We start from the raw sequence: 461,373 nt of genomic DNA, 5'->3' as shown, positions 1-461,373 counted from the left end.
AATTTGTTGAAATCCCAACACGCATTAAAACGTCGTTTCGTATCGTGTCTGATGAGGTGGAGGACTTTCCTCCGGAGATTCAAAAACGCTTCAAGAATCTCGCTATGCCGATAGATGAGGTCCAGTATCTTTCAACCCAAGGACACGACGTTTATTACTTGAAGCATCATCCAAGTAAGGGGCTTGATGCGGTTTTCGTGTTGCATCAATTTGCAAAAGCGGACTCGCAAGACATTCGGCCTTTATTGTTGGTGATCATGTTGATTAGTTTATTGTGTTTCGCACTTTGGCTACTTAGCGTGATTCAACGAGTTCGAGCACCGTTGGCGCAATTTACACAGAATATTCAGCAGGGGCAGGAGAACGCCTTAGTAAAATTCGAAGAGTTCCAATCTGCACAGAACATTACGCTCGCGGCACTGGCGAGTCAAAAGCAACAAATTGAGCAGCAGAAGGCATTTGCGAGCTTTTTAAGTCATGAAGTAAGGCACCCAATCACTAAACTGGGTCATCAACTTGCTCAATTTGATCACATGGATGAGCTGTCCATTGAAACACTTAAGCAAATAGATGCATTAAAAACAACACAAAAAGAAACGGTGCAACTCAGTAATACCATCTTAAATTTGCTAGATGTTCATGCGCCTGATGAGAAAACAAGTTGCAGTGATTTAGTGATTGAATTGTTTAACTGGGGAAATTCGACGCCGTTTCCATGCCAGATAGACACCCAGTTTGAACAGTTTCCTGTGTCGTTAAACACGGAAGATTTTGCCTTACTATTGAACCAAGTAAATACCAATATGCAGCGCTACGGTAGTGGGAGTTTAAGAGTTAGATTGAACACCAATGAGCTTGTATTTGAAAACGATATAGCGTCAGGAAGGGTTACAAGCCAAGGGTTTGGTGTAGGTCTCTTTATTGTGCATGCGGTTGCTCGTAAAATGGGGTGGCGAGTTGAATCCACGACGGTCGGCGAATGTTTTCGTTTGATACTGAACTTTAAGTAAATAGATGAATAAAAAATGAATAAAAGGAATAACGATAAAAGAAAACATTTCTTGACGAGCAATCTTCCCTGTTTGATGGCTTTTTTCGCGCTTTGTATGGCCAGTTTAGTATCGGCAGCAGACTATCGAATAAGCCCTAATCAAGTTCTGCAAAGACAAGATGTGTACCTTCAGCTTGACCCAAGAGAAGAAGGTTATTCTGGTGAGACAACATTGTATTTATCGTTTATTAAAGAGACTTCTGAAGTCGCGTTTCACAGTAAAGATTTGCAACTTGAATCGGTGACACTCGTACAAAATGAGCAATCGACATCCTTAGCTCTGACTCAAGCAGACGCGTTTGATGTTGTTAGACAAAAGTTGGTCAGCCCCGTATCGGGCAGTGCTAAGTTGATTGTCCATTTTAAAGGGCAGTTTTCCAATTCGGTCGAGGGATTGTTCGTACAACGAACGGAAGGTAAAAAGCCATTTATCTTCTCGCAGTTTCAAAAAATGCTTGCAAGACGTGCGTTTCCAACGGTGGATGATCCAAGTTTTAAAACACACTTTGCCTTCACGTTAGACATTCCAAAGCAATACCAAGCGCTTCATAATACGGTTTCCGTAAAAGAAGAAATTAAAGGCGAACGCAAAGTCGTTCACTTTAAACCGACACCAAAACTGAACACCGATGTACTTGCGGTTGCGGTAGGCGAGTTTAAATTCACCGAATTTAATGAAACGCAATTGAAATCCCGTGTATTTAGTCCTGTTGATAGAGATGTCTCGGTACCTGTGGTTTTTACGGATGTACTCAACCGCACCGTTGCAGGTATCGAAGGTTACCTAAAAAGCCCATTTCCATTTGAGAAACTGGATTTCTTTGTGGCGCCAATAGAGACCCTCTCGGGTATGGAAAATGTTGGATTGGTTGCGCTTAATCCCAATCAGTTTCCCGATGATGACGATGGTCAAAGTCACTGTGAATTTACTAAGTTGGTTGCGCACGAAGTAGCGCATATGTGGTTTGGTAACTCAGTGACAATCGGTTGGTATGACGATTTTTGGTTGAATGAGACATTTGCTGAGTTTATGGCCGTGAAAATCGTTCGACGTCATTTCCCTGAATTTGCATCTTGTACTTACGGCAGAAAATCAAGGCTTTACCATTTTGATACAAATTCAGTAGCGCCAATGCGGGCTAAGATGCAAAAGCTTGGTGACAACATCCCCATGGATGATTTTCATTATGTCAAAGGTGTTGCGGTACTTAATATGGTCGAGCAGTTGATTGGCGAAGATGCCTTGTCAGGGGTGATGCAAGCCTATTTTGCAGAGAACCAATATGGCAACGCCAATACGAATTCGTTTCTCAGTAAATTGAGCGCTTTTCCTCTGGCACAGCAGCTGGTGGACAGTTTCACCTCACAGTCCAGTTACCCGTTAATCACATTAAAAAAGACGGATGGGGGATTTTTGTTAGAACAATCGGACTTTAATGGTAATTCGGATAAACAGTGGACTGTGCCTGTGTTCGTGAAAATCTGGAATGGGCAATCGATGCAGTCAAAACGATGGGTTATTTCTGGTAAATCGTTAGAAATAAAGAACATACCAAAAGGAAGTCGTCTTTGGCTCAATGAGGATGACAAAGGTTATTACCGCTTTTTCGATGCTTCAGGGCAAGATAGTCAGTTACTTGCGAAGCTCAATGAACGCGAATGGGAAGTCTATTTTGATAATGTGGATGCGCTTGCGGAGTATGGTTATATCGATTTCCAAGTGTATCTTGAACAGCAATTGAACACGATAAACACAATGCCAAAGGACAGTCGAGCGGTGTCTATTGCGTTGTCGGCATTGACCGATGCGTTTGTGTCGACCATACCTGCCGAAAAACAGGTCGAGTTTAGTGCCTACTTGAAAACAAGATTGCCACACATTGAGGATTGGTCCAAGGTCGCGGCGTTATCTACAGCGCAAAGCTGGTTGTCATTTTATGGACTCTACTTACATGACAACAGGGTGTATCAGTATGCTCAGCGCCAGTATGCTGAGTCGGATTTTTTGCACTCAGACAATCTAGAGGCAATGGTAAAGGTACTGGCATTTAATGCCAATAAGACCCAGTACCTTGCGCTTCTCGGGTTGTTTGAAAAAGCCGATGCTGAGTATAAGGATGTGCTCTTAGATTCATTAGGTTATGTGTCAAATACAGAACACGTTAACCTGTTTTACGACTTACTCTTGAGTGACGCAACGTTGGGATTTGCTATCGGTTATCGCTTCCAATACCCAGCATTTCAGCCGCGATTTAGGGCGCATGTCGCGCAATTTTTTGCAACCAACCAAGCGCGAGTTGCAACACGTTTGGCGCAGGATGAACTGCAATGGATGCCATACAACTTTATGACCGCATGTTCTGAAAAAGAACGAGATTTAGTTATTGAAGCGTTTTCGCAATGGCAGCAAATTCCGGGATTAGCAGCAAAAGAGCAAGAAATAGTTGAACGGATCCTCGCGTGTAGTGGTAATGCCCAAAAAGCATTGAACAGCATAAAGACAATTTTATCGCGTTGAATAAAATGAGCTGGTCGTACCAGATTTGTTCTAAATCAACGTTTCGAGCACTATCGCTTGAGGTTTTTTAACTAAAATGAGTTACTGGATAGTGCGGTATAAAGTTAACGAAGTCAGTCGTTTTAGCAAAGTCGATGGCGGTAGATGTTTGTGTTATGCCGCCTGAACAGAATAAAAAAATGCCAATGTGTGCTGAGGTTTGTGAAATGAATCATTCCAGTTCAACTCGTTACAACCAGTGGTCGATTATGCTCCACTGGATTATGTTTTTACTGATTGCTGCAACGTTTGCTTCAATCGAATTAAGAGTGTTATTCGACAAAGGAACACCTGAGCGTGATGCGATGAAAATGTGGCATTTTATGCTCGGGTTGTCTGTGTTTTTTCTCGTTTGGCTGCGCATCGTCGTGCGAGTTGTTACGACAGCTCCGCCGATTAGTCCTGAACCAGCTAGATGGCAGGCGTTGTTAGCGAAAATAGGGCACCTCGCCTTGTATGTGTTTATGATTGGCATGCCCTTAGCCGGTTGGTTAATTCTCAGTGGTGAAGGCAAAACTATCCCTTTCTTTGGTTTAGAACTGCCAGCGCTCATCGAGCCTAATAAGTCACTTGCGCACGATATTGAAGAAGTCCACGAAGCGGTTGGCGAATTGGGTTATTGGTTAATAGGTCTTCATGCGTTGGCCGCTATCATTCATCACCACGTGCTAAAAGACAATACGATGCTACGTATTTCACTGATTAAAAAGCAGTAATTCAAAGGCTAATTAAATAGCAATGGGTGAGGCTGTTATCTGTTTCTGCCCATTGTTTCCAGAAAGAGACGCGCGTGCGCGTTTTTGTACAAGTGAGATTGTTTTTATATTTGGACGAGGGGATAGTTCCTCGCTATGATAACCGTTTATACGTCCGAAAATCGTAGCTTAACTTTGGTTTTAAACAAGCATGCTCTCACTTAGTCCGCGGTACCTATCATCATTTAAATACCTCAGCTTACTGGCTTTGCTTCTCTTTCCTGTCTTTTTTCACGGCACGCTTTATGCGATGTCTTTGGAAGCAGGTAAAAAGCAGTTTGAAGAGTCTGAAAGTTTGCGCCAAAGTGATCCCCAAAAAGCAATTTTCCTGTTGAATCAAATCGTTCACGACGAAGAGTTAGCCGATGCCGTGGATTTGCAACTGAAGGCGCTCGAAAGTTTGGGGTTTGCCTACAACAATGAAGGACAGTATGAAGAGGCGATAGAAGCCAGTACTCGGCTTGGAGAATTAGCGTTAAAGGCGCAAAACTTTGATTTTCGCGTCACGGCGCTGCTTTTGCTAGGTTATATCTATGACGTGCAGGATAACTATAAACAAGCTGAGTATTATTATCGCGAAGGTCTAAAGCTTGCAGAAGGTGCGCAGGATGATGAACTGATATCACAAGCATACGAGCGAGTGTCTTCTGTGCAAAGGCGACAAGATAAATATACCGAAGCACTCGAGACAGCACAAAAGTCAGTGCAATCCCTAGCAGGTTCACCTAAAACAAAAACGTATATTTTTGCACTTCGTAATTTGGGCATTTTAGAAGCCCTGCTTGGCGATTATAACGGCGCAATTGATACCCTGACTCAAAGTTACGAGGCAAGTGAACAACGTGGTTTCCAGCAGGGAGTGGCCGATGCGGTGTATGAGATTGCAGAAGTTTACCGGAAAATGGGTAACACCAAATCGGCGTTGGAGTATTTTAAACTTTCACACGAGATTGATGTTCAACGCAATGTTCCTTTAGAGATAGCAAACAGTGCCTTCAAAGTGGGCAATTTATCGTTTGTCGAGAAAGATTATGAAGCCGCACAGACCTTTGCTGAAAAAGCCTATAAGTTATATGTAGAAGTAAACAATAAAGTGGGATTGGTTATTTCGCAAACATTGCTTGGCCAGTTAGCCTATCAACGTGGCGACAAAGCAAAAGCGCTCGAGCTCATAGAAGCAGCCATCGTTATCGCCAAAGAACATGATTTAAAAGCGCGGCTCATCACGACTTACATTGCTAAAATCAAAATTTCCCAACAAGAAGGTGATGTTCAAGCCGTGATTTTACTTGGTGAAGAAACATTACAACTCGCTCGGGCCTTGGAAGAACTTGAAGATCAAATGACAATTTTGAATCTATTGGCTGAGAGCTATCAACAGCAAAATCAATTCGAAAAGGCATTTAACGCATTTAAAGAAGCGACAAAAATTAAAGATTCTCTTGGCATTAAACAGCACAACTTAACGCTCGCCGCGTTGCAATCAAAAGCAGAATTTAAACGTCGTCAAACACAAATTGATCGGTTAAATATTGAAAAAGAATTGCAGGTAGCTAGGTTGAAGGAAAATGAGTTGCAACTTAGAGCATGGTGGCTTGGATCTGGGTGTGCGTTGCTAATTGTTGTTTTGGTGGGTTACCGCCTGTATCAAAATCGAAAAATTGCGGCTGAACGCGCTCAAATGCTCGAAGACGTTGTACACAAGAAAAATCAAATGCTGGCCGATGTTTCACATGAAGTTCGTACTCCTCTAACCGCATTATATCTGCAGATTGAAGCGTTGCAGCATAACATCATCGAGGATGTTGAAGGGTCATACGAAGTCATAAATCGAAAGCTGGCCGACATTAATCACCTGATTTCCGATATCCATCAACTTGCGTTGGTTGATACTGCCAGCCTAGTGATAAATCTGCATGAACACGATTTTGTTCAAGTTATTCAACTGTGGGAAAGAGAATACAAGCAGCTTGCGCTTGTAAAAGGGTTTAAATGGAATGCAACGTTAGACCTCCCTCAAAAACTGGTTGTAAATTGGGATATTGACCGAGTGAAACAAGTTTTAACGAATTTGTTTGCTAATAGTGTGAATTACACTGATTTGCCCGGCATGGTCTCTTTTCACGTTACACTTCAGGATAAACAGGTCTTAATGGTGATTGAAGATTCTTCGCCAACCGTGGATAAAGAACACCTCAGTGAAATGTTCGAACGACTTTTCAGAACAGAAGCTTCTAAGCAGCGCAGAGTGAGTGGCTCAGGTTTAGGGTTGGCAATCAGCAAAGGGCTTGTTAGTGCCCATCACGGTTCAATTTGGGCTGAGCAAAGTGCGTTAGGTGGGATTAAAATGCAAATTATGTTGCCCATTAACCCCACTGTTTAAAAATTATAAAGGCGATTCCTGAAACTCGGCAATCAGCAAGGTGTTGTCAGCATCCATCGTTGGCGCAGGAACCCATTTAAGTAAGCAGTCCTTGTCTTTAGCGCAAGGATCGGTTTGTGCTTTCAAAAATGCAACCAGTTGAGTTATTTGTTCGGTACTAAAATCTATCGTTGTGAGCCGTGAACGTCCTGCGTCCATGTTCATTTTTAATACATCGAGTGCTTGGCTAGTGTTGGTTACCCAATGCGTAGTCTGAATGCCAGGCTGTGCGTCTGAAGGATCATAGTTTGCAATTGAAACTTCGGGATTGAGGTGGTGTTCAACAACCGCTTCGAGCGTCGCAAATGCGCCGTCATGCCCATAAGGAGCGGTGACCTCAATGTTGGTTAAATGAGGTGTTCTAAACGCGAACTTATCAGCCTCAATGTTTGTTTCACGGAAACGCCCGAAATCATTGCTTCCATCTTCACCATCACCTTTTCCTCGTCCAATTTGTGGCATGGCAATAACGTGAAATTGTTCATCTGTCATAAAGTCGCCTGAGTGACAAGCAACACAATCAAAACCACCTTGGGGTTTGGTTGAATAAAAAAGCTTAGCCCCTTTTAATTGCTCGTCTGTAAGCGCACTCCTATCGCCTTGAATAAATTGACTCCAAGGCGAGTTGACGAGTACTTGGGAGCGTTGATACTCGCCAAGGGCAAAAGCAACGTTATCAAAACTTAGAATGTTGTCTTGAATGACTTGGTCTGTTGTTAGATTGAATGCCGTTGCAAAACGAGTAGCCCATTCGTTTTTGGATAGTTCATTTGTTTCGCCACGTAATCGACTGTTTCGCCACGTAATCGACGTTGCAGCGCATCACGAAGAACTTGGTTTGATTGTCCGGCAGCTAGATTGAACCCTCTCATTTCTTCTTTCGAGGTTACGGGAAACCGAGCTTGTGCTGCAGTTAAATTTGTCCCAGCGAAATTATCTGCGGTTGCGAATGGGCTGTCTGGCGTTCGTAGAGGTTCATTGAGACCATTAAGTGCACCCGAGTCGGAGAGTGTTTGTACTCTGCCGTCGTGAAATAACGCTTGATTGTAAAAGGCAATATTGAATGTGGAAGGTGCGTTTCTTGGTACGGTGGGCCCTCCATCTGCGTGAACAGCTCCAGCATCATGTAAACGACCAGGACCGAGCACGTTGGGCTGAATGGCGGCTACTCCGATGGACAGAGGTAATGCATCTCCACCGCCTAAAAATGGATGGTGACAACTTGCGCACGCAGTATCCATGTCACCACTTAGGGATTTGGAAAAAAATAGCTGCATACCTAACTGAGCGATGGGCGATTCAATCGTTGGAAGCTGCTTTGCTTCGTCGTTCAGCCCGTTTAACTGATGTTGTTTTACCAGTTCTTGTACATCGGTCACGAGTTTTTGGTGTGCTTCCTCGTCGAGATTTTTTTCTATGTAATGAACGTTGACATCATTGTCACCGCAGCCTGAAAGAGCGGGTAGTACGAAGAAGAACACACCTATGAACATGACGTAATGACTTAGTTTCATTTTGCTTCCTTTGGATTATTGAGCTGTTCATGAGTGTTTTTTGTCATTCACTCATTAAAATTGATGAAGAAAAAATAATCCAAGAATCCCGATAGCGCAAAACGCGCTTTCTTTGTTGCTTACGCATTTTGAGCATGAGTTTTGATTAAAGTCGGTTTGGTCCTGATAGGAGGTCAGGCAATCGATTCACAGCTTTTGAGTCGCGAAAACGAGTCGCAGGTGTTAAAGTGCAAATACCAACAATAATGTAGCGCTCTTATGCTGGATTGGATCACCTCGCAATTTACCATTCCTTCTGACAGTATTTTAATTTTCGGAAATTACCATTCCGGCCTCGTCATCCTCTCCGTGTTTATTGCCATATTTGCCTCGTTTATGGCATTGCAAGTGAACTCTCAAGCTCAAAAAACATCGTCTAACCGCCGTCAGTCAATGATGCGATTGGTCGGTAGTTTTGCGTTAGGCGGCGGTATTTGGTCGATGCACTTTATCGGTATGTTGGCTTTTTCGCTTTGCACTCCGATACGCTATGGTTGGATATTAACGCTGCTTTCTATGTTACCGGGGATATGTGCGTCGTGGGTGGTGCTTAACTTTATCCAAAATCAAACAAAGCGCTTAATGCCATTGTTGGTGGGCGGTGTTTTGATGGGGGCGGGAATAGGGACGATGCATTATGCCGGGATGGCTGCGATGGATATGGCTCCGCTTTTACGCTATGACCTTTGGATGTTTTTGTTGTCAATCGTGGTTGCCGTGTGTTTGTCAATTTTATCGCTATGGGTCCGGTCATTTTTCATCAAATTGTGGGGTAAATCGGATAACCAATGGTTAGCCAATTTGGTGGCGAGTGTGGTGATGGGGACCGCAATTGCGGGGATGCATTATACCGGAATGGCCGCCGCTCGATTTGTGAAACCACCCGGTTTGGAGCTTGGGGAGCAAACCGCGGAAATTTCGTATTATTTGGCGTTTGCGGTTTCCAGCGTGACCATTGTTCTTATCAGTTTAGTGCTTGGCGTAAATTTGATTTACCGATACAAAGATATTTCTAAACGCGCCTCTGAAAGCGAACGGCGCGTTAGAGCCATGATGGAAACGGCGGTTGACGGTATCGTGACCATTGATAGTAAGGGAATAATCAAAAGCACGAACCAAGCCGTCGAGCGTTTGCTGGGTTGGAAAGAACAAGAACTACTTGGTAAAAACGTCAGTTTGCTGATGCCTGCGCCTTACAAGGTCGAGCATGACGGTTATCTAGGGCGGTATTTAGAAACGGGAGAAGCACGTATTATTGGTAAAGGACGTGAAGTGGATGCCTTACACCGAAATGGAGAGAAAGTGTCTATTCGGTTGGCGATAGGGCATGTCAAACTGGCGAATGATGACTTTTTTGTCGCATTCATTTCAGACATCCGTCAGCGCATATCAATGGAGCGTGCGCTTCGAGAAAATGAAGAAAAGCTTCGTTCATTGATAACCAATATCCCGGGTATTGCGTATCGTTGCGTCAATGATGAAGCATGGTCAATGATTTTCATCAGTGATGCCGTTGAAGCCATCACCGGATACCCAGCACAGGATTTTTTGCTTCCCAATCCTAAGCGCACGTTCGCAAGTCTTTTCCATCCAGATGATAAAGCTAGGATTTATCAAGAGGTCAAAGATAAAACCCAGTTCACATTGGAATATCGCATCATTCGACGAGACGGCGAAGTGCGATGGGTTCTTGAGCATGGTAATTGGGTCACCGATGACACTTCGGGTGATGAGTGGTTAGATGGTTTCATTATGGATATTACCGAGCGTCGAGAAATGGAACTGGCACTGCGTGAAGCAAAGGAACATGCTGAACAAGCTGCTTCAGCACGCGCCGCATTTTTGGCAAACATGAGCCATGAGATCCGCACACCCATGAACGCCATCATCGGGTTTAGCGATATTCTGCTTGAAGCGAGTATGGGCAGTGAACACCAACGCCACTTGAAAACCATTAATCAATCGGCAAAGTCATTACTGCATTTGCTCAATGATGTGTTGGATAGTGCCAAACTCGACAAAGGCAAATTAGAACTCGAAACAAGAGATTTCTCTCTTGTTGAAGAAGTCGATGCGGTGGTTTCAACATTGTGGCTACAGGCGCATCAAAAGGGGTTGAAGTTAAGAGTTGATGTGTCGCCAACACTCAAAAATAGTTATGTCGGTTCACCTGAACGTATTCGTCAGGTACTCACCAATCTTTTGAGCAATGCCATTAAATTTACAGAACGTGGGCAAGTCGTACTCAGCGTAAAACCAATGGCGGACGGACGAACGATTTTCTTAGTTGAAGACACTGGAATCGGCATGAGCGTGGAGCAAGTTGAGAAAGTTTTTGACCCATTTACACAAGCTGATGCGTCGATGAGTCGCCGATTTGGTGGTACAGGTCTTGGGACTACCATCAGTAAGCAATTGGTGGAACTCATGGGGGGCGAAATCAGTGTTGAAAGTAAATTGAATATTGGGAGTTGCTTCCGTGTCGTGTTACCGCTTGAGCAAAGTGAATCGTTTAAGATTGAAACCAAGACTCAGCCTATTGATTTGCCTCCCATGACAATACTCGTTGTCGATGACATTCAGCAAAACATTGAGTTGCTCACGATGCTTTTGAGCCGCAATGGGCATCAAGTTGTTACGGCTCGTGATGGGCAGCAAGCGCTGATCCGAATGGAAAGTGACACCAGTATTGATGTAGTTTTGATGGACGTACAAATGCCCGTGCTTGATGGTCTTAGTGCATCGAAGGCGCGTAGAAAACTTGAACACGAACAAAACATTAAACGCGTTCCAATTATCGCACTGACGGCAAGTGTGTTAGAGGATGACCGCTCAGCTGCTTTAGAGGCTGGTATGGATGGTTTTGCCAATAAACCGGTCGATTTCTCCGTGTTGTGTGCTGAAATTGCCCGTGTACTTGGGCTTGAAGTGACACGGCAAAATGAACCTACGACGAGTACAACGACTATCAAAGTAATTGATGAGCAAAAAGGGGCGTTGCTGTGGGGGAGTGTCGACGCTTACTATGCGCAGTTAAATCTATTTATCAAACATCATTTCGATCGTTTCGTGGCGTTAAGACAAGCGTGTGAACGAGGCGAAGTAGATGAAGTAAGACGTTTGACGCACACGCTCAAAGGCGTATCGGGTAATCTTTCGCTTCGCTCGCTCATGATGTCCTTGGAAACGCTTGAAAACGATTTACAGCACAGCCCTGAAACTTGCAAGGCGCAAATAGCCTTGATTTTTGACGCTGCTCAGAAAGTGAGGGAACGAGTGGAATCTCGCGCCAGTGAAACGTCACCTCGATCCGCAGAAGAAACTAGTCACCAAGCACTTTTATCGATACTGACGAACCTTCAAAGTGTGGTCAAACGCCATGAATTCGACGAGAAATTGATAGAAACACTCACGCGGTCAGCGACACCGTTTACACCGGAGATTAACGTCATTATCGATAGAGTAAATGACTTCGAATTTGAAGACGCAGAGCAAAAGTTGGATGAATTGGTTAAGACCATTAAAGCGCTGATTGAGGATAAAGAATGATGTTGAGTGTGAAGCCTCAAATATTGGTCGTGGATGATGAGCCAGCCAATCTGCGTGTTTTAAAACAAATATTGCAAGATGATTATCGGCTCAGCTTTGCCAAAAGCGGTGAAGAAGCATTGCGTTTGGTAAACAATAGTAAGCCCGATCTTATTCTGTTGGACATCATGATGCCGGACATGACGGGGTTGGAAGTGTGCAAAGCCTTAAAGTCAACGCTACCAACACAAACAATCCCAGTCATTTTCGTCACGGCATTAAATGAAGAATCTGATGAGGCACAAGGCTTGGAGCTGGGCGCGGTGGATTACATCACCAAACCAGTGTCCGCGGCGATTGTGCGTGCTCGAGTCAAGACACACTTGTCTCTGGTGCAGGCCGATACCTTGAAAGAAACGCGTTTGCAAATCATTCAAAGGTTGGGTCGAGCTGCAGAATATAAAGACAATGAAACAGGCATGCACGTCATGCGGATGAGTTATTACTCACAGGCACTTGCTCGGGCATACGGTTTATGCGAAACGCACGCTGAATTGCTTCTTCACGCAGCGCCTATGCATGATATTGGAAAAATTGGGATCCCAGATAACATCCTGTTGAAACCGGGTAAGCTAACGGATGAAGAATTTGAAATCATGAAATCCCATCCGCAAATAGGGGCTGATATTCTTGGTGAAGACGATTCAGATATCTTGAAAATGGCTAAAACGGTTGCATTAACACATCATGAAAAATGGGATGGCAGTGGCTATCCGAATGGTCTCGCTGGCGATGCTATCCCCATTGAAGGACGAATCGTGGCGCTTGCCGATGTATTTGATGCGCTAACGAGTGAACGCCCCTACAAAAAGGCCTGGACAATTGACGAAGCACTGACTTTTATTCGTGATCAGAGCGGTCGCCATTTTGACCCGAAATTAGTCGTGTTGTTTGACAAGGTGTTGGCTGAAATTTTGGAAATAAAAGGGCGCTTTGTGGACTAGCGTGTTCAATTTGCCACTGAGAGAAATTATTCATCTGTGGCTGCTAAAGTCCGCCAGTTGACTATAATAGCTACATTATCAATCTGTTGGGTCTAATATGAAATACCTTTTTATTTTGTTTACACTGTTGATTGGACAGGCGTTTGCGGCTGAGAAAAAGCCTGAGCCACCTCCGCTAAACCCCGTGTGGGAAGGTGAGCATAAAATGGTGCTGGTCAACCAAGCGTCCAAAGTCTTTGCCGTGTCAATGCCCACCTATGAGAAACCCAGCGATGTTCAAATCGTTTACAAAATCGAAAACAAAGACGTGGCATTTTTAAATATGGTGCGTGATTTTGATCTGGTGACGTTAAAAACGAAAAAATTCAATATTGAGAATTTGATCCGTGGCAATGAAGTGACGGTTAACGTGGATGTTTACGCTGGTGATTTGGACAATGGTGGTGAATTGCTCTATGAAAACAAAAGCATAGAATTTACCGGTAAACTGTATGCAAGAGAGCTAAAAGATTTAGTGCCTGCGTCGCAATGGCAAGAGTATGACTTAATTGAAGTAAAAGAAAACGAGCATATCTATATTCATAAAATTCAGCAAAAGCCGAGCTTTAATCATCTTATCTTTGTGGACATGCGCGGCGCCTGTTTACAGAAATTCAGAACCTCTTCAAGAGTGCCATCGGAAAATGAATTAACCGTAAAATTCACCCATTGTGGTGGATTAAAACCGTTGTTTTACGATGCAGAACGTTACCAAGAATAGGACAATTAAGCCTCGAAAGAGGCTTAATTTTTGATTTTCAGATTGAGGACATCGACAAGTTTTAAGGCGTCCTCCATCATACTGTCCATCAGTGACTGTACTGAGCGCACATCGTGTATAACACCTTGAGATTGACCTATAAATTGAACGCCATGTTCCAAATCACCATGAATGGTTGCGGCTTCTAGTTTTTCCGTCGCAGCACCAAACAAAGACAACATTTTTATTTTATCGAATTGTGCGAAAAGGCCGAGTATCAACTTCCAAAGTGGCATGTCGACCATTTTTGCGGCTTTAAACGATTTCGCTATTGCTACGAATATATTCATCGGCCTACGAGTGGCTTTTTCTGCCATCGGTGTTTTCATAACTCGTGCGTATAGGCCATCAAAGTTTTTGGAATAGATGGTGTCTTCAACCCGTTTTGCTACGACGGCATCTTTGACGTTTTGATGAACAGGGCTTTCAAGGCTTGTCGCAAAGCGCGACCCCATTGCAACGCCGTCTGCCCCCAATGCGAGTGCCGCGACAAGGCCCCGACTGTCAGCAAAACCGCCTGCGGCAATCACAGGAATGTCAACAATGTCCACAATATTTGGGACAAGACACAAAGAGGTCACATCACCACCATGGGCTGCGGCCTCATGGCCAGTGACAAGTAATGCATCGACCCCCGATTTTTGTGCCGCCAAGGCATGTTTTTCAGTTACAACGGTCGCTATAACTTTACCACCGTATTTCTTAGCGCCTTCAACAAGCCAATCACCTTTACCCAGCGAGAAATTGATTACAGGCACTTCGAGTTCAAGCGCTATTTTGGCATTTTCTTTTGCACCCGGCATCATAAGTGTAACACCTACGCCAAATGGCTTGTCCGTTAGCGAGCGAATTTTCGCGATGGCATCTTTGGTTTGCGCTTTGCTAAGAGGGCCAGTTGCCAAAATACCCAAACCGCCTGCGTTTGATACCGCAGCGACGAGTTCAGGTACGGAGATCCAACTCATACCAGGTAAGATAATCGGCTTTTCAATGCCAAAAAGTTCAGTGATGCGTGTTTTCATTTTTGTTAATCAACTGGTCAGATGTCTTGAGAGCATACCTTGAAACTGAACAATTAAAAAGCCATTCGTAACAGTCAATGTAGTTTAGCCAAGATCGGTTTGACTAACGCTTGAACGTAACTCGTTTGATAAGTCCATCTTCTATCTCGTAGGTGGCAATTAGCTCAACGCGACGGGTGACTTCTTGAGAGGGGTGTGTTGATGATTCCGCTCGTTCAAGGTCAACTAAGTAATTACCTTTGACGATGCGTTGTACTGAGGTTGCTCTTAGCATGGTCAGTGCGGTAAATGTCTGCTTATAGCGTTCAATGAGTGCGGTTTTGCCTTTTAATAGTAGCTGATTAGGATAGACGTAAATTTCTGCATCATCATGATAGGTAGCCGCAAAGGCATCGATATCGCGCGCATTGTACGCTGCAATTTGTTTATCAACGAGATGAATAGTTTGTTGTTCTGTGAGGTCATTTTCCTTATTTTCGGTCGTCTTAGGGTTTGCAGATACCATGTTCATAAACAAGGCCGCAAAAAGGCTGGCGGAATAACGGACTAACACAGTAGCGCTCCAAAATTTTGTAAATAGATTGTTTGTTATTTTATCGGCGTTTGCCTTTTGTAATAGCCGAATGTTCTTAATTACACGCGTGCTGAGTTTGTTTGGTGTATACAAACCCAGCACGAATACACGAGTGACTTACTGCACGTGCCGCATAAGCTCATTCACGTAGGTGATAACTGGGGTTGTCACCATATCCTGATTTCCGAGTACAACGACGGTTATCCCTTTATCCAAATAAACACGAAGATCGGCACCGACGCCAATAAATGCACCGTTATGACCAATCACTTTGCCACTATCGCTATGATGTACACTAAAGCCAAACCCATAATGGTCGGAATGAAATTCAGGTTTAGCGGAAAACGCGAGACGGGTGTATTTTTTGGTTAACAAGTGATTATGGGTTAACGCTTTTGAAAAGGCGTATAAGTCTGCAACGTTCGAGTAACCCCCACCTGCGGAATTTCCTTTAATGCCGTGAATAAACCAATTAGTTTGCATAGACTTGAGCTCGTTTGAATAAAAGTAACCCATTGCTATATTGGGTGTGACGCCATCGATATCAAAGTTACCTGTTTGTGTCATACCTGCCTTCGTAAAGACATGTTGTTTTAAGTAATCATCATAAGGTTGCTTGGATACCGCTTCTATGATGAGACCGAGCAAAATAAACCCTTCACTGCTATAGCGAAATTGTTCCCCTGGTTTACTCACAATAGGAATATAGCGCAGATACGGTAGGTAATCGTTTAGGTTTCGTAAATCGTTTGGGTGGGTTTTCGGGTAATTTGGGTAGCCTAATCCCGCAGTGTGAGATAAAAGATGAGCAATGGTAATCGCACTAAAATCACCATTACCTAGTAGTGTGTGGTCAATGTAGTTCGTTATTGGATCTTGAAGGGATAGTTTTCCCGCTTCAGCCAATTGCAATACGCTAACGGCGGTAAACATTTTATTCAAAGACGCAATGTTAAAGCGTGTGTCGACGTTATTTTTAATTTGAAATCGTTGTTCAGCGTAACCATGTGCACTTTGGTACAAAATGGTGTCGTTATCTGCCAACAATACGGCGCCTGAGAACGCGTTGTTTTTGATCATAAAATCAACATACTCCGCCAGTTTGGTTGCCAATTCTTGTTTTGTCAGTGAGTGGAGTGTGCTGTCGATGACAGGCTTGTCCGCCGTTATAGAAATACCAGATACTTTCCAAGGTAGGCTACTATCATCGGATGACGCTAATTGGACTTGAGTGAGCGTAATTGTCAGGGTGTAGATAATACGAGTGCTTTGTGAAAGTATTTTAGCTGTTACGCGATTACGTTTTTCATCAAAGGGTAACGCTTCATGCAAACTAAAGGTCTTGTGGTAGTGTTTTATTGCACTTAACCACCCAATATAGCGTTCACGCCCTTCGCCATTCCAACGCTCCAATGCGTCTTTATGAAAATAAGTGTCTACGTAATCACTTACAGCCTGATCACGTTGATTTTGTAACATAGTGATGGTGCTGTCTAATAGTGTGTGTGGATCCAATCCCGCATTGGCATTGGATAGTGCTGATTTGCTTGTTACTATCGATAGCACAGCAAAACCGAAGTAGATTAAGAAATGTCTGATGTTAGAAGGAAAATGAAGCATTGCGAAATACCTTTCTATTATTGTTAACGATTGGAAAATCCAACAACAACCCAATTGCAGGTAGTGTTCGAATCGAGTGTGCAAGCACCCTAAACAGATAGCGATAGATAAAGCGTTATGCTTTTGTTCTGAAAACATTAAGATAAATAAAAAGTAAGGAATACAGGATGTTGGATTGCTTTGAAAGTGAGCCAAAAGCACACGCTAACAATCAACAAGTAAACTTACGTGATGGTTTTTGGTTGAATAATGTGCAGGTTTCACCTGCCACAGGTGAACTCATTTGTCATGGTAGACAAACGCGCTTAGAACCTAAGGTGATGGATGTACTGGTATTGCTCGCGCATCATGAAGGGCAAGTAGTGCGTGCGGAAACCATTTTTGAACAGGTTTGGCCACGTGCTATTTTTAATCCAGTATCTATTCGACGAGCGATAAACCAGATAAGAAATGCACTGGGAGACCTTGAGAAGGACGTACTAAAAACGTACCCAAAACGTGGTTATGCGTTGCATGGCGTGATAAAGACGATCGCGGTTTCACATCAGCGTCCACAGGGGGCTCGCTTAATGAACAAGTTATTCTTAATCGAACACCCGCGTATTTGCTCTATTCACTCGCGGTATTACTATTGTGCGGGGTAGTTGGGATACTTTTTATGGCGACGACGTCATCCTCGCCTAAAATGCCACATGTCAGCAACCTTCGACCTATTTCAGCGACGCTAGAAGATGAATCATTCAGCTTATTTACACCAGACAGTAACGCGATAATTTATCTGAGGGAACCGGAGAACGACAAGCTTGGAACACAAGTTTGGCTATCCTCGCTTGATAGAACAATCTCAAAATTGATTTGGCAGAGTGACGAGCACATTCGCTATGCAGCTTGGGTTCGTCCTTCGCTTTCGGGGTACAAACATCAACTGTTGTTTGTGTCACAGCAGGGCAATGAACTGGTGTTTGAAAGCCTACTGATGGATAGTCACTATCAAAAGCACGCTGTGCAACGTCATTTCACATTCGACGGAACATTGGGCATTGGCAATGTTGTGGTTATTAATGATTCAGTGGTCTTTTTATCGAAAGAGACCGGCGTATCAGCGCTTTATCGTGGTAACTTACGCACGGGGTTCGTCGATAAAATCTATGAGCCGACGAATGTCTTTCTCCCTTACCGCGTCGCTAATGCCGAGGGATCATCAACCGTGGCTATGGTGGGGTTTGATGAACAACATCGGTCACAGATCTGGTTGTTAGATGTGCAAAGCAAGCAGGTAACTACAATCGCCACATTGGATGAAAATTGGTATTTTGTTACCTATTCTGAGGCGACAAAGGGCTATTTGCTGAGTGACGGTAAGCGATTACGCTACTTGGATAACCACAATGAGCTCTCTGATATCGACTTTGAGAACTACGAGTTTTTGCATTTCCCAACCATGTCGACAAATGGTCAACACCTGAGTTTTACGTTAAAGAAAATAAACGGCAATGTGTTTGTGAGGCGATTCGATGAGGCGCATGCAAGGCCGTTAACTCAGTCTAATCGTCATAGTTGGCTGGCTAGTTTTTCCCCATCAGGCCGTCATGTGGCGTTCAATTCCAATCGAAATGGTTTCTCTCAAGTGTTTGTAAAGGAGATTGAAAGCGGTGCAGAGAGACTTATTTACGCCAATCCAACCCAGCAATTAGCGCTCTCGCAACCCGTGTGGAATGAGGATGGCAGTATGTTGGCGTTTGCGCGCAATGAACGATTGGTGATGGTTCGATGGCAAAGTGACACGCCAGCTATACAATATTTCGATGACGTCGTTGGTGTTCCACGTTATTGGTCGAGCGAAGACAACACGTTGGTGTTTAGCCGAAAAGGTGTACAAGGCCAACAGTGGTTTGAGTGGTCGGTTTCTAACCACACAGAACAAGTTTTGTATGAGGGAAAGGGAGAACTCACAGGTGTTGACGGGAGGCATTGGCTGATTCTACCAAATCAAGTTCAGACTCTTGAGGGAGATGTTTTGTTTAAGGCTGCTCAAACAGCCAGTATTGTTGCGCACCGAACTAAGGGTAGAGAGCTGTGGTTTATTGTGAGTGACAGGAGCTCACAGCAGTCTGAACATTGGCATGTTAATGCTAAGCGCCAGTTCCAACTACTTGATAGGTTCCAAACGCCAAAGGGAGATATATCCGATTTTAACGATCAACAATTGCTGTTTTCAGATTTTCATTCTGATAGAGACATTGTGACACTCGAGTTGGCGTGGAAAGAATAGCCCTGATGATTGTGCGTTGAGTATTACCGTGTTCGAACAGCACAAGCTAAAATAAAATAGGTTGAACACTCCGAATTTAACGGGCCGGGTGTTCAACCTATGTAAGCACTGTATTTAATTATTTATCTAATAATGTGAAACGGAATGTGTCGCGATTTGGATTGCAATCCCATTTAGCGTTGCGTTCGTGGCCAAGCAACGTATTGTCCCATTCAAAACCACACTCTTGGCCGTAAGCTTTTGTTGAAATTGTCGTTGCATTTGCATCTGCGACGAAGCGTACGGTCAGGTAATCCCCTTGCGTATTTTGGTCAAATTTGGCGTTGCGTTCATTCGATAGTTTGTTAGCATCCCACTCTAATGCACCTTTACCGCCAGTAGCGACAAGATAGCCTGACACCAATTTTTCAGAGCCATTCACAGTCACTTTATCAACCACCAGTTCCATCGGATCGGCTCGGCCTTCACAATCAAATTTTGCGTTACGTTCACTGCCCGTGAGCGTTGCGTCCCATTCGAGTCCACACGTATCGCCTTTTACTACAGCTGTTATCTGAACGGGCATTCGACTGCCAACAACGAAGTCAGACGCGCTCGACAAATGGTTTGTGGGTGTATTTCCAAGTAGGGTATTTAATTCAACCCCAGCCCCTTGATTGTAAATCTGGCGAACTTCATCCAGTGTTAATGCTCGGCGCCAAATTGCAAGATCATCAAGGTCAGCCTTAAGGTTATACGAATAGCTACCCGTGCCGTCTTGACCAATGTTCCAGTTCAGTGAAGACGTAATGTCGCCAACGTTTTGGATCCCCTCTGACACGACAAACAGTTTGCCATTCGGGCTTCCTGCATACAGGGTCGCTGCGCCATCGCGATCAAATGTCGCTACTAACAACCACCATCCATTAAACGTGTAGTCAATTGGGTCGATGTCTTTACGGTCACTATGATCAGATGCAATGTTGATCCCAAAGTCGTCTCCATTGCCTTCATTCGCCAGTAATAGCACGCCTTGATTACCACCACTTTGCCAATTTTTGTTACCTAGAATAACCGGATCGCCAGTTTGGTCTCCTGATACGCGATACCACGTCATTAACGTAAAATCAGAAGACGTATTGAAATCGAGGCTAGTTGGGTTGCCAAATGTCAGGAATTCCTTCTGACCATTGATAGCAACGTAACGGCCGAATTTACCACCGTATTGAATTTCTGGGCTACCACCACCAACTTGCGCGTGTAGGGCGTTACCAGAGCTGTCTTGATAATTCCCTTCAAATGATAGGTAAGTGGTTAAGTCTTCCAATATATTTTGCGGTTTTTCCGCAATGACATTTTTGCCTTGTACTGCGCCGTCCATGTGAGCGGGCGGGGTTATGCCATGATGGGCAAGCACTGTAGGCGCGGCGTCATAATTGTGTGGTGTACCTGCAAGGTAACCTTGTGCCACGTGTTTGGATGCTACAAGAAAGGGGATCGTGTAGTTATCCGCAGCGTGAATGCCATGTGATGAACCTCTACCGCCGTGATCAGAGGTAATCACAATTTGCCAATCTTCTGAGGCAAATGTAGGGCGAGTTTTAATGGCAGTGAGAATGTCACCAATTTGACGGTCGACGTCTTGAATTTCACTGACATACCCTTCGTCATCGACAGTGAAGCAGCAGCTATGTCCTGCGTGATCCACGTCATCTAAAAATAAGAACAGGGAATCAGGCGTTGTTCCTTTTGCCCAATTCGCGTCACTGTATGTGCCATTAAGAATAGCAACCGTATTGTTGACGTTTGCTTGGTCATTGGTATTTATTTTTAAGTCGGCTTCATTGGTGATTTGAAAATCAGTTGCCCACGTTGCCATAAAGACGGTGTTGGTGGTCGAATTTTGTCGTTCAAGCAACGATTGGTAATGTGGGTATTGCGCAAACCGCCCTGAACCTACGTCTGAGTTACCAGTTACGCCACTTTTACTTGAGGTAACACCTGTCATGATACCAACATGATTTGGTCCGCTATTTGGCGCGGCATCCGTCATGGTTTGAGCGTAAAACGCATAAGCGCCATGATAGCCTTGGGCCCATGTCCCTTGGATCAATGTATCGATATTAGGTGTAGCAGCATTGGTTATACCATCGCCTCGTAAGCCATCTATAGCAATGATCATTGAGTGAGTTGAGGCGAGCGCTGTACTCGACAATGCACAGAGCATGGCTCCGGCGAGTAGTTTATTTAATTGGTGAATGTTTGTTTTCATTATGACTTTCTCCTTGGTCTAGTCCAGTAAAAGCATAATGAGCAATTGTGTCAGTGATTGTGTTTTTGTATTACACAAAATTAACAAGAGAAAGAGTGGAGCGAAAAAGGGGAGGACGAACCCCCCTCAGGTGAAACTAGTAGATAAATGGAATAAATTTCTTCGTTTTAGCTGCATATTGCTTAAAGGGTTCGCCATATCGGTCTTCTAAGTAACTATCCAATGCTGGGATGTGGAAGGCGACAAAAGAGTATGCCATTGATAACGGCAGCAATAATGTCCAGAAGTTCACGGTGAACAGTGCCCAACCAGTAAACAATACGGTGTCACCAAAATAATTGATGTGCATTGAATATTTGAATAGGCCTTCGGTATAGCATTTGCCTTTGTGGCTTGCGTCTTTTTTCCACCATTTGCGCTGTAGTTCTGAGAACGTGTTGAAAAAAGATCCTACAACAAGCAGAACGACAGCAACGACGTCTAAACCGCCAAGTGGAATCACACTGTCTCTAAACGCGCCACCACCAAGTACTAAAAGACCGATTTCGAAAAAGGCCATAAAGCACAATAAGCCGAAGACTTCACTCCAGTCGATTGCGCGCTGTAATAAGTACAGTACGGTAATGGCATGGCGTAACCAGTATAGCGCAGCGCAGCCAAACAATATTTCTGCACGCGTCATATCGGCAAATTGCCACTGTTCACCAAAGAGTGAACCTAGGTAAGTAAATCCACCCGCGAAGACAAGCCAAGCACAAAAAAGTACCAGAGTTAAATGCAAACCAACGAACATAAATCGCTGAGCGGTTGCTTTACCGTATTCGCGATTCACGCCGCCTGTATTCTGTTTTACGTTTTCCATCGTTATTCCTTAAAGTATGGTGACGAAAAATTAAAGTGCATCACTTTGTTGCGATGCATCAACTGGAAAGGATTGTTGGGTCATCGGCGCTTGACGATAAACGATATAATTCACCGCCGAGATAACCATTAAACCTATCGAACAAGACGCCACGATGACGTCTTGGGTGTTTTGTGCAACCCAATATACGAAACTTGCGGCGAGTAATTGTACAATTATTTCAGGGTAGGCTCCGATTTTTTTGCCATCTAGAACAATACCGTTGTAGTGGCTCAGCCAGAAAAAGAGCAATGATAAAATCGTCGCAGGAACGGCACCAATAGTACCAAAGTTGCTCATTAAATAGGTGAATAGCACAAGCATTACACAAAAACGAATAAAGCTTGTCCATTTCGTTGTCAATGACGTTTGTGGGTCGTATGGTTTAAAGTCTCTGCATGAGATACGAGTCGTCGCGCTGTAAAACGTTTTTCTATCGGCGTTTTTGGGTAACCATCCTGGCGCGGCAAAAATAGAACAGACGACTTCCCACGGCGTACTTGAAAGCTGCATTTTCTTCCAAATGTTTTTCAAATAATAAGAGTTGATCACAAGTGGACTAAAGCTTGGATACGATTCTCTTACGCCAAATACAACGGGATCTTTGTCTAGCTCAGCTTGGAATGTGCCAAACAGCTTATCCCAAATAATGAGTACGCCCCCAAAGTTTTTATCGATGTAACGGCTATTACGTGCATGGTGAACACGGTGGTGCGAAGGCGTATTAAAGACTTTGTCGGCAACTGGGGTTTTCTTGAAATGCTCGGTATGAATACAGTAAGCCCAGACCGCTTCGATGTAGCTGACGACTAAGAACACTTCAATAGAAATGCCCATAAGTGCCATAGGAATAAAGGTCATCCACATGGTCAGTTCGGTAAAATAACTGATGCGAACGGACACACCTAGATTAAATTGCTCGCCCGTATGGTGCACGATGTGATCAGCCCAAAGTAAACCTATCATGTGATGGAAACGATGATTCCAGTAGTAGCAAAAGTCGTAGGCGATAAATGCAAATACATAGATGAGGGGGTTAGTTTGGTCGAGTTCAATGAAGCGATATTGTTCAAAAACGTGTGAGTAAATTGCCACGACACCCAGCAAGAGTATCAACGAGAACCCTAAGTTTCCAACGGCAATAGACGCATTAGTGAGCGTATCATTAAAGCGATAGTGCTTTTGACGTCGTACATAGTTAAGAATTGAAAGGACCAAAATTGGCCCGAGATAAAATGGCAGGGTATACACCATTTCGTTACTAAAATTTAAATCCATTTCTCCACCTTTTAATAAAAGGTCCACGCTAATCAGCTCCTTTGTGGACCAGGTTTTCAACGAATTGACTAAAGAGAGTAGCCGCCTGATAGCCTGAAAGTTTTGGGTTATCATTACGCGAAGAGACCTCTATCTATGTGAGATACAGATCACGTCGCGTTGCTCGGGATTCAACGGTAAATCACAAATGTGGATAAAATGTGATTTACAATAAATTAACCTTAATTTATTTTAACGCTAACAAAATTACGGTTGCAACCGTAAGCGTAAAAATTATTCTAACCAAATGAATTGAATATATTTTTAATTTTAAGGTGGTGCTGTAGATAAGCGACTTCAACAAAAACGTGCAAATCACAGTGGGAGATGCACATTGATAATCTGCTTAAGTGTTAATTATTATGCGTTTGTAGAGTAGCAACGACCCATCTTCGTTGTTTTTGATATCCATCATGAATTCGTCCGCGTTACCGCCAAATACGGTATCTCGACCACCGCTTAATGGGGTGTCTTGTTCCCCTCGATGAGCGTAGTCTGGGTGTGAGGTACAAATCGCGTTGGTCAGCGCGTCGTTAAAGCAAAATTGTGAAACGACCTGATCGCGATTGTTATTTTTTACCCGAAAGTGAATGTGGATAGTGCGTGAAGAATACCAGCCAGGAAAACAGGTTTTGAAGTTGACTCGTCCGTCACTATCAGTTATCGCAGTTCCTCTAAACCATTTTGCTTGAACGGCCTGACTATCATTGCCAGTACAAAAGCCGCCAGCGAAGCGACCCGCATCAGCACTTTGTTCGGTATTTCCCGAATACAATCCGTTCACATCACAGTGCCACACTTCTACTTCTAAGTTGGCTTGAGGTTGACAGTTAGAGTCAGTCACTTGCAAACAGAGTTGGCTGGGTAAACCTGTTTGACCTTCTGAAATATCATCAAGGACATCCGCCATAAAATAGCAAGGACCTTCCGTCAACGACTTGGTTAACACCACCGAACACACCGAAGCACGATTAAATAAGTCTGTTGTTGGAAAATTGACCGTTAAATTTTGCGTACCACCCGATGCCCACTCAGTGGTGTTTACTGTTGTTGAGTCATCGCTATCACCAGAGGTGTTTGGTGCTGTTGTAGGGAGTGCGCCGCTGTCTTGGCCGCAACCAAACAGCGTAATAACGGGAAAGGCCGCACTTGCAATAAGTGCTTGTTTCAAAAAAGTGCGGCGATCGGGGGTGTTACTCATGTCTAGATTCCTATTGTAATTTTCATTCACAGAATTAGACAAAATCCGAGTCTTTAAAATGTCTGAAAATTAAGGGTAATTGTGTGGCTTTCTTCACAATCTTTACGCAAAGCACATGTTTTTCACACAGCTTCTTTTTACCTGTTCACCATAATAAAAGTGAGTTTGGCAAAGCACCGTTCTGAGTCAAATGAGCCGCAAGCGCGATGGATGGGGTCGTGCTTTTTCTAGAGTGAAACGTAAAACAAACATTGGGTAAATTAGGAGTAACAACGATGAACATTTCAAGCCAATATACCAATGTGAGCATGACATCGAGTGTACAATCGCAACATGTTGACTCACGTCCTATGCCACCGCCCCCAAAAGACGATGAATTAAGTAGTTTTTTCCAATCAGTACAAGGTGATGAAGAAATTCGAGATTTTATGAAAAGTGCCATGGAGATGGAAATGTCGGGTGAATTTGATGCGGCGGCACTGGCAGAATCAGCACCTGAGTCATTAAAGGCGTATGCCAAGGAGAATGACATCGATTTAGAGAGCTATTTTCAAGAAAAACATGAGCACTTTAGCGAGCGTAAAGACAAAATGGGCGAACAAGGTATGCCACCCCCACCGCCTCAAGGTCAAGGCTCTGAATTATATCAACAGGTTAGTAATATGGCTGGCGACAATGATGAACTGATTCAAGCGCTTATGTCCTCTTTGAACGTGAGTGAAAAGGTTTAGGTATCGTGTCGAATCATTATTATGGTCGCGGAGTCATTTAGGTTGAATGACACTTTCCCCGCTGAAATTCCCGCAGCCACATTGGTTTGCGGGCCTCTTTGCAAGAGAGTGAATTAAGTTGCAGGTTTGAGTGTGTACCCAATACCATAAACCGAATGGATGACATCACGCTCTTGCTCTTCAGCCGAGAGTTTCTTACGCAGATTTTTTATATGGGTATCAATGGTACGCTCATACATATCAAGTTCCTTTTGTTTCACTGCGTAAAGTAACTCTTTTCTGGAAAATACTTTAGAAGGCTGCTCCAACATGGCCTTTAATATCGTGAATTCGTTCACGGTTAGCTTGATTTCTTGTTGGCGTAAATGAACAGAAAAGCGTTCGACATCCATGACAAGATCTTGAAAAACTAACTTTTTAGTCATGACCTTAGTTTGATAAGTTCGGACCAATAACGCATTTACTCGTGCCATTAATTCTTTAGGACTAAAGGGTTTGCAGACATAATCGTCTGCACCGACTTTAAACCCCAACAGGCGGTCAATTTCTTCGACTTTTGCGGTCATCATAATGATGGGCAGAAGGCTAAATTCTCGAAGTTGTTTACATACTTCGATGCCATCCAGATCGGGTAACATGATATCGAGTAAGCATAAGTCGGGCCGTTTCGCTTTTGCGTAGTTGACTGCATCTTCGCCGTTGTTTACCCATGTATGGGTATAAGATTCTAATTCGAGGTATTTACACACCAATTGTGCGATGCGAGGCTCGTCTTCAACGACTAAAATGTGAAACGTCATGTTGTTTGTTCCATCGAATAAAGCGGCAAAGTAACCAGAATGATCAAACCGCCTTTAGCCCCATGCATAGCTTGGATGTGGCCGTGGTGAGCTGCGATAATATTCTCGCAGATGGCGAGACCTAAACCAGCGCCACCGGTTTGACTATTGCGCGATTGATCTGTGCGATAAAGACGTTGAAACAGCTTGTCGAGTTGTTCGTCACTGACACCAGGACCTGAATCTTCGATGAGAAGCTGTACGTTGTTACCTTTTCGGCGTAACTCAAGCCAGATGTTGCCCTCCAGTTCAGTATAGTGAGCGCAATTTTTAAGTAAATTGGTAAACACTTGAGATAAACGCGCTTCGTCACCCCAAACACACCCTGAGTCAAGCCTCATGCTGAGTGTTAGTCCACGCTTTTGCAGTAATCCTTCACATCGTTTGCACAACGTTGCTATGAGTGAATCTAACTGTATCGGTTGAGTTTGCATCGAGAGCTCTAAATTATCAGTGATCGCCAGTTCATGTAAGTCGTCAATCAGTCTATTGAGTCTCAGGATTTCTAACTGCAGGAGCGTCAAATTTTCACGGTTTGCTGGGATCACACCATCAACAAGCGCTTCCATTTCCCCTCGAATAATGGTTAGAGGGGTTCTGAGCTCATGTGCTATGTCTTGTAACCATTGTTTTTGCTGCATTTCATAACGCGCAAGTTTGTCGGACACTCGGTTAAGACTATGGCTAAGTTCACCCAGTTCATCATTCGAGTTAACAGGCAGTTTGGTTTCAAAATCTCGGTTTGCCAATTGTTCAGCTCGCTCCGTCAGTTGTTTTACTGGTTTCGTGAGAAAACGTGTAAAAAAATAACTAGCAAGGCTTGCGATGACCATCGCAAGTCCGGCAAACCAGAGCATGGTTTCAAATTGCTGACCCGCGAAAAAAGGGGGTGATGACGTTCATTGCGATCTAATTTGCCATTTTGAAGCACCGCGACAGTTACACCATCGACAACAATGGGGGTCACAAACCAGATATCGTTGGTGTATTTGGCTTTGACGATGAGCGCCTCGTCAGGGGTAATCAGTGTTAGCCTGTCTATCCATGGCTTGACTGGATTTCGATGGGGCGGTGGCGGTGGTGAATTTCCTTCATCCTTCGTATGGGGAAAAGGGCCAAGTAGGCGGTTTAATTCAAAATCATCCAATTCTTTTTGCAGTGCGACTTCGACAAAATGCACCCAATTATCCTGCGACTGTTGGAAATAGACCCAATTGCCATGTTTTTTAAAATGCAGCTGTAATGCGTTTGAGAGTTCTCGAGTTCGTGATAGTTCCAACGCTTTTACCTGTTGTTCTAATACAGAAGAAATTGAACTCAATTGAATGTAGTTTATCGAAACAAGTGCAGCAAGAAGAAGCAAGATGACACTTAATTGCGCAAACAGCACTTTGTGTAGCAAACGAAGTTTCAACGGCAAACCAGAGAATAGCGGACAATACGTGTTATCTTAGAGAAGCATGTTCGTTCCGACAATCCAGAGGATGAATCTCCACAAGAAAAACACATTTAGTGATTACCACGTCACACCGTTTGTTGATTCCTCGCATTCAGAGTGACATGGATTATACTGAAAAAATCAGTTGTCTATGTTGCGTGTCTATGGAATTTCACCCAGTTGCACAAACGCTGTTGACGTTTATTACCTTAATTGCCGGTGTGAGTGCGATTGGCTGGAGTATCATGGCTTATCCACTAAAAATAGCACCAAAAGCCAGCTTATTTTTCGCGAGTGCAAATTATTTAATACTCTTTGGGTTGCTGCTTAACTTAGGGCGCTCACATTCACCGAGTTATTTACATTGGTTTTTAGCGGACCAGTGTGTATTACTGGGTTTCGTGTTTATGCACCAAGGGATGACGCGGTTATTTAAACTTAAAAACAACTCACGTTTTGGCTTATATGCGTGGTTTTCCTTTGCGTTACTGATGTTAACACAAGACCCGTCATCAAGCAGTTTAGTGGTTCAAGAAGTGCTATTTTCTTTATCTGCGGCCATTAACGTGTTCTTACTCACTCAAGCCATTTATCAGGGCATGAACAAATCGTTTAGCCGACTAGCGGCTGTTGGTATGTCCATACCATCAACGTGTATTTTGCTGGTATTTGTCACACGTATCCTCCTTCTTGCCGTTGTTCCAGAACAAACCACGGCGTTTTATACGCTCAATACGGCTGAAGCAGTCCCGATTCTTTGGGCGCATACTGTCCTTAACTTACTTTTAAATATCACGATGTTTTCATGCGCATTGGCACGCCTAATCAGCAAAATTAGACGAATGAGCGAACGTGACCAACTTACAGATTTATATAACCGAAGAGCGATTCGTCACAAATTAGACGCGTGCCATGAGCAATGGTCGCAAGAGCGAAAAGTTTATAGTTTAATTTTATTTGATATCGACCGCTTTAAGTCGATAAACGACAACTTCGGTCACCATGTCGGAGATGATGCGCTGGTGTTTGTGGCGTCACTGTTACGCAAAAATGTGCCACTGGATGCAATGGTGAGTCGATATGGTGGTGAAGAATTTTTGGTGCTACTCCCCAACTATGATGCTCAGGCGTGTGTTGATGTTGCGAATCAATTGCGAGCTGCGTTACCGAGTGAAAAGTTGCATCCGGACACACATGCACTTGAAATAACGGCGAGCTTTGGCTGTGCAACGATAGCCGAAAATGTTTCAGTAGATCAACTCATCGTGCTCGCAGATCATGCGATGTACGGTGTAAAGGCCGCTGGACGAAATGGCGTCGCAATGGCTAAACAACCAGTGCCAGCTTAGTGTACTGCGGTCAAGCGAGTGACCAATTTTGCATTTCTACTAGTCGACTTTTGGTGCGTTCGAAAGCAAATGCCAAGCGTTCACCAACGTACAGATTTTGCAGGTCAACGTCTGCACTAATGACAAGCCGTTTTTTCTGTTCATAAAATTCATCGACAAGCGCGATAAATCGTCTCGCTTCATCATCAAGTTTTGCACTTCGAATGTGTTCCGTGGGGCGAATATAACCTTCTTCAGTACCTTGAGCTGTATAAGTAACGTCATCACTTATGCCCATTTGCGGTGTATTTTTGATAAAAAGCACATCGAGGCGAGTTGCAAGTTCAATGTAATCTGCTGTCGCGCGAGGAGAAGAACACAGCGCCAGGAAGTCAAAACATAGGGCGTTTTCACCGGAACCTAATTGCTCAACGGAACGATTCAAAATAGAAAGAGTACGGCATTCATAACGACCACCAAGCGCGCTAAACACAGCATCAAACGCGTCGTTATTTTGGACAAAATAATATTCAAAGTGTACACCATGCGCAAAGCGATGGTCCAAGTCGCCTGCTACGTTAATGACGTTGCAATGAGCGAGCAGGAGTTCTATCGTTGGTAAAAATCTATCGCGCTGTAATCCACCTGAATAGAGTTGCGACGGATGTTGGTTTGAGGTCGCTACCAACACCACACCTTCTGCGAATAAGCCTTTAAACAGGTTTGCCATCAGCATTGCGTCGCCAATGTCGCTGACAAAAAACTCATCGAAACAAAGAACCTTTGCTTTTTCTGACCAAGTTCGTGCTATGGCGGTCAAGGGATCCGTTACGCCTTGAACTTGATTCAGCGCTCGGTGAACATCCGCCATAAAATGATGAAAGTGTATGCGTTGTTTCTTGGGCTCCTTTAGGTGTTCGAAAAAGAGATCCATTAACATCGTTTTACCTCGACCCACGGGGCCGTATAAGTAGAGCCCCTTGCAATTCGTCTCACCATAATCTTCGCTCAAAGCTTGAAGTGCGTCGACGGCGTGTTGTTGTGCAGGGTCGATAGAGAGTTTCTCGTGTTGAATTAACTGTTGATAGGCTTGCAACATAATGAGTGACGAATTGACCGCAACAAGGTGGTGCTATTATGCCTTAAAAAAGCGTGTAAAAAGAGGAAAAATCAACTTTAACAATCGATTGACATTTTAATCGTGTATTTGTACCTTGCCTCGCTTCTGTAAGTGTTCGAAATTGACGAAAAAAATGAAACGACTCATTCTCTGCATGGATGGTACTTGGAACAAACCCGCCCAGTACGACCGAGGAAAACGTAAACCATCCAATGTGGTTAAAATGGCCAGAGGCATTTTGCCATGCTCAGAAGAGGGGGTGCATCAGGTTGTGTTTTACAGTGAGGGCGTTGGTACACGTTGGGGATTAGATAAAGTACTCGGTGGCGTTTTAGGTATTGGTTTATCCACGAACGTACGCCGTGCGTATCGATTTTTGGTTCATAACTATCAACCTGGTGACGAAATCTATTGTTTTGGATTCAGTCGCGGTGCTTATACTGTAAGAAGTGTTGTCGGCCTTATTTATCAGATAGGCCTCCTACCAAAAAGCCACGCGTTTTATCTGCCAGAAGCTTATGATTTGTATCGAGAACGAGCACCATTTTCTGAGATTCAAGCTTTTCGAGAGAAGCATCAGACGCGATCGGTTCCCATTCGATTTGTCGGGGTGTGGGACACCGTTGGTGCACTTGGCATTCCAGTTAAAATAAACGCGTTGAATCGTCGCTATCAATTTCACAATGTGAGTCTCACACCAAACATCGAGCATGCTTATCAGGCACTGGCTATCGATGAGAGACGCGGGTTATTTAAACCTGCGATATGGCGATTACCACTAGGTTCTTCGCAAAAGCTCGATCAACAGTGGTTTGCGGGCAGTCACAGTAATGTCGGTGGCGGTTACGAGAAGGACGGATTGGCGAATATTTCATTGCATTGGTTAAAAGACAATGCGGCTAATTTGGGGCTTGCGTTCGATGATGAATTTTTAAGCTTCTATAAACCATGTAGTTTGGGAGAGTATCGAGATCCCATGCGCTGGTATATGCGAGCTTCGACCGCTATGAGAGATATCGCAGCAGCGAAACAAAGCAATGAATCTATCCATCCAAGTGTTTTTGAGCGAATGGCCGCACTACCAAGCTATCGACCTACCAATTTAAAACATCTATTTGAAACACCTACAATCGACTTGTCGAGTGGCCAAACACTTTTGAAGGATTAGTTTAAAGTAAAGAACCTAAAATGATGGCGTCCAGTGATACGGGGCGCTTAGCCGGAAATTTTACTAAGCGACTTTGTAAAAAGACTACCTTTCAACTACTGTTTAAGCATTAAGGACTAGTTATAGGCGAACAGTGGTTTAAGCTATGCATTTTGAAAAAGGAACAATTTCATCCGCGTCGTTTTTGCAGCTTTTAGAGTCGATACCGGTTGCTACGTTGCTGGTCAATCGCAATGGAGAAATTCGCTTTGCAAATTCTGAAGCTGAGAGCTTATTAGGTTATGAGCCAAAAACGCTTATTGATAATTCAATAGAAACGGTCATTCCTGAACGTTTCCTCACGAAACACCGTCACTATGTGAGTTCTTATTTTGACACGCCAGCCAAACGTAAAATGGGGTTCGGGCAGACCCTGTATGCTACACGCAAAGATGGCAAGGAAATTCCTGTCGAGATAGGGTTAAACCCTTTTGATTTGGAAGGTAATGATAGTGTTATCGTCAGCTTAGTCGACTTGTCTGTTCGTCAAGAAGCAACCCGTATTCTTATCAATTCAGTGGCACTTGCGCCCTACGGTGTTTTGCTGATAGGTCAAAATGGTAATATCCTGCATGTTAATGAAGCCCTATGTAAAAGCTTTGGTTATATAGAATCGGAGCTGATAGGGATGTCTGTCGAATCTCTGCTGCCCGAACGATATAGGCCGCATCATAAAAGCCTTCGAGCTTCCTATTCGCAAACGCCCATTATGCGCACGATGGGTGAAGGTCGAGACCTTACCGCACTGCACAAAGATGGCCGAGAGTTCCCTGTAGAAATAGGCTTAAGTCCTATAGATGTAGGGCCTGAGGACCGTATTATTTTGGTTTCTTTAACGGACATCACAAAGCGCACTCGATTAGAAATGGCACTTAAAGAAACCAATAAAAATCTAGAAGAGTTTACCTATGTGGCCTCGCATGATTTACGTTCACCGCTGCGCGGCATTAGCGATTTGCTGACTTGGATCCAAGAAGACATCGATCTGGATGCGAACCCAGAAGTCGCAAAAAACCTGAATCGAATTGCTATTCGCATCGACAAAATGGAACAGCTGATTGCGAATTTGCTTACGTATGCGAGGGCGGGACGCGCATCGACCACGTTGGAAGAGGTTAATATACGCCATCTGATTGAAGAAGTAATCGATTTCATTGATGTGCCAACGTCCTTTGACATTGAATGTATCGCAGAATCCGTGACGTTAAGTCTAATTTTAACACCACTAGAAACTATCCTTCGTAATCTATTAAGTAACGCTATAAAACACCACGACAAAGAGAGTGGTCGCATCCAAGTTAGTTGTGAATTAGAAGGCAACTTCTGTATTTTCAAAGTCAAAGATGACGGACCTGGTATTCCCGCGTCTGCAATGAAACGTATTTTTAATTTATTTCAAACTGCAACAGCGTCAGAAAGAGGTGGCACAGGGATAGGTCTGTCGGTTAGTCGGCGTTTAGCCGAAGTTCATGGCGCAAACCTTTCCGTCACCTCTAACCAACCAGATGAAGGGGTGACGTTTGAACTGCGCTGGCCACGTTTTGTAAGGAAAGACACGCATGATCTCAAAGCTTAATGTTTTATTAGTCGAAGATGACGATGTATCCGCAGAAGCGGTAATTCGAAGTCTACGAAAGGTCGACGTTGATCTCTGTATTACCGTTGCGGACAACGGTAAAATTGCCTTGGACATTTTAAACAACACCCACCCAACTCTCTTTTTGGAACACCCTTTTTTAGTTTTACTAGACCTAAATATGCCTGTAATGAATGGTTTTGAATTTTTAGATGCGGTGCGAACAGATCCTAAATTGAAAGACATTGTGGTGTTTATTTTAACGACGTCGGATGACGATAGAGATAAGTCGAAGGCGTATCATCAAAATGTCGCGGGTTACATGGTTAAGTCATCGGTAGGTCCGCAGTTTGCGAGACTGAGTACGCTTCTCGAAGCTTACAAGGACGCAATAGATTTAAACTGCCGATAGATGCCTAGTTTAAGGGAATGCACATGCAGGAATCTAAGCTCAAGCTACTTGTAGTCGATGATGACGACGTTGATAGAGAACGTATTCGGCGAATGTTGAATGCGGCAAATGTTGACGTGGAAATTGAAGAAGCGATAGATGCTAAAGAGTCAATTTCTATTCTTAATGATTGTGAGTATGACTGCATTATCGTTGACTATCGCTTGGGCGAAACCGATGGGCTGAGTCTACTTAACAGCATTCGAACGACCTTAGCCAAGCAATGTGCGGTCATTATGGTAACAGGCCTTGGTGATGAACAAGTTGCTGCAGAAGCCATGCGTCTCGGTGCCAGTGACTATTTAGTTAAGAATGAGCTAAAAACGCCTCAATTGTTGGGGGCGATTTTAGGGGCCGTGCACAAAGCAGACCTTAAAAAGCAACTGCATGCGTTGGCGCATTATGATGCACTTACGGGACTCGTAAATCGACCTTTGCTAATCGACCGCATTGACCAAGCTATATCTCTATCCACTCGTGCTGATACGCTGTCTGCTCTCGCGTTTATTGATTTAGACAACTTTAAACCTGTAAATGACAAATTTGGCCATCAAGCTGGGGATGCCGTCTTGGTTGAAATCGCCAATCGATTAAAAGCAGGGCTTAGACAATACGATACGGTTTCACGAATTGGTGGGGATGAATTTGTTATTCTATTGACTGGGCTAGAAAATCTGAGTGAGTGTGAACTGTTGCTAGAGCGTATCCGTATCGTGGTTAATGCTCCTATTGCCATCGATCGTGCTAATTTTACTCGAGTGTCAGCGAGTATTGGGGTTGCGTTAATAAAGCATTGTGAGCTAAACGCAGATACCATGCTTCGACGTGCTGACCAAAGTATGTATCTTGCGAAAAAATCCGGCAAAAACAGGGTGATATTTTTCGACCCAGACGAAGAGAGTAAATTCCAAGAACGCAGACGATTACTGGAACGCGTTGAACAAGGCCTTGAAAACAATGAGTTCGAATTGTACTACCAACCAAAAGTAAATTTGTTGGAAAACAAATTGATAGGTCTTGAGGCGTTAATCCGTTGGCGACACCCAGAACAAGGGCTTAAGGCGCCATCGTATTTTGTCGAAGCGCTTGAACACGCGACACTCGGGATTAGTATTGGTGAATGGGTATTAAAAACGGTCATTGAACAGTTGAGTCAATGGAATAAGCGCGGATTGAATATCACTGTCAGTATTAATATTTCAGTGGTGCATTTGCAAGATGAAGGGTTTGTCGAGCAACTCGAAGCATGCATTAAAGAGACCCCCGATGTGCAAGCGAACCAAATTGAGATAGAAATACTCGAATCATCGTCCATCAAAAATATGGACACAGTCATTGGTATTCTGCAAACTTGCCGTGCTATTGGCGTAAAGATAGCGCTAGATGATTTTGGTACGGGATACGCGTCATTAAGTTACTTGAAAAAGCTGCCGCTTGACACGTTGAAAATTGATAAAAGCTTTATTATCAATATGCTTGATGACGCAGGAAACCAAGTAATCGTTGAGAGTATCATTGCGCTAAGTAAGGCTTTTGGTTATGAGTTGATTGCTGAAGGTATTGAAACCGCAGATCATGTAAGTATGTATACTGATATGGGGGGAACGTGTGGGCAAGGCTTTGTTATCGCACATCCAATGCCAAGTCATGATGTCTTGAAATGGGTGCAAGACTACACCAAGTTGGCAGGGTGAGTATCATTCTACAGTTCATTTAAACTTGTAAAACCTATTGATGACGCCTCATAAAGCTCAGCCATTCCTCGATACTCAATGGTTTCGAAAACAGATAACCTTGAATTAGTTCGCAGTGTCTATCTGCAAGATATTGAAACTGATTGATATTCTCGACACCTTCCGCAACCACTCTTGAACCTAGACCTGCAGCCAACTGAATGATGGAATCCACAATCGGCACATTATTGTGCGTATCATGAATTTCATCGACGAACGATTTATCAATTTTAATTTCGTGGATAGCCAAGTTCTGAAGATAGCTTAGGCTTGAATAGCCGGTACCAAAATCATCAATCGAAAATTCAATCCCCAGTGCAGTTAGGCGCTCGAGTTTTGCTCTAATTATGTCTAAATCTTGGACTAATGTAGACTCCGTTACTTCAAGTACGACTTTATCAAGAGGGGCGTTTTGGTCTCGAAATGCACTGAGAACTTGATGCTCAAAATCTGCACGAGCGAGTTGTTTTGCGCTTATGTTAATGGCTACTTTGCCTTTGGGTTTATGGAATGCGATTAGTTTCGCAACGTGTTGTAAGATCCATTGCCCAATTTCAAAAATATCCCCGGTTTCCTCTGCGATTTCAATGAATTCATTGGGGGGAATAAAATCAAGTTCTTTTGATTGCCAACGGATGAGGGCTTCGCAAGAACAATAGCGTTTATTGACGTCTAGTTGAGGTTGTAGGACCAAATACAATTCATCGTTGGAAATGGCATGAGGTAAACGGGCTTTAATTCTTGAACGGCGTTCAAGGTAGTGATGAGCGCGATTATCTAAAATAACATGACGATTGCCACCCTCGTTTTTGACCTGCCTGACGGCCATATTCAACAGTTCATATAAGACTTCGAGTGACGCGTGTGTACCATCGATAATTGAACTAACAATGCTTGCATTAAGCTTGTATTTTATTCCCTCGATGATAATTTCATCTTCCAGCAACTCAAATAATTTCAACGCGAGTTGCTCACAATTTTGAATGAGCTCTTGTTCTTTTTGGACATGAGAATGGCGACTTAAGAAATAGAATATGTCGCCTCGGTAATGGAACAATTCGAAATTGGCATCGGCCGTGGTACGAATACGGTCTGCTAACATTGAAATGGCATAATCGCCTGCTTTTCGACCATGTGATAGATTTATTTTGCCAAAATTATCGATATCGAGTTTAACCAGCAATAGTTTTCCGTTCACTAAGCGAACTTTTTCAATATGACGTGTGACATGATCTTCAAATGAGAACGCGTTCGGTAAATTGGTCAGCGGATTGAAATAGGCCAATTTGTAGATCTTGTCTTCTGCATTTTTACGTTCTGTAATGTCTTTGATAATTCCAATAAAAAGACGTTCATTATCCTGAAGTACTTCCGTCAACGACAATTCAATTGGGAATATCGCCTGACTCTTTTTCATTGCTGGTAATTCTCGACCCACACCCAATATTTTTGCGTTACCTGTTTTGAGATAGTTTTCAATATATTGATGATGTACATCGCCATAAGGGCTTGGCATTAAACACGATATATTTTGACCGATCAATTCGGCAGATGTATAGCCAAAGACTTCTTCTACTCGAGCGTTTACCGTTAAAATGATGCCTTTTTCGGATACAGTCACGATGACATCGTTTAGGTTGTTGATAATCGTCGCGAGATATTCGTGTGCGTCATGCTCTTTATTAATGAGCATTTTCTCATGAGTGATGTCTTCAAACGCACCGTAGGCGTGCGTCGGTTTGCCATGTTTAAAGCGTACGCGTCCAGTTGTTCGGACCCATTTTAATTTGCCTTCTACGTCTTTAAATCGTAACTCGCGTTCATAGGGGGTTTGTGACTGCAAAAGTTGTTCAAAATCATAGATGATCTGTGCTTTATCTTCCCCTTCGTAATGTTGTATACCGACTTGTGCATCGATTTTCTCGCCGATAGGATAGCCATATATTCGGTATGTTTCTTTCGACCAATACATATTTTGTGTTGTAAGGTCGTACTCCCAACCGCCGACTTTGGCAATATCTTGAATTTCGTCCAGCAGTGACTTTTCTCTTTGCAAATCTTTGAGCAATCGGTCGTATTTATCTCTCAGAAAGCGTTCTTTAATTTGTGAAATGACCACCAGCAAGGTATCTAAATCATCTTCGTTCCAATCACGGATCAGACAGGTGGTTCGAATAGACAAAAAGCCTTCGATGGCTTCTCCGGGGGCAATCGGAGTAAGTAAATAATCAGCAACAGTCCCTTCATGTCGGCGATACTGCTCTAAAAAAGCGGTTTCTTCCGCATTCATGTGGTGTTTTGTTGTAAACAGCGCGAATCGTCCTGGGTCAAGTAACGAGGCTGGAATTTTGGATTCAGGAATGGATTTACCTAAATTTGAAGGCTGAGAGCCTGTGTAAAATGTGCAGAGAAAATGACGTTCCAGCGACTTAAAATCCCAAAGTGAAATTCCATCAACGTTATAGTGGACACGCAGTAAATCAGACGCTTGAACGAGCATACATTCAAGGGACGAACTCACCGCCATTTGGGCTGATAGTTGGCTAAGTTTTTGTAGCTTTTCCATGTGTAAGCGACGATACCTTTCGCGTGGATTGAACCGAATTATAACCTAGAAGGATAGGCGAGAAAGATGCACCGTTGACCCTCGCTAATGTCTATTCTCGGAATTACGTACTTGGTGTTCATGACACTCTGTAGATACACAGAGGGTAGTCAGTGTCGTTATGCTTTTCAACTGAATGAGACCGATAGCAAAAAATGACACCTTCCTTGGCATCTAAGAACACAACGACGCTGAAACTGGAAAGAGTGAAGCTCCAAATTAAGACAGAGCTTCATTCCAGGGAGACAAGGGGTATTCCGCTAGTTAAACAAACTTGAATCGATGACGTAAATATTGCTTTGTGCGTTTAAGTCCACAACACCGTAGCATTGTCCATCATTGCTCATCAGCGCCATACGGTCCCCAACTCGCCAGTTGGTATTCGCATAATGGTCACCTAGGTTAAGCGTGCCGTACGTACCGTAATAGAGGCTGCCATCATTGTTATTTATCCACGCTAGAGTCACTGGCGTATCGCTTTGGTTATGGATTACAAACTCCGGAGCATTCCCGCTTTCACGGCTATAACTCGTTAGTAAATCACAACGCCCGATTTCTGCAGTGGCAACAGGGATTGGCGCTTCATCGACCGCGTTGGCGGCAAATTCTGAATCAGCAATAAAGTGATTTTGGGTATCATTGACAATTGCCACGCCTAAACAGTTATTTGCTAAATCACCAATCATCATTCGATCACCAATCCGCCATGCATCAGAGCTGAACGTTTCGCCTGCAGGCAAGGTTTGAAATGCAGCAGTGGGCTTAGTGCCATTTCGATAGTCAATCCAATACAAGTTGAGCGCTTTATCGGATGTATTCTGTAGTGTAAACCCTTCAACTTTAGCGGTACTGCGACCATAGCTTTCTAACAAACTGCAAGTGCCCAGTTGCCCTTTTTCTGGCCAATGCGGTAAATACGGTTCAGTTGGCGTAACGGTGACAATCGGTTCTGGTTTACTCACCGAGCAGTTATCACCAACGCACGCGGTGATGTATAAATCCATAATGTCGGCACCTGCAAAGTCAGAACCGACGGTAACGTAATAGTCACCTATGATTGGATTTAAAATAACGCATTTCTCTTCGTTTGATTTTTCTGTTACAGAGTGGCAGGTCATGTCGTTGGTCAATGAAGGGTGTGCTGGAGTGCCTTGGTTCACCCACAAGTCAACATTTTTAGAACCGCCAGAGGTCTCAATGGTCAAAGAAGGCGTCTGACTTGGCACGGTGACTTTGAATAGCCAACCACCGCGACCATTGACTTGTTTAGCCACATTCAACGGCAAAGGTTCTGCACTGGCATTAAAGGCATTGACTAACTGAGTTGATTGCCAGGTTTCAAAGTCAGCTTGATACGCGCTCGAAAATGTCTCTAAATCACTTGCAACCGTTTCCCAATTACCAGCCCGCATGTTGGTGATGAGCGACTTGACCTTATCCGGGTGAGATTCAATCAAATAGGCGACAGCCAATGTTCCCCAATCGTAAAATGAACTACTGTCTATCGTTGGTGTGGTGATTTCACTGAGCGTATGTTTGGTTGGTTGTGATGCGTCGAACAACATTTGATAAGGACGCTCATAGTAGGTACCAATATATTCGGCAAGCCCTTCAGACCACCATCCAATTTGACCATGATAACCGCCTTCTTTGTTAAAGCGGCCATCTAAAGCATGTACGTATTCATGGGCGAGAGAGCGCATTACTGGGCGACCCTCGCTCCATTCCACCGCGTTGAAGGTTAAAATAGTGGAATCGTGATACCACTTATCCGGTGCGGTTTCAAAATAGATCCCACTGCGATTATTTGAATCCCAGAGATGCTCTACCCATGACATGTGATTTGATAGGCTTGCAAAAATATTAATGTTGGTGATGTCATTTAAGTCGTTTGGAACGGGTACACCAACATCCGCTGAGCGATCTGCATTAAGCACTGCTTCAAAACGAGACTTCGTTTCTATTAATGTTTGGCAAATTTGTTCGCGAGTATTCTCATCAAGTGCTTCTTGGATCCGCACTCGCACCATGTCGTTGCAAAGCTCACTGCTTTTGAATAGTGACGTGGTGGCAAATAACGTTGCATCACTCACTTTCCCACCTTCATAAGCGTCAATCAAGATGGTATAACGACCCGGTTTTGGGTTATCGATAATACAGGTTTCGTTATTGTCCGACCCATTAAATGACACACAATCAAAAACAGGGTTATCACCCGCTTCAGGTAAACCTTCAAACTTAACGTATACGTCCGGATCGCCTAATGGAAGTCCTTGTGTTCCGCTACCTAAGCTAATAATGAGAGCAGGTGCCGTAGTGTCTAAATCTAAATAGTAGCCAATTGGGCTAATCGTTTCTATGCCTGTTTTTACGCTATCGAGCGTTAGTATAGGGTCGTCCACAAATGGAAAGCTGGGTTCTGGTGTTGTGACTACGGGATCTGGGTTGGGTGTCACGACCTCAACGACAGTGACCGGTTTATCATTATCACCACAAGCGCTTAGTGCCAGTGAAACGGACAGTAGGAGCCATTTTTTGTTATTCATATTAGCCTCGAGTTGTTTGTTAAAGTTGTCACGTTTAAGGAAACAGGTTACAGAGTCATAGTATTAACATGAATAAAATATATTGTATACAATAAATGATTCAAATGGTGTTCATTCAAACAAACTATTTACGTTGTTTGCGCGACTAACTATAGGAAACTAAATACTATGTCGTCGAATGGAGCGAATTATGCGATTCAAAATAACACTTGCTTTGATTGCTTGTATGGCATCAATAGCTGCGGCTGCAGGTTCACAGTCTGCGGATAAAACGAAACCGGCGCGTTTAATTGCCTACAGCGACTGTCAGCCAATTCTGGATGTGCCATTGAATGAGTTGCAATTGGCGGCTTATGATCGGTTAAAAGAGCAGCAGCGTGAATTTGATAGGGTGGCGATACCTCTCAAAAAGGTGGACGAGCTCATTCAATCACATGATGATGAAATTGCCGACATTCGTCACGCCTACGCTGATGTTGCAGAGCGAGAGAATGATAACCAGCGCCGCATGGAAGCGGCTAGTCAAAAACTAGATAGGGCGCTTGCGGGGATGGCGTCAGAACTTAAGCAGATAGATGTGCAAAGTGACGCACTGCAAATGGCCGCAACGGCATTTGATAATACTATTGAGCCAACACTTGCGGGTCTTGACTACGATCAAATTCAAATCTTAAGAGAAAACCAAACGTCTAGAATGTATTGCAATGGTGTCGCTGTGAATCATTAAATTTGGCCACGTTTTTTATAGGCAAGTCATCGTCTTGAATGCTTGCCTATCGTTAATCTTTTAACGTTTTTAACTATTTTGCTACTTTGTTTTTCAACTTCCTCATTCTTTGCACTTTCCCCCATTTTAATTACAGATACCAATCATATCGGTGTTTGATTGGCCAACTTGGTTGCTCGTACCAGAATGATGCGGTCCGCGTGTTCTGGCTTAAGGACCTACTGTGTAATGAAAAGGAGAGGAATTTCACCATGAAACAACGTAATAAATTCAAAAAACTCGCATTCCTGCTGGCGAGTCTAGTCGTCGCATCAGCAATACCTTGGTCAACTAATGCAGCAATAGACACTGATGATGACAAGGTAACCCGTCTCGATTTACAAGGACAAATCGATAACTTTGCGCCGTTTTCCAAGACACTTTGGGCAGGTGCGCACAACGGTTACGCTTCTTACTCTTGGAGCAAGGGAACCTATACCGATGTGAATCAATATTACTCACCAAAAAGCCTGTTAAGTCGCGGTATTCGCGAAATGGAATTTGATATTTACCCTGAAGGCACGTTCGATTCGACGCCAATGCTTTGCCACAATTCGTTAGAGAATAAGGCACTCTGCTCTAGTTTCCATGCCAAGTTATCTGAAGGCTTAGACGATTTGAAGTCGTTTTTACAAGCTAACCCTGATGAAGTGATCTTGCTGAAGATTGAAGCTTACAAGCACAACGATCACAATAATTGGCATAACAAAATTGGTGAGCGACTGCAAAACGACATCGGTGACTATTTGCTGCTGCCGTCAGATTGGGGATATCCAGATAAGAGCTGCGCGTCATTACCCGTGTCACATCTGACGAAACGCGACATTCTCGCGGCGGGCAAGCAAATCGTCGCGGTTGTGCAAACACCACGTGATCACAGCGACTTGTGTTCTTATCACAGTGCCGGCAACTACTCAAAATTTTGGAATACCGTGTTCATCGGTGTTGATGCCTTTGATTCGAGCGGCAACCTTAAAAGTAACCAACCCTTTTGCCAAAACGGCAACGATAAATGCGTCAGCAATGACCAAACATCGCATTACAATGCGAGAAACATGACGGTTGTCATCGATGATGCGACACAGCTAAATACAGACGGTCCAAGTTCAAGTAAAACGGGCAGTAAAGTGATGAGTAGCTGGGCCAAAAAAGGGGCTCAGATTTTGGAACTTGCTTTAGTCGAGGCGAATAACACTAGTGCTGCAAGTGGTTATGGGGCGAATGAAGTTCAAATCGAGGACTACATTTGGTCTTGGAAAGCGAACAGACCAAATGGAAATGGAGATTGCGCAAGCCTTGAAAACGATGATGCGATTGCCGACAAAGCGTGCACTACTTACCAGTATCACACTTGTGTCGACGAGGACCGAAACTGGAAGCTTTCGTCTGAAAAAGGCACCTGGCACATGGGGTTTGCAAGCTGTAAAGCGTTAGGGGGTACTTACACGTTTGGTATGCCATTTAATGCCTATGAACAAGTTCAGCTACTCAATGTTATTGGTTCTAGCAGCGAGAACCATTGGGTGAATTACTACAAAGCATTTGACGATTTTTGGCTTTCAAACGCTACAAACTACATTGATTGGCAGTTCATTGAGAAAAGCGCAGTGGGTTCAACGAACAAAGGCGACGCTTTTGACGGTATCGGCATGTTAAAACGTAAAGCACTGGTTGGTGGTTCGTATAACTTAAAATCGGTTCGTATTCGTTCTGGCAGTCGAATCAATGGATTGCAAGCGTGCTATGAGACCACACAAAGCGTCAGTCATGCGAGTGTTGGCACGTCAGAATTATGTGTAACCTATGGAGGGAGCGGTGGAAGCTGGGGCAGTACGTTAAGTTTTGATAGCAGTAAAGGGCAATACTTAGACGACGTGAAAATCTGTCGAGATGATGAAAAATATGGCTACGACACGGTCTACTATTTGAAATTCACCTCGAGCACGGGCAGTACGATTTCGGGTGGTACTAGCTCTGGTAGTTGCACCACATATACCTCAACCTCAACACAGCAAATATTTGCCTTTCACGGCACGGAAGGGAGCGAAATCGATTCACTCGGGATTTATAAAATCGCTAACTCATTTGTGAATGAAGGTTTATATGCAACGGATTGGTTAGACAAAGATGATCCCTCAAGTGGTGATAATGAGCTTTTTAACACGCACAAAACAGCGGGAAATATCTCCGCAAGCTGCGAAGCCAGTGACATTGCCGCTATTGTCGCGCGAGTTGTGGACACGAAGTTAGACGCGAGTCTCACGGGGCAAAAACTCGTCAACGATAGTTCCGGTTTTGCTTGTTGGAATTCCAGTAATGGTGGCAGTAGCAGCAAAACAACGTGTGAAGATTACGAAGTAAGGTACTTCTTTACTAAGGCGAGTTGTTTGCCATAACTTAAATACCCGAAAGCGCCGTTCAGGCGCTTTTTATTGTTATATTTTTCATGCTGTTAGAGTTTCTCTTATCGACTTACATCAGCCTTCGTGGTAGTTTGCCTGTACCTAATTTGATGGCGCTGGATGATGTTTGCAAATCTCGGAACTCGTTTTCAATCACTGCCACGGTGGCGCAAAACTGTGGTCGTGATGTATGTTGGTTTGTTGTCGTTTGCCTGTTATGAAGCATTGGTCAACGACGCATATAAATTCATGGTGAGCATGGCAAGTATGTCTTACTTGGTTGTTTTCGCGATGGGTGGTTTTTATCGTGAAAATGACGTAATACGCTATGTTGATGTACCTCTGTCACTGCTCAATGTAACCCAAGATACGCTTCATTTTGGAGAGCACGATTTCAATATCCATGACATCAAAAAAATGGTACTTGAAGTGGTTGAAGAGAAGGCATATTTGTCATTGCCATACAACCCAGTGTCTGTTGGAGTGACTGCGCAGTTCAGTTTCCCAATCCAAGAGTTATATGCCGTTAGATCGTGGTTAGAGCACAGATTACCACACGTTAAAGTACTAAATTAGCAAGCCTAGTACGTTAGGAATTGCTCTTACGAACAAGGCGTCAAGGTGTTTATTGTCAATATTAGTTATCAATCCGCGATAGTTTAAATTGAAAAAAATCTCGAGGCACATATTAAATGCTTGGACAAATATTACGAGGCAGTTTTTTTACTGTCAGGTCGTAAAAATCAGCTCACTGAGGGGCGGGTATCCTTGCTCGAATAGACTCTCAAGAGGCATTACAAGCTATCTTAGCGGAAGACTAATTGGGCGTAGTAATACGCCCAATCTACACGACACTAGTGCGTAGCGTAGTATTCGACAATTTTCGGATGCTGCATGAGCTGATTAAAGAAAGTTTGGAGTGTTGGGGCGTGCTCGGCGACAAGTGAACTGGCAATGTGATCCAGTCTTCCGCTGTTCAACCATGCCAAATGAGCAAGCGTTTTAAGGTCTGCAACAGACAGTGTGTTTTCAATAAAGTAGTTGTTGTTACCCAGTTTTGTCGCCAACCAATTTAAATGCGGAATCAAATAGTCTTGAGTGACTTTTTCGCGCGCCTCGATAAGAGCGTCGCCTTGCAAACCAAACGTACTCACGATCCGGCTTGTGACGTCTTCTACCGACCCCATGATTTCTTCACAAAGTAGAGCTTGTAAATCATCTTTTGGATATAAACCGGTGAGTTTGCCTGCGTAGGTGGTTATTGCATTACTTTGTGTCACCACTAACCCGTCAATGTCGAGTACGGGTACTTGCCCAAGAGGCGTTGATTTGCGCACTTCTGGAAATTCACTATAACTAAAGCGATAGTCTTCAAATTCAATACCGCCAAGGTACAAGGCCAATCGAATCGGTTCTGCGCGCCCGCCATGTACATCGAAATACGTCAGTTTGAGTTTTGCCACGTCCATTGCTCCTAAGCAAGTTTAAACGAAAAGAGTTGCGTCAACATTGGGAATGAAGATATCCAAGGCTGATGACAAAATAGAAATACCGAATTTAATTTGGTGGCAACGGTCCTTTTTCGCAAGTCTTTGGTTCATAAATATTCAACTGCATGAACCGTGATGCCCATGCCAAAAGTCACGATTTGCCTTTGAGGCTTGGTTTTTGCACTCAGGCTGTCTATGATGGCTCAAAAAAAGAAACGAGCCGTTATGCCTTCCGCACACGATAGATTTAATCCAACACTCTGTATTTCAGGGCTTTTAGCGGCCATTATTACGTTGGTGATACTTAAAACGCCCGAAACAACGGTTCAGTTGCACAGTTTTATTGGGTTGTTTGGTGCAGCGTTCCTTACGTTAAACTTATCGGCATTCCTAAGCCGTCCTCAATCAATTCGTGTTGCTGCCATCTTCGTGCAAATAGCGGCTTATTTTGGCGTTTGCCTCACAACGTCACATTTTATGAGTGCGATCCTGCTGGTGGTATTAGCAGGTCAACTGCCGTTTGTGTTTTCCATGCGTCTTGCTGTAATGGTGTTGCTCGGCGTGAATACTGCTGCATTTACGATCCATACGACCTTTTATGAATTGAACTGGTTGAATGTACTTGTCGGGAATTTACTCTACGTTGCGTTTCAACTGTTCTCTTTGGCAGTGAGCCGAAACGTAGTACAAGAGCAATTGGCACGAGCCGCTTTAGAACTTAAAAACGCGGAGTTGGCCGCGACACAAACAATGCTGGAACAATCCGTGAGAGTATCCGAAAGATTGCAGCTCAGCCGTGATCTTCATGACATTTGTGGGCATCAGCTTACGGCCCTGACTTTAAACTTAGAATTTTTGTCTCATCAAGCGACGTCCCCTGTGAAAGAGGGAATTTTGGAAACGAAACAAGTCGCCAAAGAATTACTGGCTGAGATCCGCAAAGTTGTTCGAGCGCAGCGAAGCCGAATGGATATCGACCTAAAACGCGTGTTGACCGAACTAATAGAGCGAATATCAAGTCGACACATAACCTTTACCTGTGACTTAGGGGATCATGCTATCCCAGATCTCACCGCTGAAGCGATGTTTCGTGTTGCTCAAGAAGGTCTAACGAATGCACTGAAACACAGTCAAAATGATGTGAACGTCACGCTAAACATCGCTGAAAATACACTGGTGCTTATAATTCGAAATACCTTACAGGGAAAAGCGAAATCGCAAGGTGTTGGATTGAAGACCATGACAGAGCGCATGCAAGCCGTAAAGGGCACGTTTAACGTGACACACGATCGCGGTGAGTGGGTGTTGGTTGCTCGTGCTCCCGTATAAAAAGGAAAATCAATGATTAAAGTTGCATTAGTTGATGACCAAGCGCTGGTTAGACAGGGGATTGCGAGTTTGTTGTCCCTGAACACCGTATTTGAACTGTGTTGGCAAGCGGGTGATGGCCTCGAAGCCTTGGACAAAGTCGATAAAAGCCCAGTGGATGTGCTGCTGGTGGATGTTCGAATGCCCAAAATGGATGGCATTGCCTTTCTAAAAGCATTACGCCAATACAATCACACGGTCAAGGTCGTGATGCTTACCACCTTCGATGAGCCCGACCTGTTTATTGAAGCAATGCAAGCAGGTGCAAATGGCTTTTTGCTCAAAGACGTAGATAGTCAGAAACTCGCAGAAGCACTAGAAGCCGTGTTTGACGGACAAACGTTGGCAGAACCTATTCTTCTTGGCCAACTAACCAAGGAACAACTCAGTACGTTTGCTGACCCCAATATTGAGCCCCTAAATGACCGAGAATTAGCAATCTTAAAGTTAATGGCCGCGGGCTATTCAAATAAAGAAATTGCCGATGCGGTCTTTCTTGCTGCAGGGACGGTGAAAAACCATGTCTCAACAATTTTAGCGAAACTAAATACGCGAGACCGCACCCGCGCAGTGCTTAAAGCGCTGCACGCAGGGTTATTGGATTAGTCTAAATAACATAGTATTGAGTACGAATTTTCCTATAGTCGTTTGCTTCTAGTCAGCCTTTAAGTCATGTCAAATGACGTTTTTTTTGAGAATAGTTTTTTATTGATTCAAATATTACTGATAGTTGACTCATTGGTATTCTCGCTCTACGAGTACTATCTTCGGAGCCTTGCGCTGATAGTTCTTGAGAATGTTCGAAATCTGATAAAGCGTCTTCAGTGGTTTTAGTTTTAGACCAAATCGTCAGAGTGTATCTATCGCCTGATCTAACACTTACAGTCAAAATATACTCACCTAGTCTAAAGTTTACTCTACGCCCATGACTAGGGATTGAGTACTTTATTTTTAGTAAGTCCAGAGTTGGAATGACCTCGGAGTACAACCTTTGAGAGTTCTTTTTGTCGACGGCTACTGTAGCAGCGGTAACATCGGCATCATCCGAAATTTGTATTTCTTGAGCTTCATTATGATAGGATTCAATGAAATTAGTGACGGCATCAACAAGTGTCTCATTCCCATCCCAGAAATACTCTCCATCGAGTCTAGAATTATCAAGTATGTTATGAAGCATTGCCTCAACTCTGCGTGCATCAAGGTTGGTTCAAGCTTTAACTATTGCTATTTTTACAGGGCTTTTTGTACCTAATAACTCTTTTTCTCGTCGTGCTGGATGATCCGTGGTAATCCCAATCTTTTTAATTGCTGGAAATGCGGATTCTGGGTCGAATTGTTGGAGTTTTTCAGAGAATATAGGTTCTGCTATATACAACGTATTTTGCATTATTATTCATTCCTTGTTTTTCATTTATTATTTCAAGTAGTTACTGACTATTTTGCAAGAACTACATACGACCACAATGTAGCCTTAAATGCACACACTGGGCAAGGAAAGAAGATTGTGTTTTGGCAGCATTAGAACTTATAACTCACATTTAAATACCAGCTTCTGCCTTGGCGTACGGGGAGGGTGTTAATCCGTTTGCCTATAAAATCAGGATGATAAATATCCTCATCGGTGATGTTGTATCCATAGAGACTGATTTGAGTATTGGTGAAACTCGGACTGAATTGACCTAAGTCTAAACTTACTTTGGCGCTCCACAGGGCGTACTGACTTGCTGCAGGGTTATACGCTTGCCGAGCAGGGTTTTGCACCGCAATGTCAGTTGCCTCGGTGACGTAATTTTGGAAAACCCCAATGCTGACACCATGCATCGATTGGTAAATTGCACCCATTTTAAAAAGGTGGTTTGGCACAGTCGTAAAGTTCTCGATGTGGGTGTCCGTTTCATTAAACTGATAGCTGTAACTTGCCATTAGATGCCAATGTGCGTTGAGGTTATATTTGCCTTCGAGCTCCCACCCATCAAGGGTTAATTTACCCTTATTTACAAAATCAATCACGTTGTCAGCCGCTCGTTCTCGAGCCACGAGTTGACTGAGTTTGCTGTGAAAAAACGTTGCAGCGAGTTGGACTTGTTCAGAGTGATAAAAGAGTTGGGCATCGGTTGTGGTGATTTCTTCTGGTGCTAGGTTTGGATTTCCACGAAGGCCGCCACGAATAGAGCCATCAGGGTTTGTGAGTATGAGGGAAAAACCCGTTTCAACGCCAAACGCAGCCCTGTAAGCTTGTGCTCGCATGAGTTTAAAACCAATATTTTGGGTGAGTTGATACGTTGCACCTAAACGAGAAACTACTTTCGCGTCGAGTTGGTCTGCTTTATTCCATTGTAAACCTGCAATGAGTTTTAACGCTTCAAACGGTTTATAGTCGACCTGCGTGTAAGTTGTGTACCATGTTGCGGTAAAGTCCGGTACGGGTGCTTTAGCAAGCCGAGCTTCAGAGCCCACATCTTGATACCAAAGCGTAGCGCCAATCACCCAATTTAACTGTTCAGAAGGGCGATAAAGCGTGGTGATTTCCAACGTAGTGTCTTTGGATTTACCAAGATAGTTGTAATGATCGAAGGTCATCGTCGAGTACGATAAATGACTTTGCATTAGCCAATCAGTATCAAGATTTAACTCATGGCTAATATCGAAAAATAAGCGTTCTGACTCCATGGTTCGGTCATCAATTGCTGGGCCAGCGACCCAGTCGGCTGATGCGCCAATAAACAGCTGTTTGCTGCTTGTGTAGAGTAAGTTCGCTGAAATATTGCCATAGGTTGCGTCAGCAAAGAGACCTACGTTTGTTTCACCGTAATCGGTTTGGCCGAACACATGGTTGTTATCAAATGCAGCAAAATCCCATCCTTGTTCATCAAATAACTTGAGCGCAATGTTCCCCTTAAATGCTTCCGACTCGATATGAGTAGACAGTTCCAATGCTTTGGTATCGAAGCTGCCAAAGGTTGCTGTCATCTGTGACGGCTGTTGTTTTGAGGTGATGATATTCACGACACCAGAATAGGCGTTAGTGCCATAAAGTGCAGAACCCGGACCTCGAATGATTTCAATGCGTTCAATAACACTCAGCGGCAAAGCGGTATAAACAGAAAAATTAACACCTCCGGCATAAGATTCTCGAATAGGGCGACCATTTAAGAGCATTAAGACATGGTTATCGTAATGGCCGAGTAAATCCCCGCGCATTGACATTACGTTTTGAGGAAAAAAGTTTGAGCCGGTCATATGGACACTGACAACTCGTTCAAGTACCTCAACAAGGTTGTTTGCACCAAAACCTTTGATTTCTTCGCGGCTAATGACGGTATTTATCGCAGAGGATTCCGTAAACGATTCTTTATATTTACTTGCTGTTTCAACGGTCGTTGCAAGAAGTTCATCTAACGATAAGTCGAACAAAGCTCGTTCATCTGATTCAGCCCACGCACTGGGTAAGGTGACAAGCAGTAGAGGCCAAAGAAGAGAGCGTTGCGCCATGTAAGACTCCGTTTGTATGTGTACGCGCGAACTAGGTTAACTGTAGTTAGCTCAGCAAGTTATTACAAATAATTGGACGGAATTTGTTCATAAAAAAGCCCAGTTTTGCGTTGGTATACGGCCAACGGAAACTGGGCTATTAGCACCGTGCGCTGCAGTAGTGAACGCACAATATCGGGGGATGTTTATTGGTTAAATTGCAGTGACCAACTGTTCAGTGTACCCGTGTCTTGTTTGTAGTTGTCTGATACTTTTAGCGTCCAAGTTCCTTGGCTTTTACTGGTTGAATTGACTGGGAATTGTTCGACAACATTTGCGACGCCGTCGTTGCCGTTTTTCTCTTTCAGAGAATATTGACTGCCATCAGGCGCAACAAGGGTTAGGGCAATATCACCACGATAGCTGTGGGTGATGTTTACACTGACCATTACATTCCCAGATACCCCAGTTTTTGAAACGTTTAATGTAGAATCAACATTACCATTATCCGGAATTGCAATTTGGTTGCTATTGGTAAACAAGCTTGGTTCTTGCGGGGTGCTGCCACCAAAGGATTGTCCGGCATTGATTTGACCGAACGACGCATCTTGTAAAGCCCACGTAAAGGCATTTGAGTTTGTGCCAGATCCCGTCAATTGCAATGACTTACCAACGGGCGATGTGGTGGATTCGCTCAACCCGATGTCCTGAGAGGTGACTCCTTTGGCAGGGCCGTCCGTCGCGGTAAAACTTCCTTCATAGCTGATAAACTGCACAACCTGATTGGCCGCATTGACTAACGCAATACCATCGGGCCCCCCGTTTTGCAGGCCTGAAATAGCAAACGAGGCTGTACCAAACCCATTGCTTTGATTGCTAAGCGTACCGCTCAAGGCCACTGTTTTATATGCTGCACCGCCATTTCCATTGTACGCGATAAGCTGCCATCCATTTAGATTTAATCCAGCACTACCGGCAACCTCAACACCTTCATTTACATCAGTACCATCGTTGTCATAATGCAATTCGTTGATCCAAATACCTTCGGTGACTTGTGTTGCTGGCATCAACCACGATGTGCTGGCTGGTGTGGATTGATTACCGAGAGTATTTTGCGCATAAAGACGATATTGGTAACGTACGCCGTTACTCACCGAGTTATCGATATACGACGTGGTGGTTATGGTTGCTAAGGTTGCTTCTGCGCTGGTGTCACTTTGGCGAGTAATTCGATAGCCCGTTAGGTTACTTTCTGTGTTGGCTTGCCATGTTAGGCGAATTGAGCCATCACCTGACACCCCAGAAAAACCAGATGGTGTGGCTGGAAGTTGTCCAGCAGGGGTACCCGTACATTGATTTTCAAATAAACAAGTCGCGTATTCAGGGTGATCAACAAATGGGTTACGATTGCCTTGAGCTTGATAAACGGCTTCATTGTGGCGACGTTCGAAATCATCAACAGGGTCTTCACGGTTCCAACTAATGAGTACGGATTTCAATCCCATATAGGCTGTTGCTTCATTGCCTCCTGTATTTGAGGCCTCAATCAATGCACGGTTGTCCGTTAATTCTAAGTCTGGCTCAGCCACGCCTGTCGTTGAATGCACGCCACCTTCATAGCGAACAGTTAAATACATAAGTGCACGAGCAACGTCACCACGGCGAGCAGGCCAAGTTTGCCAAATGCCATCTGCAGCGCCACTGCCAAGCGTTAAGCTCACGTCCAAAACGCCACCGCCACGACCATTATTCACTTCAGTGGTCTTCACAATGCAGGCTGCATCGCTACAAAGCGCGTACGGTTTATTGTTACGACTGGAGTTATAGCTGCTGTTAGCAATAAATAAGTGATGCAGATCTGTGTAGGGGTAATTGTCGGGGCCATCGTTTGGGAAGCCATATGATTTTGGCCAAGAATGCTCTCGGTTGTAGTTTGTGTTGCCGCCACCCGCTTTGATATAGCTGGCATTTTTGTATAAGTCGATGACATTTGCGGTATTCGCAGGGTCTTGATCTGCAAGCTCTAGCACGTCCCATGTGTCAGTTGTTGATGCCGTATAGGGGATCTTGGTGTGACCTTTAATGATATCGTGGAGACTCGATTTTAACGTGGTAGCGGACGACGTATCGGCCGATTGATAGTAATTGTTTGGGATTGCACTGAATGCTTGAAAAGAAAGCGCTGCAGCGCATAGTCCCGTCAAAGGTCTGTAAATTGAAATTTTCATAGCTAACCGTGTGTTATTATTAAAGTTATATGGCGCTATCCATGCATTCGAAGAAGAACTTCCGAACTACCCAAACTGTTCAACTTTGGGATTGTGCATCAACTAAGTTACTCAATTGTTGCAGATTTGTGATTTTACATATTTACTCTAATTTGGGAAGAAATTATTTGCTTTATTTTTGAGCAAGGAAGTGTTTGTGTTGAAATGTAAGTGAAAACGACAAGATTAATGCCGTTTTCTGATGGGCTGCGTTGTGCTCGATGATTAAACGCATTCAGAATCAAGCGAACATTATTGTGAATGTTCTACATCATATTCTGTGAAGGAGGGGTATTCGGCAGGTTTGAAGCGGTTTACGTTGTACAGAAAGCGACTGTCTTTTACGGGTAATGTCGCAGAACCATAATCGTACGAGTTTAGTTTGCTTCTCAGTTCTAAATTTGAAATACCGTCGCCTGTCATGCGATACCAACTTATGATGGCGGGGGTGACGAAGCGATTATAGGCGTTTTCAGCATATTCATTGTTTTTAGCGAAGCGCATTGCATGCGTTAAAATGCCATCTTTGTGGTAAACGATTTTAAGGTGGCCGTTTTCCATTGGTAGCTCATTTTTAGGCTTTGTATTTAAGTCTCCGTGCGCGCTATAGCTACCGTGTGTAACCAACCCATTTTTTGTCCAAACTGCGGCGTATTCCCAGTCGTGCCGATGGCCTCCACCAAAGTAATCAAAAACTTGGTCTTTCTCAAAATACAATGAGTAAAAGTGCGCGCAGTAGTAGCCAGTTGCGTTGTCTTGACAGACATAGCGGTGCACGGTGTTCGACGTATTGAGAAAATGGTTATCTCGGCAATCGCCAGTAATTTTCCCTGAGGTTTTTAATCCAGCATTTTGTTGGCCTGAACGATTAATGCCGGCACTTGGTAAACAACCATCACCATCGAAATCGAAAACCGGCTCAGTGCCATTAATGACGTAACTTGGCGGTAGAGCCTCATTAAGTGCTTGAAAATCGCTCGCAAGTGCAGGGTGCGTGAGCGCAATAAAGGTGGAGAGTGAAAGTAAATGTCGTGTCATGTGCAGAGTATCCTTTGCGGTTGTCATGTAGAGTATTTATTTTAAATTAACATTTATTTCACTTTTAAGCGGGTTACATGAAAAGTGCAAGAACATTTCATTTATTTATACAGAATTCAAATAGGATAGAAAGGGGGTAAAAGCACAATGAAATAGATTAACTCATTGAATAAAAGTTAAAAAATTTGTTCAATGTTTAGTTTTAGCCGTTCAAGCTATGGACGTGTAAAAGCACGCCGAGGATGCAAGTGGTACATCCCTGTGACTACCGCGTCTAAATTGCCAGTTGCTGTAGCCACAAAGAGAAGACCGACATTTGCTTATCGCGTCTAGAGATCAATAGGAGCAAGTTTAGGATAAGTAAAAAAGGCCAAGTGGATAAAGTTGACCGTGAAGTGACTCAACACGGCAAGCGAAAGCCGACCTGTTGAGGCGTAAACGTAGCCATAGCCACAACCGGCTACGGTTGCCACCAATACGTATTCCAACCCACCCGCAAAATGAGCTGCACCAAATAATACACTGCTTATCAAAAGTGCCGTGACGGCACCAAAACGATTTAGAACTTGTCCTTGAAGTGCACCGCGGAAAAAAGCTTCTTCAACTGTACAGGTGATAAGCAGGTTATTGAGCGCAAACAGCCACCACCAAGAAGGCAGTCCCATTTCAAGCTCAATGAGTTCCAGTGTCATGGCGAGTGGGAAAATACTCCCAAACAACAAAATCAGTATGAGTTTAGAGCGAGGGGTGAGACCCAAAGTCCCGCTGCTAACCGAGACTTGCTTGTCGAACAAAAAGGGATAGAGTCCAGCTAGGATGAAAAGCACCAATGCTTTATCGAAATTTAAATACATAGAAAAGGCTAAACTGGACTCACTCTTAAATTCTTTTTCAAGCCATTGTGGATTATTAAATCCAGGTAATAAATGTGTCGCAAGAAGCACGCAGGCCAGTAACAGCACTCCAGTAAGTAACGATTTTAGCGGTGGTTGTTGCACTTTGGTGTGAGCGTATACCAGTAAGCCGATCAGGGCTATCACCGCGAGCCCCATTGCAGAGATGATCCCTGAGGCAAAGCTGGTTGCGATGGTCATGACGCCGAACAAAAAGGCAATGTTGCGAGAAAAGAACAGCGCGGCGCTCGCGAAGAGTAATAAAATGGTGCTAAACAGCGGTAAGAGTGTGTCGTCCACGGAGTTTCCTTCAACGTGATGAATGGTCGTTCATCTTAAATTTAGGTATGTGATCTTACAGGTATTTTGTCTTCGTCGCGTTAAACTTTTTTACACTCTTTAAATAGGCAAAATTTCGTGACTCAGGTAGATTAGACAATTGGTTTTTAGGATCTAGCCATCCTAGAAGTAACCTTTGTTTTAAGCGTCATATATCCGTCGTATAGAACCAAGGTTTCGTTGTTTGCGTCGTCTATTAAGGGATATTCAATGCAGGATTTAACAAAAGGTCCTATTCAAAAACACATTGTTCACATGGCCGTCCCCATTGCAATGGGCATGCTCATTCAAACAATGTATTTTCTTATCGACTTGTTTTTTGTTGGTCAATTAGGCGAGGCTGCACTTGCAGGCGTCAGTACAGCTGGAAACTTGTTCTTTTTTATCATGGCAATAACCCAAGTGTTTAATGTGGGTTGCGCAACGCTAGTTGCTCATGCCATGGGGCGGAAAAACCGTGATGAAGCAGAGTCGATTTACAGCCATGGTATGTTTTATGGTTTGGCCGCCACGCTTATAACACTCTTTGTCGGGTATAACTTTGGCCATGCCTACATCAATGCGTTGGTGAGTGACGAACAGACTAGACAAATGGCCTTTAGCTATTTCCATTGGTTTTTGCCTTCACTGGCCTTGCAATTTGTGTTGACGGTGATCTCTGCATCGATGCGGGGGCTGGACTTGTTAAGCCTTTGATGGGTATACAAATGTTAGCTCTCATTTTAAATGCAGTGTTGTCTCCGTTACTTATTACCGGCGCGGGTGGCATATTACCAGAAATGGGCGTGAGCGGTGCGGCTTGTGCAAGCTCAGTATCCGCTATTTTTGCGTTAGTTCTGGTGATCAAATACCTCTACAAAAACCCGAATACGCTGACGTTGCATTTTGCCAAAATGACACCGAATTGGAAAATTTTTAAAGGTATCCTAAAAGTAGGTGTCCCTGCGGGCAGCGAATTTATGTTAACGTTTTTCTATATGGCGCTAATTTATTGGGCTCTGAGCCGTTTTGGCCCAGCGGAACAAGCTGGCTTTGGTTTAGGCACGCGAATTATGCAGTCACTTTTTTTACCCGTCATGGCGATTGCGTTTGCTGCACCAGCCATTGCAGGGCAAAACTATGCGGCCGGCAAAGTGAAGCGGGTGTACGCAACGTATAAGATTTCTATGGGTATGACCGTTGGGATGATGGCGATGATGGCTATACCTTGTATCTTTGTGCCTGAATGGTTTTTAGGTCCATTTAGCAATGATCCTGAAGTGATTCTAGTGGCTGCTACGTTTTTAAGTTTTGTTGGTTTTAACTTTGTTCCAGCAGGGATGGTCTTTGCGGCTTCAGGTATGTTCCAAGCTTTTGGCAATACGTTGCCCTCACTTGCGAGTACTTTTGTGCGGGTTTCAACATTTTCGTGCTTGTTAGTGTATTTTGTGTCGCAAGATGATTTAGCGGTGACTACCATTTGGACGCTTTCAGTGGCGACCGTATTTTTGCAAGCGACGCTGAGCTTTTTCCTACTGCAACGCGCCCTGCGTAAGAAAATTTACGCTCGTGCGCACGCAAGAGCACCGATTTCCAAGCCAGCAGAGGCCAACTAATTCAACTTTGAGCAGAAAAAAGAAAGGCGCTTTAAAGCGCTTTTCTTTTATTTGAATTGTTTTAAAGTCGTATTAAAGCGTATCTAGAATCACTTCAGCTTTACTGACTTCGAATGACTTTGGTGCTTCAACGTTAAGAGCTGTAACCACACCATTATCAACAATCATCGCATAGCGCTGTGAACGAACACCGCCAAATGCACCAGTATCCATTTCAAGGCCTAATGCTTTGGTGAAGCTACCATCGCCATCAGCAAGCATGGTGATCTCTTGTGCGTTTTGAGCATCGCCCCAGGCTTTCATGACGAAGGCGTCATTCACGGAAACACAGACGATCAGATCAACACCTTTGGCTTTGATCTTATCTGCGAGTGTCACGTAACCAGGTAAATGAGCTGCTGAGCACGTTGGTGTAAACGCTCCTGGTACTGCAAACACAACCACTTTTTTGTCTGCAAACAACGTGGCTGTTTCGTGATTTACTACGCCATCGCTTGTCAGTTCTGCAAGTACACCTTGCGGTAAAGCTTGTCCTTGTTCAATCATTTGTCTTTCCTCAATCATTGGATTCTTCCCTACTATGAGGGCTTGTCAGTGTAAACTCAATGGAAGATATTTCAGTTGAAGTGCTATCAAGCGTTGAAGGATAGCCAAATATCGCGTGAATCTTAGCTTTTAGTCCGTATGCATGCCTCATCGACTTCAACATATGGCATAGCTGAGCAAAATTAATTGCGATAAGGTTATCTTGAGGTGCAGGACCTTGTATCCCATATTCGATAGTAATGTTTTCATCCTCTTCAACGTACGTACCAAATAGTTTGTCCCAGATGATGAGGACACCCGCGTAATTCTTATCAAGGTAGTGATCATTGCTTGCGTGGTGAATTCGGTGATGTGTGGGCGTATTAAACAGATGTTCCAGCCAACCTAATTTTCCGATGTGCTTTGTGTGTACAAAGAACTGAAAAGCGAGATTAATCGCGACAATGGCAAACACCAGTTCAGGATCAAATCCCAGTAATATCATCGGTAGCCAAAACAGCCACATTCCTAAAACAGGATAAAGTAAACTTTGACGAAAAGCAGTGGTGAAATTCATGCGAACGGAGCTGTGATGAACCACATGTGCGCACCACAACCAATGAATGTTGTGCGAAGCTCGATGAAACCAATAATACAAAAAATCTTGAAACAAAAAGCCTATCAGTAAAGATGCTGGAGAGAGCGAAATGTTAAACAGTGAAAACTGGGCGAACCAGTGAAATAGCGGCATGAGAAGGATAAGTGCGATAGCGTCACTCGCTTGGTGTAAAAGAGCAAGCAGTGTATTTTGAATGGAGTCTTTGAGTGCGTAATCGGTCGGATGTAGGTAATACTCAACCGCAATGCACAGCAGGAAAAGAGGGCTTAGAGCCAGTAATATTAACTCAACAGGCATGAAATACCTCCAGTTTTTTGAGTGCTAGATTTAAATCGCGACGAATGATCAACGCCATGAGAAAGACGGGTATAAATCGCGGAACTTGGCCTGTGATTTGGTAGCGCAATACGGTTTTTGTGTCACTTGGATAGAACTCAATAACGCCACGGTGGCCTTTCAGAGGAAAGTTGCCTTGAATGGCGTATTCAATTTTATCAACGGAGGCATCCGTAATTTCTTCGATAAATTTAAACCCAAGCATCGAGACTAAACGCTGCGTCCCTTTACCTCCTTTTGGCGCCCCAGCTATTTCTGGGCGAATTTCCGTGATAGAGGCTCCGAAAAAACGAGAAAGCTGATTATGATCAAGCAACGTTGTGAGCAGATTAGTCGGCGTAGTTGGAATAATGTGGATTGAAGTGACGTCCACCAAGCGATTTTTCATCAGACTTTTCTTTATAAGTTCCTATTTGGGACTAGCGTAACGAGGTTGTTTTCCGTTATCTTGCTGGATAACGCCAACTTTTTGTCCAATTGCGACATGAATTACTCAACTTCTTACGTTTATTTTGCCAGTGTCATTGCATACCTCGAAAGTCAAGGTATTAGTGAGCGTTTGCTGCAAAGCCACTTGTCCTTGTTGCCAGAAGGAGGGCATGACACGCGCGTGCCGCTTGAGTACTATGAAACGTTGCTGGAGGTGGGCGCAAAGCTTACTACGGATACGTTATTTGGCTTCCATTTAGGGCAATCCATTCTTGCTGCGGACTATGGTGTGTTGGGTTACTTAGTCGAATCGAGTCGTGATTTAAAACAGGCCATAGAAGCTTTGCTGCGATACGATGCGTTGGTCGCGAATATCGGCCGTGCTGAATTTACAGAACAGCAGCAAGCGAAAATCAGTTGGCAGCCTTTTAGTAAATCAAATTCGCATGTGGTTTTACGCAATATGACGGCATGGGTCGCGGTGACGCGACAGGTGCTAAAATCAACATTGTCTCCGCTTGAAGTTCGTTTCGCTTTTGACATTCCTGCTACGAATTTACCTGAACTTACCGCGTGGTTTGGATGCGCTATTCAAGTAAAGCAGTCAGAAAATGCGATTGTTTTTGATAGACATCTGTTGGATATGCCATTTCTGAGTAAAAATGAAACGATGCACCGTACCTTTCTACATTTGTCAGATGATGCACTTGCGATGTTTGCAAAAACGTCTGGCGTAAAACGGCAAGTGACCATGTTACTTGAAGCCAAATCCGATTTATTTAATGTGAACCAAGTCAGAGTCGCCGCTGCGCTTAATTTGTCTTGTCGTCACCTGCAACGTCGACTTAAAGAAGAAAATACCGGTTTTAGTGAACTACTCGATGAAGAGCGAAAACGACGATTAGCGCCTTTACTTGGTGTTATACCACTTTCATTGATTGCAGAGAAACTCGGCTTTTCGGAGCAGAGTTCGTTTAATAAAGCGTTTAAGAAATGGTATGGCACATCGCCCAACGAATACTTAAAGGCCAAACTCAAGCATCACTAAATAGAAAGCGAGACAGTACGAGCAGGAATGGCCTACTTCTGGCTTCGACATCGTTTGGAGCAAAATAGTACCCGGTCCCAGTCTTTTGCCCATTTCTTCCGCCATAAAAATGGACGTTGGCAGTCTAGGCAAATTTTGCTCGGTAAATGAAGTTTTTTATGGGTCATTGATCTTATCCGAGGTCACTTCGTAATGACTGTCTAAATTTTTGAGATTGCGTAATGAATTATACTGATGCGGATCTATCACGGATCATTGAAATGGCGTGGGAAGATAGAACACCGTTTGAAGCAATAGAGTTACAATTCGGTATTTCATCCACCCAAGTTGTGAAGTTGATGCGAAGTTCGATGAGCGAAGGCTGCTTTAAAGTGTGGCGACAACGGCACGCTGGTCGAAAAACAAAGCACCAACAACTTCGCTCTCCGCATGTCCAGCGAGCTTATTGTAAAACTCAGTACAAACATCGATAAACTAATTTAACGATTATCCAATTTTACAGTGCAAACAATGTCTTCAGCGATTGTTCCTCACAAAATTTCATGTCGAGAAATTTTCACATGTCCGTATACGCCTCGTGATGTGTATTTTTCAATCAACGATGTGTTTATACGATATTCGAAATTCACATAAGGTAAAAAGCTGATTTTGTGACGATTATGTTACATCTCAGCATGGTGTTTCCTGAGCAATAGAAAACCAGTGACCACTAAATTCAAGGATGGATATATGTGTAAAACCTTAATGAGTTTCAATAAAAGCACGTTAGCGGCGCTTTTACCCAATAAGACACAAGACGTACATAGCGTTAAGTTATTTGGACAGCACGGGATTGTATTACAGGATTCGATCTTAAACCAAATTGCCGTGTTTAAAGGAGCGGTTGAGACAAATGAATATGTCCTTGAGGGACCTGTTGAATTTCATGTTATTGAAGGAGAGGTTAAGCTTAAACTCGTAAAGCTGTTTAATGTTGATGCGCAGCATATCGGGCAAATCGAAGTACAGAACATGGCTTCGGCATTCACTCTTAATGCAAACGACCGTGTGTCCGTTGAAGGCAGTTATGCTATTAACCTATCAGCCTCATCAGATGCTATTTGGTTGATTAACTTAGGTAAATCGACAGAACAGGCACACCGTATTCGTTTTGATGCCAACCATCTTACTGTCAAAGCGATTGAATATCGCTATCAGCGGCATGAGCGGCTTTTGAACTTTATTAATTTGTTGACGTTATATGGTGGCAAGTCCAGTTTGACAGCACTGATTCAGCTCTCTCGTTCATCACTGTTTGAACTCGCATGGCAGGCCATTGAAGGAATTCACTCACGTTCGCCGGAGCGAGCGTTGGCGCTGTTGAAACAGTATCAACTTTTTCATGCCAATGCTCATGTTTCCCACAAAGCGATTGAACACGTGTGTTCTAGCCTATCTTTTGCTGGAGATACACTATGACTGTGATTTATCGTCCCGTAGTAAACGAGCCTCTGGAATTTCAAAGGTTCATTGACGAAACTACACGTGTAATTCAGTGTGGCTTGCCAACAGCAAAGCAAGATCAACGTTTAGCACACCTACTGTTCCGCTTAAGTCAAGACAAGTTTTTTTTGATAGAGAAAGTGGTAAGAGAAATTCAGGCATTTGGCGAACTACCCGATATCGGAGAAATAGGACATGCGAGTGTTTTTTCGCTATTTGCAAATGATGACGCTGGATTTAAATTGCAAGCACGTTTTCTAGGTAGCCGCAGTTCAGTGAATGGTTTGTCCTCTCATCACTCGATAACAGGTCAAACAGTAAAGCACCGAACATTACAAGTGCATTATGTTGGGCAGCCAAGTTTGTTTACATGCTATTCCTGTTCTACCGCTCTCCCGTTGCTTGAGGGGACTTTTACACGAGTTGTTAAGCAAGCTGAATGCATTGCGAATGAGTTGCAAGTCTATGTCTTTGAACCTGTGCTCGACATTATCAATTACCCTTCCATACCCGATTTTGCCGTGGTGCTTGAATTAGTGCTAACCAAAGAAGGCTTTGACCTGTATGAGTTCGATGTGACAACGGGTGAAGTATTGACGCTGAGTTCGTCTGACGAGAACAAAAATGTAAAGTTGGTTCGTGAGATTAAAGCCGCAATATTAACCTAGCGACAGGGCTGCCTATCCAAGACTCGGGAGCGGATTAGTCTTTGCTAAACCGCGCCTTTCGTTGACTGTTGTTATCTAAGCAGGCTTCCTTTACAGCGCTAAGTTGCTGTCCTACCTTAATTACTAAACTATTCGAATCTTTGCGATAGCATCAATGACGTTGAATGACGAAATAACGATAGTGTTCGTGAGTCGTCTTTTTGCTTGTTCAATGTGTAAGCTAAAGATAAGGGACGAGTTTACCACAACGGAAAAAGCCGAAGCGATATGATAGAGTTATCAACGCAAACTATTTTGATTATGAGTGCCATAAGCATAGTAACGTCGGCTATCGCATTGACGTTTCTATGGATGGCAAATCGCGATGTAAAAGCAACGGCTTACTGGGCGATTGCGCCATGGTTTCTTTTTGTCAATTTTTCCTTTTTTGCATTGCAAAACGTCTTACCTGATTTTATGCGCTTTGTGCTCTCCAATTGGAGTGGTCAGCTATCTTTGTTATTGATTTTATTGGGAATATATCAAGGGCTTTGTAACCGTATTCCGGTCGGTCCAGTGTCTGCATACTTCAGTATTTTTGCCATGTTGCAGCTCAACTTTACCTACATTTACCCAAGCTATGAGGGTCGCCTTCTCCTTGGTATGAGCTGTTTATTGATTACGAGCGTTTGGATTTTATATTGTCTTTTCAAGCATCGGCGTAAAGCCACAAATAAGAGTGCGCTTTTAGTCAGCGTGGGGATTGTTGTTCTCATCATTGCGGCGGTAATTCGCGGTTTGTCTGCTGTTCAGCCAGGTAACATGGGCGCGCTGCAAGATCAAAGCTTTGTGATGCATTGGTTTATGATTTCAGTGATGATAAGTCAGCAATTCTTTAATTTTGGTTTAGCTATCATGGTTGGCGCATTGCGACTTGAGAAAAACCAACAGACTCAAGAGGCGCTTGTCATGGCAAATCAAAGTTTGGCAGAAGCAAAGTTGAGGGCAGAAGAAGGGTCAAAATTAAAATCAGAGTTTTTAGCCAATATGAGTCACGAAATTCGTACACCAATGAATGGTGTCATTGGCATGTTGAGTTTACTGGAGAAAGAAAAGCTCACTGATCAGCAAGCAAACTACGTCAATATTGCGCGCTCAAGTGCGCAAAGCTTACTTACGCTAATTAATGACATCCTCGATTTTTCTAAAATTGAAGCGGATAAGCTCGAGCTTGAAAGAATTAGCTTTTCTTTACCTGCGTTGGTGTCAGAGCTTGTGACCGCTTTTTCATATAAGGTAGACCCGAATAATGTCGAATTAATGCTCGATACGGCAGAAATGAAACACCTGCAATTGATGGGGGATCCGATACGGTTTAGACAAATCTTGAGTAACCTGCTCAGCAATGCCATTAAATTTACCCAGTATGGAGAAATTTTGGTTTCGTTACGAACAGAAAGAACGGAAGCAGGTATCGAGCTGAGTGGATTGGTGAAAGATACGGGAATAGGCGTATCCAAAGAGGAGCAGTCGCGACTTTTTGCCTCCTTTACGCAAATTGATGCGACGACAACGCGAAAGTATGGCGGTACGGGACTGGGTTTAGCCATCGTCAAAAAGTTGTGCGAGCTAATGGGCGGTGACGTGAGTGTGATTAGTGAACGCGGAAAAGGGAGTCAGTTTTCATTTCATGTATTATTCGAAGAAAACAGCCTAGAGCATGATGCCGCGATTTATCCGCAAAAGGAAAAGGCGATTTTACTAATCGAAAGCAACGCCTCGGCTAATCAATGTATGTCACAAATGCTAGAGATGTGCGGATGTAAAGTTGATTCTGCCGCGACATTATCAGACGCGCTTAGTCGTATACAGCAAAAACAATATGATGTCGTGATGTTATCTCGACGCGTGGAACAAAAGCATACTGATGATTGGATAAAGACGGTGCAGCGTCATCAAAAAGCCGATGTGATCATGCTTGGGAGCATTGCAGATAGTGAAGACAAACAGGCGTTTTTGTCTCTTGGTTACGTTGATTATCTGCAAAAACCGTTGACGCCTTCCAATTTGAAGCAACTACAAAAGCACTGTGATGAATATCATAATCAAGCAGAGCAGCCAATAGAACATCAAGAGTCCCCATTATTTTCGGGTCAGCACGTGCTATTGGTTGAAGACAATAAAGTTAATCAGATTGTCGCCACGAAAATGCTCGATAGAATGGGATTATCAGTCAGTATCGCAAGCAATGGTGCTGAAGCGTTAATGCTCCTTGTGCAACACGACGATGTGCAAAACCCCATTTCACTGATTTTAATGGACTGTCAAATGCCAGAAATGGATGGCTTTGAAACTACCTCACGCATTCGTAAAGGTGAGGGCGGCGAGGACCTAAAACGAATCCCGATTATCGCTTTAACCGCCAATGCCATGAAAGGGGATGAAGAAGCGTGTTTGGACGCGGGCATGAATGGCTATATTGCTAAACCCATCCAAGAAGAAGCGTTGACTAAATCGCTGAGTGATTTTCTGAGAACTTTTTAACCGTCTTATAACATGCTCGATATCGGGCACGATTGAAATTGATGAGAGCATTGTTTTTATAAATCAGCTTATTACTGATTTTTTGACAGCGTTTACTACCTTTCGCCTCTGGGTGTTTCTGCTTTGCATACGTATTCAATGTGATGTTTAAAAATTAATCTCTATATTGTTATTGGTTTGTAAATATAAACTATATGACAACAAATAGAGAACACATTATGACAACAACAGCATTGAAGATACTCAAAGTCGGGGTCTTATTTGGCCTAGGCGCACTATGCCAAAATAGCGCGATTGCAGCGCCCACCACGTTTGTTCACTTATTCGAGTGGTCATGGCAAGACGTCGCAAAAGAATGCGAAACCTATCTTGGACCAAAAGGGTACGCGGCAGTTCAAGTTTCACCACCAAATGAACATGTAACAGGTGATCAGTGGTGGACACGTTATCAACCTGTAAGCTATGCACTCACCAGTCGAGGTGGCAGCCGCGCTGAGTTTGTGGATATGGTTACACGTTGTAAGGCTGCCGGGGTAAACATTTACGTTGATGCAGTGATCAACCATATGGCTGCGGGCAGTGGGCAAGGGGTGGCAGGTACGGCGTTTACGTTGAAGCAATTTCCGATGTACACCACGTGGGATTTTCACGATACATGCGCAATAAACAATGAGGATTACGGCAATAATCCATGGCGAGTACAGAACTGTGAACTGGTGAGTTTGCCTGATTTGAATACTGGTTCATCCTACGTGCAAAGTAAATTGGCTGGTTATTTAAATGACCTTGTATCGGTTGGGGTCGCGGGATTTAGACTGGATGCCAGCAAACATATGGCTGCGTCGGACATTGCGAGTGTACTGAGTCAAGTAAATGGTACGCCGTTCGTCTTTCAGGAAGTGATTGATCAAGGTGGCGAGGCTGTTTCAGCGAGCGAGTATTTTGGAAATGGCTTAGTGACAGAATTTAAGTATACGACCAAATTAGGAGAAACCTTCAAATCCGGTAAGCTTGCGTGGCTAAGTAACTTTGGAGAAGCTTGGGGGATGATGCCAAGCTACAAAGCGGTGGTGTTCGTGGACAATCACGACAATCAACGAGGACATGGTGGTGCAGGTAACGTGGTTACCTATCAAGACGGAGCCCTCTATGATTTAGCAAATGTGTTCATGTTGGCGTATCCGTATGGATATCCAAAAGTGATGTCGAGTTTTGACTACCATCATGACACGGATGCAGGTGGGCCGACTTATCCTGTGCACGCTGGAGCGAATTTAAATTGTTTTGGTGATGGTTGGCAGTGTGAACACCGTCATCAAAAAATATCGGGTGCCGTTGATTTTAGAAACAACACGAATGATGTGTGGCAAGTGTCGAACTGGTGGGACAATGGTAATAACCAAATCGCGTTTTCACGAGGGGCAAGTGGGTTTGTCGCAATTAACCGAGAAAGTGGGGCTATGCAACAGACGTTGCAAACAGGTCTTAGTGGAGGCCACTATTGTGACGTGCTTTCAGGGTCAATGAACGCGGACAAGTCATCGTGCTCAGGCCAAACTATCGAAGTTGACGCAAACGGTTTTGCGCGTGTCAATGTCTCCGCAATGAATGCTTTAGCGATTCACAAAGGTGCTAAACTTGAGGGCTCATCGTCTGCGAATTGGAAGCGCACCGTCGTCTTTGTCAAAGCACAAACTCAGTCAGGTCAAGATATGTTTGTTCGCGGTGGTATTGACTATGCTTATGCGGCATCGCAAGGGAAGGACTGCTACGTGAATGCGCAGCTATGTGCTCTGCCGATCCGACACAACAATTTACTCAATACCACCACTCAGAGCTGGAAACAAGGCGATAATTATCTAGATTGGCAAGGCCTCGAAGCGGCTCAAGGCGCAGGCGCTGAGGGCAGTGCATTGGACTGGACGACCAACGTGTGGCCAATCGCCTGGGGAACAAAACGCACGGTTTCAGTCGACGGATATGGTGAAACACCTCTCAATCAGTGGGGTGATCATTACTGGATGTTAGATGCTGATATGGATTGCGCCAATACCGTAAATGGCTGGTTTGAAGTGAAAGCGTTTGTGAAAAATGGCCAAGGTTGGGAAAGCGATATTCAGCAAACGGGAACACCGTATCAATCGAATAATCATTTTGCGCAATGTGGCAAGGTGAATGTCTTTGAGTTTGGCCAAAACCAACCCCTCATTCAAGACTTTTAATTCTCCCGGAAGAGGGCGAAAGCCCTCTTTTTTACATTAATTTGGGTGGAACAAATGTATTGAGTTTGGCGTTTGTGGGCGACTCTAATGTGAAGATAGCAAGCGAGCCTTTCTTTACGTTGTACACTGACGTTTTACTACTAAGCAAATACCCGAGGTAACGTGAGATATTCGGTTCATGACTCACAATTAAGGTAACGTCGGGCAATTCGTCAAAGGACTGCGTGAGCCAATCTGTAAACTTTTTCATCGGGGCTGCAAGTCCCAGTGCCTCTTCAACAACCAATTCTATGTCACTCGACTTATCCAATTTTCTTGCTTGTTTTACAAGGTGTTCTGCGGTTTGTAACGCACGAATATAATGGCTGGATACGATTCTGTCTGGGACAAGTTCAAGTTTGTCTAAAAAACGCATCGCTTTTTTGGCTTGCTTTGTACCCGTTGCTGTCAGATGTCGGTCAATGTCGAGTAATTCATCGCGAAGCGCTTCAGCGCGAGCATGGCGCATTATGATCACGGTTTTTGAACTAGTCATGGAATTCCTTTTTGATTGGTAAACGTTTCTGCATCTTAGCTTATGCACTAATTCTTACGAAGCCAATAACAAGTTGAAAAATTTCCATATTCTTCAACACAATTAGCAAAGCAACTGCGGGATCAATATGTTAGGTTGCTAATGACCAAGTTAGAAGGAAAGATAAATGAATGCAAAATCAGTCGCTACCATTGTGTTGTGCAGTCTGCCTTTCGTCGCGTTGGCATCAGAGTCTACGTGTTCAACCGAAAATCTAGAGGGGAGTTGGATGCTTAACTACGCGAAATATACAAACAGCGCAGGTGTTGTTGTCGGTGAAATTAAAGACAAATCAACCTTAAGTCGAAAATCCCTAGTGGATGGCACGGTACATTTTATTACATGGATGCCAAATGGTAAGGTGAAAGTGGCGGCAAGTGGACATTATTCATCAGCGAATGGGCGCTACATTGAAACAGTTGACGTCAGTACGTACGAAGGAATATGGGGAAAAACGTTCGATTTTGGTTGTCGTTTGGAAAATGGTGTTTGGATCCATGAAGGCCTAGAAAATGACCTCACCATTTTGGAAAAATGGACGAAAACGAAATAAGGAACAGGTGCGAAGCTTATGCCTCGCACTTGAAAATCAATTTAGTTAAAACGCGCTTTTAAAACAGTTGCTAAAGACGTCGTTGGTCTGCCAAGTAGTTTTGACAATGTTTTTGAATTGTCTTCTAACCAGCCTTGAGTAATGCGGTATTCAGAATCCGCAAGCATTGCCGCAAACCCCTCAGGTAAACCGACTTGAGTGAGAAACGCGGCAAAGTCAGATTGGCCGATGAAACGAGGGGCTAACGGTTTTCCGGTTACTTGGCTTGCCTGCTCTGCAAGTTGTTCAAGACTAAAGCCAGCGTCTCCGGCAAGTTCATAGGTTTTATTTTCGTGACCGGTTTGAGTGAGCACATTGGCAGCCGCTTCAGCGTAATCTTGACGTGTCGCGGCACTGATCACACCTTCTTTCGCAGCACCAGTTAATACACCGTATTCCAATGACGCAGCTAAGTTGTCTGTGTAGTTTTCGACATACCAACCATTGCGCAAGATAGTGGTAGCAAGACCGCTTTCACCCAGCAATTTTTCTGTTTCTTTGTGCTCCTCAGCCAATAACATCGGTGACGTGTCCGCTTTCAACAAACTGGTGTACACGAGCTGTTTTACGCCGACGGATTTTGCTGCTTCAATCACATTGTTGTGTTGTGCAGTGCGACGACCAATCGCATTGCTCGAAATAAGTAAGACTTTTTCAACACCTTCTAATGCCTTTACATAGGAGGCGACATCGTCGTAGTCGGCTTCGCGAATGGTGACTCCAAGCGCGTCAAGTTCTGCCGCTTGTGCTTTATTGCGTACAAGCGCAACGATTTCTGATGCGTTGATTTTGCCCGTTAATGATTTGACGACAAGTTGTCCAAGTTGGCCGTTAGCACCCGTTATTGCAATCATGGTTTTCTCCAAATTTGATAAGGAATAAATTCAATGAAGTAAGTTTGCAATAAAAGCGCTGTCACCATAAGATGGCTAAAAATGAATAGAGTGTTCGGAAAATGATTACAATCAACGCGAATACGCTTAAGTTGTTGAATGTCTTTGTGCAAGTGATAAACGCAGGAAGTTTTGCTGGTGCTGCACGTAAAATGGCAACAAGTCGTTCTCGAGTGAGTGAGCAAGTCAGCACGCTCGAATTGCAGCTAAATGTACGACTTTTGCATCGAAATACGCGTTCCCTGCAACTGACTATGGAAGGCGAGAAGCTTTATGAAAAAGCGAAGCAGCTTGAATTGATACTGCAAGAAATCGAACAGGATCTCGTTGCAGAAGAGCCAAGTGGCGTAGTGCGCCTGACCATGAATCAAGACGTCGCTGAGCAGTTTATCATTCCTTTGCTACCTAAGTTTGTTGAGCAATTTCCAAAAGTGACGTTGGATTTTGTACTGGATGACAAACCGCTTAATTTGGTGGAACAACAAATTGACTTGGCCATTCGGGTTGGCATTCCAAAAGACAGCAGTTTAATTGCAAGACCGCTTCATCAAGATAGCTTTGGTCTGTTTGCGAGCCCTGCGTTTATCGAACAACACGGACTGCCTAACACAATTGACCAACTTTCTGCGCTACCATGGATTTGTTTAACACAGTTGGCTTCCAATAATGGTTTGGAGTTTTATGAAGGGGAAGCGTTACACATAGTAAAACCAACGCACTTTCATCAATGTGATTCACCTCGTCACGTGCAAATCATGGCTGCAATGGGCTTAGGTATTGCGGTGTTATTGCCGAGCATGGTCAAAGATGAACTTCAAACGGGTCAGCTTATTCCACTATTTCCGTCGTTTCGAGGCAAGCCACTTGTGTTTTCATTAGTGTATCCATCTCGAAAACAGTTACCTCAACGAACACAAGCGGTAATCGATTTTATTCTGCAAGAATGCAAATTCTAGTTTTACAGGGCATTTGCAAGCAGCAGCCCTGACGATGTCAGAATAACGCTAAACGTCAGAGCCATGCCGATTTGGCGCAAAATGAGTGGTTCAGGTTGGCGCGAAATGCTCAGGGCGTGTAGCGAGCGGCCAATGAAAAGCGCAAGACCAAGGCCATGGGCGAGTAAAGGAGATTGATAGGCGGTTTCAACTAAATAAATAAGCAATAAGGTAAAAGGAACGTACTCGGCGAAGTTACCATGCGCACGGATAGCGCGTTGAATGTCGATGTTGTTGTTATCACCGAGTGCAACACGTAGCTTCTTACGTCTAAAAATAACGCGAAAACTCAAAAACACATAGAGAAACCCGAGTAACGCTGCGTAGATATAAACGACCATTTATTTTCCTTATAATCTTAAATACGATGTAAAAATCAGCTCCAGTTTAATGCTGATTGTTTACGGATTTAATTCCTCGAACTGTTTTGCCGAGCAAAGAATAGGCTTCAGATTACGGGAAAGTGTGGGTATTACACAAGCGATTCGTTTATGGCTTTAATGACGGCTTGCGTTCTATCGGCGACCTCTAGTTTTGCAAGAATAGTTGAAACGTGATTGCGGATAGTGCCTTCTGAGTTATTTAGGGTCTGCGCAATGACTCGGTTAGACATGCCTAAAGACAGACATTTGAGTACTTCTAACTCTTTTTCAGTAAGTGCGGATGGTGTGGAATGACTGGACGTTAATAAATAACGTGTTAGTGCAGGTTGCAATACTTGCTGCCCATTACACACGGCTTTGATGGCACTCAGAAGATGCTCTAACTCGGCATTTTTCAATATGTATCCCATCGCACCCAGAGTGATGGCTTCTACTAACACATCACAGTCTTCAAACGTAGTAATGATAAGAACTGGCGTGTGGTTTTTTTGTTCCTGCATTGCTTTTAATACATCAAGGCCACCCATTTTCGGCATACGCATATCGAGTAAAATGATGTCGAAATGCTCAACAGATAACCGCTCCATGCATTCTATGCCGTCTTCCGCGGTTGCTTTTACGCAAAGGTCTTCATCGAGTTCTAATAAATTTTTGAGGCCAAGTCGCACCAAGTTTTGGTCTTCAACGAGTAAGCACGAGATCATGTTAAGCGACCTCCGGAGTTGAACGATTGAACGGGATCTTGAGCTCACTAATCAGTGCATTGTTCAACAGACGCTGCGTAAATTCGCCGTCGAGCATAGCGACACGTTCATTCATGCCTTTTAGGCCGTTGCCAAGTTTAGGTAACACGGATTCGCGCGCGTTGTGCATTGCAGTGACCACGATGGGAGCGTCTTTTTCGGTTTCATCTCGTGAGAGAACAATGTCAATAGCAGAAGCATTTGTGTGTTTTAACGTATTGCTGATCATTTCCTGACAAAAGCGAATGACGCACAACCCAATGTGTTGTGGGAGCGGTTCCAAATTGGGTGAAATCTCAAGCGTGCATTTTAAGGAAGGCGTCGAACGAAATAAATCCGTAAGTGTGGTTTTAATTAGACCAAAGTCGTTGCGTTGTGCAGAAACAATTTGCCTGACCTCTGCGAGGATTTCTTGGCTTAGCGCGTGGCATTGATTGACGGTTTCTGTCATCTCTTGGGGTGCTTTGCGTTTCAAAAAATCGAGATTGATCGAGAGCGCTGTTAATTTGTGGCCGAGAGAATCATGCAGCTCGCGAGATAGGGCTAAGCGCTCTTGCTCTGCACTCATTGCCTTCATCATATTTTGCGTCGCTTTGAGTTCTTTGTAGTTCTGTCTAGATTGGTAATGCATGTTGAGACTTTCAACAAAACGGCGGCTAAGAATGCCATTAAAAATGGCAAAAACACCCCAAATTGCAAGTGTCACCCAAGGTATCGTTTCATGCGTGTAAAACTGCAAAATACCACCGTAGGTCGCAAGTAAAGCAAGGATACATCCAATCAATGTCGCGGGCTTAAAATGCGCGCTGAATAAGGAGGAAAACATTGCCATATGGATAAGAACGAGGCTTGTATTCGTAAGCGGAAATAGGCAAGTAATTAAGAGAAAATAACCACTCGCATAGAGTGCGACATTGTCGTTTGGCTTACGAATAATCGCCAATAATAAAAAAAGAATAAGAAAGTGAACCGGTAATTGAAGCAATATGGTCAATGTGGATGGAGTATAAAACACGCAAGCGATAGTCACAGCGAGCCACGAAGCTACAGTAGAAAGGCGCCAATCTGCAGTATGTTTGATGGTATTTTGCATCGAGAGATGATTATTGTTCTTATTGATTATACCATTATGACAAACTGTACCCATGTCGAACAGTGCTAAATGTCATAGTGACTAGTGTAAAAGGACACTGTTGCTAGAATGGAAAACACCGTAAAGTATATGGGATTTTATCGCTATTAAGGGAATGTTGTATGACGCAAAATGTACTTTTTTCATCTCCTGCTTCAATTCAAATGGGTGCTGCAAAAGCAGATGGCAAGCTTTCATTAACTGACTCGCAGTTGCATTTCGAACCTTCAAATAAAATGCTGCCACTTGGCCCTTATCATTTTGAGCGCACTGATATAACACATATTGAAAAATGCACCGGTAAAGGCGCAGGCTTTATTCCAATCACAACAGACGCGTTTCGCGTGACGATTCGTGACAGCAAACGGATTGAGTTTATTGTTGCGGATGTTGACGCGTGGATTTCATTGTTAGCCGAGTAATTGAGCATCAAAACGAGTGACTCATTTCTAACTTTAAAGTGACGAAGCGGGTTCTGACGGATTAAATTTGGCAAACGTGGGAATGTAATGACTTACATTCCCCATGGCGGAGAAGGTTAATCAGGTCTTGCAATCGCGAAAGGTGCGGTTATCCCTGCATAATCTCCAGCGCCGAGTCGTGCGAGAGGGGAGACCTTATCTGCTTGGATTTTAAGACGATCTTTAGCATCTAATTCGACGACTTGGTCATCCAAATACAAGGTTTTTATTTCGACGAACACTAGCGTTTGAGGTACATCACCTACTTCTTTTATTTCATAGAGTTCGCAACCATACGCTATCGTACATTGCTTAACTCGTGGCAAGGGGAAGCCGCTGAAATCCACTACGTCGATATTATTGCGCGAGATTTCAGATTCGCCATGGTCGAGAGTAGCCGCAGTATTGGTGACTAACTCGGCATCATGACTTGAAGCAATATGTATTACACAATGCTTGTTCTCAAGGATGTTTCTAACCGTATCTTTGACTTCACCATTTGGTTTTTTACCCACAGAAAACATTAATAACGGCGGTGCGCTCGATACAGCGGTAAAGTAAGAAAAAGGCGCAAGGTTATAGTTTTTATGACCTGAATCCGTCAGAACCCAAGCAATGGGTCTTGGAATGATGGTTTGCGTCATTAAATGATAAATTTGAAGTGGGTTAAAGGATGAAAAATTCAGTTCCATGAGTTGCCTGTTGTAAATGCCATATACGAATTTTATGTTGCCACAGTTACTGCTTAGGTAAAAGTCGCCTTCTCGAAAGATTTGGCGACTTGGTCTTGTTCTTTTGGATCTGGTTAGCAGTTTTGCTGTTAGGCTACTTTGAACTGATTCACCATCGAGTTCAATTCACACGACATTTCACTTAGTTGATGGCTAGACGCTTGTGTATGCTTTGCGCCCGTTTCAGTTTGTTCAGCCACGCTTGAAATGCCCAGCATGCCTTGCACTACATCGGAAACCGCCGAACTTTGTGATTCAGACGCTTCGGCAATTAAACGATTGATCTCGCTAATTTCAGTGACGGAAGCATCAATAGCTGAGAGCGCATCATTACATTGCTGGCTCAACGAGATACTAAGTTCAGTGGCAGTCTTGCAGGTCATCATATCATTTACGGTGGTTTCAACGCCTTTCTGTATTTCGGAAATAATCGTTTGAATGTCGAGAGTTGACTGCTGAGTGCGCATTGCAAGTGTTCGGACTTCATCGGCAACAACGGCAAAGCCACGGCCTTGCTCACCCGCGCGAGCGGCTTCAATCGCGGCGTTAAGTGCTAAGAGGTTCGTTTGTTCGGTAATCTTGTTAATTACTTCCAAAACTATCTCAATTTGGCTAGACGCCTGTTGTAAGTGACTCGCGGCTATCGTAGCAGAGTCGACACGTTTTGAAATTTGTTCAATACTTTCAACTGTTTGAACTAGGCTCTGTAATCCAGACTCAGTCAGCTGGGTCGTGTGGTTTACTTTGTTAAGCGCCTCTTGAGTTTGCTGGAAAACCTGAGCAGCCGATTGCTCTATTTGCCCAATTTGTTGGGTGGCCATGTCGGTATCCGCGTTTTGCTGCGCAATACCTTGTTGAATTTGATTCGTTACACAAGCGAGCTCTTCTGCAGAGGATGCTAAAGCACAGGTGTTATCATTAATGCTGTTTACGACCTCTCTAAAGTCAGCGGCCATTTCGTTGAACGCTTGAGCCATCGTAGCAAGCTCGTCATTGCCTTGAGTTTTTAAGGTAATGGTTAAGTCTTTATTTTGCGCAATGTCGGTCATCGTGCGTGTCATTTTATTCAAAGGCTTTATGATGTTTCTAGCCACAAGCGATGATAGCGTTAGCAGTATGGCCACATAGGCAATCGTTTCAATCAGCAACTGAACAAGCGTATCTTGGTATTGTTTTTCAACGTCAGTAAGATAAATTCCCGTGCCGATGATCCAGTCAAAGAAACGTAACTGTTTAACAAATGAAAGTTTTTCTTCTTGATCGGAAGAGCCCGGTTTCGGCCATTCATAACGCACAAACCCTTCTCCATGGCGTTTAGCCGTCTCAACAAAAAGCCTAAATGCGTTAGAAATAAAAGGTTTGCTATGATAAACCATGGACAGACCGTTTAATTCTGGCTTAATCGGGTGAGCGACCATGTCGCCACTATTGGAAAATAGGAAAAAATAGCCTGATGGTTCATATCGTGAATTGTTGAGCAATTCAATGGCAGCTCGTTTTTTCGATTGTTCATCAAGAGAATCATTAACGGCTATTGAATTCAACTGAGATTCAAGCGTTTGAACGAGCGTAACGGCTTTGTTTTGTCGCTCTTCTATCATAGTCGATTTTAATTTGCTGGCTGACAACCATTGCAAAGTGATGATAATGACACTGGCTAAGACAATAATGAGTCTCAGTTTCGCTGTCACTTTAAGTTTACTCAGCAAATAATTGATTTTCATAATGAATACCTCTCTAGAATCGATTATGACAGCGTTGTCTTTGGTGCGCAGTGTACGGATTTTAGGCTTAAAATAAAGGTAGGTAGGTCTAGTTCAAGGTGCGTGGCGATGACGTAGAGTGATAGATAGTTGATATTGCTTCTTATTTGGCTTGCGATTGTTTTGTAAATATAAGTAAACGTGTAATCTTTTGTGTGGTTTTGTTAATTTTGTTGCGGGCTATTGATTGTTTAGCCACTCAATGGCGGGAGCTTCACAGGTGAAATTCTTGATTTTTAAGTTGTGTTTTTCTGCAAATAACTCAATGAGATCGTTCTTAAACTCATTTTGATTAATGACGCGGGCGATTGAGATGTCCAAGTGCTGTTGTTCGATATGAAAGAGAATATTAATCATCTTCTCACTGGAATAATCTAGTGTTAACTCTTCAACATTTATCAATAATCGGGTCAGATTTTTTTCTTTGGCGATAAGTATAAGGACATCAAACATTTGCTGCACTTCCTCTGCCTTGCCGTGGCCAGTCGCTTTGGCGCGTAGCAATAAACTTTCTTTCTCAAATTCCGTTGTATAGAAAAAAGGGCGCTCTCTATGCGGCATCTAGTCGTTCTCTAATAAAAAACCATCTTAAGAAAATATAGCATGGCCAAAGCGAAACGGATTGATGGATTCGTATAATCTTTACGCTTGTTCACAAAACTACGTGAAGTTCGATTGCTGCTCCTGTTTTATTTGGATAGGATTTGGGTAAGCCAAATTTGTTTTCTATATATGTGAATTACTTAGCTTTCGTTTGTTTGTCATTTTATTTCGTTGCTTTAGCCGTTTGTGCTGGGGCCCCGCCTGACTTTGCGCAGATGAAACACACATTGAAACATACCCCTGAGGCTTTTATGGAACGTTGGGATGCTGTGCAGAAGCGAAGTCCCTCGAAGGGGGCTTATTTAGAGCATATTTTTGTTTTACGCGCGGCAGTTGAAACTAAAGATGTTGCACTCTTTAACGCTGTCGCGCTTCGCTTAACGAGCGCAGATTACGCCGTTTATTTTCGAAGCAGTGAACACAAGTTATTGAACAACTGGGCGATTTTACTGAAGCATCTGAACGCGTTTGAGCAGTCGCGAAGGGCGTACGAATGCGCAAAAAAACGAGCGCTAGAAAATAACGATACAGAACAGTTAGTCAAAATAGCGTTGAATTTGCACTCAATATTGCTCAAACAAGGAAAGTTAGATGACGCCAAACATGTGCTGCAAGAAGTGGAAACGTTGTCCAAAGAAACGTTTTATTCATCACGATTGAGCCATAAATTAGGGATGTACTACCAAGCAGAAAAAGATTATGACAGGGCTTCAGAATTTTACCAGCAGGCGTTTGTTCGGTTTTCATTAGCGCATGATTTCGAACGCGCGGCTATTTCGGGTTTGAATTTACTGCATGTTCAACTGGTACAACGAAATCGAGCTGGTTTTTGGCGATATGCGCAGTCGGTGAAAGAAATTATTCAACAAGTGCCAAGAAATAATACTCAGTATCTACTACATTTCAGCGTAATGCAGAAGATTGTGGAAATAATGGCTTCTGAGTTTTCAAAGGACAGATTGAATTTACCTGAGCACTGGCAAGAAATGATGTTCAAGTACGGCTTGAACGAAGAAGTAGAACTTTATCGAGCCATGATTGGCTTGACGTCGGGTAATGCTCAGCTAACTAGCAATATCAAACGCGAAGTCAGGAATGAGGTGCTACCAACGCCGTCTTGGTACTTAAATTATTGCCAACAATGAAAGTGTTTTACGTGAATTCAGCATTTAAATTAGTTAAAGAGGGAAGGAATTAGATGAAAAAGTTGACCATATTCAGTTGTGCACTGGCGGGTAGCATGATGGCACTTGCGCCTTCATGTGTACTGGCACAGCCTAATTTTTGGCTAGAAAGCGCAAAGTTAAAGGCCGCTTCGACGGTGGCGACAGACAATTTGATGGTACACAATGCGTACTCGATCGATGCGAATATGGTGGAGTTGAGTCAATTTTTGTTGAATTCATCTAAAACCGAATTTCAGGTGTTGTTGCCCATGCCAGACGGACAACTTGTTCGTTTTAAACTTACTGATTCACCGGTTTACGCGAGTGAACTTCAGAAGAAATACCCTGAATTTAGAACCTTTGAAGGCGTTCAAGAAGGCAATCCGTTAAACCGAGGTCGTTTTGACATTACCCCTCACGGCTTTCACGGCATGTTCTTATACAACGGCCAGCGCGCGTTTATTGACCCCGTTAAGCAAAGTAACCGTGCGGCACACATAAGTTACTTTAAGGCGAATACAGTACCTTCTGATTCGATTAAAGATAAGGTATTGCGTGTTACGCGTGAGCAATCATCAAAGCCGATGCAAAATACCAAACTCGCTGGAGGAATTAAAACCTATCGTGTGGCCATTGCTGCAGCAGGCGAATACACCGCGTTTCACGGAGGCACTAAGGCATTAGCTCTTGCATCAATGGTGACAGCGCTAAACCGCATTAACGAAGTCTACAAAGTCGATTTAGGTGTTCAACTTGAGCTTGTAGCAAACAATGATGCCATCATCTTTACGGATGCCGCGACCGACCCTTACAACAATACAGATGACGATTTAGATGCCAACCAAGCCGTTGTAAATGACGCGATTGGCGTCAGTAACTACGACATTGGTCATGTGTTTAATACTGGAGGCGGCGGTGTTGCATACTTAGGTGTTGTTTGTGATGACAGCTATAAATGGGGTGGTATGACGGGCTCGAGTAGTCCAACGAACGATCCGTTTGTTATCGATTATGTAGCCCATGAGATGGGTCACCAATTTGGCGGTGCTCATAGTTTCAATGGTACTAATGGCGCATGTGGTAATCGTTCAAATGACGATGCCTATGAGCCTGGCAGTGGTTCGACTATCATGGCCTATGCGGGTATTTGTGGCGAAGAGAACTTGCAAAGTAATTCAGATGCTTTTTTCCACTCACACTCAGTCGAGCAGATGCGTAACTACATAACCACTTCAGCCACCTGTGGTACGCTAACTCCGAGCACAAACGTCGCGCCTACGGTGAATGCGGGAAGTGATTACACCATTCCGGCGAATACGGCGTTTAAACTCACAGGCAGTGCATCCGATACAGATGGAGACGCACTTCGTTATTCTTGGGAACAATTTGATCTAGGAACATCGTCATCAAGTGCGGCGACAATGGTGGATGACGGGTCTCGACCTATCTTTAGAGCTTGGATGCCGACAGCTGAACCTGTGCGAGTTTTTCCGCGTTTAAGTGACGTACTCGCAAATAAAACGACCATTGGTGAGTCATATCCTACGACGTCAAGAACGATGAATTTTAAACTTATCGCCAGAGACGAGAAAGGAAATGTCGCCTCTGATTTGATGAAAGTCACCACCGTGACGACAGCTCAGCGTTTTGAAGTCACAGCGCCTTTAAAAAATGCTGTTTGGTCTGAAAATGATACCCCTACCATAACTTGGAATGTCGCAGGGACAACGGCTTCACCTATTTCATGCAGTAATGTGGATTTGGTCTTAGCGGCTGATGGAGAAACGTTTTCTACAGTCATAAGAAGCAATACGCCTAACGACGGCAGCGAAATGATCAATGTCCCCTCTTTGCAGAGCGCAAATGCCCGATTAATGGTACGTTGTTCGGATAACATCTTCTTCGCGGTGAATGAGGGTGCATTTACCATCTCAGGCAAACCGAATGTTATTGCTCCGCAAATAGTCGGACAGAAACCAATTGTTGGAAATGAGGATAACTTAACAGCAATCAAGTTAACTGATTTAGTTGTTAACGACGCGGATAGCGAATTTCCAGCGGCGTTTTCACTCAATGTTTTGAGCGGCACTAACTATACGGTCAATGGAACGAGTATCTTGCCAGCGGCTGATTTTAGTGGCGTACTTTCGGTGCCTGTTACGGTGAACGATGGTAAGTTTGACAGTAACCAATACACATTAACGGTTAACATCAATGCGGTAAATGATGCGCCGAAAATCATCAGTGGTGCAGGCCTGATAGTGGAAGAAGATACAAGTTTTACTGTCTCTAGCCAAAACTTTATCATTACAGACGTTGATAGCGCGCTAACTGACTTGTCGATTAACGTACTGGCTGGCACAAATTATAGCGTGAGTAATAATACCGTGACGCCACAAGCGGACTTTACGGGTAGCTTAAGTGTCAATGTGGTTGCTACCGATAACATTGCGCAAAGTGATGTGTACCAGCTTAATGTCGACATTATACCAGTAAATGATGCCCCTCGAGTGGTAGGTCAAAATGCATTGAGTGTGGCGGAAGACACGGCGTTTTCACTCTCGTTATCAGATATACAAGTGGTAGACCCTGATAGTGCTCCATCACAAATAACAGTAGCGGTTCGGGAAGGGAGCAACTATACGTTCAATGGTAATACAATTCAGCCTGCGGCGAATTTCAATGGTGATTTAATCGTGAATGTTGCCGTGTCGGATGGGGTAATTGAAAGTAGCTTATATCCGATAAGTGTTTCGGTGACGCCTGTGAATGATGCACCGATTGCGAACAATGATTCCTTCCGTGTTACTCAAGGTTCTGCAGCGGTGGATCTTAATGTATTGAGCAACGACACGGATGTTGATGGCGACATACTAACTATCACCAGCCTTGCATACAATGGTGCAGGTTCAGTGGTCAAGACGGAAAACGGTGTGCGTTACACACCGAGTGCAAGTTTCACAGGAACTGAAACCATCATTTATACCATCAGAGATGGGAATGGCGCGCAGGCGAGTGCTACATCGACTATCACTGTTTCTGCGAAAAGTAGTTCAAACTCTAGCAGCGGCGGCGGAAGTGTCGGCTTTGGCGCCGCATTACTCGGTTTGCTTGCGCTGCGTAGAGGAAGGAAAGCACGATGAAACGTATATGTTTGATGGTGACATGTTTAGCGTTTACTCTAAGTGGTTGTAACAAGTCTGAACAAGCTGCAGAGTCACCGATGAAAGAGCCTATTCCAGCGCCATTCAGTTGGCTGATGAATGCGGACGCTTCTGCGGATGCAAACGCCTACAGTGAACAACACGATTATCGATTAATTGCATTGGCTAATCGTGGTACGACTGTGGTTGGGGTTGATGATCCGGCGGAGCAACTGCGATTGAAAACGGCATGCGGTATTCGCCATGTTGAAGGACTTGGAGATACCGTAGATAAACGTCTCGATCCTAAATGGCGAAAACAAGCACTCGATTATGCTAAAGCGTTCAACCAAACCATGATAGCTAAATGTGAAAGCAAATAGCGCGGAATAAGTTCAACGAGATAAAAGGGGACCTGAGGTAGTTAGGTTCCCTTTTTATTGGAGGTAATTTTCTATTTAATCAAACGAAAGTATGGCAATGATTTTGTGTAGTACGAGATTATTGGTGTTTTCTTGATCCGTTAAAATATCGATCCATACTTAAGTTATCTGATTCTTCTTTTCTTTTCCTATGGTTGCTAACTCGTCGGTGGAAAAAGAGCTTGAACTAATCAAGCGTCAATTAGCGCGAGAAAAAGCAGGGCGGCAACGTGCTGAAGATTTACTCGAAACAAGATCTCGAATGTTGTATGAGCTAAATCAACAATTGTCTTCAACACTTGAATCCTTGAAAGCTCACGAAACACAGCTCGTTCAACAAGAAAAACTGGCTTCCATTGGGCAACTTGCTGCGGGAGTTGCACACGAGATTAATACGCCTGCTGGCTTTACGATGTGTAATCTGGAAGTGTTGCAACAGTACGTATTGTCGCTTTTGAACTATCAAGATTCGCTAAAAAAGTCCGCAGGACTTGTTCCAAGTGACGTTCAAGCATTGGACGCACGGTTTAATATCGATATGTTGCGAAAGGACATCCCTGATTTACTGGAAGAAACATTGGAAGGTATGAATCGAATTGCCGCGATTGTCAGGGAGTTACGTTCATTTGCTCGACAAGGGGAAGATGAAAAACAATGGGTCAATATTGACCATCTGCTCAAAGAGACCTTGCATCTAGCCGCGGGGCAAATTAAGTATCATGTTGAGGTAATTACTGATTTTTCAATAAAGAAAGATTTGTACTGCTCACCAGGGAAATTAAGCCAAGTGTTTTTAAACCTTATTTTAAATGCAGGGCAAGCTATAGAAGGTCGAGGGCATTTATGGGTTTCAACTTATGAAACACAAGACAAAGTGGTCATCACGTTTCGTGATGATGGTATTGGCATGGATGAACAGATTACGCAAAAAGTGTTTGATGCTTTTTTCACGACGAAACCTGCGGGAAAAGGCACGGGACTAGGGTTGTCTATTTCGATGGACATCATTCATCAACACAATGGCTCTATCAAAGTAGAAAGTACACTAGGTGAAGGGACGATGTTTTTGGTTGAGCTTCCAATCATTGAGAAGAGAGAGGATGATGCATGAAAGGTCATATTTTCAATTTGTTAGAAGCGTTCATTGAGGAAATCGCAGGACAAGAACAGCTTTTTGATATTCTCGATGCATGCAGCTTTGACACCGAAAGCCGATTTGTAAGAACAGAAAACTACCCCGATGAACAATTGTTGGAAATAGTTGATCACGCTGTGTCTGCGCTGGGGATAAGCCATGAGCAAGCTCACTACGCTTTTGGTAAATGGCTTTACGCTCGCCTTATTACCTTGTTGCCGCCCGAATTCACGGATTTTCCACATCCAGCACCCATTTTAAAGAAATTAGATGATTTACATAAAGTTGAACTTAAGAAATTGTACCCTGACGCGATTCCTCCAAGCTTTGACTATATTCAGCATTCACCAACGCAAGCCGATTTAATCTATTGTTCCTCACGCAGAATGTTCACGTTAGTCGAAGGCACATTGCAGGGAATGGCGGAGCATTATGGTGTTGGTGTTACATGTAAATTAGTAACACCGTGGGAGGGAGATGAGAACAAGGCGAAATTTGAACTTACCTTTGCCACACCCACTTAGTCTGAGAATACGTTGACGCCTCGGTATAGGTTTAACGCTTCGGCTGCAATAGCACTTCGATTGGCTGCGCGTTCATAGTGCTTGGTTAACATAGCTAAATAGTGCTTCGCAATTTGCTGTGATTCAAGCGTGTTTGTTTGCCAAATTTTTTCTCCGACAGGTGAAATTGTTTTTTCCTGTGCGCGAGTTGAGACATAGAGTATTTCATAAATACGATTATTGTCTGTGACTAATTTTTCATCCAGAAGCGCGAGTTGTTTTTTTATAAGCGTTTTTCGTAACATGAAAAGATCACGTACTGGGCAAAGTAAAAAGTCGATGGTAACAGTGGGGTTATTTGTTAATATTTGCTCAATAAACCGCGCGCTTAATTCGCCACCAACACCCGCAAGAAGAACCAAATGTCTATCTTGTGTTGGTAACAGCTGTAATGTAGATACATCTTCGCATAATGTTGACCATTCTATGTATTCAGGTGCATGGACTGAAAGCTGTTTATTCAATTGTTCCATAATGGTCGGCACAACATCCACAAACTTCACTGTGCGAGTGCTATTTGAATTCATGAGTGACAGGCCAAGTAGCCCATGATCACAACAGCAGTCCCAGATAACATCATACGTATGCTCAGGCACCATTTCGCGGATATGATTTAGACGAGAGCTCAGTTTAGCGAGCGCATACTCAATCATTGTTGTCACAACCCTCGTTGAGAGAATTTAACTTATCTAGTAACGCAATAAGTTGGTTAACTTCATCATCACTTAAATCTGAAAACGTACAGCGCATTTGCGCAGGGATCGGTGCGGCATGTTCAGACATCTCTTTGCCTGACAACGTCAGCTTAATGACCTTTTGGCGCTTGTCTTCTTCGGCTGCAACCACGTTTATAAGTTGCTTTTCGGCTAACTTTTGCAGAATGAGGCTAAGCGCCCCCGCATCAATGGTTGTACGCTCAAGGATGTCTTTCACGACAACATTGTCTTCTTCCCATAGTGCCATCATCACGACATATTGTGGGTAAGTTAGACCAAGTTGCGTCAAATGTGGCCGATATGAACGAACTATGCGGTTCGATGCTTGATAAAGTCGATGGCAAAGTTGGTTTTTCAGTAATAGTTGTGGGTGTTTCATAGTCTCCTCCAATAAAGTGAATAATACTTTGCACACAAAGTTATTGCAATCTAGAATCGAAAGGATATATACTTTGCATGCAAACTAAATTGGAGAGATAAAATGAAAACACTTTTAACTACAGCTTACACAGCATATGCTCAGGCAACAGGTGGTCGTGAAGGAACAGCTAAGTCAAATGACGGTCGTTTGGCGGTTTCGCTGTCGACACCTAAAGCATTGGGTGGTGATGATGGACAAGGAACAAATCCTGAACAACTTTTTGCTGCGGGTTACGCTGCATGCTTCATCGGAGCATTGAAATTTGTATCTGGACAAGAAAAAGTGGCTTTGCCTAAAGATGTTACGATTGATTCAGAAGTGGCGATAGGTCCAATTGAAGGTGGATTTGGTATCGCTGTTGTGCTTAACGTGCACATCCCTGGATTTGAACAAGCTGCGGCAGAAGCATTAGTTGAAAAAGCGCACCAAGTTTGTCCTTATTCAAATGCAACTCGTGGCAACATTGATGTGAAATTAAACGTTCTATAAGCGTCTTAACAATCGTTAGTCAAACAAATTACGTTGGTGGTAAAAATATGCAACTGCCAACGCAATTTGAGTTCCACTTACTTTAATGTATTGTCATACTGAATCTACAAGCATATTCAATGTATTTGAGGGATTAGTATGAACAAACTCGCCATTATTGCACTTTTCATTAGCTGCTTTTCATTCGCAAACGAAGCACCAAAAACGGTTTCTGCTGAGCAACTACTCATCAATCAGATGACTTCAGAGCCATATCTTATTATTGATGTACGTACTCAAGACGAATTCAGTGAAGGTCATCTTAAAGGTGCTATCAATGTTCCATTTAATGAAATTGAACAGCATCAATCTATACTCAATGACTTGGTTGGTAAGCGAGCTGTTGTTTATTGTCGATCAGGAAGAAGGGCTGGAATCTTTATCGATGCGATGCAAGATAAGGGCATCGAACTTTTTCATTTAAATGGGGATTATCAAGGCTGGACAAAAGCGGCATTACCCGTTGTGAAAGCAAGTAATAACTAAATTTACTTTATCTTAATTTTAAAGGGCGTAATCATTTTGTTACGGCCCTTTACAGTAAAGAAATATTTTATTGGTTCTTTTTTAGATTTTCAGCAAGAGGTTTTAGTTCATTTGCTTTTGCAATTATTTGATCTTTAAATTTAAATGCTACTCCTGCAAGAGCGAACAAGAAAATCCAACCCCAAAAACCACCAGAGCTACCTGAATCACCTAAAGATGATACATAAGCACCATCAGATTGAATAAATACGGGTATCTGTTGATTCCCAGTGAAGATATTACTGAATTCCTGCGTATCAACTAAAATAAAGTTTTTATTAGGCAATGTACCATTTCTTTCATAGAAACCGTTTGGTTCCTTTAGCAGGGCAATCTTTCTTTGTGTAGCTGAACCCCAATCAGAACCTACGTAAATTGCGTAGTCGCCTGTAACGTTCACTAGGCGGTATCGGTCGCCATCTTCAGGGATCACTAAATACTCTGAAAAGTCGGACATGGACATGCCATCAAGAAGCTTCACTCTAACTTCCTCAAAGGATCCCAAGAAATTTGAATAGCCTGCATTTTCAGCAATTTCTTGTTTTTGAGCAGCTAGTTTTTCAGCTTGTTCTGTTAGAGCTTGTTCTTTCAGTCGTTCTTTTTCTATTCTGTCAGCTTCATCTTGCTTAATTTTTTGCAGTTTAGCTGCAATTTGCGTGTCACGTAACTTTAATCCATTTTGTAAAGATGAAACTCTTTGGTCGCAATCTGGAATAATAGTCTTGAAAGGTACGCCATTTTTGTATTCGAAAACAACAGACGCCGAACTTTGCATATAATTAGGAGAAATCTTGCTAAGTTCTTCCTTTGCTGTTTGGTAGGTTTCAATTCTTGAAAGCTGTTCTTTTATTGCTGAGTCGGCAGCAGAACGCATGTTTGCTGACCAATCAGGCTTCTTTATGCCACCACAAGCATCACTTACGTTTTGCATTAGTGTTGCCTCATTGTTTGCATAAAGATTAAATGAACTCGCTAACAGCGCGATAAGAGAGATTTTATTTTTCACAAATAATTCCTTGTTTTGGTTTTATTTCCATTATTCAATTGCTTTGAAAAGCGATTGGAATTTACATAAATAGCTAAGTTAAATCAATTTAAATTATTGTGACTTTGTGTTTTTAATTTAATTATATGCAATGGTGATGTGTACGCTTGGTGGTTTTTTTTGGTCGGGTTGGTGTTGTTTTGTTGTTTTTTTGTGAATCGAAATTATTGCTTTATCTTATTGTTTTTAAAAATTTAATATTAAGGTTTTATTTTAAGTTGCAAAATTGCTGGTGAAGCGAATAGTTGAATAGATTAATGAAATTTATTTTTCTCAAGAGTTAATAGGACTCTCCTTGTTTGCTAGTTGTGTTTATTTCCTTAGTTTTCGAGGTGTATGGTATTGGGTTGTCAGGAATGTCGTATTTAAATAATAGGTGCTTAAGTTGTTATTTAAGTTCTACATATTAAAGCCAATTTTAGGTATGGTTTAACTTGAGAATGAAATGAATAGGTGTACATCAATTTCGTATCCAAAATTATTTCGGATTTTTCACTTGCCTTGATAAGCCATTCCAATTCAATGGCTGGCTTAAAGTATAAAGTGAGCAACGTTGTTCAATAATACTCGATTGTTTTTCTCAAGTAGTTTTAGTTCATCCACTAAATCATGCATGTTTTTAATGACGGCATTTGTTTCTCGGCCTATTTCGCTTACCTGGTCACTAACATGATTTGCGGCAAGGCTTTGTTGGTCACTGGCACTATTAATTGAATCCAGTTGTCCTTTGATATGGCTGACTTGAGTTGAAACGCCTTTGATGTGGTCAAGCGCCTTGTCGCTGTTTGTCACCGTATGCGTGCTGGCTTCATGGATTTGCTTCATCACATCTTGGAGGGAAGCGGCTTCAAGCTTTATCGATTCAAGTACAACACCAATCTCGCCCGTTGCATCCTTAGAACGGATAGCGAGTTGCCTTACTTCGTCCGCCACAACAGCAAAACCTCGGCCGCTTTCACCGGCTCTTGCGGCTTCTATCGCTGCATTTAAGGCCAAAAGATTGGTTTGCTCTGCAATACTGTTGATGCTATCCAAAATGCTGACAATCGATTGGCTTTTATTGTTTAGGTGTTCGGCGCTTTCAAACGCTTTCTCATTCATCGCACGCAGAGAATCAATCGAGGATTTGGAATCATGCGTGATGGTTTGAGTCGTTGTGGCGTTTAACGCAAGTGTTTCGATGCTTGAAAGTGTATGGTGCATACTGGATTGGATGTCATCTGTACTTTGCGCAACTTGATTTGATGCGGTCACAATGGATTGCAGACTGACATTAGCGGCGGTCATTTCATCGTTTACGGAGGTAATGACGTGACCAACCGTTGCGACTTTATTCGAGACTTCTTCGATATTGTCTTTAAGCTGCTTTACCAGTTTTCCTTGAGAGGCAAGCACTCGGTCGACGGATTGACTAATTAACGCAAGTTCATCCGTGCTCTGGTCGTTAATCCTAACTGTGAGGTCCCCATTTTGTGTCACGGTCTCTAAAGTGCGTTGGATAGTGGCGAGTTTGGACGTAAGTCCTCTGATAACGCGTAGTGTGAAAAGGACAACAAATAAGCTTAACCCGATGATTAAAGTTGATTCGACCCAAAGCTTTGTTTGGCCACTCTCTATTTCCTGTCTTAAACTTTCGATCAGTTTGAGTTTGTGATTTTCAATCAACGCCTTTAGCTGACCAATGACCTCAGTCGACGTCCCAAACCACTCACTTGGTGTGGGTAGGCTTGCGGCGAGCATACCCTCAGGGGCTTGACTTAGCTCGGCTAAAATATCATCAACGAACTGTGCTTTTTGACTATTGAGTATAGTCTTAACGTTGTCAGCAAACTTGGGTTTGTTGACGGCAAGTTTGCTGTAACGAGTGAAAAACTCATAGTAGAGAATTAACTCTGATTGACTGGCTTTAGCGAGATGTTTAGACGCCAGTATCCCATTGGCCTTTCCTCGTAGTTGCCCCAAATGTTCTTTCGTTTTGGCAAGATAATAGAGACCTAACAAATCTTGACGTAACTCATCGTGTTCAAGACTTACGATGCTTTCCACCATTAAAGCGAGTGCCTTAGCATTTAAGTCTGAGTAAAACAAAAAAGCGGTGGGCGCTTTTCGGCTGTCAACGCCATGGCGAATGTTACTTTTGTGCTGAGCTTGAGTCTCTATAGCGTCAGTAAGAGACTGAAATGAGGACAGCACATCATTACTGAGCGTTTTTAATTTGGTTAAACTGCCATCCGCAATGCGCCGCTGTTCGTCTAATTTTGCTAAGGTGGCAGGGTTTCCACTGCCCACATAGCCTGCGGATAAGCCGCGTTCCACTGCAAATTGATGCGCAACATTGTCCGCCAGTAATGCGACTTCGACACGTTGACGGTCTTTCTCTAAACTAGCTAAGTGTTCGTAATCTGAATAGATTAAACTAGATGAAACAATACATATGCCTGTCACGAAGACGAACGATAAAAAGTACAGCGCATGCTTAAAAGAGATATTGCTTAGCATGAATCGGCTTCCTTGATTCACAATCTATTCAAGTGAGTATTCACTAAATCTAGTAATGTTTTCGTAAATATTCAAAAAAACAAAATTGAAATTAAACAGCGAGTTGATTTCTAGTTGGGAAATTTTGTCTTTTCGCCTGAACCGTTAGTTTTAAGAATTCAGTACATTGACGGATTGAGGATTTTAACTCATACCTTTGTTTAACCTCGTTTTGATTGTGTTAGGGAAATCTAAGCATGTTAAAGAAGCTGCCACTCCACCAGTTGCTCGCGGTTTCATTTGGCTCAATGATAGTCCTGATCCTATTTCTGGCTGCCTTTTCTTACGTATCATTGACAAGTGGACATGATGGCTTTATCGAGTACCGAAAAATTGCCAGAAGCTCCAATGCTTTGTCACACATTCAAGGGAATTTATTGAATGTGAGAATATCCGCAGTTAAGTATTTAAAAGAACAGTCGCCTACGTTAATTACCGAATTCAATCAACGAACCAAATTGTTGGAAGATGAGCTCAACGCGTTGGAAAGCAAGTTCGACGATAAGGGTCTAATCTCGAGAATTGAACAGTCTTCTGTTGAAGTAAAAGAGTATGAAAAGGCGTTTTATCAAATCGTCGAGTTGTTCAACACGCGTGACAAACTGGTTAATGAACAGATGAATGTTGTCGGTTCAAATATGTATAAAGAAGTTCAGAAATTAGAGGAAGAATCTCAAAAACGAGAGAGCATTCAATTTCTGCATGAAGTGACCTTGCTGCAAGGTGACTTACTCAATGGCCGCTTGTTTGCTATGAAGTTTTTGGGAACCAATTCTGCAGAAGATTTCGGTGTTGCGAAGCGTGCGTTCGAAAATGTACGAGAAGAAGTTGCTCGAGTTCGGGTTTTAGCGGATACCGAGGACGAGCAGGCTGTGCTACAAAATTTAACCGTAGAGGTAGAAACCTATCTAAGTGCTTTGGCAAAAGTTCAAGAAACGATTCTTTCCCGTAATCAACTTATTAATAATAAACTCAATACAATAGGCCCTCGTATTGCCTCCGAGATCGAAGCCATTAAATTGGAATTGAAGCAACAACAAGACATCTTAGGCCCAAAAATCCAAGCTCAAAGTGAATCATCGGTCTTTTGGATAGAAGTGATAGCTGTTGTTGTTGTTGGCTTAGGTATGTTGTTTAGTTGGTTTAATACCAAAGTAATTAAAGCGCCAATTGGCGGAGAGCCGAGAGACATAGCCAAGATTGCGCAAAGAATTGCAAAGGGAGATTTGAGGGAAGCTTTGCATTCGGATGGAAGTCAGGCAAACATCTATAATTCAATGGCTCTGATGAACGAGTCATTGAGAGACATGATCACAAATATTTTTAGCAGTGCTCGGTCGCTATGTGGGACATCGGAACAAGTCAGCAAAATTACGGATGATTCTAAGCGTAATGCGGAAGATCAAATGGACCAGCTTACGCAAACATCAACCGCGATGGATGAAATGAGCACAACCGTTGCGGAAATTACACGTAACGCGCAAATGGCCTCAGAGGCTGCTTCTCATGCTGACGCAGCAACAGAAAGTGGTTTTAACGCAGTACATGACACAAAAGCGTCCATGGATGAGTTAGTTGAAAGTATTTCTCAGGTAAGCGATACCATTTCGAAATTGGCTCAAGAAACAGAGTCAGTTGGCTCCATTTTAGATGTTATTCGTGCAATCGCAGACCAAACAAACTTACTTGCACTCAATGCCGCGATTGAGGCTGCGCGAGCTGGAGAGCAAGGAAGGGGCTTTGCGGTTGTTGCTGACGAAGTGAGAAGCCTCGCAAGTCGGACTCAAAACAGTACTGAAGAGATCCATGGCATGATTTCAAATTTACAGAACGAGGCAAAAAAGGCTGTGGATGCGATGGGGCGAAACGTTAACTTTGTCACAACAACGTCGCAAAAAATGAACTCTGCGGAAGAAGCTCTAGGAACAATTTCGAGTGCGGTTGGGACGATGCGCGATATGAACGTGCAAATTGCCAGTGCATCTGAAGAGCAGAGTGTGGTGACGGCACAATTAACGCAAAGTGTGAAATTGATAAGTGACGGGGCGATTGGCACGGCTAAAGGGGCAGAACGTGCTAAACAAGAAGCCGAGAAGTTGCTTCAGTTGTCTCAAGAGCTTGAAGGTATCGTGGCGCAATTCAAATTACGTTAATGGATAAGGCTGTTGTTTAGAGGCTTCGCTGTTTTCTGAAAATGATGAATCAGAGACAAGTCCTTGGTGTTTATAAGAAGGCTGTCTCTGATTTCGGTATAATTAGAACGTGAATGCTTTGCTGATAGAAAGAAGAATTGCCGTGTCACCCCAGCGTTCTTTTAATGTTGTTGTGTGAACCCCTAAACCGATATCAAATCCATTGTAACTGGTGCGAGCCATGACTTGGCCATGCGTGAATGCTCGTTTTCCTTCCCAGTTCCAGGCGTCTAGGTTTGTGCTAGTTGATCTATCAACCGCCGCAAATACATTCCACTGGTCATTAATTGGAAAAGTATGAGCAGCTTGAATGATGTAGTGTCCCCCACCAAATCCAAAATAGTCCCACGCATACCAGAAGTTTAATTGTGAGTTTTGGTAGCTAAACTTCGCGTACACTTCTTGAAAGTTCAAATCGCTGGCCGTGTCATCGCCGTGGTAAGTATATTGATTTATTGCTGTATCAACGGTTATCCCATTATCCAATTCAGTGTAATAACCGACATAACCGTCAAATTCTAGCCATATTCCACTGCCATAATCGACATTAGATGACCAAAGACCTGCATAGACGCCATTACCAAAATCATAATTTAAGTTAGGTTGCAGCGCTGGTTTTTTGTCGGTTTGTGATACGCCGTTAAATAGGTAGTTGTTCACCAACGTGACAGTTGCGGACAAGTTTGCATGAGCGCTAAGCGGAGTGAGTAGGCAAGCAAAGACGATTGCACTTTTGGTGAGCTGACGAGGACGAGTCATGTCGTATTCTCCCATTTTTATTCAGATATAGAGGATGATGACAACTTAAAGGTAATCGGAAATATTCCAACTTGCCAAATATTTGTCCTCTACCATACTCAAGTTTATCGAACTTACCTGGTAAGTTTGATGACGTATAAGTGTGATTTTGTTGAGTTTCAACGTTGAAGAGTCGGTATCTTTCACTGAACAAGGGTGTTAGAAAAACAATGTCTTAATCTGCTGGAGTTCAGCAACGCGATACGATTAAAGGAAATAATGGCGCAAGATAGCTTTTATGTGAATGGAGTTGGCTAGTACACGATGTACAGCCAAACTTGACCACAAAATTGAATTAAATAATTAGACGTAAAAGGGAGCAAGAAATGCTTCAATTTCAATTTACTACTATGCGAGTACAAATAGCCGTCGTAGCCGCAAGTTGTTTAGTTTTAGCGGTTCTAGCGACGATTGCCTATGGGGTGATGAGTTCCTCCGCGCTATTTTCGAATCACAACCAAGCGAACGAAAAGTTATTTATAAAACAGGTTGATGAATCGCTGAAGGCTCAACTGTTACAACAAGCCGACCAAGTTGAAGTGCTTGTTACGGAAAGCCTCGGGGTTGCAAGGGGACTTAGTGAAACGACATCTGCTGCAATCAAAACCCGTATGCCATTAAGCCGAGAGCAATACAGTCAGTTTGTGAAAGAAGCGATGCTGTCACATAAATCGCTGCTTGGTGCTTACATTGTTTGGGAGCCAAATGCGGTTGATGGACGAGACGCGGAATTTGCCAATAACTCAAATCACTCAACGGAAACAGGACAGTTCGGACCCTATTGGACGCGCGGCAGTGGCGGAAATTTGGATATCCAACCTGTAACGGCAGATGACGTGTATAACGAAAGCCGCAATAGCCGAGGTTTACGTTTAAATGAATGGTATCTGTGTCCACGAGATAAAAAGTCGAGCTGTATTACCGATCCGGCTGTTTGGGATGTGCAAGGCGTGCCAACCTTAATGACGTCAATTGTTCATCCGATTTATATCAACAACGAATTTAAGGGATTAACAGGTGTTGATATTTCCATGGCGTTTTTGCAGAAATTACTGGAAGATTTAGATGTGGAATTGTTTGCAGGACAAGGTGCACTAAAGCTTGTTTCAAACAAAGGTTATTGGGTTGCGGATACAGAAAATCCCAACGTGGTTGGCAGCATGCTTGATGACGCAAAATGGCAGTCGGTAGAGCCGCTTATTGAAGCTGCAACACCAAGATTCGTCGAAATGGGGGAAGATTACGTCGTCACCGTGCCAATAAAGTTTGATGCATTTAAAACACCTTGGCTGCTTGAGTACCGAGTGCCAAAACGAGTCGTGTTAGCAGAAGTTGTCGCCATGCAAACAGCACTTGAACAAGAGTTCAACCAAAGCACGGCATTACAACTTATACTCGCCGCGGTAATTGCAGCTGCGGGTGTCTCAATTTTGTATGTAGTTGCTGGACAGATAGCAAGGCCGTTGCAACTATTGACCGACAAGGTAGAGGAATTAGCCACGTCGGACGGTGATTTAACCAGTCGCGTAGAGATCAATCGTAAAGATGAGATAGGACAACTTGCGTCCGCGCTAAACCTCTTTTTAGATAAAACCCATCGAATTGTTGGTGATACAGCCACACTCGTAAGCTCTCTTCGTCAGTCGTCGGATGTTAGTGCGGAAATATCAACACGCACAAACCATGAAATTAGTCTCCAACAACAGGCGATTGAGCAAGTAGTGACTGCTGTGACGGAAATGTCGGCGACGGCCTCTGAAGTGGCCGGGCAGGCGTCAAGAACTGCCGATTTAGCGAATGAAGCGACGCTCTCGGTAAAAGAAGGTGATGTCTCCGTTGCTCAAACTGAGCAGGTAGTCACAACCTTAAGCACAAGTATGATTGAAGCGTGTGAGTTGATGGTACAGCTAGAAAAGTCGAGCACGAGTATCAACAGCATTGTGGAAGTGATCCGTAATATTTCCGAACAAACCAATCTACTTGCGTTAAATGCTGCTATCGAAGCTGCTCGCGCAGGTGAACAAGGCCGTGGGTTTGCGGTAGTTGCAGATGAAGTGCGGAATTTAGCGTCTCGTACTCAGGCATCGACCGTTGAAATTCAAGGGATCATCAGCGAGCTCACTGGGTGTACTCAACAGGCTGTGTCTGCGATGAATCAAAACCAAGAAATGGTCGAAAATTGCAAGCAAAGCGCCGCAGATGCGAAAGCAAAACTTGATTTAGCCATCGCTGCAGCGGCACAAATTAGTGATGCTGCGACACAAATTGCCAGTGCGGCTGAAGAACAAAGCGTCGTCAGTGAAGATATAAATCAGAACGTGACGAACATTAGCGGTGCTGTTCACAGCTTGAATCAAGCCGCGTCGGATGCGGCTGCACAAAGTAAGCTTATTGCACAAGTTGCCAAAGATATTAATAAGCAAATAGGTAAATTTAAATACTAGTCGACTGTTGCAGCGGATAGACATGACGAGTGTTCACCGTTTTGGTCGTCTTTTAAGTAATTTTTTTAAGGAAAGTAGATGAGTAATCCGTTGCGAGTTCAATGTCTTTGTAAAGCCGTGACAGTTGAGACGTCAGAATTAAAACCCCATGTTGGGGCTTGTCACTGCTCAATGTGTCGGAAATGGGGTGGTGGGCCATTTTTGGCAGTGGAAAGTCAAGGGCAAGTCACTGTGACGCCGACAGACGCGGTATCGGTCTTTTCGTCATCGGAATGGGCTGAGCGTGGATTTTGTAAAGCCTGTGGTACTCATCTTTTCTATCGATTGAAGGCGAATAACCACTACATTCTGCCCGCTGGGCTTTTCGCCGAGGAAGGAGAATTGACGTTCGATCATCAAATTTTTATTGATGAAAAGCCTACCTATTATGATTTTGCCAATGAGACGAAAACGATGACAGGCAAAGAAGTGTTTGAACAATTCGCGAATCTACCTGAATAAATCTATCTAACTCAGTAAGAATGTTTTAATGGGCTCATAAATGAGCCCATTTTCATTTCGGTGTGAATGATAAAGGTAGAATCTATTAACAGGAATGACCAGTGGCATAATGGGGTTTACCACTTCAGGTTGCTTTTTCGCCCCACGGCATAAGGTGATGTGCGGAGAGAATGGATGTGGATTGGTGTAAATATTCAACTTTTCGCCGTAATCGCGCAGTGGCTCCGCAAGCGCGGATAACGCAGTTGGCGGTGAGTTTGGCTTCAAATAAAATATCCCGGAATGTTGCCAGTAAGCGGATTCTTCGAAGGATAACGAAAACGGAGTTACGTTCAGCTTAGTTGCATACTCAATTAAGGCTTGAGCATCGTCATCAGTAACCATGCCATAAAACGCAAGCGTAAGATGCAAATTGTAGGGGGCAGTGAAAGGGCGTGAAGTATTAACGCTATGCAGTAACCACGCCGAAACTAGCTCAACTGCTTGGCTTTCTAGGCCAATTCCAAAAAACAATCGACGCTTACCTGTTTCCAACATCAAACCTCATTAACAAAAAGTAAATAAATAGTATATAAAACGATCATCTGGAAATGACCTAATAGCACTGCAATACATTCTATTTTATCAACAAAGGAACTACAAAAATGAAAACAAGTATCGCACTTGCAGTATTAGCTACATTGACGTTATCTGTTCAAGCTGAAACATTATCACTAAAAGCATCAAATGCAGAAGGCGCTGCGTTTGAGCGTGCTGAACTATCTATGGTTGAACAAAATGGCACATTGGCGACGGGTGCTGTCACTTACTATGGTCCAAAAGTATGGGTTAATGGTAACCTTCGTTCGTTCTTCGTAAATCCAACAAACGGCAATCAATTCTGTGAAGAACGTGGTCACAATCAAGAAGTTTCGGGCAGCACGATTCTTTGCGGTGAAGACGAATCTAGCTATGCAACATACGACTGGTACGGTAAAGCGTGGACTTCTTCAAGCACAGGTAGCAAAAACCAGTGTTATCAATTGTACGCAACAATTAAATGTCAATAATCACAATGTACGCGATGATTAATAGGTAGACGGGACAGTTTGTTTCTTGCTCTATTTATTAACTTTCACGAAATTGAGGCTAACTTTTCTCATCTGGCATCTATTTGCACCAAACTGGTGCTATGCTAAAGTGTAAAGAAAAAAGTTAGCCTATGAACATAAACATTCCAGCGTGTATTCCACGAACAAATAGTCGTGTCGGCCGCCTTATCGGAGATTTCGCCCTAAAATGTATGGGTTGGAAGGTGTCGGGGAGTTTTCCTGAGCACGCAAAATTTGTTGCTGCTGTTGCACCTCATACGTCCAACTGGGATTTCATTATTGGCATTGCGGTCAAATTGTCGCTCGGTGTTAAGATCCGCTTTTTAGGTAAACACACCATCTTTGTTGGGCCTGTCGGTTGGTTGTTAAAACACTGGGGTGGAATTCCCGTCGACAGACGTTCAGCGCATGGTGTGGTGGGCGAAGCCAAAGCCATTTTTGAACATAATGAGCAGCTCATTTTAGGGTTGGCGCCTGAAGGCACACGAAAATACAGCCCAGAATGGAAAAGTGGTTTTCTCTATATCGCCAAAGAAGCAAACGTCCCCGTTGTCCCAATGGCACTTGATTACCGTACAAAAACGTTTGTTGTGCTGCCCGCAGAACTAGTGGGGGATAATATCGAGGAAGAATTACAACGATTTAAAGCGTTATTCCCAATTGAAATGGCCAAATACCCTAAACAGGTTTCTGGCCAACGAATGGACTCTAGAAACTAAACAGCTCACCTTCATGTGGGATCATGGCTTTGACGTGGTGGTCGCTCCAAAGCGATTGCGCCAGTGATTCCAACGCACTGACTTCGCCATGAACGAGGATCGTTTTTGGCGAATCTTTGAAATGTTGTTGCCATTCCATTAGCTGTGTTTTACCTGCGTGAGCGGAGAATCCACCCAACGTTTCAATTTGCGCTTTAACAGCAATCTGTTCACCAAATAGCTTAACGTGTTTAATGCCATCCACCAGTAACCGCCCTAAACTGTTGCGGGCTTGAAAGCCAACAAAAATAACAGTGGTATCGGTTCGCCAGAGGCGATGTTTAAAATGTTGGCGAATGCGACCACCGGTACACATTCCCGAGCCTGCAATGATTATCGCACCGCCTTTGATCCGGTTAAGTGCCATTGATTGGTCAGGGTCTGGCGTAAGGTGCAAATTAGGCAAGAAAGATTGCAATGAATCGTAGTTGTACTTGGCAAGATGATGCATCGCTTTCTTGTCCAACAGGGCTGCCCAGCGGTCGTAAATTTCAGTAACGGCAATAGCCATCGGACTATCTAAAAAAACTTGCCATCCTTCAAGTCTTCCTTGGTGATACAAACACCCCAAGTGAAATAGTAATTCTTGTGTCCGGCCAACTGCGAATGACGGGATCAGTACGTTGCCACCTTGCTTTTTTGCTTTGTCGAGCAAGTCCGCAAACTGGTTACATGTGTTGGTGTAGTTTCGATGGTCTCTGTCACCGTAGGTGCTTTCCATCATGAGTACATCCGCATGATAGACCATAGAGGGGGCTTTCATTAGCACGGTGTCAGGGTTCCCCAAGTCTCCAGAAAAGACCAGTACTTTGCGTTCCCCACGTTCGGTAAGCGTGAGTTCAACAATCGAAGATCCTAAAATATGGCCTGCATCTCTAAATTTAAGTACGCCAGCGGAGCCAATTGAAATGGATTCTAAGTAATCGTACGTTTGGCAAAGCGACAAGGTTTTTTGAACATCTGTTTGTTCTATAATCGGTTGAAGCGGACCTTCACCTTGTCTAGCTCGCCGGATATTTTCTCTTTCAAGATCGTGTAAATAGATGGATACGGCGTCTTTGAGCATGATTTCAAGTAAGGCTTTGGTGGCGTGAGTACAATAAATTCGGCCATGAAAACCTTGTCGAACCAATTTAGGCAACATGCCACTGTGGTCCAAATGGGCGTGTGACAAAATGACAGCATCAATCTGTTGTGGATTAAACGCAAATTGTTTTTGGTACAGTTCTCTATCATCCCCACCTTGTTCCATTCCGCAATCAAGGAGAACTTTCCCGATGGCCGTTGACTCGATAAGGTGGCAAGAGCCGGTCACTTGCTGCGCTGCGCCATGAAAATGAATTGTTGCCATATGCCTTCCTTTTTCTTAAAGCATACTCTTGTATATAGGCTAAGGTATTGCGATAAAACAAGAAAAGAGTAAAAGTACGATGCAAAAAAGTAGACTGCCTATCGACTAACTGATTGAATAGTCTATTTATTGTATAGTAAGCAGACTTGTGCCAAAGGGATGTTCGATGGAAATTAGAAAACTGAATGCGCTAAGGGCGCTGGCTGCGTTAATTGTGTTCTTTACTCATTTTAGTGATGTATCGTATTGGCTCTCTGGTCGATTAGGCGGCGGAGCTGGGGCTTATGGCGTGATGCTATTTTTTATGTTGAGCGGTTTTCTGATGGCGTATTTGTATTGTACGCAAACCTGTTCGGCGGTGAATGTACGACGTTATTTGATGGCGAGAATTGCTCGGATAGTGCCGCTTTATTTGGTTATTGTGATGGTCTCTTTTGTCCTTTCTCTAATGGATAACAACGGTCTGTATGCTATTCCAAATACCGCAGCGTTGATGGGGCATTTGTTGTTTTTATATGGCGATGGTGTGCTTTGGTCTATTTCGCCTGAGGTTCAATTCTATCTTGTGTTTATCGGGCTCTGGGCACTTGCAATGCATAGACCAGGGTTCATCTATTTGATTGTTGTTGTCGTCTTAATTGCACTCTTCTTCAGTAACTTCCCTAAAGTGTACGGTGAACTTTTTGGTATCCCTTACAACGAATTTAATGTGTTAAGAAGTTTGCCTTATTTTTTCGTCGGGGTGTTATTTGGCTTGAATCATCGCAAAATCGTCATTCCAGATTACTTGAAGTCACACTGGTTTATCTTAAGCCTTGCATTGATTGTATTGATGTACCCCTCATTCTCACCGATAACGTCAGAAGCTAAAAATCGAATGTGGTTAAGTTATGAGGTCTTACTGGTCATGGGTAGTATTTTTTTTGCCGTCCTCTATTTGGTGCCTGACACCAATGTTGTGCTGTCCAATAATCTCACTGACTTTTTAGGGAAGATCTCCTATTCACTCTACTTACTGCACCTGCCGATTATCCGAATCGTGGAAAATTGGGCGTTCAGCGCAGAATTCAAACTACTCGCGTCATTGAGCTTGAGTATTGCTTCGGCTTATTTATCGTTCCGATATTTTGAATATCCCGTTGCGCAATGGATCAAACGCCAAGCGAGTACTTCACGCTCTATGGCGTAAAGATCTGCTTGTTGAAATGCTACTCCCTTGAAGATGGGATTCTTTATCAAAGGAGTAGCGAATTGGTTTAGTAAGCGTAATTTAATGTTAAACCACTGTATGCCGCATAAGCGCGAACACCGATGTACCACGTGCCTGCTTTTGGCGTGTTTAACGTACATGTTTCGGTATTGCCATCTTTATATGGGCGGCAATCAAAGCTACCCGTTGAGGGTTCGTTTCCTTGACGTACATACAAATCAGCATCGCCTGTACCACCAGAGGTTTGTACTGTGAGCGACTTAACATTGGCTGGCAATTCAAATGACAAGCGGTACCATTCGTCTTTTGCAGCAGAAAGGTTTGTTTTGGTATCACCGCCATGAGGTTCAGTCGTCGTGCCAGATTGATACTGTGCTTTTAAGCTCAGTCCTACAAAGTCTTTATACGCATTCAACTGAATGTAATACGTACCTTGTTGCGGAGTTGCAATCGTGCAGGTTTCATTGTTACCCGTTTCATATGGACGACAGTCAAAGCTGTTGTCTGTTGGCTCTGAACCAAATTTCACGTACAAGTCGGCATCTCCAGTGCCTCCCGAACTGCTAACAACAAGGTTCGAAGCATTGTTGGGTACTTGCAGCGTAAAGTTTAGTTTTTGTGATTTTGCCGCAGACAAGCTGCTGCGAACTTCGCCGTTTTGCAATTCAGTTAGTTCAGGGTCAACAGGACCTTCGTCTTTTATTTTTACTAAACCATTGCTTGTTTTAACGAGCGTCATCGCATCGCCCACTGTAGCTGCGCTCCACCAGTTTACATTGGCTGGTAACGCCAGTGGGTCGGCGTCGCGAGCTGGTTGTGACAGCGCATCGGCATTGGCATCAAATTGAGCAGTACGCACAACTAATTCATCAGGCGTTACACTAATGACCTTAAATTGCTGAATACTCGCAAGATCGATAGTCCAATTCTTTGGATCATTCGCTGAGCGAGCTGGTGCACCCCAGCTACCCTCGCCGACGTAAACAGTTCCACCTGACGTGGTTGAGCTGAAATTACTACCAGAGGGTTGCACTGGGTAAGTTAGTTTATTGATGTGTGTGTCGGATTCCACAATTAAGTGCATACCTTTGCTGTAGAACAGGGATGCCCACCAATTATAAAGTGTCGTATTGTCTGATTTGCCGCTGTAATGCGGGAACATCGGCTTGTGATACTGGCCAAATTTCCACGCGCTCTGGCTGCTCGATAAATCATTACTAAGCCAGTTATTCATGGCGGTGGCATAACTTGACCACCCTGAGTTCTGGAATTGGCTATTTAACGTGTACACGCGCAATAGTGGCGAAATGTTTACTGCTCCGTATGTATCATTTGCATTACACTGACCATCTTGGTTGTAGTCAACACCAAACACCTCGCACAAGGTATTGAAGTTACCATCTTCGTGATTACCGTGTGTCGCAATAAACGGATAGATGCGCTTGTAACTTTGGCCATCAATCACGTCATCAGAGAAAGTTAGCTGCCAATCTTTTAAATATTCCGTCATTTCAGAGCTGTTATTGGCATTAGTGTAATCGCCACCATGCATGATAAACAACGGACGTAATTTGGCGATTAATTGATTACCCTGGCGGCGTGTTGTCCAGCCAGTGCGGGTATCACCGCCGGCGACTACTGTGAAACCTGAGCTATTACTTGGTGCGGTTTGAAACCACAGACGTTCGCCGCATCCTGTCGAATCGCAAACTCGGTAATACACTTTTGAGTTTGCGCTTAAGCCTGTTAATTTTACGAACTGGCTGGATAGACTTGAAAAGCTTCTGCTGGCAGTTACGTTGGCTCGTTGCCAAGTCGCTTCATTGTTTGAACTTCCCCACATGACGTGATGGTCGTTACCACCATTGGGTGTAAAACCGATTGTGGCTTGAGTCTGGGCATTGCCATCCCAAATCAGTCGATGGTATAGGCTTCCCGCTTCAGCGCTTAGTGAAAGCCCGACTGCTGTTAGGCTCACTAGCATGCTTACTTTATTCATTGTTGTTCCTTAGTTTTTGGTTGATAAAGCCAAGGCTTTACTCTTGATTTGTGATTGTTCAAGAGACACAGAATTGGCCGGTGTAAAATTGGTTTGCATGCTGGTGGTTGGTGTTTGGGCGTCTGCAACTAAGATAACAAAGGCGGCATTTCGATAGGGGAGTTCACGCAACTGCCAGTCATAGGGGTTAAACGCAAACGCGCCTTTTCCCAGACGTTTGAAGAATCCGGTCAATGAGACGTCAGCATCCGCTGTCCAATAGTCGCCGTCTTTGAGTCTAGGAAAATAGTCTTCGCTTAATAAAGGGCGATGAGCTCGGTCTTGGGGGCGATATAACGCATTGAGCTCCATCGATGTTGGTAAACGCCACGCTGCTTGTCCGCACAGTTGTTCTTGGTTAGTGGCTTGAATGAGGTCTTGCGTGTCACAACGGTCTTTCTTGAAATAACAGTCGCCTAAATTGGCTTGCCCTTTGCTTCCATCAAACCACGAATATGTCCAATCTGCTTGATGAATGGATTCGTCTTCTTGTTTGACTTCCCAATACAGGCCTAGCTGTCTATCAAAAACACAATGCCAAGGACCTTGCCATGGTTTCAGGCTTTCGCCTGATTTTGCCATTTTTGTAAAGCGAACATCAGGTTTTGGTTGTGGTTGGTTTTGCATCTGCTCATTTAATGCAAGCAGCGCAATGGCCGTAATCGCCGTGTAGATTAGCCGCTTCTTCATAGCGCGTTATCTCCTTGATAGGCCAATTTGATCCCCTGCATATGATGGGTATGAGCAATTTGTGCCCCATCAAATGCCGCTACCCATAAGCACACGCCGGACTTTAAGGCGACATCTTTGTCCGAATGAGTATCGTTTTTGCGTGCCATTTCAAGATGCCAGCGGCCATTCGCGTATTGAGCGTGAGCGCGTACGTCTGCTCTGTCGCCTTCAAAACGATTTGAGCGATATAAAACGGAAGGTAACGTTGCGCCGAGAGGGTACGTATCCTGCTGCGTTTGATAGGGGGCCGAGCCAAACCACGGAAGCACTTCCTCTGTGGAGTATTTGGTGGATGGATTTGGTAAACGTTTAGGGATAATGACGTCGTTTTTATACCATTGCCAATTCATGATATATGCGCCACTTTCTTTACCGTCGGTTTGATATCCGGCGGTGTAGCGCCGCTCACCCGTTCGAGGTGTGATAGGGGCGCCAAAGTAATTATCATCTGCAAGCATCATGTCGTTAGTGCGAATGGCTTTCCAGTGCCACACATCTCGGACATGGCCGTCTAAGCTTGCATGATAGCCTTTCTTGTGCCAATTACTGGGTTTATTTGTAAGGGGAGATGAACCCAAATGAACAACATTATCAGCGGCAAATTGACACGAATTTGAAAGCATGACCGCAAATTTGTCTTCATAATGTTGTTTTTCGTCAAATTGATAAAACCCGTTTTCAGTGACTTTCCAACCATCCGAGGTTTTCACTAGTGGCAAGTGAGATAGACTTTGTGTTTCATCAATCCACGTAAAATAAAAATAGCTCTCTTCGTTATTGTGTACAGCTTGGATGGTTACGGGTGTACTGCCATCATCGAAATTGACGCCTGAGTGCGTCATTACCGTCAATGTTGGCGTGGTTTTCCAAAACACTTCGTCAGCGATGCCGTCGATGGTGATAGGGACATCCTCGGGGATCGTCGGTACCTCTATAGCTTGATGTAAGGCGTCGCCAACTTTCGGAATGAACAGCCAAGTAATTGAAAGGGTAAATCCAAGTAGCATCAGGAGCGGGAAAGTCTGTTTAGTTATCCAAAGTTGGTTTAGCAGTTTTTTGCCATACTGAAGAAAATAAACATAGCTATGTAGTACGAGATAACCAATAACCCCCATTGCGACCCAGTAGTGAAGTGAAATCGGTAACCAAGTCGCGTCAAATGCTTTTGTAAGCCCGCTGACACCGGCCAGAAGAAGCAAGATATACCCTAACTTTTTAATTGAGCGATGATAACGTAGTGGCGTTTTCACTTTGATAGAAGGGATATTTCCACGCCGCTTTTTTAAAAAATAGAATGGATAGCTTAGGATACATAAAATTAACAACCCAGATGAAAATAGATGCCAAACATGCACGAGACCTTGAGGTAAAAGACCATCAAAGAAAAGCCACGTTTCGTGCGTTAAACTGGCAATCCTAAGCCCTGTAAGCAATGAAATCAGCACAGAGATCGTTACTAAGGTGTGAAGAAAAACAAATATAAAACGTTGCATAGGGTCTACTCAAACTCAAAACCGAGCGCAGATTAGTTTCTAATTCTTACACTAATATTGCCAAAATGTTAACTCAAGGTAATTTTCTATTCTTTTTTGTGTGAGGTTTATACATTTGTTTATAAAAGCGAGCTAACCAGACTCATCGATGAATGGTTTAACTGGTACGATTAGTAGTCAAAATGTCATAAATGTTCCTTATTCTTTTCCGCCTTAGCAGTAATTAGAAGAACTAGGACAGCAAAATGGAAAAGCTAACGCGCAGAGACTTTATAAAAAGCGCAATCTTAGGTGTGAGTGCCGCAACTATTTCGATGAGTTTAGTGGGTTGTAATGCCAACTCAGACTCAGGCATGGCGACCAACGAATTCAATATCAGTTTTAATCACGGTGTTGCCAGTGGCGATCCACTTTCAGATAGCGTTATTTTATGGACTCGCGTGACACCTGAAGAGGCGCAACGTAGCGTTTCTCTTACCTTACAAGTCGCTCAAGACGAAGCATTTAATCAGTTATTAAGTAGCCAAAAAGTCGTTGCATTAAAGAAAAATGATTACACGGTCAAAGTTGATCTTGATGGACTCAATGAAAATTCGGTGTATTACTACCGCTTTGTGGCAGATAACACGTATTCACCAGTCGGTCGATGTAAAACACTGCCAGTTAATGAAGTAACACACGTTAAATTAGCGGTAATGTCATGCGCAAATTACCCAGCGGGTTACTTCCATGTTTATGGTGAAGCAGCCAAACGGGATGATCTCGATGCGGTTGTGCATTTAGGTGACTACATCTATGAATATGGCATGGGAGGATATGCGACAGAGCAAGCGCAGGCGCTTGGTCGCACATTAGATGCGGACAACGCGACTGAACTGCTGCTGTTGGATGATTACCGTAAACGCTATGCAAAGTACCGTACAGATGCGGGTTTACAGGCACTACACGCGAAAGTGCCTTTTATTGCCGTGTGGGATGATCACGAAGTATGTAATGACTCGTACATGGGCGGTGCTGAAAATCATAACCCAGAAACGGAAGGGGATTACTCAGCGCGTAAATTGGCGGCCTTGCAAGCTTATTACGAGTGGATGCCCGTGCGCCCTTATGTTGTTGGCCAAACGGAAAGTCTCTATCGAAAATTCGATTTCGGGGATTTGGTTTCGCTTTATATGTTGGATACTCGCCACGAAAGTAGAGCAAAGCCATTGGATTACATGAACTACGTAGATGTGAATTCAGGGCAAATCAATTTGCAGCAGTTTCAGTCGGATTTAGTCGCGCCAACACAACAGCTACTTGGTAATCAACAATTGCAGTGGTTAACGGATGCGATGCAAACGTCACAAACTAAGTGGCAAGTATTAGGTCAGCAGGTATTGATGACGAAAATGAATATTCCTGCGGAATTGTTGATGTCGCTGGCAAACCCAACACCGGCTATTGCGGCTCAGTTGGCCGAACTGGCGCAAATTAAGGGTCGTATGCTTGCAGGCGACCCGACCTTAACTGAGCAAGAAAAAGCTCGTATTCAATTTGCTGCACCATATAATCTAGATGCTTGGGATGGCTATCCCGTCGAGCGTGAAGTGATTTTACAAGCCGCAAAAGGTGCAAATAAAAACCTCGTAGTCGTGGCGGGAGACACACACAATGCTTGGGCTGGAAAGCTTTGCAATGCAAAGGGTGACGTATGTGGTTATGAATTCGCAACGGCTTCTGTAAGCTCACCAGGCTTGGAATATTACCTACAGCTGCCTGAAGCACAAGCAATGCAAGTCGCTGAGGTACTTAAGCTGCTTGTTGATGACTTGGAATTTGCAAATATTCATCAGCGTGGTTTTATGACATTAACGTTTACACGTGACAATGTCGAAAACGAGTGGAACTTTATCGACTCAGTGCACACTGAGCAATTCAATGTGGTGTCTGCCATTTCGACGCAAGTCGCAAAAGCCTAACTACAACTCTTTCAAGATAAGCAAAACGGCCACAATTGTGGCCGTTTTTATTTTATTCGAACTAGTTTTGATTCTATTGCTATTTTGCCGCTGCTTCTGATGTAGAGCGCCTAGTTTGGACTTTTTTGAATTTTCGTTTTGGTCGGTGGTAAATTGCGTGAAATGGTAGCACAGCAATGATGGCTAGGCTGACATACCAATGGGTATTCGATAAATTGAACCATTCTGGCAACCACATTGGTGGATAATACAGTAAAAAACCCGTTACTATTACTCCACTCCAAAGCATCAGGTGAATGACGCCATCAGGGTAGCGCCGCCACTTCTTGATTTGTTTGCGAATATGCTCTTGAAATATTTGGCCTATTGAAAACAAAGAGATAAACACAAACAGTCCATGCCACATTCTAAAGTCGCCTTGTAATGGGTGTGGAAAATCATCCGCAGAGGCGGGCAATGTTAAATACAGACCAATCCCTGTAATCACCATACCGACATACACAAACCAGAGTAATAATTTACCGTGTTTCAAAACCTGTTTCTCGCAATCTAGCAGGTGGAGGGTAAAAGGCGTCCACCTAGCATAGCTAAAAGATGTTCGTCACCTTGCGTTTGCGCGGCGACTTTGGTTAAAGCATCTGCTCTCCATGCAGAAAAGGCCAAAACACTCCATTGTTCGTTTCCAGTGGGCATTATAACGCCTTTTTCATCCATAAGTCTGCTGCGATGGCTTTCGCTGTGATAAGTCCCTGAAGTGGCCATAGCGGCATTTTGTAAAAAGCCGATAGGGTGACTGGCAAACTTGGGTTGAATGGGTACTCGCCGTGCGCCAATCGCTTTGATGTCACCACCGGCATTAATAGAGGCATGCTCACAACCAAGTCGTTGCAGTGATTTTAGTGCCAAATCCAGTGCATAGCCCTTCGCGATGCCGTCTAAGCAAACGATTACATACTCGTTGAGCTTCACTTTATCACCTGAAAAGCTTAATGCATGTACGCTACCAAACGGGGCGCGCTTTCCGAATCCCAAATCATCGACAATACCGTGCCCTAGCAAGTTGGCTCCAAGCGTGGGATTAAAGAGTCCATCTGATTTGTGCATTAAAATCATTGCAAGCTGGAGAAGCCGACGTGAATCACGAGAGATGGGGATCCATACATTGGGGTTGAGGTTGATTTGATTCAGCTCAGAGGTTGCACTATGAATACTGAGTTTCTGTTGTAACGCGTCAATACGCGCAAAGGCTTCACCAAACCAATCATTAATTGGCGCAGTGTCGTCAGAGTACTCGATACTTATTTCGACATAAGTACCGAGTAGGGGCTTCATTCGTTTTGCGAGTTTCAAGACTGTAAAACGATTTGATGCAGTGCAAGTATACGCTTAACACCATCTGTCACATTGCGACAAGATAAGGTAGCGCCACTGATGTTTGGAATGTCTTTGTTCAACTTGAATTTATCGTTCAACGTTTTCCCAACGAACATGTCACGCCACGGTTGCATGCGGATTTGTGCACCATGTGTTTCTCGGTAGCTGAGTACTTCGATACCCGTTACCTTGCCAGTTGCATCAATACCAACGGCATAGGTGATAAATTCATGTTTACCGACAACGTTGTCGATGATTGTCCAACCGACGTGTTTGCCATCTTTATCCATTTTATACACTTCTTGTTCGTCAAAACGCTGTCTGACACCAGCAAGTGCTTTAATTTGGTCTTTTTGCTCTTCAGAAATAGCGACTTTATGGTCGATTGCTACAGCACTTGGGAATAACAATTGCTGAGCTTCTGTTACCGTTAAGTAGTCGGCCGCATACACCATTTGGCATGTAGCGGCCGCACCAAGAGCGATTAAACTTGGTAGCGGGCGCATACGATTTCCTCTTAGAAGTTATAACCGAATTTCAAACGCCATTCGGCTTCGGTCTTTTCGATAAGGTGTAGGTCGTTATCCGTTTGCTCATCAAACTTCTCACCACCACCCTTAAGTTGTTTCATGTACGTTAAAGTTGCCCACCACTTAGCGTCACCGTAGTGAATACTCGGACCTGCAAACCAAGAATAACGCTCTAGGTTCACTTCTGTTTCATGTTCTTCTTCATAGAGTGCTTCTGCGCCAATAAACCAATTTGGCGCAAAACGATAGCTCATGCCAGTACCAGCAATCAGTTCGATTTCCATTTCAGCTTCAGTTGGCCATTCAAAATCTTCTGGTAGGCCTGCAATCGCTTTACGTTTAGCACCTGTCGCTTCAAAGCCTAGGTTACCAGTCCAGACAAGTTGACCTTCTAGGAAGTATTTTTGCATTAACATCATCATTTCTAGGCTAAGTGTGTCTTTGTCTTGACCTGAGTGATTGTCAACCCATGAGTAGTCCATTGAACCGTACATTGATAAACCAAAGTCATCAAGGGCAGGGCTCAAGAAGTTGTACTTAAAGCCAGCCTCAAGGCCAGACAGTTTCCAGCCAAAATCGTTGTCTTTTGGCATATAACCATCAATGACAATGCCGTTTGTATCCAACGACATGCCTTTGAGCGCGAAAGAGATGTTGAACGCATTGGTTAAACCGTATTCAAATTCTGTTTTAGTATCAAGTGCTTCGTAGTGACCTACAGTTTTACCTGAACGTTTGGTAAAGAATTGATAGACTTCCGCAGAACCTTCAGGAAGCGTTTCAGCGCCTTTTACATACCCTAATAAGTTTTCATCTGCATTAGCAGTAAAGTTGCATAACCCAAGTGCAACAGCGAGACCCAGAACTTTGATTTTCATAATTGTAAAGTTATTAATATTGTAAATGAGAAGAGTTTTTAATTTTAAAACCTCTATTCTTTTTAGCAATACCCATTTCCAAAAGTTTTAGGAATTTCTGAATATTTAATGCGTATTTTTTTGTGCTAGATCATGAATAACGTCATAGAAATGAAACTTATGCAAAAAGTTGGTCGTTTTGAGTGGGGCTGGTGCGCTAATTATCAGGCTTTAAGCGTTTAAGATTGACCCTCTTTTATAAATGCTTGCAGTAAAAAGTTTTTTAACAACGGGCTGCTTTCAGTCAATTCATCGAACCGTATTGCATAAAGGTGCTTACCGCGAGCTTTAACTTCACTGATAAATACAGGAATGTCTTCATCGGTTGTGTTAACGACTAGGGCAATTGTGTTTTCTAGAGTATTTTTTATCTGCGTTAAATTGTGCCTATCTTCGAAAACTAACGCACCGGAAAGCGACAGCGAGCAAAGCGAGTAAGCTTGTGTGTTTTGGTGGCTTTTCAGTTGGACCGAGCGATGAGGCGTCATTCGCCAATGACGGTGAAACCCTGATATATCAACTATGTGAGGAAGATCTAAATGAAGCTCGTAGAGCTTTTTGACGTCGTCAGGTGTACTTAGGGGAAAACAAATTTCTTTGTCTTGCATGCGTGCGATTATAAGTAGTTCAGAGTGGTCAGCCACCTGTCGTAACAACTCATTAGAGCCTTCATCCTGATGTTCGGGGAGGATAGGCGTAGCCGCCTCGAGTTCGATATCGAGTAACTCATGCAAAAATTGCGATTCTTCCTTTGATAGTTTCATAGCACCCCCATTGCCCTGCATAAATAACAAGCAAAATTTGCGCCTAAATGCCGTCAATTTGTTGTACGTTATGATAGGTGAACGCGATATGAAGCAAAATAATGAACTGGCGATACTTCCCAGTGAAAGAGAGGTAATAAACAAAAAAGGAGCCGCAGCTCCTTTTTATGTCGACGTGATGAACGTTAATCAGCGCGACTGATAAACTTCACTTCTGACGTGTTAATACGGATTTTGTCACCTGTTGAAATGTGTTCAGGAACTTGAACAACCAGACCTGTTGTCAACGTAGCTGGCTTGGTACGCGCGCTTGCTGATGCACCTTTCATCGAAGGAGACGTTTCTGCAATCACAAGGTCAACGGCAGAAGGTAAATCAATTGATACAGCGCGTTCACCGATCAACACAACTAAAAGGCCTTTAGTCGCTTCATCGATGAATTGTACTTGCTCTTCGATGCTCTCTTTGTTGATGTGATATGGCGTGTAATCTTCTTCATCCATAAACACATATTCGTCACCATCAATGTATGAAAGCATGGCTGGGCGACGTGTCAGGTCTGCAAGTTTCAACATATCTTCCGCTTTGAAAGACTCGTCTACTTTACCACCTGTAACGACATCATACATACGCATACGATAGATACTGCCACTTGCACGACCTTGAGGAACTGAACGTTCAATGTCACGGACAATCATTACACGGCCATCATATTCTACAGCCGTATTCTTTTTAATTTCGCTAGCCTTAGGCATGGTCAAATTCCTATGTAAATTTCTAGGCGAAAATTACCATGAAGTCCCGTTTAGGCCAAGTACAACGAGATTGTATGGCGTAATTTTTTTAGAGAGTGAAGAAAAAGAATAAAAAATTTTAAATTTTCTCTTGAAATAAAATGAGCAGTCCATATTTATTGTTTTGAGGACGCCTTAGAGGGTCCCAACTAAAGAAATGTTATTTTAACTTATTTAATAAACCTTAATGCTAGTTTAATTGAGAATAGAATTAAGGTGCTATCGCTTAATATAAAGAGGATACAAATTATGCGTACAGTAGATTTATCTCCACTATATCGTTCATTCATTGGTTTTGATCATTTAGCGTCACTAATGGATGCCGCAGCGCGCACTGACAAACAACCCAGTTTTCCGCCGTACAACATTGAACTGCTTGAGCAAGATCGTTATCAAATCACGATGGCAGTCGCTGGTTTTGTTGAAGAGGAACTCACTATTGAATCTGAAAACAACACGTTAAAAGTGGTTGGCCAGAAAGCAGATAAGGCGGATGAGCGCGAGCGTAAGTTCATCCATCAAGGTATTGCTGAGCGTAATTTTGAACGTAAATTTCAACTAGGCGACCATGTTAAAGTGCTTGGTGCGTCACTAGAGCACGGTTTATTGAAGATAGATTTACAGCGTGAAATTCCAGAAGCGCTGAAACCAAGAAAGATTGAAATTAATTCAGGTAATTTGCTTGAAAGTAAATAAATAGATTTATTTAATCCAACCATTAGGCTGCCTTGTTAGGTGGCCTTTTTTATTTTTTTTCTGGCTTTATAATTCGCTTTTATATTTTAATAATTAGAATTATTGCCAAATTAACACAAAAGGTGAGTATTCTGGTTCAGCAATCCACCAGAGACCTTGGTCTTTGCATAAATACACACGGTAATTACGTTTCATTTGGCTGTATTGCTTGGCATTTACAGGCCACCAAGACGGCAAAGTTTGGGGAAGCTGGTCGATAAAATCGCTGCGGTAACAATGGGGCGGAAACCACTCGCGGGCTAATTGGGTCTGCAATCGAATAAATAGTTGATTGCTGTCTAAATCGTATTGCAGTTTTATATCTTCGGCATCTTTAGGAAGCCAGTCGGGTAACCAGCCTTTGTCTTTTAACGCCGCGGCATCTTGGAGAGTGGAATAGTGTTTGTCAATTTGCTCAGAGCATCCTGACATCCCCAATAGCGCTAGGCTAAATGCGCTTATCAAAATGGGTGAAAAGTGACTATGGTGGGAAGGCATGTTAACTCCATTCTTTTCATCGATGAATGGAGTATAGAAAAAGATAGCTGAATCCTAGGTGTATCCTCCGCAAAGCAGTTGCAATTTCCGAGTTAGGAAATTGCAATACACGTTGAATTCGGTTTTAACTTACATCGTGATATGTGTCTATGTAACAAGCAGGCTGGCAACGCTTTTCTTCAATGATCTTCTAATTTGGGATTCAAGCGTTAGAAAAACCAGTGTAACGATTAAGGAAAATGCTTGTAAAAATGTCCAAACAGGGTAATCAACGATGCTATAGGTCTGAGCTAGGTAAGATGAAAGTACCCAAGAACTCAATAAACCCAATATGCCACCACAAAACGCAATGGTAAAAAATTCTCTAAATATGCTGACTCTGATGTCCCATTCACTCATACCTAATGCTCGTTGTATGCCAAATGATTTGATCCGCTCAGCGAAGTTAAACTTTACCACGCCCATAATGGTCGCAAAGGAAATGAGGAAAAAAGCAAAGATTACAGCCGAGAGAATTTTTTGCAATGCTAAATCCTTTTTAAATAAGGCTGCTCTTAAATCTGAAAGGGTGTTTATACTTGTAATCATTCTCGATGCTGCCTGACTGTTGTTATACAGCGTGTCTTCAATTAGCTTTACGGCGTTTGGAGGTGGGACTGAGTTGAATTTCACGAGAGTGGCTGTCCACTTTCCCAATTTTACCTGCGGAAATATCACCGTGTATTTACCCATTTCTAATGACGCGTTTGCGCCGACGAACGTCTCTATTACGCCAGTAATAACGTAAGTTTTACCCGAAATGTCGATAGATTGACCAGCAACATTTTCTTCACCGAATAACGTTGTGGCGAGTTTGGCGTTGATCATCACTACGTTTGGGGATTCTTCGTCTGCGGTAATCTCAGAAGCTGTAAAGTTTCGACCTGAAGTGATTTTTAGTTGTAATACGTCTATTAGTTTTTCATCAGCATAAAAAACACTACTTAAGATGACATGGTCGTTGAGGAGGGTTTTAACTTTTGCTTCTGGTCCACCTCCGCCAAAAGGGATAGGTGAAGTAAAGCTGACTTCTTCTACACCAGGGACGCTTAGAAGTGCATTTCGGTCGGATAGGCTTTGCCCGTTAAAATCCGCATTATTCTGAGTGTTTTTAATCCAAAGTCCCATTGTGTTGTTGCCAATGCTAGGGGTAATGTCCATTGTCTTTTGAACATTGAATACAATTGAAATAGCATTGGTTACAACCATTAAAGTGAGTGCGATAATTAAACTCATCACAAAATAGGCGAGCTTACGATGACTTATAAATTTAGCTGTTGTCGATAAATACATGTCAATAGGCCTTTACTTAAGAAGCGAAGCTGGAAGCGATGAGCTGTGTTTGGTAATAGGGAACGCACAAACTGAAAGTGTTGACACATAGATAATGGCAATCGCAATTAGTAAATTCGTTACATCAACTGAAGTGACAGCACGGTAACTTTCTCCATACAGTTGTTGTATACCGTTGAGCCCTAAAAATATGAGTAACACGCCCATAAAACATCCCATGGTCGTGAGCAACATAACTTCAAAAGAAAGGCGTTTAATTAGATAATTTCTCGAAGCTCCTAATGCGCGATAAATAGCAAACTCTTTTTTCCTAGAAGCGTAGTTTGCTAACATTAATCCGACGACACAGAGCAAACAAATAATGAGAAACACAATGGCCATTAAAAGCAGTAATTTGCTGTCATTTTTAACGACATGATTAATTTGGAGCCATTGTGAAGGGGAATAAAGGAAGACTCTTTCTCCATGACGCTGAACTCGGCCTGTTTGTCGGAGAATTTCGACAAAGGATAGTACCTTTGATTGATAAACAGCGATGTCGTTAGGGTCGTCAAATTGTAACCATAATTGGAGCCAAATCATTGACGTTTTTAGTACATCCTCAAGATTTTGGATTTCTTCATTGCGCCACCCTAAGAGACGGCCTTGAGGTAAAAGTTGAATCTCAATACCCGTATTGAAGGGAATGTAAAACCCTTCTGGTTTGCCAAATGGGTTGACATGTAAGTCATATACTTTAGGTGTCATTTCAAAAGGCGCTAATACACCTGACACGGTAAAGTTTTCACCTTCGACTAACAGCGTTTTTCCTACGCTATTGCTCCCACCAAAAATCTCTTTGTTTACATCGTCTGAAAGTACAATCAAACGGTCTCTAGATAAATCTTCCTGTAAGTTCCACGAGTCACCATATTGAAACTTGGCTCCAAACGTTGAGAAAAAGTCAGGTGTTGTTACCCGACCTGAGTAATCAAAAAGGCGATTAGAATTGGGTATGTGGAGAACCGCTTTGGAATCGTAAGTCAAAACTCTTTTACTTTCAGAGGCCAATTCGAATAGTTGCAAACCATCGTTGTAACTCAATAGCGGAGGAGTCCAATCGAGTTCATTCAACGGATCCCAGTCATCAATAACGACATAGGCTGTCGTTGAGTTAACTGGAGTCATTGGGTTACTGGACATAATTTGAAATACAGAGAGAGTGGTACCAAACGCACCCAGTGCGAGCGCGATAAGCGCAGTTACTAATAATGCGACTAATCGTTGCGTTAAAATTCCTTGTAGTATTGATCTTAAGCGCATTCGACAAACCCTTTTTCGTTTGCGTTCAATATTTTTCCATCCATTAATTCAATCGTTCGACTCGCCATTTTAGCTAACACATCGTCATGAGTTACCATAATAATTGTAGTCCCTTCGTCATTAATTCTTTTTAATAACAGCATGATTTCTTGTGCCATTGCAGAATTAAGATTACCAGTGGGTTCATCGGCAAGAATTAGTTGAGGAGCACTGACAAGCGCTCTAGCAATCGCGACACGTTGCTGTTGTCCTCCAGAAAGTTGGTTTGGCTTGTGATGACAGCGACCAAGCAAGCCCATATACTCAAGTTGTTGTTTGGCTTCTTGATTAGCTTTAGCTTTAGCGATGCCTGCGATTTCTAGTGGGAGCGAGACATTATCTAATACGGACAGCTCAGGAAGTAAATTAAAATTCTGGAATACGAATCCAATATGGGTGTTGCGTAAGGTTGAAAGTGCTTTGTCGCTCAATGAAGCAACGTTTTGATCGTTGATGTACAAATTTCCTTTTTGAAAATTTTCAAGTAAACCTAATGTGTTTAAAAGCGTTGTTTTACCTGCTCCGGAAGGTCCTGTAATGGCAACAAACTCGCCGGTCTCAACTTCGAAAGAAAGGTTGTCAAAGACGGTTGTTAGTACAGTGTCTGTTCGGTAAATTTTTGATAAATTTTCTGCTTTAAGCATGTTTAAAATCCTTGTTGACGATAATCTTTATTTTTATTAATGCACTTTCAATTTTAATTAGTCAAAGCGATGACTCTTTCTTCTATCCGCCTAAAGATGCATATCGTGGTCTGCCTAGTTTCCATAATGTTCGAGCGGTAATGTAAAATAATAGCAACCAGAATATTTGTAAATAGATCATGTCAATGCTTGATTGATGGTTGAAATTAACTAGTTGAGATGTTGGTGCGTTAAAAATCGATGCGAATGGCGTGTAAAGTGCGATAGATGATATTTTCTCTGGTAAAAAAGATAATGGAATTAGCTGCCCAGAAAGAAGGGTCATAAGGCTGAAAATAATATCTCTAATTCCAAATACCTTTTCAAACCAAAGAGATAATAAGCCTATGCACTTTTGAATTTCTACCAAAATACACAGCGCTAGAAATAGCGAAAAAGAAAAAAGGAAAGCTGCGTAAGTGATATATCATTGTTGCTTATAAATACTACTGCAATAAGAGCCGGAATTGCAAAGATGGCGTCGATACCAGGTTTTACAAAACTTTTTGCTAAGATTGTATTTATGTAGTCGATAGGGCGACATAAAAATTTGTCAATACCGCCTTCATTCACGTCAGTCCATACATAGAAATTAACAGAGTAAGCAGAAGAAAGTGTTGAACTAATAAAGTGAACAATAAAATAATATGTTATTATTTCGTTAAAGCTAACACCTGAAATACTGTTAGTATACTGATAAATTCCTGCCCATAGAAAATAGATAATTGTCAGTTGTAATGGGTGTGACAACAACCAGGCATACATATTTACTTTGAAGTGCGTATTGTCCTTTAACTCTAGCTTCATTATTTGTAGAGTGCTCATTTTTCAACCTCCAACTGAGTCGTAATTTTTTAATGCTTTCTTCCAGAGGTATATGAACAGAAAAAACCAAGTTAGCATTAGAATGGTTTGAGCTAATAATAAGATTTCAGGCGATTCAAATTTACCAAATAGAAACATCACTGGGATAGATGAAACTAATGCAATAGGAATAACCCACATCAGCAAATGTTGAATAAAAGATGGGAATAGAGATATAGGGTATCGTTGGAAGTCAGCAAAACTATTGACCAGATAAAATATTTTATCAGTTCTTCCAAACCAAAATGAGGATAGCGATACAACTCCTTCAAATAGCACAAGTGTTAAACTACCAAGGACGACAGAAAACATAAAGTAAAAGGCGTTTTTTACAGAGAATACAAAGTGGTAGTTTAAGTCTAAGGCAATGAACAACAGTAAACATGTAAATAAAGAATGAAACGAAGCCCAAATTTTTGTATCCTCAGCCAGCAATGCCCAAATAGGCGAAATAGGTCTACACAGGTACTTGTCGATCGTGCCAGTCACTACTTTTTCGCTCATTGTAGTGAAGCCGTAAAAGAGTAATCGAATAGAAGAAAATATTAATCCTGTCAAAACAAGAAGTGATAAAGAACCTTGATCCCAAGCACCAAGGTCGACACCTATCTTTCCAAGTAAAGCATCCCAAAATAGAATGAAGATACCTTGGTATATTATTAAGTGGATAATGCTGATAAAAAAATCAGAGCGAAATACGGATAGGTCTTTAAAAGACAGTCTCAAAAAACTGTAAAAGGTATCAAGATGCATTTTTATAGGCCTCTGACTTTTTCATAAAATGACTTACCGCACTATCTAGTGTTGGAGGGGAAACATTTAGGTCTGTCACCGCTTTATTGAATGCGAGCGACGAAAATGCTTTATGTATATCGTTGTATGAGGCTTTTATCTTGTACCAATTTGAATCAATTTGCTCATATTCAAAATCACTGAGAAGCGCTATATCGAAATCGGATTCCGTTTTCAGCTCCAATGTCTTGTAGTTTTCGAAAGCAATGAGTTCTTCAGTTTTTCCATCATAAATAACACTACCATCATTTAAAATGACACAACGTTTACAATAATTGTGAACGTCAGCCATGTTATGTGAAGTGAATAGGATAGTAGTGCCCTCATTCTGGTTTAGATCATAAAGAAAATTCATTAAGTTAATACGAGATACTGGGTCCAAGGCTATAGTTGGCTCATCAAGAAAAATAAGTGAAGGTTTGTGAAGTAGAGACGCCGCTATTTCAGCTTTCATTCTTTGTCCTAAGGACAATTTTCTTGGAGGTGAAAATAATATCTCTCCCAAGCCAAGAAGAGCTGAAAGCTCCTCAATTCTGGAATCACGTTCTTTTGCACTCAATCGATATATAGAAGCGTACAACTTAAATGATTCTATAATAGGTACATTCCACCAGAGCAGACTTTTTTGACCAAATACAACACCGATGTTTGCGGTATACTTTTTGCGATCAGTGACCGGGTTTAAACCCAAAATTTCAATAGAGCCACTGTCGGGGATTAAAATCCCCGTCAGCAACTTGAGAAGTGTGGACTTACCTGACCCATTAGAGCCGAGTAGTCCAATAAATTCACCCGCTTCAACCTGCAAGTCAATATTATTTAGAACACGAGTCTTAATCGTTGGGGATGAAAATAACTCTTTGAATCTGGTTGCAAAACTGCCATTGGGTGATTTTGCAACTTGTTTAGCAAATGACTTAGAGATAGCGGTTGTTGTAATTATATTCATTACTTACCTCAAAACATTTCGATAGGTGGCTCAGGTAATTTTGCGCAAAGGTAATCAGGTGCAAACAGTTTTCCATTAATTAACCTTGCGCGATAGAAGCATCGTTGTCTTACATTGCATTGCTGAAAGTGGTCACATTCATAGCAAGATGTTCCTTTGTAAGCTTCCATCGGCGGGTCGAGTAAATATTCAAGAGCGTTGCCGTTCCAAATATCGGCTATCGATGACTCTTTCACATTTCCGATGCGGGCTTCCGAATAAGGCATGGTTCTGTCGCAGGTTGCACATTCACCATCTGAGCCAACAACCAATGCAGTTTTACCTCCGGAACAGGATCCAAACCCAGGAATAGAAAGCGAGATATCACGTTCGCTGATTGCTGAAATATTACCTATTTTGACATCAGGATATTGAGCTGATATTTCATTAACTTGTTGAATTAGTCGTTCACGCTGTTCTTGAGTAATAAGCAATGAGTCATCATGCTTATGCTCGGAGCGTAAATAGGCCGACATACCAATATCTTTTATGTTTTTCCGATTAATCAGATAATTCAGCAGCGAAGGAATGCCGTTAATATTTTTTGTTGTGACTACGATATTCGCTCGAACCTTTAAATTGTATTTTTGACAAAGATCGATGGTTTGATTGATTTTAGGTAGCCAGTTTTTAACACGCACGATCTCGTCAGCAAGCTTAGGCAAATTACTGTCTACACTAACTTGTAAGGTATCTAATCCAGCTTTAGCTAGGCGCTCAATGAGCGATTCCCGCAGTGGCATCTTCGTTGAAACATCGACGAAAATATCATTTGAAAGTAAATACTCGATAATTTCGACCATGTCTTTTCTGAGAAATGGATCACCACCGTGTAAGTTGATATATTTTACACCAAGGTCAACACATTCTTTTAGGAAGTGAAACGCTTGTTCGGTGTTAAGTTCATTCGGGGCAAACTCATTGGCTTTGAGTGTTGGTATCACGCAATATACACAATCTGCAGGACACCGATTTGTCGTCATCCAGACGACAGTATTAGGTACTTCTAGTTTATTCGTCCATTTTGCTTCTGTAGGCTCATAAACAAATTCTGACGGATCGTAGCGGTCGTTTAATTCAGAATACGGCTCAGATCCTAGATCGATAAACTCATAAGCTTGCTTCAATAAATCACTGACTAATTCCTTAGCTTGTAAGGGAGAATAATCAAAAACTTCAGATAATCCTGTCGAAATAGCTTCGAAACTCGAACTTCCATCACAAAGTGTAAGTGCTAATGCATGAATAGGGTGAAGAGATAAAAATTTCTCTCCACGGTCTACCTCGTACAATACAACACGGTTTGTTTCTTTTGTTAGTCTCGATTTTGGTTTTAATTTTGGATAACAATTAGCAAACACTTTTAACTCCTACCATAAATTTACATGCACCTTCTTGTGGACCATAAAGTGTTCCGGTTGACATATATGCTCCGTAATAACAACGTCCTCGAATGTTACAGGTGTCAAAGTAATCACAACTGAAACATGGCGTACCTTTGTATTTTTCTCGAGGTGGATCGAGAGATTCGAGTAAGCTGTCGCTGTACCATGCGTCGAATACACTTTGATTTAAAACACTACCCACAATCATGTCGCCACCCGGCAACTTTTTATCGCATTTAGAAATGTCTCCATTTGGATAAAACAATAATTGCGTTCGGCCGTTGTGGCAGATAAAGCCATCAATATCGTAATTTAGGTCGTTTACACTGAAATCTGAGCGATAATAAACAGTAAGATCTGGATTGCTTGCTTTGAAGTCATCAACGATTGATTGAACTACCTGTAATTGATCAGTTGATGCTCTTAGTTTGTCATCGTGCCTTTGAAGATTGTCCGAATAGGTATCAATTGTGATTGATGAAGCCCCCAGACTTTCTAGAAGCTCTAGCGTTTCTTTGTAGGCATGTGCGTTTATCGAAGTCAGCAAGGATTTTGCGTGCACACGAATACCTGCAGAGACTAAATTTTGAACCGATTGAGATATTTTGCGAGCAAATCCACCAATGCCGGTAAGTTCCGATGCCGAATCTTTTTCAAGGCTATCAATGCTAAGATAGGCATCTTTGAGGCCGGCTTTAGCCATTTTTTGTGCATCGTGTTCATTGATGAATTGCTTAGTAACGAAATCCGGCGTAAGACCTTGCTCTAAAGCATAAACGATGATGTCGTAAATACCCTCTCGCAACAGAGGTTCTCCACCTGTTAAGAAAATTTCTTTTGTACCGAGCTGAGCGGCTTCTCGGATAAGTCGTTTGATGACGTTTTCGTCAACTATCGAATCACTGGCCTTACTGCTTAGTGGTGCACCTTGATAGCAGTAAACGCACTTACGATTACAATAATCAGTAACCAGCCACTGTAACGTAAGCGGGAACGGGGAGCGATTTCCTATGAAAACAGTGTTCCGAGTCTTAAATTCCCCGAGTGTTCTCAGTTCATTAATCATTGACATCAACATTGGCTTATCGACATTTAAACGTTCTGGATCAGGTGTTTGCTCTGAAAAATGTCGTTCAAAGACGACATCGACATCGTCAGTGATTTCTTGTGCGTCATTGCTGCTAATATCAAATGATTGCGTGAGCTCTGATACGACCTCGGCGACGGTTTTCTGTTCATCTAATTTAATTAGTATGAAAACGACTAGAGGATGGAGAGGAAGTCGAGGTCCAACTTCACCTTGAATCGTTGGTAAGTACTGTAAGTAATATTGCCCATTCTTATGTTCTACATGTGCAAGCTTGCCAAAATATTTCATCACGTTCTCCTTATGCTGAAACGATTTTTACATCGATATGATTCGAACGTTTAAATTCACCTATTGGACAATACACATCAGGCGCGTGGATTGTGCCGAATTTACTTTTAGCTGAAACAGTGCAACGTCCACGAACGTAATTACAATCTCTAAACAAATCGCATTTGTAGCATGCTGTACCTTTGAAGAATTTACGACTTGGAATAACGATTTCTTTGGTTTTTTCAGAAATCCAAATGTCCAACAATCCACTCTCGTTCAGATTTCCAAATGTGTTGTGTGGGCCAGGTGCAATGTGCTCACATTTGACAGCCGTTCCGTCTGGTTGAACGGTAATCCCCCTCAGACCCTCCATACAGCCTTTAGTCCCTTTGTCTGTTTTTTGCTCGAAATTGAAAGAGAAAATGGCGCGGGGATAGCGTTTACGTAAAATTTCTACATCAGACATGAGTTTAATTTCGTGTTCTTTCGTTAGTAAAAATTTTGGCTCGTGACGGCCACAAGTTTGTCCGTAGACGTCAATGATGAAGTGACGTACACCCATTTGGTAAGTTGTATCAATTGTTTTTTCTAGTTTTTCAACATTGATAGCGGTCATCACTGGACGGAGAATTACTTTTATTCCATGTTTCACGCATTCGCGAATTGACACCAACATATCTTCAAGTGCATTTTCTACGCCTACTAATTCAAGTACGTCTTCGGGATCAATCGAATCGAGACTGATGTGTATATCTTCAAGGCCACTTGCGGACAGGCGTTCCATCAACTCGCCTTCTATACGATATTTGGTAATAACGACAGGAACGATGTTCTGTTCAATGGTATGTGTAATAATTTCGGGAAGGTCAGGCCTGAGCAGTGGTTCTCCACCTGTAAATATCAGACGATTGACACCTATCAGAGCTGCTTCATCTATTACTTTTACAACGCGACTATATGGAAATTTAATGTCAGTAGCGAAGCCGTTTTCAATGTATTTTGCATCTTTATAGCAATACTTACATTTGCGGTTGCAATCTTCGGTCACGACCCAAATCATGGCACTAGGAGCATCTTCTCGACTACTTAAAATGATGGAGTCATCACCTTTAAAAATAAAGTCACCTGGATTATGAGAAGTATAAGCTATTGACGTTTTCTCTAATTCACTGAAAAAAAGGCTGTATCTATCTAATACTTTATTGACGATATCTTTGGCTTCTTCCAACCCTAATTCCATGACTTCAGAGAGTACATGAATTGCTTCATCAGTCTCTCGTGTACCATCAAAAAGTGTCATGATAAAAGCTTGCAACGGATGAATTTTTATTTGAACTTTTGAACTGTCTGGAAGTTGTCTTTCAAGGTAAACAATTCCTTCTTCTTCTTGGGAAGAAAGCAGAATGTCTTTCTTTAGCGCCTGTACCATGAGTACACCTTTTTATAGTTATTAATGTTTAACACGTCGCGAAGAGATCTACCGACATAGCCGGTAGATCGATGAAGATTTAAGTAGCAATTAACGCTGCTGCTTTGGATTTCCACCATCACTTAAGCTGCAGCAGCTTGAGCACCCTTGTACTCGCATGATTTCAAGTACTTGCTTAGATGCTGCCATATTTTTTGCTTGTGATAGTTTTTTTAGCTTCTCGATATTCATCGCATTACTCTCTTGTTGTTCAAATATTACAAAGTCACTGAAGCAAATCCTTTTGCAATATCAACATTCCGGGTCAAGTGACTTTTTCAAGTCGATTTAGTTAGCCCAAATCTTATTGCGCTTTCGCGTTTCCACCGCTGCTCAAACTACAACAGCTAGAGCAGCCTTGAACTCGCATAATTTCAAGAACTTGCTTTGACGCTGCCATGTTCTTGGTTTGTGATAACTTTTTAAGTTTTTCAATATTCATTTTGTTTATCTCTTTATGTTTCGTGATTGCATCGGTGTGCAAACTACCTATGCCAAAAGGACTGAATACCTACCGTGTGGATTACTTCATTTCTTTGGCGTTGCCACCGCTACTCAAGCTGCAGCAGCTTGAACAACCCTGTACACGCATGATGTCTAACACTTGTTTTGATGCAGACAGGTTTTTGGCTTTAGAAAGTTCTTTTAGTTTTTCAATGTTCATGTAGTTCTCACTTCATTTCTTTAGAGTTACCGCCGTCACCCATGCTGCAACAACTTGAGCAGCCTTGAGTGCGCATGATTTCCAAAGCACGGTCTGAAGACTTCATATTTTGTGCCTTTACTTGTGCTTTTAGGGTTTCAAGTTTCATCGCAAATCCTTGTTACTGTTGTTTGACGTTACCGCCATCCATCATACTGCAGCAGCTTGAACAGCCCTGAGTACGCATAATTTGCAGTACATTATCTGAAGCTTTAACGTTGTTTTTCTTTACTAGATTTTTTAAGTTATTCATGTTTTTCATAATTTTTTCCTTAAATGTGCTCACCCTAATGTTAAGACCGTAGAAGCGGGGGTGAACGGCCGCATCTACAGAATTCGCAATGGAGACACTAAAGCCATGTTTTCGGCGGAAGTTTCACTTTTCTGGTCACATCCGCCTTGGTTATTACAGGAATCACATGAATGTAAGTGTTTTGTTATATTTGTTAATTGCCCAGGCTGTGAGTTTGGGAGTTGAATCTCATTTTTGCTGAGTTTGTTCTTTAGAACGTCCAATTTTTTCATTTCTCAAACTCCAACATTTTTCTTAAAAATCAGTATTTACTTGCTTGCACTAGTCAATATAAAAACCTTACAATCTGCATGGAATAAGCAAATTGTAAAATTTGCGTAACCAAAATGTACGTATCTGTTTTTTATAGAATTAGTGTTTTTTTTGGCAATAAATCAGGTCGTGAGAGGGCAATATGGAAACTATTTTTGTGTGCAAGGAAGAAATGCACATAGTAGTAAATGAGCAAAATGTCGGTCTAGAACCAAAAGTGTTTGCTGTACTTTTATACTTGTTTGACAACAAAGATAGATATGTTTCTGTGAGTGAACTACATGACAATCTATGGAATGGAACTCTTGTATGTGACGCAGCAGTTAGACGTTGTATTAGTAAGTTAAGGCAAGTATTAAGTGACAACCCTAAAGAACCTAGGTTTATTCGATCAACACCCAAGCGCGGATACAAGCTTGTTTGTCATGTAAATTTCGTGGACGAAGAAATACCGGTACACATTGAGGCTTTAAATGAACATACACATGAAACTGCGAAACAGAGATTATCTAAAGTATCTTACATACACGCTAAAGTCATAGTCGCTTGTGCAATCGCCATAATTCTATTTTTGGGGACGGTTAGCGTACTAATATTTGTTGAAAAACCAGAAGATATTCAGATTATCCAATCATTACCTGGCGACAAAGTAGCAATCGCCAAAAGTCGCACGGGGAAACTTGCTTATGCAGGTAGTCTGTCTCAAAAAGATGGGTATCAGATATTTTATGCTAGTGACGGTATAAACACTGTACCAATTTCAAGTGACGCTCACTTTCCAATCAGTCTGTCGTTTTCGAATGACGAAAAAAAACTGTATTTTATCGATCTAATAGAAGGGAATAGTTCACTCAATTCTGTTTCAATCGAAGACCAGAAAGTCGACGTTCTATTGCGGGATTACTACTTGATTAGCGACCTCGTTAATGTGGAAAAGGATAATGCGTTGTATTTTACAGGCACTAAGTTCCCATCTGAACCAATCGTGTTAAATCGATACGATACCACGACAAAAGAAGTAAGTCCGGTTACCTTCAGCCCTAATAAAGAGCTAAACGACTTACAAGTAGCTGTGTCGCCAAGTGCTGAAAAAATTGCTGTTGTTCGTTTTGATAGTTTTCAGAATCGATATGATATCCGAGTTCTTGATAGAAGAAATAATAAGAGAGTATTCGGGAAAGTATTAGACGACGCTGTATTTGACGTGCAATGGGTAAATGAGAACGAGATTATCTATTCCTCCAGTTTAGGTCTGCATAAACTCCACTTAATAAACGCAAGCTCTGAGCTTGTTGTCGCGGACGAAAAATTAGGCATCTTTACCTATGATCAGTTAAACAATTCAGTTATCGCAATTGGAAGAAAAAAATCCGAAGCGCTCTATTACGAGCGTGAATTGCCAGTATCTAATTTCGAAACTACACGGATTCTGAAACTTGAAGACGACACAATACAAATGTTTGATTCAAACGCAGACGATGCGCGTATTGTGATTATCGAACGGGATAATGTGAACGAAATTAATAAAGTTGATTTGCAAGGAAATCATTCGAAGCCACTCTATGCATCCGATTCGCAATTGACAGGCTTAATGGGAAGTGGAGCTGAGCCCATTTTTCTATTTTTAGAAGGCAACCAACTTGTATATTTAGATTACGAAAACTCAAGTATTGAGCGTATTACTTCGAGTGACATATATGTTGGTGATGCAACTTTGTCCAATAATGGTGAATACGTTTACTTCACCACGAAAGGCGAAAATAACTGGGAGTTAGTACGCCATAAAGTGGGAAGCGGCGAAAATATCAAGCTATTAGATAATTTCAAGTATGTTCGAACAATGGGGAATAGGTTGGTCGTTGTAAAAGAAAGCGGAGAAATGTACCTTCTTAATTTAGCTGATAACAACCTCGAAAACCTAAATAGAGTTGCAATACTTTCTGGAAACACGTTTTGGGATGTCATTGGAAATAGTGTTATTTGGTCAGAACACGATTTAGTTGACGTGTCCTTTTTTCAACTTGATCTGTCGAATGTTGAACAACCAGAGCTGACGAAAACTCAATTCAGCTACCAATTGGTAAAACCGAAATTCAGTGTTTTGAAAAAAGAAATGAAAGTGGTTTTGCGTAGTGATTCGGGAGATAGTTCTGAGCTTCTATCGATCCCTTTGTAGGTGAATTTTTTTTTATATATTTTTTAAAAACAAGATCATACAGAAAGGTTTCAGAAAGATTTCATAATGATTACGTCAAGTGAATTAACAATTGTATGGCTTCGAGTAAATATAGGCACGTCAATCATTAACTATTACTAAATTAAAGGTGGTAAGTATTATGAAAGCGTTAGCAATGTCACTACTATTATCGGTTGTATATGTGCCTAACTCATCGGCAAAAGTGGATGTGGAGTTCCGAGACATTATCATTATACCTACGGATATTTGTCTGGCGTTTCCATTAAAGTGTAAAGATACCCATTTTAATTGATCATGGGGGAAGAGTATCCCCCCTTTTAATTTTTACTTTTTAACTCAGACTTAATTTTATTTGTAAGCTCTTGAAGAGCTTCGATTTTATCGATAGCTTCTTGAAGTTGCTCTTTAGGCAGATTCGCTTCTTTTCCTTTTTGCAGTAGTTGTTCAAGTACAGATATCTTTTCCGTGGCAGCCTGAACGTAGGCTTGTTTCAATGCTCTGTCCTTTTCGTGATGAAACGCTTCATAGGCTTGATAGTCATTCAAATTGCCGGAATAGTGTTGCTCATCATGAGTGGATTTTGCAATTGGCGGAAGGTACTCGGAAGGTGTGATCGCTTTTACATCGGCTCCATACGCAGGTGCTTCTTCGCTTTTGCTTGGTTTTAACTTAACGTCTCTGAAAGTGATTGACGTATCGCTTTCGTCCTCAATGGGCATTCTAGAGGAGGCTACCTCGGCAGACTGATTTACACTTTGAGCACTCACATCAATCGATGTGAGCTGATTAATGCAAAAAGCAATAAAGCCAATAAGCGATAAAATGACAATAAGCTTCACTTTGGTATTCACAGTGTTTGTTTCCAACGACTAAATTTGTCTTCAAACGTTTTTAAAGCAACTTGAGTGAGTAATGCCGTTGTTGCTTGATACTTCACTGTTTCGCTATGTTCAAGATAGTAGTCGTACACTCGTTTTCCCGTTGCAATTACAAGCCATTTTCCCTCTGGTGTGCGTATCGGTTGTGAAAGCGTATCTTCAGGTAAATTGAATGCGGCTTGTGCGGCCCAGTTACCCCTAATTGTTTCCCGCTTAATTGTGGGTGAAAGCAGTTCAAGGGGCTTATCTTGTGCGCAGTTAAGTACGGTTTTTGGTGCGGCCTTATCTTGCGCTAAGTTTCGACATTGTTCGGCGAGCTTTCTTGAACTAAACAAGCCAGCCCAAGCTTCAACTGAAGCAACATAGCGAAATCTGGTCTTGTTTTCTTTATAGAAATTCGAAATGTCAGCATTCGATATTTTACCTTTAAGATGTTCAACATATTCACTGCGTTCGCCGTGCATCTGTTGTTTTAGTCCAAAATAGGCTTGTGCGGGTGCACGTACTATTTCAGTTAGGGCAACGTGATAAAGTGCGTCGTAACTTATGCCTAAGTCCTTTAGTTTCTTGGCGTGCACATTTTGCAATTGCAACATCCGAAAGCGTCGGTCTAATTCTGCATAGAGTACTTGAGTTTCGCCTTGGTGCAGTCGCAGACGTTTCTGCATTGAGAGAGTCTCTACAATGTCTTTCATCGAAAGAGCAAAGGGCAAGCCTTTCAATTGAATCGAGTCGAGCACTGATAACGCGCTTTTGTCGTATACACCGGAAACCGGGTACGTACCAAGTGCTTTCATCAGCCAAGCTTTATCAAACGGTGAGGTCTGCTGAGGCGTTAAAGATTGATAGGTAATATCACCAAAATTATTTATTAACAGCGTCATAGCAAGTTGTTCAGCATGGTAGCGATTGCTAAAGCCGACTTGAGATTGTCTCGTGACGAGTGTTGCAGCGTACGTGTTTAATTCTTGAAAAAGGAACTCGTTTTCAATCAAACGTTCGTGCACTTGCTGTTGAGAGGTGTTTTGACCGCTCGCTTTTTGGACGTTCACAAGCAACATTTCAAGTGGTTTAGTCTCGACGCTCGCATGCGCGAAAAGGGGTAGAGCAAACCCTACCACCCAAATTACAACAGAAAATCGCATATTAACGCGCTACCATCGCGTGATTCAGAAGTTGTACAACCATTGCAATGGCGTGTGGAATTACTTGGCGGCCAATTTGAACACGGTCATAGTGATCCTGAGAGTTAAGTACAATTGAACCTTGCGCATACGAATATGAACCACCTTGAGTCAGTAATGGACGAATATCGCTATCTGTTGCACGAAGTGGTGCGTAATAGTTCATTGCTTCAGTAACAAGCGCTTGGTCGTTTAAAAGCTCTTGATCGTAATAGTCCTTCACCCAAGATTCCCAACTAGAATGGTTGAGATCAGACGTTGTCCATGTGTGGTGCGGTTGCAATAGGTCTGTAGTATGGAACACAAAACCTAAGATTTGAGGTTGGCCTGACGCAAGGTAATTTTGATACCAGTATTGGCCTAAGTTATCGATTGGTTGAAACGGGATTTTTTCGAAATCTTTGTACATCGAGTAGCTTGATGTGCTGTCAATGCGGTAATGTGCTTCAGTGATACCGTAACTGTTGTACTTGCTGCCGTCGGCACCAAACCAACCCGATTGACCTCCTTTGCCATCATCTAAATGGTCACCTTTCAACCAAGTCGCAGCCATCGTGTCAACACTGCCCCAAACCGTTAGTTTGTCATAATTATATCCACCAAAATCGTTACCATGTGCATCTGCGCCTTGGGTGTGGTTTTGAAAGTGCCAGTAGCTTGTGTATTTCACAATGCTCTCAGCGGCACCCCAAAGTGGTGCCTGTACACAATTACCTGTAACTGCGCCGCACAAGAATGTGTCTTCAAAATCGTCAACATCGTAAGCCGCTTGGCCCAATACGTCGGCCAATTGGTCAAGAGTCAGACCATTTTTAGTCGCATAGGCTTGCAATTTTGAGAATTGAGTTGTTGTAGGATGCTGTGCCATGTAGTTCACTGCATCAATTACAATACGTTTATGTGTTTCTTGGCTAAATGCATAAGTTTTGCTTGCAAGTAGCGGTAGAAGTAGCGCGAGAGTATATCTTTTTTTCATTTTTGCGAACCTTAAAGTAGTTGCTCTATAAGTTGGAACGGGATTACAACAACTATACGTTACAAAAATATTAATAAAAAGTTAACATAAAATTTCTGGCTTTTTTATCTCAACATTCAAATTAATTACAATTTGCGATAGACTAAGCGAGAATTCAGGGACAAATAAAAAAATGATACAGAAATACCTACTCTTCGTTTTATCTGCATTTTTCAGTGTCGCGTGCTTAGCCAGTCAATCGGATGCAGCGCAGCAAGAACCGCAAGACGGCGCATTTAGCTGGCAGCTGTCTTTTGGCGTATACGGTATTAATATGACCATGCCAAAGTTAGCCGGTGATGATAGTCAATATGAAGGACTCACTATTTTAAGTGACGTGACTATCGAATATAAAAACTTCTATCTCGATAGCAAAACGGGCGATTTCTATGGTGGTTCGGATATCGGCTATCAGCTCATTGTTGAGCCTGATTGGGGCGTTGATGTTATTTACGGAAACTACCAACTTGAGTTTGATGAATATGGTTACTTTGAAAAAGATGACGTTATTCCTGAACTGAAAGGAATTAAAAAACGCCGCCAAGATCAGTCCTTCGGCCTGTCTTATTATCGTACTTACGGTAACTTTCAAACGTCATTGGAACTGGTTTATGACGTTTTTGGCCCAACAAATGGTTGGGTTGCTCATGCAGAAGCGACACGTAATTTTGAGCTACGTAATTGGGATCTGTGGCTGAATTTCGGTTTGAATTATTACTCATCGCGTTTTCACAATTACTATTATGGTGTGAGTGAAGAGGAGGCTACGTCTTTTCGGCCAGAGCACGATGCTGGCGATGCTACTAGCGTATTTCTTCAATTTGAACTGAACAGGGCTATTTCTGACAGTTGGGTATTCAGTAGTGGTGCGTCGTTCATCATTGGTGATAGCAGCATAAAGCGCAGTCCCATTGTCGAAACGAATTACGCGCGCGTATTTTTTATGGGAGTGAAGTATGTATTCTAAACTCCTCGTTTTGGCGTTAATTTGTGCACCAATGCACTCATTAGCGGCAACAAGCACGGAAGCGTCAGATATTACATTGGAAGAAGCACAAGCTCTGAAAGTGAGCCCAAATAAATGTGTTGCATTGAATGAGGGCCGAACCTGTTTTGCGGATGTTACCTTCACCTTACAGATGCCGGATAGAAAAGAATATTGCTTACGTGAAAAAGACCAAGCGATGCCGATAGGCTGTTGGAAGGAAGTGCAAACGGTTAACTACCTTTATAGCTTCGCCCGCACTCAAACAGTGACTTATGAGTTGGTCGCTAGGGAATCCGCGAGTGTGATTGCCGAGGGCACAATTGAGGTCAATTGGGTTCATAAAATTCGCACTAAAAAACGCCGCTGGCGATTGTTTTAGTGATGTCACACTCCTTTAAAATGAAGCCTTGATTGTTTCTTCGATCAAGGCAATAAGATTAAAGGCTCTCGAGATTATCTAAATAACGTTGAGCTTGTTCCAAAACCTTATTCTTCTCGTCATCTGCTTGGTTATTCCAATTCCGATAAATCATGCTCATTCGCTGGTTCTGGCTAAATGCATTTTGATGACGATGGAGAAAATGCCAATATAAACTATTGAATGGGCATGCTTTTTTACCATGCTTTAATTTTTTGTCGTAATAGCAATGTTTGCAATAATCACTCATCTTGTTAATGTAATTGGCGCTGCCAGCATACGGTTTGGTTGCAATGATCCCATGATCTGCGTGCTGACTCATTCCCCTTGTATTTGGAAGCTCAACCCATTGTAAAGCGTCGATGTAAATGCCCAAATACCAATCATCTACTTGTGAAGGCTCTATGCCTGCGAGAAGACAAAAATTACCGGTGATCATAAGTCGTTGAATGTGATGCGCATACGCGTAGTCCAGGCTCTGTGTAATGACCTCATTCATGCAGCGCATCTTGGTTTCGCCATGCCAAAAGTACTGAGGCAGTGCTCGCTGTGCATTGAGCGCATTGTATTGCTCATATTCAGGCATATTTCGCCAGTAAATTCCTCGAATGAACTCTCGCCAGCCAACAATTTGTCGAGTGAAACCTTCGACTTGTGGTAAGGATATTTGTTCTGGGGACGTTTCATAGGCTTTAATTGCGGCTTGGACTACTTGTATTGGACTCAGCATTTTAACGTTGAGCGCAAAGGAAAGGCGAGAGTGATACAAACTCCAAGCATGCTGGCTTTGGCAGGTCATGGCATCTTGATATTTTCCGAATCGAGGTAATAAATGTTCACAAAAAAAAGACAGTAATGTAAGTGCTTGCTGACGGTTAACTGGCCATAATAATTGAGTGTTTGACTGGCCAAAGGTTTTAACTTGGTGATGTTCGAGCCGAACGAGTATGGCTTCAACCGAGTTTTCAAAACACACCGGTGTTGGAATTTCCTTTAAATCGTTATCTTTAAAGGATTGCCTATTTTCAGAATCAAAGTTCCATTTCCCACCAATCGGCTTGTTATGATCCATAAGTAAGTTGTATCGTTTTCTCATCGAACGATAGAAATATTCCATTGTATGATGTTTTCCTTTGACGAACATTGATTCAATTTCATCGAAGGGCAACATAAAATGTTCCGTATCGTACTCGTTGCACTGATAGATTTGCTGCGAGCTGAATGCGCGAAGTTGTGCCAGTACTCGGTATTCATCAGGTCTTTGATACTCAAAAACGTCAACAGAGAATTTCGTACAGAAATGGGCAATGAGATCGCATAACGTTGGATAATGGCAAGTGTCGTCTAACGTTAAATGAATGACATGATGCCTTGCTGAGTTAAGTGCTGTAGCAAAGTTTTCCATGGCGGCGAAAAAGGCAGAAACCTTTTGTACATGATGTTTAACGTAGTCCGTTTCTTGGCGTAGTTCCGCTATTAGATATACGGTGTCCTCGTGTTTTTCACGATACCAAGAATGTGATGCATTAAGTTGATCACCAAGAATGAGACGAAGTTTAGCGTATTGTTGTGACGACATGGATTCTAAAGTGACCGTTCTGTATTGTGTTCTTTTAGCCATTGCCTACGATAATGTCCGAGTTCATCGTAGAGCTGGGTTTGTTTATCAATATTGAAGTGGCGACCACCTCTCGGATCAGCGCCAACGCCAGCGATGTACTGCCAATTTCCCCAATTGATAGCGACATCATAATCAATCAGTGTTTGCTCAAAGTAAGCTGCCCCGTGTCGCCAATCGATACCGAGTTCATTGACCAAGTAGCTTGCCGTAATTTGACGAGCTCGATTAGAGATCCACCCCGTTGTATTGAGTTCCTTCATGATAGCATTCACTAAATCCGATTCAGTTTTGCCCTCGCACCATGTTTTGAAAGTTGGGGCATAAAATGAAGAGGGTGGATTTATTGAATTTAACCCGCGTCTAAGAAAAAGCTTTATTCCATGCGCTTTCGCGTACCAATAAAAATACTCTCGCCAAAGTAGCTCAAAATAGATCCATTCTGTTGAATCAGTTTGACCATAGACAAGTTGGTATTCCTGCAAACGGCTCAGAATTTCGTGCACATTCACTGTACCGAGTGCTAAAAAGGGTGAAAACCCGGTTGAAAACCATTCCCCCGACAACTGATTGCGCGTTTCTTTATAATGACTTGGATGGCGACTGCAAAAGTAATCGAGTAAGTGTTGCGCTGCTGCACTTTCCCCATGTTTTGCCTTGACGACGGGGTGTCTATCAGAACAAACGGGTAAAACGGACCTAGGCAAATCGGGCAGTTGCGATGTGAGGTTTTCGGCAATCGTAATGTCGTTTACTTTTCGGCGAAAATCTGAAAACGTTTTCGGGAACGAATCTGACTTGAAAGGCAGTTCGTATTCTTGAAATAGGGTATTGCCGGGGAGTGAGTGAAAGCGCATGTTTTGGCATTTTTCGCGTAAAGATAGCCACATTCGGGACAAGTCATAACTTGGATGAAAGGGCAAAGCGCAATCCGTTACGGCATGCTCATGCAACAGTGAAAGTAACGCTGGCAAATAGAACATAGAGAGTTGAGCCACGCCATGATTGAGCTGCGCAAATCGTGCGACGAATTCACGTTCAACATCAACGTGGGCGTTCAACACAACGTCACTGGTTTTGCGACGCGCAAGACATTGCGTTGAATAGCGAGTCTCATCTCTAAGGACACAGATCAAAAGCCTATCAACGTTCGCGGCAAAAATGGATAAGGCGTTATTGTTAACTAATCGAAAATTTTTATAAATAAAGAAGATACCGGTCCGCATCATCTTCGCTCATTCTGCATTATTAACGTCAATACGAACTAGGGAAGGATTTGGCTCACTTTAAAATTTGAGTTGAATGCAGCCTTTCACATTGCGCTATAAAAATACGTCGGTGTGATCCCACATCGGCGCTTTGTCTTTGCGTATGATCAAGGACGTCCATTGATTTAGTGTTGAGCGCGGCTAACGCCTATTGACTCAGTAAGGTACGCAGATAATTTAATGTTTCCACACCCTGACGAAGCAGATTTGGGCTCGGTTCAAGTGAAATTTCTTTGCTCGAGAGTTCTGCTATTGTGGAAAAAAGAACCGTTAAATTTGCGCAGTCTTGAAGCGCTCCTTCAACCGCCGATAACAATCCAAGAAGCTCACTTTCAAACTTAGCGACACAGGATGCAGACTGTCTTTTTCAGCCGTCTTGGAGACTGTATCGAGGCCATTTTCTCTTATTGCTGAAAACGCAGCTTGCAGTTCAGGATCTTGATTTCAGTACTGCTGTTCCAATTTATTGTTCGTTGTATCAAACACGTCGCAACCGGATGGGGCAAGAAGGCAACCCGAGGCAAGAAGTAACTGATGCTTCGTAATTTCTCCGAGTTTAACCATAAACAAATCAATGTAATGGGATAGTCCCATTCTATACTGTTTTAGCTATATTCGTTACGTTTCTTGCCTCAACCCACACTAAGAGGCCTGTGATTTTTTCAATCGGTGCTCATGCAGGCTAACTACGTTCGTTCGGCCATGCATTTCGTGATTGAGTATGTTTGACACGACATGCAGCAGTCGGCGCCAAGCGTTTCGCATAGCAAGCGTATATTGTTTGCCTAGATGAAGCTGTATAGTGGCTAGGAAACAGTTACAAAGCACGCAAATATCGCGCTCTGTTAAATTGTACTCACTCAGCTTTTTAGCCGTCTGGCTTAGGTAATCGACCAGATTGTTGTGTTCGAGAATTAAACCAACACATTGATGTACGAATCCAAAAAATTCGTTTTCATCATTGAGTATCCCTTCGTCAGAAAAAGTGAATGATGTATTGAGTTGATAATTTGAGAGTTGTTTTCTAAAAGAAACACAGAAACAGTGAAAGTTAGGTCTAACCACCGCGAGTGATTGCGTCAACATGCGGTATTGATATGGTGATATGCTCATATTCGCCCCAATAAAAATCAGGAGCGCATCCTTTTGCTCAAACTAGAATGTTTGGATTGAGTATAGACAGCGAATGTCGACTTTGCGACATTCGCGAAAAAATTTGTGCGTAATTTCTGACAAATTTATATCGGATTGGAATTACTTTATTGGAGACAGTAACTTAGGATCCGTTACTAGCTCACGAACACCATGCGCATGGTCTTCTTCGAATTCGTTACTTTCACACCATTTTGCCAAACTGTTAATGTCAACTTTGGCACAGCTCGGACGAACGCTCCACGTTACTTGAAGTGGCGAACATTGTTGGCTGGTGTATTTAGGGCCGGTTGTCGAACCTAAAAATTCTACCGGTTTACCTGTGTTATCTGGGATATGCTTTGGTTGGTGATAACCATTTACCACGTTACCATCATAACCGAGTTCATTGAAATCAAGTGCATTCGAATCGTTAACCACTAAGAAAACTTGAGTTTCAACTCGTAAATCTGGGTTAGCACATTTATCGTTTAAACAAGAGCCAAGGCCTTTGCCTGGTTTGACATCACATGAACTGTGCACCCAGTGCACTTCAATGGTGTCACCTGGTTTCACATTTTTACAAACTTTGCCTTTTGGTGCTTTGAGTTCTGCAGCTGTTAATGAGCTCGTTGCGTTACATTGGTAACCACCGTGTTCACCAGGGCCTGCAAAAACAGAAAAATCTTTTGCTTTGTGTTCAGCATTTTTGTGGAAGTGGATGTTACACAAGTTCATTTCTGAACTTTGAGGCGCTTTTGAGAAAGAGCGAGCATTTTCGCCAAGAACACTGTCAATATCGCGAGGGGTCTGAGGACCAAAACCTTCGCATGAATCAGCGATTGCATAAGATGACGTCATCCCGAAGGCAATGCTCATTAAAAGAGATTTGTAAGCTCTACTTTTCATTCTAATTTTCCTATAATGGGTAAAATAGCCGTTAATATAGATAAATCTTAAACAGGAACAAGCTTTTTGCGTTTAGTTGTTGATAAAATAAGAACAATCCACAAAAGAACTTTATTTTCCTCTGCGGTTGCTTATTAATGTAACACTCTTTATAATAAGCGCCAGTTTTAGACATTACTTGTAATGTCAGTTGCCGCGGGATGGAGCAGCCTGGTAGCTCGTCGGGCTCATAACCCGAAGGTCGTCGGTTCAAATCCGGCTCCCGCAACCAAGACTTGTGCTTGTTAAGCATAGTGAATACGTTGAAAACACGTTAGTGTTTGTTTCTAGTTCGCGCATTCTTTGTAATGCGCGTTTTGCGTTTAAGCACTATGCTCAATGAAGCCTTTCTTGCCGCAACCAAGCTGGCCTTTGGCCACACCGTTGATTTTTGTGTGACGCCCCGCTTGGTTCGGGGCGTTGTTGTATCTAAACCCAGAGAATCGGGTTTAGAGCATGTTACAGCTTTACTGGGGCAACGAGCCCTTTTTTTGTTTGTATGGAGGAAATTCGTGACAAAACTCGAGCAAGATTTAACCGCAATGCTTGAACCTGCTGTAGAAGCACTTGGTTTTGAGCTATTGGGTCTTGAGTTTGTAACTGCTGGTCGTCACTCGACACTACGCGTATACATTGACCATGAAAATGGCATCAATGTGGATAACTGTGCGGAAGTCAGTCATCAAGTGAGTGCCATCATGGATGTCGAAGACCCGATTACAAACGAGTATACCTTAGAGGTCTCATCACCAGGTGTTGACAGACCTTTGTTTAAGCAAGCGCACTTTGAACAGGCGGTCGGTGAGGAAATACGTTTACGTACTAAATTACCTCAGGATGGTCGTCGTAACTTTAAAGGCGATTTAGTGGCAATTAACGGTGATGTGATCACGCTGAAGATCGATGGTGCAGAGCATATGTTAATGCTTAGCAACGTTGAGCGTGCCAACATCATCGCGAAATTCTAATTAGAGTGCGAAGGAACAGGGCAAACGAGGCATTACCTATGGCAAAAGAAATATTATTGGTGGCAGAGGCCGTCTCTAATGAAAAAGCGGTTCCAAGAGAAAAAATCTTTGAAGCTTTAGAGTTCGCACTAGCGACGGCAACAAAGAAAAAACACGAAGGTGAGATTGAAGTTCGTGTTTCTATTGACCGTAAAACTGGTGATTACGATACTTTCCGTCGCTGGAGAGTTGTTGAGCCATTAGAGAACGGTGGCTTAGAGAACCCATTTTCAGAAATTACACTAGATGCAGCGCGTTTCGACGAGCCAGAAATCCAACTTGGTGACTACGTAGAAGAACAAATTGAGTCTATCAAGTTTGACCGTATTACAACGCAAATGGCGAAGCAAGTTATCGTACAGAAAGTACGTGAAGCTGAGCGTGCGTTAGTTGTTGATGCGTATAAAGATCAAAAAGGCGAGTTAGTTACGGGTGTCGTAAAGAAAGCATCACGTGATGCCGTTATTATCGATTTAGGCAACAACGCAGAAGCGGTAATTTACCGCGACGATATGCTGCCACGCGAAAGCTTCCGTCCAGGTGATCGTGTTCGTGGTTTACTTTACGAAGTTAAGCCAGAAGCACGTGGTGCACAGCTATTCGTTACACGTTCAAAACCTGAAATGTTGATGGAATTGTTCCGTATCGAAGTGCCAGAAATTGGCGAAGAGATGATTGAACTACGTGGCGCAGCACGCGACCCAGGTTCTCGTGCAAAAATCGCGGTTAAATCAAACGACAAACGTATTGACCCTGTTGGTGCATGTGTTGGTATGCGTGGAGCTCGTGTACAAGCGGTTTCGTCTGAACTTGGTGGCGAGCGCGTTGATATCGTTCTTTACGATGACAACCCTGCTCAGTTCGTAATCAATGCAATGGCGCCAGCAGAAGTTGCGTCAATTGTTGTTGACGAAGATTCGCGTTCAATGGACATCGCGGTTGAATCAGACAATCTAGCACAAGCAATCGGTCGTAACGGTCAAAACGTTCGTTTGGCAAGCCAACTAACTGGTTGGGAGCTAAACGTGATGACGGTTGAAGACATGCAGCGTAAGAACGCAGAAGAGTCAGACAAGTTAGTGAATCTATTCACTGAAAACTTAGACATTGACGATGACTTCGCGGCGCTTCTAATCAACGAAGGTTTCTCTTCATTGGAAGAAGTTGCGTACGTGCCTGTTGCTGAGTTTTTAGAAATTGATGGTCTTGACGAAGACACAGTTGAAGAGCTGCGTAACCGTGCAAAAGATGCATTAACAACGAAAGCACTTAAAAACGAAGAAAGTTTAGAAGGTGCTGAGCCTTCAGATGAGCTTTTAGCTTTGGAAGGCCTAGATCGTCACACGGCGCTAGTTATGGCAAGTAAGGGTATTATTACGCTTGAAGACTTAGCTGAGCAAGGTATTGATGACCTAGTAGAGATCACAGACATAACAGATGAGCAAGCAGGTGCCCTAATCATGGCTGCACGTAACATCTGTTGGTTTGGTGATGAGTAATTTATTAACGGGAGGTAACACACACAATGGCAGAAGTGAGCATTGAGAGACTAGCCGAGACAATCAATACAACTGTTGATAAGTTACTCCAGCAGTTACAAGACGCTGGTATCACCAAAGCCAAAGGTGAAACGGTTACGGAATCAGAGAAAGCGCAGTTGCTTGATCATTTGAGCAAGCAACATGGCGGTAAAGGCTCTGAAGGCCCTGAGCGTATGACTTTGCAACGCAAGAGTAAAAGCACTCTGAGCGTAACTGGTGCTACAGGCAAGGCAAAGTCGGTACAGGTTGAAGTTCGTAAAAAGCGCACTTACGTTAAGAAGAGCGCGCTTGAACAGCAACAAGATTTAGAGCGTCAAGCACAAGAAGACGCAGCGCAACGCGAAGCTGAATTACAAGCACAACGTGAAGCAGAATTGCTAGCAAAGCAAGAAGCTGAGCGTAAAGCGAAAGAAGAAGCAGAGAAGAAAGCACAACAAGATCTAGCGAAGCAAAAAGCTGAAGCAGATCGTGCTGCTAAACCTGCTCGTTCTGACGCAGAGCTTGAGCAAGAGCGCGCTGAAGAAGAGCGTCTACGTAAAGAAGCGGAGGAAGCTGCAATTCGTAAAGCCGAAGAAGAAGCAGTACGTCAAGCAGAGATTGCACGTAAACTAGCTGAAGAAAATGAAGTGCGTTGGCAACGTGAAGAAGAAGAACGTCGTGAGCGTGATGCAAATAGCGATCACCACATCACTACGTCGACTTATGCACGCCAAGCAGAAGATGAATCAGATGAGCGTGAAGAGAAAAATGCTCGTCGTAGCGTGAAGAAGAGCAAGACTAAAGCAAGCTCCAAAGAGCGTGAATTGCCAGTGAACCGTAAGGCTCACAAAGGCAAGCTAAAAGCGCCTTCTACGTTACAACAAGGTTTCCAAAAGCCGACTGCTGAAGTGAAAAACGAAGTTCGTATCAGTGAGACAATCACGGTAGCAGAACTTGCGTCACGTATGGCAGTAAAAGGTGCTGAAGTCGTTAAAACGTTGATGAAGATGGGTGATATGGTAACTATCAACCAAGTCATCGACCAAGAAACGGCTCAACTTGTTGCGGAAGAAATGGGTCACAAAGTTGTTCTAGTGAAAGAAAACCAACTAGAAGAGCAGGTGCTTAGCGACCGTAATGAAGGTGGTGAAAAAGAACACCGTGCACCAGTTGTAACAGTAATGGGTCACGTTGACCACGGTAAAACATCGACACTTGACTACATTCGTAAAGCGAAAGTGGCTTCAGGTGAAGCTGGTGGTATCACACAGCATATCGGTGCATATCACGTTGAAACGGAAGGTGGCATGATCACATTCCTAGATACACCTGGACACGCGGCGTTTACGTCAATGCGTGCTCGTGGTGCGAAAGCAACGGATATCGTAGTACTTGTTGTTGCAGCAGACGATGGCGTAATGCCTCAGACAAAAGAAGCGGTACAACACGCGAAAGCGGCTGGTGTTCCTCTTATTGTTGCTGTAAACAAAATGGACAAAGAAGGTGTTGATCCTGACCGCGTTAAGAACGAACTTGCTGCACTTGATGTCATTCCTGAAGAGTGGGGTGGTGAGACTCAGTTCGTTTATATTTCGGCGAAAACAGGTCTTGGCATTGATGAGTTGCTTGAGTCAATCCTAATGCAAGCTGAGCTTCTAGAGCTAAGTGCGGCGCACCAAGGTATGGCGGCAGGTGTTGTTATCGAATCTCGTCTTGATAAAGGCCGTGGTCCGGTTGCAACGGTACTTGTTCAATCAGGTACACTAAACCAAGGTGACATCGTTTTATGTGGTCTTGAGTACGGTAAAGTTCGTGCGATGAAAGACGAGAACGGTCATGACATCAAGTCTGCAGGTCCATCGATTCCAGTTGAGATTTTAGGTCTTTCTGGCGTACCAGCAGCGGGTGACGAAGCGACTGTGGTTAAAGATGAGCGTAAAGCGCGTGAAGTGGCATTGTACCGTCAAGGTAAATTCCGTGAAGTGAAGCTTGCTCGTCAGCAGAAAGCGAAACTAGAGAACATGTTCTCTAACATGACTGAAGGCGACATCTCAGAAGTTAATATCGTTCTTAAAGCGGACGTACAAGGTTCTGTGGAAGCGATTTCCGACGCATTGGTTAAACTGTCTACAGACGAAGTGAAAGTGAAGATTGTAGGTTCAGGTGTAGGTGGTCTTACTGAGACTGACGCAACACTTGCAGCTGCATCTAACGCAATCCTTGTTGGTTTCAACGTTCGTGCGGATGCATCTGCGCGTAAAGTTATCGAGACTGAATCGTTAGACCTACGTTACTACAGCGTAATCTACGATCTAATCGAAGAAGTGAAACAAGCAATGGTTGGTAAACTTGCGCCTGAGTTCAAACAACAAATTATCGGTCTTGCAGAAGTACGTGATGTATTCCGTTCACCTAAATTTGGTGCGGTTGCTGGCTGTATGGTTGTTGAAGGTATCGTTAAGCGTAGCGCGCCAATTCGTGTACTTCGTGATAACGTGGTTATCTATGAAGGTGAACTTGAGTCACTACGCCGCTTCAAAGACGACGTACAAGAAGTACGTAACGGTATGGAGTGTGGTATCGGCGTTAAGAACTATAATGATGTAAGATCAGGCGACCAAATCGAAGTATTCGAAACGGTTGAAGTACAACGTACACTGTAACGTCTTCATAGTTCCAGAAAATGGGGGCAACAGCCCCCTTTTTGCCGTTGTTTAATTGGTTAAATTTTGATAAGTGGTGAGCATGAGAGAATTTTCTCGTACAGATAGAGTAGGCCAGCAAATTCAAAAAGAAATTGCGGTTATTATTCAAAGAGAAATTAAAGACCCACGTTTAGGTTTAGTAACAGTGTCTGCTGTAGAAGTGTCGAGAGACCTGTCCTATGCCAAAATTTTCATTACGGTTCTCAATACCAACGATGAAGACAAGACAAAGCAAAGTGTAAAATTGTTGAATGAAGCAACCGGCTTTATTCGTTCATTACTGGGCAAGCGTATTCGTGCGCGTATTATGCCTGAACTTCGTTTTGTCGTTGATAATTCATTGATGGAAGGTATGCGTATTTCGAATCTGGTCGATTCGGTGATCCGTGAAGATAAAGCAAAACGTGGCGATGAGTCAGATGAAATTCAAGATGATTCAGAGCACAAGGGTTCAGAAGAGTAATGGCAAGGCGCAATAAAGGAAGGCCGATTGACGGCATCTTATTATTAAACAAAGCGCAGGGCATCTCTTCAAATAAAGCACTTCAACAAGCTAAGTTTCTGTTCGGTGCACAAAAAGCTGGACATACTGGTGCGCTCGATCCGCTTGCAACTGGTATGCTCCCCATCTGTTTTGGTGAAGCGACTAAATTCACGCAGTTTTTGCTCGATACGGACAAAACGTATGTGGTTCGCGCCAAATTAGGTGAGCGTACGACAACATCAGATTCTGATGGTGAAGTAGTTGAAACTCGCCCCGTTAACATTACGCGTGCTCAGCTTGAGCAAGAGGTTGCAAGCTTCTTGGGCGAGTCTGACCAATATCCTTCAATGTACTCTGCTTTGAAGTACCAAGGTCAACCGCTTTACAAATACGCGCGTGAGGGCATAGAAGTTCCTAGAAAATGTCGTCGTATTACTGTCTTTAGTATTTCACTGGATGAATACGATGAACAAGCACAGGAAATTCAAATGACTGTGCACGTTTCAAAAGGGACGTATATTCGTACTATTGTTGATGATTTGGGTGAAAAACTTGGCTGTGGTGCGCATGTAATTATGCTACATCGCAGTGAAGTAGGTCATTACCCAAGTGATAAGATGATGAGCTTTGAGGCACTTGAAGCCTTGGTTCAATCAGTTGCGCAAGACGAAACAGCTCGGTTTGCGTTGCTTGATCCATTGCTTTTGCCTATGGATACGGCGCTTGCTGATTTACCGACGGTACAGATTAACGCGGAGCAAGGCAAAGCGTTTGGCCATGGACAAGTAGTTAAATTAGAAAGTGGCGAAGTCCCTGACGGCATCATTAAAGTAATGGCTGATGGACGCTTTATTGGTCTTGGTGAACGGAACCCTCATGGGCATTTAAAAGCGAAACGCGCTTTGTCGAACACACAAGAATAAAGCGGTAGTAATTTACAGGTAAGCCTGATAGAATCCGTCCGCTAAATTGCTTTGGCTGAATTAGTGATCGGCTAAAGCGTGTTATACACCATAAATTTTGGAGTTTATTATGTCACTAAGCAATCAAGAAAAAGCAGAAATCGTTGCAAAATTCGCACGCGCTGAAGGCGACACTGGTTCACCAGAAGTTCAAGTTGCACTTCTAACTGCTGATATCAACAAGCTACAAGGTCACTTTGCTAACCACAAGCACGATTTCCACTCACGTCGTGGTCTTCTTCGCAAAGTTAGCCAACGCCGTACGCTTCTTGACTACCTTAAAGGTAAAAGCGTTGAGCGTTACGCTGCACTAATCAGTGAACTTGGCCTACGTCGCTAATAAATTGATTACGATGGGTTAAATTTAACCTGTTGGGAAAAAGGGGCTTATTAGCCCCTTTTTTTGTTGGTCTATCACAAGTATACTTAACCCGATTTAGCATTGTGTTAAGTCACGCCAAACTTTGCCAATTGTAGTACTTAAGCTGATTGCCTAAGTTATACAAAGACATAAGTCTGCTTAAGACTGTAATTGGTTCCAGTTGGCGTTTTGTTTTATAAAAATGAAAGGAATAAATTGTGCAAGCAATTATTAAAGAATTCCAATTGGGCCGTCACACGGTTACTCTTGAAACTGGCGCAATCGCGCGTCAAGCTGACGGTGCTGTTCTTGCTAGCATCGGTGACACTTCAGTTTTAGTTACAGTTGTTGGTAAACGCGAAGCGGCTCCTGGCCAAGACTTTTTCCCTCTAACAGTAAACTACCAAGAGCGTATGTACGCTGCGGGTCGTATCCCAGGTGGTTTCCTTAAGCGTGAGGGTCGTCCTTCAGACGGCGAAACACTTATTGCACGTCTAATCGACCGTCCAATTCGCCCACTTTTCCCTAATGGTTTTGTAAACGAAGTACAAGTAATTGCAACAGTGGTATCCGTTAACCCAGAGATCCAACCAGACATCGTTGCGATGATTGGTACATCTGCAGCACTTGCTGTTTCTGGTATCCCATTCAATGGTCCACTAGGCGCTTCACGTGTTGGTTACATTGATGGTCAATACGTTCTAAACCCTACGCTTAAAGAGCTAGAAAGCAGCCAATTAGACTTAGTGGTTGCTGGTACTGAAAACGCAGTGCTTATGGTTGAGTCAGAAGCTGGTGTGTTATCAGAAGACGTCATGTTAGGCGCTGTAGTTTACGGTCATGAACAATCTCAAGCAATTATCAATGCAGTGAACGAATTCAAAGCAATGGCTGGTAAAGCTGATTGGGAATGGACTTCTCCTGAGAAAGACGTTTCATTTGCTGAGAAAGTTGAAGCAATTGTGGGTGAGAAAGTAGGTGAAGCGTACCGTATCACTGACAAAGTGGCACGTAAAGAAGCGTTAACTGCAGCTAAAGAGCTACTTGTCACGACACTAACTGCTGAGCTTGCAGAAGGTGAAAGCCTTGATTCACAAGTCGTCGCAAAACAATTTGGTTCACTTGAGAAGAAAATCGTACGTAGCCGCATTATTGCTGGTGAAAAACGTATCGATGGCCGTGACACTGACATGGTTCGCGCACTTGACGTAATGACTGGCGTACTTCCACGTACTCACGGTTCAGCAATCTTTACTCGTGGTGAAACTCAAGCACTTGTAACGGCAACTTTAGGTACAGAGCGTGATTCACAGCTTATCGACGACCTAGTTGGTACGAAAAAGCACCACTTCATGATGCACTACAACTTCCCTCCTTTCAGTGTAGGTGAAGTTGGTTTTGTTGGTTCACCAAAGCGTCGTGAAATCGGCCACGGTAACCTTGCTAAGCGTGGCGTTCAAGCAGTTATGCCAACACTGGCTGAATTCCCATATTCAATCCGTGTGGTTTCTGAAATTACCGAATCAAATGGTTCATCTTCAATGGCGTCTGTATGTGGTGCATCACTTGCACTGATGAACGCGGGTGTACCAATCAAGGCATCAGTTGCGGGTATCGCAATGGGTCTTGTGAAAGAAGGCGAAGATTTCGTGGTTCTTTCAGACATCCTTGGTGACGAAGATCACCTTGGTGATATGGACTTTAAAGTAGCGGGTACACGTGAAGGTGTAACTGCACTTCAAATGGACATCAAAATCGAAGGTATCACAAAAGAGATCATGCAGATCGCGCTTAAGCAAGCTAAAGCGGCTCGTTTACACATCCTAGGTGTTATGGACGAAGCGATTTCTTGCCCAGCAGAAGAGCTGTCTGAATTTGCTCCACGTATTTACACGATGAATATTCCACCGAAGAAAATCGCGGAAGTTATCGGTAAAGGCGGTGCTACAATCCGTCAATTAACTGAAGAAACTGGCACAACGATTGAAATCGAAGATGATGGTACAGTTAAAATCGCGGCAACTGACGGGCTAAGCGCGAAAGAAGCAATTCGTCGTATTGAAGCGTTAACTGCTGAGCTTGAAGTAGGTACAGTTTACACAGGTAAAGTGGTACGTATCGTTGACTTTGGTGCGTTCGTAAACGTACTACCTGGTAAAGATGGTCTTGTTCACATTTCGCAAATCAGCAATGAGCGCGTAACGAATGTTGCTGATCACTTATCAGTAGGTCAAGAAGTGACGGTTAAAGTACTTGAAGTAGACCGTCAAGGCCGTGTACGTTTGAGCATGAAAGAAGCGGCTGACAAACCAGCGGGCGAAGCTCAAGGCGACGCGCCATCAGCAGAATAATGCTGATATAAAATAGGTTTAACGAAAGGGGCTGCTTAGCCCCTTTTTTTATGCTTTAATTAACTGCCTGAACTTTGGAAAGTTATCCTAGTCTTACTGATTTTAGGGCTGAATTAACAAAAGCCTAAATGATGGGAAATAACTTGCATTCACATTTATCGTTGACAACAAAGTCTCGACTGTCTCTCTTGTTTATCCGATCTTCAGGAAATTCGTGCATCGCTAAAGGCTGAGGAGTCTATGAAGTTAAAACCAATTTTATTTGCTATGGGTGCTTTATCCATTTTGGCAGGATGCCAAAGTACTTCAACGCCACAAGCACAACCCGTTTTAAACGTTCCATTTGGTATTCCGCTGATTGCGGATTACCGCAATGAGATTGCAATTGCGCGCTTTTCAGAATTACTGGCTCGCACAGAATTGCCTGCCGATCAGCAAGCGCAATTGTTATACGACCGAGGCGTTCTTTACGACAGTCTAGGTTTAACCACTCTCGCACGTATCGATTTTAATCGAGCAGTAAAAATGAAGCCTGATTTGGCCGAGGTGTATAACTTTTTAGGTATACATCACACGTTATTGCAGCAGTATGAACAAGCATACGAAATGTTTGACGCCGTTATCGAACTTAACGATAAACACGATTTTGCCTATTTAAATCGCGGTATTGCGTTGTATTACGGCGAACGTGCGGATTTAGCTGAAAAAGATTTTAGTACGTTTTTGTCCCGAGCGCCGAAAGATCCTTATCGCGCACTTTGGTTATATCTCGCACAAAGTCACCTTGATGATGCAGCGGCAGCCGCGACACTTCGTGAAAATAGAGTAGGTTTAGATAACGCGAGTTGGGCTGTCCAAATTGTTGACTTATATCTTGGCAATTTGTCTGAATCCGATTTCTTAAGTAATTTATCCGCGGGGATTGATTCGCAACAGGCTTACGCTGAGCGTTTATGTGAAGCTTATTTTTATCTTGCGAAACTCTATCAAGCGAGAGGTGAAAAAGGCGTTGCAGCTGATTTCTTCAAACTAGCTCTAGCAACAAATGTGTATGAGTTTGTTGAACATAAGTATGCGAGGCTTGAGTTGGACCTAATGAGAGGAATAAGTGAAAGCTAAGCATTTCGCTTTTTTCGGATGCTTACTTGGCTTGGTTTTTATTACGCCATCGAGCTCAAGCACAGTAAGCATCTCATTTACTACGTTAATAAACAAAAAACCTCTGGCGTACTTCTTGTATAACCCCGAACTCATTTCTCCTGAGAAACTGTCCGAGCCCGTGATAAGTCAATTGTCCGAAATGGACGTATCACACGTACAAGTTGAAAAAGCGCGGCGATTACTTCATGCCAACAGAATCGATGACTTCTTACTTTTTGCTGAAAGTGTTATGGGGGATTGGTCACTCGAACAAAAAAGCGTGGTGTGCGACTGGTTGCTAGCAAAACAGCAAGTTGAGTTACTTGCACGACTTGGTGAACTAGTCGAGTTACCACAAGAGATTGAGCAAATTATTCGTATCTACCATGGTCAAGCGGTGGACGAAATACCAGCTTGGTTGGCCTCACGACTCACGTTAGGGACACCGATTCTTCCACCCTCTCAATGCGTGAAAACAATCGAGGTGTTTGTTGATTCGCTTGACGGGCTAAGCGTGATAGAAAAAGCCATGGATCAGTACCGTCAGAAACCAGAGCCTTTTAAAGGGGCATTTTGTTTTAAAAAACCTCGATATAGTAACGGTCACGTTCAATGCCGTATTGATAAACAAGGTTATGCCAAGTGTCATGTAAATGACGATATTGCTCCGCTGAATGCCGACCATCGTCTTTATGTTACTCAACAAGGCCTAGCGAACGTGCGGGGGAATGTGATGACCCTAAATCATAAAAGTGGTTATGCTGTGCTGGTTCATGAGCTGATGCATTTCAGCGGCTTTGAAGATGAATATGTATTTTCAGCGAGTAAGACTAAACTGAAATGTGCGCAAAAGGGTCGACACGCACCAAACTTATATGTCGGTGAACACGGTGATGAACCCGCAGGCTGGAGTGAAAGTCCAAGTTGTCAGTTTGGTAAGTATCGTTCATTCAGGCCTGTAGAGCGTTGGAGTAACTTGCAGTATCAATCAATGCCTCTACCGGACTTGTACAGGGAACTTTGGACGGTCATATTAGATGGTGAACGCATCAGTCAGTCACTTTAAGTAAGTGAATAAAAGCGCAAAAGCCATAGTGGAAATTGAATTTGGTATTAAATAACACATAATGGCTTGTTAATGTGTTCAAAATCGAAACACCTAATACCGCTATAACTGGACAAATGACGCTATTTTACAGTATAACTGTGCCCGTTATGCTTGAAAAAAAGCAAGCAATTTATGCGCTTGGAAAGTGCGAGTTGGCAAACCAAGCAAGTTAATGCTGAATGTCAGAGTCGGTATTTCCTTGGTGGTTTACTACAAGTAAAAGGTAGGTTCTATGGCATTGCTTTGGATACCCTTGTTATCCTTAATTGGCAGTTTTCTTACTTCAACACTCGGACGGCTGAATCGAAATCAGTTAACGACGGTTGCTCTTTTAGCGCCAATAGCCGCGCTAATCACAACGTTTCAGATGGTACCTGATGTCTTCAATGGCCATGCTGTTCGTTATTCTCTCGAGTGGATCCCATTACTTGGGATTGATCTATCATTTCGTCTAGACGGATTGGCTTTACTCTTTGTTTTATTGATTTTAGGCATTGGTTGTCTTGTCTTGTTTTACGCGCGTTACTATTTGAGTTCGCGTGATTCAATGCCGAAGTTGTATTCTTATCTTCTACTCTTCATGACGGCAATGCTTGGGATTGTTTTATCCAACAACATCATTCAGTTGTGGCTGTTTTGGGAGCTTACAAGCATCAGTTCGTTCTTATTAATTAGCTATTGGAATCACAAATCTGAAGCGAGAAATGGTGCACGTATGGCACTTGCTGTTACTGGTGGTGGTGGACTTGCCTTACTGGCAGGGCTTCTATTGCTCGGTAATATCGTTGGTAGCTACGACCTAGACGTGATTTTGGCAAATAGAGCACTTATTCAAGCTCATGAATTATATGAAATAACCCTTATTTTAGTGTTGTTGGGTGCGTTTACAAAATCCGCCCAATTCCCTTTTCATTTTTGGTTGCCACACGCAATGGCAGCGCCGACGCCAGTCAGTGCCTATTTGCACTCTGCGACGATGGTTAAAGCGGGCATCTTTCTCCTTGCGCGTTTCTATCCAGCGCTTGCGGGAACCGACATTTGGTTTATTTTGGTTGGTTTAACTGGCCTCGCGACTTTATTAGTTGGTGCATACATTGCGTTGTTTAAGCATGACTTAAAAGGTTTACTGGCGTATTCGACCATTAGTCATTTGGGTTTAATTACACTGCTGTTGGGTTTGGACACCGAATTGGCGACTGTTGCAGCTGTATTTCACATTATCAATCATGCAACGTTTAAAGCGTCGCTCTTCATGGCAACGGGCATCATCGATCATGAAACGGGCACCCGAGACATGCGAAAGCTTAATGGTATGTGGCAGTTTATGCCATACACCGCGACGTTGGCTATGGTCGCCGCGGCAGCAATGGCGGGGGTGCCGCTGCTGAACGGTTTCTTATCAAAAGAAATGTTCTTCGCAGAGACGCTACACCAACAGTTACTTGGTTCGATGTCGTGGCTTATACCTGTACTTGCGACGATTGCTGGGGCCTTTTCCGTTGCGTATTCCGCTCGGTTTATTCACGATGTGTTTTTTAATGGTCAACCGATAGATTTACCTAAAGAGCCGCACGAAGCGCCTCGCTATATGCGAGTGCCTATCGAAATTTTAGTTGCTCTCTGTTTGTTGGTTGGCATGTTTCCGAACTTCATTGTTGATGACATCTTACGTTTGGCATCGAGTAGTGTACTGGGTCAAGCTGCGCCAGAATACTATGTTGCGATTTGGCATGGTTTCAATTTACCACTGCTAATGAGCGCACTTGCAGTGACCGGTGGTTTGGTCATTTATACTCAACGTAAGCATCTGTTCCAGTTCCAATCGTCTTTACCACCATTCAGTGCAAAATCGGTATTTGAGCGATTCATCTCGGGTACAATGGCGTGGAGTCGCAAAAAAATTGATGCAATGGAGAATGGTTCGCTGCAACGCTACCTGCTTCTGATGTTTTTAGTCATTCTAGTGGCAGCAGCATGGCCGTTATTTGAAATGCATAAATTGGTCGGCGATAAGGCGCCAACCGATATTGATGTTCATGTTGGGATTGGTGCGGCGTTACTTATGGTTGGCGCTCTTGGCACCGTGATTTGGCATCGTGCGCGAATAGTAGCGCTTATCATGATCTCTATCGTGGGATTGATGGTCTCCGTTGCGTTTACGCGTTTTTCAGCCCCCGACCTTGCGCTTACACAGCTTACAGTCGAAGTGGTCACGGTAATTTTACTGATGCTGGCGCTATTTTTCCTACCGCAGACGACGCCAAAAGAATCTAGCCCATTGCGTATTGTTCGAGACCTCTTTATTGCATCCTCAATCGGTGTAATTGTGGGGAGTATTTGCTATGCGTTGGTTACCCGGCCTTTGTCGTCTATCTCTGACTTTTTTGTGGCAAATGCGAAAACCGGCGGTGGCGGGACAAATGTGGTCAACGTGATTCTGGTCGATTTTCGTGGATTTGATACGTTGGGTGAAATCACGGTTCTAGGTATTGCTGCGCTAGGTATTTTCAAGCTATTGATAAACTTGCCTCTATTTATGCCGGCTGGAGATGGGGAAGGGCGTCCATGGGCAAAAGAGCGCTATCCAATTTTACTCGCGAGTATTTCGCAAGCTCTTTTGCCGCTAGCGTTATTGGTCTCGGTCTACATTTTCTTACGTGGCCATAACCTACCAGGTGGTGGCTTTATCGCGGGGTTAGTTACTGCGATTGCGTTTATTTTACAGTACATAGCACACGGCTCCGAGTGGATAGCGGAACGTTTTACCATGAACTATCGCAAAATCATCGCATCAGGTATAGCCATAGCCATGGCGACGGGCGTAGGCAGTTGGTTCTTTGATAGACCATTCCTAACTAGTTGGTTCGAATATTTTGATTTGCCTGGTATTGGTAAGATTGAATTAGCAAGTGCGATGGCGTTTGATTTAGGGGTTTATATCACGGTGGTTGGCGCGACGATGATGATCCTCGCAAGTTTGGGAAAATTAACGACCCAAGCTGTAGAAAAAGATAAGGAGGCGTAATGGAGCTGTTGTATTCATCGAGCGTGGGTTTGCTCGTAGCTTGCGGCGTATTTCTTATTCTGCGCGGCAGAACATTTCCTGTCGTACTTGGCTTGACGATGTTGTCGTACGCAGTGAATCTCTTTTTATTTGCCGCAGGTCGCTTGAGTTTAAATAAAGCAGTGGTACTTGGTACGGGTGAAAGTTATGCCGACCCGCTGCCGCAAGCTTTGGTACTCACGGCGATTGTCATCGGCTTTGCGATGACGGCTTTTGTTGTGATATTAGCAATCCGTGGACGTGCAGACCTTGGAAATGACCATGTTAATGGCGTTGTGCCAACGCCAAAGTTAAAGAAAAAGAGGTAGAGATCTGAATGTTTGAACATCTTGTCGCATTGCCGATTTTACTTCCTATGTTGGCGGGCGTAATCTTATTGATGCCGCCGTGTGGTAAAAACGTACAAGTTCGTCGTGTTGTATCAGTTAGTCTATTAGCCCTGACACTCGCAATTTGTATCAGGTTACTTTATCAAGTGACTACTGTAGAACCAATTGTTTATGCAGTAGGTAACTGGCAAGCACCATTTGGCATTGTTTTGGTGGCTGATCCTCTCGCTGCAATATTGGCGAGCTTAACGTCGTTTTTAGGACTTGTGTGTGCGCTATATAGTGTGAGCGGTGACGATGAAAAAGGCAGCTTTTTCCATCCGCTTTTGCATTTTCTGATACTGGGTGTAAACGGCGCGTTTTTAACGGGAGATGCTTTCAATCTATTTGTTTTTTTTGAAGTTTTACTTATAGCTTCTTATTCCCTGCTGATGCATGCAGCTGACAAGCATACGACTCGCGCAGCATTGCAGTACGTCATTATGAACTTAGTTGGTTCGGCAGTTTTCTTAATTGCACTTGGGATCCTCTATGGGGTAACTGGAACCTTGAATATGGCAGACATGGCAGTGAAAGTGGCTGCACTGACTGGTGATGACGTCTATCTCGCGAAAATTGGAGGCCTACTGCTTTTAGTCGTGTTTGCACTTAAAGCGGCGTTATTACCTCTGCACTTGTGGCTTCCAAGTACCTATGCGTCAGCAACACCTGTAGTTGGTGCCCTCTTTGCTATTATGACGAAGGTTGGTGTTTATTCTATGATGCGTGTCTACACCCTGATTTTCGGTGAAGGTGCAGGCGAACTTAGTCATATGGCACAGCACTGGCTCTGGGGGCTTGCAATTGCAACGATTGTGGTAGGGGCGATAGGTGTACTGGCGAGCCAAGATCTCCGTAGGCTCGCTGCAAACTTGGTTATCGTATCTGTTGGCACGTTAGTCGCATTGTTGGCGGTACAGACCAAAGAAGCGACGTCAGCTGCTATTTTTTATATGGTGCATTCCACGTTAGTGTCTGCCGCGCTCTTTTTGCTCGCCGATTTAATCGCACGTCAGCGTGGTAAAGTACTCGACCGAATTACCGCGGGTCGAGGAGTCAATCAGGAACGCGTGTTGGGCGTTGCGTTTTTAATCGCAGGCCTAACAGTGATTGGCATGCCACCTTTCTCTGGATTCATAGGCAAATTGTGGTTGTTGGATGCCACATTTGATGCTGAACATGCAGCTGTTTTTTGGCCTGTTTATTTACTTGCGAGTTTTGCACTTTTAGTTGCGCTTGCGAAAGCAGGCGCTACGGTGTTTTGGCAACGCCCGCAAAAAGACATCGCGGTAATTGAAACAGAAGACGCGTCAAACAATCAGCTTGTTGCAGTTTACCTATTGGTAGCCTGTTCACCGTTACTGGTTATATTTGCGGGCTATTTTACCGAACTTAGTGAAGTGGCTGCTGGATGGCTTCATAACCAAGATGCCATGAAAACGTTGGTATTAGGAGGGCGTTCGTAATGCGTGTAGAATCGCGTTTTAGTTGGCTGCCAACGCCTTTTAGAAGTCTAATGTTGTTTATAGTTTGGCTTTTACTCAACAACAGTGTCTCACTTGGGCATCTTATTCTAGGTGGTGTTTTGGCGATAGTAATTCCGTGGATTACCTTTCCTTTTCGTGATCCTCAGCCACTCATCTTGAAGCCAGGGCTCGCGTTAAAACAGTTAGCTATTGTGCTCTTTGATATCATTACCGCGAACGTACAAGTAGCTGCATTAATATTAGGTCCTAATAAAAAGTTAAACCCGGCCTTCGTGAAAGTGCCCCTCGATTTAACAGAGGCAATGCCCATCACCATTTTGGCCAGTACCGTGTCATTAACACCCGGAACAGTGAGTGCTGAAGTGTATCCTTGGGCTGAAGCATTAGAACCAGGGGAAGAGCCAGAACAGCGTTATCTTCTTATCCACGTCCTGAATCTTGACGATGAGGCTGAGCTTATTGAAACCATAAAGCGTCGCTATGAAGCGCCGCTTAAGGAGATATTTGAATGCTAGAAACGGTTTTGCTGATTGTGTTTGCAATGTTGGGACTGGCGTTACTTCTCAGTGTGTGGCGACTTGTTGTCGGTCCTTCACTACCTGACCGAATATTGGCGTTAGATACAATGTACATTAATTCTATTGCACTAATTATCTTATACGGTATGAGTATGGGGACCGCATTGTATTTTGAAGCTGCATTGCTAATCGCGATGCTAGGTTTTGTAAGTACAGTTGCAGTTTGTAAATACTTACTTCGTGGCGATATTATTGAGTAAATAAGGTGAACCTGTGTCAGAAATAATTATTTCAGTTTTACTGCTTGTTGGTGGTGGATTTGTACTGATTGGGTCAATTGGTCTTGTGAAAATGCCGGACTTTTTTATGCGTTTACATGGCCCTACTAAGGCAACAACGCTCGGTATGGCCTGTCTCTTAACTGCAGCCATTGTCTTTTTTAGCAAATCTGCTGAAGGTATTAGTGCGAAAGAAGTCCTAATTTCTATTTTTTTACTGCTTACTGCTCCAATTAGCGGATACATGTTAATTAAATCTGCTATCCATCATCGTCTTCCTGCAAGCAAAAATACTAAAGGTGAAGAGAACATCGAAGAAGATTGAAGCAGACCACTAGAAATGCAAAAGGGCTCATCGAGCCCTTTTTTAATCCGGTTTTCATTGGTGCTAGCCGATAGCGGGTACAATTCCAACCATTTGCAGTAATTGAGCACCAATAATCACAGCGCCTGAAAGGGCGGCTATCGCAAGCCCCATATTGCCTCCCCTTACTTGGTAGCCCTGAGTGAGTGCTGAGCGACGTTGTTGCCATACCATCGCCACAGGTAAGAAAACAGCCAAGACGACGAGTGCAATTGCAGCGTAGCCGAGTGCCATAATGAAGCCTTGCGGATAGAAAAGCGCAAAGCCAAGCGGTGGCAAAAAGGTGACCAGTGCAGTTTTGATACGATCAGACTTATTGTTTTGTTTTTTTAGCGTATCTGAAAAGAAATCAAATAGGCCTAAACTGACTCCCAGGAATGAGGTCGCAAGCGCTAGGTCTGCAAATATCGACACTGAGGTTGAAACCTGTTCACTGTGTACAATTTCAGACACACTACTCACAAAGCCTTGCAGTCCTGAACTTGCCATTAAATTTGCTTGACCTAAAATACCTAGACTTAACAATTGCCAAAACACATAGATCACCAGAGGAAGCGAAGCGCCCGCAATCATCACCTTGCGTAAGGTTTTGATGTCCAACCCAACGTACTTCACAATAGAAGGGATAGAACCGTGAAAACCGAAAGATGTAAATATCACAGGGAGGGCGGAGACAATTAGGCCTTGTTGTACCGGCATATCAAGCAAATGTTGACCGCGGACATAGGGTGTTAACACAAAGAACAAACTGCCAAGCACGAATACTTTTACCGTAAAGAGTACTCGATTGAGTTTATCTACCGTGCTTGTGCCGAGAGTCACAATGGTCGCAACGGCGATGGCTAGAATGATAGAACCCGTCTGCGGCGCTAATTCCGTATTCAACGCGAGATTCAGTTTACTTTGAAGCTGTCCACCGCCGCCGGCAATGTAAGCTGCGCATAGCGCATAAAACAAAAAGACCATAGCAAAGTTGGCCACAACTTGGCCCCGACGGCCTAACCATTGTTTTGCTAGCGTGTTGAGCGTTGCATGTGGTTCGGCGTGTTGATGTACTTCAAGCATGAGGAGGGCAGTGTAAGTCATTAATGCCCACATAAGAATTATCATAAACAATGCGGTTGAAAAGCCCAGACCCGCTGACGCAATTGGCAGCGCCAACATACCTGCGCCGATGGTTGTGCCGGCAACGATAAGCATACTGCCGAGTGTTTTATTTTTTTGCACAAACTGCCCTTAAATCCAGTGAGAGTTACGCACGATATAATTAGTGGCAGAAAAATGAAATAGATTTGCTATAAATCAAAGCACATTACTGTAACCTATGTTTTACAACACACTGAACAAGCGGTAAAAAACTGCTTACTTTAATGAAATTAATGCGAAAACACTGAAAGAGGAAAAGCACAGTTGAATCATAAAGTAGGAAGAAGGTGACTTGCGCTTTTAAGTAAACGCAAGTCATCGATGTTATTTAACTTCTTTCCCAGCCGCTTGTTGATCCGCATGATAGCTGGAACGGACAAAAGGCCCACAAGCAGAATGTACAAACCCAATTTCGTCGGCGTACTCTTTTAATGCATCAAATTCGACTGGAGGCACGTAGCGTTTAACGGGTAAATGGTGTTTTGACGGTTGCAGATACTGACCAACAGTGAGCATGTCTACGTTGTGCTCACGTAAGTCGCGTAATACTTCTTCAATTTCACTCATTTCTTCACCAAGGCCGACCATCAGTCCAGATTTAGTTTTGACTTCAGGATGTGCTTCTTTGAAACGGCGTAGTAATTCTAGAGACCATTTATAGTCTGCTCCAGGTCGTGCTAGTTTGTATAGACGCGGTGCAGTTTCTAAGTTGTGGTTAAACACGTCTGGAGGAGTCGCAGAAAGAATTTCAAGAGCTCGATCCATACGACCACGGAAGTCCGGTACTAATATCTCGATGGTAATGCCTGGGTTGTGTTTGCGAATTTCGCGAATACAATCAGCAAAATGTTGTGCGCCACCGTCTCGTAGGTCGTCGCGATCAACCGAGGTGATAACAACATACTTCAACTTCATGTCTTTGATGGTTAAAGCAAGCTTTTCTGGTTCCGCCGCATCAGGTGCTAATGGACGGCCGTGCGCAACGTCACAGAAAGGGCAACGACGAGTACAAATTGCACCCAAGATCATGAACGTTGCAGTACCATGATTGAAACACTCGGATAAATTCGGGCAAGAAGCCTCTTCACACACAGAGTGCAAGCCGTGTTTACGCATGGCTTGCTTGATGCCATCAATACGTTCGCTCGACTTAGGTAAGCGGATTTTTAACCATTCAGGTTTTCTTAACATCTCATCACGTTCAGTCGGTAATACTTTGACTGGGATAAGTGCCATTTTTTCCGCATCACGGAGTTTTACCCCTGGCTCCATTTTTACTGGATTTTTCATTCGTTCTCAAACCCTTCTGTGTGCAAAACGTGCTCCGCTTGGAGACGCTTAAGCATATGTTTCACTAAACCGTGACCCGCATCTTCAACATTCTGCGGTCCGTTTAGATCTTTTGTTTGTACCATTTGCATTCCTGCATAACCACATGGGTTTATGCGCAGGAATGGAGCAAGGTCCATGTTTACGTTTAACGCTAAACCGTGGAAAGAACAGCCTCGACGAACGCGCAGTCCCAAAGAGGCTACTTTACAGTCGTTGACATAGACGCCTGGTGCATCAGGTTTAGCATAAGCTTTTATGTCGTACTCTTTGAGGAGGTCAATAATACATTCTTCAAGCCACGTCACGAGTTCTCTCACGCCAATTTTTAAGCGGCGTAAATTAAACAGAACATACAGCATTTGCTGACCAGGACCGTGATAGGTGACTTGACCGCCACGGTCTACTTTTATCACGGGAATATCACCGGGAGCCAGTACGTGTTCGTCTTTACCTGCTTGCCCCTGCGTAAATACGGGTTCATGTTCTACAAGCCAGATCTCGTCTGGATCGTGCTCATCGCGCACGTCGGTGAAGCTTTGCATACGCTGCCAAATCGGCTCATAACTTTGTCGACCTAAATGGCGGACATAAACATCAACGGGTTTCACAGCACTTCCTACTTTGCGGTACGTTGGGTGTTAATCGCACTACGCGACATCGAACACGTAATTATAATACGTGACGTACGTCTTCCAATGCGCCAATTTCGTTATAAATTAGCTCGATATGTTCTTTACTCGTCACAATAGCGACGAGCGTGACCGATTCGTATGTACCTTTGCTGCTTGGCTTAACTTTTGGCGCGTAATCGCCAGGTGCAATGCGTTGCAAGACGGTTAATACTTGCTCGGTCAATTCTACGTTTGCAAGGCCCATTATTTTGAACGTAAATGAGCATGGAAACTCTAAGTATTCGTCGAATTTAGTGTTTTGAACTTGATTAGCCACTACTGTGTCCTCACGCTTTTGCGAATGAATTCGCTGGATGACGGAATTGGCGGGCATTCTACCATTTATTAGACAAAAAAAAACGCCCCAAAAAGTAGGGGCGTTTTTCTTTTACTGGTTTATTGCATGATCTGTAAACGTAAGTAGTCATAAATCTTGCTAAAGAAACTACCTTCTGCCACCTCTTCTAAAGTGACCAATGGATAATTCGCAATTTCTTCGCCTTCTAATTGAAGGAATAGTGTGCCGACTTTAGTGCCTTTAGCAATTGGCGCTTCAAGGGTTTTGTCTAACTCAAACGTCGCTTTTAAATTTTTGCGTTGACCGCGAGGAATGGTGATCGGTGTATCTTGTAAAATACCAAGAGAAACTTCTTCTTTGTCACCCATCCAGATTCGTTGCTTAGCGAAGCTGTCGCCAGCTTTGTACGGCGTAATTGTTTCATAAAAACGGAAACCATAGTTAAGCAACTTTTTACTTTCGTCTTTACGAGCACGTTCGCTTTCTGTGCCCATAACAACCGCAATAAGACGCATATCATCTTTCTTGGCTGAACTGACGAGGCTATAACCTGCTTCCGAGGTGTGACCTGTTTTGATCCCATCCACATCTAAACTCGCATCCCACAACAGTGAGTTGCGGTTATATTGCTTAATGCCGTTATACGTGAATGATTTTTGACTATAAATAGAGTATTCATCAGGTACATCACGAATAAGCGCCGCGCCTAAGGTAGCCATATCACGTGGTGTTGTATAATGCTCGTTAGTATCTAAACCGTGGCTATTGATAAAATGTGAGTTCGTCATGCCAAGTTTTTCAGCATGGGCATTCATTAAATCGGCAAACGCCGACTCCGTGCCTGCTATATGTTCAGCCAAGGCAACACACGCGTCATTGCCTGATTGGATGATCACACCGTGATTTAGCTCATCCACGCTGATTTGTTTGCCGACTTCGATAAACATAACAGAGGAGCCAGGGAAGTTCTTTGCCCAAGCTTTGTTACTTACGGTTACCATGTCAGTAGGTGAAATATTGCCCGCTAGAATTTCCGTGCCGATCACATAGCTTGTCATCATTTTTGTTAGACTTGCTGGAGCAAGTTTTGAGTCGGCATTGCCATCCGCTAACACTTTGCCCGTCGTAAAGTCGACAAGTATATAACCCTTCGCGTTAACTTCAGGAGGAGGAGGAAGGATCTGTGCGGACGCTGAAAAAACAGCGGCACTGCACACTACGGCGCAGATTTTTTTGACTAAGGTGGGTTTCAACACGGTCATTACACTCGTAACTTTTGTTTGTTAATCTTAAAAGACATCTTATTCTAAAGTTGCTTTTCACTGTAAAGCAAGAAAGCTTGGTTAAATTGTCCATCACGAAGCGTTGCAAGTAGTTTTTGCGCTTCCTCATCAGAAACAATAGGGCCCAATCTCAGCTTATAAAGCCCTTTTTCTTCAATCACATTGGTGCCAAGGTTAAACTGTTTCGCCAAATTCGCACCCAATGCCGTTATATTATCTAGTTGTGATGATGCTGCAACCTGTACGTAGGTGTATCGAGTGACAGGCTCGTCCAGAGTAATCGCCTCTATCTTAACTCGCGCTGTACCATTTGATAGATAGCCTAATTTGTATGCGGCTGCGTAGGATAAATCAATAACTCTGTCGTCGTGAAAAGGTCCACGGTCGTTCACTCGAACAATCGCTGACTTGCCATTATCTAAATTGGTTACTTTAACAAAACTCGGTAGGGGAAGCGTTTTGTGTGCTGCTGTCATGGCAAACATATTGAACACTTCACCATTGGAGGTGTAGTAGCCGTGAAATTTACGGCCATACCACGATGCGATGCCTTCTGCTCGGTAGCCTTTTTCTGTTTTTAGTGGTGTATAGCTCTTGCCAAGGACGGTATAGGGTCGGCCAGCAGCGGTACTCTTTGCTTCGTTGGTAACCAATGCATCCTGTATTTCAAGTGGAGTAGGCGTGCGAAGCGGAGCGGCATCTTGGCGAATATGATAGCGACCCGCACTGCATGCAGTTAGAAAGCCTAAAACTAGACAAGCAAGGATAAAATGACGCAGTAACATATTCATTATTTGAGCAAAAGTTTCTTTTCTGTTGCGATAGACATAATAATCCCAAATCCAGCCATCAATGTCACCATCGAAGTGCCACCATAACTAATTAAGGGAAGAGGAACGCCAACAACGGGGAGTAGGCCTGACACCATTCCAATATTAACAAAAACATAAACGAAAAAGGTGAGAGTCAATGCTCCAGCCAATAATTTACCAAAGGCATCTTGTGCATTCACCGCAATGTATAAACCCCGGGCGATGATAAAGAGATATACGCAAAGTAAAAGTATAACGCCTACAAGACCAAACTCTTCACTCAAAACGGAAAAAATAAAATCAGTATGGCGCTCAGGTAAAAATTCAAGTTGCGATTGTGTACCATGTAACCAACCCTTTCCTTCAATCCCCCCACTCCCTATCGCAATCTTCGACTGGATAATGTGGTAACCTGTCCCCAAGGGGTCGCTTTCAGGGTTTAAAAAAGTGAGTACACGTTGTTTTTGGTAGGTGTGCATCCCAAAGTGCCACAAAATGTAGCCGCCGGGGATCGCCAGTAAAACGGCTGACCCAATGAGTTTCCAACTCAATCCAGAGAGAAATAACACGAATATACCGGAACTGGCGATGAGGATTGAAGTCCCTAAGTCGGGTTGTTCTTTAATTAAAATAGTCGGGGCAAGCACAATCGCGAAACCGACAATTAACTGCCACATTTTAGGCGGCAACTGATGACGGCCAATGTACCATGCTACCATCATTGGAACGGCCAGTTTCATAATTTCAGACGGTTGAAATCGTGTAATACCAAGATTAAGCCAACGCTGTGCCCCCTTAGAACTTACACCTACAAACAAAACGGCGACCAGCATTCCCAAGCCGATCAGGTACATGGGGATCACGATTCGTTTCAATGTACTAGGAGAGACTTGAGCAAGAATGAACATTGCGGTCAAAGCACCAGCCATGCGTGTTAAATGACGCACCATCATGCCTGCTTCTTGCCCGCTGGCACTGTAAACAATGGCAATACTGCCAATCATCATGGTGAGCAGGGCAAGCAAGAGGGGCAAATCAAGATGGAGGCGTTGCCAAATCGTTATTCTATTTTGTAAATCAGTCATGGCGTAGTCCCCTCAATGGGGTTTGCGGAGAAATAATAGTCCATGAGCTGACGGGCAATAGGGGCGGCGGTGTAGCTACCACCCCCAAGGTTTTCAACAATAATCGTGACGACAATTTGAGGGTCGTTGAAGGGCGCAAAACCGACGTAAAAGCCGTTATCTCTCAGACGTTCTTGTAATTTTTTTGCATCATATCGCTCGCCTTGAGCAATGCTTACGAGTTGCGCAGTACCGGTTTTACCCGCCGCATCGTAATGAGTTCCTGCAAAGGCACTGTGTGCCGTTCCCGATTTTTTCTGAACCGTATTGTGCATAGCGTTTAAAGCAACGTCCCAATGCTTCTCATTTTTGAGTTTGATAGGTGGGCGTTCTTCTGTAAAAAGCTGTTCGATTTCTGAATCTTGGCGTGCAATTTGTACAAAATGAGGTTGATGATGCACGCCTCTATTCACCATAATGGTTGTCGCATTCGCGATTTGCAGTGGGGTTGCTGTCCAATAACCCTGCCCAATGCCAACGGAAATTGTGTCGCCCGGCCACCAGTTCTCTTTAAAACGCTCACGTTTCCAGTCGGTGTTTGGCAAAATTGCAGTTGTCTCTTCGTAGATATCAATACCCGTTAAATCGCCAAAGCTAAATTGCGTCATGAAATCGCTAATTTTGGTAATACCTAAACGATAAGCAATATCATAAAAAAAAGTGTCGCAGGATTCTTCAATGGCTTTGTATACATCGACTTTGCCATGGCCCCAGCGTTTCCAATCACGCCAACGGTGATCCACGTTAGGAATTTTGAAAAAACCAGGATCAAACATTTGAGTCGATTCGCTGATGACGTTTTCTTCTAAGCCTAAAATTGCCATAAACGGTTTAATCGTCGAGGCAGGGGCATATCGGCCTTGGGTTGCACGATTAATTAAAGGTCTGTCTGGATTCAATAAGCCTTGATAATCTTTACTGCTAATACCATGCACAAACAAGTTAGGGTCATAACTTGGATTGGAATACATAGCAAGAATACCGCCATCTTTTGCATCCATTGCGACAATAGCACCGCGTCGGTCTTTAAGAGCGTGTTGCGCGATTTGTTGTAAACCGATGTCTAGCGTCAGTATCAGGTCTTTGCCTGGTGTTGGAGGATCTAATTCAAGCGTACGAATGATCCGTCCTCGGTTGTTCACCTCAACACGTTGTGAACCCACCATACCATGAAGCGCTTCCTCGTAGTATTTTTCTATGCCGAGTTTGCCGATGTCATGGGTCGCGCGGTAATTTTGTTCTTTATCTTGAAGTTCAAGTTCCTGAAGCTCTTTTTTGTTCAATTTAGAGACGTAACCAACCGCGTGGGTGAGCGTATCACCATATGGATAAAAACGTGTTAAACGCGCTTCAACACTAAAACCGGGAAACTTGTGCTGATTAACGGAAAAAATGGCAACTTCTTCTTCGTTCAGACGTGCCTTTAGTACTTGGCTTTTGAAGCGACGATTATGCTTGATGTCGTTTAGAAACTCGTCTCGTTCTTGGTCCGAGATTTGAATGAGTTGGCTCACGGCGGTGAGTGAAGCGTCGAGGTTTTCCACATCTTCAGGGATCACCTCAAGGTTGTACACCGGTTGGTTTTCAGCCAGCAATACACCATTTCGGTCGTATATTAACCCTCTGTTTGGCGCAACAGGAATGACTTTAATGCGGTTATCATTCGAGCGTGTTGAATACGTTTCGTATTGTAAAACCTGCAAGTTATAAACATTGTAAGCCAGTACCCCAACAAGCATCATGACAAAAATGAAGCTAATAAATGCACGTCGTGCAAACAAGTTTGCTTCAGCCGAATGATCTCGAATGGTGGGGCGACGATTAAGCATGGATGGTTACTTATTCCCTATGGTATGGATGATTGTTGTTCAAGCTCCATGCTCGATACAAGCTTTCTGCGACGATGATACGAACTAAAGGATGGGGCAAGGTCAGATTTGAGAGTGACCATTTTTGTTCCGATGCAGCAATACATTCAGGCGCAAGACCCTCAGGACCGCCAACAAGAAGGCTAACATCGCGTCCATCAAGTTGCCATTTTTGCATGTTGCCTGCAAGTTCGTGCGTATCCCATGCTTTGCCCGTCACTTCAAGCGTCACGATCCGATTACCTTTTGGGATTGCCGCTAAGGTTTTTTCACCTTCAAGTTGCAGAATTCTTTTGATGTCAGCATTTTTGCCCCGTTTGCCGGCAGGGATCTCGATAAGCTCCAGCGCCATGTCTTTAGGAAAGCGGCGTTGATACTCCGTAAAACCCGTTTCGACCCAAGAAGGCATTTTTGTTCCGACTGCAATAAGTTGGATCTTCAAACGATTAGCCCCAAAGCTTTTCTAATTCATAAAAACCACGTGTTTGATCTTGCATCACGTGCACCACGACATTGCCTAAATCCACAAGTACCCATTCGCCTTGATCTTGGCCTTCATAACCTAAAGGTACTTCACCTGCGTGTCTCGCTTCTTTGGCAACGTGGTCAGCAATTGATTGAACATGACGCTTTGATGTGCCAGAACAAATGACTAAATAGTCCGTTACACTGGATTTGTTGCGAACGTCTAACGTAACAATATTTTTTGCTTTCATATCGTCTACTTTGTCAAACGCGAAGTCGAGTAGTTGTTGCGAATTCAAGTTAATAATTCTCCGTATGTCGCTAAAAGTGTTAGTTTATCACGTTGATTTGGGGTTTTCAGTATAGAGTCCGTGCTGATTAATGTACGCAAGGACTTCTTTCGATAAAAATAAATCATTGGCTTCTTCGCGCCCAAGGCTGACTCGAAGCGAAGAGGAAGCAACGTCTACAGTAGGGCCTGCTAAAAAATAACAATGGCCGCTGGTTTGTTTTGTGAGTTGTTCGGTGGATTCGGCTCGGCAACGAAAAACGTAGTCCTGTAGTTCTTGATTCGGAAGAAATGACTCCCCAGGACGTTGATAAACGACAATATGGCATAGCGTTACGAGCGTTTGCCACTGATACCAGCTTGTTAAGTTGTTAAATGAATCCATCCCAAGTAAGAAAGCGATTGGCTCTTCAGGATTGGCGTCACGCCACTGTTCAATACTCAGCAAAGAATAAGATGGTGTTGTACGTTCCAGTTCTCGCGTATCGATGTGAAAAGAAGCATTACTTTGACAAACCAATTTTAGCATTTCGACACGATGTTTAGTTGTGACGCCCGGTGCCGCTTTATGGACTGGAAGCGCGCATGGCATAAAATAAAGCGCGTCAGCACTCAGCGCAGTAACGGCATGCTTTGCCATGTTCTCATGGCCACGGTGGACAGGATCGAACGTTCCCCCAAATACAACAATCACACATTTTCCTCCACGGATATTGGGAGGTCAAATGGGATAGGACGGGCGAACTGCAGCGAAATGTGGAGCAGTGCTTGGTACGGTGCGGCTACCAGTTGATGTTTAAAGGCATCATCAAAGCGAGCTAAATTCAACTGAATTTGTTGCACCACGCTCACGTTAAGTCTTGATAAGGCTTGTTGAACAGACGTTTCTTGATTTTTCCAAACATTATGGGATTTGCATAATGTGGCCCATGGGATCCCATTTTGTTGGCCTTTATACAACGCTAACAGTAATTGAGCTTCTTTTTGCAACGCCCACACAATACTCATCGGTTCAATATTATCCGACATGAGTTTTTCCATCACTTTACAAATTTGCGGACTGTTACCATGCAATAGCGCAGTTCCCAAATCGAAGATGTTGAATTTCGCTTGGTTTAACAACCCTTGTTGCAAAGTGTGATCGTCAATATTGGCTTCGCCAAACAGTAAAGAGAGTTTTTCAAGTTCTTGGTGGCACGCCAGTAAGTTGCCTTCAGTTGACTCCAGTAGGGCACTTTTGGCCAAACCAGTCATGTTCAACTTTAACTTGTGGCATTGCTCATCTAGCCAGCGTTTTAAGTGGGCTCCTGTCAACGGATAGCAGGGTACGAACGCACCCAGTTTATCGAGAGCCTTAAACCAACTGGTGCGCTGTACGTCTTGACCTGCGCTTAAGTTCTTAAGCACAATAATCATGTCTGGATTTGGTGATTCTGCAAAAGACTTTAAAATTGCCGCACCGCTTGTGCTTGGTTTAGTTTGAGCTAAATCGAGTTCAATGAGTGTGCGGGCACTGAAGAGGGACATACTTTGATATTGTGCGACGACAGTTTGCCAATCAAAACCAGGTAAATTGGTAAATTTGATGATTTCATCAAAGCCGAGTTGTCGAGCACGAACTCGTATCGCATCAACACATTGTTGTTCTTGGTACGGTTCTTCACCAAACACCATGTAAAATGGCTGAAGGTCCTTATTTAGCGCTTGGGCTAATTGATTCGCGTAAAATCGCATTATAACTGGGACAGTTGTCGGATAATTCGTTGACTTGCTTGCTTGCGAAGTTCACTTAATAGCAGATCCAGCTCTTTCGATTTCGCAAGGGCATTGTCCGGATCGTCTTGGTAATTGCGATACAACTCAAAGCTGTGCTCCGTTGGTTTTTGACCTGGTCGGGTTACTCGATATGCCACGCTATAAGCAAGTTCATACTGCGCAACTTGTCCATTTTTGAATAGACTCAGCGTCTGGCGCTCTAATCTATCTTTCAACAACACGACCTCTGCGCTTTGTGCAGATGATTTGGCATTTAGTTGCACTTGTGAACGACTTAGATCCGCCTGTAACTGTTCCAATAATGCTGATTTGGGATCTTCTCCAATTAACACCATTTGGCGTAAATCTTCTGGAATGTAAGATGCTTTTTTCAAGTGAAAACCACATCCACTAAGCGCGCAAAGGCCTAGCGCAAGAAGCGCTAGGCTGATTTGCTTAGAAAGCCTTACCGGCATCTTAGCCGACCACCACGTTAAGTAGTTTGCCTGGCACATAGATAACCTTACGGATCTCTTTACCATCGGTAAATTTATTGACGTTCTCGTCTGCGAAAGCCAACTCTTTTACTTGTTCTTGAGTTGCATCAGCGGCAACAGTCAACTTCGCGCGTAATTTACCATTCACCTGCACAACGATAAGTTTTTCGTCTTCTACAAGCGCTTTTTCGTCAACGATTGGCCAAGCAGCATCAAGTACATCATTGCCTTTGCCTAGTGCAATCCACAATTCATGTGACATGTGTGGAGTAATAGGGGCAAGCATAATGATAATTGCTTCCACAGCTTCGTTACCAAGCGCAATGTCTTGCTCTGATTCTAATGGTGCTTTCAATAACTTGTTTGAAAGTTCCATAATGGCAGCGATGGCGGTATTGAACGTTTGGCGACGTTCAAGATCATCCGTTACCTTTGCAATAGTCTTGTGTAATTCGCGACGAAGCGCTTTTTGGTCAGCAGTTAACGCATTCACATCAAGCTGTGCCTTACCCGCTTTGTTTACGTCTGAAGCGTATTTCCAAACACGTTTGAGGAAGCGCAGTGCCCCTTCAACGCCAGAATCAGACCATTCTAGTGTTTGCTCTGGTGGAGCAGTAAACATCATAAACAGGCGAACCGTATCTGCACCGTATTGGTCGATTACAACCTGTGGGTCAATCCCATTATTTTTAGATTTCGACATTTTCGCCATACCTGCTGACATCACAGGCTGGCCATCGTCTTTGTGCCAAGCTTTTACGATACGACCTTTCTCGTCCGTTTCCGTTGCAACGTCAGTCGGTGAAATCCAAATGTCACCGCCTTTTTCGTCTTTACGATAAAACGTTTCAGCCAGCACCATGCCTTGGCATAGTAAGCGCTCAAAAGGCTCATCTGAGTTAACTAAGCCGAAGTCACGAAGTAACTTGTGGAAGAATCGAGCGTACAACAAATGCAGAATGGCGTGTTCAATACCGCCGATGTATTGGTTTACAGGTAACCAGTAATTTGCTGCACCTGGTTCTAACATCCCTTCATCGTAGCGAGGGCTACAGTAACGAGCATAGTACCAAGATGACTCCATAAACGTGTCAAACGTGTCCGTCTCATGGAACACCGTTTCACCATTTAAGGTTGCTTTGGCCCATTCAGGGTCAGCTTTAATTGGTGACGTTACGCCATTCATAACAACGTCTTCAGGAAGACGTACTGGCAGCATGTCCATAGGTGCGGCAAGCTCGCCACCATCTTCTTTTGACAGCATAGGAATTGGCGAACCCCAGTAACGTTGACGGCTTACGCCCCAATCGCGGAGGCGGAAGTTTACTTTACGCTTACCAACGCCCAAACCTTCTAATTTTGTCGCGATTGCGTCAAATGCTTCTTGGAATGCAAGTCCGTCAAATTCACCTGAATTCACAAGTACGCCTTTTTCAGTCAGTGCAGCCGTTGATAAATCAAACTCTACACTTTCATCGCTTGGCTTAATCACTTGTTTGATTTCAAGACCGTACGCTGTTGCAAACTCGTAGTCACGTTGGTCATGAGCCGGTACAGCCATAACGGCACCCGAGCCGTAGTCCATTAGGACGAAGTTGGCAATCCAAATAGGTACTTCTTTGCCAGTCAACGGGTGAATTGCAAACAAACCAGTCGCAATACCTTTTTTCTCCATTGTGGCCATATCTGCTTCAGCAACTTTGGTGTTTTTGCACTCTTCAACAAAACGAGTGATTGCATCGTTGTCTTTCGCGGCTTCTTGCGCAATTGGATGGCCTGCGGCAACCGCAACATACGTGACGCCCATAAACGTGTCTGGACGTGTTGTGTAAACGGTGAACGTTTCACCGTTATCAGCACGTTTGAAATCAATTTCAACGCCTTCAGAGCGACCGATCCAGTTGCGTTGCATCGTTTTTACTTGCTCTGGCCAATGGTCCAGTTTGTCCAAATCGTCAAGTAGCTCTTGAGCATAGTCAGTGATTTTAATAAACCACTGTGGAATTTCTTTTTGCTCAACAAGTGCGCCTGAACGCCAACCGCGACCATCAATTACTTGCTCGTTCGCAAGTACCGTTTGGTCAACAGGGTCCCAGTTTACCGTCGACATTTTTTTGTACACTAAGCCTTTTTCATAAAGCTTTGTGAAGAACCATTGTTCCCACTTGTAATATTCAGGGTGGCAAGTCGCAATTTCACGATCCCAATCATAACCAAAACCAAGTTGCTTGAGCTGGTTACGCATGTAGGCGATGTTTTCGTATGTCCACTTTGCAGGAGCCGTGTTGTTTTTGATAGCAGCGTTTTCAGCAGGTAAACCAAACGCATCCCAACCCATGGGCTGCATGACGTTTTTGCCTTGTAGACGGTGGTAGCGAGAAACAACGTCACCAATGGTGTAGTTACGCACGTGACCCATGTGGAGTCGGCCACTTGGGTATGGGAACATTGAAAGACAGTAGTATTTTTCTTTGTTTTCGTCTTCAACAACTTTGAATGACTTGTTTTCGTCCCAATAGGTTTGAACTTTTTGTTCTATATCACGCGGGTTATATTGCTCTTGCATTGATGTTTCCAGAGTTCCGGCAAATTAATCGAAAATTGCCGTAAGCATACCCGAAAAATAACACAGATCACAGGGCTTAAAGGTCAATTTATGGTGCAAAAAGAGATTGGTTAATATCCGAACAAATTGGAGCGCATTGACAATGAGCTGTTTCAGTAAAAACGGATTTGGTCTCAGGCGATAGAAGTGTTTCGTTGCCAGAAGAAATTAAACTAAAACGGTGGCAGTTTCCGAATGCGGAAACGGTGCGACTCGCTGTTTATACACGGTGTAGTAAAGTAATCAAAAGAGGAGTGGATCGGAGCGTCTACCTTGTCCAATAGGTTGCCCATTTTGTATATTTCTCACTATTTCAAAAAGTTGTAATCATAGCGAAATCGAACTAAAACTAAGGAAAGGCAAAATTATGGAGCAGGATGGTATGTTTGAATATCGACAATGGCTTGAACAATTTTCTACTTGGTTAAAGGACGTTAATGAGCACGAAGTAAAAGATTTAGTCGCTCGGTTTATGGAATATCAAGATGCCTTTTCTAAGCTCTCAGCGGATAGGATTGCGGAATATCGTATGTACTTGTTACGCGATTTAGAGCATTTCAACACACATCGAGACAACTATTCGGAGCTGGCTTGGCAAGAGTTTCAAGACTCGTTGTGGTATGAATTGTCTCAGCTCGAGGACCGTACGCAATTAGAATGGCACGCATTACTGAAAGATTTTGAGCATGATGGAGTGTATAAGGCGGGGGATTCGATAGCTTTAGGCCGATTAGTATGTAAAAATTGTGGCCATAATTATGATGTTTTTTATGCGCAAACGGTTTTGCCTTGTACAGAGTGCGGGCAAGCGTTGTTTGTTCGGAAAGCTCTGCATCCTTAGGTATTTTTGCAAACGCAAAATACGTAGTCGATTAAGAAGTTTAGAATGATAAAAACCAAATCCTTGCCTGCGTTAAAGTTAGCACCTGAAGTGTCTTTGACGCATGTCGAAAGCTGTATGACTAATCCATATCCAGAGGCGCTTCCTTTTATTGGTCAGCAACGTGCTCAGACCGCAATGGATTTTGCGTTAGGTATGGAACTACCCGGTTACAATATGTATGTGATGGGTGAAGCGGCACTGGGCCGTTTCACGATGGTTAAAGACAAGTTAGAAGCGCACAGCAAAACGCGTCAAACGCCCAAAGAGTGGTTATACGTCAATAATTATGACGACCACCGTGAACCTATTGCGATGTTCTTAAATGCGGGTGAAAGCCGCCAGTTATCGGACGACATTGATGAATTACTCGATGAAGTTGTCGATACGTTCCCTGCGGCCTTTGATAACCCGGGTTATCAACGCAAGAAAAAAGCAATCGACCGCGAGTTTGATAAAAAATACGATGCGGCGATGACTGGGGTAGATCAACTTGCCGCCGAAAAAAGCGTCGCCATGATTGAAGAAAATGGCATGGTGTTGTTTTCACCTGTCGTGGACGGTAAGCAACTCGAAGACCAAGAGTTTGCGACGCTTGATGAACACGTTCAAGCGCAGTTTTTTACCGCAATCGAAGAGCTAGAAGATGCCCTAAACGAAGCGTTGATCGAGTTGCCTCGTTGGAAACGTGAATCGTCAGAGCAACTAAGAAACCTGAAAAAATCCACCATAGAAATGGCAACTAAGCCACTTCTCAAAGCACTTGAGCATAAATATGCGGCGAACTTAGGCGTGCTCAGATATTTGAAAGATCTCAAATCTGAACTCGTTGATGCGGTGCTAGATTGGTTGGATACGCCTGCAAGTGCAGAAGATAAGCAAGAAGAGTTTGACTCTAAAGGCATGTTGACGGATTTCTTTGCGCCGAACATTCTGGTTGAGTATAAAGAGGGCGACCCTGCACCGGTTGTGTACGAACCTAATCCGACGTTTGGTAATATTTTCGGTAAAGTAGAATATGCCACCTCACAAGGCACGCTCATCACAAGTTACCGCTCTATTCAAGCGGGTGCGTTGCATCGCGCAAATGGCGGTTACCTAATTATGGACGCTGAGAAAGTGCTGGCGAACTCGCAAGTGTGGGATGGTCTTAAACTTTCACTTAAAACTAAACAAATTAAAGCTGATTTACCGTACCAAGATTCTTCGGTAGGCAGCAGTTTTACGCTGCGCCCACAATTGATCCCACTTGATGTGAAAATCATCTTACTTGGCTCTCGTGATCTGTATTACACGATTGGTGAATACGACGAAGAATTTGGTGAATTGTTTCGGGTGTTAGCGGATTTTGATTATTACCTGCCGGGTAGTGACAAAGTGCAGTACCAGTTTATCACTAAGGTTGCCGAGTACTGTCAAGAAACTCTGCAGATGTCGATTTCATCAATGGCCATGATGCGTCTATTGAAATTCAGTTACCGTCAGGCGGAACATCAAACCAAACTCTCTGCACGTTTTGCTGATGTGTTAGAGCTTGTTGCAGAAGCCAGTTTTTACGCTCGCCAAGACGATGTTACTGAAATTGAAGATACGCACATTGATGAAGCAATAAAAGGTAAGCAATACCGCACAGGACAAATCAGTGAGAACATGCTTGATGAAGTGAAAGAAGGGCATATTCTAATTGAAACCGAAGGCAAAGCCATTGCTAAAGTGAACGGTTTAACGGTGTTGCATATTGGTGACACGGCATTTGGTACACCAGCGCGAATTACGGCTACTGTTTACGCAGGTTCTGAGGGCGTTGTTGACGTTGAGCGCGAAGCTGAACTAGGTAAATCAATTCACTCGAAAGGTGTTATGCTTTTAACTGGTTACCTTGGTAACCGTTATGCGCAATCTTTTCCACTCACACTCAGTGCCAATATTGCTATTGAACAAAACTATGGCTTTATTGACGGTGATAGTGCCTCGCTGGCTGAATTGTGTGCGCTCACTTCTGCAATTACACATCTCCCAATCAAACAAACGATAGCTCTGACGGGTTCGATAAACCAACACGGTGAAGTACAGGCTATTGGTGGCGTAAACGAGAAAATTGAAGGCTTCTTTAAACTCTGCCAATTACGCGGATTAACGGGGGAGCAAGGCGTTATTATTCCTAGTTCAAACTGTTTAAATCTTGTATTAGAAGATGAGGTAATCGCGGCGGTTGAGCAAGGCAAATTCCACATTTACCCCGTTGCCACGGTCGATGAAGCGTTAACGTTACTCATGGATGTCGAGGCGGGTGAACTGGTTAATGGTGCCTACCCAGAAGGCTCCATCAATGCGATGGCTTTAGAGCGTTTGGCTAGAATTGCACTGGTTGTGAGTGGCGATGAAGAAGAGGAAAAAACAGAGAAGGAAGACGCATGAGCACCACCAATATTGTGTTAATCGCCGTTATCGTTGTTTTGGTGATTTTGATTTTGCGTGCTGGTGCGCGAAATAAACAAATCGCACAAACAAACCATCAAGCTCAAGCCTCATTTTTAGCGCAAAATAAACAGCGCCCGGAAGTTCATGAAACGGATACTGGGCTGCAATATGAAATGCTGGTAAGCGTTGAGCGTGACGCGCAAAAGCCGACAGCAACGAGCCAAGTCAAGGTGCATTACCATGGCACACTGCTGGATGAAACGGTTTTTGATAGCTCGATTAAGCGCGGGCAACCGATTAGCTTTAAGCTCAATCAAGTCATTTCTGGTTGGACCGAAGGTTTACAATTGATGAAAGAGGGGGAGAAGGTACGCTTTTTCATCCCGTCACAGTTGGCGTATGGCGACAAAGGCGTTGGGTCTATCCCACCGGGCTCTTTATTGATTTTTGACGTTGATTTGATTGCGATTGAATAATTCGATAAGTCGAACACAACAAAGCCTGCGAATGCAGGCTTTGTTGTGTTCGAGGCTGTTTTTATAAATTGCGGTGTATAAAAGTTAGAAACGCCAATCCCAATTTGCCCATAGTGTTCGGCCTGCCGCGTTGATTCGGTCAATTTGCGTGTAGCCGCTTACCGCACTGCCGGCCCGACTTAAATGTTCCGCGTACAGTTTGTCAAAGAGGTTATCTACACCAAACGACAATACCGTATCTGTTTTAATTTGATAACTTGCATTTAGCGCAACGGTCCCAAAACCTGACGTTTCAGACACATCTTGTCCTGCAATATTTCCTTGACCAATGGCGACACGATGTTGCCCTTTTGCAAGGTCAAGCAGTGCACCGAATTCCCATTGGTACAACTGATACGTTATGGTTGTCTTTAGACGAAGCGGAGGCTGCTGAGCAAGTGGCACATCATCAGAACGGTTCTCACCTTTCACGTAACTGAGCGCGCTTGCAACCTGCCATGCAGCGCCAAATTGTTTTTGAAGCTCTAATTCAAGACCATAACTCCTCGTATCAATGTTACGCACTGCGCTTGTCGTTTTGCCCATTTTTTCATAGTTGTTGTCGATAAGTAGATAGTCGTCAGCTTGATTCAAGAAAAAGGAGGCACTACCTTGCCAAGCTTCACCTTTGAAAACTCCACCAAGGTCAAGTTGCGTGGTTTTTTCTGACTCAACATTAAAGGCATTTGGTCCGCTTTCAGATGCTCTTCCTCCGCCAATGAGTTCCCAATAGTCTGGGAAACGTTCAGTGTGACCTAGTCCTGCGTAAAATGAGGTTTGTTCTGTTTGCCACTGATGACGAATAAAGCCACTCATTAGTGTGTCGTCTTTAGATTTATCCGCTGTTGGGTTTGGTGTAGAACCCATCATGGTACTGAGAAATAGGCGTTTGTCGGTTGCTTTCCAATCGTCTGCACGAAGTCCCATAATCCACTGCCGATTTTGTTTATAACGATATTCGAGTTCGGCAAACACACCCGTTTGGCGAAATTCAGCGTCTTCCACTCGGTTGAAATCGTCAAAATCAGCCATTTGTGCATTCATTACGGTCCGGTTGCGATGCTCATTGCGTTGATAGTCCACGCCATATTGGAGCGTAGAGTTATCCATTAAGGTAGAACTGAGTTTGAATTTTGCACCCAACGTGCGTCTGTCAGGGTTGGAGGCTATCGGCATTTTCATCATCATTGAGGGCACAAATGGACGCAGACTGTAGTTGTCCATTACGTGGTCAATATAGTTATAGTAAATCTGTCCTTCGACTTGATTAATAAATGAGGTGAGTTCACCGAGTTGAAATCGTAGTCCAAGATGCTCTTTGTCGAAAAGACTGCCATCCATCAAACGGTCACCATACGCGACATTTCCATCGCTTTTCCCTACACTCACAATAACAAACTCGTTGTCTGTTGGTGTGTACGCAAATTCTGCATCCATGTTCCATTTGTCGTAGGCGCTGTGCACATCATCACCGTTACCGTCTTTATAGTCATCGGATTCTTGATAGCTGCCGGTTAAACGGGTGAAGTACGTTTCATTACCCACTTTGATATCGGTATTTATCCCCTTGCGGCCAAAGCTACCAACAACTGAGTTCATAAACCCAGAAACCCCAGCTTCTTCCATACGTTCGTTGTCGCGAGAGAACACAACTGTGGCTGCGCTGTTCCCTGGGCCGTACAGGACGGTTTGAGGGCCTTTGATAACGGTCAATGTGTCAAAGCTTTGTGGAGTAATGTAGGCTGTAGGCGGGTCCATGCGGCTGCCACACCCGCCAAGCGTCGAGCCTGCATCCGTGACGATATTTAAACGAGAGCCAGCCATTCCGCGAAAGACAGGGTCGCCACTCGCGGCACCTTTTTTAACTAACGAAAACCCCGCTATACTTGAGAGTAGATCAGCGCCATCTTGAGCAGGCATAGGTTGACGAGGTAATTTAGGGTCGGTACTAATCGTTAGCGGTGTTTGCATAGGGGCAATGACCACGATTTTTTCGAGTTCGTCGGCGGTGACAGAAGCGGCAAAGCTGGCCAATACGGCTGTTGTTAACAGAGAGCGTTTCATTTTTATTCCCTAACACGATGAATAAATTTGATCTTATCGGACCAACACGTAAGTGAGGATGTGACAAATTGTCGCACTTTTAGAAAATGGAAGTTTGCGGAGATGGCACCTTTAGGCAGTGATCTGATTTTATTAAGATAAATTTTACAATGTCGCAAAAGTTTGATGTGACGTAGGGTTCTTTTCTTTTGATGTAAGGCAAAGTTTTGTCTCATTTCTGTTTCCATGCGAGACGTTGCTTTTTATAGTGTGTTTAACAAAGGAGGTCTGTTATGCAAACTCATGGTTTATCAATCGGTATTGAGCGCATAAATACACAAATTTTTGTTTCATTAAAAGCGATTGGCAAGTTAACGCACGACGATTATCAAACGATCATCCCCATGTTGGAAAATGCAATGTCAGGCATCTCACATCCTCAAATCGATGTGTTGTTTGACGCAAGTGACTGGCAAGGTTGGGAGTTACAAGCTGCATGGGATGACTTTAAATTTGGTTTGAAGCACGGTAAAGAGTTCAACAAAATCGCTGTCGTTGGTGCTCACACGAGCGCAAATTGGCTTGGCAAAGTGGCGAGTTGGTTTATCAGTGGCCAGGTTAAGTTTTTTGCGACGCGTATGGAAGCACTTGATTGGTTGGACAATAATGACTAATACAGTCCCTTATTTCATTCTGTTTATGTTCGGGGCCATAGGCTGCTTTCATGCAAACGCAAGCACAGAACTTGTTGTTCCTAAAGCGAAAATGGCCGATTTAGTGGTAGGTGAGCAACTTACTTTCGATTCCAAAGTATTACACGAATCACGAACGTTAAATATTCGATTGCCCGAAGCTTACCAGAGCCGCATGTCAGAGACTTTCCCGGTCATTGTGGTTTTAGATGGTGGGCTCGACGAAGACTTTATGCACATCGCGGGTCTAACGCAGTTTTTGAGTTTCCCATGGATAAAGCACATCCCTGAATCGATTGTCGTTGGCATCAAAAATGTGGACAGAAAACGAGATTTTACGTTTGTTACAACCGATGAGCGAGACAAAAAGGATTTTCCGACAACAGGCCACAGTGCCGAATTTATCCAGTTTCTTGAGCAGGAATTAATGCCTCTGCTTGAACAGCAATATCGTGTGTCCGACATCAAAGTATTAATGGGACAGTCACTTGGTGGTTTGCTTGCAACGGAAATATTGCTCAAACACTCAACGTTATTCACACATTACCTGATCGTTAGCCCCAGCATGTGGTGGGACAACGGTAGCTTGTTTGAGCAAATTGCATCGAGCGACGCGTCGTTTAACCGAACATTTATCGCGGTTGGCAAAGAAGGGAAGATAATGGAAGAAGATGCGACGAAACTACATGATAAGCTCGTTGAAAAATTTGCCAACAAGCCTATCGGTTTTCAATTTTACCCCGAGCTCAATCACGGTGATGCGCTACATAAAGCGGCGTATGACGGACTATCGTTTTTGTTTAAAGAACCTGAAGCAAAAACAAAACAGCCACTTTAACGTACTGTGCAAAGTTCGATATTGCCGGACTTTGCACAGACTGTCGGATTAAACTTCAAGCACACCCATTTGTTCTTGGCTCCAATGGAGCGCTTCTTGGAAGAAAGCCGGTAAGTCGTCTTGGCTTAACCCCATTTGGCTTGCGCCCTTATTGGCCTTTTCCCAGTGTGCTTGTTCGTAATCGATAACTAAAGTGAGATATGCGGCCAGCTGCCCATCTCGTCTAAGTAATGCATCCTTTATGTCGATGGATAAAGGTAGCTTATTCATCACGCTGTCCATGGATTCATCCAAGATGGCGTCCATCAAGGACATCATGCCGGTCAAAAATGCGGTTCCAGTATCTTTAAGTTTACCGTGTTTTTCAGCCAATAATTCACAGAAACGAGCCCGAGTTAACGACAACTTAATCAGTTCTATAGGTTTTTCTGAAGACACTTGTGCTGCAAAAAGAAGTGACAAGAACTTTTTAAGTTCAGCATTACCCAACACAACTAGCGCTTGTTTAATGGTGGATATTTCAGCGCGGCGTTTGAACGCTGCCGAGTTTGCGTATCGTAGTAGTTTGTAGGAAAGATTGACATCACGTTCAAACACTTGCGTCACGCGTTTTAAGTCCATATCCACCGTTGATGTCTCGTACAACAATTCTGCTAATGCCATTTCGGATGGCGGCAATGCTTTGCTTTGCACCATTTCTGGTTTAGCGAAAAAGAAGCCTTGGAAGAGCGTAAAACCTAAATCCATTGCTTGTTTATACGCATCATACGTTTCTATTTTTTCCGCTACGAGGGAAATATGGGGGAACTCTTCAAGCGCAGCTTTGATTTCTTTAATCGTATCGAGCGTAGTGTTTAAAAAATCAATTTTAATTTGATCAACAAATGGGTAAAAGTGACGCCAGACTTTTTGATGTTGATAATCATCAAGTGCAATCGTGTAGCCTTTTTCTTTGAGCTCCTGCACCGCGGCAAGTAAACGTTTCCCCGGTTGCACGGTCTCTAAAATTTCCACAACGAGTTGTTCTCGCCCAAGCATCGTTGGATAGCCCTTCAGTAGGGTTTCTAAGGTGAAATTGATATAGGCCGGCTTTCCATCGGTGAGGTCTTCTAAGCCGAAATTGAATTGACTACCTTCAATCAAACGGGATGTTGCTTCGTCACCGTCAATATCAGGGAATACATTGCTAACGCCATCACGAAAGAGTAGTTCGTAGCCGATTAAATTTTTGTTAACATCGAGAATAGGTTGGCGTGCCGCATAGAAATACATAAACCACTAAATCCAAAAATATACTTCACAATTTAATAGGAAATATAAGTCAAACTGACTAGGATTTCATTCTTTTTATGAAACTATTCCATGATTTGGTATGGGAATTGGTCAGTTAGTATCGTTCCGAATATTGGAAGAATGTAACGGCTCATCTCAGCGGTTGGAGTTCTGATACTTGAGCATGTTATAGTGGGTATTCTTGTTCAGTAACAGGTCGTTTCCCCAATGCAGGTTGAAAGAGCGTGCGATTGTGAAAGAGACCCATAATAATAGGAGGAAGAATTGGAAACAGGTACTCTGATTTCTTTAGCGGTGTATTTCATCGCAATGCTCGGTATAGGTCTTTATGCATACCAAAAATCAACTAGCGATGCGTCAGGCTATATGTTGGGTGGGCGCAGCTTACCCCGAGTGTAGCCGCACTTTCTGCGGGTGCGTCGGATATGAGTGGTTGGATTTTGATGGGGCTACCTGGTGCGATGTTTGTGTCAGGATTAAGTAGCACTTGGATTGCAATTGGACTTGTGATTGGGGCATGGTGTAACTATTTAATCGTCGCACCGAGACTTCGTGTCTATACCGAAGTTGCCAATGATTCTATTACCATTCCTGATTATTTCGCCAACCGTTTTGAAGATAAAGGCCATGCATTACGCATTGTTTCGGCGCTCGTTATTATCATCTTCTTCACGTTGTACACTTCATCTGGTGTTGTTGCGGGTGGCAAGCTGTTTGAAAACTCGTTTGGAATGAGTTACGAAACGGGCTTGTACGTCACAACAGGTGTGGTCGTGTTATACACGTTATTTGGTGGTTTCCTTGCGGTGAGTTTAACGGATTTCGTGCAAGGATGTATCATGTTCATTGCGCTGATATTAGTACCAACCGTAACTTACAGCTTACTTGATGCGCCGCTTGGCGAAACATTAGTGAACATTAATCCGAATATGCTGAGTTGGATTGGTGCAGGTTCTGCACTGGGTATCATTTCTGCGATGTCTTGGGGATTTGGCTATTTTGGTCAGCCGCATATCATTGTGCGTTTTATGTCTGTTCGTAGTGTTAAAGACATGCCAACGATGCGACGCATTGGGATGAGCTGGATGATAGTTTCAGCACTTGGTGCAGTCTCTACAGGTTTGTTTGGTGCTGCGTATGCCGCGCAAAAAGGTATCGTGGTGGATGATCCTGAAACGATTTTCCTTATCCTTTCTGAGCTATTATTCCACCCATTGATTGCAGGCTTTTTACTCGCGGCGATCCTTGCTGCAATTATGAGTACTATTTCGTCGCAACTCTTAGTGAGTTCAAGTTCATTAACGGAAGACTTTTACAAGATTTTCGTGCGCCCAGATGCTTCTGACAAAGAGCTGGTATTCGTGGGCCGTATCAGTGTTGCATTGGTCGCTGTGCTTGCGATTTACCTTGCGTACGACCGCGACAGCACTATTTTAGGCTTAGTAAGTAACGCTTGGGCTGGGTTCGGCGCGGCATTTGGACCACTCGTGATTATTAGCTTACTGTGGTCCAGAATGAACTTCTATGGTGCGTTGGCTGGTATGGTTTCTGGAGCAGGAACTGTCCTAATCTGGATTTACGCGCCTATCACCATCAATGGTCAATCATTGAGTGGTTTGCTGTATGAAATCGTGCCCGGGTTTATTGTCTCGACACTTGCGATTGTGGTGGTCAGTTTGCTGACTCCAGCGCCAAACGAGAAAATCACCGACACGTTTGAAAAAGTAAAAGCACAATTAAGTTAATCAAAAAGCCGCTGTTTCAGCGGCTTTTTTTGAGGCCGCTCATGCAAGCTTGGCACCGTCGTTTTTTGTCACAACATCAACTCAATCGAGATTATCTTAGCGTAGCCACTAAGCTCGCGCGATGCGCTCTTGCAAAGATTGAAACGTTACCTCGGTTTCCCATCATTGGTATCAACGGTCCGCAAGGCAGTGGAAAATCGACCTTAGCCGATTTTTTGTGTCAATTCCTAGAGAATGAGCGAACGATGTCTGTGGGAGTCGTGTCGATAGATGACTATTATCTGTCGAAATCTCAGCGGCTTATTCTGAGTGAAACGGAGCATCCTCTTTTCAAAACGCGAGGTGTGCCAGGAACACATGAAGTGCGACGAGGCATTCAGGATTTTACGGCTTTCAAGCAAGGTAAACCTATTGCATTACCTCGGTTTGATAAAAGCAGTGACGACAGGGTCGAAGGCTTGCCATTTAACACATTCGATGTACTTATTTTTGAAGGTTGGTGTGTTGGTATAAAACCAGAGACAGAAAGCCGACTGGCAGAAAACACGAATGCGTTCGAAACAACGTTTGATGCAGATGGCACGTTTCGGCGTTGTATCAATAATCACTTAAGTTGCGAATATCAAGAGTGGTTTCAATTTATCGACTATCTTCTATTTTTTAAAATAGAATCCTTTGATTCCATATTAGAATGGCGATTGCAGCAAGAATCTCAACTTTTTGACATGAAAGGCAAAGGGATGTCAGCGCAGCAAATTAGCCAATTCATTCAGTTTTTTGAACGTCTTACCCGCTGGGGACAACGTTCACTGGAGGACAATGCCAACCTTCAAGTGAATGTCGACAAGCGACATAAAATGACGTTAGCATTTAAAGCGCATAGGGATAGACTATGAAATTACCCATTTATCAAGTTGATTCATTTACAAACGAAGTGTTCAGAGGGAATCCTGCGGGCGTTTGCTTGTTAGAGAAATCGATTGATGAATCGATGATGAAATCAATTGCCGCTGAAATGGCGGTATCTGAAACTGCTTTTCTCAACATTAACGACTATTCACTGCGTTGGTTTACACCTGAAGTAGAAGTGGCACTATGTGGTCATGGCACGTTGGCGGCGGTGTGTGTTCTGCAAGAGCTTGGTTTAATGTCGATAGGTGACTCAGTCAGTTTCAAAACCTTATCTGGAAAGTTAACGGCTTCAATTCACAAAAACCAGACCGAATTGCAGTTTCCAATGCCAGAGCTTGAACCAACGAAAATAGCACAACCGTACCTCGACGGGCTTGGTTTAGCGGAACACTCGTTGGTAGAGGGGTTCAATTACGGTGAAAAACAATTACTCATCGTCAACGATGAATCTGTTGTGCTTGAGTTAATGCCTAACTTTAGTGCGCTCAAAGCACTTCCCGGAAGAGGAATTACGGTTGCATCGGCAGCTACGCGAGAGGATGTGGATGTTGTTTCTCGCTACTTTGCACCTTGGGTTGGAGTCAATGAAGATCCCGTCACAGGAACAAGTCACTGTGCACTTGCGAAGTACTTTTCTATGCGTTCGAAAAAAGAAAAATTATTGGGTTACCAAGCATCAAAACGTGGTGGTTTTGTCTCGATGAAAATCGAAACTCAAGGCCTAGTGGTACTCGGCGGGCAAGCCGTGATCTCGCTAAAAGGTCATATTAGCGTCTAAGTAATAAACAGTTACTAAATGCAATGATGTATAGGAGAGAGCTTAGCTCTCTTCATACCATTCTTCTTTTTCAAGCCAAAATATTTGACCAAATCCAGCAATAAAACGCACGCGTTCAACGTCAATTTCCCAAATGTAAAAGTCGCCCAGCTCGGCATACTGTTCGGCATCTCGATACTTCTGGCAAAACAGAGCGATGGATTCTAGAGAGTCTTGACGAGGTTTGCGTTTTGCTTGTCCAAGTAAAGTGATTCTGGCGGCATTCGCTGCACCCAGTTTGTCCTTTTGAAGTACGGTCAATGAGAGCTTGTTGTCTTTCGTGAGATTTTTCGTGTGCTGTGCTAAATCACTTATAAATAGGCAGATATTCCCATTTTCTAAAGATAAAAATTGCACCATTGAACCAAAAGGATAGCCTTCCATCGAGTTTGAAAGCGTCGACAACACTGCGATCTCGCCGTCTTGCAACAGGGATTTTGCCTCTAGTACCGCTTCTTTTCGCATAGTAATCCTTGCAAATTTCAATATATGGTTCAAAGCTTATCAAAGCACAAGGAGAAAATCTCCCGGCTGACAAGCAATATAGTCGAGTTTTGACTAAGATCACTGAATACGCACAGACATGGTGCAATTGCAAAAATGTTTAGAGTAAGTTGTTGGATTTTTAACAACTTTGTATCATAGTGGGCTAAGCTCAAGAACAATAAGAAATTATGTTGAACAAATTGTCTATTAAACAGAAGATTACGCTCGGTTTCAGCGCGCTAGGCACGTTGCTGCTTTTGGCGTGTATCCTTGCTTATATCGCGCTCACGCAAATCCAACAAGCCAATGATCAAGTTAAAAGTGTGGCTGTGCCCGTTCAGCGTGCAGCCGATGCACTACAATTGCAACAGCTCGAATTAAGTAAGCTGCTTGCACAAGCATTTAGTCAGAATGCGAAAAATGAACTAGAAAAAGAACAGCAAGCGTTTTTATCGTTGCTTCAGCGTTATCAATCTCAACAAAATCAATTACTCGCGCTTATTTCTGAAAAGCCCAAATTACAAAGCAAATTGCAAAGCGCCATTGAGCAAAGTAAGAATTTGGCGACTGCAGGGAAACAGTTGTTTGCGTCAAAGCTTGATGTTGAACAACGTCGAGGGCAATTATTACAAGCAACGGCAAAACTTGCTGAGTTTAAAGACGAAGCAAGCGGCGCCATGCTTGATATTGAACTGATTGAAACGGACAAACAGCGCCAATTGGAAGAAGTAGCAGGCACTGGTGTACGAATTGATGACATGCTTTTTACGCTCGGTAACAATAGCAAAGCAATTAGTCAATTGAGTGCGACTGAACTGACCCAACATCAAGATGATATGCGTTTCTTACTGGATAACATCCGTAACAACTATCAGTACTTGCAGCAGCAGGCGCAAGGGCTACCTATGGACGAGCTAAGAAAACGCTATGATGGTGCGATGGCGAACGTAGCGCAGTTTTTAGCGTCACCAGGCACGTTATATCAGGTACAACAACAAAAACTCAGTGCGATTGAAAAAGCGCAACAAGCCTATAGTTCAGCAGAATCAAATGCCAATGAAGTCATTACTTCACTTCAAGAGTTACAAGTGGGTGCAAAAGATCAATTTGAACATTATCAAGATGTTGCGCAGACGAAAATTGATCAAGCTAAAAGCATGGCAATTGTCTTGGCGATGGTGTTTATTGGTCTTGGGGCATTTATTTCCATATCAACAAGTCGAGCGATGCTTGGCCCGCTGAATGCGGTCAATAGAATGCTGAATTACCTCGCTGCGGGAGATTTTTCTCGTCAAATGAATAAGATAAACGACGACGAGTTTGGTCAGCTTATCGACAATATTAATCAGGTAAAAAACAACTTAAGAGGCTTACTTGAAAACATAAATCAGCAGGTACATGAGTTAGAGAATCTCTCACAATCGTCGTTGTCCAGAAGCACTGAAATCGCTTCAAATGCGAATACACAGCAGCAGCGTATGAAGGATGCAACGGATTTGGCGAGTCGTATCTCTCATAGCGCTTCGTTGGTCAGTCAAGAATCTCAAACGAGTTTAGACAGCATTCACGAAGCGGAAAGCGAAGGAAAGCAAGTGACGCGTATCGCAAATGATAACCGCGGACACATTGTCTCTTTGAGTAAACGCATGGATGAAGCGGTGAATATTATGACTAAGCTTACCGCGCACAGCCAAAACATTGGTAGCATCTTAGATACCATTTCGTCTATCGCTGAACAAACCAATTTACTGGCGTTAAACGCTGCGATTGAAGCTGCAAGGGCAGGTGAGCAGGGTCGCGGCTTTGCGGTGGTTGCGGATGAAGTGCGTACCCTTGCGTCCCGCACGCAAGATTCGACGAATGAAATCAACCAGATGATTGCGGCTTTACAACAAGATACATCGATTGCATCTTCGGCGATTAATGCTGGCAAAGAGGATGCGTCGTTGTGCGTTTCTCAAAGTGATGCGTTAGTTAATGCGATGACACAAATCTCAAGCGCGTTGAGTAATGTGATTGTTCTTAGTAGCCGAGTCAGTGAAGCTGCTCATAGTCAGGCGGGCGACTGTCGCAGTATTGAGGGCGTTATGAATGACGCTCAGGAAACTGCGCGGCAAAATGCGAATGCGATGCAGGATATGGCGAAAGGCAGTGCATCGCTGAGCGAATTCGCTGGGCGCTTAACCTCATTGGTTGAGCGATTTAAATTGTAGTTTTTCCCACAAAGGCGAGGCTTGTTGCGTCGCCTTTAAATCTATCTTTCAAGGCTTATTTACCTTAAATGCGCTGTTCACATTTCATTGATGAGGCCTCTTGCTTATTTATGTCTCTGCACTAAACCGTCTGTTCTAATACTTCGATCGGAATAACTGTATTTAAAACGGCTCTACAATCTAACTCTGACATAAAGACAGGCACCGGATAGTCTGGATGCGCCTCGTTTAGCGCAGCTTGAATGAGGTGTTTAATGTCTTGTGCTCGGATTTCAGGTAATTGAGATTGAATATTGGCTTGCTCAAGTAATCGTTCAATGTGAGTTAAAAGGTCTTCGGCTTGTTTTTCCAGTGGGTAATCCATTGAGGTTAATTGACATGCTCTCGCGATTTGCGCGAGTGTTTTATGAATGCGCTTGCCATACCAACGTAAAACAGGCATCAAGAGTACAGCGTTTGCAAGGCCGTGGGGTGTTCCATAGGTTGCACTTAACTGGTGGGAAATGGCGTGAACATAGCCTACGGAAGTGCGAGTAAAGGCTTGTCCAGCGTAGTGCGATGCAAGTAAAAGCGACTCGCGCGCTTCTTTATTTTGTCCATTTTTCAACACTTCAGGTAAATGCTCGAAAATCAACACACAGGCATCGAGGGCTTTTTGTCTAGCAAATGTCATGCAGTTTATGCTTAAAAGCGCTTCGATGGCGTGAGTGAGAGCGTCAATCGCGGTCGTTGCGGTAATGTGAGGGGGCAGTGAGGTCGTTAATTCAGGCATTAGCACCGCATGTTGAGGTACGAGCATAAAATCCGTTGCGGCATATTTTTGTTTGTTTTCAGGGTCATTAATAACAGCGGCAACGGTTGTCTCAGAACCCGTACCCGCGGTAGTCGGAATGGCTATGTTTGGCGGCAAGCGTTTTAACACCTTGAACAGACCTTTTAGTTGCGCAGTAGACTTATTTGGCTTAACGATACGGGCTCCGATAAACTTACCGCAATCTAAAACAGAACCGCCGCCGACGGAGACGATAGCCTGACATTGACTATCTAAATAACACGAAACACCGGATTCAACATTCTCGATTGTGGGGTTGGGTTCAACGTTGCTGTAGACAACAACGTTGAGCTGTGCGTCTTCCAACAGTCGTTTGACAGGCGATGTGACACCAAGCTTTTCAAGCTGTCTGTCCGTGACGAAAAGTACGTTAGAGTTAGGTGCAAGTCCTAATGATGCTATAGCGTTTACAAGTCCTGAGCGTCCACGATGAAGTTTGGGATTTGGTATCCCAATAAAAATGACAATACACTTCAAAATAAAATGGTAAGTTCGGTATAAAAACCTCATGTCAGTTCTCCATCTGAACATTGTTTAAGCAAGACGCACACAGGGTGCATAGCGTCGATAAACTAATGTAACGCAAAGCACCGAATCTGCATTGTCTAATCTAGCATGAATTATTTGTCTTCTCATATTTTATGTCTGTTCAGAATTCGGTCAGAAGTAAATATAAGTGAGCTGCGCTCCAAGAAAAGTTCGGTGCTCCTTGTTGCTCGCCATTCAGGGGGTGATAATTTTCGCGGATTGGGGCATTTCCTGACAATCCGTGAGCATGCGCAAGTAATGTGTCTATGAGTTGTCGAGCTTCATTCTTATAGCCATAGTTGCTAAGCCCTTTGACACCGAAATAAAATTGATCAAGCCACACTCTTCCCCGCCAGTAGATATCAGGACCAAACGCGGGATTATTTAAAGCGGCTGTGGGTAAGGGGACGTAAGTATTGAACTGTGTTTTTGACATCATGTTATCGCGTACGCGCTGCGCTTGTTGAGGCGTTGCAACTTGATTGAAAAGGGGAGACCAACCTTCAGGTCCTTTTCCTCGCACTGTAATGGGCTTGCCGGCACAGCCATTCTCTAATGGCGTTGCTTCAAGACGAATATCGTAAAAATACCCTGAAAGCGGGTCAAACATGCAAGTTTGAATATAGAGGCTGAGCGTTTCGGCTTGTTGCTGAAAATAGGTCGCTTCAGAATCATAGCCTAATGTTTTTGCAATTTTTGCCAAATAGCGGTTGTCAGAAACCAGGTAACTGGCTTGGTCGACGGATTCTTGTAATAACGAAAAACCCAGTAAGTTGCCTTTTTCATTGCGATTCTCACCAAAATCAACGTGCCAGTCGCGTGCTTTGCCTCCTTTGGCAATGTACTCGGTCAGTTGCTCTTGTGAGATAAAACCAAAATTAGCGGCATCGTCTCTGCCGGATTCCCACGATGCTGCTGTTTGCGCAGGCACCTCCACGGGTTGGTGTTTAGCATTAGCTTTCACGTACTGAGTTAAACCATATTGCGTGACTTTTTGTCCATGCTGCTCAATCGTAAACAAGAGCTCACCATTGTCGTTATTATGTGCTTTATCTACCGTTGCACCGTACTCAGGCACGCCATTGTGATTGTGGTCACGGTTTGTCAGCCACCATTGTCGATATGCTTTCAGTTTTGGGTAGAGCTTCGCAAGCCAAACTTTGTCACCGCTTTGCTCATAAACCTGAAAAACAGACCAAGCAGCAAGACTTGGTTTTGAGTTTCGTTCGCTCCAATTACCCCCATCGCCGCCTCGCTCAGGGCTTTTATTAAAGCCAATCAAATCAGGCAACATGCCTGCATCTTGAGGGCGAAGGGGATCTGAAGGCTGGATTTGAGCGTTGAATACGGTGTCTATATTACGTTTTGCCAGTGACGGGTGAAAAGACGCAAGCGCGTATGCTTGTTTCCAAGAATCCCAAGGCCAAGTCAAATTGCCAGAAAACCATCGAGCTGTAACGGAAGGACTTACTGTATCCGTTGAAATGTCGCCAGCAGGGCTACGCCAGTTTGCAATGAGTGTTTCAATGGCTTTTACGAGCATCCGAGCTTTGTCGCCACTGTAATGTGCTACTGGTGACAAATAGCGTTGCCAACGCAGTTCCGACTGAGAGAGATAGGTGTCGGGCGAGCGCAAAATTTGAGCTGTCTTGGTTTGGTGAGCCATTTGCTCAGTTGCATTGTGGAAGTACTGATAAGTAGTGTAAAACGTTTGGCTTTTCTCTATATGGCTTGTTGCACGAAATGAATTCCCATTTATTTCAATGTGCATCGGTAAAGTTTTTTGCATGACATAGCGATTCGTACCTGATGACATCAGTTGCCAGGGTGAACGAACGCGGCCAAATTGCACTTCAAGCCCTGATTGGGTTTGAACATAATGTGGGCTGAATGTTGGAAACAGTTCGGTCAGCGGCTTATTGGCTTCATAGTGTTGGATAAGTTTGCCATCAAAAACTAAAGTGAGTGGAAACGCTGTCGTGATCACGGTTTTGAGTAGGGATGTGCGCTCATCAACAAAACGCAGTGTGAGTGTTACATCCACACCTTGAGCATAGAGATGTTGAGTTAATAAACCCGGCTCACTTTGTACGTCAGCCTTGAGCTGTATTCGCTGGTTGTTGTGATAAAGTGATAGTCGGTCAAAATGTTCATTGAGATAAAACAGGTATTCTTCGAATATAACAGGGGAACCTGGAAAACCGCCTTGTTCAGCGTCTGAACGAGGAAGTAAGTGACCGTGCCACGCACCTTCGTCAAACAAGGGATTAAATGGACTATGTCCGTATTTATCGGTCGGTTTAGACACGGTAGGTTCGCCTAATCGGTCAATCACATTTTGCCATTTTGCTGATACAAAAGGCGATATAAGCAAAAGTGAAAGAGAGGTAACGAGACGCATACAAAACCCTTTTTTGGGATATTGTATGCAATTATAGGTTTGAGTCTAGGCCTTTCTCCATATTTACCTCATATTTTGCTAGCATACTTAGCATATCGTCGTTTAAAACGGCAGAAGTAACCGAGAGTGACTTGAAATTTAGTTGTCGCAAGTTGTACAAATTTATAGCGTTTGGCTTTCTTAACTTTACGATTGCCAGCTTTTTGCTGCCTGTAAGTTTGTATGCCGCAACCCAGAAGACAGATTTTGTTCGCTTAGAATCACTTCTGTTGCATGAGCCCGAGCAAGCGCTGGATACAACCGAGTCTTTACTTTTACAGTCATTTCCTACTCAACAGCCTAACAACCCTATTTGGTTTCAACTCCAAACCATCAAAGCTCGCGCATTACTTAAACTCGGTAAGTTCTCTTTGGCCGAGGCGTTATTGCAATCCCTTGTGGGCTACGATCAGGCTTTTGATAACCTTGAATTGTATGCAACACCCTTTTATTTATTAGGAAAATTACACAATGAACAAGGGAATTATGCGCAAAGCGCTCAAGCGCTGAATCGAGCCAAAGCACTGTTGGGCGAAAACCAAGACTCCATTTTGTATGCGAATTTGCTGTACACAGAAGCGCGTAATTTGCGTTTTCAAGCAAAGTATCAAGATGCCATGGTGCTGTTAAAACAGGCGCAAGTTTTGTATTCCCGTTTTAAGGCGGATGCATTGCTGGCAGACTCCCACAATGGAATGGGGGTCATTTTCAATTACATTGGTGATTTTGACGCAGCGCTGCAAGAGTTCGAAGCCTCATTGAGTATTCAAAAACAGCTTAAAAACCAACAAGGCGTGTCTAACGTTCTGTACAATATTGGCGAAATATACCGCGATACGGGAAAATTTAGCTTAGCATTTTTGTACTTCAAGCAGTCTTTAGCGATAGATAGAACGTTTGGAAACCCCATTCACATCTCGAATAGTTTAGGAAAATTAGCGCAGGTAAGCTTGGAGCTTAATGAAATTCGCAACGCCCGTCGTTATGTAGACGAAGCATTGTTGCTGGTGAAGGCGGCAAAGTCCAAGAGCGACATAAGTTGGCAGTTGAGTATTCTTGCCTCAATCTATCGTAAATCGGGCGACTATGTCCAAGCTCATGCCACTGCTTCGGAGGCGTTAATGCTGGCGGTAGAAAGTGGCGCTAAACGAACTGAACATCTCGTGTTAATGACGCTCTCGGACATAGAAATTGAAAGTAATTTGTTTCCCCAAGCGTTAACCCACCTAAACGCCTTACTAATGGACAAAGTGCTTGGTAAAGAGGAGCGAAGCAAGTTGTTGAAAAATCGAGCCTATGTTTATAAAAATCTAGGGCAGCTGGAAAACGCTATCAAGGATTTAGAAGACTACAATGTCGAAATTCAAGCTTTATATAAAGAGATGACGGAAAAGCAGCTCGAGCGTTACAAGTACAATTCCGAATTTGCGCGGCAGTCAATCGCGTTGGAATTGTCTGAAAAGGAGCAAGGACTGAAAAATGTCATGCTCGAAAACGTGAAGTTAGAGCGTACGTTACTGGCGCTGTTTTTTGCGGTAATGTTGGCGTTTGGTCTCATTTTCCTTTGGCGAATGCAACAGAAACAACGGTTGGTTGAGCTCAAAGCCAAGTTAGTTGCAGACTCTCTTGGCGAGAAAAAACGTCTATTTGCTGATGTTTCCCATGAGCTAAGAACGCCGCTTACAGCCTCGAAGTTAATTGTCGAAGCGCTCATGCATAATATTGAGCCAGATGTGCCAAGTGCCTATGAGCGACTGGATTCAAAGCTTGAGCAATTGGACTCGTTGATTAAGGACATTTATCTCTCCGCTCAGTTTGATGCGGGAGTGGCTAAATTTGAAATCACCATGGTTAATTTAACCGCGCTGGTGGAAGAAATTGTCATTGATTTCAAACCGCTTTTTGCAGCTAAAAAGATTGAACTCGAACACGCCATGCCCGAAGAACATATCATGGTGGAATGTGACCCGAAACGGGCAAAACAGGTTTTTGGTAATATTCTCAAGAATAGTTTGGCTTACACTGAGCCTAATGGTAGGGCGTTCGTGCAACTCGTCAAGCGAGACTGGGGCTGGCTACTTTCTTTTGAAGACAGCTATCCGGGCGTAACGGATGAACAATTATCGCTGGTCTTTGAACGTATGTACCGTTGTGATGCGTCAAGAGGGCGTGACGAAGGTGGCTCTGGTCTTGGCTTATCCATTAGTCAGCAAATTGCAGAAACATTAGGCTGGCATATTTCAGCCCACCATAGTGAACTAGGCGGGCTGCGTATTGATATTCGGTCTTAAAATTTAGAAGCGGTAAGACATACCAACACCCCACGTTGTTGTGTCTAAATCACCCATATCGGTATAACGTACCGCAAGGTTTAGGCCAATACCATTGTTCCATTGATATTCCCAACCTGCTTCAGCAAGGTAACCAAAGCCAGAGTCATCAACCACTTTGGTATTACCATTTTTCATTTCATAGTCATAGCGATGAAGGCCTAATTTGCCGTACACATTGCTGTTTTGTGTTACATCAAATTGTGCTTTCCCGGCGACCACAATGCTGGTGTATTCCAATTTGTTTGCATTTAAATCGAACAATGCGTTGTTTTCTCTTACACATTCGAAACGATCTTTAGTCAGGTCGGTACAATCCCAGTCGTCCAGTTCTGCACCAACACTTAAGCCACCTTCCAAAGAAAACATCGGGTCGAATTGGTAGTTGTAGTAAAGATATAAGTTTGACACGCCGTCACCATCTTTACTTGACGATTTGTACTTTGCACTGCCTGAATGTAATTGAACACCGATTTGGTGTTCATCGTTTGCAAGCGCGTTAGTGGATGTAGCAATAGCTGCGGTTAATAGAGTTAATGTAAGTAGCTTTTTCATTGTTCATTCTCCTTCTGAGTTAGTGAGGCTACTTTACGGTTGAAGTCTTGTTAGAGTCTGTTGGTGGCTTGTAGAAAACTGTGCGGGTGCTGTTAGAAAATGTAAAAGTCGTTGCAAAATGTGTGAGTTACGGGAATTAGTAACTCACAGAATACCGTTAGCGAGGTTTCAATATTTTACCAAGCGCAAACGCTATCAGCGAAAAGCAGAAAAACATCAACATCACCCACGTGATCCCCTGAAGCGCATCTAAGCATGAACGGAAAAGTTCGAGCATGAGGCGGGCGGGGGTTAACTCAGGAGGCGTAAAATTCTCCGTTGCAGGCATCAATTGTTGTTCTAGAAAATACAAGTTGAGGCTTGCCGAGATTCCAACGACATACAGAGCAAAGGTCATGAACTTGCTCCACGAAGTACTTAAGTGCTCTCCAACAATACTTTCAATGACGGCTTGGATTGGGCAGCGAAATAGCCGAGAGGCAATGAAGCTGATGATAAGTCCTACGCTGAACATCGCCACCAGTAACGCATAAAACATGTAGTTGTCTCCTGTTTGGGTCTAAGCGACGGAGCGTATCGCCCACTGAGTGAATCATGGCTTAATTATGGGGAAAAAGCTATTCAGCGTGTTTGTTGTTGAAAGCGTTGGTAAGTGTTGATTGTTTGCCAAGTCAGTATGCCAGCAATACTCGCACTGATGACATGATGCATAATAAGATGGCTGGCAATAAACGCAGGTACATCATGCCACCCCTCAAGGAAAGACAGTTTTAATAGGAGCAGTACATAGGTGACTAAATGTGCATAGATCACAAGTTTGAACTTGGAAATAAAGCGTGTTTTTAACGCTTCATCTAGTCTTAGCAGCCGTGTTTTTATGGTGATAAGCGCAAAGCTTGCTAACCCTATACTGAGTAAACCCAACCCCAATAACGATGTTTTAATGAGTATTAGAACAAGAATAAAAGCAATGATTGGCATGTGGGCTCTCGCAAATTGACGACGCCATTTTAAGACGTTTAGGCTTGGTGTCTATCTGTAGAAATTTGTGAGATTCATCGGAAATTTCTGTTAATTCATATAATGAGCTATTGACCTGAGAGTAATATGTCGGCTACAAATAATACTCAAGAGATTATTAGGTTTTAATCATGACTGTTTTCACGCAAATCAATTTGACGCAACTATGGCAACCATCGGTTACCATGGTGCTCAATTGTATGCGCGGTTAGCAGTATTTACTAACCGCGATGGTAAAAGCGGTTAGTGTATTGTTCTTCCTTCCCTCCTTTACCATCCTGCTAAAAGGATTACGCTAATGTCAGTGCGAATATCGTACCTGTTCGTTATTTTGGTTTGGTCAACAACACCACTTGGGATAGTGTGGAGCAGTGAGACAATTTCCCCCACGCTCAGTGTTTTTTTACGTATGGTTATTGCACTCGTTTTAGCGGCGTTTTTTGTCGCGTTTGCGAACATTCGCGTACCATGGACTCGTTTGTCGTGCTTACAATATTTGTATTCCGCCTTTGGTATCGTTGGAGGCATGCTTTTAAGTTATCTCGCGGCGCAAACTGTGCCATCGGGCGTGATTTCACTGGTGTTTGGGCTTGCGCCGTTTTTCTCTGGCATTTTGGGCTACAAGCTCTTAGGCGAAGCGAAATTTACGCCCGTGAAGCTAGTGGCACTGGGACTTGCACTTGTTGGGCTATACCTCATTTGTGTTGCTCAGTTGCAAGAACTGGAAATTGCCCCAGCTGGCTTGATCTACGTGTTCTTAGCGGTTTGTTCCTTCAGTTTAAGTGGGGTTTTAATTAAGAAGGTTCCAGTCATTGTACATCCCATGGCGACCACCTTTGGCGCATTGGTCTTTGTCACTCCCATACTTGCGACAGTGTGGTGGTTTACCGATGGTCACTTCGAGCCTCAACTTTGGGAAACAAGGTCGATTTGGGCAACGGTGTATTTAGGTGTCTTTGGCTCGCTACTTGGTTTTTTGGCGTACTTTCATGTTTTACAAAAGTTGCCCGCAGGAACCGTTGCGCTTACGACTTTGATTACACCTGGTTTTGCGATTAGTTTAGGTGCATGGCTGAATAACGAACAGTTAACCGCCACTTTGCTAGTCGGTGCGGTTATCGTCCTTAGCAGCTTAGGCCTATTCCAATTTGGCGATAAGTGGTTAGGTAAAAAGTCGTTGTTTAAACAAAAAGAGATGCTGAAATGAGCGATATTTTATATATCACGGGAGCGGGGGTTAGTGCGGAAAGTGGCATCCCCACTTTCCGTGGTGAAGACGGTTATTGGACGATAGGTAGCCGAAACTACACGCCTCAGCAAATGGCGACTAGAGCGATGTATGAGTATAACCCAAGCGAGTTTTTAAGATGGTATTACCATCGCTTTGTGACTTATCGCCATCATGGTCCGAATAGCGTTCATCATTGGTTGCATGATAAGCGCCTTATCACTCAAAACATTGACGGATTGGACGGCAAAGCTGGGAATAACAACTATATTTCTATTCATGGCCGTCTTGATGAAGTCACGCGATTTCATGCACAAGGTGAAGCGGTTGAACGTATTAAAGCGCCATGGGATGAGGTTGATGAACGCAACTTAACAAGTTCGTTGCTTGAGTTGTTTCGAATAGGTCAAAACGGGCCAATATTGAACGAGTCCTTAAAACCGTACGTGTTGTTGTTCGATGAATACTATACGGAGCTTTATGAAATTAGCCGTGCGCAGCAATGGATGTTGGCCGCGGAGAAAATCGTTTTCATGGGGACGTCGTTCAGCGTCAATATAACCAACATGGCGCTGGAGATCGCGCGACATCAAAATACACCGATAGAGGTGGTCGACCCAAGTCCTGCTCACGTTTTGCACTCTAACGTTCAGTATTTTCCGATGACGGCGCGAGAGTATATTGAATCGAGAGATGAGATTAGGTAAAGCGTGAAATAAAAACACGACTCTCAGGGTCTTGTTGCCTATTCAGCAAAATGAATAGGAAAATGAGTGTTGTATATTGAATCGGTATTGAAAGTACTTGTTGTGCTCAGTTTAGTTTTACTCGGGGTGTCTTTTGCGTTTTCGGGTAATGATAGAGCACTGATTGCACTCGTGCAGTTTTATCATCTTGATGGTGTCGTCCAACAGCATTTAGTGCGCTACGCCGTAGCCGTATATGCCATTTTTTGCGGGGCGCTTATTGGTTGGCCTGACTCAACTCAAAAGCGCTTACCCTTTCTAGGTTTTGTCTTGTTTTTTGCATTTGTGCCTTTACTTACGCTGTTTAGTCCAACACGTTGGATAGCTGATTTAGGCGGATTTCCAGTGATTGGTTCGGGTCAAGGGATCATAAAATATTACGCGCTAATTCCTCTTGCCGTGTATCTTTTCTATCGTGAGGCCTTGTCGCCACGAGGGCACGCCTTGTTTAACGCATCAAGCATTGTGATGGTGCTAGTGTGGATTGGCGGCATGAAGTTCACCACCATTGAGGCGAAGGGTATTGAAGATTTGTTGATCTCTTCTCCTTTTTTAAGCTGGCTTTACACGTTTTTCTCGGTGCAAGAAGCCTCAAACCTAATAGGGGTATATGACCTGCTGTTTGCGCTGCTTTTAGCTATCGGGCTCTTACTGAAAAAACCGATGTGGGCATTCTTAGGGTTATTGGGTGCAAGTGCCGTGTTTTTTGTGACACAAAGCTTCTTATTCTCCGTGTCGGGCGCGTTGTCGAGCAGTACATTGCTCTCTGGTACGGGACAATTTCTAATAAAAGATTTGTGGTTTATTGCGAATGGTTGTGTGGTATTACTTTATTTACATCGTCAGCTCCCATTTTTTCATCAAGCGTCACACCCAGCCGAACATGCTGTTTAGTTTGCACTTAGTCATCGCTGGGTACAAAGTGTTCCGCACCGATAGGTTGATATGTACTCGGCTTATCAACCTCTTGTACCCAAAGTGACTGATAGAGCGAAGGCTTGAGCAGAGGGCGAAATGCCTCGACGTGATGAAAATCAGGGTCAAGCCAAGCGTCTATGAGATTCCGGTCGTTGGGAAGCATCATTGGACAAGCTTTATCGTGATAGCACTGCAATTTAGGATGGGGTGGCAGTGTGATAATTGAACAAGAATAGAAAGGGGCATGCAGATGAGTGTGTTGCCATATACTATAGAGTCCAGCAAATAGAATTGGTTCATGTGCAGTTCTAAAATCGAAATAACGCTTCACTTTTCCTGTTTCTTGCGTTTCACCAAAGCCATTGGCGATGATAATGCATCGACTAGACTGGAAGGGATGATAAGCTGCGCTGGATGGTATAAACAGTTTATCATAACGACTGTTAAAAGAAGTATAACGGCTAGGTCGAAAGCCGTTTTCAGTCGCCTCTTGCAACAACCACCACGCAGCCGATTGAACCCGTCGTTGTGTCATCGGCCCTGTAGAGGCTTTCACTTTTTCTTCAAGCACAATACTGATTTCCTGAGTGGCGCGAATAAATCGACCTAAGTGTTTGGGTTCGTAGGGGTTTTCAATACCAAAGTCCAATAGGATCTGGGTTATCCACGGATCATCGGTAATATTCAAACGGCCACACATTGAAAAATCCCCTTGCAGAATACGAAAGTATAAATATACTGTACATATATACAGTAAAAGTGTGACTATGAACAAGCTCATTGATTTATTAACGCACCGTCACTTAGTGTGGCAGGGAAATCGCGAACAGCCAGTGACAGAAACCATTGCAAGTGGCTTTGCAGAGGTTGATAGCGTGCTGGCCGGTGGTTTTCCGTTGCAAGGGGTTATAGAACTCGACACTGGTGTTGGGATTGGTGAATTGCGATTTTTGTTACCCAGTTTGGCTAAACAAACTCGACTTATTGCGTTTATCCATCCCCCAGCTCAAGTCAATGCACAAGCGTTAGTACATGCAGGTGTTGCGGCGGAGCGTGTGCTGGTCATCGAGCCCAAAACAACGCAAGAGGCCTTGTGGGCGGCAGAATGGTGTGCCAAAAGTGGTGCGTGTGCCAGCGTTTTACTCTGGCAGGATGACTTAGCGATTCATCAAGTTAAACGTTTACAGCTTGCGGCGGCGGGTGGAGAGGCTCAAGTGTGGCTGTTACGCCATGATATCCGTGAAAGCTTCGCGTTGCCTTGGACATTAAGCATGCGCTTATTAGCTACAGAAGAAGGGGTGGAGGCAACGGTGAACAAACGCAAAGGAGGTTGGTCATCACGACCTTTTAAAGTGAACTTTCAATCGCAGTGGGCTGATCTCGTGTTAATGCCCGAACCTTCTGCAGAGATTTTTCCATTTCAGGCGATGCAGCACGCCGCGAAGTAGTAGAGTTATATTATGGCACTTTGGTTATATCTTCATTTTCCTCAGTTGCAGCTGGACAGTGTTTTTCCACAAGTTGATGAGGTATCCGGTCAGCAAATTGAGTCACCGATTGTCATTGTGGCGGGTAAACGTAATGAAGTGATACAAGCCAATGCCGTTGCGAAGCAAATGGGCATTAAACTCGGCATGGGATTGGGGGCGGCGGCGGCTCTTTCTCGAGCGTTGGTAGTCCATCCATATGATGAGCCGCTGACCAAAACACGATTAATAGAACTGGCAGATTGGTTGTACCTAGTGAGTGCTGATTTGGCGTTATTTGAACCGGATGGCATAGCATTAAAGGTGACAAATATGTTGGCGCTTTATGGTGACATCACGCATTACTGGCAGCACATCCAATCACACTTAGCCATGTTTGGTGTTGAATATCATTACGCATGTGGTCATTCGCCTTTGGCTGCTCGTTTGTTGGCAAAACAACGATGCGATATTGTCAGTGATGATGAAATGCAGTTGTTGACGCTACTGAAGCAACAATCGTTGAGTGCTGCTGAGCTGAGTCAGGTGTTGCATGAGCCTTTATCTCGTTTAGGGCTACGCACGATGCACGAGCTCTTGGCCATTCCTCTGGCTGAACTCGGACGGCGATTTGACCAAGCCTTAGTGCAGTACGTAGGCCGCTTACTCGGGCATTTTCAGCATCCACTCGCTTACTATCAGCCACCTGAAACATTCTGTCGTACACTGCACTTGTTGTTTGAATTGGAGAGCTTAGATTGGCTGGTGAAACCTCTTACGCATTTGCTGACGCAATTAGAGACGTTTTTACGTGTGCGAGACAAACTCGCGTATGAACTCAAACTGACCTTGACGATGCGAGATGTACCGGATCAGGACATCTTAATCGCTGCAGCAGAAGGAGAATACCGTGCGAGTGGGTGGCTTAAGCTCAGTACGTTAACGTTGAGTAATGTGACTTTAGAGGCACCATTGCAAGCCTTGACGCTTAAAGTAGAGCACATGCAGCCGCGAGCCGAGGAAGCGCGCGATTTATTTAGCGTAAAACGCAAAGGCCTTACCGCCAAAGCGCTGTTATCGATTCTTCAAGCGAAACTTGGCAAAGACGCCATTAGAGGCGTTTGTGTAACGGATGATCCGCGCCCAGAATTTGCTACTCAATATGTTGTTCCATTGAGTGAATCGCATACCTCATTTGAGACGGTAATGTTGCGGCCCACGTTTTTGTTCCCCACACCAAAACCTTTGTCACAACACGTTGTGATTGTGCATGGACCTGAGCGGCTGACAACGGGTTGGTGGGATGGCCAACCACAAGTACGTGATTATTTTATCGCACGTGATACGCAAGGTTGTTGGTTGTGGATATTCCGCACGGAGACACAACACTGGTTTATGCACGGGATGTTTAGCTAAATGGCGTATGCAGAACTGTTTTGCCAGAGTTATTTTTCTTTTCTTGAAGGGGCATCCAGTCCGGAAGAGTTAGTGAAGCGAGCAGCTCAGCTAGACTACGAGGCTATTGCGATTACCGATGAGTGTTCTGTTGCGGGTGTTGTTCGTGCCTATCGTACTATCAAAGATCTCAATTTACCGATTAAATTAATCGTGGGTTCTTTCCTTAGGCTGAATTCGTTGCGGGTAGTGTTAATTTGTCCAACACGCAGTGCTTATGCAGAGCTGTGTCGGACGATCACGAATGCAAGGCGTCGTGCGGGAAAAGGCCAATATCAGTTAGCTGAATGGGATTTAATGTCCCTTAAGCAGTGTTATCTGTTGTGGTTACCGAACCTGGATGAACAAGATGAATACTGGGCAAAATGGTTGCTAAAGCATCATACAGGCCGAATTTGGTTAGGTTTAACTCGTACACTTCAACACGCGGAACATCGGTATTTGGCGCATTGCAAGGCGTTAAGTGAGCAGTTTTCATTGCCTATTTGTGCGTGTGGTGCGGTATTGATGCACGATGCCAGCCGTCTTTCTTTACAGCATGTGGTTACGGCGATACGTCATAATGCCCCCGTACACGAAATTAAATCTAAGTTATTGGTCAATGGTGAACGGGCTTTACGTACACAAGCAAAGCTCGCAAAGTTGTTCCACTCTGAATGGATGGCTGAAAGCAGTCAAATAGCCGCACAATGCAAGTTTGATTTAGGTTCCTTACGCTATGAATACCCAGAAGAACTTGTTCCAGCAGGACAAAGCGCCATGGCGTATCTGCGGGCTTGCGTTGAGGTTGGTAAGTTGCAGCGGTTCCCTGAAGGCGTGCCAGTAGACATCGAGTCTACTATCGAAAAAGAGCTTACCCTTATCGAGGAGCTTAATTACCCTTATTTCTTCTTAACGATTTATGATGTGGTGTGTTTTGCTAAGCAGCAAGGGATCCTCTATCAAGGACGAGGATCCGCGGCAAATTCGGTTGTTTGTTATTGTCTTGGGATCACATCGGTTGATCCTCGGCAAATTTCGGTGTTGTTTGAGCGCTTTATCAGCCGCGAACGAAACGAACCGCCGGATATCGATGTGGACTTTGAACATGAACGGCGTGAAGAGGTGATCCAATACCTCTATAAGAAATACGGACGTGAACGGGCTGCACTCGCCGCGACGGTGATCACGTATCGCTTTAAAAGTGCGGTGCGTGACGTCGGTAAGGCGCTTGGAATACCGCTCACGCAGTTGGAATACTTCATTAAGAATGTAAATCGACGTGACCGAACATTCAATTGGCAAACACAAGTGGTCGAGTTAGGACTGTGCCCTGAAACCTTGAAAGGCCAGCAGTTTATTTCTCTGGTGAACGATATTCTGGGTTTTCCGCGCCATTTATCGCAGCATGTGGGTGGCTTTGTTATTTCAAGAGGACCTCTTTATGAACTCGTCGCCGTTGAAAATGCGGCAATGGCTGAGCGTACGGTGATCGAATGGGATAAAGATGATCTCGAAACATTGGGGCTATTGAAAGTTGATGTGCTGGCGCTAGGTATGTTAAGTGCAATACGAAAAGCTTTTTCGTATATTCAGGCTCATACAGGACATGCTTTAAGTATTGCTGAGATCACTCGAAAACAAGACGATGCGAACGTCTATGCTATGTTGCAAAAGGCTGACACAGTTGGGGTGTTTCAAATTGAGTCACGGGCACAAATGAGCATGCTGCCACGGCTTCGGCCCGCGACCTATTATGATCTCGTCATTCAAATTGCCATTGTTCGACCAGGGCCCATTCAAGGAGACATGGTTCACCCTTTTTTGAAGCGTCGCAATGGAGAAGAACCGATTACCTATCCTTCAAAAGAGGTTGAAGCGGTCTTGGCGAGGACCATGGGCGTGCCAATTTTTCAAGAGCAAGTGATTAAACTGGCAATGGTCGCAGCCGGATTTACTGGAGGCGAAGCGGATCAGCTACGCAGAGCAATGGCATCCTGGAAGAAAAATGGTGAACTGTTGCCGTTTCGTGACAAACTTATCAAAGGGATGCAGATGAGGGGATACCAAACCTCGTTTGCGGAACGTATTTTTGAACAAATTTGTGGTTTCGGTGAGTATGGTTTTCCTGAAAGTCACTCGGCATCATTTGCGGTATTAGCGTACGTATCCGCGTGGTTAAAATACTATTATCCAGCCGTTTTTTATACCGCCATTTTAAACAGCTTACCGATGGGGTTTTACAGTGCCTCACAGCTAGTACAAGATGCAAAACGTCATGGAATTGAGGTTCTTCCTGTTTGCATTAATAACTCAGAGTACGATCATCAGGTATTGAAAACCGCAAAGGATGCATATGAAATTCGCTTAGGTTTTCGGCAAATAAAAGGTTTTAGCAGAGCGATAGCGGAACGGATCGAAACAGGGCGTCCTGAACAGGGTTATCAATACCTAAATCAACTCGTTATGCTTGGGTTGGATAAAGGCGCTTTAGCGCGCTTAGCGTCGGCCAATGCGCTGATCTGTTTTGGCACAGATCGCTATCAAACGCGGTGGGATTTAATGGATAACGCACAAACGCTGCCACTTTATCAGCAATCCATTGAAGAGCCGGTAGCATTTTTCAAAGCCCCCGATCCTTTTTCGACACTGCATGAAGATTACGCCACATTAGGATTAAGTCTTGGCAAGCATCCCATCACATTGTTAGATGAGGTTGGAGTGCTACCAAAATTTACTAGGCAGCAGCAGTTGCCACAGAAACCTCATAAGTCAATAACGACGGTGATTGGGTTGGTAACAGGGAAACAATCGCCGGGAACGGCTGGAGGCGTTACTTTCTTCACGCTAGAAGATGACACAGGGAATATTAATGTCGTTGTTTGGGCGGGGACAGCTCGGGCACAAAAGCAAGCGTATCTGACCGCCAGATTACTGGAAGTAAAAGGGATTGTTGAACGAGAAGGTGATGTGATCCACGTTATTGCTGGACGGCTTATTGACCACAGCGGCTTACTTGATCAACTTAAGCCTAAATCACGCGAGTTCCATTAAGTGAAAGAGCCTTAGCCTAAAGGGCAGATCTGAAACTAGGGGGGTTAATCAAATCGGATAGTCGCAAAGTGTTAAAAGCGGACATAGGATTTACAGTCGGTCTACGGGGCTGACCGTTTGATTGAACCGAGAACCGATTACGTGTGTATATATTTCCGTTGTTTTTAAATCAGTGTGGCCGAAGAACTCCTGAACTGTCCGTATGTCTGCACCACTTCTAAGTAGTTGGTGGCAAAAGAATGTCTAAATGTATGTGCTTTAACTCGTTTGCCGATACCTGCACTAACAAACGCTTTTCTAAGTTGCTTTCGAAATGCTGTCTCATGGATATGATGCCGACAACTATATTCATCATAAGGGTGAATACAGCGAATTGTTGACGGAAAAAGAAATTGCCACGAAAGGTCTTGAATCGCATTCCCGTATTTACGTATCCGTGCTGGGGGACGTGACGTAATCCATAGCCTTCATTCAAGTCTTTATTGTGCATCGTTTTTACTTTGTCTATTTGGTTAGAAATGGCTTGCGCCAGCGACTTAGGCAAAATACTAGCGTCGGCGCTATGCTTCGCGGCTGATATTTACCAAGTACCTACATCCGTATACTCCCAAGGCAAGCTGGTTGCATCTCCAACCATGGTGGTTGAGGCAGATAAAATGGCGTCAATCAATATGGGTAATGACTTTAGCGATGGCCTCACTGTTAAACCAAACCAAGATGAAACAGCAAGTATGGTTGCTGATATTACTGTTGGTGATAGCTCAATAAATCCTTCATTCACTGTTGCCTACGGCAAGGAAGTAAGAATCGAGATTGGCGCTCAAAAACTGACACTGCAGGTGAATAAGGTTGGCAGCTAATAAGTTGCTTAATTTTTCGTTCCGGCCACAAACAGCGTGGTCTGAACTGCCTAAGCAGCGGTAGCCAATTAGCAAAGTGTTAGTTGCCTTATTAATATCATCTGTTCAGTTTACTGTACATGTAAAGTGGTGGCGACTATACTTGTTCCATTAAAGGTACATGTGGAGATTTTTATGAGAATTGTATCTTTTATTGAAGCTAGAAATGGTCTCACAGCTGTTTTGGACGGTGTAGTTAATGATGCTAATACAACTGATATTACACGCCGTGATTCTGAAGATGCAGTGGTTATGTCTTTAGACTATTACAATAGCCTTATGGAGACAGCTCACTTACTACGTTCACCTCAAAACGCTGAACACCTAAATCGTTCGATTGAACATTACCGTGCTGGCAAAACAACGGCACGGGAGTTAGTTGATGTGTAGTAGTCAACGTTTACTGTCGTGGATTGCAGACGCTAGGGATGACTACCTGTATTGGCAAACTCAAGACAAGAAAACACTCAAACGAATCAATCGACTCATCAATGACGTTAAGTGCTCTCCATTTGAGGGCATCGGTAAACCAGAGCCATAAAAAGAAAACTTATCTTGTTTTTGGTCTCGTCGTATTGATGATACTAATAGGCTTGTTTACGCAGTCGATGATCAAGCTCTAACGATAATTTCGTGTCGTGAACACTACTAATCAAGTTCATTGATCTGGTAACGAACAAGCAATTAAGGCGGGATTCACAACGCTTGGCACTTTTGCGTCAACTTCAGTTTTCGGTGGACTTCTTCGAAGGGAGAAATAACGAGCATGCTAAATTGCACACACTTAACTTTGGTCATTTAGCTGTAAGAGAAATTGAAGATAGCGATCCTACATTTGCACATTTACGTAAAATAGCATTCTACGTTGCGGATAGAACTGCACACGGATTAAAACTAGACAAAAATTCTATTAAAAATTACACATAACAAACTGTTTAACAAGGATAAAATGCAGTTGGCTTTTGCTCCTTCATCGCGAATTTTAGCTAACTAAATTTTGCCTATTAACAGGGAGTTAACTCTCTTTTTAGATTCGTAAAACTATCAGGAAAAAAATGAAAAAGTTTATAATTTCAATATTTACTATGTTCCTATTGTCAGGTTGCGTAACGTTGAATACTCAATACCAAGGCGATGACTCTGGCTTTGCTATCATGTCTTTTTATATAAAAAACCACAACTTTGCAGGTGACTATGTTGTGAACTATGAAAATGATAAAGGAGAGTCGGGTAGGTTTTATTATCGTAAAGATGCATCATGGGGTCGCTCTGAAAGGGATTTTGATGAGGCAAGTTATAACGGTAGAGTAGAGCTACACCAACTAAAAGCTGGCAAGTATTTGATTACAAAATATGAACAAATTCAAGGTGCTCATACTTTTCACTATGAAGATTTTGAACCATACAGCTTTGAAGTAAAAAAGAATGAAGCTACATATTTGGGTGAATTGACTGAGCCTGTTGGTGGAAGCGGAATGCTCCAAGTCATAGATAAATTTGAGCGAGATATAAATCTTGCAAAACAGAAAGGGTTGCCCGAAAACATTAATATCGAAAAACAACTGATGAATGAGAGTATGTTAAAAGTTAAAGGCTCTAGGCACTTTAAAGTGCAATAGAGAGTTAATAATGCGCTAAACGAGGACAAAATTAAATAAGCTCGTCGCTTCGCTCTATTTTAGCTTATTCAATTTTTTCCATTAACAGGGCGTTATATGCCTGAAGAGGAATGATGGCTCGACGTAAATCTGATATTTCAAATAGCGATATCAGAATATTTTTTTCAAGAAGTAGGCAAGTATTATGATGATGCTCGTGGATTAGAACCCTTTGATCCATAGGTGGCCAAAAAGATGAGTTATTAGATTTTTTAATCATAAATGTTGTTTCTATGGTATTTCGATTGCTCGAAAGACGTTATCTCAAGATAATCTTATATCAATGAATAAATCTTTTTTAGGTCTACATTTATGGACAATGTTGTTCCATGATTGTCAATCATGTAATAACGAGAAGCAACAAGAACATGGCGAGAATTTTTATATATTAAAGAACCTGAGCATGCTCCATCTCGGGAGCAACAAATAGATGAGTTTATTGCTTCTAAAAATTACGATCCAACTTTAAATTTACATGAATACGCTGACAATCTGTACGGAGATGTCGGACAAGTAGCAATGACTTTAATTAACTTAAGGTATAAACAAGCCCAAGATGGTATAAAAAGCTACTTGGGTAAGACGGCAAATAAAAAGCTACAGAAGCAGGACTCGTAACCGTTGGTTAGGTTCTGCTTCGCCTCACATTTTAGCCAACAAATTTTGCCGATTACAACGGCGTTATATTCAAAGGTAGTATATGCAAATAATCAACGTAGTATTATTTATGTTTTTCTTTTTTCTGTTAGTGGTTGTTCCGTTAGCCTATACAACCAAGCAGAGGCAATGAAAAAAGTATTAGAAGAAAATGCTGATAATATTCTTCAACCAAGTGAATTCGACACTATCTCTACTAGTGTTCCTAAGTTAAAAGAAAAGTTCGGCTACTTAGTTAAGCAATACTACCTCAAGGGGGAGGTAGATATTGAAAGAGAATATTATGTATTATATAAAACCGAAAATTCGACCCATTACTTCAGACATTTTAACGATAAGCGCCAACCTACTGGTGTTGAGATGAAACTTGATAATAAAGTTATGTTTTTAAAACTAACAGAAAATGGGAATTTCGATTCATATATGTCACATTTCAACGAATGTGAATTTGTAATCGGTAAATGTCAATACGAAACGTACAGTGGTAAAACCGAAATTGAAACGGTTTTTGATAACGGAGTTTGGATTACCAAATTTAATGGCGTTGGTTTGAGAAAGAAAACCATGAAACGAATCTACGATAAAAATGGAATATTAATTTTCAGATCAATCCATGGCTATATCATGGGTAAAGAGACCTACTCTGAAAGAATTGCTTTTGAACCTGAAGCTATCGAGCTTTAGAGCTTTAGAGCTTTATAATACGAATATAACAAGTCAAATCACAGGACACATAACGGTTGTCTCAGTTTTTGCAAAAAACCAAATGCAGCAAAAACTGCGCCAACTTACGCGCCTGTGTTTGAGGTGTTATATTCTCAGGAAAGTTTGGTGAAAGACGAAGAGCTAATCAAAAATCTAATTCCTTGGTGGTAGTTCTTTAGGGGCAAGTCTTACATCGTGCAGATTAACTTAAACGCGAGTTCAGCTTTGAACAACTACACAGTAAGTTTCACCGGTCACAGTGCCTGCTTTTTCAAAATCCAAGCTTTAACTGGTGCGACCCAAACAGGGTTGGGTGTATAAAAAGCCCCGTGACTTAAACCTGTATTGATGGCTAATTCTTCAAAGGAACGTGTATGTGGGCTTTTCGCTTTCAAGGCATCACAAGTACCGGAACGGTCTGACTTCTCGTAGACAGACAACACATGACCATAAACTTGAACGTCTTGATGCTGTTTGGCAATCAAGCGTCCACATCCTGCTAACAGCACGGTATTAACGCCTATATCAGCAAGTAAATTGGACGTTAGCCCTGTAATAAAAGAACCTCGTGAAAAACCTACTAATGTAATATGCGAAGGTGATACGCCTAGCTTAACCAGTTCGCGAATGCGCTCACTGAACGCTTGTGCATAGGCAAAAGGATCGGTGTTTTTAGGGCGGTGGTGTGCCATAAGGTGGTAGGAGTCATCAGCGAGAGCTTCTTTAATCGCAGGGAAATCGTATTTTCCAAAACCATGCTTAGTCTCGATAGGGGTCGGATTATCACCCTCAACGATGTAACCATGGGAGTAGAATACGAAGCGACCATTGGCGTCGATTGGTTGAGTTATCTCAGGAAACAAATTAGACGCGAAAGACGATGTGCATACCAAACATGATGCCAATAATGCAACGGGAGACAATAGGTGGCGTAATACCATAGCGCTATCCTTACCGATATATTTTATATGACCGCATGATACGTGAATCATTGAAAAAGTGTTTGATAATATTCGTTTATATTGAAATGGGATGATTGAAATAACAAAGGCAACACAAGGTTGCCTTTGGTTTAAATAGTGTATTGGGAACTTACTCTGCGGCTAAGTTTTCAACCCCAACAATAAGCCAAGGTGCGTTCGCGTCGGTTTTGCGTTCAAGGTGCCATACTTCATGGATAGGTTCTTCAACATTTTCAATGTTGTCACGGTACTTACCACGGAACATCACACTGATTTCCCAAACAACTGGGCTCACATCTGCACGTACCGCTTCTGCACTTAGGAATAACGTTTCGTTAGATACTTGACCTTGCTCAGCACGTTCGGCCTTGAACTCTTCAATGAGTTCAGGGCTTAGGTATTCGCTAACCGTTGCGAAATCATTTTCGTTCCAAGCTTTTTGCACCGTACGATAGTGGTTTTCAGCACCACGTAGAAACCCGTTCAAGTCAAAGTCACGCGGTAAATTGAACGGTACATCGGAGGTGCTTGAACCAAATCCCGAAGACGCAGGCGTAAAAGCCTGAGGTTGCGCAGGTTGCTGATAAGGTTGCTGTGGCGCAGTTGAATACGGACTTGAGCTTGCACCTGCGTATGCTGGCTGTTGCCTACGTGCCATCATACCTTTCACGACTTTGAATATAACAAAAGCAAGCACAGCAAATAGAATCATTTCAAGCCATTGAAAGCCTTCAAAGTCATCGCCAAGCATTGCAGCAATTAAACCACCAGCTAGCAAGCCACCAAGTACACCGGCCATAATGCCTTTTTTCGACGACTTAGGGGCAGTTTTCGCAGGCAGAGTATTAGTGTCTACTTGCTGCTTTGGTTGAGCTGTTTGGGTTTGTTGCGTCTTTCCTGATTTCTTTTTGCTGCCAAACTTTTTTGCTGCAAACGCATCAAAGCTGGTCGCAAATAAAAATGTCACTAAAGACAACATGGTAATGAGTTGTTTCATACCTTTCCTCGATTAAAAAATATTGACGCCAATTCTAATTAAATTGGGTACGCGATACATAGATCTTTAGGATTAAATATGGGGGTTATGCGACGAAATCCAAAGACTTTTGCGAGCCTTTGGATTCATTACATCAAAAATGTTCTCTGCGTAGCGCTATAACCATTCCATTTGGCTGGTAAAATCCGCTGCAAATTGTTGAATTGGCGTATTTAAATTCGCGACTAAGATTACGTCCGCTTTATCCAGTGGGTTAATAAGACCACTAAAGCGATCGTCAACGAAACTACGACCTGACTCTCTAAAGCTGTCTTCACGAGGCACAACGAATACCGTTACTGGACCATCTTCGCTTTGGTAAATCATGTGCAAACTTTTTTTACCACGATAATTACAAAATGTTGCGTAGGTCACTTTGCCCGGTAAATCGTCCAGCTTAGCTCCGAATGTTGCGAGCTTTTCGTTCACTTTTTGCAGTGAAACAGCATCGGTCAGTTTAAACGCGCCCATTTCATGGTAGACGTGTTCAAACGCATATTCGTTGGCATGTACCGCGGTCGGGGTTGCCGACAGGAAATACACGGTGGTCGCAACGAAAATAGATGCCGCCATTGCAAATGGACCTGCATGACGTTTATACCAAGTAACAGGCTGGTGCGGTGGTGGTGTGATGGACTCTGAAGTTTGTGCTTCCTGAGTTTTTGCTTCCTGAGTTTTTGCAATAATGCGCTCGGCAAGCCCCTCAGGAACTGGGATGTCCATGGCATCTTTCATTGCGGCTTCAAATGAAAGAAAGTCGTCAAGCTGAGCTTGCAGTTCCGGGTTATTTTTCGCCATTTCGTGAACGTCCTTGTCAAAAGGATCGGCATAAAGACGGCGACGAAATTCAAGTTCATCCATCTGATTGCGCTCCTCTTACTGGTGTTTTTACGTTCATTAAGGCCTCTTTGAGCTGGTTTCTGGCACGGTAAAGTCTCGTCATCACCGTGTTTTTATTCAGCTCTAACATGTCTGCGATTTCATCTCCAGAAAATCCCATAACCACCTGCATAATCAGAGGTTCACGGTATTCTGGTTCCAAATTGTTGATATGGCGTTGAATGACCGTTTGTTCCATCTCGTCATCGAGGGTGAAACGCTCTTTGTCTTCCAGCGTATCTTGTTCCACATCAGCATAATCAAATTGTTTACGTTCAAATCGTCGCGCGTTCTCACGACGTAAAATGGTAATTAACCAAGGCTTTGTTGCATTTTCATCTTGCAAGCTATCCAGCGAGCGCCACGCACGAAGAAAGGTTTCTTGTACCAAATCTTCGGCAATTGTTGCATCGCCACACAGCCAGTAAGCAAAACGATACAACTCTGTATGATAGGTTCTTACCATTTGCTCATAGCGTTGTTGTTTTGTGGTCATACTAGTTAGACCTTCGTTTTTAAATTTTTATTTCAACAAACTTTCTGTTTGCTTTGAGTAGTCTGTAAACCCTATTTTAAAGCGCGGCCTACAAAATTAAAACGGGGTAGAATCGATATTCTCCCCGTTTTAAATACTGAGTGTTTTCTTACATAAACGCCTAAATCCGGCGCTTTGTAAACGGTATTAATTAATAGAGCGTTTCAAGCGTGTTACCGTTTGATTTATGTTTTTTTGTTTGCTGCTTTAACACCGCACAGACATGTTTATGTAACGTTGGTAAGTCCACCTGTTGATTGTTGGAACTATAAAGAGTCGCCTGAAGATTTGCAATCTCATGGCTTAATGATGGGTCACTTTGTTTATTGGCCCAATCCGAGAGCGTTGCCGCGCCTAATTTGGCAGTAAGGGACATTAACGCTTGGTAATAACGTTTAGCATCACCGTCTTTAGCTGCCGAATTCAGTTCAGCCATTGGGTCTGATTGCGTGACAGTGGGTGATTTGACTTTTTCTGAAGCGGGTGTTGGTTTTCTAAGTAAAAACCAACCTAACGTCAAAATCCAAAGCACGTAACCACTCACAAGTAACAGCCAGTCTTGCCACGTTTTTTCAGCTTGAATCGACGTTGTTGGCATCAGTGTTTGCTGGGGAACAGAAACGGTTTGAGATGCTTCTGGCTTGGCTGATTGTACCTCTGGAACCACAGGTGCCTTTGGAGCATTCGGGTCCGCGACGACGGTAATTGAACGAGCTGGAACAGACGCATACTGCGTTTTCCCCATTTTCGTATTAAACCACGCAACCTTTAACTCAGGTAACGTAAACGTGCCTGGTTTTTGCGGGAGTAGGGCGATTGAGCTCACCATTTGGGAAATAATACGGCCATCTCGAGAGATTTGTTTACGTTCACTGTCGTCCGGGTAAGTTCTAAAGCCATCAATTTGCGGTACAGTGATTTCTGGTAGTTGCTCTTGTGTTACACCTGTGGCGGTAAGCGTAAGTGTACGAGTAATCGGAGTGCCAACCGTCACGGTATCGTCAGTTGGTTTCCATTCTTCACCCAAATGCACGAGTTCTGACGGTAACCAAGCACCCGGGAAGTTTTCAGGGATAGGTTGCACATCTAAATCAATGCTTTCACCCACAGCTGAAATTGCCATTCGGCGATAGCCTTCACGCACTTGGCCATTAAAAATAGGGCCATCGATAGTGAATTGGCCACTTTTATTCGGTTGCATCAAATACTCGCGGGTCACGACAAAGTATCGACGCCCATCAACTATTTCATATTCTTCTTTTTGTTTACCTAGTAGCGTAAATTGCGTATCAGCTAATTCTGGTGCGGTCAGTTGACCATCCAAAAGCTCTTTGCCAACGTATAGCTTTACCGTATAGAGCGCCGCTTGTTGGACGTATAATGGACCGTCTTGAAGTGCCACTTTGACAAACACGTCATTTTGCGTGCTGTCGTCTTGGTCTCGAGGGATCACTTTGAGTGTTATCGGTTCCGACTTCATTCCTGAGACTGTAAACGCAGGGATGGTGAACTCACCGGCGCGGCGCGCAAGCACCTGCATTTGCCATGTGGTGCTGCTGCTAATACTGCCGTTTATAATGCTCGTGCGAGAGCTTGTACTCATTGGTCCAATATTAAAAATTTTGGCAAGTTCTTGAGTATCAGGGGTTTCGCCACCGACTTTGCCAGTTGCTTCAATCGTGAGCGTAAAATACTCGCCGACAAGAACGGGGTTTTTATCTACGCTTGCCGTTAAACCTTCGCCAGCAAAAGAAAATTGGCTCAAGGCAAGCAGTAATAGACCACCTATAAAACGCATTACCATGATTTTTCGACTCCTTTAAGATAGCGTTCACGACCACGTTGTTGGGCCTCAAGTAACATTTTATTGCGCAGCAAAATAGACGGTTCATCCGGTACTTTTCTGAGTAGCTGCTTTATTTTCTCGGCTTTTTCACGCTCTTCTGGCGTAAGTGGGCGAGGGTCACCGCTGACCATTGGCGCTTGAGCTTTGGTGTCTTTATCCTCACCATCTGCCTTTTCATCCGCAAGACCAGCTTGCTGAGGCTCTTTTTCATCTTGAGCTTGTTGCTGGGCGTCGTTCATCATCTGCTCTTGATCACCCGATTTTTCATCCTCTTTACCTGATTGCTGGTTTTTATTCGGTTCAGCTTGCATGTCTGGTTGATTATTCTGGCCTTCTTGCCCGTCAGGTTTGGACGATTTTGAGGGCTCATTGTTACTTTCATCCTGAGTTTCGCCTTCAGATTGACCACCTTGCTGCTCATCACCAGATTGTTCTTTCCCTTGCTGCTGTTTGTCACCTTGCTGGTCTTGAGATTGAGAACCTTTTTGCGCATCTGAACCTTGTTGATTTTCAGACTGCTGTTGGTTTTTTTGATCAGGATCTTGGTTAGCGTCTTGTTGCTGTTGCTGTTGCTGTTGCTGTTGCTGTTGCTGTTGCTGTTGCTGTTGCTGTTGTTTTTTCATTTGCTCAAGCAACTGCTTATTCGCTTTCGCTTGGGCGAGTTCAGGGTCGAGATTGAGCGCTTTGTCATAGGCATCTAACGCTTCATCCAATTGACCAAGTTGAGCAAGCGCATTGCCATAATTGTACAGGCCTTTGGCTGATGTACTGTTCTTGAATAACTCGGCTGCTTTTTCATAATTGCCTTGCTTATACAACGCAGCTCCTTTGAGTTCATCCATCTGTGCTGAAGATGCTGATGAAAAATCACCGTTTTGATAGGCTGATAAGGCTTTTTGGTCATCATTTTGCAGCCAGCTTGGGAGGTCCATGGCGTAGCTTTTATCCAATGGAAGGAAAACAATCATCAGCAAGGCAAATTGAAATACGCCTTGACGGAAGAGCACTAAGCCCATCGGAACAAGTAACACAAGTAGGTAAATACCAGCGTCAACGCGCCACATAACATTTTCGCTTTTTGCTTTGTTGACCTCTGCATGGTTAATACGCGGTGCAAAGGTCTTAATGTCCTCATCAGACGGTGAGTAAGTGGCAAACAATCCACCTGACGACACAAGATTCTTGAGTAAGGCCACATTAAGTTTCGGCACCACAATTTGACCAAAACGGTCTTTAAGAAATCCACCCTCAGGGAGTGAAATTGGCGCACCTTCACGAGTACCGATGGCGTATACACTCAAACGGAATTTAGTCGAAGCTAACATTGACTTCACTTCGCCGATTTCTTCTTGCTCCACATCATCCGTGACAAGAATAATATCACCGTCGGCGTAATGCCCTTGTTCCAAAAGCATTTTAGCTTGTTCAATACCCGCGAGTAAGTTTGCGCCTTTGCTTGGCATTATTTGCGGACTTAAACTGGGGATTAAGTTTTTCAACGTAGTGGCGTCACTGGTCAGTGGTGACACTGTAAACGCATCGCCAGCGTAGGCAACAAGTGCTGTGTCGCCTTCCGAAAAAAGCGCCACCATGTCCATGAGTTTAAAACGCGCTTGAGTAAGTCGGTTTGGCGCGATGTCGGTTGAATACATGGAGTAGGACATATCAACCACAAGCACACGAGCTTGCTTTGCTGAGTAAACAGGAACTTGTTGTTTCTCAATACTCGGCCCTGCAGCGGCGATAATGGCGAGCGCCAAAAACGTACTTAATAAAACAGGGCGTTGTTTAATCGCCTTTGTGTGCGTATTGCCAAGCACAATATGGGTTAAATGCGGCGCAATTAGCGAGCCACGTTTACTTTGTTGTTGCTTAACAAATTGCAGTAACGTCAGCACCACCCATGGAATAAATAGCCAAAGCAAAGCTGGGCGTAAGAAAACAAAGTCGATAAGCCAATTCTGCATTAGTTGTTCTCCCGTAGAATGGACTTTGCACTTTTTGTGATTAGAACCAGCGCAATCCAGCCGAGCGCAACGAGCAATGGCCAATAGAAAAGCGCTAAGGTCGGTCGGAATGTTTGGTTGTCTGAACTAATCGGCTCCAGTTTATCCAGCTCTTCGTAGATACGTTGTAAGCCTTTTACGTCCTTCGCACGAAAATACAGACCTCCCGTTTCAGAGGCGATGTGCTTAAGCGTAGCTTCATCGATACTACTTCCCATGGAAGAAAGACCACCCATACCGAACAGACTAAAGCCTCCGCGACCATCTGAGCCAACGCCAACGGTGTACACCTTAATACCAGCATCGCGAGCAAGTGTCAGCGCTTCTTCGGGCTGCAAATTTCCAGAGGTATTTTGACCATCGGTAAGCAGAATAAGGATGCGATTGCTCTTGTCTTTTTGCTCGAATCGCTTAACGGACAAGCCAATTGCGTCGCCAATGGCGGTAGCTCGACCAACGAGTCCGATCTGTGTTTCATTGAGCATTTTTGCAACGGTGTCAACATCACGGGTTAATGGGGTTTGCAAAAACGCCGTGTCGCCAAACAGAATCAAGCCAAGGCGGTCACCTTGACGTTTTTCAATGAATTCACCAAGCACCGCTTTTACAACAGACAGTCTGTCTACGTAGCCACCTTGATACGCCATATCTTGTTCTTTCATTGAATCAGAAAGATCGACCGCAAGCATGATGTCTCGGCCTTCATTTGGTAATACGACGGGGTCATCCAAATAGGTTGGGTTTGCAAGCGCGCACACAAGGGCAATCCAGACGATGGCCTCAGAAAGACTAAGGTACCTTTTTTGTTGCTCATTAAGTGAACCGCCAGTCGCAATAGTCGCATAGCTTGGCATGCGCAATTTCAGAGGTTGTTTGGCGGGTGTCGGTTTAACCAAGGCGATAAGCCATGGAAGTGGTAATAACAAAAATGCTAATGGCCAGCTAAATTCAAACATTTGCCGCCTCCAACGTAAGCTTTTCACGTGTTTTAAACGTAGTAATGGCCAACACAAACTTGTCGAATAGTGCTTCTGCACCATTGGGGCTATAGATGGTTTGTAGCTCCTCTTTGGTAAACGTCGCGTTTGAAACGGTGTTAAGGATAAGAAGCCATTGTTTTTGTGGCAAACTTGCCATTTCAATGCCGTAATAATGTTTTACTAATCGTTTTAACAACGTGTGTAGTGACAGCGACGATTCAGCAAGCTTAGCTAGCTGTGTTGCTTCACGCTTAGCGCGTGAATGGCGATGACGCTTCACTATGAATAAAATGATAAGTGTCAGGACGAGTAACGTCGCGACAATTAATCCCCAAGCCGCATAAGAAAGCGGCCACCAACTGACTTCAGTGGGTGGGATCACATCTTTAAGAGCATCTAAAGGTGACGACGGCATGTTAAACTACCTGTGCAATTGCTGTTCTAGTGGTTGAGCGGCACTAAAAGTGCGCATTTGCATACCAGCACGACGTAAACGCGCTAATCGAAATTCAAATTGTTCCGCTGCTTTTTCGGCATAACGTGAACGAAAGGTTTTGTCCATCAGCGGTAAAGTCCAGTCAGTACTGCCTGCGTAGACTTTCACGGCGTCTTTATACGCTGGCAACTGGTGTTCAAATGGATCACTGATATGGCAACCAATGAGTTCACAGTGACGACTGAGCCTTTCCAACTGCTTGAAACTACTGTCATCAAGCTGACTGAAATCGGAAATGAGATAAACCATACTGCCAGGCTTGGCTAAATGCGCGAGGCGTTTAAGGTTATCTGCAAATTTACTCGGCATCGGCGTATCTCGGTTGTCGAGCGCGATGTTATGAACGTCTACAAGCTGGTGACAAAGTGCCAATACGCCTTTGTCTCTCGCGGTAGGCTTTAGTTCATGATGGCCGAATTCGGAAAACACGATTCCACCTAGTCGGTCGCCTCGTGCACAGGTTGACCAAGCTAACAGCGCACTGAGGTGACAAGCTTGCACTGATTTAAGAAGAAGCTGACTGCCAAAAACCATACTAGAGGACAGATCCGTAAACACGAATACAGGGCGTTCTTTTTCTTCTTGGAACAATTTTGTGTGGGCTTCACCTGTGCGAGCGGTCACTCGCCAATCAATCGCACGAATATCATCGCCATATTGATATTGTCTCACTTCAGCAAATTCCATTCCTCGTCCTTTTTGTGGCGCGAGGTATTGACCTGCTGATGCACTTTTTATTTTTTGTTTCGGCACAAGTGACAAGAGCGTTGCTTTACGTTTGTAGTAAAGCAATTCTTTCAATCCGACCTGTGCGCCAGTGCAATGCGTGTCATGCATCCACTGTTGTGCGTTTTGAATGGTTTCAATCATCGCTTAAGGAGCTGGAACTAAGTTCAAAATACGAGAGATAACTTCATCTTTAGTGATGCCGTCGGCCTGAGCTTCGTAACTTAAAATGATACGATGACGCAGCACATTCGCGGCTACAGCCTGAATGTCTTCCGGTGTAACAAAGTCTCGACCTTGCAGCCACGCATGTGCACGGGCACATTTGTCCAGCGCAATCGTCGCACGAGGACTGGCACCAAATTCAAGCCATGCAGCGAGTTTGTCATCCAGTTTACGGGCATCACGCGTCGTAATAATGAGCTCAACAAGATAACGCTCCACCGGTTCAGCAAGGTGCAACGACAATACTTGTTTACGTGCACTGAACAATTCAGCTTGCGAAATCGGTTCAAAGTTAACTTGCGCTTGCTCTAGTGCTTCGCCACGGGTTAGACGAAGGATAGCCAACTCGGTTTCCGCTTGTGGATAATCAATATTCAAGTGCATCAGGAAGCGGTCTAACTGGGCTTCAGGAAGTGGATACGTCCCTTCTTGTTCAAGCGGGTTTTGGGTTGCCATGACCATAAACAACTCGGGTAATTTGTAAGTTGTTTTGCCCACGGTAACTTGGCGTTCAGCCATGGCTTCTAATAATGCAGATTGAACCTTAGCGGGCGCTCGGTTTATTTCGTCAGCCAAAATCAAGTTATGGAACAGAGGGCCTTTTTCAAATACAAATTCACTGGTTTGTTGGCGATAAATATCGGTACCCGTGATGTCAGACGGCAGTAAATCAGGGGTAAACTGGACGCGTTGGAAATTACCTTCAACCCCTTTTGCCAGTGCGTTTACTGCGCGTGTTTTTGCAAGACCAGGAGGACCTTCGACCAACAAATGGCCGTCGGCAAGTAACGCAATCAATAGGGCTTCGGTCAGTTGCGGCTGACCAATGATTTGTGTGTCTAGATACTGTTTTAGTTCGATAAATTTATTTACAGCCATTGGGAGTTTGTCCTTTTATGACAAATTAAACCAACTAGTGGGCGAGTGTGCCCGTGATAAAATGATTCCTGCTCTATGGGGGCTTTCCTCGAGAATCTCAAGAGCTTAGCTTTAAAGGGCAGGTGGATCTCGCGTGATAGTTAGACTGACAAATTCATGAAAGTTCCCAAAAATTTTCATCTATACTTCGTTTGCTTGATATTTAAACAAATCATCGTTTAAGCATGGTAATAACCGCTAAATTGTTGTGGCGTTTTTTTAAGCAAAATGTGATTTGCTATTGGCTTTATGTGTCGGGTTGTTTAGAATCGGGGAAAACCAACAGGTCAGACCTGTCTACGGGAGAGAAAGTTAATGTCTAAACAAAATATACTAAAAACAACAAAAGGCGACCGCATTGCGGTAGTTTCTGGGCTACGTACTCCATTTGCGAAGCAAGCAACTGCATTCCATCACGTTCCTGCTGTGGACTTGGGTAAAATCGTTGTCAATGAAATGCTCGAGCGTTTAAACATCGACAAACAAGAAATTGATCAAGTGGTCTTTGGGCAAGTTGTTCAAATGCCAGAAGCGCCAAACATCGCACGTGAAATTGTGTTGGGGACAGGCATGCCAGTGTCGGTTGACGCATATTCTGTATCGCGTGCTTGTGCAACGAGCTTCCAAGCTATTGCAAACGTAGCAGAATCTATTATTGCAGGCAGTGTGTCTGTTGGTGTCGCTGGTGGTGCGGATTCATCATCTGTTCTTCCTATCGGTGTAAGTAAAAAGTTGGCGGGCAGCTTAGTTGACTTAAACAAAGCGCGTACACTGGGGCAGCGTTTCAATATTCTGAAAAAACTTCGTTTTAAAGACCTTATGCCAGTACCGCCAGCAGTGGCAGAATATTCTACTGGGCTTTCGATGGGTCAAACAGCGGAACAAATGGCAAAAACTCATGGTATTAGCCGTGCTGACCAAGATGCGCTAGCTCACCGCTCGCACACATTAGCGGCTAAAGCGTGGGCAGATGGTTTACTCAAAGATGAGGTGATGGCCGCACACGTTGAGCCATACAAGAGCTTTATCGACAAAGACAACAACATCCGCGAAAACTCAGTTTTAGAAAGCTATGCGAAGTTGAAGCCGGTATTCGACCGTCAACATGGTTCAGTAACGGCGGCAAACGCGACACCATTAACGGATGGTGCAGCGGCGGTACTACTTATGAGTGAAAGCAAGGCTAAAGCATTGGGTTATGACATTTTGGGTTATATCCGCAGCTTCGCGTTCTCTGCGATTGGTGTTTATGATGACATGCTTATGGGTCCTGCGCATTCAACGCCTGTGGCGCTAGAGCGTGCTGGCATTACATTACAAGATTTAGATCTTATCGAAATGCATGAAGCCTTTGCTGCACAAACGTTGGCGAACATGAAAATGTTTGCATCTGACAAGTTTGCGCAAGAGCAATTAGGGCGCAGTAAAGCGATTGGTGAGATCAACATGGATAAATTTAACGTTAACGGCGGCTCACTCGCGTACGGTCACCCATTTGCGGCAACTGGCGCTCGTCTTATCACACAAACTTTATATGAGCTAAAACGCCGTGGTGGTGGTCTAGGTCTTACAACCGCTTGTGCTGCGGGTGGCTTGGGCGCTGCATTTGTATTGGAGAGCGAATAATGTCGGTATTTAGTTACGAATTAAACGATCATCGTGTCGCGATTGTGACCATTGACGTCCCTGGCGAAAAGATGAATACGTTACGTGACAGCTTTGCCGGTGATCTGGCTGAGATCATCGAAAAAGGCCGTACGGACGACGTAACCGGTATGGTTTTTGTCAGTGGTAAAGCGGATAACTTTATCGCAGGCGCAGACATCAAAATGCTAGACAGTGCGAAATCACGTACCGATGCGCTGGCTCTGTCTGAAATGTGTCAAAAAGCCTTTTTTGAGATGAAAAAGCTGCCTTTTCCAACGGTTGCAGCGATTCATGGTGCGGCACTTGGCGGTGGTTTAGAGTTCGCCTTAGCGTGTGATTACCGTGTTTGTTCAACGGATAACATAACAAAACTTGGCTTACCTGAAGTACAACTTGGCCTATTGCCAGGTGGTGGTGGGACGCAGCGTTTACCTAAACTTGTTGGTATTCAAAAAGCGCTTGAGTGGATGTTAACGGGCAAACAGGTCTTTGCGAAACAGGCTAAAAAAGCCGGTCTCGTAGACGATGCAGTACCGCAAAGCATTCTTCTTGATGTTGCAATTCGTCTAGCTCGAGCGGGTAAACCAAAGCCACGTAAGCCGCGTCTGGATAAAATCAGCCAATTGTTGGAATCTAACCCGTTTGGTCGCAACATCATTTTCAAGAAAGCCGAAGAAAATGTGCTGAAGAAAACGGGGGGCACTACCCAGCGCCAATCGCCATCATTAAAGCGGTACGCGCATCGGTTGAACTTGATGAATTGAAAGCATACAAAACAGAAGCAGAAGGTTTTGCTGATTTGGTGATGAGCGAAGTGTCAGTGGCACTTCGTGGTATTTTCTTTGCAACCACGGAAATGAAAAAAGAGTGGAAAAGCGAAGATGCCCCTAAAACGCGCCGTGTTGCAGTCCTAGGTGGCGGTCTAATGGGCGCGGGTATTGCTCACGTAAGTGCTGTTAAAGCCTCTGTGCCTGTTCGTATCAAAGACGTTGCGCATCAAGGTATAAGCAACGCTATGAATTACAGCTATAAGATCTTGTCTAAGCGAATGAAACGCAGAATCATGTCTAAAGCGGACGCGCAATTAGTGATGAATCGTATCACGGGTGCGACGGATTACAGCGGTTTCAAACACATGGACATGGTCATCGAAGCCGTATTCGAAGACTTAAATCTAAAGCAATCAATGGTTGCTGACATTGAACGTGAATGTGGTGAACACACGATTTTCGCAAGTAACACCTCGTCACTACCAATTGGCCAAATTGCTGAAAAAGCGACACGTCCGGAAAATGTGATTGGTTTGCATTATTTCTCTCCAGTAGAAAAAATGCCGTTAGTCGAAATTATTCCACACGAAGGCACAAGTGAGGCAACGATTGCGCGTACCGTGGAGTTTTCTCGTAAGCAAGGTAAAACACCGATTGTTGTTAAAGACAAAGCCGGCTTTTACGTCAACCGTATTCTTGCGCCGTACGTCAACGAAGCAGCGAATTTATTGTTAGCTGGTGAGCCGATAGAGAAGATTGACGCTGCCCTTGTTGAATTTGGCTTTCCCGTTGGGCCTCTTGCACTACTCGACGAAGTAGGTATCGACATTGGTTCTAAGATTGCACCAATTCTTGAAAAAGAACTAGGTTCGCGTTTCAAAGCGCCCGATGCGTTTAGCCGTTTGATTGACGCAAAACGCCTTGGTCGTAAAACTGGTCGTGGTTTCTACAAGTATGAACAAAAAGGCAAAAAAGTAGACGAATCAGTTTACGAGTTGCTAGGCGTTACGGTCGCACCACGTTTGAATAAACAAGAAATTGCGAGTCGTTGTGTTGCACAGATGCTCAATGAAGCCGCGCGTTGTTTAGATGAAGGTATTATCGCTTCTGCCCGCGACGGTGATATCGGCGCCATTTTCGGTATCGGCTTCCCACCGTTCCTAGGGGGCCCATTCAGCTATATGGACAAACGCGGTATTAGCAAAGTGTGTTCAGAATTGTCGACGTTTGCGACGGATAATCCGGTGTTTTCACCAGCAGAACCGTTGATGGCAATGGCTGAGAACGGCAAGCAATATTACTAGGTAAAACCGTTCTATATCCTAAGCTGACTGGAAATAGATAGTCAGCTCAAATCCCCGAAATGTAAGCCGCTGTAATGCGGCTTTTTCGTCTTTTTTTCTGAACATAATCTATACTGTTAATACATTAAGTCGATGTCGTGCAGGAAAAATGGAACGAAGGATCTACGGACTAATCGTTGGTGTTGTTGTGTTCACGATATGTGTGAATGCGCTTGTCCTTGTTTGGACAAAAAACATCTCGAATAACATACGTTCATTGGATGAGGCTTGGCGTAAAGATGCAGAGGTTGTATTAAGCAAGTCACAGCTACTAACGCAAATGGAGCGGCACTTTGGCTACAATGGATTTATCCATCACTTTAAAAACTACATTCTTCGCCATCAAACTATCTACTTCGACACCGCACAAATTGAAGCCGTTGAACTACGTTCGGCGTTAGATGAGTTTGACAATTATCCCCTTAGCTTAGAAGAACAAAATGCGTTAGTGGCTATTCGATCAACCCTTGAGTTGTACATTGAAAAACTCAATATGGCATACAATCAAAAAGCACCGTTGCACAGTGTCGCCGAGCTGGATAAATTGGTTAAAGTGGATGATTCGCTGGCTGAAAAAGCGTTTGAAGTGTTAAGGCGTAATATTTCACTAGAGTTTATAGAGGCACAATATGACCAAAAAAGGCTACTGGCCGAATCATTAAAACAAACTCAAGTCGGTGGCTGGGTTTTTATGCCTTTGCTTACGTGTGTTGCCCTTTTTAACTTATTAGCGCTTTGGTTCTGCGTAAAGCTCATTCGAGAGCGAAAAATGTTATTCAATGCGACACCTGATGCCCTGATTTATGTCCATGATGATGGTCAAATACAACAAGTGAATCAAGCGGCTTGTGACTTATTCGGTTATCTACGTGAGGAAATGCTCCTACTTAAAGTCGAACAATTAGTCCCTCAAGAATACCGTGTGCAACATGCCAAAGATCGCGGCGAGTTTACCGGTCGCTCGCGTATGCGACGTAAAAGTCGTGATGGATTACCAATCATCGGCATAACAAAACAGGGTAATGAAATTCCTATTGATGTCGCAATATCGAGCACCAAAATTGGTTCGCATAAAGTCAATATCGCGGTAGTACGAGATATCCGCAAAGAAAAACGTCTAGAGCTCGAGGCACAAAATGATCATTTAACTCAGGTATACAATCGCCGTCATCTCGATTCGGTTTTACTTGAGGAAATTGAACGAGCAAAACGCTATGGCAGAAAGCTCTCGGTATTGCTGGTTGATCTCGACCATTTTAAGGTGTTGAACGACGAGCAAGGGCATCTGAAGGGTGATGCGATGCTCAAACAGTTGAGTCAATTTTTGAAAGTATCGGTTCGACCAAGTGATTTTATAGGTCGTTGGGGAGGCGACGAGTTTCTATTGATTTGTCCAGAAACTGGCCCTGATGCGGCGTTACGCTTTGCCTATCGTTTGGTGGAGGATTTTCAATTTCTCACCGAAGGTCAGCTTACTTTGAGTGTGGGTGTAGCAGGTTATGATATCGTGAGTGACTTGATTTCCGCACAATCATTTTTGGATGCCGCCGATAAAGCGCTCTATAAAGCGAAAACGGAAGGTCGTAATCAAGCACAATTATTTATTGGCGATGTGAATAGCGCATACCGCTAATGGCGTGGCTTTTACTTCTTTCTCAAAACGCCGTACAATCCACTTCCATTGTTTCTTAGCGCTATTTAGTCGTTGTTTTGATGCACCATATTGATGATCTGATCTCAATCTTTGACCACGTTTTTTACGCGTCTCACAATACGCGTTTGGTAAAAGGGGAGGATGAGCCTATCTATCTTCCCGCTGATGATGAAGTCGCATATTGCCGCATTATTTTTGCGCATGGCTTTTATGCTAGTGCAATGCATGAAATTGCTCATTGGCTCGTTGCAGGTACCGAACGACGCCAACTTGTCGACTTTGGCTACTGGTACTGTCCTGATGGTCGTGACGAACGACAACAATCTGAGTTTGAGAAAGTAGAAGTATTACCTCAAGCAATTGAATGGGCGTTGAGTGTTTCAGCGGGATTTCCATTTAACGTATCAGCAGATAATTTAAATGGTGCACCAACGTGCCGTTTTCATTTTCAAAAAAAGTCCACACAAAGCTGTTGTCTTTATTGGAAACAGGCTTTAATCCACGAGCTGAGGCATTAATGCGCGCTTTAAGTGCGCATTATGGGATGCCTTGGCCATTGACCAAAGCGCAATTTGAATGGCAGGTCCCAGAGGAGTTTAGAGATGCAGTTTAAACTAGGGCTCATAGTTAACCCAGTGGCTGGATTAGGCGGCAGTGTGGCTCTTAAAGGCAGTGATGGCGTAGATACAACCGCGAAGGCACTATCACTCGGCGCTGAACCACTTGCAAATAAACGTACTGCAATGGCACTAACACAACTTTTGCCTTACCAATCGAAAATAACCATTTATACCGCATCGGGTGAAATGGGTGAACGCATAGCCAAAGAATTGGGGTTTAAGACCGAGGTTATTTACCAAGCGCCGGCTACGACGACACCGGAGGACACAGAAGCTGCGGCTCAGATACTTAAATCACAATCTGTTGATTTAATTCTATTTGCCGGTGGAGATGGTACTGCACGAAATATTTGCGCTGTGGTAGAAGATTCAATAGCCGTACTCGGTGTCCCTGCGGGTTGTAAAATTCATTCGGGTGTATATGCAATCACGCCGAAGGCCGCTGGAAGAGTCGTTGAAATGTTGGTCAAGGGAGAGCTTGTTACTCTCTCAGAAGCGGATGTGATGGACATTGATGAAGCCGCTTTTCGAGAAGGTACGGTGCGCGCAAAAAGGTACGGGGAAATGCAGGTGCCCTGTGAACTGCGCTACGTTCAAAGTGTAAAAAATGGTGGAAAGGAAAGTGATGAACTGGTGCTGTCCGATATCGCTGCTTGGGTTATTTCTCAAATGGAATCAGACGAACAATACATCATGGGCTCAGGCTCTACGGTTGCCGCCATTATGGAAGAGCTAGGCTTAGACAATACTTTGCTAGGTGTCGATTTGATTCGGGATCAACAGCTTATAGGTCAAGACATGACAGCCCAACAGCTACTGTCGGCGATTGAGCATACACCGACCAAGTTGGTCATTACGCTGATTGGCGGGCAAGGTCACATTTTTGGACGGGGCAATCAGCAATTAAGTCCAACGCTGATTCGCAGCATTGGTAAGGAAAACATCATTTTAGTTGCGACTAAAACAAAATTGAAAGCACTAAACGGCCGCCCACTGATAGCTGATACAGGGGATGCTGAACTAGATGAACAGCTAAGTGGTTACTTGAAAGTTATCACAGGCTATAACGATTACGTCATGTATGCCGTTGGGCATCAAGATTAAATTGGAGTACAAATGAATACCTACATTGATGCCGCACAACAATTTTTTGATAACTTAGTCGAAACTGCGACAGATGACCAACTCTTTGCTGGTGGCTACTTACGCGGTCATTTCGATTTGGCTGTTGGTTACGCTCAGGTAGAAGGCGTTACGTTGAGTTCTGAAGAGCTAAACAATACGATTGAAGCAAGCTTAGTCAAAGCGTATCACGCAGGTGAGCTCAATGATGAAGACAAAGCACATGTTGTAGAAATTTGGGAGCAAATCAAAAAATTAGCCCAATAAATTGAGGCTAGGACTTCTTATGTTCAGTGCTTTACAACAGTTATTGATTGAATTTAGGTCCAAAGTCAGCTAATTTTAAGGCTGGCTTTTTGTGCCTCAAAATTAATATGTGCTTACAGGGTCAGTTTGACGAGCTTTTAATTCTCGCTCGATTTGACCTGTAGGCTCAAATACACACTAAAGGATATAGTGATGAAGACACTTCCAACTTTAAAGGTGCTGCTTTGTAGTGCGGTGTTATTCAGTGCTCAAACATTCGCAGCAGATGTCACACAGAAAGATTTCAATGCAGCCTATATGGCTTATCAAGAAGCAATGAAAACGGATGATTCGAAGCTGAAGTTTGAAACAGCAAAACGAGCTTATGAACTTGGTCGCGCGATTTATGGTGATTTGGACAAAGATACGATTGCACTGGCAATTAATTATGCTGACCAAATTGCTTATGATGATAGAGCTGACAAGGCGGAATTACTCAAGAAAGTACTTGCAGATATAGATGCGCTAGAAGGTGAAGATTCAGAACGAAAAATTCCAATGCTAATAAGCCTTGCTAAAATAAAACTTTTCAAATCGAACAAAAGTGCTAAGGCATTGCTTCGGCAAGCAATTGATATATCAAAAAAATCTACAACTATAGGACTCGCCGCTCAAACTTACCTAGATGCGTCAGAAGTGTTAGTGGGCATACCTGGTGAACTTCGTACTGTATCGATGTATGTGGATAATGCAGAGGAAATTGCGAATAAGACATTAGATAAAAACGCTTGGCTGAATTTCTACATCGCATACCGTAAAGCGGATATCCTTATTGCGTTCAATCAACGTGAAGAAGCTATCACTGTGTTGGAGAGTAAGCTTGAGCGCTTGGACTCATCAATGTCATTTGATAGTCCACTTGAAATGCAAATGCGCATTCGATTGGTTCAATTGTATGAAGAAACGGACCAATCGGACAAAGCCACAAAACAATGTATCGCACTAGGTACACTCACACCTTGGAAAGACGATTTAGAGCAAGTACCACTTTACCGAGTTTTACCAGATATTAAAGACATTAAGAGTACTAGAAATACCTCTATTGTTGCATCGTTTGACGTAACGCCCGAAGGCAATGTAGAAAACATTGAAATCGACCATGTGAACGGTAATAAAGTCTTTGCAAAGCCATTGATAGCAGCATTGAAAAAATGGCGATATGCACCAAAATTTGAAGATGGAAAACCGGTAACGGCTTCATCGCAGATCAGGATGGACTTCCAAGTTCAATAGAAAAAACGGACATAAAAAAAGGGGCGGATGCCCCTTTTTGTTTTTCTTAGCGTACGTTTCTTTACAGCACAAATTTCCAATATAAGAACAAGAACGTAAATCCAAAGAGATATAAAAGCCCTGCGTATGTCAGCAGTTTGAGCAGGCCTTTTGGCTTTGCATCAATTGCATGCATTAGCTTCAAGTTAAAAAGCGCGAAGAGCGGCGTAGTAACAAAAGCTAACGTCATCGCAAACGTCAGCATATCTTTTAAGTTTGCTTTAAAGAACACGATGACGCTTAATCCAAAAATCGCCTGTACAAGAACGAAGATATTCAAGCTGTATTTAGGAAGCGACCCCTTTAAAAGAGTGGCGCTCTCATTTAGTGTTCTGGCATAGCCGTCGAGCACAGTCAGTGTGGTGCCAAACATACATAAGAATGCGATACCTGCAACCAAGTTACGAGACCATTCGCCTATGGTTGTGGTGTACATCTCTATTAACTGCTTACTAAACGCAACACCTGCCAATTCAATTTTACTCGTACTCCCGTACTGGATGAGCACGCCTAGCGCACAAAAAACAACGGCGAGCACAGCTGTAAGCATATAGCCGGTATTGAAATCCAATAACCCTTGCTTGAGTGTGAACGCCTCTGTACGTGTTTTGGCTTTAAGCCATAATGAGTTAATCGCGGATATTTCGATAGGGGCTGGCATCCAACCCATAAGCACGACCAAAAATCCCAGCATTGCAAGTTGATACGGGTTTGGCACAGAAGCAGGCTCAGGATGCGCAGCACCATTTGAAAGCGCCACAATGAACGCAGCAAGCGTTGCTAGAGTGAGTGAAATCATGATGATCTTGCTTGCGCTATCTAGGACTTTGTAATGGCCCAGCATTAAGATCAATAAGCAAATAGCCAACAGCCCATAACACAAAGTCATTACCTCTATCTGCCATGGTAGTGCGTAGAACAGTAAACTTGCGGTCAGGAGTAAAACCCCTGCGGTGTTGACTATCGCCGCGACAATATTGAGCGCGATGAAGCCAAAGAAAATGGGTTTACCTAATTGTTTATAACCGCTGACCAAACTCTCTTTACTGCGTAAGGTGTATTCCACACCGAAACGGAAAAATGGATATTTTAAAAGGTTTACCGCGAGGATCAGCCAGACAAGTTGCCAACCAAATAAAGCGCCAGCTTGCGTAGCCGCGACAAGATGTGAGCCGCCAACGGCAGCCGTAGCCATTAAAATACCCGGCCCAAAACCTTTAAGCTTTTCTGCGAAAGTCATTCATGTTGCTCGTTATCGTTATTTTGCGAGCCATGTTAGCGTTAAACTGTGGAAATAAAAAGAAGGAGAGGGAGGAGAGTGGGCATGCGAACATGCCCAACCAAAATTAAGCCATGAGCAAAAAGCCAACGAACGCAATGGCTGCCGCAAGCAATGCATACGGTAGTTGCGTAATGGCGTGACTCACAAGGTTACAGCCAGAGCCTTGAGCAGCCAGTACGGTTGAATCGGAATAGAAACAAGCCTGACTACCGAATGACGATGCAGATAGCAATGCGCCAATGACGAGAGGTATGTTTGCATCCACCGCAACGGCAAGCGGCATGACAATTGGGATTGTAACTGCAAAGATACCCCAGCTAGAGCCCGTCGCGAACGCAAGGATTGCCATCGATAAGAACACCATTGCAGGTAAAAGCTCAGCCGTCATGTAAGCACTCAAAGAATTAATGACGAATTGTGGTAGCATCAATTGGTCACACACATCTTTAAAGATGAAGGCAGCGATAACTGTACCAATAGCGGGCAACATACTCTTGAAGCCATCAATCATTTGTTCAAGCATATCGGCAAGCGGCATCAATTTCTGTGCTAGGTAAAACGGAACAGTAACCGCAAGCGTAGCAAGTAGTCCTTTCCAAACATCAATGTCAAAATAAACGGTAAACGCAACCAATAAACCAATTGGTACAAGGAAGTTATACAGCTTACCGTGTTCATCAGCCTGTTCGAATTCTTGTTCTATCGCTCTTGCGGCATAGTCATCTGGTGTATGAACGGCATCCAAATCAACCTGTTCTAGTGCAGGTTGACCTTCGCGAGCGGCAAGTTCCGCTTTTTTCATCGGACCAAATAATGGCACGACACCGATGATCACCAGTGGAACCATGATCACCGCGACCCACGCATAAAGCATGTAGGGAATGGCTTGCATGTAAACGCTAATGCCTTGACCCTCAGGTGCTACACCATTGTCGACAAGTAGGCCACCAAAAAACACCGCCCAGGTTGAAAGAGGAACAAGCACACACACAGGCGCTGCGGTTGAATCAACTACATACGCGAGCATTTCACGAGAAATCTTGAACTTATCCGTAACGCGGCGCATTGTTTCGCCGACCGTTAGCGCATTGAGGTAATCGTCAATAAAAATAACGATACCTAAGAAATAGGTCATGAGAAGCGAAGATTTTGGTCCTTTCGCCAATTTGAGGGCATTTCGGCCGAATGCAAGCGCTCCTCCGGTGCGGACAAGCAGGGCGATTAATGCACCGAAACTGCCGCAGACTAAAATGAGCCAGCCGATCGTTTCATCCGCCATGACTTTTAACGAAGATGTGGCGAAATTATCCAAAATCGCACTGAAATCCAGTAACGCAAAACCCACGATTGCGCCCAGAACAAGGGCTAAGATAGGTCGGCGTAACCAAACCGCAAGCGTCAATACAACGATAGGCGGTATTACACTAATCACACTAGGCTCAGTCATTCAAATTGTCCCAATATTTGCTAGTTTGAATAAGAAGGCTAAATTCGCAAACGTTCATCAACGTGCTTGTATCTGCTTAATATTGGGTTGACCAGAAACTAGTATGACCCTTCTTAAAACATCGGGGCGAAAATAAACAGTAATTCGAATCCCGTCAATTTCTTTTTTGTATTAAGCAGGTGAATTGTCGAATAAATAGACTGTAATGCATTTGTTGATGTTATGTAAGGTATTTTGACGTATCACTCACACTTTAATTGCGGTTATCTGGATGGTCTCAGGATGACAAAATACCAAACTCGAACAGACGATAGACTAGTGCCCGTTCAGGTATTTTGCATGAATTTGTTCTTTCACTGACGCTGGGATAGCAATCAAAAGCCGATGCAAAAGTGCGGCTTGTTCTTTACGGTCTTCTCTAAACCCGATGAATTGGGGTTCGTTGTGAAACGCTTCGGGTAAAATCGTCACCGGAAGTCGATATTGGTGGACCATTTTTGAGGCCCACTGTCTATCTACAATAATGGCGTCTATCCGTTCGTTTTCCAAAACATCGAAAAAGGTTATCGCTTCTTCATCGCTTTGTTCATAGAAAGAGCGCTCAATAATGACGGCATTCATGTCTTTCAGTCGTTTGTAGACCTCATCAGGATAAGGGTATTCCATAGCGAGCATGATACGTGGAGACGATGTGCTTAATTGCGACAACTGGGTAAAACGACCTTGTTTAACGGCTAACGATAAGGACCAGTCGGTAAACGATTTATCGAGCAGTGTTAAATTATCTGTACGGTCTACATGCAGGGTAAAATCATGCGTACCATGCCGTACGGAATCTAAACAACGTTGGTATGGAAGTTCTTGAAATTCGACAGCAATACCTTTTGGTTGTGTAGCAAGTTGAATGAGCTCAACCTCAATCCCTTTGGGGATGCTTTCTTTACTAACAAAGCTATACGGCCACCAACGCTCAAAACAGATTTTAAATTTGGGCGTATTGGCAAAACTTGAAAACGAAATTAGCAATGCGATGCCAACTAAGGCTAATTTCATGGTAACTCCAACAGTGCGCACACCGTTAAGCATACGCTACTTACTCGATGATGCAATAAATTCGTCTTAAATGGATTTTTCGTGTTCAGGTTCAAATTCAAAAACTCGATTACGTCCATTATTTTTGGCTCCATAAAGCGCAGTATCAGCTTGTTTAATGAGTTCAGCCGGATCGGGTGCCGTGCAAGTCGAAGATACACCAGCACTGGCTGTCACTACATTGAACAGTGATTGGGCGTGCTCGATGCTGAGCTGATGAATTCCTTTAATGATATTCTGCGCTATTTCAAATGCCGCCTCTTTGGGCGTGTTCGGCAACAACACGGCAAATTCTTCGCCACCGTAACGAAATGCGCCATCCAAGGGTCTGCGAGTGCAGTGTTTCAATACTTTTGCGACCGACTTCAGCACATCATCGCCTTTTAAGTGGCCGTAATGGTCGTTATATTTTTTAAAGTTATCTACGTCAAGGATAATCATTGATAACGTCGTATTTGCCCGCTGACCTTGACGATAGTGTCTGTCCATTTCTTGTGAAAAATAGCGACGGTTGAAAACGCCAGTCAGTCCATCTACGTAGGAATACTCGCGCAGTAAATCCGCTTGTTTTTTATATTTTAGATGTGTTTTAACGCGATTGACCAACGTTCGCGCTACTATGGGCTTGCCGATGAAATCAACGGCACCAGCATCCCAGCACTCTTCTTGCTGGCTTTCCCCAACATTTGAGGTGACAAAAATTACTGGAATGTTTGCCGTTGCGGGTTTACTTTGTAACAGTTTACATGCTTCAAGGCCAGTAATACCCGTTAGGATCCAATCCATCAAGATCAAATCTGGTGAGGATTGAAGGCAATAGTCAATCGCTTCCTCACCCGATGCGACCACTGCGACATCACACAAGTCAGCGAGGCAAACTTGAATAATTTTCTGGTTGATGACCGAGTCTTCAACTATGAGCACTTTACAGTCAGATAAATCATCTACATCGTTAAACACAAAAACCCTTACAGTTACAGCACGACAATCGCCTTGATCCGTTGTCTCAATATAGCGTTGTATTCGAAGTTTTTTAATCTTTTAATTAAAATTTAACACGGTTTTCTTTGGTAACTCAGTCAAAAGTATCGGTTTGGTGGTTACTGACAGTTAAAGATGCGGTAGAGAATGTAATGGGGGATTTATCGGATGCTTAAAATTGAGCAATAAACAGAATAGCTAACCCTACAACAATCTCTCGAGTGTTGAATATGTTCACTCAAAAGAGACCTATTATTTTTCACATGAGCCAAGGTAAGTAAATTACACAGATAAGGCATGTACTCAACTGTACTCATTCAGCGCTTTACGAAGCGTTAGGCTCAACAAAAACGTTGCGTAAATCAATAAGAATTAGACGAACTGTAAAAAGAATATAAATAGTCAAAAAAGGAACGAAATTATTTGTACCTAGCATTGAAATGAGAATAATTTGTATTTAATATGCGCGCTCCTCGCATTTAATAAGAATCATTCTCATGAAAAAGTTTCCTTTATCTCTGCTTGCGCTGGCATGTAGCGGCTTATCTCAATACGCAATAGCATCGAAAGGTGAAGTCAGTACGACGGATAAATCACCATTGGAAGTCATCAGTGTTTATGCCAAACAAAACCAAGTGGTAATGAACTCAGGCCTCGCGACTAAATCAGACATGTCACTGATGGAAACGCCTGCGGCGGTTGTGATTGTTGATGGTGACCTTATTAAAGCGCAGGGAATTTCAGATTTACAAGACGTCATCCGCAATATTAGTGGTGTAACACAAGCGGGCAACAACTATGGCATTGGGGATAATCTCGTGATCCGAGGACTTGGCGCGAATTATACGTTTGATGGTATGTATGGCGGGGCAGGCCTTGGCAATACATTCAACCCAACACGCTCAATGACGAACGTAGAATCGGTAGAAGTTCTAAAAGGACCTGCGACGGGTCTTTATGGTATGGGCAGTGCGGGTGGTGTGATTAATTTAATCGAGAAAAAGCCCAAGTTTCAGGCAGAACATGCAATAAGAGCCGAGATCGGTCAGTGGAATACCTATTCAGTTGAGCTGGACTCAACCGATGCGTTAACGGATGACGTTGCTTATCGTATTTTAGTGAAGTCTGCCAGAAGTGATGGTTATCGCGATCTGAGCAATGACAGAGATGAAGTTTATGCAAGTTTGAAATTCGTATTGAACTCAAGCAATAACTTGTTGTTATCTGCAGCGTATATCGATGATGCGATTGCAGTAGACTCGATAGGTCATCCAATTCGTATTTTCAATTCTGCATCGGTAGACGGGAAGCTTGCAAGTCAAGTGACATGGCAAGATTTGGTGAGTGATGCCAAAGGCAAAGGCGTGATGTTAAGTGACACTCAGCGTCAACAACTTGCCGATTCATTGGCAACAAATGATGGCTTAACACCTTATCAATTCGGCCATAACGGCATTATTTCCCCGATGGCGAAAGATAATGAAGGGCAAGAGCTACGTTTAAAGCTCACGCATACCGTTGATATAACCGATCATCTATTTTTGAACCATCAACTTCAATATCGCGATTATGATTCTAGTTTTGCGCGTCAAACAGGGGCATACAACTATGTGTATTGGCAACGTGGTGGCGTGGTGAATGCTGACCCTCGCGCACCACTCGTTGTAGATGGTGAACTTTATCCTTTTGCCGCGCGCCGTCAGGAATACCGTAAAGTGGAAGCGAATGAGTCATCGCTACAATACTTCGCTGATCTACGTTACGACTTCTCGATTGGCAATGTCAATAACGAATTTCTGGTTAACGCTAACTATGAAGACCGCGATATTCGCTTCAAACAGTATTCAATTTATGATGCGGACCAAGTAATTAAAAACAAACAAGGTGACGTGATTTATCAAGGTACGCTGCCGTATATTTTTGATATTCGTAATCCAAATTGGGCAACCAGTACGTTTGAAGACAATGATCCCTTAAAAACAGCGGACTACAACAAAACCGTTGCTGCATGGGGCCTTGGCGCACAACATGTGGCGTACTTTGAAAACGGCTTCACCACCCGAGTAGGTCTTGCTTTTAACCGTATAAAACAGAGCTACCAACATTTTGGTGTTGACGCGCGATATCGTGCAAGTGCCGCAGAACCGAAGCCTGAGCAGGATACGTCTGACAGTGGAATTACTTACAACTTGGGTGCCAGCTACAAATTCAGTGACGATGTATCCGCTTTTATCAACCATTCAAAAGGCAGAACCGCATACAGTATTCTCGGTGAGATTTTTGGCAATGAAGCAGACCGTGAAGATAGCGAATCGGTAAGCAACGACATCGGTATGCGTTTTAAAGGGTTTGAAGATCAAGTTGTTGCGTCTGTGGTCATGTTCGAAAGTAGTCGTACTAATTTGCAGTACGCAAACCCTGATTATGAAGCAGGAGTATCTGCGCCTTCAGTGCCAAAAAGTTTTTACGATGGCCAAGAACAAACCAAAGGCATTGAACTGGATTTAAATGCGGTATTAAGTGATCAGTGGAAATTCAACTTTAACGCGGTATATCAAGACGCTCGTGATAAGCAAAATCCAACTAGCAGCAGCTATAATTCTCGTCAAAAAGGTGTGCCGTATGTTACCGTGGGCAGCTGGCTCACGCACTCACGCCATGTTTTTGATTTGCCTGCGCCGGTTGATCTAAGCCTTGGTATGTCATTTGTGGATAAACGCAGTACGCATTCTGATTCATTCGGTATTCCAGATGGGTTTGTACCGAGTTACACCGTCTTTGACGCGGGTGTACGCTATGAGCACAACAATTGGCAGTGGCAAATGAACATCAATAACTTATTCAACAAAGTGTATTTCAGTAAAGCGATGTTTTTAGGCGGCATGCCTGGAAACGAACGTAATGTAAAACTCCAAGTACGTTACGCGTTCTAAAGCTTCTATAACTAAATAAACAGGGGATGCCCCCTGTTTATTTATTATCTATTAATATCATATGGTTACTTTCCAAAGGAACGGTGTTTCAAATTAGCTTACCGGTTCAGGTAGGCGAAATAATGTACTGAATTTGTTTGGCGCCTGTAGCCTTAACCTGTTATCTACCGCAATTAGACGTTTAAAAATTGCTTAACCAAAAATCGTGAACTAGTTTTTTTGAGTCTTAAAATTTAGCCAATAATCTGGCAAAACGGGTAGTCTCATGAATCGTAAAGAAAAGTTAATATACCGTATTTTAGTGACCCAATTTAACAATAACGCTTGTAAACCTATCCCGCTTGATTCGGTCCAACTTGAATCAGACCTTACCCACCGTGAGCTTAACGACCTTCTTCAGTCGCTTGCTGCAAATCATTCGATTTTTATTCATAAAAACAATCAGCTTTCGATACCGGAAGACGCACTCGTGATGGATTAATATTAAAACCCGATGAAATGAAACAAGAGAATACAACGAATAATAAGGACTTGTATTGAAACTGATTTTGGAGGTTAATCGGTTAAGGCTCTTTGACTTTAGTCATATTGGGGACACATTAATTTGGTATACAATATCACCAATTGAAACGAGCATGAACATGTCTAAGATGAAGCGATACCGAATAAGAACATTGGTTACTGTATTTTTCTTAATAGTGAGTTTCATTGGCTACGCACAGCCGTGCACAAAGACGTTAAAAATTTATGCTAATGACAATTGGTTTCCATATTCTTACGTTAAAGATGGCGTGTATCAAGGGTTGGAAATTGAGGTACTAAAAAAAGTGCTCTCAGACGCAGATTTATGTTGGCATTTTGTGAGTTACCCTTCATCAAGCAGGGCTATTAGAGAATTTCAAAAACACAATGTGGATGTACTTTTTGCCGCTTCCTATACGCGTCAAAGAGACTCCTTCTCCGATTTTAGCCTACCATACCGGCAAGAAACCATGACCTTGTTTGGCAAGAAAGACAAAGTTGAATTGCTTGCAACGAACGCTCAAGCTGTACCTCAAAACATTTACCCTTCGCTAAGAAATACGATTGTTGCGGTGAATCGGGGCAGTGTTTATGGGGGCTATTTCAGCACTTTCGTCGACTATGCAGTGATTGTGTTGTCGAACTGAATTTAGCACAGGAGCGATTTGAGCTTGTAAAGCGTTCTCGAGCAGACTTTCTAGTTGAAGATTTCCTCTCGGGTCTATATTTAATTAGTCACAATTCTGAATATAAAAACTCAATTAAAGCTTCTCCCTTCACTATCCATCAAAATCCTGTGCATTATATGTTGAGGCCAGACGTTCTGAGTAAAGATGAATTTAGCCGCCTCAATTATGCTATTCGCCAAAATCAGTATTTTATAGAACAAACTGTGGAGCAATATTTTCAAAAATACGCTCAAAGGAATGTGTTATTAAAGACAGAAAATAAGAAAGCCAGTTAAGGGCTTCGCCCCTTAATGGTCTACACAAGCGACAAGCCAAAAAGTGAATTAGCCTCAATACCGCTTTGCGCGTAGCACACAGTCAAAACAATGAAGGCTATCCCACTCTGACAAACCAAAAGATTTTTACCAACTTTTTTAGCTTCCGTTGACCCAATTTTAGTAATGCCACTGAGTTTATCGAAAGGGCTCTGACATTTTCCGCTCCCATTGTCTCAGGGTGACGCTTGTGGTGAAAGTTAATGAATGCCTTATTCCAATATAGGTCGGTTTTTTCTGTTTTAATGTTGTAACCACGCATACGTATTTCTTCCTGAAGACCTTTCAGAATAGGGCTTTTTGGACTCATGATAACTCCGCACCTTACAGGGCTGTGTATATACAGTGCTATTTGAAATTCTCGGATATCAAGGGAAATAATGAAAAATTTTTGCGCGTTTACGCATGAATAAATTAAAAATATTATTGTTTATCAAAAAGTTATTTATTTGCGATTTGAGATAATAGGTTTGGGAAACGCGCATGCGCATTTTTCCAGATAGTATATTTAGCAGAATGCTGATAAGTTCTTTGCATACAGATAGTTAACTGTGCGCGTTTTCACTGGTCCAACGAGGTAAACGCGCATGCGCACGAATAAAATGTTATGTTCACAGGGAGAGTGTCGATGAAATCTAAAATTATTGCGTGGGTTATAGGCGGGACATTTTACTTTAATCGTTTTCTTTGGTGGTTTTGTTTCTGCTTTCTATCTCAATTATGCATCTTTAGCTAATACATACACTAAAGAGCACATTGACAATGGTCGTTTTATGCTTTGGGCTTTAAAGTACTTGGAAGAAGGTGAAACTGAAAAAGCTAAAGGTTTCCTGCGCAGCCAAGTTACAACCAAAGTACTGATTGTTGAAACGGTGCGCTTGCCACCAACAAGCAAAAGAGAGCTGGAATTAATTGAAAATTTCTACTCCGAAGTTATAGATTACTTTGACTCCCAAGGAGGGTTTAATGAAAGCTTTCAAGTCATGGAAAACGGTGAATGGCTAACAAAGCCCACTCCTACAATGGCAATCCTAGAAAAATTCAAAAGTGAACATAACAATCAAATTCATCCGACGCCAAACAACGGCGCGGCCGATTAGTGCGTTATGAGTCATGGAGAGTGAAGTGACAGATAAAGTAAAAATTTACTGTAATACCTGTAAAGGTGAAACAAACCATGACATTAAATCTACTCATGATCAGTCATATCACGAGGAGTTTGAAGATCATGGTCAGCGATTTCTGGGATATTACGAAGAAACCGAGTTTCGATTCTTAGTTTGCCGAGGTTGTGACTCAGCAACGCTCCAAGAGAAATGGACTTGTGCAGGAATGCATGATCACAATGGTGATAAGATATACTCCTACAACTATCACCCCAAACGAAAACATCTAGGTGAGCGTGAGGCCAAAAAATTTCATCACGTAGACAAAAAGCTTAATGATTCATACAAAGAAGTCATTACTGCTTTTCAGCAGGGCCTTGAAATAGTAACTGCCATGGGAGTTAGGGCTTTACTTGAAGGAATATGCGTTGTTGAAGGAATAGATGACAAGGCTGCTTGGGGATTAGCCAAGAAAATTGAAAAGTTAAAAGATTCCCCAAATATACCAGATAGCATTATTGACAGCCTCAATGGGTTGAAATTCATTGGCGATGATGCCGCGCATCGCTTGAACGCTACTGATAAACATACGCTCAGTCTTTCAATAGATCTATTAGAATCACTGCTAACTCATTTATATGAAGCTCGCATTGATTTAGAGCGTAAGGCTGAGATGGTGCGAGCAACTCATAACAAACAAAGGCAGTCGGACGCGTAAACGCGCCGCTGCTTTGGGCGTTAGCTGCACAAGGAGGAACTATGGCGGATGTAGAACAATCAGCTACCTTAGTTGAAATCATTAAAGCAATTGGTCCATATGTAGTAGCCGTAGCTGGCATGGCCTTTGGTTACGTCCAATCTAAAAAAGTTGCTCAGATTGCCAAAGAGAAAGATTTTGAAATTGCTAGTATTCAACAACGTTCGACCTTTGAAATGGAAAAGTTCAAAAATAGCAATGCCGCACTTTTGAAATTACAAGAAATCTATAGCCCAATGTTTGCTAAAGCAGAGTCAATATTTCATACATACATTGGGGTTGTAGCAGATAAAAAGTCGCCGAGAAATATTCAGTCTGAGATAGTAAAATTTTTAGTAGATGACAACATGTCCTTCTCGGTTGAAAGTCGAAAAAAAGTCTTAGCTGAGGCTATTGTCATTTGTCAGGTGTTACAAGACCATAAGGCTTATGAGATTGCTGTTAATTTAGATAATAAAATCACCGAAGCTTTGTCATTAGTTGACCCTACAGGTAACTCATCAGGTAGTGAGCATACAAATGCGATCAAAAAAGTCACACGCGAATATCGTTTACTTTATGTGTCATTGTTTTATCGGGTAGCAAATTTGACCGAAGCAGCTAACAAGTCAAGTAAAACGCGGATGCAGCAAGCTGCACCGGTTCTTGAAGCGTTAGGCATTTCAATATAATTGAGAACAATAATGAAAGAACAAATGAATGATATACCAGGTTGGTTATCTGTTATCACCAATTTTCTATCAGACAATATTGGGTGGGTAGCTTTAATCGTTTTTATGGTGCTCTTTAGGGATGCGTTATCAGACTTTCTTAAAAGGCTAACAGGTTTTCATTACTCTAACGGTGAATCAAAGCTGGGCTTGAATGCAGAGTCTCCGAGTAAGAGTGAACAAGTTCAAGAAAAAGACGAATCTCAAGCGAATGATGAAAAGCCTCAGGAAGTTGAAGTCTCTGTTAGTAAAGATGGCGTGACAAATTGGTTTTCAGAAGTAGACATCGCTTTGGAAAACGATGATGTTGAAAGAGCAAATAAAGTTTTCAAAGAATATGAGCTAAACGCAAAAGATGAAACTAAGCTCCACAAAGACAAGAGTATTTACTTCTATTTACTGTTCAGTAAAGTTAATGATCGAGACGCGATTCCAAATTTAGAAAAGCATTCTCAGCAAGCACCAACAGAAGAGCTTCGATACAACAGTTTGACATGGCTATCTTTTTGCTTACATGACAGTAAACAATACCAGCGAGATATTGATCTTTGGGGTACAGAATTACCTAAGTTTGAGTCTTTACACTTAACAGTCAATGCGACACAACAATTAGCTCAAGCTTATCGAGCAAATGGCGATTTAGATATGGCTAAGAGTGTAGTGCTGCCATTATTGGAGCAAGTAGAAAAAGGTGTACTGAAAGCATCTATATATTCTACTTTGGCTTTAATTGAAGAAGACTTAGGTAACAAAGTTCTTGGGTCATACTGTAGGGACAAATCAGTTGAAAATGATCCCGAAAATTTAGATGAAGTATTCACTTCGGCGTATAACGCAAGTAATTCCGGAATTGACGAGCTATCAATCAGCAACTATGTGCTTCTAACTAGTGTTAGTCCAAAAAAATCTATTGCTTGGAATAATCTTGGTGTTCAGGCTAAAGAAAGTGGTTGTAAATATAAATCGATAGAGCTCTATGGCAAAGCTGCAGTACTTGGTGAAACTCTCGCTATGGCAAATCAAGGTTATGCATTACTGGACGCTGGTTTTATTAACGAGGCTGAACGTATTGCGAACGAGGCTTTAGAAATGGAAGATGTTCACAAGAATGTCTACAGTCTTATGTCTAGAATCGAAACAGTTAAAAAAGAAGAGTCAAGCAAATGGAAAGAAATCCAGCGAAAAGCGTCGGTAAAACAAGCGCACTATAGAAAGTACACAGAAAAGTATTATGTGGGCAAATGTGCCGAATTCGATGGTACGTGGAGCATAGAAAATCAAGAAAAACACATTTCAAATTGTAGTGACCAAATAAGCTTGACGTGGGAATCCGTTGGAGGTTTATCAGATACTAAAATGAAATTTTCGTTAAGAGGCAAGGTGACAGGGGCAACTTTTCAAGGTCACTATAAGTCAGAAGCAATGGATCAATCTAAATCAACATTACTAGTGGGTTTAGGTAGCTTTGAAACTAAATGTTTAGGCTATGTTGATGATGGTCATATAAATGTCTTCTCAACAGAGAATGGAAGCGAACGGATAGTAAGGCTTTCTCGAAAAAATGCCTAACAAACTGTTTAAGAGTGATTCGCAACGCGTGGCATTTTTACTATGCGTTGCGTTTAGTGTTTAAGGTGGTATGCGGGAGCTTCGGCATTGCGTCACTCACACCTTAATGCGGCGTTAGACAAACAATCAAGGAAGCGTATGTATCTTAGGTTTCTAGTAGTAATAAGTAGTTTATTTTTTCTTATATCATGTAATTCAACGACGGCTAAAATTGATGGAAATTGCATATCGCAAAACGTATCTCGATTTATTGAGCCTGAAAAATCATTATATAATTTACCCTTTGGTGCTGGTGCAAGTTATGAACTAAGGCAGGGAAATTGCACATTCGGTACTCATTCAGTAGAAAGTAAAGAAGAATTTGCATTTGATTTTATGATGGATATAGGCACTCCTATTCATGCCGCTCGCTCGGGTCACGTAGTTTCTATTGAAGATCGTTTTTTTGATGGAAATAACATAAATGATGAATTTAACCACATCATCATTGCGCATGGAGATAATACTTTTTCATACTACGTTCATCTTACTAACACTGGTGTTAAAGTTGAGCTTGAAGAATTTGTAAATCAAGGTGATGTTATTGGATACAGCGGAAATACGGGGATGAGTTCAACCCCACATTTGCATTTCGAAGTTTTCGAAATCAATGATAGCTGTTTTAAAAAAGAGGCTGGAGAGAAATGCCCTTCCATTCCAGTATCATTTAAGAATGCAAACCCAAGTGACAAAATACTTAATCATGGAGTAATTTACACCGCACAATAACTTGCCTAACAAGCTGTTGAATAGGGGACAAAATCTAGTTGGCTAAATTCGCTTAGTACCGCCAAAGCCCTGAAACGCTTTTGTCCAGAAGTAAGTTACAAGGAGTATGATACTTTAATGCTCAGTTGTAGCTTGATTCGGACTTGATAGTAGCAACTAGTATGAATCTTTATTTTTTGGTTATGTTTAATCTTAAACGGTTCGAGCAGGGGGCTTGATTGTTTAATATGAAGCTTTATTCCTCTTCTACAAAAATCCTAGATTTATACTAGGATGCCTTTCTGAGTAAAAATAGTTGGATAGAAATTGGATGCTAGAAATAAAAAAGCCAGTTAAGGATTTCTCTTTAACTGGCTGTTTTGTCTTGCTTTTATTTGGTGGAGCCGGGGGGATTTGAACCCCCGTCCGAAAAGCCTCGACCCTCGGTCCTACATGCTTAGTCTTGTCTATATATTAACCTTCAAAACTCGGACAGACACGATTAGTGAAGGCGAGGCCGCTTAAGTTTAACCCTTCAACCCCGGCCAGGGTTTCCGTGGCGATCTTGTGTAGGGTGACACTCAAAATCCAGGCCCACAAGAGAGCTTGGGAGAGTGCTAGCGGGCTATTATGCCGCTAGAGCGTAGTTATCGTCGTTTGCGATTACTTTAAATGCGGCTTTTTTACGAGGCCAACCGCGTCCTCGACATGCACCTCAGGCTTCTTGAATTCCGTCGAATCCTAATCGGCCCCTGAATCTTGTTCAGATGAAGTAAGGCAAGTATAGCGGAGTTTGGGGGCTAGCTCAATAGTGTTTCTAGCATATTCTTTTTTATTTTAATTACTTGGTGCTTTTCTGTTCGATTTCTGTTTACAATCATTTATATTTTGTTTCTACTTACGATTGCAATTGTAACGGAACAGCGATTAACTGTGCGTAATTCGTTGTCTGTTGCATAAAACAATAATAACAGCGTACCTAATTTAGCGTCGGAAGGTTGTGAATGTCGCTTTTTGTTTTCGATGAACCGTCTGGTCAACTGTCTCTTTCAGGTCACCCGAAAGATACAGGATTTCCTGCCACAAGTGCTCAACTAATAGAGTTGATTGAGCAGTCTGCTTATGCTGACTTCGATATCTTGCATGCCAACGTCGGTAAACTTTTCAATCCGAGTAATGATCAAGCGAAAGACTCACTGTTAGTGGCGAAAGCCGCTGATGCGCAAATATCTGTTCGAATTGATGACAACAATATGCTTGCAGAGGCACGTATTACCACGGCGCGTGGCGGCAAAATGATCAACATGGATCAAGCTAAAGCGACATTAGCTGAAGCAGGGGTGGTTCGTGGTATTAACCAAAGCGCATTAGACAAATTTTTAGGACAACAATTCGAGTTGCCAAGTGGTGCGACGTACAACGCCATAGTGGCACACGGTCAACGAGCTAAAGATGGTTCAGATGCTCGATTTGTTCGTCTTTGCATGACAGCGCAAGACCGTATTTTAAGCCCGCAGGAAAAAGAAGGTGGCAAGGTTGATATGCGTGACCTTGGTGCCATCATCACAGTGAGCCCGGGGACGCCATTGATGAAACGTATTCCCGCGACGCTTGGTGAAGCAGGATTCACGGTTTTTGGCGATGTGTTACAACCTAAGCCTGGCCGAGACCTTGAACTTGAAGTGTTCGATGGCACGAAGCTAGACCCTAGTGACTCAAATTTATTGATTGCAGATGCGAAAGGTGTTCCTGTTGCACTACCAAGAGGTATTCGCGTTGATGATGTACTTTGCTATGAAAATATCGACGTTACAACGGGGCATGTGGAATTTGACGGTAGCGTGATTGTTAGCGGCGACATTAAAGACGGCATGCGCGTCAAAGCCAGTGGTGATATTACGGTAATTGGTTTTGTCGAATCCGCGACACTTGAGTGTGAGGGTGCAATTACCATCGTACTTGGTGCGATAGGTCGAAAGCGAGTTGAGAATGAAGCGTTTTCTTGTGAGATAAAGGCGAAAAGAACCATTTCAATTGGCTATGCCCAGTACTGTAATATTCATAGTGATCAAGACCTCTTTATTGACAGACAAGCGTTACACTGTGATTTAAGTGCACGACGCCTAATTCGTGTGGGTAAAGGTGAAACGCCGCGAGGCAAAATTATCGGCGGCCATATTCTGGACGCATTGCGCATCGAAACGGGTGAATTGGGCGCGCCGTCGGGCACAAAAACACGTATTTCTATTGCTCAAAACTGGCACACACTTCGCGAAAAACAGATGCAGTTTGTTGAGTTTGAGAAAATTCTCAGTGCGAAAGCCGAAGCCGTTCGTCAAGCTAAGAAGAAGGCAGCAAAAGCGGCGCCTTCTAGCAAACGCGACGCTTATTTGCAAAAGTTAGTAAACAGTGAAAAACAGTTAGACCTTCATTTGGCTCGAAACCGCCGTAACGTGGTGTTGGTAAAGCAGAAGATCAATGCGCTTTTAAAAACGAGTAGGGTGAAGGTGAATGAATTAATGCATCCAGGGGTGGAACTTAAAATAGCGCGAGATTGCAAAATGTTTTCACGAATTTACCCGCCACATTTGCTAAAATTGGATGAAGGTAAAATTACCCAGCAATTTGTAACGGGTTAAAAAAACCAAGCGTTAAGCTTGGTTGTCTTCTGAGAGTTCGTCTTCATTTTCGGCTGCATCATTCATCAGCGGCCATCCACCTAAAGCTTGCCATTTATTAACGATGTAACAGAATAGTTCTGCGGTACGCTCAGTGTCATACAACGCACTGTGCGCTTGTTTATTATCAAATTCAATTCCAGCGGCGATACACGCTTTTGCAAGCACGGTTTGCCCAAGTGCAAGACCGGCAAGCGAAGTGGTATCAAAACTCACAAATGGATGGAATGGAGTGCGTTTAATGCGGCAACGCTCGATTGCAGCATTCAGAAAGCCATGATCAAACGCGGCGTTATGTGCAACGACAACGGCACGGCTGCATCCTGCGTCCTTTTGAGCTTTACGAACCGCTTTACAGATCTCTTTGATTGCGTCTGTTTCAGGCACTGCGCCGCGCAGCGCTGAAAATGGGTCAATTCCATTAAAGTCAATCGCAGCTTGCTCAATGTTTGCCCCTTCAAATGGCTCAACGTGAAAGTGCACCGTTTGGTCTATACTGAGTACACCATTTTCGTCCATTTTGAGGGTGGTTGCCGCTATTTCTAGCAAGGCATCAGTATCTTTGTTAAAGCCTGCGGTTTCGACGTCGATAACAACAGGAAAGAATCCGCGAAAGCGTTTTGCAAATAACGTTTGCTCTGAATTAGTCATGACCATTTTGCGTTACTGAGTTGAGCCGCGTATTATGTCAAAAGATGGCCTGTTTTGACCAGCCAATATTACCCCGAGTTTTTAATGTAAAGGCACGGGTATTGCATAACCTGTAACATTCAGCCGCGGAAATCGGATTTTGGACGTTTTTTTGGCGGTATTGTTTTGTAAGTGAAGGTGAATAACGTGAAGTATGGTTGGCTTTTCCTCTCGATGGGGGTCACAGTTACATGTAGCTTGAATGCGCATGCTGCGATGCGGCAATATTCCGCCACGGCGGACGCGTCTAATTGGACCGTGAACAAAACCAACCGATTAGCGTGTACTTTGCAGCACGAAGTGCCGTACTACGGTGATGCCATATTTTCAGCTGCGGCGAGTAAGAACAAAGACTTAACCTTTAACTTTGATATGATGGTCCGCCCTGAATCCTACGATTTTGCGGGAGTTCAATCGGTTCCACCAGCTTGGCGTGCTGGACAGCCTGCACGTGACTTAACGACCATGAAACTTTTGAAGAAGTTTGATGGTGAATTAGGTAATGATAGCGCGTGGGAAATGTTAACTGAGCTTGAGAAAGGTTACTTCCCAACGTTCTATTATAAAGATTGGTCGAATAAAGTAGATTACATCTCCGTTGCACTTTCTTCTGTGAATTTTAAGCAGGCGTATTGGGCATTTTTGCAATGCCGTGATGGGCTACTTCCTTTTAGTTTTGAAGACATCGCCTTTACCGTTATGAACTATAAGAGTGCGTCGAGTGAGTTAACCAAAGACTCGCGCAAACGCCTTGAAATGATTGGTGAATACCTAAAGAACGACCCTGAAATTGCAACCATAGAAATTGCGGCGTTTACGGACAGCTATGGTGGTCGCTCGACAAACTTAGAATTATCGAAAAAACGTGCTCGAGCAATAAAAGACTATATGGTTTCATTAGGTGTTGCTGAAACGCGTATTGTGACGGATGGCTTTGGTGAAAAACGCCACATTGCGGACAATGCGACGGTCATTGGTCGTGGTAAAAACCGCCGCGTCGTGATTCAACTTGCACGGCAATAAACTTCTATAAGAATATTAACTACCTTTCTTTAACTCGTTAGCCTGGCTCCAAAACATCCAGTCCAACGAGTTATACCGATAAACTATCGTTCTTTTCTAAGCAGGCCTCGGATCACAAAGCGGGCAGGGTGCAGGCCTTCGTTTAGCCGTTCAGATAAGGGTCTTGGTTCATCCAGTAAACAAGAAACATAATGCTCCGCAAGTAACGGTGCACTGCACAAGCCTCGAGCACCAAAACCAGTAAATACGTGCAGTCCTTCATGTGGCCTTGCTACAGAGCCAAAATCATAGTGTTTGCCTTTTCGGAGATTACCAAACGCTTGGTCATAACTGTTTTCGTCAATTACCTCACCGAGCATGGGCAGATGGTCGGAGAAACAGCAGCGCACAGCCGATTTGGCCCCAGTTATTTCACCAAGACTTTGATACCATCGTTGGTCGCCATAAAAACGAGCTAACTGTGCTTGGTTAATTTGGTTGTCCTCGTCGGTGACCTTACGCGACTTTGTATTTTTATCAAAGGTTGCGCCCATACAATGTTCGCTTTGATGAGCAGGGGTAAAATACCCTTTATGGCAAAGAACGGTGCGAAGTCTCTGTGAATCGTTAGAGGCTTGAATGTGTGATACCTGACCTCGTACGCCGTGAAGAGGCAGCGCTGACGTTTGTGTAAACGCATCACTGTGTTCGCCTGCACTGACAAATACGTCTGAAAATGGTCCGAATGTCTCGGATTCAGTATGCAATAACCAGCCACTGTCGGAGGGGGAAATATTCAAAATCTTGCAGTTAAAATGGGTGTCCATTGGTTGTAGCGAAGCGGCTTTAGCACAAATCGCTTCCGTGAGCTCTGGCGGATTGACCCAACCAGCTTGTTCGATAAATAATCCACTATGGCCCGTAGGAAGCCCAGCGATTTGGTCAGCTTCCTGTTCGTCTAGTTTACGCAGTAATGCTTCAGGCCACGTTGCTTTGTCCATAATGTTGGTTTGGCGCTCGGCCACTGTTTGACTGATCGCTTGGATCAATACACCACACCACTGATGTGCGTAATCAAACCCTTCATTCAATAGTTGTTGGTAAAGTCGTTTGGCGTATAGGAAGCTATGCGCATACATTTCACTTTGAACGGTATAGTCGGCCTGTAGATGCGGATAAACGGCACCTTGACGATTATGCGATGCACCCATGGCAAATTCGTTATCCGAGCAAAACACCGACACGGATTTCCCTCGCTTAGCCAACGCAAGGCTTAATGAAGCAGTGGCGATACCGCCGCCAATAATGGCAACGTGGTCTAGTGCGCGAGGTTCATGAGTATAATACGCTTTTTCATGCTTGGTGTGCGTGACGTTGTTTAGCGCCCCGGTGAGCATTTCCCGTTTTCGACCATAGCCTTTTGATTTGACCATGTTAAAACCGGCCTCAATTAGGCCTCGACGAACAAAACCTGCTGCGGTAAATGTCGCTACGGTCGCACCTTTACGGCTTAGGTTTGCCATTTCATCAAACAAGGATTGTTGCCACATTTCAGGGTTTTTACTTGGCGCAAACCCATCTAAAAACCAAGCATCGACGATTCCTCGGTCGCTATAGCTCATTTGCGGTAAACTTTCCTGAACGTCCCCAAACCACAGGTCAAGGACGACATTACCATTGTCGAAGACTAAGCGATGGCAACCTTTTAAGGCCATTGGATATTGACTACATAGTTGTTTTGCGTAATGCGCAACAGTAGGCCACGCAGCAAGGGCTTTCTCTAGGTCTGCCTGATTGATGGGATATTTCTCAAATGAGACGAAATGGAGTCGTTTAACTTTTCTTATGTCGCGAAGTGCATCGAACTGTTGCCACGCGTTTAAAAAGTTTAATCCAGTACCGAAACCAGTTTCTGCAATAACAAAATGCTCACGGTCATGGTTTTGTAACCGCTCATCGATACGATTTTGAATGAAGAAGACGTAGTGTGATTCTTTGAGGCCGTCGTCGTTGCTGAAATACACGTCGTCAAATGCATCGGCGACCGGAGTACCTAGTTCATTAAAATGTATTTTGGCGTTTTGGATCATTAGCGGGCTCAGATCAAAGAATTTTGACTATTTTACGAGTTTTCTTTGCTTTAGTCCGTTGTTATTTATAAATTTGATTTCAGTTTACGTGTGTACGCTGGAAAGCTGACCACTTTGCATTAAGTTTCAGCGTAAAATAATTGCAATTTTGTATAGTTCTAAGGGAATTCCCATGAGAAGAGCCGTAATTACGGGTATCGGTGTAGTATCAAGCATCGGTAACAACAAGCATGAAGTATTAGAATCATTAAAAGCAGGTAAAAGCGGTATCGCTCACAACGAAGAGTTTGTTGAGTACAATTTACGTAGCACGGTATCCGGTAAAATTGATATCGATGTCAAAGAATTAGTAGACCGTAAAGCATTCCGTTTTATGGGTGACGCTGCTGCTTACTCGTATATTTCAATGCAGCAAGCAATTGAAGATTCAGGTTTGACGGAAGAACAAGTGTCGAATGAGCGCACGGGCCTTATCGTGGGTTCAGGTGGTGGTTCTTCTAAATATCAAGTTGAAGCGGCAGACATTCTACGCGAAAAAGGCGTAAAGAAAGTGGGTCCTTACATGGTGCCTCGCACAATGGCGAGCACGACGTCTGCGTGTTTGGCAACACCATTTAAAATCAAAGGTGTGAACTATTCAATTAGTTCAGCGTGCGCAACGTCAGCACACTGTATCGGTAATGCGGTTGAGCAAATTCAACTTGGTAAGCAAGACGTGATTTTCGCAGGTGGTGGTGAAGAACTTCACTGGACATTGGCGATGGAATTCGACGCGATGGGCGCACTTTCAACAAAGTACAATGAAACGCCGGAAAAGGCATCTCGTACTTATGACGCAAACCGTGATGGCTTTGTTATCTCAGGTGGTGGCGGTATCGTTGTTGTTGAAGAGCTTGAGCATGCCTTGGCGCGTGGTGCGCATATTTATGCCGAAATCGTAGGTTATGGCGCAACGTCTGACGGTTATGACATGGTTGCACCATCAGGCGAGGGGGCGGTGCGTTGTATGAAACAAGCACTGGCGGGTGTAGAAGGTAAAGTTGATTACCTAAATACACACGGTACATCGACTCCAGTTGGTGATGTGAAAGAATTAGGCGCTATCAAAGAGCTATTCGGCAATAACTCGCCAGCAATTAGCGCGACAAAAGCGATGACAGGTCACGCATTAGGTGCAGCGGGTGTGCATGAAGCGATTTTCTCTTTACTCATGTTAGAAAATAACTTCGTTGCGCCTTCAATTAATATTGAAGAGTTAGATGCAGAAGCACAGGGTTTGGATATCGTCACAGAACGTCGAGATACGGAACTGAATATTGTTATGTCAAACAGCTTCGGTTTTGGCGGCACAAATGCAACGCTAGTAATGCAAAAGTACAAAGGTTAACTGAGTCCAGCCTTTGAGTAAAAACCGAGCCTAGCTCGGTTTTTTGTTTTCTAAGACGGTACGACATAGGTATCGGTGGCACTTAAAAATAAGTACATGTTCTACATATTCGAAAAATCAAACTGAGATAAAAAATGAGTCTAAGAGCAAAAGTTGATTAAAGTTAGTGAGTTGGAGGGAGGCAAGGTTTGCGGGAATAAATAATATTATTGCAAACAATAATGAGAATGGTTTGCAATTGAATTTATAAAAAGTTAGGATGCGTCCAAATTCGGAACTCTATTTGGTGATTTGGAACCTACTATGCGCTTACTTTCTACCTCTTTGTCTTTACTCTCTTTATGTATATCAGCATCTCTTTATGCAAGTGAAACTAAAGCACCTCAAGATCAATCTCTTGAGCGCATTATTGTTACAGGGTCGCGTGTGGCTGAAAACATGGATGAGGTGCCAGCGTCGATCACCATCATTACTCAGCAAGCGCTACAAGAACAGTTAAAAATCAATCCTGAATTGCAAAGTATTCTCGGTGCATTGGTGCCAGGCATGGCTGTAGACACGGGTTCTTCAAGTAACTCCTCTCAAACCCTTCGAGGCCGAAACCCATTGGTTATGATTGACGGCGTTCCGCAGTCAACACCTTTGCGAAATGGGGCACTTGACATTAGAACAATTGACCCGAGTGCGATAGCGCGTATTGAAGTGATAAAAGGTGCAACGTCGATTTATGGAAATGGTGCAGCGGGAGGCATCATCAACTTTATCACCAAAAAATCGCAAAGTGGAGCGCCTGCGAATGGTGAAATAAATGTCAGCAGTCGTTTTAGTGCTGTGAAGTTAGCAGAATCGGCGGGAGCTCGATTTTCAGGTGCCTTAGACGGTTCTTTGGACAAGTTCAATTACTTATTTGTGGCAAGCTACGAAGAAAATGGTGTTCAACGTGACGCAGAAGGTGACATTCTTGGTTTGCAATATGGCTTGTCTGACTCTGTAACCGAAAACTATTTCACGAAGCTCGGTTATGACATCGATACGGATAAATCGCTGAGTGTAAGTTACAACTTTTATCGCTCACAACAGAAAACGGATCTTGGTGATGTAGTCAATGACATCAATACGGGCACAAAAACGTATGCGATTCACGTGCCGAAAGCTTTGCAAAAACAAGGTAAACCGCAAGGTCCTGATGGCAATGAAAACATCTCAATAAAATATATCGATAATGCTATTTTTGGTGACACGCAACTGACTGTTGACTTGTACGCTCAGAAAATCGAAAACGTTTTCTTCTATTCACCACGACTTGCAAATCCCGACTTAGGGCTAGATGGTGGGCAATCGATCATTCGTTCAGAGAAATCAGGTCTACGCTCAACGTTTAACACACAATTGACGTTTTCAAATACAGAGGCAACGTTCATCTACGGTGTCGACCTTCTCAACGATACGACTTCACAACCTTTAGTTGATGGGCGTGTTTGGGTGCCTGAAATGGACATGCAAAGTGCTGCGGGCTTTTTGCAAACTAAATGGGTCTTCAATAATGATTTTATTGTCAAAGCGGGCGTACGAAACGAGCGCATCGACTTAGACGTTAATGACTATTCGACGTTGAAATTATGTACGTCAGCAACACAGTGTTCAACTGCAGTCGATGTGAAAGGCGACACCTTGGAATACCGTGCGACAACGTACAATCTGGGCATTAAGTACAATTGGAGTGAGACGTTTAGCCCGTTTGTAAGTATGTCACAAGGCGCCGATATTTCTGATTTGGGGCTATTGTTGAGAGCCGCAACGGTGACGGATATTGCGGATATTCAAACGGAAGCCGCAATTATTGATAATTATGAAATGGGATTTACGTCACAGTTTAAATCGACACGCGTTGAATTCGCGGCATTTAGAAGTTTGTCGGAATTGGGAACGTCGAATAAGCTCAATCCGCAAACAGGCGTTTATGAACCTCTTCGTGCTCCACAGCGTATTTGGGGTTACGAAGCGGTGATAAGTCATGACTTCTCGCGTGCTTTGCAAATGACGGCAAGTTATAGCTTTGTAGAAGGGAAGCAAACGAGCACAGATACCTACCTTGGTTCACGTCAAATTAATGCACCTAAGGGGACCGTAAACGTGAAGTGGCGAGCGACAGACAGCTTTACTGTGAATGTTGATGGCATTTACGTGGGCGATAGAAAACGTTTTGAACCTGACGCATCAGGTAAATATGGAGCGGATCAAGGTCCAGTGGACAGCTATTTCGTTGTAAATCTGAATAGTAACTATCAGTTTACGCCAAAATTCTCAGGCTATCTTGGTATTCAAAATCTACTCAATTTAGACTACTACCCGTCTCGTTCGCAATCCTACGCTTATGGCAGTTATAACGTTAAAGGTCTTGGCACAACGGTTAATCTGGGCGTGCAATTTAAGCTTTAAAGCACTCGCGATAAGCGCAACATCTCCCTATGGCGAAGGAAAGGTAAAATCGAAGCATTTTACAATTCCTTCGCATCTTTCCTGCCAAAACGCGTGGGATCAGTTACAATAGCGACCCACATAACCCCAATTAAATTCAAAGAGTTTGTAATGAAAATCCTTGCGGATCAAAATATGCCGTTGGTGGAGGAGTATTTCTCAGATATTGGCGATGTTGTACGCTTTGATGGCCGGAACTTGAGTCCCGAAGCGGTCCAAGATGCGGATGTGCTTTTGGTTCGCTCTGTCACGCCAGTGAATGCTGAATTACTGAAGCAAGCAGTAAAGTTGAAGTATGTTGGCACCGCAACGATTGGGATTGACCACGTCGATACCGAACTCTTATCTCAGCGTCAAATTGCTTTTTCGAGCGCGCCGGGATGCAACGCCATTGCCGTTGCTGAATACGTAATTAGTACCTTGTTCGCCTTTTCCCAAGAGCTAAATGAACCACTTTCAGGCAAGAAAATTGGTATCATTGGATTGGGAAATATTGGTGAGTGTTTACGACATAAACTGACTGCGCTTGATGTGGAGTTGCTGCTCTGTGACCCTGTTCGTCATGAGCAAGGCTCGCTTGATGAACACATCGACATTGATACATTGCTTACTCAAGCCGATATTATTACTTGTCATGTGCCATTGATTAAGACCGGAGCGCACGCGACGAGACATTTACTCAGTGAAAAGCGGTTGGCAAAATTAAAGCCTGGCACAATTGTAGTGAATGCGAGTCGAGGTGATGTCATCGACAACCAAGCTTTGTTGCATTTGATGCAGCGTGGGTTGGGGCTTGAGCTCGCTCTAGATGTTTGGGAAAATGAACCTAATATCGCGTTAGATTTACTACCTTTCGTTCGCTTTGCTTCCGTGCATATCGCAGGTCATACGTTAGAAGGCAAAGCTCGTGGCACGGAGATGCTGTACCAAGCGCTCAGTCGTCTTGTTGGCGTCCAGCCAAATAAAACGCTCACCCAGTTTTTACCGAATCCAGCGTTAGATAAATGTACCATTTCAAATGAGTTTGAAATGACGGATTTAGGTCGACTGGTTCATTTAATCTATGACGTACGTCGGGATGATGGCTTGTTAAGACGAAATATCACGACAAAAGGGTTTGACTATCTGCGTAAAAACTACCCTGTGCGTAGAGAATTTAGCACGTTAGCGGTAGAATGTAATACATTGCAAGCGCCGACATTGGCGCAGTTGGGCTTTACGACTCGCCCTATTTGAAAAGAGGATTACCATGTCGCAGAAATTTAATATTGCGGTTTTAGGCGCTACAGGTCTTGTAGGCCGTCAAATGATTGAGATTTTAGAAGAGCGTAACTTCCCAGTTGATACGTTATATCCGCTTGCGAGCAGCCGCAGTGCAGGTGAAGACGTGGATTTTAAGGGAAGCAAAATTACCGTCATTGACGTTGAAGAATTTGATTTTGCAAATGCCCATATTGCCTTGTTTTCGGCTGGTGGTAGCGTGTCTGAAAAATACGCGCCAATCGCTGCGGAAGCGGGTTGTGTGGTTATTGATAACACCTCACATTTTCGTTACGACTATGATGTGCCTCTTGTTGTGCCAGAAGTTAACCGTGAAGCACTAGCTGATTTTCGCAATCGCAACATCATTGCTAATCCAAACTGTTCAACTATTCAAATGCTTGTGGCGCTTAAGCCCATTCATGACGCCTACGGTATTGATAGAATCAACGTAACGACGTATCAGTCGGTATCAGGTGCGGGTAAAGAAGCCGTCGAAGAGTTAGTGCGTCAAACGGCCAATTTAATGAATGGTCGCCCGATGGAAAACGAGATTTTCCCAAAGCAAATCGCATTTAACGTGATCCCGCAAATTGATGCGTTTCAAGAGAATGGTTACACCAAAGAAGAAATGAAGATGGTGTGGGAAACGCAGAAGATTTTTGGGGATAGCACAATTATGGTTAACCCAACCGCCGTTCGAGTCCCTGTGTTTTATGGTCACTCAGAAGCGATACATCTTGAAACGCGCATGCCGTTTGACTTACAACACGTAAAAGATTTGCTGCGTGACGCACCGGGTGTTGAGCTTGTTGAAGATGAGCAAGATTATCCGACGGCTGTCTCGGATGCGAGTGGCAACGACAATGTGTTTGTTGGTCGTGTTCGGCAGGATATTTCACACCCAAATGGATTAAATCTTTGGGTCGTGTCTGACAACATTCGTAAAGGTGCTGCGACGAATAGCGTGCAAATCGCAGAAGCATTAATCGAGTCATACCTTTAAAACAGCCAATTCGTGCGGTTTTTTGCCGCACGAATTCTCCATTTCCGCGTTTTATGATCTATTCTCATTTTATTGCAAAGTTGGTATTTAAATTTGCTCCTACTTTGTTCCTATAAGCATGTTAATTTTCAATATCTTGCAATGGATATTCCGGCCTTTCTAGTTTATAGTTTGGATGTGGAATAGAGCTTGCTTAATAAAATTATAAGAAACCACGTGACGAACGGTTGACGTGGTAGTAGTTTGAAATATTATCGCTCGCTTTTTTGGCGGGTATGACTTTAAGGGATCAGCATGCGCGGTTTAGCCTTATTTTGTATTTTAGCGTCTGCATTGCTTGTCACTCCAGTCCATCCTGAAGAGGGAACGCCTCTACGAGGGCCCAAGGGAGTTGACTATGGGATGCAAGGGCGTGCGATTGGCCCAATTAAGCCAACCGATACGTTATGGCGGATTGCTGCCAAAGTGCGGCCGGATGAGTCTGTCTCCATTTATCAGGTAATGGTGGCGCTTTATGAAAAAAATCCGGATTCCTTTTTAGATCAAAATCTCAACCATATGCGCAGTGGCGCGTACCTCCAAATTCCTTCAATGGGTGAAGTCCGTAAGGTAAACCCTATTTTTGCTCGCCAGCGCTCAGAACAAGATGACCATTTATGGGATCTCAAAAAGAGTGGCATGTTAGATGAAAACACCATCGAAGAAGCGAAGAAAAAAGTAACTCAAGCGCGTAAAGTCGACGTTGATGCTGCAAAGCAGGAATTGGAAGACGCAATTAAAAATATTCGCATTGAACAAGATGCGCGGTTAGTTGAATTACAAAATGAATTTAAAACATCGGTAAAAAGTGTTGAAGAAATACTTCAAGAGAACAACAAACTTAAAAAACAGCTTGGCAGTATTTCAAAAGAAATAGAAACCGTTCGTCAACAACTTGGCCAAGACAGTGATATCCAAAGACAGTTACAGGCTGTCATTGACCAGCAACGCGAACTAATCGCACAACAAGAAGCAAAAAAACAAGCGAGTGAATTCCAGTTTGATCTCTCCTCACCACTCGCCATAATTTTACTTGCGACCATACCGAGTCTTTTAGCCATTGTTGGATTTGTTCTTTTCCTACGGAAGCGCAAATCTAAAACGGCTCACTCCGATGATGACGATGATTTCTTACCTAAATCACCAAGTAAAAAAGATGATTTAGATCCTCTCGACTTAGGTCCAATCGGCGCTGCCACCGCTGCTGGCATGGCGACAGGCGCAGCGGTGGCATCAGATGATGATCTCAGCGTTCAACTTGATGACGACATGTTGCCTGAAGATGACATCATGTTTGACGACCTTGAGGAAGATGCATTTGAAGATTCTAATAGTGTTCTAGACAACGATGAACTAGACAGTTTGCTTTCGGAAGACATTGCGTTTGATGACGAAATTGGCGACATCGACGCGCTCGAGACTGGTGACGATTTAGATGACTTCTTGCAACAAAACTTTGACGGTGATGCGCTTGATGAAATCGATCTAGATGTTGAGTCTGCGGGAGATGGCGGAGATATTCTCAGTGCAGATGATATTGACGATTTGTTCAAAGAAGTAGCAGGCTCCGACGACGAGCTTGATCTTTCAGACGACAACACTCTGGATGTGAGTGACGATGCATTAGCCGCACTGAGTGAAGAATTAGCAACTGACACGCACAATGATGTTGATGTTGATATTGATTCTTTGCTTGAAAATAATGCCCCTGTCCAAGATGATGAAGAGTTTGATTTAGACGACATTGACAGTCTTATTGATTCGGCAAATCTCGAAAAGGAGTCTAGTTCTGAAGGAAACGAAATTACAGACGAGGCCGATAACTTAGGTGATTTGTTGGAGGAAGATGATTTACTCGACGAAGTCGATGATATCGATTCACTCTTAGATGAAGTTCAAGAAGAGCAAAGCAATGCCCCCGTCGACGTGGACGACATTGATGCGCTTTTAGATGCGAATACTGATTTAGACGACCCTTCTGAATCAACGGATGAACTTGCCGACGAACCATTCGATCTCGATGACATTGATAGTTTGTTGGATGACGTGCAAGAAACGCGAGATACTATTGCGGTTGCCGATTCAGATGAGTTACTCGCTGAAGAACCACTGACTGAAGAGGTAAGTCTCGATGATATTGATGTGCTATTGGACGAAGAGCCTGATTTAGGCGAATTGTCTGAAGAATCACTTTCTGAAGATACAGAGCTAGATGATATAGATGCTTTGTTGGAAGAAGAACCTGAACTCGACGACCTTGATGCGCTTTTGGAGGAAGAACCAGAAGAAGACGCACTATCAGAAGAATCACTTTCTGAAGATACAGAGCTAGATGATATAGATGCTTTGTTGGAAGAAGAACCAGCAGAAGATGCATTGTCAGAAGAATCGCTTTCTGAAGATCCTGAACTAGACGACCTTGATGCGCTGCTGGACGAAGAACCAGAAGAAGACGCACTATCAGAAGAATCACTTTCTGAAGATCCAGAGCTAGACGACCTTGATGCGCTGCTGGACGAAGAACCAGCAGAAGATGCATTGTCAGAAGAATTGCTTTCTGAAGATCCAGAGCTAGACGACCTTGATGCGCTTTTAGAAGAAGAACCAGAAGAAGACGCACTATCAGAAGAATCACTTTCTGAGTATACGGAGCTAGACGACCTTGATGCGCTGCTGGAGGAAGAACCAGCAGAAGACGCATTGTCAGAAGAATCGCTTTCTGAAGATCCTGAACTAGACGACCTTGATGTGCTACTGGAGGAAGAACCAGCAGAAGACGCATTATCAGAAGAATTACTTTCTGAAGATCCTGAACTAGACGACCTTGATGCGCTGTTGGACGAAGAACCAGCAGAAGACGCATCGCCAGAAGAATTACTTTCTGAAGATCCAGAGCTAGACGACCTTGATGGGCTGCTGGAGGAAGAACCAGCAGAAGACGCATTGTCAGAAGAATTACTTTCTGAAGATCCTGAACTAGACGACCTTGATGCGCTACTGGAGGAAGAACCAGCAGAAGACGCATTGTCAGAAGAGTCACTTTCTGAGGATACGGAGCTAGACGACCTTGATGCGCTGCTGGAGGAAGAACCAGAAGAAGACGCACTATCAGAAGAATCGCTTTCTGAAGATCGTGAACTAGACGACCTTGATGCGCTACTGGAGGAAGAACCAGCAGAAGACGCATTGTCAGAAGAATTACTTTCTGAAGATCCTGAACTAGACGACCTTGATGCGCTGCTGGAGGAAGAACCAGCAGAAGACGCATTGTCAGAAGAATCGCTTTCTGAAGATCCTGAACTAGACGACCTTGATGCGCTGCTGGAGGAAGAACCAGCAGAAGACGCATTGTCAGAAGAATTACTTTCTGAAGATCCTGAGCTAGACGACCTTGATGCGCTGCTGGAGGAAGAACCAGCAGAAGACGCACTATCAGAAGAATCGCTTTCTGAAGATCCTGAGCCACAGATTGGTGATTTAGCATCTCTGCAGGATGTCTTGGATGATACGAATTTTGGCGATGTGAATGACGTCGAAGAAACAACAATATCATCAAAACAATCTGAGATTGATCCTTTTGAAGATAATGAACCTGATGAAGCTGAGTTAATTGATGGAGATGATTTACTCGCACAACTAGATGGCGAAAGTAGTCAAGAAGATAACCTGCAGGAGCAAGCGTTAGGCGACTTTAAGAATGTTGATCAACTTTTAAATGAACTCCAAGCAACAGACGACGAATTAGCGCCACAGCAGCCACAATGGCATGACCCACTTGATGATGATGTAGAAGAAGTCGACATCGATCTTGGTGATGATCCGCTGGTGGACGAAATCGACCTAATGTCAGAAGACGAGACATTAGAAGATGTCGTAACACCAAGTGCCGAACTTGAAGAGTACCCAGAATTAGCTTTTGATGCCGACGATAACGAGGTTTCTGCAAATCTTGATGATGCATTCGAATCCGACATTGATCTGGACAGCGAAACGGAAACTTTGTCTGCGGATGTAAATGAACAAGATGAAAATGAGTTTGATTTGGATGCGGAGTTAAACTCTGATGCGTTTACTGATGAGGCAATGCCACTTGAAGATGAGTTGGACGATGAACTCGAAACGCCAAGTGATAACGCCACTGTTGAGGTAGAGTCGGAAGCAGATACAGATTCGGAAACGATGCTTGACGACGAGTCGGCGCTCGATGCTGAGCTACACTCCGAGGCGTTTACTGATGAGGCAATGACGCTAGAAGACGCGGAAGCATTTTCACTTGAAGATGAGTTGGACGATGAACTCGAAACGCCAAGTGATAACGCCACTGTTGAGGTAGAGTCGGAAGCAGATACAGATTCGGAAACGATGCTTGACGACGAGTCGACGCTCGATGCTGAGCTACACTCCGAGGCGTTTACTGGTGAGGCAATGACGCTCGAAGATGCGGAAGCATTTTCACTTGAAGATGAGTTGGACGATGAACTCGAAGCGCCAAGTGATAACGCCACTGTTGAGGCTGAGTCGGAAGCAGAACTCGAAACGCCAAGTGATAACGCCACTGTTGAGGTAGAGTCGGAAGCAGATACAGATTCGGAAACGATGCTTGACGACGAGTCGGCGCTCGATGCTGAGCTACACTCCGAGGCGTTTATTGACGAGGCAATGACGCTCGAAGATGCGGAAGCATTTTCACTTGAAGATGAGTTGGACGATGAACTCGAAACGCCAAGTGATAACGCCACGGTTGAGGTCGAGTCGGAAGAAGACATCGTCGCAGAAACGCCTATTGAAGACGAGTCGGCGCTCGATGCTGAGCTACACTCCGAGGCGTTTACTGATGAGGCAATGACGCTAGAAGACGCGGAAGAGTTTTCACTTGAAGACGAGTTGGACGATGAACTCGAAACGCTAAGTGATAACGCCACTGTTGAGGCTGAGTCGGAAGCAGATACAGATTCGGAAACGATACTTGACGACGAGTCGGCGCTCGATGCTGAGCTACACTCCGAAGCGTTTACTGATGAGGCAATGACGCTAGAAGACGAGGAAGCATTTTCACTTGAAGACGAGTTGGACGATGAATTCGAAGTCACTGCCGATGACCTAGAAGACAGTGCGTTTGATTTAGATGCTGAGCTTAACTCAAGTGATTTCAATGATGACAAGTTGAGTCTCGACGATTTTGAAGACGAGTTAGACATTGCGAGTGGCCCAGAAGAACAAGAATTAGAAGATGAACTTAATTCATCTCAATTCGATGAGGCAAATTTTGTCCAAGACGATGAGCCTAAACAATCTGATAAGTCAGAAAGATCGCCAGAAGCCTTTTTGGCTGAATTGGATGACGCGTTAGGTCAAGTTGAAGAACTTGATGAAGGAGTGGAAAACGACAAGGTAACGGCTCAACTAGACCTAGAGAAACCACCACTTGTTGATGAGCAGGCTATTGAAGAAGAATTCATGGCTGACTTCACACAAACTGACTTCGACGCGTTATTGAATGAGCTAGCAGAGCCAGAACCTTTGGATGCTGATGAGGAGCAACTGCATGTCGACTTTGATGCCTTGTTGGCGGATGAAGATATTCAGGACGTGGAGACACCTACAGAAGGTCAGGCTATAGCGTCTGAAGATTTCGTTGATATTGAGTCGTTGCTTGAACAAAGCGATGATGCTGAGCTGGATAACGAACCATACGAAGAAATCAATATGGATGTTGGTTTAGGCGATTTTGAAGAGTTTTTAGCTGGCGAAAACGCAGTTGATGTAGACACGGAAGAAGGCGGTTTTTCAGCCAAACTGGATCTTGCTCGAGCTTATTTAGAAATTGGCGATTTGGAATCTGCTGCAGAAAGTATTCGAGATGTTTTAGACAACGGTCCTGATAGTTTGCAGGCAGAAGCGGACCAGTTGCTACTCAAAACGAAATAATGCGTTATATCAGCGTAAAGTAGATTAAAGGGCTGCGTTTGCAGCCCTTCGCTTTTAATATGAAGTAATATTTCTTACAATGCGCCACAGTTTAATCAGTACAGAGTTAAAATAATGCGTTTTGCGTTAGGTATAGAATATCAAGGGGAGCGCTACAGTGGTTGGCAACGCCAGAACCACGTAAATAGCGTGCAACAAGAAATTGAAAAGGTGCTGTCTAAAATCAGTGACCACCCTGTAGAAATTTTTTGCGCAGGACGAACTGATGCTGGTGTGCACGCAACGGGGCAGGTCATTCACTTTGACACGCACAACCCTCGTGACTTGAAGGCCTATGCACTCGGCGCAAACTCACAACTGCCTGATGACATAGCCGTCCGCTTTGCGACGTTGGTCAATGAAGACTTCCACGCTCGTTTTAGTGCAACGGCAAGACGCTATCGTTATGTCATTTTGAACCACGCATACCGTCCCGCTATTTTACGTTCAGGTATTACCCATCATTACCCAAAGCTCGATGCAGAAAAAATGCATGTTGCAGCGCAACACTTACTTGGTGAGCAAGATTTTAGCTCATTCCGTGCAGTGCATTGTCAATCGCATACACCATTTCGAAATATTCATCATGTTGATATTAGCCGTACTGGTGATTTTATTGTCATCGATATTAAGGCAAACGCTTTTTTACACCACATGGTGAGAAACATCACAGGAACATTACTTGATATTGGATCGGGACGTTTACCTGTTGAGTGGATGCCTGAGTTATTGGCTTTAAAAGACCGCACCAAAGCGAGCGCAACCGCAAAAGCGAATGGCCTTTATCTCGTTGATGTAGATTATCCCGCTGAATTTGGGATCCCTAAACAGCCTGTAGGTCCATTGTTTTTACCTGATAAAACAATAGGCTAGGTTGTTGGTGAATGTGAATTTATCGGTGCAGTAATAACACACATTGCGTTGATTCTCCGCAGTAAAGGAGAGATGCGAGTAAACGCGGAGTCTAGCCATACTAAACCGACCAGTTTTTTCTATTAACTGAAGTAAATCCATGATTTAATGGCTGCAGTTTGTCTGCTGTATGTAGACCTTGACACAGATTTAAGCACGAGAGAGTTGCAAATGAGTTGGTTAGAAAAGATCTTACCTAAGACTTCAAAGTCATCGACAAAGAAAGAGATCCCGGAAGGTGTTTGGGCTAAGTGTGGTGATTGTGATGCAATCCTATACAAAGCAGAGCTTGAAAAAGCGTTAAATGTTTGCCCAAAGTGTGATCATCACATGCGTTTAAGTGGTCGTAAGCGTCTTGAGTATTTCTTGGACGATGCGGGCCGCCAAGAACTTGGTGTACAACATGAACCACAAGACGTGCTGAAGTTTAAAGACTCTAAAAAGTATTCAGATCGTATTGTTCAAGCTCAAAAAGTCAGTGGTGAGAAAGACGCGCTTGTTGCAATGAAAGGTAGCCTGAAAGGTATCCCTGTTGCAGCCGTGGCCTTTGAATTTAACTTCATGGGTGGTTCAATGGCATCAGTAGTTGGTGCTCGTTTCGTTGATGCCGTAAATGAATGTCTTGAGCATAACATGCCGTTGATTTGTTTTTCTGCGTCAGGTGGTGCTCGTATGCAAGAAGCGCTTATGTCGCTCATGCAAATGGCGAAAACCAGCGCTGCGTTGGCAAAAATGAGTGAGCGTGGTTTACCGTTCATTTCAGTACTGACTGACCCAACAATGGGTGGTGTATCAGCATCGTTAGCTATGCTTGGTGATATCAACGTTGCGGAACCAAAAGCACTTATCGGCTTTGCGGGCCCTCGTGTTATCGAACAAACCGTACGTGAAAAATTGCCTGAAGGCTTCCAGCGTAGTGAATTCTTATTGGAACACGGCGCAATCGACATGATTATTGACCGTCGCGAAATGCGTGATAACCTTGCTCGCATCATTGCAAAGTTCATGAACTTGCCTTCTACAGAACAAGAGCATAGAGTAGCGTAAATTTTTTACGGAAGCTTTGTGCTGATATGTTAAATTCAATTCCAAGCCAATCTTCTTCATTGCAAGATTGGCTTTCTTATTTAGAACGAATTCATCCTAAAACCATTGATATGGGTCTCGAACGTGTAGCGAAAGTTGCACAGTCACTGGGCTATATTGATTCACCGAGTAAAATCATTCTTGTCGCTGGAACAAATGGTAAAGGAACAACGTGTCGTTTACTTGAAGCGCTTTTACTGGAACAAGGCTATTCTGTTGGTACGTATGCATCTCCGCATTTGGTTCGCTACAATGAGCGAGTACGCATCAATGGTCAAGAGTTAGACGACCAATACCACATTGACGCATTCAACGAAATCGAACAAGGCCGAGGCGAGATATCTTTGTCCTATTTTGAATATGGAACGTTAGGTGGGTTGTCTATCTTTAAGCGTTTTGCTGTTGATTATGTTGTCCTTGAGGTAGGGTTGGGTGGACGTTTTGATGCCACTAATATTGTTAATCCATTTGCGACCGTTATTACGACGATTGATTTAGACCATAAAGATTTTCTTGGGGATACTCGAGAAAAAGTAGGTTACGAAAAGGCGGGCATTTTTAGAAAAGGGATCCCAGCGATTGTCGGGGATTTAAACATACCTCTCACGGTGACTGATTATGGCAATGAAATACAAGCTGACCTGATCCTGAGTGGTACGGATTTCGAATTTATTCAAAAAGAATCGTCGTTTATTTGGACGTATCTAACGCAGGCTTGGGAATTTGACCTCCCAGCTATTCCTGCGCAAAACGCTGCAACGGCGTTTACGGTGCTAGCGACGCTAGGATTGTTGCCTGACGAAGCAACATCACGACGAGTGCTGAAAGAATTGCAGGTAGAAGGGCGATTTCAACGTTTGAGTGAACAACCGTTGGTTTATACGGATGTTGCGCATAACCCGGAATCTGCACGTTATCTTGCTGGAAAGCTTCGAGAGTTTTCAAACAAAGGCTTTAAAATCCACGCATTAGTCGCTATGCTTTCCGACAAAGACAAAACTAACGCTATTTTACCATTAGTTGATGTCGTCAATCGTTGGACCGTAGCTAAACTGGAAGGGCCAAGAACTGAGCCTGCAAAAGTATTGGCTGATTTGGTGCAGGAGCACACAAGTCGGACCGTGTCGGAAGCCGACAGTGTTACAGATGCTTTGAAGAATATTCTTCCAACGATGAATAATGATGAGCTTCTTATCGTATTTGGGTCATTTTATACGGTGGCAGAAGCTATCGAGTATTGGCAGTAAAAAGAGGAAAGTAGGTGAATTCGTCGTTTGTAAACCGATTAGTAGGGACGAGTATTGTTGTAGTAGCAGCAATCGTTTTTATTCCAAATATTTTGGATGGCGAGAAAGTTCATCACAAAGAGTCGTTTCCTACTATCCCAGAGCGTCCTGAATTCACCACGATTGATTTACAAGCCGAAGTTAATGCCAAAGTTGATGTTGCTGAGCGTCCATCTGAAGATGTCATTGAAAATGAGCAGGCATTGGACGAAGATAATGCCTCTTATCAAGCTGCATTGGCTGAGGAAGCAAGTGCAATTGAAACGAATAGTCCGTCTTCAACTGAACCTAAGCACGACAATGTAGAAATGGCAGAACAGCCTATTGTTAAAACGGAAGCAGCAAAAATTGAAAAGCCGGTTGTAGAAGTAACGGCTGTGGCGAAAAAACGTAATCCAAATCTAGATAAAACGGCGTACGTCATTCAACTTGGTAGTTTCTCGCACAAAGCAAACGTAGACGCGCTAGTTGAGAAGTTAAAAAAAGCAGGTTTTGATACATTTACCCGTCCGGTTAAAACGCCTAATGGAACATTAACAAAAGTGTTTGTAGGCCCGACAACAAATAAAGCAGCATTAGAAGGTAAGTTGTTGGAACTTAAAAAGTTGACTAAGTTAAACGGTCGCTTGACTGAGTTTGAACCAACAAAATGATCTGGCATTTATCGTGTCGGTCTTATAGAATGCGCCCCAAATTTACGACTTATTGGTAATTATGCTCTGGGTTGATTACGCCATACTCGGTTTAATAGGATTGTCCACTTTCTTTGGATTAATCCGCGGTTTCGTAAAAGAAGCCATGTCGTTGACCGTTTGGGTCGGCGCCTTTTTCATCTCCAGCATGTTCTATCAATATCTTTCTACCTTCCTAACATTCATTTCAGAACCCCTTTTAAGAAATGCTGCCGCAATTGCCATACTATTTATTGCGACTATCCTGTTAGGTGGGTTTATCAATTTTGTTCTTGGCGAACTTGTTCAACGAACAGGATTGTCCGGTACAGACCGAGTTTTCGGTTTAGTATTCGGTGCACTCAGAGGTGTGTTGGTCGTTAGCGCCTTACTATTCTTCCTTGATGCGTTTACCAATGCCCCATCTACAACTTGGTGGACGTCATCTAAGTTAATCCCTGAATTTGGATTTGTTGTTGAGTGGTTCTTCTCCTATCTGGAAGGCAATTCAAGCTTTTTAAATTCAGTAAACCGTTAATCGGCGAGGAAATATTTAATGTGTGGTATCGTTGGGATAGTCGGAAAGACGCCAGTTAATCAGGCGATTTATGACGGCTTAACTGTTTTGCAACATCGCGGCCAAGATGCAGCTGGCATCATTACCATTAACAACAATACATTTAGTTTGCGCAAAGACAACGGCTTGGTAAAAGACGTTTTCCATACGCGTCATATGAAGCGCTTAGAAGGTAATATTGGTATTGGCCATGTCCGTTACCCAACCGCTGGTTCATCAAGCTCTGCAGAAGCACAGCCTTTCTACGTTAACTCGCCTTTTGGTATTGCACTTGCGCACAATGGTAACTTAACCAATGCAGAGCAGCTCAAAGAGCTTCTGTTTACCCAAGCGCGTCGCCATGTAAACACGACTTCAGATTCTGAAATCCTACTAAATATTTTGGCTCATGAACTGAGTAAAATTGACAAGCTACGTTATGAAGCTGAAGATATTTTTAAAGCTATCTCAGCGGTTAATGGCCTAGTGTCGGGTGGCTATGCAAGCATTGCAATGATCATTGGTCACGGTATGCTTGCGTTTCGTGATCCACATGGTATTCGTCCACTGGTGTTTGGTAAGCGTGAAACTGAACGCGGTGTCGAGTACATGTTTGCGTCAGAAAGTGTTGCACTGCAAACCGATGGTTTCGAGTTCATTCGTGATGTTGCGCCAGGTGAAGCAATTTACGTAACGGAAGATGGCGAATTGTTTACTCAAATGTGTGCTGAAAAAACAAAATTGGCGCCATGTATTTTTGAATTCGTTTACTTTGCACGTCCAGATTCTGTTATCGACAAGATGTCGGTCTACGCAACACGCGTAAACATGGGGACCAAGCTTGGTGAAAAAATTGCACGTGAATGGGGCGATAAAGACATCGATGTGGTTATTCCAATCCCTGAGACGTCATGTGATATCGCACTTGAAATAGCGTCTGTGCTACAGCTTCCGTATCGTCAAGGTTTCGTAAAAAACCGTTACATCGGCCGTACGTTTATCATGCCAGGTCAAGAACTACGTAAAAAGTCAGTACGTCGTAAATTGAACGCAATTGACCGTGAGTTTAAAGGTAAAAATGTACTCCTAGTCGATGATTCAATTGTACGTGGTACAACGTCTGCTCAAATCGTTGAAATGGCGCGTGAAGCAGGTGCTAAGAAAGTGTATTTTGCATCAGCTGCACCAGAAGTACGTTTCCCTAACGTATACGGTATTGATATGCCTTCGGCCACTGAGTTAATTGCTCATGGGCGTGAAGTAGAAGACATCAATGCATACATTGGTGCAGATGGTCTTATTTACCAGTCACTTAACGATTTAATCGCCGCAGTAGGTCAAGAAAACCCTGAAGTTACGGCGTTTGAAACGGCGGTTTTCGACGGTAAGTACATCACGGGCGACATAGATCAAACCTATCTTAACCGTATAGATGCACAGCGAAATGATAAAGCAAAGTCATCTCGTGATATGGCCATGTCAGCGGGACTTGAACTCCATAATCAAGAAACGGGTTCAAATGACTAATCGCGCAAGCGGATTTGTGAATAGAAAAAAGGAGCGCTAGCGCTCCTTTTTGTTTGCTAAGGACTTCATGCTCAAATCATGTAAACGTTGGAGAAATGATGCCGTTGGTCCACAAAATTGCTGTGGCAGCGAGGATAATGACAAGAAGGATAAGACCACACGTTACTACCGAGCTCGCGTAAATAAAGCCTCGTTCTTCTGGAATATGCATTAAAATTGGGACTCCGGTGTACAGTAAATAAACAGAGTAGGCGAGTGCAACCATGCCGACACACGCCACAAACCACAATTCAGGATAGAAAGACGCAAACGCAGACATAAACATTGGCGTTGCGGTGTAGGCCGCCAATTCAAGCGTTTGAGTAAAGGTAGGTTTCGCACCGAACGTTACTGCCATCCAATGGGCAAGATAAGCGAGTGCAAACACCCCTAGGATTAAAGCGCAGTACATGGCGACGCCGATGAGCACAGCGCTTTCATGCGTCAGGTAGACATTGTCACCAGTACCGATGCTCCAGCCCAAATAAACAGAGGAATAATAGCCCATAAGGCTTGGAATTAGCGCGATTAAAGCAATGTGCGACAAACTATATTTTACGTTCTCATGACGGTTATCGATAGTTTGCCATTCTTCTAATGGATGAGCGTATAAGCCCCACAGATGGTTTAATATCATAGTTAGCCCCTTAAATGGTTCGCTGCCTTTTTTTGTACAGCTTAAATTAGGTATGAGCTACCGTTCATTTTTTGTCAAGAAATGGTAAAAGAAGGTTGTAAAGTAGACTTTTATCTAATCTTATTTTGTCGTATCAATGAGAATATGTAACAAAACGAAAGCCATTGATTTCGAGAATGCAAATCAGCCTGTGTGCTGTGCACAGGGATGCCTTGTGGTAAAATGGCGTCAGTTTTGAATGAAAGTGTAAAGCCATGCTAGAGAAATACAGCGAATTACTCGCCCCAATTAACGCGTTTTTACAGTGTTCTACGCCGGATGAGTGGGTTGAAGAAGCCAAAAAGCCTGAGAATTTGGCTGTTATTCTTACCGATCACTTAGTCTGCGAGTTGAAAGCAGCTCAATCGGCTATGTATTTAATCCGAAAATACGCAGTAGACGGCGCGAGCGCCGATGCACTGTTGACTTGGTTAAAGCCATTTGAAGATTACACTTACCGTAAAGAAGGTGAATGGCGCGAATTAAGTAAGTTCAATAACTTAACGAAGGCGATGCTGCCAAAATCAGGGTCACCATACGGACAAGATCTCATCGATAAAATGGTATTGCTCATTAAAGAGGAATTGCATCATTTTTATCAAGTGCTTGAAATTATGTCTGATAATAACATTCCCTATGAAAACATTACATCAAGCCGTTATGCCAAAGGCATGTTACGTCATGTGACGACACACGAACCCAACACTCTGATTGATAAACTCATTGTTGGGGCGTACATCGAAGCTCGGTCGTGTGAACGTTTCGCTAAACTCGCGCCGCATGTAGATAAAGCGCTGGGTGAGTTCTATGTATCATTACTTCGCTCTGAAGCGCGTCACTATCAGGATTATTTGACGCTTGCGGAAGAAATTGCTGGTTGTGATATTTCTGAACGAGTTGCGTTTTTTGGGCAGGTCGAAGCGGAATTAATCGCTGCGTTTGATGAGGATTTTAAGTTTCACAGTGGTAATCCTCGAAAAGCTGGGTGATGTTTGCACGTATTAGCCTTGTTGATCAATACGTGCAACTAACTTCATTTAGCAAATGGATCACAGTGCAAACTCAACCCATTTTCATTGGCGACAATGTAGCTTGATTGTGTATACCAATCACCTAATACAGTGCGCGTTGAACCAAATACTTCGTTTTTATGTATATTGGGTCGGTGTGTATGGCCGTGTATCATGTCTTTGACTGCGAATCTTTCAAACATCTTGGTGACGGCATCTTGCGTCACATCCAAAACCTCTGGGGGTTTGTCCATTTGACTTAGTTTGCTCTTTTCTCGTGCCTGTCGAGCAACGCGTTTTCGATACCAAAGCGGCATGGCTAACATTAAACGAGGCCACCACCAACCGCGACTTTTGCGTCGGAATGCTTGGTATGCTTCGTCCTGAGTGCACATTTCATCGCCGTGCAATATCACCGTGGGAGTACCGTACAAATCAATTACAGATTGTTCTGGTAATAGGGCAATGCTGGCACTAGCGGCGAAGCGTTTGCCAACAAGGAAATCACGATTACCATGTACGAAATACACGTTAATGTTTTTTTCCGCGAGTTGATTCAGCTTTTCCGCAATCTCTATAGTAAATGGTGTTTCATAGTCATCACCAACCCACACTTCAAAAAAGTCGCCAAGGATGTACAAAGCATCGACATTGGATGTCATATGACTATCGAGAAATTGGTAGAAGGCATGAAGAATATCAGGGCGATTTTCAGACAGATGTAAATCGGAGATGAAATAAGTTTGACGCATAAAGTCCCAAAACAAAAACATGGGCAGGTAACCCTGCCCGTGGCGATAGATTATTCTACCGTTACTTTTTCAATGATTACGTCTTCTAACGGAACGTCTTGGTGGAAACCGTGAGAACCAGTCGCAACTGCTTTGATTTTATTTACAATTTCCATGCCGTCAGCTACTTCACCGAATACGCAGTAACCCCAACCTTGTGATGTTTCGCTTGAGAAGTTCAAAAACGTATTGTTGTTCACGTTGATAAAGAATTGTGCTGTCGCTGAATGTGGATCTGGCGTACGCGCCATTGCAATCGTGCCAACCGAATTGCTAACGCCGTTATTCGCTTCGTTTTTGATAGGTGCTTGTACTGACTTTTGAGTCATACCAGGCTCAAAACCACCGCCTTGTACCATGAAGCCGTCAATTACACGGTGGAAGATAGTACCGTCGTAAAAACCTGATTTTGCGTAATTAAGGAAGTTTTCAACAGTTTCAGGTGCTTTGTCAGCAAAAAGGTTTAGGCGGATTTCGCCGTAATTGGTGTGTAGAACAACCATGATATTCCTACTCAATATGAATGTGTTTAAAAGGTCTATAGTTTACAGCACATTAAGGGATTGTACAAAACACCCAATCGCGCCATATACCTCATTTTGGTATAGAGTGTGTCACAGCATGATGTTATTATTATGTAAGACTAACTATGTTGAATTAGGAAAGAGACTCGATGTTACAAATTTACAACACATTAACACGTCAAAAAGAAGACTTTAAGCCATTAAAACCGGGCAAAGTAGACATGTATGTGTGTGGTATAACCATTTACGATTATTGCCACGTTGGCCATGCTCGTACGTATGTCTCTTTCGATGTAATGAATCGCTATTTGCGCCACCTTGGTTACGACGTCACTTATGTACGTAATATTACAGACGTTGACGATAAAATCATCAAGCGCGCGAATGAAAACAATGAAGCGATTAATGATTTAACAGTTAGAATGACAAAAGCAATGCACGATGATTTTGATGCGTTGAATATGCTAAGAGCGGACATTGAGCCGACGGTAACGGGTCACATGGATGAAATTATTGCCATGGTCGAACGCCTAATTACCAAAGGCCATGCGTATGTTGCAACAAATGGTGATGTGCTTTTTGATGTATCGACCTTTGAACATTATGGCAAGCTTTCACAGCAAGATTTGGACATGCTGCAAGCTGGTGCGCGTGTTGAAGTGGCTGAAGGTAAAGACGACCCGTTAGATTTTGTGCTGTGGAAAAAAGCGAAAGCAGGAGAGCCTTCATGGCAATCACCATGGGGTGAGGGCCGCCCGGGTTGGCACATTGAATGTAGTGCGATGAGTTCAAAACATTTAGGTGAACATTTTGATATTCACGGTGGCGGCTCGGATCTTCAATTCCCTCACCATGAAAATGAAATTGCACAATCTTGCTGCGCGAATAACGGGCAATATGTCAACACTTGGATCCATACTGGAATGGTGCAGGTAAACAAAGAGAAGATGTCAAAATCGCTTGGTAACTTCTTTACGCTTCGAGATGTCTTGAAAGAATTTGATGCTGAGACGGTTCGTTATTTCTTAATTAACGGCCATTACCGTAGTCAGTTGAACTATTCTCAAGAGAATTTAGAACAAGCGCGAGCAACGCTTGAACGAATTTATACAGCCCTTCGCGGTGTGGAATTGGTTGAAGTTGATTTATTGAGTAACGATTACGTTGCTCGATTTGAAGCCGCAATGAACGATGACTTCAATACGCCTGAAGCGCTCCCTATTATTTTTGAACTTGCAAAAGAATTGAATATTCTGAAAGACAGCGATAAAACAAAGGCAGGGGAATTAGCCTATGTACTTGTTAAGCTTGCGAGCGTACTAGGTATTGCTCAAAAAGACCCTGAAACGTTTTTACAGGGTGAGCAAGATGCTGACGAAGTGGCAAAAATCGAAGGACTAATCGAAGCACGTAAAACAGCGAGAGAAAATAAAGATTGGGCTGCGGCTGACGCAGCGAGGGATGCATTAACGGCAATGGGCGTGGTACTCGAGGATAGTGCGGGTAAAACAACCTGGCGTAAAGCATAACGATACTTTTCGAACTAAGCCGCGTAGGAAACTAACGCGGCTTTTTTGTGAAATGAATTAAATATAAGAAATGACTATGCACGATATCAATCTCGTTTTAGACACACCCATATTTAAGTTTGGAAGCTATTCGCTACTGGTTGGTGAGTTGATTTCTTTCCTTGCGGCACTTTTGATCACCTTTTTGATTGCGAATCTGACGCAGCGAGCTTTCAAACGATTGGCTAATCGAAAAGGAATGATGACGGTCACGTCTATTTACGTGATTGGGCGAATTATTCATTACATCATTTTGTTTGTGGGCTTTCTTATTTCCTTGCTTGCGCTTGGAATTAAGCTCACCGAACTTGCGTTAGTCGCAAGTGCCTTAGGTGTTGGTATTGGGCTTGGTTTACAGGGATTAGTGAATAATTTTGTTTCCGGCATTATGATTTTGCTCGAAAAAAGTTTAAAAGTAGGGGACTTTATCGAATTGGCAGATGGTATGGTGGGCGAAGTAAAAGAAATTCAAATGCGCGCTACCCTAATCCGCACGAACGATAATATCGATGTACTGATCCCGAATGCAACACTGACCTCAGGTATGGTGACGAACTGGACATTGAGCGACAACTTACGTCGATTTCGTATTCCATTCAGTGTTGCCTATGGCAGTGATAAAGAGATTGTTCGGCAAGCCGTGCTCGAAGCGGCACGAGAAGTTAAATACACACTTGATATTGAAGGTAAAGAACCAAAGGTGTGGATGACGGGGTTTGGTGACAGTAGTTTGAATTTTACGTTGGGTGTCTGGGTTGAGCCTGATTTTGTTAAGCATCCTACAAGTCTAATGTCCGATTACCTTTGGGCAATAGACGATAGTTTCAGAAAATATGAAATCGAAATACCATTCCCGCAGCGTGATTTACACATTCGGAGTGATTGCAGACAAGACGCTAATTAAAATGACCAACTCAAGCATATTTGCAAGAGTATAAAAAAGGCACCTAACGTGCCTTTTTTATTGGAATGTATCCCAGTGACTAACTGTGATACTTCTCACACGCTTCTAAGGTGTTTTCAATTAGACTTGCTACAGTCATTGGACCAACGCCACCAGGCACAGGTGTAATGAAGCTTGCACGATTCTGAGCAATACGATATTCCACATCACCGACAAGTTGACCAGACTCAAGACGGTTAATACCAACATCAATCACTATCGCACCTTCTTTAACCCAGTCGCCAGGAATAAATTCAGGTTTCCCAACGGCGACAACAAGAAGATCGGCACGACGTACGTGAGATTCTAAATCTTGAGTGAATTTATGGCATACCGTAGTTGTACATCCAGCAAGTAGTAATTCGAGCGACATTGGACGACCAACAATGTTTGATGCACCAACAACAACAGCATGCATGCCTTTATAACGTACGCCTGTTGAATCCAACAGTGTGATAATGCCCTTTGGTGTACAAGGTCTCAGTGACGGCATACGCTGCGCCAAACGGCCAATGTTGTATGGGTGGAAACCATCAACGTCTTTGTGTGGATGAATACGTTCAAGAATTTCTTCAGCATCTAATCCTTGAGGAAGAGGAAGCTGTACCAAAATTCCATCGACGCTAGGATCATTATTGAGGTTATCAATGAGAGTCAACAATTCAGTTTGGTTAGTATCACCAGGTAAATCATACGATTTAGAAATGAACCCGACTTCTTCACAGGCTTTGCGTTTTGAACCGACATAAACTTGGCTTGCAGGATCTTGTCCCACTAAAACCACAGCTAGACCTGGTGCGCGCAAACCTTGTGCAACACGCTCAGCAACGCGTTTAGCAACATTGTTTCTTACTTGTTTAGCGATAGCTTTTCCATCAATGATGTTTGCTGTCATGTTTGACCTTTATTTAGGAATTGAATAACTTGAACGATATGGCGTTTTAAGGGGTTACGCCAGCGCTATTTTGTATAGCAGCATAATCAGGCGTATTTTCGCAGAAAACCGCATCAGCGCCAAGCAACGAAATCAAAATATCTAGGATAAATGTCCGCAATGGGTGTGTTAGGTAAAACAATTGCTTGTTTTTCAGCAGGATTACTCATAAATTCAACATTGTGCGGTAAATTTGAGCGGTTGAACGTTTTTCTAAAAAAATGTTTGACCTCAATGGGGCAAATCACTATTATGCACCCCGTTGCCAGCGAGGAGACTCGCAAACAACAAATGTCGGCGATTAGCGCAGCTTGGTAGCGCACTAGTTTTGGGTACTAGGGGTCGCAGGTTCAAATCCTGCATCGCCGACCACTTTTTTAAAATAGGAAAGTAGCATTTTGCTGTTTACTTCGAGTTTGCGCCCTTAGCTCAGCTGGATAGAGCAACGCCCTTCTAAGGCGTCGGTCGAAGGTTCGAATCCTTCAGGGTGCGCCATTCTTATTTTAATCTTTATGTAGCGGCGGCTGTAGCTCAGTTGGTAGAGCCCCGGATTGTGATTCCGGTTGTCGTGGGTTCAATCCCCATCAGTCGCCCCACCTACATAACTTTATTGTTCGGCGATTAGCGCAGCTTGGTAGCGCACTAGTTTTGGGTACTAGGGGTCGCAGGTTCAAATCCTGCATCGCCGACCATCTTCTCAAAAAACACATCTTATCGGCGATTAGCGCAGCTTGGTAGCGCACTAGTTTTGGGTACTAGGGGTCGCAGGTTCAAATCCTGCATCGCCGACCACTTTCTTCTCTTAAATATCTCAATCTTGTCTCTTTTTTACGCGAACAGCATGCGAATCGCAATTATTTCCCTGTATTACTCGACTCTCGCATTTTATCGGTTATAATGCCGCGTCAAGTTAACTAACATTGAGCCCTGTTGGGGCAGGCAACAAGAGGTAACATCCGTTCTTGCTTAAAACTGCTTACACGTTTTGGTAAGAAAATGCCGTGATGAGCAACTTGTTTGTAAGGAAGGCGGAGTGCCGCCAAAATTGAAGATTGAGGTAAATCATGCAAGTTTCTGTTGAGACGACTCAAGGCCTTGAGCGCCGTCTGACCATCACCGTTCCTGCAGAGAACGTTGAGACTGAAGTTAAAAAACGCTTACAACAACTGTCAAAAACACAGCGTATTGATGGTTTCCGTCCTGGTAAAGTTCCAGTAGCTGTTATTACTAAGCGTTACGGCCTAGCTGTACGTCAAGAAGTTGCTGGCGATTTAATGCAACGCAACTACATCGAGGCAATCATTGCTGAGAAGATCAACCCAGCAGGTGCGCCTACTTTTGCACCTAAAGCACTAGAAGCTGGTAAAGATCTAGAATTCGTTGCGACTTTTGAAGTTTACCCAGAAGTTGAACTTAAAGATTTAGAGAAAATCGCGGTTGAAAAGCCAGTTGTTAACGTGTCTGACGAAGACTTAGCAAACATGCTTGATACGCTTCGTAAGCAACACGCAACGTGGGAAGTAGCAGAAGCTGCAGCTGGCGAGAACGATCGTGTAACAATCGATTTCGTTGGTTCTATCGACGGTGAAGAATTTGAAGGTGGTAAAGCAGAAGAGTTCCCACTTCAACTAGGTCAAAACCGTATGATCCCTGGTTTCGAAGATGGAATCGTGGGCAAGAAAGCAGGTGAAGAGTTCGTTGCTGACGTAACTTTCCCAGAAGAGTACCACGCTGAGAACCTAAAAGGTAAAGCGGCTCAATTCAAGATCACGGTTAAGAAAGTTGAAGTTCAACAACTTCCTGAACTTAACGACGAATTCGCAACTAAATTTGGTGTTGCTGAAGGCGGCGTAGACGCACTTAAAGAAGAAGTTAAGAAAAACATGTCTCGTGAACTTGGCCAAGCGGTTAAAGCGCAGGTTAAAGAGCAAGCAATCAACGGTCTTCTAGAAACAAACGACGTTGACGTTCCTAAAGCGCTAATTGAGCAAGAAGTTGACGCATTACGTCAACAAGCAGCTCAACGTTTTGGTGGCAACGCAAAGAACATGCCTGAGCTTCCAGCTGAGCTGTTCCAAGACCAAGCGGTTAAACGCGTTAAGACAGGTTTACTTCTAAGTGAAGTGATCAAGTCAAACGAAATCAAAATTGACGACGCAAAAGTAGTTGAGCTAATTGAAACGGTTGCTTCTGCTTATGAAGATCCAACAGAAGTTGTTGAATACTACAAGTCAAATGATCAGTTAATGCAGCAAATGCGTAATGTAGCGATGGAAGAGCAAGCAATTGATGCTATCCTAGCTAAAGCAACGGTTACAGAAGTAGCTAAGTCATTCGATGAAATCATGAACCCACAAACGGGTGCATAATAAGTCGTTGACTTAAGTCTTCGCTGACGTTTTAATGGCTCGAGATACGTTGCAAATGCAAAGTGTCCGGGCCATTTTAGTTTCTGGCTTAGACACTTAAACACGCTCAGAGCGTGAATAAGGAATTTACAAAAATGAGAAATGGTATGATTGATCCTCTTAATGCGCTAGTGCCTATGGTTGTTGAGCAAACGGCAAAAGGTGAGCGCTCTTACGATATTTATTCTCGTCTATTAAAAGAACGTGTGATTTTCATGACAGGCCAAGTGGAAGACCACATGGCAAATCTGATCGTTGCGCAGTTACTGTTTCTAGAATCAGAAAGTCCAGAAAAAGACATTTTCTTGTACATTAACTCTCCTGGTGGGTCTGTAACAGCAGGTATGTCTATCTATGATACGATGAACTTCATCAAGCCTGATGTCAGTACAGTGTGTATTGGCCAAGCTGCATCAATGGGAGCATTCTTGCTTTCAGGTGGCGCGAAAGGAAAACGTTTTTGCTTGCCAAACTCTCGAGTGATGATCCATCAGCCACTTGGCGGTTTCCAAGGTCAAGCATCTGATTTTGAAATTCATGCAAAGGAAATTTTGTCAATTAAAGATAAATTGAACCGCCTTCTTGCAGAGCATTCAGGTCAGCCACTAGAAGTGATTGAACGTGACACAGATCGCGATAATTTCATGAACGCTCAACAAGCGGTAGATTACGGTATCGTTGATTCCGTGCTAACACATCGTGGTGACAAATAGCGCAAACACGCTACCAAACTATGCTAAATGTGAATTTATTTGGTATAGTTTGGTCATGTATCAAGTTATCCTAGCTGATAACGTCTTTATGTAAGAGGTAGTTGAATGTCCGACACTCCAACAGGTGGCGACAAAAGCACAAAGCTCTTGTACTGTTCATTTTGCGGTAAAAGTCAGCATGAAGTGCGCAAGCTTATCGCAGGTCCATCAGTATACATTTGTGATGAATGTGTTGAGCTTTGCAATGACATTATCAGGGAAGAGATTAAAGACATCGCTCCCAAACAGGCATCCGCTGATAAATTGCCTGTGCCAAAAGAAATTCGCAATCATTTAGATGATTACGTAATCGGACAAGACCATGCAAAAAAGGTCTTAGCTGTTGCGGTCTATAACCACTACAAACGTCTAAGAAATCAAGAATCAAAAGCAGACGTTGAGTTAGGTAAGAGTAATATCCTATTAATTGGACCAACAGGTAGTGGTAAAACATTGCTTGCTGAGACATTAGCTCGACTTCTCGATGTGCCATTTACTATGGCCGACGCCACAACGTTAACCGAAGCAGGTTACGTGGGTGAGGACGTAGAAAACATCATTCAAAAATTGCTGCAGAAGTGTGATTACGACGTTGAAAAAGCACAACGTGGTATTGTTTACATCGACGAGATTGACAAAATATCACGCAAGTCCGACAACCCTTCAATTACGAGGGATGTGTCAGGTGAAGGTGTGCAACAAGCCCTGTTAAAGCTCATTGAAGGTACTGTGGCTTCCGTACCGCCTCAAGGTGGACGTAAACACCCTCAACAAGAGTTCTTGCAAGTAGACACGTCTAAGATCTTGTTTATCTGTGGTGGTGCATTTGCTGGTTTGGATAAAGTAATTGAGCAGCGCAGTCACAAGAACACGGGTATTGGTTTTGGTGCTCAGGTGAAAGGCGCAGACAGCAAGCAAACGTTAACGGAAGCGTTCCAACAAGTTGAACCAGAAGACTTGGTTAAGTATGGTTTGATCCCTGAGTTTATTGGCCGTCTTCCGGTTGTTGCAACACTTGCTGAGCTTGATGAAGCTGCACTTATCCAGATTTTGAGTGAGCCTAAAAACGCACTTACGAAACAGTTTGCTGCGTTATTCAAGATGGAAGGTGTGGATTTAGAATTCCGAGAAGATGCACTGAAAGCAATTGCACATAAAGCGATGGTGAGAAAAACTGGCGCGCGTGGATTACGTTCAATCGTCGAAGGGATTTTACTGGACACTATGTACGAACTGCCTTCGATGGAAGACGTATCTAAAGTGGTTATCGATGAAACCGTAATCAAAGGTGAGTCGGATCCAATCTTAATTTACGAAAATACCAGTCAAGACAAAGCTGTTTCTGAATAATCAGAGGGCTTGTAAAAAAAGGAGCTTTCGGCTCCTTTTTTTATCTATGTATTGAACTTTACTTGGCCTATCCCCATATAGCTGAGTAATCCTTTAAAAGATAAACAGTGCGAAGAGAGTAGAATGACACTTGAAAGAACGGATCGAGTAGAGATCCCGGTACTGGCTCTGCGCGATGTGGTAGTTTACCCACACATGGTCATCCCGCTTTTTGTGGGACGTGAGAAGTCTATCCGTTGTCTTGAAGCCGCAATGGATGCTGACAAACAAATTTTCTTAGTCGCGCAAAAAGACGCTACGGTAGACGACCCCGCTGTAGAAGACCTGTACTCGATGGGTACTGTTGCGACAGTGCTGCAACTGCTTAAGTTACCAGATGGAACGGTTAAAGTTTTAGTTGAAGGTAATCAGCGTGCAAAGCTCGTTAAATTTATAAACACGGATGAATATTTCCAAGCGGAAGCCGAGTTTGTAGAATCGACACACATCGATGAACAAGAACAAGACATTTTCATTCGAAGTGCAATTAGCCAGTTCGAAGGGTATGTAAAACTCAACAAGAAAATTCCACCAGAAGTACTGACTTCAATCTCGGGAATCGATGAAGCCGCGCGTCTTGCTGATACGATGGCTGCGCACATGCCATTGAAGGTGGTAGAAAAACAAAAAGTACTTGAAATCAGTGACGTAACAGAACGTCTAGAGTACTTAATGGCACTGATGGAAGGTGAGATAGATTTACTTCAAGTTGAGAAGAAAATTCGGGCACGCGTTAAGAAGCAGATGGAAAAATCGCAACGCGAGTACTACTTGAATGAGCAAATGAAAGCCATTCAAAAAGAACTCGGTGAACTTGATGATGTCCCGGATGAATTTGAAACGCTGAAAAAACGCATTGCTGATGCGGGTATGCCAAAAGAAGCTGAAGATAAAGCAACAGCTGAGTTGAACAAACTTAAAATGATGTCGCCTATGTCTGCCGAAGCGACGGTTGTACGCTCGTATATTGATACATTAATCAATGTGCCGTGGAAAAAGCGTTCAAAGGTGAAGAAAGACTTAGCTGGCGCTGAAGACATTCTGAACTCAGACCATTATGGTTTGGAAAAAGTAAAAGAACGTATTGTCGAGTATCTTGCTGTTCAACAACGTACAAACAAGTTAAAAGGTCCAATCCTCTGTTTAGTGGGACCACCGGGCGTTGGTAAAACGTCATTGGGTCAGTCGATTGCAAAAGCTACTGGACGCAAATATGTGCGTATGGCGCTGGGTGGTGTGCGTGATGAGGCCGAGATCCGTGGTCATCGTCGTACTTATATCGGTTCGATGCCAGGTAAACTCATCCAGAGCATGACCAAAGTCGGTGTTAAAAACCCTCTGTTTTTGCTCGACGAGATAGACAAGATGTCGTCAGACATGCGTGGTGATCCGGCTTCCGCTTTGTTGGAGGTTTTAGACCCTGAACAAAACAGTAACTTCGCAGATCATTATCTCGAAGTGGATTACGACCTTTCAGACGTTATGTTTGTTGCTACTTCAAACAGCTTTAATATTCCGGGGCCACTTTTGGACCGAATGGAAGTCATTCGTTTGTCTGGTTACACGGAAGATGAAAAGCTCAATATTTCTAAGGAGCACCTAATTCCAAAGCAAGTAAAACGTAATGGACTTAAGGACTCAGAAATCACCATTGAAGATAGTGCGATCATTGGCATTATCCGTTACTACACGCGTGAAGCGGGTGTTCGTAATCTAGAGCGTGAAATTTCAAAACTGTGTAGGAAAGCAGTAAAAGAGATTCTTCTCGATAACAACATCAATCATGTCACAATCGACGGTGATAATCTTGGCGAATACCTAGGTGTTCAACGCCATGATTATGGCAAGGCTGAAGACGGTGACCGTATCGGTCAGGTAACGGGCTTAGCTTGGACAGAAGTTGGTGGTGATTTGTTAACAATTGAGTCTGCTGCGGTGCCAGGTAAAGGGAAACTCACGTTTACCGGTTCTTTGGGTGATGTAATGCAGGAGTCAATTCAGGCTGCGATGACGGTTGTAAGAAGTCGCGCAGAGAAACTTCGTATCAATGCTGATTTCTACGAGAAACGTGATATCCATGTACACGTGCCAGAAGGGGCAACACCTAAGGATGGTCCAAGTGCTGGTATCGCCATGGTCACAGCATTAGTCTCGAGTCTAACAGGTAACCCTGTTCGTTCAGACGTGGCTATGACGGGTGAAATTACTTTGCGTGGTGAAGTACTCCCAATTGGTGGTTTGAAAGAAAAGCTATTGGCCGCGCATCGCGGTGGAATTAAGCGCGTTCTGATCCCTAAAAAGAACGAACGTGATTTAAAAGAAATTCCTGACAATGTGTTAGAAGGGCTAGAAATTCATCCAGTTACTTGGATTGATGATGTGCTTCGTTTAGCATTGGCAAATCCAATTGAGCAAATTTCGCTAGAAACCGCGTAAATAGTGAAAAAAAGCTAAAAAAGTGTCTGAAAAGGCTTTTCAAATCTAAAAGGTGTGTTAAGTTAGGCACTGGAATCAAGCCTAGCCCTTGTGTGGTCTAGGCTTGACGCGAATTATAGGATTAGAGAGTCAAATTGATGTCTCTAAATTTTTAACTTGCAGTGATGTTAATAAAATAAACAATCGCTCTTGATAATAACAATGTAAGAGGATGATATTGTGAATAAATCTCAATTAATCGATCAAATCGCAGCTGATGCTGACATCTCTAAAGCGGCTGCAGGTCGTGCTCTAGATTCATTCATCGAATCAGTAACTGGCGCTCTTAAAGCTGGCGACTCTGTAGCGCTAGTTGGTTTTGGTACTTTCTCTGTGCGTGAGCGTGCAGCTCGTTCAGGTCGTAACCCACAAACTGGTGAAACGATCCAAATCGCTGCAGCAAACATCCCATCTTTCAAAGCTGGTAAAGCACTTAAAGACGCAGTGAACTAATCACTCGGAGCACGTCACGCGTTTTTAACGTGATCACGTTCTGAGAAACGATGACTTGCTTCACCAAAAAAAGCGTATCTGGTAAGATACGCTTTTTTTACATAGTTAACGGCGTAAAACAAGGCACGCACATTAGGTGTAGCTTTGGCTTAGATAAAGAGAATAACACATGCTAGAAAAGATCAGAGAAGGCTCACAAGGCGTTGTAGTCAAGATTATCTTAGGCTTAGTGATCTTGTCTTTTGCTTTAGCAGGGATTGGTGGTTACCTGGGTCGAACTACAGAACAACCAGTCGCTGAAGTAAATGGCGTTGTCATTGGCCAGTCAGATTTTGCACGCGCGTTTGAAAACGAGCGTGCACGTCTTGAGCAACAATTTGGTGAGTACTTTAACCAAATCGCGCAAGACCCAAATTATATGGCTCAAGTTCGTCAAGGCGTCGTAGAACGTCTTGTACAGCAAGAATTACAAACACAATTAGCAAAAGAGCTAGGCCTTCGTGTTAGCGATGAAAAAGTTAAACAAACGATTTTGGAAATGCCTTATTTCCAAATGGGCGGTGAGTTTAGCAATGATCGTTACCTTCAAGTTATTCGCCAAATGAATTTCCAACCGGATTCATTCCGCGAGTTTCTTCGCGAAGATATGACGCGTAGCCAGCTCGTTCAAGCGGTTGCAGGTACAGACTTTGTTCTTGAGAATGAAGTGAAATCTGCGATGGCGTTGGAAATGCAAACGCGCAACGTGAATTATGCGATTTTAAGTAAAAACACGGTTGTAGACACGATGTCAGTGTCTGATGATGAAGTTAGAGATTACTACGACTTAAATCAAAACCAGTTCCAATCTGAAGAGCAAGTGGCGGTTGAATACATTGAATTGAGTGCAAATGATGTTCAGTTGGCTTCTGCTCCGTCAGAAGAAGATGTTAAAGCGTATTATGAAGAGCAAAAGTCTCATTATTCTGAGCCTGAGCGTCGTCGAGTTGCGCACATCTTGATCGATAATTCAGAAGATGATGCGAAAGCAAAAGAAAAAGCGGAAGCTATTCTTGCACGCTTAAACGCAGGTGAAGATTTTGCCAAGCTGGCGGAAACCGAATCGTCTGACGTTGTTAGTGCGGAAGTGGGTGGTGATTTAGAGTGGATTGAAAAAGACATGATGGATCCTGCGTTCGAAGAAGCGGCATTCGCGCTGACGAACAAAGGAGATATTTCAGGTATTGTTAAATCTGAATTCGGTTACCACATCATTAAACTCACTGATCTTCAGCAAGGCAAAGTGAAAGCATTGGCAGATGTTCATGACGAACTTCTTGCTGAACTTGAGCGTAACGCAAAAGTGGATGCGTTCTACCAAAAGCAAACGGCTATCGCTGAAAAAGCTTTTGAAATTGCTGACAGCCTGCTAGACGCTTCTGAAGCGGCTGGTGTCGAAGTGAAGAAATTGCCACTTATGGCAAAATCAGCACTTCCTGAGCCACTTAACAACGCTGCTGTCACGCGAGTCTTAGCAACTCCAGAAATATTGGAAGATCGTGTTAACTCGGAAATTGTTGAAGTTGGCCCAGAACACATTGTTGTTGTTCGTATTGCGGATTACAAACCAGCGACGACTAAACCGTTAGATGACGTGAAGGATACGATTGTAAAACGTTTGAAGACAGAAAAAGCGTCAACGGAAGTGAAAGCGCAAGCGGATGCGTTGTATGCGAAGATTCAGGCAGGCGAAGCATTTGATGCTGTCGTTTCTCAAGCGAATCTAGATGTGAAAGCGGAAGATGCACTTGCTCGTCGTAGCTACTCGGTTGCGCCGGCTATAGTCAAAGAAGCCTTTAAATTACCTCACCCAACGGACAGTTCTAAACCAGTAGCAGTGGTTGAACTGACTAGTGGTGATGCTGCTATCGTACAACTTGTAGCGGTAAATCCAGTTTCTGCGGAAGAGGCACTTAATGAGCAACAATCGAAAAATTTCGAGATGGCTCAGGCTAATAAAAACTACATCACTTTGTTAGAAGCGCTTAAAGCACAAGCAGACGTTAAGTTTGTTAAAGTAGCTGCGGCTTCACAAGAGTAATTGCGTAATAAAAAAGCGCCTCACTGAAATGAGGCGCTTTTTTTCGATTTCGTTATTTGTTCCTTTTGCGTCCTAGAGTCCTACCAACAGTATTTTCCCAAGCGCCATCCCTTCCCGCTGACAACTAAAATCGAGCCTACGTGTCACTTCTGTTTTAAATAATTGTTCAAGTTTACTAAATGTGGCAGGTACAAATTTAATGGTTTTGACGCGTAAGCTCTTTCTAGTGCGTTTGTCCAAAAAGGCGTAAGCGGTGTGAGTTAAGGCGTCCTTAGCTGCCTCGAGGATTTCAGGAGATACAATGTATTGATGGATAGCTTGCTGCGCTTCTTCGACAGGAATAACCCTGCAGCTACTTGCCATAACGCACGTTGCATAAATATCGAGTACGCCAACCGCTCTGATTTTTTGATTTTCAGGGTCCTCGTAAACAGCCATTACACAGGGTACTTTTGTCTCGTCAAAGAGTTGTGGTTTGATAGTTTGAATGACGAGGTTTTCATCGATGTGTTTGTGGATTAGCTTTTCAAGCTGATTGAGCTTAGGTAAGGCAAGGTCACTATCAATCGCAATTTCAACATTGTTGAGCAAAAGCTCGCTGCTTTCCACGCCTTGTACAAGCGGTAAAATATGGTTATGCAATGTTTCGTCATCAAATGGTTTAGACAAAACAAATGCCGCACCCGCTTGCAGCGCAAGTTCAATTTGGTCTTGGTCATCTACCGTTGTGATCATGGCAACTTTCATATCAAGTCGCCGTTGCATGATTGCATTGAGTAGCTGGATACCTGACATGTCAGGCATGTTCCAGTCTGTCAACACGATATCCGGTTTCCATTGTCCAATTATTTGCAGCGCCTTACGAGCTCTGTCTGCTTTTTGAATGTGTAGTTTTCTATAACCAAATTTTTCTAGGCCACGTCGGACTATTTCTAAAGTTGCTAAGCTATCGTCTACAATCAAGATTTTCACAAAATCTCCAAATGCACTTTGATTAAATTAGTATAGGCATATTTTTTATGTAAAACTAAACTCATGATATACGGTATAAAAAAAAGAGGCTAGTTATGTGGCAGACTGCCATTTCTGGAACGGTTATTCAAGGATTGATCGGCAACTTAGGATTACTGATTTTAGCTGGTTGGTTTTTGATACTGTTGCTGATTTTGCGCGAGTTTCGTCATTTTATACACAATACTACATCGTCTCGTGGGCAAGACGATAGTGAGATATTGGCAATGTGTAGAGAGTCGGTGGACAATGCACTGAGCTACGTGAAAAGCCATGCTGACACTATTTCAGAATTGGCAAAAATACAGCTCTCATTAGAATCACAATTGGCCGAAGTTCGAAGCTCTTCTCAAACTCAAATTTCAGACCAAGATCAAGCAACAATAGATGAGCTAAATCGCAAGCTAATGCGCTCTCACGCGCTTATTAAAAAATTAAAAGGTGATTTAGACAAAAGTGTTGAAAAGCTTCACGTAACAAGACGAAAGCTTTATGACCAATATGAGACTGTGGAGTCGCTGCAAAAGGAAAAAGAAGAACTTCTCGACAAGTATGCACAGTTGGAACAACAATTAGAAGAACAGAGTTCGGCAACGGGATCTCAAAGTGTACAATCGCTGACTCTCACCTTTGAGCAAGAAAAGCGAGATATGTTGGCCGCGTTGCAAAACTATCGACGTCAAATTGCGGAACAAAATCAAGCTATTCAACAGTTAGAACTCCAACACACGACTACCGCGAATCAAGGCCAAGTGTCCGAAATTAAAAAAGAACTCGAGCAGACACAGAGTGCGCTTAAACATCTGACGAAAGAGAAGAACTTTATTGAATCAAAATATCTGCAGTTAGTGAAAGAATACGACAAACCGAGCGGATAACTGGACGTAGACTCAGGTTAAAGTGGCCACTAAATTAAAAATTCAGTAGCCGCTGCGTGATGTAGGATTTTGGCGCTGCGAACACAAGTTCTGTTTCACCATATTCAACCACTTTACCTCGATGCATAACTAAAACTTGATCACTCATGTGGCGAACGGTGCTCAAATGATGTGTGATTAATACAAAGCTCAGCCCAGTTTCTTTTTGTAACTTAAGTAGAAGGTTAACGATTTGGGCTCGAACGGATGGGTCTAATGACGATAGCGCTTCATCGAGTACCAGCACTTTCGGGTCTAAAATCAAAGCGCGAGCAAGTGCTACGCGCTGTAGTTGCCCACCGCTGAACATGTGGGGATAGTATTCTTGATGTTCGTTAAGTAATCCAACTTTACTCAGCGTTTCTTTAATTTTGAGCTGTCTTTGATTTTCAGTCAGTTGCGTATTAAACCGCAAGCAATCATCCAATACGTCGCCGATTGTGAGACCAGGATTGAGCGAGCGGTTTGAGTCTTGGAAAATTAGACGAATGTAGCGACATTCTGGTGTGCGGATACCATCGTCTTCGATCGTTTCAGACCCCAACAAAATTTGCCCACTGTCGGAGTTCTCGGCACCAGCAAGCACTTTCGCAAGGGTACTTTTACCTGAGCCCGTTTCGCCGATGATGGCAAGTGTTTCCCCTTCAGCCAAACAAAACGAGATGTCGTTTAAAACACGCAGTTGACGTCTTTGGAAAATACCCGCTCGAATTCGAAACGTTTTATTGAGTGCTTGAACTTTTAAAACCGGCTGCATGTTATTTTCCTCGCACCAGAGGGAAGTGGCAGGCAAATGAATGCCCATGCGTTCTTTCTACTGTTGGTGTAACAACACAGGCCTTTTGTGCCTGTGGACAACGAGGACCTAGGCGACATCCAATGGGCAAATGTTGCAAAGGTGGAATAGTGCCTTTCAACGCATAGAGCGCTTCTTTATGCGCGACGCCTTGCCCGTAATCTGGGAGGCTTTTCACCAAGGCTTGCGTGTATGGATGCAGCGGTAAGTTAAACAGGGCCTGCGTTGGACCCGCTTCAACCATCTGGCCGCAATACAGCACATGCATCGTGTGCGTCCAGTCAGCGATTTCTTCGAGTTCATGTGAAATCATCAGAACAGACATATTCTTGAGCTGGTTGAGGCTTTTTAGCAGTCGAAAAACCTGTGCTCGAGTCGTGGTTTCCAACGCTGTGGTCGGTTCATCCGCGATCAGGAGTTTAGGCCCTCGAGCAATCGCCATCGCAATCATGACCTTTTGACAAATCCCTTCAGACAATTCGTGTGGGTAACTCGACATGACCTTGTTGTGTTCACGGATCCCAACTTTGTGAAGTAGGGCAACTACACGTTGTTTTCTGGCCGTTCGGCGAGCAAAGAAACCGGTTTCAATGATGCTGTCATCAGGTATGGATTCTGCGATTTGATCGTCAATTTTGGCTGTAGGGTCAAGGCATAAGCTCGGCTCTTGATAAATCATCGCAATATCTTTGCTGATAATTTTTCGACGCTTCTCAGGACTTAGGCGCATCAAATCGACCCCACGCCAGTGCATTCTATCCGCCGTAACGGTCCATCGGTTATTCAAAACACCGACAATCGCTTTTGCAATCAAACTTTTTCCAGAGCCAGATTCGCCGACTAATGCATGAACTTCACCTTCTTTGAGGCTCAAGTTGATTCGATCAACCGCACGGATCACAGTGTCGGCGGTTTTTAATTCAATCGTAAGATTACGAATATCAAGAAGTTGCATTAGTCCGCCTTACGTTCTTTAAGCACTTGTCGTAAGCCATCACCAACTAGATTGGTTGCTAAAACAGAGATAAACAATAATACGCCGGGCAGTCCCACAGTCCAAGGAGCAATGTAAATCAAGGCTAAGTTTTCCGCCAAAATCGCTCCCCATTCAGTTATGGGTGGCTGCGCGCCGAGTTTCAAGAAGCCAAGTGCTGCAATATCAAGAATCGCTGTGCTTAAAGCCATCGTGAAGATAACCACAATATGTTCATAGATGTTGGGAAAGATCCCTCGCACTAATATTTGCCATTGGTTCGCACCGTCTAAGCGAAATGCGGCAATGTAATCTTTGTTGAGTTCATCAACGACGAGATTACGAACAGAGTGGATGTGTTGAGGTAATAGCGCAAAAATAATCGCCCAAACCGTATTCAAAAGACCAGGACCTAAAATTGCAATTATGATGATTGCGAGCAATAGAGAAGGGATCGCAAGCGTTAGATCAAGTAGGTGGTTGAGAAAGCTGGAGCGTATGCCTTTTGACATGCCAGCAAAGGTGCCAAGCACAACCCCGATTAACGTGGTAATGAGTGCAGCGACAACCGATAAACCGAATGTAAATGTTGCGCCATTCATCAATCTCGATAAGACGTCTCGTCCGAGGTCATCCGTTCCTAATAAAAATCGAACGTTACCTGCGTCATGCCAAGAAGGAGGTAAAAGTAGGGCATCACTGTGCTGCTGATTGATCCCATAGGGAGCAATGAGTGGTGCGGTAATTGCTAAAACAAGTAAGGCGAGGAATACCCACAAGCCGACTAGGGCTGGGTGGTTTCGTTTAAATTTTTTCCACAGTCTCGATAATGGCGAACGGTTAGATTCCTCGCTATAAAGCTTAAATTTTGCCATGTGCTTTATTCCTCGAGATAGGATCTAACAAACTGTTGGTTAATTCAGCACTCATATTAGCCAAAATGACAAACATTGAAACTGCAAGCAATCCACCTTGTATCGCGGGGTAGTCACGTTGATAAATGCTATCGATCAACCAACGCCCGATGCCTGGCCATGAGAAAATCACTTCGGTGACCATAGCTAATGTAATTAGCGTACTAAATTGCAAACCAATCTGTTTTATTACCGGTAAAAGCGCGTTACGAAGCGCATGATGGAGAATAAGTTGAGCACGCGAGAGTCCTTTGGCACGAGCTGTTTTGATGAAGTTTTGCTCCAATACTTGTAACATTGAATCACGTGTGAAGCGAATAAGCACGGTCGTAGGGTACATCGCAAGGACAATCGTCGGCAGTGCGAGGTGATGCAAAGCGTCTTGAAATGCCAAACCTTTATACGGAAATCCATCTAACCATATGTCGAGCAAAATGAAGTTGGTCACGGGTTCTATTTCATATAACAACCCGATTCTGCCGGACATCGGAAACCAACTTAAGGTAAGGCAAAAAACCATAATAAGCAGCAAGGCCAACCAAAAAATTGGAATGGAAAACCCCATCAACGTGAGAGAGGTGATGACAGAGTCAGGCCAACGTTTGTGGTAAGCGGCAGCTAAAATCCCACTAGGAATACCAAAAATTACCGCGACAATCAGTGCGTAGATACATAACTCTAGTGTCGCAGGAAACAGAATCCAAACATGCTCAAACACGGCCTCACCAGAGGAAAGGGAAACACCCCAGTCTCCAGTAATGATACGATGCAGAAACGCAAGATACTGAGAAATGTACCCATTATTGATGTGGTATTTTTCGATTAATAATTGCGTTGTATTGAAATTAGAATTAGTGACACCGCTTAGATTCGTGAGTAAGTCGCCAGGAAATAGATAGCTCAGTGAAAAGGTAAATACACTAAGCGCGAACAACATAAAGCACAGTAAGCTAAACCGACGTAATAAATATTCGCGCATGGCTACGGTTTTCTCCTTGCTTCGGCCAATGAAATGCCACCAAAGGGTCTGAGCGTTATACCTTCTATGTTTGTATTCGATGCTTGGAAGCGCAAGCCATGCGCTATCGGCATCAATGGCAATTCTGCTGCTATCATTTCTTGCGCTTTTTTATAGAACACTTTACGCGCTTCAATGTCGTTGGTATCGAGAGCTTGAGTTAGTAACAAATCAAATTCAGGGTTACACCAATTCGACGGGTTTTTGCCACTGAAGGTTGCGGTACAGCTTAAGAGCGGGGTGAAAAAGTTATCAGGATCGGGCGTGTCAGCGGCCCAGCCAAGTAACACACTATCGTGCTCATGTTGTCCTACTCGCTCAATGAAGGTATTCCATTCGTATTCAACTATTTTTGCGGTGACGCCAATCTCTCGAAGATCGCTTTGAATTAGTTCGGCCATTTTACGTGCATTTGGGTTGTAGATGCGCGACACCGGCATAGCCCAGAGGGTCATTGTAAAACCATCCTTGTAGCCTGCTTCTGCGAGCAATTCTTTGGCTTTTTGTGGGTCGTATTGAGGTAGCTCAGGTTGCGGCACATACGCCCATGAGGACGGTGGTAAATTTGATGTAGCAGCAATGCCACTACCATAAAATACGGCTTGCATTATCTTGTCGACATCGACGGCATAAGAAAGTGCGCGTCTGACAAGAGGGTCATTAAATGGAGGACGTTCCGTATTAAATGCCCAATAGCCGATATTTAAATTTGCTTCTTTATCGACATGTATGTCTTCACGGCTTTGCAGAAACGACAGTTGCGTAGCACTTGGATGCGCTGTAATGTCGCACTCTTTGGTCAACATTTTTGCGATACGTGACGTACCATTAGTCGTTATATCATAAACCAATTGTTCCATCGCTACAGGGTGTTTCCAATAGTGTGGATTGCGGTGATAACGAATAAGGTTATCACGCAAAAAGCTCTTGAATAGATAGGGGCCAGTACCCACTGGAAGCTGATCAAACTGTGTTTCTTTTCCGGCTTGTTGTAACTTTTGTGCGTATTCTTTGGATGTAACAACGGCAAAATCTGTCGCTAAGTTTGATAAAAAGCTACTTTCCGCATTAAACAGTTCAAACCTAACGGTGTAATCATCTACCTTGACTACTTGCCTTATCAATTGGTCCATTCCTACGCTTTGAAAGTACGGATAGTTAGCATCACCAATAAAATGATAAGGGTTATAAACGTCAAAGAGTCGACCAAATGAAAACACCACGTCGTCAGCGTTTAAAGTTCGTGTCGGAGTAAAGTAGTCTGTTGTGTGGAAATGGACGTCTTTTCTCAAATAAAACGTAATGTTTTTACCGCTATTTTCGATGTCCCACGAAGTGGCCAGTTCAGGTTGGAACTCTCCACTATCTGGATTAATGCTCAGCAGTTTGTCATACAACTGATTTGCAATAATATCGATAGTCGAACCTGTCGTTGTGACTTGAGGATTGAACGAAACAGGATTTGCTTCAGCGCAATAGACTAATCCTTGCGCCAATTTTGCTCGTTCATTTTCACTGCTTTCAATACAGCCCACCAAGAAGACGGGAAGTATTGCTAACACCAGCTTTCGCACGTTTATGCCTCATTTTTTTGTTGCGAATCTAATAGGTTATATTTTTTTAGATAACCTCTTAGCTGATGATACGTTAAACCGAGCACTTCTGCAGTTTTCTTTTGATTAAATTGTGAAAATTCTAGTGCTTTTTGCAGTAATTGTGTCTCATAATCATTCGATAATGTTTTCAAGCAAACTGGAAATTGCCACGCTGAAGGGGCACTAAAGTCGGAAGGTGTAGGAGCCACTGTAGTTTCAGCTGGCATTTCAACAGGCTTACTTGATTCGGTTGGAGCCTTAACTCGCGCTGTTGGACGGAATGGGCTTCGAAATGGATCGATGACTATATCGTGGACAGGTAACTGCTCTGTACCGTGGCGATAAAGACTTCGCTCAACCACGTTTTTGAGTTCACGAATGTTACCCGGCCAATCGTAATCCAATAGAATTTCACGGGCGCGTTTAGTGAAGCCACTGAAAAGAGACCAGCCAAGATCTCTGGCCATATTGATCGCAAAGTGTTCAGCAAGTAAAAGAATATCTTCACGACGGTGTCGAAGCGGTGGTAACGTGATGACGTCAAAGGCTAGACGGTCTAGTAGGTCATGGCGGAATTCACCATTTTCTGCCAATGTTGGAAGATCTTCATTCGTCGCACAGACTAAACGTGTGTCCACTTTGATCGTTTGTTTCCCACCAACACGCTCGAATTCACCATATTCAATGACGCGCAAGAGTTTCTCTTGAACCATCGCGGACGTATTCGCAAGTTCGTCTAGAAACAAAGTCCCGCTATTCGCGCGTTCAAATCGACCCTCATGTCGTTTGCTTGCACCCGTGAATGCGCCACTTTCGTGACCAAAGAGTTCGCTTTCAAGTAAGTTTTCGTTAAGTGCAGCACAATTCATTTTAATGTATTGTTGATCCCACCGTTCTGAAAGGTAGTGTAAACGAGCTGCGATGAGTTCTTTACCTGTACCACGCTCACCGATAATCAATACGGGTTTGTCGAGAGGTGCAATCATAGAAACTTGGTCCAGTACAGCTAAAAAGCTATCCGATTGACCGAGTAAATTATCCTGTTGGCGCATATTCGCTAACTCTTAGTTATTTTAGCTAATAACTAGTGTATTTTATCACGCTGAGATTTTAAAGGTTTTTATGTACAAGCTTAACTGGTTGATATTTAACAACTATATCTTTTTAAAAAGTTGGCAAGGTTATTGATACTAGATTGACATCAATAAGTTTATTAATCACAGAGGTAATATTATGGGAATTTTCTCTCGTTTTGCAGATATCGTGAATTCGAATATCAATGCAATCTTAGATAAAGCCGAAGATCCTGAAAAAATGGTGCGTCTGATCATCCAAGAAATGGAAGACACACTAGTTGAAGTACGTTCAACTTCTGCGAAAACACTTGCTGAGAAGAAAGAATTAGCACGTCGTGTTGAGGCACTTAATGCAGAAAAAGCAGAATGGGAAGCAAAGGCAGAGTTGGCGCTTTCAAAAGACCGTGAAGATCTTGCTCGTGCAGCTATTTCAGAAAAGCACAAAGCTACGGTTGCTGCAGATGCTGTTGCAAAAGAATTGGCGCACGTGGATGAGCATATAGAAAAACTTCAGCAAGAAGTCGTGACGTTGCAAGAAAAATTGGCGGATGCAAAAGCAAGACAAAAGGCAATTATTCTGCGCCAGCGCTCTGCAGAATCTCGTCTTGAAGTGAAAAAGGCGTTAGACAGCAATCGAGTTGATTCTGCACTTCACCGTTTTGAACGTTTTGAAACGAAAATTGACGGTATTGAATCTCAAGTTGAATCCTACGAGATGGGCAAAAAGTCCTTAGCAGATGAAATTGCGCAATTGCAACAAGATGAAAAAATTGATGATGAGCTCGCAGCACTTAAAAAGAAGCTTGCAGAAAAACAATAACGACGCGTGAAAGACGCGCAGCAGTACATTAATGCGCGTCTTGCTCTAAATTCACAACAGGAGAAGAATTATGTTTGACCCAGAGATGTTAATGGCCCCGTTCATCATTTTTATGCTGATTGTTGCGCCACTGTGGTTGATTTTACACTACCGTAGCAAAAAACAAGTGAGTCAAGGGCTGAGTGAACATGAACACCGTCAATTGATTGAGTTGGCAAGCAAAGCTGAGAAAATGGTTGAACGTGTTGAAACGCTAGAAACGTTGCTTGATCAAGAATCGCCAGGTTGGAGACGCAAAGTATGAGCCAAAAACGTAGAGAGTTATTCCGCGATCCTCGTCGGGGCAAAATAGCGGGTGTTTGTGCGGGCCTCAGTGACTACTTTAATATGGAATTATGGTTAGTTCGTATTTTGTTCATCACTGCGGTGTTGTTATCCGGACCATTTTTTGTTGTTATTTATGTGGCATGCTGGTTTATTCTGGATAGACAGCCAGCCGAATTTACACAACATGTGCCTAAAGAAGAGCTGCATGAAGAACGTGTAAACGTTAAATTTAAGGTATGGCAAAAAGGGGAACCGCCAAGGCAAGCACTATACGAGCTGAAGGACCGTTTTACTCGGTTAGACGGTCGAATTCAAAAGCTTGAAACTTACGTGACGTCACCTGAATTTACCGTAAGTCGAGAGATCGATCGTTTATAATCGTACGGTGGCCATTGCCACCGACGCACATTTTAGAGCACTATGAGTAGACCCCAAATTTACCTGAAGCAATTTCTACAATCTGCAGAAAAAGTCGTACAACGCGGTTTAGATAAACACGTTAAAATCGCGGTGACAGGATTTAGCGGAAGCGGGAAAACGGCCTTTATTACGTCGTTTATTCGTCAATTAACTGCACAGGCAACGAATGACAATTTACCATTTTTTGATGTGGTAAAGTCAGGGCGCTTCATCGCGTGTAAGCAAATCGCTCAAGGTGCAATGTCGGTTCCCTCATTTGATTATCAAAGTGCAATAAGAAGCTTGTTAGACGCGAATCCTAATTGGCCCTCGGCAACTAAGCGCATTAACACTATTTCGCTTGCGTTAAAGTATTACGCAAAAGAGGGGTTGCGAGCACAGCTCTCACCTGAATCAACACTTTATATCGAGTTATATGATTATCCCGGTGAGTGGTTAATCGATTTACCGTTGCTTAATCAAGATTACGATACATGGTCACGACAGGTTTTAGAGAAGTATCAAACTGAGCGCTATCATGAGTTTGCGAATACGTTTTTGCAGCAGATCCACATGCTTGACGCTACCCAAGATTCAGACGACAACCTACTTGCTGAAATTGCTTCCATTCATGGTGAATTGCTATGCAAGTTAAAAGCGAATACGCCTGCTATTTTATTACAACCAGGTCGTCAAATATTGCCCGGTGATCTTGCCGGTGCACCTATGTTGTCCTTTTTCCCGTGTGAGAAACCACATCGTGTCGAAGAAGGGTGCATCTACGATCAACTCGAGAAACGATTTGAAGCCTACAAAGAACACGTTGTGAAACCGTTTTACAAAGACTATTTTTGCCAATTTGACAGGCAAGTAGTGCTTATGGATGCCTTTTCAGCACTGCAAGGTGGGTATAATTATCTAAACGAATTACAAAGTGCGACTCAGCAAATGTTGAGTTTGTTCGACTATGGCAAAAACCATTGGCTGCGTCGTTTGTGGTTGCCCAAAATTGACAAGGTGCTTTTTGCTGCAAATAAATGCGATATGACAAGCAGTAATCAACATAGCAACTTGGTGCGGCTACTGGATTCATTGCTTCAAGATAGCCAAAACACGATGAAATTTGACCACGTGAACGTCGACACGATGGCGACGAGCTCAGTTAGAAGCTCATTAGATAGGCAAATTCAGGAAAATTCAAAGAAGTTAAATTGTGTTTATGGTAAGCCAATAGGTGAGCAGGAATGGGTTACCTATTTACCCTCTGCAATTCCCTCGACGTTACTCCAAAAAGAACAGTGGCCAGAAGGTGGTTTTGAGTTTTTATCTTTTACACCACTTGCTGCAAAAGAGGGACAACTTGAACATGTTCGCATGGACCATGCTTTACAGTTTTTGCTTGGGGATAAGTTACGATGAATAACAAGAAATCAGAAATTACTCAGCAAGCTAGGCGAATAGAAGCGCACACAAACGATATTTTTGCAGAGCGTTCAGAGAAGCCAGTTGCAAAGATTATTGACGTTTCAGACGAGTTTGAACTACACGATGTCTCCATCGATGCGCCTGTCGATTTGGACGTTGTATATAAAAGCAGTCAAAAGCGGCCATGGCTCAAGCTGTGGTTAGTACTCGCGGGCACCGCGATTGTCACTGAAAGTGTTCTGGGAATTTGGCAAGCATTTGAAAGCTCATTCTTTCTGGGGATTTTATATAGCGCGCTAGGTGTCCTGTCATTGGGGATAATAGGGCGGCTTATCTTTAAAGAAATTAAAGCGCTAATAAAATTGAAGCGTTTAGAGAAGGTGAGAGCGGATGCCGAACGATTATTACAAAGTGAACAAGTTGGTGAGGCGAGTAAATGGTTGGAGTCGCAACTAAAACAAGTTCCACCTCAATTTGCTACTGAATTCCAAACGTTAGTTAAAAGTCATCATACAGACAAAGAGTTGGTGATGCTCTATGACACGCAGGTATTACAGCACATTGACAATGAAGCTCAGCAAATCGTAGCTTCTTCCGCAAGTGGCTCAGCGTTGTTAGTCGCATTAAGTCCAATGGCTACTCTCGATATGGCAGCCGTATTGTGGCGTGGGACACGTATGATTGAGAAAATTAGCGCGTTGTATGGAGTGCGATTGGGTTATCGTAGTCGATTGAAACTATACAAAATGTTACTTACACAGATGGTGTTTGTGGGTGGAACTGAGTTGATCTCTGATTTGGCTACGACTTCATTGGGGGCGGAGTTGCTCGGTAAGCTGTCTGCACGTTCTGCGCAAGGGATCAGCGCTGGTATTTTTACGGCACGTCTGGGGATCAAAACCATGGAGTTATGCCGACCGATTCCGACATTTGATAAACGCCCGGTGCGTTTACATCATGTTGTTAAACAGGTTTTTAAATCGCTTACGAGTCAATCGACCACTTCAAACTGACAACTTTTCTGTACAGTGTGCAGTGTCTAGTCGAGTAGCCTAGACATCTGTGCATCTGGCTTGCTTGTGATTTATTTGAGCTCGAATAACTATTAGAGCAATCAAGAAAAAGAATGAGCAACAGGTTATGACAAAATTTCACGATGATACAAATTGTATCCACGGTCCCTCTCACAACGAAGATCCGTATGGCGCGCTGACAGCACCTTTGTATCAGACATCTACTTTCCATTTTAAAGATGCCGCGCAAGGCGCTGCACGATTCGCGGGTGAAGAGCCTGGTTACATTTACACCCGTTTAGGCAACCCAACAACTCGCGAATTAGAGGAGAAAGTTGCTGCACTAGAGGAAATGGATGATGCCGCGGCCACAGCTACAGGAATGGGCGCTGTATCAGCATCGGTATTAAGCTTTTTACAATCGGGCGACCATCTTATCGCGTCCAAAGCGTTATATGGATGCAGTTTTGCGCTTTTTTCGCACATGCTGCCAAAATTCGGTATTGAAGTGACTTTTGTCGATATGACTCAGCCAGATGCGTTGCAAAATGCATTGCAACCGAATTCAAAAATGGTGTTTGCTGAGACGCCTATTAACCCCACAATGACCGTTTTAGACTTGGACATGATTGGCAAGTTTGCTAAACAAAATGGGTTAATCAGTGTCATCGATAATACGTTTTTAACTCCCTTGTTACAGAAACCGAAGCATTTTGGAATCGATATCATCATTCACAGTGCGACAAAATATCTAAATGGTCACGGTGATGTAGTGGCAGGTATCGTATGCGGCAGTAAAGAGCATATCGAAACGATTAAACTAACAGTTTTAAAGGATATTGGTGCGACAATCAGTCCACATGATGCATGGCTTATTAATCGCGGTTTGAAAACACTTTCAGTCCGCATGGAGAGGCATTGTGCCAGTGCACAGCGCGTCGCGGAATACTTAGAAGGCCATCCTAAGGTCAACGAAGTGTATTATCCGGGATTACCTTCACATCCAGGTCATCGTTTCTTAGGCAAACAGATGAAAGGTGCTGGTGGCGTAATTGCATTTGAGATTAATGGTACGTTGGAAAACGGCGAAGCGTTTATCAACGCGACAAAACTTTGCACGTTGGCTGTCTCACTGGGTGATCCTGAAACACTTATTCAGCACCCAGCCTCTATGACACATTCACCTTATACTCGAGAGGAGCGGTTAGCCGCAGGCATTTCAGATGGATTGATCCGACTTTCAGTCGGGCTTGAAAATGTTGAAGACATTATCGCTGATCTGGATCAGGCGTTCTCACACTTCTAAATTGTATTTAATTGTTTACAGAACCTCCCTTGTGGAGGTTTTTTATTTACTGGTCTTTATGTGGTGTATTCTTTTGTGTACGAAACTGTATGGATATAATTACAAAAAATGGAGTGTGTTTGGTGTGACCAGTGGGTCCAACTATTAATCTTTTGCTTACTTTCTCATAGTATCGAGGTAACAAGTTGAGGAGCAAACAACACCAAATATAAGCTCCTGCTCGTCATTTATGAGAAGGTCACTATGGCAAAATCAAGTAAGTATGTTTCAAAAACTCCAGACGACAATGGTGTTATTCATTGGTCTGTTGAGGAAAACCAGATTTGGCAGGAGCTGGTTGAGCGTCAGCTGGAATGCATAAAAGGTAAAGCATGTGATGAATACCTTGAAGGTCTGCGTAAAATTAATCTTCCGCACAATCGCATTCCTCAACTGCACGAGCTGAATGAAGTGCTCAAAAGAGAAACAGGCTGGCAAGTCGCTCCAGTTCCTGCCCTCATTGATTTCGACGAATTTTTCCGTCTACTTGCGAATAAGCAATTTCCGGTTGCAACGTTTATCCGTTCTAGGGAGGAGTTTGACTACCTCCAAGAACCCGATATTTTCCATGAAATATTTGGTCATTGTGCCATGCTCACTAACCCAGATTTTGCTGAGTTTACTCATCAATACGGTAAATTGGGTTACGCGGCAGAGAAAAAAGACCGAGTTTACCTTGCTCGTTTATACTGGTTCACGGTTGAATTTGGTCTAATGCAAACGGCTGAAGGTCTGAAAATTTATGGTGGCGGGGTGTTATCAAGCCCTGGCGAAACACAATACGTTTATTCGGGTAAACCAGAAATTTCTGCTTTAGAGGTGCTTGATGTGCTTCGTACGCCATATCGCATCGACATAATGCAACCTCTTTACTATACCATTACCTCTATCAAAGATTTGTTCGAAATCTCTAAGATGGACATAATGTCGCTTGTTGAAAAAGCCAAAGAATTAGGGCTGTTTGAGCCAAAGTTTCCACCAAAAGAAAAGTTAGCTAGCTAAGGAATTTTTACATGTCTGATTTAAGTGCACAAAAATGTGAAGCGTGTCGTGCTGATGCGCCTAAAGTGTCAGATGCTGAACTTGCAGAATTGATCAAACTTATCCCTGATTGGGTGCCAGAAGTCCGCGACGGCATTATGATGCTAGAGCGAGTGTATAAGTTCAAAAACTTTAAAGAGGCTATTGCGTTTACGAATAAAGTAGGCGATATGGCTGAAGAAGAGGGTCATCACCCTGGTCTTTTGACAGAATGGGGCAAAGTAACGGTAACTTGGTGGAGTCACTCTATCAAAGGCTTACACAAGAATGACTTTATCTGTGCGTCTAAAACAGATGACGTATTTAAAGCGCTTTAAGCAAATATAATAAAAAAGCCGACGTTAATCGTCGGCTTTTTTATTGGCGTCAACGTGTTCAGGCTCTTCTGACTTTGCGCCCATTAATTCATTGGTTTTACTTTTAACTGTGTTGAATTTGTTTGCGTATTTCAACAGCGAAATATTGCCCAAAATGACGCACACCACTACAACAATGATCAGTACTACATGCCATGTTTCGAATTCTGTAGTCATCCTCGTTTTCCCCAGAAAATTTGTTAGAGACATTATGCCTTTTGTTCTTCCAGATATGCTAACATTCTGGGCAATTAATCGTGAGTGTTAAGTGATAAGTCAGCATTGGTTCGCTACGGTATCGCTTGAATATTCTGGAGCTATCTACCTGCAATGGAACAAGTTTTAATATGGCCTAAAGAGTACCCGTTACTCGTCAAAGGATTAGTAGAACAAAACGGAGCTTTTATCCTTGATGCATTGGAAGCTTGGCCTTCTTGTGGCACAAGTGAGGACGACCAAGGAGTCGTGTCAACCGTACTTCCACCGCTGTACTATTTACAGTGGATGAAACCGCTCGAGCCTTTCGAGGCGTGTTATTATCAACACATCGCTGAGTTTGATGAAGCGGCACAACGTTATTTGATGCAATTGAGTCAGCACTTTGAAGCGGCTGAAATGGCTCAAGAAAGTCAGGTTTTAACCTTATTAGGCCCATTTAGCGGCTACTCGGATATTGCAGCGCAAGCGACAGTCGATACGTCCATCTCGTTGTTCAAGCTACTTTATGATAAGCGTTACTTCAATGTCATTGCTTTTTGTTTAGAGCAAGGAGCCACCTTAAGTGCAGATGACGTGATGTTGCTATGGCAAGAACTTGAATTTAGAGAAAAGCTCACGAAGCATATTCCTCAACAGGTTCGGAATGTTGACACATTGGAAACCGCGGTTTGTGAAGCCATCAGTCAAGGTGAGGATTTCTATACTTTACTTGAGCTGATTAACGAAAATGACGTTAAAGAGAAGCTGGAAGAAGCGTTGTTAGCGCATCTAAGTTTAGAAAATGCTAAGCAATCCATGGCAATTCGCTTTATTGAGCAAGGAGCAAAAGGTTCTGCAGTGAACTCGCTTGGAGAAAAAGCGATCCACCTCGCGGCCCAAAAAGGTTTTATGGATGTTGTCGAGCAACTTCAAGGCGAATCAATCGAACAGGCAGATTCAAAGGGCAACAAGCCAATCCATCATGCCGTAATTGGCAATGCGCTGCCTGTGGTTAAACGATTGATCCAATTAGGAGCTGATGCGAAAAGCAAAAACCAAGATGGGTTGAGTGTTTATGGCCTCTCGGTATCATTGCGCCGCACTGCTATCATTAAATCGTTAGAAAGCGACTTTAATCTCAAAGAGCTTACTCCTGAAGAAGAATTTCAGAAAATACGCATAGCGCACGTACTTTCGATGATGACATCGCTCATGCTTCCGGGAGTGCTGTTCTTTTTCTTTGATGATGGATTTGCGTATAAGTCAGAAGTGACCCTCGGGTTTACCGCACTTGCAGTCACCTTCCTAATTTTAGGTATCAAGTTGAAGCGTGATGAGAGTTACCCGATTAAAGGCCATCCATGGAGCTTGGGTTTGCTCGGTGTCCTGTCTTGGTTGAGTGTGATTGGTTTAATTGGATTAAGTGTCATTGCGGTACTTGCATTACTTAGGTAGCGTTATTACTTAATTATTGGAATGGGCAGAATCTTTAAAAAAGCGCAACATGAAGTTGCGCTTTTTTTATTAATTGTCCTTAAATTCATGAGCCGCTTTTTCATCGGCCAAATCTTCTTTCAATTTTCGGATCTTGAGGCCAAGCTCTTGTCCTCGGTATCGAGCGTAATAGGTGCATCCGATAAACATTGAGGTAGCAAATACGAGTTCAGCGAGGACAAATAGTCGTTCTTCTGGCGCAATCCAAAGTAGGGTGAACCCATGAATGAAGTACAGCATCACAATAAAATTAGCCCATGCATAAGTGTAAGGTTTATCTTGGATAATCCCTTTCATTGGAAACAGCAATGGCACAATGTAAACCGCAAATATAAAACCGATGCTATGGTTTTCTCTCGGTTCAAATACAAACATCCACAGTGGCATTAAAATAAGTAGGCCAATGTAACCAAAAAGTGCAAAACGTTGATATCGCTTGGTAATAGGTTGTTTTTCGACAAGGTTTGTCACTGCATTTTTCTCGCAATTGTTACAAGTCGAGCGCCAACCGCCCGACAAATTTGAATTTCTTCTGGTGTAAGTTTGGTTTCGGCTGTCAATCCGGATACATGCGACGCCCCATATGGCGTACCACCTGACTTTGTACTCGACAGCTCTGGTATGTCATATGGTACACCAAGCAGTAGCATGCCATGGTGTAGTAGAGGTAAACTTAAATTTAAAAGTGTTGCTTCATTTCCACCATGCATACTACTGGATGAACAGAAGACTGCTGCAGGCTTATCTATCAGTGTACCTCTGAGCCACAAATCACTGGTGGATTCCCAAAATTGCTTCGCTTGATGTGCCATCATGCCAAAGCGGGTAGGAGAACCAAAAGCCAGAGCGTGGCATTGCTTCAAATCATCCAGTGAAACAACAATATCGGATTCAAGTTGCTGTGTGAATGTACGAAGAACGGGTTCAGCCCCTTGAGAAATGACTGCTTCGGCTATAGTCTGAGCCATTGCCCGAACAGAACCTTGGCTGGAGTGGAATAACACCAAAACTTTTATCATAGATTAAAACAGCGCAAGTACAGATTCAGGTGGACGTCCTACAGCTGCTTTACCGTTTGTTACTACGATGGGGCGCTCAATCAATTTAGGCGTAGCAACCATTGCTGCAATGATATCGTCTTCCGAACTGGTCTTTGAAAGGCCATGCTCTTTATATTCGTCTTCTTTTGTACGCAACAGATCATGTGCAGATACAAAACCTAATTGCTCAATCAGCGTTTTTATTTCTTCGCTGGACAAAGGCGTTTTTAAATATTCGACAACAATTGGTGTGTGGCCGTGTTGCTCGAGTAAAGCCAGTGTTTCGCGAGATTTTGAACAGCGTGGATTGTGGTAGATTGTGACTGACATGGGTCGGTTCCCTTACAAATTAGCAATGCTGCATAGTGTAAGGGAACTCTGAACAGACTTAAAGTTTTGCGAGGGCTTTTTGCATTTGGCGATACTGACTTAACAACGCTTTCAAGCGTTGTTGTTTTATTTCTTCAGAGTCTTCTACATGGTTTAAGGCTTTCTGAATTTCATCAGCCGCTTTGGTGTATGCACCGTATTGTGACAATAAATCCGCTTTAGCTTCGTGGAACGCCGCTTTATTTTCTTGTTCTTCATACACTTTTGTGAGCAGTTGCTTTGCTAAATGATGCTCAGGTTTTTCAAGCGCAAATACTTTAAGCACTTGTAAAGCCAAATCAAAGTCTTTCGCTTCAATTGCTGCATTGGCTAGGTTAAGCGTGATCACCTGATTGTTTGGCCTTAAGTCATGAAAGGAAGATAGTAGAGTAACCGCTTCTTTCGCTTGCCCTTTGGCAATAAGTAGGTCGGTTTGAGCGTCTAAATAAAATAAATTGTTTGGATCTTCACTGCGTAATTTTTTAAGTATTGCTTCAGATTCCTTAAGTTTCTTTTGATCAAGAAGTGACAGCGCAAGCCCATATTCTAAATCACGGCTATCTAATGAAGATGAACGCTCCAAACTTGAGCGGAAAAATTGCTCTGCTATTTTGGGTTCATATTGATAGCGCGCAAGAACTCGAGCTTTAGCTAAGGCAAAATTAAGGCTAGAAGGCACATAGACCTTTTCGTACTGTTCTGCACGTAGGCGTACATCCGAGATCCGAGTCTCTGGCAATGGGTGAGTCAGCAAAAATGCAGGTGGTTTATTTTTATAGCGAACTTGTTCTGCAAGTTTGCTAAGAAACTCGCTTGAAGCGTAGGGGTCGAAACCTGCATTTTTCAGGGTTTTCATGCCGAAGCGGTCTGCTTCTTGTTCAGCTTTACGACTGTGGCTTAAGTTGTTTAAGGCTGACTGTGTAGAATTAGCGGACAAAATCGCCATTCCTGCATCCGGCGCGACGATGGTGGCGAGAATGCCCGCGATCATACCTGCTACCGTTAGAGCACTGTTGTCCTTTTGATTCTGTAATCGTCTTGCGATGTGGCGCTGCGTAACGTGAGCAATTTCGTGTCCGAGTACCGAAGCAAATTGGCTTTCATTATCTGATTGGGCGAGAAGACCGGTGTGCACACCAACGTGCCCACCGTAAAAAGCAAACGCGTTGATATCAGGGTTTTTTAGCCAGAAAAACTTAAATGGAAAACGGACGTCATCGGCGTTGGCGACGAGTTTATTCCCAAGCGATGAAACGTATTCGTCAAGTACCGGATCTTGGATAAACCCAGCACCTGCACGGATCTGCATCATCATGACATCGCCGATGGCCTGCTCTTTTTCAATAGAAAGCGCTTGAGAAGCGGATGTGCCTAAATCTGGGAGATTAAATTCGCTTTGAGCCAAAGCCGAGCCTTGCCATTGCAGTGCGACAGCAGTCAGCAATGACAAGAGTGGGCGTTTATACTGCATATTAGTCCTTTCTTATATCGTCCCCGAGCATAAGTCGCGCTAAGTCAACTTCATCACCGCATGCACGGGCATCTTTTTCACATAGCTGATAAAAATCTTTTATTGAGACACCGTCAACCTTAACAATGTTCAATTCTCGAGTTAAAAAAGCAATAATTTTGTGCACTACTTTATGAGCATGAAGAATAAGTGCCTTGTCGGCGATATCGCCTCGTTCAAAGTAAAATGCTATAAACTTATGTAACTGATTAATTCTTAGTATGTTTTTCATTGTATGGGGATCCCAAATACTGAATTCCATCAATCGATTGTCTTTAACATAAGTGTCGATTTGAATGTCTTTCGCGTAAGGAAACGCCCACAGTTCAAAACCACGGTCTGTAAAACTTTGATGTAAACCAAGTCGAGGCTTTGAGTCGCAGTGAATGAGGCCATGATCATCTTCGAAACCACCGAGTAATTGAATGTTCCAATTGCGTTTGTCAATGATGCGTTTAACTGCGTTATCGAAGCCATGATGGAGCACTCCTTCACTTTCACTCACTGAAGAAGCAACCATGTGGTAAAATGGTGGTAGTTCACCCCAGTTGATCTGCTTTTTAAACCAGTTGATTTCTTTTAGAGTTGGATTTGCGGGAAGTTGGGCTTTACTATTCGCACCAGCCATTTATTTTTCCTTACTACTTTTCTTGTCTTAAAGGATAAACCAAAGTAAGAATTGAGGCTAGTAACAAAGACTGAATTAATCGAGGTGTTAGTTGTCACAACAGAAACAAATCAATGACTTAAGTTTGTTCGATTGCCCTCAGTTGTTTGTACAATTCAAATGGTTACTTAAGGATTTGAATATGGGTAAAACGGTGGCATTTAAATTCAGCATTGGGCAAGATTTAAAAGATGTTCTTCGATATCTTGAGATGAAAAGATTACAGTACAGACGTATCGACAGTACCAACAGTATAACTATCGTCGTGGAGGGAATGAGTGTTTGAATTTATAAAAGCCTGGTATACCCGCAAGTTTTCAGATCCCCATTCTGTTACCTTATTATTTTTACTACTCTCCTGTGCGGCTTTACTTTATCTATTTGGTGAATTCGTTATTCCCGTGCTCGTTGCATTGGTGATCGCGTATTTACTTGATTGGCCAGTTACGAAGCTGGAAAAACTGGGTGTTGGACGTTTGCTTGCAACGACCCTCGTCATGTTTGCGTTTGTCGGCCTAGTATTTGCCATTACGGTTGGAATTGTACCTACGCTTTGGAAGCAACTTTCAAACTTAGTGCAAGAAGCACCATCAATGGTGGAGCAAGGAAAATATTGGTTACTTCATCTGCCTGACAGCTATCCAGCATTAATTAGCGTTGACCAAGTTAAAGTCGTCGTTAATACAGTAGAGAAAAAAGTCATCGAGTTTGGGCAGATGCTCTTGTCTCTTTCGCTGACATCTTTAAAAGACGTCATAGCCTGGCTAATTTATTTGATCCTCGTACCATTGCTTGTGTTTTTCATGCTAAAAGATAAATCGGAACTAGCCGGTGGGATTGCACAGATGCTCCCCAAGCAAAGGCGACTTATTAGTCAAGTCTGGCATGAAATGGATCAGCAGATCATGAATTATATCCGTGGCAAAGTCATTGAGATTGTCACTGTTGGTGTCAGTTCAGTCGTGGCTTTTTCGCTTATGGATTTGCGCTACGCGGCATTATTGGGCACGTTGGTGGGATTGTCTGTACTTATCCCATTTGTTGGTGCAGCATTAGTCACCATACCTGTTGCCGCTGTGGCAATGTTTCAGTTTGGCGTTGAAGCCCAGTTTTGGACGGTTTTAATCGTCTACGGCATCATTCAAGCGCTTGATGGCAATGTCCTTGTTCCGTTGTTATTTTCGGAAGCGGTCGATTTAAATCCTGTCTATATAATAGTGGCCGTTTTATTCTTCGGCGGACTTTGGGGTTTTTGGGGCGTTTTCTTCGCAATTCCCTTGGCGTCGTTGGTCAAAGCGCTTTTTAATGCTTGGTCAGGGCAGCGAGAAAATATATCTGAAGAAGTAAGTGGTTGATATTTGACCGATGATCACGATTTTACTAACTAAAATCATTGTTTAGATGCAGTTCCTACTTGCATTGTGACAAAAAGTTAGTACAATTCCGCAGCTTCCCATTGTGGGGAGCAAATCCTTATTAATGAAAACAGTCAATCTATATAGAGGACGGTATGGTAACTATTCGTTTGCAACGTGGCGGCGCTAAAAAGCGTCCATTCTATCAAATTGTGGTTGCGGATAGCCGTTTCTCGCGTGACGGTCGCTTCATCGAGAAAGTTGGTTTCTTTAACCCAATCGCTGCTGGTCAAGAAGAGAAAGTGCGTTTGGATCTAGCTCGTGTTGAACACTGGGTAGGTCAAGGTGCAGCTCTTACTGAGCGTGTAGCAAAGTTAGTTAAAGACGCTCGTAAAGCGGCTTAATAGGCGTAAGTGTAACCATGAGTCAAGAAAACACCTCGATTATTGTAGTAGGTAAGCTTGGTGCCCCTTATGGTATTAAGGGCTGGCTTAAGGTGCATTCATTTACGGACGATCCCGAAGGGATCTTCGATTATAGCCCATGGTTAATAGGGCAACAAGGTAAATGGCAAACCTTTGAAGTGGTCGACTGGCGTCGTCACAGCAAAGGCTACATCGCCAAGTTTGCGCAGATTAATGACCGTGATGAAGCATTAGCATTAACTAATGTTGAAATCGCAGTTTATGAAACGCAGCTTCCAGAACTCCCTGATGGGGAATTCTATTGGCGAGATCTCATCGGCATGTCCGTGGTTACAGACAAAGGCTATGACCTCGGTATTGTTGATGACTTGATGGAGACAGGGTCAAATGACGTTTTGGTTGTGAAAGCAAACAAAAAAGATGCATTTGGCCAATCAGAGCGCTTAATTCCATTTTTACCAGAATCGGTAATTGTGTCAGTTGAGCATGACGAAGGTAAAATTACAGTTGATTGGGATCCTGCATTTTAATGCAAGAGAGCAAAAACCTTTGGGTCGGCGTAGTTACGCTTTTCCCAGACATGTTTGATGCTATTACCAATCAAGGTGTGACGGGTAGAGCGGTTAAAAACGGCCTTATCGAGTTTCACAGCTGGAATCCTCGAGATTTCACTACCGACAAACATAGAACGGTTGATGATCGTCCTTATGGCGGTGGGCCTGGCATGCTGATGATGGTTGAACCATTAAAGCAGGCGATTGTTGCAGCGAAAGCCGCAGCAGGAAATGGCGCAAAGGTAATTTACATGTCCCCTCAAGGGCGTAAGCTAGATCAACAGGGAGCAGCAGAACTTGCTGCGAACGAAAAATTGATCTTAGTGGCTGGTCGTTATGAAGGTATAGACGAGCGGATCATCGAGTCTTATATAGATGAAGAATGGTCCATTGGTGATTTCATATTGAGTGGTGGTGAACTACCTGCCATGACATTGATTGACGCAGTCGCGCGATTGGTGCCTGGCGTGTTAGGACATAACCAGTCAGCTGAGCAAGATTCGTTTTCGGACGGCTTACTCGATTGCCCTCACTATACTCGGCCAGAAACATTGGATGGAAAGTCGGTTCCTTCAGTTTTACTGAGTGGTAACCACCGAGAGATTGAAAAGTGGCGCTTAAAGCAGCAACTTGGAAGAACTTGGTTAAGACGTCCTGACTTGTTGCAAAACCTAGCTCTGACTGAGGAGCAAGTGAGATTACTCTCTGAGTTTCAGCAAGAGTATCAAAAGACTTGTGGCTAGAAGACAGTTACACCTAGGAAAGTGAGAAATATAATGGCAAAAGTAAACCAAAACATTATCAAAGAGCTTGAAGCTGAACAGCTTAAGCAAGACGTACCTGCATTCGGCGCTGGTGACACAGTAGTTGTACAAGTACGTATCAAAGAAGGTGACAAAGAGCGTCTACAGGCGTTCGAAGGCGTGGTTATCGCGAAGCGTAACCGTGGTCTACACTCAGCTTTCACTGTGCGTAAAATTTCAAGCGGTGAAGGTGTTGAGCGTGTATTCCAAACGCACAGCCCATTAGTTGAAAGCATTACAGTTAAGCGTCGCGGTGCAGTACGTCGCGCGAAACTTTACTACTTGCGTAAACTATCTGGTAAAGCTGCTCGTATCAAAGAGAAGCTTAACTAAGAGTAAGGCTGCCTTACTAAAAAGCGGGTCACTATTAATAGTGGCCCGTTTTAGTTTGTCGTTATCGCATTTATACGCGCTATCTAAATAGCAACACTGCCGTAAATCAAGTCCGCTCGTTTCCCCCGCACGTCCCGATATCAGCATTTCAATAGTTGTCCCTTCAATTTTAACTAAATTCTCTATGTCTTTAAGTGTACGGTCTTATGTGACCTCATTAAGGAAATTCTAAAAAGTTGTCTAATTTCCTGCACGAAAGGCCGATAACGTCTAAGCTTTTTTAAACCATAAAATCCAAATCAGCATCTTGCTTTTACTTTCATCTGTCCCGGTAACTTGATAGACTAACTGTATTAAATGGTTTACTAGTCGTAATAATAAGTTTACACATGAGTTCATTAGACCTTACACCACTAAGAGAAGCAATCGATGACTGTGACGCTGAACTGGTTCAGTTACTGAGTCGTCGGAAAGCATTAACCGAACAAGTTGGCATTGTTAAACAGCAGACAGGTGCGCCACTTTATGCACCAGACAGAGAAGCGCTTCTCATTAAAGCAAGAAGAGAGCAAGCGTGTGAAGCAGGTGTGAATCCTGAGTTAGTTGAAGACATTCTACGACGTATGATGCGCGAAGCGTATGAAAACCAGCAAGGCAAACTCGCCTGTGTTGCACCTGAGCTGTCTCCTGTTGTCGTCGTGGGTGGTGACGGCGCAATGGGCCAATTGTTCGTTAAGCAATTTTTACGCTCAGGTTTTGAGGTGCGGGTATTAGACAAAAAGCAGCAAAACGAAGCGAATGAGATCTTAGCTGGGGCGCGGATGGTCTTGTTAAGTGTACCGATTAATGCTGTAGAGCAGGTGGTTAGTTCATTACCTGAACTTGATGAGACTTGTTTGCTGGTCGATGTCACCTCTGTTAAACAAGCGCCCATTCAAGCCATGCTGAAAAAACATAAAGGCCCAGTACTTGGACTTCATCCAATGTTCGGACCGGATATTTCACATTGGGTTAAACAGACGATTGTAGCGTGTGAAGGGCGGGCAAGCCCACGGTGCGAATCGCTACTGGAGCAGTTGGCGATTTGGGGCAGTAATTTAGTTCGCATTGATGCTAAAAAGCATGACCAAGCGATGCAAATCATTCAGGTAATGCGACATCTAACGACGTTTGTCTACGGGCAATTTTTGGCAAAGCAGTGCCATACACTTGAGGAGTTACGTAGTTGCTCTTCCCCTATTTACCAATTGGAATTGATGATGGTGGGTCGGCTATTTGCTCAATCACCAGAACTTTATTCAGACATCATGCTTGCACAGTTTTCTGATGTTGAAGGTCTGTTAGCAAGCTACCAAGATACGTTTGCGTTGACGTTGGATAAGTTACAACGAGGCGATAAGGCGGGGCTAATCGAAGCATTTAGTGAAGCGAAATTGTACTTCTCTGATGCAGCTTCTCAGTTTTTATCGCAAAGCCGAGGATTATTGAATAAAGCAAATGACGCCAAAGTGCTAGACTAGCACCTTGGCGCATTAGCGTTCTTATTTAAAGCACTTCGACTTGCTTTAGTGATTCACTTTGGTAACAACCGAGAATGCGAACATATTGAGTATGTTCTTTTAACTCTTCTAGAGCTTTTTGCACGTTTGCTTCAGCGATATTAGCTTGTAAATCAACATAGAAAACTTCTTCCCAAGGATTGCCAGGGACAGGACGTGATTCCAGTTTTACCATATTAATGTTGTGTTGCTTGAACACCATCAAGGCATCCGCGAGAGAGCCTACTTGATGTTTTGTCGCCATTATCAATGTTGTTTTCGTTGGGATCTGAGTAGACACTTGCAGTGACTTTCTAGAAACAACAATGAAGCGACTGTGATTTTCAGCTTGGTTTGCGATACTTGACTTCAATACTTCCAGTCCGACTTTTTTACCTGCTTGTGCCGAGCCAATTGCTGCACTGTGCTCTGTTTCAAGGGCATTTACAAGGGCACTTGAAGTTGAATCACAGGTTTCATGTTGAACATTACCCAAGCCTTGTAAATATCGACTGCACTGGGCAAATGGCTGCGGGTGTGCATAGATCTTCGTGATGTCTTTAATCGCAGTACCTGGAGACGCGAGCAAACAATGCTCGACAACATGTGTGACCTCCCCAACAATACTCACTTGTGCATGCTGAAGAAGGTCAAACACTTCGTTGATACTACCAGAGCTCGTGTTTTCAATCGGCAAGAGACCAAAATCGGCTTGCCCCGTTTCGACTTGGCTGGTGATCTGTTCAAAACTGTTGCAACCAATTTCTACAAGTTTCCCTGGACGACGGCTAAAGTATTTATGACACGCGAGTTGGCTATAAGAACCTTGGCCACCTAAATACGCTACGCGGTAGGTGTCGCTTACAGACTCAGGATTTAAGCTGCGTTGCAGCAACGCTTGTTGATTGAGAACCGAGTCTTCAAGAACAACTTGGAATACGTTATTGATGTAAAAACCATCAAGACCAAGTGATTTTCCATATTGAATCAGTTTTTCAAGCAAGGCTTGCTCTCTCGCTTCATCTCGGATCGGTTTATTGTTCGCAATTTTATATTCTAGAACGCTATAACTTAAACGGCGACGTTTTGAAAGTAACACCAACAAATCAGAGTCGATTTCGTTTATGTCTCTTCGCAGCGCATGCAATGTATCTTCTGTCATAAGGCCTCATTCCCAATGCAAAAAAAACCTCCCAGTTGGGAGGCTTAGCTATTTGATTTCTGTACGCAAACAGTTAAGCCTCTTCATCGAAAGAAGCTAAAAAAGTAAAAACCGAAGCGAACAGAAGAAAAATTCATTGATGTAACTCTATATGTTATTTTTAATTTACCCCTAGAACATACCGTCAATTCACGGGGTAGGTCAACATAATTTAGAATTTTTATTTCTTGAAACTTTGCGAGTAATCGAAAAAACTTATAACTCACTTTAATGTTCTGTTATATTTGCCTTTAAAGCTCGAAAAAATACAATTACTAAAAGGGTTTAACTGTGGGGAATAGACGCCCGCCTTCACGATTTGCGGCCAATTCACTCAGCATGAAGTTGACGTTACTTATTTCGGCGATTTGTTTATTCGCGGGATTGTGTGCAGCTGCGTTTATGCTCAAGTCGGAAGAGAAACTCATCGTTTTTGAAGAGTTTAAGTTATTGAAACGTAGTAGTGCGCAAATTGTTGATCAGTTTCAATATTATCTGCAAAGCAAAACAAATGTAGCTGAACAAGCTAATGCAGTGGTAACAAAGCAGCTCTTCAGCGACAGCTCAAATCTCGCTAATCACAGTGTATATATTCTCTCTAATACGCCAGAAGGGAAAATAAGCACCTCTCAAAATGGATTGTCTGCGGCATTCGTTCCCCGAGATGTCCCTATTGAAGATGACCATTTACTGACACAGTCGGAGTCATTATGGAATGTGTTGGCTCCCACGTTATTGCAAGATTTTGCCAATTTTTATCTCTATACCGAAGACGGCTTTTCTCGTGTTGCACCTCCGAATATTTTATTGCAAGGTGGACAACAACACCGATTTTTACAACATCAAGATTTGAACATTATTAAAGATATTGCCAATCCAACTCGAGAAGCCGTTTGGAGTGATGTGCATTTTGATGAGATTTGGAAGAAATGGGTAGTCAGTATTTTGGTTCCTATTTATCTGCAAAATGAGTTTGTAGGAATGACAGGAGCCGACATCGCTCTTGACCAACTATTAAAACACCTCCCTCTATCGGGCAATGACTATGGACTGGTTATTTTTGACAATAAGGGAAAAGTACTGGCCTCTCCTGAATTGCATAAGTCGCTCACAGATACATCATTGATGACGCAACGTAAACTACCAGCAGAGTTACAAGCACTCGTTATGGAAACCGTGGAAAAGCCTTTGATGGAACGAGAAGCCAATTTTTCTGCTGGAGACGAAGAATACATTATCAATATTCGAATGTTGAAGCAGCTTAATTGGTTTGTTGGCATCTACAAAAAGCGTTCTGCGGTGCTTGCGTCGCTAGACGTCATCAAATACAAATTCTTCGGTTTGTTTATCCTCTATGCGTTTTTTGTCGCAATGTTGCTACATCAAACGCTCTATCAGCTTGTGTTGGGCCGTATCAACGCACTTGTTGATGCGATTTCTGGTTTTGGCAAAGGACAATTCCAAGTTTTGAATAATTTGCCAACCAATGACGATGAGATTGGTATGCTCAACGAATCCATTAAAGATATGGCCACCGAGATCGGCAAGTTAATTGACGGGTTGAACGTTCGAATTGTAGAGAAAGAAGACGCCGAGAAAGAAGCAAATCGGTTTCTTAAAGCGGTTGCAGCATCTGGTACAGGTGTTGTGCTGACTGATGCGCATTTTGACATTAACTACGTAAATCCAAAGATGATGGAAATGACCGGCTTTGAAGCGGAACATTTTTTGGGTTCGCCGCTGTTGACGATTATTTCTAGAGAAATGGCTATTCTTGTTGACGATATTGATATCGACCTTCGTAGTCGCAACTCATGGAGAGGTGATACGGTATTGCAGGGTAAGGACAATAAACCTGTTTGGGTGTCATTAAGCGTCTCACCAATTCGAGAAGATGGTGGGAAAATAACTAGTTATGTCGCATCAGCTCAAGATATTTCCTTTGTAAAAGAAAGCCAACGTAAAATGGAAGAGCTTGCTTACTTTGATACGTTAACGGGCCTTGCGAATCGAACTTTCTTCCGAATGCAGTTGCGAAAGTCGATGGCACTCGCGCAGCGTGGGCATTATGCTTTTGCTTTGTTTTACTTTGATTTGGATGAGTTTAAGCGGATCAACGATACGTTAGGTCACGACGCGGGTGATAGGTTGCTTATCGAAGTTGCGGATCGTCTAAAGCGTAGGTTGAGAGCGGAAGACACGATTGCACGACTTGGAGGCGATGAGTTTGCTGTGCTGTTAAGTGGTATTGAGCAGCGTGACCATGCCATGGATGTCGCACACACTATCCAGCAAACTTTAAGTAAGCCAATTATGCTTGGTAATAATGAAGTGATTGTTAGTGCGAGTATCGGCATTACGATGGCTCCGTTTGACAGTCAGGAAGAAGAGCAACTATTAAAGCATGCCGATTTGGCAATGTACGAAGCGAAAGCCAAAGGTAAGAATACGTTCCATTTTTATAGTAAAGAACTTGATGCCGCGGCAAATGAGCGTCTTTATATTGAGAATGAGCTGCGAATCGGCATCAAGGAAAAACAGTTCCATTTACATTATCAACCGCAAGTTGATTGTCGTACAAATCGCATTGTAGGCTATGAAGCATTGATACGATGGACGCATCCGGATGAGGGCAACATCCCACCGGTAAAGTTTATACCTATTGCTGAAGCGACAGGGTTGATTGTTGAAATAGGCGCTTGGGTGCTTGAAGAGGCCTGTCAATTCGCTAACCGCATGCTGAAATTGGGTCGTGCAGCGAACATTTCGATAAATCTTTCGGCTCGCCAATTCAAAGATGCTCAGTTGATCGAAACACTTGCCGATATTTTGAAGCGGACTCAATTACCTGCAGAATATCTTCATCTTGAACTGACAGAAAGTATGTTGATGGGGGATGTTAAAGCCGCAATAAATCAACTTCATCAAATCAAGGAGCTGGGTGTTGCTTTATCAATTGATGACTTTGGTACTGGTTATTCTTCATTGAGTTATTTGAAACGATTCCCTGTTGATATTCTTAAGGTCGATCGCTCTTTCGTAAAAGATATTCCTGAAGATCTTAACGATATGGAAATTACCGCGGCAATTATCGCGATGGCGCAAAAACTCAACTTAAAGGTCGTCGCAGAAGGGGTAGAAACAAAGGCGCAGATGGAATTCTTACAGCGTAACAATTGTTACATTGTGCAAGGTTATTATTACAGTGCGCCTGTAGCTGAACAAGATCTCTCTCTTGTTGAAGATAAATTGGCGGGAGATTAACCTCCTGCCAGTTTCACTTTGAAACCAAGCCCTTCAAGTAAACCTTTCAATTTGTCTCGGTCATCACCCTGAATTTCAATCAGACCTTCTTTAACGGCACCACCTTGGCCCATTTTACTTTTAAGTGACTTAGCGACTTGCTTCAAATCATGTTCGGCAGGATCTATCCCGACAACAAGCATCACTCCTTTACCTTTACGTCCTTTTGTTTGACGCTCAATGCGGATGAACCCATCTTTAAATAGCTTAATCTCAGGCGTGTCAACTTCTTCAAGTTGTTTGATGCGTCCCATATCAGTTGAATAAACGAGGCGAGAGTCAGACATTATTGTCTCCAATCAAATAACGATATCTTTATCATACCAAAATTTAAGAAACTGATTTTTTATTTTTGGCTAAAAGTAAGAAACGAATTATATTTAAGTGAGTTAACGGATTTTAATACATGCTTTAACGGGAGTCTTTAATGAGTTTGAGTACTAGTGCATCGTCGGATGGTAAAACGCTGACAATCCAAATTCGTGGTAAGTTTGATTTTAATTTGGTGCAATCATTCAGACAGGCCTATGCAGAGCTTCGCTCTGGCACGGAAAAGGTTGTTATTGATTTGCGTGAAACAGACTATATGGACAGTTCGGCTTTGGGTATGCTGCTCAATATGAAAAAAACATTAGGTGAAAGCGTTTCATCTATCCATATAACAAACTGTCGACCGCAACTAAAGAAAATTCTACAGATATCGCGTTTTGATAAAAAGTTCGAAATCGACTGAACATGCGTATTTTAGTGGTTGATGATCAACCGTTAAATTGCACATTACTCCGCGCAATGTTGGAACAACAACGGTATGACGTTGTTGTTGCGACAAATGGTCGTGAAGCGGTTGAAATCGTCGAAAATGATCAAATTGACATCGTGTTACTAGATGTCATGATGCCAGTAATGGATGGCTTTGAGGCTGCACCTTTAATCAAAAAGCTAGCAGGCGAAGTTTATCTACCCATCATTTTTATAACAGCACTTGAAGACCACGCTAGCTTTGAGAAATGCCTTGCTGTGGGCGGTGATGATTTTATACATAAGCCGTTTGACCGAATTATACTTAGCGCAAAGATAAAAGCACACGCCCGTACTCGGAAATTAAGCCAAGAAACGAATGAGCAGAAGAAAGTGCTCGAATATCACTACAATCAAGTAGAACGAGAGCATGAAATCGTAGAGCACATTTTTAAGAATGCGCTAAACGAACAGGGTGCATATCCAGAACACGTTGACTTTCATTTATCTCCAGCATCAATGTTTAATGGCGACATGTTCTTACTAGCAAAGAGTCCAATGGGTGGGCTTTATTGCATGCTGGGTGATTTCACCGGTCATGGCCTAGCCGCTGCTGTCGGCGCTTTACCGGCATCTCGCGTCTTTTACACTATGGTCAATAAAGGCATGTCGATAAGTGATATCGCCTATGAGATGAACGCGTTGCTTTATAATCTGTTGCCTGGCCATATGTTTTGCGCCGCAACGATCATGGAACTAAGTGAATCGGGCAAGAGTTTGTCATTGTGGTTAGGTGGATTGCCTGATGCTTATTTGATAGAGCACGATGGAACGTTGGTTCGAACTATCGAATCCCAGCATATGGCGATGGGAATTCTAAGTGAAAGTGAATTCGAACGAAACTTGCTTCATTTAGAAGTTTCTCCATCAATGCGTATTCTCATCGCAACGGACGGAGTAATCGAAACAGAAAACGATGTGGGGCAATTTTACGGTGACGAACGTTTAAAAGCACTCATTAAGTCGAGAAACTCTATATCTACCGGGGATATTGTTGATTCGGTGCGGGCGTTTTCTTGTTCGGAGTTACAACAAGATGACTTAAGCATTTCGATATTAAACTGTTTACCTTTCCCAAACAGAGAAGACAGCGAAGTTAACTATTCACAATTGTCATTCAATTTAAGTCTTTCATTGAATGCGGAACAAATGCGCAGCACAGACCCTGTACTTGAGTTAGTCGATATGTTATCTCAAGTCGACGGGCTTGAAGCCCATAGATCAAATTTCTTTTTGCTACTTTCAGAAGCATACAATAATGCACTTGACCACGGTGTTTTGGGGTTGGATTCATCAATCAAGGACAAAGAAGAGGGATTCTGGGAATTCTATAGCCTTAGAGCTGACGCGTTAAAGGATCTTAGCGAAGCAAAAATTGTCATTTCTGTTCGATACGATCCTGAAAAACTATCCGTTATTTTTAAGCTATGCGATTCGGGTACTGGCTTTGAGCAAAGTTGTGGTGATATCCACAATATGGGTCGCGAGCACGGTCGAGGAGTAGGCCTGTTAAGGGAAATCGCAGACCAAGTTAACTACAACCAGTCTGGAAACGAAATAGAGATGATATATTCACTGAAATAGGCTTTTCAGCTATTCAATCAAATGCTAGTCTACCTCCAAATTAGCAGTTTGGACGTCCAAATGATTTCAGCCTACTTAAATAACGCTAAAATAAACATCGATGTTAAATCAGTTGAACTCGCGCTCGACGCATTAAATCAGTTTCTTGCTGAACCAAGTAATAATCAAGCACCTGTATGGACTTATCGTATACCTGAACTAGGAGAAGGTGGAGCATGTAGCTTATTCGGTGCATTACAGGATGAGCCATTCTTACTCGAGTCAGAGCTTCCAAAGAATAAAGATAACAACGACGCACTTGCGGACCTTCAAAAGATTGTATTTTTTATTGAACAAAAAACAAATGTAGATTGGTTTGGCATCTATCAAGCGCGAAGTACGTCTGAAGGCCCGCAATTACTTAAATTGGCTTATCTAGGCGCTCCAAGTCGGCCATTATTTCCGCTAACACCTGAATTTGCTCAAATAAGTAATAACGTTCAAGTTGGTTTGAGCGGGAAAGCTCGTATAATCAATGATGTAGAAACTTATGTAGCGTCGGGTGGTGAATATTACACCTGCGACCCTAAAGTCAGTGCAGAAGTGTGTTTACCGTTATTTAATGAAGAACAACAGTGTATTGGAATTATCGACGCGGAAGCATTTCAAACTGAGTTTTTTACTGAAGCGATGTTGGCATTCTTCGTCGCGGTATGCATTAAAATTCCTCATTATTTACCGCGTTAAAGCTTGTCGAATTAAGAAATTTTTATGTTAAGATTAAACCCGAATTTAACCCCTAAGAAAGAGATTTAGCATGTTCTCAGCACTCAAACCGTTACCGACAGATCCAATCCTCGGCCTTATGGCTGCTTTCAAGCAAGATACTAACCCAAATAAGATTGATTTGGGTGTAGGCGTTTATAAAGATGAACAAGGTAATACGCCAGTTTTGAGAGCCGTGAAAAAGGCAGAAGCATTTCGTTTAGAAAATGAAACAACCAAGTCTTACATCGGTCTTGCTGGTAATTTAGATTTTTGTCAAAAAATGGAATCGTTACTGCTAGGTGAACATAAAGCACTACTGGCCAATCGTGTTCGCACAGCTCAAACGCCAGGTGGTACGGGGTCTTTACGAGTTGCTGCTGAGTTTATTAAACGTTGTAATACCAATGCGACCGTATGGGTGACTACGCCGACTTGGGCAAACCACATCAGTTTGTTCGAAGCTGCAGGTCTTGGTGTTAAAGAATATCCTTATTACGACTATGAAAACAAAGATCTTTTGTTTAACGAAATGATTGACACTTTGAAGTCAGTTTCAAAGGGTGATGTAGTATTGATTCATGCTTGCTGCCACAACCCAAGCGGTATGGATTTGAATGCTGAACAGTGGAAAGTATTTGCAGAGTTAGCAAAAGACGTCGGCTTTACAGTACTTGTTGATATTGCTTATCAAGGTTTCGGTACTAGTTTAGACGCTGATGCCGCTGGCTTGAGATTGTTGGCAGACACAGTCGATGAATTAATCATTTGCTCATCTTGTTCAAAGAATTTTGGATTGTACCGTGAACGCGTTGGTGCATGTTCAATTATCAGCGAAAATGCAGCAACAGCCGATGTTTCTAATTCAGTATTGCTAAGCGTTGTTCGCAGTATTTACTCAATGCCACCGGCACACGGTGCGGATATTGTTGCGACAATTTTGGGTAGTAACGAACTGACTCAAGAGTGGCATCAGGAGCTAGACGAGATGCGCGGTCGTATCAACGAATTCCGTGGTTTAATTAAAACACGTTTAGCTGAAGCTGGTGTTGAACAAGATTTCTCGTTCATCGAGCGTCAACACGGTATGTTCTCATTCTTAGGTTTGAATAAAGAACAAATTGAAAGATTAAAAACGGAATACGCCATCTATATGGTCGGTTCAAGCCGTGTAAACGTTGCGGGTATTAGCCATGGCAACATGGATTATTTCGTCAATGCAATGGTTAACGTTCTAAAATAGAACGAGATTTATCCAGTGAAGGCCGCGCGATTTAGTGCGGCTTTTTTGTTTAGATAGGATATTCGGTGTCCTGCAAATCAGGCTGAATTTACTACGGTATTGGTGTTTAAAAGTTGACACAGGACACATCAAAAATTCACACGCTCAATAGGATATGAAAGAGATGCAGGCACTGCGCAAAAGCAGTTAAAGGCTTAGCTCGAATGCTTTAGGTTAAGACCCTAAACAAGATGCAAAGCCTATCATCGGAAAGAAACACAGAAGACTAAGTTAACCCGCTTGCTTATTCAATTCAGTTACTTTTGCAGAGGATTTTGCTGGTTTTTTCTCTACAGGCGTGCTGCCTTTAAGCACTGAAGAAAATTCTTCTTTGCGTTTTGCAATTTCGAGGGCAAGTGACTCCACTTGTTGTTCGCTCAAAGGAACGTCTACTTTCTGGAGTAGGGTTTCTAATGACTCAGCAATATCCAACATTTTATCGTAGGCATCAGCCTCTTTTTTGCTGGTGAATGTCATACGTTCTACTCCGTCTCTTTCAACCACATATTTGATTACAACAGCCATATTCGCCCTCAATTGAAATACTGTTTTTTTATACAGTAAATCTAACTGTGATTTTTTGCAAGTCCCCATGGTATTTTTTCATCTAAATTTCATCTTTTCGGCTTTGACAGGGACTAAATAGTTATCTTTTATTACATTGCTCAGGAGAGCAATTGTTGGTTTATATGTCCAAGGAGGAATAGAAATGAACCTAATTAAAGTTATTACCCTATTTTTTATACTAAGTACGTTGCAACCCTTGTTTCCAGTAATGGCGAATGAACAAGAAACGATTTCGGACTCATCGCAAATTCAGCCGCTCAAAATAAATCTTAATACTGCAGATCTCATCATGTTGACTCAGTTGCCGGGTATCGGTGAGAAAAAAGCACAGGCGATTTTGGATAAGCGTCTTGAGCTTGGTGAATTTAATAATTTAGATGATTTACTCTTAGTGAAAGGAATAGGACCGAAATTGGTTGATAAACTAAGAGGGGTAGTTGAATTGTAAAAAGGCAGAAAAGGGCATTAGCCCTTTTCGAAAATCTCAATGGCTTTATCAAAATGATTTCGAGCAAACCAAATTTCAATGGGCAAAGTCAGAATCGGGTAGAGTAGTCCAGCAATCAGTAAAATTGGTAAAAGTGACCAACCTTGGAAGTAGGCGAGGGATGCAAATACTGGTGTAAGCAAAAGCAATTTGCACACTCTCATGATCACTTTTTGTTTTACATCTATTACTGACAGTGCAATGGATAAAATCGTTTGCCGCTCTGTTACTTTGTAATGTTCGAGTTTTTTAACTCGCTTCAACGTAAATGGCACTCACTAAACCTTTTTTAAATTAAAAAGATGAAACCCAAGCACAGCAATAAACAGGGCGCTATACAGGGCAAAAAGGATCTCCATCCAGCCTGGCATGCTCAAACCTACAAACATCCAATCAATGTTTCCGCAATCACCCGTTGCTGCGAAAAAATTAGGCAGCCATTCGTGCAATGGCATGAATTCGGGGAAATTCGGGAATCTGTCACACGTGAAAGCAAAAGGGTCGTCTGTGTTTTGCATCGCGATATGCTCACGAGCTATTTGAAAACCCCAAATACTAGAAATGCCCCATGTAGCGAAACCTACGATTCTGCAACCTAGGTTATCTGGATTGACGGCACCAAGTAATCCCGCAGCTAATAGACCTAATACAGCTGTGCGCTGATAGATACACATAATACAGGGTTCAAGTCCCATTCCATATTGGAAATAGAGTGCACAGCACTCAAGTAAAAATGCCGTTAAAGCAAGTATCAACCAAGCTTTACGTTCGTAGGGAAGGGTTTTTAGCCAAGCCATAAAATCACTCTCATTTTTTGAGGCTTATTATGTGCGATGGACCTAAAAGATAGCAACCTTTTTGAGGCTACTCACCTATATGTCGGTTTTGTTGCAAATATTTGCATAAGTTCTTTATATCTTAATAACTTTGCTTGTTAGTTCAGGATCATCTGGTACAATCAGTGGATTGTAAGTGATCAAATTACACTTTAGTCGCAAGTGAGTGGACGTTAGATGAGAATTTTCAAAGCGAAAAGCCCAGCTGGATTTGCTGAGGAGTATATAGTTGAATCTATCTGGAACGGTGAATTTCCGCCTGGTTCTATTCTACCTGCAGAGCGTGAGCTCTCTGAACTTATCGGCGTAACTCGCACGACTTTAAGAGAAGTACTTCAACGTTTGGCACGTGATGGTTGGTTGACAATCCAACATGGTAAACCAACGCGTGTAAATAACTTCTGGGAAACTTCGGGTTTAAACATTTTAGAAACTTTAGCACGTCTAGATGAAGACAGAATGCCAGAGCTTACTGATCAGTTACTCTCCGCACGTACCAATATTAGTGCTATTTATACGCGCGCAGCGATTAAATTGAATTCGCAAGCAGTAGTTGAAATCTTGGGTAAACATGCTGACGTAGAAGACACAGCAGAGGCGTACGCGGATTTTGACTACCAAGTACACCACAACTTAGCAATCGCCGGTAATAATAAGATCTACGTATTGATTTTAAATGGTTTTAAAGGTCTTTATTCCAAAATTGGTTGTCACTACTTCGCGGATACACGCACACGCCAACTAGCACGTGAATTCTATACGGATTTAATGGGGCTTGCTGAGCGAGGTGAACATGACGGTGCTATTTCACTGATGCGTAAATACGGTCATCGAAGTGGTGAAATTTGGCAGCAGATCCGCAGTGACTTGCCAAGCGACATCATGGACAATTAATTAAACGGCGCAACTAGCGCCGTTTTTGCTTTTAACACAATGGCTTTAGTTGTTTTTCTTTTTTATCCATAGCCTGCGTTCTGTTTCTTTATTTTGAGTAAGATTCACTCAATTACTAAGATCATCGATTTTATCAATTACAGTCATCGGATAATTCGATTGTTCTTTTATTCGTTGTCTCAATAAACTAGGCAAAAATTTGTCGTGGCGACTTGAATTTATCTTCAAAGCCACCATATTTCTAACATCGCCATTTTGGCATTTGGATCTAAACCTAACTAATTGGAGAAAACAATGGGTGTATTAGTAGGCCGTCAGGCACCAGATTTTACTGCTGCAGCTGTACTAGGTAACGGCGAAATCGTAGATAGCTATAACCTTCATGCAAATATCAAAGGTAAGAAAGCGGTTATTTTCTTCTACCCACTTGATTTCACTTTCGTTTGTCCTTCAGAACTTATTGCTTTTGACAAGCGCTACGAAGAGTTCCAAAAACGTGGTGTTGAAGTAATCGGTGTTTCAATCGATTCTCAATTCTCTCACAATGCATGGCGTAACACTCCAGTAAACGAAGGCGGTATCGGTCCAGTTAAATACGCTTTAGTTGCTGACGTTAAACACGAAATCTGTAAAGCATACGACGTTGAGCACCCAGAAGCAGGTGTTGCTTTCCGTGGTTCTTTCCTAATTGATGAAGAAGGTAACGTACGTCACCAAGTAGTTAACGACCTTCCATTAGGCCGTAACATTGATGAAATGCTACGTATGGTTGATGCACTTGCATTCCACAGCGAGCACGGTGAAGTTTGCCCAGCTGGTTGGACTGAAGGTAAAGCTGGTATGGATGCAAGCCCAGCAGGTGTTGCTAAGTTCCTATCTGAAAATACAGATCAGTTATAATTTCAGTTTTTCGTAGAGTGCGCTTGCGCTCTTCGCTAAGCTAAATAAGAAGCCCGTGCACGTTGAGTTCGCGGGTTTTTATATTCTATGCGCGTATAGTTTTGTTTTCTGCGCAGTCGAATTAGGGGTTCAGTGGTGGCAACAACTTAACTCCACCACTGACTTAACGATTTCAATCCTACAATCCCAAAGTAAACACTGAACATACTGACGATTGGCAGTGCTAGGATACTGAGTAAAATGAGTTCGTTATCCATTACTTTTGCTCCCCTTTTGCATCTTCTTTCAACTGTTCAACGTGGCTTGAAGCTTGTTGGATTTGTTGTTCAACGGCTTTTTGTAAGTTCGCTTTTGCTTCGATGCTTATATGTTGAATGTTTTCCTGAATCGAACTAACTAATAAACTACTTAAGTCAGAGAGTAGTTCTGTACTGGCAGTATTCGCTTGCGCACTAACACTCATGCCAAATAAACAACTTGCTGCGATGAATTTAGTTACTGTGTTCATGATGATCTCCTTGGTTTAATCATTTAGTCGCAGTAACTATTACAAAGGTTGTGCCAAGCTTTGAAAAAATTTTAACTTCATGAAATATAAAGATAAAAATATTTATAAAAGAATGAGGAAATGATTGTTTGGTGAATTTGACGAATTAATTTTGAACTTTTGACTAAAAAATAGTTTTTTTAAAAGTTAATGAGTTGCTCGTGCAAAAACACGAGAAACGTTGAGTTGTTTACTGTTCAAGCAATTGAAATAAAAGTCTTTTTACAGTTTCAGGTTCAAAAGGTTTGTCACACAACGCATTGACTCCTGATTGTGAAACGGTAGCAAGATGTGCATCGTTGGCCTCCGACGTTACCATCATCACTGGGATATGGCTATGCCTATCACTCGCTCGAATTCTTTCAGTGAGTTCTTGACCGTTGACTTCAGGCATATTGAAATCAGTAACGATTAAATCAAAAAGCTGTTCTTCAAGAATGGCGAGTGCCTCAGCACCATCCTCAGCTTCGGTGATATATTGAGCACCTAAATTCGTTAAAACGCGTCGAATGTGATTACGAGCCAAACGAGAGTCGTCAACGAGCAATATTCGAATATCTTGGACATCATACAGTTCAAGTTGAAGCTCTTGAGGCGCGAGTATATCAAGTGTGGCATTTATCGCTTTCCCCAAATGCGCTTTTGTAAATGGCTTTGGTAAAATTGCAACAACACCAGATTGTTTAAATATTTCCAATTGCTCTCGTCGCGTTTCACTGGAAACCAACATGAACGGGACCTGATGCCAAAGGTCATGAGCTTTAAGTGTTGATAGCAATTCAGTTGCAGAACCATCAGGCATGTGCAAGCTGCTAACGATCAAATCAGGTGTACGTTGTTCAAGAGCTTCCAATGTAGATGCGATACTGTCTGCGAAGTCAATGTTGAAAATGCCTTCACCATTGAGTTCTTTGACGATGACTTTTCGCTGAGTGAGAGAGGGTTCGATAAGCAATAAAAAGAGATCTTCGGGTGAGATGTGATTCATAGCAATCCTGAACAACAAGGGTAAATTTTCGGGCGCAATATAAACAAATTTGCAGGAATGCGCCACTACTCGTTTACATTTCGTTATCTAAATGAGGGTTGTTCAGGCAAGTCGATAAGGATCAGAACCGCACCTCGGCCACCATACTCGAGCGGAGCTTGGTGCATGGCTAGGACGTCAGGATGTTGAACTAAATATTGCGGTACTTTATGTTTTAAGACGCGTTCCCCAATGCCGTGTACGATACAAGCACAATAATAGTGATGTCGTTTGCAGGCATGTATTAGTGCAGCAAGCTCACGTTTCGCTGATTCTTTATTCAGACCATGTAAATCTAAAATCAGTTCTGGCGCAATATCACCACGGCGCAACTGTTTTGCGAGATATCGGTCCGCCCCTTCTCTGACAAAATTAATGGTGGCGTTGGTATCGATGTCTGGGATGTAATCGTCAGAGAAATAGAACTCAGCGGCATGCTGACGTTCTTGTTCTTCAACAACGTTGCCTTGAAATCGGACAGCATTTCGTTTGAATTGCACAGTATCTTGCTTGATTTTCTTAACGCCATCTACAGCATCGCGAAAAAGCGAAAATTCGTCTTCAAACTCAGGGGATAAATCTTTCTCATTCATGGCGCCATTGTAATGAAAAAAACCGTAAAAACCTAGCGCAAAACGCGATACACTATAGGTATTAATGAAAAGCAAATCGAGGACCGCCATGAGCGAATTCCAACTAAATGAAGCTCAAGAGCAAGAAGCGCTGACTGAATTACTAACAATTCAAGATTGGCTGCGCTGGACTGCGTCTCAATTTACCAGCCATGGTATTTTTTTCGGACACGGTACCGACAATGCGTGGGATGAGGCGGTGAGCCTTGTGTTGCCCATTTTAAACTTGCCCATTGACGCGCCTAAAGAAATAACCTCCGCACGTATTACAACAACAGAGAAACAGCGTTTATTGTCATATATTCGAGAGCGTATCGAAAATCGTACACCTGTAGCCTATTTAACAAACCAAGCGTGGTTTGCAGGATTACCTTTTTATGTTGATGAACGTGTGTTAGTACCTCGTTCGCCTTTTGCGGAATTGATTGATAAGAAATTTAGTCCTTGGTTAGAAGAACCACAAAGTGTCACACGAGTTCTCGATATGTGTACGGGCTCTGGTTGCATTGCTATTGCACTGGCCCATGCTTTCCCTGAAGCGCAAGTCGACGCGGTAGACATTTCATTTGAAGCGCTAGCGGTTGCGGAAGCAAACATCAATGAATATTTGATGCTTGACCGTGTTTACGCGATTCAATCAGACGTCTTTAGTGGGTTACCTGGTCAAAAGTACGATTTAATCGTCGCGAACCCGCCATATGTTGATGAAGAAGATATCGCCGACATGCCAGAAGAGTTCCATCATGAGCCAATGCTCGGACTTGCTTCAGGGTCTGACGGTCTTGATGTAACCCGCAAAATACTCCAAGAAGCCGCGCTTCATTTGAATGACGGCGGTTTACTGTTTGTCGAAGTGGGTAATTCTATGATACATATGGAGGAAGAATTCCCAGGGGCGCCGTTCAGTTGGATTGAGTTTGAACGAGGTGGCCTTGGCGTGTTCGTGATCACAAAAGAAGACTTATTGTCTTATTTTAACGACTAATCTCCATCGCCATGTAATCCATTTGCGGGTGATTGAGACCAGTCACTCGCAATCAGATAGTGGAATGAGGATAACGATGGCGGGCAACAGTATCGGTCAACTTTTTAAAGTGACCACATTCGGAGAAAGTCATGGTTTAGCTCTGGGTGGCGTCGTTGATGGCGTACCTGCAGGCTTAATTATTTCTGAGTCCGATCTTCAAATTGACTTGGACAGGCGAAAACCAGGTCAAAGTCGATATACCACTCAACGCCGAGAAGGCGATGAAGTCAAAATTCTTTCTGGAGTTTTTGAAGGCAAAACCACAGGTACATCTATTGGTTTGTTAATTGAAAACACAGATCAGCGTTCTCAAGATTATTCGCAAATCAAAGAAGTGTTTAGACCTGGGCATGGTGACTACGCCTACTGGCATAAATACGGTCATCGTGATTATCGAGGTGGAGGCCGCAGTTCTGCACGAGAAACGGCAATTCGTGTAGCCGCGGGCGCAATCGCAAAGAAATACCTTAAAGATACCCATGGCATTGAAATCCATGGATGTTTATCACAACTTGGTCCGATTAAAGCAGACACGTTTGATTGGAGTTTGGTTGAAACCAATCCCTTTTTCTTTCCTGATGCATCTAAATTAGATGCGCTCGATGAGTACATGCGAGATCTCAAGAAACAAGGTGATTCTGTTGGTGCAAAAGTTACCGTTGTAGCAAAAGGGGTTCCAGTTGGATTAGGTGAACCTGTGTTTGATCGCCTAGACGCGGAACTTGCTCATAGCTTAATGAGCATCAATGCAGTGAAAGGCGTTGAAATTGGCGACGGTTTTGATGTGGTTACACAAAACGGTTCGACGCATCGAGATGAACTTACGCCTGAAGGGTTTACATCTAATCATGCTGGCGGCATTTTAGCGGGTATATCAACTGGCCAAGACATTATTGCGAGTATTGCGCTGAAGCCAACATCGAGCATCACCATTTCTGGCAAAAGTATCAACATTCACAATGAAGCTGTGGATATGATAACAAAAGGGCGACATGACCCGTGTGTCGGGATTAGAGCCGTGCCAATTGCCGAAGCGATGATGGCGATTACCTTGATGGATCACTTATTGCGTCAACGTGGGCAAAATCCACATGTTGATGTTCCAGCTCCGCCGATAGCGGCAAGACGATAATTAAAATAGTTGCGTAGAATCGAGCGAGATTCGATTGTGATGGTGTGGGTTCTCTACCGAGTCGAATTATTAACCGCTGAATGATGAAATTTAGCAACTAGTTTCGTACTGATTTACAAAATGCCCTTATTTTAGCGGGCATTTTTTATTTCGATGTTGAATTCGCTCTTATTTAGAGTCAACCTTTCAGCAACTTAAGGGCTTCAAGCCGATTGTAAGAAAATTTTCCCTTTCTTTTTTATATCAAAACCGATAGCCTTAGGGCCACATAAGTAATAAACACGTAAAAATAAATGGAGTAGTACCATGGCGGAGCAACAAGTGCAGCCTTTACAAGCCCAAAAGCATGCCAACATCAAAATCAAGAACGGCATCAATATCGAATTCTTAAAGAGCCAACACATCGTTCCTGTTGTCGCTCATGAATTTGCTCGCGCGGCTAACGAATTTCCACTGGCTTTTGTTAAAAATAACGAAAATGGTCAATTCCAAGCAGTAGCACTATTCGGCTTAGAGCCAGGTGAAAACCTATTTGTTGCTGAAGACAAATGGACTGCGGGTTATGTACCAATGGCACTAACTCGTTACCCTCTGGGTCTAGTTAAACACCCTGAAGAAGATTCATTTGGTGTTGTAATCGACGAAGCAAGCAGCCTAGTTAATGAAGAAGAAGGTAACGCGCTGTTCGACAATGGTGCTGAGACAGAATACCTAACTCGCCGCAAAGAAGGTCTTGTATCTTATGTTGAGTTTGGTCGCGTAACAGAAGCATTCACAGCTTACCTTGCAGAGAAAGAATTGCTTGCACAGCAAACGTTAACCGTCGAGATCAACGGTGAAAAGCGTGATATCAACGGTATCTATTTAATCGACGAGCGTAAAATTGCAGAGCTTAGCGATGCAGATTTCCTAGAGTTACGTAAACGTGGTTATCTAGCACCAATTTACGCGTTCTTAACGTCAACACACCAAGTTGCTCGTTTAGCTCGTTTGAAAGCTCAGAAGTAATCACTTTTTAGCATTAAGAAGCCTCGATTGTATCGGGGCTTTTTTGTTTCTATAAACAGATAATTCTAAAGTTCGGTTTTTTCTTTTCTTCACAGCTTGTTTATCGCAATCGCTTGCCTTTTTGATTACGAGTTGTCACTTTGAGTTAGCAAATTCAATGTATAAGTCGCATATATTACGACTCGCATAAAATTGGGAAACTCATGAAAAAAATAATTGGAGTGCTTTGTACACTCTTTATACCTTTATCAGCTTTTGCGCAAACGCCAATAGCTATCGCCATTCACGGTGGAGCGGGAACAATTGAAAGGGCTAAATTTACCGAAGAGCAAGAACTTGCCTATCGCAAGACGCTCACTCAAGCTGTTGAAAAAGGCTATCAAATACTGGCCGCCGGTGGAGAAAGTCTCGATGCGATTTCGGCTTCCATCATGGTTTTAGAAGAATCTCCTTACTTTAATGCGGGTAAAGGCGCAGTGTACACCTTTGATGGTGAGCATGAACTGGATGCTTCTATTATGGATGGACGTACACGTGAAGCAGGAGCTGTTGCTGGAGTAAAACATATCGAGCATCCTATTCAACTTGCTCGAAAAATAATGACGGACTCAGTGCACGTCATGTTGAGTGGCGAAGGTGCAGAGCAATTCGCAAAGGCACAAGGATTTGAATTGATAGACAACAAGGTATTTGATACAGAGTCGAGGTATAAATCGCTTTTAAGAGCAAAAGAATCGTTGGAGAAGGCGCAGTCAGACGTTAAATCTTATCAAGCCGCGCATCAGGCTTTACCTATAGCATACAAAATGGGCACGGTTGGTGCGGTCGCGTTGGATAAATTTGGCAACTTAGCTGCGGGCACATCCACTGGTGGAATGACAGCTAAGCGCTTTGGCCGTATTGGCGACTCGCCCGTGATTGGTGCCGGTACGTTTGCCGATAACCATTCTTGTGCGGTGTCCGCAACGGGCCATGGCGAGTATTTCATTCGCTACAGTGTTGCTTCCGATATTTGCGCACGTGTTGCATACCAGAAGAAATCAATCAATCAAGCCGGAAATGAAGTCATTCACGATGTTTTAGCGCCAATTGGTGGAACAGGCGGAGTCATTATCGTTGATCCACAAGGCAACATAAGCATGCCCTTTAATACACCGGGTATGTACCGAGCAAGCAAAAGCAGTCAATCACCGACTTATGTCGCGATTTTTAAAGACGAATAGCTCGAAAAATGCGCAAATTTTAATGTTGCCAGCTACTATTTAAGAGAATAGCGCTGGCAAACAACAAAAAGGAGCGACAGCTATGCAATCGATCAAGGTAAAAGATTATCTTAATCATCGCCCTGTGACTTTTACTGATGGTATGCGAATTGAACAAGCGGTTGAGAAGTTACTGCAAAGTGGGCAATCGGGGGGGCCTGTTGTGGATTCTGCTCATAAAGTCATCGGGTTCCTATCTGAGCAAGACTGTATCAAAAAAATGCTTGAGGCGACCTATCAGAATGAGTCACACAGCATGGTGAGTGATGTCATGACCAAAAATCCGCTGTGTGTTCGACCAGAAGAAAGTGTATTACTAGTTGCTGAGCGAATGACGTCGGAAAAACCGAAGCTCTATCCAGTTGTTGACGACGATGGACGTCTACTGGGGGTCTTGAGTCGCGCTAATGTACTTCGTGCTATAGATAAACATTTACATTGTAACTATGAGTCTGGACACCGTTTTGTATAGCGCTTGTTAAGTTTTACGATAACGTATGATTAATTGAGACAGTTTGCTAAAATAGCCGGAATTTTTGACTTTCCTTAGAGGGTGAGTGGTGAGCGGAGTTTCGCTAAAAAGAGCAGTAGCAAGCTGTCTAAACAAGGACAAATTCATTTTCAAGAAGCGCATTCAAGGTGCAGAGCGTATTGAAGATGAAGCCAAACGCAAAAATGTGTTGGAAAAAATAGAATTAGACATTCTTAAAAGCCAAGAAGTGTGTGCTGCCAGACGTGCTGCCTTACCTAAAATTACCTACCCCGAAACATTACCAGTCAGTCAAAAGAAAGATGACATAAAAGAAGCGATTGCAAACCATCAAGTGGTTATTGTGGCTGGTGAAACTGGTTCAGGTAAAACCACGCAGTTGCCCAAAATTTGTCTTGAACTTGGGCGTGGAGTCAATGGCTATATCGGCCATACTCAGCCTCGTCGACTTGCGGCAAGAAGTGTTGCGTCACGTATTGCTGAAGAATTAGAGTGCGAATTAGGACAAAGTGTCGGTTTTAAAATACGCTTTAGCGACAACGTTTCAGACACTACACATGTTAAGTTGATGACAGATGGTATTTTACTAGCTGAAATTCAACAGGATCGTTTTCTTAATCAATACGATACAATCATAATCGATGAAGCGCATGAACGCAGTCTAAACATTGACTTTATACTTGGTTATCTGAAAAATTTACTGCCGAAGCGTCCTGATTTAAAAGTGATTATCACGTCTGCGACGATTGACCCTGAACGCTTTTCTAAACACTTCAATAATGCGCCTATTATCGAGGTATCAGGGCGTACTTATCCTGTGGATGTACGTTACCGTCCTCTTACCGATATCGACACGACAAGCGCGGAGTCGGAAAACGACTTGCTACAAGGCATTTTTGACGCGGTAGATGAATTGTGCGCTGAGGGACCTGGCGACATTCTTATCTTCATGAACGGTGAGCGTGAGATTCGAGATACAGCGGATGCGCTGAGTAAACGCAATTTGAAAGGCGTTGAAATACTTCCTTTGTATGCTCGCCTTTCTAATAGTGAACAGAATCGGATCTTTGCTGCCCACAGTCAGCGTCGTATCGTTTTGTCAACGAACGTAGCCGAAACATCGTTGACGGTGCCGGGGATCCGTTATGTAATTGACCCAGGTACTGCACGTATTAGCCGATACAGTTATCGTACAAAGGTGCAGAGACTTCCTATCGAAGCCATTTCTAGAGCGAGTGCCGACCAACGAAAGGGGCGCTGTGGTCGTGTCGCGGCGGGTGTATGTATTCGTTTATATTCTGAAGACGATTTCAATAGTAGGCCACAGTTTACGGACCCAGAAATTCTTCGTACCAATCTTGCGTCTGTTATTTTGCAAATGTTATCGCTGGGACTTGGTGAATTGACCAAGTTTCCGTTTGTGCAAGCGCCAGACAGCCGTAATATTACCGATGGTATGTTGCTCCTTGAAGAACTTGAAGCGATTAAGCAGGGTAAAGACAAATTTTCGGTCTCTTTAACCGAAATGGGTCGCTCATTAAGCCGTTTACCTATTGACCCTCGTTTAGCGCGAATGGTGTTGAGTGCGAACGCGCTTGGCGTGCTTAAAGAAGTCATCGTGATAGTTGCAGCGCTGTCTATCCAAGATCCAAGAGAACGCCCCCAAGAAAGACAGGGTGCAGCAACAGAAAAGCATGCGCGATTTGACGATCCAGATTCAGATTTTATTGCGTTTCTAAATCTGTGGAGCTACTTAGAATCCCAGCAAGAAGCCCTAACGCGCAACCAGTTTAGAAAAATGTGTCAGCAGGATTTTCTTGCATATATGCGTGTTCGTGAGTGGCAAGATATCGTATATCAAGTATCGACCATCTGTGAAGAAATGGGGTTCAAGCTTAATGAACAACCTGCGGATTATCAACGAATTCACCAAGCCTTACTAAGTGGCCTGTTAACGCAAGTTGGCTTCAAAGATGAAAAACAACATTATAAAGGAACTCGAAATAGCCAGTTTCATATTTTCCCAGGCTCCAGCTTATTTAAGAAGTCACCTAAATGGGTGATGTCAGCGGAGCTGGTTGAAACGAGTAAATTGTATGCTCGAATGAATGCGCGCATTAATGTTGAATGGATAGTGCCACTTGCACAACATTTAGTTAAAAAAAGCTATAGCGAGCCTCATTGGGAAAAGAAACAAGGAGCGGTTATTGCGTTTGAACAGCAAACGCTATTTGGTTTGATCCTCGTCGCAAGAAAAAGAACCATATACAGCCAAATTGATGTACCACTTTGTCGAGAACTATTTATTCGAGAGGCTCTGGTTAATCAAGAGTTGGGGTCAAATGAAGACTTTTTAGCTCACAACCAAAACTTAGTAGAGGAAATCCACAAGTTAGAAAATAAAGCCCGTCGCCGCGATATTTTGGTGGACGAAGATGAGCTTTTTACTTTCTACGATGAGCGTATACCGGCGGATGTGAATACACGAGTCGCGTTTATCAAATGGTACAAAGGTGTAAAACAAAAGCAGCCCAATCTACTGAAAATGGACCTCGCAATGCTCATGCAGCACGGCGCAGAAGACATTACGACATTGTCTTACCCTGATGTGTGGCAGCAAGGTAATTTAATGTTACCGCTCCAATATCATTTTGAGCCGGGTAAAGCACTTGATGGGGTAGCGGTATCTATACCTATCGCACTTTTGAATCAGGTGGAAGACATCGGCTTCGATTGGCACATTCCAGCACTTCGACATGAACTAGTGTGTGCATTGATTAAATCGTTGCCAAAATCACTACGTCGTAATTTTGTACCAGCACCGAATTATGCGGACGCTGTGTTAGCATCGATAACACCTATGCAAGGTAAATTTATCGAAGCGATTACCATGCGATTGCATCGAATGACTGGAGTTACAGTACCTGAAGATGCATGGGACCTAGGTACGTTGGACGCTCATCTGCGTATTCAATTTGAAGTTGTTGATGAGAAAGGTAGCGTGCTTGCACATGGAAATGATATTGCGGGCCTTAAAAATAAGTTACAACATAAAGTAAGTGACACACTATCTCGTGTAGCGGAGCCGGGTATTGAAAAGCAGGGGATCACAGATTGGCAGTTTGGTGAAATACCTGCTGAATACAGCCAGAAGCAGGGCTTGTATGAGGTTAAAGCTTATGTCGCGCTGGTGGATAAAAAAGATTCAGCTGCAATTGAGCTGTTTGATAATCCGCTGAAAGCAGAGCAGGCGCATCGTTTAGGGCTTCGCCGGCTTGTGCTTTTAAATATTCCATCGCCAATAAAGTACTTACAACAACATCTGCCGAATAAAGCAAAGCTTGGTTTGTATTTTAATCCATTTGGAAAAGTACAAGATCTGATCGATGACTGTATATCCGCAGGTGTCGATAAATTGCTGTCCCAATATGACGAAATCAGAGACGAGTCGACGTTCAATCAAGCTAAAGAGCTGATCCGCGGTGAGTTAGGTGATGTTGTGGTAGATGTTGCAATGAAAGTTGAGCAAGTGCTGAGTATTGCCCATGCAATCAACAAACGTATGAAAGGCAAAGTAGATTTAACGATGATAACGGCGCATGGTGACATCAAATCTCAGTTAGAGCGCCTGATATTTAAGGGATTTGTAAGTGTCCATGGTGCGGATAAACTTACGGATTTGCTGAGATACTTTAAAGCGATTGAAAAGCGATTAGAGAAACTGCCGGTCGACCCTAATAAAGATAGATTATGTGTTTTGGAATTGGATAAGGTCGCTGAGGGCTATAAATCACTAATCGCGAAGTTACCGGCAGGAATGCCTATGCCTGCATCAGTCTCAGAGATATTTTGGATGCAAGAGGAATTAAGGGTGTCACTATTTGCCCAAACGTTGGGGACGGCGTACCCTATATCGGCAAAGCGGATCCAAAATGCCATCAAAGATGTGGTGATTTAACCCGTGAATAGGAATCTGAACTTCATCGTTTTGTTGAGAGTCATAAGGTAATATCAGGTGCACCATTCAAGGTGGTTTGACTTCGGATGCATCTTTTGCGGGTGGGGATTTGCGCGGTTTAGTTAAAGAACCGAGTTGGTAAGATTGTTTTTAAAAGGAATTTAGTTGGCAGAACATTTTTGGCTAAAAAATGTGCTTGCTTTTTAGGCTCAGACCTATAATTTATTAGTGAGGATGAAATTGGGATTGGAAAAGGAAATGGCAACAGCTATGCCGTCGCAGAAATCAAAAGGAAAAGTGCCACACATTTTGGTCGTTGATGATGAGTACTTCAATTTTGAAATGTTATCAGCTGCGTTGGCGGACGGTTTTGAGTTAAGTTATGCAAATTCGGGTAAAAGTTGCCTTTCAAGTGCAATTGCAAATCCACCCGATGCAATTCTACTTGACGTGTGTATGCCTGGATTAGATGGTTATGACACCTGCCGTATGCTAAAAAACACGCCAGAAACTAAAGACATTCCAGTCGTAATGGTTTCAGGGCTCGAATCAGAACAAGAACAACGTGCTGGATTTGAAGCTGGATGCGATGCCTATGTGGTAAAACCCTTCTCGATGCAATCTTTATTAGAAAAAATTAAAAAGGTCGTATAGGAGTGAGCCATGATACACGAAGACAAACGCCGCTTTATGCGCATGAACGTTAATACGCAAGCGACGATTACGGTACTTGATACAGGACAGAAGCTTCAAGCTCATTGTCAGGATTTAAGTGCGACAGGCATGTCGCTCTTAGTCTCAGAACCAGTTGAAGTAAATGCGATGCTTGAGGTGTATATTGACTCATCCGGTAGCACAACACCGCCACTCAGTGCTCATGCAAGAGTTTTGAGGGTAACACAAGAAGGTGATGGGGAATATATTGTGGGTGTTGAGATCAGCAAATTCAATTAAGTAACGCTATCGCAAGTCGAGTGAATAAAAAAGGAGCCGCAGCTCCTTTTTTAATAGACTTTACAAATCAGGCCTTTTAAATAGAACCCTTCAGGGTAATTCCCTGCAATCGGATGGTCCGCAGCTTGGTTTAAACGTTCCATTATCAATAGGTCTTTCCCCGCATCAAGCGCTGCATCCGCTACTACTTTCTGAAATAGGTTCTGGTCCATCAACCCAGAGCATGAGAACGTTAGTAACGTGCCACCAGGCTTCAAAATTTGCATTGCAACCATATTAATGTCTTTATAGCCTCGACACGCACCGGTTAACTGAGCTTTACTCTCCGCGAATTTTGGCGGATCCATAACAATAGTGTCGAACAAACGGCCCTCCTCGCGATATTGACGCAATAACTTAAAGACGTCTTGCTTTACAAAATCGACTCGGCTGAGGTCAAGGTTATTGTGTTCTACGTTGCGTTTCGCAATAGCAAGCGCTTGTTCTGAAACGTCGACGTTCGTTACGTGCTTGCATCCAGCTCTAAGCGCATAGAGTGAGAAAGTGCCCGTATAACAAAAGCAGTTTAAGACGTCTTTGTCTTTTGAAAAACGCTCAAGTGCAGCGCGACTATCGCGTTGATCTAAATAAAAGCCCGTTTTGTGGCCGTTTTCGATATCGACCTCAATGTTTAATCCGTTTTCTTGAATTATAACGGGCGCTGACGGCAAACTGCCGTGTAATGGTCCCGTTACTTTCTCCAAACCTTCCTTTTTACGGACATCGACGTCAGAGCGCTCGTATACAACGCAATCCGGAAAAATACGTCTTAATGCTTCAACGATGTTTGCCTTGAACCGTTCTGCACCTGCACTCAATAATTGACACACGATGACATTCTGGAATTTATCGATTGTGATACCTGGAAGACCATCGGACTCTGCGGCACTTAGACGAAAACCGGTTAAACCACCTTCTTCAATGACATATTGACGCGCATCAAGCGCTTGCTTGAATTTTCGTTCGAAGAAATCGGTATCAATAGATTCGTTTTGGTTAAACGTCCAGATCCTTGCACGGATTTGAGACTCTGGGCTGTAAGCCGCTGTTGCAAGGTATTGTCCATCGTTACTGTAGATTTCTACGGTGTCACCGATGCCTGGTTTACCTTTCACTTTTTTTATCGCTTTTGAGAACACCCATGGATGTTTGCGTTTGAGTGATTTTTCACGGCCAGGTTCAAGATAAATAGCGTAAGACATAGATACACCTAAAGAATAAAATTGCACGCATTGTAGTTAAGGTTGGCCCAACATACAAATCTACCTTGAGTTTCAAAGTAGGGATCGGTAGATTGTACATGCAACTGATTGAGGAAAGTGATGGAAAGTTTAGAACAAGCCTGTAAATCGTTTATTTTGGGGACTGCTATTGCGGATACTGCTCACGACATCACGCACATTGAGCGGGTTGTTGCGGTGGCCAAAAAATTAGCTTTAGCAGAAAATGCCGATCTTGATGTTGTTATTCCGGCTGCATGGTTACATGACTGTGTGGCTGTGCCCAAAAATCACCCTAATCGTGCAATTGCATCAAGGTTAGCTGCAGACAAGGCGACCGATTTTTTACAGCAATTTGGTTATGAGGAATCTAAACTCCCAGCGATTCATCACGCCATTGTTGCCCATAGTTTTAGTGCCAATGTAATGCCAGAATCCTTAGAAGCTCAGATTGTACAAGATGCGGACAGAATGGATGCGCTTGGCGCAATTGGGATCAGCCGCTGTATGAAAGTTGGAGGTGCTATTGCCCGTCATGTGTATCATCCTAAAGATCCTTTTTGCAAGACTCGCGAACCAGACGACAAACTTTATACATTAGATCATTTTTTTGTCAAACTGCTTAAAATTCAAAATAGTATGCATACTAACGCAGCGAAAGAAGAAGCACAGCGTCGTACACAATACATGCATGCCTTCTTAGAGCAGCTCGCATCGGAGATTGGCTAACGTGACACTTGTTGGTCATGCGTGAAAACATGACCAATGTAATTCATCGAGTCATGCGTTTTACAAACACCACAACGAACAGTGCTAATGTAAAACTGCCTGTGAACGCCTCGACCGCAGCGATAAATCGAGATACACCTACCGGCGTAATATCACCATACCCAAGAGTTGTGAAGGTCACGACGCTAAAATAAAAACTGTTTAGTAGTGCATTTAAGTTATGTTGCCAAGTTTGGTCAGCATCAAAAACAATGATCTCGCTTTGAAAGCTTACTCCCAACATGAAATAACACAGCGCACAAAAAAAGATCATACCTAGAGAGAAGCGGATTACATTTTCAGGCTTTTCGCCATAACCGCAGAAGAAATCGCTAAAGCTAGAAAATAGCCATTTTTTTGAGCCGACAGGGTATTGCTCATGCCGCATCTGTAACTCTCGGTACAAATAGTTACCAGCCATCTCAAACAGTCCTTGTTGTTCAGCCCCTTTTCTCAAAATTCGATAAATTTCCTCTGATTGCTGATACATGTCCAAAGATTCGGCCAAGTTGCCTTGTTCTTTGGCGGATTTACCATGTTTCTCTTGGATAAGAGCATGTCCTAAATCGATGTTATCGATTCTCGTATTATCAAGCTTAATGCCAAGTAAATTTGTGTCTTTTAAATCAGTGCAATGTAGATTGGCCTCACGTAGATCCGCTTTCATGAGTGAGGCATGTCGAATTGTATTATTAAAAAGATGCGCTCCACGTAAGTTGGCGCGATAAAAATTGCTATACGAGAGGTCATATCCAATATTTTTGTCGATGTTGATTAGATTTAATCCCTCAAGATTAACGCGTTTCAATTCTAAACCATGGAGTAAGCCGCCACGTTTGGCATAGCGTTCAAGTTTATGTGTTAACTCAAGCCCGCTTTTATCAAACTTATTGTCATGCCAAAAACAAAAACCGGACCCCATATCTATTTCACTGCAGGAGTGACCATCGGGTGATACATATCGGCATTGCGGTTTATTTTCCATTTAAACAACCTAATAAATATCGTTGTCTTATAAGGTTAGCAGTAATTTTATGAGGTAGAATGCGATTCAACGTATTTTTGGAGTTGAAATGTCGTTTTCATATCAATTAAAGCTCAGCAGCCGTCGTAAATCTGTTGCGATAAAAATTGTTAAAGGTCAGGTTAATGTTTACGCACCAAAGAATGTAGACCATCAATTTCTTGTTGCTTGGTTAGATTCGAAGGCGAGCTGGGTGATAGAAAAGCAGCGAGAATCTGAGCGACTATTTCATGCCGAATTGCGTCAAAAATCGGAATCTTTCTATTTGAACGGTACTCGGTACAGCATAGTGATGGCCAGTTCATGCCTTATACCTAATTTATGTCCTGAGACCCGTGTTTTGACCGTTTCAGAAAACGATATTTTGAACCTAAATACACAGCTAGAAAAAATCTACTGTGAATCGCTTGCACGTTTTCTTGATTTGAGGTTGAAGTACTGGGCTTCACGAATGAATACTCATTTTCAAAGTGTGAAAATTAGATACTATAAATCTCGTTGGGGAAGTTGTGACAGTAAAGGTCGTCTAACATTTAATTCAAAGCTTGCCTGTTTACCAGAGTCTTTAATTGACTATGTCATTGTCCACGAACTAGCACATCGTACTCATATGAATCACAGTAAGGCTTTTTGGACTTTAGTCAGTCAACACTATCCAGAACACGAAAAAGCAAACAAAGAAATAAGATGTTGGGCTAAATTAGTTTGATGTTGAGGTGAGTTTACTTTTGAACCTCTCATACAGAGAGGGGGTGGTGGAGGAGGACGGATTCGAACCATCGAAGGCAGTGCCGTCAGATTTACAGTCTGATCCCTTTGGCCGCTCGGGAACTCCTCCACATTGTGTGTCGCTGTAGGATGTTGGTGGAGGGGGACGGATTCGAACCATCGAAGGCAGTGCCGTCAGATTTACAGTCTGATCCCTTTGGCCGCTCGGGAACCCCTCCTCAGCAACGGGATGCATAGTATCAAAATCTTTTTTTATGTAAAGAAAAAAACTAAAGAAAAATGAAAAAAGGCCGATAAATTCTATGTTGTTGAAATAAATGATTACTAACTATGCAAATCGAACAAGGTTTAATCAGGGAAACTCAATTAGACTCGGCGCTTAATCATTCGGTCCATCAGGGCCGTCGTAGTGATTTTGCTATGATGCTGTCTATGCTTTCTCAAGATGCCTTAGATTTTGGACAATTTCATCTTCCGACAAGTGAAGTAGAAGCAAGCGACAAAAGTGAAGCTGCGCTTAAAAAAGAATTGCAAATTGGTCCTCAGAAGCCTCTTGCACCTGAAATGTTTGATATGTTAGTCAGTGAAGAAAACGCATTCATCGTCCAGCACTTTGGTATGACTGCAATGCACTTGAAAGAGTGTCTGATGCCAGAGCCTTTAGCTGTAAGAGACGATAAGAAACATATCCCACTCAATGTACTGGATAACTGTGAATTAGCAGTTAGAAGAAAAATTCAAAAAACAGCAGCGTATAACAATGCGATTCCAATGGATGCTGCTGGCTTTTACGACCAACTCGCTACTGGTGAGCACGAAGCGATGTTAAATGCAGTTGCTTAGTCGTCTCAGAAACAAAGATGAGTACTTTGCGTTTTGCTATGCAAGTAGCCCAGCCTCTCATACCGTGCCCTATAATCGATAGACTAATAGACATAACTATAAAGGTGATAGTATAGCTTTAATAGGCTGTATGGAGGGCTTTGTTTAGGGACTAACGAACTGGTTAGTGGGGTAGACGTTTTTTGTGTTCGTCTACATTCAATGTTGGAAGAGCGGCGAATTAGGCATTCAAGTTACCCTAAAATTGAGTAACTTTCTAACCAATATACAGCAACTATTTTAAATGGCATTGCTTGTACTTTTTACCACTTTCACATGGGCAAGGGTCATTTCGAGCAATTTTAACCTCTGTATGAGGAAATAACTCCCCATCGCGGTATTTCCAGCGACCACCTTCCTGTACAAAATTAGAACGTTCGTGCAGCGCCCCTAATTTTCCATCGAACAAGTAATAGGCCTTAAACTCAACTTGGTTACTCGTCAGGCTGTTAATAATCTCTAATCGTACAAACTGGCAGCTATTAGCAAACTCAGAAATATCTTCAATACTATGGTTTTCCTGCTCTTCGGCAGCATAAGTATCTAATATATAGTCAGCCAAACCACGCGCATAAGCCGCATAACGTGACCTCATCAATTGCTCAGGCGTATCTGGTGTGGCTTCTTTACGATGAAAACGACCACAACAATTGTCATAGTTTTTGTTTGAACAACAGTTACATTTCATATTAACACATAATAAGCGGTTTCAATTCTTCTTGCTGCGCCTCTCTTGAGAAGCAATACAGCTGAGTTTTATTACTAGGGGAGATATGCAAAGTTTCTAACTCACTCGGTTTTAAGATATCAGTCCAAGTGATCACCGCAGCAAAGTTACCGTTATGAAGAGCTGAATTAAGAACGTAAGGTAAGTTTACCAAATGCTTTTGCCTGATCACCAGCAGTTTACTTGAATCTATAGAGCATGATTGCAGCATCATCTTATTTGGCACGTTGTCTGGCGCAATGAGCAATGTCCAACCGTGCTTTTGGTTACACGTGTGTAGTACTTTTAGCAATTCTAAACTAGCTGAAATTTCATCTTCGGTGTAGATGATTTGTACAGGTTTTTCGTTCTCAGAACGGTAACTTTTTACTTGTGTAATTGAAATTGGTTGAAGCATGTTCTACTCACTGGGTTTTTATACAGTATTTACATACAGTAGTTTATACAGTTATTTAAGGCAAGTAGTATTTTACAAAATTTAACCAATTTAATATCGGCAAGTTTATAACCTATTGATTTTAAACTTCTTCTTTATCTTTTAGTATGCCAAAAAAATGTAACTGATGGATTTGTTCATACAGTGAAGCAGCATAGCATTCGGCTTCTTTGAAACGGCGAGTTGATATGTAGGTTTTCAGATCTTGTAATATTGGTTTTGCGGCATCATAACCTTGGCTTTTTGCCAAACTTAGCCAAGCTACGGCGTGATATACGCTTTGCGGTACACCCTGACCTTTTACGAAAAGCAGCCCCATATAAAATTGAGCTTTATTATCACCGGACATTGCTGCATATCTTAGCCACTTTGCTGCCAGCGGGAATTGCTTTTGTTGAAGAAAGTAAAGGCCCTTATTCAACGGTGTTTGTTCTGTAAACTGTGCATCGTTGGCGCTAGATTCCTGTCCTGTAACGACAAAGGATAAGACATTATTTAATTGTTGCTCTAAGTCCGCACTATTACTGCTTTCAAAAGGGTTGTTGTGCATAGTCATTCTTCACCATTTACTCTGTAGATAGTTTAGTCGATTTTTACTGTTTTTGTCCTATTTAAAATTCGATTTATGTTAAAATCCAAACACTTGTTTCTAATTTATAGGCTGATTTCGATGTTCGAACGCGTGTTCTCCATAAAAGCTCAAGGTTCCACCGTGAAAACCGAGGTAATTGCAGGCTTAACCACATTTATTACAATGGTTTATATCGTCTTTGTTAATCCAGCAATGTTAGCGGAAGCAGGCATGGATCATGGTGCCGCATTTGTTGCGACGTGTTTGGCTGCTGCGATTGGTTGTTTTATTATGGGGATTTGGGCTAATTACCCTTTAGCATTAGCACCTGGCATGGGCCTAAATGCATTTTTTACTTATGGTGTTGTAATGGGTATGGGATACACATGGCAAGCGGCATTGGGGGCTGTGTTCGTATCTGGTTGTTTATTCCTTATTTTAAGTCTATTTAAAATACGAGAATGGGTTATTCAAGCCATACCCCTTGTGCTCAAACAAGCGATTGCCACCGGTATCGGCGCGTTTCTAGCGCTAATTGCTTTGAAAAACGCCGGGATCATTGTCTCAAATCCTGCCACGTTCGTTCAGCTTGGTAATATTACTGAGGCAGGTCCCTTACTCGCCATTCTAAGCTTCTTTTTTATTGCGGGACTACTGTTTCGTGATGTGAAAAGTGGTGTACTTATCAGTATTTTTCTTGTCACCTTAATCGCACTGAGTTTAGGTCTTGTCGAGTACAAAGGGGTCTTTGATATGCCTCCTTCGCTTACGCCAACGTTTCTTGAAATGGACCTTGCTGCTGCGTTGGACGTGTCCATGTTGAGCGTGGTATTCGCGTTCTTATTTGTTGACTTGTTTGATACCTCGGGGACGCTAGTTGCGGTGTCCCAAAAAGCGGGGTTAGCGGATAGTGAAGGGCATATGCCAAGACTAGGTCGTGCTTTGTCAGCAGACAGCACGGCAACAATTGCAGGTGCTGCGTTAGGTACTTCTACTACGACATCTTACATCGAATCGGTAGCTGGTGTGTCTGTGGGTGGAAAAACAGGACTTACAGCTGTCGTTGTTGGAGTTTGTTTTCTTGCGATGATGTTTTTTGCGCCATTAGCCTATATGGTCCCTGCCTATGCAACTGCCGGCGCGATTTTGTATGTGGCTGTATTGATGTTGCAGAACTTAAAATTCGTTAATTGGGATGACATGACAGATGCAATACCAGTAAGTGTTGTACTGCTGATGACCCCGCTGACGTTTTCAATAGCGCATGGTATTGCTCTAGGGTTTATCTCTTACACAGCGATTAAAGTTTTGTGTAAACGCTCGGGTGAGGTGAGTTCTAGCGTGTGGATTTTGTCGATTTTGTTTATTGTGAAGTTCGCTTTAACTATGTAATCAATCTGAAGGAGAAAAAGTGGTTTTTACCACTTTTTCTTCGGTGCAAATAGTACATCTAAATCGTCGCGTTCTTGCTCTGCTTTTTTCTTAACAGACGAAGCGTTAGACGCTTTCAATTCAACGCTGATTTCTTCCAAATATTTTTCCAATTCAGCGCGTTTTTCGGAAACGTATTCATCGTTATACGTAACGCTACAAATTGTGGCGTACGCTTTCTCGAAATACTGTCGTGCAGAACCAACCATATTAGCCGCACGAGCTGAGCGACCGCGCTTTATTTGAGATTCGACATTGATACGCAGTTGTAACTTTTCTAAACGTTTGTCTTCCATTACGAAGACTTGAGTATCAACTTTTCCTTTCGAATGTTCCGAGCGCAGGATTTGTCGCAATTTCTTGATGCCTTGTACAAGCGCAATAATTTGCTTGTCATTGTCTGGCATCACTAATCGTTCAGCGTCAGCACCATCAATACTGCTAGAAATACGCTCTTTTGATTCATGTAATCTGTTTTTCAATTCTCGTGAAGTCGGCGACAGCTCAACCATGACAGCAAGTGCGTCGTGGACTCTTCTTTGAATTATACGGACTATCGTTTCAGACATCGGAATATTGCTGGCATTCAGGATGACATCTTCAGACTCTTCGATTACTTTTTTTTGTTTTGCGAGTTCTTTTCGGCGCTCAGCTTCTTGTTTCTCTTTGTGTTGTTGAATCGCACTGACCCAAACAGCAATCACAATGAGTGCAACAATCAGCATAATGATGACCGTAACAATCATAACCCAATCTCTTTATTAACAACTTCGTGGTATGTTTTCATCTTACATGAATAAATGCGTTTGTGGACATAATTCCGATATAAGTCCAAAAATACCAAACAATTTCATCATTTTTTATTATAGCTGATAGTTTATTTTTAGCGCTAAATGAGGGAGTAGACGGCTATCTGTTCGACAGGAATTGTGCTAGCCTTACTACCTCTGTGCTCATTACTAAGCAGGCTTAACATTGTAACACTGCTTAGATCATTTCGTTGCAGCGGTGATGTACCACCTTGGCAATAGTAATAATAAAAAGACTATAAACTATGAAATTACAACAACTTAAATATATAGTTGAAGTATTGAACCACAATCTCAACGTCTCTGCAACGGCGGAAAGTTTATACACCTCTCAGCCCGGTATTTCCAAGCAAGTTCGTATGTTAGAAGATGAACTTGGTGTACAAATTTTTGGCCGCAGTGGTAAACATTTGACCCACGTAACAGGGGCGGGCAATGAGATTATCAATATTGCGCGCCAAATCCTTTCAAAAGTTGAAAGTATTAAAGCTGTGGCAAATGAACATACGTTGCCTGACCAAGGCAAGCTTAACGTTGCGACCACACACACTCAAGCACGCTATGCTTTACCCACAGTCATTAAAGGGTTCATGAAGAAATACCCTAAAGTGTCATTGCATATGCATCAAGGTACGCCGCAGCAAATTTCAGATGCAGCCGCTCGTGGAGATGCCGATTTTGCCATTGCCACGGAAGCCTTGCATTTGTACAGTGACCTTATCATGTTGCCGTGCTACCACTGGAATCGCAGTATTGTTGTCACGAAAGACCACCCACTTGCGCAAAAAGGTAAGAATATCTCCGTACCGGATGTGGCCGCATTCCCATTAATAACCTATGTATTTGGTTTTACAGGTCGTTCTGAACTTGATAAAGCATTTAATGCACATGGATTAGAGCCGCATATCGTGTTTACTGCGACAGATGCGGATGTCATCAAAACCTATGTGCGTTTAGGTTTGGGGGTTGGTGTACTCGCGTCAATGGCCGTAGATAAAGAAAAAGACAGTGACCTCGTATGTATTGATGCGAGTCATTTGTTTGAAGCGAGCACGACCAAAATTGGGTTCAGAAAGGGTAGTTTCTTACGCGGGTATATGTATGACTTTATTGAGCGTTTTGCGCCGCATTTAACAAAAGATGTGGTCGAGAGGGCAAGCCTAATGCGCAGCCAAGAAGACGTCGACAATCTTTTCAAGGATGTTGAGTTACCACTAAAATAAAAAAAGCTGGCCGAAGCCAGCTTTTTTTATCATTTAAAGAATTAACATTCGATAATGTTAACCGCAAGTCCACCACGAGCTGTCTCTTTGTACTTCGTCTTCATATCGTTACCCGTATCGAGCATTGTTTTGATAACTTTGTCTAAAGATACTTTTTGTTCGCCGCTGCCGCGCATTGCTAAACGTGAAGCATTAATGGCTTTTACTGCGCCCATGGCATTACGTTCAATACAGGGGACCTGAACGAGGCCACCCACTGGGTCGCACGTTAAACCAAGGTTGTGTTCCATGCCTATTTCCGCAGCGTTTTCCACTTGAGTCGCGTTACCACCCATAATTTCAGTTAGTGCGCCTGCAGCCATAGAGCAAGCTACGCCAACTTCACCCTGACAACCTACTTCAGCACCAGAGATAGACGCATTCTTTTTATAAAGAATACCAATAGCCGCTGCAGATAGTAGATAACGAGTCGCAATTTCGCGGTCTACTTCTTTTATAAACGTGTGGTAATACATCAATACTGCCGGAAGGATACCCGCAGCACCATTTGTAGGAGCTGTTACAACACGACCACCAGCGGCATTTTCCTCATTAACCGCCAGTGCAAATAGATCAACCCAGTCCATTGCTCTTAACGGATCGTTTGAGTTTTCAACGTTAAGTTTTAAATACAAACTTGGCGCACGACGCTTAACTTTTAAGCCACCCGGTAAAATGCCTTCTGTTCGGATCCCACGCTCTATACATGCTTTCATCACTTGCCAAATGTTAAACAATTCTTCTTTAATATCGGCTTCTTTGCGCAAGGTTTTTTCGTTTTGCATCATCAGAGAAGAAACACTCAAACCTGATTCTTTACACAGAGAAAGTAATTCGGTAGCGTTGTTAAACGGGAACGGTGCTGGATTTTCTTCTCGGACGTCTAGTGCGGCTTGCTTTTCTTGTTCAAAGTCCTGATCGCGCACAATAAAGCCGCCGCCAATGGAATAGTAAATTTGGCTATGAACCATTTCTTCGCCAACAAACGCTTGTAGTTCCATTGCATTCGAATGTTTAGGGAGCGTTTTTCGACGGTGGAAAACAATCGCACCTTGCTTTGGAAAATCAACCGCATTGGTTTGATCCAAATAGATCATTTGTTCGCGTTCAATTTTATCAAGAATATCTGGAACGGCGTCTGCATCAATGGATTCCGGATCGAAACCAGCCAACCCTAGAATAACTGCTTTACCTGAACCGTGGCCAATACCAGTTTGTCCAAGTGAACCGAATAGTTCAACTCGTACAGACGTTACTTTATCAAACAATTCAGATGCTTGAAGATCTTTTACAAACAAACGAGATGCACGCATTGGCCCCACTGTATGTGACGAGGACGGCCCAATGCCGATACTGAACATGTCGAATGCGCTGATCATAAATATTACTCAACATTACCTAAGAACGGGGGACACATCATAACGTGTATACAATCCGTTGTAACTAGCTACTGGGGGTAATTAGGTAATGCGTTCAAATAAGTTGTGTATGATTTTGGCGGTCGCTCCCCAAAGGAGTCCCTGCTCAGTCATCTTGCCGTTCACGGTGATGGTTCGATGTTTGACAGGCACTTGGAGCTGAGACCAATTAGATGGTTTCATTGCTTCTTCTATAGAAATCAAGAAGGTAGCTTCAACTTCACCTGGATTGGGTGTTATGGATAGCGGCCAATTCAACGTGGCAATAACTGGACTGATTGAGAATCCAGTGGCTGTATCTATGGGCTCGATTTGGCCCAGAATCGTTACATTTTCTACTGGTATGTCCAGTTCTTCGTGACATTCTCTAAGCGCAGTGTGAACAACCGACAGGTCATCAGGGTCCACTTTTCCGCCTGGAAAACAGATTTGACCGGGGTGATGTTTGAGATAAGTTGGGCGTTTGCACAGCAATAAATGGGCTTGTTCGTCAATATTTACGACAGGTACTAATACGGCACTTTGGCGTAGCTTCATGGGAGGATATGAATGTACTCCACCTTGTGAGTAGAGCAAAAATCGAGACACAAATTCTGCAAATCGCAATCGCTTCTCCTGTTATAAACGCACTTTACTTTAGTACAGGCAAGATTTTATTGACCTTATGTAACGTTTCTTCGTACTCGCTTTGGCACTCGGAATCAACAACAATACCGCCGCCAGCCCAACAATATAGTTTATTGTTGGTTGCGATAAGCGTGCGGATAGTAATTGACGTATCCATCTTACCACAGGCGCTAACATAGCCGATTGCACCACAATAAATGCTTCGACGATGCGGCTCAAGCTCTTCAATGATTTCCATTGCCCTAATTTTTGGAGCACCTGTAATAGAACCACCTGGAAACGCAGCAAACAATTGGTCGATAGGGGTAAAGCCCTCAGCAAGCATGGAAGTAACGGTACTTACTAAATGGTGTACAGCAGGAAAACTTTCAATAGCAAACAAGCTCGGCACTTCAACACTACCTGGTTTGGCAACTTTACCTAAATCGTTTCTTAGCAAGTCGACTATCATAACATTCTCAGCTTGGTCTTTTGGTGATTGTCGTAATTGCTCCGAAAGTGCTTGGTCTTCTTGAGGTGTTTTGCCGCGCGGTAAAGTGCCCTTAATGGGTTTGGTTTCGACTTTTCGATCATCAACTTTGATAAATCGCTCAGGTGAAACAGACAACACACAGCCTTTAGGATGATTAATAAAAGCAGAAAATGGCGCTTGATTTGACGCGCGTAATTTTCGATAGGCAAGCCAAGGTGAACCGCCAAAAACTGCGTTGAACCGCTGTGCTAAATTAATTTGGTAACAATCACCGCTGCGCAAGTACGCTTGAATTGCCTCGAATCGTGCTTGGTAGTCATTGAATTGCAGGTTAGACGTCCATGATGACGAAAGTTGGAATGACGCGTGGTTTGTTTCAGCGTGCAACTGTGACATAAAGCGCGCCAAACGATTGGTCTTCGGTTGGTGTACGTAAAACCATTTCTGTTCAACGTGACTGAAGATTAATGCATCAGGATAAAGGCCCACAGACATATCTGGGAAATCAATATCACGCTCGGCGAGCTCGGGCATTTTTTCGAAATATCGACCTAGGTCATAACAGAAATGGCCAACCCAGCCGCCACCAAAGGGCAAAGAAGAGCGATTGCTCGAACAATAGCGTGAAAGTAGCTCGTTCATTGCTGAGTGAACGTTGACTATTTCTTCATCATCGCTATAGAACCTGCCTTGGTTGGCTGTTATAACGTGTTCCGGCCACGATACGATGATGTCAAATTGACTATTTGAGTGTGACGCACCGGCTGAATCGAGTAATACCGCGTAAGGAAGCGCGGCAAAATGATCAAAACAATCGTCCGTAGATAGCGAAATGTCTAATGGGATTACTTGGATGTGCTCATTTATCATTTACTTCAACCCGAAAACTAGCTCGAAACGGGCGAGGAGGGTATCATAAATACACCGTTTACCATAGTAGTGACAGTCATCTGTTCAATTCGCTACTGTGGAAGTTTAACTCAAGCGTCATTGGTACAAGTTACTTGACCAAATGTCGGCAATTAAGGAATCGATATGAGCGTTATTCGTCAGCAAGATTTTATCGACAGCATTGAAGATGCACTTCAGTACATCTCATACTATCACCCTCTCGACTTTGTCCAAGCGTTAGAAAAAGCATACAACAAAGAACAAAGCAAAGCGGCGAAAGACGCAATTGCCCAAATTTTGATTAACTCGCGTATGTCTGCCGAAGGTCGTCGTCCACTTTGTCAAGATACGGGAATTGTAACGTGTTTCGTGAAAATCGGTATGGACGTAAAGTGGGATAAAACAGACCTTACTGTTCAACAAATGGTTGATGAAGGTACTCGCCGCGCATATTTAAATCCAAACAACCCGCTGCGTGCATCTATTGTTGCTGATCCTGCTGGTAGTCGTAAAAACACGAAAGACAATACGCCTTCAGTTGTACACATCGATATGGTGCCTGGTGCTGAAGTTGAAGTGATGATTGCAGCGAAAGGCGGCGGTTCTGAAAACAAAACTAAAATGGTTATGCTTAACCCTTCTGATGACGTTGCCGAGTGGGTTGAAAAAACATTGCCATTGATGGGCGCAGGCTGGTGTCCACCAGGTATGCTCGGCATAGGTATTGGCGGTACTGCAGAAAAAGCAGCGGTACTTGCTAAAGAGTCTTTAATGGACCCTGTTGATATCCATGAGTTGATGGAGCGTGGTGCAGAAACGGCGGAAGAAAAGCTTCGTCTTGAAATCTATGAGCGCGCAAACAAGTTAGGCATTGGTGCTCAAGGTCTTGGAGGTTTAACTACGGTCGTCGACGTAAAAATCAAAACGGCACCGACACACGCCGCATCTAAACCTGTTGTGATGATCCCGAACTGTGCTGCAACTCGCCATGTTCACTTCACGCTTGATGGCTCAGGTCCTGCGAATCTTGAAGCACCGAAAGTTGAAGATTGGCCAGAGCTCACATTTGAAGTGGGTGCAGATACACGCCGTGTGAACCTAGATACGCTAACAAAAGAAGATACGCTCGATTGGAAGATGGGCGAGACGGTACTTCTTACTGGTAAAATCCTAACGGGTCGTGATGCTGCGCATAAACGTCTTCAAGATATGATTAACTCAGGTCAAGGGTTGCCTGAAGGTGTCGATTTCGACAATAAGTTTATCTATTACGTAGGACCAGTTGATGCGGTAGGTAATGAAGCCGTAGGTCCGGCAGGCCCAACAACAGCGACTCGTATGGACAAGTTCACAGACATGATGCTTGAAAAAACGGGCATTATCGGCATGATAGGTAAAGCAGAGCGCGGTCCAGCAACAGTTGAATCGATTAAACAAAACAAATCTATCTACCTTATGGCTGTAGGTGGTGCGGCTTATCTTGTATCTAAAGCTATCAAAAAAGCGCGTGTTGTGGCCTTTGAAGATTTAGGTATGGAGGCAATCTACGAATTTGAAGTAGAAGATATGCCAGTGACGGTGGCTGTAGACAGCGATGGTAACAATGCTCACACCGCAGGCCCTGCAATTTGGAAAGCGAAAATCGAAGAATTAGACGAAAAACTTCGCTAATAAACGACTTTTATCAGCGCGGCAATGTCCGCGCTTTTTTGTACAAATAATCTTACAAAACACTGTTCGTTTACGTAAACGTAAACAAGTCATACCTGAACGCTAAATTTCTTAGTTAAAAATCTCTTTCGAAATAATCAATGAAGACTAGTTAATTTGTAATATTCAATAAGCTTGCATTAATAATTTCATTTTTCTTTTTTAGGGGGATTTATCATCTCATTTTGTGGCGAGAGAGAACAGTTAATGTTAGAGTCATCGGAATTTCAGCGCTACCCTCAGGGTATTACATTTCGGAGAACAAGAAAGTGGCTGTATTTAACCAAGTTGAATTTGATAATCATGAACAAGTCGTGTTTTGTAGCGACGAACAATCAGGCTTAAAAGCGATTATTGCAGTACACAGTACTGCGTTAGGTCCAGCAGTCGGTGGATGTCGCTTGTGGAACTACGCAACAGATGATGAAGCGATTGTTGACGTTCTTCGTTTATCAAAAGGCATGACCTACAAGAATGCAGTTGCTCGTTTACCGTTTGGTGGTGGTAAATCGGTTATTATCGGTGACGCAAAGTCGATTAAGTCCGAAGAGCTTTTCCGAGCATTCGGTCGTCACCTTGAGCGCTTGGGTGGTTCTTACTATTCTGCTGAAGACGTAAACATCACTACGGGCGATGTGATGATGATGCACAAAGAGACGAATTATGTGTTAGGTCTTGAAGGTAAAAGTGGCAACCCATCACCTTATACCGCATTAGGTACTTTTTTGGGTATTAAAGCTGCGCTTCAACATAAACACGGTAATCAAGACATCAAAGGCCTGAAAGTGGCGGTGCAAGGTCTAGGTGCAGTTGCATATGGTTTGTGTAAATATTTACATGAAGCAGGAGCGGAGCTGTTTGTTACTGATATCAATCAAGCTTCAATTGACCGTGTAGTAACAGAATTCGGCGCGACTGCGGTTGGTATCGATGAAATCTATGATTTAGATGTTGATGTGTATGCGCCTTGTGCATTGGGTGCAACACTCAATGATAATACTATCCCACGCATTAAAGCTAAAATCATCGCTGGTTGTGCAAATAACCAGTTAGCGGCTTCTCGTCACGGCGATATTCTGCGCGACAATAATGTTCTATACGCACCAGATTATGTCATCAATGCGGGTGGAATCATTAACGTGTATTATGAAACAAACCCTGAAGGCTATAATGAGGCGAAGTCAATCAAGCACGTTGAAGGCATTTACGATACGTTACTTGAGATCTTCAAACGCGCAGATGAAGAGAATAAGTCGACGCATCATATTGCGGATGAATTAGCGCGTGAAATCATCGCAAACGGTTTATAAAATTCCAAAATAGACGTTATTCTTTGGGCACTGAATGTGCCCATTTTTATTTTTACAATGTCTCAACTCACCGAAATTGACCTAAACAGTTGGTCCAGAAAAGAACACTTCAACTTTTTTAACGAATTTGCACAGCCTTACTTTAATGTTTGTGTTTCGCTAAATATGAAACCGCTGTATCAGTATTGTAAGTCTCACTCAATTTCTTTCAGTTCTGCCTATGTTCACGCGCTCGGTCAGGCGATTAACGACTATGAGCCAATGCGAATGCGGATCAAAGATAATAAGCCCGTTATTTGTGACACAGTAGAGCAGAGCATCGTTACACTCGCTGATGACGAAACCTTTCGTTTTGTGACCGTATCCACGGAAATGACTTTGGAAGATTTTGACAAAATGCTCAAAATTCAGAAGTCGATAGTGCATAACGAAGTACTGTTCAGCGAACGGGTGATGACAAATGAAAAGCGCCTCGATGTAAGCCATGTATCTATTTTGCCATGGTTAAATTTTAGTGCTTTCTCTCATGCAAGCAATTTTGGAAAGTCTACTGGTATCCCAAAATGTGTATTTGGTGGATACAACATCGAAACTGGTCTAACCCCTTTGTCAATCGATGTTCATCATGCATTAATGGATGGGCTTCATGTTGCAAAATTTGTCGATAAATTGCAGAAAAAACTGGATGAAATACGGGTAAATGACTAAAACTATGGTTTCGTAGGTTAAATATCGAACGAAATAGCTTGTTGCAATATCTCATATAAATAAAAAAAATAAAATCAAGAAAGCGATATAAAACATATGGTTGCTTAGGTTTGTTTAGATTTAATGTTTAAGTTACATCAGCAGTGTAATTTGTAATTAAATGTAAACAATAGAGGTAAAAGGTACGTCACTAGTGGGGTTGTTAAGATTCTTGCTGTGCTACAATGTTAATATAATGTTTTTTTTGAATTTAATACAGAAACTTGCCTTAAAATTGTTTCGCAGGTTAAGTTGACACGGGCTAAGCCTTTTAGCATTATTGGAGGGTTGATATCTCCCAAAAGATATCAGGGTTGCCCCTAGATAAGGGGTGATAAAATTATAAAAGTAACATTACTTAATTGGTTGGGAACTATGTCTGTTAAAATCAGAAAGAGTCTTGTAGCTTCTGCGTTGGTTGGCGCATTTGCACTTGCAAGCAGCAATGTGATGGCAGATCCGTTGAAAGACGTACAAAACGTAGGTCAGCAAATTCAAGCGGACGCTAAAAAATCTCAAGAAAAAGTTGATAACTTATACGGTCAATCTCAAGAGCTAGTCGCTGAATTCCGTGCGACAATTGACGAGACTGAACTTTTGAAAGTTTACAATGACCACGTAGCTCGTTTGGTAGCTGACCAAAATGCTGGTATCGAGTCTTTTGATCGTCAAATCGCTGAAGTAGACAAGACTAAACAAAATGTTGTGCCTTTGATGTATCGCATGATTGATACTCTCGAGCAATTCATCAAAGCGGACATTCCGTTTGACACTGACGTTCGCCTTGGCCGCGTAGAAAAGTTACGTGAGTTAATGGTTAACTCAAAAGTAACTACGTCTGAAAAGTACCGTCAAGTACTTGAAGCGTACACAATCGAAACTTCTTACGGTTCTGCGATTGCTCCATCACAAGGTTCTTTACAAATCGATGGTAAGAACATCAACGTTGACTTCGCACGTTTAGGCCGTGTTGCTTACGTTGCACAGTCTTTCGACTTAAAACACGCTTGGGTTTGGAACAACAAAACTAAGACGTGGGACGCGTTAAGTGATGAGTACCTTAAGCCTATCAAAGATATGATCCGTATTGCTCGTAACCAAGCAGCACCTGATCTTGTTAAACTACCTGTCTTTGGCGCGGAGTAATCAATAATGAAGAAACTATTTAAAGGCTTTGCTGTTGCTGCAGCGCTTTCTGTTTCAGCTGGCGCCGCGTTAAACGCACACGCTAATACACAAGAGCTTGACAAGATTTTAGAACAAGTTAAGCAACAACGTATCTCTGAAGGCAAGCTTAACAAAGCTCGTGAACAAGAGTTCCTATCAGCTAAAGCTGACAAACAAGCGCTTTACAACAAAGCAAAACGTGATTTTGCAGCTGAGCAAGCTCGTGGTGAAGCACTTAAAAAGCAATTCGCACAAAACGAAATCACACTAGCAGAAAAAGAAACTGCACTAGAGAACGCAAAAGGTACTCTTGGTGAAATGTTCGGTGTTGTTCGTCGTTCAGCTTCTGAAGCAATCGGTTCAATCGAAGCTTCAATCGTAAGTGCTGAAAAACCTGGACGCGCTGAAGTACTTCGTTCACTTGCGGCAGCTAAAGAGCTACCAACAGTTCGTGAACTTGAAGAGCTTTGGATTGCATTCCAAACTGAAATGACTGAATCAGCTAAAGTATCTAAATTCCAAGCGGAAGTTGCAGAACTTAGCGGTGAAGTAAAAACTAAAGAAATTACACGTGTTGGTAACTTCAACCTAGTGACTAAAGATGGCTATGTTTACTACTCAGCAGAAACTAAGTCAATCCAACCACTTGGTAAACAACCAGATGGTTACGTACTAGACACAGTAACAGCACTAATCAATGCACCAGCAGGTCAAGTAACACCTTTCTACTTAGACCCTACACGTGGCGCAATCTTACGTCTTAACACTCAACGTGCTACGACTGAAGAGCGTTGGCACCAAGGTGACACGGTTGGTTACATCATCACTGCATTGCTAGTCGTTGGTGCGCTAATCGCGTTAGTACGTTTCCTTGACCTTATGTTAGTTACGGCGAAAATCCGTTCTCAAATGAAGAACATCAACACGCCAAACACGAACAACCCACTTGGTCGTATCTTGAAAGTGTACCATGACAACAAGAATCAAGACGTTGAAAACCTTGAGCTTAAGCTTGACGAAGCAATCCTACGTGAAACTCCACGTATCGATGCTGGTATCAACATCATCAAGATCCTTGCTGCTATCGCACCATTACTAGGTCTTCTAGGTACGGTTGTTGGTATGATCATGACGTTCGAATCAATCACACTATTCGGTACGGGCGATCCGAAGATCATGGCAGGTAACATCTCTCTAGCACTTGTTACAACCGCTCTAGGTCTAATCGCAGCACTACCACTAATCCTACTACACGCTATCGTTTCTGGCCGTAGTAAAGCAGTTCTACACATCCTAGATGAGCAAAGCGCTGGTATCATCGCATCTCACGCGGAGAAGGAGAGAGCATAATGTTAGTCCTGATGGAGATTTGGGAATCTATCAGGGATTTTGTTGCTACAGGCGGCGATGTTTTATACGTAGTCGCGATAGCACTCTTTCTAATGTGGGTATTAATGATTGAGCGCTATTGGTTCTTACTAGGCGAATTTCCAAAAATGCAAAAGGAAATAGTCGCCAAGTGGGACGCCCGCCAAGACACTACGTCTTGGTACGCACACAGAATCCGCGAAGCATGGATTTCTGAAGCGTCTGAAAAATTAGATGAGCGTATGTTGATTATCAAAACATTGGTTGCAATGTGTCCATTAATCGGCTTACTAGGTACAGTAACGGGTATGATCACAGTTTTCGAAACTATGGCTACTCAAGGTACAGGTAACGCACGTATGATGGCATCAGGCATTTCAATGGCAACGGTACCAACAATGGCTGGAATGGTTGCGGCACTATCTGGTGTTTTCTTTAGCACGCGTCTTGAAGCAAGAGCGAAAATGGCTAAAGAAAAACTAGTAGATAGCTTGCCACATCACTAGAGAGAGATAATTTTATGGCACGTAAACAACGTTTTCGTGAAGCAGAAGAAGCAGCAGTTGATATGACGCCGATGCTTGACATCGTATTCATCATGCTAATTTTCTTTATCGTAACTACATCGTTCGTTAAAGAAGCTGGTATTGAAGTGAATAAGCCGAAAGCTGCTCAAGCACAAAACACTAAAAACGCAAACATCTTTATCGCGATTCGCGGTAATGGTGAAATCTGGATGGATAAGCGCCAAGTTGATGTTGAGCGTGTTAGTGCAAACTTGGAAAGTATCCTTGCTGAACAACCAACTGAAACAGTTATTATCCAAGCGGATAAAGATGCTAAACACGGTGTAGTTGTGAAAGTAATGGATCAGATTAAAGCTACAGGCGACAATCTTAAGATTTCAATCGCTGGAGATAAGTAATGATTCGTTTTCTGTTTTCACTTTTAACAGGTGGGGCAGTTACTTTCGGCTTGTTCTTCTTTATGGCGTACCTAATCTCCGGTGGAGCTGACCGTGCGCAAGATACTAAAGAACAGATTGTAGTCGAAATTTTGACGAATCCGCCTGAATCACAGGTGCAGGAGCGGAAGCGGGTACCACCGCCGCCGCCACCTCCACCAAAGCAGCCGCCTAAACCGCAGCCACCACAACCAGATAATGCTGACCCAACGCCAGGTGCACTGACGTTCAATATGGGTTCTATCAATATCGGCGGTAGTGCTGGTGGTATCAGTGGACCTGGAGCTTTCGGACGTGACGGTGACGCAACACCTATCGTACGTATCGAGCCGAAGTATCCAATTGAAGCTGCGCGTGATGGTAAGGAAGGTTGGGTACAACTTTCATTTACTATCAACGAACTAGGTGGCGTAGACGATGTTGAAGTAATCAACGCCGAACCTAAGCGTATTTTCGACCGTGAAGCAATTCGTGCGCTTCGCAAATGGAAATATAGACCGAAAGTTGAAGATGGTAAGCCAGTGAAACAGTTTGGCATCCAAGTTCAACTAGACTTTAAACTTAACCAAGGCAATTAAGGAGGCAGGTATGAAGCAATTTTCTAAAGCAACCGCACTTGCACTTCTTCTATCGATCTCTGGTTCAGTTGTTTCGACAGCTGTACTTGCTGAGCCTGATTACGCGAAAATTGAAGAGCGTAAGAAAGCGAAGACTAAGATCATGGGCGAACGCGTTGGTAAGAAAGTCGTTAAGGCGTTTGAGCTTTACAACGAAGACAAAATCGACGAAGCAATTACCCTATTGCGTGACATCGAAGCTTCTGACGATTACGACAAAGCGACGGTTGACCGTTATTTAGGTCAGTTATTAGCTCAAAAAGAGCAAATGTCAGACGCGGCGAAGTACATCGCTCAAGCTATTAAGCCTGAAGCGCTGAACTTCAAAGACCAAGCAGATACAATGAAGCTTTACGGCGATTTGTTGATGGGCTTAGAGCGCTACGATGAAGCGATCAAAGCTTACAATGCTTGGATGGACTATTCTGGTGATCAAGACCCGAAAGTTTTCGCACTGGTGGCTCAAGCGTATTTTCAGTTGAAAAACTACAACTCAGTAGTTAAGAACGCTGATAAAGCAATTGAACTAAGTAAAGAAAAGCCTGTTAAAGACTTTTACCAGCTGAAAGTTGGTGCGTACTTTGAACTTAAGCAATACAAAAACCTTGTTGAAGTAGCTGAAACAATGGTTAAAGTATTCCCTGAAGATGCAAAAGTATGGACTAACCTTGGTCGTTTCTACATGCAAACTGAAGAGTTCCAAAAGGGCTTAACGGTAATGCAAGTTGCATACAACAAAGGTTACATCGAGACAGAAACAGACTACAAAGTTTTGGCGAGTTATTACTCATTAGTAGACATTCCTTGGAAGGCTGCTAAATACTACGAACAATTTATCAATGAAGGTAAAGTAAAACGTACGAAGCCAAACGTGTCGGCATTAGCAAGCTACTATCATGCTGCAAAGCATATTAAAGAAGCTGCTAAGTACTATGAAGAAGCTGCTAAGTTCGATAACGACTCAGAGCTTTACCGTAGAGCTGGTGCATTACTTGTTGAGCTGCAAAGTTATCCTGCTGCAATTGAGCGCTTAAACAAAGCTTTAGAATTAGGTTCTACTAAGAAAGGATCTATCTATAGCTCGTTAGCAGAAGCTTACTTATATCAAGATAAGTATAAGCAAGCTTATGAAGCGATCTTAAAAGCACAAGATGACCCGTCAACGGTGAAATTTGCTAAGAGCTGGGCTGGCTTTATCAAAGATAAAGCGCAGCGTAAAGGCGTTTCCTTAAAGTAATTTAAGGTCAGAAAAAAGCCCCGAAAGGGGCTTTTTTGTTAGGATTTACATGAAAAGATTGAGTTTATTTACTGCAGTTTGTTTCGGTTTGTTCTTAACAGCTTGCACACAAGAGCAAGTAGTTATATCTAAAGATGATTTAAGGAAAGAGTTTGTTTCATTAAATCAAGCGCTACGTAGTCTAGACTCGTCACAACTATTGCCCGCGGAGATTCCATTTGGCGAAAACTATTTAAAGTCTCGTCACCAATTATTAAAGCGTGGAATGGCGCAACAGGAAGATTCAGAGCTTAATTATCTTATGATCTCCGAACGATTTCCCGAGCGTTACCTTCCTTGGCCGATCCAAAGTGACTTAGACAGCACAGTTTTATCTTGGTCTGAGTCAAAACAGAACGAATGGTTTGCGTTTGTACTGGCAAGACTTAAAAACGCACAAGAAAGTAAAATCCGCTTGTCGTCATTAGAACAGCGTTATCTAGTTCAGTTTTTATCGAACTGGCCCTCAGTGAGTGCGGAAAAAGTAGAACTCTTGAATTACCTCAGTGACTATAAACCGCGTACCCGTCTTGGTATGGACCAGCTCCCAAATGGCAGCGAATGGTATCAAAGTAAACTGAACTATTTTGGTGGAAGTGTTGAAAAGCCATTGAATTGGATGCAACTTTTAACCATTAAACTCGGCGAGTCTGACGAGGTGAAAGCGATTTCTCTCGACTATCAAAATATTAAAACATCGCTAGCCGAACAATTTTTAGCATTGCGTTGCAAACCACAGAATGGATTTGACTGGCAATACCATTATGTTCATCTCGTTAATACGGTGACTAGCTGCAGTTTCGAAATGACGACGGTTGAGCGTCAATATTGGCTTACACTCATGTTACTCGATGTCGGCATGCATTATCAGGGGTGGACAACTCAATTGGCGGAACAGTATTTACGTTCAAGAATTGACGGTGATGATGACGTTATTGAGGCTATTTTACAGCACGTATCTTTGTATCCCGCGAGTGTTTTTGTATTCTGGAGTAGTTTATAAAGAATAACAAAAAAGCCAGCTTAGCTGGCTTTTTTGGTGCTACAGCTCATACATCGTTGGCTCGCTGCATCGTGCTCTAGTAACGATTGATCGATTGCTTGCTCACAGTCACAACAATAGCCAAATTGCCCTATGTCTATTTGGCAAAGTGCGGCTTCAAGTTGCACCAACCGATTGTAACGTGGAAGATGTTCAGGACTTAACTGATTCGCAGCTAAGTCGAGCCACTCCGTCGGGGATGCGTTTTCAAGTGAATGAACAAGCGTGGACATAAATTCGTTTTCCGAATTTTTGAGCTCATTCAAAAACGCGTTACGCAAGGAGTCTAACTCCAGCTCCAGCTTGCGTTTAAATATTAAAGTCTGATTATCTTTCATGTTAGCTCTCCTGTGAGCTTTCATTATGAAAGATCTTTATTCCCTCGCTATGATTTGAATCAACTCATTGTCTACTTAGTTGAGATTCCAACGCTTCAATTACCTCGTCTTTTTTGTGCATTAGACGTATCTGAGTAAAGAGTTCAGAGGCTTCAGGATATTGTCGTTTCAAGTACACTAACCACTGTTTTATTCGAGATGAAAAATAGTGAGGGGTGTGATGCGGTAATAATTCTCTCGATGACTCAAGGATGAGGTGCAATACGTCAGCCCAAACAATGGGTTGATATGGTTGATTATTGAGCGTGGCTTTAATCTCTGCAGCGAGGTCAGGTCGAGCAAGTGCTCCACGACCTATCATGATGTCCTCACAACTACTTCGTGCTTGACAGGCGAATGCATCATCCACTGTCCATATCTCACCATTTGCAATGACAGGCATAGAGAGATTGGCTTTCAGAGGTGGGATCTTTTCCCAATACGCTGGAGGGCTGTAACCGTCACGTTTAGTCCTTGCATGGATCACTAAAGAAGAAGCGCCAGCCTTTTGCACGGCATCGACAATCTCTTGGCTATTACTGTCATCATCGTAACCCAAGCGTATCTTTGCACTTACTTCATGCTCCGATGGAACATTGTCACGAACAGCTTTCACAATTTCGTATATTTGTTCTGGCTCTTTAAGTAAAACCGCGCCGCCTTTATTCTTATTTACTGTTTTTGCAGGACAGCCAAAATTCAAGTCTACGCCATGGGAGCCTAATAACACTGCTTTTCGTGCATTTGCCGCAAGTACTGAGGGATTCTGCCCCAATAATTGTATTCTAACCGGTGTCCCTGATGAGGTGTATCCGCCGTCAGCGAGTTCGGGGCAATTGCTCAAAAATTTTTTTCTAGGGAACGTAATATCAACTACGCGCAGAAATTCTGTCACGCATAAGTCATATCCACCTAGTTTTGTGAGTAATTTTCTCATTTGGAAGTCGACCACGCCTTCCATCGGTGCTAGTGTTATTTTCATTGCCGCTAAGGAAAATTCAAAGGGTGCGTAGTTTAACCGACCAAAGAATTTATTAGTTAGCAATTTTTTTTGAAAGTAGTTTTAAAGTCCCAAGGTCTATTAAACGAATCGTTATTACATTGACAGAGAGAGTCACTATGAACAGCTTAAAGAAAAATTCTATCGCATTAACACTTGGCGCAGTAGTTATAGGTACGGCCGGCTTAACTAGTTTAGAAGCGCAAGCGAATCCGTTTTCTATGGAAATGCTTACCGCAGGTTATCAGCTAGATGCTGGTGAAGGTAAATGCGGTGAGGGTAAGTGCGGAGAAAACAAAGGCGAGCACAAAGGTGATGAGCAGGGCAAACATAAAGGCGAAGAGAAAGGAAAGAAAGAAGGCAAATGTGGCGAAGGCAAATGCGGCGGCGACAAAGTTAAAAAAGAAGGTAAATGTGGCGAAGGCAAGTGTGGTGGCGACAAAGTTAAAAAAGAAGGTAAATGTGGCGAAGGCAAGTGTGGTGGCGACAAAGTTAAAAAAGAAGGCAAATGTGGCGAAGGCAAGTGCGGTGGCGACAAAGTAAAAAAAGAAGGTAAATGTGGTGAAGGTAAATGTGGCGGTGACAAAGCTAAAACCAAAAAAGAAGGAAAATGCGGCGAAGGTAAATGCGGTGGTAGTCACTAATTTCTAGTGAAGATATCTACTTCATCTATAGAGCTCTTGCGGCGCGTTTATATGCGCCGCAATGCGTTTTAATGAAATTCCACATTTTAAAATAGTTAAATCAGGGGGGCGGGGAACTATGAGAACAGGTTTTGGTCAAGTTGGATTGGGTTTTAGACGCGATATGCTTGATGAACTCGACAGTGGTGTACCTGATGAAATTGACTTCTTTGAGATAGCACCAGAAAACTGGATGACGCTGGGTGGACGGTTTTCAAAACAATTGGCTGAATTTACAAGTTACAAGCCATTTATTTGTCACGGTCTATCGCTCAGTATAGGAAGTTACGACCCGCTCGATATGACTTTTTTGAAAAAGCTTAAAACGTTTTTAAAAGACTACAATATTCGTCTTTACAGTGAGCATCTTAGTTATTGTTCTGCTGACGGCCATATGTATGATTTGATGCCTATTCCCTTCACGGAAGACGCAATTAAACATACGGTTGCTCGTATAAAACGAGTACAAGATGTTTTGGAGCGGCCTCTTGTTTTGGAGAACGTATCCTATTATTGCACACCCGGACAGACGCTTACTGAACAAGAATTCACGCTCGCAATTCTTGAAGAATCCGGCTGCCAACTTCTTTTGGATGTCAATAACATCTACGTTAATTCCGTAAACCACAAATATGATGCGGAAGCGTTTTTAAAAGCGATGCCGACGGATAAAATCGCCTATGGGCACATAGCAGGGCATTACGTCGAGGCGGAAGATTTGATAGTGGACACGCATGGGAGTGCTGTGGCTAGCCCCGTTTGGGCATTGCTTGAGAAAGCTTATGAGATACATGGTGTTTTCCCAACGTTGCTAGAGCGAGATTTTAATATTCCGCAAATGGGTGAGTTAATTACTGAGCTAAAAGATATTAAACGAATTCAACGTGCCACGGTTCGACAACTAAACGGGGTGAAGACCAATGCACTTTAGCGAGATCCAAAAACAATTTGCACAAGCGATAAGAAAACCGGAAACAGGTAAAAAGCTTTTTCCTCAGATTGAACAGCGAAGACTAAAAGTTTATCAAGAACTGTTCTTCAATAATGTTGCTGGCTTCGTATCGTCTGGATTTCCGGTATTAAAAAGCCTCTATCCGGATGAAATGTGGGAAGCGTTGGTACGTAAATTTTTTGTCGAACATCAATGCCATACACCATACTTCTTAGAGATAGCGGAAGAATTTTTGACTTACTTATCGACGGCCTATGAGCTGAATGAACATGACCCCGTATTTATGCTTGAGTTGGCTCATTATGAATGGATGGAGTTGGTTCTTTCAATTCGCCAAGAAGACCAGACGGAGAAAACGATTGTCCAAGAACAATTACACCAAGAGACGCTTTATGTATCTTCTAAAGCGGCTGTTGTGAGTTACGCCTATCCGGTTCACCAGATCTCAACCGCATTTCGACCTGATATAATTGATGGCGAACGGCACTATTTCGTTGTTTTTAGAAATACCAACGATGAAGTTCAGTTTGTGGAAATTAATGCGCTCACAGCAATGCTGCTTGAAGCCATTCGTACACAGGAAGGAATTCAGTTTGAATCATTGCTTGGTATTTTGTGTCAAAACTTGCCTCAACTCACCAAAGAGCAGCTAAGTGTTGGTGCTCAGCAAATTTTGGGAAACTTTATCCAGCTGGGTGTCGTTGTGTCAAAAAACGCACAATAAAAAACTTTGATCTAGATCACGTTTGCATTATTATACGCGCCTCAATTCGTCGTGCTTATTTTTTAAAAGGTAGTAACTACTATGGCAAACAATGGTGATTTCAAAGATCCGTTCAACGCAAAATACTTTTTGGCTTTCATGGCAGTGTTTGCAGGTGTTGGTTGTTTAAACGCTATCCTTGGCTGGGCACATTTGCTTTCAGCGTAATAGAAGAGGCTGCAATGCAGCCTTTTTTGTGTCTAAAATGTAATCATTCTCACCATTTAATTTTCTAATTGCGTTTTAACTTCGTCCTTTCTTGTTATAATCTCTGTCTTTGAAAAATTAATTAAATGGTTAAACCATTATGACAGATTCAACAATGTCGTTGATTAAAGACAGTATTGCGACCGTTCCAGATTATCCAAAAGCGGGCATTATGTTCCGTGACGTTACTTCTTTATTGGCAAATCCGGCGGCCTTTCAAGCAACTATTGAAGCGTTTATCAATGCCTATAAAGATAAAGGATTCACGAAGGTTATTGGTACTGAGTCGCGTGGGTTTATTTTCGGAGCGCCCCTTGCTTACGAGCTGGGCTTACCTTTTATTCCTGTGCGTAAACCAGGAAAATTACCACGAGAAACGATTAGTCAGTCGTATCAACTTGAGTATGGTCAAGACACGCTTGAATTACACACTGATGCAATAGTTGCAGGTGATAAAGTGTTACTTGTTGATGATTTATTAGCAACCGGCGGAACGATTGAAGCGACCGCAAAATTGGTTGAACGTTTAGGTGGTCATGCAACCGATGCTGCATTTGTCGTTTCGTTACCTGAATTAGGTGGTGAAAAACGCGTAGCGGATTTGGGCATTAAAGTTTTAAAACTTGTAGAATTCGAAGGCGAATAATATGAGTTATCAAGTCCTAGCACGCAAATGGCGTCCACAAACCTTTCATGAGCTAGTGGGGCAAGAGCATGTTAAGCAGGCATTAGTTAATGCGTTGAATGAACAGCGTTTGCATCACGCCTATTTGTTTACTGGGACTCGAGGTGTAGGAAAAACGACAATTGCGCGTATTTTTTCAAAAAGCCTCAATTGTGAAGTTGGTATTACTTCTACACCTTGTGGTAAGTGCAGTGCTTGCCAAGACATTGAAGCCGGTCGATTTATTGATTTAATTGAAATCGACGCGGCTTCCAGAACAAAAGTTGAGGATACTCGTGAAATCCTCGACAACGTGCAGTACGCACCAACGCGTGGGCGGTATAAAGTTTATCTAATTGACGAAGTGCACATGCTGTCAAAGCACAGCTTCAACGCATTACTCAAAACATTAGAAGAGCCGCCAACACACGTTAAATTTTTATTGGCGACAACCGATCCTCAAAAACTACCCGTTACCATTTTATCTCGTTGTTTGCAGTTCAATTTATCCGCTTTATCAAAAGGGGAAATAACGGCTCAACTCACCTCCATCCTAAACGCTGAGGGTTTGAATTATGAACCACCAGCTTTGGATGTGTTGGCGAAGGCTGCAGATGGAAGCATGCGTGATGCCCTCAGTCTAACCGATCAAGCGATTGCGCAAACCAACGGTAACTTAGAGTTACTTGCTGTCCAATCGATGCTTGGTTTGATGGATTCAGCGTACGCGGCAGGCTTACTGAGTGCCGTGCTTGTTCAAGATGGTGCAGCGTTGATGGCTGAAATTGAACGAGTGGGGACGCGAGCTCCAAGTTATAAAGCATTGGTTGATGACATGCTCGCCCTGACTCATGCTATACAACTTGCGCAGCTGGTTCCTGAATCAGTGAATGTTGCGGAGTATGACAAAGACGAGATAATGTCATTCGCGGCAAATACGACCGCAATTCAAATTCAATCAATTTATCAGTTACTTTTAAATGGCAAAAAAGATTTGCAATGGGCTCCCGAACCAAAGTTAGGGTTTGAGATGCTCATGTTGAGAGTACTGGCGTTTGAACAGTCTGGGATTGGAGGTGGGCAAAGTACCCAATTGCCACAGTCGACCTCAACCGGTGTAGGTGAGTCTAAAGCAAGCGCACTTCGTGCGATATTAGGTCGTAATAAGTCAAATGCTGCTCATCAAACTCAATCAAAATCAGCTCCACCAATGGACGCAAATTTAAACGAGACAGCGCTCAAAACGATTGAAAAAAACGCGGAAGCAAAAGCTGAAAGCCTTCAATCTAGCCAGAACATTGCGCTGAATCAGAGCCAAGTAGCAACTGTTGGCGAAAATGTCACAACGGAATTGACCAGTGCTGAAAGCTTGGATGTTGATGATGAAGGTATAATGTCTTTTCAACAACAAGAACAGTACGAAAGTTTAATGGCTCAAGCAAGTGAGCAAGGATTCACCGCGGACAACAAGCCTCTAGACTCTCAAACTTCGGTGACTCAGGCGTCAGCAAGCCCTTCAATGGCTGAGACGTTACAACAAAAATCTCAGCAAACGCAGTCCGCTATAGCGCGGATTTTGCAAAACAGGCAAATACAAGGTGCTGAAAAATTAAAGTCAGAGGCAACACCAACAAAAAAGTCTGAAACGGTTAGTGAGCCAACCGATACAACGGCTCAAGCCAAGGTTAAGAAAGTCGATTTCAGAGAACGTCATCGAGTCGATGAAAGTAAGCTTGCTCCTGAGCTGCTAGTGCAGTTAAGTGGTGAAAAAGCGCCACAACTTGAAGAGCACGTGCAAGCAATCCCAATACCAGAGAATTTTGAGAGCCCAATTAGTGATATTAGATTCGCCCATCAACAAGACCGTTGGGCAGAGTTAATCGAGCTTATGGGCTTGGGTGGGCGTTCTCGTCAATTCGCATTGCACTCTATTTTTAATCAGCAAGGCAACCGAATTGAGTTGCAGGTGGATAGCACACAACAACATCTTGATGGCACAATGCTACGTACAAGATTGGCTGATAATTTGTCACGCGTGTTGAATACGAACATTGAACTCGAGGTGAGTTTTGCCCCTGGTATTATGGAGTCACCTTATTTAATCCAACAAAAGATTGATGCAGGTCGTCTCGCACAAGCGGTTGACGTGATAGCAAACGATCAAAACATCGTCACGTTCACACAAGAATTTGGCGCTGTGGTCGATGAGAATAGTATTCGGGCATTGTAATTGGTTACAATAGTCCCTATCTTTTAAAAATATTTCTAATTTAGTCGTAGAGAGCAAATTATGTTTAAAGGTGGAATGGGCAATATCATGAAGCAAGCGCAAATGATGCAAGATCGTTTGCAAAAAGCCCAAGAAGAAATCAAAACGCTTGAAGTTACAGGTGAAGCTGGCGCAGGCCTTGTTAAGGTTACGATGCTAGGTAGCCATAACGTACGTCGTGTAGAAATCGATGAGAGTCTACTTGAAGACGACAAAGAGATGATTGAAGATTTGCTTGCCGCAGCGGTAAATGACGCCGTTCGCCGTGTAGCTGACGAATCACAAAAGCGCATGGAAGCGGTCACTGGTGGTATGGCAATGCCGCCAGGCTTCAAAATGCCGTTCTAATATAGAATCCTGTAAGAATAGCGCCTTCTGGCGCTATTTTTTTGTCTATGCTACAAGAAAGTAAATCTATGCGCGGCATGTCGACATATTAAGCGTAACGGAAGCAGACTCATTGTGAGTAATGTACTCGACGTTTAGGTTATGATACTTTGCCTAATAGATTTCTAAGAGACGTATGAAATTATGCAGTTATCACCGAGTTTATCTCAATTAATCGACGCACTTCGTTGTTTGCCGGGGATTGGCCCTAAATCGGCGCAGCGCATCGCATTTCATCTATTAGAGCGTGACCGTGATGGTGGTACGCAGTTAGGCAAAGCATTGACCAAGGCAATGAGCCAAATCGGTCACTGTGAGACGTGTCGTACTTTCAGTGAAGTCCCTGTGTGCGATATTTGTCTCAGCGTAAAACGCCAAGATAGTCGTACTTTGTGTGTGGTGGAGTCGCCGACCGACGTATTGGCAATAGAGCAAACAGGGCAGTATCAAGGGCTGTATTTTGTGCTAATGGGGCATTTGTCGCCACTCGACGGAATAGGCCCAAGAGAAATTGGTTTGGACGTACTTGAGCGGCGTTTAAGCGATGGTAATTTGGACGAAGTAATTTTAGCGACTAACCCGACGGTAGAAGGGGAAACAACCGCGCATTTTATTGCAGAGTTGTGCCATAAACATCAAGTTACACCTTCGAGGATAGCGCATGGTATGCCTGTAGGCGGTGAGCTTGACTTGGTCGACGGCCAGACGTTAATGCATGCCTTTTCAGGTCGACGTTCTATCTAACAATGACGACTCTACTCAGCAATGGAGCATTGCTTCATTGCTGAAATTACTCTCTTCATAATCTCTCCATATTTACATGAGAATTTACATTCAAACGAATGGATTATTCCAAAAATGGAGATAAAGAATGAAAATAAAACAACTCACGCTCTCAATTTCTTTGGCTACAACGATATTTGCAAGTCAATATTCTGCTCCTGTGATGGCAACTCCTGCAACGGATTTGGGTGTGAAAATTGGTGAAAAAGTGGCGTCGTTAATCCTTGGGGAAATCTTTAGCTCTATTTTTGCGGGGGCTGACCCGGCAGCTACGCCCGCGCAAGTGCAAAATATTGTTAACAATGGCTTTAACCAAGCGGCATTGAACGAAATTGGCACTAAGTTAAACACGGTGCTCGGCGCAATCAGCGATTACAACTATGATGCAGACTATGAGGTCAACCTGACCACGGTTGAAAATATCCGTAATGCGGCGCAAAACCTCCAAGCAGATGTACGTACTAATATGAGTAACGACAATTTTATGGTGCTGGCTAAGGCTTATATTGTTGCAACAAATGTACGACTTGCCTTTTTAAGCGAACGCCGTCGCTATTATCAGCAAAAAGGCATTGCGGACCTAAAAACTGGGGAAACGACTCAACAGCAGTTAGATACGATTATCGATTCTGAAAATAAGATTATTGCGGCGGCGGCTTTTGAAAGCTTGACGGACATGGCAACCATGTTCTATCAGCATTTTTACGATAAAACGCCAAGTACTCAGGGTTGTTTATATAAATACCCAATCACGCCTTGGGTTGAATCAAACGGCCAATTGGGTGAGAACTTTGATATTAATGGGGTTGATAGGTCAACTGTCACATGCCGACATTACGATCCGATTGCGCCAGAGGGTACAAAACTAGTCAAGTCGAATTGGGGCACTATGACGAGCTTTAACCGTTTGTTAATATACACAGCGATATTCCCTGGTAAACAAGTACCGTTCAATTCAACCGACGTGATGGAAGTGCACAAAAATGACCTATGGGCATTTTCAATCAAGAAATACGCCGATTTAACCGGTCCATTTGGTAACGATTTTCACATGATGGTGGTAAAAGGTGAAGATTTAGCACGTTACACCCGCAACCTAAATTTAGTCACAAAATACCCCAATGAAATCGGTGATGTTGAGTCACAAGTGATTAGTTGGCTTGATATTATTGCCTCGGCGAAGGACGAAGACAAACTGCAATATGGTATGCGCAAAGCTACCCAAATTGGTGTGTTGCAATCAAAAATGACAGAGCGCTACAGCGCCAAACACGCCAATGTAGTCGCCGCGCACAAACAGTGGTTCAGTTCAAAATTGCAAGGCTGGGGTCTCGCGGCTGATCATGCTCCAACGCGTATCCAGTTTTCGACCACGGATCATTATCCAACGGATGCACCTGCTTGGCTTGCAGATGCAATGAACTAATCCTGTTTTGAGCCAGCTTAGGCTGGCTTTTACGTTAATCTCAGAGAAAAAATGATGAAGTACTTACCTATCATCTTAGGACTAACATTAGCCGGTTGTTCGTCTATGGAATATCCCGTGCCATTGAAGACGACTTTAGATAACAACCATATTCTCACAACCACCTCTGGCCAGGGCCAAATATACGTTCTAACACCTGAGTCGAACTACTATTTGTGCTCGTTACCTCAACCAGACTCAGCCTTTGATCAAAAGGATGACGGTGACTTAACGATTTCCCTCATCAATACGCAAGGTGAAGGAAGCGATATTGATGAGTCCAGTGAAGAAGTGGAATTAGCAGGACGAACCCCCGCGGTTTTATTGACTCGAGAGTTGTTTTTCAGAGCATGCGAATTTTCGTCAAACTACAAGTTAACGAAAGAAGAGGCGAAACTGATTTACATGAAAACGTTGGAAGGCGTGTTGGGTAACTGGAAAATTGAGGCGCACAAGACCAACGTGAATATCGGTGATGTTGTCAATAATCGCACCGCGGTAAGTTCAGAAAGTGGCGAGCGTGTCTTAAAAAACAGCCAAGTAGACCAAAGTTCAGAGACACCCGCTCCTGCGACGGACCCAAATAGCACGCCAAGCTCATTGAATTCAGGTGGCTATTAATCGCATAGACGGATGAATTGGTATCGTTAATGCGTCAATTCATCAAAAAATTTTACTTGAAGATACGAATTCTACCCCCATATACAGTGCATATTCGCAGACAATGCTTTTGTAATGGAGAAAACGATGACTGCAGCAGAAAAGCAAACATTAGGCTTTCAAACAGAAGTCAAACAACTATTAAACCTAATGATCCACTCTTTGTATTCAAACAAAGAGATTTTCTTACGTGAATTAGTATCAAACTCGTCAGACGCGGCTGACAAACTTCGCTTCTTAGCGTTATCTGACACTGAGTTATATGACGGTGATGCTAATTTACGTGTTCGTATTAGCACGGATAAAGATGCCAAGACGCTTACTATTTCAGATAACGGTATCGGTATGAACCGTGAAGATGTAATTAGTGCGTTAGGCACAATTGCAAAGTCAGGTACAGCTGAGTTTTTCAAAAACTTAACAGGTGACCAAGCGAAAGATTCAAAACTGATTGGTCAATTTGGTGTAGGCTTTTACTCCGCGTTTATTGTGGCAGACAAAGTAACAGTGCGTACTCGTAAAGCGGGTGAAGCTCAAGGCGTTGAGTGGGAATCGCACGGCGAAGGTGAATTTACGATTGCCGACATTGAAAAAGTGGATAGAGGTACAGAAATAATTCTTCATCTGCGCGACGACGAAGCCGAGTTCTTAGATGAATATCGTCTACGTGGCATTGTCACTAAATATTCTGATCACATTTCAATTCCGGTTGAAATGTTCAAGCCAGAAGTACCTGCATCAGAAGGTGAAGATGGTGAGAAAATTGAAGGTACTCCCGCTGAATGGGAAGCCATCAATAAAGCGACAGCGCTTTGGACACGCGACAAATCCGATATTTCAGAAGATGAATATAAAGAATTTTACAAACACGTAGGTCATGATTGGGAAGAGCCACTGACATGGGCACACAACAAAGTCGAAGGTAAGACAGAATATACAAGCTTACTTTACGTTCCCAAGCGCGCGCCGTTTGATATGTGGAATCGAGAACGTCGTTCTGGCCTTAAGCTTTATGTGCAACGTGTGTTCATCATGGATGACGCGGAGCAATTTATGCCAAGCTATTTGCGTTTTGTGAAGGGTCTTTTAGATTCAAACGACCTACCGCTTAACGTATCGCGTGAAATTCTTCAAGATAACAAAATTACGCAAGCTATTCGAAAGGGCTGCACAAGCCGTGTGTTAAAAATGCTTGATCGCCTTGGTAAGAATGATGCGGAAAACTATCAAACATTCTGGAATGAATTTGGCCAAGTACTAAAAGAAGGTCCAGCAGAAGATTCAGCTCATAAAGAAGATATTGCTAAGTTGCTACGTTTTGCTTCTACGCATACTGATGAAAAAACACAGAATGTATCGCTTGAACAGTACATAGAGCGTATGAAAGAAGGTCAAGATAAGATCTACTATGTAGTTGCTGATAGCTTTGAAGCGGCTAAAAATTCACCTCATCTCGAAATCTTCCGTAAAAAAGGCATCGAAGTACTATTGATGTCAGATCGTGTTGATGAATGGATGATGAGCTATCTCACAGAGTTTTCTGAGAAACAATTCCAATCTGTTACGCGTGGTGATTTGGATTTAGGTAATCTTGACGACGACGAAACGAAAAAAGCGCAAGAAGAGACTGAGAAAGAAGTATCAGGCCTAGTTGAGCGCATGAAAACGGTTTTGGGTGAGAAAGTGAAAGAAGTTCGCTTTACGCATCGTTTGACGGATTCTCCGGCCTGTGTTGTGACGGACGATCACGACATGAGTTCGCAAATGCAGAAGCTAATGGCATCGATAGGGCAGGAGGTACCAGACAGCAAACCTATCTTTGAAATCAATCCAGAACACCAGTTGGTGAAGCACCTGAATGAATTGCAAGATGAAGATAAGTTCGCTCAATGGTCCGAGGTTTTATTAGATCAAGCCTTGCTTGCAGAAAGAGGCAGTTTGAAAGATCCGGCAGGCTTTGTGGCTCGTTTAAATAAGTTGATGCTCGAATTAAGTAAGTAATCTTCTCCAGAGGGGCTTCGGTCCCTTTCTTTTTGTCTATTTTTTTAGCTGTCTGCTTATCAATTAGTATAAGTTGCTTGAGTATCGAGCATAGCTATGAAAAAATTCAGTCGTTAATGATAATTCGAGACACGAGGAACAGAAATATGCGCATCATTCTTTTAGGCGCTCCAGGTGCAGGTAAAGGCACGCAAGCTCAATTCTTAATGGACAAGTATGGCATTCCACAAATTTCTACTGGTGATATGCTACGTGCGGCGATCAAAGAAGGTACGCCACTTGGTCTTGAAGCGAAAAAAGTAATGGATGCAGGGCAGTTAGTGTCTGACGAAATTATTATCGGTCTTGTTAAAGAGCGTATCGCTAAAGCAGATTGTGAGAAAGGTTTCCTTTTAGATGGTTTCCCACGCACAATCCCTCAAGCAGATGCAATGAAAGACAATGGTATTCAAATTGATCACGTGATTGAATTTGATGTTGCTGATGAAATTATTGTTGAACGTATGGCTGGGCGTCGTGTTCATCCAGGTTCTGGCCGTGTATACCATGTGGTTTACAATCCGCCAAAAGAAGAAGGTAAAGACGACGTAACAGGTGAAGAGCTTGTTATTCGTGCCGATGATATTGAAGAAACGGTACGTAAGCGCCTAGGTATTTATCACGACCAAACTAAACCTTTGGTGGATTACTACCGTGCTGAAGCCAATGCTGGTAATACTCAATACCATAAGCTTGATGGTACTCAAGCGGTTGATGCGGTTGGTGCACAACTAGCTGGTTTACTTGGTTAAGTATCAAATATAAAAAAACCGCCTTCAGGCGGTTTTTTTATTCGTCTAAAAAGTGGTAAATCGACTTGTAGGAGAATGCTCTCTCGAAGGTCTCACCAGTAATAAAAAGAAGTTTTGCTTGATTAATTGAGCGCTTTTAATGCAGTTACGGCTGCTTCATAATTTGGTTCGCTAGATAGTTTGGGCACAAGCTCTTTGTAAACGACCTTGTGGGTTTCATCCAGAATGAACACAGCACGGCTTAAAAGTCCCATATCTTTTATGATTAAACCGTAATTCTCACCAAAATTATGCCATACTGAATCTGAAAGTGTTTGGATTTTATCTATATTCTCAGTTTTGCAAAATCGTTTCTGTGCGAATGGTAAATCTGCGCTGATTGTGAGCATCGCTACATTAGGAAATTGCTCTGCGACCTTTTCGTTAAAGTGTTTTGTTTGAATACTGCAAACGCCAGTATCTAAACTGGGTACTATGCTTAGTAAAACAGGCTGGTTTTTAAATTTATCTAGCGTAACAGGTGTAAAAGAACTATCAACAACCTTAAAGTTTGGCGCTTCTTGGCCGATACTTACTCCTGTGCCTAACAACGTCACTGGTTTGTTTTGCGCTAAAACCTTACCTTGGTCTATTTTGTTTTCTGGAATTTCAAAGCTAAATGCTTGTCCAGTACACAACAAAAGAGGTAAAACGAGTAATCTCAGCATAAAGTATTCCTTTTGGAGTTATCTTAATCGTTTGTAGTGTATTATACTGACAACGACAGACCAAGATTTGTGACCAAATTAAAATTGTAAATACCTTTTACATTGATTAACATGTGTCGCAAAAATGAGCTTAATTAAATAATTATAAAAATGTAACACGCGCAAGTTCAGAGCGTAGTGCTGGTTTAGAGAGCGTCTATGACAACATCCGTACTAATTTGTGATGACTCGAAGTTGGCTCGCCGACAGTTGGCGCGCTCGTTGCCTGAGGATTGGGAAACGAGAATCGAGTTTGCTGAGAATGGACTTGATTGCATTACAAAAATTAAAGCGCTTAGCCCAGAAATCCTCTTTCTGGATTTAAATATGCCACAAATGGACGGGTATGAAGTACTCGAAGCCATCAATGAGCAAGGTCTCGAGGTACTTACCGTCGTCGTATCTGGTGACATACAGCCTAATGCACATGAGCGAGTGCGCACGCTTGGTGCAATAGATTTCATCAAAAAACCCTGTGATGCGAAAAAACTTTCCGAAATTATTGAACATCACGGTATAAAAGATAGAGCTCGTCGAAAGAATATCGTCCATAAATTAGGTGAACAACTCGATTCTGAGCTGCGTGATATTTACCAAGAAATTACAAACGTTGCGATGGGACAGGCGGGCGATTTACTCGCGCGCCTTCTTAATGTCTTTGTAAAGTTGCCAATCCCGAATGTAAATGTGCTTGAAGTCAGCGAATTACATATGGCACTTCAGTCGATCGACTCCAATGTGAGTACCTCTGGTGTATGCCAGGGCTTTATTGGTGGCGGCGTGTCGGGCGAGGCGTTACTGATCATCAATGATTCAAGCTTTAAAGAAATTGCATCACTCATGAATTATACCGGTGAGTTGAATGACAAAGTTGAATTAGAGCTTTTAATGGATGTAAGTAACATTCTCATTGGCGCGATTTTGACAGGTTTATCTCGTCAATTGGATATGCCTTTTAGCCAAGGTCACCCCGTGGTGCTTGGACAACATGGCGACGTGGCAGAGCTGGTAAAAGCAAATAAAGATCGTTGGCAAAGAACGCTCGCCATTGAAATAAGTTATGGTATCGAACATCACAATATAAATTGTGATTTGATGTTGTTGTTTACAGAAGACTCGCTTAAGACCCTGAAATACAAAGTGGCCTATTTACTAGAAGATTAAAACTATGCCTTCAGCCGATTTTGATATGAATGAGATCCACTGGTTAATGGATATGTTTAATACCGTTGACGTAGGGCTTGTGGTACTAGACAGGGAGTATCGAGTATGCGTCTGGAACGGTTTTATGGAAAACCATTCAGGGTTACTTCCTAGCGCAGTCAAAGACAAAGATATTTTTGATCTCTTTCCGAGCATTGATGAAAAGTGGTTTCGTGGTAAAACCGAATCAGTATTCGTCTTGAAAAATCGCTCTTTTACGATTTGGGAGCAGCAACCCTACATTTTCCGCTTTAAAAATTATCGACCTATTACCGGTAAAGCGGAGCATATGTTCCAGAACTCGACTATCATACCGCTCACAACGACCACGGGTGAAGTAGGGCATGTTTGCATCATCATTTACGATGTAACGGATGAAGCGATGAACAAAATTGAACTTGAAGTGGCAAATAAACAACTAGAGCAGCTAAGTCGAACTGACAGCCTTACCAAATTGTCCAATAGGGGATTTTGGGAAGAGAATTTACGCAAAGAGTTTAAACGCTTGAAGCGAAATCAGGGCTGTAGTGCGTTGTTAATGTTTGATATTGACCATTTCAAGCGAATCAATGACGAACATGGTCATAGTGGTGGTGACATGGCGATTCGGCATGTTGCGGACTTACTACGAAAAACACTTCGAGAAACAGATACCGCTGGTCGGTATGGTGGTGAAGAGTTTGCCGTGACCTTAATTGATACGGATACTGAAGGCGCCACAATATTTGCCGAACGGCTTAGAACGCTGATTGAAAAATCGGTCATTTTTTACGATGAAGAAAAAATAAGTATTACCGTCAGTGTCGGGATTGCCTGTTTTGATGACTCGTTTGAAAAACATGAGCAGTGGATAGAGGCGACGGATATTGCGCTTTATTACTCTAAAGAGCATGGTCGCAACTGTGTCACAAGTTACACGCCTGAGCTTAAAAAGGCAGCAAAGTAATCGCTAGGGCAACTGAGAGTTAAGTGACTTGACGTCGGAAATTATACACGAGCAATAGCTTAGTGAAGGCTTTAATGCACAGCATTAATAACAGTTAAGAAAATACAAAAAGGCGTGCCGATGAACACGCCTTTTAACGATCAATCACTTTATTGGCACTCACGACAAGCTACAACTCATCTTCAGACATAGGGCATTGTGTCAGCAGCTCGATGTTTCCATCCTCATTTTCTTGTTCAAGCCTCACGGTAAAACCCCAAAGACGATACAGGTGTTTGAGTACTTCTTTACGTGAATCGGCCAGCGGTATCCCATTGTGTGGCACATAGCGAAGGGTTAATGACCGATCTCCGCGCACATCGACGCTATATACTTGAATATTCGGCTCGTGATTACTCAAGTTATACTGGGCTGAAAGGGATTGTCTAACTTCTTGGTATCCGCTGTCATCGTGAATTGCACCGACTTCTAAGTTAGTAGACTTTTGCTTATCAATTATGGTGAAGAGCTTGAAATCGCGCATGACTTTCGGAGACAGGAATTGGCTAATAAAGCTTTCATCTTTGAAATTCTCCATTGCAAAATGAAGCGTATCAAGCCAATTGCTTCCAGCAAACTCAGGAAACCACCTTTTATCTTCATCGGTTGGGTGCTCACAAATACGGCGTATGTCACACATCATGTTGAAGCCCAATGCGTAAGGGTTTATGCCTGAGTAGTATTTGCTGTTATAAGGGGGTTGGTAAACGACATTCGTGTGACTTTGAAGAAACTCCAGCATGAATGCATCCGATAATTTTCCTTCGTCATAGAGATGATTTAGGATGGTGTAATGCCAAAATGTTGCCCAACCTTCATTCATGACTTGAGTTTGCTTTTGAGGGTAGAAGTACTGCGAAATTTTACGAACAATTCGAATTATCTCGCGTTGCCAAGATTCTAATAAAGGTGCGTGTTTTTCAAGGAAATACAAAATGTTTTCTTGGGGCTCAGATGGAAAGCGAATCTTTTTCTGTTTTTGTTCCTGCTGATTTGCAGGTATGGTCCGCCAAAGTTCGTTTATTTGAGATTGAAGATAATCTTCTCGTTCTTTTTGACGTTTTTGTTCTTGCTCCATAGATATACGCTGTGGACGTTTGTATCTGTCCACACCATAATTCATCAGCGCATGGCAGGAGTCGAGCAAATTTTCAACTTCATCAATACCATACTTTTGTTCACAAGATGCAATATAGTTTTTCGCGAAGACTAAATAGTCAATAATAGAGGATGCATCTGTCCAGGTCTTGAACAAATAGTTATTTTTGAAAAATGAATTGTGACCATAACACGCATGCGCCATTACCAATGCTTGCATAGGCATGGTGTTTTCTTCCATTAAATAAGCAATACAAGGATCTGAATTGATCACTATTTCATAAGCAAGACCCATTTGACCACGCTTATAGTGTTGCTCCGTTTGTATAAACTTTTTACCAAATGACCAATGATTGTAGCCTATGGGCATGCCTACACTGGAGTAGGCATCCATCATTTGTTCTGCAGTAATGATTTCTATTTGGTTAGGGTAAGTCGAAAGTCGGTAATGCTCGGCTACCCTTGCAATTTCTTTATGGTATTCGTCCAGTAACTCGAACGTCCAATCTGGCCCGTCATTTATTGGGTTATAACTCATATCGCTCCCTCCCGAAATTTATGCTGCACCTAGTTGCTGGCGGTTTTTCTTGAAGAGCTCCCTAAAGATTGGATAGATATCCTCAACACCTCGTATGTGTTGGATTGCAAAGTTTTCATTTTGCGCGGCAATTGCTTGATATTCTCGCCAAAGACTCTGATGTGCACGTGTTGTAATTTCGATATAGGCGTAATATCTCACTTGTTTGAGAATACGACTGCGTAAGATCTCACTACAGTGTGGCGAATCGTCCGCCCAATTGTCGCCGTCGGAAGCTTGAGCAGCATAGATATTCCAGTCTCCTTGAGCATAACGTTCACGGATAATATCATCCATCAGTTTTAGTGCACTGGATACAATGGTGCCACCAGTTTCTTGAGAGTAAAAAAATTCTTGCTCGTCCACTTCTTTCGCTTGAGTATGATGGCGAATATAAACGACCTCGATATTTTTGTATGTCCGGGTTAAGAATTGGTAAAGCAGAATGTAAAAGCGCTTAGCCATATCTTTGGTTGCTTGATCCATTGAGCCTGACACATCCATTAGACAAAACATGACCGCTTTGCTAGTAGGATGAGGCCGCTTTTCATAGTTTCTAAAACGAAGGTCGTAGTTATCAATAAAAGGAACTGCCGCAATTCTACCTTTCAAAAATGCGATCTCATCTTCAATTTCTTGAATTCGTTGCTGTTGTGGCACTGGTTCCACAAGGAGTTCAGCAAGTAGCTCTTCGAGCTCTTTAACGCGTCTGCGTTTCGATGCACTCATCGCCACGCGGCGAGCTAAAGATCCTCTGAGAGACCGAACGATATCGAGGTTACTCGGCATACCATCATTGCAGAAGCCAGCCCGGTGTGTTTTCAATTGAACCAATTTATCGAGTTGGTTTTCCTTTAAATTAGGTAACTCTAAATCCTCAAAAAGTAGGTCTAAATATTCATCTTTGGAGATTGAAAACACAAAGTCATCAGTGCCTTCGCCTTGATTACTAGCTTCGCCCTCACCACTACCTGAACCAGACCCTCCTTGCGGAGGGCGTTTAATTTGATCACCAGTTGAAAACTGATCATTACCAGGATGCACTCGCTCTCGGTTGCCTCCTTGTCCTTGGTGAAATATTGGCTCGCTGATGTCTCTTTGCGGAATCGAGATGTTTTCACCACTCGAAATATCCGTCACACTACGTTTATTTATCGCATTAGAAACAGCTTCTTTAATCTGCTTCTTATAGCGCCTGATAAAGCGTTGTCGATTTAACGTACTTTTGTTTTTACCGTTCAGGCGACGGTCTATAAAATGCGCCATAATTCACCCTCTCAGTACAAGCCAATGTTTTACTGCGATTTTCTTACACGTAAATACCATTCAGAGAGCAATCGGACTTGTTTTTGGGTATATCCTTTTTCCACCATACGGTTCACAAAGTCTTCGTGTTTTTTCTGATCTTCAGCTGATGTTTTCGCATTAAAGCTAATGACAGGTAAAAGATCTTCGGTATTTGAGAACATTTTCTTCTCAATAACAGTACGAAGCTTCTCGTAACTCGTCCAAACCGGATTGGCGCCGCCATGGTGTGCACGGGCTCTTAATACGAAGTTGACTATTTCATTACGGAAATCTTTCGGGTTCGAGATGCCAGCCGGTTTTTCTATTTTTTCCAGTTCAGCGTTAAGTGCTGCTCGGTCAAAAAGTTGGCCTGTATCTGGGTCTCGGTACTCCTGATCTTGAATCCAGAAATCAGCGTAGGTGACATAGCGGTCAAAAATGTTTTGCCCGTATTCAGAATAAGACTCTAAGTACGCAGTTTGAAGCTCCTTACCGATAAACTCGACATACTGCGGGATCAAATAGCCCTTTAAGTGGCTTAGGTAGCGCTCTTGAACTTCCGGCGAAAATTGTTCACGCTCAATTTGTTGTTCAAGTACGTAGAATAAGTGGACAGGGTTCGCGGCTACTTCTGAATGGTCGAAGTTGAAAACGCGAGAAAGTATTTTGAAGGCAAATCGAGTCGAAATACCATTCATGCCTTCATCTACTCCTGCATAATCACGATACTCCTGATATGACTTTGCCTTCGGATCGGTGTCTTTTAGACTTTCCCCATCATACACGCGCATCTTTGAGTAAATACTTGAGTTTTCAGGCTCTTTAATTCGAGAAAGCGTTGTAAACTTCGCAAGTGTCTCTAGAGTTCCTGGGGCGCAAGGTGCGGATGAAAGCTCACTGTTTTCAATCAATTTACGATAGATCTTAACTTCTTCAGATACACGTAAACAATACGGTACTTTCACGATGTAAACGCGGTCGAGGAAAGCTTCATTGTTCTTGTTGTTTTTGAAAGTTTGCCACTCCGATTCATTGGAGTGAGCTAAGATAATACCATTGAACGGCAACGCGGAGATGCCCTCTGTACCGTTGTAATTCCCTTCTTGAGTTGCTGTTAAAAGTGGGTGTAGCACCTTAATCGGCGCTTTAAACATTTCCACAAACTCCATTAATCCTTGGTTAGCAAGACAAAGCGCACCAGAGTATGCATACGCGTCAGGATCGTTTTGGGCAAAATGCTCCAACTTTCGAATATCGACTTTACCCACTAACGCGGATATGTCTTGGTTGTTCTCGTCACCAGGCTCTGTTTTCGCGATGGCAATTTGATTGAGAATAGAAGGATAGCGCTTAACCACTTTAAATTGGCTAATATCACCATTAAATTCGTGCAACCGTTTGGTTGCCCAAGGTGACATGATTGTCTTCAAGTAACGAGATTTTATCCCATATTCTTTCTCAAGCAGTGCACCGTCTTCAAGAGGATTGAAGAGTGCAAGAGGGTGGTCGTTAACTGGAGAACCTTTCAGCGCGTAGACTGGTACTTTCTGCATAAGGTATTTGAGCTTTTCAGCAATGGATGATTTACCACCACCAACAGGCCCCAACAGATAAAGAACTTGTTTGCATTCTTCGAGTCCCTGCGCGGCATGTTTCAGGTAAGAAACAATCTGCTCTATCGCATCTTCCATACCATAAAACTCACTAAAAGCGGGATAGCGAGCGATAACTCGGTTCGAAAAAAGACGGCTAAGTCTCGGATCAGACGCCGTATCGACCATTTCGGGTTCGCCAATGGCCATCAGCAATCGTTCCGCTGAACTGGCGTAGGCGGATTTGTCGGTCTTACAAATCTCAAGAAACTCGGCAATGCTATATTCTTCTTCTTGAGATGCTTCGTATCTAGCTTGATAGTGATCAAATATAGTCATAAAGACCTCCAGTAACCTGCGTAGTGAGAAAAGGCTCGAAAGTAGAAAGCTCGGTTACTTAAAGCTTAGACAGGGAATTGAAAATTTGCCTAAAAATTCCAACTATTTAATTTATTTTTATCACGCTAAGTGGAAAGAAAAAAGGGCACCGAAGTGCCCTTTTTTGCAATTATACTGTTAACAGATTAAGCAAGGTTTGTGTTTGCGAAATCCCAGTTAACAAGTGCCCAGAAGCCTTTTAGGTATTCAGGACGCACATTGCGGTAGTCGATGTAATATGCGTGTTCCCACAAGTCAACAGTCAATACTGGCGTAACACCTTCTTGAGTGAGTGGTGTCGCTGCATTAGACGTGTTGATGATGTCTAGAGAACCGTCAGCAAGTTGAACCAGCCAAGTCCAGCTTGAACCAAAGTTGTTGACTGCTTTGTCATTGAACGCGTCTTGGAATGCTGCGAAAGAACCCCACTTTGCATTGATAAGTTCTGCAACTTTACCAGAAGGCTCACCGCCACCATTTGGAGAAAGGCTGTTCCAGAAGAACGTGTGGTTCCAAATTTGCGCCGCATTATTGAAAACGCCACCTTCAGAAGAACAAATGATTTCTTCAAGTGTTTTGCCTTCAAATTGCGTTCCAGGGATAAGACCGTTTAACTTAACTACGTAAGTGTTGTGGTGTTTACCGTGGTGGAACTCAAGCGTTTCTTGAGACATGTGTGGTTCTAATGCATTAATTGCGTATGGTAATGACGGTAGTTCAAAAGCCATGATAATCTCCATTTTTATTAATTTCGTCGAAGCAGTTCGAAACATAGCCTACTAGCAAGTAGTTTTCTATACGAATCGACGTTATAGTGATACTATAATTCCCGAGTATTTTACTCAAGTTTTGGCAAACAGCAATGCCAAAGCGGATGACAATTTTTTGAACGCGATGGATAAACCCATAATCGGGGTCAAAAGTATTTTATCGGTCGCAAAATCATCGTCAATTTGAGGTTAATGATGGAAACCATTGAAAAGATCAAACAGCAGATCGCTGAAAATCCAATTATTTTATACATGAAAGGCTCTCCAAAGCTTCCAAACTGTGGTTTTTCTGCACAAGCAGCGCAAGCGATGATGTCTTGTGGTGAGCAATTTGCTTATGTTGATATCCTTTTGAATCCAGACATTCGCGCTGAATTACCTCACTACGCAAATTGGCCAACGTTCCCGCAACTTTGGGTTGAAGGTGAGTTGATTGGTGGCTGTGATATTATTCTTGAAATGTTCCAACGTGGTGAGCTACAACCACTAATTAAAGAAACCGCAGCAAAATATAAAGAAGAAGCACAGGGCGAGTAAAGCTTGTGTCGTGCAGCTAGCGATAGCTGCACAAATCGACCTGCGATGTAAAAATCTTTTTTCCTGTCTCAATCCTAATCTCACCGACTTCAAAACACCGAGTACCGAAACCAGTCGCTATGGTTTACGTCCACGTCAATCTGCATGCAAGTTTTATTCAGTACGCTTTCATACTATTCATATCTTGTTTACTTTCAAAACCTCCTAGTTTCAAGTCAAAGCAGCGAGTTCTATACTCAGTATTCAAAAAATAAATGGGCTTAAATGAATATATATTCACTAAAGGCTGGTTTACGTTTACGTAAGCTTCACTTTAATTAGCGCTCAAAAATACAAAATGAGCAATATGACACTGGTGTCATATTGCAAATTGGTAAGGGTTTTCGGATTTTGTGCGCAAAATGCGGTGCCGCGTTAACTTCTAGATTGTTGAGAAATATTCATCATAATGAATATGTATTCATTTTGTTGTTGACGAAAGGGTTGGAAGTCGATAGCTTTGATGATCTGCCAGTTCCGTCGAACCGCTTGTCCTATGACAGTGCTGTGACGCAGTGTCCAAAGTGTATTTGCTGGCAGTTGTAGCAAGGGGAGGAGTTCATGTTATATGACTCAGCATTAGAAAAAGATAATTGTGGTTTTGGTCTGATAGCACAAATCAATGGCCAAGCCAGTCATAAGTTAATTAGAACAGCGATTCAAGGTCTTGACCGAATGCAGCATCGAGGTGGTATTGCTGCAGACGGAAAAACAGGGGATGGTTGTGGTTTACTATTGCAAAAGCCAGATACCTTTTTTAGAGCCATTGCGGCAGAAAATGAATGGCGTCTTGGTAAAAACTACGCGGTAGGAATGCTGTTTTTGAATGAAAACGCGGATTTAGCCGAAGCTTCACGCCGGGTGATTAACGAAGAATTAGAAAAAGAAACGCTAACCATCGTAGGCTGGAGAGAAGTACCAACGGACCCAAGTATGTTAGGTCCTCTTGCTATAAAACAGCTACCCCGTTTCGAGCAAGTATTTGTCAGCGCACCTGAAGGTTGGCGGCCAAAAGATCTTGAGCGTCGCTTATATGTAGCTCGACGTCGTGCAGAGAAACGCTTGGAACAAGATGAGCAATTCTATATCTCGAGCCTTTCTGGTGTTGTGATCGTTTACAAAGGCTTAATGATGCCTGCCGACTTGCCGAAGTTTTATCGCGATCTATCTGATATGCGAATGACGTCTGCAATTTGTGTGTTTCATCAGCGATTCTCAACGAATACGCAGCCAAAGTGGCCGCTCGCTCAGCCTTTTCGGTTCTTAGCTCACAATGGTGAAATTAATACGATTACAGGCAATCGACAATGGGCTAGAGCTCGAGCTTACAAGTTTGCATCACCATTAATTCCAGACCTCCAAACTGCAGCTCCTTTTGTGAATGAAACAGGCTCAGATTCATCAAGCCTGGACAACATGTTGGAGTTGTTTCTCGCTGGTGGCATGGATTTATTCCGTGCAATGCGAATGCTCGTTCCGCCGGCATGGCAGAAAAATCGTGCGATGGATGACGATTTGCGGGCATTTTACGATTTCAATTCCATGCACATGGAACCGTGGGATGGACCTGCTGGTATCGTGATGTCAGATGGTCGATTTGCTGCGTGTAATCTCGATCGAAATGGTCTACGTCCGGCTAGGTATGTGATTACACAAGATGGTTTTATTACTCTCGCATCGGAAGTTGGTATTTGGGACTATGCTCCTGATGAGGTCATTGAAAAAGGGCGTGTTGGCCCCGGAGAATTACTCGTTGTTGATACGCTTCACGGGAAAATTTGGCAGTCCGATGAAATAGACCAAGACCTTAAATCCAGACATCCATACAAAGCATGGCTCGAACAAAATGTGAAGCGACTTGTTCCATTTGAACAATTGGATGACAGTCAATCTGGAAACCGTGATTTAGACGATCAAGCGCTCGTGACATATCAGAAGCTGTTTGGATACAGTAATGAGGAACTCGACCAAGTTATTCGTATTATGGGGGAGAATGGTCAAGAGGCGACGGGATCCATGGGAGATGACACGCCATTCGCGGTGTTATCACAAGGCACACGCTCCTTATTTGATTATTTCCGTCAAAAATTTGCTCAAGTCACGAACCCTCCAATCGATCCGTTACGTGAAAATCACGTAATGTCACTGGCAACATGTATTGGAAGCGAACAGAACGTCTTCAACGAAACTACGGGTCACGCAAAACGGTTGCAGTTTGAATCACCTATTCTGATGTATTCAGATATGCAACAGCTATTGAGTGCTGATGGGGCGTTTTATTCTCACAGCCGTATCGATATTAACTACAGCGAAGACGAAGGTTTAGAAGCCGCAATAAAACGGATTTGTGATGAAGCTCAGGACAAAGCGCGAGCAGGGACTGTGTTATTGGTTCTGTCGGATCGGGATATCTCGAGCGATAAACTGCCGATCCCTGCGGCGATGGCAGTAGGGGCTGTACAGCAACGTTTGGTTAATACTAACTTGCGATGCGAATCTAATATTATCATTGAAACAGGGGCAGCCCGCGACTCGCACCATTTTGCCGTGCTGCTTGGATTTGGTGCAACAGCAATTTATCCTTATCTTGCTTATGAATCTTTGGTTGCGATGTGTGACAACAAGGTGATTAGCAAGTCGTATCGCAACGTGACGATGTCATACCGAAACGCTATCAATAAAGGTTTGTATAAAATCATGAGTAAGATGGGCATTAGTACGGTCGCATCTTATCGTTGTTCGATGCTTTTCGAAGCTGTCGGACTAGCAGACAATGTCGTTGATCTATGTTTCAAAGGCGTATCAAATCGCATTAAAGGAGCTGGCTTTGAAGAGTTAGAAGGTGAACAAAAGCTATTGCGTCAACTCGCCTATAGCCCTCGTAAACTCCTCTCTCATGGTGGATTGCTAAAATACGTTCACGGTGGAGAGTATCACGCCTATAACCCTGATGTTGTTCAATCACTGCAAGTGGCTGTGCGCTCGGGCAATTACAGTGATTATAAGAAATACGCTGAGCTTGTGAACAACCGTCCGGTCACGACGATACGGGACATGTTCAAACTGAACACAGAACAGCAAGCTATCTCAATCGATGAGGTTGAACCGGCCGAGGCCTTATACAAACGTTTTGATTCTGCTGCTATGAGTATCGGAGCTTTATCGCCTGAGGCGCACGAAGCACTTGCAATAGCGATGAACCGACTAGGGGGATACTCAAACTCGGGAGAGGGTGGAGAAGATCAGGCCCGTTTTGGCACGGAAAAGAATTCCAGAATTAAACAGGTTGCGTCGGGGCGTTTTGGAGTAACACCTCACTACCTAAGAAGCGCCGATGTAATCCAAATTAAAGTCGCGCAAGGTGCAAAGCCTGGAGAAGGGGGACAATTACCGGGTGAAAAGGTGACACCCTACATTGCGAAGTTGCGATATTCGGTACCTGGTGTGACGCTAATTTCACCACCACCCCATCACGATATCTATTCTATTGAAGATTTGGCTCAGTTGATTTTCGACTTAAAGCAGGTTAATCCAAATGCCATGATCTCGGTAAAATTAGTCTCAGAGCCGGGCGTTGGCACAATTGCGACAGGGGTTGCAAAAACCTATGCAGATCTCATTACGATTGCAGGATATGACGGTGGAACGGGGGCAAGCCCGCTTACGTCTGTTAAATATGCAGGCAGTCCTTGGGAGTTAGGTCTCGCAGAAACTCAGCAAGCGCTGGTGGAGAATGGGTTACGTCACCGCATTCGACTACAAACAGATGGCGGCTTAAAAACAGGTTTGGACATCATCAAGGCAGCAATTTTAGGCGCGGAGAGTTTCGGCTTTGGTACCGGGCCCATGGTTGCGCTCGGTTGCAAATATCTCCGTATCTGTCATCTGAACAATTGTGCTACCGGTGTTGCCACTCAGGATGAAACGTTACGACAGAAGCACTATCACGGTCTTCCAGAAATGGCGATGAACTATTTCCGTTTTATCGCACAAGAGGCTCGTGAGATCATGGCAAGTCTTGGCATTTCGAAGCTCACGGATCTGATCGGTCGAACTGATTTGCTCGACGTTATAGAAGGTCAAACCGCGAAGCAGAAGAAGCTTGACCTGTCGGCTATTTTGGCAAAACCAAACAATCCATCGGGTGAATCATTATATTGTTCAGCATCAAATGCATCGCATTACACTGGCGAACTAAACGATAAATTACTCGCAAAAACGCAAGCTGCAATTGAAAGCAAGTCACGCGCGCATGTGGTTTCTCGTATTCAAAACACGGACCGTTCCATTGGTGCTTCTATGTCCGGTTTTATTGCTTCATTGCACGGTAACCAAGGGATGGCAGCGGACCCTATCAGCATTGAATTGCATGGTACAGCAGGTCAATCATTTGGGGTGTGGAATGCGGGTGGTTTAGAAATGACGCTTGTGGGTGACGCAAATGATTATGTCGGTAAAGGGATGGCTGGTGGCAAGCTTGCTATCCGCCCACCACTTGGGTCGAGCTTCGCGAGTCATCAAGCGACGATCATCGGTAATACTTGCCTCTACGGCGCAACCGGCGGGAAATTGTTTGCTGCAGGTAAGGCCGGTGAGCGTTTTGCCGTGCGAAACTCGGGGGTGCTTGCAGTTGTTGAAGGTTTAGGTGATAACGGTTGCGAATACATGACTGGTGGGGTTGTTTGTGTACTAGGTCAAGTTGGTGTTAACTTTGGCGCCGGCATGACTGGTGGCTTTGCCTACGTGTTGGATGAAGAAAATGACTTCCATAAACGCTACAACGGTGAATTAGTGGAAGTAGTTGAAGTGGATTCTTTACCTAGCCATCAAGAACATTTGCGTGGACTTATTGCTGAACACTTAGAACAAACAGGCTCATCACGTGCTGAGCAAATATTGGCAAATTTTGATCTTTATATGCCTATGTTCAGACTCGTAAAACCCAAGTCGAGTGATGTAAAAAGTTTGTTAGGTCATCGTGCTCGTAGTAGCGCGGAACTTCGCGTTCAAGCACAGTAGGAGGCAGTATGAGCGAAAACGTTTATCAGTTTATTGATGTGCAACGAGTTGATCCTCGCAAGAAACCAATTTCAACACGTAAACAATCGTTTGTTGAAATTTACGAGCCATTTTCAGATAACCAAGTGAATTCTCAGGCTGACCGATGCCTAGACTGTGGTAATCCGTATTGCGAATGGAAATGTCCTGTTCACAATTTTATACCGCAGTGGTTGAAGTTAGTGAGAACAGGAAGACTATTTGAAGCTGCAGAGCTGTCACATCGTACAAATAGCTTACCAGAAGTATGTGGCCGAGTTTGTCCTCAAGATAGATTATGTGAAGGCTCTTGTACACTTAATGAAGAGTTTGGCGCGGTAACTATCGGTAATATTGAGAAATACATAACTGATACCGCATTTGCGGCAGGATGGAAGCCAGACTTGAGTTATGTTGTATGGACGGACAAAAAGGTCGCGATTATCGGTGCAGGACCAGCGGGGCTTGGTTGTGCAGATATCTTAGTCCGGAATGGCGTGAAGCCAGTTGTGTTCGATCGTAATCCTGAAATTGGAGGCTTGCTTACATTTGGTATTCCAGCCTTCAAATTAGAAAAATCAGTTATGGCAAAGCGTCGCGAAATATTCACTGAGATGGGGGTGGAGTTTAAACTGAATATTGAAGTTGGCAAAGATATCACTATGGACCAACTTCTTGCAGAATACGATGCTGTGTTCGTCGGCGTCGGCACATACAAATCCATGCGCGGTGGATTGGAAAATGAAGGGGCTGAAGGTGTGTACGACGCGTTGCCTTTTCTCATTGGTAATACAAATCACCTTATGGGTTATAACATGGTAGATAACCCGTATATCAACGTTGCGAATAAACGCGTGGTGGTATTAGGTGGAGGCGATACGGCTATGGATTGTGTTCGAACGTCAATACGTCAAGGCGCTGCCAATGTAATCTGTGCTTATCGTCGTGATGAAGCAAATATGCCTGGTTCTCAGCGAGAAGTGAAAAATGCCAAAGAAGAAGGGGTTGATTTTCAGTTTAACCTTCAACCCAAAGGCGTTGTCTTAAACGAACAGGGAAAAGTATCCGGCGTGAAAATGGTTCGTACACAACTGGGCGCACCGGATGCAAAGGGTCGCCAACGAGCTGAAGAAGTACCAAATTCCGAATACGTTATACCGGCCGATGTGGTCATTATGGCATTTGGCTTTCAGCCCCATGATTTGTCTTGGTTACAAAAATACGATGTAACAGTGAACGAATGGGGTGGCATAATCGCACCAGAACGCGGTACTTATACACACCAAACCAGCAACCCTAAAATCTTTGCTGGCGGTGATGCTGTAAGAGGATCTGATTTGGTCGTAACGGCTATTTTTGAGGGCCGTAATGCGGCAGAAGGGATACTTGAGTACTTACATGTTTAAGTAGAGTCTTCCTAACGACTCGTAAGCCCAGCATTGCTGGGCTTTTTTTAAGGCTGGATGTAAGTGAGGTTTATAGCCTGATAGGCTTTCGCATCACTGCATTGTTTTCGTTATATGCAATAAGTACTTAGTCTCGATTCGAACTCTGTTTTTGAGCAGTGCTTATATTTCACTGCCAAATGACCAGATATTATCTAATATTCAATTCAACTCCAAAAAGTGACCAACTCGATTTGTGAAAAACCATCATTCTTTAAAAATCAAAGTACTATCTATAGTGATTAATGAACTTTGGGTTAACTAACGTGTCTGAATGGGTAAGTTAGTAGGTAAACTGCACATGTTCTGTAAGCTCAAATCTGACATGTAGGATAGAGTCAAAAAAACTAAAGAGGAAGTATGATAGAGATCCAAGGACTGTTTAAACAATATGGTAAAGAACCCGTTTTTAGCAATTTTAATTTAACTCTTTCAGCAAGTAAGGTATGTATTCAAGCACCAAATGGTCGAGGTAAATCCACACTTTTTCGTATAATAGCTGGCGTTGAAGAAGGTTTTAGCGGCCAAATCAAATTTAAGGTGAAACGTGGCGATAGACGCGACAATGTCGCTTTGGCCTCGGATGGGCTAGGGTTTCCCCCATTTCTAACTGCAAAACAAGTACTTGAGCTTACTCAATTCAATTGGCATTGTCACTGGCCTCTTGAGTTAATTGAGCGGTTTAACTTTACTGCATTTCTTGAGCATAAAGTTTCAACGTTGTCTTCTGGTAATCAAAAGAAATTACAGCTTATCAACGCGATGATGCGTAACACACCGATTCTGATTTTAGATGAGCCAAGTGCCGCTTTAGATGCTCAAGGACTCCTATCATTGTTAGATTGGTGTAGAGAATTTAAGGGACAACTCGTCATTAGCAGTCATGAACCTTCGCCATTTATCGATATTGGTTTTAGCCTGCAACCTCTAGATGGTGAGAAATGAAGGGATTAACTTTATTTTTCCATTACCGTTTTGATGCTTATTGCATCGGTATGCGTGAGCTATTTGAACAAATAAAACAGTTTAGCGTGATGGTTGTGCTGCTCTTCTATACGGCGACACCAGGATTATTGGCGCTCATTTTTCTTTGGATGGGTAAAGTCGTGCAAGAGCAGGTAGGGCAAGATGGCAGCCAAATACATGCCTGGGCGTTACTCGTCCTGCAGTCGGTGCTATTTCTTGTGATACGGCCCGTCGTATTGAATACTACAAACTTAACGTTTCAACGCTCTCTATTTTCCAACCTTTGGCCTATGAGATTGATGGATGGAGTGCTGATGACAATTTCAAATGTGCCTTTTTGGATTGCAGTACTTTTAGCATCGCAAATGGGCTGGAGTAAGGTCGCTCTGGCACCACATTTTAGTTTGTTTATCGTTGCTCAATTAGTTTTTGGATTAATTTGTCTTTATCGACCGACAGCCGTTTTCATAAGTCTGATTTTTGCATTTTTGCTGATAGGGTGGTTTACCGCGTTGTTTGTGTGGCTAAGCTTCATCATCATTTTGCTGATGTGCATGACACTATTTCCACTTCACAAATACTTCAACCTTGCCTTTGTTTCCAACCTTAAAGCAAATAGCCAAATGTCTTTTTGGCTGATTTGGGCTAAGGAACACGCTTCTTCTTTGTTATGGCGTGTCAGTGTGATGCTCGTCTTACTCTTTACTTCAGATTACGTACTTACTTTAAGACTAGACTTAATAGAAGTAATAGGACCGTTTTGTATCGCGTTGAGCTTACTACTTTGGGGAAGCTTTATTTTTGCAACGAAACCCTTGCTTAAGCAATATTTAGGATTTTGGCGTAGCCTAAAACTAGAAAAGAGGATTTACCAGCAGTTCTTTGGCCTGCATTTATGCATACTTTTCTTTGTTTGGTGTTGGTTATACGTCTGGTTTGGAATGCATTCTTTGATGCTTTTCTTTATTCCATGTATTCCATTATACGTATGGGTAGCGTGGTTATCTGCTCAACTCTTTTCAGTCGTGTGGTGTAGTTCCGTTTTTATCATTTTCTTGATATACGAATTACTTTATTTGTCCGCATAAAAAAAGCCAGAGACATGCTCTGGCTTTGACTCCACTTTTTTATTTAGGCTGTCGTCGCTTCGCTTGAGACAGCTCTTGCTGCATTACCAGCAAGGAGATCCTTCGGATCAAAATCATCAACGTTGATTACCGCTAAACGCTTTTCTTCCACTGCAGCTAATTTCTCAGCTTCGACTTCAGTCAAAATACCCGCTTCCAAGCCCATTTGTGCCACTTTATCTAATTGCATAAATGGTAGCTTTTCACCTTTGGCACGACATACTTTGTCGAATAAAGGCTCGACTGCAAGGATATCCTTCAAAGTTTGCTCTTGCTTACCAATCAAGTTCAACGGTTCATCTTTTACGTAGATGAAGTTGGCTAGGCGGTCACGTGATGCGTTAGGCACTTGAAGCATATGAGCTAATTTGTGCTCAAGCGTATCTGTTGGTTTACGAACAGGGCGACCAAATGGGAATAACATGACTTTAAGCGCGCCACGGAGCACTGCAGAAGGCATATTATTGATAAGGTCAGCCAATGCACGTTGACACAGATATAAGTGTTCTTGACAGCTCCACTGTACAAACGGCAGATCTTCTTTTTGACGACCTTCATCATCGTAACGTTTAAGCGTGGCTGAAACTAAATACAGGTAGCTAAGAAGATCACCTAAGCGAGCAGAAATACGTTCTTTGCGTTTCAGAGAACCGCCGAAGACAGCCATACAAATATCAGACATCAACGCAAGTGATGCACTGTAACGAGCTGCATTGCGATAAAACACCGCTGTTTCGTCATTAAATGGCACTTTCGTAAAACGAGCGCCTGTTAATGCTAGCCACTTTGTACGCACTAAGTTTGAAATCGTGAAACCAATGTGACCCATTAGTGATTTATCAAAGCTTTCAAGAGCGGCTTGTTTATCTGTCATCGTTGTTGCATTTAGTTCAGCAAGTACAAATGGATGGCAGCGGATAGCACCTTGACCATAGATAATCATGTTACGAGTTAGGATGTTCGCACCTTCAACGGTAATTGCAATTGGCGCGCCTTGATAACCTCGGCCTAAGTAATTATTTGGACCTAGGCAGATACCTTTACCACCGTGGATGTCCATAGCATGAATGGTTGAATTACGCATTTGCTCAGTTAAATGGTATTTCAAAATTGCTGAAATAACCGATGGCTTTTCACCTAAATCAACTGCGCCCGTAGACATACATACTGCAGCATCACTGCTGTATGCGTAACCTGCCAGTTTAGCAAGTGCTTCTTCAATCCCTTCCATTTGACCAATAGGTAAGCGGAACTGACGACGAATGCGGCTATACGCACCACTTGCAAGAGCAAGAGTTTTAATTCCACCTGTCGAGTTTGAAGGAAGAGTAATTGCACGACCAACAGACAAACATTCAACCAGCATACGCCAACCTTGACCCGCCATTTTCGGACCACCGATAATGAAGTCTAATGGTACGAAGACGTTATTACCTTGTGTTGGACCATTTTGGAAAGGCACGTTAAGCGGGAAGTGACGACGGCCGATTTTTACACCTGGCGTAGATGTTGGAATAAGTGCACACGTGATGCCTAACTCTTCTTTGTCACCCAGCAGGCCTTCAGGGTCACGAAGCTTAAATGCAAGACCAAGTACAGTAGCCACTGGTGCCAGCGTAATATAGCGTTTGTTCCACGTCAGACTAATACCAAGTGTTTCTTTACCTTCCCATTCACCTTTACACACAATACCAAAATCAGGAATTGAAGAGGCATCTGAACCGGCTTCTGGTGAGGTTAGTGCAAAGCAAGGGATTTCGTCGCCTTTTGCAAGGCGAGGCAAATAATGGTCTTTTTGTTCTTTAGTGCCGTAGTGTTGTAGAAGTTCACCCGGGCCTAATGAGTTAGGTACACCAACAATTGAAGACAGTAAGGTCGACTTACTCGTTAGTTTTTGTAAAACGCAAGATTGCGCGTAAGCAGAAAACTCAAGACCACCGTATTGCTTTTTAATGATCATCGCAAAGAACTTATTGTCTTTGAGGTATTGCCAAACTTCAGGTGGAAGATCTGTTAGTTCATGAGTCGCTTTCCAATCGTCTAGCATTGCACAAACGGTTTCAACTGGACCGTCTAAGAAGGCTTGTTCTTCTAAAGAAAGGCGCGGTTTCGGGTATTGGTGCAGTTTTTTCCAATCTGGGTTTCCGCAGAAAAGGTCTGCTTCCCACCACGTGGTGCCTGCGTCAATTGCCGACTTCTCAGTCTCTGACATCGTCGGGGTGATTTTTTTAAAGGTTTTGAAAAGAGGGGCAACAATATACTGTTGACGAATATTTGTTAGAGAAAGTGGTAGCACAATCGCTAAAAATAGAAGCCAAGAAAAAGTACCAAATGCGCCAGCAATACTCCCTACAATGAGTGTTGCAGCCGCAATACCTACGCTGGTATTCCAGCTTGCGCGATTATAGCTTGCGACAGCAAGTAGTGCTATCAAAGCTAAAGTGAATAAGAGTGTCATTTCGTTCTTCCTTATGAGAGGTCTGACCACCTTGCTTAGACTAGCGATAACCTGTGTTTATTTCAAGTTAAAAATGTGCAACGCGGTTGGTTCAAGGACGATTGGAATCTAAAGTATAGCTAAACTTAGCTCGGTGTGAGGACAAAGACACCACCGTCAATTTGAGTCAGCGGCGTCTTTGTAAAAAGGAGATTACATTATGCGAGAGAAGAATGATGGACGCTTAGCACCCGAACGGTTTCGGCGCATTGACGAGCGGATTTGAGCTCGTGTACCGGCTAGCCAGTTTTCACGATTTACATTTGCGGCTTCACCTCTGCGGGCTTCTTCTGTCGCACGGAAACCACAGAACTCGCGGTAGGCTTTTAAATCCAAAGACAGGTTTTGCAGTACGAGTTCAATCATGATTGCATCGTCAAGGTAGCCAATGACAGGCACGTGATCAGGGACAATGTCTTCAGGTTCACTAAAGTACGCTAACGAGGTCATGATTTCTTTCTTTTCATCTTCCGGCATTTGCCATTCTTCATCTTGAACCGCATTGATTAATGCACTTAACGACATTAAACGAGACTGAACGAATTCAGGAAGTGGAGCGCTTTCCATTTTCTCAACTAATGCCTTTGCGCGAGAAATAATTTCCTCATTTGAGAGCTGTTCAGATTTTGCAATTGCAGCATCCATTAAATGACGGAAGTGAGCTAAATCAGCATCAGTTAGTTCTAAATTAATTTCTAAAGACATGTATTACTCCCTGAGAAAAGATCATAAATTGTTGTTTTTCTTTTAAGTTAGGCGTGTACCTATGACTCTATCTTGCCAGAACTTACCCAAAAGTGTAAGTCACACTATAGTCGGGATTTTCCAAAAAGACTAATGACAATACCCGATGATTGGTTTGAAATTTTACTTAGTAGTTACCCAAAAAAGTGTTGCTTTAGCATTGTTGTAGCAATTGCTTGGTCGCTCTGATTTAATGATAAAAAATTAACAATAGGGAATTCTTGGTGAAATTTCATCACTTTATGGTATTCATGTTATTGGTGGGCTGTGCGAGCCAACACCAAGTTACCATCATTAATAACGAGAATTATCCTGTAAAATACGCAGAAAGTGCACAAAGCGAAGAAATATTTAGTAACGCTTATCCGGGTAAAAAAGCTTATCCAGTTACTTGTGAAGAGAACTGCTATCCAGCGCACCCCGACTTAATGTGTGAAGAGCCGAGCGACAGGTGCCATTACATTGGCCAGCAATTATCACCTCTCTTACAAACTCAATTTACTGTTCAATGGCTGGGACACGCTAGTTTTCTTATTAAAACACAAGACAAACAAACTTGGCTTTTAGACCCTGTAAGCGGGCAGTTTGATTGGCCTGTGAATTGGGCATTCGTGGCGAGTGGAGGGAAGACTCGAAATACACCAAATTGGCCTACAACTTCGGAACTTGAAGCTGTAAATGCAGTTTTTTACTCACATATTCATTACGACCATTTTAATAAATCTGATATTCAAGCTATAGGCACTAAACCAAACTATTTCGTCCCACTTCAATTTTCAGATTATTTTCCATCTGGCAGCTACAACATCACCGAGATGTCTTGGTATGCACAGACCACGCTAGGCGAGGTTAACATTCACTTTGTACCTGCCAACCACTTTAGCAACCGAATGTGGGTACCCTTTTTATATAGTGACTACGGAAAGACACTGTGGGGTGGATGGGTATTTGAGCATCAAGGGAAAACACTTTATTTCGCAGGAGACACTGGCTATTCGAAACATTTCAAGGACATTCAGGAAAAGTATGGAGAAATTGACATTTGTTTGCTGCCCATCGCGTCTTATTATCATCCTGAAGAAGGGAATTGGTATCGGTATGTTCACACTACGCCCGAAGATGCACTTGTCGCGGCGCAAGAGTTAGGTTGTAAAGTGATGATCCCTTGGGGCTATGGAAATAATAGTTGGGGCATGGGGGACGTCAGTGCTCATGCTCCATTAAAAAGACTACTGTATATGAAAGAACAATTAGACAGTAAGGTACCTGTTTACATATTGAATGAGGGTGAATCGATTTCTTTGTAGTGTGTGAATTAAATTTGAAATGGGAAGGAATGTACATAGAGGGGCTGATTGCCCCTCTTGTCTAGTTTGTTTGGATTCTACTTTGTATGGACAGTACTGCAGTTGCCATCCATTGAAATATCCGTACCTCCACCTATCGCTGGCGTCTGTTTAATTGGTAGTGTTTTTTTGTTGCCTAAAAGATTTTTGACGTTTTTTTTGTTTAATTTTAAACGTAGTAACATTTTTATCTCCTTATTAATCACTAATTAGTCATCGCTGTGTTGAGTGATATTTATTCAACCAGCTTTTCTACCATAAAGAGAGTTAGGCGAAACTGCAAACTTCTATCATACAATTCTTAGCTGAACATGTAAGGCTTTAACCATGAGACTTGTTGGATAAAGCGCTATACATACTCTTCCCCTGCTTCATCTTCTGGAACAATGTCGGTTTCTTCAAGAGCCGCGTCAATCCATCGTTTGAGCGTCGGGCAACTTAGTACATGATTACAATATTGCTGTGCTTGAGGACTTAGGTACACACCATAGGTTTTAAAGCGCAACACAACAGGGGCATACATGGCGTCAACGATTGACCAATCACCAAATAACCATCCTCCTTCGTAATGACTGTTTTGGCTGAATATTTCGTTGATTCTCGAAATGTCTTTTTGCACAGAGACGGTAATGTCAACGCGACGATTTGCTCGGATATTCATCGGCATCGCATTTCTCAGTGCCGTAAAACTACTTACCATTTCAGCGCTCAGCGCACGAGCTTTCGCTCTATCGGCTACGGAGCTTGGCCATCCTGCGCCTGAGCAATAAGCTTCACTTATATATTCACCGATTGCAAGAGATTCACACACGGTGATATCTCCATCTTGTATAGCAGGGACTTTTGAGTTAGCTGCGATACCTTGAAGCGATTGGTAAAACGCCTTGGTAAAAAGCTTCAACACAATCTCTTCGTGTTTTATATCTAATTTGTTGAGAATTAACCACGCTCTTAACGACCAGCTAGAGTAGTTTTTATTGGCGATAAAAAGTTTCATTTTCAGTTCCTTGTTGTAGAAAGTGATCCTACTTTACTTATAATGGTGAAGAACCACTATCTGATTAAAGTTATGCAACGTATTAGAGTTACTTATGGATATTGAATCACTACGTTCTTTACTCGCTTTTGTTGAAACGGGCAGTATCACACGAGCGGCAAAACAAGCGTTTCGCACGCAAGCTGCTATTAGCATGCAGATGAAAAAGCTTGAGATGGAACTCGGCAAACCGATTTTCTTAAAAAATGGTCGTAATTTAAATTTAACCGCCGAAGGGCAGCAATTGGCACGGTACGCCCGACGCTTAGTCAGCTTGCATGATGAAACGTTATTGGCAGTTAAAAATAAATCAATCAAGCATGTTGTTCGCGTAGGCTGCCCAGATGATTACGTCGATGCTGTTCTACCAAAACTAGTCAACGTTCTAAACGATACTTTCGACGAGATAGAAATACAGGTAGTGTGTGGGCCGAGCTATCAATTGAGAATTATGTTGGATTCCGGCCAGCTTGACCTCGCGATCGTAAGTCGAGTGCCTGCCTCAGAAGAAGGATTCTTGTTGCTTAGAGGACAGGGAATTTGGGCGGGACTAAAGAATTCGATATTGATTGAACGTGATGTCATTCCAATCACCGTATTTGAAAAAGACTGTAAATTTCACCAAGCCGCCATTGAAGGGTTAATAAAGTTAGCGACCCCTTTTAATATTGTACTTATGAGTCAGAGCTTCAGTGCACAAAAGTCTGTCATTCTAGAAAACCAAGCAATTGGTGCTATGGCGGACATTAGCTGCAAATCTCCACTCGTTAAAGTTGAACACGCTAAATTACCCTCGCTGCCGGTGGTTGAGCTTGCGCTTATCATCGCAAACATTCCGAATGCATTTATTACAAATGACTTGGCATTTACCTTGGCGAGAAAATTTGAGCAAGCGAATTGATAGGAAGAGGAATAATCTAGAAGCGCTCAGCTTTTAACCGTGCTGATTAAAACAAAGTTAGCTTTAAATCGGTGATATTCCAAATAAAGCAGTTGCGTCCGCAAAATAGGTGGCGAGTGACGGTTTCCGTTCCTACGTAAATTGCATGGATTGAATTAAGGATAATAATTCAAAGCAGAAAATGAACCCTTCGTAATCTAAGTTTCCATGTAGTACATTGAAAATAATAAAAATATGACTGCGTAGAGTATTTTGGATGTCAGTGACGGTTTTTGTTGTTAATATGGAACCATAAAATTAACATTTTCCGTTTCTTTGCTAAAACGCATGTGAGTGACCTGCGTGGTAGAACAGTTTGCAATGACTTAGGAGCGTCATGGTCTCGACGTCACTTTTCCATTCGTTGCTCCGCGAAAAGAGAAAGTTGATGGCATTAGCCTATCTGAATTGAGCGTTGGGAAGTCGCAGGCGGAGTTAGATAAGTAGTATAGGAATACCACGATGTTCAATAACATGTTAGCAGTGTTGGGTAGGTTAATTACTGTCTTGGAGTTGGTTGCATACGTTGCGTTGGTTGCCTTGAGCTATCACAGTTTTAAAATGCTTTATTTTGCTGGCAAAAGCATAATTCAAACTCGTTCAGATACACTACTACATAGCTGTTTTATCGTTGCGGTGTGCGTCACTATTTTTCCGATTTCGAGTGACATAGTTAGAGATTATATTCTTGCTCTAGATATGGAAAAGATGGCGTTAAGGCAGCTGTTCTATTTATCAATGTTTGTTATGGAATGTGGATTTATGTTAACACTCGTCGCGTTCCATTGGATTGGAGGTTTTGCGTTATCTCCACTTGCGCGGTTGAATTTGGTGTTATCCGTATTGATTTGTTCCGTTGAAGCAACGCAGTTTGTAGCTCGAGGAATTTACGGTTTTGATGGATTAATGCCTTTTTATAAAACAACCGTTCTCACACTACACGCAGCGACATTGTTCTCAACCAGTGCTTATCCGTTCGCACACTTCTGGCGGTACAATCGCCAAGCGCAGGACGCTTCATAGAGTGTCGATTGCACGGCAATTTTGTCGGCTTGAATCGTGACTATTTACCAACCAAACTAAACGTCGAGATTATGACTCATTACTGGTTAAATTATCAGTGCTTGTCAGGGTTACAATCAAGTTAGAATTAAACTTGTATCGAGCAGGATAATCAATACGATTAAAGGCTGGCAATTTGAGTATGACCAAAGTGGTTCTTAGGCCTTTCTAGCTGTTTTAACCTATTAATAATAAAGAGTAATATTGCATTGTGTGAATTGTTAGGGATGTCGGCTAATGTGCCTACTGATATCTGTTTTAGCTTTTCTGGTCTACTAGAACGAGGAGGGAATACGGGCCCACACCGTGATGGCTGGGGGATTACGTTTTATGAAGGCAAAGGATGTCGCACGTTTAAAGACCCAGAACCAAGTTGCTCATCTGAAATAGCGAAACTTGTCAAAGCGTATCCGATCAAAAGCGTATCGGTGATAAGTCATATACGTCAGGGTAATCGAGGTCGAGTTTGTTTAGAAAACACACATCCTTTTACTCGAGAGTTGTGGGGAAGAGAAATTACGTTTGCACACAACGGGCAGTTATCAAATTATCAAGACTTACTGACTGATTGGTATAAGCCAGTAGGAAACACGGACAGTGAACTTGCTTTCTGTTGGATTTTAGATCAAATTCGCGAGAAATACCCGAAGCGACCAACTAACATGCTTAGCGTTTTTAAGTATGCGGCAAAACTTGCAAATAGATTGCGAGATAAAGGTGTGTTCAACATGTTGTTCACCGATGGTGTTTACGTGCTGGCCTTTTGCAGCAATAACTTACATTGGATCACACGGAGAGCTCCTTTTGGCAAAGCAACATTGATTGATGCCGATGTCGTGATTGATTTTCAAAAAGAGACAACGCCAAATGATGTTGTAACGGTGATTGCAACTCGACCACTTACGAACGATGAAGCATGGCAAAAAATGTCACCAGGTGAAGCCGTAATCTTCAAACTGGGTGAAAAAGTATTTTGACGATTTTAGGTCGTAATGATAGAGGCCAAATTTACTTTGGCCTCTATCATTTAAATGTTTACTGATTCGTTGTTAAAGTGTTTCAGTTGAATTTGGAATTGTTCAACCCCATCCTTACCTTTGAATAGCTGAACCAACATATGATCTAAGCTTGGTGCGAACCAAACATAAACTTGTCGTTTATCGTTATCATAAATACGTTTAACTTTGATCGTCTCAAAATTGCCGATAGGTAGCGTAATCGTTTCCGTGCCAACGACTTCGAATTCGTAATTCTTTTCGTCGCCTTCCTTACCAATGATAGGATAACTCACTTTTGTCTTACCCGCTTTTACATCAAGACGAAGCTGAGTTTGATAGCTTAATAAATCTTGCCAGTCCTCTCGCCAATCGACTTTTAACGGAAACTTTTTGTCACTGTGGGTAATTGATTTTTCAATTCGGTTGAAGTCAATTTTATACGATTTGTCAGGTCCTGTGCCCTCACGAACCATCGAATAGCTCGTTGGATAGATCTTATCATTCTGATAGAGGAAAGTTGTCTCTTCTGTACGCTCATCGGAGAAAATCATCCATTCAATATTGCTGGAATATTTCAGTACGTACGTTTGATCCGATGCTTTTTCCAGTTCTCTCTTTGCTTCGCCATGAATTTTACCTTTGCGCATAATATTATAGTCAGCTTTATAAGGCTGAAGTTCAGAAGCGCTTAGCGTGAAAGGCAAAGAAGAGAAGAAAAGCGCGCCTAAGCTTAAAGCCAAGACGCGTTGTTTATTTTTATGGGTAGTTAACGCCTTGTGCTGGTACAACTTGGTTATCAAGAACTGCATGTTCTGCTTCCATTGTTAGTCTATGTTCACTGAACCACTGGACCACCAAAGGATAAATGACATGTTCTTGAACATGTACTTTTTCAGCAAGGCTTTGCGCTGTTTCATTAGGTTCTATGGCTACTTTGGCCTGTACGATTACAGGTCCACCATCTAATTCTTCAGTCACAAAGTGTACGCTAACACCGTGTTCAGCGTCATTTGCGTCAATTGCCCTTTGGTGGGTATTCAGCCCCTGATACTTAGGCAACAAAGATGGATGAATGTTCAACATTTTTCCTTTAAATTTTTGCACTAAGTTAGGTGTTAGAATACGCATAAATCCGGCTAATACAACCAGATCAGGGGAAAATTGATTAATAACGTCTGCAAGGGCACTGTCGTAAGCGTCTCGTGAAGCAAATGCTTTATGATCCAATACTTCCGAATGAATATCAGCTTGCTTTGCACGGGTCAGGCCATAGGCGTCTGCTTTGTTACTGATAACGGCAGCGATGCTGCCGTTAATTTGGCCAGATTTGCAGCCATCAATGATGGCTTGCAAATTGGAACCGCTACCCGAGATCAATACAACGATTCGGATTGGGGGCATTATTGAGCACCACCGTGAATTTCAACTTGCTCTTCGTCACCGTTGCGCGTTTGAATTTCGCCTATATGCCAAGCTGTTTCACCTTGTGCTTGCAAAATCTCTAGTGATTGCGCAAGTTTGTCTGCTGATACAGCTAAAATCATACCTACACCGCAGTTAAACGTACGATACATCTCATGTGTCGTGATGTTGCCGTTCTCTTGTAACCAGTTGAAAATAACCGGCCAATTCCAGCTTGCGCCATTTACAACAGCTTTTGCTGTTTCTGGTAATACACGAGGAATATTTTCCCAGAAACCACCACCAGTAATATGAGATAAGGCATGAACATCAACGTCTTTCAACAGCTCAAGTACTGACTTTACATAGATACGCGTAGGCTCAAGTAGGTGGGCAGAAAGGGCTTTGCCTTCAAGTTCACTGTTTGTATCAGCACCTGAAACTTCCAATACTTTACGGATCAGTGAATAGCCGTTTGAATGTGGGCCACTTGATGCAAGCGCGATAAGCTGGTCTCCAGCATTAACTTTTGAACCGTCAATGATTTTAGATTTTTCAACGACACCAGTACAGAAACCAGCGATATCATAGTCATCGCCTTCGTACATGCCAGGCATTTCAGCCGTTTCGCCGCCAATCAATGAACAGCCTGCTAATTCGCAGCCTTTACCAATACCAGCAACGACGTCAGCTGCTGTATCAACATCTAACTTACCCGTTGCATAGTAGTCAAGGAAGAAGAGGGGTTCTGCACCTTGAACGATTAGGTCGTTTACACACATAGCAACTAGGTCGATACCGACAGTGTCGTGCTTTTTAAGATCAAGAGCTAAACGCAATTTAGTGCCAACACCGTCAGTGCCAGCTACTAAAACAGGTTCTTGATAGCCTTTTGGAATTTCACAAAGAGCACCAAAACCGCCAATGCCGCCAAGTACTTCAGGGCGACGTGTGCGTTTTACTACACCTTTAATTCGCTCAACCAATGCGTTACCAGCATCGATATCTACACCGGCGTCTTTGTAGCTAAGAGACTGTTTTTGTTCGCTCACAGGTTTTCCTCAAAAATTAATGGGGTTGCTTAGAAACGCGGGCATTTTACTACAGTTGCGAGGCAGGGGCTAGTTGATTTCATAGTGTGTGATATACAAACAAGGATATATGTCCGCAATTTGTTAATAAAAATCGTTAAGATTTTACAAATTCAGCGTGGCGATGTTTAAGAATGAGAATTAGTGAGAAAATTTAAAGTATAAAGTCTAAATATATCTCTATGAATATTAAAGTTTTATGTTTGTTTTGTTAAGTTTGGATGTAAGTTCTGTTGACATTTGTTTACAAAATCGCTGTTGTCGAGATGTTAATTTTGTTTTCGTTCTGATAGTTTTCTGTTCGAACGCAATAACAAGTTGGAAATGTTCATTATGATGACTAATAAAAATAACAAACACGTACTATTCGCCGTTACAGCACTTTCTATGGCTGTATCAGCGTCAATTCAAGCACAAACAAATGGTGAATTTGTAAAAGAGAATTTAACAGTTGCTTCTGTTAAGTCTCCTTTACCAAAGCGCTTCATTGTTAAATACAAAGACCAAGTGTCTTCACTAGGTAAAAATGCGCAAGGAGCGATGGCAAAGGTAGCTGATTTAAAAATGGCAACTCTTGGCATCAAAAATGGACATTTCAAATCAGATTTAAACCTATTTGTAGCTGAGCTTGATGCAACGCAATTGTCAAAATTACAAAATGACAGTGCCGTTGAGTACGTAGAAGAAGATTTACCACGCCGTTTAATGGCGCAAAGTCAGCCGTACGGCATCAGCATGGTTCAAGCGGACCAAGTTGACGACAGCGTTGCTTCAGCTGCTGCAGGTGGTAAGAAAATTTGTATCATCGATTCAGGCCTAGATCTTCCTCATGAAGACATGGGTGCGAAAGGTGGTACAATTTCAGGTACTAATGATAGCGGTACAGGTAACTGGTATGACAACGGCGGCCCACACGGTACACACGTTGCTGGTACTATTGCCGCACTAAATAACGGTATTGGCGTACGTGGTGTCATTGGTACTGACCCATCAATGCACATCATTAAAGTGTTTAACGCAGAAGGCTGGGGTTACTCATCTGATTTAGTATCGGCAATCAACAAATGTAAAGCTGCAGGCGCCGATGTTGTTAACATGAGTCTTGGTGGTGCGGGTTCAAGCACAACAGAGAAAAACGGAATTCAAGCGGCTGCAGATGCTGGTATGCTACTAATCGCTGCAGCTGGTAACGATGGCGATGCAACGAAAACAACAGATGTGATGAGCTACCCAGCATCATATGACTCTGTTATGTCTGTAGCTGCAGTCGACAGCAATAAAGAACTTGCTGACTTCTCTCAAAAGAACTCACAAGTAGAAATCGCAGCACCGGGTGTTGATGTATATTCAACCTACCCAGAAGGCGATGGCTCTGTTGTTGAATTGAAAGTTGGTTCTTCGTCATTTGAATCAAATGCGATGGAAAACCAAGGTTCTGCAATGGCTGCGCTGTACAACTTGGCGACAGGTGAATCTGTGGACGGCGGTGCTAGCGGCAAAATCTGTTTAATTCAACGTGGTAATATCTCATTCCACGACAAAGTTAAAAACTGTCAAGATAGCGGTGGTGTTGGCGCGATTATCTATAACAACGCAGCGGGTAGCTTCGGTGGTACTTTAGGTGATACAAACGCGACGTCTATTCCTGCAGTTACGGTTTCTGATACAGATGGTGCAACACTACTTGGTCAAATCGGTATGTCTGCAACATTGAACATTGGTCCAGGTAACTATGGAAAGATGAGTGGTACATCGATGGCCTCTCCGCACGTTGCGGGTGTTGCAGCACTTGTGTGGAGCCACCACCCAAGCTGTACAGCGTCTGAAATTCGCACTGTGCTAACAGCTACGGCGCAAGACTTAGGTGCTGCAGGCCGAGATGTTAAATTTGGTTATGGTTTAGTACAAACTAAAGCTGCGATCGATTACATCACTGCAAACGGCTGCTCTGGTGATGTTACACCTCCACCAACAACGGGTTCTGAACTTGAAAATGGCGTAGCTAAATCAGGTCTAGCTGGTGCGAAGAACGAAGAACTGCTGTTTACGTTTACAGTACCTCAAGGTGCAACTAACGTAAAAGTAGCAATGTCAGGTGGCACAGGTGACGCGGATCTTTATGTTAAATTTGGTTCTGCACCTACAACGTCTAGTTACGATTGTCGTCCATACGAAAGTGGTAACAACGAGTCTTGTTCACTTACTCAGTCAGGTGGTGTTTACCACGTGATGTTAAAGGGCTACAGTGCATTCGCTGGTATTAATCTAGTTGCAAGTTTTGATGAAGACACAGGCACTAACCCAGGTACAGCTCAACCAATTAACGAAACAATTAGCGATGTGGCGGTAAGTCGTCGCGCTTGGAAACGTTACACTGTTGACTTAGCGGATGGTTACGCTGACCTTAACATCGCAATGTCTGGTGGTACAGGCGACGCGGATCTATATGTAACGCACGGTGCACAATCTACAACGTCTAACTACGACTGTCGTCCATACAAAAACGGCAACACAGAGTCTTGTAGCTTCACTAACCCACAATCAGGTACATGGTACATTGATATCTATGGTTACAGCGCATCAAGCGGCATTACACTCAACGTGACTGCAACACCAAAATAATGAAATAAATTTGTATCACAAAACAAATTAAAAGGGGCTCATCAAGCCCCTTTTTTATGGTTTAAACCAAGCTCTTTGCAATACGCCCATAGCACTGCCTGCAATTATAAAAAGTACGCCAATAAACTGCATCCAAGCGTTCTCAGTACGAGCTACTTGTTTTTGTTTTTTGGTTTCCTCCACGTAATAACGGCGACCTTGCTCATCGGTTTCAACAAAACTTTCACCACGGTAGGCGAATAGCAATTTTGACTTGGGATCTAGGCGCTGTGCGAATTGTCTGCGATATTGGTCTACTTTTTCAATGTGGCCGTTTTCTTCGAAAGGGACGACAAGCGTTCTCCAGTGGGTAAATACCTGTAATGGTTCCCCATCGAGTAATATCCCGTCAGAGACATATTCATATTGCGTTTCAGAGAAAAAGATCTTTTCATAACCGCTAAATAACAAGGCGCCACCAATCGCGATAGACGCAATTGCTGCACTTAGCCACTGTTTTTTTGAAAGCTGTTGTCTAGTTGAGTGAGCTCGTGACCACATCTCAATGTCTGGGATTTGATGCAGTTCGTGTCTAAAACCACAGTTTTCTATTCCTTGCATAAATACGGTGATGTCCATATCTAATGCAGCGAGGAGCTTGCGAAAGACATCATTGGATGGAACGGATTTATCGTTTTCTAACTTTGATAAATAACTTTGTTCAACATTCATTTTCAGTGCGAGTTCCGGTTGGCTGTATGCTTTGTCAGTTCTCAATTGTTTTATGTATTGGCCGAAGGTCATCGATTTTCCTTATTGCTGTTATTTTTCCTCTAGTCTTGGTGAGTCATGCATAAATGCCAACATGAATATATAGGAATATATAGGAATATCATAAGATTGGAAGATAAATGGAAAGGCCGCAAAAAGGCGGCCCATTTAGATGCTTACGCCTCTGCTATAAATACTGCACGTAGTGGAGCAGGGTAGCCTTCGATGGTTTTAGTGTGGTCACTTGGATCGAGGAAGTCTTTGAGAGACTCTGTTTGCATCCAATCTGTACTGCGTTGCTCATCAAGAGATGTCACATCTTTGTTGACGACGCGAACATTTTTGAAACCAACGCGCTCTAACCACAATGTTAATGCATCGCAACTTGGGATGTACCACACATTTCGCATTTTGGCATAGCGATCGGTTGGGACCAATACGGTGTGCGCATCGCCTTCTACCACTAAGGTTTCGAGTACCAATTCACCCTCTTTTCTTAGCTGAGCTTTTAATTGTGCCAAAAAGTCGATTGGTGATCGACGATGGTATAACACACCCATGGAGAATACCGTGTCAAAGGCTTTAAGCTCAGGTAATTGTTCTACACCAAGCGGCAAGAAGTGAACCTGAGGGTCTTGGTTAAAATGTTTAATCGTTTGGAACTGTGCTAAAAATAAATCAGACGGATCGATACCGACGACGAGTTCAGCACCTTCTCCGCGCATTCGCCATAGGTGATAACCAGAGCCGCAACCAATATCTAATACTTGGCGACCTTTGAGCGGACTAACATGTGGTAATACACGATCCCATTTCCAATCACTGCGCCATTCAGTATCAATGTGAATACCGTGCAAAAAGAAAGGACCTTTGCGCCATGGCATTAAACGTGTCAATAAATGGGTGAGTTGCTTTTGTTGGCCGTCAGAAATTTCCTCGGCGAGGCCAATCTCAACTTTATCGTTCACATTTACATGCTTCGTGCTCGTCACTGGAAGATTTTTTAGCACTTTTTCCCATTGTGGCCATTCGCCATGTTGGGCTTCATTTTTCCAGTGGGTCAATTGGCTAGGTAACGTATTTAGCCAATGCGATAATGATGTTTTTGCGATTGCAGCATAAAAGTCGTTAAACCAATCTTGCATGTTTTATTACCTGTATTACTTAACTGCAACTAATGAGCAGAAATTAAAACATTGATACCAAACTTGGACTTGTTTAAAGCCAATCGACGTTAGGCGTTCGTGATGTGCACTGAGTTTATCCGTGATCATCACGTTTTCGATTGCCGTGCGTTTTTGGCTTATTTCTAGTTCTGAATAGCCATTGGCACGTTTGAAGTCATGATGTAAATCAATCAGTAGGTTGTCATTAAAACCGTCTTCACCACGAATTTTCTCACTCAACAACAATACACCACCAGGCTTTAATGCGTCATATATCTTCTTAAGCAGCTCAACACGTTGTTCTGGGGCAATAAATTGCAGCGTAAAGTTCATGGCGACCACGCTGGCGTTACTTATTGCAACGTCATTTATATCGCCAAGCTCGACTTGAACAGGGACATCTGAACGAAACCCCTGCAGATGGAGTTTACAACGTTCAACCATTGCTTCTGAGTTGTCGATTGCAATAATCTTGCAATTTTCTTTTGCAATATTACGTCGCATACTCAACGTTACTGCACCGAGTGAACACCCAAGGTCGTAAAGATTGGAGTTACTTTGGGCGTACATACCTGCAAGTTTGCCCATCGTGCTGACAATCGTTGCGTAGCCAGGTACTGAACGTTGGATCATATCTGGGAACACTTCAACGACGTGTTGGTCGAAAGTGAAGTCTTTTACAGTCTGCTCGTGGGCATAAATACTGTCTTTGCCGGTCACAATGCATCTCTCTTTGTAAATAATCGCGTTATTTTAGCATTTTATTCTGGATAGTCAGTGATAAATTGATAAGCTTGGCTAGTATTAACAATAAGATCAAAAAGAGATAACAGATGTCGAGAAGCAAAGTGATCACCACAGAAGATATTCTTTCAACGTTATGCCACTCAGTGACTGAGGTTTTGTCCTCTGCATCCGGTAATTCGATTAGCTACTCAGCGATGGTACAGAAAATCACTCGCACATGTATGCGTCCAGATATCGGTTGCTTCGTATTATTCGACGGTGGCTTTACAGGACTCGTTGTAACAAACTTTACCGCTCAAGCTGCAATGGAGATTTATCAGGACTACATGCGCAGCATGGGTATGCCAGAGGAAGAAATTGCACAGAGCCATTTGTCAGACGACGTGTCTAACGTGATGGGTGAATTGATGAACCAGATCGTCGGTGATTTTACAAATAAAGTTCGCGAACAGTTACATACGTCTATTACGCAAAACCAACCCAAAATGATGGCGATTACTAAACAAGTTCAGATTTCGGTTGATACAACCATGGACAGACCACAAGCTCGCCGCGTGACGTTTACGACGCAAAACCAAAACATTTTCTATTTAGAACTTGCAATGGATAAAACGGAATTTATAAAACTACATGATTTTGACATTGCAGAATCGGTAGACCCAGATACTATCATCGCGAACCAAGCGAAAAAGAATCAAGATAAAAAGTCAAAAGCGGCAAGCAATGATGTGGAAGATTCCGCTGATGATGACTTTATGGCAGAACTTGGGCTTTAAAGTATCCATACAAAAAGAGCGTTTATCGCTCTTTTTTTATGCGCATATTGCGGTTGCAAAACAGACTTAGGCTTTATTTATGACAGTTTGAAGCTGATTTTGTATGGCTATTCGTAGAAACTCAGTTGTTTTTGCTCAAGGACTAGAAATAACCGGAGGTCGAGTTCAAGTTGGTGATAGTCCGGTGTCATGTGGCAGCATAGTTGGTAAAATGCTTTGTTGTGATCAAGCTCTTTGAAGTGCGCCAACTCGTGAACCACTAAACAGCGTAATAAAGCTTCGGGGGCAGTGCGAAGTTGACCTGCAATAGCAATATGGTGTTTAGCTTTTAGTTTCCCGCCATGTTGTTGGCGTTTAAAGGTGTGTGTCCCTAGCGCATTTTTAACTAAATCTGATTGTTTTTTATACGCAACAGAATCCATTCGCGGTGTATTTTTTAGAAATCGCTGTTTGAAGTCGTTCGAATAATCAAACAACAATTTATCGCTCTTAATTTCGTGAGCTTTTGGATACTTGTTTTGAAAGTAATTTACAAGACTCTCATCATGTTCAATTAATTGAATAATTTGCGTCTGCAGAGATTCAGGATAGTGTAAAAAGTACTGCTTGAAAGACATAGTTAAACCTTGTGAACATAAAATAGCGGGATCCCGACGTTCTGAATTGCGTGTTATTCTAACCTAAGTTCATAGGGTTCTAAAACAGCGAGTCCTGCCGTATCTCTTTTTCTGCGGGAAAGGGCGATAACACCTGATGTTCTATGCCCAAATCTTGAATGAACTGGCGTGCAAGAAATGGCGAATCGATATTATCGGCTGTATGAAAGAACACATACGGTGACTTGCCTTGTTGTAACCATGCCCTAATTTTATCAAGCCACGGTGAATAGAATGCGCGATTATCGATACGCGTATCACAACCCACAAATCGAACAATTGGTGAAGTTGACGTGGCTATCACGTTTACAGGAAGACGCGGTTTTTTTCGTTGAGCGTCGATTATGGCAGGTGTGGAAGGCGCTTCACTAAACAATGGCCTTGTATCCATAATGATGCGATTAATTTTTTGGTCAATCAGTAATCGATTTAGTTTCCGCTCCTCTTCACCCTTTTTAAAAAATAGAGGGTGCCTGACTTCAAGCGCCAGAGGAAACTCGTCAGGAATAAGTTTGATAAATTGGAAAAGTAAATCAACATGTTGAGGGCCAACACTGGCTGGAAGTTGCAACATGACTTGTCCAAGTTTTGGCAAAAGTGGAGCCATGAGTTTAAACCAATCAAGTAGCGCGTGTTTATCGGGTCGCAACCCAGATTCATGGCTGAAACGCTTGGGTAGTTTAAAGGTAAAGCGAAAGTCTTCGGGTACAGAGTCATACCAGTTTTGAATAGTACTCGCTTGTGGGTCCGCGTAAAACGTCGTATTTCCTTCTACGGAATTGAAGACTTGCGCATACTCGTGCAACATGTCCTTTGCTTTAACGTGTTTACTAAAACAGTTTCCTTTCCAGTGATTACTGCTCCACTGTGGGCAGCCTAAATACAACATAGCGTGTCTAAACAATCGATTTTCAGAAAGGTTAACAAAATTCGCAATTATGTTCGCGTTTTTTCGCTTTCTTGTGGGCAATTAAGATGACTTTACTAACCAGTTTTATATAATTGGCGGATATTTTTATTTGATAATGTCCAAGCATTTGAACTTGGGGACAGTTGAACAGGAAGATTATGCGCTCTATATACTGCGGAAAACTTAATAAATCGCATGTAGACCAACAGGTTGAATTATGTGGTTGGATCAACAAACGTCGTGACCTTGGTGGTCTTATCTTCGTAGATCTTCGCGATCGTGAAGGTATCGTGCAAGTTGTTTTCGATCCAGAAGTTGAAGGATTGATGGATAAAGCAAATGCGCTTCGTCAAGAGTTCTGTGTTCAAATTAAAGGCGTAGTACGCGCGCGTCCAGATAGCCAAGTGAACAAAGACATGGCGACTGGCGAGGTGGAAATCCTTGGTACTGATTTAACAATCGTGAACCGCTCAGAGCCATTACCGCTTGATTTTAACCAGCAAAACTCAGAAGAGCGTCGCTTAACGTATCGTTATTTAGACCTCCGTCGCCCAGAAATGAGCGATCGCATCAAATTGCGTGCAAAAGCGAGCAGCTTCGTACGTCGCTACCTTGATTCGAACGAGTTTCTAGATATTGAAACGCCAGTACTTACGAAAGCAACACCAGAAGGTGCTCGTGATTATTTGGTACCAAGTCGTGTTCACAAAGGTAGTTTTTACGCGTTGCCACAATCACCACAGCTATTTAAGCAATTGCTGATGATGTCCGGTTTCGACCGTTATTATCAAATCGTTAAATGTTTCCGTGATGAAGATTTGCGTGCTGACCGTCAACCAGAGTTTACTCAGATCGATATCGAGACGTCATTTTTGACGTCTGATCAAGTGCGTGCAATTACGGAAAAAATGATCCGTGAAATGTTGCTCGAATTCAAAAACGTGGATCTCGGCCAGTTCCCTGTGATGCCATACAGCGAAGCGATGAGCCGATTTGGCTCAGACAAGCCGGACCTACGTAACCCGTTAGAAATTGTGGATGTCGCAGATTTAGTTAGAGACGTTGAGTTTAAAGTGCTTTCAGCGCCTGCAAATGACGAGAAAGGTCGTGTTGCAGTGATCAAAGTACCTGGTGGTGCTGTAATGTCACGTAAACAAATCGACGACTATACAAAGTTTGTTGGTATTTACGGTGCGAAAGGTCTAGCGTGGTTAAAAGTGAATGACCTCGCACAGGGTGTTGACGGTATTCAATCGCCAATCGCGAAGTTCTTAACGGAAGATGTAATCAATGGGTTGCTTGAGCGTACTAACGCGCAAACAGGTGATATTTTGTTATTTGGCGCAGATAAGCGTAACGTTGTGAATGAAGCGTTAGGCGCATTGCGTATCAAGCTTGGTCTTGATTTTGAATTAACACGTTTAGATCAGTGGGCGCCGCTTTGGGTTGTTGACTTCCCAATGTTTGAGGAAGACGACGAAGGTAACTTGCACGCTGTACACCATCCATTTACAGCGCCAAAAGGCATCACAGCCGAAGAGTTAGAAGCGAATCCGGCAAACCAGCTATCAGACGCGTACGATATGGTGTTGAATGGTTACGAAGTGGGCGGTGGTTCTGTTCGTATTCATAACAACAAAATGCAACAGGCCGTGTTCCGTATTTTGGGCATTAACGAGCAAGAACAACAAGATAAGTTTGGGTTCTTACTTGAAGCGCTCAAATATGGTACTCCACCACATGCGGGCTTAGCATTCGGTCTTGACCGTCTGGTTATGCTACTTTGTGGAACAGATAACATTCGTGACGTGATTGCGTTTCCGAAAACCACGCAAGCTTCTTGTTTGATGACAAACGCACCAAGTGTCGCAAACCCGGAAGCGTTAAAAGAATTAGCCATTGCAGTTGCGATTGCGAGTTCAGAAGACGCTGTAGAGTAATCGACCTAATTTTGAATAAAAAGGCGACGCTTAGGTCGCCTTTTTTGTGTCTGTGGTAAAGTTACTGGTAATTCATACAGTATTACGGCATTATGTTTACGAATCTTTTTAGAAGAACAACAACAACTCGGCAGGTAGATGAGATGTTCTGTCTACAATAAAATTGATGAATTTGAGTCCAATTTTTGAATTCGGTATGTCGAGATGAGAGGGTAATGTGGCTATTGTACTTGGAATTGACCCTGGCTCGAGATTAACAGGTTACGGTGTAGTGTCTTATCAAGGTAATAAGTTTCAATACCTTGGAAGTGGCTGCATCAAAGTAGGTGAGTTTGACTTTCCGACGCGTCTCAAGATGATTTATCAGGGAATAAGTCAACTCATTGAACAGTTTTCCCCTGATTCGTTCGCAATTGAACAAGTATTTTTAGCCAGAAACCCTGATTCAGCTTTGAAGCTCGGGCAGGCTAGAGGTGCAGCGATCGTCGCTGCGACAGTACAAGACCTTCCAGTGTATGAATATTCGGCACGTCAGATAAAGCAGGCGGTGGTAGGAACTGGTGCAGCAAAGAAAGAACAAGTACAACACATGGTAAAACAGCTTTTGAAATTACCTGGTACACCCCAGGCTGATGCTGCTGACGCGTTAGCCGTTGCGATATGCCATGCGCATTCAGAACAAAGTTTGATCCGTTTGGCCGGTAGTGCCACAAAAACGGTTCGAGGTAGATTAAGACAATAAAGGTGACACATGATTGGACGTTTGAGCGGTACATTATTAGAAAAGCAACCGCCAGAGATCTTGATTGACGTTAATGGCGTCGGCTACGAAGTATCCTTACCAATGACCTGTTTTTATGAATTACCAAAATTAGGTGAGGCAGTTGCGGTTTATACCCACTTTGTTGTACGTGAAGACGCGCAATTGCTTTTTGGTTTTGTTACTAAAGAGCGGCGTTCGCTGTTTCGTGAGTTGATTAAAGCAAATGGTGTCGGGCCCAAGTTAGCGCTTGCGATATTATCTGGCATGTCAGCCCAGCAGTTTGTCCAATGTGTACATAATGAAGATGCGTCAACGTTAGTTAAGATCCCTGGTGTAGGAAAGAAAACCGCAGAGCGTCTTGTACTCGAAATGAAAGATAAGCTCAAAGATTGGGGTAATGATCTACTAACGCCATTCAGTGATGATTCGATACTGCAACCACTGGAAGATCCAACGGTTGCAAATTTACCAGAAGACGATGCAGTTGCCGCGTTGGTGGCGTTAGGTTATAAACTTACTCAGGCACAAAACGCAGTGAAAAAAGTCGCTGTAAGTGGAATGAGTACAGAAGCGATAATTAAAGACGCGTTAAAGTCGATGATGTGAGAGAAAAATGATTGAAGCAGATCGTCTTATTGATGCCTCGATAAAAGGCCAAGAAGACATTGTAGACCGAGCGATACGGCCCAAATTATTGAGCGATTATACCGGTCAACCCCATGTTAAAAAGCAAATGGAAATCTTCATTGAAGCCGCAAAAAGTCGCGGAGAAGCGCTCGATCACTTACTCATTTTTGGCCCGCCAGGATTGGGAAAGACAACACTTGCAAACATTGTAGCGAATGAGCTCGAGGTGAATATCAAAACAACCTCTGGACCTGTGCTTGAAAAGGCGGGGGATTTGGCTGCGTTACTAACGAATTTAGAAGAAGGGGATGTACTTTTTATCGACGAAATTCATCGCCTTAGTCCACAAGTTGAAGAAATTTTATACCCTGCGATGGAAGATTACCAACTTGACATCATGATCGGAGAGGGCCCAGCTGCGCGCTCGATAAAATTAGATCTTCCTCCTTTTACGCTTGTTGGTGCAACCACTCGAGCTGGTTCTCTTACTTCACCACTTCGTGACCGCTTCGGTATCGTTCAACGTCTAGAATTTTATAATGTGGCGGATCTTACGCAAATTGTCAGTCGTTCAGCTCATTTTTTAGCGTTGGAGATGAACTTAGCAGGGGCAGAAGAGGTAGCAAAGCGGTCTCGTGGCACACCACGAATTGCAAATCGCTTACTCCGTCGTGTACGAGATTATGCTCAAGTAAAAGGTGATGGCAGTGTAACACAAGAAATTGCTCACGCTGCACTGGATATGGTGGATGTGGATCGCTGTGGCTTCGATTATATGGATAGAAAGTATCTTCTTGCCATTATTGAGAAATTCATGGGCGGTCCTGTGGGCCTTGATAACTTAGCCGCCGCAATTGGTGAAGAGCGAGAGACCATCGAAGACGTCATCGAACCTTTTCTAATACAACAAGGTTTCATTCAAAGAACGCCAAGGGGTCGTATCGTATCCGATAGGGCATACCTTCATTTTGACTTGCAAAAACCTGAATCCGTTTAACAACATTTAGTATGATGTAGCGCAAATTTGCGGAGCGCTACATTAATTTCCTTCTATGAGCCTGTGCGTGATTCAAACAAAAAATCACTCAATGCGGTTTATGAAAGATGAGCTGTTGAAATTGCGAATCCGCTTGGTCACTAAAATAACTTTTAGCTACGCCCTTCTTCAAATTTCTTTTTTATTACAAAGAATTAGAATACTCCAAACGAAATTGAATCCAACCTGAGTAATTGAAGCAAAAAGCGAATAAGAAGAAAAAAGTGAGTTGGATTAATTTAGGCAAAAAAAAAGCCCGCAAAAAATGCGGGCAAAACAACAAGTTGAAGGAAGTAATCCAGGGAACGAGTCAAGTTCTTTTTGGTTTTATCCAAACGTAGCTCAACTCAACAATACGACAAATCAGTAATCATATTGCTAACAACTGTGCTTAGCATCAATGATGCTTGCTGCTCAGTACAGGATGTATATTACGCATCATTTTCGTATTGTTCAAACTAGAAAAATTTCTATTTCGAATTAAAAAAACTAATATCAATAATAATGTATGATTTGCAGCTGTGAATGAATAATGAGCTAAAATGCATATAAGTTGTTGTATGTAAAAGAAATTAACATATGCTTAAAATTTGCTCTGGATTAATATTATTGTTGGAAAATGGTCTGACCAAAGCGGAATCTGGTGAAATATTCAGGATGAATGCATAAAAGTAGAGTTTTATACATATTCAGTGAATAAATAAAAGCTCGAAAACATGGTGGAGAAATATCGTCTCTTTATTCGGCGGTTGGTCGCTAAATGTTTGGAATTCACGGTATTGGCGTTGTAACGATGAGTTTGGCTGGGTAAACTAAGTGAACCTTTCATAGAGCGTTCAGTCTATTGGTTTAATATATGCCAATCAGCCTAGTAGGAGAATTATAAGTGGAATCTGGACTTAACTTTATCGACCTTATTCTTAAAGCCAGTTTTTTAGTACAACTTGTTATGTTGACTTTGGTCGGTCTGTCCATTGCATCTTGGGCGATTATTTTTCAAAGAAAGTCAGTTATCGGTAACGCACTAGGCAACGCAAAAAAATTCGAACAACGTTTTTGGTCAGGAATGGAGCTAAGTAAACTTTATAACGAAGTAACGGCTCGTGATGGTCAACAAGAGGGATTAGAAGCTTTGTTTGTTGCAGGCTTTAAAGAATTCGCTCGTCATCAAAAAAACAGCATCAACGCAGCAGGCCTTATTATTGAAGGGACTAACCGTTCAATGCGTGTTGCGCTCTCAAGAGAAATTGAAAAACTAGAGTCAAGTCTCTCATTCCTCGCAACAGTAGGTTCGATAAGCCCTTATATCGGTCTTTTTGGCACGGTTTGGGGGATTATGAATGCATTTATTGCACTTGGTCAGGTCAAACAAGCTACGCTTCAAATGGTCGCGCCGGGTATCGCAGAAGCGCTTATTGCAACGGCAATGGGTTTGTTTGCGGCGATCCCTGCAGTTATGGCGTATAACCGCTATGCAAAAAATGTAGAAAAGCTTGAAAATCTTTACGTCAATTTCATGGAAGAATTTGCTAACATTCTACACCGCCAAGCAGCAGCGCAAGCAGAGGCTAAGCAAAATGTACCTGCGTAAAAGAAGAAAACAAGTTGCGGAGATAAATGTCGTACCTTACATCGATGTTATGTTGGTATTGCTTATTATCTTTATGGCAACTGCGCCACTTATCACTCACGGTGTGAAAGTTGACTTACCAAAAATGGAAGAGTCTGACTTGGTCGACACCAAAGATTCACCGCCGATCATTGCTTCGATTGATGCTCAAGGACGCTACTACGTCAGTGTCGGAACCGACCCGGAAAAACCAATGGATGCTGTTGAAGTTGCTGCCATCATTAAATTGAAATTGCAACAAAACCCAGATACACCGGTCATGATAAAAGGCGATGGGAAGGTTTCATATCAAGAAGTTTTGTTATTGATGGACTTTTTGAAAAATGCAGGTGTTCCTTCTGTGGGTCTAATGACAAAGTCGTTTGACGAGGAGTCGTAGGTGCAAAGCAGTGTTTTAAAATCCGTTGGTTTGCACGGTGCGCTCGCAGCATTGCTCTTTGTCACGGCTGATTTTCATGCACCTACACCTACTGTCATGGAAGTAGTGTTGAATCCTAATTTGCCTGAAGAAGAAAAAGTAGTAGAAGCCGTTTCGGTGGACCAACAAGCAGTAGAAAAGAAAATTGCAGAGTTAAAAGCCGAAGAGCAGCGGAAGAAACGACAAGAAGAAGCGCGCATACGTGAACTCGAGCGTAGAGCTAAAGAGGCACGGGACACTCGAGAATCCGAAGCTCGTACCATTAAAAAGCTAGAACAAGAGCGCAAAGAAAAAGAAGCGGAGCGTAAAAAAGCAGAAGCTGAAGCCAAAAAAGCAAAGGCAATTGAGAAAAAACGCCGTGAAGAGGCGCTAAAGGCACAAAAAGAAAAAGACGAGGCGGAAAAAGCAGCGAAGGTCGCGGCGGATAAACGTAAACGTGAAGAAGATGCCTTGAAAAAGGCGGAAGAATTACGCAAACAAAAAGCGGCCGAAGAAAAGCGTAAGGCAGAGGAAGCAGAACGTCGTCGTCAACAAGCATTAGAAGAACAAATGTTGCAAGAACAACTTGCAAGAGAAGCCGCTTCTAGAGCTAAGGTTCGTCAGCAACAAGTGTTATCTGAAGTAGATAAATACAAAGCGTTAATCATGCAACGTATACAACAAAACCTGTTAATTGATGAAAATATGAAAGGTAAAGAATGTCGACTAAACCTCCGTCTTGCATTTAACGGGTTAGTCACTCAAGCACAGCCGTTAGGTGGGGAGACATTGGTATGTGATGCGGCGCTTCGGGCAATTCGCATCGCAGAAACGTTGCCTGTTTCATCTGACAGAGACGTGTACGAGCAATTGAAGAATATTAACTTAACGATCAGACCAAGTTTTTAGATAGGGTGTGTATGTTTAAAAGAATTAAAGTCTTTTTACTCGCGTTTGTTGCGCTAGTTCAATGGAATGCGAATGCTGCGCTTGAAATTGTGATTACCGAAGGGGTCGATGGTGCAAGACCTATTGCAGTCGTACCTTTTCAATATCAAGGCAATGGTGTACTTCCGATGCAACCTGCCGATGTGATCGCCGCCGATTTAATGCGCAGTGGTAAATTCAAACCGATTGCCGTTGCGGAAATGCCTGAACAGCCAAGTGCTGACGATCCTATTAATTTTGATGCTTGGGTTAGTAAAGGTGTGGAAGCCATTGTGGTGGGTTCAGTATCACCGCAGCCAGGTGGTCGTTATCTTGTGAAGTACGAATTGATAGACGTCATTCGTGGACAAATTACAGGTGGTGCAACTCGTATGATGTCAAATGGCAAGTTAATGAAAAGCCAAGATCATATACAAGAGGCACGCCAAAGTATTATTGAAGCAAACGGTTTTAGACGTTATTCACATCGTATAAGTGATGTGGTTTATAAAGCGCTGACCGGCGAGCGAGGGGCATTCTTAACTAAAATCGCCTATGTCATTGTGCGTGATCAAGACGACAAACCATATCAATTGGTTGTAGCTGATTATGATGGTTATAACGAGCAAGTCTTGCTGCGTTCAAAGGAACCATTGATGTCACCTGCTTGGTCACCTGATGGACAAAAGTTGGCATACGTAACATTTGAGAATCGTCAAAGCCAAATTTATATCCAAGATCTCTACACTGGAAAACGCCAACTGATCGCCTCGTATCCTGGTATTAATGGCGCACCACAGTTCTCACCTGATGGTAAACAGCTATTACTTGTATTATCAAAAGATGGTGATGGTGCAACCGAAATTTACTTGCTTGACCTTGCAACTAAGCAAGAACGTCGTTTAACACGACACAGAAGTATTGATACAGAACCAACATGGCATCCAAATGGTAAAGATGTTGTGTTTACGTCGGAAAGGGGTGGTAATGCCCAGATTTATCAGTTAAATTTACAAACTGGTAGGTCAAAGCGTCTGACCTTTGATGGTGATATGAATTTAGCGGGTTCAGTGACACCGGATGGTAAACAGTTGGTTATGGTAAACCGAACTTTAGGTAAGTACCACATCGCTAAAAAAGGCCTTGAAAACGGTATTTTCCAAGTATTGACTCGTACTCGACTGGATGAGTCTCCAAGTATTGCCCCCAACGGTTCAATGATCATCTACAGTACTTTGCACGAAAACAAACAGGTTTTAGCGCTGGTCTCTATGGATGGTCGTTTCAAGGCCCGTTTGCCGGTTCTGGATGGTCAAGTTAAAGCGCCTGCTTGGTCACCATTTTTAGATTAAACTTTGCTGGTTAGATTTATAAGAAATAGGAATATACTCGATGCAACTTAACAAACTTTTAAAAGGTCTTTTGATCGCTGTACCTGTCATGACATTAGCTGCTTGTAGTTCTTCTTCAAGCGTAGATGATTCAGCTGCTAACCAGAGCAATCAAGCCACTAGCCAGACTTCAGGTGATGGCGTAGAAGTGAGCACAATTAACCGTGAAAAAACGGCAGAAGAAAAGCTACGCGAAAAATACGAAGCACTTCGTCAAGAGCAAATTATTTACTTCGACTTTGATAAATCAACGATTCAAAGCCAATTCACTGAGTTACTGCAAGCACACGCTGATTTCTTGGTTAAGAACCCGTCAGTTAAAGTTCTTATCGAAGGCCACGCAGATGAGCGCGGTACACCTGAGTACAACATCGCGCTTGGTGAAAGCCGTGCTAAATCTGTAGCAAAATACCTACAAAGCCTTGGTGTTTCAGATAGCCAAATTTCAGTAGTTAGCTACGGTGAAGAAAAACCAATGATTAAATCACGTACGGAAGAAGCGTTTGCTAAAAACCGTCGCGCTGTTTTAGTGTACTAATAAATAGATAAGAGAAGTTATGAAGCCGAAATACGTTTTGGCAGCCATACTTTTAGTGAGCGGGAGCGCCCAAGTCTGGGCTGCTCCCGCTCCTGTTTCTGAGGCTGCAAGTTCACCTAATAGTATAGAGGGGAGATTGTCTACCCTTGAAAAACTCATGCAATCACGAAATATCATGCAAGCAGATATGCAGCAGCAACTTGAAGTATTGCAAGATGAAGTGAGTCAAATTCGCGGTGTTACAGAAGAGACGAGTTATAAACTTGAAAAAGTACTTCAGCGTCAGCGTGAGTTGTATCAAGAAATTGAAAATCGAGTTGCTCGCGTAACGAATCAACCTGAGCCTCAAGCAGTTGTACCAACTATCGCGGCTGAAGCGCCAGCAATGAGTGCGAATTTATCGGAAAATGAAGCGTACGACCGAGCCGTTGCGCTTATTATGAAAGACAAACGTTACGAAGCTGCAATTCCGGAATTTGAAGCATTTTTGAAAAACTTTCCAAATTCGGTTTATGAATCGAATGCACATTATTGGCTTGGGCAGTTACTGTCGATAAAAAATGATGATGTAAATGCAATAAACCACTTCAATATCGTTGTTGAAAACCATCAAGACTCAAATAAACGCCCTGATGCGATGTTGAAACTTGGCGCTCTTTATGAAAAACAGGGAAAAAAGGACGTCGCGAAACAAATTTTGAATAAATTAGTTCAACAATACCCAAGTACAACTGCTGCAAAATTAGCAACTGAGCGTTTATCGAAGCTATAGTTTCTAGCAGAAAAGTTGAGATGCCTAAACTAATTGACCATATTAGTAACAATTTGGTTTAAAATTAGGCATCTAGCAGTAAAAATTGAAAAAAAATGCGGTTTTCAGTTGCACTCCTTTTTTAAATAAGTATTATAAGCGCCCGCAGCAGGCGATTGAAGCAATCAAAACAGCTGCGTCGAGTGGGTCATTAGCTCAGTTGGTAGAGCAGTGGACTTTTAATCCATTGGTCGATGGTTCAAGTCCATCATGACCCACCACTTAGTTTGTTAACTATATCGATTTCTTTGAGCGGGTCATTAGCTCAGTTGGTAGAGCAGTGGACTTTTAATCCATTGGTCGATGGTTCAAGTCCATCATGACCCACCACTTAAAGTAAAATCGAAATCCCGAGCGGGTCATTAGCTCAGTTGGTAGAGCAGTGGACTTTTAATCCATTGGTCGATGGTTCAAGTCCATCATGACCCACCACGACTAGTTAACATTCGACTTTATGAGCGGGTCATTAGCTCAGTTGGTAGAGCAGTGGACTTTTAATCCATTGGTCGATGGTTCAAGTCCATCATGACCCACCACATAAAGTACCTGATCGATTTCTATGAGCGGGTCATTAGCTCAGTTGGTAGAGCAGTGGACTTTTAATCCATTGGTCGATGGTTCAAGTCCATCATGACCCACCACATAGAGCCTGTCGATTTCATGAGCGGGTCATTAGCTCAGTTGGTAGAGCAGTGGACTTTTAATCCATTGGTCGATGGTTCAAGTCCATCATGACCCACCATTCATGCGTTTTATCCTTTCATTATTGCATTCTCCTTTCGGAGTTAGCACTAGAGCGGGTCATTAGCTCAGTTGGTAGAGCAGTGGACTTTTAATCCATTGGTCGATGGTTCAAGTCCATCATGACCCACCATTAGCTTCATTTCTTCTTAATTATTCCTTCTTAAAATTGTCACCCTCTAGGATTGTTCCTTCACTTTGCGTATAATTCGCGCCTAATCGAGCAATGTAGACACTGTGGTCAATTTTATGAGTCTAGCTGAACAAATCATGCCGGAAGACTATATCTTCCCTCCTAAGCCAGCGCCGTTAACTTCAGAGCAAAAGGCTGAATACAAAAGTCGTATAAAGACGCTTCTAAAAGAAAAAAACGCGGTTTTAGTTGCCCATTATTACACGGATCCAGAAATTCAAGCATTGGCTGAAGAAACCGGTGGATGTGTAGCGGATTCTCTTGAGATGGCGCGTTTTGGTGCTAAACACGATGCCGATATGATCATCGTAGCAGGCGTGCGTTTCATGGGCGAAACAGCAAAGATCCTAACACCTGAAAAGACGATAGTCATGCCGACGTTGCAAGCAACGTGTTCTCTCGATGTTGGCTGTCCTATCGATGAGTTTTCAGCATTTTGTGATCAACACCCAGACCGGAAAGTGGTTGTATATGCTAATACCTCAGCAGCCGTAAAAGCGCGTGCTGACTGGATTGTTACGTCATCTTGTGCCCTCGAAATCGTCGAGCACTTAGATTCTGAAGGTGAGAAAATTATCTGGGGTCCGGACAAGCATCTTGGCTCTTACATCCAGAAAAAAACGGGTGCGGATATGATCATGTGGAATGGCGCGTGCATTGTCCATGATGAGTTCAAAACCAAAGCACTTAAAGACATGAAGGCGTTGCATCCTGATGCTGCGGTCCTTGTTCACCCTGAATCGCCAGCAGAAATTGTTGATCTTGCTGATGCGGTTGGCTCGACTAGTCAGCTAATCAAAGCAGCACAAACACTACCAAACCAAAAGTTCATCGTAGCAACAGATCGCGGCATTTTTTACAAGATGCAGCAGCTCTGCCCTGAGAAAGAGTTCTTTGAAGCGCCGACTGCTGGCGAAGGGGCAACATGTAAAAGTTGTGCACATTGTCCTTGGATGGCCATGAATGGTCTCAAAGCGATTGAAGAAGCTTTGATTAGCGCTGAAGGTCGTGAAGTATTTGTTGATATGAATTTGCGAGAAGGCGCACTACGTTCGCTTAATCGTATGTTAGATTTTTCAGCAAGTTTAGTCCGATAATTTAGATATCGTATAGAAACTGGTCAGTTGATCAGAGAAGTTGAAAAACAACTTGCTAAAGTGCGTGGCTTTTCATAGTATTAGCCCCGCATTTATGCGACGCGGAGAGATGGCTGAGCGGTTGAAGGCGCACGACTGGAACTCGTGTGTAGGCTAACCCCTACCGAGGGTTCGAATCCCTCTCTCTCCGCCATTTTCTTTTTGTTACCAATTCTTCCTTTTTATCTCCCTGATTCGTTGTTAGCATCCTAATCAAGTTAAATTTACTTGGATTAATTAAGATGAATCTCAACCAAGTCACTTTGCCTGTGTATGACATGAACACGGCCACACTATTTTATCGTAAGCTCGGTTTAACACAGATTGTTGATACACCTCACTATGCTCGATTCGTTTGTCCGCAAGGAAACTCAACGCTGTCCTTGGCACTTCGAGAGCAGAAGGAAAGTAATAGCGGAATTACCATTTACTTTGAACATGAGCAGTTAGATGATTGGGTAGAAGAATTGAAGGAGAAGGGGTTACCAATCGAAGTGCCGCCAGAAGATAAGCGCTATCTATGGCGAGAAACGTTTCTTTTTGACCCGTCAGGTAACAAGATTATCTTGTTTTATGCAGGTGAAAATCGCATTAATCCGCCTTGGCGAGTGACTTTGCCTCCACTTTAAAAGACACATTATTGTGGATGTAAAAAAGCCGAGGAGAACCTCGGCTTTTTTCGTTATTTTCGCTCGTTCAGCTGCTTGACTTCTTTGGCGTGCTCAGCAAGGTCAGTCAATCCTAATTTTTTGTAACTCTTTTCCATCATCTCAAGCGCTTGTGGTAAATAGCTGCTTTGTGAGTAATGGTCCACAACATACTTGCCACGGTTTGCTGAGGCTAGATAAGCTTCACGCTCATAGTAGTACTCTGCGACTTTTAATTCGTATCGTGCCATTTTGTTTAACAACCAGACTAAACGTTTTTTCGCTTCTGGCGTGTAATGGCTATTTGGAAAACGAGTTACGAGTGTAGACAGATCTTGGAATGCAACGCGGGTTCGGTTTGCATCTCGGTCTGCGCGGTCAACACCAAAATATTCTTGGAATGCGTTTTTGTCCGCTTTAATGTTAACAAGGCCACGCATGTAATACATGTAATCAAGATCTTTGTGATTTGGATTCAAACGGATAAAGCGATCGATTGTCGCAAGCGCTTGTTCTGTGTTGCCTGCCTGGTAGTTGGCGTAGATTAAGTCCATCTGTACCTGGCGAGAATATGGGCCAAATGGATAGCGCGAGTCGAGCGCGGATAAGAGTTCGATTGCGCGAGCATACAAGCCTGAATCTAGCGTTTGCTTCGCATCTTCATACAGTGCTTGAGCGGATTTATTCGGTACACGTTCAATATCTTCTTTGTCTGGAGCAGATGAACAAGCGGCTAAACCTAAAACTGATGCGCCAATAAATATACTAAATGCGCGCTTCCCTAATGTTTTTATCATTTTATTTGTTACCTTCGTCTGTCTTCGGCTAGGCCAAGTCGGTAAAACCGAGTAAACTATGCGTTTATTAGCGATTCTAACCCAGTCGAGCTAAGCTTGCACTGGTAAATTGGGTAAAGTTAACAGAATGTCAGAGCAAATCTCGCTTCAAGCTGAAGTACCACTGGAGTTAGGCGGTAAACGTCTAGACCAAATTTTGGCGCAATTGTTCCCTGATTATTCGCGCTCGCGAATAAAAACTTGGATTCTTGACGACAAAGTAACCATTAATGGCGAAATTTTAAACGTGCCTCGTGAAAAACTCCTTGGTGGGGAGCTTGTTTCTATTGAAACTGAGCTTGAAGCCGCACGTGAATATGAAGCTCAAGAAATCACACTGAACATTGTCTACGAAGATGATGACATTCTTGTGATCAACAAACCAGCTGATTTAGTTGTGCATCCAGGTGCGGGTAACCCAAGTGGTACTGTGCTAAACGCGTTATTACATCATTGCCCAGAAATTGCCAGCGTGCCACGTGCAGGTATTGTTCATCGTCTCGATAAAGACACGACGGGTTTGATGGTGGTCGCGAAAACAATTCAGGCGCAAACACATTTGGTGAAAAACCTTCAAAAGCGTGAGAACTTTACGCGTGAATACGAAGCCATTTGTAATGGAACAATGACAGCGGGTGGTGTGATTGAACAGCCAATTGGACGTCACTCGACGAAGCGTACGCACATGGCCGTTCAAGTCATGGGTAAGCCTGCAGTAACGCATTATCGTGTTGCTGAGAAATTCCGTGCTCATACTCGCCTACGCTTACGTTTGGAAACTGGCCGTACGCACCAAATTCGTGTACACATGGCGCATTTGAATCACCCTCTAGTCGGTGACCAACTTTATGGAGGTCGTCCTCGTCCTCCAAAAAACGCGACGCCAGAGCTTTTCCAAATGTTACGAGACTTCAAACGTCAGGCGTTGCACGCGGTGCGATTACAAATTGCACACCCGATCACGGGCGAAATTATGCGTTGGGAAGCCCCAATTCCTGATGACATGGTTAAATTGACTGAAACGCTGCGAGAAGATTCTCAGGCAAATCAGGAAATTGAATATTAATGTTTCTTGAAGCTACATGGCCATTAGCTCCTTTTGTTGGCGGATTTTGTACTGTCCGCCATACGCTTGGGGTTTCGCAAACACCTTTTGACAAGTTCAATGTGGCTTATCATGTGGGTGACAATGCCGACCATGTAGCTCAGAACCGCCGAATGCTCGATTCGTACTTACCCAAATCGCCTATTTGGCTAAACCAAGTTCATGGCGCTCGAGTGGTGGATATTACTGAATCAAATGTCAGTGAATGCACAAATAATCAGCTTGATGCAGATGGGCTCTTTACAAGGTTGCCTAATACACCGCTGGCGATAATGACGGCAGATTGCCTTCCAATATTACTGTCAAATGAAGATGGATCCGAAGTTGCAGCACTCCATGGAGGCTGGCGTCCGTTACACAAAAAGATTATCAAGCAAGCACTAGATTGTTTTAAGTCTTCGCCAGAGAATGTGAGCGCATGGTTCGGACCTGCAATCGGTCCGAAAGCGTTTGAAGTGGGTGTTGATGTTGTTGAGGCATTTTGTAATGACGGTCCGAATTATGCGGGCGCGTTCGTCCGACATCCAGATAACGAAAACAAATGGCTTGCAAACATATTCACTTTGGCACGCATGCAACTTCTGGCATTGGGCGTAAAAAACATATACAGCGATGATTTATGCACTGTGCAGGACAAAACTCGTTTCTTTTCTTACCGCCGAGATAATCAAACTGGACGCATGGTCAGTGTGATCTGGCGCAAATAACCATAAAAATTTTGTGATTGTTACTTGAAGCTTACGTGACTCAGACCCATAAAAGGGGTAGAGACATTTTTTGTAGGTAACATCCATGAGAATCGACCGATTTACCAGTAAATTCCAACAAGCACTTTCAGATGCGCAATCATTGGCGCTAGGCCGCGATCACCAGTTCATAGAACCTGTTCATTTAATGTATGCGTTATTACAACAATCCGGTTCCAGCGTCCGTATGTTGTTGGCGCAAGCCGGAATTAAAGCCGAAGAAGTAAACACCAAAGTTTCTCAAGCTATTGAAAAACTTTTCAAAGTTCAAGGCTTTGGTGGCGATGTTCAACTGTCTAATCAGCTCATTTCGCTCATTAACTTGTGCGACAAGTATTCTCAACAGCGTGATGATAAATACATATCCAGTGAACTTTTTGTTTTTGCAGCATGTGAAGATAAAGGCACGCTAGGTGATATTTTCCGCTCACTTGGTATTACGCAAGACAAAATTGACAAAGCAATTAATGCGATGCGCGGCGGTCAGAAGGTCAACGATCCAAACGCTGAAGAAGCTAGACAAGCACTTGAAAAGTTTACCGTCGACCTAACAGAGCGGGCAATTCAAGGTAAACTTGATCCTGTAATCGGCCGCGATGATGAAATTCGTCGCACTATCCAAGTATTGCAACGCCGTACTAAAAATAACCCGGTGCTGATTGGTGAACCCGGTGTAGGTAAAACGGCCATTGTCGAAGGTCTCGCACAACGTATCGTGAACGGTGAAGTTCCTGAAGGTTTGAAAAACAAGCGAGTTTTGTCGCTTGATTTAGGGGCATTGGTTGCGGGTGCAAAATACCGAGGTGAATTTGAAGAGCGTCTAAAAGCGGTACTTAATGAATTGGCCAAAGAAGAAGGTCAAGTTATTCTGTTTATTGATGAAATTCATACGATGGTGGGTGCAGGAAAAACAGATGGAGCGATGGACGCGGGGAATATGCTGAAACCGGCATTAGCGCGTGGGGAGCTGCATTGTGTGGGGGCGACGACATTGGATGAGTACCGTCAATATATTGAAAAAGATGCCGCTTTGGAAAGACGCTTCCAAAAAGTGTTTGTAAGTGAACCGACAGTAGAAGACACGATTGCGATTTTACGTGGATTGAAAGAGCGTTATGAGCTCCATCATTCTGTGCAAATTACCGACCCTGCCATCGTTGCAGCGGCACATTTGTCGCATCGTTATATATCAGATCGCCAATTACCCGATAAGGCCATTGACCTAATTGACGAAGCGGGATCATCTATTCGTCTGCAGATTGACTCAAAGCCGGAACCGCTAGACAAGTTAGGACGTCGCATCATTCAGTTAAAACTTGAAGATAATGCGCTGGCAAAGGAAAAAGATGAAGCAAGCCGCAAACGCCGCGACGAAATGCAAACGCTAATTGCAGAGTTGGAAAGCGAGTACAAAGAGCTCGACGAAGTATGGAACGCAGAAAAAGCGTCGCTACAAGGCACACAAACCATTAAAGCTGAACTTGAGCAAGCGCGTCTAGATCTAGAGGTTGCACGCCGTGCGAGCGATTTACAACGCATGTCTGAGCTTCAATATGGGCGTATTCCAGAACTTGAACGTAAATTAGACTTGGCTTCTCAAGCTGAAATGCAAGAGATGAGCTTACTGCGCAATCAAGTTACTGAAGACGAAATTGCTGAGATCTTATCGCGTTGGACGGGTATTCCTGTATCAAAAATGCTCCAAGGTGAGCGAGAGAAGCTACTTCAAATGGAAGATGAGCTTCATAAAAAGGTCATTGGTCAGCACGAAGCGGTGGTTGCGGTTGCAAATGCGATTCGCCGCTCACGGGCTGGACTTGCAGATCCAAACAGACCGATTGGTTCCTTTTTATTCTTAGGTCCAACAGGGGTGGGTAAGACTGAGCTGACTAAAGCGTTAGCAAACTTCATGTTTGATACTGAAGATGCAATGGTGCGCATTGATATGTCAGAGTTTATGGAAAAACATTCCGTCGCGCGTTTAGTTGGCGCACCTCCGGGTTACGTGGGTTATGAAGAAGGTGGCTATTTAACAGAGGCTGTTCGAAGACGTCCATATTCGGTTGTATTACTTGATGAAGTCGAAAAGGCACATCCTGATGTGTTCAACATTTTACTGCAAGTGCTTGACGACGGACGTTTGACCGATGGCCAAGGTCGTACGGTAGATTTCAAGAACACGGTCATCATTATGACGTCAAACTTAGGGTCCGATATTATCCAAGAACAAGCGCAAAGTAATGATTATGCAACGCTTAAAGAAAAGGTTATGAGTGTCCTAACTACGCAGTTCAGACCAGAATTCATAAACCGGATTGATGAAACGGTGGTATTCCATCCACTTGTTACGGAACACATAAAACATATTGCAAGCATACAATTGGCGCGTCTTGAAAAACGATTGACGGAGAAGGGCTATCGTTTCGAATTGAGTGAGGCGGCACTTGAGAAAATTGCAGCGAATGGATTCGATCCGGTATTTGGAGCGAGACCATTAAAACGAGCAGTGCAGCAGTATGTTGAAAACCCACTCGCACAACGCCTGTTGGCTGGTGACTTTGTGCCCGGTGACAGCATCAAAGTAGATGTTGAAGGGGATGACTTTGTCTTCAAAGTGTAAATAGTAAAAGATAGAATTAAGGCCTCGAAAGAGGCCTTAATTTTTTCTGGAACATGGCCTTTTACTGAGACTTGAAGGTCATCAGAAGTCCTTTAATTTTCTCTGCAGACTCTACCAACTGAGCGGCATCTCGCGCGACACCAAAACTTAATTCTAAGTTTTCCGCGCTGAATTCACGGATATTATTGATGTTAGAGTTAATGTCTGTGCTGACCACTTGTTGTTGTTCTGCTGCTGCAGAAATTTCTTGCGCAGAAAGTGCAATTTCACTGATCTCACGGAATATATCTTCTAAGTCATTTTGACTCGCTAAACTGCTTTGGGCGCAGCCATCCGCTCGAGATTTGGTGCTTTGCATTACTTCTGACCAGCGGTAAAGCGTATCCTGAATTTCTTTAATTGACGCGTGAATGTGTGTTGTTGCGCTTTGCGTGCGGGATGAAAGCGCTCGTACTTCGTCAGCAACAACCGCAAAACCTCGACCATGTTCACCTGCACGCGCGGCTTCAATCGCCGCGTTTAATGCTAATAAATTGGTTTGTTCAGCAATGCCTTCTATTTCGCTCATGACCTGACCAATCTTGTCTGCTTCTGTTGCAAGGGATGAAGCCGTTTGTGCAGCTTCATCAACTTGGCTGGCGAGACTGGTCACCATGCTGGTGTTTTCCGCCATGCTGCTACGGATAGTTTCACAGCTTGCTTGGGTGTTGTTCACTTTATCCGCTGTTCGAGCGGTATTCTCTGAGATGTCGCCGATAGTTGCACTCATTTGAGCCATCGCAGTGGCGATGTCCTGTAAACGTAAGCCTTGAGATTCAATGCCTTTTTCGGTTTGGCTCGATTGCTTATCTAGATTTACAGCTATATCTTTAAAAGTGACCGTTGAGTCTTTCACTCGCCCGAGTACCGTACGTAACTTGGCATTCAACATGCCGATATTAAATTCAGCGATGCTAAACGGGTGTGTTCCGCAATAAACATACCGGGATACGGAATCAAATTCAGCTTGTTGGTCGGCAAGTTTATTTGGTGTAACGACGAGTTCTTCATAGTTACAGGCAATAATTGCCGCTATCATCGCAAGAACGATGAAGGCAGATAACGCTGTGCCGAAATAAGCAGACGCGGCCACGGCGACTACCGTTGAAATAAGAGATAACCAAGTACGCAAGTTTCGCTTTTCACGCCAGCTTGACAGCGATTTACCCGAATTAATCTTTTCGTAGATCACCTGCGCGCGTCTTTTCATTTCGTCAGTTGGTTTGACTCGCACAGATTGATAGCCGACAAGTTGGCCTCGCTCAAAAATGGGGGTAACAAAGGCATCTACCCAATAATAGCGCCCATCTTTACAACGGTTTTTGACTACACCACGCCAAGAATGTCCTGCTTTTAGCTTTTCCCAAAGCTCCTTAAACGCCGCTTTAGGCATGTCAGGGTGGCGTACGATATTGTGATTCTTTCCAATGAGTTCTTCTTTGCTGTAACCTGCAATTTTGCAAAAAGCGTCGTTTGCATACGTTGTAACACCGCGTAAGTCGGTGGTAGACACAAGCTCTTGATCGGAAGGATACGTCACTTCTTGGTCTATAATATTTTGTCCACGACGCATACAAATCCTTAATTTACTGATTTTAATTATGTTAGATTATAGCCATTCAAAGAAGTGTCATAAAGTATCTTATTCGCCATGAATGCTCATAAATACGGAATTTTTGACTTTGGCTCAGTCGAAATGATTAGATGTCAGTCGTTATTGTTGCCTCCAATTCAGAATGGATTCATTCGTTTACGAATGATCAGTGCGTCTATAAATCCCATTGATGTCAAAACTCGAGCCGGTTTTGGATTTGTCGCTGCAAGCAAGCGTCCAAAAGAGTTTCTTAGTCTTGGCTACGATGTGTATGGCGAAATTATCGACGCCAGTGAAGAGGCTAAGCCTTTAATCGGAAAATGTGCCTTTGGCATGACTGGATTTCCTAATTCGCCTGGAACCTATGCAGATGTTTTGGATGTACCAGTTGAAGAAGTATTTATTTTGCCAGAGGTGAAACAAGATATTGATCTAGGCGGTCTTAGTTTAGCCGGATTAACCGCAATGCAAGCATTACAGCGATTGCCGACTCACTTACCGTTATACGTTAGTGCGCCAACCGGAGGCGTGGGGCACCTTGCGATCCAAATAGCCCGAATACTTGGATATAACGTAACAGCGGTAACAAGACGTCCTGACAATCCAATGTTGTCACAACTTTCGGCGCGTCTGGGATTTAATGTTATCTCTTTCGATACGTTTTTTGCAGAACAGCGACAGGGGGCATTGTTGGACCTCGTCGGAGGTGACGTTGCAAAACAGTGTTTAGATACCTTGCTAGACGGCAGTATAATCGTGACTGTACCTACGATCACGAAGGACCTGATCTGTTCTCATGCTCTATCGAGAAATGTTGAAGCAGTAGGTGTTGTTGTGCAAAAAGATGTGTCGCAGTTGGCGTGCTTATACGATTGGTATAAGAGAGGGGAGTTAACACTCCACATTGCAGAACGCTTTTTGTTACAAGACGTAAATTTGGGCCATCAAATGATGGAATCGGGCGACTACAGTGGTAAATTATTAATCGTAGCTAACCACTTGTAAAAGCAGAATGTCGCCCCAATAAAGTGCAGATAGCCATGAGGGCTCGAGGACTTATATTTGACAACTTTGACACTTAGCGATGCGTTAAGCGCTCTATCGCAACCCGAATTTGTAGGTGCCTTATCAGGTATCAAAAGAGGTATCGAACGCGAGGCATTAAGGATTAATCCAGATGGTCGTATAGCCCAAACAGGTCATCCAAAAGGATCGGGTCACGCGCTGACTAATCCTCATATAACGACAGATTATTCCGAAGCACTCTTGGAGTTTATTACGCCAGTTAGCGTGAACGCAGAAGAGACACTTGGCCAACTCAGCGATTTGCAAAAGTTTACGCTTGCACAAATGGGCGATGAAATGCTTTGGCCAATGAGCATGCCTTGCTACATCACATCGCAAGAAGACATTGGACTTGCACAATTTGGTGAGTCAAATATCGGGAAAATGAAAACGTTGTATCGACAAGGTTTAAAAAGTCGTTATGGCAGTATGATGCAAGCGATAGCGGGTGTTCATTTTAACATGTCGTTTTCCGATACCTTATGGACGTCTCTTGCAAAAATCGAAGGTTATGAAGGACCTCTACAACCGTTCATTTCCGACCGTTATTTAGGGCTTATCCGTAACTTCAAACGTGAACTTTGGCTAATTAGCTATTTATTTGGTGCATCGCCTTCGATTTGCAAATCGTTTTTGCAAGGTCGTGAAACGAATTTACCTTTCAATAAAGTAGGCAAGGGCACGCTCTATCTTGAGCATGGTACGGCACTGCGACTTGGTAATTTGGGCTATACAAATAGTGCTCAATCAAGTTTGAAAGTGACATACAACTCGTTATGCGATTATGTAAAAGGGTTACAGTCTGCAATTCGAACAAAATCTGATTTGTATTCATCCATACCGGATTATCGAAGCGAAGAACCAATGCAATTAAATGGCAATATTCTTCAAATCGAAAACGAGTTCTATTCGCCGATCCGCCCCAAGCGCAATACGAAAGCGGGTGAAACGCCAACTCAAGCTTTAATGAGAGATGGTATTGAATACATTGAAGTGCGCGCACTTGACGTGAACCCTTTCGTTCAAGAGGGGATCAGCATTGAACAAATTCACTTCCTCGATGTATTTTTGACTTATTGTTTGCTTAAAGACTCTCCTGAACTTGAATGGGACGAGCAGCAAGCCACTCAGCGTAATCTTCAATGTGTCGTCAACGAAGGTCGCAATCAATCAATTAAGTTAGATGATTCCGGAAATTCTGTGTCGCTTAGAGAATGGGCAACGCGCATTTTCGCTGATTTAGAAATCGTTGCCAAAGCGCTCGATATAGCCTATCAATCGTCAGTTTATTCTAAAACAATAGCAACGATGAAAGATTGGGTTGATGACAGTTCACTGACGTATTCAGGTCGTTTTGTTCAAATGCTTAAAGACAAACAAATGGACGGTGGTGCAATAGCAATTGATTTTGCAAAACAATATAAACAACAGCAACTAGCGGGATTGTATTCTGTCTATTCTGAAGAAATGTTAAGTGTGCTTGCGGACACATCATTTACTAAAGCAAAAGAAATTGAAGAGAATGATGAGAAATCATTCAAGGCATTTTTACAGGATTACTTTGAAAAGGCATAAAAAAAGTGCAGCCAATTGGCTGCACAAATATAACTTTCAGGGATGAAACAATGCTAAACTGCTGCATTCATATATTCAGACTTCGCCTACTAAAGAAAGTTCATTGAGGAAAGTAAAAAAATGAAAAAAAATTTTTTTCTCCTTCCTTTAGTCGCGCTAATGGCAGCGTGTGCTACTGCTCCCCCTAAACAACCTGATGATATTTGTAAGATTTTCGAAGAAAAGCCCGACTGGTATGAAGACGCAAAAGATGCGCAAGAAAAATGGGGTTCACCGAAACATGTTCTAATGAGCATGATGTATCAAGAAAGTTCCTTCAAACACGATGCACAGCCGCCGATGGAATACATTCTTTGGGTGATCCCAATTGGTCGCGCAAGTTCTGCATATGGCTATTCACAAGCTAAAACGCCGACTTGGGCGGACTATATCCGAGAATCAGGTAATTCAGGTGCAGACCGCGACGATTTTGATGATGCCATTGATTTCATGGCTTGGTTTGTAAACAAAACGCATAAAATCAATGGTGTGTCGAAATGGGACGCGTATGCGCAATATCTTAACTACCACGAAGGGTGGGGAGGATATCGCCGAGGCACGTATAAAAAGAAACAGTGGCTAATGGGGGTTGCGAATCGTGTAAAGCATCGTGCCAGCCGTTATAGTACCCAATTAAAGCGTTGTGAAAGCGACTTAGGTAAGAGTTGGTGGGAAATATTTTAGCGTTGTGAGCGACTGCACGTTGGCACGTGCTTTAATTTATAGTTGTCACTGTCACTAACTGAACCGCTATTCGAGCTCGACCTTTGCAAGCTTTATACTTGCAAGTCGGCATAACTATTCTTGGTTATCTCTCGAGGGTGTACAGGTCGAAATATAAAAGCACCACTGGTTAATTTTAGTCAATAAAAAAGCCGCTTTACGCGGCTTTTTTATTGACTAAAACAGTTAATTGCCTGTGGCATTCACTCGATTCAAGGGATGAATACGCACAAGTTTTATCATGTTTTCTTTAATCTCAAGCACCTCGATAGGGTAGCCTGAGATTTTCAAACTCAGTGCGGAATCAGGAATGTCTTCCAAATATTCTACGATTAGACCACTTAATGTTTTTGGACCATCGAGAGGAAATTCCCAATTCATTTCTTTGTTTAGGTCTCGAACGTTAACACCGCCATCAACCAACACAGTTCCATCTTCTTGAACGATGATCTCTTCGCTTGGCGCCTTAGACTGCGTTGTGGTGAAATCTCCAACTACTTCTTCTAGTATGTCCTCTAACGTAACAAGACCTTGAATATCACCATATTCATCTACAACGATACCAATACGTTCTTTACTTTGTTGGAACTTTAACAATTGCGTGGTAAGTGGCGTGCCTTCAGGAATATAGTAAATTTCACGTACGGCACGAAGCAACGACGATTTATCAAATTGTTCTTTCGACGACATTAACAGTCTGAATGCATCGCGTGCGTGGATAAAACCAACGGCATCATCAATTTGATCACGATATAGAAGAATGCGCGTGTGTTGAGCATGCATTAGCTGTTTTGAAATGTCTTTCCAGTCATCGTTAATGTCAATAGCGATGATCTCATTGCGCGGCACCATGACGTCTTCAACTTTCATTTGTTCAAGGTCAAGGATAGAAGTTAGCATGTCTTGATGGTGAGTAGGGAACAACGCGCTAGATTCCGAAACCACCGTTTTTAATTCTTCTTTACTTAGGCTGTGCTCTTCAATTTGTTCTGGGGTGATACCGAACAAACGTAACATTCCGTTTGTAATCCAGCTTACCGCAACAACAAATGGGAATAATATTTTCAGTAAGATCGCAAGGACCACGGAACTTGGAAACGCCACCTTTTCAGGGTAGAGTGCCGCTAATGTTTTAGGGGTTACTTCCGAGAAAATTAGAATAACTAGAGTAAGAGCGAAAGTAGCAACAACGATACCCGCATCGCCCATTAATCGCATACCAATAACGGTAGCAACGGCCGACGCTCCAATATTAACAAGGTTGTTGCCTATAAGGATCAGACCGATGAGTCTGTCAGGACGGTTTAGAAGTTGATCAACGCGCTTTGCTGCTTTGTTGTTTTCTTTCACCAAATGTTTTAGTCGATAACGGTTAATTGACATTATGCCGGTTTCTGAGCCGGAGAAATAACCTGAAATCAAGATCAAAACGCCAAGGATTATAAATAAGGCGCTCGTCGATATGTCGTCCAAAAGAGGATCCCTTTTTTACTAAAGAACGGTTATTAAGCGTTAACGAGACATCAGTGTCAAGTCAAACAGGCCCTAAAACTTCAATAAAATCACTTCTTGAATGAATCTGCTGCCAAAGTAGGCAAGTGTGACAATTCCTGACGCAATCATGATGGTAATGACCACCGCTTTACCGCGCCAGCCAAGGAAATGGTGTCCAAAAGTAACGGTTGAGAAAATCGCCCAAGCAACCAACGAAAGCACTGTTTTATGGATAAACTCTCGCGCAAACATACCATCCAAGAAGACAAATCCTGCCGCCAGAGCGAGGGTTAACAACACAGTTCCAATCGTAAGCAATTGATAAAGCTGTCTTTCAACTTGCATTAACGGTGGAAGATGGCTTTGTACAATTGCAATATCTCGGTTTTTGAGGCGCTTATCAATAAAGTAAAACTGCACGGCATAGAGAGTTGCAATAATTAGCACGCAATAAGCCAATAAGCTCAGTGAAATGTGAGTGACCAGTCCAACATCGATATTGATGCCATGCATAATAATGTGATGCGGGATAAACAAGCTTGCAATCAGTAAGATAGCGGCGAAGCCATAAACGACGGGCAGCAATAGTGTTGCTGGAAACTTTAATGAGACGGCTGTCACGGAGACGACAATTAACCAACAGGTCAGCATTGCGACATTAACGGTACTTAAATCTTGTCCGTTAGTTGTAAAAACGGAATTCACCAGAACCAACATGTGAACTAAGATAGCCGCGGTGCTTAGTAGCAATGTCTTTTTTTGACTTGGGCCTTGTTTATCAAAAAGGCGCGATAGGACGTGACCCGTCGCGAAAGCGTAAAAAATACTGGCAAGGATAGAGAGGCTTATAACAAGCATGTGACTGAATCGCTTTTTTGAAGTTTCCTTTTCAGGCTATTGTATTTTAAGCACACAAAAAAGCCTAGGGCTAATAAAAAGAAACTTATCCAAACATTGATACTGTATTATCCGCCACCATATCAGTATAATCGCGGCCATTAACGAATATTTGGAACTTTTGCATGTTTGAAAATCTTCAAGAACGATTAGGTAAGACTCTCAAAAACATCAGCGGCAGGGGCCGTTTGACTGAGGACAACATCAAAGACACGCTGCGTGAAGTACGTATGGCGTTGTTGGAAGCGGATGTTGCATTACCCGTTGTTCGTGAATTCGTAAAACAAGTAAAAGAACGAGCCGTCGGCGTTGAAGTAACAAAAAGTTTGAGTCCAGGTCAGGTCTTTATCAAAATCGTTCGTGACGAGCTTGAAAAGGCAATGGGTGAATCAAACGAAGAACTAAACTTGAGCACACAGCCACCTGCTGTGTTAATGATGGCCGGTCTACAAGGTGCGGGTAAAACCACAAGCGTTGGTAAACTTGCGAAATTTTTAAAAGAAAGACACAAAAAATCAGTTTTAGTGGTATCTGCGGACGTATACCGTCCAGCGGCAATCAAACAGCTTGAAACGCTTGCATCGGATGTCGGTGTGGAGTTTTTCCCAAGTGATATTTCGCAAAAGCCAGTTGATATTGCGAAAGGTGCTATTGATCATGCTAAGCGTAAATTCTTTGATGTAGTGATAGTAGATACTGCAGGTCGTTTACACGTCGACGCTGACATGATGGACGAGATCAAAGATTTACATGCCGCTATTAAGCCTATTGAAACATTGTTTGTGGTTGACTCCATGACAGGTCAAGATGCGGCAAATACAGCAAAAGCGTTTGATGATGCTTTACCACTCACAGGCGTAATTCTAACTAAGACCGATGGTGATGCGCGCGGTGGTGCTGCGCTGTCTATTCGTCATATCACAGGCAAACCGATCAAATTTATCGGTGTCGGTGAACGTACTGACGCACTTGAACCTTTCCACCCAGACCGCGTAGCTTCACGAATTTTGGGCATGGGCGATGTGTTATCGCTTATCGAAGAAGTTCAAATGAAGGTGGACAAGGATAAAGCGGCTAAAGTGGCAGAGAAAGTCATGAAAGGCGATGACTTTACGCTTGAAGACTTTGCAGAGCAGCTACGCCAAATGAAGAACATGGGTGGTATGATGTCATTGCTTGAGAAATTGCCAGGCATGAACAATTTACCAGATGCAGTGAAAGGCCAAGTTGGTGATAAAGCGTTCAATCAAATGGAAGCAATCATTAACTCGATGACACCGCTTGAGCGCAAAAAGCCTGATTTAATCAAAGGCTCACGCAAAAAACGTATTGCTGCGGGCTCAGGCACTCAAGTTCAAGAAATCAATAAGTTGCTGAAGCAATTTATGCAGATGCAAAAAATGATGAAGAAAATGAAAGGGAAAGGCGGCATGATGAAAATGATGCGCAATATGAAAGGTATGATGCCTCCTGGTATGTTTGGTGGTGGTGGCCCTAAATTTTAATTTCTACTTCATTCTATAAAACCCAGCCTTAGCTGGGTTTTTTGTTTTTAACACTGTGCTGCTTGTATTACGGTTGTCTTTGACGATGAACTGTCTGTTTTCACGTTGTCTCGATAAAAAAGGCGTTTAAGTAAAATTACTATTAGCAAATCAGGTATTCATCAACAGATCAAAATGATGTCTGAAGGAGTTTAAGATGGGATTGCGGTGTAATAACTCAACTTAACTAAAACACATAAAGGATAATTATGTCTATTCGTACCCTGATGTTACTTGCTCTGCTGTTAAATTGCTTCATTCGCGTGGAAGCACTTGAACCCTCCATAGGCCCTAAAGTGACCTACCATCAAATTCAGTCGAAGCAAATGGCATCGCCACTGAGATTAAAAATGGTGCTACCCAACAGTTACCATGATAAGCCGACACGTCACTATCCGTTATTGTTAACTCTTGCAGGTGAAAGTCAGATAAATTCTGTCATTGCCCAAGTGGACTGGTTAAGTCATGTCAGTTTTGGTCCTATGCCAGAGGTGATACTTGTTCAGCTACCACAACTAAACACTTCCGATGCGATTGCAAAAAAAGTTGTTGTTGAGGAAATATTGCCTCATTTAAAGACCCAGTTTCGTCTAGCGCCTTTTACTTTGATAGAAGGGTTCTCAACCTCAGGTGTCACTGCACTGGGCTACTTCGCAGAATTTCCAACGATCTTTCAGGCAACGATAGTATCGAGTCCCGCATTTGGACTAAAAAACAATGCATGGTTGGAGGAGTTAATCGCGAAGTTAACAGCAAATTTGGGTGAGCGTTACTTATACGTAAGTAAAAGTGGGTTTAGCGACGACGCAGCGAGTTATGAACAATTAAAGGCATCATTTACTCATGTTTCAAATGCTCATTTTGCTGATTTGAGTCAGCAAAATTACTTGTCAACAAGCCTCATTGGCTTTGAACAAGGCGTTAAAATGCTTTTTGAAGTACGCGAAATTAACAACTTTGAACCATTTGCTCGAGAAGGACTTAGGAGCGTGCTCGAATATCATAAAATGTTACATAAACGTTTTGGTTTTCAAATATCGGATACGGATAACTTAATGGGATTGGCAGGTTACTATTTCAACCATAAGCAAATAACCAACGCAAACCAAGTTTATGAGTATATGAAGGCACGGGATGAAAATAACGTTTTGATTCAAGTTAGACATGGGCAAGCATTACTTGAAAACGATCTGGTTGACCTGGCAAAAGAGGTATTTTCCAGCGCTTTAAAACTCGCGCAAGCGCAAAATAACACCGAAGCGGTGGAGTTTATTCAACGCCATCTTGAACGTCTTTGATGACCAATTTTACTATGTCCGAACGCTTGGGAGCGTAGTTATCAGACAGCATTTTAAGTGGAGCAGTTTTCACGTCTGTGGCAAAAAGCGCATTTTCGTCGAACGTTGCTATTTTTTCGCGACTGAAATTCTCGGTATTTATCGCCCAAATGCGAGCAGCTTTGTCTTGAGTATAGAGATGCTCGCTACGTAAGTAATATCTAGATTGTATGGTGATATCTGAAAATAATTCAGTGGGTGGGCTACTAGGTTTATCAAGCGATGAAACCATTAGTTTCCCGATCCCTTTTGGATTGAAAATGAGTTGATTACGTTCAGTCAATTGCGCCCACCCAACTTTAGCGTTTATTAAGGGTTTTGTAGCGAAAGAGTCTAGCGCTAATTGGATTGGTTCATAGGTTTCGGCATGTCTCATTAACAACCAGCCCTTCGCGCTATGCTGCATCAAGGTATCTACCGCAGGGCTGGTTATATTTCTTATTTTGTACGTACTCAGATCAAATTCATAGAGATTTTTATTCGATATAAACCAAAGACCTTTACCATCTGCTTGCCATAAAAAACTGGACACAGGTTGTTTACTAGTGAGTTGCCTGAGTTCGCCATTCCTGCTGAGCCAAATTTGATGTTGTCCCGAACGCGTGGAAATAAAGGCAATGCTATCGTCGTTAGGACTGTATTGCCCCATAGTTTGAGAATACGGCGTTGAGAAGAGTTGCTTGTCGAAGTATTGCTCTGTATTCCATTGCCGTTCGTTGATTTGCCAAGGATTGATACTGGCCTGAGCTAAGAATGTGTTGTTATCTAACGCTGCGATAAGGTCCAACTTTTCCATTCTGGGAATTACGACGTTTTGTGCGTTATTTTCAGCGTTAATGTAGCGGAAAAGTTTATGCTCATGAGTTTGAAATACCATGCCTTTGCGGTTTATAACAGCATTGGAAGCGGCTGATTGAGCATAGGGAGAAGGATAAAAGGTCGTCATTACGAATGATATGTTTTCAAGACGGCCTAACCAAATTCCCGTTTGGCCTTGGTTATCGGTTCCGCCCAGCAGAATTTGGCCGTTCGAGACGTTTAGGTTGTTGATTTGGTCAAGATGAGCTTGGTGTGTTAGGTCAATTTGAACTGATTTTTGCGTCGAAAAATCATACGCAAAAATGGAATTTTGTTCGGATTTGCTGGTTTTAAGATAAATAAATTGGTCGTTATTGAGCCATTTCGCGCCATGGTTAAAGTTGTTCGTACACGGGACGACAACGCGAGATTTATGGTTGTGAAGGGAATATATTCTTACTTGAGCACATTTGACCTTGTTGACGAATTGAACCTCTGAAAAGAGTATTAAGCTACCTTCTGCATTCAAAGAGGTTCCACCATAAAATTGGTGAGATGAATACAAAATTCGTTTTTTCTGGGTATCGATATTTTTCAAAACTAGGTGATGTGTATCATTGTTTTGTTCAATATAAATAAGTGAATTTTGGTCCAAACTCGCTCCCCGTTGATATAGGCTCTCAAAGGTCAGTGATTCGATTGCTTCAACAGAAAGTGGGGAGGTGTGCTTTTCGAATGTTGTGCCGATAAAAAAAGCAACCGCAATTACAAGTATTACGCTAATCGTAATGGCAACTCGAGTATATTGCCTTGGCGCAGAGGATAAACGTGTTGGATTCAGTCGATAGCCTAATTTCGGAAACGTCTCGATAATCGTCTTGCCGTCATCGCCGAGTGCTTTTCTTAAATGCGTAACACAGCGTTGAAGCGCATTGGGTTCAACCACGGTATCTGCCCAAACGATCTCAATCAGATCTTGGTAAGTTAAAACAGAACCCTCTGCATTGACTAGAGCAGTCAAGACATTTCGGACTTTAGGTTCTAAGATTGTCCGCGAATCACCATAAAAAATCTCACCAGTTTTTACGTCGACCAAACGCTCGTTTATATGAAAACGCAAGTTATCTCCGATAGTTAGAAAAGCGCAAATACCGATGGGAAGGATGCATGAGTTCTGTTTCGATGTAAATAGGGGCAACTTACGCCATGTAGGAGATCTGTTTCAATCAAATCCATAGACAGAAAAATGAAATTTAACGGTCATTATTTGGTCAAATGTGAAAAGTAGTCTAAATTTTATGAGAAAGGTTGACACCGGTGTCAAGTTCATGCGTTAATAAAGTGACACCGGTGTCAGGTTGGGGTGAGAGACAACCTGACAGCGTACCTTTGAACGGGTAAATCAAAGCTGCTCAGTATGGTTGAGCGAATCAATCCTACTGAGCCTTTTTCCTTTCATCTCAAGAAGAGAGTCATATTATGTTGCATCCACGGATTAAAGAAGTCACAGAACGTGTCATTGAACGCAGCAAGGCGAGTCGCCAAGCCTACCTAGAACGTATGGCTTATGCTAAGAAACAAACACGAGTTCGCGCTGGCATTGGATGTGGCAACCTAGCACACGTTATGGCTGCATGTAGCAGCAGCGATAAAGCACGGCTGAAAGCCGATGAGCAACCCAATATTGCCATCATTAATTCTTACAACGATATGCTTTCTGCCCACGTGCCATATAAAGACTACCCAGATTTAATAAAAGCAGTTGCTGAAAAATACGATGCAACCGCGCAAGTTGCAGGTGGCGTGCCTGCAATGTGTGATGGCGTGACACAAGGCCGCGACGGTATGGAATTGTCTTTGTTCTCACGCGATGTCATTGCAATGTCTACCGCAGTTGCGCTATCTCACGACGTGTTTGATGGCGTTTTGTGTCTCGGAGTCTGTGACAAGATTGTCCCTGGATTGCTAATCGGTTCATTAAGCTTCGGTCATCTTCCTGTTTTCTTCTTGCCAGCAGGTCCGATGCAATCGGGTATTCCAAATAAAGAAAAAGCACGTGTTCGTCAAAAGTTCGCACAAGGTTTAGTGTCTCGAGAAGAATTACTTGAGGCAGAAAGTGCATCTTACCACAGCGCAGGCACTTGCACTTTCTACGGCACAGCAAACTCAAACCAAATGTTGATGGAGATCATGGGTCTTCATTTACCGGGTAGCTCGTTTATCAACCCTTACACGGAATTACGCGACGGTTTAACTGCCAATGCAGTAGAGACGATGTTACAGCAACTTATTGACTCTAAGTCAGCCAATACATTAGGCGATATCGTTAGTGAAAAGACGGTGATAAACGGACTCGTTGGTTTATTAGCTACAGGTGGCTCAACAAACCACGCAATTCACTTGGTGGCAATGGCGAAAGCGGCTGGTATAGAGATCAATTGGAAAGATATGGCTGACTTATCTGAAGTTGTGCCGTTGTTAACACGTATTTATCCAAACGGTTCTGCAGACGTAAACCATTTCCAAGCTGCAGGTGGAATGGGTTTCTTAATGCGAGAGCTACGTGATGCTGGTTTCCTGCACAATGATGTTAAAACAATTGTGAGTGATAGCTTAGATGCTTACACGAAGGAACCGCGCATTAAGCAAGATCTTACTATCATGACGGACAGCACATTACCTTGCAAAGTAGAGTGGGTTGATTGTCCAGCAACATCCCTAGATGCTGAAGTACTTCGCCCAGTTAGCGATCCGTTTAACAAACAAGGCGGTCTGCAATTACTAACAGGCAACTTAGGCAAAGCGGTGATTAAAGTATCTGCTGTCGCAGAACAACATCAGGTCGTCAGTGCGCCAGCCAAAGTGTTCAGCTCACAAAGTGCGTTGCAACAAGCTTTTTCTGCTGGTGAGCTGAATCAAGATTTTATTGCTGTAGTTAAAGAGCAGGGTCCTAAAGCGAAAGGGATGCCTGAGCTTCACAAGTTAACGCCAGTAATGGCGACCCTTCAGGACCAAGGTTTTAAAGTGGCTATCGTCACTGACGGACGTATGTCTGGTGCGTCAGGTAAAGTACCTGCGGCAATCCATTTAGCGCCTGAAGCGGTCGAGGGTGGCATTATCGCGAAAGTACGAGATGGTGACTTAATTACCTTGGATGCACCAAAAGGTGTATTAAAACTTCATGTTTCAGATGAAGAGTTGGCAAAACGAGAATTAGAAATAAGTCAAACCGGCATGACATATGGCACAGGCCGTGAGTTATTTGCTGGATTCAGAAACATCGTGAGCAGTGCTGATTTAGGCGCAAGCTCATTTGGTATTGAATAACAATTGGGAATGAGGGACGTGATGAACATCGAAGCTATTTTATCATCGGCACCAGTTGTACCTGTAGTTGTGATCGACAATTTAGACGACGCGGCTCCGCTTGCTAAAGCTTTATATGCGGGTGGTTTACGTGCATTGGAAATTACATTGCGTACACCAGTGGCTGCTGAAGCTGTGAAGTTGATGAAACAAGCTGTACCAGAGGCGTTTGTTGGTACGGGCACCGTTGTTGATAAGGCTACTTTCGACGCATCGGTTGAAGCTGGCGCCGATTTTATGGTGAGTCCAGGTGTAACAGACGAACTGATTGCACTTGCAAAATCAACAGACATTCCATTTTTACCGGGAGCTGCTACGCCAAGTGAAGTTATGCGTTTGGCGTCTCATGGTTTTAAGTTTTTAAAGTTTTTCCCTGCAGAAGCGGCAGGAGGGGCACCAATGTTAAAGTCAATTGGTGGACCAATTCCTCACGTAAAGTTTTGCCCGACCGGCGGCATCACGCTCGAATCTGCACCTAAGTACCTATCACTGAGCAACGTTGTGTGTGTTGGTGGTACTTGGATGGTCGATAAGCAACTTATTGCAAACAAAGATTGGCAGGCCATTGAAGCGCTTGCAAAACAAGCAAGTCAAATTAAATAATCAAGGGGACTCGAAAATGATTAAAATCGCAATTAATGGCTATGGCCGTATCGGTCGTAATGTTTTACGTGCTCTCTATGAGTCAAACCAACAAAATGAAATCAAAGTTGTTGCAATCAACGACTTGGCTCCAGCAAATGTAAATGCACACTTGACGCAATATGATTCAGTGCACGGCAAGTTTTCGCAAGAAGTGTCGCTTACAGGCAATACACTTGTCATTGGCAATGATGAAATCGAGCTGGTTCAAGAACGTGATCCATCAAATCTTCCTTGGGCACGTTTAGGTGTAGATGTTGTTCTTGAATGTACGGGGTTGTTTACTGACCGCGCAAGTGCCTCTAAACACATTGAAGCAGGTGCGAAAAAAGTAATCGTATCAGCACCAGGTAAAGAAATGGATGCCACGGTTGTTCACGGTGTAAATAGCGATGTACTGACTGCATCGAGTAACATCATTTCAAATGCCTCTTGCACGACTAACTGTTTAGCGCCTGTAGCGAAAGCATTGAACGATACTATCGGAATTGAACAAGGTAGTATGACCACTATTCACGCTTACACTAATGACCAGGTATTGACTGACGTATACCACCCAGATCTTTACCGTGCGCGCAGCGCAACGCAATCTATGATCCCAACAAAAACAGGTGCAGCAGCAGCTGTTGGTCTTGTGTTGCCTGAGCTTGCTGGAAAACTTGATGGTATGGCTGTTCGTGTTCCAACTATCAATGTGTCACTTGTGGATCTGACCTTTGTTGCGTCACGTGAAACGACTAAAGAAGAAGTCAATGCAGCGGTTAAAGCGGCAGCGCAGGGTGCTATGGCAGGCGTACTTGAAGTGAATGAACTACCTTTGGTATCAATTGACTTCAATCACAATCCAGCATCGTCTATTTTTGATGCAACACAAACACGTGTTGATGGCAAACTAGTTAAAGTAATGGCTTGGTACGACAACGAGTGGGGTTTCTCTAATCGTATGTTGGATCAAGTAAAAACACTTGGAAAATTCTTGTAATATCAATGTTTATCCAATACAAAGCCGACGTTATGTCGGCTTTTTTTATGCCATTTTTCCACGATTGCTTAAGTCTTGGATTCAATATTCTAAAAGTATGTGATCCATTTAAATCCTTTTGTCATTTTTCAACTTTTTATTAATAGTTTAGCGAGCTTGTCTTAGATCAAAAAAACAAAATTCCATAGGCGTACTATGACTTTAACGGAACAGAAACAAGTTGATAAAAGTTACTGTTGCCACTTTTCTCTATGTGTAAAGGAGTCTCAATATGACGATTGAACGCCACAGCCTTGCAAAAGAATTACCTGAATTTAAAGATAAGATCCACGAGTTGAAAATGAACGATAAACATTTCGCACGTTTGTTTGATGACTATCATGATCTTGACCACGCCGTAATCCGAATTGAAGATGGCGTTGAGAGTAGCTCTGATGAATATCTAGAGTCACTGAAAAAACAAAGACTTCAGTTGAAAGATCAGCTCTACTCAATCTTACGTAACGCGTAAACTCCAACCAGCCTGCATAACTCCCGTTAGATTGTGTGGGCTTTTTCGCTGCTTTAGTTTTTCTCGCCTATACTCTTTAAAACACTTCATCAGGGTACATTCGTGACTGTCATAGCAGTATTGATTGTCATCGCCGGATTGTTTATTTTACTGTCCACGTTAAAAGCGGCTCACAAAATTTGCTTTCTCAGTCGAGAATTGGGCTGGAAAATTCTTTATGGGTTGATTATCGGCTTTAGCGTGAGCTACAGCGTATTCGTTGCTTACTTAATGTCAGCTCTCTCAATCAACTGGGTCGATCTTGGTGTGTCGGGCATTCTGTTTTTTGGCAGTGTGTTTGTATTATTAGTTATTCAGCTCAGTCTTAGGTCGTTGAAACGGGAAAAAGAGCGAACGGAATATGAAAAGAAATTAGCTGAACAAGACAGTTTAACTGGGTTGCCGAATAGGGCGAGTTGCCTATGTCAAATTAGTGAATGGCTGGGCAAGCACACCCCCTTTGCACTTTTGCTGATTGATTTAAATAATTTCAAGGAAATCAACGACGCATTAGGTCATTCGGTTGGTGATAAGCTTCTAAAGGAACTTGCTACTAGACTGTCTCAAGCCTTATTGCCTAACAACGTACTTTATCGCATTGGTGGCGATGAGTTTGTGCTGTTGTGTAGTGCTCATGATACAACCACTATCTATTCTCAGAACAACACGTTTGTGAGCACACTTCATCATCCTTTTCACATTGAAGGCTATGAGTTGAATGTTAATTACAGTGCAGGTGCTAGCCAGTATAACGGGGCGAAATCCAGTAGCTTAGATTTGTTAAAAGAAGCAGATATTGCCATGTATCACGCTAAACACACGCGGCAAAGTCTGGTTATTTTTAGTGAGGAACTGGGAGGAGAAGCTAAAAAGGAATTAATGACTCTACAGATGTTGCAACATGCTTTGGCTAAGGATGAATTGTTGATTCATTACCAACCTGTTTATGATTTTGTTTCAGGTGACATTGTTGCTGTTGAGGCATTGCTGCGTTGGCCCCAGAAAGATGGTACGTTACTCGCGGCAGAGCAGTTTATTAAAATGGCTCTCCGTGCAGGCATTCTTAGGCAAATAACGCCTTGGGTGCTTAATCGGGTGCACTTAGATTTGCCCGCTCTACTGGAAGTTAAACCAAATATCAAAGTACACATCAATTTAAGTGCTTTCGACCTTCAATCAAATAAGATTGTGCATCATCTTGCGGAGCATCAGTCAGCCGAAGGCACGTTTTCGAGGCACATCGTCTTAGAAATCGCAGACAGTTTGCTCATTTTGCATCCCGAGAGTGAAGAGTTAGTTAGAACGCTGAATGAATTAGGATACGAAGTAAATATTGACGATTTCGCAACAGGCAATGGTGGACTTAGGCATCTCATCAGTAAAGGATTAGCCGGTATTAAGATGGATCCTGTCGTTTTTTCGCATTTGTCGGATGACGATAAGAACACGTTGCTCGAGCTTTGTGCTTCCATAGCGAAACGACTTAATGTGAAACTCGTCGCTAAGGGTATTGAACGTGAAGAGCAAATAGAAAAACTGAAGAAAATCGGCATATCACAAATGCAGGGTTTTCATATTTGTGAACCCATGTCACTCAACAATTGCGTGAATTGGCTCAGTTCCCAATCTGTTGTGAGCCAGGCACTTCGAACAACCAAATAGACACCCGTAAAAAGGCGCTTCTAAGAAGCGCCTTATAGATTCCATACAAGTAAAACGTTATTCGTCTGCTAATATTTAGTCAAACACATACGATTTACGGGTAAATTATTCAAGTATTACCAGCCACATTGACGGTCTTTGTTTTGCTCGTCCAAGTAAGCTTTTAATGGAGCAAAATAGTCAAGAACGGCGTTTGCATCCATTTCGTTTGAACCTGTTAATTTCGCTAATGCTTCTTGCCATGGGCGGCTTGAGCCCATTTCTAACATTTCATTTAGTCGCTTGCCGGCTTCTTCAGAACCATAGACAGAACAGCGGTGTATTGACTCTTTATTACCTGAAATGTCACACATTGCTTTGTGGAACTGGAACTGCAGAATGTGTGCTAAGAAGTAACGAGTATAAGGAACATTGCCTGGAACATGATACTTGGCACCTGGATCAAAGTCCGCCTCAGTTCGTGCGATTGGCGCAGTAATACCTTGGTATTTCTCACGCAGTGCCCACCAAGCTTGGTTATATTGTTCTGGCTTAATTTCACCTGAGAATACTTTCCATCGCCATTGGTCAACAAGAAGACCAAATGGGATGAATGCGATTTTATCAAGAGCCATGCGCATCAATAAGCCAATGTCTTTTGATTCGTCAGGAACTTTGTCCAATAAACCGATTTCTTTCAGATAACCAGGTGTGACAGATAGCGCAATGGTATCACCAATCGCTTCATGGAATCCGTCATTCGCACTGTCTTGATAAAAGATAGGTAGGTTGTTGTATGCGCGTTGATAGAAATTGTGTCCAAGTTCATGGTGAATAACAGCAAATTCTTCACCTGTGCGTTGAATACACATTTTTATACGTAAATCGTCTTTAAAGTCGATATTCCAAGCCGACGCATGACATTGCACATCTCGGTCTCTCGGTTTGGTAAATAATGATCGCTCCCAGAATGTTTCAGGAAGTGGTGCAAAACCCATCGAAGTAAAGAATTTCTCTGCACCCTTGACCATTTTTATTTCATCATAGTTATGGTCAGCCAGCAGTTCCGTTACGTCATAACCAGGGTCCGCGTTTTCTGGCGCAACTAAATCGTAAATATTGCCCCAAGTTTGAGCCCACATATTGCCCAGCAAATGAGCCGGGATAGGTTTATCCTGTGGTACTTTGTCTGTGCCATATTTTTCGCCCAATTTTGCACGAACATGACAGTGAAGCGAATCATAAAGCGGCTTAACTTGACCCCAAATGCGGTCTAACTCTTTCGCAAAATCATCAGCTGGCATATCGTACTTAGAACGCCACATAGCGCCAGTATCTGCATAGCCGAGTTCTTTAGCGCCTTCATTGGTTAGCACAACTTGCTCTTTGTAAAGGTCGCGCATTGGTTTAGACACTTCACGCCAACCTTGCCACATATCAAGTAGCTCGTTGTAGTCACGACTTGTCGCCATTTTGGCGGTCATATCACCAAGACTTAAACACTGGCCATCTTCTTTACAGTATTTACCTTTACCGTACATACCATCCAGTTCAGCGGCGAGCTCAGAAACTCGAGCCGTTTTTACAGGATCTTGTGGAGCAGGGAGTGTTAGCGCCAGCTTTAAAATATCCAGTTTACGTCGGTTGTCCGCATTGAGTTCTAAATTATCAAATTTTGCCGCTTCATTTGCCAAACTTACGACTGCCTCAGTGAATTTCTGATTAGCTTGAGCTGCTAAATTAGCGGTGTCATGCGTGATAAAGTTTGCGTAAATCCACTGTGCTTGGCCACTTTCTACGTTCAAGTTAAGTAATTCAGTTTCAACTTTAGTTAAAAATTGTTCTGCATCTTTTTCGGTAAGTGGGGCAGGGCTTGATACTTTTTCTTGTTGGCAACCTGTTAAGGCTAAGACACTTGCCACCATTAAAGCGCTTAGTGTGAGTTTCGTTTTCATCGTCACGTTCACTTGTTGTTATTGGAACAGTCATGATAGCAGGGCATGAAGTAGGGAACAATTGCCATGCGTTGGACCGCACATGGTAATGTCAATGTGGTTAAACTAGCGTATTGAATTTATGACATTTTAAACCATACTTTTAGCAGTCATTACTAAGGAATATACGTATGAGTTGGTTCATTTTTATCGTGGCAGTCATTGTGATAATGCTGCTGGTGAAGGACATTCGATATAGTCTGGTTTCAAAACCCGTTATGACGTTTTTTAAAAAAGCACTTCCACCTTTATCTCAAACAGAGCAAGAGGCTATGGAGGCAGGTGACGTTTGGTGGGATGCAGATTTGTTTTCAGGTCGTCCTAATTGGTCAAAACTGCATTCTTATCCAAAACCAACCTTGAGCGAGCGAGAAAAAGCGTTTATCGATAATGAGCTAGAAACGTTGCTTGGCATGCTTGATGAAGCGCAAATTGCGAAGAATATGGACTTGCCAAAAAATGTCTGGAAATTTATAAAAGAAAAAGGTTTCTTTTCATTCATTATTCCAGAAAATTACGGCGGTTTGCAATTTTCAGCTCAAGCAAATTCCTATATTGTCTCTAAAATTGCAAGCAAAAGCCTATCAGCCGCGGTTACCGTAATGGTACCTAATAGTTTGGGTCCAGCAGAACTGTTGCTACATTACGGGACTCACGAGCAACAAGAACAATGGTTACCTAAACTGGCAACGGGTGAAGCAATACCTTGTTTCGCGTTGACAGGTCCCGAAGCCGGTTCGGATGCTGGTGGTATTCCCGATTTTGGTATTGTCTGTAAACAATCAATTGATGGACAAGAGGTTTTGGGACTGTCGCTCACATGGGACAAACGGTACATTACGCTTGCACCAGTGGCGACAGTGTTGGGTCTTGCATTCAAAGTTAAAGACCCCGATAGGTTACTTGGAACCAACGTTGACTTGGGTATAACCTGTGCGCTGATTCCAACAGATCATCCGGGTGTAGAGATAGGTAAGCGGCATAACCCTCTTAATTTGGGATTTCTAAACGGGACTACATCTGGAAAAGATGTCTTTATTCCGCTCGATTGGGTCATTGGTGGCGACAAGGGTATCGGAAGAGGGTGGCGAATGCTTGTATCTTGTTTAAGTGCAGGTCGAGGCATATCATTACCTGCACTAAGCGCAGGAACGGCACACCTTTGTACACGCATGACCACGGCTTATGCTCAAGTACGGACGCAATTTAGTCAACCTATTGGTGCATTTGAAGGAATTCAATCGGCGTTGGCCCAAATGATTGCAGATACCTACACGATTGAAGCCGCTCGTAACTTTACGGCAATTGCAATCGACATGAAATATAGTCCTGCGGTAACGACCGCGATCGCGAAATACCACATGACCGAGATGGCCAGAAATTGTGTTAACCATGCTCTCGATATCCACGGTGGAAAGGGTATCCAAATGGGCCCGAGTAACTACCTCGCACGAAATTACATGGGGATCCCAATTTCAATAACGGTTGAGGGGGCTAACATTCTAACTCGTAACCTCATGATTTTTGGTCAAGGTGCAACACGTTGTCACCCTTATGTTTTGAAGGAAATGCAAATTGTTGCTATGGCCGATGAGGAGTTGGCACTCAAAGAATTTGACGCTGTGCTAATGGCACATGTTCAATTCACGGCGCTAAATGCTCTAAATGCGCTTGGAATGGCGCTTACGGGGTCTCGTTTAGTGCAAGTGAAGTTAAGTGGTCAAACAAGGCGTTACTATCAACATTTAACTCGGCTCAGTAAAGCGTTGGCGTTCGTCAGTGATATTGCCATGTTAACGCTTGGCGGAGAGTTAAAACGAAAGGAAATGCTTTCTGCGCGACTAGGGGATGCCCTTAGTCATCTTTATTTAGCGTCATGTATTTTAAAGAAATTTGCTGATGATGGGCATCAGCACGGCGATTTACCTTTGGTTCAGTACGGACTGGAAAAGCAACTGTTTTTGTGTGCCAAAGCACTGGAAGAATTTTGCGATAATTTTAATGTGAGTGTGGTAGGTCCAATGCTTAAAACTTGGATTTTCCCGTTCGGTAATAAATTCCGTCAGCCATCAGATAAGCTAGCGAAAGAAGTTTGCCATGCTCTTTCAACCCCAAATGTTGTCCGAGAACGCGTCGGATTTTTGTGCCATATCGATGAAAAAGGCGCCACCGGTATTATGGAAGAAACATTTTCAATGAAGCATGAGCTTCGAAGCACAATTAAAGAAGTAAATGCGTTAAGAAAACAACATACTGATTGGAAGAAACTGCCTTGGCATGAACTGTTAGATAAAGCTCGGCGTGGAGATTACATCGGCGAAGACGAATATCAAAAGTTATTGAGACTAGAGGAAATTCGTAAGCAAGCGATTGGTGTGGATGTGTTTTCGAAGCTGTAACTCATTAATCTAAGGAGTGGTATGGTTCTCAAAGGCTGTATATTGGAAACCATACCAACTAAATAAACTCAACGTGCGTAGGGGTCATAAATAATTTTGTCTACGTACCAAACGCCCTTTTTACGTAACATTTTGACACTGCGCATGTCATCAATTTTTTTACCTTGCCAGTAACCAGTAAAGATTAAATTGACCGTTGACTCATCACCGTACACTTCTCGGAGACTTTCGTTGGTCATGTCGACTTCAATGGTAACTTCGTCATATTGCAAATTAAGTAAATTTCGACTGAATTGAGAAGCGGTTCCGTAAGAACGCATTATCCTTGCCATTTTAGGCGTTGAGAATTCGATTGCTGCATTGAGATTATGTTTATTATATAAAGCATCGAAAAACAGCACCGCATTGTAACTCGGTGCATTTTTATCACCGCTTGCTGCATCGTCACCACCACCGCATCCTACGAATGCAAAAACAGCAATTAATGCTAAAAGAAAGTTTTTCATAGTACGTACTTCTATTTCCTTAACAGCTTTTAGTTTGTAACGATTGTAGCTAGATGTAAAGGCACAAACAAAAAAAGGGGCAATGCCCCTTTTTCTGATTTAATTATCTGTATTTTTGTACAACTTATTGCACTAGTTCTTGATCCGTAAATTCGTCAGCGAAAAGTGGGCTAGACAGATAACGCTCAGTCGCACTTGGTAAAATTACGACGATGTTTTTGTCTGCATTTTCAGGGCGTTCTGCAATACGTTTTGCTGCAACAACGGCTGCACCAGAAGAAATACCAACAAGAATACCTTCGTCTTTCATAAGTTGATGCGCCATTGCGATTGCATCTTCATTTGATACTTTCTCAGTTCCATCAATTAACTCTAAATCTAAGTTACCAGGAATAAAGCCAGCACCGATGCCTTGGATCTTATGTGGGCCTGGTTTAACTTCTTCACCAGCAAGTGTTTGGCTGATCACGGGTGAATCGACAGGTTCAACAGCGATAGATTTTACAGCTAAACCTTTTTCATTTTTTAGATAACGGCTAACACCAGTGATGGTACCACCTGTACCTACACCAGCCACAAAGAAGTCAACTTTACCGTCCATCGCGTCGAAGATCTCTGGACCGGTTGTTTCAAAGTGAATTTTAGGGTTAGCTGGGTTTTCAAATTGTTGCAACATAACAAATTTGCTTGGCTCAGCGTCCGCAATTTCACGCGCTTTTTCAATCGCGCCTTTCATGCCTTTAGCGCCTTCTGTTAACACTAAATTCGCGCCAAGTGCTTTTAGCAATTTACGACGCTCCAAGCTCATTGTGTTGGGCATCGTGAGTGTCAGCTTATAGCCTCTCGAAGCGGCTACAAAAGCGAGCGCAATACCGGTGTTACCAGACGTTGGCTCGATGATTTCTTTGCCTTCAGTGAGCAAACCTGATTTTTCAGCTTCCCAAATCATTGAAGCACCAATACGACATTTAACGCTAAAGCTTGGATTGCGAGATTCAACTTTCGCGTAAACGTTACCACCGGTGACGCGGTTTAGTTTTACAATAGGAGTGTTGCCAATAGTGAGGCTGTTATCTGCAAATATTTTAGACATCTTGGTCCCTTCATGCGTTAAAAACGTTGTTACGATGACACTTTAGCTTGGATATGAAAAAAAGAAGGAAGTAATGGCTATAAGTTATATCAAATAGGCTTATAGCCATTAGGCATAAAAAATCGACTAGTTATGCATTATAACAACCACGCATAACTAAATTTTGCAAACACTGAGCGCGTATCTTTAGTTATTTTTCCTAGGTCGTCATCTTCAAATCCACTGTCACCAAAGCCTGCAAAGAATACGGTTTGTGGGTTTAATTTATAACTATAGAGAAGTTGAGTTGTGAAGGCTTTGTAGGTTGCATCAACACTTTCAATATAGTTCGCCTGATTACGTTGAATGTCTGTATAGATTATAGCAAGTCGCAGATAGCTGTAGACGTCAAACTGATAGGTAAAGCGGACATCGCTGAGATTCGCCGTATACACTTCGTTTCCGTCGGCATTGAGTTTTTCATAGATGTGCTGAAGTTTAAATTCGAAATGCTGGCCAATATTCAGGTTAATGTTAGGACGCGCATAAAAATAATCACCGACCCGATTATTAGCAAGGTCAACTCGATTACCGGTACGCATGTTGATGCTCGCAAATACACCAGCGAGAGGCTTAAATTCTAAATATGTCCATAGCGTATTTTCCGAAAATAACTGGGTATTTCCATCGATGACTAAACTCGCTGCATTATTCCTAAGACCGGTACGATTACGCTGTTCAATACCCACGGAAATTTGGCTTTGCATAGGGCCTTCGACAACAAATTCCGTTTGAATTTCTTTCTCTAATAGTTCGCCGTCGTCATTATGCGTGATGTCCCAATCGGTATACCATCGCGCTCTGTTCCACCACGATTGTTCATCGCCATACCAGCGCATTTCACCACCGACAAGAAACTTGTTAAAGTCGATTTGGTCAACAAAACCTAAGTCGGCTCGGTAGCCTTTTTGACGTACATTATAGCTCGAGAACACACTCCAATATTTCGTAAAGTGGTCATAGGAAAGTAAATAGGCTGAACCGCTGATCGATTTATCGATTACTCGAAGCACGCTTTCGTTGTAATCACAGTCCTCAAAACGCACACAGGTATCTTGTGGTGGCGTACAGGTGTCTCCGTCACACAACTCATCGATAAAGTCATCGCTGTATTGAGTTTGAGAATGCATGAACTGAGCTTTGAACGTGTCATTTTCAGTTGGTTGAAATTTACTGTCGATACTCACTAACTTATTTTCATAATCATCACTTTGGCGCAGGGTAGATGTTGAACCTACAGATAGTTTTGAGTTGAAGTCATAGCGGTATCGCAGAGCTGCGTTGTCGCTTTTCTGCGATAAGCTTACCACACTAGACCCTAAGTTACCGGGTATAAGCACATTTAAATAACTGTCATTAGCGACAAACGCGGCGAAGGTATGTCCTTGTTTACTACCAGTGACTTTCATTCCGTAATCCGGTGTGGCAATGTTGCGAGTGTGAATGAGATTTTGGAAAGACGAAAAATAATCATTGTTTTCCAAGAAAAAGCTACGTTGCTCGGGATAAAACAAGCTAAAGCTATTATTAACGTTAAGCTGGCCACTGTCCGCTTCTACTTGGGAAAAGTCAGGATTTAAAGTCGCATTTAATGTAACGTCTGGCGTAATTGCCCACTTTAAATCGACACTTGGTTCATAAAATTCATCGCTTTCCCAAGGTTCTGCGATGCCATCATCGATATCCCTAGTTTCCGTTTTCCCTGCCACAAAACTCGGAATAACGGCGATATTGTTGCCTTGTTTTGCTTTTTCGAAACCGTCATACGCGGGCATTTGACAAATCCAGCAGGTGTTCGCGTGATCTAATGTCATACTGGATAAACGCAAACGCTCGTTTCTTGGATAGAAGCGAACAAACTCCATGGCCATCGTTTTTATGTCAGCATTGTCATCGAAGTTGAGCACGCGAAACGGGATCTCGATTTCGACGGTATACCCGTCAGCATGGATTACCCCAACGCTATCCCAAATTCCATTCCAAGCGCTGCTTTCCGTTTTACTTAACTCGTTTTCGATGGAGTCCATTTGTACTCCAAATGGGTTAACGAAAAATTGGTATGCGATGCGTCCGCTATTATAGGTATCGATTTTTAGACCAACGAGGTCGTCGTTCCACGCTTGGTCACGATCTCGATAGAAGGCTCGAATGTGCTCAGGCGATGGGTCTTTTGCTTCAAATCCAATAAATAGTGACTCACCATCCTCATATACGTAGGCGGTGGTGTCTACTGGACTTGCTAAATTATCATGGGGCCAAGATATGTTATTGATGGATATTTTTTTCGCGTTTTGCCAATGCGCTTCATCAAGCTTGCCATCAATCTTAGCTTTTGCATTTATGTATGGCATATTTTGATTCGCAAAAACGCCAGTCGGCAGAGACATCAATAGGGCGTAATAGAGAGATTTATACATTTTTTTAGTAACTTAGTTATTATGGCGATAGGTTAACGGTATTCACATAAATGCACAAATTAACCTCGTTAAATAAACAAATTTAGGCGATTAAATCTACAGTGCGAATGTGACGTTACAACCGTGTTAGAACGATAAAGCGCAAACACGAGCAATCGAACGTAAAACGTGATAAAAAGTCGGCTTCGTTCAACGTTTGAGAATTATAATGAATCTAGTTTTAAAACTGCTTGCCGGTATTTTTGGCGGCATTTTAGTGGGACTTTATTTACCGCTACCAGCTGTGGAACTGTTGATCACAGCAAAAGTACTTGTTGGTCAATTAATTAGTTTTACAATTCCGTTGATCATTCTGTTTTTCATCGCATCTGGTATCGCGGGGTTACCGCAGGGATCTGGCCATCTACTTGGTAAAACGGTTGGGTTTGCTTATGGATCCACCATTGTTGCGGGTACATTGGCTTTCTTACTCATTTCTGCCGTAATCCCAATGTTTGATGTATCAACCAGTTTTCATGCATCAGAAGCGTCGGAGCTAAAGGGTTATATTGACCTTGAAATTCCACCACTTATGGGTGTTATGACAGCGTTAGCGAGTGCCTTTATTTTTGGTATCGGGATCAGTTATCAAAACCTTACCAGCCTAAAATCAGTTGTTGATGAAGGCCGAGAGGTCATAGATGGATTGTTAGCAAAAGTGATTATTCCACTATTACCAGTTTATATTGCGGGTGTTTTCGCCGATATGACGGTAGCAGGAACGGTTGTGAGCACGTTGAGTACCTTTGGTATCGTGCTGGTCGCTGCGGTCGTTATGCATTGGTTATGGTTAACCTTCTTGTATGTAACCACCGGTCTAATGCTTAAACGCAGTCCACTAGAGTTAATTAAGAACATGATGCCTGCCTATGTGACCGCTCTTGGAACTATGTCTAGTGCGGCTACTATTCCTGTTTCGCTGCGTGCAAGTAAGTCCAATCAAGTGCAAGAAGAAGTCGCGAACTTCACAGTACCTCTGTGCGCTACAATTCATTTATCCGGTTCGACAATTACCATCGTTACGTGTGCGATGGCGGTTATGTTCCTCTCTCCAGACTTGGCCCAGCCAACGCTTGGCACTATGCTTCCATTTATTTTCATGCTCGGCGTTGTGATGATTGCGGCTCCAGGCGCACCAGGTGGTGCAGTAATGTCTGCGCTAGGTTTACTCAGCACGATGTTGGGGTTTGGCGAAAGTGCACTTGCACTGATGATTGCTCTGTATCTCGCTCAAGATAGTTTCGGAACAGCGTGTAATGTGACAGGTGACGGCGTTATCGCGCTGTGGGTTGATAAGTTCTCACGTCAAACGCAAACGGCTTGATAAGCAAAACGTTAATTTGAGTAAAAACTGTTAAAATTTTAAGCGCAGGGAGTTCAATTCTTGCGCTTTTTCTTTTTATTTATTAATGACATGGGTTCAATTAATAAATTTTACGGCGAAGGTGACCGTTAACAGTTATCGTTTTGAAATTTCTGTGATACTCTCCAACAAGAATAATTACAATTGCGACTACCTAGTAAGAGGGCTTCCCTTTGATTAATGTGCTCTTAGTTGACGACCACGAGTTGGTTAGAACAGGGATAAAAAGGATCCTAGACGATGTGCGTGGATTCAAAGTTGTAGGAGAAGCAAAAACGGGTGAAGAAGCCGTGCAATTTTGTCGTCAGCACAATCCTAATGTCGTGCTCATGGATATGAATATGCCGGGGATCGGTGGTTTAGAAGCAACAAAGAAAATTTGTCGTTATTGCCCTGATGTCAAAGTGATTGTGCTCACCGTTCATTGCGAAGACCCATTCCCAAGTAAAGTTATGCAAATTGGCGCGCACGGTTACCTAACCAAAGGTACGGGGCCAGATGAGATGATAAACGCCATTCGCGCGGTTAATTCAGGCCAACGTTATATTGCACCGGATATTGCACAGCAAATTGCACTTGCTCAGTTTAGTGGACGTAATGATGAGAATCCGTTTCAGAGTTTATCTGAGCGCGAACTACAAATTATGTTGATGATCACGAAAGGCGAGAAGGCTCAAGATATTGCAGACAGGCTAAACCTGAGTTCAAAAACAGTTAATAGCTATCGTTACAGAATGTTTGAAAAATTAAATGTCAGTGGTGATGTTGAACTTACGCACTTAGCAATTCGGCACAAAATGATCGATATCGACAGCTCTCACTAAATTCTTTTCATGGCAGTTTTTGATCACAAACTTTTCCTAAAAACACTTTCCACAGAGCCTGGCGTTTATCGTATGTATGACGGTGAGAGTCAGGTGATCTATGTCGGCAAAGCTAAAAACCTCAAAAAGCGGGTTAGCAGCTACTTTCGAAGTAATATTACTGACAGTAAAACCCGTGTTTTAGTCAGTAATATTCAACATATTGACGTCACACTGACAAATACCGAAACAGAAGCGTTAATTCTTGAAAGTAACTTGATAAAGAAATATCAACCTCGATACAACATTCTTCTTCGTGACGACAAAAGTTATCCCTACATTTTTCTAAGTGCGCATAAGCATCCTCGTCTGGCGTTTCATCGCGGCAGTAGAAAAGCTAAGGGTGACTACTTTGGCCCGTACCCGAGTAGTGCTGCTGTGTCAGATAGTCTTCGTCTTATGCAGAAAATTTTTCCTGTAAGGCAATGCGAAGATGCATATTATCGCGCTCGGAGTCGTCCTTGTTTACAACATCAATTAAAACGTTGTAGCGCACCATGTGTAGGTATTGTGAGCGATGAGGAATATCAAGACCAAGTTACGATGGTAAAGCAATTTTTGAGTGGACGCTCACAAGATGTAATTGCTTCACTTATTAGTAAAATGGAAAAGGCGAGTTTGTCCTTACAGTTTGAAGAGGCAGCAAAATTCCGAGATCAAATCGCGCTGCTTCGTCAAATGCAAGAGCAACAGTCCGTAAGTGGCAATTTTCCTGAAATGGACGTCATCGGATTTGGGCAATTGCATGGGTTGTGTGCGATTCATGTTTTAGCGATTCGTGACCACAAAATACTCGGTACTAGAACGTATTTTCCAAAAGTGCCAAAAGATGCCTCAGCTAATGAAATCGTTGAAAGTTTTATTGGTCAATACTATCTCTCCACTCAAGGCAATGGCCGTATCGCGTCTGACATTGTTTTACCTTTTGAGATTGAAGAACAGCAAGCTCTAATTGACGCACTTAGCGAGGTAGCTAAGCGAAAAGTCACAATTCGTGCGAATGTTCGAGGTGAACGCTTACAATACCTGAATCTCGCAAATAAAAATGCACACAATGCGCTTACGGTTAAGCAGAGTGCTCAAGAAGCAATTAGTGTTCGTTACGCACTTTTAAAAGAGGCATTAGAGCTCTCTGAAATTGAGCGGATGGAGTGTTTTGATATCAGCCACACAATGGGTGAAAACACCATTGCGTCTTGCGTCGTTTTCGATGGAAATGGGCCAAACAATAAAGAGTATCGTCGTTACAATGTGGAAGGAATTACACCGGGTGATGATTATGCCGCAATGAGTTTTGCTCTTAAAAAGCGTTACGGCAAAGTAGCGGAAACGGAAAAAATCCCTGATGTGATTTTTATCGACGGGGGAAAAGGACAATTGGGACGTGCTGAAGAGTTTTTTGAGTCTTGGACACAGGATAAAATGCCATTGCTCGTTGGAGTTGCGAAAGGGACAAGTCGAAAGCCTGGTTTAGAAACGCTGTTGATAGATGGCGGGCGCAAAACAGTCAACCTAGAAAGTGATTCACCCGCACTACATTTAATTCAACATATACGAGATGAATCTCACCGATTTGCGATAGCTGGACATAGAAATAAACGCCAAAAGCAACGTACTCAATCTTTGCTTGAGGAAATTGCTGGTGTTGGACAGAAGCGCCGTCAAGCGTTATTGAAGTTTTTAGGGGGTATGCAGGGAGTAATGGCTGCGAACGTGCAGCAGCTAAAACAAGTACCGGGGATCAGTCCTGAAATGGCTGAAAAGATATTTAACCATTTGCATGACAAAGCTTAAGCTTTCATGCGAACATAAAGAAAAAGAAGTTATACTCAGCGCTATGTGGAATATTCCTAATATATTGACGACCTTTCGTCTTTTCCTAATCCCTGTATTTGTCGTTGCATTTTATTTGCCGTATTCATGGGCATTCTTTGCCGCTGCATTTACGTTTTGGCTTGCGTCCGTAACAGACATACTTGATGGTTATCTAGCACGCAAACTCGAACAGTCGACTCCATTTGGTGCTTTTCTCGATCCTGTTGCAGACAAGGTGATGGTCAGTGCTGCTTTAGTTGTTCTTGCTACTTATTATCAAAATATCTTTATTACGATTGCGGCTGTGGTAATTATTAGTCGTGAGATTGTTATTTCTGCACTGCGCGAGTGGATGGCTGAGCAGGGTAAAAGAGGCAATGTTGCAGTATCAAATATGGGCAAATGGAAAACAGCCGCACAAATGTTGGCAATTATTGGTTTGATTTGGCAATTTGATACTTGGATGATCTACTTAAGTTACGCACTTTTAGCCATCGCAACGGTACTAACTCTTAGCTCGATGATCCAATATTTAGCAGCAGCTCGTTCTGAATTGATTAAATCTTGATAACGAACGATTAAAGAAAAACCAAACTAGATAAAAATTAAGCAAACAGTTCAAAACATTCATATTTTATGTTGACGCGTTCAAAAGAATCTGTAGAATGCGTCCGTGTTGAGAGGCAGACGCCCTCGAGAATGCGAGTATAGCTCAGCTGGTAGAGCGCAACCTTGCCAAGGTTGAGGTCACGAGTTCGAACCTCGTTACTCGCTCCAAGTTCTCGAATAAAGTGGCGGAATGGCAGAGTGGCCATGCAGCGGATTGCAAATCCGTCCACCTCGGTTCGACTCCGGGTTCCGCCTCCATTTCTCAACACTTCACATGCGAAAGCAGCCCGATGCCCGGGTGGTGAAATTGGTAGACACAAGGGATTTAAAATCCCTCGCTGGTAACAGCGTGCCGGTTCAAGTCCGGCCCCGGGCACCATTTAACGAAAGTTAAATTTTCAGGCTAAATTGGAACGCCAGTCGCGAACCATCGGTACGCGAGTATAGCTCAGCTGGTAGAGCGCAACCTTGCCAAGGTTGAGGTCACGAGTTCGAACCTCGTTACTCGCTCCAATTGCTTTCACACCCGATGCCCGGGTGGTGAAATTGGTAGACACAAGGGATTTAAAATCCCTCGCTGGTAACAGCGTGCCGGTTCAAGTCCGGCCCCGGGCACCATTTTAGATTTAGTCTAAAAGTTTCTTTTCGATTGTATTTATGTAAGACCTACTAATATAATCGTACTCTGGATTGCGAGTATAGCTCAGCTGGTAGAGCGCAACCTTGCCAAGGTTGAGGTCACGAGTTCGAACCTCGTTACTCGCTCCAATCTCATTGAACGGCGGAATGGCAGAGTGGCCATGCAGCGGATTGCAAATCCGTCTACCTCGGTTCGACTCCGGGTTCCGCCTCCATTTTACTTACTCCCAAAGCTATTTTCTTCCTCATTTTAAACTACACTTTGTCTAGCGAACATTTTCAGTTTACTGCAATGAGCAAATCCATATCTCAAACTCCTGACAACCCCTGTATCCGTCATTGTTGTCTTGACGAACGTAACGTGTGTGTTGGTTGCTACAGAACGCTGGCTGAAATACTCAACTGGCACGAGAGTAACCCGGAACAAAAGCAAGCAATTCTTGAGCGATGCGAGCATCGACGTCTCAAACGCTTTGATAGAATGTCAAGTTAAGCCAATTCCACAAACTCTAAATTGCATTTCCCACTCATTCAAAACACCTCAACTAAATTATTAGTGCCATATTAGTTTAACAAATTGTTAATGATGTTCCTATATTCTCTGCAGCCTCGAAGGAATGAGTACTTTGCAAGGGAAGCAGTAAATCTTTCATCATATCCACTTTTATTTGAATGCTCGTCATCAGAGGCGTGGGCATGATTACGACCAAGGAACTCTTAAAACAATGAAAAAATATCTACTGTCTGCGCTCTCGGGTCTGTTGGTAAGCCTGGCTCATGCTGCGCCTGAAGTTCATTATGAACAATGTAAAACTAGTTTTGAGTACTTAGGTGCTAGCTATTTTGGTACAACTAATAAAAACAACAGTGGTGGGCAATGGTGCTATTTGAAAAGTGCAATTGAGGGCTCGACTTGGGGAAATGTTCGAGTTGAAACAATTCCAGAGTTTAAATCAGTGACGGGTAAACGTTGTTTATCGCCATCGAATTACCAAGGGGAAACTTTTTATGGTTGCACGACCGAAGCGCATACTGCACCTTGGTGCTACGTAGGCGATAGCGCCTGGGAAGAATGTGAAATCGAGGAACCTCAACCTGAGCCTCTACGTTCTCATACCATGGTTTCGGAGAACTCAACATTAAAACGTATTGCAGTTGGTTCTTGTTTCAAAACACAAGGAGATATGCCAGCAGCGATGAGCAAAGTTGTATCACAGTCACCCGATCTGTTTTTGTGGATGGGTGACAATATCTACGCAGATACAACAGACATGAATTATATGCGCCAAAAATACGATGATAAGAAGCGGAATACGGAATATCAAAAGTTTTTGTCAGCAAATATTCCTGTCATGGCCACGTGGGATGATCATGATTTTGGGAGTAATAATGATGGTAAGCATTACCCTAAACGAGTAGAAAGCCAACGGGAGTTCTTACGTCATTTTGATATTCCTGCCGACGACCCACGTTATAACGGCCAAGAAGGTGTTTATAGTGCAAAAATAGTCGGTCCAAAAGGACAGACGACTCACGTGATTAACCTAGACGCACGTTATTTTCGTTCACCGACGTTTTCAAATTATGGAACATGTGAAGGTGATAACAGTACTATGCTAGGTGAAAAGCAATGGCAGTGGCTACAAGATGAGTTAAATAAAGCAAGTGAGATCAAGGTGATCTCCAGTGGTATTCAAGTTCTCCCACCATTAAACCAAGGTCGCAATAAATCGACATACTGTGCCTATGGCAATGGTCAGAAATTCACTCAAGCGGTGGCATCACTAAATGAACAAACGATGTCTGGTACCAGTTATGAATCTTGGGCTGAGATCCCTCAGGAAAGGGAAAAACTGCTCAGAATGGTGCAGAAGTCAATTAACGACAGCAAAACAAAGGCAGTAATTTTTGTTTCAGGCGATCAGCATTGGGGTGAGCTACTAGAAAAACGAATTCCTGCAAGTAACCAATTTGGCAAAGAAGCAAGGGTATATGAGATCACGGCTTCAGGATTTGGCCAAAATTGGCCTTATCATATTGAAAATCCATTAAGATTACCTATTTATGCGGACTCGAACGGTAACGGGAAATTTACTAATGAATGTAAACTGCCTTTCAAATACGCAGGTGTTACGTATCAAGGTTGTACAACACGTGATAACGATAAACCTTGGTGTTACACCCAAGTAGACAATAACGGTAATGGAGTGAAAGGAGAATGGGGTAACTGTGCTCCTTCTGGCGCCATTATTCCGACTGGCCAAGTGGGCGTAGTCAGTGAAAATATGGCTTCGTTAACGACGGGTAATCGTCATCTCATCAACAAATCGGGAAGCAATTACGGGTTACTGGATATCGATTGGACAGAGCGTACGATTAAAATGTCTATCGAAACCTCGGATGAAGAAGCGGTTTCAACAATAATCAATTTCTAAACGGTCTCACATCCTACACAGGCCTAGCCACTTTGGTTTGGCCTGTGAATCATATCTATACTAATAGTTATGAACCTCACTATAAATAATCCATTCGAATTGCATACGATAAATTCTCAGATAAGTGGCTTTCTTAATTTACCTGAAACGATTAAGGTTGGTGTTTTTAGGTTGTTTTCGAACGGGTGTTAGAGTGGTTTGGACTGACGTTGTACGTTGATTGAAACTATATAAATTCAATATAAACAGCGTGATGAATGAGGTTTGTAAATAAGAGGTGTTTTTGTCTAAAAAATAGCCTATAGTTAATAAGGATGAGTACAGTATTGTACAGCTAATCTTAATTGATTAACTTGTTCGTTTTTTGACTTAAGCATGCAGGCTTATCGTGGAGTTAAGGGTGCATGAATTTAGTAAGCGTTCTGCGTAACGTTCTGTTTAGAGGCTTTGCACTATGACTAATATCATCAATTCGGCACTAGAAGAAAATCTCTTTTTCTCCCAATTACTGGTAAAGACGTCAGCGTTGAATTTTTTGCGTCATCTTGTAATTGAGTCTCATCTTGCCCTAGTCATTACGGATAGTGATATTTCAAAAGGCCTAAAAATTATCTATGCAAACGATGAATTTTGTCAGCAAATGGGCTATCAGCTCGCGGAAATTGTAGGGATGTCGCCCGCCATTTTTAAGGGACCTCTGAGTGACCAAAAGCTTATTGACCAAGTAAAAAAACAGTTGGCGGAAAAGGGCTGTTTCTTTGGGTCATCTGTGAGTTATAAAAAGGACGGTAGTTTTTTCCCGGTTCAGTGGAGTATTTCTGACATTCGTGATGAAGATGGAGAAGTAACTCATTACTTTATGGTGCAAAAGGATTTATCAAGACAGACACGTCTTATTGAGCAAATGAAGAAGTCGAATGAATTGTTTAAAGAACACATACGTAACAACAAATCCAAAGTTGAAGTCAGCGAACAAATCGTTTCGCAGATTATGGAGAATGAAAAATATTACAGCACCGTGCTCTTTGAAGGGGTTGAATTGTTTGAAGACCCTTTCGAAGATTTGTTCTTTGATATTGATACGGATAACGAAGCTCAGGTGACTAAAACCAAAGAACCGTTGTCCTCAGAAAAGTTTTTATCACGTAATACCTTTGAAGAAGATGATATCCAGTCAATTTTCGACAACATTGACGATATATTATTAGAGATTGAGTTAATTAACTCTCGTGAATTGGATTTATCAAACATCGAAAAAATTTCCAATGCGTTTGGGTATTTGTCTAGCAGCCTTTACTTCTTCTACGAATTTAATGACGCCGCCATTGTGCTGGATGAGCTCGCTAAACAACTGAGACACGTAGATTGCAATGAAATTTTCCCGGTTGCCGTGCTTGAATCTCTGTCTGATGAACTGAAACTCTGGTTATCCGACATCTTTGTAACGAGTGAATGTGAAAACATTTATGAAAAGGAAGCGAATATACTGGCGATGACTAAACAGTTGCTTTCAATGCTCTAAAATAAAATTGGTTATGGTATTCGCTGAAACACGCGTGTTTTTGTTTCAGATAGCATCGACATGGATAACTGACTGGTTCGCCAAATCCAGTCGATGCATTAAACTAAAAAAAGTAACTTATTGAAAGTGCTATAAAGTCGTCTGATTCCAAAACGTAAAGTGGGCTCTCAACGTTGTTTGTTGAAAACGCCCAACCTTCAATTTGCCATTTCCACCTTTCTCCAAGGCGACCCGAAGCTTCTAATTTTATTGCTTGCTCCGATTTATCGAGGTCTTGGCTGATACCAAACAAAATTTCGCTCCCATTTGCGTCATTCAGTGCCAAACGCCAACCAATAAATATATCGTTTTGATTTAATGCAACGTCCTGATTGTCGTAAGAATATTCTGTTATCCAGCCTAAGTCGTAGACACTATCGAATACACCAACTTGTGTGTATTCAAACCCTGCCGTAGCAGCGGACTCACTGCGTATACTGTTTCGATAACGAGCTTCAAGCTTCCAGAGCCAATCTCCCGATACATTTTGCAGCTCTAAACCAATTTGTTGCATCTGAGTATAAAAAGGCACAACAGAATTCTGTAAGGGCATAAATTCCGGGTCGCGATTTGTGCCCTTGAAATAGGAGAGGGCAAAATCCCAAGTCTCAACGCTGTTGCTGTACCTAAGCGCATAATCAAAATGATGTTCGCGGCGTGATGATTCGTATCGTACATTACTATCCAAATCAAACAGTAGTGATAGTCGACTAACTTTGTTCGCAAAAGTGCGTTCCCGAAAATACGGCAATAAGTATGAGTCCAAGGTCCCCCAGTCTTTCACCGTTTTAAAGCGAAGCATTGGCTGCCCAAGTTTGTCTTCACCGTCTAGTCCTTCAACACCATCGGTTTGGTTTATTACGTCAACAAGATGGGTGGACTCGGTGACCCCCCAAAACACGCGCCCAATGCCCACGCTAATTTCATAATCTTGCCAGTAGTGAAGCCACTGTAGTTCGCGAATGTCGGCATGGGTGCGCTTTGAGTCATGGCTGTCGATACGAACAAATGGTTTGAAGTTAACAATATGACCGTCATTTTGCCAAAGCCATTCCGCTTCTAGCATCAAACTGTTTTGGATTCGATTGACGGCTCCTTCAAGTTCAGTATTTTTCGGCTGCAGGAAATTCCGCTGGTCTACTTGTATTTCGCCATGAAAGTCTATCTCTGGATTTGCGGCAATCTGGGTGCTGAATGCACCCAGACAAAACGATAGACTAACAAAACCTCGAGAGGGTTTTAATGTCATCATTACCTCGAACGCTGTAAGCTTGCTTGGTTAAAGTCACTGATTGCAAGTCCTTGCGAGAATTCCAGACTCTCAGTCGTAAGGCGAGTAGCTTTGTGAGTTTGCACATTGTCCATTTCTAACGAGTGAGCACGCCAAAATTTACCCAGATGCATTTGATAATCACGTAGAGTGAGGGTTTTCAGAAGAGCGCCTTTGCGGTCATAGTATTCTACTTTAAGTGGTTGATAATGTTGTTTATCTAGCCAAACGAGTTGCTTGGTATATCCCGAATTTTTATCCACAGGGATTTGCTCAAGCAGGAATGTACTTTGGTTGCTTAGCAATTGTTCTCCCAGATAATTGAACTGGTATTTAGCTAATTCAAAGGAGCTAAGATCTTCGTACGCAAATTCGCTCCCCATAAAGGGACCGGATTTATTTCTTGATGCAATACGTTTTACTCGCTTAAGTGCGGGCAAATACAGCCATTGCTCGTCTGCTTCGGTGGCGTGAGAGAAGTTTAAGAAAGCCGTTCCTTTCACATCTAAAGGTGTGTCAAAGATGGTGAGGCCTTTGTCTCCGTCATTTTCTACTTCGAGCATTTTCATTCGTAAGCGACGCTCGCTGGTATCTCCATTAGCGTTCGTCAGCAGCATCGTCATACTTGCTTGGCTATCACCCCAACCACTATCAAGTTGTTTGCGTTTCGTAGCGATAATGATGCCTTGTTCCTCGTTTGCGATAGCAAAAGTATTTGTCACCGCAAAAATTATGCTACCCGCTACTAAGAGACTTGAAATAATTGTGTTCATGTTCATCGTGTTGCCCTTTTTATTAATATTTGCTGATCAGTTGTGGTTCGTTAGTTGTAATTACTTCATTAGACTCAACGACTTCGTCACTGCCTGAGTTATCGAACCAAAGCAACATGCAAGGCAGAAGAATAAAATCCACAATTAGCGCGATAAAAATGACAAGTGCACTGAGCTGCCCCATATCTGAGTTCAGGCGAAATGCGGAGGTGCCTAACATTGTAAAGCCAGCCACAAGTACACAGGTTGTAATTAAGAGAGCACGGCCGACCGTGGTAAACGCATAGCGAATCGCCCCTTCCGTCGAGAGACCTTGCTGCTTCGCGTATTGGTATTTACTCAAAAAATGCACGGTATCATCAACAACGATCCCAAGCGTAAGCGTCACGACTACGCTTAACCCTAAATTGATCTCACCGCTGTAAAGTCCCCATAAACCAAAACCCAAAATCGCAGGCACGAGATTTGGAACTAAGCTAATAAGACCTAACCTAAGTGATCGCAACGAAAACACCAACAAACCGGAAATGAGTAACAAAGCCATCGGCAACGATTGCAACATGCTTTTCATGTTTATCTCACCGATATGCGCAAACATCAGACTCGGGCTAGAAATTTGAGCTTGATAGTTGGCTGCATTCAAATTGAGCCATGTTCGAATTTCCGCTTCGATGGCGACGAGTTCTTTGCTCCCTTGATTAGCCAATGTGAGTTGCAACTTGACGGCGGATTTGTCGATATTCACCTGATTATTCAAATCCAGGCCATAGGGAAGGGACATCTCGTACATCAATAAGTATTGAGCCGCGAGTTCTCTGTCATTCGGTAGCGTATAAGCATGAATATCGTCACCATGGAGGTTCATGTTCAACCGTTTAAAGGTGTCAGCAAGGCTCGTGACGTGATGCACTTGTTCTTTCGAGCGCAGCCAGGTGGTTAGATGCTCTAGCGTTTGCAGAAAATCGGGAGCGCTAATTCCGTCACTTTGTCCGCTGTCGAGAGCAATGCTTACTGTTGTCATACCACTTAAATGCTGTTCCATAAAATCCGTTGCATCTCGAAACTCGGTGCCTTGTGCAAAATATTTAACAGCTTCGTCATTGATCCGATTTTGACCAACCGCGACAGCCGCAGCGATTACTAAAATGACCGATGTCGCGGTGAGCAGGACTTTTTTTGCTATAAGCCAATCTGCGAATTGAGAAAAACGCAGTGAACCCGTCGAGTTAGACTTCATACTTGGTTTAAATGGTAGAACGTGTACCAATGCCGGTAAGAGCGTAAGTGACAAGACACAAGCAAGCATTACACCTAGTGCAGACAGGTTTCCTAAATCTCGGATGATTGGAACATCGAGGGAATTCATCACAAGGAAGCCAAGCGCTGTCGTAACAGAGGTAATGATCACCGGAAGCCAATTACTTTGCAGACTCAAACGGATTGCATCTGATTTATTTGCGCCAGTACGCATGTGATGACGGATTGCGGCAAGAATATGTACGCAATCGGCAACGGCAATCGTTAACACCATTGTTGGTACGTTAACCGTAGCTGTACTCAAAAACATACCAAGCCAGCCTGCTATCCCGAGTGTTGCAACAACAGCACCGATGATCACGATGAGCGTATAAACGACAGCAGCAAAACTTCGCAGCAAAAGTCCCAAAAAGACCATGATGACCAATAACATAGAGGGTACAAGCGTGGAAAAATCGCTTTGAGAGGCGTCGATAAACGCATAGTTCATTGCGACTTGGCCGCTTTGATAGAAAGTAAGATTTGGGTAGTTGGTTTGATATTCTTCAACAAGCTTTTGTGTAAATTGCTTGATGGCAATCACTTTGTCCGTTTTATCTATGTCAGGGAGTTGAACGGTGATGTTGACAATTGCAACCGTTTCATCCGTGCTTACTAAGGATCGTCGAGTTTGAGGCTCATTAAGGGCAACATTACGGATATCCGCAATGTTCTCAGCCGTCAATAAACTCTCGGATGTAATCAGATCTTCAACGACTAAATCGTCACTATCCGCAGTGGTATGCTGGAAGTTGGCGATTGAATCAACTCGACTAGAATAGGGGGTTTTCCATGCTGATTGGGTTAACTCCTCAATGACTCGCAGTGTTTCTGCGGTAAACACCGATTGTCCATTTGCTGAAACGACGATGGAGATGTTGTCGCTTTTATTGAATGTTCGCTCTATCGTTTCAAATTGAGTCATTTGTTCGTTATCGCTGTCAAAAAACACGCGATAGTCACCGCGAAAATACAATTTTCCACTTCCCAATGCAGCTGCAAACAGCAATAGTAAGCTAAGGACAATTGTTGTTTTCGGAGCGTTAATGATGGGCTTAAGCCATGTTGGTATCATTTCCTTTCTCTCCATAAAAACTGACGAAACGTCAATTATTTTTCTTAAAAAACCAACTTATAGGTTGGCTCAAAAAGTACACTTTTGTTATCAATAAAATGACGATTCGTCATTAAGCGTTTTGAAAAAACTCGCCAGTGTTGCGAGTTTTAATTATTCATTGTGAATTTCACATTCTTGAGATAACCAGTGCAAGAGAGTAGGGGCATATCATCTAAATAGAATTTGATGCTTTTAAACAGGCCACTTCATCGGCAAAAATCGTATCTTCGACTTTAAGCCACACTTTTTTGTAATCCCATTTACTTGAAAGCGGTAACCATTGCATGCCATCAAGCATTATATTGATGTTATAAAGCGCAGTGAAAGGATCCAAAACGGGTTCTATACATCTGCTTTCTTTTGCACTGTTAATCAATGCATTTGTTCCAAATGCGACAGCCCAATTCGCAAATATAAGTGTGTCGCTGCTAATTGTTGGGCTTAATTGTAAATCGCCAGCATTTACTGCATCCGTGATAAATTGGTCGGCGACAGCAATTAATCTTTCTTCTTGCGCTATGCTCTTCTCTAAATTTTCAGGGTCACATTTCTCCATAACCCAAGGGGTTTTAGAGGTAAGTACACACAAAAACATCACGGGTTCAAGCTTCGAGAAAAGGTTGTATGCTACGTGTAATGCAACCATGCGTTCTCTGCTGCTCCCTTGAAATTGATAAGCTCGCTTGAACAGGCTCTCCATGAACTTCATCGACTCGATACTAAGCGCGACAATTACATCCTCTTTACTGTTGAAGTGATTGTAAATTGTGCCCTTTGAGTATGCACTCTTAGCAGCAAGCTTATCCATTGTGAAACTATGAAATCCCTCAAGAGCGATAATTTCACGCGCTAACATCAGTAATTCTTGATGTCGCTCAGCAATAGCGACCTGCTTTTTAGATTTCCCTAAAAAGCTATGTTGGCAACTCGATTTACAGCCAAATTTAAACATGAAATTCTTTTTCTCTACCCATATTGGTCAGAAGAATAACACAGCCAAACTGATTTGCCTCAAAAACCTATTTAGGTGCCTCTTTTTTGTGTCGCTTCGTCAAAATTGACTTTACGTCATTATTTTTTAAATTTGACGAATAGTCAAGAAATGAAACGGTTATTTTGATCAAATTTAGTGGGTATTTTTCTATCATTCTTGAACTATGGTGTTCGCCGCCGGATTGTAAAAAATGAGATAAAAAATATATTTATTATTTTCAATAAGATAACAGCTTTCTGCTAATAAATCGTACCCATTTACTTGCAAAAAACTTGGTTTAACGCTTTAAATGAAAGCGCTTACATGTTATTTAAATGTAGCAAATGATAAATATTTGCGTTGTCGATACGAGGTAGTACTACGACAGGGCAAACTTGGCTCATCAAAGCAAAGACAAAGGAAAGTACAATGAAAACAATAATATCAACCTCGCGAAGGCATTTGCATGCAAGCCTTGCTTTCGTCGCTGTGCTCCTCACGCCTCAAACTCAAGCCGCTGTCGGAAGCTTGATGTGGGAAGATAATTTCAACAGTTTCAATACAGAAATTTGGAACGTGGATACGGGTGATGGATGCGCTTTGGGTTTATGCGGCTGGGGCAATCAAGAGCTGCAGTGGTACAGTGAAAACAACGTTGGCATTGAAGACATCGTGGGAGAACCAGGAAACAAAGGCTTAGTCATCGAGGCAAGACGGGAATCCGTTGGAGGAAAGGGCTTTACTTCTGGAAAAATCCAAAGTAGCAATAAACTCGCCATCAAGTACGGCATGGTCGAAATGCGCATGAAAGTATCTGGAGTGGATATGGGTCTTTGGCCCGCACTTTGGATGCTTGGAACGAGCACTGCAACATGGCCTGCGAAAGGTGAGATTGACATTATGGAAATGGGGCAATCTTCGCAAAGTCGCGCAGATGCTGGGTTTCCAGGAGCGCCGATAAACAACTATACGGGGTCGAATCTTATTTTCTATACCGAAGCTGCCTGCGGTAGTGGAAATCCAACCTGTGCCGCAAGTCTTGCTTGGCAAAACGACAATGCTCACTTGAGTTCGCAGCCGTTAACCGACCGCTTTGTGACGTATCGCTTATATTGGACACAAACATCGATTCGGTTTGCTGTGGTTGATAATGATGTTGAGTACGACATGTACGATGCCCCTTTTCTGATTGATGATGAATCCAGTGAATTTAGAGAACCATTTTATTTGCTCATGAATCTTGCTGTAGGGGGAAATTTTACGGATGCGCACAGTGACAGCGAGGTGACAGCACCACTACCGGGCAAGATGATTGTCGATTATGTGCGTGTGTATCAGCTCGATGGTCAAGGTGAAGTGTTTTTAGGTAATACCACTCCAGCGGAGCATGGCACATTCGGTGTATTTACCGATAACACCCCAACATCAAACAAATTATCGTTGGGTGAAAATGCCGATTTTTATGTATGGAATCAAACTTCTATAAGCACAGGAAATGCAGCGGCCTATGAAGGTAGTTCCGTTATTTCTTGGAACTATACGCCAGATCAGTGGTTTGGTGGTGGTTTTCAAGCTCGACAAGCTCGAGACATGAGTGCATTTGTTGATGGTGATGTTCGGTTCAAGATCAAAATCCCTGCGAATGTATCATTTAAGGTTGGCATTGCGGATACCTATACGAATGAAAACTGGATAACGTTTCCTGCAAATACAACGACCTATGGACTGGTTCGTCATGGTGACTGGGCGGAAGCGGTTATTCCAGTGAAAGACCTAGCAGGGCCACTTATCGCGTTACAGTCAATCAAAAACCATTTCAATATCGTGTCAGTTGACGGACAAATACCGACATTCCCCTTTGAAATGGCGATGGATGATATTGTTTGGACTGGTGGTGGTAGCGCGCCAGACCTGGATTCAGACAGTGATGGTGTAAAGGATAATCTTGACCTTTGTCCAAATACGCCAGTTGGCACACCAGTTGATGAAAAAGGCTGTGAACTGTCTACGCTAATCGACATCACAGATTCTGCCGGAGATTTGAGCGCCCAATACAATGACTCACCGCAAGGTGAAACAATTGAAAAAGTCATTGATAACAATCTTAATACGAAGTATCTGACTTTTCATAACGGAATGTGGATCCAATTTAAGGCGACCGACGGGGCATACGTTGCAAAAGGCTACAGATTGACGTCTGCAAATGATGCGGCTGTTCGCGATCCATTGAACTGGACATTGCTGGGCTCAAACGATGGGGTAACGTGGGCAACCTTAGATTCGCGTAATAACGAAGATTTTGCGTCTAGATTCGAAACAAGAGAATTTTCATTTAGCAATCAAACGCCATACCAATATTACCGTCTGACCATGAACAACAATAGTGGCAATATTACACAACTTGCAGAATGGGCTATCCTAACTGAGCCAACACGGCAGGCTGTGGATTCAGATGGTGATGGTATTGAAGATTTGCTAGATGAATGCGCGAATACCCCAGCGGGAACACAGGTTGACAGTAAGGGATGTCCAATTGTTCAACAGCCATATGGTATTACACAAACGAGTGACTCAAGTGTTGAATTTTTTGTCAATACAACGGATTGGGCGGACGTCCACTATCGTATCAATGGTGGAGGTCAACAGAACGTACGCATGGTGGTTAATGGTGGCCGTAACACTCTGAGTCTTGAAAGTCTCCAAAATGGTGATTCGATTGAGTATTGGTTTACTTACCAAGCCGGTGGTGGTGCAGTCGACACAACCATAAAAACCTTCACATTAAAGCGCGGTGGCGGTACACCACCCAATGCAGACAGTGATGGCGACGGTGTGCCTGATACACTGGACTCGTGTCCAAATACGCCGGTAGGCAGTAGCGTTGACAATCAAGGCTGTCCAATCATCAATAGTTCAAATGTAGTTCCATTGTATTCTGCTGATACGGTGCTTGAGCAAGCTATTCAGTTTGATCGAGGAGATGCCTTGGTTACTCGTTTTTCAGATAGAGGTCGAGATAGGCACGCAAAGGAGGACCAATTCCAGAGTTATGACCATTATCTTTCTCACTATTGGATACATCGAACTGCACAGTTTCAGTTTGTTGACTACGTGGCGAAAGGTGGAAATAGTTTGGAAATAACGTTTATCACCGAGTGGCCACTTGATGAACGGGAGTTTCGTGCTTGGTACCGAGGTTTGAATACCGTTGCTGAATATCACGGTAACTATTTTGGTGTGAATGGCGCGGTTCAAGCGTTAGATCAAGGAAGCTATGATCATAATTTCAACAAAATCAGCGATAACGGTACTCAGCATCGCTATCGTTTAGTCATAAACGATTACCGACCACTTAATTGGGATCCGGGCCAAACCGGTTTTTTACCATTGCAAGTCGGGCAGCGCATGGAATTTGAGGCAAGCCAATTTTTGCTCGCTGCACCAGAAGGGCGAGATAACTATTACGGGACTACCTATCTTTACGTCATTGGACAAGGATTGGTACCGTGGAAAACACAAGGGAAATTTGACGAAAAAGGGTCTCAACGTGAAGACTCATACCCAATTGCGCAAAGTGCGTGGCTCGGGGGTGGGACTACGTTACCTTACAACTATACCAATGAGCCAGACAATCATTTCATGCAAATGGCAACCAACTTGTCCAACGTTAACGGGCAAATGTTTGTTGAAGGTCGCCGAGTGCATCACAGCAGTTTTGTTTCGGGACAACACGATGAGCATGGAAATGAGAATGGAATATTTAATGCCGTTGTTGGCAAAGCCGGTCCTCATTACATAAATCAAAGTTGTGTGAGCTGCCATGCTCGAAACGGTCGCGCTGCACCCGCGGCAGTCGGAGAGCCTTTAAACAAATGGGTATTCAAAGTCTCAGACAGCAATGGAAATCCAGATCCGCTCATCGGAAAAGTATTGCAGCCAAGTACGTTCGGGATCCCAAGCAGTGAAAGCGAAGGCAGTGTTATCATCTCTAGCTGGAGTGAAAACAATGGGTTGCGGAAGCCGAATTTCCAGTTCAGCAAAGTCACACCAGCCAAATTTTCAGCGCGTATCGCACCACAACTCGTTGGAATGGGGTTATTAGAGGCGATTTCAGAAGAAACGATTTTAGCGCAAGAAGACCCAAACGACTTGGACGGCGATGGTATTTCAGGAAAAGCCAACCGTATCGCGGATCCTGAAACTGGCGTTACGCGTCTCGGACGATTTGGGTGGAAAGCGACAACGGTAAATTTGAAGCATCAAGTCGCCAGTGCGTTCAACACCGATATGGGAGTGACATCGAGTTTATTACCGAATCCTGATTGTGGCTCTGCTCAATCGAATTGCGGCGCTAATGCAGTAGAGGTATCAGATACCGATCTAGATAAATTGGTAAAGTATCTGGCGCTTCTGGGTATTCGCGCACAGCGAGATTCAGAGAGTGCGCAAGTTCAACAGGGCAAGAGTGTATTTGCAAACATCGGGTGTGGACAGTGTCACGTCGATACCGTGCAGACAAGCGCTTTCCACCCCTTTTCAGAACTACGCAATCAAACTATTCACCCATACACCGATTTGTTGCTGCACGATATGGGCAGTGGTTTAGCGGACACACTTGGTGAAGGTGATGCGAGTGGCTCAGAATGGCGTACAACACCACTGTGGGGAATTGGATTGTCTGCATGCGTAACGGGTGGATTAGACAACATTCTTGGCGGTCAAGGTAATGAATTCTGCACGCCACAACATAGTTATTTACATGATGGTCGGGCACGTAGCCTCGAAGAAGCCATTCTTTGGCATGGCGGAGAAGGGCAAACGGCTAAAGTTGCTTTTGAAGTGTTGGGTGAGTCAGATAAAAGCGCGTTATTGGCTTTTTTAAATAGCTTATAATTCGTTATATCGTTGAATTAAATATTAAAAAACCCAAGTATAAACTTGGGTTTTATTTTGCGAGTCGATGTGTAATTACAGGTATTCGACTTCAGTGATCTCATATTCAACAGCACCATTCGGTGTTTGAATTGTCACCATGTCATCAACTTCTTTACCAATCAAACCACGCGCGATAGGTGAATTTACCGAAATCAAATTTTCTTTAATGTTCGCTTCATCATCGCCCACGATGCGATAAGTGACTTCAGCGTCGGTATCAACGTTCACAATAGACACGGTAGAGCCGAAAATAACTTTTCCATTATT

General features: G+C 43.1%; 403 protein-coding genes, 23 tRNA genes, 1 other RNA gene and 8 pseudogenes (2 of these 435 running past the window's edge). 251 read left to right on the top strand and 184 right to left on the bottom strand.

What is annotated here, in order from left to right; translation table 11 throughout:
- The 4 genes from NI389_RS04475 to NI389_RS04460 all read left to right on the top strand — a co-directional run.
- Window positions 1–1,010 carry the 3' portion of a hypothetical protein gene (locus NI389_RS04475; protein ID WP_308361812.1) on the top strand. Its footprint begins 154 nt before the window's first position, so the window shows 1,010 of its 1,164 coding nt (coding positions 155–1,164); its start codon lies beyond the left edge, outside the window; the stop codon is at window positions 1,008–1,010.
- A 96-nt stretch (window positions 1,011–1,106) separates the two neighbouring features.
- Window positions 1,107–3,569, top strand: coding sequence for a M1 family aminopeptidase (locus NI389_RS04470; RefSeq protein WP_308361810.1), 2,463 nt, complete (start codon window positions 1,107–1,109; stop codon window positions 3,567–3,569).
- 206 nt (window positions 3,570–3,775) lie between these two features.
- Entirely contained in the window at window positions 3,776–4,324 is a 549-nt protein-coding gene (locus NI389_RS04465) for a cytochrome b (protein ID WP_308362499.1), read from the top strand.
- A gap of 190 nt (window positions 4,325–4,514) precedes the next feature.
- Window positions 4,515–6,746 (top strand): tetratricopeptide repeat protein, encoded by a 2,232-nt coding sequence (locus NI389_RS04460; protein ID WP_308361808.1) that lies wholly within the window; start codon window positions 4,515–4,517, stop codon window positions 6,744–6,746.
- 3 nt (window positions 6,747–6,749) lie between these two features.
- Here NI389_RS04460 and NI389_RS04455 read toward each other — a convergent pair whose 3' ends face one another.
- Complete coding sequence (locus NI389_RS04455; RefSeq protein WP_308361806.1) at window positions 6,750–7,277, bottom strand: hypothetical protein; 528 nt, start codon at window positions 7,275–7,277, stop codon at window positions 6,750–6,752.
- A gap of 224 nt (window positions 7,278–7,501) precedes the next feature.
- Entirely contained in the window at window positions 7,502–8,299 is a 798-nt protein-coding gene (locus tag NI389_RS04450; protein WP_308361804.1) for a cytochrome-c peroxidase, read from the bottom strand.
- A gap of 258 nt (window positions 8,300–8,557) precedes the next feature.
- On the opposite strand from NI389_RS04450, the gene NI389_RS04445 reads away from it, so the two are divergent.
- The 3 genes from NI389_RS04445 to NI389_RS04435 all read left to right on the top strand — a co-directional run bounded on the left by NI389_RS04445 (window position 8,558) and on the right by NI389_RS04435 (window position 13,630).
- The gene (locus tag NI389_RS04445; protein WP_308361803.1) at window positions 8,558–11,887 is read left to right on the top strand and encodes an MHYT domain-containing protein; all 3,330 of its coding nucleotides are present in this window, start codon (window positions 8,558–8,560) and stop codon (window positions 11,885–11,887) included.
- Window positions 11,887–12,870, top strand: a complete 984-nt coding sequence (locus NI389_RS04440) for a two-component system response regulator (RefSeq protein ID WP_308362497.1) — start codon at window positions 11,887–11,889, stop codon at window positions 12,868–12,870. Before NI389_RS04445 ends, NI389_RS04440 begins: the two co-directional genes overlap by 1 nt.
- A 97-nt stretch (window positions 12,871–12,967) precedes the next feature.
- Complete coding sequence (locus tag NI389_RS04435) at window positions 12,968–13,630, top strand: hypothetical protein (RefSeq protein WP_308361801.1); 663 nt, start codon at window positions 12,968–12,970, stop codon at window positions 13,628–13,630.
- Between the two features lie 23 nt (window positions 13,631–13,653).
- On the opposite strand, the gene NI389_RS04430 is transcribed toward NI389_RS04435, so the two are convergent.
- The 3 genes from NI389_RS04430 to NI389_RS04420 form a co-directional block, all read right to left on the bottom strand.
- Window positions 13,654–14,691: an NAD(P)H-dependent flavin oxidoreductase gene (locus NI389_RS04430; RefSeq protein ID WP_308361799.1), complete on the bottom strand. Its 1,038-nt coding sequence runs from the start codon at window positions 14,689–14,691 to the stop codon at window positions 13,654–13,656.
- 103 nt (window positions 14,692–14,794) lie between these two features.
- A complete protein-coding gene (locus tag NI389_RS04425; RefSeq protein WP_308361797.1) occupies window positions 14,795–15,244 on the bottom strand; it encodes a nuclear transport factor 2 family protein in 450 nt (149 codons plus the stop codon).
- Between the two features lie 138 nt (window positions 15,245–15,382).
- Window positions 15,383–16,885 carry a serine hydrolase domain-containing protein gene (locus NI389_RS04420; RefSeq protein WP_308361795.1) on the bottom strand — a complete coding sequence of 501 codons (1,503 nt, stop codon included), beginning with the start codon at window positions 16,883–16,885 and terminating at the stop codon, window positions 15,383–15,385.
- Between the two features lie 167 nt (window positions 16,886–17,052).
- Here NI389_RS04420 and NI389_RS04415 point away from each other — a divergent pair, with 167 nt between their 5' ends.
- On the top strand, window positions 17,053–17,529 hold the full coding sequence (locus NI389_RS04415; RefSeq protein ID WP_308361793.1) for a winged helix-turn-helix domain-containing protein: 477 nt from the start codon (window positions 17,053–17,055) through the stop codon (window positions 17,527–17,529).
- A gap of 14 nt (window positions 17,530–17,543) precedes the next feature.
- The gene (locus tag NI389_RS04410) at window positions 17,544–19,157 is read left to right on the top strand and encodes a TolB family protein (protein WP_308361792.1); all 1,614 of its coding nucleotides are present in this window, start codon (window positions 17,544–17,546) and stop codon (window positions 19,155–19,157) included.
- 118 nt (window positions 19,158–19,275) lie between these two features.
- Here the strand turns inward: NI389_RS04410 and NI389_RS04405 are convergent, their stop codons facing one another.
- The 4 genes from NI389_RS04405 to NI389_RS04390 form a co-directional block, all read right to left on the bottom strand.
- On the bottom strand, window positions 19,276–21,408 hold the full coding sequence (locus NI389_RS04405) for an alkaline phosphatase family protein (protein WP_308361791.1): 2,133 nt from the start codon (window positions 21,406–21,408) through the stop codon (window positions 19,276–19,278).
- 136 nt (window positions 21,409–21,544) lie between these two features.
- Window positions 21,545–22,270, bottom strand: coding sequence for a methyltransferase family protein (locus NI389_RS04400; protein ID WP_308361790.1), 726 nt, complete (start codon window positions 22,268–22,270; stop codon window positions 21,545–21,547).
- 30 nt (window positions 22,271–22,300) lie between these two features.
- On the bottom strand, window positions 22,301–23,587 hold the full coding sequence (locus NI389_RS04395; protein ID WP_308361788.1) for a sterol desaturase family protein: 1,287 nt from the start codon (window positions 23,585–23,587) through the stop codon (window positions 22,301–22,303).
- Between the two features lie 385 nt (window positions 23,588–23,972).
- Complete coding sequence (locus NI389_RS04390; RefSeq protein WP_308361787.1) at window positions 23,973–24,827, bottom strand: dioxygenase family protein; 855 nt, start codon at window positions 24,825–24,827, stop codon at window positions 23,973–23,975.
- Between the two features lie 275 nt (window positions 24,828–25,102).
- On the opposite strand from NI389_RS04390, the gene NI389_RS04385 reads away from it, so the two are divergent.
- Entirely contained in the window at window positions 25,103–25,558 is a 456-nt protein-coding gene (locus NI389_RS04385) for a hypothetical protein (protein WP_308361786.1), read from the top strand.
- A gap of 113 nt (window positions 25,559–25,671) precedes the next feature.
- Here the strand turns inward: NI389_RS04385 and NI389_RS04380 are convergent, their stop codons facing one another.
- Genes NI389_RS04380 through NI389_RS04370 form a run of 3 tightly spaced genes read right to left on the bottom strand, consistent with a single transcriptional unit; the run spans window position 25,672 to window position 27,811 of the window.
- Window positions 25,672–26,358, bottom strand: coding sequence for a response regulator (locus NI389_RS04380; protein WP_308361785.1), 687 nt, complete (start codon window positions 26,356–26,358; stop codon window positions 25,672–25,674).
- Window positions 26,355–27,254, bottom strand: coding sequence for an ATP-binding protein (locus NI389_RS04375; protein WP_308361783.1), 900 nt, complete (start codon window positions 27,252–27,254; stop codon window positions 26,355–26,357). Before NI389_RS04375 ends, NI389_RS04380 begins: the two co-directional genes overlap by 4 nt.
- A complete protein-coding gene (locus NI389_RS04370) occupies window positions 27,173–27,811 on the bottom strand; it encodes a hypothetical protein (RefSeq protein ID WP_308361782.1) in 639 nt (212 codons plus the stop codon). The genes NI389_RS04375 and NI389_RS04370 overlap by 82 nt, the downstream gene beginning before the upstream one ends.
- A gap of 188 nt (window positions 27,812–27,999) precedes the next feature.
- Here NI389_RS04370 and NI389_RS04365 point away from each other — a divergent pair, with 188 nt between their 5' ends.
- Window positions 28,000–29,184: a GGDEF domain-containing protein gene (locus tag NI389_RS04365; RefSeq protein WP_308361780.1), complete on the top strand. Its 1,185-nt coding sequence runs from the start codon at window positions 28,000–28,002 to the stop codon at window positions 29,182–29,184.
- A 10-nt stretch (window positions 29,185–29,194) separates the two neighbouring features.
- Here NI389_RS04365 and zapE read toward each other — a convergent pair whose 3' ends face one another.
- On the bottom strand, window positions 29,195–30,262 hold the full coding sequence (zapE, locus tag NI389_RS04360) for a cell division protein ZapE (protein ID WP_308361778.1): 1,068 nt from the start codon (window positions 30,260–30,262) through the stop codon (window positions 29,195–29,197).
- 154 nt (window positions 30,263–30,416) lie between these two features.
- Between zapE and NI389_RS04355 the strand changes: the two genes are divergently transcribed.
- The 4 genes from NI389_RS04355 to NI389_RS04340 all read left to right on the top strand — a co-directional run bounded on the left by NI389_RS04355 (window position 30,417) and on the right by NI389_RS04340 (window position 35,211).
- Window positions 30,417–31,451, top strand: coding sequence for a DUF2235 domain-containing protein (locus tag NI389_RS04355; RefSeq protein ID WP_308361776.1), 1,035 nt, complete (start codon window positions 30,417–30,419; stop codon window positions 31,449–31,451).
- A 145-nt stretch (window positions 31,452–31,596) separates the two neighbouring features.
- Window positions 31,597–33,066 (top strand): sensor histidine kinase, encoded by a 1,470-nt coding sequence (locus NI389_RS04350; protein ID WP_308361774.1) that lies wholly within the window; start codon window positions 31,597–31,599, stop codon window positions 33,064–33,066.
- The gene (locus NI389_RS04345) at window positions 33,050–33,478 is read left to right on the top strand and encodes a response regulator (RefSeq protein WP_308361773.1); all 429 of its coding nucleotides are present in this window, start codon (window positions 33,050–33,052) and stop codon (window positions 33,476–33,478) included. Before NI389_RS04350 ends, NI389_RS04345 begins: the two co-directional genes overlap by 17 nt.
- A 23-nt stretch (window positions 33,479–33,501) precedes the next feature.
- Window positions 33,502–35,211 (top strand): two-component system response regulator, encoded by a 1,710-nt coding sequence (locus tag NI389_RS04340; protein WP_308361771.1) that lies wholly within the window; start codon window positions 33,502–33,504, stop codon window positions 35,209–35,211.
- Between the two features lie 34 nt (window positions 35,212–35,245).
- Here the strand turns inward: NI389_RS04340 and NI389_RS04335 are convergent, their stop codons facing one another.
- Both NI389_RS04335 and NI389_RS04330 read right to left on the bottom strand, forming a co-directional pair.
- On the bottom strand, window positions 35,246–37,816 hold the full coding sequence (locus tag NI389_RS04335; protein ID WP_308361769.1) for a sensor domain-containing protein: 2,571 nt from the start codon (window positions 37,814–37,816) through the stop codon (window positions 35,246–35,248).
- Between the two features lie 299 nt (window positions 37,817–38,115).
- Complete coding sequence (locus NI389_RS04330) at window positions 38,116–40,401, bottom strand: collagenase (protein ID WP_308361768.1); 2,286 nt, start codon at window positions 40,399–40,401, stop codon at window positions 38,116–38,118.
- 190 nt (window positions 40,402–40,591) lie between these two features.
- Here NI389_RS04330 and NI389_RS04325 point away from each other — a divergent pair, with 190 nt between their 5' ends.
- From NI389_RS04325 to NI389_RS04315, 3 genes are all read left to right on the top strand, one after another.
- On the top strand, window positions 40,592–41,128 hold the full coding sequence (locus tag NI389_RS04325) for a hypothetical protein (protein ID WP_308361767.1): 537 nt from the start codon (window positions 40,592–40,594) through the stop codon (window positions 41,126–41,128).
- Window positions 41,129–41,379: 251 nt separating this feature from the next.
- The gene (locus NI389_RS04320) at window positions 41,380–43,563 is read left to right on the top strand and encodes a jacalin-like lectin (RefSeq protein ID WP_308361766.1); all 2,184 of its coding nucleotides are present in this window, start codon (window positions 41,380–41,382) and stop codon (window positions 43,561–43,563) included.
- Between the two features lie 126 nt (window positions 43,564–43,689).
- Window positions 43,690–44,145, top strand: a complete 456-nt coding sequence (locus tag NI389_RS04315) for a hypothetical protein (RefSeq protein WP_308361765.1) — start codon at window positions 43,690–43,692, stop codon at window positions 44,143–44,145.
- A gap of 278 nt (window positions 44,146–44,423) precedes the next feature.
- Here NI389_RS04315 and NI389_RS04310 read toward each other — a convergent pair whose 3' ends face one another.
- Window positions 44,424–45,038: a glutathione S-transferase gene (locus NI389_RS04310; RefSeq protein ID WP_308361764.1), complete on the bottom strand. Its 615-nt coding sequence runs from the start codon at window positions 45,036–45,038 to the stop codon at window positions 44,424–44,426.
- A gap of 246 nt (window positions 45,039–45,284) precedes the next feature.
- Here NI389_RS04310 and NI389_RS04305 point away from each other — a divergent pair, with 246 nt between their 5' ends.
- Window positions 45,285–46,388, top strand: coding sequence for a sensor histidine kinase (locus NI389_RS04305; RefSeq protein ID WP_308361763.1), 1,104 nt, complete (start codon window positions 45,285–45,287; stop codon window positions 46,386–46,388).
- A 12-nt stretch (window positions 46,389–46,400) separates the two neighbouring features.
- Window positions 46,401–47,033, top strand: coding sequence for a response regulator transcription factor (locus NI389_RS04300; RefSeq protein ID WP_308361762.1), 633 nt, complete (start codon window positions 46,401–46,403; stop codon window positions 47,031–47,033).
- Window positions 47,034–47,097: 64 nt separating this feature from the next.
- Here NI389_RS04300 and NI389_RS04295 read toward each other — a convergent pair whose 3' ends face one another.
- The 6 genes from NI389_RS04295 to NI389_RS04270 all read right to left on the bottom strand — a co-directional run bounded on the left by NI389_RS04295 (window position 47,098) and on the right by NI389_RS04270 (window position 54,396).
- The gene (locus tag NI389_RS04295) at window positions 47,098–47,604 is read right to left on the bottom strand and encodes a hypothetical protein (protein ID WP_308361761.1); all 507 of its coding nucleotides are present in this window, start codon (window positions 47,602–47,604) and stop codon (window positions 47,098–47,100) included.
- 30 nt (window positions 47,605–47,634) lie between these two features.
- A complete protein-coding gene (locus tag NI389_RS04290) occupies window positions 47,635–47,814 on the bottom strand; it encodes a hypothetical protein (RefSeq protein ID WP_308361760.1) in 180 nt (59 codons plus the stop codon).
- Between the two features lie 131 nt (window positions 47,815–47,945).
- Window positions 47,946–49,919, bottom strand: a complete 1,974-nt coding sequence (locus tag NI389_RS04285) for a TonB-dependent receptor plug domain-containing protein (RefSeq protein WP_308361759.1) — start codon at window positions 49,917–49,919, stop codon at window positions 47,946–47,948.
- Between the two features lie 185 nt (window positions 49,920–50,104).
- On the bottom strand, window positions 50,105–52,126 hold the full coding sequence (locus NI389_RS04280) for an endonuclease (protein WP_308361758.1): 2,022 nt from the start codon (window positions 52,124–52,126) through the stop codon (window positions 50,105–50,107).
- A gap of 291 nt (window positions 52,127–52,417) precedes the next feature.
- Window positions 52,418–53,203: an NPP1 family protein gene (locus NI389_RS04275; protein WP_308361757.1), complete on the bottom strand. Its 786-nt coding sequence runs from the start codon at window positions 53,201–53,203 to the stop codon at window positions 52,418–52,420.
- A 329-nt stretch (window positions 53,204–53,532) separates the two neighbouring features.
- Entirely contained in the window at window positions 53,533–54,396 is an 864-nt protein-coding gene (locus NI389_RS04270) for a CPBP family intramembrane glutamic endopeptidase (protein ID WP_308361756.1), read from the bottom strand.
- 249 nt (window positions 54,397–54,645) lie between these two features.
- On the opposite strand from NI389_RS04270, the gene NI389_RS04265 reads away from it, so the two are divergent.
- Together NI389_RS04265 and NI389_RS04260 are read left to right on the top strand one after the other, a co-directional pair.
- Window positions 54,646–55,131, top strand: coding sequence for an MATE family efflux transporter (locus tag NI389_RS04265; protein ID WP_308361755.1), 486 nt, complete (start codon window positions 54,646–54,648; stop codon window positions 55,129–55,131).
- Window positions 55,132–55,142: 11 nt separating this feature from the next.
- Window positions 55,143–56,030 (top strand): MATE family efflux transporter, encoded by an 888-nt coding sequence (locus NI389_RS04260; RefSeq protein WP_308361754.1) that lies wholly within the window; start codon window positions 55,143–55,145, stop codon window positions 56,028–56,030.
- Between the two features lie 72 nt (window positions 56,031–56,102).
- On the opposite strand, the gene NI389_RS04255 is transcribed toward NI389_RS04260, so the two are convergent.
- From NI389_RS04255 to NI389_RS04245, 3 genes are read right to left on the bottom strand one after another with little or no spacing between them, the layout of a single operon-like run.
- Window positions 56,103–56,576: a peroxiredoxin gene (locus NI389_RS04255; RefSeq protein WP_308361753.1), complete on the bottom strand. Its 474-nt coding sequence runs from the start codon at window positions 56,574–56,576 to the stop codon at window positions 56,103–56,105.
- 10 nt (window positions 56,577–56,586) lie between these two features.
- Window positions 56,587–57,471: a sterol desaturase family protein gene (locus NI389_RS04250; protein WP_308361752.1), complete on the bottom strand. Its 885-nt coding sequence runs from the start codon at window positions 57,469–57,471 to the stop codon at window positions 56,587–56,589.
- The gene (locus NI389_RS04245) at window positions 57,461–57,898 is read right to left on the bottom strand and encodes an SRPBCC family protein (RefSeq protein ID WP_308361751.1); all 438 of its coding nucleotides are present in this window, start codon (window positions 57,896–57,898) and stop codon (window positions 57,461–57,463) included. The genes NI389_RS04250 and NI389_RS04245 overlap by 11 nt, the downstream gene beginning before the upstream one ends.
- A 96-nt stretch (window positions 57,899–57,994) precedes the next feature.
- Between NI389_RS04245 and NI389_RS04240 the strand changes: the two genes are divergently transcribed.
- Window positions 57,995–58,987, top strand: coding sequence for an AraC family transcriptional regulator (locus tag NI389_RS04240; RefSeq protein ID WP_308361750.1), 993 nt, complete (start codon window positions 57,995–57,997; stop codon window positions 58,985–58,987).
- Window positions 58,988–59,019: 32 nt separating this feature from the next.
- Here NI389_RS04240 and NI389_RS04235 read toward each other — a convergent pair whose 3' ends face one another.
- On the bottom strand, window positions 59,020–59,154 hold the full coding sequence (locus tag NI389_RS04235) for a DUF2256 domain-containing protein (protein WP_308361749.1): 135 nt from the start codon (window positions 59,152–59,154) through the stop codon (window positions 59,020–59,022).
- Window positions 59,155–59,208: 54 nt separating this feature from the next.
- Between NI389_RS04235 and NI389_RS04230 the strand changes: the two genes are divergently transcribed.
- The 5 genes from NI389_RS04230 (at window position 59,209) to NI389_RS04210 (ending at window position 65,882) form a co-directional block, all read left to right on the top strand.
- Window positions 59,209–59,460 (top strand): TIGR03643 family protein, encoded by a 252-nt coding sequence (locus NI389_RS04230; RefSeq protein WP_308361748.1) that lies wholly within the window; start codon window positions 59,209–59,211, stop codon window positions 59,458–59,460.
- A 256-nt stretch (window positions 59,461–59,716) separates the two neighbouring features.
- Window positions 59,717–60,445, top strand: a complete 729-nt coding sequence (locus NI389_RS04225; protein ID WP_308361747.1) for a hypothetical protein — start codon at window positions 59,717–59,719, stop codon at window positions 60,443–60,445.
- Window positions 60,442–61,137, top strand: a complete 696-nt coding sequence (locus tag NI389_RS04220; RefSeq protein WP_308361746.1) for a hypothetical protein — start codon at window positions 60,442–60,444, stop codon at window positions 61,135–61,137. Before NI389_RS04225 ends, NI389_RS04220 begins: the two co-directional genes overlap by 4 nt.
- 267 nt (window positions 61,138–61,404) lie before the next feature.
- Entirely contained in the window at window positions 61,405–63,660 is a 2,256-nt protein-coding gene (locus NI389_RS04215; protein WP_308361745.1) for a response regulator, read from the top strand.
- 218 nt (window positions 63,661–63,878) lie between these two features.
- Window positions 63,879–65,882: an alpha-amylase gene (locus NI389_RS04210; RefSeq protein ID WP_308361744.1), complete on the top strand. Its 2,004-nt coding sequence runs from the start codon at window positions 63,879–63,881 to the stop codon at window positions 65,880–65,882.
- Between the two features lie 31 nt (window positions 65,883–65,913).
- On the opposite strand, the gene NI389_RS04205 is transcribed toward NI389_RS04210, so the two are convergent.
- Window positions 65,914–66,417 (bottom strand): SixA phosphatase family protein, encoded by a 504-nt coding sequence (locus tag NI389_RS04205; protein WP_308361743.1) that lies wholly within the window; start codon window positions 66,415–66,417, stop codon window positions 65,914–65,916.
- A 166-nt stretch (window positions 66,418–66,583) separates the two neighbouring features.
- Here NI389_RS04205 and NI389_RS04200 point away from each other — a divergent pair, with 166 nt between their 5' ends.
- On the top strand, window positions 66,584–67,009 hold the full coding sequence (locus NI389_RS04200; RefSeq protein WP_308361742.1) for a hypothetical protein: 426 nt from the start codon (window positions 66,584–66,586) through the stop codon (window positions 67,007–67,009).
- 41 nt (window positions 67,010–67,050) lie between these two features.
- On the opposite strand, the gene NI389_RS04195 is transcribed toward NI389_RS04200, so the two are convergent.
- Window positions 67,051–67,902, bottom strand: a complete 852-nt coding sequence (locus tag NI389_RS04195) for an SDR family oxidoreductase (RefSeq protein ID WP_308361741.1) — start codon at window positions 67,900–67,902, stop codon at window positions 67,051–67,053.
- Window positions 67,903–68,003: 101 nt separating this feature from the next.
- Between NI389_RS04195 and NI389_RS04190 the strand changes: the two genes are divergently transcribed.
- Entirely contained in the window at window positions 68,004–68,897 is an 894-nt protein-coding gene (locus NI389_RS04190) for a LysR family transcriptional regulator (protein WP_308361740.1), read from the top strand.
- Between the two features lie 2 nt (window positions 68,898–68,899).
- Here the strand turns inward: NI389_RS04190 and NI389_RS04185 are convergent, their stop codons facing one another.
- The 3 genes from NI389_RS04185 to NI389_RS04175 form a co-directional block, all read right to left on the bottom strand.
- Window positions 68,900–69,277 (bottom strand): MAPEG family protein, encoded by a 378-nt coding sequence (locus NI389_RS04185; protein WP_308361739.1) that lies wholly within the window; start codon window positions 69,275–69,277, stop codon window positions 68,900–68,902.
- Window positions 69,278–69,408: 131 nt separating this feature from the next.
- A complete protein-coding gene (locus NI389_RS04180) occupies window positions 69,409–70,023 on the bottom strand; it encodes a response regulator transcription factor (RefSeq protein WP_308361738.1) in 615 nt (204 codons plus the stop codon).
- A 1-nt stretch (window position 70,024) separates the two neighbouring features.
- Complete coding sequence (locus tag NI389_RS04175; protein ID WP_308361737.1) at window positions 70,025–71,155, bottom strand: sensor histidine kinase; 1,131 nt, start codon at window positions 71,153–71,155, stop codon at window positions 70,025–70,027.
- Window positions 71,156–71,316: 161 nt separating this feature from the next.
- Here NI389_RS04175 and NI389_RS04170 point away from each other — a divergent pair, with 161 nt between their 5' ends.
- Entirely contained in the window at window positions 71,317–71,616 is a 300-nt protein-coding gene (locus NI389_RS04170) for a hypothetical protein (RefSeq protein WP_308361736.1), read from the top strand.
- A gap of 116 nt (window positions 71,617–71,732) precedes the next feature.
- On the opposite strand, the gene NI389_RS04165 is transcribed toward NI389_RS04170, so the two are convergent.
- The 3 genes from NI389_RS04165 to NI389_RS04155 all read right to left on the bottom strand — a co-directional run bounded on the left by NI389_RS04165 (window position 71,733) and on the right by NI389_RS04155 (window position 74,710).
- Window positions 71,733–72,347, bottom strand: coding sequence for a flavin reductase family protein (locus NI389_RS04165; protein WP_308361735.1), 615 nt, complete (start codon window positions 72,345–72,347; stop codon window positions 71,733–71,735).
- A gap of 128 nt (window positions 72,348–72,475) precedes the next feature.
- On the bottom strand, window positions 72,476–74,110 hold the full coding sequence (locus NI389_RS04160; protein WP_308361734.1) for a methyl-accepting chemotaxis protein: 1,635 nt from the start codon (window positions 74,108–74,110) through the stop codon (window positions 72,476–72,478).
- A 219-nt stretch (window positions 74,111–74,329) separates the two neighbouring features.
- A complete protein-coding gene (locus tag NI389_RS04155; protein WP_308361733.1) occupies window positions 74,330–74,710 on the bottom strand; it encodes a hypothetical protein in 381 nt (126 codons plus the stop codon).
- A 293-nt stretch (window positions 74,711–75,003) separates the two neighbouring features.
- Between NI389_RS04155 and NI389_RS04150 the strand changes: the two genes are divergently transcribed.
- From NI389_RS04150 to NI389_RS04130, 5 genes are all read left to right on the top strand, one after another.
- Window positions 75,004–75,897, top strand: coding sequence for a hypothetical protein (locus NI389_RS04150; RefSeq protein ID WP_308361732.1), 894 nt, complete (start codon window positions 75,004–75,006; stop codon window positions 75,895–75,897).
- Between the two features lie 53 nt (window positions 75,898–75,950).
- Window positions 75,951–79,061: a tandem-95 repeat protein gene (locus tag NI389_RS04145; RefSeq protein WP_308361731.1), complete on the top strand. Its 3,111-nt coding sequence runs from the start codon at window positions 75,951–75,953 to the stop codon at window positions 79,059–79,061.
- Window positions 79,058–79,444: a hypothetical protein gene (locus NI389_RS04140; protein WP_308361730.1), complete on the top strand. Its 387-nt coding sequence runs from the start codon at window positions 79,058–79,060 to the stop codon at window positions 79,442–79,444. The genes NI389_RS04145 and NI389_RS04140 overlap by 4 nt, the downstream gene beginning before the upstream one ends.
- A 208-nt stretch (window positions 79,445–79,652) precedes the next feature.
- The gene (locus tag NI389_RS04135; protein WP_308361729.1) at window positions 79,653–80,594 is read left to right on the top strand and encodes a sensor histidine kinase; all 942 of its coding nucleotides are present in this window, start codon (window positions 79,653–79,655) and stop codon (window positions 80,592–80,594) included.
- Window positions 80,591–81,142, top strand: a complete 552-nt coding sequence (locus tag NI389_RS04130; protein ID WP_308361728.1) for a heme NO-binding domain-containing protein — start codon at window positions 80,591–80,593, stop codon at window positions 81,140–81,142. The genes NI389_RS04135 and NI389_RS04130 overlap by 4 nt, the downstream gene beginning before the upstream one ends.
- On the opposite strand, the gene NI389_RS04125 is transcribed toward NI389_RS04130, so the two are convergent.
- Together NI389_RS04125 and NI389_RS04120 are read right to left on the bottom strand one after the other, a co-directional pair.
- Complete coding sequence (locus NI389_RS04125) at window positions 81,139–81,834, bottom strand: tRNA (adenine(22)-N(1))-methyltransferase (protein ID WP_308362495.1); 696 nt, start codon at window positions 81,832–81,834, stop codon at window positions 81,139–81,141. The two genes, NI389_RS04130 and NI389_RS04125, sit on opposite strands and share 4 nt — an antisense overlap.
- Window positions 81,827–82,276: a MarR family winged helix-turn-helix transcriptional regulator gene (locus NI389_RS04120; protein WP_308361727.1), complete on the bottom strand. Its 450-nt coding sequence runs from the start codon at window positions 82,274–82,276 to the stop codon at window positions 81,827–81,829. The genes NI389_RS04125 and NI389_RS04120 overlap by 8 nt, the downstream gene beginning before the upstream one ends.
- Window positions 82,277–82,378: 102 nt before the next feature.
- Between NI389_RS04120 and NI389_RS04115 the strand changes: the two genes are divergently transcribed.
- Both NI389_RS04115 and NI389_RS04110 read left to right on the top strand, forming a co-directional pair.
- Window positions 82,379–82,807: an organic hydroperoxide resistance protein gene (locus NI389_RS04115; RefSeq protein WP_308361726.1), complete on the top strand. Its 429-nt coding sequence runs from the start codon at window positions 82,379–82,381 to the stop codon at window positions 82,805–82,807.
- A 138-nt stretch (window positions 82,808–82,945) separates the two neighbouring features.
- Window positions 82,946–83,332, top strand: a complete 387-nt coding sequence (locus tag NI389_RS04110; RefSeq protein WP_308361725.1) for a rhodanese-like domain-containing protein — start codon at window positions 82,946–82,948, stop codon at window positions 83,330–83,332.
- Between the two features lie 67 nt (window positions 83,333–83,399).
- On the opposite strand, the gene NI389_RS04105 is transcribed toward NI389_RS04110, so the two are convergent.
- Window positions 83,400–84,377 (bottom strand): hypothetical protein, encoded by a 978-nt coding sequence (locus NI389_RS04105; RefSeq protein WP_308361724.1) that lies wholly within the window; start codon window positions 84,375–84,377, stop codon window positions 83,400–83,402.
- Between the two features lie 570 nt (window positions 84,378–84,947).
- Window positions 84,948–86,915, bottom strand: coding sequence for a methyl-accepting chemotaxis protein (locus NI389_RS04100; protein WP_308361723.1), 1,968 nt, complete (start codon window positions 86,913–86,915; stop codon window positions 84,948–84,950).
- Between the two features lie 236 nt (window positions 86,916–87,151).
- Here NI389_RS04100 and NI389_RS04095 point away from each other — a divergent pair, with 236 nt between their 5' ends.
- On the top strand, window positions 87,152–89,107 hold the full coding sequence (locus tag NI389_RS04095; protein WP_308361722.1) for a methyl-accepting chemotaxis protein: 1,956 nt from the start codon (window positions 87,152–87,154) through the stop codon (window positions 89,105–89,107).
- Window positions 89,108–89,209: 102 nt separating this feature from the next.
- Here the strand turns inward: NI389_RS04095 and NI389_RS04090 are convergent, their stop codons facing one another.
- Window positions 89,210–89,905, bottom strand: a complete 696-nt coding sequence (locus NI389_RS04090) for a TorF family putative porin (protein ID WP_308361721.1) — start codon at window positions 89,903–89,905, stop codon at window positions 89,210–89,212.
- Between the two features lie 365 nt (window positions 89,906–90,270).
- On the opposite strand from NI389_RS04090, the gene NI389_RS04085 reads away from it, so the two are divergent.
- Together NI389_RS04085 and NI389_RS04080 are read left to right on the top strand one after the other, a co-directional pair.
- Window positions 90,271–92,388, top strand: a complete 2,118-nt coding sequence (locus NI389_RS04085; protein ID WP_308361720.1) for a methyl-accepting chemotaxis protein — start codon at window positions 90,271–90,273, stop codon at window positions 92,386–92,388.
- A gap of 78 nt (window positions 92,389–92,466) precedes the next feature.
- Window positions 92,467–92,889, top strand: a complete 423-nt coding sequence (locus tag NI389_RS04080; RefSeq protein ID WP_308361719.1) for a GFA family protein — start codon at window positions 92,467–92,469, stop codon at window positions 92,887–92,889.
- Window positions 92,890–92,895: 6 nt separating this feature from the next.
- Here NI389_RS04080 and thpR read toward each other — a convergent pair whose 3' ends face one another.
- Window positions 92,896–93,426, bottom strand: a complete 531-nt coding sequence (thpR, locus tag NI389_RS04075; RefSeq protein WP_308361718.1) for an RNA 2',3'-cyclic phosphodiesterase — start codon at window positions 93,424–93,426, stop codon at window positions 92,896–92,898.
- Between the two features lie 107 nt (window positions 93,427–93,533).
- Here thpR and NI389_RS04070 point away from each other — a divergent pair, with 107 nt between their 5' ends.
- Both NI389_RS04070 and NI389_RS04065 read left to right on the top strand, forming a co-directional pair.
- Window positions 93,534–93,938: a hypothetical protein gene (locus NI389_RS04070; protein ID WP_208843759.1), complete on the top strand. Its 405-nt coding sequence runs from the start codon at window positions 93,534–93,536 to the stop codon at window positions 93,936–93,938.
- A gap of 152 nt (window positions 93,939–94,090) precedes the next feature.
- Window positions 94,091–94,699 carry a 1-acyl-sn-glycerol-3-phosphate acyltransferase gene (locus NI389_RS04065; RefSeq protein WP_308361717.1) on the top strand — a complete coding sequence of 203 codons (609 nt, stop codon included), beginning with the start codon at window positions 94,091–94,093 and terminating at the stop codon, window positions 94,697–94,699.
- Here the strand turns inward: NI389_RS04065 and NI389_RS04060 are convergent.
- On the bottom strand, window positions 94,689–96,089 hold the full coding sequence (locus NI389_RS04060) for an MBL fold metallo-hydrolase (protein WP_308361716.1): 1,401 nt from the start codon (window positions 96,087–96,089) through the stop codon (window positions 94,689–94,691). The two genes, NI389_RS04065 and NI389_RS04060, sit on opposite strands and share 11 nt — an antisense overlap.
- Window positions 96,090–96,255: 166 nt before the next feature.
- Here NI389_RS04060 and NI389_RS04055 point away from each other — a divergent pair, with 166 nt between their 5' ends.
- Window positions 96,256–97,278: an acyltransferase family protein gene (locus NI389_RS04055; RefSeq protein WP_308361715.1), complete on the top strand. Its 1,023-nt coding sequence runs from the start codon at window positions 96,256–96,258 to the stop codon at window positions 97,276–97,278.
- Between the two features lie 67 nt (window positions 97,279–97,345).
- Here NI389_RS04055 and NI389_RS04050 read toward each other — a convergent pair whose 3' ends face one another.
- The 3 genes from NI389_RS04050 to NI389_RS04040 are packed head-to-tail and all read right to left on the bottom strand — an operon-like array spanning window position 97,346 to window position 101,562.
- Window positions 97,346–99,298 carry a pre-peptidase C-terminal domain-containing protein gene (locus tag NI389_RS04050; protein ID WP_308361714.1) on the bottom strand — a complete coding sequence of 651 codons (1,953 nt, stop codon included), beginning with the start codon at window positions 99,296–99,298 and terminating at the stop codon, window positions 97,346–97,348.
- Between the two features lie 9 nt (window positions 99,299–99,307).
- Window positions 99,308–100,027, bottom strand: a complete 720-nt coding sequence (locus NI389_RS04045; RefSeq protein WP_308361713.1) for an Lcl C-terminal domain-containing protein — start codon at window positions 100,025–100,027, stop codon at window positions 99,308–99,310.
- On the bottom strand, window positions 100,024–101,562 hold the full coding sequence (locus NI389_RS04040; RefSeq protein ID WP_308361712.1) for an ethylbenzene dehydrogenase-related protein: 1,539 nt from the start codon (window positions 101,560–101,562) through the stop codon (window positions 100,024–100,026). The genes NI389_RS04045 and NI389_RS04040 overlap by 4 nt, the downstream gene beginning before the upstream one ends.
- Before the next feature lie 245 nt (window positions 101,563–101,807).
- On the opposite strand from NI389_RS04040, the gene NI389_RS04035 reads away from it, so the two are divergent.
- Entirely contained in the window at window positions 101,808–103,523 is a 1,716-nt protein-coding gene (locus NI389_RS04035; RefSeq protein WP_308361711.1) for an alkaline phosphatase D family protein, read from the top strand.
- 79 nt (window positions 103,524–103,602) lie between these two features.
- Here the strand turns inward: NI389_RS04035 and NI389_RS04030 are convergent, their stop codons facing one another.
- The 6 genes from NI389_RS04030 to efpL form a co-directional block, all read right to left on the bottom strand.
- Window positions 103,603–104,055: a hypothetical protein gene (locus tag NI389_RS04030; protein WP_308361710.1), complete on the bottom strand. Its 453-nt coding sequence runs from the start codon at window positions 104,053–104,055 to the stop codon at window positions 103,603–103,605.
- Window positions 104,056–104,072: 17 nt separating this feature from the next.
- Window positions 104,073–104,855, bottom strand: coding sequence for an FAD:protein FMN transferase (locus NI389_RS04025; RefSeq protein ID WP_308361709.1), 783 nt, complete (start codon window positions 104,853–104,855; stop codon window positions 104,073–104,075).
- A 14-nt stretch (window positions 104,856–104,869) separates the two neighbouring features.
- Window positions 104,870–105,403: an FMN-binding protein gene (locus NI389_RS04020; protein ID WP_308361708.1), complete on the bottom strand. Its 534-nt coding sequence runs from the start codon at window positions 105,401–105,403 to the stop codon at window positions 104,870–104,872.
- Window positions 105,404–105,414: 11 nt separating this feature from the next.
- Window positions 105,415–106,305, bottom strand: a complete 891-nt coding sequence (locus NI389_RS04015) for a DUF6662 family protein (protein WP_308361706.1) — start codon at window positions 106,303–106,305, stop codon at window positions 105,415–105,417.
- A gap of 218 nt (window positions 106,306–106,523) precedes the next feature.
- Entirely contained in the window at window positions 106,524–107,108 is a 585-nt protein-coding gene (locus tag NI389_RS04010; protein ID WP_308361704.1) for a hypothetical protein, read from the bottom strand.
- Between the two features lie 185 nt (window positions 107,109–107,293).
- On the bottom strand, window positions 107,294–107,863 hold the full coding sequence (gene efpL / locus NI389_RS04005) for an elongation factor P-like protein EfpL (protein ID WP_308361702.1): 570 nt from the start codon (window positions 107,861–107,863) through the stop codon (window positions 107,294–107,296).
- A 288-nt stretch (window positions 107,864–108,151) separates the two neighbouring features.
- Here efpL and NI389_RS04000 point away from each other — a divergent pair, with 288 nt between their 5' ends.
- On the top strand, window positions 108,152–108,598 hold the full coding sequence (locus NI389_RS04000; RefSeq protein WP_208843742.1) for an Hsp20 family protein: 447 nt from the start codon (window positions 108,152–108,154) through the stop codon (window positions 108,596–108,598).
- 99 nt (window positions 108,599–108,697) lie between these two features.
- On the opposite strand, the gene NI389_RS03995 is transcribed toward NI389_RS04000, so the two are convergent.
- The 15 genes and pseudogenes from NI389_RS03995 to NI389_RS03925 form a co-directional block, all read right to left on the bottom strand.
- Window positions 108,698–109,135: a hypothetical protein gene (locus NI389_RS03995; protein ID WP_308361701.1), complete on the bottom strand. Its 438-nt coding sequence runs from the start codon at window positions 109,133–109,135 to the stop codon at window positions 108,698–108,700.
- Window positions 109,136–109,282: 147 nt separating this feature from the next.
- Window positions 109,283–110,467 (bottom strand): ABC transporter permease, encoded by a 1,185-nt coding sequence (locus NI389_RS03990; protein ID WP_308361699.1) that lies wholly within the window; start codon window positions 110,465–110,467, stop codon window positions 109,283–109,285.
- 12 nt (window positions 110,468–110,479) lie between these two features.
- Window positions 110,480–111,769 carry an ABC transporter permease gene (locus NI389_RS03985; RefSeq protein WP_308361698.1) on the bottom strand — a complete coding sequence of 430 codons (1,290 nt, stop codon included), beginning with the start codon at window positions 111,767–111,769 and terminating at the stop codon, window positions 110,480–110,482.
- Window positions 111,760–112,452, bottom strand: a complete 693-nt coding sequence (locus NI389_RS03980) for an ABC transporter ATP-binding protein (protein ID WP_308361697.1) — start codon at window positions 112,450–112,452, stop codon at window positions 111,760–111,762. The genes NI389_RS03985 and NI389_RS03980 overlap by 10 nt, the downstream gene beginning before the upstream one ends.
- A gap of 82 nt (window positions 112,453–112,534) precedes the next feature.
- Window positions 112,535–113,256 (bottom strand): annotated as a pseudogene (locus NI389_RS21110) (ABC transporter permease).
- Between the two features lie 63 nt (window positions 113,257–113,319).
- Entirely contained in the window at window positions 113,320–114,108 is a 789-nt protein-coding gene (locus NI389_RS03970) for an ABC-2 family transporter protein (protein ID WP_308361695.1), read from the bottom strand.
- Window positions 114,098–115,096 (bottom strand): ABC transporter ATP-binding protein, encoded by a 999-nt coding sequence (locus tag NI389_RS03965; protein ID WP_308361693.1) that lies wholly within the window; start codon window positions 115,094–115,096, stop codon window positions 114,098–114,100. The genes NI389_RS03970 and NI389_RS03965 overlap by 11 nt, the downstream gene beginning before the upstream one ends.
- Window positions 115,097–115,104: 8 nt before the next feature.
- The gene (locus tag NI389_RS03960; RefSeq protein ID WP_308361691.1) at window positions 115,105–116,496 is read right to left on the bottom strand and encodes a radical SAM/SPASM domain-containing protein; all 1,392 of its coding nucleotides are present in this window, start codon (window positions 116,494–116,496) and stop codon (window positions 115,105–115,107) included.
- Window positions 116,486–117,898: a radical SAM/SPASM domain-containing protein gene (locus NI389_RS03955; RefSeq protein WP_308361690.1), complete on the bottom strand. Its 1,413-nt coding sequence runs from the start codon at window positions 117,896–117,898 to the stop codon at window positions 116,486–116,488. The genes NI389_RS03960 and NI389_RS03955 overlap by 11 nt, the downstream gene beginning before the upstream one ends.
- Before the next feature lie 10 nt (window positions 117,899–117,908).
- Entirely contained in the window at window positions 117,909–119,309 is a 1,401-nt protein-coding gene (locus tag NI389_RS03950) for a radical SAM/SPASM domain-containing protein (protein ID WP_308361689.1), read from the bottom strand.
- Window positions 119,310–119,399: 90 nt separating this feature from the next.
- Entirely contained in the window at window positions 119,400–119,540 is a 141-nt protein-coding gene (locus NI389_RS03945) for a hypothetical protein (protein ID WP_308361688.1), read from the bottom strand.
- A 112-nt stretch (window positions 119,541–119,652) separates the two neighbouring features.
- Window positions 119,653–119,790 (bottom strand): hypothetical protein, encoded by a 138-nt coding sequence (locus tag NI389_RS03940; protein ID WP_308361687.1) that lies wholly within the window; start codon window positions 119,788–119,790, stop codon window positions 119,653–119,655.
- Window positions 119,791–119,871: 81 nt separating this feature from the next.
- Entirely contained in the window at window positions 119,872–120,012 is a 141-nt protein-coding gene (locus NI389_RS03935; RefSeq protein ID WP_308361685.1) for a hypothetical protein, read from the bottom strand.
- Between the two features lie 7 nt (window positions 120,013–120,019).
- On the bottom strand, window positions 120,020–120,160 hold the full coding sequence (locus tag NI389_RS03930) for a hypothetical protein (RefSeq protein ID WP_308361684.1): 141 nt from the start codon (window positions 120,158–120,160) through the stop codon (window positions 120,020–120,022).
- Between the two features lie 12 nt (window positions 120,161–120,172).
- On the bottom strand, window positions 120,173–120,313 hold the full coding sequence (locus NI389_RS03925) for a hypothetical protein (protein ID WP_308361683.1): 141 nt from the start codon (window positions 120,311–120,313) through the stop codon (window positions 120,173–120,175).
- A gap of 475 nt (window positions 120,314–120,788) precedes the next feature.
- Here NI389_RS03925 and NI389_RS03920 point away from each other — a divergent pair, with 475 nt between their 5' ends.
- On the top strand, window positions 120,789–122,792 hold the full coding sequence (locus tag NI389_RS03920; RefSeq protein WP_308361682.1) for a winged helix-turn-helix domain-containing protein: 2,004 nt from the start codon (window positions 120,789–120,791) through the stop codon (window positions 122,790–122,792).
- 338 nt (window positions 122,793–123,130) lie between these two features.
- On the opposite strand, the gene NI389_RS03915 is transcribed toward NI389_RS03920, so the two are convergent.
- From NI389_RS03915 to NI389_RS03905, 3 genes are read right to left on the bottom strand one after another with little or no spacing between them, the layout of a single operon-like run.
- Window positions 123,131–123,664, bottom strand: coding sequence for a hypothetical protein (locus NI389_RS03915; RefSeq protein ID WP_308361681.1), 534 nt, complete (start codon window positions 123,662–123,664; stop codon window positions 123,131–123,133).
- The gene (locus NI389_RS03910; RefSeq protein WP_308361680.1) at window positions 123,661–124,836 is read right to left on the bottom strand and encodes a peptidylprolyl isomerase; all 1,176 of its coding nucleotides are present in this window, start codon (window positions 124,834–124,836) and stop codon (window positions 123,661–123,663) included. Before NI389_RS03910 ends, NI389_RS03915 begins: the two co-directional genes overlap by 4 nt.
- A 1-nt stretch (window position 124,837) precedes the next feature.
- Complete coding sequence (locus tag NI389_RS03905) at window positions 124,838–125,851, bottom strand: phospholipase (RefSeq protein WP_308361679.1); 1,014 nt, start codon at window positions 125,849–125,851, stop codon at window positions 124,838–124,840.
- Between the two features lie 172 nt (window positions 125,852–126,023).
- On the opposite strand from NI389_RS03905, the gene NI389_RS03900 reads away from it, so the two are divergent.
- Window positions 126,024–126,857, top strand: coding sequence for a MipA/OmpV family protein (locus NI389_RS03900; RefSeq protein ID WP_308361678.1), 834 nt, complete (start codon window positions 126,024–126,026; stop codon window positions 126,855–126,857).
- Window positions 126,847–127,257, top strand: coding sequence for a DUF3019 domain-containing protein (locus NI389_RS03895; protein ID WP_308361677.1), 411 nt, complete (start codon window positions 126,847–126,849; stop codon window positions 127,255–127,257). Before NI389_RS03900 ends, NI389_RS03895 begins: the two co-directional genes overlap by 11 nt.
- A gap of 58 nt (window positions 127,258–127,315) precedes the next feature.
- On the opposite strand, the gene NI389_RS03890 is transcribed toward NI389_RS03895, so the two are convergent.
- From NI389_RS03890 to NI389_RS03875, 4 genes are all read right to left on the bottom strand, one after another.
- Window positions 127,316–128,875, bottom strand: coding sequence for a cryptochrome/photolyase family protein (locus NI389_RS03890; RefSeq protein WP_308362493.1), 1,560 nt, complete (start codon window positions 128,873–128,875; stop codon window positions 127,316–127,318).
- Window positions 128,876–128,880: 5 nt separating this feature from the next.
- A complete protein-coding gene (locus NI389_RS03885) occupies window positions 128,881–130,143 on the bottom strand; it encodes a DASH family cryptochrome (RefSeq protein WP_308361676.1) in 1,263 nt (420 codons plus the stop codon).
- 681 nt (window positions 130,144–130,824) lie between these two features.
- Entirely contained in the window at window positions 130,825–131,295 is a 471-nt protein-coding gene (locus NI389_RS03880; RefSeq protein WP_308361675.1) for a globin, read from the bottom strand.
- 141 nt (window positions 131,296–131,436) lie between these two features.
- Window positions 131,437–132,192, bottom strand: coding sequence for a delta-class carbonic anhydrase (locus NI389_RS03875; RefSeq protein WP_308362491.1), 756 nt, complete (start codon window positions 132,190–132,192; stop codon window positions 131,437–131,439).
- A gap of 224 nt (window positions 132,193–132,416) precedes the next feature.
- On the opposite strand from NI389_RS03875, the gene NI389_RS03870 reads away from it, so the two are divergent.
- The 16 genes from NI389_RS03870 (at window position 132,417) to NI389_RS03795 (ending at window position 149,939) form a co-directional block, all read left to right on the top strand.
- Window positions 132,417–132,493, top strand: a tRNA-Met gene (locus tag NI389_RS03870).
- Window positions 132,494–132,773: 280 nt separating this feature from the next.
- Window positions 132,774–133,229, top strand: coding sequence for a ribosome maturation factor RimP (gene rimP, locus NI389_RS03865; RefSeq protein WP_208843733.1), 456 nt, complete (start codon window positions 132,774–132,776; stop codon window positions 133,227–133,229).
- Between the two features lie 38 nt (window positions 133,230–133,267).
- The gene (nusA, locus tag NI389_RS03860; protein ID WP_308361674.1) at window positions 133,268–134,767 is read left to right on the top strand and encodes a transcription termination factor NusA; all 1,500 of its coding nucleotides are present in this window, start codon (window positions 133,268–133,270) and stop codon (window positions 134,765–134,767) included.
- Between the two features lie 26 nt (window positions 134,768–134,793).
- Window positions 134,794–137,451, top strand: a complete 2,658-nt coding sequence (infB, locus tag NI389_RS03855) for a translation initiation factor IF-2 (protein WP_308361673.1) — start codon at window positions 134,794–134,796, stop codon at window positions 137,449–137,451.
- An 82-nt stretch (window positions 137,452–137,533) separates the two neighbouring features.
- The gene (rbfA, locus tag NI389_RS03850; protein WP_208843731.1) at window positions 137,534–137,956 is read left to right on the top strand and encodes a 30S ribosome-binding factor RbfA; all 423 of its coding nucleotides are present in this window, start codon (window positions 137,534–137,536) and stop codon (window positions 137,954–137,956) included.
- Window positions 137,956–138,900, top strand: a complete 945-nt coding sequence (gene truB / locus NI389_RS03845; RefSeq protein ID WP_308361670.1) for a tRNA pseudouridine(55) synthase TruB — start codon at window positions 137,956–137,958, stop codon at window positions 138,898–138,900. Before rbfA ends, truB begins: the two co-directional genes overlap by 1 nt.
- A 109-nt stretch (window positions 138,901–139,009) precedes the next feature.
- The gene (gene rpsO / locus NI389_RS03840) at window positions 139,010–139,279 is read left to right on the top strand and encodes a 30S ribosomal protein S15 (RefSeq protein ID WP_308361668.1); all 270 of its coding nucleotides are present in this window, start codon (window positions 139,010–139,012) and stop codon (window positions 139,277–139,279) included.
- Window positions 139,280–139,518: 239 nt separating this feature from the next.
- Complete coding sequence (gene pnp, locus NI389_RS03835) at window positions 139,519–141,651, top strand: polyribonucleotide nucleotidyltransferase (protein WP_308361666.1); 2,133 nt, start codon at window positions 139,519–139,521, stop codon at window positions 141,649–141,651.
- Between the two features lie 240 nt (window positions 141,652–141,891).
- A complete protein-coding gene (gene nlpI, locus NI389_RS03830) occupies window positions 141,892–142,770 on the top strand; it encodes a lipoprotein NlpI (protein ID WP_308361664.1) in 879 nt (292 codons plus the stop codon).
- Window positions 142,760–143,857, top strand: a complete 1,098-nt coding sequence (locus NI389_RS03825; RefSeq protein WP_308361662.1) for a hypothetical protein — start codon at window positions 142,760–142,762, stop codon at window positions 143,855–143,857. The genes nlpI and NI389_RS03825 overlap by 11 nt, the downstream gene beginning before the upstream one ends.
- Window positions 143,858–144,131: 274 nt before the next feature.
- Entirely contained in the window at window positions 144,132–146,924 is a 2,793-nt protein-coding gene (locus NI389_RS03820) for a monovalent cation/H+ antiporter subunit A (RefSeq protein WP_308361660.1), read from the top strand.
- Window positions 146,924–147,271, top strand: a complete 348-nt coding sequence (locus NI389_RS03815) for a Na+/H+ antiporter subunit C (RefSeq protein WP_308361658.1) — start codon at window positions 146,924–146,926, stop codon at window positions 147,269–147,271. The genes NI389_RS03820 and NI389_RS03815 overlap by 1 nt, the downstream gene beginning before the upstream one ends.
- Window positions 147,272–147,279: 8 nt before the next feature.
- Window positions 147,280–148,797 carry a monovalent cation/H+ antiporter subunit D gene (locus tag NI389_RS03810; RefSeq protein WP_308361656.1) on the top strand — a complete coding sequence of 506 codons (1,518 nt, stop codon included), beginning with the start codon at window positions 147,280–147,282 and terminating at the stop codon, window positions 148,795–148,797.
- Window positions 148,797–149,333, top strand: a complete 537-nt coding sequence (locus NI389_RS03805; protein ID WP_308361654.1) for a Na+/H+ antiporter subunit E — start codon at window positions 148,797–148,799, stop codon at window positions 149,331–149,333. Before NI389_RS03810 ends, NI389_RS03805 begins: the two co-directional genes overlap by 1 nt.
- On the top strand, window positions 149,327–149,596 hold the full coding sequence (locus NI389_RS03800) for a K+/H+ antiporter subunit F (protein WP_208843723.1): 270 nt from the start codon (window positions 149,327–149,329) through the stop codon (window positions 149,594–149,596). The genes NI389_RS03805 and NI389_RS03800 overlap by 7 nt, the downstream gene beginning before the upstream one ends.
- Window positions 149,597–149,609: 13 nt before the next feature.
- On the top strand, window positions 149,610–149,939 hold the full coding sequence (locus NI389_RS03795; protein WP_308361650.1) for a Na+/H+ antiporter subunit G: 330 nt from the start codon (window positions 149,610–149,612) through the stop codon (window positions 149,937–149,939).
- Between the two features lie 63 nt (window positions 149,940–150,002).
- Here the strand turns inward: NI389_RS03795 and NI389_RS03790 are convergent, their stop codons facing one another.
- The 14 genes from NI389_RS03790 to leuS all read right to left on the bottom strand — a co-directional run bounded on the left by NI389_RS03790 (window position 150,003) and on the right by leuS (window position 164,084).
- Entirely contained in the window at window positions 150,003–151,205 is a 1,203-nt protein-coding gene (locus tag NI389_RS03790) for an aromatic amino acid transport family protein (protein ID WP_308361647.1), read from the bottom strand.
- Between the two features lie 243 nt (window positions 151,206–151,448).
- Window positions 151,449–152,414 (bottom strand): lipoyl synthase, encoded by a 966-nt coding sequence (lipA, locus tag NI389_RS03785; protein WP_208843719.1) that lies wholly within the window; start codon window positions 152,412–152,414, stop codon window positions 151,449–151,451.
- Window positions 152,411–153,064, bottom strand: coding sequence for a lipoyl(octanoyl) transferase LipB (gene lipB / locus NI389_RS03780; RefSeq protein ID WP_308361644.1), 654 nt, complete (start codon window positions 153,062–153,064; stop codon window positions 152,411–152,413). The genes lipA and lipB overlap by 4 nt, the downstream gene beginning before the upstream one ends.
- A 61-nt stretch (window positions 153,065–153,125) precedes the next feature.
- Window positions 153,126–153,404, bottom strand: coding sequence for a DUF493 family protein YbeD (gene ybeD / locus NI389_RS03775; protein ID WP_308361642.1), 279 nt, complete (start codon window positions 153,402–153,404; stop codon window positions 153,126–153,128).
- Between the two features lie 119 nt (window positions 153,405–153,523).
- Window positions 153,524–154,687 (bottom strand): serine hydrolase, encoded by a 1,164-nt coding sequence (locus NI389_RS03770; protein WP_308361640.1) that lies wholly within the window; start codon window positions 154,685–154,687, stop codon window positions 153,524–153,526.
- A 44-nt stretch (window positions 154,688–154,731) separates the two neighbouring features.
- Complete coding sequence (locus NI389_RS03765) at window positions 154,732–155,499, bottom strand: septal ring lytic transglycosylase RlpA family protein (protein WP_372588614.1); 768 nt, start codon at window positions 155,497–155,499, stop codon at window positions 154,732–154,734.
- A complete protein-coding gene (gene rodA / locus NI389_RS03760) occupies window positions 155,499–156,605 on the bottom strand; it encodes a rod shape-determining protein RodA (RefSeq protein ID WP_308361638.1) in 1,107 nt (368 codons plus the stop codon). The genes NI389_RS03765 and rodA overlap by 1 nt, the downstream gene beginning before the upstream one ends.
- Window positions 156,602–158,473, bottom strand: coding sequence for a penicillin-binding protein 2 (gene mrdA, locus NI389_RS03755; RefSeq protein WP_308361636.1), 1,872 nt, complete (start codon window positions 158,471–158,473; stop codon window positions 156,602–156,604). The genes rodA and mrdA overlap by 4 nt, the downstream gene beginning before the upstream one ends.
- Before the next feature lie 10 nt (window positions 158,474–158,483).
- Entirely contained in the window at window positions 158,484–158,954 is a 471-nt protein-coding gene (gene rlmH, locus NI389_RS03750) for a 23S rRNA (pseudouridine(1915)-N(3))-methyltransferase RlmH (RefSeq protein ID WP_308361635.1), read from the bottom strand.
- A 4-nt stretch (window positions 158,955–158,958) separates the two neighbouring features.
- Complete coding sequence (gene rsfS / locus NI389_RS03745) at window positions 158,959–159,276, bottom strand: ribosome silencing factor (protein WP_208843712.1); 318 nt, start codon at window positions 159,274–159,276, stop codon at window positions 158,959–158,961.
- Between the two features lie 39 nt (window positions 159,277–159,315).
- Window positions 159,316–159,960, bottom strand: a complete 645-nt coding sequence (nadD, locus tag NI389_RS03740) for a nicotinate-nucleotide adenylyltransferase (protein ID WP_308361634.1) — start codon at window positions 159,958–159,960, stop codon at window positions 159,316–159,318.
- Window positions 159,957–161,000, bottom strand: coding sequence for a DNA polymerase III subunit delta (holA, locus tag NI389_RS03735; protein ID WP_308361633.1), 1,044 nt, complete (start codon window positions 160,998–161,000; stop codon window positions 159,957–159,959). Before holA ends, nadD begins: the two co-directional genes overlap by 4 nt.
- Window positions 161,000–161,497: an LPS-assembly lipoprotein LptE gene (locus NI389_RS03730; RefSeq protein ID WP_308361631.1), complete on the bottom strand. Its 498-nt coding sequence runs from the start codon at window positions 161,495–161,497 to the stop codon at window positions 161,000–161,002. Before NI389_RS03730 ends, holA begins: the two co-directional genes overlap by 1 nt.
- 1 nt (window position 161,498) lies before the next feature.
- Window positions 161,499–164,084, bottom strand: a complete 2,586-nt coding sequence (gene leuS, locus NI389_RS03725) for a leucine--tRNA ligase (protein ID WP_308361630.1) — start codon at window positions 164,082–164,084, stop codon at window positions 161,499–161,501.
- Between the two features lie 421 nt (window positions 164,085–164,505).
- Between leuS and NI389_RS03720 the strand changes: the two genes are divergently transcribed.
- From NI389_RS03720 to NI389_RS03710, 3 genes are read left to right on the top strand one after another with little or no spacing between them, the layout of a single operon-like run.
- The gene (locus tag NI389_RS03720) at window positions 164,506–164,964 is read left to right on the top strand and encodes a zinc ribbon-containing protein (RefSeq protein WP_308361629.1); all 459 of its coding nucleotides are present in this window, start codon (window positions 164,506–164,508) and stop codon (window positions 164,962–164,964) included.
- Between the two features lie 45 nt (window positions 164,965–165,009).
- Complete coding sequence (locus NI389_RS03715) at window positions 165,010–167,421, top strand: Lon protease family protein (RefSeq protein ID WP_308361628.1); 2,412 nt, start codon at window positions 165,010–165,012, stop codon at window positions 167,419–167,421.
- On the top strand, window positions 167,418–167,900 hold the full coding sequence (locus tag NI389_RS03710) for an FKBP-type peptidyl-prolyl cis-trans isomerase (protein ID WP_308361627.1): 483 nt from the start codon (window positions 167,418–167,420) through the stop codon (window positions 167,898–167,900). The genes NI389_RS03715 and NI389_RS03710 overlap by 4 nt, the downstream gene beginning before the upstream one ends.
- An 84-nt stretch (window positions 167,901–167,984) precedes the next feature.
- On the opposite strand, the gene NI389_RS03705 is transcribed toward NI389_RS03710, so the two are convergent.
- The gene (locus tag NI389_RS03705; RefSeq protein WP_308361624.1) at window positions 167,985–170,003 is read right to left on the bottom strand and encodes a TonB-dependent copper receptor; all 2,019 of its coding nucleotides are present in this window, start codon (window positions 170,001–170,003) and stop codon (window positions 167,985–167,987) included.
- Window positions 170,004–170,275: 272 nt separating this feature from the next.
- Here NI389_RS03705 and NI389_RS03700 point away from each other — a divergent pair, with 272 nt between their 5' ends.
- Entirely contained in the window at window positions 170,276–170,656 is a 381-nt protein-coding gene (locus tag NI389_RS03700; protein WP_308361622.1) for an STAS/SEC14 domain-containing protein, read from the top strand.
- Window positions 170,649–171,512, top strand: a complete 864-nt coding sequence (locus tag NI389_RS03695) for an alpha/beta hydrolase (protein ID WP_308361621.1) — start codon at window positions 170,649–170,651, stop codon at window positions 171,510–171,512. Before NI389_RS03700 ends, NI389_RS03695 begins: the two co-directional genes overlap by 8 nt.
- A 48-nt stretch (window positions 171,513–171,560) precedes the next feature.
- On the opposite strand, the gene NI389_RS03690 is transcribed toward NI389_RS03695, so the two are convergent.
- Window positions 171,561–172,784 carry an EAL and HDOD domain-containing protein gene (locus NI389_RS03690; protein ID WP_308361620.1) on the bottom strand — a complete coding sequence of 408 codons (1,224 nt, stop codon included), beginning with the start codon at window positions 172,782–172,784 and terminating at the stop codon, window positions 171,561–171,563.
- Between the two features lie 285 nt (window positions 172,785–173,069).
- Between NI389_RS03690 and putP the strand changes: the two are divergent.
- The 3 genes and pseudogenes from putP to NI389_RS03675 all read left to right on the top strand — a co-directional run bounded on the left by putP (window position 173,070) and on the right by NI389_RS03675 (window position 176,240).
- Window positions 173,070–174,550 (top strand): annotated as a pseudogene (gene putP, locus NI389_RS03685) (sodium/proline symporter PutP).
- A gap of 41 nt (window positions 174,551–174,591) precedes the next feature.
- On the top strand, window positions 174,592–175,446 hold the full coding sequence (locus NI389_RS03680; RefSeq protein ID WP_308361619.1) for a kinase: 855 nt from the start codon (window positions 174,592–174,594) through the stop codon (window positions 175,444–175,446).
- Window positions 175,443–176,240 (top strand): PhzF family phenazine biosynthesis protein, encoded by a 798-nt coding sequence (locus tag NI389_RS03675; protein ID WP_308361617.1) that lies wholly within the window; start codon window positions 175,443–175,445, stop codon window positions 176,238–176,240. The genes NI389_RS03680 and NI389_RS03675 overlap by 4 nt, the downstream gene beginning before the upstream one ends.
- 42 nt (window positions 176,241–176,282) lie before the next feature.
- On the opposite strand, the gene NI389_RS03670 is transcribed toward NI389_RS03675, so the two are convergent.
- Window positions 176,283–176,744: a HugZ family pyridoxamine 5'-phosphate oxidase gene (locus NI389_RS03670; protein ID WP_308361616.1), complete on the bottom strand. Its 462-nt coding sequence runs from the start codon at window positions 176,742–176,744 to the stop codon at window positions 176,283–176,285.
- A 209-nt stretch (window positions 176,745–176,953) separates the two neighbouring features.
- On the opposite strand from NI389_RS03670, the gene NI389_RS03665 reads away from it, so the two are divergent.
- Window positions 176,954–178,978, top strand: a complete 2,025-nt coding sequence (locus NI389_RS03665) for a methyl-accepting chemotaxis protein (protein WP_308361615.1) — start codon at window positions 176,954–176,956, stop codon at window positions 178,976–178,978.
- 121 nt (window positions 178,979–179,099) lie between these two features.
- Here NI389_RS03665 and NI389_RS03660 read toward each other — a convergent pair whose 3' ends face one another.
- Together NI389_RS03660 and ygjK are read right to left on the bottom strand one after the other, a co-directional pair.
- On the bottom strand, window positions 179,100–180,320 hold the full coding sequence (locus NI389_RS03660) for an iron-containing alcohol dehydrogenase (RefSeq protein WP_308361614.1): 1,221 nt from the start codon (window positions 180,318–180,320) through the stop codon (window positions 179,100–179,102).
- A 139-nt stretch (window positions 180,321–180,459) separates the two neighbouring features.
- Window positions 180,460–182,739 carry an alpha-glucosidase gene (gene ygjK / locus NI389_RS03655; protein WP_308361613.1) on the bottom strand — a complete coding sequence of 760 codons (2,280 nt, stop codon included), beginning with the start codon at window positions 182,737–182,739 and terminating at the stop codon, window positions 180,460–180,462.
- Window positions 182,740–182,870: 131 nt separating this feature from the next.
- Here ygjK and NI389_RS03650 point away from each other — a divergent pair, with 131 nt between their 5' ends.
- The gene (locus NI389_RS03650) at window positions 182,871–185,069 is read left to right on the top strand and encodes a tetratricopeptide repeat protein (RefSeq protein ID WP_308361612.1); all 2,199 of its coding nucleotides are present in this window, start codon (window positions 182,871–182,873) and stop codon (window positions 185,067–185,069) included.
- A 3-nt stretch (window positions 185,070–185,072) separates the two neighbouring features.
- On the opposite strand, the gene NI389_RS03645 is transcribed toward NI389_RS03650, so the two are convergent.
- The 3 genes from NI389_RS03645 to NI389_RS03635 form a co-directional block, all read right to left on the bottom strand.
- Window positions 185,073–185,663, bottom strand: coding sequence for a porin family protein (locus NI389_RS03645; protein WP_308361611.1), 591 nt, complete (start codon window positions 185,661–185,663; stop codon window positions 185,073–185,075).
- Between the two features lie 157 nt (window positions 185,664–185,820).
- Window positions 185,821–186,201, bottom strand: a complete 381-nt coding sequence (locus tag NI389_RS03640; RefSeq protein WP_308361610.1) for a hypothetical protein — start codon at window positions 186,199–186,201, stop codon at window positions 185,821–185,823.
- Between the two features lie 83 nt (window positions 186,202–186,284).
- Window positions 186,285–186,644: a hypothetical protein gene (locus tag NI389_RS03635; protein ID WP_308361609.1), complete on the bottom strand. Its 360-nt coding sequence runs from the start codon at window positions 186,642–186,644 to the stop codon at window positions 186,285–186,287.
- A gap of 337 nt (window positions 186,645–186,981) precedes the next feature.
- On the opposite strand from NI389_RS03635, the gene NI389_RS03630 reads away from it, so the two are divergent.
- The 3 genes from NI389_RS03630 (at window position 186,982) to NI389_RS03620 (ending at window position 189,551) form a co-directional block, all read left to right on the top strand.
- Window positions 186,982–187,890 carry a DMT family transporter gene (locus NI389_RS03630; protein WP_308361608.1) on the top strand — a complete coding sequence of 303 codons (909 nt, stop codon included), beginning with the start codon at window positions 186,982–186,984 and terminating at the stop codon, window positions 187,888–187,890.
- Window positions 187,887–188,618 (top strand): SIR2 family NAD-dependent protein deacylase, encoded by a 732-nt coding sequence (locus NI389_RS03625; protein WP_308361606.1) that lies wholly within the window; start codon window positions 187,887–187,889, stop codon window positions 188,616–188,618. Before NI389_RS03630 ends, NI389_RS03625 begins: the two co-directional genes overlap by 4 nt.
- 66 nt (window positions 188,619–188,684) lie before the next feature.
- Complete coding sequence (locus NI389_RS03620) at window positions 188,685–189,551, top strand: DUF417 family protein (protein ID WP_308361605.1); 867 nt, start codon at window positions 188,685–188,687, stop codon at window positions 189,549–189,551.
- Window positions 189,552–189,558: 7 nt separating this feature from the next.
- Here NI389_RS03620 and NI389_RS03615 read toward each other — a convergent pair whose 3' ends face one another.
- Window positions 189,559–190,275 (bottom strand): SOS response-associated peptidase family protein, encoded by a 717-nt coding sequence (locus NI389_RS03615; RefSeq protein ID WP_308361604.1) that lies wholly within the window; start codon window positions 190,273–190,275, stop codon window positions 189,559–189,561.
- Between the two features lie 67 nt (window positions 190,276–190,342).
- Between NI389_RS03615 and imuA the strand changes: the two genes are divergently transcribed.
- Genes imuA through NI389_RS03600 form a run of 3 tightly spaced genes read left to right on the top strand, consistent with a single transcriptional unit; the run spans window position 190,343 to window position 195,529 of the window.
- Window positions 190,343–191,023 carry a translesion DNA synthesis-associated protein ImuA gene (gene imuA, locus NI389_RS03610; RefSeq protein ID WP_308361603.1) on the top strand — a complete coding sequence of 227 codons (681 nt, stop codon included), beginning with the start codon at window positions 190,343–190,345 and terminating at the stop codon, window positions 191,021–191,023.
- 12 nt (window positions 191,024–191,035) lie between these two features.
- Window positions 191,036–192,457 carry a Y-family DNA polymerase gene (locus tag NI389_RS03605; RefSeq protein ID WP_308361602.1) on the top strand — a complete coding sequence of 474 codons (1,422 nt, stop codon included), beginning with the start codon at window positions 191,036–191,038 and terminating at the stop codon, window positions 192,455–192,457.
- Window positions 192,458–195,529 carry an error-prone DNA polymerase gene (locus NI389_RS03600; protein ID WP_308361601.1) on the top strand — a complete coding sequence of 1,024 codons (3,072 nt, stop codon included), beginning with the start codon at window positions 192,458–192,460 and terminating at the stop codon, window positions 195,527–195,529. It abuts the gene before it with no gap.
- A gap of 90 nt (window positions 195,530–195,619) precedes the next feature.
- Here the strand turns inward: NI389_RS03600 and NI389_RS03595 are convergent.
- Window positions 195,620–195,894: pseudogene (locus NI389_RS03595) on the bottom strand (tyrosine-type recombinase/integrase).
- Here NI389_RS03595 and NI389_RS03590 point away from each other — a divergent pair.
- From NI389_RS03590 to NI389_RS03565, 7 genes and pseudogenes are all read left to right on the top strand, one after another.
- Window positions 195,843–195,986: a hypothetical protein gene (locus tag NI389_RS03590; protein WP_308361600.1), complete on the top strand. Its 144-nt coding sequence runs from the start codon at window positions 195,843–195,845 to the stop codon at window positions 195,984–195,986. The pseudogene NI389_RS03595 and the gene NI389_RS03590 overlap by 52 nt on opposite strands.
- A 61-nt stretch (window positions 195,987–196,047) precedes the next feature.
- Window positions 196,048–196,389, top strand: a complete 342-nt coding sequence (locus NI389_RS03585) for a hypothetical protein (RefSeq protein WP_308361599.1) — start codon at window positions 196,048–196,050, stop codon at window positions 196,387–196,389.
- A 174-nt stretch (window positions 196,390–196,563) separates the two neighbouring features.
- Window positions 196,564–196,818, top strand: coding sequence for a type II toxin-antitoxin system Phd/YefM family antitoxin (locus tag NI389_RS03580; RefSeq protein WP_308361598.1), 255 nt, complete (start codon window positions 196,564–196,566; stop codon window positions 196,816–196,818).
- A pseudogene (locus tag NI389_RS03575) lies at window positions 196,811–197,080 on the top strand (Txe/YoeB family addiction module toxin). Before NI389_RS03580 ends, NI389_RS03575 begins: the two are co-directional and overlap by 8 nt.
- Window positions 197,081–197,133: 53 nt before the next feature.
- Complete coding sequence (locus NI389_RS21105) at window positions 197,134–197,355, top strand: immunity protein Tsi6 family protein (protein WP_372588613.1); 222 nt, start codon at window positions 197,134–197,136, stop codon at window positions 197,353–197,355.
- Between the two features lie 128 nt (window positions 197,356–197,483).
- Window positions 197,484–198,047, top strand: a complete 564-nt coding sequence (locus NI389_RS03570) for a hypothetical protein (RefSeq protein ID WP_308361596.1) — start codon at window positions 197,484–197,486, stop codon at window positions 198,045–198,047.
- Window positions 198,048–198,872: 825 nt separating this feature from the next.
- The gene (locus NI389_RS03565) at window positions 198,873–199,427 is read left to right on the top strand and encodes a hypothetical protein (RefSeq protein ID WP_308361595.1); all 555 of its coding nucleotides are present in this window, start codon (window positions 198,873–198,875) and stop codon (window positions 199,425–199,427) included.
- Window positions 199,428–199,702: 275 nt separating this feature from the next.
- Here the strand turns inward: NI389_RS03565 and NI389_RS03560 are convergent, their stop codons facing one another.
- The 10 genes from NI389_RS03560 to NI389_RS03515 all read right to left on the bottom strand — a co-directional run bounded on the left by NI389_RS03560 (window position 199,703) and on the right by NI389_RS03515 (window position 210,018).
- Window positions 199,703–200,389 (bottom strand): alpha/beta hydrolase, encoded by a 687-nt coding sequence (locus NI389_RS03560; RefSeq protein ID WP_308361594.1) that lies wholly within the window; start codon window positions 200,387–200,389, stop codon window positions 199,703–199,705.
- Between the two features lie 151 nt (window positions 200,390–200,540).
- Window positions 200,541–201,407, bottom strand: a complete 867-nt coding sequence (locus NI389_RS03555; RefSeq protein WP_308361593.1) for a Tim44 domain-containing protein — start codon at window positions 201,405–201,407, stop codon at window positions 200,541–200,543.
- 156 nt (window positions 201,408–201,563) lie between these two features.
- A complete protein-coding gene (locus tag NI389_RS03550; RefSeq protein ID WP_308361592.1) occupies window positions 201,564–202,307 on the bottom strand; it encodes a DUF3379 family protein in 744 nt (247 codons plus the stop codon).
- Window positions 202,300–202,821 carry a sigma-70 family RNA polymerase sigma factor gene (locus tag NI389_RS03545; protein WP_308361591.1) on the bottom strand — a complete coding sequence of 174 codons (522 nt, stop codon included), beginning with the start codon at window positions 202,819–202,821 and terminating at the stop codon, window positions 202,300–202,302. The genes NI389_RS03550 and NI389_RS03545 overlap by 8 nt, the downstream gene beginning before the upstream one ends.
- A 190-nt stretch (window positions 202,822–203,011) precedes the next feature.
- On the bottom strand, window positions 203,012–204,664 hold the full coding sequence (locus NI389_RS03540; protein WP_308361590.1) for a BatD family protein: 1,653 nt from the start codon (window positions 204,662–204,664) through the stop codon (window positions 203,012–203,014).
- Window positions 204,658–206,673 (bottom strand): VWA domain-containing protein, encoded by a 2,016-nt coding sequence (locus NI389_RS03535; protein ID WP_308361589.1) that lies wholly within the window; start codon window positions 206,671–206,673, stop codon window positions 204,658–204,660. The genes NI389_RS03540 and NI389_RS03535 overlap by 7 nt, the downstream gene beginning before the upstream one ends.
- A complete protein-coding gene (locus NI389_RS03530; protein WP_308361588.1) occupies window positions 206,673–207,668 on the bottom strand; it encodes a vWA domain-containing protein in 996 nt (331 codons plus the stop codon). The genes NI389_RS03535 and NI389_RS03530 overlap by 1 nt, the downstream gene beginning before the upstream one ends.
- On the bottom strand, window positions 207,661–208,107 hold the full coding sequence (locus NI389_RS03525) for a DUF4381 domain-containing protein (protein ID WP_308361587.1): 447 nt from the start codon (window positions 208,105–208,107) through the stop codon (window positions 207,661–207,663). The genes NI389_RS03530 and NI389_RS03525 overlap by 8 nt, the downstream gene beginning before the upstream one ends.
- 6 nt (window positions 208,108–208,113) lie before the next feature.
- On the bottom strand, window positions 208,114–209,025 hold the full coding sequence (locus NI389_RS03520; protein WP_308362486.1) for a DUF58 domain-containing protein: 912 nt from the start codon (window positions 209,023–209,025) through the stop codon (window positions 208,114–208,116).
- Between the two features lie 36 nt (window positions 209,026–209,061).
- The gene (locus NI389_RS03515) at window positions 209,062–210,018 is read right to left on the bottom strand and encodes an AAA family ATPase (RefSeq protein ID WP_308361586.1); all 957 of its coding nucleotides are present in this window, start codon (window positions 210,016–210,018) and stop codon (window positions 209,062–209,064) included.
- A 354-nt stretch (window positions 210,019–210,372) separates the two neighbouring features.
- Between NI389_RS03515 and fadI the strand changes: the two genes are divergently transcribed.
- The 7 genes and pseudogenes from fadI (at window position 210,373) to NI389_RS03480 (ending at window position 218,752) form a co-directional block, all read left to right on the top strand.
- Window positions 210,373–211,683: an acetyl-CoA C-acyltransferase FadI gene (gene fadI / locus NI389_RS03510; protein WP_308361585.1), complete on the top strand. Its 1,311-nt coding sequence runs from the start codon at window positions 210,373–210,375 to the stop codon at window positions 211,681–211,683.
- Window positions 211,683–213,778 (top strand): annotated as a pseudogene (fadJ, locus tag NI389_RS03505) (fatty acid oxidation complex subunit alpha FadJ). The gene fadI and the pseudogene fadJ overlap by 1 nt, the downstream one beginning before the upstream one ends.
- Window positions 213,779–213,926: 148 nt before the next feature.
- Complete coding sequence (locus NI389_RS03500) at window positions 213,927–215,450, top strand: sensor domain-containing diguanylate cyclase (protein WP_308361584.1); 1,524 nt, start codon at window positions 213,927–213,929, stop codon at window positions 215,448–215,450.
- 80 nt (window positions 215,451–215,530) lie between these two features.
- Window positions 215,531–216,084 (top strand): annotated as a pseudogene (locus NI389_RS03495) (elongation factor P hydroxylase).
- A complete protein-coding gene (locus NI389_RS03490) occupies window positions 216,074–217,195 on the top strand; it encodes an ATP-NAD kinase family protein (protein ID WP_308361583.1) in 1,122 nt (373 codons plus the stop codon). Before NI389_RS03495 ends, NI389_RS03490 begins: the two are co-directional and overlap by 11 nt.
- A gap of 12 nt (window positions 217,196–217,207) precedes the next feature.
- Window positions 217,208–217,480 (top strand): YfcL family protein, encoded by a 273-nt coding sequence (locus NI389_RS03485; RefSeq protein ID WP_308361582.1) that lies wholly within the window; start codon window positions 217,208–217,210, stop codon window positions 217,478–217,480.
- Between the two features lie 192 nt (window positions 217,481–217,672).
- Window positions 217,673–218,752, top strand: coding sequence for a TonB family protein (locus NI389_RS03480; RefSeq protein WP_308361581.1), 1,080 nt, complete (start codon window positions 217,673–217,675; stop codon window positions 218,750–218,752).
- A gap of 61 nt (window positions 218,753–218,813) precedes the next feature.
- Here NI389_RS03480 and NI389_RS03475 read toward each other — a convergent pair whose 3' ends face one another.
- From NI389_RS03475 to NI389_RS03460, 4 genes are all read right to left on the bottom strand, one after another.
- Window positions 218,814–220,031 carry an NRAMP family divalent metal transporter gene (locus NI389_RS03475; RefSeq protein ID WP_308361580.1) on the bottom strand — a complete coding sequence of 406 codons (1,218 nt, stop codon included), beginning with the start codon at window positions 220,029–220,031 and terminating at the stop codon, window positions 218,814–218,816.
- Window positions 220,032–220,137: 106 nt separating this feature from the next.
- Entirely contained in the window at window positions 220,138–221,520 is a 1,383-nt protein-coding gene (locus NI389_RS03470) for a Na+/H+ antiporter NhaC family protein (RefSeq protein WP_308361579.1), read from the bottom strand.
- A 315-nt stretch (window positions 221,521–221,835) separates the two neighbouring features.
- Window positions 221,836–222,573 (bottom strand): substrate-binding periplasmic protein, encoded by a 738-nt coding sequence (locus NI389_RS03465; protein ID WP_308361578.1) that lies wholly within the window; start codon window positions 222,571–222,573, stop codon window positions 221,836–221,838.
- A gap of 66 nt (window positions 222,574–222,639) precedes the next feature.
- Complete coding sequence (locus NI389_RS03460; protein WP_308361577.1) at window positions 222,640–223,572, bottom strand: diguanylate cyclase; 933 nt, start codon at window positions 223,570–223,572, stop codon at window positions 222,640–222,642.
- A gap of 518 nt (window positions 223,573–224,090) precedes the next feature.
- Here NI389_RS03460 and NI389_RS03455 point away from each other — a divergent pair.
- The 3 genes from NI389_RS03455 to NI389_RS03445 all read left to right on the top strand — a co-directional run bounded on the left by NI389_RS03455 (window position 224,091) and on the right by NI389_RS03445 (window position 227,695).
- Window positions 224,091–226,526 (top strand): TonB-dependent receptor, encoded by a 2,436-nt coding sequence (locus tag NI389_RS03455; RefSeq protein WP_308361576.1) that lies wholly within the window; start codon window positions 224,091–224,093, stop codon window positions 226,524–226,526.
- 265 nt (window positions 226,527–226,791) lie between these two features.
- The gene (locus NI389_RS03450; RefSeq protein ID WP_308361575.1) at window positions 226,792–227,007 is read left to right on the top strand and encodes a hypothetical protein; all 216 of its coding nucleotides are present in this window, start codon (window positions 226,792–226,794) and stop codon (window positions 227,005–227,007) included.
- A 160-nt stretch (window positions 227,008–227,167) separates the two neighbouring features.
- Complete coding sequence (locus NI389_RS03445; protein ID WP_308361574.1) at window positions 227,168–227,695, top strand: substrate-binding periplasmic protein; 528 nt, start codon at window positions 227,168–227,170, stop codon at window positions 227,693–227,695.
- Between the two features lie 510 nt (window positions 227,696–228,205).
- On the opposite strand, the pseudogene NI389_RS03440 reads toward NI389_RS03445, so the two are convergent.
- Window positions 228,206–228,361: pseudogene (locus tag NI389_RS03440) on the bottom strand (phage integrase N-terminal SAM-like domain-containing protein); the annotation flags it as partial.
- Between the two features lie 463 nt (window positions 228,362–228,824).
- Between NI389_RS03440 and NI389_RS03435 the strand changes: the two are divergent.
- The 5 genes from NI389_RS03435 (at window position 228,825) to NI389_RS03415 (ending at window position 232,961) form a co-directional block, all read left to right on the top strand.
- A complete protein-coding gene (locus NI389_RS03435; RefSeq protein ID WP_308361573.1) occupies window positions 228,825–229,151 on the top strand; it encodes a hypothetical protein in 327 nt (108 codons plus the stop codon).
- 25 nt (window positions 229,152–229,176) lie between these two features.
- On the top strand, window positions 229,177–229,875 hold the full coding sequence (locus NI389_RS03430; protein WP_308361572.1) for a DUF4145 domain-containing protein: 699 nt from the start codon (window positions 229,177–229,179) through the stop codon (window positions 229,873–229,875).
- A 41-nt stretch (window positions 229,876–229,916) separates the two neighbouring features.
- Window positions 229,917–230,585: a hypothetical protein gene (locus tag NI389_RS03425; protein ID WP_308361571.1), complete on the top strand. Its 669-nt coding sequence runs from the start codon at window positions 229,917–229,919 to the stop codon at window positions 230,583–230,585.
- A gap of 12 nt (window positions 230,586–230,597) precedes the next feature.
- On the top strand, window positions 230,598–232,193 hold the full coding sequence (locus tag NI389_RS03420) for a tetratricopeptide repeat protein (protein ID WP_308361570.1): 1,596 nt from the start codon (window positions 230,598–230,600) through the stop codon (window positions 232,191–232,193).
- A 138-nt stretch (window positions 232,194–232,331) separates the two neighbouring features.
- Window positions 232,332–232,961: a M23 family metallopeptidase gene (locus tag NI389_RS03415; RefSeq protein WP_308361569.1), complete on the top strand. Its 630-nt coding sequence runs from the start codon at window positions 232,332–232,334 to the stop codon at window positions 232,959–232,961.
- Between the two features lie 375 nt (window positions 232,962–233,336).
- On the opposite strand, the gene ssrA is transcribed toward NI389_RS03415, so the two are convergent.
- Window positions 233,337–233,693: a transfer-messenger RNA gene (ssrA, locus tag NI389_RS03410) on the bottom strand.
- A gap of 251 nt (window positions 233,694–233,944) precedes the next feature.
- Between ssrA and NI389_RS03405 the strand changes: the two genes are divergently transcribed.
- Entirely contained in the window at window positions 233,945–235,579 is a 1,635-nt protein-coding gene (locus tag NI389_RS03405) for a DUF342 domain-containing protein (protein ID WP_308361568.1), read from the top strand.
- Window positions 235,580–235,591: 12 nt separating this feature from the next.
- Here the strand turns inward: NI389_RS03405 and rnt are convergent, their stop codons facing one another.
- Window positions 235,592–236,269: a ribonuclease T gene (gene rnt, locus NI389_RS03400; RefSeq protein WP_308361567.1), complete on the bottom strand. Its 678-nt coding sequence runs from the start codon at window positions 236,267–236,269 to the stop codon at window positions 235,592–235,594.
- A gap of 186 nt (window positions 236,270–236,455) precedes the next feature.
- Here rnt and NI389_RS03395 point away from each other — a divergent pair, with 186 nt between their 5' ends.
- The gene (locus NI389_RS03395; protein WP_308361566.1) at window positions 236,456–237,331 is read left to right on the top strand and encodes a flagellar protein MotY; all 876 of its coding nucleotides are present in this window, start codon (window positions 236,456–236,458) and stop codon (window positions 237,329–237,331) included.
- Window positions 237,332–237,414: 83 nt separating this feature from the next.
- On the opposite strand, the gene mnmC is transcribed toward NI389_RS03395, so the two are convergent.
- On the bottom strand, window positions 237,415–239,400 hold the full coding sequence (gene mnmC, locus NI389_RS03390) for a bifunctional tRNA (5-methylaminomethyl-2-thiouridine)(34)-methyltransferase MnmD/FAD-dependent 5-carboxymethylaminomethyl-2-thiouridine(34) oxidoreductase MnmC (RefSeq protein ID WP_308361565.1): 1,986 nt from the start codon (window positions 239,398–239,400) through the stop codon (window positions 237,415–237,417).
- A 172-nt stretch (window positions 239,401–239,572) separates the two neighbouring features.
- Between mnmC and fabB the strand changes: the two genes are divergently transcribed.
- The 11 genes from fabB (at window position 239,573) to purF (ending at window position 257,575) form a co-directional block, all read left to right on the top strand.
- Window positions 239,573–240,787 (top strand): beta-ketoacyl-ACP synthase I, encoded by a 1,215-nt coding sequence (gene fabB, locus NI389_RS03385; RefSeq protein WP_308361564.1) that lies wholly within the window; start codon window positions 239,573–239,575, stop codon window positions 240,785–240,787.
- Window positions 240,788–241,090: 303 nt separating this feature from the next.
- Window positions 241,091–243,226, top strand: a complete 2,136-nt coding sequence (locus tag NI389_RS03380; protein WP_308361563.1) for a TonB-dependent receptor — start codon at window positions 241,091–241,093, stop codon at window positions 243,224–243,226.
- 150 nt (window positions 243,227–243,376) lie between these two features.
- Window positions 243,377–244,501 carry a 4-phosphoerythronate dehydrogenase gene (locus tag NI389_RS03375; RefSeq protein WP_308361562.1) on the top strand — a complete coding sequence of 375 codons (1,125 nt, stop codon included), beginning with the start codon at window positions 243,377–243,379 and terminating at the stop codon, window positions 244,499–244,501.
- Between the two features lie 13 nt (window positions 244,502–244,514).
- Window positions 244,515–245,531, top strand: a complete 1,017-nt coding sequence (locus tag NI389_RS03370) for an aspartate-semialdehyde dehydrogenase (RefSeq protein WP_308361561.1) — start codon at window positions 244,515–244,517, stop codon at window positions 245,529–245,531.
- 294 nt (window positions 245,532–245,825) lie between these two features.
- The gene (locus NI389_RS03365) at window positions 245,826–251,498 is read left to right on the top strand and encodes a FimV/HubP family polar landmark protein (protein WP_308361560.1); all 5,673 of its coding nucleotides are present in this window, start codon (window positions 245,826–245,828) and stop codon (window positions 251,496–251,498) included.
- Window positions 251,499–251,612: 114 nt separating this feature from the next.
- Complete coding sequence (truA, locus tag NI389_RS03360) at window positions 251,613–252,410, top strand: tRNA pseudouridine(38-40) synthase TruA (RefSeq protein ID WP_308361559.1); 798 nt, start codon at window positions 251,613–251,615, stop codon at window positions 252,408–252,410.
- Window positions 252,411–252,620: 210 nt separating this feature from the next.
- Window positions 252,621–253,496 carry an acetyl-CoA carboxylase, carboxyltransferase subunit beta gene (gene accD, locus NI389_RS03355; protein WP_308361558.1) on the top strand — a complete coding sequence of 292 codons (876 nt, stop codon included), beginning with the start codon at window positions 252,621–252,623 and terminating at the stop codon, window positions 253,494–253,496.
- Between the two features lie 26 nt (window positions 253,497–253,522).
- Entirely contained in the window at window positions 253,523–254,782 is a 1,260-nt protein-coding gene (folC, locus tag NI389_RS03350; protein WP_308361557.1) for a bifunctional tetrahydrofolate synthase/dihydrofolate synthase, read from the top strand.
- Between the two features lie 14 nt (window positions 254,783–254,796).
- Complete coding sequence (locus NI389_RS03345; protein WP_308361556.1) at window positions 254,797–255,474, top strand: SPOR domain-containing protein; 678 nt, start codon at window positions 254,797–254,799, stop codon at window positions 255,472–255,474.
- A 61-nt stretch (window positions 255,475–255,535) separates the two neighbouring features.
- Window positions 255,536–256,030 (top strand): CvpA family protein, encoded by a 495-nt coding sequence (locus tag NI389_RS03340; RefSeq protein WP_308361555.1) that lies wholly within the window; start codon window positions 255,536–255,538, stop codon window positions 256,028–256,030.
- An 18-nt stretch (window positions 256,031–256,048) separates the two neighbouring features.
- Window positions 256,049–257,575: an amidophosphoribosyltransferase gene (gene purF / locus NI389_RS03335; protein ID WP_308361554.1), complete on the top strand. Its 1,527-nt coding sequence runs from the start codon at window positions 256,049–256,051 to the stop codon at window positions 257,573–257,575.
- Window positions 257,576–257,651: 76 nt separating this feature from the next.
- Here the strand turns inward: purF and NI389_RS03330 are convergent, their stop codons facing one another.
- Complete coding sequence (locus NI389_RS03330) at window positions 257,652–258,251, bottom strand: Yip1 family protein (protein WP_308361553.1); 600 nt, start codon at window positions 258,249–258,251, stop codon at window positions 257,652–257,654.
- A 254-nt stretch (window positions 258,252–258,505) separates the two neighbouring features.
- Between NI389_RS03330 and miaE the strand changes: the two genes are divergently transcribed.
- Window positions 258,506–259,279 (top strand): tRNA isopentenyl-2-thiomethyl-A-37 hydroxylase MiaE, encoded by a 774-nt coding sequence (miaE, locus tag NI389_RS03325; protein WP_308361552.1) that lies wholly within the window; start codon window positions 258,506–258,508, stop codon window positions 259,277–259,279.
- A gap of 44 nt (window positions 259,280–259,323) precedes the next feature.
- On the opposite strand, the gene NI389_RS03320 is transcribed toward miaE, so the two are convergent.
- A complete protein-coding gene (locus NI389_RS03320) occupies window positions 259,324–260,052 on the bottom strand; it encodes a UDP-2,3-diacylglucosamine diphosphatase (RefSeq protein ID WP_308362484.1) in 729 nt (242 codons plus the stop codon).
- 50 nt (window positions 260,053–260,102) lie between these two features.
- A complete protein-coding gene (locus NI389_RS03315) occupies window positions 260,103–260,594 on the bottom strand; it encodes a peptidylprolyl isomerase (RefSeq protein WP_208843631.1) in 492 nt (163 codons plus the stop codon).
- Window positions 260,595–260,764: 170 nt separating this feature from the next.
- Here NI389_RS03315 and cysS point away from each other — a divergent pair, with 170 nt between their 5' ends.
- Complete coding sequence (gene cysS, locus NI389_RS03310; protein ID WP_308361551.1) at window positions 260,765–262,144, top strand: cysteine--tRNA ligase; 1,380 nt, start codon at window positions 260,765–260,767, stop codon at window positions 262,142–262,144.
- A 76-nt stretch (window positions 262,145–262,220) separates the two neighbouring features.
- Window positions 262,221–263,087, top strand: coding sequence for a mechanosensitive ion channel family protein (locus NI389_RS03305; RefSeq protein ID WP_308361550.1), 867 nt, complete (start codon window positions 262,221–262,223; stop codon window positions 263,085–263,087).
- Between the two features lie 79 nt (window positions 263,088–263,166).
- Here the strand turns inward: NI389_RS03305 and folD are convergent, their stop codons facing one another.
- Window positions 263,167–264,021, bottom strand: a complete 855-nt coding sequence (gene folD / locus NI389_RS03300; protein ID WP_308361549.1) for a bifunctional methylenetetrahydrofolate dehydrogenase/methenyltetrahydrofolate cyclohydrolase FolD — start codon at window positions 264,019–264,021, stop codon at window positions 263,167–263,169.
- A 334-nt stretch (window positions 264,022–264,355) separates the two neighbouring features.
- On the opposite strand from folD, the gene NI389_RS03295 reads away from it, so the two are divergent.
- The 11 genes from NI389_RS03295 (at window position 264,356) to ppiD (ending at window position 273,617) form a co-directional block, all read left to right on the top strand.
- Window positions 264,356–264,432 (top strand) — tRNA-Pro (locus NI389_RS03295).
- A 46-nt stretch (window positions 264,433–264,478) separates the two neighbouring features.
- A tRNA-Arg gene (locus NI389_RS03290) sits at window positions 264,479–264,555 on the top strand.
- A gap of 25 nt (window positions 264,556–264,580) precedes the next feature.
- Window positions 264,581–264,656 (top strand) — tRNA-His (locus tag NI389_RS03285).
- Between the two features lie 19 nt (window positions 264,657–264,675).
- A tRNA-Pro gene (locus NI389_RS03280) sits at window positions 264,676–264,752 on the top strand.
- Between the two features lie 23 nt (window positions 264,753–264,775).
- Window positions 264,776–264,852 (top strand) — tRNA-Pro (locus NI389_RS03275).
- 272 nt (window positions 264,853–265,124) lie between these two features.
- Complete coding sequence (gene tig / locus NI389_RS03270) at window positions 265,125–266,429, top strand: trigger factor (RefSeq protein WP_308361548.1); 1,305 nt, start codon at window positions 265,125–265,127, stop codon at window positions 266,427–266,429.
- 134 nt (window positions 266,430–266,563) lie between these two features.
- On the top strand, window positions 266,564–267,181 hold the full coding sequence (clpP, locus tag NI389_RS03265; protein WP_208843628.1) for an ATP-dependent Clp endopeptidase proteolytic subunit ClpP: 618 nt from the start codon (window positions 266,564–266,566) through the stop codon (window positions 267,179–267,181).
- Between the two features lie 105 nt (window positions 267,182–267,286).
- A complete protein-coding gene (gene clpX / locus NI389_RS03260; protein ID WP_208843627.1) occupies window positions 267,287–268,570 on the top strand; it encodes an ATP-dependent protease ATP-binding subunit ClpX in 1,284 nt (427 codons plus the stop codon).
- Window positions 268,571–268,693: 123 nt separating this feature from the next.
- Window positions 268,694–271,045, top strand: a complete 2,352-nt coding sequence (gene lon, locus NI389_RS03255) for an endopeptidase La (protein ID WP_308361547.1) — start codon at window positions 268,694–268,696, stop codon at window positions 271,043–271,045.
- Window positions 271,046–271,264: 219 nt separating this feature from the next.
- A complete protein-coding gene (gene hupB / locus NI389_RS03250) occupies window positions 271,265–271,537 on the top strand; it encodes a nucleoid-associated protein HU-beta (protein ID WP_208843625.1) in 273 nt (90 codons plus the stop codon).
- Window positions 271,538–271,706: 169 nt separating this feature from the next.
- A complete protein-coding gene (gene ppiD, locus NI389_RS03245) occupies window positions 271,707–273,617 on the top strand; it encodes a peptidylprolyl isomerase (protein WP_308361546.1) in 1,911 nt (636 codons plus the stop codon).
- 72 nt (window positions 273,618–273,689) lie between these two features.
- Here the strand turns inward: ppiD and NI389_RS03240 are convergent, their stop codons facing one another.
- Window positions 273,690–274,589 carry a response regulator gene (locus NI389_RS03240; protein WP_308361545.1) on the bottom strand — a complete coding sequence of 300 codons (900 nt, stop codon included), beginning with the start codon at window positions 274,587–274,589 and terminating at the stop codon, window positions 273,690–273,692.
- A gap of 95 nt (window positions 274,590–274,684) precedes the next feature.
- Here NI389_RS03240 and NI389_RS03235 point away from each other — a divergent pair, with 95 nt between their 5' ends.
- On the top strand, window positions 274,685–275,506 hold the full coding sequence (locus NI389_RS03235) for a chromosome partitioning protein ParA (protein WP_308361544.1): 822 nt from the start codon (window positions 274,685–274,687) through the stop codon (window positions 275,504–275,506).
- Between the two features lie 34 nt (window positions 275,507–275,540).
- Here NI389_RS03235 and NI389_RS03230 read toward each other — a convergent pair whose 3' ends face one another.
- Genes NI389_RS03230 through pspF form a run of 6 tightly spaced genes read right to left on the bottom strand, consistent with a single transcriptional unit; the run spans window position 275,541 to window position 281,893 of the window.
- Window positions 275,541–276,302, bottom strand: coding sequence for an ATP-binding cassette domain-containing protein (locus NI389_RS03230; RefSeq protein WP_308361543.1), 762 nt, complete (start codon window positions 276,300–276,302; stop codon window positions 275,541–275,543).
- Between the two features lies 1 nt (window position 276,303).
- Entirely contained in the window at window positions 276,304–277,296 is a 993-nt protein-coding gene (locus tag NI389_RS03225; RefSeq protein WP_208843620.1) for a peptide ABC transporter ATP-binding protein, read from the bottom strand.
- Complete coding sequence (locus NI389_RS03220) at window positions 277,296–278,189, bottom strand: ABC transporter permease subunit (protein ID WP_308361542.1); 894 nt, start codon at window positions 278,187–278,189, stop codon at window positions 277,296–277,298. Before NI389_RS03220 ends, NI389_RS03225 begins: the two co-directional genes overlap by 1 nt.
- Window positions 278,176–279,207: an ABC transporter permease gene (locus NI389_RS03215; protein ID WP_308361541.1), complete on the bottom strand. Its 1,032-nt coding sequence runs from the start codon at window positions 279,205–279,207 to the stop codon at window positions 278,176–278,178. The genes NI389_RS03220 and NI389_RS03215 overlap by 14 nt, the downstream gene beginning before the upstream one ends.
- Before the next feature lie 2 nt (window positions 279,208–279,209).
- The gene (locus NI389_RS03210) at window positions 279,210–280,820 is read right to left on the bottom strand and encodes an ABC transporter substrate-binding protein (protein WP_308361540.1); all 1,611 of its coding nucleotides are present in this window, start codon (window positions 280,818–280,820) and stop codon (window positions 279,210–279,212) included.
- A 2-nt stretch (window positions 280,821–280,822) separates the two neighbouring features.
- The gene (gene pspF, locus NI389_RS03205; RefSeq protein ID WP_308361539.1) at window positions 280,823–281,893 is read right to left on the bottom strand and encodes a phage shock protein operon transcriptional activator; all 1,071 of its coding nucleotides are present in this window, start codon (window positions 281,891–281,893) and stop codon (window positions 280,823–280,825) included.
- Between the two features lie 181 nt (window positions 281,894–282,074).
- On the opposite strand from pspF, the gene pspA reads away from it, so the two are divergent.
- The 8 genes from pspA to NI389_RS03165 all read left to right on the top strand — a co-directional run bounded on the left by pspA (window position 282,075) and on the right by NI389_RS03165 (window position 288,604).
- Window positions 282,075–282,737: a phage shock protein PspA gene (gene pspA / locus NI389_RS03200; RefSeq protein ID WP_308361538.1), complete on the top strand. Its 663-nt coding sequence runs from the start codon at window positions 282,075–282,077 to the stop codon at window positions 282,735–282,737.
- Window positions 282,738–282,807: 70 nt separating this feature from the next.
- Window positions 282,808–283,041 (top strand): envelope stress response membrane protein PspB, encoded by a 234-nt coding sequence (gene pspB, locus NI389_RS03195; protein WP_308361537.1) that lies wholly within the window; start codon window positions 282,808–282,810, stop codon window positions 283,039–283,041.
- A complete protein-coding gene (gene pspC / locus NI389_RS03190; RefSeq protein WP_308361536.1) occupies window positions 283,038–283,442 on the top strand; it encodes an envelope stress response membrane protein PspC in 405 nt (134 codons plus the stop codon). Before pspB ends, pspC begins: the two co-directional genes overlap by 4 nt.
- Before the next feature lie 42 nt (window positions 283,443–283,484).
- Window positions 283,485–284,882 carry a YcjX family protein gene (locus tag NI389_RS03185; protein WP_308361535.1) on the top strand — a complete coding sequence of 466 codons (1,398 nt, stop codon included), beginning with the start codon at window positions 283,485–283,487 and terminating at the stop codon, window positions 284,880–284,882.
- Entirely contained in the window at window positions 284,879–285,901 is a 1,023-nt protein-coding gene (locus NI389_RS03180) for a TIGR01620 family protein (protein ID WP_308361534.1), read from the top strand. Before NI389_RS03185 ends, NI389_RS03180 begins: the two co-directional genes overlap by 4 nt.
- Window positions 285,902–286,028: 127 nt before the next feature.
- A complete protein-coding gene (gene megL, locus NI389_RS03175; protein ID WP_308361533.1) occupies window positions 286,029–287,207 on the top strand; it encodes a methionine gamma-lyase in 1,179 nt (392 codons plus the stop codon).
- A 243-nt stretch (window positions 287,208–287,450) separates the two neighbouring features.
- Window positions 287,451–288,248 carry a phenylalanine 4-monooxygenase gene (phhA, locus tag NI389_RS03170; RefSeq protein WP_308361532.1) on the top strand — a complete coding sequence of 266 codons (798 nt, stop codon included), beginning with the start codon at window positions 287,451–287,453 and terminating at the stop codon, window positions 288,246–288,248.
- Between the two features lie 11 nt (window positions 288,249–288,259).
- Window positions 288,260–288,604, top strand: a complete 345-nt coding sequence (locus NI389_RS03165; protein WP_308361531.1) for a 4a-hydroxytetrahydrobiopterin dehydratase — start codon at window positions 288,260–288,262, stop codon at window positions 288,602–288,604.
- Window positions 288,605–288,628: 24 nt separating this feature from the next.
- Here the strand turns inward: NI389_RS03165 and NI389_RS03160 are convergent, their stop codons facing one another.
- Entirely contained in the window at window positions 288,629–288,820 is a 192-nt protein-coding gene (locus tag NI389_RS03160; protein WP_308361530.1) for a DUF2897 family protein, read from the bottom strand.
- Between the two features lie 153 nt (window positions 288,821–288,973).
- Between NI389_RS03160 and NI389_RS03155 the strand changes: the two genes are divergently transcribed.
- A complete protein-coding gene (locus NI389_RS03155) occupies window positions 288,974–290,296 on the top strand; it encodes an ankyrin repeat domain-containing protein (RefSeq protein WP_308361529.1) in 1,323 nt (440 codons plus the stop codon).
- Window positions 290,297–290,365: 69 nt separating this feature from the next.
- On the opposite strand, the gene NI389_RS03150 is transcribed toward NI389_RS03155, so the two are convergent.
- The 5 genes from NI389_RS03150 to NI389_RS03130 are packed head-to-tail and all read right to left on the bottom strand — an operon-like array spanning window position 290,366 to window position 293,882.
- Window positions 290,366–290,806, bottom strand: a complete 441-nt coding sequence (locus tag NI389_RS03150) for a DUF2069 domain-containing protein (RefSeq protein ID WP_208843608.1) — start codon at window positions 290,804–290,806, stop codon at window positions 290,366–290,368.
- The gene (locus NI389_RS03145) at window positions 290,803–291,354 is read right to left on the bottom strand and encodes an NAD(P)H-dependent oxidoreductase (RefSeq protein ID WP_308361528.1); all 552 of its coding nucleotides are present in this window, start codon (window positions 291,352–291,354) and stop codon (window positions 290,803–290,805) included. The genes NI389_RS03150 and NI389_RS03145 overlap by 4 nt, the downstream gene beginning before the upstream one ends.
- 3 nt (window positions 291,355–291,357) lie before the next feature.
- On the bottom strand, window positions 291,358–291,705 hold the full coding sequence (arsC, locus tag NI389_RS03140; protein WP_308361527.1) for an arsenate reductase (glutaredoxin): 348 nt from the start codon (window positions 291,703–291,705) through the stop codon (window positions 291,358–291,360).
- 58 nt (window positions 291,706–291,763) lie between these two features.
- The gene (locus NI389_RS03135; protein WP_308361526.1) at window positions 291,764–293,215 is read right to left on the bottom strand and encodes a M48 family metalloprotease; all 1,452 of its coding nucleotides are present in this window, start codon (window positions 293,213–293,215) and stop codon (window positions 291,764–291,766) included.
- 1 nt (window position 293,216) lies between these two features.
- Complete coding sequence (locus NI389_RS03130) at window positions 293,217–293,882, bottom strand: hypothetical protein (RefSeq protein WP_308361525.1); 666 nt, start codon at window positions 293,880–293,882, stop codon at window positions 293,217–293,219.
- A gap of 317 nt (window positions 293,883–294,199) precedes the next feature.
- Between NI389_RS03130 and NI389_RS03125 the strand changes: the two genes are divergently transcribed.
- From NI389_RS03125 to tyrA, 6 genes are all read left to right on the top strand, one after another.
- Entirely contained in the window at window positions 294,200–295,276 is a 1,077-nt protein-coding gene (locus NI389_RS03125) for an AI-2E family transporter (RefSeq protein WP_308361524.1), read from the top strand.
- Window positions 295,277–295,431: 155 nt separating this feature from the next.
- A complete protein-coding gene (rpsP, locus tag NI389_RS03120; RefSeq protein ID WP_208843602.1) occupies window positions 295,432–295,680 on the top strand; it encodes a 30S ribosomal protein S16 in 249 nt (82 codons plus the stop codon).
- A 17-nt stretch (window positions 295,681–295,697) separates the two neighbouring features.
- Window positions 295,698–296,231: a ribosome maturation factor RimM gene (gene rimM / locus NI389_RS03115; RefSeq protein ID WP_308361523.1), complete on the top strand. Its 534-nt coding sequence runs from the start codon at window positions 295,698–295,700 to the stop codon at window positions 296,229–296,231.
- Window positions 296,231–296,998 carry a tRNA (guanosine(37)-N1)-methyltransferase TrmD gene (gene trmD / locus NI389_RS03110; protein ID WP_308361522.1) on the top strand — a complete coding sequence of 256 codons (768 nt, stop codon included), beginning with the start codon at window positions 296,231–296,233 and terminating at the stop codon, window positions 296,996–296,998. The genes rimM and trmD overlap by 1 nt, the downstream gene beginning before the upstream one ends.
- 33 nt (window positions 296,999–297,031) lie before the next feature.
- Entirely contained in the window at window positions 297,032–297,391 is a 360-nt protein-coding gene (gene rplS / locus NI389_RS03105; RefSeq protein ID WP_208843599.1) for a 50S ribosomal protein L19, read from the top strand.
- Between the two features lie 389 nt (window positions 297,392–297,780).
- Complete coding sequence (gene tyrA / locus NI389_RS03100; protein WP_308361521.1) at window positions 297,781–298,911, top strand: bifunctional chorismate mutase/prephenate dehydrogenase; 1,131 nt, start codon at window positions 297,781–297,783, stop codon at window positions 298,909–298,911.
- Window positions 298,912–298,936: 25 nt separating this feature from the next.
- On the opposite strand, the gene NI389_RS03095 is transcribed toward tyrA, so the two are convergent.
- The gene (locus NI389_RS03095) at window positions 298,937–300,091 is read right to left on the bottom strand and encodes a chorismate mutase (RefSeq protein ID WP_308361520.1); all 1,155 of its coding nucleotides are present in this window, start codon (window positions 300,089–300,091) and stop codon (window positions 298,937–298,939) included.
- 330 nt (window positions 300,092–300,421) lie between these two features.
- Here NI389_RS03095 and NI389_RS03090 point away from each other — a divergent pair, with 330 nt between their 5' ends.
- Complete coding sequence (locus tag NI389_RS03090; RefSeq protein ID WP_308361519.1) at window positions 300,422–303,394, top strand: bifunctional diguanylate cyclase/phosphodiesterase; 2,973 nt, start codon at window positions 300,422–300,424, stop codon at window positions 303,392–303,394.
- Here the strand turns inward: NI389_RS03090 and NI389_RS03085 are convergent.
- Window positions 303,391–303,720: a stress response translation initiation inhibitor YciH gene (locus NI389_RS03085; protein WP_308361518.1), complete on the bottom strand. Its 330-nt coding sequence runs from the start codon at window positions 303,718–303,720 to the stop codon at window positions 303,391–303,393. The two genes, NI389_RS03090 and NI389_RS03085, sit on opposite strands and share 4 nt — an antisense overlap.
- A 140-nt stretch (window positions 303,721–303,860) precedes the next feature.
- Here NI389_RS03085 and NI389_RS03080 point away from each other — a divergent pair, with 140 nt between their 5' ends.
- From NI389_RS03080 to NI389_RS03065, 4 genes are all read left to right on the top strand, one after another.
- Window positions 303,861–304,166 (top strand): STAS domain-containing protein, encoded by a 306-nt coding sequence (locus NI389_RS03080; protein WP_308361517.1) that lies wholly within the window; start codon window positions 303,861–303,863, stop codon window positions 304,164–304,166.
- Between the two features lie 2 nt (window positions 304,167–304,168).
- Window positions 304,169–305,815, top strand: coding sequence for an ATP-binding SpoIIE family protein phosphatase (locus NI389_RS03075; protein WP_308361516.1), 1,647 nt, complete (start codon window positions 304,169–304,171; stop codon window positions 305,813–305,815).
- A gap of 60 nt (window positions 305,816–305,875) precedes the next feature.
- Window positions 305,876–306,541, top strand: coding sequence for a GAF domain-containing protein (locus NI389_RS03070; RefSeq protein WP_308361515.1), 666 nt, complete (start codon window positions 305,876–305,878; stop codon window positions 306,539–306,541).
- 70 nt (window positions 306,542–306,611) lie between these two features.
- Window positions 306,612–307,802: an amino acid aminotransferase gene (locus NI389_RS03065; RefSeq protein WP_308361514.1), complete on the top strand. Its 1,191-nt coding sequence runs from the start codon at window positions 306,612–306,614 to the stop codon at window positions 307,800–307,802.
- 270 nt (window positions 307,803–308,072) lie between these two features.
- Here NI389_RS03065 and NI389_RS03060 read toward each other — a convergent pair whose 3' ends face one another.
- The gene (locus tag NI389_RS03060; protein ID WP_308361513.1) at window positions 308,073–308,366 is read right to left on the bottom strand and encodes a YebG family protein; all 294 of its coding nucleotides are present in this window, start codon (window positions 308,364–308,366) and stop codon (window positions 308,073–308,075) included.
- 184 nt (window positions 308,367–308,550) lie between these two features.
- Between NI389_RS03060 and NI389_RS03055 the strand changes: the two genes are divergently transcribed.
- On the top strand, window positions 308,551–308,856 hold the full coding sequence (locus NI389_RS03055; protein WP_308361512.1) for a ComEA family DNA-binding protein: 306 nt from the start codon (window positions 308,551–308,553) through the stop codon (window positions 308,854–308,856).
- A gap of 17 nt (window positions 308,857–308,873) precedes the next feature.
- Here NI389_RS03055 and NI389_RS03050 read toward each other — a convergent pair whose 3' ends face one another.
- Window positions 308,874–309,170, bottom strand: coding sequence for a hypothetical protein (locus NI389_RS03050; RefSeq protein ID WP_308361511.1), 297 nt, complete (start codon window positions 309,168–309,170; stop codon window positions 308,874–308,876).
- A gap of 3 nt (window positions 309,171–309,173) precedes the next feature.
- Complete coding sequence (gene dsbB / locus NI389_RS03045; protein ID WP_308361510.1) at window positions 309,174–309,692, bottom strand: disulfide bond formation protein DsbB; 519 nt, start codon at window positions 309,690–309,692, stop codon at window positions 309,174–309,176.
- Between the two features lie 216 nt (window positions 309,693–309,908).
- Here dsbB and fadR point away from each other — a divergent pair, with 216 nt between their 5' ends.
- Window positions 309,909–310,625, top strand: coding sequence for a fatty acid metabolism transcriptional regulator FadR (gene fadR / locus NI389_RS03040; protein ID WP_308361509.1), 717 nt, complete (start codon window positions 309,909–309,911; stop codon window positions 310,623–310,625).
- A 294-nt stretch (window positions 310,626–310,919) separates the two neighbouring features.
- Window positions 310,920–311,525 (top strand): peroxiredoxin C, encoded by a 606-nt coding sequence (locus tag NI389_RS03035; protein ID WP_208843586.1) that lies wholly within the window; start codon window positions 310,920–310,922, stop codon window positions 311,523–311,525.
- A 256-nt stretch (window positions 311,526–311,781) separates the two neighbouring features.
- On the opposite strand, the gene NI389_RS03030 is transcribed toward NI389_RS03035, so the two are convergent.
- The 3 genes from NI389_RS03030 to smrB all read right to left on the bottom strand — a co-directional run bounded on the left by NI389_RS03030 (window position 311,782) and on the right by smrB (window position 313,692).
- On the bottom strand, window positions 311,782–312,033 hold the full coding sequence (locus NI389_RS03030; protein WP_308361508.1) for a hypothetical protein: 252 nt from the start codon (window positions 312,031–312,033) through the stop codon (window positions 311,782–311,784).
- A 229-nt stretch (window positions 312,034–312,262) separates the two neighbouring features.
- Window positions 312,263–313,060 carry a response regulator gene (locus NI389_RS03025; RefSeq protein ID WP_308361507.1) on the bottom strand — a complete coding sequence of 266 codons (798 nt, stop codon included), beginning with the start codon at window positions 313,058–313,060 and terminating at the stop codon, window positions 312,263–312,265.
- A gap of 83 nt (window positions 313,061–313,143) precedes the next feature.
- Window positions 313,144–313,692: an endonuclease SmrB gene (smrB, locus tag NI389_RS03020; RefSeq protein WP_308362483.1), complete on the bottom strand. Its 549-nt coding sequence runs from the start codon at window positions 313,690–313,692 to the stop codon at window positions 313,144–313,146.
- A gap of 88 nt (window positions 313,693–313,780) precedes the next feature.
- On the opposite strand from smrB, the gene prmB reads away from it, so the two are divergent.
- The 8 genes from prmB to NI389_RS02980 all read left to right on the top strand — a co-directional run bounded on the left by prmB (window position 313,781) and on the right by NI389_RS02980 (window position 323,562).
- Window positions 313,781–314,716 carry a 50S ribosomal protein L3 N(5)-glutamine methyltransferase gene (gene prmB, locus NI389_RS03015; RefSeq protein WP_308361506.1) on the top strand — a complete coding sequence of 312 codons (936 nt, stop codon included), beginning with the start codon at window positions 313,781–313,783 and terminating at the stop codon, window positions 314,714–314,716.
- A gap of 76 nt (window positions 314,717–314,792) precedes the next feature.
- On the top strand, window positions 314,793–315,890 hold the full coding sequence (aroC, locus tag NI389_RS03010; RefSeq protein WP_308361505.1) for a chorismate synthase: 1,098 nt from the start codon (window positions 314,793–314,795) through the stop codon (window positions 315,888–315,890).
- A 306-nt stretch (window positions 315,891–316,196) separates the two neighbouring features.
- Window positions 316,197–316,898 (top strand): SapC family protein, encoded by a 702-nt coding sequence (locus NI389_RS03005; RefSeq protein WP_308361504.1) that lies wholly within the window; start codon window positions 316,197–316,199, stop codon window positions 316,896–316,898.
- Window positions 316,899–317,101: 203 nt separating this feature from the next.
- Window positions 317,102–318,121: an isoaspartyl peptidase/L-asparaginase family protein gene (locus NI389_RS03000; RefSeq protein WP_308361503.1), complete on the top strand. Its 1,020-nt coding sequence runs from the start codon at window positions 317,102–317,104 to the stop codon at window positions 318,119–318,121.
- Between the two features lie 82 nt (window positions 318,122–318,203).
- The gene (locus tag NI389_RS02995) at window positions 318,204–318,632 is read left to right on the top strand and encodes a CBS domain-containing protein (protein ID WP_308361502.1); all 429 of its coding nucleotides are present in this window, start codon (window positions 318,204–318,206) and stop codon (window positions 318,630–318,632) included.
- An 88-nt stretch (window positions 318,633–318,720) separates the two neighbouring features.
- Entirely contained in the window at window positions 318,721–322,608 is a 3,888-nt protein-coding gene (gene hrpA, locus NI389_RS02990; protein ID WP_308361501.1) for an ATP-dependent RNA helicase HrpA, read from the top strand.
- A gap of 258 nt (window positions 322,609–322,866) precedes the next feature.
- Window positions 322,867–323,262: a response regulator gene (locus NI389_RS02985; protein ID WP_372588612.1), complete on the top strand. Its 396-nt coding sequence runs from the start codon at window positions 322,867–322,869 to the stop codon at window positions 323,260–323,262.
- A 9-nt stretch (window positions 323,263–323,271) separates the two neighbouring features.
- Complete coding sequence (locus NI389_RS02980) at window positions 323,272–323,562, top strand: PilZ domain-containing protein (RefSeq protein ID WP_308361500.1); 291 nt, start codon at window positions 323,272–323,274, stop codon at window positions 323,560–323,562.
- A gap of 50 nt (window positions 323,563–323,612) precedes the next feature.
- Here the strand turns inward: NI389_RS02980 and NI389_RS02975 are convergent, their stop codons facing one another.
- Window positions 323,613–324,803, bottom strand: a complete 1,191-nt coding sequence (locus NI389_RS02975; protein WP_308361499.1) for a class I SAM-dependent methyltransferase — start codon at window positions 324,801–324,803, stop codon at window positions 323,613–323,615.
- Between the two features lie 120 nt (window positions 324,804–324,923).
- Here NI389_RS02975 and NI389_RS02970 point away from each other — a divergent pair, with 120 nt between their 5' ends.
- On the top strand, window positions 324,924–325,550 hold the full coding sequence (locus NI389_RS02970; RefSeq protein WP_308361498.1) for an HD domain-containing protein: 627 nt from the start codon (window positions 324,924–324,926) through the stop codon (window positions 325,548–325,550).
- A 43-nt stretch (window positions 325,551–325,593) separates the two neighbouring features.
- On the opposite strand, the gene NI389_RS02965 is transcribed toward NI389_RS02970, so the two are convergent.
- A complete protein-coding gene (locus NI389_RS02965) occupies window positions 325,594–326,574 on the bottom strand; it encodes an ion channel (protein WP_308361497.1) in 981 nt (326 codons plus the stop codon).
- Between the two features lie 88 nt (window positions 326,575–326,662).
- Between NI389_RS02965 and NI389_RS02960 the strand changes: the two genes are divergently transcribed.
- Window positions 326,663–327,322: a M48 family metallopeptidase gene (locus NI389_RS02960; protein ID WP_308361496.1), complete on the top strand. Its 660-nt coding sequence runs from the start codon at window positions 326,663–326,665 to the stop codon at window positions 327,320–327,322.
- A 44-nt stretch (window positions 327,323–327,366) separates the two neighbouring features.
- On the opposite strand, the gene NI389_RS02955 is transcribed toward NI389_RS02960, so the two are convergent.
- Window positions 327,367–327,451 (bottom strand) — tRNA-Tyr (locus NI389_RS02955).
- Between the two features lie 24 nt (window positions 327,452–327,475).
- Window positions 327,476–327,560: transfer RNA gene (locus tag NI389_RS02950), tRNA-Tyr, on the bottom strand.
- A 112-nt stretch (window positions 327,561–327,672) separates the two neighbouring features.
- On the opposite strand from NI389_RS02950, the gene NI389_RS02945 reads away from it, so the two are divergent.
- Window positions 327,673–328,185: a VC2046/SO_2500 family protein gene (locus tag NI389_RS02945; protein WP_308361495.1), complete on the top strand. Its 513-nt coding sequence runs from the start codon at window positions 327,673–327,675 to the stop codon at window positions 328,183–328,185.
- Window positions 328,186–328,459: 274 nt separating this feature from the next.
- On the opposite strand, the gene NI389_RS02940 is transcribed toward NI389_RS02945, so the two are convergent.
- The 3 genes from NI389_RS02940 to NI389_RS02930 all read right to left on the bottom strand — a co-directional run bounded on the left by NI389_RS02940 (window position 328,460) and on the right by NI389_RS02930 (window position 329,937).
- Entirely contained in the window at window positions 328,460–328,912 is a 453-nt protein-coding gene (locus NI389_RS02940; protein ID WP_308361494.1) for a YchJ family protein, read from the bottom strand.
- A 1-nt stretch (window position 328,913) separates the two neighbouring features.
- The gene (locus tag NI389_RS02935; protein WP_308361493.1) at window positions 328,914–329,348 is read right to left on the bottom strand and encodes a SulA-like leucine-rich domain-containing protein; all 435 of its coding nucleotides are present in this window, start codon (window positions 329,346–329,348) and stop codon (window positions 328,914–328,916) included.
- A gap of 121 nt (window positions 329,349–329,469) precedes the next feature.
- The gene (locus NI389_RS02930; RefSeq protein ID WP_308361492.1) at window positions 329,470–329,937 is read right to left on the bottom strand and encodes a sel1 repeat family protein; all 468 of its coding nucleotides are present in this window, start codon (window positions 329,935–329,937) and stop codon (window positions 329,470–329,472) included.
- 120 nt (window positions 329,938–330,057) lie between these two features.
- Between NI389_RS02930 and NI389_RS02925 the strand changes: the two genes are divergently transcribed.
- A complete protein-coding gene (locus tag NI389_RS02925) occupies window positions 330,058–331,350 on the top strand; it encodes an NCS2 family permease (protein ID WP_308361491.1) in 1,293 nt (430 codons plus the stop codon).
- Window positions 331,351–331,376: 26 nt separating this feature from the next.
- On the opposite strand, the gene NI389_RS02920 is transcribed toward NI389_RS02925, so the two are convergent.
- Entirely contained in the window at window positions 331,377–332,135 is a 759-nt protein-coding gene (locus NI389_RS02920) for a hypothetical protein (protein WP_308361490.1), read from the bottom strand.
- Window positions 332,136–332,443: 308 nt separating this feature from the next.
- Between NI389_RS02920 and cysB the strand changes: the two genes are divergently transcribed.
- Window positions 332,444–333,421: an HTH-type transcriptional regulator CysB gene (gene cysB / locus NI389_RS02915; protein WP_208843566.1), complete on the top strand. Its 978-nt coding sequence runs from the start codon at window positions 332,444–332,446 to the stop codon at window positions 333,419–333,421.
- Window positions 333,422–333,462: 41 nt separating this feature from the next.
- On the opposite strand, the gene NI389_RS02910 is transcribed toward cysB, so the two are convergent.
- From NI389_RS02910 to pabB, 3 genes are all read right to left on the bottom strand, one after another.
- Complete coding sequence (locus tag NI389_RS02910; protein ID WP_308361489.1) at window positions 333,463–334,839, bottom strand: L-serine ammonia-lyase; 1,377 nt, start codon at window positions 334,837–334,839, stop codon at window positions 333,463–333,465.
- A gap of 81 nt (window positions 334,840–334,920) precedes the next feature.
- Complete coding sequence (locus tag NI389_RS02905) at window positions 334,921–335,484, bottom strand: CoA pyrophosphatase (RefSeq protein ID WP_308361488.1); 564 nt, start codon at window positions 335,482–335,484, stop codon at window positions 334,921–334,923.
- A gap of 25 nt (window positions 335,485–335,509) precedes the next feature.
- The gene (gene pabB, locus NI389_RS02900) at window positions 335,510–336,847 is read right to left on the bottom strand and encodes an aminodeoxychorismate synthase component I (protein WP_308361487.1); all 1,338 of its coding nucleotides are present in this window, start codon (window positions 336,845–336,847) and stop codon (window positions 335,510–335,512) included.
- A gap of 165 nt (window positions 336,848–337,012) precedes the next feature.
- On the opposite strand from pabB, the gene NI389_RS02895 reads away from it, so the two are divergent.
- The 10 genes from NI389_RS02895 (at window position 337,013) to NI389_RS02850 (ending at window position 347,030) form a co-directional block, all read left to right on the top strand.
- Entirely contained in the window at window positions 337,013–338,539 is a 1,527-nt protein-coding gene (locus NI389_RS02895; RefSeq protein WP_208843562.1) for a fumarate hydratase, read from the top strand.
- Between the two features lie 308 nt (window positions 338,540–338,847).
- The gene (locus tag NI389_RS02890) at window positions 338,848–339,888 is read left to right on the top strand and encodes a Leu/Phe/Val dehydrogenase (RefSeq protein ID WP_308361486.1); all 1,041 of its coding nucleotides are present in this window, start codon (window positions 338,848–338,850) and stop codon (window positions 339,886–339,888) included.
- A gap of 57 nt (window positions 339,889–339,945) precedes the next feature.
- Complete coding sequence (locus NI389_RS02885; RefSeq protein WP_308362480.1) at window positions 339,946–340,596, top strand: CatA-like O-acetyltransferase; 651 nt, start codon at window positions 339,946–339,948, stop codon at window positions 340,594–340,596.
- A gap of 414 nt (window positions 340,597–341,010) precedes the next feature.
- Window positions 341,011–341,781, top strand: a complete 771-nt coding sequence (locus tag NI389_RS02880) for a DUF3450 domain-containing protein (protein ID WP_308361485.1) — start codon at window positions 341,011–341,013, stop codon at window positions 341,779–341,781.
- A 6-nt stretch (window positions 341,782–341,787) separates the two neighbouring features.
- On the top strand, window positions 341,788–343,152 hold the full coding sequence (locus NI389_RS02875) for a MotA/TolQ/ExbB proton channel family protein (RefSeq protein WP_208843557.1): 1,365 nt from the start codon (window positions 341,788–341,790) through the stop codon (window positions 343,150–343,152).
- A complete protein-coding gene (locus NI389_RS02870; protein ID WP_208843556.1) occupies window positions 343,152–343,676 on the top strand; it encodes a MotA/TolQ/ExbB proton channel family protein in 525 nt (174 codons plus the stop codon). The genes NI389_RS02875 and NI389_RS02870 overlap by 1 nt, the downstream gene beginning before the upstream one ends.
- 14 nt (window positions 343,677–343,690) lie before the next feature.
- On the top strand, window positions 343,691–344,095 hold the full coding sequence (locus NI389_RS02865; protein ID WP_208843555.1) for an ExbD/TolR family protein: 405 nt from the start codon (window positions 343,691–343,693) through the stop codon (window positions 344,093–344,095).
- Complete coding sequence (locus tag NI389_RS02860; protein WP_208843554.1) at window positions 344,095–344,712, top strand: energy transducer TonB; 618 nt, start codon at window positions 344,095–344,097, stop codon at window positions 344,710–344,712. Before NI389_RS02865 ends, NI389_RS02860 begins: the two co-directional genes overlap by 1 nt.
- A 10-nt stretch (window positions 344,713–344,722) precedes the next feature.
- The gene (locus tag NI389_RS02855) at window positions 344,723–345,988 is read left to right on the top strand and encodes a tetratricopeptide repeat protein (protein ID WP_308361484.1); all 1,266 of its coding nucleotides are present in this window, start codon (window positions 344,723–344,725) and stop codon (window positions 345,986–345,988) included.
- Between the two features lie 49 nt (window positions 345,989–346,037).
- Complete coding sequence (locus tag NI389_RS02850) at window positions 346,038–347,030, top strand: hypothetical protein (RefSeq protein ID WP_308361483.1); 993 nt, start codon at window positions 346,038–346,040, stop codon at window positions 347,028–347,030.
- A gap of 20 nt (window positions 347,031–347,050) precedes the next feature.
- On the opposite strand, the gene NI389_RS02845 is transcribed toward NI389_RS02850, so the two are convergent.
- Complete coding sequence (locus NI389_RS02845) at window positions 347,051–347,407, bottom strand: conjugal transfer protein TraR (RefSeq protein WP_308361482.1); 357 nt, start codon at window positions 347,405–347,407, stop codon at window positions 347,051–347,053.
- 64 nt (window positions 347,408–347,471) lie between these two features.
- Window positions 347,472–348,428 (bottom strand): tRNA-dihydrouridine synthase, encoded by a 957-nt coding sequence (locus NI389_RS02840; protein WP_308361481.1) that lies wholly within the window; start codon window positions 348,426–348,428, stop codon window positions 347,472–347,474.
- Between the two features lie 137 nt (window positions 348,429–348,565).
- On the opposite strand from NI389_RS02840, the gene NI389_RS02835 reads away from it, so the two are divergent.
- The 12 genes from NI389_RS02835 to adk all read left to right on the top strand — a co-directional run bounded on the left by NI389_RS02835 (window position 348,566) and on the right by adk (window position 360,071).
- Window positions 348,566–349,090, top strand: coding sequence for an HvfA family oxazolone/thioamide-modified RiPP metallophore (locus NI389_RS02835; RefSeq protein WP_308361480.1), 525 nt, complete (start codon window positions 348,566–348,568; stop codon window positions 349,088–349,090).
- Window positions 349,091–349,208: 118 nt separating this feature from the next.
- Window positions 349,209–350,060, top strand: a complete 852-nt coding sequence (locus NI389_RS02830; RefSeq protein WP_308361479.1) for an HvfB family MNIO-type RiPP peptide maturase — start codon at window positions 349,209–349,211, stop codon at window positions 350,058–350,060.
- Window positions 350,050–350,805 carry an HvfC family RiPP maturation protein gene (locus NI389_RS02825; RefSeq protein WP_308361478.1) on the top strand — a complete coding sequence of 252 codons (756 nt, stop codon included), beginning with the start codon at window positions 350,050–350,052 and terminating at the stop codon, window positions 350,803–350,805. The genes NI389_RS02830 and NI389_RS02825 overlap by 11 nt, the downstream gene beginning before the upstream one ends.
- 81 nt (window positions 350,806–350,886) lie before the next feature.
- Window positions 350,887–351,012 carry a hypothetical protein gene (locus NI389_RS02820; RefSeq protein WP_308361477.1) on the top strand — a complete coding sequence of 42 codons (126 nt, stop codon included), beginning with the start codon at window positions 350,887–350,889 and terminating at the stop codon, window positions 351,010–351,012.
- A gap of 139 nt (window positions 351,013–351,151) precedes the next feature.
- Window positions 351,152–351,697: an adenine phosphoribosyltransferase gene (gene apt, locus NI389_RS02815; RefSeq protein ID WP_208843549.1), complete on the top strand. Its 546-nt coding sequence runs from the start codon at window positions 351,152–351,154 to the stop codon at window positions 351,695–351,697.
- A gap of 1 nt (window position 351,698) precedes the next feature.
- Complete coding sequence (gene dnaX / locus NI389_RS02810) at window positions 351,699–353,945, top strand: DNA polymerase III subunit gamma/tau (RefSeq protein ID WP_308361476.1); 2,247 nt, start codon at window positions 351,699–351,701, stop codon at window positions 353,943–353,945.
- Window positions 353,946–354,005: 60 nt separating this feature from the next.
- Window positions 354,006–354,332, top strand: a complete 327-nt coding sequence (locus tag NI389_RS02805) for a YbaB/EbfC family nucleoid-associated protein (protein ID WP_208843547.1) — start codon at window positions 354,006–354,008, stop codon at window positions 354,330–354,332.
- Window positions 354,333–354,515: 183 nt separating this feature from the next.
- Window positions 354,516–355,115 carry a recombination mediator RecR gene (gene recR, locus NI389_RS02800; protein ID WP_308361475.1) on the top strand — a complete coding sequence of 200 codons (600 nt, stop codon included), beginning with the start codon at window positions 354,516–354,518 and terminating at the stop codon, window positions 355,113–355,115.
- Between the two features lie 127 nt (window positions 355,116–355,242).
- The gene (locus NI389_RS02795; RefSeq protein ID WP_308361474.1) at window positions 355,243–356,580 is read left to right on the top strand and encodes a hypothetical protein; all 1,338 of its coding nucleotides are present in this window, start codon (window positions 355,243–355,245) and stop codon (window positions 356,578–356,580) included.
- A gap of 51 nt (window positions 356,581–356,631) precedes the next feature.
- Window positions 356,632–357,240, top strand: a complete 609-nt coding sequence (locus NI389_RS02790) for a hypothetical protein (protein ID WP_308361473.1) — start codon at window positions 356,632–356,634, stop codon at window positions 357,238–357,240.
- A gap of 126 nt (window positions 357,241–357,366) precedes the next feature.
- Window positions 357,367–359,280 (top strand): molecular chaperone HtpG, encoded by a 1,914-nt coding sequence (htpG, locus tag NI389_RS02785; protein WP_308361472.1) that lies wholly within the window; start codon window positions 357,367–357,369, stop codon window positions 359,278–359,280.
- Window positions 359,281–359,426: 146 nt separating this feature from the next.
- A complete protein-coding gene (adk, locus tag NI389_RS02780; protein WP_308361471.1) occupies window positions 359,427–360,071 on the top strand; it encodes an adenylate kinase in 645 nt (214 codons plus the stop codon).
- Window positions 360,072–360,193: 122 nt separating this feature from the next.
- On the opposite strand, the gene tpx is transcribed toward adk, so the two are convergent.
- On the bottom strand, window positions 360,194–360,778 hold the full coding sequence (gene tpx, locus NI389_RS02775) for a thiol peroxidase (protein WP_308361470.1): 585 nt from the start codon (window positions 360,776–360,778) through the stop codon (window positions 360,194–360,196).
- Window positions 360,779–360,976: 198 nt separating this feature from the next.
- Between tpx and NI389_RS02770 the strand changes: the two genes are divergently transcribed.
- Together NI389_RS02770 and NI389_RS02765 are read left to right on the top strand one after the other, a co-directional pair.
- Window positions 360,977–361,981, top strand: coding sequence for a response regulator (locus NI389_RS02770; RefSeq protein WP_308361469.1), 1,005 nt, complete (start codon window positions 360,977–360,979; stop codon window positions 361,979–361,981).
- Window positions 361,982–361,985: 4 nt separating this feature from the next.
- Entirely contained in the window at window positions 361,986–362,966 is a 981-nt protein-coding gene (locus NI389_RS02765; RefSeq protein WP_208843542.1) for a sensor domain-containing diguanylate cyclase, read from the top strand.
- A 169-nt stretch (window positions 362,967–363,135) separates the two neighbouring features.
- Here NI389_RS02765 and NI389_RS02760 read toward each other — a convergent pair whose 3' ends face one another.
- From NI389_RS02760 to NI389_RS02745, 4 genes are all read right to left on the bottom strand, one after another.
- A complete protein-coding gene (locus NI389_RS02760; RefSeq protein ID WP_308361468.1) occupies window positions 363,136–364,641 on the bottom strand; it encodes a SpoVR family protein in 1,506 nt (501 codons plus the stop codon).
- 18 nt (window positions 364,642–364,659) lie between these two features.
- Entirely contained in the window at window positions 364,660–365,946 is a 1,287-nt protein-coding gene (locus NI389_RS02755; protein WP_308361467.1) for a YeaH/YhbH family protein, read from the bottom strand.
- Window positions 365,947–365,975: 29 nt separating this feature from the next.
- Window positions 365,976–367,898: a PrkA family serine protein kinase gene (locus NI389_RS02750; RefSeq protein WP_308361466.1), complete on the bottom strand. Its 1,923-nt coding sequence runs from the start codon at window positions 367,896–367,898 to the stop codon at window positions 365,976–365,978.
- Between the two features lie 185 nt (window positions 367,899–368,083).
- Window positions 368,084–368,665 carry a Fe-Mn family superoxide dismutase gene (locus NI389_RS02745; RefSeq protein ID WP_208843540.1) on the bottom strand — a complete coding sequence of 194 codons (582 nt, stop codon included), beginning with the start codon at window positions 368,663–368,665 and terminating at the stop codon, window positions 368,084–368,086.
- Between the two features lie 237 nt (window positions 368,666–368,902).
- Between NI389_RS02745 and NI389_RS02740 the strand changes: the two genes are divergently transcribed.
- From NI389_RS02740 to NI389_RS02720, 5 genes are all read left to right on the top strand, one after another.
- Entirely contained in the window at window positions 368,903–369,244 is a 342-nt protein-coding gene (locus NI389_RS02740) for a Grx4 family monothiol glutaredoxin (RefSeq protein WP_280117689.1), read from the top strand.
- A 600-nt stretch (window positions 369,245–369,844) separates the two neighbouring features.
- Window positions 369,845–374,302, top strand: coding sequence for a glutamate synthase large subunit (gene gltB / locus NI389_RS02735; RefSeq protein WP_308361465.1), 4,458 nt, complete (start codon window positions 369,845–369,847; stop codon window positions 374,300–374,302).
- 8 nt (window positions 374,303–374,310) lie between these two features.
- Window positions 374,311–375,726, top strand: a complete 1,416-nt coding sequence (locus tag NI389_RS02730) for an FAD-dependent oxidoreductase (RefSeq protein WP_308361464.1) — start codon at window positions 374,311–374,313, stop codon at window positions 375,724–375,726.
- Between the two features lie 399 nt (window positions 375,727–376,125).
- The gene (locus NI389_RS02725) at window positions 376,126–376,710 is read left to right on the top strand and encodes an ABC transporter ATP-binding protein (protein ID WP_308361463.1); all 585 of its coding nucleotides are present in this window, start codon (window positions 376,126–376,128) and stop codon (window positions 376,708–376,710) included.
- A complete protein-coding gene (locus tag NI389_RS02720) occupies window positions 376,707–377,819 on the top strand; it encodes a DUF6136 family protein (protein ID WP_308361462.1) in 1,113 nt (370 codons plus the stop codon). Before NI389_RS02725 ends, NI389_RS02720 begins: the two co-directional genes overlap by 4 nt.
- A 43-nt stretch (window positions 377,820–377,862) precedes the next feature.
- Here NI389_RS02720 and fadE read toward each other — a convergent pair whose 3' ends face one another.
- Both fadE and NI389_RS02710 read right to left on the bottom strand, forming a co-directional pair.
- Window positions 377,863–380,316 carry an acyl-CoA dehydrogenase FadE gene (gene fadE / locus NI389_RS02715; RefSeq protein ID WP_308361461.1) on the bottom strand — a complete coding sequence of 818 codons (2,454 nt, stop codon included), beginning with the start codon at window positions 380,314–380,316 and terminating at the stop codon, window positions 377,863–377,865.
- Between the two features lie 192 nt (window positions 380,317–380,508).
- Window positions 380,509–381,060 (bottom strand): YkvA family protein, encoded by a 552-nt coding sequence (locus NI389_RS02710; RefSeq protein WP_208843534.1) that lies wholly within the window; start codon window positions 381,058–381,060, stop codon window positions 380,509–380,511.
- A 263-nt stretch (window positions 381,061–381,323) separates the two neighbouring features.
- Here NI389_RS02710 and NI389_RS02705 point away from each other — a divergent pair, with 263 nt between their 5' ends.
- Window positions 381,324–382,406 (top strand): MBL fold metallo-hydrolase, encoded by a 1,083-nt coding sequence (locus NI389_RS02705; protein ID WP_372588611.1) that lies wholly within the window; start codon window positions 381,324–381,326, stop codon window positions 382,404–382,406.
- A 77-nt stretch (window positions 382,407–382,483) separates the two neighbouring features.
- Here the strand turns inward: NI389_RS02705 and NI389_RS02700 are convergent, their stop codons facing one another.
- Together NI389_RS02700 and NI389_RS02695 are read right to left on the bottom strand one after the other, a co-directional pair.
- Window positions 382,484–382,630 (bottom strand): hypothetical protein, encoded by a 147-nt coding sequence (locus tag NI389_RS02700; RefSeq protein WP_308361460.1) that lies wholly within the window; start codon window positions 382,628–382,630, stop codon window positions 382,484–382,486.
- Between the two features lie 164 nt (window positions 382,631–382,794).
- Window positions 382,795–383,442: a glutathione S-transferase gene (locus tag NI389_RS02695; RefSeq protein WP_308361459.1), complete on the bottom strand. Its 648-nt coding sequence runs from the start codon at window positions 383,440–383,442 to the stop codon at window positions 382,795–382,797.
- Between the two features lie 94 nt (window positions 383,443–383,536).
- On the opposite strand from NI389_RS02695, the gene NI389_RS02690 reads away from it, so the two are divergent.
- From NI389_RS02690 to NI389_RS02680, 3 genes are all read left to right on the top strand, one after another.
- Entirely contained in the window at window positions 383,537–384,382 is an 846-nt protein-coding gene (locus tag NI389_RS02690) for a LysR family transcriptional regulator (protein ID WP_308361458.1), read from the top strand.
- Between the two features lie 501 nt (window positions 384,383–384,883).
- Complete coding sequence (locus NI389_RS02685) at window positions 384,884–385,444, top strand: hypothetical protein (RefSeq protein ID WP_308361457.1); 561 nt, start codon at window positions 384,884–384,886, stop codon at window positions 385,442–385,444.
- A gap of 248 nt (window positions 385,445–385,692) precedes the next feature.
- The gene (locus tag NI389_RS02680; RefSeq protein WP_308361456.1) at window positions 385,693–386,460 is read left to right on the top strand and encodes a class II glutamine amidotransferase; all 768 of its coding nucleotides are present in this window, start codon (window positions 385,693–385,695) and stop codon (window positions 386,458–386,460) included.
- Window positions 386,461–386,510: 50 nt separating this feature from the next.
- Here the strand turns inward: NI389_RS02680 and NI389_RS02675 are convergent, their stop codons facing one another.
- The 3 genes from NI389_RS02675 to purM are packed head-to-tail and all read right to left on the bottom strand — an operon-like array spanning window position 386,511 to window position 388,934.
- Window positions 386,511–387,290, bottom strand: a complete 780-nt coding sequence (locus NI389_RS02675) for a DUF3108 domain-containing protein (RefSeq protein ID WP_308361455.1) — start codon at window positions 387,288–387,290, stop codon at window positions 386,511–386,513.
- A complete protein-coding gene (gene purN, locus NI389_RS02670; RefSeq protein ID WP_308361454.1) occupies window positions 387,238–387,882 on the bottom strand; it encodes a phosphoribosylglycinamide formyltransferase in 645 nt (214 codons plus the stop codon). Before purN ends, NI389_RS02675 begins: the two co-directional genes overlap by 53 nt.
- Window positions 387,882–388,934 (bottom strand): phosphoribosylformylglycinamidine cyclo-ligase, encoded by a 1,053-nt coding sequence (gene purM / locus NI389_RS02665; RefSeq protein WP_308361453.1) that lies wholly within the window; start codon window positions 388,932–388,934, stop codon window positions 387,882–387,884. The genes purN and purM overlap by 1 nt, the downstream gene beginning before the upstream one ends.
- Before the next feature lie 372 nt (window positions 388,935–389,306).
- Here purM and NI389_RS02660 point away from each other — a divergent pair, with 372 nt between their 5' ends.
- Complete coding sequence (locus NI389_RS02660) at window positions 389,307–391,595, top strand: S8 family serine peptidase (protein WP_308361452.1); 2,289 nt, start codon at window positions 389,307–389,309, stop codon at window positions 391,593–391,595.
- 54 nt (window positions 391,596–391,649) lie between these two features.
- Here NI389_RS02660 and NI389_RS02655 read toward each other — a convergent pair whose 3' ends face one another.
- The 3 genes from NI389_RS02655 to cmoA form a co-directional block, all read right to left on the bottom strand.
- On the bottom strand, window positions 391,650–392,378 hold the full coding sequence (locus tag NI389_RS02655; RefSeq protein ID WP_308361451.1) for a helix-turn-helix domain-containing protein: 729 nt from the start codon (window positions 392,376–392,378) through the stop codon (window positions 391,650–391,652).
- A 143-nt stretch (window positions 392,379–392,521) separates the two neighbouring features.
- Window positions 392,522–393,490: a tRNA 5-methoxyuridine(34)/uridine 5-oxyacetic acid(34) synthase CmoB gene (gene cmoB / locus NI389_RS02650; protein ID WP_308361450.1), complete on the bottom strand. Its 969-nt coding sequence runs from the start codon at window positions 393,488–393,490 to the stop codon at window positions 392,522–392,524.
- 15 nt (window positions 393,491–393,505) lie between these two features.
- Window positions 393,506–394,231: a carboxy-S-adenosyl-L-methionine synthase CmoA gene (gene cmoA / locus NI389_RS02645; protein WP_308361449.1), complete on the bottom strand. Its 726-nt coding sequence runs from the start codon at window positions 394,229–394,231 to the stop codon at window positions 393,506–393,508.
- Window positions 394,232–394,344: 113 nt separating this feature from the next.
- Between cmoA and NI389_RS02640 the strand changes: the two genes are divergently transcribed.
- Window positions 394,345–395,034, top strand: a complete 690-nt coding sequence (locus tag NI389_RS02640) for a DUF3334 family protein (RefSeq protein WP_208843523.1) — start codon at window positions 394,345–394,347, stop codon at window positions 395,032–395,034.
- 107 nt (window positions 395,035–395,141) lie between these two features.
- Here the strand turns inward: NI389_RS02640 and NI389_RS02635 are convergent, their stop codons facing one another.
- On the bottom strand, window positions 395,142–395,651 hold the full coding sequence (locus tag NI389_RS02635) for a M48 metallopeptidase family protein (RefSeq protein ID WP_308361448.1): 510 nt from the start codon (window positions 395,649–395,651) through the stop codon (window positions 395,142–395,144).
- A gap of 79 nt (window positions 395,652–395,730) precedes the next feature.
- A complete protein-coding gene (locus NI389_RS02630) occupies window positions 395,731–396,579 on the bottom strand; it encodes a DUF72 domain-containing protein (RefSeq protein ID WP_308361447.1) in 849 nt (282 codons plus the stop codon).
- A 179-nt stretch (window positions 396,580–396,758) separates the two neighbouring features.
- Here NI389_RS02630 and aspS point away from each other — a divergent pair, with 179 nt between their 5' ends.
- From aspS to NI389_RS02530, 20 genes are all read left to right on the top strand, one after another.
- A complete protein-coding gene (aspS, locus tag NI389_RS02625; RefSeq protein ID WP_308361446.1) occupies window positions 396,759–398,540 on the top strand; it encodes an aspartate--tRNA ligase in 1,782 nt (593 codons plus the stop codon).
- 217 nt (window positions 398,541–398,757) lie between these two features.
- Complete coding sequence (gene ruvC, locus NI389_RS02620) at window positions 398,758–399,282, top strand: crossover junction endodeoxyribonuclease RuvC (protein WP_208843519.1); 525 nt, start codon at window positions 398,758–398,760, stop codon at window positions 399,280–399,282.
- Between the two features lie 9 nt (window positions 399,283–399,291).
- Window positions 399,292–399,909: a Holliday junction branch migration protein RuvA gene (gene ruvA, locus NI389_RS02615; protein WP_308361445.1), complete on the top strand. Its 618-nt coding sequence runs from the start codon at window positions 399,292–399,294 to the stop codon at window positions 399,907–399,909.
- 7 nt (window positions 399,910–399,916) lie between these two features.
- Window positions 399,917–400,927: a Holliday junction branch migration DNA helicase RuvB gene (ruvB, locus tag NI389_RS02610; RefSeq protein WP_308361444.1), complete on the top strand. Its 1,011-nt coding sequence runs from the start codon at window positions 399,917–399,919 to the stop codon at window positions 400,925–400,927.
- Window positions 400,928–401,852: 925 nt separating this feature from the next.
- Window positions 401,853–402,557, top strand: a complete 705-nt coding sequence (gene tolQ, locus NI389_RS02605; RefSeq protein ID WP_208843516.1) for a protein TolQ — start codon at window positions 401,853–401,855, stop codon at window positions 402,555–402,557.
- Complete coding sequence (gene tolR, locus NI389_RS02600) at window positions 402,544–402,975, top strand: protein TolR (RefSeq protein WP_308361443.1); 432 nt, start codon at window positions 402,544–402,546, stop codon at window positions 402,973–402,975. Before tolQ ends, tolR begins: the two co-directional genes overlap by 14 nt.
- Window positions 402,976–403,902 carry a cell envelope integrity protein TolA gene (gene tolA, locus NI389_RS02595; protein WP_308361442.1) on the top strand — a complete coding sequence of 309 codons (927 nt, stop codon included), beginning with the start codon at window positions 402,976–402,978 and terminating at the stop codon, window positions 403,900–403,902.
- A gap of 11 nt (window positions 403,903–403,913) precedes the next feature.
- A complete protein-coding gene (gene tolB / locus NI389_RS02590; protein ID WP_308361441.1) occupies window positions 403,914–405,272 on the top strand; it encodes a Tol-Pal system beta propeller repeat protein TolB in 1,359 nt (452 codons plus the stop codon).
- Between the two features lie 40 nt (window positions 405,273–405,312).
- Complete coding sequence (gene pal / locus NI389_RS02585) at window positions 405,313–405,849, top strand: peptidoglycan-associated lipoprotein Pal (protein ID WP_308361440.1); 537 nt, start codon at window positions 405,313–405,315, stop codon at window positions 405,847–405,849.
- Between the two features lie 19 nt (window positions 405,850–405,868).
- Window positions 405,869–406,621: a tol-pal system protein YbgF gene (gene ybgF / locus NI389_RS02580; protein WP_308361439.1), complete on the top strand. Its 753-nt coding sequence runs from the start codon at window positions 405,869–405,871 to the stop codon at window positions 406,619–406,621.
- A gap of 184 nt (window positions 406,622–406,805) precedes the next feature.
- Window positions 406,806–406,881, top strand: a tRNA-Lys gene (locus tag NI389_RS02575).
- Window positions 406,882–406,914: 33 nt separating this feature from the next.
- Window positions 406,915–406,990, top strand: a tRNA-Lys gene (locus NI389_RS02570).
- 26 nt (window positions 406,991–407,016) lie between these two features.
- A tRNA-Lys gene (locus NI389_RS02565) sits at window positions 407,017–407,092 on the top strand.
- 28 nt (window positions 407,093–407,120) lie between these two features.
- A tRNA-Lys gene (locus NI389_RS02560) sits at window positions 407,121–407,196 on the top strand.
- A 29-nt stretch (window positions 407,197–407,225) separates the two neighbouring features.
- A tRNA-Lys gene (locus NI389_RS02555) sits at window positions 407,226–407,301 on the top strand.
- A gap of 25 nt (window positions 407,302–407,326) precedes the next feature.
- Window positions 407,327–407,402, top strand: a tRNA-Lys gene (locus NI389_RS02550).
- Between the two features lie 56 nt (window positions 407,403–407,458).
- Window positions 407,459–407,534: transfer RNA gene (locus NI389_RS02545), tRNA-Lys, on the top strand.
- 116 nt (window positions 407,535–407,650) lie between these two features.
- Window positions 407,651–408,691 carry a quinolinate synthase NadA gene (gene nadA, locus NI389_RS02540; RefSeq protein ID WP_208843511.1) on the top strand — a complete coding sequence of 347 codons (1,041 nt, stop codon included), beginning with the start codon at window positions 407,651–407,653 and terminating at the stop codon, window positions 408,689–408,691.
- Between the two features lie 103 nt (window positions 408,692–408,794).
- A tRNA-Ser gene (locus tag NI389_RS02535) sits at window positions 408,795–408,884 on the top strand.
- An 88-nt stretch (window positions 408,885–408,972) separates the two neighbouring features.
- Entirely contained in the window at window positions 408,973–409,359 is a 387-nt protein-coding gene (locus NI389_RS02530) for a VOC family protein (protein WP_308361438.1), read from the top strand.
- 53 nt (window positions 409,360–409,412) lie between these two features.
- Here NI389_RS02530 and NI389_RS02525 read toward each other — a convergent pair whose 3' ends face one another.
- On the bottom strand, window positions 409,413–410,174 hold the full coding sequence (locus tag NI389_RS02525) for an outer membrane protein assembly factor BamD (RefSeq protein WP_308361437.1): 762 nt from the start codon (window positions 410,172–410,174) through the stop codon (window positions 409,413–409,415).
- A gap of 127 nt (window positions 410,175–410,301) precedes the next feature.
- Here NI389_RS02525 and rluD point away from each other — a divergent pair, with 127 nt between their 5' ends.
- The 3 genes from rluD to clpB all read left to right on the top strand — a co-directional run bounded on the left by rluD (window position 410,302) and on the right by clpB (window position 414,684).
- Window positions 410,302–411,279 (top strand): 23S rRNA pseudouridine(1911/1915/1917) synthase RluD, encoded by a 978-nt coding sequence (gene rluD / locus NI389_RS02520; protein WP_208843508.1) that lies wholly within the window; start codon window positions 410,302–410,304, stop codon window positions 411,277–411,279.
- On the top strand, window positions 411,279–412,025 hold the full coding sequence (gene pgeF / locus NI389_RS02515) for a peptidoglycan editing factor PgeF (RefSeq protein WP_308361436.1): 747 nt from the start codon (window positions 411,279–411,281) through the stop codon (window positions 412,023–412,025). Before rluD ends, pgeF begins: the two co-directional genes overlap by 1 nt.
- An 85-nt stretch (window positions 412,026–412,110) precedes the next feature.
- Entirely contained in the window at window positions 412,111–414,684 is a 2,574-nt protein-coding gene (gene clpB, locus NI389_RS02510; protein WP_308361435.1) for an ATP-dependent chaperone ClpB, read from the top strand.
- Window positions 414,685–414,745: 61 nt separating this feature from the next.
- Here the strand turns inward: clpB and NI389_RS02505 are convergent, their stop codons facing one another.
- Window positions 414,746–416,296, bottom strand: a complete 1,551-nt coding sequence (locus NI389_RS02505) for a methyl-accepting chemotaxis protein (RefSeq protein ID WP_308361434.1) — start codon at window positions 416,294–416,296, stop codon at window positions 414,746–414,748.
- A 78-nt stretch (window positions 416,297–416,374) separates the two neighbouring features.
- Between NI389_RS02505 and NI389_RS02500 the strand changes: the two genes are divergently transcribed.
- The 3 genes from NI389_RS02500 (at window position 416,375) to NI389_RS02490 (ending at window position 419,680) form a co-directional block, all read left to right on the top strand.
- A complete protein-coding gene (locus tag NI389_RS02500) occupies window positions 416,375–417,322 on the top strand; it encodes a zinc-binding dehydrogenase (protein WP_308361433.1) in 948 nt (315 codons plus the stop codon).
- 57 nt (window positions 417,323–417,379) lie between these two features.
- Window positions 417,380–418,957, top strand: a complete 1,578-nt coding sequence (gene gshA / locus NI389_RS02495) for a glutamate--cysteine ligase (protein WP_308361432.1) — start codon at window positions 417,380–417,382, stop codon at window positions 418,955–418,957.
- 120 nt (window positions 418,958–419,077) lie between these two features.
- The gene (locus tag NI389_RS02490; protein WP_308361431.1) at window positions 419,078–419,680 is read left to right on the top strand and encodes a transglycosylase SLT domain-containing protein; all 603 of its coding nucleotides are present in this window, start codon (window positions 419,078–419,080) and stop codon (window positions 419,678–419,680) included.
- Window positions 419,681–419,905: 225 nt separating this feature from the next.
- On the opposite strand, the gene NI389_RS02485 is transcribed toward NI389_RS02490, so the two are convergent.
- Complete coding sequence (locus NI389_RS02485) at window positions 419,906–421,192, bottom strand: HlyC/CorC family transporter (RefSeq protein WP_208843502.1); 1,287 nt, start codon at window positions 421,190–421,192, stop codon at window positions 419,906–419,908.
- Window positions 421,193–421,264: 72 nt separating this feature from the next.
- A complete protein-coding gene (locus tag NI389_RS02480; RefSeq protein WP_308361430.1) occupies window positions 421,265–422,071 on the bottom strand; it encodes a cytochrome C assembly family protein in 807 nt (268 codons plus the stop codon).
- A gap of 164 nt (window positions 422,072–422,235) precedes the next feature.
- Between NI389_RS02480 and ffh the strand changes: the two genes are divergently transcribed.
- Entirely contained in the window at window positions 422,236–423,615 is a 1,380-nt protein-coding gene (gene ffh / locus NI389_RS02475) for a signal recognition particle protein (RefSeq protein WP_208843500.1), read from the top strand.
- Window positions 423,616–423,863: 248 nt separating this feature from the next.
- Window positions 423,864–424,952: an alpha/beta hydrolase-fold protein gene (locus NI389_RS02470; protein WP_308361429.1), complete on the top strand. Its 1,089-nt coding sequence runs from the start codon at window positions 423,864–423,866 to the stop codon at window positions 424,950–424,952.
- Here the strand turns inward: NI389_RS02470 and NI389_RS02465 are convergent.
- Entirely contained in the window at window positions 424,924–426,909 is a 1,986-nt protein-coding gene (locus NI389_RS02465) for a winged helix-turn-helix domain-containing protein (protein ID WP_308361428.1), read from the bottom strand. The two genes, NI389_RS02470 and NI389_RS02465, sit on opposite strands and share 29 nt — an antisense overlap.
- Window positions 426,910–427,268: 359 nt before the next feature.
- Between NI389_RS02465 and edd the strand changes: the two genes are divergently transcribed.
- The 5 genes from edd (at window position 427,269) to NI389_RS02440 (ending at window position 432,991) form a co-directional block, all read left to right on the top strand.
- A complete protein-coding gene (edd, locus tag NI389_RS02460) occupies window positions 427,269–429,116 on the top strand; it encodes a phosphogluconate dehydratase (RefSeq protein WP_308361427.1) in 1,848 nt (615 codons plus the stop codon).
- Window positions 429,117–429,137: 21 nt separating this feature from the next.
- On the top strand, window positions 429,138–429,758 hold the full coding sequence (gene eda / locus NI389_RS02455; protein WP_308362475.1) for a bifunctional 4-hydroxy-2-oxoglutarate aldolase/2-dehydro-3-deoxy-phosphogluconate aldolase: 621 nt from the start codon (window positions 429,138–429,140) through the stop codon (window positions 429,756–429,758).
- Between the two features lie 16 nt (window positions 429,759–429,774).
- Complete coding sequence (gene gap / locus NI389_RS02450; RefSeq protein ID WP_308361426.1) at window positions 429,775–430,779, top strand: type I glyceraldehyde-3-phosphate dehydrogenase; 1,005 nt, start codon at window positions 429,775–429,777, stop codon at window positions 430,777–430,779.
- 271 nt (window positions 430,780–431,050) lie between these two features.
- The gene (locus tag NI389_RS02445) at window positions 431,051–431,290 is read left to right on the top strand and encodes a YdcH family protein (protein ID WP_308361425.1); all 240 of its coding nucleotides are present in this window, start codon (window positions 431,051–431,053) and stop codon (window positions 431,288–431,290) included.
- Window positions 431,291–431,392: 102 nt separating this feature from the next.
- A complete protein-coding gene (locus tag NI389_RS02440) occupies window positions 431,393–432,991 on the top strand; it encodes a putative bifunctional diguanylate cyclase/phosphodiesterase (protein ID WP_308361424.1) in 1,599 nt (532 codons plus the stop codon).
- 116 nt (window positions 432,992–433,107) lie between these two features.
- On the opposite strand, the gene NI389_RS02435 is transcribed toward NI389_RS02440, so the two are convergent.
- Complete coding sequence (locus tag NI389_RS02435; protein WP_308361423.1) at window positions 433,108–434,925, bottom strand: M2 family metallopeptidase; 1,818 nt, start codon at window positions 434,923–434,925, stop codon at window positions 433,108–433,110.
- Window positions 434,926–435,095: 170 nt separating this feature from the next.
- Here NI389_RS02435 and NI389_RS02430 point away from each other — a divergent pair, with 170 nt between their 5' ends.
- Entirely contained in the window at window positions 435,096–437,363 is a 2,268-nt protein-coding gene (locus NI389_RS02430) for an acyl-CoA dehydrogenase (protein ID WP_308361422.1), read from the top strand.
- Between the two features lie 68 nt (window positions 437,364–437,431).
- Here NI389_RS02430 and NI389_RS02425 read toward each other — a convergent pair whose 3' ends face one another.
- The 3 genes from NI389_RS02425 to NI389_RS02415 all read right to left on the bottom strand — a co-directional run bounded on the left by NI389_RS02425 (window position 437,432) and on the right by NI389_RS02415 (window position 441,418).
- Window positions 437,432–437,869 carry a hypothetical protein gene (locus tag NI389_RS02425; protein ID WP_308361421.1) on the bottom strand — a complete coding sequence of 146 codons (438 nt, stop codon included), beginning with the start codon at window positions 437,867–437,869 and terminating at the stop codon, window positions 437,432–437,434.
- Window positions 437,870–437,993: 124 nt separating this feature from the next.
- Window positions 437,994–438,962 (bottom strand): cysteine synthase A, encoded by a 969-nt coding sequence (gene cysK, locus NI389_RS02420; RefSeq protein WP_208843489.1) that lies wholly within the window; start codon window positions 438,960–438,962, stop codon window positions 437,994–437,996.
- A gap of 137 nt (window positions 438,963–439,099) precedes the next feature.
- Entirely contained in the window at window positions 439,100–441,418 is a 2,319-nt protein-coding gene (locus NI389_RS02415; RefSeq protein WP_308361420.1) for a carbohydrate binding family 9 domain-containing protein, read from the bottom strand.
- Window positions 441,419–441,626: 208 nt separating this feature from the next.
- Between NI389_RS02415 and NI389_RS02410 the strand changes: the two genes are divergently transcribed.
- The 14 genes from NI389_RS02410 to NI389_RS02345 all read left to right on the top strand — a co-directional run bounded on the left by NI389_RS02410 (window position 441,627) and on the right by NI389_RS02345 (window position 450,703).
- Window positions 441,627–442,781, top strand: a complete 1,155-nt coding sequence (locus NI389_RS02410; RefSeq protein WP_308361419.1) for a dicarboxylate/amino acid:cation symporter — start codon at window positions 441,627–441,629, stop codon at window positions 442,779–442,781.
- Window positions 442,782–442,993: 212 nt separating this feature from the next.
- Complete coding sequence (gene uvrY, locus NI389_RS02405) at window positions 442,994–443,644, top strand: UvrY/SirA/GacA family response regulator transcription factor (RefSeq protein ID WP_308361418.1); 651 nt, start codon at window positions 442,994–442,996, stop codon at window positions 443,642–443,644.
- Between the two features lie 9 nt (window positions 443,645–443,653).
- The gene (uvrC, locus tag NI389_RS02400; protein ID WP_308361417.1) at window positions 443,654–445,477 is read left to right on the top strand and encodes an excinuclease ABC subunit UvrC; all 1,824 of its coding nucleotides are present in this window, start codon (window positions 443,654–443,656) and stop codon (window positions 445,475–445,477) included.
- A gap of 43 nt (window positions 445,478–445,520) precedes the next feature.
- Entirely contained in the window at window positions 445,521–446,066 is a 546-nt protein-coding gene (gene pgsA / locus NI389_RS02395; RefSeq protein WP_208844455.1) for a CDP-diacylglycerol--glycerol-3-phosphate 3-phosphatidyltransferase, read from the top strand.
- A gap of 133 nt (window positions 446,067–446,199) precedes the next feature.
- Window positions 446,200–446,275, top strand: a tRNA-Gly gene (locus NI389_RS02390).
- Between the two features lie 16 nt (window positions 446,276–446,291).
- A tRNA-Cys gene (locus NI389_RS02385) sits at window positions 446,292–446,365 on the top strand.
- A gap of 34 nt (window positions 446,366–446,399) precedes the next feature.
- Window positions 446,400–446,486 (top strand) — tRNA-Leu (locus tag NI389_RS02380).
- Window positions 446,487–446,544: 58 nt separating this feature from the next.
- Window positions 446,545–446,620 (top strand) — tRNA-Gly (locus NI389_RS02375).
- 18 nt (window positions 446,621–446,638) lie between these two features.
- Window positions 446,639–446,725: transfer RNA gene (locus NI389_RS02370), tRNA-Leu, on the top strand.
- Between the two features lie 74 nt (window positions 446,726–446,799).
- Window positions 446,800–446,875 (top strand) — tRNA-Gly (locus tag NI389_RS02365).
- A 12-nt stretch (window positions 446,876–446,887) separates the two neighbouring features.
- Window positions 446,888–446,961: transfer RNA gene (locus NI389_RS02360), tRNA-Cys, on the top strand.
- A 77-nt stretch (window positions 446,962–447,038) separates the two neighbouring features.
- Window positions 447,039–447,239, top strand: coding sequence for a DUF1289 domain-containing protein (locus tag NI389_RS02355; protein WP_308361416.1), 201 nt, complete (start codon window positions 447,039–447,041; stop codon window positions 447,237–447,239).
- A gap of 232 nt (window positions 447,240–447,471) precedes the next feature.
- Window positions 447,472–449,181 (top strand): alkaline phosphatase D family protein, encoded by a 1,710-nt coding sequence (locus NI389_RS02350; RefSeq protein ID WP_308361415.1) that lies wholly within the window; start codon window positions 447,472–447,474, stop codon window positions 449,179–449,181.
- Between the two features lie 454 nt (window positions 449,182–449,635).
- Window positions 449,636–450,703: a PAS domain-containing protein gene (locus tag NI389_RS02345; RefSeq protein WP_308361414.1), complete on the top strand. Its 1,068-nt coding sequence runs from the start codon at window positions 449,636–449,638 to the stop codon at window positions 450,701–450,703.
- Between the two features lie 103 nt (window positions 450,704–450,806).
- Here the strand turns inward: NI389_RS02345 and NI389_RS02340 are convergent, their stop codons facing one another.
- The 5 genes and pseudogenes from NI389_RS02340 to NI389_RS02325 all read right to left on the bottom strand — a co-directional run bounded on the left by NI389_RS02340 (window position 450,807) and on the right by NI389_RS02325 (window position 456,150).
- Complete coding sequence (locus tag NI389_RS02340) at window positions 450,807–451,994, bottom strand: hypothetical protein (protein WP_308361413.1); 1,188 nt, start codon at window positions 451,992–451,994, stop codon at window positions 450,807–450,809.
- The gene (locus NI389_RS02335) at window positions 451,994–452,791 is read right to left on the bottom strand and encodes an outer membrane lipoprotein-sorting protein (protein WP_308361412.1); all 798 of its coding nucleotides are present in this window, start codon (window positions 452,789–452,791) and stop codon (window positions 451,994–451,996) included. Before NI389_RS02335 ends, NI389_RS02340 begins: the two co-directional genes overlap by 1 nt.
- A 16-nt stretch (window positions 452,792–452,807) precedes the next feature.
- Window positions 452,808–453,566 (bottom strand): MMPL family transporter, encoded by a 759-nt coding sequence (locus tag NI389_RS21100; RefSeq protein WP_372588622.1) that lies wholly within the window; start codon window positions 453,564–453,566, stop codon window positions 452,808–452,810.
- Between the two features lie 483 nt (window positions 453,567–454,049).
- Window positions 454,050–455,156 (bottom strand): annotated as a pseudogene (locus NI389_RS21095) (efflux RND transporter permease subunit); the annotation flags it as partial.
- Window positions 455,157–455,370: 214 nt separating this feature from the next.
- Complete coding sequence (locus tag NI389_RS02325; RefSeq protein ID WP_308361410.1) at window positions 455,371–456,150, bottom strand: TetR/AcrR family transcriptional regulator; 780 nt, start codon at window positions 456,148–456,150, stop codon at window positions 455,371–455,373.
- Between the two features lie 450 nt (window positions 456,151–456,600).
- On the opposite strand from NI389_RS02325, the gene NI389_RS21170 reads away from it, so the two are divergent.
- Window positions 456,601–461,064 (top strand): di-heme oxidoredictase family protein, encoded by a 4,464-nt coding sequence (locus tag NI389_RS21170; RefSeq protein ID WP_308361409.1) that lies wholly within the window; start codon window positions 456,601–456,603, stop codon window positions 461,062–461,064.
- A 75-nt stretch (window positions 461,065–461,139) separates the two neighbouring features.
- On the opposite strand, the gene greA is transcribed toward NI389_RS21170, so the two are convergent.
- On the bottom strand, window positions 461,140–461,373 hold the end of the coding sequence (greA, locus tag NI389_RS02315) for a transcription elongation factor GreA (RefSeq protein ID WP_208843480.1). It continues 243 nt past the right edge of the window; 234 of the gene's 477 nt are visible here — the last part of the coding sequence; its start codon lies beyond the right edge, outside the window; its stop codon occupies window positions 461,140–461,142.

Source organism: Pseudoalteromonas xiamenensis, from assembly GCF_030994125.1.
Taxonomy (GTDB): Bacteria; Pseudomonadota; Gammaproteobacteria; order Enterobacterales; family Alteromonadaceae; genus Pseudoalteromonas; species Pseudoalteromonas xiamenensis_B.
Note: the sequence above shows the minus strand (reverse complement) of the source record. Positions and strands in the feature narration are given on the sequence as shown.

Excerpts from the sequence above, each read along its gene's own strand:
- NI389_RS04470 (WP_308361810.1), top strand. The coding sequence starts at position 1,107 with ATGGCCAGTTTAGTATCGGCAGCAGACTATCGAATAAGCCCTAATCAA.
- NI389_RS04465 (WP_308362499.1), top strand. The coding sequence starts at position 3,776 with ATGAATCATTCCAGTTCAACTCGTTACAACCAGTGGTCGATTATGCTC.
- NI389_RS04460 (WP_308361808.1), top strand. The coding sequence starts at position 4,515 with ATGCTCTCACTTAGTCCGCGGTACCTATCATCATTTAAATACCTCAGC.
- NI389_RS04455 (WP_308361806.1), bottom strand. The coding sequence starts at position 7,277 with ATGACAGATGAACAATTTCACGTTATTGCCATGCCACAAATTGGACGA.
- NI389_RS04450 (WP_308361804.1), bottom strand. The coding sequence starts at position 8,299 with ATGAAACTAAGTCATTACGTCATGTTCATAGGTGTGTTCTTCTTCGTA.
- NI389_RS04445 (WP_308361803.1), top strand. The coding sequence starts at position 8,558 with ATGCTGGATTGGATCACCTCGCAATTTACCATTCCTTCTGACAGTATT.
- NI389_RS04440 (WP_308362497.1), top strand. The coding sequence starts at position 11,887 with ATGTTGAGTGTGAAGCCTCAAATATTGGTCGTGGATGATGAGCCAGCC.
- NI389_RS04435 (WP_308361801.1), top strand. The coding sequence starts at position 12,968 with ATGAAATACCTTTTTATTTTGTTTACACTGTTGATTGGACAGGCGTTT.
- NI389_RS04430 (WP_308361799.1), bottom strand. The coding sequence starts at position 14,691 with ATGAAAACACGCATCACTGAACTTTTTGGCATTGAAAAGCCGATTATC.
- NI389_RS04420 (WP_308361795.1), bottom strand. The coding sequence starts at position 16,885 with ATGCTTCATTTTCCTTCTAACATCAGACATTTCTTAATCTACTTCGGT.
- NI389_RS04415 (WP_308361793.1), top strand. The coding sequence starts at position 17,053 with ATGTTGGATTGCTTTGAAAGTGAGCCAAAAGCACACGCTAACAATCAA.
- NI389_RS04410 (WP_308361792.1), top strand. The coding sequence starts at position 17,544 with ATGGCGACGACGTCATCCTCGCCTAAAATGCCACATGTCAGCAACCTT.
- NI389_RS04405 (WP_308361791.1), bottom strand. The coding sequence starts at position 21,408 with ATGAAAACAAACATTCACCAATTAAATAAACTACTCGCCGGAGCCATG.
- NI389_RS04400 (WP_308361790.1), bottom strand. The coding sequence starts at position 22,270 with ATGGAAAACGTAAAACAGAATACAGGCGGCGTGAATCGCGAATACGGT.
- NI389_RS04395 (WP_308361788.1), bottom strand. The coding sequence starts at position 23,587 with ATGGATTTAAATTTTAGTAACGAAATGGTGTATACCCTGCCATTTTAT.
- NI389_RS04390 (WP_308361787.1), bottom strand. The coding sequence starts at position 24,827 with ATGAGTAACACCCCCGATCGCCGCACTTTTTTGAAACAAGCACTTATT.
- NI389_RS04385 (WP_308361786.1), top strand. The coding sequence starts at position 25,103 with ATGAACATTTCAAGCCAATATACCAATGTGAGCATGACATCGAGTGTA.
- NI389_RS04380 (WP_308361785.1), bottom strand. The coding sequence starts at position 26,358 with ATGACGTTTCACATTTTAGTCGTTGAAGACGAGCCTCGCATCGCACAA.
- NI389_RS04375 (WP_308361783.1), bottom strand. The coding sequence starts at position 27,254 with ATGCTCTGGTTTGCCGGACTTGCGATGGTCATCGCAAGCCTTGCTAGT.
- NI389_RS04365 (WP_308361780.1), top strand. The coding sequence starts at position 28,000 with ATGGAATTTCACCCAGTTGCACAAACGCTGTTGACGTTTATTACCTTA.
- zapE (WP_308361778.1), bottom strand. The coding sequence starts at position 30,262 with ATGTTGCAAGCCTATCAACAGTTAATTCAACACGAGAAACTCTCTATC.
- NI389_RS04355 (WP_308361776.1), top strand. The coding sequence starts at position 30,417 with ATGAAACGACTCATTCTCTGCATGGATGGTACTTGGAACAAACCCGCC.
- NI389_RS04350 (WP_308361774.1), top strand. The coding sequence starts at position 31,597 with ATGCATTTTGAAAAAGGAACAATTTCATCCGCGTCGTTTTTGCAGCTT.
- NI389_RS04345 (WP_308361773.1), top strand. The coding sequence starts at position 33,050 with ATGATCTCAAAGCTTAATGTTTTATTAGTCGAAGATGACGATGTATCC.
- NI389_RS04340 (WP_308361771.1), top strand. The coding sequence starts at position 33,502 with ATGCAGGAATCTAAGCTCAAGCTACTTGTAGTCGATGATGACGACGTT.
- NI389_RS04335 (WP_308361769.1), bottom strand. The coding sequence starts at position 37,816 with ATGGAAAAGCTACAAAAACTTAGCCAACTATCAGCCCAAATGGCGGTG.
- NI389_RS04330 (WP_308361768.1), bottom strand. The coding sequence starts at position 40,401 with ATGAATAACAAAAAATGGCTCCTACTGTCCGTTTCACTGGCACTAAGC.
- NI389_RS04325 (WP_308361767.1), top strand. The coding sequence starts at position 40,592 with ATGCGATTCAAAATAACACTTGCTTTGATTGCTTGTATGGCATCAATA.
- NI389_RS04320 (WP_308361766.1), top strand. The coding sequence starts at position 41,380 with ATGAAACAACGTAATAAATTCAAAAAACTCGCATTCCTGCTGGCGAGT.
- NI389_RS04315 (WP_308361765.1), top strand. The coding sequence starts at position 43,690 with ATGATGTTTGCAAATCTCGGAACTCGTTTTCAATCACTGCCACGGTGG.
- NI389_RS04310 (WP_308361764.1), bottom strand. The coding sequence starts at position 45,038 with ATGGACGTGGCAAAACTCAAACTGACGTATTTCGATGTACATGGCGGG.
- NI389_RS04305 (WP_308361763.1), top strand. The coding sequence starts at position 45,285 with ATGCCTTCCGCACACGATAGATTTAATCCAACACTCTGTATTTCAGGG.
- NI389_RS04300 (WP_308361762.1), top strand. The coding sequence starts at position 46,401 with ATGATTAAAGTTGCATTAGTTGATGACCAAGCGCTGGTTAGACAGGGG.
- NI389_RS04295 (WP_308361761.1), bottom strand. The coding sequence starts at position 47,604 with ATGCTTCATAACATACTTGATAATTCTAGACTCGATGGAGAGTATTTC.
- NI389_RS04290 (WP_308361760.1), bottom strand. The coding sequence starts at position 47,814 with ATGCAAAATACGTTGTATATAGCAGAACCTATATTCTCTGAAAAACTC.
- NI389_RS04285 (WP_308361759.1), bottom strand. The coding sequence starts at position 49,919 with ATGGCGCAACGCTCTCTTCTTTGGCCTCTACTGCTTGTCACCTTACCC.
- NI389_RS04280 (WP_308361758.1), bottom strand. The coding sequence starts at position 52,126 with ATGAAAATTTCAATTTACAGACCTTTGACGGGACTATGCGCTGCAGCG.
- NI389_RS04275 (WP_308361757.1), bottom strand. The coding sequence starts at position 53,203 with ATGACACGACATTTACTTTCACTCTCCACCTTTATTGCGCTCACGCAC.
- NI389_RS04265 (WP_308361755.1), top strand. The coding sequence starts at position 54,646 with ATGCAGGATTTAACAAAAGGTCCTATTCAAAAACACATTGTTCACATG.
- NI389_RS04260 (WP_308361754.1), top strand. The coding sequence starts at position 55,143 with ATGTTAGCTCTCATTTTAAATGCAGTGTTGTCTCCGTTACTTATTACC.
- NI389_RS04255 (WP_308361753.1), bottom strand. The coding sequence starts at position 56,576 with ATGATTGAACAAGGACAAGCTTTACCGCAAGGTGTACTTGCAGAACTG.
- NI389_RS04250 (WP_308361752.1), bottom strand. The coding sequence starts at position 57,471 with ATGCCTGTTGAGTTAATATTACTGGCTCTAAGCCCTCTTTTCCTGCTG.
- NI389_RS04245 (WP_308361751.1), bottom strand. The coding sequence starts at position 57,898 with ATGAAAAATCGCTTGGTGGACGTCACTTCAATCCACATTATTCCAACT.
- NI389_RS04240 (WP_308361750.1), top strand. The coding sequence starts at position 57,995 with ATGAATTACTCAACTTCTTACGTTTATTTTGCCAGTGTCATTGCATAC.
- NI389_RS04235 (WP_308361749.1), bottom strand. The coding sequence starts at position 59,154 with ATGACCCATAAAAAACTTCATTTACCGAGCAAAATTTGCCTAGACTGC.
- NI389_RS04230 (WP_308361748.1), top strand. The coding sequence starts at position 59,209 with ATGAATTATACTGATGCGGATCTATCACGGATCATTGAAATGGCGTGG.
- NI389_RS04225 (WP_308361747.1), top strand. The coding sequence starts at position 59,717 with ATGTGTAAAACCTTAATGAGTTTCAATAAAAGCACGTTAGCGGCGCTT.
- NI389_RS04220 (WP_308361746.1), top strand. The coding sequence starts at position 60,442 with ATGACTGTGATTTATCGTCCCGTAGTAAACGAGCCTCTGGAATTTCAA.
- NI389_RS04215 (WP_308361745.1), top strand. The coding sequence starts at position 61,405 with ATGATAGAGTTATCAACGCAAACTATTTTGATTATGAGTGCCATAAGC.
- NI389_RS04210 (WP_308361744.1), top strand. The coding sequence starts at position 63,879 with ATGACAACAACAGCATTGAAGATACTCAAAGTCGGGGTCTTATTTGGC.
- NI389_RS04205 (WP_308361743.1), bottom strand. The coding sequence starts at position 66,417 with ATGACTAGTTCAAAAACCGTGATCATAATGCGCCATGCTCGCGCTGAA.
- NI389_RS04200 (WP_308361742.1), top strand. The coding sequence starts at position 66,584 with ATGAATGCAAAATCAGTCGCTACCATTGTGTTGTGCAGTCTGCCTTTC.
- NI389_RS04195 (WP_308361741.1), bottom strand. The coding sequence starts at position 67,902 with ATGATTGCAATAACGGGTGCTAACGGCCAACTTGGACAACTTGTCGTC.
- NI389_RS04190 (WP_308361740.1), top strand. The coding sequence starts at position 68,004 with ATGATTACAATCAACGCGAATACGCTTAAGTTGTTGAATGTCTTTGTG.
- NI389_RS04185 (WP_308361739.1), bottom strand. The coding sequence starts at position 69,277 with ATGGTCGTTTATATCTACGCAGCGTTACTCGGGTTTCTCTATGTGTTT.
- NI389_RS04180 (WP_308361738.1), bottom strand. The coding sequence starts at position 70,023 with ATGATCTCGTGCTTACTCGTTGAAGACCAAAACTTGGTGCGACTTGGC.
- NI389_RS04175 (WP_308361737.1), bottom strand. The coding sequence starts at position 71,155 with ATGCAAAATACCATCAAACATACTGCAGATTGGCGCCTTTCTACTGTA.
- NI389_RS04170 (WP_308361736.1), top strand. The coding sequence starts at position 71,317 with ATGACGCAAAATGTACTTTTTTCATCTCCTGCTTCAATTCAAATGGGT.
- NI389_RS04165 (WP_308361735.1), bottom strand. The coding sequence starts at position 72,347 with ATGGAACTGAATTTTTCATCCTTTAACCCACTTCAAATTTATCATTTA.
- NI389_RS04160 (WP_308361734.1), bottom strand. The coding sequence starts at position 74,110 with ATGAAAATCAATTATTTGCTGAGTAAACTTAAAGTGACAGCGAAACTG.
- NI389_RS04155 (WP_308361733.1), bottom strand. The coding sequence starts at position 74,710 with ATGCCGCATAGAGAGCGCCCTTTTTTCTATACAACGGAATTTGAGAAA.
- NI389_RS04150 (WP_308361732.1), top strand. The coding sequence starts at position 75,004 with ATGGAACGTTGGGATGCTGTGCAGAAGCGAAGTCCCTCGAAGGGGGCT.
- NI389_RS04145 (WP_308361731.1), top strand. The coding sequence starts at position 75,951 with ATGAAAAAGTTGACCATATTCAGTTGTGCACTGGCGGGTAGCATGATG.
- NI389_RS04140 (WP_308361730.1), top strand. The coding sequence starts at position 79,058 with ATGAAACGTATATGTTTGATGGTGACATGTTTAGCGTTTACTCTAAGT.
- NI389_RS04130 (WP_308361728.1), top strand. The coding sequence starts at position 80,591 with ATGAAAGGTCATATTTTCAATTTGTTAGAAGCGTTCATTGAGGAAATC.
- NI389_RS04125 (WP_308362495.1), bottom strand. The coding sequence starts at position 81,834 with ATGATTGAGTATGCGCTCGCTAAACTGAGCTCTCGTCTAAATCATATC.
- NI389_RS04120 (WP_308361727.1), bottom strand. The coding sequence starts at position 82,276 with ATGAAACACCCACAACTATTACTGAAAAACCAACTTTGCCATCGACTT.
- NI389_RS04115 (WP_308361726.1), top strand. The coding sequence starts at position 82,379 with ATGAAAACACTTTTAACTACAGCTTACACAGCATATGCTCAGGCAACA.
- NI389_RS04110 (WP_308361725.1), top strand. The coding sequence starts at position 82,946 with ATGAACAAACTCGCCATTATTGCACTTTTCATTAGCTGCTTTTCATTC.
- NI389_RS04100 (WP_308361723.1), bottom strand. The coding sequence starts at position 86,915 with ATGCTAAGCAATATCTCTTTTAAGCATGCGCTGTACTTTTTATCGTTC.
- NI389_RS04095 (WP_308361722.1), top strand. The coding sequence starts at position 87,152 with ATGTTAAAGAAGCTGCCACTCCACCAGTTGCTCGCGGTTTCATTTGGC.
- NI389_RS04090 (WP_308361721.1), bottom strand. The coding sequence starts at position 89,905 with ATGACTCGTCCTCGTCAGCTCACCAAAAGTGCAATCGTCTTTGCTTGC.
- NI389_RS04085 (WP_308361720.1), top strand. The coding sequence starts at position 90,271 with ATGCTTCAATTTCAATTTACTACTATGCGAGTACAAATAGCCGTCGTA.
- NI389_RS04080 (WP_308361719.1), top strand. The coding sequence starts at position 92,467 with ATGAGTAATCCGTTGCGAGTTCAATGTCTTTGTAAAGCCGTGACAGTT.
- thpR (WP_308361718.1), bottom strand. The coding sequence starts at position 93,426 with ATGTTGGAAACAGGTAAGCGTCGATTGTTTTTTGGAATTGGCCTAGAA.
- NI389_RS04070 (WP_208843759.1), top strand. The coding sequence starts at position 93,534 with ATGAAAACAAGTATCGCACTTGCAGTATTAGCTACATTGACGTTATCT.
- NI389_RS04065 (WP_308361717.1), top strand. The coding sequence starts at position 94,091 with ATGAACATAAACATTCCAGCGTGTATTCCACGAACAAATAGTCGTGTC.
- NI389_RS04060 (WP_308361716.1), bottom strand. The coding sequence starts at position 96,089 with ATGGCAACAATTCATTTTCATGGCGCAGCGCAGCAAGTGACCGGCTCT.
- NI389_RS04055 (WP_308361715.1), top strand. The coding sequence starts at position 96,256 with ATGGAAATTAGAAAACTGAATGCGCTAAGGGCGCTGGCTGCGTTAATT.
- NI389_RS04050 (WP_308361714.1), bottom strand. The coding sequence starts at position 99,298 with ATGAATAAAGTAAGCATGCTAGTGAGCCTAACAGCAGTCGGGCTTTCA.
- NI389_RS04045 (WP_308361713.1), bottom strand. The coding sequence starts at position 100,027 with ATGAAGAAGCGGCTAATCTACACGGCGATTACGGCCATTGCGCTGCTT.
- NI389_RS04040 (WP_308361712.1), bottom strand. The coding sequence starts at position 101,562 with ATGCAACGTTTTATATTTGTTTTTCTTCACACCTTAGTAACGATCTCT.
- NI389_RS04035 (WP_308361711.1), top strand. The coding sequence starts at position 101,808 with ATGGAAAAGCTAACGCGCAGAGACTTTATAAAAAGCGCAATCTTAGGT.
- NI389_RS04025 (WP_308361709.1), bottom strand. The coding sequence starts at position 104,855 with ATGAAGCCCCTACTCGGTACTTATGTCGAAATAAGTATCGAGTACTCT.
- NI389_RS04020 (WP_308361708.1), bottom strand. The coding sequence starts at position 105,403 with ATGCGCCCGCTACCAAGTTTAATCGCTCTTGGTGCGGCCGCTACATGC.
- NI389_RS04015 (WP_308361706.1), bottom strand. The coding sequence starts at position 106,305 with ATGAAAATCAAAGTTCTGGGTCTCGCTGTTGCACTTGGGTTATGCAAC.
- NI389_RS04010 (WP_308361704.1), bottom strand. The coding sequence starts at position 107,108 with ATGAAACTATCAAAGGAAGAATCGCAATTTTTGCATGAGTTACTCGAT.
- efpL (WP_308361702.1), bottom strand. The coding sequence starts at position 107,863 with ATGCCTAAGGCTAGCGAAATTAAAAAGAATACGGCTGTAGAATATGAT.
- NI389_RS04000 (WP_208843742.1), top strand. The coding sequence starts at position 108,152 with ATGCGTACAGTAGATTTATCTCCACTATATCGTTCATTCATTGGTTTT.
- NI389_RS03995 (WP_308361701.1), bottom strand. The coding sequence starts at position 109,135 with ATGCCTTCCCACCATAGTCACTTTTCACCCATTTTGATAAGCGCATTT.
- NI389_RS03990 (WP_308361699.1), bottom strand. The coding sequence starts at position 110,467 with ATGTATTTATCGACAACAGCTAAATTTATAAGTCATCGTAAGCTCGCC.
- NI389_RS03985 (WP_308361698.1), bottom strand. The coding sequence starts at position 111,769 with ATGCGCTTAAGATCAATACTACAAGGAATTTTAACGCAACGATTAGTC.
- NI389_RS03980 (WP_308361697.1), bottom strand. The coding sequence starts at position 112,452 with ATGCTTAAAGCAGAAAATTTATCAAAAATTTACCGAACAGACACTGTA.
- NI389_RS03970 (WP_308361695.1), bottom strand. The coding sequence starts at position 114,108 with ATGCATCTTGATACCTTTTACAGTTTTTTGAGACTGTCTTTTAAAGAC.
- NI389_RS03965 (WP_308361693.1), bottom strand. The coding sequence starts at position 115,096 with ATGAATATAATTACAACAACCGCTATCTCTAAGTCATTTGCTAAACAA.
- NI389_RS03955 (WP_308361690.1), bottom strand. The coding sequence starts at position 117,898 with ATGAAATATTTTGGCAAGCTTGCACATGTAGAACATAAGAATGGGCAA.
- NI389_RS03950 (WP_308361689.1), bottom strand. The coding sequence starts at position 119,309 with ATGGTACAGGCGCTAAAGAAAGACATTCTGCTTTCTTCCCAAGAAGAA.
- NI389_RS03945 (WP_308361688.1), bottom strand. The coding sequence starts at position 119,540 with ATGAATATCGAGAAGCTAAAAAAACTATCACAAGCAAAAAATATGGCA.
- NI389_RS03940 (WP_308361687.1), bottom strand. The coding sequence starts at position 119,790 with ATGAATATTGAAAAACTTAAAAAGTTATCACAAACCAAGAACATGGCA.
- NI389_RS03935 (WP_308361685.1), bottom strand. The coding sequence starts at position 120,012 with ATGAACATTGAAAAACTAAAAGAACTTTCTAAAGCCAAAAACCTGTCT.
- NI389_RS03930 (WP_308361684.1), bottom strand. The coding sequence starts at position 120,160 with ATGAAACTTGAAACCCTAAAAGCACAAGTAAAGGCACAAAATATGAAG.
- NI389_RS03925 (WP_308361683.1), bottom strand. The coding sequence starts at position 120,313 with ATGAAAAACATGAATAACTTAAAAAATCTAGTAAAGAAAAACAACGTT.
- NI389_RS03920 (WP_308361682.1), top strand. The coding sequence starts at position 120,789 with ATGCACATAGTAGTAAATGAGCAAAATGTCGGTCTAGAACCAAAAGTG.
- NI389_RS03910 (WP_308361680.1), bottom strand. The coding sequence starts at position 124,836 with ATGCGATTTTCTGTTGTAATTTGGGTGGTAGGGTTTGCTCTACCCCTT.
- NI389_RS03905 (WP_308361679.1), bottom strand. The coding sequence starts at position 125,851 with ATGAAAAAAAGATATACTCTCGCGCTACTTCTACCGCTACTTGCAAGC.
- NI389_RS03900 (WP_308361678.1), top strand. The coding sequence starts at position 126,024 with ATGATACAGAAATACCTACTCTTCGTTTTATCTGCATTTTTCAGTGTC.
- NI389_RS03895 (WP_308361677.1), top strand. The coding sequence starts at position 126,847 with ATGTATTCTAAACTCCTCGTTTTGGCGTTAATTTGTGCACCAATGCAC.
- NI389_RS03890 (WP_308362493.1), bottom strand. The coding sequence starts at position 128,875 with ATGTCGTCACAACAATACGCTAAACTTCGTCTCATTCTTGGTGATCAA.
- NI389_RS03885 (WP_308361676.1), bottom strand. The coding sequence starts at position 130,143 with ATGATGCGGACCGGTATCTTCTTTATTTATAAAAATTTTCGATTAGTT.
- NI389_RS03880 (WP_308361675.1), bottom strand. The coding sequence starts at position 131,295 with ATGAGCATATCACCATATCAATACCGCATGTTGACGCAATCACTCGCG.
- NI389_RS03875 (WP_308362491.1), bottom strand. The coding sequence starts at position 132,192 with ATGAGCATTGCCTTCGGGATGACGTCATCTTATGCAATCGCTGATTCA.
- nusA (WP_308361674.1), top strand. The coding sequence starts at position 133,268 with ATGGCAAAAGAAATATTATTGGTGGCAGAGGCCGTCTCTAATGAAAAA.
- infB (WP_308361673.1), top strand. The coding sequence starts at position 134,794 with ATGGCAGAAGTGAGCATTGAGAGACTAGCCGAGACAATCAATACAACT.
- rbfA (WP_208843731.1), top strand. The coding sequence starts at position 137,534 with ATGAGAGAATTTTCTCGTACAGATAGAGTAGGCCAGCAAATTCAAAAA.
- truB (WP_308361670.1), top strand. The coding sequence starts at position 137,956 with ATGGCAAGGCGCAATAAAGGAAGGCCGATTGACGGCATCTTATTATTA.
- rpsO (WP_308361668.1), top strand. The coding sequence starts at position 139,010 with ATGTCACTAAGCAATCAAGAAAAAGCAGAAATCGTTGCAAAATTCGCA.
- nlpI (WP_308361664.1), top strand. The coding sequence starts at position 141,892 with ATGAAGTTAAAACCAATTTTATTTGCTATGGGTGCTTTATCCATTTTG.
- NI389_RS03820 (WP_308361660.1), top strand. The coding sequence starts at position 144,132 with ATGGCATTGCTTTGGATACCCTTGTTATCCTTAATTGGCAGTTTTCTT.
- NI389_RS03815 (WP_308361658.1), top strand. The coding sequence starts at position 146,924 with ATGGAGCTGTTGTATTCATCGAGCGTGGGTTTGCTCGTAGCTTGCGGC.
- NI389_RS03810 (WP_308361656.1), top strand. The coding sequence starts at position 147,280 with ATGTTTGAACATCTTGTCGCATTGCCGATTTTACTTCCTATGTTGGCG.
- NI389_RS03805 (WP_308361654.1), top strand. The coding sequence starts at position 148,797 with ATGCGTGTAGAATCGCGTTTTAGTTGGCTGCCAACGCCTTTTAGAAGT.
- NI389_RS03800 (WP_208843723.1), top strand. The coding sequence starts at position 149,327 with ATGCTAGAAACGGTTTTGCTGATTGTGTTTGCAATGTTGGGACTGGCG.
- lipA (WP_208843719.1), bottom strand. The coding sequence starts at position 152,414 with ATGAAAAATCCAGTAAAAATGGAGCCAGGGGTAAAACTCCGTGATGCG.
- NI389_RS03770 (WP_308361640.1), bottom strand. The coding sequence starts at position 154,687 with ATGACCGTGTTGAAACCCACCTTAGTCAAAAAAATCTGCGCCGTAGTG.
- NI389_RS03765 (WP_372588614.1), bottom strand. The coding sequence starts at position 155,499 with ATGAATATGTTACTGCGTCATTTTATCCTTGCTTGTCTAGTTTTAGGC.
- rodA (WP_308361638.1), bottom strand. The coding sequence starts at position 156,605 with ATGACTGATTTACAAAATAGAATAACGATTTGGCAACGCCTCCATCTT.
- mrdA (WP_308361636.1), bottom strand. The coding sequence starts at position 158,473 with ATGCTTAATCGTCGCCCCACCATTCGAGATCATTCGGCTGAAGCAAAC.
- holA (WP_308361633.1), bottom strand. The coding sequence starts at position 161,000 with ATGCGATTTTACGCGAATCAATTAGCCCAAGCGCTAAATAAGGACCTT.
- NI389_RS03730 (WP_308361631.1), bottom strand. The coding sequence starts at position 161,497 with ATGCCGGTAAGGCTTTCTAAGCAAATCAGCCTAGCGCTTCTTGCGCTA.
- leuS (WP_308361630.1), bottom strand. The coding sequence starts at position 164,084 with ATGCAAGAGCAATATAACCCGCGTGATATAGAACAAAAAGTTCAAACC.
- NI389_RS03720 (WP_308361629.1), top strand. The coding sequence starts at position 164,506 with ATGTTTGAATATCGACAATGGCTTGAACAATTTTCTACTTGGTTAAAG.
- NI389_RS03715 (WP_308361628.1), top strand. The coding sequence starts at position 165,010 with ATGATAAAAACCAAATCCTTGCCTGCGTTAAAGTTAGCACCTGAAGTG.
- NI389_RS03710 (WP_308361627.1), top strand. The coding sequence starts at position 167,418 with ATGAGCACCACCAATATTGTGTTAATCGCCGTTATCGTTGTTTTGGTG.
- NI389_RS03705 (WP_308361624.1), bottom strand. The coding sequence starts at position 170,003 with ATGAAACGCTCTCTGTTAACAACAGCCGTATTGGCCAGCTTTGCCGCT.
- NI389_RS03700 (WP_308361622.1), top strand. The coding sequence starts at position 170,276 with ATGCAAACTCATGGTTTATCAATCGGTATTGAGCGCATAAATACACAA.
- NI389_RS03695 (WP_308361621.1), top strand. The coding sequence starts at position 170,649 with ATGACTAATACAGTCCCTTATTTCATTCTGTTTATGTTCGGGGCCATA.
- NI389_RS03690 (WP_308361620.1), bottom strand. The coding sequence starts at position 172,784 with ATGTATTTCTATGCGGCACGCCAACCTATTCTCGATGTTAACAAAAAT.
- NI389_RS03680 (WP_308361619.1), top strand. The coding sequence starts at position 174,592 with ATGCAAGCTTGGCACCGTCGTTTTTTGTCACAACATCAACTCAATCGA.
- NI389_RS03675 (WP_308361617.1), top strand. The coding sequence starts at position 175,443 with ATGAAATTACCCATTTATCAAGTTGATTCATTTACAAACGAAGTGTTC.
- NI389_RS03670 (WP_308361616.1), bottom strand. The coding sequence starts at position 176,744 with ATGCGAAAAGAAGCGGTACTAGAGGCAAAATCCCTGTTGCAAGACGGC.
- NI389_RS03665 (WP_308361615.1), top strand. The coding sequence starts at position 176,954 with ATGTTGAACAAATTGTCTATTAAACAGAAGATTACGCTCGGTTTCAGC.
- NI389_RS03660 (WP_308361614.1), bottom strand. The coding sequence starts at position 180,320 with ATGAGGTTTTTATACCGAACTTACCATTTTATTTTGAAGTGTATTGTC.
- ygjK (WP_308361613.1), bottom strand. The coding sequence starts at position 182,739 with ATGCGTCTCGTTACCTCTCTTTCACTTTTGCTTATATCGCCTTTTGTA.
- NI389_RS03645 (WP_308361611.1), bottom strand. The coding sequence starts at position 185,663 with ATGAAAAAGCTACTTACATTAACTCTATTAACCGCAGCTATTGCTACA.
- NI389_RS03640 (WP_308361610.1), bottom strand. The coding sequence starts at position 186,201 with ATGTTTTATGCGTTACTGGTGGCGATGTTCAGCGTAGGACTTATCATC.
- NI389_RS03635 (WP_308361609.1), bottom strand. The coding sequence starts at position 186,644 with ATGCCAATCATTGCTTTTATTCTTGTTCTAATACTCATTAAAACATCG.
- NI389_RS03630 (WP_308361608.1), top strand. The coding sequence starts at position 186,982 with ATGTCAGTGCGAATATCGTACCTGTTCGTTATTTTGGTTTGGTCAACA.
- NI389_RS03625 (WP_308361606.1), top strand. The coding sequence starts at position 187,887 with ATGAGCGATATTTTATATATCACGGGAGCGGGGGTTAGTGCGGAAAGT.
- NI389_RS03615 (WP_308361604.1), bottom strand. The coding sequence starts at position 190,275 with ATGTGTGGCCGTTTGAATATTACCGATGATCCGTGGATAACCCAGATC.
- imuA (WP_308361603.1), top strand. The coding sequence starts at position 190,343 with ATGAACAAGCTCATTGATTTATTAACGCACCGTCACTTAGTGTGGCAG.
- NI389_RS03605 (WP_308361602.1), top strand. The coding sequence starts at position 191,036 with ATGGCACTTTGGTTATATCTTCATTTTCCTCAGTTGCAGCTGGACAGT.
- NI389_RS03600 (WP_308361601.1), top strand. The coding sequence starts at position 192,458 with ATGGCGTATGCAGAACTGTTTTGCCAGAGTTATTTTTCTTTTCTTGAA.
- NI389_RS03590 (WP_308361600.1), top strand. The coding sequence starts at position 195,843 with ATGCTGTCTCATGGATATGATGCCGACAACTATATTCATCATAAGGGT.
- NI389_RS03585 (WP_308361599.1), top strand. The coding sequence starts at position 196,048 with ATGGCTTGCGCCAGCGACTTAGGCAAAATACTAGCGTCGGCGCTATGC.
- NI389_RS03580 (WP_308361598.1), top strand. The coding sequence starts at position 196,564 with ATGAGAATTGTATCTTTTATTGAAGCTAGAAATGGTCTCACAGCTGTT.
- NI389_RS03570 (WP_308361596.1), top strand. The coding sequence starts at position 197,484 with ATGAAAAAGTTTATAATTTCAATATTTACTATGTTCCTATTGTCAGGT.
- NI389_RS03565 (WP_308361595.1), top strand. The coding sequence starts at position 198,873 with ATGAAAAAAGTATTAGAAGAAAATGCTGATAATATTCTTCAACCAAGT.
- NI389_RS03560 (WP_308361594.1), bottom strand. The coding sequence starts at position 200,389 with ATGGTATTACGCCACCTATTGTCTCCCGTTGCATTATTGGCATCATGT.
- NI389_RS03555 (WP_308361593.1), bottom strand. The coding sequence starts at position 201,407 with ATGAAACAACTCATTACCATGTTGTCTTTAGTGACATTTTTATTTGCG.
- NI389_RS03550 (WP_308361592.1), bottom strand. The coding sequence starts at position 202,307 with ATGGATGAACTTGAATTTCGTCGCCGTCTTTATGCCGATCCTTTTGAC.
- NI389_RS03545 (WP_308361591.1), bottom strand. The coding sequence starts at position 202,821 with ATGACCACAAAACAACAACGCTATGAGCAAATGGTAAGAACCTATCAT.
- NI389_RS03540 (WP_308361590.1), bottom strand. The coding sequence starts at position 204,664 with ATGGTAATGCGTTTTATAGGTGGTCTATTACTGCTTGCCTTGAGCCAA.
- NI389_RS03535 (WP_308361589.1), bottom strand. The coding sequence starts at position 206,673 with ATGCAGAATTGGCTTATCGACTTTGTTTTCTTACGCCCAGCTTTGCTT.
- NI389_RS03530 (WP_308361588.1), bottom strand. The coding sequence starts at position 207,668 with ATGTTTGAATTTAGCTGGCCATTAGCATTTTTGTTATTACCACTTCCA.
- NI389_RS03525 (WP_308361587.1), bottom strand. The coding sequence starts at position 208,107 with ATGCCGTCGTCACCTTTAGATGCTCTTAAAGATGTGATCCCACCCACT.
- NI389_RS03520 (WP_308362486.1), bottom strand. The coding sequence starts at position 209,025 with ATGCATGACACGCATTGCACTGGCGCACAGGTCGGATTGAAAGAATTG.
- NI389_RS03515 (WP_308361586.1), bottom strand. The coding sequence starts at position 210,018 with ATGGCTGTAAATAAATTTATCGAACTAAAACAGTATCTAGACACACAA.
- fadI (WP_308361585.1), top strand. The coding sequence starts at position 210,373 with ATGTCTAAACAAAATATACTAAAAACAACAAAAGGCGACCGCATTGCG.
- NI389_RS03500 (WP_308361584.1), top strand. The coding sequence starts at position 213,927 with ATGGAACGAAGGATCTACGGACTAATCGTTGGTGTTGTTGTGTTCACG.
- NI389_RS03490 (WP_308361583.1), top strand. The coding sequence starts at position 216,074 with ATGCAGTTTAAACTAGGGCTCATAGTTAACCCAGTGGCTGGATTAGGC.
- NI389_RS03485 (WP_308361582.1), top strand. The coding sequence starts at position 217,208 with ATGAATACCTACATTGATGCCGCACAACAATTTTTTGATAACTTAGTC.
- NI389_RS03480 (WP_308361581.1), top strand. The coding sequence starts at position 217,673 with ATGAAGACACTTCCAACTTTAAAGGTGCTGCTTTGTAGTGCGGTGTTA.
- NI389_RS03475 (WP_308361580.1), bottom strand. The coding sequence starts at position 220,031 with ATGACTTTCGCAGAAAAGCTTAAAGGTTTTGGGCCGGGTATTTTAATG.
- NI389_RS03470 (WP_308361579.1), bottom strand. The coding sequence starts at position 221,520 with ATGACTGAGCCTAGTGTGATTAGTGTAATACCGCCTATCGTTGTATTG.
- NI389_RS03465 (WP_308361578.1), bottom strand. The coding sequence starts at position 222,573 with ATGAAATTAGCCTTAGTTGGCATCGCATTGCTAATTTCGTTTTCAAGT.
- NI389_RS03455 (WP_308361576.1), top strand. The coding sequence starts at position 224,091 with ATGAAAAAGTTTCCTTTATCTCTGCTTGCGCTGGCATGTAGCGGCTTA.
- NI389_RS03450 (WP_308361575.1), top strand. The coding sequence starts at position 226,792 with ATGAATCGTAAAGAAAAGTTAATATACCGTATTTTAGTGACCCAATTT.
- NI389_RS03445 (WP_308361574.1), top strand. The coding sequence starts at position 227,168 with ATGTCTAAGATGAAGCGATACCGAATAAGAACATTGGTTACTGTATTT.
- NI389_RS03435 (WP_308361573.1), top strand. The coding sequence starts at position 228,825 with ATGCTTTGGGCTTTAAAGTACTTGGAAGAAGGTGAAACTGAAAAAGCT.
- NI389_RS03425 (WP_308361571.1), top strand. The coding sequence starts at position 229,917 with ATGGCGGATGTAGAACAATCAGCTACCTTAGTTGAAATCATTAAAGCA.
- NI389_RS03420 (WP_308361570.1), top strand. The coding sequence starts at position 230,598 with ATGAAAGAACAAATGAATGATATACCAGGTTGGTTATCTGTTATCACC.
- NI389_RS03415 (WP_308361569.1), top strand. The coding sequence starts at position 232,332 with ATGTATCTTAGGTTTCTAGTAGTAATAAGTAGTTTATTTTTTCTTATA.
- NI389_RS03405 (WP_308361568.1), top strand. The coding sequence starts at position 233,945 with ATGTCGCTTTTTGTTTTCGATGAACCGTCTGGTCAACTGTCTCTTTCA.
- rnt (WP_308361567.1), bottom strand. The coding sequence starts at position 236,269 with ATGACTAATTCAGAGCAAACGTTATTTGCAAAACGCTTTCGCGGATTC.
- mnmC (WP_308361565.1), bottom strand. The coding sequence starts at position 239,400 with ATGATCCAAAACGCCAAAATACATTTTAATGAACTAGGTACTCCGGTC.
- fabB (WP_308361564.1), top strand. The coding sequence starts at position 239,573 with ATGAGAAGAGCCGTAATTACGGGTATCGGTGTAGTATCAAGCATCGGT.
- NI389_RS03380 (WP_308361563.1), top strand. The coding sequence starts at position 241,091 with ATGCGCTTACTTTCTACCTCTTTGTCTTTACTCTCTTTATGTATATCA.
- NI389_RS03375 (WP_308361562.1), top strand. The coding sequence starts at position 243,377 with ATGAAAATCCTTGCGGATCAAAATATGCCGTTGGTGGAGGAGTATTTC.
- NI389_RS03370 (WP_308361561.1), top strand. The coding sequence starts at position 244,515 with ATGTCGCAGAAATTTAATATTGCGGTTTTAGGCGCTACAGGTCTTGTA.
- NI389_RS03365 (WP_308361560.1), top strand. The coding sequence starts at position 245,826 with ATGCGCGGTTTAGCCTTATTTTGTATTTTAGCGTCTGCATTGCTTGTC.
- truA (WP_308361559.1), top strand. The coding sequence starts at position 251,613 with ATGCGTTTTGCGTTAGGTATAGAATATCAAGGGGAGCGCTACAGTGGT.
- accD (WP_308361558.1), top strand. The coding sequence starts at position 252,621 with ATGAGTTGGTTAGAAAAGATCTTACCTAAGACTTCAAAGTCATCGACA.
- folC (WP_308361557.1), top strand. The coding sequence starts at position 253,523 with ATGTTAAATTCAATTCCAAGCCAATCTTCTTCATTGCAAGATTGGCTT.
- NI389_RS03340 (WP_308361555.1), top strand. The coding sequence starts at position 255,536 with ATGCTCTGGGTTGATTACGCCATACTCGGTTTAATAGGATTGTCCACT.
- purF (WP_308361554.1), top strand. The coding sequence starts at position 256,049 with ATGTGTGGTATCGTTGGGATAGTCGGAAAGACGCCAGTTAATCAGGCG.
- NI389_RS03330 (WP_308361553.1), bottom strand. The coding sequence starts at position 258,251 with ATGATATTAAACCATCTGTGGGGCTTATACGCTCATCCATTAGAAGAA.
- miaE (WP_308361552.1), top strand. The coding sequence starts at position 258,506 with ATGCTAGAGAAATACAGCGAATTACTCGCCCCAATTAACGCGTTTTTA.
- NI389_RS03320 (WP_308362484.1), bottom strand. The coding sequence starts at position 260,052 with ATGCGTCAAACTTATTTCATCTCCGATTTACATCTGTCTGAAAATCGC.
- NI389_RS03315 (WP_208843631.1), bottom strand. The coding sequence starts at position 260,594 with ATGGTTGTTCTACACACCAATTACGGCGAAATCCGCCTAAACCTTTTT.
- cysS (WP_308361551.1), top strand. The coding sequence starts at position 260,765 with ATGTTACAAATTTACAACACATTAACACGTCAAAAAGAAGACTTTAAG.
- NI389_RS03305 (WP_308361550.1), top strand. The coding sequence starts at position 262,221 with ATGCACGATATCAATCTCGTTTTAGACACACCCATATTTAAGTTTGGA.
- folD (WP_308361549.1), bottom strand. The coding sequence starts at position 264,021 with ATGACAGCAAACATCATTGATGGAAAAGCTATCGCTAAACAAGTAAGA.
- tig (WP_308361548.1), top strand. The coding sequence starts at position 265,125 with ATGCAAGTTTCTGTTGAGACGACTCAAGGCCTTGAGCGCCGTCTGACC.
- clpP (WP_208843628.1), top strand. The coding sequence starts at position 266,564 with ATGAGAAATGGTATGATTGATCCTCTTAATGCGCTAGTGCCTATGGTT.
- clpX (WP_208843627.1), top strand. The coding sequence starts at position 267,287 with ATGTCCGACACTCCAACAGGTGGCGACAAAAGCACAAAGCTCTTGTAC.
- lon (WP_308361547.1), top strand. The coding sequence starts at position 268,694 with ATGACACTTGAAAGAACGGATCGAGTAGAGATCCCGGTACTGGCTCTG.
- ppiD (WP_308361546.1), top strand. The coding sequence starts at position 271,707 with ATGCTAGAAAAGATCAGAGAAGGCTCACAAGGCGTTGTAGTCAAGATT.
- NI389_RS03235 (WP_308361544.1), top strand. The coding sequence starts at position 274,685 with ATGTGGCAGACTGCCATTTCTGGAACGGTTATTCAAGGATTGATCGGC.
- NI389_RS03230 (WP_308361543.1), bottom strand. The coding sequence starts at position 276,302 with ATGCAGCCGGTTTTAAAAGTTCAAGCACTCAATAAAACGTTTCGAATT.
- NI389_RS03225 (WP_208843620.1), bottom strand. The coding sequence starts at position 277,296 with ATGCAACTTCTTGATATTCGTAATCTTACGATTGAATTAAAAACCGCC.
- NI389_RS03220 (WP_308361542.1), bottom strand. The coding sequence starts at position 278,189 with ATGGCAAAATTTAAGCTTTATAGCGAGGAATCTAACCGTTCGCCATTA.
- NI389_RS03215 (WP_308361541.1), bottom strand. The coding sequence starts at position 279,207 with ATGCGCGAATATTTATTACGTCGGTTTAGCTTACTGTGCTTTATGTTG.
- pspF (WP_308361539.1), bottom strand. The coding sequence starts at position 281,893 with ATGCGCCAACAGGATAATTTACTCGGTCAATCGGATAGCTTTTTAGCT.
- pspA (WP_308361538.1), top strand. The coding sequence starts at position 282,075 with ATGGGAATTTTCTCTCGTTTTGCAGATATCGTGAATTCGAATATCAAT.
- pspB (WP_308361537.1), top strand. The coding sequence starts at position 282,808 with ATGTTTGACCCAGAGATGTTAATGGCCCCGTTCATCATTTTTATGCTG.
- pspC (WP_308361536.1), top strand. The coding sequence starts at position 283,038 with ATGAGCCAAAAACGTAGAGAGTTATTCCGCGATCCTCGTCGGGGCAAA.
- NI389_RS03185 (WP_308361535.1), top strand. The coding sequence starts at position 283,485 with ATGAGTAGACCCCAAATTTACCTGAAGCAATTTCTACAATCTGCAGAA.
- NI389_RS03180 (WP_308361534.1), top strand. The coding sequence starts at position 284,879 with ATGAATAACAAGAAATCAGAAATTACTCAGCAAGCTAGGCGAATAGAA.
- megL (WP_308361533.1), top strand. The coding sequence starts at position 286,029 with ATGACAAAATTTCACGATGATACAAATTGTATCCACGGTCCCTCTCAC.
- phhA (WP_308361532.1), top strand. The coding sequence starts at position 287,451 with ATGGCAAAATCAAGTAAGTATGTTTCAAAAACTCCAGACGACAATGGT.
- NI389_RS03165 (WP_308361531.1), top strand. The coding sequence starts at position 288,260 with ATGTCTGATTTAAGTGCACAAAAATGTGAAGCGTGTCGTGCTGATGCG.
- NI389_RS03160 (WP_308361530.1), bottom strand. The coding sequence starts at position 288,820 with ATGACTACAGAATTCGAAACATGGCATGTAGTACTGATCATTGTTGTA.
- NI389_RS03155 (WP_308361529.1), top strand. The coding sequence starts at position 288,974 with ATGGAACAAGTTTTAATATGGCCTAAAGAGTACCCGTTACTCGTCAAA.
- NI389_RS03145 (WP_308361528.1), bottom strand. The coding sequence starts at position 291,354 with ATGATAAAAGTTTTGGTGTTATTCCACTCCAGCCAAGGTTCTGTTCGG.
- arsC (WP_308361527.1), bottom strand. The coding sequence starts at position 291,705 with ATGTCAGTCACAATCTACCACAATCCACGCTGTTCAAAATCTCGCGAA.
- NI389_RS03135 (WP_308361526.1), bottom strand. The coding sequence starts at position 293,215 with ATGCAGTATAAACGCCCACTCTTGTCATTGCTGACTGCTGTCGCACTG.
- NI389_RS03130 (WP_308361525.1), bottom strand. The coding sequence starts at position 293,882 with ATGGCTGGTGCGAATAGTAAAGCCCAACTTCCCGCAAATCCAACTCTA.
- rpsP (WP_208843602.1), top strand. The coding sequence starts at position 295,432 with ATGGTAACTATTCGTTTGCAACGTGGCGGCGCTAAAAAGCGTCCATTC.
- rimM (WP_308361523.1), top strand. The coding sequence starts at position 295,698 with ATGAGTCAAGAAAACACCTCGATTATTGTAGTAGGTAAGCTTGGTGCC.
- trmD (WP_308361522.1), top strand. The coding sequence starts at position 296,231 with ATGCAAGAGAGCAAAAACCTTTGGGTCGGCGTAGTTACGCTTTTCCCA.
- rplS (WP_208843599.1), top strand. The coding sequence starts at position 297,032 with ATGGCAAAAGTAAACCAAAACATTATCAAAGAGCTTGAAGCTGAACAG.
- tyrA (WP_308361521.1), top strand. The coding sequence starts at position 297,781 with ATGAGTTCATTAGACCTTACACCACTAAGAGAAGCAATCGATGACTGT.
- NI389_RS03095 (WP_308361520.1), bottom strand. The coding sequence starts at position 300,091 with ATGACAGAAGATACATTGCATGCGCTGCGAAGAGACATAAACGAAATC.
- NI389_RS03085 (WP_308361518.1), bottom strand. The coding sequence starts at position 303,720 with ATGTCTGACTCTCGCCTCGTTTATTCAACTGATATGGGACGCATCAAA.
- NI389_RS03080 (WP_308361517.1), top strand. The coding sequence starts at position 303,861 with ATGAGTTTGAGTACTAGTGCATCGTCGGATGGTAAAACGCTGACAATC.
- NI389_RS03075 (WP_308361516.1), top strand. The coding sequence starts at position 304,169 with ATGCGTATTTTAGTGGTTGATGATCAACCGTTAAATTGCACATTACTC.
- NI389_RS03070 (WP_308361515.1), top strand. The coding sequence starts at position 305,876 with ATGATTTCAGCCTACTTAAATAACGCTAAAATAAACATCGATGTTAAA.
- NI389_RS03065 (WP_308361514.1), top strand. The coding sequence starts at position 306,612 with ATGTTCTCAGCACTCAAACCGTTACCGACAGATCCAATCCTCGGCCTT.
- NI389_RS03060 (WP_308361513.1), bottom strand. The coding sequence starts at position 308,366 with ATGGCTGTTGTAATCAAATATGTGGTTGAAAGAGACGGAGTAGAACGT.
- NI389_RS03055 (WP_308361512.1), top strand. The coding sequence starts at position 308,551 with ATGAACCTAATTAAAGTTATTACCCTATTTTTTATACTAAGTACGTTG.
- dsbB (WP_308361510.1), bottom strand. The coding sequence starts at position 309,692 with ATGGCTTGGCTAAAAACCCTTCCCTACGAACGTAAAGCTTGGTTGATA.
- fadR (WP_308361509.1), top strand. The coding sequence starts at position 309,909 with ATGAGAATTTTCAAAGCGAAAAGCCCAGCTGGATTTGCTGAGGAGTAT.
- NI389_RS03035 (WP_208843586.1), top strand. The coding sequence starts at position 310,920 with ATGGGTGTATTAGTAGGCCGTCAGGCACCAGATTTTACTGCTGCAGCT.
- NI389_RS03030 (WP_308361508.1), bottom strand. The coding sequence starts at position 312,033 with ATGAACACAGTAACTAAATTCATCGCAGCAAGTTGTTTATTTGGCATG.
- NI389_RS03025 (WP_308361507.1), bottom strand. The coding sequence starts at position 313,060 with ATGAATCACATCTCACCCGAAGATCTCTTTTTATTGCTTATCGAACCC.
- smrB (WP_308362483.1), bottom strand. The coding sequence starts at position 313,692 with ATGAATGAGAAAGATTTATCCCCTGAGTTTGAAGACGAATTTTCGCTT.
- prmB (WP_308361506.1), top strand. The coding sequence starts at position 313,781 with ATGAGCGAATTCCAACTAAATGAAGCTCAAGAGCAAGAAGCGCTGACT.
- aroC (WP_308361505.1), top strand. The coding sequence starts at position 314,793 with ATGGCGGGCAACAGTATCGGTCAACTTTTTAAAGTGACCACATTCGGA.
- NI389_RS03005 (WP_308361504.1), top strand. The coding sequence starts at position 316,197 with ATGGCGGAGCAACAAGTGCAGCCTTTACAAGCCCAAAAGCATGCCAAC.
- NI389_RS03000 (WP_308361503.1), top strand. The coding sequence starts at position 317,102 with ATGAAAAAAATAATTGGAGTGCTTTGTACACTCTTTATACCTTTATCA.
- NI389_RS02995 (WP_308361502.1), top strand. The coding sequence starts at position 318,204 with ATGCAATCGATCAAGGTAAAAGATTATCTTAATCATCGCCCTGTGACT.
- NI389_RS02985 (WP_372588612.1), top strand. The coding sequence starts at position 322,867 with ATGGCAACAGCTATGCCGTCGCAGAAATCAAAAGGAAAAGTGCCACAC.
- NI389_RS02980 (WP_308361500.1), top strand. The coding sequence starts at position 323,272 with ATGATACACGAAGACAAACGCCGCTTTATGCGCATGAACGTTAATACG.
- NI389_RS02975 (WP_308361499.1), bottom strand. The coding sequence starts at position 324,803 with ATGTCTTACGCTATTTATCTTGAACCTGGCCGTGAAAAATCACTCAAA.
- NI389_RS02970 (WP_308361498.1), top strand. The coding sequence starts at position 324,924 with ATGGAAAGTTTAGAACAAGCCTGTAAATCGTTTATTTTGGGGACTGCT.
- NI389_RS02965 (WP_308361497.1), bottom strand. The coding sequence starts at position 326,574 with ATGGAAAATAAACCGCAATGCCGATATGTATCACCCGATGGTCACTCC.
- NI389_RS02960 (WP_308361496.1), top strand. The coding sequence starts at position 326,663 with ATGTCGTTTTCATATCAATTAAAGCTCAGCAGCCGTCGTAAATCTGTT.
- NI389_RS02945 (WP_308361495.1), top strand. The coding sequence starts at position 327,673 with ATGCAAATCGAACAAGGTTTAATCAGGGAAACTCAATTAGACTCGGCG.
- NI389_RS02940 (WP_308361494.1), bottom strand. The coding sequence starts at position 328,912 with ATGAAATGTAACTGTTGTTCAAACAAAAACTATGACAATTGTTGTGGT.
- NI389_RS02935 (WP_308361493.1), bottom strand. The coding sequence starts at position 329,348 with ATGCTTCAACCAATTTCAATTACACAAGTAAAAAGTTACCGTTCTGAG.
- NI389_RS02930 (WP_308361492.1), bottom strand. The coding sequence starts at position 329,937 with ATGCACAACAACCCTTTTGAAAGCAGTAATAGTGCGGACTTAGAGCAA.
- NI389_RS02925 (WP_308361491.1), top strand. The coding sequence starts at position 330,058 with ATGTTCGAACGCGTGTTCTCCATAAAAGCTCAAGGTTCCACCGTGAAA.
- NI389_RS02920 (WP_308361490.1), bottom strand. The coding sequence starts at position 332,135 with ATGATTGTTACGGTCATCATTATGCTGATTGTTGCACTCATTGTGATT.
- cysB (WP_208843566.1), top strand. The coding sequence starts at position 332,444 with ATGAAATTACAACAACTTAAATATATAGTTGAAGTATTGAACCACAAT.
- NI389_RS02910 (WP_308361489.1), bottom strand. The coding sequence starts at position 334,839 with ATGATCAGCGCATTCGACATGTTCAGTATCGGCATTGGGCCGTCCTCG.
- pabB (WP_308361487.1), bottom strand. The coding sequence starts at position 336,847 with ATGATAAATGAGCACATCCAAGTAATCCCATTAGACATTTCGCTATCT.
- NI389_RS02895 (WP_208843562.1), top strand. The coding sequence starts at position 337,013 with ATGAGCGTTATTCGTCAGCAAGATTTTATCGACAGCATTGAAGATGCA.
- NI389_RS02885 (WP_308362480.1), top strand. The coding sequence starts at position 339,946 with ATGTCTCAACTCACCGAAATTGACCTAAACAGTTGGTCCAGAAAAGAA.
- NI389_RS02880 (WP_308361485.1), top strand. The coding sequence starts at position 341,011 with ATGTCTGTTAAAATCAGAAAGAGTCTTGTAGCTTCTGCGTTGGTTGGC.
- NI389_RS02875 (WP_208843557.1), top strand. The coding sequence starts at position 341,788 with ATGAAGAAACTATTTAAAGGCTTTGCTGTTGCTGCAGCGCTTTCTGTT.
- NI389_RS02870 (WP_208843556.1), top strand. The coding sequence starts at position 343,152 with ATGTTAGTCCTGATGGAGATTTGGGAATCTATCAGGGATTTTGTTGCT.
- NI389_RS02865 (WP_208843555.1), top strand. The coding sequence starts at position 343,691 with ATGGCACGTAAACAACGTTTTCGTGAAGCAGAAGAAGCAGCAGTTGAT.
- NI389_RS02860 (WP_208843554.1), top strand. The coding sequence starts at position 344,095 with ATGATTCGTTTTCTGTTTTCACTTTTAACAGGTGGGGCAGTTACTTTC.
- NI389_RS02855 (WP_308361484.1), top strand. The coding sequence starts at position 344,723 with ATGAAGCAATTTTCTAAAGCAACCGCACTTGCACTTCTTCTATCGATC.
- NI389_RS02850 (WP_308361483.1), top strand. The coding sequence starts at position 346,038 with ATGAAAAGATTGAGTTTATTTACTGCAGTTTGTTTCGGTTTGTTCTTA.
- NI389_RS02845 (WP_308361482.1), bottom strand. The coding sequence starts at position 347,407 with ATGAAAGATAATCAGACTTTAATATTTAAACGCAAGCTGGAGCTGGAG.
- NI389_RS02840 (WP_308361481.1), bottom strand. The coding sequence starts at position 348,428 with ATGAAAATAACACTAGCACCGATGGAAGGCGTGGTCGACTTCCAAATG.
- NI389_RS02835 (WP_308361480.1), top strand. The coding sequence starts at position 348,566 with ATGAACAGCTTAAAGAAAAATTCTATCGCATTAACACTTGGCGCAGTA.
- NI389_RS02830 (WP_308361479.1), top strand. The coding sequence starts at position 349,209 with ATGAGAACAGGTTTTGGTCAAGTTGGATTGGGTTTTAGACGCGATATG.
- NI389_RS02825 (WP_308361478.1), top strand. The coding sequence starts at position 350,050 with ATGCACTTTAGCGAGATCCAAAAACAATTTGCACAAGCGATAAGAAAA.
- NI389_RS02820 (WP_308361477.1), top strand. The coding sequence starts at position 350,887 with ATGGCAAACAATGGTGATTTCAAAGATCCGTTCAACGCAAAATACTTT.
- apt (WP_208843549.1), top strand. The coding sequence starts at position 351,152 with ATGACAGATTCAACAATGTCGTTGATTAAAGACAGTATTGCGACCGTT.
- dnaX (WP_308361476.1), top strand. The coding sequence starts at position 351,699 with ATGAGTTATCAAGTCCTAGCACGCAAATGGCGTCCACAAACCTTTCAT.
- NI389_RS02805 (WP_208843547.1), top strand. The coding sequence starts at position 354,006 with ATGTTTAAAGGTGGAATGGGCAATATCATGAAGCAAGCGCAAATGATG.
- recR (WP_308361475.1), top strand. The coding sequence starts at position 354,516 with ATGCAGTTATCACCGAGTTTATCTCAATTAATCGACGCACTTCGTTGT.
- NI389_RS02795 (WP_308361474.1), top strand. The coding sequence starts at position 355,243 with ATGAAAATAAAACAACTCACGCTCTCAATTTCTTTGGCTACAACGATA.
- NI389_RS02790 (WP_308361473.1), top strand. The coding sequence starts at position 356,632 with ATGATGAAGTACTTACCTATCATCTTAGGACTAACATTAGCCGGTTGT.
- htpG (WP_308361472.1), top strand. The coding sequence starts at position 357,367 with ATGACTGCAGCAGAAAAGCAAACATTAGGCTTTCAAACAGAAGTCAAA.
- adk (WP_308361471.1), top strand. The coding sequence starts at position 359,427 with ATGCGCATCATTCTTTTAGGCGCTCCAGGTGCAGGTAAAGGCACGCAA.
- tpx (WP_308361470.1), bottom strand. The coding sequence starts at position 360,778 with ATGCTGAGATTACTCGTTTTACCTCTTTTGTTGTGTACTGGACAAGCA.
- NI389_RS02770 (WP_308361469.1), top strand. The coding sequence starts at position 360,977 with ATGACAACATCCGTACTAATTTGTGATGACTCGAAGTTGGCTCGCCGA.
- NI389_RS02765 (WP_208843542.1), top strand. The coding sequence starts at position 361,986 with ATGCCTTCAGCCGATTTTGATATGAATGAGATCCACTGGTTAATGGAT.
- NI389_RS02760 (WP_308361468.1), bottom strand. The coding sequence starts at position 364,641 with ATGAGTTATAACCCAATAAATGACGGGCCAGATTGGACGTTCGAGTTA.
- NI389_RS02755 (WP_308361467.1), bottom strand. The coding sequence starts at position 365,946 with ATGGCGCATTTTATAGACCGTCGCCTGAACGGTAAAAACAAAAGTACG.
- NI389_RS02750 (WP_308361466.1), bottom strand. The coding sequence starts at position 367,898 with ATGACTATATTTGATCACTATCAAGCTAGATACGAAGCATCTCAAGAA.
- NI389_RS02745 (WP_208843540.1), bottom strand. The coding sequence starts at position 368,665 with ATGGCTTTTGAACTACCGTCATTACCATACGCAATTAATGCATTAGAA.
- NI389_RS02740 (WP_280117689.1), top strand. The coding sequence starts at position 368,903 with ATGGAAACCATTGAAAAGATCAAACAGCAGATCGCTGAAAATCCAATT.
- gltB (WP_308361465.1), top strand. The coding sequence starts at position 369,845 with ATGTTATATGACTCAGCATTAGAAAAAGATAATTGTGGTTTTGGTCTG.
- NI389_RS02730 (WP_308361464.1), top strand. The coding sequence starts at position 374,311 with ATGAGCGAAAACGTTTATCAGTTTATTGATGTGCAACGAGTTGATCCT.
- NI389_RS02725 (WP_308361463.1), top strand. The coding sequence starts at position 376,126 with ATGATAGAGATCCAAGGACTGTTTAAACAATATGGTAAAGAACCCGTT.
- NI389_RS02720 (WP_308361462.1), top strand. The coding sequence starts at position 376,707 with ATGAAGGGATTAACTTTATTTTTCCATTACCGTTTTGATGCTTATTGC.
- fadE (WP_308361461.1), bottom strand. The coding sequence starts at position 380,316 with ATGACACTCTTATTCACTTTAGCTTTGATAGCACTACTTGCTGTCGCA.
- NI389_RS02710 (WP_208843534.1), bottom strand. The coding sequence starts at position 381,060 with ATGTCTTTAGAAATTAATTTAGAACTAACTGATGCTGATTTAGCTCAC.
- NI389_RS02700 (WP_308361460.1), bottom strand. The coding sequence starts at position 382,630 with ATGTTACTACGTTTAAAATTAAACAAAAAAAACGTCAAAAATCTTTTA.
- NI389_RS02695 (WP_308361459.1), bottom strand. The coding sequence starts at position 383,442 with ATGAAACTTTTTATCGCCAATAAAAACTACTCTAGCTGGTCGTTAAGA.
- NI389_RS02690 (WP_308361458.1), top strand. The coding sequence starts at position 383,537 with ATGGATATTGAATCACTACGTTCTTTACTCGCTTTTGTTGAAACGGGC.
- NI389_RS02685 (WP_308361457.1), top strand. The coding sequence starts at position 384,884 with ATGTTCAATAACATGTTAGCAGTGTTGGGTAGGTTAATTACTGTCTTG.
- NI389_RS02675 (WP_308361455.1), bottom strand. The coding sequence starts at position 387,290 with ATGCAGTTCTTGATAACCAAGTTGTACCAGCACAAGGCGTTAACTACC.
- purN (WP_308361454.1), bottom strand. The coding sequence starts at position 387,882 with ATGCCCCCAATCCGAATCGTTGTATTGATCTCGGGTAGCGGTTCCAAT.
- NI389_RS02660 (WP_308361452.1), top strand. The coding sequence starts at position 389,307 with ATGATGACTAATAAAAATAACAAACACGTACTATTCGCCGTTACAGCA.
- NI389_RS02655 (WP_308361451.1), bottom strand. The coding sequence starts at position 392,378 with ATGACCTTCGGCCAATACATAAAACAATTGAGAACTGACAAAGCATAC.
- cmoB (WP_308361450.1), bottom strand. The coding sequence starts at position 393,490 with ATGCAAGATTGGTTTAACGACTTTTATGCTGCAATCGCAAAAACATCA.
- NI389_RS02640 (WP_208843523.1), top strand. The coding sequence starts at position 394,345 with ATGTCGAGAAGCAAAGTGATCACCACAGAAGATATTCTTTCAACGTTA.
- NI389_RS02635 (WP_308361448.1), bottom strand. The coding sequence starts at position 395,651 with ATGTCTTTCAAGCAGTACTTTTTACACTATCCTGAATCTCTGCAGACG.
- NI389_RS02630 (WP_308361447.1), bottom strand. The coding sequence starts at position 396,579 with ATGTTGTATTTAGGCTGCCCACAGTGGAGCAGTAATCACTGGAAAGGA.
- aspS (WP_308361446.1), top strand. The coding sequence starts at position 396,759 with ATGCGCTCTATATACTGCGGAAAACTTAATAAATCGCATGTAGACCAA.
- ruvA (WP_308361445.1), top strand. The coding sequence starts at position 399,292 with ATGATTGGACGTTTGAGCGGTACATTATTAGAAAAGCAACCGCCAGAG.
- ruvB (WP_308361444.1), top strand. The coding sequence starts at position 399,917 with ATGATTGAAGCAGATCGTCTTATTGATGCCTCGATAAAAGGCCAAGAA.
- tolR (WP_308361443.1), top strand. The coding sequence starts at position 402,544 with ATGTACCTGCGTAAAAGAAGAAAACAAGTTGCGGAGATAAATGTCGTA.
- tolB (WP_308361441.1), top strand. The coding sequence starts at position 403,914 with ATGTTTAAAAGAATTAAAGTCTTTTTACTCGCGTTTGTTGCGCTAGTT.
- pal (WP_308361440.1), top strand. The coding sequence starts at position 405,313 with ATGCAACTTAACAAACTTTTAAAAGGTCTTTTGATCGCTGTACCTGTC.
- ybgF (WP_308361439.1), top strand. The coding sequence starts at position 405,869 with ATGAAGCCGAAATACGTTTTGGCAGCCATACTTTTAGTGAGCGGGAGC.
- nadA (WP_208843511.1), top strand. The coding sequence starts at position 407,651 with ATGAGTCTAGCTGAACAAATCATGCCGGAAGACTATATCTTCCCTCCT.
- NI389_RS02530 (WP_308361438.1), top strand. The coding sequence starts at position 408,973 with ATGAATCTCAACCAAGTCACTTTGCCTGTGTATGACATGAACACGGCC.
- NI389_RS02525 (WP_308361437.1), bottom strand. The coding sequence starts at position 410,174 with ATGATAAAAACATTAGGGAAGCGCGCATTTAGTATATTTATTGGCGCA.
- rluD (WP_208843508.1), top strand. The coding sequence starts at position 410,302 with ATGTCAGAGCAAATCTCGCTTCAAGCTGAAGTACCACTGGAGTTAGGC.
- pgeF (WP_308361436.1), top strand. The coding sequence starts at position 411,279 with ATGTTTCTTGAAGCTACATGGCCATTAGCTCCTTTTGTTGGCGGATTT.
- clpB (WP_308361435.1), top strand. The coding sequence starts at position 412,111 with ATGAGAATCGACCGATTTACCAGTAAATTCCAACAAGCACTTTCAGAT.
- NI389_RS02505 (WP_308361434.1), bottom strand. The coding sequence starts at position 416,296 with ATGCGTCGTGGACAAAATATTATAGACCAAGAAGTGACGTATCCTTCC.
- NI389_RS02500 (WP_308361433.1), top strand. The coding sequence starts at position 416,375 with ATGAATGCTCATAAATACGGAATTTTTGACTTTGGCTCAGTCGAAATG.
- NI389_RS02490 (WP_308361431.1), top strand. The coding sequence starts at position 419,078 with ATGAAAAAAAATTTTTTTCTCCTTCCTTTAGTCGCGCTAATGGCAGCG.
- NI389_RS02480 (WP_308361430.1), bottom strand. The coding sequence starts at position 422,071 with ATGCTTGTTATAAGCCTCTCTATCCTTGCCAGTATTTTTTACGCTTTC.
- ffh (WP_208843500.1), top strand. The coding sequence starts at position 422,236 with ATGTTTGAAAATCTTCAAGAACGATTAGGTAAGACTCTCAAAAACATC.
- NI389_RS02470 (WP_308361429.1), top strand. The coding sequence starts at position 423,864 with ATGTCTATTCGTACCCTGATGTTACTTGCTCTGCTGTTAAATTGCTTC.
- edd (WP_308361427.1), top strand. The coding sequence starts at position 427,269 with ATGTTGCATCCACGGATTAAAGAAGTCACAGAACGTGTCATTGAACGC.
- eda (WP_308362475.1), top strand. The coding sequence starts at position 429,138 with ATGAACATCGAAGCTATTTTATCATCGGCACCAGTTGTACCTGTAGTT.
- gap (WP_308361426.1), top strand. The coding sequence starts at position 429,775 with ATGATTAAAATCGCAATTAATGGCTATGGCCGTATCGGTCGTAATGTT.
- NI389_RS02445 (WP_308361425.1), top strand. The coding sequence starts at position 431,051 with ATGACGATTGAACGCCACAGCCTTGCAAAAGAATTACCTGAATTTAAA.
- NI389_RS02435 (WP_308361423.1), bottom strand. The coding sequence starts at position 434,925 with ATGAAAACGAAACTCACACTAAGCGCTTTAATGGTGGCAAGTGTCTTA.
- NI389_RS02430 (WP_308361422.1), top strand. The coding sequence starts at position 435,096 with ATGAGTTGGTTCATTTTTATCGTGGCAGTCATTGTGATAATGCTGCTG.
- NI389_RS02425 (WP_308361421.1), bottom strand. The coding sequence starts at position 437,869 with ATGAAAAACTTTCTTTTAGCATTAATTGCTGTTTTTGCATTCGTAGGA.
- cysK (WP_208843489.1), bottom strand. The coding sequence starts at position 438,962 with ATGTCTAAAATATTTGCAGATAACAGCCTCACTATTGGCAACACTCCT.
- NI389_RS02415 (WP_308361420.1), bottom strand. The coding sequence starts at position 441,418 with ATGTATAAATCTCTCTATTACGCCCTATTGATGTCTCTGCCGACTGGC.
- NI389_RS02410 (WP_308361419.1), top strand. The coding sequence starts at position 441,627 with ATGAATCTAGTTTTAAAACTGCTTGCCGGTATTTTTGGCGGCATTTTA.
- uvrC (WP_308361417.1), top strand. The coding sequence starts at position 443,654 with ATGGCAGTTTTTGATCACAAACTTTTCCTAAAAACACTTTCCACAGAG.
- pgsA (WP_208844455.1), top strand. The coding sequence starts at position 445,521 with ATGTGGAATATTCCTAATATATTGACGACCTTTCGTCTTTTCCTAATC.
- NI389_RS02355 (WP_308361416.1), top strand. The coding sequence starts at position 447,039 with ATGAGCAAATCCATATCTCAAACTCCTGACAACCCCTGTATCCGTCAT.
- NI389_RS02350 (WP_308361415.1), top strand. The coding sequence starts at position 447,472 with ATGAAAAAATATCTACTGTCTGCGCTCTCGGGTCTGTTGGTAAGCCTG.
- NI389_RS02345 (WP_308361414.1), top strand. The coding sequence starts at position 449,636 with ATGACTAATATCATCAATTCGGCACTAGAAGAAAATCTCTTTTTCTCC.
- NI389_RS02340 (WP_308361413.1), bottom strand. The coding sequence starts at position 451,994 with ATGATGACATTAAAACCCTCTCGAGGTTTTGTTAGTCTATCGTTTTGT.
- NI389_RS02335 (WP_308361412.1), bottom strand. The coding sequence starts at position 452,791 with ATGAACATGAACACAATTATTTCAAGTCTCTTAGTAGCGGGTAGCATA.
- NI389_RS21100 (WP_372588622.1), bottom strand. The coding sequence starts at position 453,566 with ATGTCCCTTCCCTATGGCCTGGATTTGAATAATCAGGTGAATATCGAC.
- NI389_RS02325 (WP_308361410.1), bottom strand. The coding sequence starts at position 456,150 with ATGTTTAAATTTGGCTGTAAATCGAGTTGCCAACATAGCTTTTTAGGG.
- NI389_RS21170 (WP_308361409.1), top strand. The coding sequence starts at position 456,601 with ATGAAAACAATAATATCAACCTCGCGAAGGCATTTGCATGCAAGCCTT.